Below are 461373 nucleotides of genomic sequence, written 5' to 3' on the forward strand. Positions count from 1 at the left end.
AGCACTGGAAGAGGGAGTATAATATCCTTGTTTAAATAATTTAACCATCTTTTCGTAGTCAATGTCCGTATCTACTTCATAGAAGCAATCTTCGGCATAGGAAAGCCAAATTACATGCAGATGGTTGGGGACGGTTTTTTTACCGTCACTCATACTTCTTCCTTCACTTCCCCAACCTTCAATACCTGAATGTGTACCTAAATACAGGCTGGTAAATCCTCCGTCAACTGATTGTAATCCTCCCCGATATACATCTACCGGATATCCGGGGGGACAAGAAATAGTTTCCCCCCATTCAAATTTTTCATTCATTTGGTTGTTGTTTTGGCATGAAAGAGTAAGAGTTATAAATACTCCTAACTTCATGATGTATTTTTTTATATGTAGCATAATTCTTATTTATAAAATATTTGAGAAACTATAAACAAAAGTCTTTCCCATATTAGTAGTTAAATTTTGTTTTCTTTAATCCAGACTTCTTTTCCATTTCCGCTTAGTATTATAGAGGCATCATGCTGTGCGTTATTTACCCGAATGATTAATTCGGCTTTTCCCTCCGGATGTTCCCTAAAAACCTCTTCAAAAGCAGAGAAAATCTCCTTCTCATTGAATTCTATAGCACAAACATATCGCTGATTATTTGGATCTAACCAAGTAAACTTAATATTGCTTGGAGTAGCTCTACTAATTAAAAAATTCCACTCTAGCTTTTTGTCAATATCAAATTTAATAGTATGGCTTTCACCAAAAAGAATTTCCATTTCTCCATTATAGAAAAAATAAGTTATTTCTCTTGTTTTTCCATTATCAGGTAATTTAAAACTAGCTTTCCAATTATATTTTTTTCTGTAGGAATCCCAAAGTCCGAAAGGAATGGGTTGGGTTTTGTTTTCTTCCTGTATCACCTTAGGTACAATTCCGGAATTTTTTAGGATGTTTTTCCGGTATTCGGGGTCAAAGATATTTTTAATTGGATAATCTAACTGATCGATCTGATCTTGGGGGATGGTTGCTTTTTTTTCCTGGTACCTACCTATTTCAATTTGCCTTCCTACTCCAGCCAACCATACCACTACGGTGCCTCCGGGAGCAAAGCCAACAATTATCCGGTTATATTTTTTCTTAAAAGGTTCTGGACGTGAAACACTGGAAGAGGGAGTATAATATCCTTGTTTAAATAATTTAACCATCTTTTCGTAGTCAATGTCCGTATCTACTTCATAAAAGCAATCTTCGGCATAAGAAAGCCAAATTACATGCAGATGGTTGGTGACGGTTTTTTTACTGTCACTCATTCCATCATTAGCATCTCCCCAATATCCTGTAGTAGTTCCACTATATAAACTAGTAAGCCCTCCGTCAGTTGATTGTAATCCTCCCCGATATACATCTACCGGATAGTCTATGGGGCAGGAAGTAGCTTCTCCCCATTCAAATTTTTCATATTTTGAATGAGTAGTGCAGGAAAGGTTGAGGTTTAGAATCATTACCATAAACTAACAATGTGTTTTTTTATTGCGTTTATTTGTATACAATAATAACGAGGTGTAGTAGGTAACTTTCGGACAATAAAAACATTAACTTCATTTTTTGTTATGAAATTGATGTTATTGGAGGTGTGTACACTACTATTTTCAGTTACTTCCATTAGGTAGACATTTTCTTTCTGTTTATGCTGATAGGTGCATAAGTCCGAAGGTTGTTTCTGTAATAGATTTCAATAAAACCTTGGTAAAGAAATGATTTGCTTTTTTTCAGAGGGAATAAGATTCAAAAGAACCCTCGGCTTTTTTGTTTTCATCATGTATAAAATATAAAAATTAATAATAAACTATAAATAACGAAGATAAGGAATATTTTTAATTTATACACAAATATCTTTATGTTTTTACATATATGGAATAGAAAAAAATGAAATTATTGTATTCTTGTTTTTGTTGTGTATAGAGTATCTTATTATAATAAAACGAAAAAAGAAGTAAGGAATAATTTATGCGAATATTTCAGTTATTCTTTTAGTGAATGGTTAAATGATTTCTAAATTTTAGTATTCATAGGATAGTAAAGGTACAATAAACTGCCTATTGCTTCTTTGGAAAGAAAGAATTTTAAAATTGTAAAAAACGATTTATAAGCAACTCGTTTTTTTATCTAATTATTGAAAAGTCCTGAGGCTTTTCTACTCTGTAGGATCTGTTATCAGCGACCTGACTAATTTTTAATCCAAATATTTTTTACTAAGGCAACACAAAAAAAGTCTTCCAATGAAAACCTTAACATTAATGAATTCATAGTTACTTTAAAAAAACTTAAATCTATTCAAGATTAAGAAAACCTAGGCTTCATCCTCAAATCCTTCTGTAAAATTACGCAAAATGTCCTGCTGGAATAAATCTTATTCCCTAACTACACCAAACACGATAAATGGAATCTTTATAATATCCTCCAACTCCTTCGCTCCCTTATTCCTAAAGATGAACTGGAATTGTTGGATTTATTTAATAAAGTGGAGTAAAGCAGAAAGAGATAACAAGATTTATCTGTAATTCAAAGTGTTATTATTTGAGAGTTTTTTTATTGATTTGCATTTTTAAAGCCCTCATCTGGGTAGGTAATTTGCCATTTTCGGTGTTCTAATTCCTTTAAACTATATTCTTTATAATCATATTCTTTTTTATTGTATAAACTATCTAATAAATCATATCTATTTAGTGAAATATTCTTACTATAATAAACTTGATTTAAGGAATCTATACTTTTTTTAGAGATTAAAATTACTTTTATAAAACTCTCATTAGTTGAATTTTTAGTAAGATTTTCCCAATGACGATTTAAAAGCCCTATAACTTTTTTTTCTTCTTCGTTAACCTCTATTAATGAACAAAATTCTCCTAGATTGTCTTCTTTATTTTTAAAATATTTTACATTTACCATGAATTTGTATGTTGTATTATTTTGAATAGATAATTTATCATCTATAAAATCACAACTTAATAAACAAAAAATAACAATAAAATAATAATAAAACTTCATTTTTTCTAATTTTTATATATTGATTTATTACCTGTCCATGCTCTACCCAATATATCTGCTCTTTTTTCTGACGGAGAATCATGATGCTTAATTTTAGGATTTAAAGTAGACCTAGTAGCACTAATAAAGCTAGGAACAGCTATTGTCTTTACATACTCTGATTTTTTATACTTAAAATTATATTTATAATCTAAATAATGACCGTATTCATGATCTAAAGTATTAGCTCCTTCCATATTAGGATTGGTTATAATAATATTACCCGCCGTTAATGCTCCATTCATATATGGAGAAGAAAATATCCCAACTCCTGGATACTTTACCGCATAGCCTGGACGATCTGTTATCTCTTCAAGATTTCCTTTAGCTTGTAAAAAACCTAATGTGTGCACAGCTATTGAGTTTATTGTATGTTTTGGGTTAAATTCATCGGGTTGTTTCGAGCCTGACAAATTAAATATAATTTCATAATTATCTACAGGTTCTTTAAATTCATCAGCAGAATAAGTCCTCTTACAATAAGAATATCCATCTTCAATAGTATAATGTTCATATGCGCTTTTATTTTCATTCCAAAAATATTTACCGGTATCATCTTGAAAATATGATAATCCTTTTACAGGAGCCTCACTTGATTTCTCTCCCATCATTTCGGTTTGGTTAGCTATATAGGGATTATCACTCCATAAAGGGCGCATTCCGTCCAGATTTATAAAGTAGATAGAATTATTAAACGCATAATTATAAGGCAAATGTCTTCTCATTTTTTTGGCTAATGGGTATAAGTCAAACCAACGACCTATAGTCGGGTCGTAGTTACGCGCTCCGTAGTCATAGACATTGAGTCCAAGCTCTTCCTGTAGTTCCTTTCCGTTGTATTTATTAAAGTTAGCGAACAAAAGTTATTTATAAGTTTCTGCATCATTTTTACATTCTTTTTCTAAGAAATTTAAGATCTTATTCCTATCGGAATAGAATATCTTCTTTTTGTATAAAAGATGTAAGCTTACAGGATCGTAATTAATAACATGATAGGGATTGATATAAAATTCCGAAATATCATAATCAAACTTTGGGAAATAATTATCAAAGATTTTCTTTGTTTCATCATCAGCATTTTTACTAATAGAATAAACAACGATATATTCCTTATATTGATACCACAAAAAAATATTTTTTTGTGGATCCAAGTATGAAATATTATGGGCTGTAAATTCAAAAATTAAATTATTTTCACATTTAAATTTAGGTGAAATTTCAATATATTTAATTTTATCTGTGTTATATTTAATCAATTCGTTAAGAGTATTTTGCACTAAATCTTTATTATTGAGGAAGGATTCCGTTCCACAGCCTACCAAAAGATAGAGTGTGCAAATTAAAAGTATTATTTTACTACTTCCTATATTTTCCTTCATATGCTTGAGTTATTGTTTTACTATTATAAATAATTGTCGTATTATGAGCTGGAGCATAAATAAATAATGTTGCATTAGGTACCAGCGATGCTGCACCACTATCACCTATTCTCTGATTTAATCCCATTTCAAACTTATAATTATTTTCTTTTGTTGGAAATTTAAACATAGCAAAACCTCTTGGATTTAATTGTACAAAAAAATTACAATTTTAGGCATTTTTCCCGGATGAGTATATACGTTACAACTTACTCTGTTTTATGAATAAATACATCTAACATGTTGGGGATAACTTTTAGTATTCATGATAATATTGTTATATTATACGAGCCAATTAAATATGCATACTTATTTAATACAATCCTTATCTATATATCTTTGTATCATGCCTGTATCTCCATAAAATGTGTTATTTAAATACAATAAAGCATTACCTATTACTAATGATTGAAATCGATTGTTATATCCCTCTTTGGGTATTTGATTAATATTAAAATTAGACTTTTCAAAATAAGGGTCAAAAAAATTTAGTATATTTTTATCCTTTTCTTTTTCGTCTATCGTATATATAATTAATTTATCCTTATAATTATATACTTTATACTGTTTGGCTGATGGGTATCTTAAAATACGCATACTAATCATGAAAATCAAATAATCATTACACTGTTTTTCAAGAGATATATCTAAATATTCAAAATACTTTGTTTCATTTTTTGAAAAATAGTTATTTATATACTTGTCAATCACAGAATATATTTCTGATTTATCATTAATTTTAGCTCTTTCCTGAGCTTGACACGGGATAAATAGTATTGATAGTAATAAATAAATAATAATTCTATTTCTTGTGTTTTCCTTCATTAACATCTAATATTGTTTTACTATTATAAATAATTGTTGTTTTGTAAACAAATTAGTAATCTTTTAGACTACTCATACCTATAATGTTTTTTCAACTAGAATGAATACTTTGTTTAGTCAAATTTACAATCCTGATCCATAAAATTTTGTATTATTTCTTCATTTTTATAAAACATTGAATCTTTATACAATAAAGCTATTGTATTTACTATAGACTGATATCGAAATCCTTTAGTCTCACTCCATTCTTCTTTAGGAAATCCAGATAGATCACAATTACACTTTATAAGGTAAGTATCGAAAAAGTTTTTCATTTGATTTTTCTCATTTGATACAAAAATTATAATTTTATTTTTATATTTATAAGTATGGTAATTATCTGTGTTTATTAAATTAATCATATATCTAATGGAAACTCCATATAATACATCTTTATGACACTTTTTGAATTCTTTAATTTCAATATAAAAGTCATTTGGCGAATTATCAGACGATTCAATAACATTATCTAATACGCTGTATAACTCTGCGCTTTTATAGTTTGAAATTACGCCACACGAGTTTACGGTGGGGAATAAGATAAGAATAATTATAATAATTTTATTTTTTATATTTACCCTCATATGCTTTTATTGTTTCTTCGTTATCAATGTGAATAGTTTTATTTTTAGCTAAGTAAACAAAATTAGAACTATTAAGCATTAGATTTACTGATCAGTAATATTTTTTATCCTATTATAAATAATATTTCTAATCTCTCTACTAACAACAATAGAATCTACATTATTTAAAGACTGATAAAAATTCTGTTGATCTTTCTGATCATGCCTAATCCATCTATAATTATACTGATAATTAGTTCTAAATGCCTTTTCAACTATCCAAATATCACTATCATTGGTTATCTCATTACCAATTTGAATGTGTAAACAATCATTAATATTATTTTTTATAAGATCAAATTTATCATTTGAAATAATATAACAAGTATCAAGTATGCCTAATATTTTTAAATCTATCTTTAAAGAATGATTATAATTCTGAATCTTTATTATTTCAGAATACAAATTATTGCTTAGCTTGGAAATCCTATAAATTTCGTTTTCTGTCATGGCTTCATACAATGAAGATTCCCTAAAATCATCTTTTAAAATTTTTGAAAATACTGCATTAAATAAGCTATCTTCTATATTGCCATTACTTATTGGAAAGTAACTTTTTGGAATTTTTTGCTCTTCTACTTTTTTATTTTTTAAACAGGAAATAAAAAATAAGAAAAAGAATATTAAAATCTTTTTTTTCATCCTAATTTTTGATATACATTGTCACTCTTTATCGGGATTTTATCTCTGTTCTACCAAATATGTAACAATTTGAAGCCTTTTCATTTCTCATTAATTAGGAACAACTCGACTAGTAGGTACTTCCTTCATTAGATCTTTTTCCCAATAATCTCCCTTTACTAACTATTCCTTGAAATAATATCACCATTCTCTGCTATTAATCTATCGCTTTATAATTTGTTACAGTTGTCAATGCTCATACTATGCTGATCTATAAAGTTGATATGGCTATTAGATAGGTGATTATAAGGTAAATGTTTTTTTATTTACTCCTTGAGTGGGTCAATAGTAAACCAACGACCTATAGTCGGGTCGTAGTTACGCGCTCCGTAGTCATAGACATTGAGCCCAAGCTCGTCCTGTAGTTCCTTTCCGTTGTATTTGTAATTGCTTAGATAAAATTTTGGGGTGCTTTGCTTTGGTTTATGTTCCAGTAAAAAACAACCAGGCATAGGCTTATTTTTAGTTATCTACACAAGTTTTTATAATAATCATAGAGAAATAATTATTTTTAATAAAACCAATATCATTATTCCAAACATTTTGTAATCCTTCTAAATTAATTTCTTTTTCATCGGTAATCTTCCTTTTGATAATTCTCGTTTCATAAGAAGAAAATTCTGCTATTTTGGAAAGTGCTATAAGCTCGTACATTATCCATTTCTCTTTAAGTAAAGAAATATTCTGTGCGTAATATTGAGAGGTATATGTACCTCCTTTATAATCAATTACAATTGTATATAAATTTCCCATTAGTTACTGCCTTTTGCTCTTTGAGAATGATTTTCACCTGTTTCATCGGCCTTCATTTTCCAATGATTTCTTTTGCTTTTCTGATAGCTTGAGCTTTGCTTACACTTTCTTTGTAGTTGATAAAATCAATTACATCTATGCTTTTTCCATGCGTTTTGCAGTTGGAACTATAACAGTAAGCGGATTGTGTTTTGTAATATACCTGCATGCTAGGGGTTTTATCTTGATGAAACTGACAATTCAAACGGTTTTGTTTATCCGTTTTCAACCCATAGTAATAAAGCACATTTGGCAGAGTCAATTGAGATTTGATTCCTTATATAGTCATAACCTGTGTTTTTACTGACTAAACTTTTTGTTTTTAAATTTTTTGGTAAAATAGTTCTCAAATCTAAAACTTATTACCGGACTATGTAATACTTTATTTGTTTTTTCTTTATTATATTTGCTTTTATTGATTAAAAACGGGTAGTATCGTTCTCTTTTAATTATTTTTATTATGAAGTCTATCAGTCAAAATATTATGTTGTTGCGTAAGAAAAGTAACCTCTCCCAAACTGAACTGGCTAAAAAAGTGGGATGTTCCAGGGAAATTATCTCCTAATATGAGAAGGATATGGTGGTACCTTCGGTGGATATTGCTAATAAGATTGCGGATGTATTTGGTGTGTCCCTAGACTATTTAGTGGGCAACTCGGAGTTGATTCTTGATAAAGAACTTGTAAGTAAAATCGCGCAGATTCAACAACTCCCCAACGAACAGCTAAACATCGTTAACGCCCTGCTCGATGCTTTCCTACGCGACTTCAAAACCAAAAAAAATTATTCGGTGTAAATACGCTTCCTTTTTTAATAATATAACTCCCTTATACCCCCAGCTATTAATATTAAACAAATAAACTACCTATCTACAAAACCCCGACAACTTGTAAAGTCGCCGGGGGTATTTGTTTTATTAATAATGTATCTTATTTACTCATATACAGCTATATAAGTAACATCCTTTATCGCCCCTGGGTATAACCCTAAATGTCCACGAGAAGAAGTAGTAAAAAAACCTTTTATTATTACCTTTTTTTTGTTTATTCTTTTAAATATATCATTGAATCCCCTATCTGGATACCACACCCATATATCACTAACATCATTAATATTCATTCTTATTTGAGGTTGTAAAACACTATATTCATAATCCATATTTATAAATCCATCTGTTACAATCAACCACTTACCATTATATTCGTTATAATTTTTTTTTAATTCTTTTATACTAACTTCCTCATAAAGATGACTAGTTTTTGTATCAAAAAGAACTACCATATTTTTCTTACTACAAGAAATAAAAACTAAAAAGCTAAATACAATTAATAAATACTTCATTACTTCTAATTTTTTATTTTTATCTTAGAGGGTATATTTGGAATAATTCCAACTCTTGGAGGAATTGCTATATTATCACATCCTTTACACTTACCCTCTGGTATAATAAATTTAGTCCCTTTTTTAAATGGAAGGGTATAATTCTTTAAATAATAATCTTTACTTTTAGCTCTAATAGAATTTCCGGTATAATTTTTTCTTAAAGGTTTTCCAAAACTAGATCTTAAATAATTTTCGAAATGTGTAGCTTCTGACTCCAGTTCATGTCTAGAGCCTGTCAATCCTTGCTGACTGATAAGATGATCCCATGCATGATATAATTCATGTCCTAAAGTAATTTCAGGTGTAGTCTGTACTCCATCTATCAATCCTTTAATTTCACGATCAAAACCTACTTCGTTTGTCTCAGAATTATGCCAAGATTTATTTGGATCATTATCTACTTGTTTTATTGTTGTTTCTGTATTTACATTAATCAAATCATTAACAAGTTCTTTTCCTTTTGACGTTGATGATATTTTATCTAAATCTTTTATAGTTCCAGAAACAAATTCATCATTTATTTCTCCATCATAATTCTTCCACTTACCATTAACTTTAGTTTGAACTTTTCCACTTCCTACATACCTGTAACTTGTGTCTTTTCTCCTTATTATTATATCATCAGCCCTTTCCGGTCCCATCCCTGTAGGATCAATAAGATTAACCGGATTACTAAATACATATTCATACGGACTTCTTCCCGGAAACATTTCCGCCAGCGGATCGGTAGTAAACCAACGCCCAATAGCCGGGTCGTAGTTACGCGCTCCGTAGTCATAGACATTGAGCCCAAGCTCTTCCTGTAGTTCTTTTCCGTTGTATTTATATGTGTATGACGGCTGTTCACTTTGAGAGAGTTTTTCTCTTTGTAAGATTGGCTTCTTCATTTTAGTATTCATAGCTTTGTAGAAATATTAAATTTAATAATTAATTGTCAATGTTTTACTAGATGCTTTCCTGCGTGCCTATAAAACTAAAAAGGTATACTCCTATAAATTGATTATTTAATATAAAAAAGTCCACAATTAGTATCTAGCGTTTTGTGGAAGAGCAAAAGCGAGGCATTTATTCTTCTGTATATGAATTAGATTAAAACAAAGGAAGAATATAAAAATAATATACATAAATCAACAAAGGAAGACTAAGCACAATATCTAAATATTTTTTTTCTAAACTTTTATTATTTTTTAATAAAATATAGATAGAAACACATCCCCCTATTATATTTAATGGAAATAAAACAAATACATAGACTATTTTTACTGATGATAAATATGTATTTGGAGCAATAAATATCTTAACATAAAATAAAAATATAATGTTTATACAAAAAATTCCAAATGTAAAAATTGATTTTATATTTATTTTCTTCATATAATTTCTTTATAATTATATATTTTCTTGCATGCAAAAAATTATAAAAATTTTACTATTCATTTATGCAGTTATTTTATGATATAAAAATATATGCAAAATATAATTATGGGTATATTTAAAAAAATATTTAACCAGTTAATCTTTTTTAAAATAAAGGTGCTCTTATATATTTCTCGTATTGAGAGATATAATCCTAGTAAAGATAATGGGAAAATAATTAGACTTATCAATGCGTGAAAAATCCCTCTGGGATTTATAATTTGCATTACATTAATTAGATAATATTTAAAAATACATATAATAAATATTAAAAAGGCTATATAGGATATTTTCATAATGTTATTCCTTTATATTTAAATCCATTTGTAACAGCTCTTTGATCGGCAACTGAGTCAGAACCATCAAATCTCATTATGCTACTTATTTCAGCGCCTCCAAGAACTTTTATTATTTTATAATTAACTAATTGAAAAGCTTAACCTGTCATAAAGTTTCCAGCATCATATACACTATATAATGTATTACTATTTTGAAATTTAATAAAACCACCAAAACCATCTTTTGGAAAAGTACCTTGCGCTTTGGGATAGTTACCTCCTTTTCGTGTTATTCCTGCTAAATCATCTGCAAAGTCAAAATTCGCATGACCTAAAAAATAGGCATATCCAAAATAAGCTGGAATATTTTTCCATTTGATGTAATTATCAACTTTTGATTTTATTTTACCAATTCCTACACTATTAAACATATTAGACATTTCTTTATTACTCAGGGGAATGAATAACCTTACTCTATCTTCTTGTTCATCTCCATAATTTATTTCATAATCAGATTTTGTAAGGGCATATTCTGCTATTGCGTTAAAAGTTGTTCTTGATCAAACGCATTATCATTGAAATCAAGTCTATTTCCATTATGATCTAAAACTATATGTTCTCCTTCTTGAATTTCTATTTGTGATACATACCCATTTTCATCTAAACGAATAATACGATCATCTATAGACATCATCCCGTCGGGATCAATAAACCGAATAGGATTATTAAACGCATAATTATACGGCGAGTGTCTTCTCATTTTTTGGCTAATGTGTCTAAGTTAAACCAACGACCTATATCCGGGTCGTAGTTACGCGCTCCGTAATCGTAGATATTCAGGTTAAATTTCTTCTATAATATATATTTTCAAGGATAATGAAATCCTTTGTATGTAGTTATGAAATTATAAATCTAACACTCCTCTTTGTTCCAGAATTAAAGAATTTGTATTAGTAATTTTATAAATACTTCCAAAAGCTTTTCCATCGTAACCAGAAATATAATCTTCTTCTATATCATGATAACTTAAACAATTAACTTTTATAAAATCTAATATTCTATCGTTTTTTTTTAGTTACAAATATATTTTTTGATTCATATTGAATATAACCTAAATATGGGTGTTTTAATATTGTCTTATCAGGTAATCCTATTATAAATAAATTATTTTTATTATTTGTAAATATATAAAAATATTTAGATGCTTTTGGGTAGTTTTCTTCATTATATTTTATGGTGTTTTTTATTTCTTTTTCTAAGAATTTATTAGAGATGCAAGGTATTTTTCTATTTATATTTTCACAGGATAGAAAAAAAATAAAAAAAAGAAGAGAGATTTTTGATATTTTCATTTGCCCATTTTTTCTAAGTTGATATGTCCTTTAATTTTAGTAGTTGAAAATGTTTTAGTTTTTGAATATCCATTATATTCATGTAAACTTCGAGTTGGTTCATGAATGACATAAAATTTAGGGTAATTAGTTTTTCCGGTATCTTTATAATATTGATTTGATATATTTTTTGCTACATCAAAATCGTCATAAAAATCTTCACTTATGGAGGGTTTATTTGTTTCTTCATGGTTATGTATAGTAAATGATAAATTCTTCAATTTAAATTGACTTAATCCATACCTTTTTTCGTTAAATAGAGAATTTACTTTTCCTTCCTTTTTATCAGTATGTATACTATACTGTATACCATTAGAGGTTTCCCAACCAGACAAATTCCATTCTACATTCGTATTATCAATTAAAAAATCATATAATTTAGCCATTTCGTTGGCATCTTTTGATATGGCGTGATTTTGATCATTTCTAAGAGTAGCTTTTTTCTCAGCTAATTCAAATAAAATAGATTGATCATTAATCACTAAATGATTTTGTTCATATGCTTTTATATCACTTTCTACAAAGAGTCTGTCAAATTTATCATTAGTTTCTTTGATTAATTCTATTTTACCATCTTTTTTTAATATATAATCATTATCAATGCTCATCCCATCCGGATCAATGAAGAATATAGGGTTGTTTACCGCATAAGTATACGGTGAGTATCTACGATATTGCTCCGCGAGTGGGTCTAAGTTAAACCATCTTCCCAGTGCCGGGTCGTAGTTACGAGCTCCATAGTCATAGACATTGAGCCCAAGCTCTTCCTGTAGTTCCTTTCCGTTGTATTTATATACGTACGATGGCTGTTCACTTTGAGAGTTGTAACCGGTATGTTTTAAGCCGAACGGATAGTAATGGTTTTCCTCTTTATTTTTTAAAATTCCGTTTTCCTGCGCAAAAGAAAGTCGTACATTGCCCAGATGGTAGGTATAGTTATACACATATTGTTTTTTTATATACTCAAAATAAACTTCACTGTGGGGGAAGAATTGGAGGTGCCCTCCAAAAGCAGGCTTCCGTTACGGGTTTCCGCAGCACAGGATAACAAATCCGTCCGATCTCCTCCAATATTCTTTTTCCATAAAATTTCTCCGGAAGCAGAAATTTTTACAGTCATATAATCACTTTGCATAATTCCGTTAGTATCCACAGACAATGAACTGCAGGCAATCAAAAAATCACCCGGTTCGGTTTCCATAATTTTCGAGGGAATATCTACAGCACCCATATCTACCGACTGCTGCCAAACCGGATTTCCGGACGGATCAGTTTTAATCAGCCAGATATCAGAACCTTCCCCCAGGCTCGCAGATTTAGTTCCTTCAGGAGGAGAATCAGAGCTTCCGGCCAGTAAAAATCCGCCATCCCGGGTAACGATCATATCTGCCAGTTCATCATTTCCTTTACCTCCATAGCTTTTTTCCCAAACTACCGTTCCCTGGTTATCCAGGCGGACCAGCCAATAGTCGTTTTCTCCGTAGGAATTTTCAGATTTATCGAAACCGGCAGGAGAGTTGGAATATCCCGCAGCTATATATCCCCCGGGAATTTCCCGGATACTTTTCAACAATTCGTAATTTTCTCCACCCAGTGTTTTCTGCCAGAGAATAGTTCCCTTACTATCCAGCTTGATAATCCAGAAATCCATGGAGCCCCTCGATGGCTCCTTCTTTTCCGAAGAAGCAGGGGAATCAGAAGAACCTCCGAGAATATAGCCCAGATCAGAAGTTTGTCTTATGGATAGGAGCTGGTCGGAACCGGCCCCACCCAGTGTTTTTTGCCATTGTATTTCTCCCCTGGCATCCAGCTTTACAATCCAGTAATCATTCAGTCCTCTGCAGGAATCCGTTTTATCCCCGGAGATTCCCGAAAAAGAACTTCCTCCCAGAATATAGCCTCCGTCCTGAGTAAGCCCTATACTGTACAGATAATCCGCCTGGTTTCCTCCCAACGATTTTTGCCATTCCTGATGTCCTTGTTCATTAAGTTTCCATAGGAAATAATCCAGGCTGCCCTGAGTAGTATGCTGTAAATCTCCGGATTTAACCGAAACCGAACTTCCGGCGAGGATGCTTCCATTATCCGGAGTAGGTAGCGCATCAAAAAGATATTCCCCCTGTTTTCCTCCGATACTTTTCTGCCAGGAAATATCCTGAGAGTAAAGGGGAAGTGAAGAAAAATAAAACATCAAAAATAAAGGCACCAGATGCCTGAGTTGATCAGTGTATAAATATTTCATAAAGTTAGTTTTCAGCAAATGAAGTAACAAAGATAAAGGTTTATTCGAATAAATAAAATAAAATATGAGATAAAAAACGGAATTGTATTGTTGTTGTAATAATTTAAACGTTTAATTTATTTAATTAATTGTCAGGTTCATTCTAGTGTATAGTATTGCTGCTCTTAACGTAATTGGATGAATGTGAAATGACTGGAATTTGTTTAATAATAAACAGTAATTATGTTTAATTTAAATTAAATTTTTTGTAAAATGTAAATTCAAAATATTATTTTATATAAAGAGATTAATTAAATTTTTTAATAATTTTTGTTTAATTTAAATAAGATATTTTGTTTAATTAAAATAGTAAAAAAGTGTTTATGTTTATTAAGTTTTTCATGATGTTTTTTTACCTAGAAATATAATTGATTTTTTAATTTTATTAGTTGTTTAATCAATTAAATAAATCTTTTTTAAAATATTTATGTAAATATTACTATGGGCGTGTAAAAAGTTATGAATCATAATGAACAAACAAAATGAAAATGAAGGTTGACGATAACCGTAAATTGAAAATTGAGATAATTTAGAATCAGTACAAATTTCTTTAAAATGTGACAAAAATCATAAAAATATTAATTTAAATTGTATATTAGGAAACCTAATCAGCTAAGAGATGCCGAAGGGTATAAAAGAAGAATTGAAATAGTAAGTTGTTAGTAGTAAATCAGTTGTGAAAAAAGCAAGTATAATATAAAACCAATAAAATATAGCTATGATTTTTGATTTAAATATGATTAAAGCGGTATACGGCCGTTATGTGTCAAGAGTTGAAAAAGCTCGAAAAGTAGCAGGAAAACCTTTGACTTATTCTGAAAAAATATTATATTCTCATTTATTTGCCGGAGATCCTACCGAAGCTTTTGTCCGAGGAGAGTCCTATGTGGATTTTACTCCGGATCGCGTAGCGATGCAGGATGCTACAGCGCAGATGGCACTGCTTCAGTTTATGCAGGCAGGTAAAAAAAACGCAGCGGTTCCTTCTACGGTGCATGCCGATCATCTTATACAGGCCAGGGTAGGTGCTGACAAAGATTTGCAGGAAGCACTAAATAAAAATAATGAAGTTTATAATTTCTTATCCTCAGTATCTAATAAATATGGTATTGGATTCTGGAAACCCGGAGCAGGAATTATACATCAGGTTATCCTTGAAAATTATGCATTTCCAGGGGGGATGATGATTGGGACGGACTCTCATACGGTAAATGCCGGAGGGTTAGGAATGGTAGCTATTGGTGTAGGTGGAGCAGATGCCGTGGATGTTATGGCAGGCATGGCCTGGGAGTTGAAATTTCCTAAACTTATCGGTGTTAAGCTTATTGGTAAACTAAGCGGTTGGACTTCTCCTAAAGATATTATATTGGAAGTTTCCGGTTTATTAACTGTAAAAGGAGGAACGGGCTGTATTGTTGAATATTTCGGTGAAGGAGCGGAATCGCTTTCCTGTACAGGTAAGGGTACGATATGTAATATGGGAGCCGAGGTAGGAGCTACCACTTCCATTTTTGCTTACGATGAAAGTATGAGCAGATACCTGAGAAGTACCAGCCGGGCAGAAATTGCAGACGAAGCGGATTTGTTAAAAGATGAACTTCGTGCGGACAAAGAAGTGTACGAAAATCCGGCGCAATATTTTGATCAATTAATCGAAATAGATTTAAACAATTTGGAACCTCACCTAAACGGTCCTTTTTCACCGGATATAGCTACGCCGATATCCCAAATGAAAGAAGTGGCTGAGAAAAACGGCTGGCCGTTGCAGATAGAAGTAGGTTTGATAGGATCTTGTACGAATTCATCGTATGAAGATATCTCACGTGCTGCTTCCATAGCTAAACAGGCAGCAGAAAAAGGAATAAAGCCCAAAGCGGAATATACGATTACTCCAGGATCTGAGCTGGTAAGATATACCGTGGAACGAGATGGTTACCTGGATATATTTGATAAAATCGGAGGAAAAGTTTTTGCCAATGCCTGCGGTCCGTGTATCGGACAATGGGCGAGGGAAGGAGCTGAAAAGCAGGAGAAAAATACGATCGTACACTCCTTTAACCGTAATTTTGCTAAAAGATCAGACGGTAACCCCAATACGTACGCTTTTGTAGGTTCACCGGAATTAGTAACTGCTTTGGCTATTGCCGGAGATTTAACTTTTGATCCACGCAAAGATACCTTGAAAAATGAGCAGGGAGAAGAAATATTGCTGGAAGAGCCTAATGGGTTTGAACTTCCTCCCAGAGGTTTTGACGTAGATGATCCGGGATATCAGGCTCCTGCAGCAGATGGTTCTTCAATACAGGTAGAAGTTTCTCCAGATTCTGATCGCATACAGCTTTTGGAAAGCTTTCCTGCCTGGGATGGTAAAAATATTACAGGGATACGGTTACTTATTAAAGCCTATGGGAAATGTACTACCGACCATATCTCCATGGCAGGTCCTTGGTTGAAATACCGCGGACATCTGGATAATATTTCCAATAATACCTTGATAGGTGCAGTGAATGCATTTAATATGGAAACCAATAAGGTTAAAAATGAAGATACCGGAGAGTATATGGCGGTTCCGGATTCAGCGAGAAAATATAAGGCTGACGGAGTTCCTACTCTGGTTGTAGGCGATTATAACTATGGTGAAGGTTCCTCCAGGGAGCATGCAGCTATGCAGCCCAGACATTTGGGAGTTCGAGCGGTTTTAGTTAAATCCTTTGCCAGAATTCACGAAACAAACCTCAAAAAGCAAGGAATGCTGGCATTAACCTTTGCACAGCCGGATGATTATGATAAAATTCAGGAAGATGATATTTTTAACTTTTTAGATTTGGATCAATTTGCTCCGGGTAAATCGATTAGTATTGAAATAGTTCATGCAGACGGAAGTAAAGATATTATTATTACTAACCATACATATAACGAAGGTCAGATTGAATGGTTCAAGGCCGGTTCCGCTTTAAATCTTATTAAAATGAACGAAGCCAAAAAGTAAAACATAGTAAGTATTTTATGTTAAAAGCGAGAAACCTCTGGTATACCAGAGGTTTCTCGCTTTAGTTTAATGTATAATTAAGGCTCTAAATTGTAATCAAATATGAAAAGTGAATAATTATATATTACATTTAAATGCTGCTGAATAGTTGATACTTTTTCATAATAGATGCTAATTTGTTAAATAAAAATAAAATTTATTAAAATTTTATTTTTATTTAAAGTTAGATATATGTACCTTTATAACACACATTAAAAAGCAATTATGAAGAACTTATACCTAGTATTTGCAGTTCTATTCGGTTTACTACTAAAAGGACAACAAGCCATTACAATTAATAGTACAGATAAAAACCTGAAAAGGTTGGAAGTGATTCCAGCAGCTATTTTAAAAAATGATTTACTGACAGGTAAAGATATAAGGGTCAGAAAGTTAAACTACAATACTCAGTTAAATAAATTAAAGCCGGAAAATGTAGGAGATACGTTATTATTAAACCTGTTTGAGGATAAAAAATATAAAGCAGTTATAGATAAAATATCACAGGATAAAAATAAGGAGGTTAAGGGGATAACAGCAAAAGTTTTGAACAGTAAATACGGATATTGCTTTTTGAGCATATCCTTAGAAGGAATATCATTTTCTGTTGAACTTCCAGAAGCTGATGAGCAATATTTGGCAAGCACGAAACATGGCCAATCGTATTTATTTCAATATAAAATGTCTGAAATCAAAAATTTGGAAATCCCTTGTGCAGGAGATATACATATTGAAAAAAATGATATAGATTTTAATGGAGATCATTCAGAACAATCCACATACTATTCAGGCTACAATTCATCAAATGCTGTTGCTTCTTCCTGTATTTCTCCCGGAATAGAAGAACCTGTAACCATTAATGTGATGGTGGTATATACACCGGCAGCACAAGATTGGGCAAGTGAGTACTGGATGGTTACGGATATCGATCATTTAATTGATCAGGCTATGTTAAAATCCAATCTGGTGATGCATAATTCTCAAACGGGAGTAACCTTCAATCTGGTTTATAAACATTTGACAAATTATATAGAATCGGATACCAGTGAAGATTTAAGTAGGATACGTATCAATGGTGATGGGTATATGGATGAGGTGCATGAACTGCGTAAGTTGTATCAGGCAGATTTAGTTGTTTTTATGCCCAAAGTTAACTTTACGGGCGGACTTGCCGGATTATTATATACTGAGGCAGGAGATTCCCAGCATTGTGGTTTTTCTTTAAGCAGGGTACAACAGTCCAGCTGGGCGTATACTATGGTTCACGAAATAGGTCACAATATGGGCTGTAGTCATCACAGCGATCAATTATCTTATCCAGGTCCTGGGATTTATAAATATTCTTCCGGCTGGAGAGGTGTTGATTTTAACGGGAATAAGTATTCTACAGTAATGACGTATGAAAACGGTAGATATTTCAGTGATGGAAACAAGCATCCTAATATTCCGTATTTTTCTTCTCCCGATATGATCGTCAATGGTGTTGCCATAGGAGATGCGCAGTATGCAAATAATGTTTTAACGATCAAAAAAAATAAGTATGTAACATCCATGTATTCAGAAGAACAATTGTACTTTAAGATGGAAAGCTATTTTAAAACCTATGGAAACAGAGATCCGTACTTTTATAAGTATTTTGTAAAAAGAGGATCTTTACTTGAAGAAGATGAAATTATTGGTGTAAGAGAGCCGGGAGAAAATGCAGGAAGGTATTTAATAACGGGTAAGGTATATAGAGGAAACCGTGAAGTTTCTTGTGAATACTATCATTACATGGATTATGGAATTTTAACTATAAATAAAAGGAATGTAAGATTACGTTTAAATGATAAGACAGTAACTTATACAGGAAAACATCTACAGACAGACGATGCACAGGTCAGCAATCTTGCAAATTCAGATCAATTGCCAGTGACTTACGTTTACACAAAAGATAATGTAAGTTATCCCTTAGCTTTAGAGGCAGGTAATTATACTGTTATAGCCTATATAGCAGGTAATCAGAATTATCATTCGGTTAATAGCAGTTCTGCACGTTTTACCGTATTAAAAGCACAACCGGTTATTTTACTTACGGAAAAGAAAGCTTCGTACAGCGGCCTGGCTGTTTCTATTGATTCTCCGTTGGTAAGCGGATCGGATACTGTATCAGATTTACCTATTAAAATTGAATATGAAGGAATTGAAGGTACTGAATACCCTTTATCGGAATTACCTCCGATTAATCAGGGAACATACATTGTTAAAGCAAGCACTCCGGAAGACAATAACCATTTTACTGCTACAGCTGAGACGAAACTTGTGATAGAAAAAACATTAGGAATTAATGATCCTACTGAGCAAAAAGTTTTAATTCAATTAAGTCCTAATCCGGTAGGGCAGGTATTAAATATATTATTAGCTACTCCTCTAAACTATGAGGAAAAGATATTCATTTATGATTGGGCTGGAGCTTTAATAAAGGAGACTGTATTATTAAAAGGTGAAGAAAAAAAGGTAATTGATTTTAGCCATATGAATCCAGGTTCCTATATTATTAAGTTTAAAAACAGGTCGTTTAAGATAGTGAAAAAATAAATAATTTAATAATTTATCTTTAAAAAGTCAGATAGTCAATATCTGACTTTTTAAATTTAATGATGACTTTAAAAGTTATTCCCAAATCTTTCCTAAATCTCCATTTAGCTTTGCATCAAATATTTAATTATACGATATGAAAACAATTAAAAAAATAGGATTAAGTTTAGTATTAACTTTATCCATGACAGCCGTAATTTTTGCACAAAAAACAGTAATAACTTCAAATGAATTACCTCAAAAGGCACAATCTTTTTTGAAATCTTATTTTTCAAATCAAACAGTTGGGTATATAGTTAAAGATATAGAAACCCGATCTGTAGATTATGATGTGCATTTTGCTAACGGAATGGAAATTGAATTTGATGCTGAAGGGAACTGGAAAGAAGTTGATGGTGAATATCAGGCACTTCCTACTGGGTTCATTCCTTCAAAAATTGTTAATTATGTAACTAAACAATATCCAGGGACAATCATCAGTAAGATTGAAAAAAATCCATTTAAATATGAAGTTAAATTATCTAATGGATTGGAATTGGATTTCAATACTGCGGGAGATTTTGTCAGGATTGACGATTAGCCAATAATCGATATCAATTGCTTACCTGATAATAAAATAACTCTCTCTTTTATTTCATAGGTATTAACTACAGATGATGAGATCAAAGCCAATGATTAGATAAGCTCTGTATAGAATAAACCTTAGTACGTCAATCGGCTAAATTCAATGTTTGACCTAGTTCTTGAACACCTTGTTTTGATAATTAAAATTTTAATTATAAATTTATTTGAAATCAAAAAGCTGTTTCCTTAAGGAAACAGCTTTTTGTATAATTATTATCTTAGTTAAATATTAATTTTTATTAAGTTGAAATATCATAAATTTAAATACTAATCCCCCATATCAATCCGAGAAAACTCTTTAGGTTTAGCTTTTAATCTTATCTCTTAAATATTTTCCTGTAAAAGATTTTTTACATTTTACAATATCTTCCGGTGTTCCGCTAAAAATTACTTCCCCCCCGTTGATTCCGGCCTCAGGGCCTATGTCTACCAGATAATCAGCACATTTAATTATATCCGGATGATGCTCGATAACCATTACGCTATGTCCTTTTTCAATAAGAGCATTGAAAGATTTTAATAATTTGTCAATATCATCAAAATGAAGACCAGTACTGGGTTCATCGAAAATAAACAAAGTTTGGTTTGAAGTATTTCCTTTAACTAAAAAAGATGCCAATTTAATTCTTTGCGCTTCACCACCGGAAAGTGTTCCTGAAGATTGTCCCAGTTGAAGATAGCCTAAACCTACATCCTGAAGAGGAATAAGCTTAGAGGTTATCTTTTCCTGTTTATGAGTTGTGAAGAAGTCTATAGCTTCGTCAATGGTCATTTCCAGAATATCAGCTATATTTTTTCCTTCATAATTAACATCAAGTATCTCTTGTTTAAACCGTTTGCCATGACAGGTTTCGCATTCCAGCACAATGTCGGCCATAAATTGCATCTCAACCGTAATGTGACCTTCTCCCTGACAGGTTTCACATCTACCGCCTTCCACATTAAATGAAAAATGTTTTGGCTTATAATCATTTAGTTTACTTAACTTTTGCTTTGCAAATAAATCCCGTATGTCATCAAAAGCTTTTACATAGGTTGCCGGATTGGAACGGGAAGATTTACCAATAGGATTTTGATCCACCAACTCCAGATTTTCAATTTCTTTCCAATTTCCTTTAAGTTCTGAAAAGCTACCGGGCTTATCTGCACTGATACCCAGTTTTCTTTGAAGGGCAGGAGTTACTATTCCTTTCATTAAAGTGCTTTTTCCTGATCCACTGACTCCGGTTATAACAGTAAGACAGTGTAGGGGGAGTTTTACATCAATCCCTTTAAGGTTGTTTTCACGGGCTCCGGTTATTTCAATAAATTCTTTTGTTTTTCTTCTAATCTTAGGAACTTTAATTTCTCTTTGACCATTTAAGTATTCAGAAGTCAATGTATGAGTTTTCATCATTTCGCTGTAGGTTCCTGCAAAAACTACTTTTCCACCAAGACTGCCCGCTTGAGGGCCTATGTCAACGAGATAATCAGCAGCTTTCATAATATCTTCATCATGTTCAACCACAACCACCGTATTTCCCAGATCTCGTAGTCTTTTCAATACAGAAATTAAACGATCCGTGTCACGGCCATGAAGTCCAATGCTGGGCTCATCCAGTATATATATAGATCCAACCAGGCTGCTTCCCAAAGAAGTTGCTAAATTAATTCTTTGCGATTCTCCACCGGAAAGGGTATTGGATGCTCGGTTTAAAGTAAGGTACCCTAAACCTACATCAAGTAGAAACTCTACTCTGCTGTTAATCTCGAGGAGAAGGCGCTTTGCTATTTGCTGTTGAAACTCGGTTAGCTTTAAATGTTTAATAATTTCGTACAACTGATTTAAAGGTAAATCTATCCAGTCATTGATAGAATATCCATCTATTTTGACATAGTTGGTTTCGGGTCTTAAACGTTTGCCGTTGCATTCTGGGCAGATAGTTCTGCCTCTGTATCTTGACAACATGACCCTATACTGTATTTTATAAGTATTTTCTTCCAGCATTTTGAAGAAATTATTCAGAGAAGGGAAATTTTTGCTGCCATCACCTTTCCAAAGAATATCTTTTTGATCGTCTGTGAGTTCATAATAAGGTTTATGAATTGGAAATTTAAGCTTTGAAGTTTGTTTAATAAAATTGTCTTTCCATTCACTCATTTTTTCACCCTTCCAGCAAACTATAGCATCTTCAAAAATTGAGATGTTTTTATTAGGAATAACTAAATCCTGATCAATTCCAAGAATTTTACCATATCCTTCACACACTGGACAAGCTCCATAAGGATTATTAAAACTAAAGAAATGAATTGTAGGTTCTAAGAATTGTATGTCATCCAATTCAAATGCATTGGAAAAATGGGTAGTTTCTCCGCTTTCTGTATTTACTATGATACATTGTCCTTTTCCTTCATAAAAAGCAGTTTGCACACTATCGGCAAAACGTTGAAGAAATTCTTCTTGATGTTCAATGGAAAATCTTTCAATGACCAAATGGATCAACGTATTTTTCTCCGGAGAATATCCAAAACTTTCCAAATCTTCTATTGATATTACCTTTCCCTCAATTTCAAGTCGAACATAGCCTTGCCCTTTAAGTGTTTGAAGTAATTGATTAAAATCTTTATCCATTAAATCTAATGGCGATAATAACAGGTATTTACCTCCTTCAGATAAAGAATTTACATAATTGATAACATCGGAGACTTCATCTTTTTTAACTTCTTCGCCTGATATAGGAGAATATGTTTTGCCTATCCTCGAAAACATCAAACGTAAGTAATCATAGATTTCAGTTGTTGTGCCTACTGTTGAACGAGGATTACCGGAAATTACTTTTTGCTGTATGGCAATAGCAGGAGCTAAGCCTTTAATATCATCAACCTGGGGTTTTTCAAGTTTTCCTAAAAACTGACGAGCATAAGAACTTAAACTTTCAACATATCTTCGCTGACCTTCCGCATATAAAGTATCAAATGCTAATGTGGATTTTCCACTACCCGAAACCCCGGTTACTACAGTTAATTGATTTTTAGGAATGGAAAGGTCGATATTTTTAAGGTTATGTAAATGTGCATTTTTAATATAAATCAGATCCTGATTGATGGAGGAATCTTTTTCAGAGACTTTTGTATTCAAGTTATTGATTTTAATTTAATTGTGATAAATTATAAACAGTTTTCGAAGTTTGTAAAAACAAGGAACAAAGATACTGAATTTAAAAATTTAATGAAGGAGTAATTTAAATAATTTATTGGTTACAAAAATAAAAACCACCTGTTAAGGTGGTTTTTATCGTTTTCATAACATCTAAGGATATTTCCCGTTTATTTTGAAAGGTCAACAGTATCAGCTCCCGGTGCAATATCTGCTACCGTTTTAACTGCGTTTTTTACACTAGCTTCACTATCGTAATGATCGCTGGTTCCTACTACCTGACCGTTACCTGCTTTTAAGTTAAAATACCATTTTTTGTTAGAGGCTTGTTTCAATTCGAAACGATCTTCATTTTTAGAATTTCTTTTTACGGAACTAACTCCTTTCTGACAATTGGTTTTTTGGGTATAACTTTCACTTGAAAGAATTGTATGTCCGCTTTTTTCTTTTAGTCTAAATCTAAAATTTCCTGTTTTGTCTTTAAAAATTTCAAACATAGTTGTCTATTTTTTAATGTTAATATGACATAATGTAAGAAAATATCGTGCCAAATTTTTATAAACTCTTAGGCTTTCTATGTTAAGGGTTAGTGTAATAAATATTAATAAAAACTTAAAGTCAGATAAATAATGGGTTTTAGCGGTTTTTTATTAATTTGAAAAAAGTGAAGCTGCTAGGCGTAAATTATTGTAAATTATTATTTTTCTTAATTAATATTATACTTATGGGATAAAATAAATTAATCAAAGGCTTGAAAATTACGAGATATTCAGTTATATCAATTTTTTAAATGTTTTACGTTTTTTATGCACTACAGGATTAAATTCTTTCCATAATAGCTGAACATTTAAATTGTCTATAAGTTGCGGGTTTGTTTCCATATATCGTAACCCATATTTTTTATATGTTTGAAATATATTACGGAAAACCAATGAAGTAATCCCTTTTTTCTGATAATTAGGATGAACTCCGATCAATAAAGACTCAGCCGTATTGGTCTTCTTCACAGCCGTATATAAATGATACCAACCCCATGGGAATAATTTACCTCCGGACTTTTGTAAAGCATCTGCAAAAGATGGAGATGTAACGGCAAAGGCACATAGTTTTCCATTTTTATCAGTTACGCAGTTGACAAATTCAGGAATTAGAATTTTCAGATATTTCTTTTTGTAAAAGCTTATTTCATTTTTTGTAATAGGTACATAAGAATCTAAAGAGCCATAGGTTTTCTCAAGCAAGTCAAAAATAGGATATATAAAAGGTTCCATTTCCTGCTTATTTCTAAATGTAAAACTTTTTAAATCGTATCTTTTCTGAATTATATCTGCAAATTTTGTGACTTTTTCGGGCAGTTCTTCCGGAAGTGTTAAATAATTTTCGACCCACTCATTAGCGGTAGTAAAACCTAAAGCTTTTAGATGAGATTCGTAATAGCTGTAATTGTACAATGCTATCATAGTAGATTTTTTTTCAAAACCTTCTGTCAGTAAACCTGCTTTGTCTAAATTGGAAAAACCAACAGGTCCTTCGATATATTCTAATCTTTTTTTCTTGCCTATCTCAATAACCTTATGAATAAGTTTTTTAGTAACTTCAATGTCATCAATTACATCAAACCAGCCAAAGCGAATTTTTAATTTTTTTTGCTTTTCAATTTCTTGATTATTTATAATAGCGGCAATTCTTCCAACAACTTTTTTATCCTTATAAGCTAAAAAATAGAACACTTCGGCATGTTCAAAAACAGGATTTTTATTCTTGTCCAAGCACTCAAGTTCTTCCTGTATTAATGAAGGTACATAGAACTTATTCCCTTTATATAAAGATAATGGGAATTTTACAAAATTTTTTAAACCGCTTGAAGAAGCAATTTCTTTTACTTCAATTTCCATAAGAGCTGCAAATATAAGGCATGCATTATTTATTACCAATACTTTATTATCTGCGTGCTATAATTATCAAATCGCTAATAAAATGTATTAAAATAAGCTGGGTAATTAATTGTATTTAAAGTTAATAAAATAGTTTTAAAACATTTTGATTGTGTTAAATGTAACTATTTGTTTAGTTTTATATCAGTGTCTAAATGATTATATTTGTAAAGTTTATCGAAATAAGAACAATATAAAATCAGAATTAATTAAACATGAATTTGTCTCCTAACCTAGAGAGTTATATTGAACAAAATATGGACGAAGAGCCGGCCTTGTTACGATTATTAAGAAGAGAAACCTATCAGAAAACCACTCAGCCCCATATGATATCCGGAATATTGCAGGGAAGGATATTAAGTATCCTTTCAAAAATTATTTCTCCCAAACTTATTGTGGAAGTAGGAACATTTACCGGATATTCTACTTTATGCTTAGCCGAAGGATTGCGAAAAGATGGTGAAATCATAACTATTGATAAAAATAAAGAAACTTCTTACCTGCCTAAAAAATATTTTAAGCAGTCTGAATATGTAAATCAAATTAAATTTATTGAGGATGATGCACTAAATGCATTGAGGGGTATTAAGACGGCTATTAATTTGGTTTTTCTGGATGCAGATAAAGAAAGATATTCAGATTATGTGGATCTTATAAAGCCCTTATTAAGTTCAGGAGGAGTTATTTTAGCAGATAATATTTTGTGGAAAGGCAAAGTTGCATCTGATGCTAATGATAATAAGACTGAGTCAATTAGAGCTTTCAATAAAAAAATTAACGAAGACAAAGACTGGGAGGTAGTTATTTTACCAGTTCGTGATGGCATAAGTATCATTAGAAAAAAATAAATTTGCAGTTATGAGTAAATCTATTTGTCAGGTTAGTGTAGCTCCTGTCCGAAAAGAACCTTCAGATGCTTCAGAAATGGTTACGCAACTTTTGTTTGGAGAAATATGTGAGGTCTTAGAAGTAAAGAAACAATGGATTAAGATAAAAATTATTTTCGATGAATATGAAGGATGGATAGATTCGAAACAGGTTACAAGTTTAAGTGAGCTTGAATATGCAAATTTTCAGCAAGAAATTATGTTCATTTCTGAACCTTTTAGCTTACTGGTTTCTAAAAATGAACCTTTTCCAGTAACTATCGGTGCAGAAATCCACCTTCTCAATGAAGAAGGAGAATTCGAACTTACTTCCAATAACAAGTTTCTTGTAGATGAACCATTAATAAAAGGGAAACAAAATAAAAGTCAAATTCTGGAATTAGCTTTTAAATATATCAATACGCCTTACTTATGGGGAGGAAAAAGTACTTATGGAATAGATTGTAGCGGATTAGTACAAATGGTTTATAAAATGGCCGGGTATAAATTACCCAGAGATACTTATCAACAAGCTGAAGTTGGTCAGGTGCTTAGTTTTATCGAAGAAGCTGAGCCTGGAGATTTGGCTTTTTTTGAAAATGAAGAGGGTAGAATTATTCATGTCGGGTTTATTTTAGCTGATCAAAAAATTCTTCATGCTCATGGCAAAGTACGAGTTGATAACTTGGATTATACAGGCATTTTTAATTCTGATTTAAACAGGTATACACATCAGTTGAGAGTGATGAGGAAAATTTTCTAAGTACAATAGGTTATAGCCATTACTTAAAACGTGTTTTTTCAATTGCATGAAAAGAACGTAGAAAAATATGAAGAATAAATTTTCAGAGTACAAGATTGAAGTTGCGCTAGATGAAGTGGGGAGGGGTTGCCTGGCCGGGCCGGTTGTAGCTGCTGCTGTTGTTTTTCCGGAATCATACTTTCATAATGAAATTACAGATTCAAAGAAATTAAGTGCTTCTAAGCGTAAAGAGCTGGAAGTTCAGATAAAAGAGAATGCCGTTGATTTTGCTATTGCAGAGGTTTCTCCTCAAAAAATAGATGAGATTAATATACTGAATGCTAGTTTTTTAGCTATGCATAAGGCGATAAATGCGTTAACTGTCTTACCTGAATTTTTATTAGTTGATGGGAATCGGTTCAATCCATATAAAAATATTCCTCATTACTGTGCAGTAAAAGGAGATTCTCTTTATTTAAATATTGCAGCTGCGTCGATTTTAGCAAAAAATTACAGAGATCATTTGATGGAAAAGCTGGCACAGGAATTTCCTCAATATCAATGGGCTAAAAATAAAGGCTATCCGACGATTGCTCATCGCGAAGCTATTTCAAGGTGCGGAATAACTGTTCATCACCGTAAATCATTCAGATTGTTGCCGACCCAATTAACGTTGGATTTTTAAATAGATTTGCATGATTTACGGGAAAATTGGGAAAAAAAAGGTATATTTGCAACAAGAAATTTTTATATAGCGTGGAGTATTTAAAATTAATTAGAATTCAACAGTGGGTTAAAAATTCTTTTGTTTTTTTACCTATTTTTTTTGCCGGTAAATTATTGGATTTTCAATTATTAATGAATACTATCATTGGCTTTTTTGCATTTTCATTTATTGCAAGTTCTATATATGTTATTAATGACTATGTAGATATTGAAAGTGACCGTCAGCATCCTGAAAAAAAGAACCGGCCTTTAGCGAGCGGTAAAATAAATAAAAAACAGGCAATATTGGTATTTATCACCTTGTTTGCTTTAGCTTTTTTATGTTGTTTCGTTTTGGATTCAGTAAAAGTTGCGATAATAATCTCAGTTTATTTTATCATGAACCTGGCGTATAGTTTTAAACTTAAACATATTGCATTAATTGATATAACCATTATTGCTTTAGGTTTCTTGTTACGGGTTTTTGTGGGAGGTTATGCAACAGGCCTTCTGGTTTCCATATGGGCTATAATGCTTACATTTTTCCTGGCTTTGATTATGGGTATAGGTAAAAGGAGGGGAGAACTCATCAATGCTGAATTAACCGGAAAAACTCGTAAAGCTCTTGATGGATATAATATCCAATTTACAGATGTAGCCATGACCGTCGTTTCAACATGCTCCGTCGTTTGTTACATCATGTATACGTTGGATCCCGATGTTAAAAAGAATTTCCATTATTCCGTTGTTTATACTGTAATATTCGTAATACTGGGAATATTAAGATATTTGCAACTAACTTTTGTTTATAATAAAACAGAATCACCCACAAAAGTGGTATATAAAGATCATTTTCTTCAGATTGTTATAGTTCTATGGGTGGCTGTTGTGTTTATACTCAAATACTCAAAATAACCATAATATGCAAAAAACGGCTATGAAACATGAAATTACAAACTGGGGGAAATATCCGGTAGTAGAAACTCAATTTCATGAAACATCTGATATTTTAAAAATACAAAAGATTATAAAAGAAAGTGGTTCGGTTATAGCCAGAGGAAATGGAAGATCTTACGGAGATAACTCACTTAATAAAGAGAACATTGTTTCAACGATAAAACTGAATAAATTTATATCGTTTGATCGTGAGAACGGAATTTTTGAATGTGAATCAGGAGTAATTCTTTCTGAAATTTTAGATACCGTTGTACCGGAAGGTTTTTTCCTTAAAGTAACACCCGGAACTAAATTAATTACAGTCGGAGGAGCAATAGGCTCGGATGTACATGGAAAAAATAATCATAAAGAAGGATGTTTTGGGGATTGTTTAATAGACTTTGTTATCATTACAGAAACAGGAGAGATAAAAAAATGTTCAAGAGAAGAAAATTCGCAGTTGTTTTGGGATACACTAGGAGGAATGGGGCTTACCGGGGTAGTAATTTCTGCCAGATTTAAACTAAAAAAAATTCAAACTGCTTATATAAGGCAAAGAGTATTGAAAGCAGATAACTTAGATCAGATTTTTCAGTATTTTGATGAACTCGAAAAATGGACCTACAGTGTAGCATGGATTGATTGTCTACAGAAAGGCGATAAAATAGGGCGTTCAATATTAATGGTAGGAGAAAGTGCAAATCTAACAGATTTGCCAACTAAATGGAAAGGAAATCCTTTAAACCCGAAGAAAAAGAAAAAATTAAATATTCCGTTTAATTTTCCATCTTTCGTTTTAAACACGTTAACGGTTAAGGCCTTTAATTTTCTTTACTACTTCAAGCAACGACAAAAGATAATTAATAATGTGGTAGATTATGATACCTTTTTCTACCCTTTAGATGCAATAAACAACTGGAACCGTATTTATGGGAAAAACGGTTTTATTCAATATCAATTTATCATTCCTAAAGAAGTTGGTAAAAAAGGGATGACTGAAATACTTAAGACAATAGCAAATAGTGGTCAAGGTTCTTTTTTGGCTGTACTAAAGCTGTATAAAAAAGGTAGCCCTGAAGCCCATAATTCTTTTCCTATAGACGGATATAGTCTGGCGCTGGATTTTAAAATTAACAGTAAGCTTCCTGCACTGGTATCTCAGCTTGATGAGATTGTTGAACAGTATAATGGACGAATTTATTTGGCTAAAGATTCAATGTCTAAAAAATCTTTGATTGATTATGTAAAGGTGCCTGAAACAGGAAAGTTTGATTCTGTTCAGCATCAAAGAATAAAAAGCAATAGATAATTTAATGAAGAACGGAGAATATAAATATTATTTTTTATTTGTTCTCTTAGTAGCAGGAATTAGCTTTGTCCCGTTTTTTTTATCTTATGGAGGAATCAATAGCGATGCAGTTGCATATTTTAAATTAGCAAAAGAATTTCCCCAAGTAACAAGTAATCTATTTCCTATTGGATATCCTTTATTGTTAAAACTAGGATACTATTTTACTCATGAGTTTTATTTTAGTTCGCGCATTATCTCCGTTTTAAGTTTTTCAGTTATAGGATTGTTTTCGTATTATAAAAAGTTTTATTTTAAAGAAACTATTTTATTATTATCCTTCAGGTTTTACTTTTCCTTGTATATGAATTCTTTTTCAGAGACTATCTTTCTTTCAATAGTATACTTTTTAATATACTACTTTCATGAATATATTTCAGGATATAAAAAAAGAGGTAAATTTATAGTTCCGGCAAGTCTCTTAACAATATATATGGTAATGATCAGGTATTCAGGGGTATATATTTATATAGGGATTGGTTTTTTTTTAATATATCACACAATAAGAAATAATTTATTTTTAAAAATTTTATCACAAAGTTATTTTTACTATTATTTATTTTCATTAGTAGGAATAGCAATTTATTTAAGTTTTAATTATTATAATTTTAATAGTTTTTTTGGAGAGCAAATTAGAGGAGTTCCAGATATTGCTGATTGGAAGATGTTTACATATGATAATCTGCTGGGGGTAATCAATGTAATAAATCCAGTTTTTTCCATTAAGTTGAAAAATTATTTTGGACTTTCTATATTACTCATTACAATTGATCTATTGTTTTTGTTAATCATTATTATATTTTACAGTAAAAATTTAAAAAAAATTACAGCCTTCCATCAAATGCTATTGATTACTGGAGTAACCTATCTTATATTAATGTTTGGTTCAGAGTATAAGCAAAGCATAGAGCCGCTAAATATGAGGATGTTGGCTCCAGCATCCGTATTATTATGCTTTTCAATTCTTATAGTACTATTTAAGGTGTATCCATCAAAAAAAAATTATATGTTTGCCTTAGGCTGCTTTTCAGTATTTTTTACACTAATTAACCAATTAAAAAATCCGGTAAATTTTTTATCACATAAGTTTAAAATAGACAGAATAGTAAAAGAAAAAGAGGGTGTAAAGTATTTTTATGATGATATTCCAAATGAAAAAAATATTTCTATTTACAGAATACCTTTTACAAATAAAAAAATAAAATATATCCATCCCTATATGCAATCAGGTTTTATTAATTCAACAATTGTAAGGACATATAATCCAAATATTGTATTAATAAAAAGTGATAGTACTATAAGAAATAAAAATTTAATTATATATAATTCAGAATTAAGATGATAATATTAGGAGCTACTTCAGACATCTCACAAGCTTTTGTTGAAAAGGTGTTATCGGAAACAAAAGAAATTATTCCAGAAGTGTATTTGATAACTTCAAATCCAAAAGAAACAGAAAGATTTGCCAGACATATACAGGTAAAGTACAAGCAAGAGTCTAAAGTAATTCATTTGGATATTACCAAAGAAATCGACTATTCATTATTTCAAAACATTGAATCTCAATTAGTGTTTTGCGCTACCGGATTTTTAGGTAAAAATACTGAGGATGGATTATATGATGAAAAAAATACAGAAAGAATAATTGAAATCAATTACTCTAAACTAGTTCCGCTTATTAACTTTTGGGCTCAAAAATTCGAAGAGGCTAAAAAAGGAACTATTATAGGACTATCTTCTGTTGCCGGATTAAGAGGAAGGCAAAGTAACTTTATATATGGAAGCGCAAAAGCCGGATTTATGGTTTATTTAGATGGATTAAGAAATTATCTCTTTCATAAAAATGTTCACGTTATGACGGTACTTCCGGGTTTTATGGATACTAAAATGACTGCAGGACTTCCTTTGCCTAAACCATTAACAGCCAATCCTTCTCAGGCAGCTTCAATCATTTATAAAGCATATAAAAAGAAAAAAAATAAAATCTATGTTACAGGAATATGGTGGGTAATAATGTCTATAGTAACTAACATTCCAGAGTTTATTTTCAAAAAAATGAAAATGTAATTTTATAGGTAGATGAAAAGACTTTATCTTTTTGATTTTGATGGTACTCTTACTAATAAAGATACCATGTTTGACTTTTTACAATTTAGTTTCCCTAAGAATTACACAACGGCTTTTATACAATTTGTGCCGATTTTTCTATTAACTAAATTTAAAATTTTAAAAGCGGAGAAAGCAAAACAAAAATTTATTGCTCATTTTTTAAAAGGGAAAACCAAGGATGAGATAGAGATTTTATCCAATAACTATTTTGAATATAGGAAAGATTCAATATTTAGAAAAAGAGCACTCAGTTATGTTAAAGATTTAGCTCATGAAGAAAATAAATATATTGTAACCGCTTCTCTGGACATATGGGTTAAGCCATTTGCAAAATATTTAGGAGTAAGATTAATATCTACTCAGGCAGAATTTGTAAACGATGTTTTTACAGGAAATTTTGCAACTCCCAATTGTAATTATAAACAAAAAGTTGCTCGTATTATTGGAGAGATTCAATTATCTCAATTTAAGGAAGTATATGCATTTGGAGATACAAATGGAGATAAATTTATGCTAAAACTGGCAACCAATCCCCATTTCAAGTATTTTGAATAAGTATTAAAAGATAATTACAACATAAAAAAGAAGGATATTTAATTTAAATATCCTTCTTTTTTATAATTATTGATTCATGAAAGAATCATGATGTATCAATGTAATTTAATTGAATACAAATTATGCATATGCATAATGTATTTTTCAGAGTGAGTGGTATTATAACTCATAAATTTTATTTAAAGACTTAATAAACCTTTAACGCTAATATTATACATATCTTTCAGCCTGAGTTTACACAGTAAAGAACTTCAGATATAGAAATTAACAAATGTAGTTTTTAATCCTCAATATCTAATTTATCCTGAGTAAAAGAACATGAAATTTTAAACTTCATTGGATCTTCCTGGGTGATAAAATCTTCACAATAGCCTTTCCAGATAAGTTTTAAATTTCCTTGTTCATCTTTTCCAAATTTTAAATCGTTTTCGTCTGTTTCCAAATTATCCTCATCATTAATATTGAGGTTAGTATAAAACAGCTCTTCAACATCTCCATTTTCGTTTTCTTTTTCCTCAAAAGAAGGTATCTGGAAATTTTTACCAATCAATTGGCCTATAGTTTTTTCCGATATTTCAAAATCTTCAACAGTAAAAGAAACTTGAGGATATTCATTTTGATATGAATCTTCTTCAACATGATCCAGATCATCGTCTGATTCAATTTCAATTACTAAAGTATTTTTTTTGTTCAGGAAAACCACTTTACAAAAACATTTCCTGATATGATATTCAAGTGTTTCATCAGGATGATAAAACTTAATTAACCCTTTCATCTTGTTTTATAGGATATTTTTTAAATATATTTAATTTTTTGTTGTTCAAAAATAATAACCTTTTTTAAATTCCTTTTAATATAAAGTATGATTTTTTACCTCTTTGTAGTAAAATATATTTTTGTTGTATTAAAAAGTCGGAATTTACAATAAGATCTTCTTTGATTTTTTGTTGATTAATTGATATTGAGTTTTCTTTTAAAGCTCTTCGCGCCTCACCTCTCGAAGATAAAAAACCACTAAGTTCAGATAAAACATCTATTACAGGAATTCCATTACGAATTGCATCTAAAGAAATTTCTTTTTGAGGAACTCCTTCAAAAAGGGTTAAAAATGTATTTTCATCAAGAGACAAAAAATCTTCTTGTGTTGATTTCCCAAATAAAATTCCTGATGCTTTAATCGCTTTATTTGTTTCTTCTTCTCCGTGAACCCATTGGGTAATTTCCTGAGCCAGCTTTTTTTGAAGTATTCTTGCCGCCGGATTTTCGCTATGAATTTGAATCAGCGAATCAATTTCATTCTTTGAAAGAAAAGTGTAAATTTTTATATATTTCTCGGCTTCAGTATCCGCAACGTTAAGCCAGAACTGGTAAAATTTAAATGGAGACGTTCTATTGGCATCTAACCAGATATTTTCACCTCCTTCACTTTTACCGAATTTAGATCCATCTGCTTTAGTAGTCAAGGGACAGGTTAAAGCATAAGCCTCCTTTCCAATCTTTTTACGTATCAGTTCAGTTCCTGTAGTCAGGTTTCCCCATTGATCAGAGCCACCCATTTGCAATTTTACATTATTCTCTTTAAAAAGATAGTAAAAGTCGTATCCCTGAAGTAATTGGTAAGTAAATTCTGTAAATGACATTCCCTCTTGAAATTCTCCATTAAATCTTTTTTTAACAGAATCTTTGGCCATCATATAATTTACAGTAATATGTTTTCCAATATCACGGGCAAACTCAAGAAAAGATACATTCTTCATCCAGTCGTAATTATTTACTAAAACAGCTGAATTTGGTTTGTCACTATCAAAATCTAAAAAACGGGATAGTTGCGATTTAATACCGGCAAGATAATTATTTAAAGTATCATCATCTAGTAGATTTCTTTCATTGCTTTTGCCGGAAGGATCACCGATCATTCCTGTAGCTCCTCCTATTAAAGCCACGGGTTTATGACCGTGTTTTTGTAAATGAACCAAAAGTAAAATAGGAACCAGGCTTCCTACATGAAGAGAATCTGCCGTAGGGTCGAATCCAATATATCCTGACGTCATTTCTTTATTTAATTGTTCTTCCGTTCCTGGAATTATGTTGTGAATTAATCCTCTCCAGGTTAACTCTTCAATAAAAGAATTCATAGCATATAAATATTTTAATGAGCAAAGTTAAAATTTTTAACTAAATCAGTATCGTTATAAAAATAAAATTATATCTAAAATTATCTTTTATAATCAAATAGGTTGCCCCTTTTAAGCTTAATGTTTTAATTTGGAGTTTAAATTGTATCTTTGGAGACTGTTTTTAGAGTTCATTTTCTGATAAACTACTATTTATTATAACTATGAATTTAATTGATAAATATATTTTATTATTTAAAAAAAATAAAAAAGTTCATTTTTTTGTTTTCTTCTCCACATTAGTTTTTTTAAGTGCATTTATGATTTATTCGTTTCAACCGGGTTCATATCTGTTTTTAGGTCATGATATTGATTTTCATGTAATGAGACTAAAAGCTCTTGAAGAAGCATTATCTGACGGTAGATTTCCTGTTTATATAGACTATGAATCAGTAAATGGTTATGGATATCCATCTAAGTGGTTTTATCCTGATATTTTGTTAGTTCCATTTGCTTTTTTAGCTAAAATTACAAATCTTATTTTTGCCTATAAATCATTACTTTTTATTATGAGTATATTGTGTGGTATACTCATGTATATTTCTATGAAGCGAATGTTTAAAAGCTTTTACATTGCTGCCACCAGTTCATTAATATATACCTTTTCATTTTATCGTATTCAGGATTTATTTGAAAGATCGGCTTTGGGAGAATCATTATCGTTTACCTTTTTACCCATTGCATTTTTAGGTTTTTATGAAATAATTAAAGGAAATTATAAAAGATGGTACATACTTTCAATTGGAATGACGTTAATTATTTTCTCACATGTTCTGTCTGTTTTTTTAACGGCAATCACACTTTTCCTGTTGTTGATTTTTTATCTCAGAAGTTTATTGAAAGAAACCATCAGAATAAAATATTTATTTTATTCAGTAATACTTACTATAGTTTTATCAGCGTATTTTTTATTTCCTTTAATCGAGCAGCTAAATTCAAATTTATTTTATTATAATACACATCCATTATTTTACCTTAAAACATTTACGGTGGATCCTATCATGATTTTATGGGGGATGACAGCTGGAAATATATATCCTAATCAGGATAAAAATATTTTTTTAGTATCTATGGGTTTAACCATGGGTATGGCTCTTGTGCTACGATTATTTATTAAAAGCAAATATATAAAAATTAAAGGTGTAGATTTGGGAGTGTGTATAGGATTACTTTATATTCTCGCATCAGCAAAGTTTTTCCCATGGGATATTTTTCCTTTCAGTAAATTAGAAATTATAAGATTTCCTTGGAGACTTTACGAGTTTGCCTGTTATTTTTTTTCGATAGCAGGAGCATATTATTCATATATACTTTTCAAAACTTTTACTTCCAGATGTCTAGTTTTTAGTTTTTATTTTATAACAATTGTTTTTGTTCTTTATAATGAAGGAAATACCGCCAGAAATAAATTTGAAGAATATAATCCTTTAACCATAGAAAGAAACTCAGATAATGTTTATGGACAGGGAGCTCTCGAATATATTTCTTCTAAAGTTCCTTCGATAAAGTATCCTGAGCAAAGAGAAAAAAAGGTTAAGAACCTCCATGCTTCAACTCAAATATCAGAATATAATATCAATAAAGGAATAACGCAATTTGAAATCAACACTCTAAATAAAACGGATGCTTTGGAGTTACCTTTATTTTATTATAAAGGATATCATGCCGATTTGAACGGAGTAAATTTGAAAGTTTCTGAAAGTAAAAATGGATTATTGGAAATTCCGCAAATTAAAGGGCAGGGTAGGGTTAAGATTCAATATTCAGGAACATTGATTCAAAAATTAAGCCCTTACATAAGTGTGTTGAGTTTTGTAATTTTGCTAATCTGTTTGATTCAAAATAACAGAAAAGAAAACAATGAAATTTATTGACAATAAAGGGAATACTGATCCTCAAATAAATTTGGCAATTGAAGAGTATATAATATCTTATTTGCCTGTTGAAATTGAACCTTATTTATTATTTTATATAAATCAACCATCCATAATTATTGGTAAGCACCAGAATACTATAGAGGAAATCAATACTCAATATGTCGAAGAAAATAATATAAAAGTAGTAAGAAGATTATCCGGAGGAGGAGCCGTTTATCATGATCTAGGAAACTTAAATTTTAGTTTTATTACTCAAGATGATGGAAACAGTTTTTCAAATTACCGGAAATTTTTAAAACCGGTGATTAAAGCGCTGAAAAATATGGGTGTTGATGCAGAGTTGAAAGGGCGAAATGATGTGGTAGTTGGTGAAAGGAAAATAAGTAGAAACGCACAATTTGCTTCAAAAGGAAAAATAATAACTCACGGAACCTTGTTGTTCAAAAGCAATATAGATGAGGTTGTTAACTCATTAAATGTTAGGAAAGATAAAATAGAATCTAAAGGTATTAAATCTATACGAAGCAGGGTTGCCAATATATCAGAGTTTATGAATGAGAGTATCTCTATAAATGAATTTCGTGAAAATTTACTTTTACAAATATTTAATGTAAATCATTTGGATGAAATTAAATCCTACCCTTTAGGTGAAAACGATTGGAATAAAATTAATCAGATCTCAGATGAAAGATATTCAAATTGGGAATGGAATTACGGACGTTCTCCAAAATTTTATATAGAGAATCGTAAGAGATTTTCTGTAGGATCAATTGATCTACGTTTAAATGTTGAAGAAGGAATAATAACACAGATTAAAATCTATGGAGATTTTTTTGGGATAAAAGACGTTCAGGATATAGAAAATAAACTTATTGGAGTGAGATATACACAGGAATCGGTTTATCAGGCTTTACATGAGGTCGATCTTACACTATACTTTGGAGAAGTAGCATTGAGTGATTTTGTGAAATTGATCTATTAAAAAAGTGGATTTACATATGCAAATCCACTCATAGTATTTTTTATTGGGTTTACAGCCTAAACTACTCCTTGTGCTAGCATGGCATCTGCAACTTTTACAAAACCGGCAATATTTGCACCTTTAACATAGTTAATAGATCCATCTGCTTCAGTACCATATTTTTTACAGTTATCATGTATTCCTATCATGATTTCTTTTAAACGTAAATCAACCTCTTCACTACTCCAGTGCATTCTCATTGAATTTTGACTCATTTCCAACCCTGATGTAGCAACTCCTCCAGCATTGGATGCTTTACCCGGCGAGTATAATATTTTATTATTAATAAACTCGTGAACAGCATCTAAAGTACATGGCATGTTAGCTGCTTCGGTTATGCAGAGAACTCCGTTTTTAATTAATTCATGGGCATCATGAATGTCTAATTCATTTTGAGTTGCGGCAGGTATGGCAATATCGACCTTTTGTTCCCAAGGTCTTTTTCCTTCATAAAATACGGCAGAAGGGTATTTTTCAATGTAATCCTGAACCTGATCGTTACCGCTCATCCTCATTTCAAGTAAATATTCAGTTTTTTCATCAGAGATACCCTCTGAGTCATAAACATATCCGTCAGGACCGGAAATTGTTACAACCTTTCCACCTAATTGATTTACTTTTTTAATAACTCCCCAGGCAACATTTCCAAAACCAGAAACCGCAAAAGTTTTACCCTCAATTTTTTCCCCTATAGTTTCCAGCATTTTTTCACAAAAATAGACTACTCCATAACCTGTAGCCTCAGGTCTGATTAACGAACCACCATAAGATAGACCTTTTCCGGTTAATACGCCCGTAAACTCATTTTGTAATCTTTTATATTGACCAAATAAATATCCTATTTCTCTAGCACCTACACCTATATCACCTGCGGGTACATCAGTTTCTGCACCAATGTGTTTAGACAGTTCAGTCATAAACGATTGACAAAAACGCATAATTTCAGCATCAGATTTACCTTTTGGATCAAAATCAGCCCCACCTTTACCACCTCCCATTGGTAGCGTGGTTAAAGAGTTTTTAAAAACCTGCTCAAAAGCAAGGAATTTCATAGTGCTTAAATTTACAGATGGGTGAAATCTCAATCCTCCTTTGTAGGGGCCGATTGCAGAATTCATCTGAACTCTGAATCCGCGGTTTACCTGTACATCTCCTTTATCATTAACCCAAGGAACTCTGAAAATAATAGAACGTTCAGGTTCTGTCATTCGTAATAACAAATTTTTTCTGTTATATCTGTCATGTTCTGAAATAAAAGGCATCACGGTTTCAGCAAACTCGCGTACAGCCTGTAAAAATTCCGGTTCATTAGGATTTCTCATTTCCACTAATTTCATGAACTCATCAAACTCTTGTTTCATATAATTAAACTATGGTTTTAATAATTTTTTGCTTTTAACAAATCTAATGCCATTTTCAGAATAAAAAAGTATTTTCAATAATTATTTTAATATTTTCAAATTTAATTTAAAACAAATAAATAAAGTATTAAAACAAGATAAAATAAAGTTTTGAAAATGATTGATTTAAAATACGCTCAGTTTACGCCTATTGAGACTAAACTACTTTTGTGTTTAAAATGAATGTAAAATAATGTATTTTTACATTCATTTTTAATTATAGTAAGTTGAGTATATGAAAAATTGGATTGAGGCTGCCAGATTACGGACTTTACCCCTTTCTTTAAGTGGTATTATTTTAGGTGGCATGTTAGCTAAATGGAAAGAAAGTTTTGATGGCAATATATTTGTTTTGTCCTGTTTAACAACTATTCTGTTTCAGGTGTTATCAAATTTTGCTAATGATTATGGAGATGGAACAAAGGGGACAGACAATGAGAACAGAATCGGTCCGGTAAGAGCTATACAATCAGGAGCAATAAGTCACAAAAAAATGTTCAAAGGAATTATTATTACCGTTATTTTATCTTTTATATCCGCAATAATTTTACTTTTTTATGCATTCATACCCAAATATTGGGAAGCATTTTTCATATTTATAGGATTAGGTATTGGCTGTATTTTGGCTGCCATATTCTATACTATGGGTAAAAAGCCCTATGGGTACATGGGGTTGGGAGATATTTTTGTATTTGTTTTTTTTGGGTGGGTATCTGTAATTGGAAGCGAATTTTTATATACTAAAACATTTAATTGGGATAGTTTACTTCCGGCTTCAGCAGTTGGATTATTTAGTGTTGCCGTATTAAACCTTAATAACATGAGGGATATAAAATCGGACAAAGACGCGGGTAAAAATACATTAGCCCTTCGTCTCGGCTTTCAAAATGCTAAATATTATCAATTATTATTAATGAATTTGCCTTTTATTTTATGTCTTATATTTTTACTTATTCATCAGGAGCAATTTTCAATTAGTCTGGATCATCTTACTACATTAAAACCATTTATATTTTTTATATTATTTTTACCAACTACGTGGTTAAGACGTAAAATTTTATATACAACAGATCCGGCTAATTTAGATTTATATATGAAACCTACAGCATTGCTTGCTCTTTTTTTTGCTGTATTATTTGGTATGGGACTTACATTGTAAAAGAAAAAAATTATGAGAAATATTAAACATATATTTTTTGATCTGGATAATACGCTTTGGGATACTGACAGAAATTCTATGCTTACACTCAAGCAAATGTATGAAGATGTAAAAGTAGAAGAAATTTATAATGTAAATTTTCAAGAATTTTATGATAGTTATTACCAAAGGAATGAGCATTTATGGGCCTTATTCAGACAGGATAAAGTAACAAAAAATGATATATTAAGCCAGAGATTCAAAAATACATTTGAAGAATTTGATATCAGAGATGAGGCAATACGTTCATACTTTGATGCTCATTTCTTAGAAAAAGTTGTAAAACACAATACTCTTATTGATAATACAGTTGAAGTATTAAGCTACTTAAAATCTAAGGGATATATCATGCATATAGTTTCTAATGGTTTTATAAAACCTACAAAACGAAAAGTTTATGATACACCGCTTAAAGATTATATAACCACCATTACAAGTGGAGAAGAAATTAACAAAAGAAAGCCAGCCAGAGAAGTTTTTGAATTAGGACTTGACAAGGCGAATGCAAACCCTGAGGAATCTTCATTTATTGGGGATGATTTTGAAGCGGATGTTTTGGGTAGTGATAATTTAGGGATGTTGGGTATTTATTTTAATTATAAAAAAGATAGTGATCTTTCAAAAATGAATGGTTTCCCAGTGATTAATAATTTAATTGAATTAAAGCAGCTATTTTAATTCTTATATGATAGAAATTTTTACAGATGGAGCATCTTCAGGAAATCCGGGTAAAGGAGGATATGGTATCATTATGCGTCTTAAAGGGACGAATTATGAGAAAACTTTTAGTCAGGGTTTTCGATTAACAACCAATAACAGAATGGAACTTATGGCTGTCATTGTCGCACTCGAAAAAATCAGTAAGCCCAATCAGGAGGTTGTAGTTTATTCTGATTCAAAATATGTGGTAGATGCTGTTAATAATAATTGGATTTATGGTTGGCAGAAAAAAAAATTTGAAAAAGTAAAAAATCCTGATTTATGGATTCGTTTTTTAAAAGTATATAAGAACCATAGGGTTAAGTTTCAGTGGATCAAAGGGCATGAAGGACATGTAGAAAATGAAAGAGCTGATAGATTGGCTGTGCAGGCTTCCCGTTCAGATTTGTTGTCTATAGATACGGACTATGAAAATCATAACACTAAACTCCTTTAATCTCCACACTTTAAAATCGTAATTATTTGATTAATCTACATTTATTTTATTGAAGAGATTCTATAAAGTATATCAGTAAGGATTAAAGTTTTGCGAGTAAGCGTAGTAACTGAATTTTGTTAGTATTGAAAACTAAGTTACTGTGTGGTATCTATATAAGGTAAAAGCAAATGTTTATAAACTGTTGATATTTTGTTGATAATTTTATAATTTAGCAAATTAATAATTATAAGCTTTAAAAATGAAAATCAAGAATATTTTATATGCTGGTTTCTCTATATGCTCCATTTTGCTGACGTCCTGTGTTTCCTATGAAACATCAGCTTCATATAAAAAGAAAAGCAATTCATCAAAAACTTCAAGGTATACCTACAATTCTAAAAAAAGCTCAGGACATTCTTCAAAAAAGTCAACTCCATATGTTAATAAAACAAAAAAAGAAGATAAGGCTGTTGTGCTCAAATCAGAAAAAGCCAATGTTTCTAAATCCAAAGATGTAAAAACAGTACTTAATGAGGCAGGGAAATATAAAGGTACGCCATATAAATACGGAGGTAGTACTTCAAGTGGTATAGATTGTTCAGGCTTGGTATGTGTAGCTTTCCAGAAAATAGATGTAAAGCTTCCCCGCAGATCGGTTGATATGTCTAATCAGGGCGATACCGTTCCTATATCCAGAGTTAAAGAAGGTGATCTTCTGTTTTTTTCGACAGGAGGTTCGGGGATTAATCATGTAGGAATAGTGTACGATATAAAACAGACAGGAGAAGTATCATTTATTCATGCTTCAACATCTAAAGGGGTAATGGTTAGTTCATTAGAGGAATCCTATTGGAAAGGGAAATTTATCAAAGCTAAAAGAGTATTATAACAATTATCATGTAATCAAATAAGCGTTTTTATTTCTTTTTTTCATACATTTAATTACAAATAATCCTTAAAAACGTAATTATGAAAAAAAGAACTCCCGTATCCACAATAATGACTAAAAGCCCGGTTACAGTGAATCTTACTGATGGGCTGGCAAAAGTAAACAGCCTATTCAAAAAACAAAGTATTAGGCATATTCCGGTAGTTTCCGGTAAAAAATTAATAGGTATCATAAGCCAGACAGATATTATGCGGCTTTCATTTGGAGATATATACTCCGGACAGGAAGAAATGGATAACTCACTTTTTGATATGTTAAGTATAGAACAGGTAATGGCTGCCCATCCAAAAACGGTAGCTCCTTCAGATACAATTAAAGAAGTGGCAGAAATTTTTGCCTCATCCTCATTCAGAGCTTTGCCTGTAATTCAGGAAGATGAAATTGTAGGGATTGTTACTACGACAGATGTTATTAAATACTTACTAGAACAATTTGATTGATTTAGTTATATACAAAACCATTATTTAGAATTAAGAGATTTTAAAGTTTGTAAACAATCTTATTATGATGATACAAAAATAAAAACCTTTCAAGCCGTTTAAAGCTTGAAAGGTTTTTTAACTAAGTATAAATTAATGTATTATTTATAAAGAACGTTTGTGAAATAACTTTTTAAAATAGTATAAAACATTCAAAGTTAATTCAAGTTATTAAACGCAAATAACGGGCAAATATTGAAGGAATATTGTTAAAAAAACGATAATATTATATTAAATATTTCTTTTTAACGACAGAAGGGGTAATTTTATAGACGAACAGAAAAAATAAAAGCTTCATTTAATGAAGCTTTTAATATAATATAAGGTTTTAATTAGATATTAAGAATAATATTGAGCTTTAAGTTCTTTTACTTTAGGGTCAGATAAGTACTCATCATAAGTCATATACCGATCAATAACACCTTTAGGAGTTAACTCAATAATTCTGTTACAAACAGTAGAAAGTAGCTCATGGTCATGAGAAGAAAGTAAAACAGTTCCTTTAAAATTATCCAGAGAGTTATTTAAGGCTGTTATACTTTCCAGATCTAAGTGGTTTGTAGGTTCGTCCAACAATAAAACATTAGCTTTAAAAAGCATCATTCTTGAGAACATGCAACGCATTTTTTCCCCCCCGGACAATACTTTACAAGATTTTAAAGCCTCATCACCACTAAAAAGCATTTTTCCTAAAAATCCACGAATATATTCTTCGTGTCTTTCTTCATCAGTATTAACATATTGTCTTAACCAGTCAATTAAGTTATCGTCAGATTGAAAATATTTAGTATTATCAAGAGGTAAATAACTTTGTTTTGTAGTGATTCCCCAAGTATAATTCCCCATATCGGCTTCAGTTTCTCCGGCGAGAATTTGGAAAAACTCTGTAATTGCAAGAGAATTTTTTGATAAAACAGCAATTTTATCTCCTTTTTTAAGATTGACATTTATATTGCTGAATAGTAATTCTCCATCTTTAGTTTTTTCAAGATCTTTAACATCTAAAATTTGATCTCCGGCATCTCTTTCCTGTTCAAATATGATGGCAGGATATCTTCTTGATGAAGGCTTGATATCTTCGATATTTAATTTTTCGATCATTTTTTTACGGGCAGTCGCCTGTTTGGCCTTAGCAACATTAGAGCTGAAGCGGGCGATGAATTCCTGTAATTCCTTTTTCTTTTCCTCAGCTTTTTTATTTTGTTGAGCTCTTTGTCTGGCGGCTAGCTGGCTTGCCTGGTACCAAAACGAATAGTTTCCTGTATAAAGGTTTAATTTAGCAAAATCTAAGTCGCAGGTGTGGGTACAAACTGCATCCAGAAAGTGTCTGTCGTGGGAAACGACAATGACTGTGTTTTCGTAATCTGCAAGAAAATCTTCCAGCCATGAAATGGTATCAATATCCAGATCATTGGTGGGCTCATCGAGAATAAGAACATCAGGATTACCAAATAATGCTTGAGCTAGTAATACACGAACCTTATCGGCATTTTCAAGCTCAGACATCATTTTATATTGCATATCATCTTTAATGCCTAAATTAGATAACAAAGTTCCGGCATCTGATTCAGCAGTCCATCCACCCATTTCTTCATATATTACTCCCAGTTCTCCGGCTTTCACACCATCGGCATCAGAGAAATCCGGTTTTGCGTATAATGCATCCATTTCTTCTTTTATATGGAAGAGTTTTTGATTTCCCTTCATCACGGTTTCAAGGACAGGATAAGAATCATAGGCAAAGTGATCTTGTTCAAGAACAGACATCCTCTTATCTGTTTCTAGACTCACACTACCCGTAGTAGGATCTACATCTCCGGAGAGAATTTTTAAAAAGGTTGATTTACCCGCTCCATTGGCTCCAATAATTCCATAGCAGTTTCCTTTAGTAAATTTCACATTTACTTCATCAAATAGAACTCTTTTTCCAAATTGTAAAGATAAGTTTGATACTGTAAGCATATACTTTAATAAATTTGCACAAAAGTAATAAGAAAAAATCTGATTATGAAATTTGAAAATAAAGTTAATATACTAAATAGAAAAGCCAGGTTCAATTATGAACTTATGGATAAGTATGAAGCAGGTTTGGTTCTTCATGGTACTGAAATAAAGTCAATTAGGTTAGGTAAAGCAAGTATAGCAGAGAGTTTTTGTCAGTTCATAAACGATGAATTATATGTGATAAATATGTCGGTGGATGAATATTTTTTTGGTACAAGATACAATCACTTGATAAAAAGGGAACGAAAATTGCTGTTACAGAAAAAAGAAATTAACAAATTATTAAGAAAGACAAAGGAGACGGGCTTAACGATTGTACCTACCCGCCTTTACGTAAATGAGAAAGGTTGGGCTAAGATACAGATTTATTTAGCTAAAGGGAAGAAAATTTATGATAAAAGAGAAACAATTAAGGAGAGAGAGACAAAAAGGAATATTAGCAGATTAGTCAAGAAATATTGATTTTTGTTTGTCTGTTAGTATTGAAAAACGTTATTTTGCAATTAAAATTAGATTTTATATATGAAAAAGTTCAATTTGTTAGTTACAGCAGCAGCGACCATGTTAGCTACTTCTGTATTCGCACAGAACACTTCCGATAAGTGGTATATCGGGATTGGGGCACATGCGACTGACCATACCTCTGTTCGTGGTATTTTTGACGGTTATTTTGACACAAGAGATTACAGCTTTGTACCTCCTTTATCAAAACTAACGGTAGCAAGAAGCATTGCTAAAAATTTCGCAGTAGATTTACAAGCTTCCATAGGCGAGGTTGATAACAAAAGGTTAAACATTAAAGATGAGTTTTTCCTTTTAGCTGGTTTAGGTTTACGATGGACTCCATTAAGTGAATCTAAATCTTTGAAATGGTTAGACCCTTACGTAAGAGTAGGTGCTAACTACCATAAATATTCCTATGATGGAATTAAAATCGATGCAGATCATCCTTACACTTCTTATGATTCAGACTACAAAAAAACACATGACTTAAGAGGAAAATTTACCGGACATGACAATAATTTTGTTTTAAACGGTGGTGTAGGTATTAACTTCTGGTTTACTAAAAACTTTGGTTTAAATATCGAATCCCAATATAACTGGGCTACTGCTTATTCCAAAGACTATGCAGATTTCTTCCAGCATTCAGCATCTATTATCTTTAAATTTGGTAACAATGATAGAGATAAAGACGGTATCCCTGATAAAGACGACAGATGTCCGGATACACCAGGATTACCTCAGTTCCAAGGATGTCCTGATACTGACGGAGACGGTATTCCAGATATAGACGATCAATGTCCAACAGTACCGGGGCCAGTTGAAAATAACGGTTGTCCATGGGAAGATAGAGACGGAGACGGTGTTCTTGATAAAGATGACAGATGTCCGGATACTCCAGGATTAGTTCAATTCCAAGGATGTCCTGATACTGACGGCGATGGAGTACCAGATCCAGATGATCAATGTCCTACAGTACCTGGACCAAAAGAAAATAATGGTTGTCCTTGGCCAGATAGAGATGGAGACGGAGTTCCAGATAAAGATGACAGATGTCCGGATCAACCTGGACCTGCAAGCAACTACGGATGTCCAGATCACAAAACTGTTGAAACAACTTTAAAAGATATCAACTTCCAGTTCAATTCAGCTAAATTAACACCTGAATCAGGAAGCAAAATTGAAGCAGCAGCTCAATTATTAAATACCGGAACTCTTAAAGAAAGCGGTGCTTATATTGACGGACACACTGACCGTGTAGGTAGTGAAGCTGTAAACATGAGAATATCTAAACAAAGAGCACAATCAGTAGTTGATGCTTTAGTTAAAGAAGGTGTTTCAAAAGACAGATTAACTGCAAGAGGATTTGGTAAATCTCAATTAAAATGTACTGAAGCTGATGTTAAAGATGGAAAATATGCTTCTCAGGAAGAATGTGACCATGTTAACAGACGTGTTGAAGTATTACCAAGAGATTTAACTATCAAAAAAACAGTACCAGTTAAAGCTCCGGCTAAAAAGAAATAATAAAAAAATGCCTTTTTAGGGCATAAATAAAAAAGTCACCAATATTTTGGTGGCTTTTTTTTGTCCATTAGATAAAATTATGTTAATTTGCATCAAATAAATTATTTTTAATTATTTATGAAAAATATTAAATTAATAGTATCAACAGCAGCCGTTGTTTTAATGTCTGCTTTTGCACTAGCTCAGAACACCCAGGACAAATGGTATGTTGGACTGGGAATACACGCTACAGATCATACTTCGGTTGATGGTATTTTCAACAACTATTTTGATACAAAGGATTATAGTTTCTCTTTTCCTTTTTCAAAAGTTACAGTAGCGAGAAGTATAGCGAAGAACCTGGCCGTTGATTTCCAGGCATCTTTAGGTAATATGGATAACAAAAGACTCAAAATAAACGATGAGTTCTTTTTATTAGCCGGTTTAGGTTTGAGATTTTCACCTCTAAGTGAATCAAATTCTCTTAAATGGTTAGATCCGTATGTAAGAGTTGGTGCTAACTATCATAAGTATTCTTATGAAGGAATAAACATTGATGAAGCACACCCTTATACAGCTTATAACCGTGACTATAAAGAATCCAGAGAACTTAAAGGTAAATTTAAAGGAAAAGACAACAACTTTGTACTTAACGGAGGAGCTGGTATTAACTTTTGGTTTACTAAAAATATTGGGTTGAATATAGAATCTCAGTACAACTGGGTGACTACATATTCAAGAAATTATGCTGACTTTTTCCAGCATTCAGCATCCATAATTTTTAAATTTGGAGCTAAAAAAGAAGTAATTGATGTACCTGTAATCGTACCAACTATTGAAGATAGAGATGGTGATGGTATTCCAGACAATGAAGATAGATGTCCTGATACACCAGGGTTACCTCAGTTCCAAGGTTGTCCAGATACTGACGGAGACGGTATTCCTGATCCGGATGATCAATGTCCTACTATCCCTGGTCCAAAAGAAAACAATGGTTGTCCTTGGCCGGATACTGACGGAGACGGAGTGTTAGATAAAGATGATGCTTGTCCTACAATACCAGGTCCAAAAGAAAATAATGGATGTCCTTGGGATGTAAAAGATGTTACAACTAAACTTAAAAACATCAACTTTGAATTTAACAGTTCTAAACTTACAGCAGAATCGTTACCATTAGTAAAAGATGCATCATCAATGCTAAATGATAAAGGTTTTGAAGGTAAAAAATTCTATGTAGACGGACACACAGACCGAGTAGGTTCAGTAGCTGTTAACAATAGAATTTCTAAACAAAGAGCTCAATCTGTAGTAGATGAACTAGTAAAAGAAGGAGTTGCTAAAGATAGATTAATTGCCCGTGGATTCGGTAAATCAGAATTACTTTGTACTCAGGCTGATATCAACAAGAAAAAAGATGAAAACGGAAACATTATGTTCCCAGATCAGGCAACTTGTGATAAAGAAAACAGACGAGTAGTAGTACTAGACCAGGAAACAGGTAAAAAAGTTTCTATAACAAAAGAAGTTCAGGTTAAAAAACCAGCTTCATCAAAAAGAAAAAAATAAGAACTGAAAAATCTTAAATATTTAAAAGCCATCCTGTATAGGATGGCTTTTTTATTTCTGTCAAATTCAGTAAAAACGTTACGTATTTTAGTTAACTTTGCATAAATACTTAATTCATTTTAAAGTGAAAATTATTGCAGTTATTCCAGCTCGTTATGCAGCATCAAGATTCCCTGCCAAATTAATGGGAATGTTAGGAGAAAAGACAGTTATAAGATCAACCTACGAAAATGCAAAAGAAACCTTATTGTTTGATGATGTTTTTGTAGTGACAGATTCTGAAATTATTCATAATGAAATTACTCGAAATGGAGGAAAAGCCATAATGAGTATAAAAGAACACGAGACAGGAAGTGATAGAATAGCTGAAGCAGTAGCAAATATCGAATGTGATATAATTATAAATATTCAGGGGGATGAACCTTTTGTTAAAAAAGAACCTCTGGCACAATTAATTCATGCTTTTCATCAAGATGCAAAAAATGAAATTGATGTAGCCACATTAATTAGGAAAATGGATGATTGGGCACTAATTGAAGACCCTAATTACGTAAAAGTAATAAAAGATAAAGATGATTATGCCTTATATTTTTCACGATCAGTAATCCCTTATCCAAGAGAAAAAAATTTTATTGCGGATTATTATGAACATGTGGGTGTTTATGCATTCAGAAAAGATGCATTAGTAAGTTTTTCTAAATTACCCATGCTACAAAACGAAAAAGCAGAAAAAATAGAATGTATTCGTTATCTGGAATACGGAATGAAAATAAAACTAATTCAAACAGATTTTGTAGGAGTAGAGATAGATACTCCTGAAGATTTGGAAAAAGCCAACGAGATTTTAAAAAAACAAGAAAACGAGAAAATATAAAAATATGAAATTCAGAAATTTCCCAATGGTTCCGCGAGTAGTCTATGGTCGCGGAAGTTTTGATCAGACTTCAGAAATTATTGAAGAAAAAAGAAATAAAGAATATCCGTTTATCTTTTTAGTAGATAAAGTTTTTGAAGGGAAAGAATTAATAAAAAATATTCCTTTAAAAGGAAAAGACAAAATTATTTTCATTGATACAATTGACGAACCTAAGACTAAAGGTATTGATGCTATTCGAGATTCTTTAAAAGAAGAATTCGGTACAGTATCCGGAGTAATAGGAATTGGTGGCGGAAGTGTAATGGATTCGGCAAAAGCAGTAGCTATAATGCTGAATAGTGAAGGTTCTTCAGCTCAGTATCAGGGATGGGATTTAGTAAGAAATCCGGCAGTTTATCACGTTGGAGTTCCAACCATCAGTGGAACAGGAGCAGAAGTTTCCAGAACTTGTATTTTAACCGGTCCGGAAAGAAAGTTGGGTATTAATTCAGATTTCACACCATTTGATCAGGTAATTCTGGATCCAGCTTTAGCAAAAGGAGTAGAAAAAAATCAGGCATTCTTCACAGGAATGGATTGTTATATCCATTGTATAGAATCTTTAACCGGAACCTATCTGAATGCTTTTAGTAAAAGTTATGGTGAAAAAGCTCTTGAGCTGTGTCAGAAAGTATATGTTCACAAAAACGAATGGGATGATGAATCTGACGAAGATTTGATGATGGCTTCCTGGCATGGGGGTATGAGTATAGCCTATTCACAGGTAGGTATTGCACATGCAGTAAGTTATGGTTTGTCTTACTTATTGGGAACGCATCATGGAGTCGGAAACTGTATAGTGTTTGACCGGTTAGAAGAATATTATCCTGAAGGAGTAAAAGAATTTAAATATATGGTTGAAAAAAATCATATTGAAATTCCTCAGGCTATTTGTAAAGGATTAACAGACGAACAATTTGATATAATGATCAATGTTTCATACGGTATGGTTCCCTTGTGGGAAAATGCTTTAGGAAAAGATTGGCAAAAAATAATGACCAAGGAAAAGCTGAGAGCTTTATATGAAGCAATGTAGTTTTTTTATATAAAAATATACTAATTATATTAAAAACCGGGTTATAATCATTTAACCCGGTTTTTTAACGTAACATTTTTTAATTTTAAATAAAGAAGAAATAACATGAAAAAAATCAATTTAATACTGTTGATGATTTTTAATTTCGCAATCATAATTAAAGCACAAACAGCAGAGGAAGTTATAGCCAAACACTTGGAAATAACAGGAGGTTTAACCAAATGGAGAGGATTTAATTCTGTTGTACTTAAAGGAGAAATGGTTTTAGGTGTAAATGAAAGTTATAATGTTGAAATCTATCAGCAACGCCCAAACTGGAATAAGACCTATATGTATGTTCAGGGAAAAAAAATAACATTAAATGCATATAATGGTAAAAAAGCGATACAATACGATTTTCAGTCTAACAAACTAGTAAATAAACCCGATTATGTTCCGGAAAGTTTTGATTCGGATTTAATTAATTTTTCAGACAAAGGATTTCAGGCTGTTTTTATAGGTACGGAGAAGATAGAACAATCTAACTGTTATAAAATAAAATTAATAAAAAACACCAATATAATCACCTATTATTTTGATATGAAATCTTATCAGTTAATACGAGAGGAAAGTGTATCAGAATCTAAAACTTTTAGTGATTTCAGAAAAGCTTCCGGGTTATACTTTCCTTACAGAATAGAGGTTAAAAGTACTAATGGAGAATCAGATTTTGTATTAATTATAAAAACAATCAATGTAAATCAGGCAATACCAGGTAAAGAATTTACATTTTAAAACAGATTGCTTTAAAATTAGGAAGTCAGATATGATTTAGCCCAGCTTTCTTTCAAAGGTAATTTAAATTGAGACTGAAACTCTTCAGGAGAACTTACTGATAAATTATAGACATAAGAATTTCCGTCAATCTCAGAAGTTTTTATTTTTTCTTTAAACTGTTTCATGGGGATAGTCTCCAGTTTTCCATCTTTTGATTCAAAGCTTACAAGCAATCGATTTAACAATTCAAGATTGTATTCAGCATCAATCTGACGGATACATTGATTTAAACTGTCTATTGAACAGCCTGAAGCCTTCGTTTGATTTTCGTCAACTTCTATGATAATAAATTTATGATCTAAAATTTTTAAATTGGATTTAAGATCAGCTCCATGAGCAGCCCAGCTATCCAAAAAGTTAGATAAAATTTCGCTTATCTGATTTTCTTCAACAGAAGATAATACTCTATTTGACTGAAAAACCCAAAGTTTATTGTTTAAATCCATTTCCTTAAATTTTAAATATAAATGACAAATTTATAATTATTTTATTTATCGGGAGAATATCAGGTTAGATCAAGTAAAAAAAGAATGATATTTGCAATAAAAATAAACATCAAATAAAAAGTTTTATAATAAAAATATAACTTATCAGATCAGACAACTATGGATTTTGACTTTCACAAAATTAATCAGGATTTAAAAAAGATTAATACCAACATAAGAAGTTATAGCGACCTGCTCATTGAAAAATCACTAGATGTCTGGAATATAAAAACCAAAGTAGGGCTATTTTTCTTTTCTTTAGGATTGTCAATTGCGGCAACATATCTCATTTCTCCTGTGGAATTTTCAAAAGCACAAGAATACACTATGTTTATTCTCATTTTTGCAATTCTTCTCTGGGTTACAGAAGCAATTCCTCCTTTTGCAGTGGGTATCATGATAATGGGGTTTCTTATTTATACTATGGGAAACATTGAAGGTTCAACCTTAGATCCGAGAACTATTTCCAATACCTGGTCGGATAGTGTTATTTGGATATTTCTTGGTGGTTTTTTCTTAAGTGAAGGAATGAGAAAAACAAGCTTAGATATCTCTTTGTTTAAAGGCACCATATCAATTTTTGGTTCAAAACCAGGTAATATGTTGTTAGGGATTATGTTAACCACATCTTGTTTATCATTAATTATTTCAAATACTGCAACCTCAGCAATGATTCTGGCTGCAGTCATGCCTTTTTTAGCAAGAGAAGGAGAAAATTCACCTATGTCTAAAGCTATTCTTTTATGTATACCAGCATCAGCAACTTTTGCGGGTATGGGAAGTTTAATTTCCTCACCTCCTAATCTTATCGTTGTAGATGCATTAAAATCAAAAGGGATAGATGTTTCATTTTTTGATTGGATGATCCTTGGACTACCGGTAGCGCTGGTATTGCTAATAGTCTTCTGGCTGATACTTAAACAAAAATATACATCCAAAGTAGAAAAAATTGATTTAGATTTTCTTGACATAAATTCAGAATTGCCGGCAAAAATTAAATTACAACGTTTGTTTGTAGTAATTATCCTTATCATAACCGTTGTTTTGTGGATGATGGGCAGCAGGCTGAATATACCTACAGCAGCCACAGCAGGAATTCCTATTATGTTTTTGCCTATGCTGGGTATTATTACGGCGGAAGATATACGAAAATTACCTTGGGATACACTAATGCTGGTTGCCGGAGGTTTGTCCCTGGGTATTGCTATCAAAGAATTATTAGCTCCTTATTATTCTCAATTGTTAGGAAATGCACAATTTAACGAATACTTTATTATGATAGTTTTTGCTTTGGTAACTATTGTTTTTTCTAACATTATGAGTAGTACTGCCACAGCAACAATTGTTATTAACATTGCAGCTGTTGTCTTGCCACCTGAGCAAATATTACCGGTTGGGTTGGTTGTCGGTCTTTGTTCATCCTGTGGATTATTTTTACCAGTTTCAACACCTCCCAATGCAATTGTTTACAGTACAGGAATGCTAAAGCAGTCCGATTTTTATATCGGAGGCTTTTTCGGAGCTATAGTGGGTACATTGGTAATAATAGGTTGGGTATTATTTTTACAGCAATTTACCGGTTTCTTCGAAATGGTCTTATCTCCATAAAAGCATTTGTTACAAAAGCTTTAACCAATGGTTTCTTAGAATAAAACTAAAAAATCTGTCAACTTGGCATATAAATTTCTATCTTTGCATATTAATGCAAATTTTAGTTTGAAAAACCATACTTTAAAATGGTAAATTAATATATGGAAAAAGAATTTATAGAAGGTAGACAGGGAGAAGTACTTGTTATGGAAAGTACCACTCAAAATTCAAAAAAATTATTTTTGGAAAGTTATGGGTGTCAAATGAATTTCTCTGACAGTGAAATAGTTGCCTCTATATTAAATGAGGAAGGTTATAATACAACAGCACAATTGGAAGAAGCAGATTTAATTTTGCTTAACACCTGCTCTATTAGAGAAAAAGCTGAACAAACAGTCAGAAAAAGACTTTCGCAGTTTAATACGCTAAAAAAACAAAAACCTAATTTAACTATAGGGGTTTTAGGATGTATGGCGGAAAGATTAAAAACTAAGTTTTTAGAAGAGGAACACCTTGTTGATTTAGTTGTTGGACCTGATGCGTATAGAGATTTGCCTAACTTATTAAAAGATACAGATGATGGCAGAAATGCAATTAATGTACTATTATCCAAAGAAGAAACTTATGCGGACATAAGCCCCATTCGTTTAGGAGGAAACGGTGTAACGGCATTTGTCTCAATTACCCGTGGATGCGATAATATGTGTACATTCTGTGTAGTACCCTTTACTCGAGGAAGGGAAAGAAGTCGCGATCCGCATTCCGTTCTAAAAGAATGTAGTGAACTGGTTGCTAACGGATATAAAGAAATAACTCTTTTAGGCCAAAATGTAGATAGTTATTTATGGTATGGAGGAGGACCCAAAAAAGATTTTAATAAAGCTACAGAACTTCAAAAAGCAACAGCAGTGAATTTTGCACACTTATTAGATTTAGTGGCTACAGCACATCCGGACACACGTCTTCGGTTTTCAACTTCAAATCCTCAGGATATGAACGAAGATGTGCTTTATGTAATGGCAAAACACGATAACATTTGTAAATATATTCATTTACCTGTTCAAAGTGGAAGTACTACGGTTTTAGAAAGAATGAATCGCCAGCATACCCGTGAAGAATATATGGAATTATTAGATAAAATCAGAGAAATAGTTCCTGATTGTGCCATTTCACATGATATGATAACCGGATTTTGCGGAGAAACCGAAGAAGAGCATAGAGATACATTAAGCTTGATGGAATATGCTCAATATGATTTCGGATACATGTTTGCCTATTCAGAAAGACCGGGAACTCCTGCTCATAAAAAAATGGAGGACGATGTTCCTGCGGATATCAAAAAGAGAAGGTTATCTGAGGTTATAGCTATGCAGCAGAAGTTATCGTTGCAAAGAATGAATTCTTATGTAGGTAAAACACATAAAGTATTAATTGAGGGTACAAGTAAAAAAAGTCAAGATTATTGGTATGGGAGAATTTCACAGAATGCAGTAGTCGTTTTTCCTAAAACTGAAAATACTAATATCGGGGATTTTGTACTGGTAGGGGTAATAGATTGTACATCAGCAACTTTGATAGGAGAAAAACAATAGACATTTATGGACTCATTACAAAATATTAAACAAAGGTTTGGAATTATAGGAAATAATGTAGCCTTAAACAGAGCTTTGGAAAAAGCGATTCAGGTTGCACCTACAGATATTTCAGTTTTAGTAATGGGAGAAAGTGGAGTAGGAAAAGAGTTTATTCCAAAGATAATCCATAACCTGTCACCCAGAAAGCATAAACAATATATAGCTGTAAACTGTGGTGCTATTCCCGAAGGAACGATAGACTCAGAGCTTTTCGGACATGAAAAAGGAGCTTTTACAGGTGCGGATAAGGTGAGAAAAGGTTATTTTGAGGTAGCAGATGGAGGAACTATTTTTCTTGATGAAGTAGGAGAGCTCCCCTTACAGACGCAGGTAAGGCTGCTTAGAGTTCTTGAAAGTGGTGAATTTTTAAAAGTAGGTTCTTCCAATATACAAAAAACCAATGTTAGAATTGTTGCTGCTACCAATGTCAATCTGTTGGATGCAATCAAAAAAGGTAATTTCAGAGAAGACTTATATTACAGATTGAATACAGTACAGATAGACATCCCTGCATTAAGAGAAAGAAAAGATGATATTCCTTTGTTATTTAGGAAATTTGCAATTGATTTTTCAGAAAAATACAGGATGCCGGCTATTCATTTATCAGATGAATCAATAGCCTATCTGCAACAGTATTTTTGGCCGGGAAATATCAGGCAATTACGTAATTTCACAGAACAAATTACAGTAGTTGAAACTAAAAGGGACATGACTTTAAACAATGTGAAAGAATATTTAAAAGATATACCTCAAACCACTTCCCTGATTAATATTCCTAATAAAGATGAAAAACATTCAGATTTTTCTTCAGAACGAGAAATTTTATATAAATTTTTGTTTGACATGAAAAAAGATTTAAATGATTTGAAAGCTTTGACTTTAGACTTAATTAAAAACAAAGGAGATATGAGTCTTACACCTAATGAAAAAGATCTTTTTCAAAGAGTGTATAAAGATTATGATGTTCCTGCAACAGAGTCTTTGGTATATTATGATAACAAGCCGGACTTACCCGCAGTAGCCTCAGTGAATAATTTCCATGAAGATGTGGACGATTATGACTTTGAAGAGGTGTCCAGTCAGCCGGAATCACTTTCTCTTCAAAAAAAAGAAGAAGAATTGATTAGAAAAGCTTTGGAAAAATACAATGGAAAACGTAAGTTAGCCGCTAAAGAATTGGGAATTTCAGAAAGAACACTATATAGAAAAATAAAGCAATATGATATTGAAGAATAAATTTTCCTATTTAATAGCCGCTATATTGTTTTCAATTCTATCGGGCTGCTATTCTTTTACGGGTTCTTCATTAGATCCCAGTATTAAAACAGTGGAAATAAAATCATTCCCAAATTTATCGGCTTATCAAAGTCCTAACCTTAGTGTTGATTTTACAACGGCTTTACAAAACCGATTTAATCAAAGAACTAAGTTAGTTGAAACTAACGTAGATCCGGATATAACAATTGAAGGAGAAATAACAAATTTTTCAACCAATCCGGTAAATATTCAAAGTAATTCCGATCAGGCAACACAGAATCGTCTTACCATAACTGTTGCAGTAAGATATGATAATAAAAAACAGCCAGATAAAAGTTTTGAAAAGACATTTTCAGATTACGAAGATTATTCAAGTACTCAACTATTAATCAATGTTCAGGATGATCTTTCTCAAAAAATTAATCAAAGAATTATAGATCAAATATTTACAGCAATTGTAGCAGACTGGTAGATGGATAGTAACAGAATCATAGAATTAATACTAAATCCGGAACAAACACTTGTGTCCGATAGAGTTACTATAGATCAAGAATTGTTAAGATACCCATATGTTTCTGCATTTCATATGTTAAAATTACGATGGAATCACTTATATTCGCAACAAGAAGAAACACAGGTTGTAGAAAAAGCCTCAATTTATACTAATACAGGTGAAGTTATAAAAAAGATCTTAACACTCGATAAAAAAAATGGCTCATTACCAGTCATTATGGATATAATGGTTGAGGCAGATAAGTCTGAGCATTCTTGTCATTCTAATGATGAAAAGGTGGAAGTAAAAGAAGAACAAAATTTTCAATCGGAAAATCAGATAAATGTTATGCAACTTGGAAACGAGAACCCGCAAGAAAAATTGATAGTTGAAGATAAGCAAGGAGAAAAAAATTCGTTTATTAATAAATTAGGTATATCTCATTTATTTACCAACTCTAACTCTGAAAAATTTAATGAAGCAGATCAGGGGAACAGTAAACATGAAATTGATGAGATAGACGAAATGTTGAAGGCTGAAGTCTCAGAAAAAAGTAATCATAGTACGGAAGAAAAAGAAAATAATTTCGTTGAAGAAGTTGTTCAATCAGTAGAAAAAATAGAAGAGGTACAAGAAATTGTTAATTCGGTTCCTGAACCTACAGGTAATGAATCGGCAAAAGTTGAAAATATACAAGAGCTTGAAAATAGTTCTAAAGATAAATTGTCTACAGTTGAAAAATTATCTTTCAATGAGTGGCTCTCTTTATCAAGTAAAAAAGTGGTTATTGATGATGAAGACTCTAAAGAAAAAACTTCTGAGGAGCAGGAGAAACAAAAAGATGTAATTGATAAGTTTATCGAAACAAATCCTAAAATTACAACACCGAAAAAAGAAATTTCAACTAAGCAGGATATAAGTTTTAAAAAGGAAGAAATAAAAGATATTGCAAATTTAATGACTATAACGTTAGCCCAGTTGTATGTAGAACAGGGTAAATACGATACGGCAATAACGGCTTTTAAAATATTAAGTTTGAAATATCCGGAAAAAAGTAGTTATTTTGCAACAGAAATTAAGAAAATAAGAAAATTAAAAAATTCAAAATAATATGGATACTGTTTACGGAATAGTAATGATATTTATAGCTATTGCCTGCATTTTGTTGGTATTAGTTGTATTATCACAAAACCCCAAAGGAGGTGGTCTTAGCTCCACATTTGGAGGAGGAGGAACTCAAATGTTTGGAGTTCAGAAAACTAATGATTTTATGGATAAAGCAACCTGGACATTAGGAGCTGTAATTGTTATTTTATCAATTTTTGCTTCAGTTATGATTGCAAAACCCACCATTTATTCATCATCTAACCAGGAAAAAAATCAGCCTGTAAACACTTCACAACAATCAAATTCTGCTGAAACAAAGTAGATTAATTTATAATGTGATAACACTAAAAAATAATAACAAAAAAGTTCTTAAAAAATAATTGTTGTGTTAGGAAGAAGGCAAATTAGAGAAAAAATTCTACAGGCCCTTTATGCATATAATGTAGGAGGGAACGATATAGACTATGTAGAAGGTCGAATGTTTCAGTCAATAGATGAAATTTATGATTTGTATGTATATGAATTAAATTTATTATTGGCTGTAAAAGAATATGCTCTGGAAGTTATAGAGCGTAAAAAGCAAAAAAGGTTTGCTACGGATGAGGAAAAAAATCCGAATCTTAAATTTGTAGAAAATAAAATCTTCGATTTATTAGAAGACAATAAAGCCAGAAAAGAATATTCAGATAAGCATTTAGAATTATCTTGGCATCTGAATAACAATTATCCGGCTATGATTTTCAAGAAATTTCAGCTATCTAGAAGTTATTTGGAGTATATGGATAATAAAACGCCCGATTTTGAATCGGACAAAAGAATTATCTTAAAACTCTTTTTGAAATATATTGCGGATAATGATACCATGTATGAGTGGTTTGAAGAGCTTAAGCTTTCTTGGGCTGATGATGTTCATATTGCAAATAATATGACATTAAAAACTATTAAAGCATTGGAAGAAGGAAAAGCATCTAATACACTGATACAAGTATTAAAATCTGACGAAGGGGAAGCATTTGCTAAAAATCTTTTCAGAACAACCATTAAACATTATTCTGAATGTTTAAAATTAATAGGTGAACGTTCTAATAATTGGGAACTGGACAGAATAGCCGAAATTGATAAAATCATTTTATCCATGGGCTTTACTGAATTGAATCATTTTCCACAGGTTCCCGCAAAAGTTGTTATCAATGAGTGTATAGAATTAGCAAAAGTTTATTCAAGTACAAAAAGTAATGTTTTTATCAATGGTATTCTGGATAGATATGCCCGTGATACAAACAAAGTTTAATAATTAAGTAGTTACAATGATAGTAAAAAAAATAATAATTCTTTTTATAGGGTGCCTGTTAACTTTGAGTAGTTGTAATAAAGCAAAATCCAAATCGGAGGAATCAACAGTTAATCCAAGTGAAACATCCAGTGATGGAGCAGGTCAAGTACCTGGAATTACGGATGAATCTGAGATTACTTTTGATGCAGATAATTATGATTTCAAAGAAATAAAAAAAGGAGATAAAGTAACTCACGAATTCAAATTTACAAATACAGGTAAAAAACCTTTAGTTATTTCTGAAGTACGTCCTTCTTGTGGATGTACAACACCTGAGTATACTAAAGAACCTGTTTTTCCTGGGAAAAAAGGATTTATTACTGTAACTTTTGATTCCTCAAACTTTGATGGTGCTGTTTTAAAGACAATTGCAGTATCAGGAAATTTTAAAACAAAAGTTATCCAATTTCAGGCAAAAATAAAATAACAATAAAAATCAAAGAATAATAAAAATATGTTAACAATAATTTTACAAGCACAACAAGGAATAGACTGGATGGCTTTTTTACCACTCGCTTTACTATTTGTAATTTTCTATTTCTTTTTTATCAGACCTCAGACAAAAAAACAAAAGCAAGAAAAAAATTTCCAGGAAAATTTAAAACTAGGGACAAAAGTAGTTACTACATCAGGTATACATGGTAAAGTAGCAGAAGTTCAGGACAGCGGAGTTATTATTGAAACTATGGCAGGCAAAATCAAATTTGAAAGATCTGCAATCTCTAAAGAGCTTTCTTTAGCAAGATATCCGGAAAATCAACCGGCAAAATAAAAGAATAGAGAAATTAATTTATATATAAAGCATACTCTGTTCAGAGTATGCTTTTTCAATTTAATTTAAATAAAGTAAACAAAATGAAAGTTGTAGTAGGATTGTCAGGTGGAGTAGATTCAAGTGTAGCCGCCTATTTATTACAAAAAGAAGGACATGAAGTTATCGGGCTTTTTATGAGGAACTGGAATGATGCAGAGTTTACATTAGAAGACGAATGTCCGTGGGTTGAAGATAGCAATGATGCACTTTTAATTGCTCAGAAATTGGGAATACCTTATCAGGTAATTGATTTATCAGAAATATATAAAGAAAGAATTGTAGATTATATGTTTCACGAATATGAGCTGGGAAGAACTCCTAATCCGGATGTTCTTTGTAATAGAGAAATCAAATTTGATATATTTCTAAAGACAGCTTTATCTTTGGGGGCAGAAAAAGTAGCAACCGGACACTATGCAAGAGTAGAGTCTTTTTCTAAAAATAATGAAAAGGTCTACAGATTATTAAAAGGAGTTGATACCAATAAAGATCAATCTTATTTTCTATGTCAGCTAAGTCAGTATCAATTATCAAAATCGTTGTTTCCCATAGGGAATTTAACCAAGCCTGAAGTTCGGGACATAGCTCGAGAAATGGGACTGGTAACCGCCGATAAAAAAGATTCGCAAGGATTATGCTTCATAGGTAAAGTAAGTTTGCCTGACTTTTTACAGCAACAGTTAAAACCGAAAAAAGGAGAGCTAATAGAAATATCCAAAGAGTTTTCGGGGTACGGCACAAAAAAGCTATGCACAGATTTTGACACGAAGCAAGAAGAATTAAAATATCTCTCTACCCCCATAATTTATAAAAAAGAAGAGGGTAAGGTTATCGGGAGCCATCAGGGAGCTCATTATTATACTATTGGGCAGAGAAAAGGTTTAGGAATAGGAGGTCATATAGAACCTTGTTTTGTCCTTGATACCGATGTCAAAGAAAATATTATATATGTAGGTGAAGGGAAAGAGCATCCAGGATTATTTAGAAAGGCTCTTTTTATAAATTCAGAAGAAGAACATTGGATACGTGATGATTTAAAACTTGAAAATGATCAGACTTTAAATGTACAAGTACGTATACGATACAGGCAAGCATTACAGGAAGCTACGCTTTATAAATATAATGAAGGGTTGTATATAGAGTTCTCGCAGCCACAATCAGCTATAACCCGTGGACAGTTTGCTGCCTGGTATATAGAAGATGAACTTATAGGAAGTGGTGTGATTGCTTAAATTTATTAGCTGAAGACTACTTTTAAAACATCTAAAGATAAAGGCCTTTTAAAGTTAGTTAAATGAGTCTCGTAGTAGGTAAGTATCTCTTCCAGCATTTGGCTTCTTTGAGAGGCGTTAAAACAGTTGTCAGATAAACTATTGAACTCATACGCTAGAAGTGTATTCCATAAAAAAGCATTTTGTTCCTTGGTTAGTGTATCCCTTTTATTTGAAAAAACACCCTCTCTCAAATTAAAATATGCAAATTCCTGGTTTATGTTTAAGGGATAAAATCCAATATATTTCGAAAATTCCTTAAGGAAATATAGGTGAAAATCAGCATACTGTTTCTCTTTCTGATCCAGTGTAGTTAATGATTGAGAAATAAACTGATATAACTGTGCATCCGGAATATTCTCGTTTTTAAGAGTATAATTCAATACTTCACTAACAAAAGTAATAATGGATGATTTGTATATATCAGTATGAATATTGGTGAAAATAAAGCCCTGATATATATCTTTAATCAGTTCTAACGAATTATTTTTTTTTTGATAAAAGGAAATATCGATCTCGTTTAAAAGTAATAAAAGGTGATTCTTTTTTTGTTTTTTTGAAAATGAATTCTTTAGTATGAAACTTTTAAAACCAAATTCTTTGGTATAACATTTTAAGATGTAGGAAGAATCTCCATACTTCAGGTAAGAAAGAATAAACGCCTTAGATGTTAGTATCATAAAAAATTAAAACTATCGGATAACCGCTATTTTTGTAGTGGCATGCTCACTTCCGTCAGCATTGCTCATTAGGACTAGATATATACCCGAGGCAACAGGCTTATTATTAAAATTATTCCCATTCCAGGTGGCTACACCCCCCGGGGCTTTGGTTTCATAGACCAGATTACCAGCAACATCTGTAATTTTTACAAAGGCATCGTGTGCCAGCCCTTTGATAGTTATATTTCCTGTATATCCAGGTCTCACAGGATTGGGATAGGCTAAAATATCTCCGAATTTATCACCGGTATCAGTAATATCTCCTCGGTAAGAAACCACTCCTGAAGGAGTTACAAAAAAAACTTCACCGCTTTTATCAATTTGGATATCGGTAATCATATTAGTTGGAATTGGAGAATTATCAGAATTAAATTTATTTAACAACGTTTTCCCATCTTCTGATAAGTAAAAAACCCCAGAAGTTTGAGTACCCACCCATTTTCTGTTGGCAGCATCTACTGCAATACAGTTAACCCTTATGTCTCTCAATACTTCTTCTCCAAGGCCATTTTGTTCGATGATAACTCGTTCAACATTATAACTTCCGCTTTCTAAAGACGAATACGGATTTCTAAATATTCGTAATCCTACATCCATTCCAATCCATGCTGTATTAGAATTATCCAGAGTTACGCAGATAACATTATTACTGGGTAAATTCCCTTTATTTTCCTTATTTTCAATAACATATATCTTGTCGTCACCAGTATTTAAGGGAGTATTATTATAATTATAGACAACTAAGCCATTTCCCCTTTGTGCAGGAATCCAAACATAACCTTTGTCATCAACATATGGGTTCATAGTGGAGCTATCGGAATTACTTAAAGCAACAGAAGTAAGATCTATGTAAGCAAACTGATCGTTTTGGGTTTTAAAAATCAACGAATTATGGGGTTTACTACCATTAAGTGCATAAGCTTGCAAAGCAATAAGATTCCCCTTGTTATCATAAGCTCCTCCTGTTAATCTTTCATAAAATTTGATCGGAGAATTATTTCTATTAAATATTACAGAAAGATTAGCATCAACCATTTTTATAAGGCCATTTAAATAAGAAAATACGTATGTTTCGTTAAGATTAGAAGGGTTGGGAATGACTCGCATAGGATATAATTCCTTGTTCATTTTATCATAAGCAATGTGCTCCCAGATATTTCCGTTAAAATAGTAGTAGCCATACGTATTCGAGACAGGGCGATACAAGTTATCATTATTTCTTCCACCCGGTGCAATCCAAATTTTATTATCTAAAAGATTAATGGAATAGGATGAATTATTATATGGGCCATCAGGAGCTATAAATTGATTGTTTTTTTGAATTCCTTTCAATTGAGTGCCGGCATATATAATTCCATTGGATAAATATCCGGTGTTTAGACTTTCAGAATAGTTTACTGTGTTGGTTTTTACAAAATTTTCATTTAATACTGAAATAATCTTGTCTTGAACAATCAATACAGATTTGGATGTAGTAGGGACAATATCTTTGAGATTTGGATAACTACCGATAGATTGCCACGAAGTGCCGTTTGAACTTGTGGAAATTAAATTAGTTTTTGTACCGATTATCAGAGAGGAATTAAATTTAGCTATATGAGCATAAGCTGTACCTGACGAATAAACATTCCAGGATGCAAAATTAGGTATCAATCCGTTATTTTCATGAGAATAAATACCATAATCCGTTGCAGCATATATCTTATTGTCTAAAATTGCGGCTTTATTAACCTTATAATAAGTTAAACCGTTTTTAAAATAGCAAGTTTCTCTGAATTCCATTCTTTTAAGATCAAAAACTGAAATACCAAAATCTAGTGAAAGCAGAGCATAATCTCCATCTGTATCAATATGATTGATTTGTTTACTCCCCTGATAATTTTGTTCAAAAGGAATATCTACTACCAAATGAACTTCTCCATCTTTGACGATATCTAATTTACCATTACTATAACCAATTATAACAGAATTGTTATTGGTATTATAAGTAAATGCATTTACTTTAACCTCATGAAGTCCACTGACTTTGGATATTTTTTTTAACTCCCCAGAATTCTCATTATAGCTAAATAATCCGTTATCAGTAGAGCATAGGAGTAAATCATTTGACTTTTCTATTTTTTTAATATTGAAATATGAAAAATAATCAGTCCATCTGCTATTTTGAGAAAAACAAAATGCAGAAATAAAAAAAAATAAAAAGAAATTTTTCATAAAAATTGAAATGGGATGTAAAATAGTTCAATGTAAAGATATTATTTTTTTTAAAATAAATATTTAAAACTTAAAGCTCTTTTTTCAATGAAATTCCAGGATAGAAAACCGTAGATAGATGAAATGAAAATAGTTGCAAACATTAGATTTATAGGACTTATTGAAAATGTACTAAGAATTGATTGTTGAATAAGGAATGCAGATAAATAAATACCATAAGATAAATCTCCGAATTTTAATGGGATATATTCTAAAGGCTTCATATACATATTGGCAAATAAAATAATTAAAACAGGATAATATACATACTTTAGGTAATCAACTATTTCTTTTGAAATAAAACTGATTAAAATAATAAGGGTTATCAATAAAATGTAAAGTTTAGAATTTATTGTAACGGATACATTAAATGTAGCAAATATGCAACCTGCTAAAAAAAATAACGATAAATCAGTAAAATGAAGTTTGATATTTAAATATGAGCTATTGGAACTGGAAAAATAAAAATATAAAATATAGCTTAAAATATAACTGAAAATCAATATTATCCGGACTAATTTTATATTCATTTTCAAGAAAAAAAGTGGACTTAGCAATAGATAGAAAAAAAATTCATAACGTAGAGTCCAAAGTGAACCGTTTATTATTTTAGGATAAGGATTGTTTTCAAAAATCCCTTCTATGCTGTATTGAAGTTTAAAAAGGCTTAAATTAGAGGGAAAATAACTTAGTACCTCAGAATTTTTCCAATAAGGAATCGGTGATGTGTAAAAAAATGGGAGTAATAATAAAGTACAGATTAGTATTAAAATCAAACCCGGGAAAATACGTACAATTCGTTTCCATAAGAAAGAAATGACTGAATTACTTCTGATTAAACTTTGTAAAACTAGATATCCGCTTATCACAAAAAAACCCCTGACTCCCCAATATGAAAGAGATATGGTGTTTATAACTGGGTGTAAAATAGAAGTAGTTTGATTTTCCGGTGTAGATAAATCATAGGAATGAGAAATTATTACAAGTACTGCAAAAAGAATCCTAAGAAAATCAAAATTATTTCTATGCATTTATTGAAATATATTTAATACATGTTTCATATATTTTTTTATGAATAACAAAACTACTAAAATTAACTGTGTTAAATAAATGTGTAGAAAAATATTATAATATATTTGTTAAATCAAAAAACTTTTATAAATTTGCAACCCTGTTTAGGGTAATTATATTTTAATAAAGGTAAAAAAATAAAAGTGAATACACTAAGTTACAAAACCGTATCAGCTAACAAAGAAACTGCAAACAAAGAGTGGTTACTTGTAGATGCAGAAGGACAGCAATTAGGTCGTTTAGCTTCTAAGCTAGCTAAAATTTTACGCGGAAAACATAAAACAAATTTCACGCCTCATGCAGATTGTGGAGATAATGTAGTTGTTATTAATGCAGAAAAAATTGCTTTGTCTGGAAACAAAACAGAGCAAAAAGAGTATATAAGACACACGGGTTATCCTGGGGGGCAAAAATTTGCAAGCGTTTCTGATGTAAAAGCTAAAGATCCTAAGAGATTATTGGAATATGCAGTAAGAGGGATGCTTCCTAAAAATAAACTAGGAAGAAAAGTCCTTAAAAACTTGTATTTATATGAAGGGACAGAGCATGGACAAGATGCTCAGCAGCCAAAAACTTTAGATATTAACGCTTTCATTTAAGAAATAATAATGGCAGTTACACACAAAATAGGAAGAAGAAAAACATCTGTAGCAAGAGTTTACCTTTCTGAAGGAAAAGGAGAATTTACTATCAATGGAAAAGATTATAAAGTGTATTTCCCTACAGAAGTATTACAATATAAAATTACTCAGCCGTTTTTACTAACTGAAACTTTAGGTCAGTATGACATTAAAGTTAATGTTTTCGGAGGAGGAGTTACAGGACAGGCTGAAGCAATCAGACTAGCTGTATCCAGAGCTTTGGTATCTATCAGTGAAGAGAACAAAGCAGTATTGAAACCAGAAGGGCTTCTTACCAGAGACCCAAGAATGGTAGAAAGAAAGAAATTTGGTCAGAAAAAAGCACGTAAGAGATTCCAGTTCTCTAAACGTTAATATTTCTGAAATAATAAAGATAACCACTACCCTTGTTAGTGGTTATTTTATATTTAGTTTTTTAAAACAATTTAAAATTATAAACTTGCCGTCTAGTTTAGCATCCAAACTCAAAATACTTTGATGTTGATTGCATGAACAGCGGAACGTAAACTAAAAAAAGACATGGCAAAAGTTAATGTAAAAGACCTTTTAAATGCAGGTGTGCATTTTGGGCATCTTACCAGAAAATGGAATCCGCACATGGCTCCGTATATCTTTATGGAGAAAAACGGAATCCATATTATCGATTTACACAAAACATCGGTAAAATTAGAAGAAGCATCTAATGCTTTAGAAAAAATTGCTACTTCAGGAAGAAAAGTTCTTTTTGTAGCTACAAAAAAACAAGCAAAAGATATTGTTGCAAAACATGCGGAATCTGTAAACATGCCTTACATCACTGAAAGATGGCCAGGTGGTATGTTAACTAACTTTGTAACTATCAGAAAAGCAGTTAAGAAAATGAACTCTATCGACAGAATGAAAAAAGATGGAACTTTCGAAACTCTTTCTAAAAAAGAAAAACTGCAAGTTGATCGTCAAAGAGCTAAATTAGAGAAAAATTTAGGTTCTATTGCTGATATGACACGTTTACCATCTGCATTATTTGTTGTAGATATTTTAAGAGAACACATTGCTGTTACAGAGGCTAAAAAACTTGGAATACCTGTTTTTGCTATCGTAGATACAAACTCTGATCCTTTATTAGTTGATTTCCCTATACCAGGTAATGATGATGCATCAAAATCAATCGATTTAATTCTAGAAACTGTCTCTAACTCTATCAAACAAGGGTTAAGCGTTAGAAAAGCTGAAAAAGCTGAAAAATCTAAAGCTAAAGATGATGCTAACGATGATGATGATATCTTAGTTGAAGAGGAAGCTGATGTAGTTGTTGATGATAACAACGAGACTGAAGAATAAAATTTATAAAGTTTAATTAAAATAATCAAAATAAAATGTCATATTCACCAAAAGCAGCAGATGTAGCAAAACTAAGAAACGTTACAGGAGCTGGAATGATGGACTCAAAAAAAGCTTTAGTAGAAGCCGAAGGAGATTTCGATAAAGCAATTGATTTATTAAGAAAAAAAGGTCAGAAAGTAGCCGCTAACCGCGCTGATAGAGAAAGTCTTGAAGGTGCTGTAATTGCTGCTGTAAATTCAGATAATACAAAAGCTGCTATCATTAAATTGAGCTGTGAAACAGATTTTGTTGCCAAAAATGAAGATTTTGTAAAACTAGCAACAGACTTTGCAAATCTAGCACTTAACTTCTCATCTAAAGAAGAATTATTGGCAGCAGATTACAACGGTCTTCCAATCAGCGAAAAATTAATTGAACAGACCGGAGTTATAGGTGAAAAAATTGAAATTGCTGATTTTAAAACTCTTGAAGCCCCATTTGTAGGAGCTTACATACATGCTGGAAATAAAATTGCTTCTGCAGTAGGTTTATCAAAAGCTTTTGATAATGCTGCTGAAGTAGCTAAAAATATTTCTATGCAGGTTGCAGCTATGAATCCGATAGCTTTAGATGAAACACAAGTGGATTCATCAATTATTGAAAAAGAGTTAGAAATAGCTAAAGATCAATTACGTCAGGAAGGAAAACCAGAAGCTATGCTAGAAAATATAGCAAAAGGAAAATTAAACAAATTCTTTAAAGATAATACTTTAGTAAAACAAGATTACATCATGGGTGAAAAAGTATCTGTTGAAGATTATGTAAAATCAGTTGATTCTGATGTTAAGATATCAGGATTCATCAGAATATAAAAATATACAAACAAGACATATTTTAAAAGCTGCTAATTTCTAGCAGCTTTTATCATTTTAGAATACTGCCTTTAATTTCATTTTATACTAAAATTTTATCTGTATATACGAAGATATATATACAGTTGAAATTATTTACCTCAATATAAAGTAATAGATTAATTTATAACTCTGTTTTTCAATAACTTTTCTAATCACATGAAATTCAATGCTCGTAAGAGTATTTCTGTTTATTATATTTAGGCTTTAGTAATTGTCACTTTGGGAGTGATAATCAGCATATTGCTATTGCTAAAATCAAGGAAAACTAATACTAATACTACGGCATCTACAATTACATAAAACTATATTCCCGTAATGTCTCTATCTGCGATAATTAATTTTACAGAGAACCTTTTAACTTAGCATATTTCTTTTTTAAACTTAAAAACTGCTAAAAAATGTAAAAAATGATCTATTTCTTTGTTTACACAAAATAGATATAATCTTTTATCAATTAAACATTATATATACCTAAGAAATAAAAATAATAGTAACATGATTTTCATGTTTAGTGTTGCTAGTTTAAGGCCAATTTTCTAGTGTTAAGGAAGGAATATGTATATATAACTTATCTTCGGATAAAACTGGGTAAATTGAAAGATATATGAGTCTTTTTATTTAGCCTTAATTTGGTTCATCTAAGAACCATCTGAAAATATTTAAAAAAGGAATCACATAAAATGAAGAAGTTCATTGATTAAGATCATAGTTAATTACGGTGGATGATTTTTACGGAGTATCGGATTGTATACAGTAGAAGTTATAAAAATACAGAAAAGTCCATCAGGACATAATATACGGAAAGATTTACTATTATAGCCTGACTTGATTAGTAGGATGAAAGAATATATTCTTACAGCTAAATTAGAAAATATGATAAGATATCTACAGTAATTAATAAATCATTAGGATTAAAAAAACTGTTACTTTAAAGGATAAAAAACACTTACGTTTTATAAACGGACATATAAGTTTTAACACTAATACTAAATGCTGTTAAAATAATAATTAGTAGGTTAATGAAAGATTTTATATTTTTCTTTAAAATGATTTTACCAACCGCTTACAAGTAAATTCCTGGCTGCTTTTTCACTACATTTCTGATATTTAGAATATGCAAGAACTGCTCTCATCCTTATTTTTTCGTTAGATTCCTGATTAATATACCCAGTTAAAGCGTCATGTAAAGTATAAGCCTCCGGAGCCATCAGATGTGAAGTCCACAGTATTGGATTAATTTTTGAATTTTTCAAATAAGGAGAAAAATATTTTTTACTGAAGCAAGCGAGTACAATAATATCTCTTGTTTTTTCATCGTTATTTTTAAAAGAATCAGATAGTTGAAAATCCATAAGTCCATCATGTCCAATGTAAGATATAAGAGATGAATTTCCATAAATTCCAATAGTTGAATTGTTAATTGTGAGAGTATCATTCAAATTTCCAGCACTACTATATAAAAAATCCTTGGTACAATCTTTAATATATTTACCATTATAAGCATCAGCCACCAGATAATACTCTTTATTCTTGGTATGTTGAAAAATTAATCGTTCCATCTTTATAGAATCAATCTTTTTCGATTTTAGTAAGACCCACTCTTTACTTTTTTTAAAGAAAGTACGAATTCCATATCCGGCACCCCAATATAGATTTAGATCCGGATTTTGTCCATTTCCTATTTTTGGAGGAACAGGAACTATACCCTGATATTTGTTATCACATAAAGCAACTAAAACATGAATAGTCTTAGTATTACTATCAAATACAGATATATTTTTTAATTTCTTTTCTTGTTTTTTAGAGTCAATAGTAAGTTTTTGTATATTTTCAGACTTAGAAGAACAGCTTAAAAAAATAAAGCTGAGAATAGAAAACAGAAAAGTAATATTCCCTTTCATAAGAAGTAAAATTTTTATTGATATAAATATACAAACTAATATATTTTGACTAAGAATAGTTGATTAAGGATGAAATAAATTTAAATTATAAACTCAACAATACGCAAGATAGAAAAATATCTGGTTAAGATTATATAAAATCTATTAATTCATACGTTGTAATTTTGAGTTTTATTAAAATACACAGCACTGAAGTTTGAAAGTGGCTTATAAAATCTGAAATTTTAGTAGCTTTTTTAGTTATATTAACATAGTAAATTATATTTAAGGTTATAAAATAAAAATAAATATTGTTTTGAGAAATTATTATTTAATAGTTAACCTTATTTCATAATAAAACTGTATGTTCACAATATGAAGTATATAAATAGTTTTCAGGATATTCCCGTTGAAGTAGATTTTGCTGATATGAAACAGTTGAAAACTTCTAATAATTCATTTGACGGTCAATTTAATATTTTTCCAAGATGGAGATGTAAGGGTACCTACTTAAGACGTGATTTTTTTAAATTAGTATTGGTTAAAGGTTCAGGTATTTTGCGGTATGCAGAAAAAGAATTTAAAATCATAGATTCAGCAATTTTTTTGGCTAATCCTAGAATTCCATATTCATGGACACCTATATCCGAAGTACAAGAAGGGTGGATTTGTATGTTTTCACAAGAATTTGTATGTAAAAATATAGACGATGACAAATTTCTACCTTTACTCAATTCAATTTCAAATCCTGTATTTTTCATGAATGAAAATGAACTGGAATATATGAATACTATTTTTAAAAAGATAGTTATGGAAATGTCTTCAGAGTATTTATATAAAACAGAAATAATACGAAATTATTTACATCTAATAATTCATGAATTACAAAAATTAAGACCTCAGGCAAACATTGATTTATTTCGTATTGATGCTTCTAAGCGATTAACCTATCAATTTTTAGAATTATTGGAATATCAGTTTCCTCTTGATTCTCCTGAAATGACGTTAGAGTTACGAGCACCCAAAGATTTTGCTTCAAAATTATCTGTTCATGTTAATCATTTAAATTATTCATTAAAAAAAAATACGGGTAAAACATCCAGACATTTAATAACCGATAGTCTTATAAGAGAATCTATGGCTTTGTTAAAAAATACAGATTGGACAATATCAGAAATTGCCTATTCTTTAGGTTTTGAATACCCTTCTCATTTCACAAATTTTGTAAAAAAGCACACAAAAAGTACTCCTAAAGAAATAAGATTTCCTACTCTTTGATTTGTGTAACTAATGCTTTGATTTGTTAAATTAAATTTATCTTGTTGTTGCTACATTTGATGTACTAAAAATAAGAATTATGAAATACAGAAGCTTAGGAAGTACAGGAATTAAAATATCATCAATCGGATTAGGTTGTATGGGAATGTCACATGCTTATACAGGTCAAGATGATAGGGAAAGTTTAGCTACACTACACAAGGCAATTGATTTAGGAATTAATTTTTGGGACACTGCCGATTTCTACGGCAATGGGGCAAATGAACTTCTATTAGGTAATGTTTTAAAAGAAAACAGAGATAAGATTGTTTTAGCTAGTAAATTTGGATTAAAATATGAGAAAAGTAATTTGTTAGCAAGTAAGATTGATGGCTCACCCCAATGGTTAAATGAAGCTCTTCATGAAAGTTTAAAAAGGTTGCAAACAGAGTATATAGATTTATACTATTTACATCGGGTAGACCCGCAGGTTCCGATAGAAGAAACGATAGGAGCTATGGCTGATTTTGTTAAACAAGGGAAGATTCGCTATATCGGATTATCAGAAGCTTCAGCCCAAACTATTTTAAAAGCAAACAAAATTCATACTATTTCAGCTTTACAAAGTGAATATTCATTACTAAGCAGGAATATAGAGGGTGAAATTTTAGATGTTGTAAACCAGTTAGGAATGTCATTGATACCATATTCACCATTAGGCAGAGGCATGTTTACTGAAGATTTCTCAGGAAAAATTGAGGAAGGAGATGCACGCTTATTACTACCTAGATTTCAGGGAAAGAATTTGGAAAATAATAAAAATTTAATGAGAGAACTCAACGACTTTGCTAAAAAAAGAAATGTGCATGTAGCTCAAATAGCTATAGCATGGTTGCTTTCAAAAGGAGACAATATTATACCCATTCCAGGTACAAAAAAGAGAAAATATTTAGAAATAAATGCAAAATCAGTAGAAATAGAACTTACTACTAATGAAATTATTGAAGTAGAAAATATAATATCAAAATATCCGGATACTGGAGAAAGATACCCTCAATCAGCTTTGGATTTAACAAACAAATAATAGATTCTGTAATATATAAGTCCGAAAAGTTTATGAACAACATACATTCGGACTTAATTACTTTTATGTCAAATAATCAATATAAATTTAATCGCAATTTATACTATTAATATAGGGATGTCTGCTTTATTTTTAAGTTGTTTAGTAGTAGTTCCAAAAATGAAATCACCCAAACCTTTATGTCCATGTTTGGCCATCAATAACAAATCAATATTATTTTCTTTGATTAGTTTAGGTAAATTAACAGCTGGAGTACCAAATCCCAGGCAGGTTTCAACTGTTGTATAGCCTTCCTGATGAAGTAACTTTTTATAATCCTCCAATTTGTTTTGATCAAATTTAACCTCATAATCATCAGCCATTTTTCCGTAATAATTGGCTGATGCACTTTCGGTAACGTGAAACAAAATTATACTGGTATTTAAATCAGCTATTAATGGAAGATAATTCAACACACGATTATCGTTTTCACTAAAATCTAAAGCCAAACCAATAGTTTCAAAAGGTGGAATTTTACCAATTTTTTTCTGTATACGGGTTTTATGAACAGAGTAATTAAGTTTTTGAGTTTTCTTTATCCAAGGATATACAAGTATACTGACAAGAAATAGTAGCATACCCAAAGAAACACCACCAAGTAAAATCTTAATAAAGATTGATACATCAGGACTATTGTATAAATTTATTTCCTCATCATATATAAGTTTAATATTTAAAAGAACAATAACAGTACACACAATCCATGATAATATTTTTACTGGTAGTTTAATTACAAATTTCCCCATCTTTTGTTTATCACTTACAAAATGAATCAAAGGAATTACGGCAAACCCTAGTTGCATACTCAACAGTACCTGACTGAAAATGAGCATTTCATCAACAGAATTTTCCCCAAGTATACTAATTACAATTACAGCTGGAATGATAGCAAGCATTCGTGTTAGTAATCTTCTTAATGCAGGATTCATACGAAAATGCAGATAACCTTCCATAACAATCTGTCCAGCTAATGTACCCGTTACAGTTGAACTTTGTCCGGCGGCAATTAAAGCAATTGCAAAAAGAAATGGAGCCAAAGGACCTAATAAATTAGATAGCATTTTATGAGCATCATGTAAACCGGCAACATCATGAAGTCCAGCCTTGTAAAAGGTTGCTGCAGCTAAAATCAATATAGCAGCATTAACAAAAAAGGCCATATTTAAAGCTATTAGACTGTCATAAAAATTATATTTAATTGCATTTTTAATGGATTTATAATCACGTTTTATTTTTCTGGTTTGCACGAGTGCCGAATGCAGATATAAATTATGAGGCATTACTGTTGCTCCAATAATACCAATAGCAATATATAGTGCTTCATTGTTAGGTAAAGTAGGCTTAAACCCTTTAACGACTTCACCTAAATCAGGTTTAGCCAGAAACATTTCCATAAGAAAACAACCACCAATAATGCTGACTAAAGCAATGATGAATGCCTCCATTTTTCGAATTCCGAATCTTTGAAGAACTAATAAAAGTAATGTATCCAATGCTGCAATCCATACACCCCATATCAAATCCAGACCAAAAAGTAGCTGTAGACCTATGGCCATTCCTAAAACTTCTGCCAGATCCGTTGCAGCTATAGCAATTTCAGCAAATCCATAAAGAATATAATTCATCCATTTTGGATAATATTCACGGTTTGTCTGAGCTAAATCTAACCCTCTGACTATTCCTAATCTGGCGCTTAATGATTGTAAGAGTAAGGCCATAATATTGCTCATTAGCAATACCCAGATAAGAGCATAACCAAACTTACTACCTCCGGCTATATCAGTTGCCCAGTTACCCGGATCCAGATAACCCACCGCAACGAGATAAGCTGGGCCGAAAAATGCGAAAATACGACGCCACTTCTTTGAACTATCAGTATCTACCGACTGATGAACTTCTTGTAGGGATTTCTTACTCAATTGTTAGATGTTTCTAATTCGCGAAATTAGTAAAAAAAAATTACCTTTTATAAATTATTTTGGTCTTTAGGAATCCATAGACAGTCCGTAAAATTAACTATTTGATCATTTTTAATAATTACTCCTTCATTTTCCAGTAATTCCTGCATGAGCGTGGGAGTAGGAAATTGATGTTTACCTGTTAACAAGCCATTTCTATTAACTACTCGGTGGGCGGGAATTTGTAAAGAATGTGAATTGTTCATTGCATAGCCTACTAAACGAGCAGACTTTTTAGTGCCCAAATATTCTGCAATTAAGCCATAAGTAGTAACCTTACCCACAGGAATTTTTTTTACAATTTGATACACTTTTTCGTAAAATGTCTCATCTTTCATATTCTTGCAATCAAAAATGTTAGGTTTTTGATTGCATAAAAATACTAAAATGATTGAAAAGTGTAGCAGATACACCTGTAAAAATAATTTTTATTAAAAAAATATTTTTACATAATTAACTGATTATTAATTATTAATGTTGTTATTTGCTAAGATATATAAATAAAATTATGATTTTTTTTACGTTTAGCATACGCCTTTCAAATATTTTATTATATTAGTGGCATACGAAGTAAAGGCTTCAAACACAAACCAAAAAATGAGAAATTATATATTTTACTTTACACTTCTATTTAAGTAATTTAAAATTAGTAAAAGTAAAATAAAGAAATGATTCTAAATGGCTTAGAATCATTTCTTTTTTTTATATCTAAAAATTATAAACAACAGTAAAAATATTAAATAAAAAAAAGCTTATTTGTTTCTTTTTTTATTTATCAACATAGATAAAGTTTTCTTTTGGCTTTCAAAAGCTAGCTCATCCAGATTTATACTCTCTAATTTTTTCCAGACAAATCCATTTAACTCTAGTGAGTCAAAATCTTCTATAATTAAATGATCATCTCTGTATAAAAAAAATAAATCTATAGTATTATAAAGAATATCTTTATATACATAAGTATTAGGATTTGAATTGATATATTTAAGTTTAGACTTATCTATAACTATTTTTAGTTCTTCTTCCAATTCTCTTGCACAACTATGTTCAGCAGTTTCGGCCGGATCTACAAAACCTCCAGCCAAATCAAGAAAACCTTTTTTTGGTTCTTTATTTCTGACAGTAAGTAATATCTCATCATTTTTTTGAATAATAACAGCAACAGCCCCAGCAGTATTATGATAATATTCAAAATCACAATTTGAGCAATAAATCTTATTTCCATTACTAAAATTAAGGTCAGAGCTTTGACAATTCGGGCAATATTTAAAGATAGGCTGCATAATTATTATTTTAAAGGTTATACATAGATTATATTTCTTAACTCAAAGATATAGTTTATTTTTAACTATTAGAAAACATTAAAAATATTTACTCAATAATAATAAATAATAAACACAGCTATGGATTATTACTAATTGTAATAAAAATATAATATATAATTATAGGAATATAGATGGACTGATAAACATAATTCACTACATTTAAATAAAAAATTATGGCAACAGTTACAATAAAAGGAAACGAAGTACATACAATAGGAAATTTACCTCAGATAGGTCAAAAAGCTAAAGAATTTACGTTAACAGGAGCTGACTTATCAGAAAAAAAACTTTCTGATTTTACTGGAAAAAAGGTAGTTCTTAATATATTTCCTAGTGTAGATACTGGAACTTGTGCAATGTCTGTGAGAACATTTAACAAAGAAGCTTCCGAGTTAAACAATACAGTAGTTTTATGTATTTCTAAAGATCTGCCATTTGCACAATCCAGATTTTGTGCGGCAGAAGGATTAAATAATGTTATAACACTATCAGCCTTTAGATCTGATTTTGGAAAAGACTATGAGCTTGAATTTGCAGATGGGCCTTTGAAAGGTTTACTAAGCAGAGTGGTAATAATTCTTGATGAACAAGGTCATGTTGTTTATGAAGAACAAGTTGCAGAAACTTCTAATGAACCAGACTACGAAAAAGCAATTTCAGCATTAAAATAATAAGTGCAAAGCTCAAAAAAAATGCAAAAAAATCCCTTACAAATCTTTTTGAGGGATATTTTTTATTTCTAGAATATACTGAGAAGGCGTAAGTTCAGTAAAATCTTTAAAAATTCTGTTAAAAGTTGACTGATGAGTAAAACCGGCCTCAGTATAAATATAACATAAAGTATATTGTTGATGACGATTTTGAAGAAGCTGTTGTTTTACATAATTGATTCTATATGAATTCATGAAATTGTTGAAATTTGAAAAACCGTTCATACGTATAGCTCTGGATACGTAGGAACTATTTGAATTTAAAGCAGAAGATAACTCTGATATGGTAAAATCAGATTTTTTAAAAGGTTGCTTTTCTTCCATATACTCACTTATTTTTATAAACAATTCATTATACTTAGCTAATTCATCCGGCGTAAATTCTGATTGTAAATATTTCTTTCTAATATTTATTAGTTTTTCAATTTCTTGTTGATTTTGAGCGTTATACTGTGCTCTATTAATTTTATTTTTATAGACAAGTAAAAGAACAATATTTAAAAAATAGTTGATTATGGTTACTATATCAATAAGAAAAATTCCATCGTTATCTATATTAAGGCTTTTAAAAGGTCCTATGTAATGAGAAATAATAGATAGAATAACTACATATATGAAAGTGAAGATTGTATAATATATAGTTTTCTTTAAAGAGAAAAACATATAGGCTCCTAAAGGCGTTAAAAATAACCATATAATGATAAAGCACGAATAATTCCATAGAACTATAATGAAAATAGAAATATAAATTGGACCTAGTATAAACCAGGTATCAACTAAGCGGTTAATATTATAATATTTGGGAAACAAGAAAAGAGTACAAAGTAAAAAAAGAGTCCCGCCTAAAAGATAATCTACTAATAATCTGCAATCATAAACATAATAAATAATTAAATTAATGAGTAGCATAAAACAGAGCAGCTTAAAATAGTTTTTTATAAACTCCCTTTTAATTGTATCAATAAAAATTTTGGTACTGTTTTTTTTAAAATTGTCCACAAGTTATTTCATATTAGTTAGCGGGCGTGAAGTTAAAGAAAATAAACAAAGTAAATCTTAAAATAAAATAAGTTTTTTTCTGAAATTAATTGATGTAAAATACTTTGAATCTGTGTATTATGTATTCTGCAATTTTTTTTCGTAATTAAATTAAATCAGCAAAATATGGTTTGTTTCAATTAGTAAATTTGTAATGTTAAATAGAAATACTAAAAAACATAATTAATTTTTTGTTAGCATTAGTAGCTATAGAGAGTTTTTAGAGGAATTTATTTTTATAAATTCCTCTAATTTTTTTATTTAGGAGGGAAAGCTCGTACAGCTTTATGGAGTATACCTGGAAAAAAACGCATTAAAAATAAAGATAAATGCTCTACACCCAATTTTTTCCCAATAAATATTTCATTTTTCTTTTTTTTGACACCCTTGGCAATTTGTTGAGCTGCTTTAGCTACAGGAAGACCGTTTTTAATGTTTTCACTCATCTCTTTTCTAGGAGATCCGTCGGGCATAAGAGAGTTATATGAAATATTAGTAGCTATATATCCGGGAGTTAATAAAGTGACATAAATATTTTGAGGAGTAACTTCTGCTCTTAGACAATCATAGAAACCATGTAAGGCATGTTTAGAAGAAGCGTAAGCCGATCGCCCAAGTGAGCCTATCTTACCCATTGTACTACTTGTGACTATAAAATGACCATGTTTTTGCTTATTAAAATAAGGGAGGATTTCTTTCGTTAATTCTACGTAGCTGAAAAAATTCAAATCCATCATTTTCTTATAAACTTCAATATTCGTTTCCGCAACAGAACCTCTGGAACTTGTTCCCCCATTTAGAAAGACGTAATCGACAGTATTATAAAATGAAAAAGCTTCTTTTGTTTTTTCATTAAAATCAGAAGAATTAAATAAATCCAGTAGCAGAATTTTATTATTTTCTGGAAATAAAGTTGAGTTCTTAATTCGTAAAAGCTCTTCTTCCCTTCGGGCGCTCAAGATGATTTTGCTGCCTAATTGATTAAAATATACAGCCAGAGCTTCACCGATACCCGAAGATGCACCAACAATCCAAATAACTTTATTTTCAAATATATCTTTCATCCTATTTCAATGTATTTATTTTTAACGCTTATCAGGTAAATATATAATATTTGGTTAAATTAACTCATAAACCTGAGAAAATTCAATGAAAATTAGGTTTTAAAATGTAATTTCTTTAGTACCTTTACAACTTAAAAGTTTAATAAATACAAAAAAATCATGAGTAGAAAGTTTCCTGCCGGTGTTGCAACCGGTTCGTTGGTTAAAGAAATATTTGATTACGCAAAAGAAAAACAATTTGCCTTGCCTGCTTGTAATGTGATTGGTTCCAGTAATATAAATGCGGCCTTAGAAACTGCAGTAAAAGTAAATGCTCCTATTATTATACAATTTTCAAATGGAGGAGCACAGTTCAATGCCGGAAAAGGTTTTAAAAATGATAATGTTAGAGCAGACGTTTTAGGAGCTATAGCAGGAGCTAAACATATTCACACTTTAGCCGAAGCTTATGGTGCTACAGTAATTTTACATACAGACCATTGCGCTAAAAAATTACTTCCTTGGATAGACGGTTTGCTAGATGCAAGTGAAGAATTTTATAAAAAAGAAGGTAAAACACTATACTCTTCACATATGCTGGACTTATCAGAAGAATCTTTAGAAGAAAACCTTGAGATTTCGGCTAAATATTTCCAAAGAATGGCTAAAATGGGAATGACTCTTGAAGTAGAAATAGGAATTACAGGCGGTGAAGAAGATGGAGTGGATAACTCTGATGTTGATAGCTCTAAACTATATACTCAGCCGGAAGATGTTTACAAAACATATCAGGCATTACATTCAATTAGTCCAGACTTCACAATAGCTGCTGCTTTTGGTAATGTTCATGGAGTTTATAAGCCGGGGAATGTTAAATTAGAACCGAAAATATTAAGAAATTCCCAGGAGTATATTCAAAAACAAATTGGCGGTTCTGAAAAACCTATCAACTTTGTATTCCATGGAGGTTCTGGATCTTCTTTAGAAGAAATTAGAGAAGCTATTAGTTATGGAGTAATAAAAATGAATATAGATACAGATTTACAGTTTGCTTATCTTGAAGGAGTAAGAGATTATGTAGAAACTAATATAGAATATCTGAGAACTCAGGTAGGTAACCCAACAGGAGAAGATTCTCCAAATAAAAAATATTATGACCCAAGAGTTTGGGTTCGTAAATCAGAAGAATCTTTTGGGAAAAGACTGGAACAATCCTTTAAAGATTTAAATAATATTGATACTCTTTAATAGTAAGTATAAAGTAAAAAAATAGCTGGATTAATAATCTGGCTATTTTTTTTGTATATTTGGTATAAATATATAAAAATGAGAAAAGGATTAGTTGTATCAACATTAATAGCTTCTTTAGGTTTAATAATATCAGCCTATTTTTTAGGTAATTCTTTCAAAAATAAAAATCTGACTACTTCTATTTCAGTTAAAGGTTTAGGTACTAAAGATTTCATATCTGATTTGATTGTATGGAATGGCGATTTTTCAAAGAAAAGCATGGATTTAAAAACGGCATATTCGGATTTAGAGCAAGATAGGAAAAAAATAAGAGATTATCTGGTGTCAAAAGGGTTCAAAGATAATGAACTGGTTTTTTCTTCTGTAGATATTAATAAACAGTATGATTATTATAATACAGATGGAGGGAGAAGTTCTGTATTTTCAGGTTATCAATTAGATCAAACAGTGTCCATTGAATCCAAAGATGTCGAAAAAGTTGAAAATTTATCACGTGAAATAACCGAACTAATTAATAGTGGCGTTGAACTATATTCAAAAGCCCCTTCTTATTATTATACAAAATTAGCGGATTTAAAAATTCAGATGATTGCAGATGCTACTCAAGATGCGAGAAAAAGAGCAGAAGAAATAGCTAAAAATGCAGGAGGTAAATTAGGTAAATTAAAAACAGCAAATTTAGGTGTTTTTCAAATTACAGCACAAAATTCATCTGATGATGAATATTCTTGGGGAGGAACATTTAATACCTCTTCCAAAAATAAAACAGCAAGTGTGACTATTCGATTGGAGTATGAAGTTAAATAGTAAGTATATAAAAACAGATACTTTGACTTTATAAAAAATATAAATAAAAGCTTTTTAAATAAAATTAAATCAAAATAAAAATGAGAGTGTTTCTCTCATTTTTATTTTGTTATAAATCGTAATATTAGATAACTTTTTTTATATATTTGTTTGGTTAAGTTCTTTTCTTAATTTCTTTATCAACCAGAATATGGTGCTGTGTAAAAGCAGAATAATAGGGAATCATGTGTAAATCATGAGCTGTCGCGCAACTGTAAGTAATGTATGAGTTTTATCAATATATACCATTGCCGTAAAAAGTGAGAAGGTAGATAAAATATTACAAGCCAGGAGACCTGCCTATTTTGAATTGACAATGCTTTCGCGATTTGAAGCAAAGGTCGTAGGTTAAATTATAAAGATAAGTATATCCCATAAAATATTTCTGGGAGGTATTTTTATTGTTATATAGTACACCTCATATACTTTACTCTTTTTTGAAAGCATTTTTGAAATTTAACAATAAGAACTTTTATAGTTTAATCATTTAAAAGTTAAAAAAGATGCAAACACACAATCTTGGCTACCCGCGAATTGGTAGTAACAGAGAACTTAAAAAGGCTTGTGAAAAATTTTGGGCCGGTAAAATATCAGTTGAGGAACTGATGAAAACAGGGAAAGATATCCGATTAGGTAACTGGATGTTACAGAAAAGTGCTGGAATAGAAGTAATACCTTCCAACGATTTTTCGTTTTATGATCAGGTATTGGATATGTCTTTGATGGTAGGAGCCATCCCTAAACGCTACAACAAAATTTTAGTAAAGAGCTCTAACTCTGAACAGGAGTTGTATTTTGCAATGGCAAGAGGATATCAAAAGGAAGGTATTGATATAACTGCAATGGAAATGACCAAATGGTTTGATACTAACTATCATTACATTGTACCTGAATTTGAAAAGAATCAGAAATTTTCTTTATTCTCAACAAAAATCATAGATGAATTTTTAGAAGCAAAACAAGAAGGCATTATTACAAAGCCTGTTATAATAGGTCCTGTATCGTATTTGTTGCTTGGTAAAGAAAAAGAAAAAGATTTCAATAAGATAGAATTAGTAAAAAGTCTTCTGCCGATTTATTTGGAAATCATTGAAAAATTAAAAGAAGCAGGAGTGGAATGGATACAATTCGATGAACCCTTTCTTGCATTAGATATAGACGCTGAAGTAAAGGATGCATTACAATATGTATATACCGAAATTAATAAAAAGTATCCGTTTATCAAGAAAATGATTGCTACTTACTTTGATGGTCTTAAAGATAATTTAGATCTAGCTCTCAGCTTGCCTGTGCAGGCATTACATATAGATTTGGTTCGCTGTCCTGAACAACTTGATGAAGTACTTGACAAGCTTCCTGAAAATATGTCTGTTTCACTAGGGATTATTGATGGGAGAAACATCTGGAAAAATAATTTTAAGAATTCTTTAAAAATAATTGACAGAGCCTCAGACAAAGTAGGAAAAGATAGAGTGATAATAGCACCTTCCTGTTCTTTAATTCACTGCCCTGTAGATTTGGACTCAGAAACCAACGAAAAAGTTCTTTCTCCGGAAATTAAAGATTGGCTGGCTTTTTCCAAACAAAAAATCAAAGAGGTAGTAACACTTAAACAATTAGCAGAAAAAAAGGATACACCCGAATTTTTAAAAGAATTGGAAGAAAACACAGATTCTGTAAGTAGAAGGAATATTTCTCCGCTTATTCACAATCAAAACGTTCAGGATAGAATTAAAAATATAGAAAAAGTAGAGGATAAAAGACATAATATTTTCTCCGAGAGGAAAGAAAAACAACAAAAAGCTCTGGAATTACCCTTATTTGCTACTACAACTATAGGATCATTTCCACAAACCGCTGAAGTACGCTCGTGGCGTTCAAAAATGAAAAAAGGAGAAATTTCTCTCTCTGAATATGAAGATTTACTAAAGAAAGAAACCGAAAAAGCTATACGTTTTCAGGAAGAAATTGGATTGGATGTTCTCGTTCATGGCGAATTTGAACGAAATGATATGGTTGAATACTTTGGTGAAAGTCTTGAAGGTGTTGCATTTTCAAAAAATGGATGGGTGCAGAGCTATGGAAGCAGATGTGTAAAACCTCCAATCATTTATGGAGATGTTCATCGTCCTGAGCCTATGACTGTGCAATGGTCTGCCTATGCGCAATCTCTTACAGATAAATGGGTTAAGGGTATGTTGACAGGTCCGGTTACCATTTTGCAATGGAGTTTTGTAAGAGACGATCAACCAAGAAAAGATACCTGTTATCAAATAGCATTAGCAATTAGAGATGAAGTCCTTGATTTGGAAAAAGCAGGAATCAATATTATACAGATAGATGAACCTGCTATCAGAGAAGGATTGCCTTTAAGAAAAGCAGATTGGGAAAACTATCTTAATTGGGCAATTAAAGCATTTAGAATTTCGTCTTGTGGCGTAAAGGATGAAACGCAGATTCATACGCATATGTGCTATTCTGAGTTCAACGATATCATAGAAAATATAGCTGATATGGATGCAGATGTAATTACTATAGAATGTTCTCGTTCTAACATGGAGTTATTAGATGTATTTTCTAAGTTCAATTATCCAAATGATATTGGGCCGGGTGTTTATGATATTCATTCACCAAGGGTTCCTTCGAGAGAAGAAATGGTAAATCTTATGAAGAAAGCCGAAGAAGAAATTCCTACAAATCAATTATGGATTAATCCTGATTGTGGTTTAAAAACCAGAGGCTGGGATGAAACAAAAAAAGCTCTTATAGAAATGGTAGCAGCTGCTGAAGAAATGAGAGCTTCGCATGTATAACCAATAAAATAATAAATATGGATCTAAACCTGGAAGAAAGAAAGAAAAAATCGGAATCAAGAATTTTAAAAGCTGTATTTCCTGGTACAACAAATCATTATGACACTTTATTCGGAGGAACTGCTATGCAGTGGATGGATGAAGTTGCTTTCATTACAGCGACAAGATTTTGCCACAAGCAGATGGTTACCGTTAGAAGTGATAAAATTGATTTTAAAAAATCCATACCTGCAGGAACAATTGTGGAACTGATTGGGAATGTAATAGAAATTGGAAACACCAGTTTAAAAGTAAAAGTGGAAATATTTATTGAACAAATGTATTATGAACATAGAGAAAAAGCTGTTACTGGTGAATTTACTTTTGTTGCTGTAGGAGATGATAAAAGGCCGGTTTCTGTTTTAGATTAAAACAGAAAGGTTTTATCTAGTTTTGTTTAAAATGAGCTGAAAGTTAAAGACTTTTGGCTCATTTTTTATAATCTGTTTAATTAAAAACGTATAGTCAATTAAATGAGCTAAGAAAAATTAGACAATTTGTAAGATAAAATTTATAATTTTGTATTCAACACTAATTTACATAAGGTAATGGATTTAAAAAATGCTTTTTTCGGTAGTTTTAATTTGGTTGACAACATTTTTATTGGAATAAAACTTGTTGTAGCATTTATAGCTGTTTTAGTTTACATTAAGCTTATAGGGCGAACAATCTTAAACCAGGTATCAGGTATAGACCTTATTCAGAATATTGTTTTAGGAGGTCTCGTCGGAGGGATATTATACAATCCGGGTATTTCAATATTAGAGTTTGGGATAGTCTTATTGATATGGACCATAATTATATATTTTATTGCTTTTTTTTCGAAAAAATATAGCCGTTTAAGAGGATTGATTGAAGGGCCTATTATTCCCTTGGTACTTAAAGGAAAACTCAATGTTGAAGGATTTAAAAAAGCAAAAATGGATATTATGACCTATGCAAACGTTTTGAAAAATGATGGAATCTATGATATATCTAAAGTGTATTTTGCACAAATGGAGCAAGATGGGTCGATTACAGCTTTTACAGATGATTATGACAAATACGCAGTTTTATTAGTTATAGAAGGAGAAATTAATCATGTTTATCTGGAAGGAATAGATAAAACGGAAGACTGGCTTAAGGGAGAGCTTAAAAAAGAAGGATATGAAGACTTATCCGAAATTTTTTTAGCACAGTGGTCGCCTGAAAAATTTTTTATTGTTCCAAAAAGCCAGGATCATAAGATAAAGATAAATAAATAAACTTATCTGATAGCTATCTCAAAAAATTTCTCATTTTCAATAAAACCTTCCAAAATGTCATTTTCTTTTACAGCTGAAACACCAGAAGGAGTTCCGGTAAAAATAATATCTCCGGTTTTTAATGTAAAAAACTGGGATATATAAGAAACGAGCGTATTAAAAGGAAAAAGCATATCGGAAGATTTTCCTTGCTGTTGAATATTTCCGTTTTTTAATAAAGAAAAGTTAACATTATCTAGATTGACTTTATCTTTAGTGACAAAATCCCCAATTAAGGCTGAATGATCAAATGCTTTAGATATTTCCCAAGGAAGACCTTTATCCTTAAGTTTATCCTGTAAGTCGCGAGCAGTAAAATCAATTCCAAGGCCTATTTCGGAGTAATAATTTTCAGCGAATTCAGGTTGAATATACTTTCCTGTTTTACATATTTTCAGCAATAATTCGACTTCATGCTGTAAATTATCACTAAATTCAGGAATATAAAAATCTTCACCCGGTCTAAGTATTGCTGTGTCCGGTTTCAAAAATAATACAGGTTCTTTAGGAATGTCATTATTAAGCTCCTTAGCATGATTGCTATAGTTTCTTCCCACACATATAATTTTCATAATACACTTTTTAATTTAGTTCTTGTAAATATTTTTTTTGAATATAAAGGAAAATCAGCATGCATTAACCAAGAATAATAACCTTGATCAGATTTAAAAATTTCTTTTAATTTTTTCCCTTTGTGTTTTCCAAAATTAAAAATCTCATCGCCCTCTTTATCCAGGCCTACAAAACCGGCTAAATCAGCATTTTTATTCTGAGTGGTAAACTCATGCAGAAACTTCATGTCATTTTCAACAGCATCGTATTTTTCTACTTGAGCCTTTAAAACCTCATAAGTAGCTAAGGTATCAGCAGAAGCGGAATGAGCATTTTCAAGATCAGAATCACAATAAAACTTATACGCAGCAGCTAAAGTTCTGGGTTCCATTTTGTGAAAAATAACCTGTACATCAATAGGACGATGTTTTTTAATATCAAATTCAAAATCATTTCGTAATAGTTCTTCAGCAAGTAGAGGAATATCAAAACGATTAGAATTATATCCAGCCAGATCAGAATCTTTAATCATTTCCAATATCTGAGGAGCTATTTCTTTAAATATTGGAGCATTTTCAACATCCTTATCATAAATACCATGTATAAGAGATGATTCTTTAGGAATGGGTATCTGGGGATTGACTTTCCATGTTTTACTTTCTTTGGACTGATTGGGATTGACCTTTAAAATACTTATTTCAACTATTCGGTCTTTACTGACATTAATTCCGGTAGTTTCCAGATCAAAAAAGCAGATTGATTTATGTAGTTTTAGTTCCATTAGATATTATTTTTTTTCTGAATAAGATTGATATGATTATATATAGTAATACTATAATTGGGATTGCTGAAATTTGAAGTAATAGTAATAAAACAAGACATAGAATGATAAATGAAAAAACAAGCGAATTATCTTTCAATTTCAAACTCTTAAATTTTAATGCTAACAGAGGAAGATTAGCAACAAGAATATAGGAACTTAAAATTGTGAGAAAAAAAAGAATCAGACTATTATTCCAGAATACAGTTGAATTTTTTTCGATAATCCAATAAATAGCAAAGATAAAAATAGTATTAGCAGGAGTAGGCAACCCTTTAAAATAATAGCTTTGTTCTTCATCAAGATTGAATTTTGCCAGACGTAAAGCCGAAAATAATGTGATTAACAGCCCAAAAAAAGGAAATATAGAATGAGCCGTAAGTGTAAATGATTGAGAAAGAAAACTATTCAAAATTAAATTACCACCTAGCAATTTAAACATTAATATACCTGGTAATAAGCCAAAGGTAACCATGTCAGCAAGACTATCCAATTCTTTACCTAAAGGACCGGAAGCCCGTACAGCTCTAGCAACAAAACCATCAAAAAAATCAAAAACCAGAGAAGCAATAAGTAAATACAAAATATGTGAGGTAGGAGCATTAATTATTGCAAAAATACAAGCGATACTTCCACAAAATAAATTTGCAAGAGTAAGTATATTGGGGAGATGTTTCATTTACTTCGAGGAAAAAATTTAGTTACAAATCTATGAATTTTAAATATAATTTTTTGCCATTTACGGAATATAGTTGTGGTAATAAAAACATAATTCGTACGTTTATAAAATTAAAATTATTTTTGCAAAAACTATTTTTTGAAAAGGAAACAAACAAATACAATTAAATTACTACTATTAGTAATAATTAGTTTTATAATTAATTTGCCAATTAAAGCGCAATCATTCAGGAAATACTCTAATGAATTTTTAAATATTGGAGCCGATGCAAGAGCTTTTGGTATGGGTAATAATGTGGTTGCTAATGTTTCAGATGTAAATTCCGTTTACTGGAATCCGGCGGGTCTTACTCAAGTTACTGATTCATGGCAGGCAGCTCTTATGCATGCAGAATATTTTCAATCTATTGCAAAATATGAATATGCAGCTGTTGCTATACCTTTAAATGGAGGTTCAGAAGGAACGGTAGGGATTTCCTTATATCGTTTCGCAGTTGACGATATCATGAATACAACACAATTAATAGATAATCAGGGAAATATTGATTATAATAAAATAAGTCGTTTTTCAACTGCAGATTATGCATTAATGGGTTCATATGCAGGAAATCTTTTTAATGATCCTAACTTATCAGTAGGAGCCAATGCTAAAATTGTATACAGACATGTTGGTAAATTTGCAAATGCATTCGGATTTGGTTTAGATGCTGGTTTGCAATATAGAACAGAAGATAAGTTTTATTTTGGAGTAATGGTACGCGACATAACAACAACCTTTAATGTATGGTCGGTTAATGAGAAAGAATTAAATAAAATGGAACTAGATGGAGAGACTTTAAATGAAGCCCCTGAAGATAAGATAGAATTAACCATTCCTAAACTAAAATTAGGTGTGGCTAAAAAGTTGGGTATAAGCGAAAAAATCGGTTTTTTAGCAGAAGCAAATTTAAATTTTGAATTTTCTAAAACAAACGATTTGGTATCTTCAGATGTTGTAAGTATGTCGCCATCTTTAGGGGTTGAGTTTGATTATGATAATACCGTGTTTCTTAGAGCGGGCTTTACAAATATGCAGCATGAAATGCAATATGATGGAACAAAAAAAATCACAATGCAGCCCAATGCAGGAATCGGATTTAAATACAGAGGAGTTACGGTTGACTATGCCTTAACTAACATAGGGAATGCATCTGTGGCGCTCTATTCAAATATTTTTTCAGTTAAAATTGATATAGCTGAGTTTCACAGATAAAATAAGTTACTAATTCTCTTATTCTAAGGCGTGTAATATTTTAAAAATTAAAAAAAAAGTATTATATTTGCAAAGTTTTGGGACTTAAAAAAATGAAAAGCCTAATTTACAAAGGGCTTTTTTTTGTACTTACAGTTTAAGTTTTTTCTTGCTAACATTCTGTTTGTTAATAAAATAAGTTCTTTTGCATGAAAGTAAAATATGAAATTAAAGGATAAAGTAGATACATTATTAAATGATTTTTTACAGACAAGAACAGATTTATTTTTGATTTCCTGTAAAGTTTCTCCATTAAATCAGATTGAGATTATTATAGACGGTGATGAAGGTGTTTCCGTACAGGATTGTTTAGATTGTAGTCGTGCAGTAGAAAATAATTTAGACAGAGAGGAAGAAGATTTTGAATTGTCAGTATATTCTGCGGGGATTTCAAATCCGTTGGAGCTTCCAAGGCAATATCACAAAAATGTAGGAAGAGATTTAAAAATAACAAAAGTGGATGGTGTAGAGGTTGAAGGGGTGTTAACCGAATCTACGGAAGAATATGTAGTTTTAGAATGGAAAGAAAGAAGGCCTAAACAAATAGGTAAAGGCAAAGAAACAGTTGAATTAAAAGAACAAATACCCTATAACGATATAAAGAAAGCAATAATCATTATTAAATTTTAAATGAGGATCAATGGATAGTATAGAATTAATCGAGTCATTTGCTGATTTTAAAGACGAAAAAAATATAGATAGAATCACTTTAATGGCCATCGTGGAAGAATCGATGAAGACTGTATTGAGAAAAAGATATGGTTCAGATGAACACTTCGATGTTATTGTTAATCCGGATAAAGGAGATTTAGAAATATATTTAAACAGAAAAATTGTTGAAGATGAAATGTCTGAAGATGATTTGCTGGAGATGGAAATTAGTGAAGCAAAGAAAATAGATCCGAGTTTTGAAGTAGGGGAAGAATATACTCAGAAAATAGAATTGAATGAGTTAGGAAGAAGAAATATTTTAGCATTCAAACAAGTTTTGAATACTAAGATTGCTGAATATGACAACTCAAATTTATATGAAAAATTCAAATCTATTGAAGGAGATATTGTAAGTGGTGAAATACATCATATCAGACATAAGCAAGTAATTCTTATGGATGAAGAACAAAATGATATGATATTACCCAAAGAAAATCAAATTCCTTCAGACTTTTTCAGAAAAGGAGAAACAGTTCGTGCAGTTGTAGAAGAAGTAGGTCTAAAAGGCGGGAAACCTCAGATTATACTTTCACGTACTTCCCCGAAATTTTTAGAAAAACTTTTTGAATTTGAAATTCCTGAAATTTACGATGGGTTAATTACCATCAAAAAAACAGTACGTATCCCGGGAGAAAAAGCAAAAGTAGCCGTAGAATCATACGATGACAGAATTGATCCGGTAGGTGCTTGTGTAGGAATGAAAGGTTCTAGAATTCATTCAATAGTCAGAGAATTAAGAAATGAAAACATTGACGTTATTAATTATACCAATAACCAACAATTGTTCATTCAAAGAGCATTAAGTCCTGCAAAAGTTTCTTCAATGGAAGTAAATGAGGAAACAAAACATGCTATTGTTTTTTTAAGGCCTGAAGAGGTGTCAAAAGCGATTGGAAAAGGAGGTCAGAACATTAAGTTAGCCAGCTGGTTAACGGGGTATGAAATCGATGTTAGAAGAGACGAGCCAGAAGAAGAAGATATAGAGTTGACAGAATTTACTGATGAAATTGATTCATGGATTATTGAAGAGTTTAAAAAAGTAGGACTGGATACAGCTAGATCAGTATTGGAAAAAGATGTAGATGATCTATTGGAACTTACGGACTTGGAAGAAGAAACCGTTCTGGACATTATCCGTATTTTAAAAGAAGAATTTGAAGAGTAATAGTGTATTACTATCAATAAATTACCATATTTGTAAATAAAAAGAATAACAACAAAATATTATATGTCGGGTATTCGATTAAGTAAAGTATTAAAAGACCTTAACATCTCTCTTGACAGAGCTGCGGAATATTTGCATTCCCAAAATGTTGAGATAGAGAAGAACCCTAACGTTAAGTTAGATCAAGGGGCGTATAAACTATTAGTTACTGAATTTTCAGAAGATAAACTAAAAAAAGATGCGTCTTTAGATGTGGTCATTAACAAAATTCCAGAAAAAAAGAAAGAAGAAAAACCGATTCAGCAAGAGGTTATTAAAGCAAAAGCAGAAGAGATATCTAAACCTAAAACTTTAGGAAAGATAGACTTAAATGCTCAAAAACCTAAAATTAATACACCTCAAAAAGAAGAAGAAAAAGTTGAAGCGCCTAAGCAAGATCTAGTTACTGAGAAAAAAGAAGAAATAACTATAGGTGCAAAAACATCAGGAATTAAAATTATAGGAAAAATGTCAGCAGAAGATTTGCAAAGATCTAAGGAGCCGACACATCCTGTAAAGAGGGTTAAAGAAAAAGAGAAGACAAAAGATGATCAACCGGTGAAACAGGAAGTTCAGCCAGTTGTTAAAGCAGAACAAACGCCACCTGCACAACCAGCTCCTAAAATGGATAAAGTTGTTGAGAAAAAACAGGAAGAGCCTGACGAACCAGAAAGAATTACGACTCAGTACCAAAAACTTGATGGGCCTAAAATGACGGGACAAAAAATTGATTTATCTCAATTTGAGCGCCCTAAGAAGACCAATACAAACAAAGATAGCAATGCGGAAAAGAAAAAAAGAAAGCGTATTGTTAAAGATTCAAAGGTAGACGTAAATCAGGTAGCGAAAACTATCAATGGTGATAAAAAACCTGCGGGTAACCAGCAAGGACAAAATAATAACAGGAACTTCAAAAAAGGTGGGAATAACACCGGTGGTAATAGAAGATTTACAGGAGGAGGTAATAACAACCGTAACGTAAGACCTGTTGAATTAACTGACGAACAAGTTAAAAATCAAATAAAAGAAACTCTTGAAAAGCTTACTTCCAAAGGAGGGAAATCTAAGAGTTCTAAATTTAGAAGAGATAAAAGGATTCAGAGAAGAGAACAAGAAGCAGAACAATTTGAATTAGAAAGCAGAGATAACACTATTAAAGTGACCGAGTTCATTACAGTAAATGAATTAGCCAGCTTAATGAATGTATCTCCTACAGAAATTATATCTGCTTGTTTCTCATTAGGAGTCATGGTTACCATGAATCAACGTTTAGATGCTGATACCATGGTTCTGGTAGCTGACGAATTTGGATATAAGATCGAATTTACAGATTCTGAGGTTGATGACTCAGCGATAGAAGACGTTAAAGATGATGAAAAAGATTTAATCCACAGAGCCCCTATTGTTACTGTAATGGGTCACGTGGATCACGGAAAGACTTCTCTTTTGGATTATGTAAGAAAAGCGAATGTAATAGCCGGAGAATCCGGAGGAATCACTCAGCACATTGGAGCTTACAACGTTAAATTAAACAACGGACAGCAAATAACATTCTTAGATACGCCGGGTCACGAAGCCTTTACCGCAATGAGAGCAAGAGGAGCACAGGTTACGGATTTAGCTATTATTGTAGTAGCTGCTGACGATAACGTAATGCCTCAAACAAAAGAAGCTATCAGCCATGCTCAGGCTGCTGGAGTACCGATGATTTTTGCTATAAATAAAATAGATAAACCAAATTCAAATCCGGATAAGATCAAAGAGGAATTAGCTCAAATGAACTTATTGGTAGAAGACTGGGGGGGAACAATTCAGTCCCAGGAAATTTCAGCTAAATTTGGAAATAATGTCGATGTTTTACTAGAGAAAGTTTTATTAGAAGCAGAGATTTTAGATTTAAAAGCAAATCCTAACCGAATTGCAAATGGAGTAGTTATTGAAGCTGCTTTAGATAAAGGAAGGGGATATGTTTCCACAGTATTGGTTCAAAATGGAACTTTGAAAGTAGGTGATTATCTTTTAGCAGGTAAAAACCATGGAAAAGTAAGAGCTATGCTTGACGAAAGAGGAAGACCTATGAAAGAAGCAGGTCCTTCTGTACCGGTTACTATTTTGGGGCTGGATGGAGCGCCAACTGCCGGAGATAAATTCAGAGTTTTTGAAGATGAAAGAGAAGCTAAACAGATAGCTAATAAGAGAGAGCAGCTGATGAGAGAACAATCCATCAGAACTCAAAAACATATAACTCTAGATGAAATAGGTAGACGTATAGCTTTAGGAGACTTTAAAGAACTTAATATCATTCTTAAAGGAGACGTGGATGGTTCGGTAGAAGCCTTAACAGATTCTTTACAAAAACTATCAAATGATCAGATTCAAATCAATATCATTCATAAAGGGGTAGGACAGATTACAGAATCTGATGTATTGCTTGCTGCAGCTTCAGATGCTATCCTAATAGGATTTAATGTACGGCCAAACATGAGTGCTAAAGATTTAGCAGATAAAGAAGAAATTGAAATACGTACTTACTCGATTATTTATGATGCGATTAATGATGTGAAAGAAGCCATGGAAGGTATGCTTTCTCCTGAAATTAAAGAGCAGATTATGGGTAACGTCGAAATCAGAGAGGTTTTCAAAATATCTAAAGTCGGAACAATTGCAGGATGTATGGTTCTTGATGGTAAAATAACAAGAAATGCTAAAATCAGAATTATCAGAGAAGGCATTGTAGTTTATACCGGAGAGTTGGAAAGTCTTAAACGATTCAAAGATGATGTGAAAGAAGTAACTAAAGGATACGAGTGTGGTTTGAATGTCAAAAACTATAACGATATCCAGATAGGTGATTTATTAGAAGCGTTTGAGGAAGTAGAAGTCAAAAAGAAATTAAAAATTTAATTTTCATATAAAATAAAAAATAGCCGCTATACTTAGCGGCTATTTTTTTATAATAAAATTTATTATAGAGAAGATTAAAAAAGATATTCGGTTATTTATTACTTTTGTACTAAATAATCTATAAATGAGATGATTATATGAAAAGAAAACTATTAACTATCATATCGGTTTTTTCAGTGATTCTTCTTAGCGCTCAAACAACAGAACAGAAAAAGAAGATGACAAAATCTTACGATTATAATAAGATAGAAAAAGTTAAAAAGGAACTTATCTTACAAAATAATTTAAGACAGAAAACGCTAAATAATTATTTGAATAAATTTAAAGTTTTACCTTTTTCAAACGATGAAGCTCAGGGTAAACTGGCTGTTGGAATTAATCCGGATGGAAGCTTAGTTTATATTGGCACATTTAACGAAGGCTCGGCTAAAACTATAGGCGCAAGAAACGTTAATCTCAATCTGGGATTAAACGGAGAGGGTTTATACGCCGGGGTTTGGGATGAGGGATTAATTAGAAGAACTCATAATGATTTTGTTAAACAAGGAGGAGGTTCCAGAATTGAGCTGGGAACAGACAATATTACAACCTTAAGTAGTCACTCAACACATGTAGGAGGAACTATTGCAGCTGGAGGAGTATCCCCAGCAGTTTCCTTAAACTCGGTTCAATATCCAGCAGGTTATTCCAAAGGTATGGTATCAAAAGCGTTGATAAAATCATACGATTTTACTAATGATTTGTCCGAAATGATGGTTTTTGGAACTAATGGGTACTTGGTTTCCAATCATTCCTATGGGATAACTTTGATAGTCAATGGTAAACCTTATTATGGGGCAAATTGGTGGGGATTGGGAGCATATGACTATACCAGCTATAAAATAGATCAGATTGCTCATCTGAATAAATATTATCAGATGGTTTTTGCAGCCGGAAACGATAGAAACTATGGTTCTCAACTAAATACAGTAAATCCAGGATACGAATTGGTAACAACTTATGGAGTAGCAAAAAATGTTTTAACAGTGGCGGCTGTTTATGAACAACTTAATTATACCGGAGCTTCTAGTGTTACCATGTCAACCTTTAGTAACTACGGACCAACAGATGATAGTCGGATAAAACCAAATATTTCAGCCAAAGGAGTGTCTGTTTTTTCAACAAACTCAACCGGAGATTCAAATTATTATGTTAACCAAGGAACATCCATGGCAACACCTGCTATTACCGGATCTATTCTTCTTTTACAGGAACATTATAAAAATCTGAATTCTAAATTTATGCTTTCTGCTACAGTGAGAGGACTGATCCAACATACGGCCCGGGAAGCAGGTTCTTATGACGGTCCGGATTACTCTTTCGGCTGGGGATTGGCAGATATTGAAGCTGCTGCTTTAGCAATTACAAATAATACTCAAGGTTCACTCATAGAAGAAAATAAATTAGAAAGCCAGAAGACATATACTAAAAAAATTAAATCTTCCGGATCTACTCCTCTTCAGGTTTCAATTTCATGGACAGATCCTGAATTTACCTCCTATAATGGTGATATTTTAGGATATTCTAATGGAGGGGTTTCCATAGTAGGAGAAAAAGATCCTAGTGGAGCTAAATACCTGGTTAACGATATAGATGTTAAAGTAGATAAAATAGATAAAGACGGTAATGTTTTACAAACGTATTATCCATGGAGACTAAATGGTAAAGCTCCAGCAGAAGCAGCTAAAAATGATACAACCAATGACGTAGATAATTTTGAAAGAATAGACATTTCAAATCCAGATGGAGAGTATTTGGTAACAGTTTCACATAAAGGGAGTTTATCAGGTTCAGGACAAGAATATTCATTAATAATTACAGGACCTGATATGAAAACCTTAAATGCGGAAGATATAGATTTAAAAGAAATTACAACAAAAATATATCCAATACCGGCGAAAGATCAGGTGTATGTGGTGTTGAATCAAAAAGCAAAATATACTCTATTTGAGATGACAGGTAAAATACTTTCTTCAGGTAATTTTCTTCAGGGACAAAATACATTAAACATAACTAATCTCCCGCCGGGAACCTACTTAGTAAAGCTAGATTATGGTAATAAAATAGAAACAAAGAAAATAATAGTTCAGTAAATAAAATTAAAAAGCCGGTTTATCCGGCTTTTTTAATATAATAAAATCAAATAACAGTAATATTTCATTGTTAGTTTAGAAATAATAATTTGAGTATAAAATAAAAATTTAGATATATAGTATCTAAGAAAAAGCTCATTATAGCAATGTCGAGAAAAAAAATTATTTGAAGTGTGAAAAAAAAATAAGTTTGATATAAAAAAACCAAGTGCTTGAAGTATTTATAATTTGAAAAATCAATTTTAAAGATTTTTTAGCTTAAATAATATAAATTCGATTATGTAATTTGTATTTTTCTGATATAATAATAAGGTATATTATTCCTAAATGAAGAAAAAATAATCTTAATTAAGAGGTTTGTTATGAATTTTTTTATAATTTAGAGCATATTATAAATTAATGTGTATATGAAAAAAAATTTATTATTTGCTTTTTTAGCATTTTATAGTTTGGCTAATTCACAAACTATTGAAGAAAGAAAAAGAGTTATTGAGACCTACGACAAAGAGATGCAGGTTTCAGTCGAGAGGGTTATTAATACATTTGAAAATGAAAGAAAGAGTAAGATTGAATCGTATCTAATCCAAAATCCAGATGTTAAAAGACAATATGTTAAAGATGGGATAATCTATGGAATAGCTGAAATTTCTGAATTTGGAACACCAGTATTTAATCGTACATTTAATCAGGGAGCTGCACAAACTATTGGTGCTAATGCCTTACAATCTGGCGGGGAATTAGGTTTAGAAATTAATGGAGAAAATATGGTGGCAGGTATCTGGGATGGAGGAATAGCAATGCCTAATCATATTGAATTTTCAGGTAATAGATTAATTAAAAAAGATTCAGTAGCTAATCATTATCATGCAACACATGTGGCAGGTACAATAATGGCTCAGGGAATTGATACAAAAGCTAAAGGAATGGCATCATTGGCTAAAGCATATAGTTATCACTGGGATAATGATATTGCAGCCATGCAGATTTTTGCTTCTCAAGGATATATAGTCTCAAATCATTCATATGGTTTAGCCAGTATTCACAGTTCTGGTTATGTTTTACCTACCTATTATTATGGAGCTTATTTGGCTTCTACTTATAATGCAGACTTAGTAGCTTACTCTAATAAAAGTTATCAAATTGTAAAATCAGCAGGAAATGATTTAGATAACTGGAGTTATATAAATCCTCATAAAAAAGGATATGAATTGATTACCGCTCAAGGAGTTGCTAAGAATGTTTTAACCGTTGCAGCAGTAGAAAATGTTTCAAACTATACCGGTCCGTCTTCAGTAAAATTAGCTTATTTCAGTAGTCCCGGACCTACGGATGATGGAAGAATTAAACCGAACATAGCGAGTAAGGGGGTAGGAGTATACTCTACATATTTTGATGCTAATAATCCAACAGAGACAAATAAATATGCATCGATGAGTGGTACTTCTATGGCATCTCCAGGAATAACAGGAGGTGTTCTGCTTATACAACAATACTTTAACAGTTTAAACGGGAAATTTATGAAATCAGCTACAGTAAGAGGTCTTGTGCAACATACTGCAAAAGAAGCTGGTGATGCAGATGGACCCGATTACAAATATGGTTGGGGATTAGCCGATTTCAAGAAATCTGCTTTAACTATTTCCGGAAGTAAAACCGGAGAAGCTATTTTGGAAGAAAACATTTTAGAAAACGGAACTGATTATACAAAGGAATTTAATGTAAACGGTGATACAGAACCTTTGATCGTATCTATATCATGGACAGATTTGCCAGCAGCTAATTACAATAGTAAAAGAGCTACTGATCCGGATGATATATATTTAGTAAATGATTTGGATGTAAGAGTAATTGATCCTCAAGGTAATACATACTATCCTTGGAAATTGAATGGCAAAAATCCATCATTGGCAGCAACAAAAGGAGATAATTTGGTAGATAACTTTGAAAGAATAGATATCTTAAAGCCTGTTGCAGGAAAATATACAGTTAAAGTATCTCATAAAGGAGATTTAAAAGAATTAAATGCTGCTAATTCACAAGTTTCCGGTAATCAGGAGTATACGCTGCTGGTGACAGGGGCAAATATAAAGACGTTAGGAAATGAAGATATATCGACGACAGAATTTAAAACAAAAATATATCCTGTTCCTGCTCATGGGAATATAAATGTTTCTGTTAATCAAAAAGTAGATTTTACGATTTTTGATATGGCTGGAAAAATTATTTCGGTAGGAAACTTAACAGATGGCGAAAATAAAGTGGATATAACAGGATTAACTACCGGCGTGTACTTAATCAAATTAAATAACGGAACAAAAATAGAAACTAAGAAGATTATTGTTCAGTAAAAATTAACATTTTTTTATAAAAATTAACAAGCTTACATAAAAAGCCGGTCTTTGAGCCGGCTTTTTATTGTTATATTTGCATATTGTATCTCTTATAAATGACTAGAATAAAAATTTTTTTAATTTGTTTATTCGTAGGAAGTTTTTTATTTGCTCAGGTAAAAGAAAATGATAAAAAAAATCCACCGGAAACCAATATCAAATCAGGATCCGCAAACGATTCTGTAAAGATTTATAATCCAACTATACAGTCGTATAAATATTGGAAAGAAGAATCACCCAAAACTATTTTTGATACCGTTTTAACCATTGACAAGTACTACAAAAATAGAATGTACAATTTTAAAGATTACTTTGGAAGTATGCCTTTTTCAAATATTGGAGAAGCAGCCAATCAATTATTATATAGTACAAAAATTAATTCGTCCATAGATTTAATGCCAGCTGGAAAATCATCAAACATATTGGGAGTTGAAGACATACGATATTTTGATGTTCAGACACCTATGACCGAATTTCAGTATAACAATGGCTATAAACAAGGACATTCCTTATCCAGTTTATTTACACATAATATTAATTCACGTATCAACTACTCCATACAATATAAAGGGTTGAGATCTGAAGGGAAATATATGGATCAGCTTGCGTCCAGTAATACACTCCTATTTACAACCAATTATCATACAAAAAATAGAAGATACCAGTTATGGGGGCATTATATGGTTGCAAATGTAAATAACGAAGAAAATGCTGGAATTATGTATCCCGAAAATTTTGAAAATGGAGATTCTCGTTTTAAAAATCGTAACAGGATGGAAATGAATTTATCGGGGGCAAATTCCAAATATGAAAAACGAAGATTTTATATAGGACAGCAGTTAGGCCTTTTTTCATCTGGAGAAAATTTATACCCTGTGTCACTTAGAAATATTTTATCTTACGAAACTACTCATTATACGTACGGAGAAACCAGCACATTAAATACCTTTTTTGACACTCAGGATAATATGTTTGACGGAACTAATATCAAAGGACATTATAATTCAAAAAAACTAAGGAAATTTACCAATTTTACTTCGGCAACTTTTAACTGGACAGATAAATTGCTTTTTGAAGCCGGACTAAAATACGAACATTTGGAATTTAAGTTTGACAGGCCTGTAGATTCAAGCATTAATTATCCGCAGCATATTGAAGACAACAGAATAGGAGCAGCAGGTAACCTGACTTTCAATTGGAAAAAAGGAGTAATTTTGAAATCAAAAGCGGAAGCTTTAACAGGTGATACATTTAAAAACTCCTATTTTATTGATAACCATTTAGTAATTCAGCCGATTAAAAACTACTATTTGGATGCCAATTTGGGAATTAAATCACAAATTCCATCTCTGAATCTGCTTTATAATCAAAGTTTTTATAAAAAATTTAATTACTTTACGGAAAATCCATCAAATGAAAGAACTTTGCAAGCTGGTGGTACATTGCACCTAAAACCTTTTAATACCAGAATCAGGGCGCAGTTTTATGATTTAAATAAATATACCTACATAGATGAAAATGCACAGCCACAACAATCTGGTGCATCAGTAAATATTGTTCAAATAGGTTTACAAAACTCTTTTCAGTTTAAAAAATTTCATCTTGAAACTCATTTAGCGTATCAAAAAGTAACAAATAACAGCCAGATTTTGCCTTTACCGGAATTTGTAGGGAGAGCAACATTTTACTATCAATCCAAGGCATTTAAAAATCATGCAGAATATCAACTGGGCTTAAATGCCTATTATTTTTCAAAATTTAAATCCAGAATATTTTTTCCTGTTACCAATGAGTTTAGACTACAATCTTCCACAGAAAATTATAATATAGGAGAATATCCGGTATTTGATATTTTTTTACAGTTTAAAGTAAAAAGAATGATGATTATACTGGAAGGACAACATTTTAATTCCAGTCTCACCGGGTATGATTTCTATAGTACACCCTTAAATCCTTATACTGACTTCCGCTTAAATGTAGGAGTGCTTTGGTATATTTTTACATAATTAAAAATAAAATAAATCTGATTACATTAAAACAAACGAATGGATAATTCAATTTTTAAGATATCAATGAAAGTGAGGGATTACGAATGTGATGCCCAGGGAATAGTGAATAATGCAAATTACCAACACTATTACGAAGTTGCAAGACATGAATTTTTAGAAGAAAATAATTTGAACTTTTACGAACTTCATCAGCAGGGAACCGATTTAGTGTTGATAAGTATCCATGTGAAATACTTAGTTCCTTTACAAGGATCAAATAAATTCTTATGTACAGTAGATTCTTTGCAAAAAGAAGGAATAAGATATTTTTTTAATCAGAAAATAATTCGGGAATCAGATGGTAAAATATGTTCAGAAGCAAAAGCAGAAGTGGTAGCAGTAGTTAAAGGAAGAGTTAGTTTACCCACAGTTTTAGATCAGGCATTTTCAAAATATATATAATTAGATTATGAAGGCAATGATATTTGCCGCAGGTTTAGGGACTCGTTTAAAGCCTTTTACTGAAAACCACCCTAAAGCCTTGGCTATAGTTAATGGTAAGACATTACTTGAGCGTAATATTCAATATTTAAAATCTTTTGGGATTAATGATATAGTTATCAATATACATCATTTTGGCCAGCAGATTATAGATTTTTTAAAATACCATAACTATTTTGATTGTCAAATTGAAATATCAGATGAAAGAGAAGCAGTTTTAGAAACCGGAGGCGGCTTGAAGAAGGCAGAGCCATTCTTACAAGAAAATTCCTTCCTGTTAATGAACGTTGATATTTTAACAGACTTGGATCTTAATTCTATGATAAGGTTTCATGAGCAGTATCAGCCATTGGTAAGTTTGGCCGTTTCAGACAGAAATTCTTCACGGAAACTTTTTTTTTCAAATAATAGTCTTGTAGGATGGAGTAATTTAACCTCAGGAGATTCAGTCTTTAAAGATGGATTTTCTCTATCAGATACAGATGCTTTTGCATTTAGTGGTATTCATGTAGTAAATCCAAAACTCTTTAAATTGATGCAAGAAAGAGGTAAATATTCAATTATTAATACATACCTTGATATAATGGAAACCCAGAATATTTTAGGCTACAAACATTCTGCGCAGCTTATTGATGTTGGTAAACCGGAATCAATTCAAGAAGCAGAAAAATATTTTGCTTAACCATGAATTTTTATTATTTTAAACCTCTAAAAAGATAGAATACTAAATTTGGACTCAGTTAAAACTTTCAGAAGCAAAGGAAAAATATTATTAACAGCAGAATATACTGTACTGGATGGAGCATTAGCTCTAGCAGTTCCAACACAGCAAGGACAATCACTAAATGTACACTTTTCAAATCAGAAAAATAACAGAATTACATGGCTTGCCTATAAAAATAATGGTGAATTATGGTTTACTTGTATACTTGATGTGATTAAAAATCAAATTGTTAGTACTAATAAGCCAGAATTGGCAGCAACCCTGTTGCAGATATTTCACGAAGTACATGAGTTAGGCTCACCTATTTTCAATGAAGATTTTGGATATGAATGTGAAACCCAGTTAGAATTTCCAGAAGATTGGGGTTTAGGTTCAAGCTCAACATTAATCAATAATATAGCTAAATGGTCAAAAGTTAATCCATATCATCTGCTATCCAAAACTTTTGGAGGCAGTGGTTATGATATAGCCTGTGCTGATGCTGAAACGCCCATTACATATCAACTTATGAATGGTGAACCATTAGTAAAAGATGCATTTATATCCTCATCTATATCTGATAATTTAATTTTTGTACATCTAAATAAAAAACAAAATTCCAGAGAAGGAATCCAGCAGTATCGGAAAAAAGAAAAATCACAGGATTTAATTAGTACCATAACTCAAATCACAAAAGCTATAAACAAACCAAAATGTACTTTTAAAAAATTTTCAGAACTTATGGTTTTACATGAACAGTCCATCTCTGAATTTTTAGGAATACCTACAGTTAAAGAAGAAATATTCTCCGATTATCCCGGTTTCATTAAAAGTTTAGGAGCTTGGGGCGGAGACTTTGTTATGGCTGAAAATACAGAAAATTCCCAACAATACTTCAATCAGAAAGGATTTAAAACTACGAAAAGATACGATGAATTTCTGATTTGATTTTGTCGAAAAAATAAATTTTTTAACATTTATTCTGTTTAGCTGAATAATCGAATAGTATTACTAATTGGTTTGTAAACAAAATTTTATTATGTAAGTTGTTGTTTATTAAGGCGTTGATTGGGGTGTGTGTAAATTTGATACTTATAAATTGATACTTACATTATTTATAAATATCTTTACATATAACGAATGCTAAAGACCTTAAAATATGTTAACTATAGGAGATAAAATTCCCCAGTTTGAAGGGGTAGATCAGGAAGGAAAAACAATAACTTATCAGGAGTTTCAAGGCAAAAAATTAGTAGTGTATTTTTATCCAAAGGCTAATACGCCCGGGTGTACTGCTGAAGGATGTAGCCTAAGAGATAATTATCATGTATTGCAAGCAGAAGGATATTCTATTTTAGGTGTAAGTGCTGATACAATTCAAAAACAAAAACAATTTCATGATAAATACAATTTTCCATTTCCATTGATTGCAGATACCGATAAGAAAATTATCCAGGCATTTGGTGCTTGGGGAAAGAAAAAGTTTATGGGCAGAGAGTTTGATGGAATATTAAGATACACTTTTATAATTGATGAAAACGGAATAATAACTAACATAATAACTAAAGTAAAAACTAAAAATCACGCAGAACAAATCATTGAGCAAAATAAAAAATAAAATACAAATGGCAGAAAAAGAGTCAGCAAATAGTTCTGATGCTAAGAAAAAAGCATTGAATTTAATTCTGGATAAATTAGATAAAACTTACGGTAAAGGAGCTGTAATGAGAATGGGAGACAAACCGGTCGAAGAGGTAGATGTAATTCCTACCGGTTCTTTCGGATTAGATTTAGCACTGGGCGTGAATGGATATCCAAGAGGAAGGGTGATTGAAATATTTGGACCGGAATCTTCAGGTAAAACAACTTTGACATTGCATGCAATTGCAGAAGCTCAAAAAAAAGGTGGTATAGCAGCTTTTATTGATGCTGAACATGCTTTTGATCCTACCTATGCGCAAAAGTTAGGTATAAACCTAGATGATTTGATTATCTCGCAACCGGATGATGGGGAACAAGCTTTGGAAATAGCTGATAATTTAATACGTTCAGGGGCTATTGATATTGTTGTTGTCGATTCAGTCGCTGCACTTACACCCAGAGCAGAAATTGAAGGAGAAATGGGAGATTCCAAAATGGGGTTACATGCACGTCTAATGTCTCAGGCATTACGAAAACTTACCGGAACAATCAGCAAGACCAAGTGTACAGTTATATTTATTAACCAGCTGAGGGAAAAAATTGGTGTTATGTTTGGTAATCCTGAAACAACAACAGGAGGGAATGCACTTAAATTTTATGCTTCAGTTAGAATTGATATAAGAAAATCAGGTACACCAATTAAAGATGGAGAACATGCTATAGGTAGCCGTGTAAAAGTTAAGGTTGTTAAAAATAAAGTTGCTCCTCCGTTTCGTCAGGCAGAATTTGATGTTATGTATGGGGAAGGGATTTCAAAAGTAGGAGAAGTTTTAGATTTAGGTGTAGAGATGGGAATCGTTGGTAAATCTGGTTCTTGGTTCAGTTATCAGGATACCAAGCTAGGACAAGGTAGAGATGCTGTAAAACAATTACTAAAAGATAATGTTGAATTGTTAGAAGAAATCGAAGTCCAGATTAAAGAAAAATTAGCTGCCGGTTAATATTTTCATTCAGGATTATAAATTTTCAAAATAAAAAAGAGACAGGAAATATATTTCCTGCCTCTTTTTTGTTATAAATAGGTTTATTAATATAAATATAAGCTTTTCATAAGGTTTAAATCAACATTAAGCTGTTGAGTTAAATAATTTTCCACGCTTCCATATTCCTTTTCTATGGTAGAAAAAGCAGCCTCAATATATTCTTTTTGAACCGAATATAAGTAATACATACATTCAGCAGTAGCATTATCACCGTATTTAGCTTTCATTGATTCCATAGTTACTCCGGTTAAGGTATTTGTAAGAAGATAATCCTGAATAACAGTTTCTCTATCTACACCTAAAGATGATAAAAATAGAGCGGCAGCTAAACCAGCTCTGTCTTTGCCTGCCGTACAATGAAACATGATTGGTTTACTATCTTGATTTATTAAATGAGCAAAAAAAGTTTTATATTCATTTTGAAAATTTAAAACCAATATTTTATTAGCATCAACTAAAAATTGTTTAGAAGAGGCCACATCACCATTAGCAAGAACATCTGAAATATTTATTGAACTTAGATTTCCAGGTTCAATAGGTAATTGAATTTGTGTTTTTACACTGGTAGGAACCCTGTCCGGTTCGGAAGTTCTTTCACTCTCAGAGCGAAAATCAATAATAGTTTTTAAAGGAATAGTAGACAAATAGGAGAGATCATTACTTGTAAGTATATTACATTTACCGGACCTGAACACAGCACCCCATTTTACATATTTACCATCTCGGGTTTTATATCCCCCTAAATCACGAAAATTAGGTTGGCCTTCAATAGGTAACTGTCTGAGACCTAAAATGTTTCTTGAACCATCTTTCCATTCAAAGCAATAAAGTTTAAATGTTTGATTGTCAAGCAAATATTTACCTTCACTAGTTCCTTGTAAAAGAGGTATATCAAAATTAAAATTTGAATTATCGCCCTCATAAAGCTTCCAGTTTCCGTTGTTTAAAACGCTAAATTCACTTTTTTGAATTGATTTGTTTACAGTAATCGAAGCATATGTTGAGATATCTTTACCATTAATCAGGCTAGTATTGGTTGTAACAGTATCATCATTGCTACAAGATATAGCTTGTATAAATCCGATACATGCAATTCCTATCTTTAATAAATATTTTTTCATATAATAATTTTCGGCAAAAAAAGCATATAAATATTAAGAAATAGTTACTAATCAGATAAGAAGGAGTTAATTTTATCTTATATGGATTTTATCATTTGCGTTTGAATTTTTCTTATTTATTAAAAAAGATGCTGTTTGTTTGTATGAAAGCATTGACAGATTTAATTTTGTTTCATATAAGTTTTGTTAATCAGAAATGAGTAAAGTGTTGTGTACTATGTACAGGTTAATTAAGCACACTACATAGTAGGAGAATTAATTTTAATAATAAGAATATAATTTTAAGAGTTAAAATGGATATAAAAATAAGATCAGGTTTAAAAGAGAATTTGAAAAGTCTGATAGAATTTAAAAAAACTGAAAGAAAGTGGCATTTGCCGGTTTTGGCTGCATTTTGTGTGGGTGTACCTCTGTTATCGGGTCTTTTTATGAATCAGGTAGCCGATGGTATTTTAGCAAGTATATCTGGCTTAGTAGTTTTATATTTACCTCAAACCGCAATAGCCAATAGAATGACAACTCTGATGCTATGTTCGTTTGGATTTATAATTTCATTTTTCGTAGGGCTTATTTTTAGTTTCAATCCTTGGGTGGCATCCATTACGCTGGGTCTTTATGCTTCAGTAATGTATTGGATAACCAAATATTTTAGGTTAAAACCGCCAGGATATTTCTTTTTTATCCTAATAGCGTCTGTTTCAATATGCATGCCGTTTCAGCCATTTCAGATTTCTGCTAAATTAGGTATTATTACAATGGGAACCATTTCTACTTGTATGTTGGCTTTTATATACAGTTTAATAACCCTAAAAAAATACTCAGATCAGACAGAAATAATTATTGTCAATAAAAGTTCATATTCAAATATCACAGAATCAATAATAACAGGATTATTTATCGGGGCAGCACTAATGCTGGCTTATTGTTTAAAATTAAACAACCCCTACTGGGTACCGGTATCCTGTGCAGCAGTAATGCAGGGATCAACCAGTAAACATGTATGGCAGCGAAGCCTTCACAGAATAATAGGTACATTTATAGGTATTGGATTGGCTTCTGCTCTGTTAAGTACCCACATGTCGGCAATTACAATATGTATAAGTATAGTTATTTTACAATTTATTGTAGAAATGTTGGTTACCAGACATTATGGAGCTGCAATTATCTTTGTTACAGCTTTAACCATATTCATGGCTGAAGGTGGAAAAACAATTGATACACAACCGTCTGTGTCAATTTATGCCCGATTTCTGGATATAACTATTGGCAGTTGCATAGGTGCATTAGGGGGATGGTTTTTATATCATCAAAAACTACATAGAAATATGCATAAGCATCTTCGAAAAACAAAAATTCGACTTACTAACAGCTCAAAAAGAAAAAAAACTTATCCGTAATATACTTCAAATTGTATGTTAGGGAATTTAACCACCCTTATTTTATTTAGAAGCAGTCTAAATAAAATAAGGGTGGTTTATTTTTTTTTAATTATTTTATAGAAGTAGATCTGTTTTTAATAGGGGGTCATACTTTTTTTAATGAAAATAAAAAAAGAATGTTGAAATATTCTTAAAAAAAATCTCAAAAAATCTTTTAATTTGTTTTATATGGTATAAAATATTATTAATATATGATATTTACATAAAATAGTGTTATTTTTTTGCTTTTTGTTTAAAAAATATTCTTGATTTTTGATATATTTGCAGGTTGTTTGTTGGTAAATACTTTTAAATACAAATTCTGGAAATAAAATCAGCTAAATAAATGAAATATTTCAAGCTCTGAAATATAAATCAGTATTTAATGTATAGGCACGTCACAAATAAACAAGTAGAATAATCTTATACAAACTAAAATTATCTGAATTAATAATATGTGGAAAAAAGAAGTAATACAAAAAGGATTGTATAGCCCCGAATATGAGCATGATGCTTGTGGGGTAGGATTGATAGTTCACACTAAAGGTGTGCGTTCGCATTCAATTATTGAGAATGGGCTTCAGGTGCTGGAAAACATGACTCATAGAGGAGCAGAAAGTGCAGATAATAAAACAGGAGACGGTGCCGGTATCATGATGCAGATTCCTCATGAATTTGTTCTTCTTCAGGGTATTGCCGTTCCCGAAAAAGGGAGATACGGATCCGGACTGGTTTTCTTTCCTAAAGAAAAAAGCGAAGAGGAAAAAGCTAAAGCTATTTTAGAAGATTTAATAAATAAAGAAAAACTTACGTTTTTAGCGTTCAGAGATGTTCCCGTCAATAGTCATATACTTGGAGAAACATCAATAGAAACCGAGCCTATAATTAAACAAATTTTTATCTCAGGAGAAGATTTTTCACAAGAACAATTAGAACTAAAACTTTATTTGTTAAGAAAAAAATATGAAAAAGCAATATTAGAAGCAGATATAAAAGATAAAAGGAGTTGTTACATTGTCAGTCTGTCCACAAGAACAATTATTTACAAAGGAATGTTAACATCTTGTCAATTAAGGCAATATTTCCCTGATTTGTTACATCCCAACTTTACAAGCGCAATAGCATTGGTTCACTCAAGGTTTAGTACAAATACATTCCCTACCTGGGATTTAGCTCAGCCTTTTCGCCTAGTAGGACATAACGGTGAAATCAATACGATTAAAGGTAATCGTCTATGGATGGAGGCAAGAGAAAGCGTACTTAAATCCGAAAAAATCGGAGAAATAAAGGATATTTGGCCTATTGTACAACAAGGAATGAGTGATAGTGCATCCTTTGATAATGTATTAGAATTTCTGGTAATGTCTGGAAAATCTCTTCCTCACGCATTGGCAATGATGATTCCAGAATCATGGAACGATAAAAATCCTATTTCTTCAGATCTTAAAGCTTTTTACGAATATCATAGTATTTTAATGGAGCCATGGGATGGGCCTGCAACTATTTTATTTAGTGATGGTAGATATGCCGGCGGACTGCTCGATAGAAATGGATTACGTCCGGCAAGATATTTAATAACCCATAAAGATGTAATGGTTGTAGCGTCAGAAACAGGAGTATTACACTTTGATCCTTCTGAAATTAGAGAAAAAGGCCGGTTAAGACCTGGGAAAATGCTGATGGTAGATATTGAAGAAGGAACTATTAAATATGATAAAGAATTAAAAGAAAATTTAGCCAAAGCTTACCCATATAAAAGATGGCTAGGTAAAAACAGAATATCTCTAGATGGTATAAGTTCTGGAAGATCTGTTAAATATGAGTTGGATAATTTAGAAACAAAACTTTCCGCTTTCAGGTATTATAGAGAGGATATTGAAAAATTATTAATACCCATGGCTGTAGATGGGAAAGAACCTATTGGTTCTATGGGAAATGATACTCCTATAGCGGTTTTGTCAAAAGAACCCAACCAGTTATTCAATTATTTCAGACAGCATTTTGCACAGGTTACTAATCCTCCTATTGATCCTATAAGAGAGGAATTGGTAATGTCTTTGGCCGGGTATATAGGCTCATTACATAAAAATATTTTGGAGCCAATGCCGGAACATTGTAAAATGGTAGGATTGGCCTATCCTATAATTACGAATAAAGAGCTTGATTTACTTTTACATCTTGATTATAAAGGTTTTAAGTCTTCAGTTATTCCTATGACATTCTCGCCTGATGAGCATTCACCTACGAAAGGATTAGAGGAAGGATTAGATATAGTTTGTAAAAAAGTTGAAGAAGCTGTAGATGGTGGAAGTAATTACATTATTTTAAGTGATCGTACTGCAAGTCTGAAAGAAATAGCTATTCCTTCACTATTAGCAGTTTCAGCTGTACATCATTACCTGGTAAACAAAAGGAAAAGAATGCAGGTTGATTTGGTTATAGAATCTGCCGAACCCCGGGAAGTTATGCATTTTGCCTTGCTGTTTGGGTATGGCGCAAATGCAGTTAATCCCTATTTGTCATTTGCCGTTTTAGATAGTCTGGTGAAAAGAGGGGAAATTCAGATGATGTTTCCTACAGCGGAAAAAAATTATATGAAATCTATTCATAAAGGTCTTCTTAAAGTGCTTTCTAAAATGGGGATTTCAACCCTGAAAAGTTACATAGGTGCACAAGTATTTGAAGCTGTAGGAATTAATACAGGTGTATTGAGTACTTATTTTGGTAATACAGTCTCAAAAATCGAAGGAATTGATTTAGGAGATATTGCAGAAGATGCAATACAGGCATTTAATAAAGCATATAAAGAAAATTATAATTCTACATTTTATGAAAATTTAGGATTTTATTCTTGGAGAAAAGATAAAGAAGCGCATGCTTGGAATCCCGAGACCATAGCTAAACTACAGATTGCTACCAGAACTGGCGATTATAACAAATTTAAAGAGTTTACCCGTGAGGTCGATTATAAAACCAATAAAATATTTATTCGTGACTTTTTTGATTTCAAGTCCAATCAACCCGTAGATATAAGCGAAGTAGAACCGGCATCTTCCATAATGAAACGGTTTGTAACGGGGGCTATGTCCTTTGGCTCTATTAGCAAAGAAGCCCATGAAGCCATGGCGGTTGCTATGAATACAATTGGAGGAAAAAGTAATACAGGAGAAGGGGGAGAGCTGGCAGAACGTTTTGCTACAAATGCGCGCTCAGCTATCAAGCAGGTAGCTTCCGGACGTTTTGGAGTTACCACGGAATATTTGGTAAATGCAGATGAAATTCAAATTAAAGTTGCTCAGGGAGCAAAACCAGGAGAAGGAGGACAGTTACCGGGTTTTAAAGTGGATAATGTTATTGCTAAGACCAGACATTCCATACCGGGTATATCCCTAATATCTCCGCCACCCCATCACGATATATACTCTATTGAAGACTTAGCACAGTTAATTTATGATTTGAAAAATGTAAATCCCAGAGCTATAATAAGTGTTAAGTTAGTATCAGAAAGTGGAGTAGGAACCATTGCAGCAGGAGTAGCTAAAGCAAAAGCAGATTTAATTTTAATCAGTGGTTGCGACGGAGGTACCGGAGCCAGCCCTTTAAGTTCTATTAAACATGCAGGCTTACCATTAGAAATAGGTTTAGCAGAAGCTCAGCAGACTTTGGTACTTAATAACTTAAGAGGTAATATTCGATTACAGGCTGATGGACAGATTAAAACAGGGAAAGATATTTTAGTAGCGGCTATGCTAGGTGCTGAAGAATTTGGATTTGCTACAAGTGCCCTGATAATTTTAGGTTGTGTTATGATGAGAAAATGTCACTTAAATACCTGTCCGGTAGGGGTTGCTACACAAAATGAAGCACTAAGAGCCAAGTTTAAAGGGAAAAGTGACTATCTAATCAATTTCTTTAATTTCCTTGCGGAAGAAGTCCGGGAACATCTGGCTGCACTAGGATTTAAAAGATTGGAAGATGTTGTTGGACGAGCAGATCTTTTATATGCTAAAAAAGAAGGTATAAATACTCGTCAGGAAAAATTAGATTTTTCAAGAATACTTTACTATCCACAAGAGAATAAAAACTCAATACGTCAGGCAATACTTCAGGATCATAAAATTGATAAAGTATTAGACAGGGAACTTATAGAAATTTGTCATCCCGCAATTGATAAAGCCATGCCGGTTTCGCTTACCCATGCTATTAAAAATACGGATAGAACCGTAGGATCTATGCTTTCCGGTGAAATTGCCAGAAAATATGGCAACCAGGGCCTTCCGGAAAATACGATATGTTGTTCATTTAAAGGATCAGCAGGACAAAGTTTCGGAGCTTTTTTATCCAGAGGAGTTACATTTACATTAAAAGGAGATGCTAATGATTATTTAGGAAAAGGGCTTTCAGGAGGAAGAATTATATTATTACCCCCAGGTTCATCCAACTTCAGACCTGAAAGTAACATAATAGCTGGAAATACACTTTTATACGGAGCAACATCAGGAGAAGTTTACATAAACGGACAGGTGGGAGAAAGATTTTGTGTGAGAAACAGTGGAGCTATTGCAGTAGTTGAAGGTGCAGGAGATCATTGCTGTGAATATATGACCGGAGGTAGAACCGTAGTATTAGGTAAAACCGGAAGAAACTTTGCCGCTGGAATGAGTGGTGGAATCGCTTACGTATATGACATAGATGGTGATTTTGACTATTACTGTAACATGGAAATGGTGGAGCTGTCTTTAATTGAAGATTCGTCAGATAATCGGGAGCTACAAAATCTGATAACCACACATTATGAACATACTCAAAGTCCTATAGCCCGAAGAATTCTGGATAATTGGAACGAAGAGGTTAATCGCTTTATAAAAGTAATGCCGATTGAATACAAAAGGGTATTACAGGAAGAAAAGATGAAAGCAATTAATGAAAAAATTTCAAAAGTAGAATACGATTATTAAGATAAGAGAAAATAAAAATGGGAAATCCTAAAGCATTTTTAACAGTATATAGAAAAGAAGCCGGTTATCGTCCAAAACATGAAAGGATTTTAGATTATGGCGAAGTAGAGCAGACATTAAACACAGAAGATCGCCTGTTGCAGGCATCACGATGTATGGACTGCGGAGTTCCTTTTTGCCAGTATGGTTGTCCATTAGGAAATAAAATGCCTGAATGGCAGGATTTTATTTATAAAGGAAATTGGAAGAGAGCAGCACATAGTTTACAGTCTACTAATGATTTTCCCGAATTTACGGGAAGGGTATGTCCTGCGCCCTGTGAAAAAACCTGTGTATTAGCCATTGATGATTCACCGGTTACTATTCGGGAGAATGAAGCAGCAGTAATGGAACATGCGTATTCCGAAGGACATATGAAACCTCAGCCTCCATTGGAAAGAACAGGCAAAAGAGTTGCCGTCATAGGGTCAGGGCCGGCAGGAATGGCCGTAGCCAATCAATTAAATAAAAAAGGACATATGGTAACTGTTTTTGAAAAAGAAAATAGTATAGGTGGACTTTTGAGATATGGTATTCCTGATTTTAAACTCAATAAAAATATTGTACAAAGAAGGGTTGAGCTAATGAAAGAGGAAGGAGTTGAATTTGTGACCAATACCGAAGTAGGGAAAGATATTAAAAGTTCTGAACTAGTTGCTCAGTTTGATGCGGTTTGTATAGCTATAGGTTCTCAGGTGCCTAGAAATCTTTCCATTGAAGGAAGAGAGCTTGAGGGGGTTTACTATGCTATGGAGTACCTAACTATGCAAAATAAGCTTATTGCCGGAGAAATGGTTCCTGAAGAGCAATTAATTAATGCAAAAGGTAAAAATGTATTAGTAATAGGAGGAGGAGATACCGGATCAGATTGTATCGGTACGGCAAACAGGCAAGGAGCGGCTAATGTAATCCAGATTGAAATTTTACCTAAGCCCAAAGAACTTAAAGAAGTTGAACATAGATGGCCGATTCCTTTTCCGGTTTATCTTAAAACCTCATCTTCTCACTTAGAAGGTAGCAACAGACGATGGGCACTAAATACCAAAAGATTTATTGGAGAAAACGGAAAGCTAACAGGTGTAGAACTTGTTGAAGTAGAATGGGGAAAAGATGAAACCGGAAGAATGATGCTAAATGAGACCGGAAACTCAGAAACTTTGAAAGTCGATTTGGTTTTTTTAGCCTTAGGATTTGTTCACCCTATACAGGAAGGTTTTTTAGAAGAAATGGAAATCATTATGAATGAAAGAAAAAATATTCATACGGATGAGTTAAGAAAAACTAGTGTTGATAAAGTGTTTGCTGCCGGAGATTGTGTCAGTGGGCAATCTTTAGTAGTTTCCAGTATTGCTCATGCAAGAAAGACAGCTGAGCATATCGATCAGTTTTTAAAAAGCTAAATCCTTAAAATTTAATTTTATTCTACAGAAATTATTTTACTGGCAGTTATATTTTATAACTGCCAGTATTTTTTATTTTTGCATCTAATTAGATACAATATTCAGTGATTGCAAAAGGAAAAGAAATTAGATATCATTTACTGGCTTTAATAACAGCTGTAATTTGGGGAACTACATTAATATCAACTAAGATTTTAATATATAACGGATTGACGCCAACTGAAATATTTTTTTTTAGATTTTTAATGGCTTATCTCTGTATATGGTTCTTTTCTCCCAAAAAATTTTTATCAGAAAACTGGAAAGATGAATTTTATTTCGGGCTATTAGGTCTTTTCGGAGGATCGTTATATTTTATAACAGAAAATATGGCATTAGGAATAACTCAGGCTTCCAATGTTTCTCTCATTTTATGTACAGCTCCTTTACTTACAGCTCTTTTGTCTTTTTTAATCAATAGAAAAAACGAAAAACCAACCACCAAACTCATGTATGGTTCATTACTGGCTATTATTGGAGTAACTTTAGTAATTTTTAATGGCAGCTTTATATTAAAATTAAATCCTTTGGGTGATTTTTTAACTGTTGCGGCAGCTTTTTCCTGGGCCTTTTATAGTCTGATTTTAAGGAAAATGGAAAATAGATATCCTATATTATTTATCACAAGGAAAGTCTTTTTTTACGGAATCATAACTCTTGTTCCCTTTTTTATATACGAGCCTATTAGCATTGATTTAAAAATTTTATTTAGACCTGTAGTTTATATAAATTTATTGTTTTTAGGAATTATAGCCTCCATGCTATGTTTTTTCATGTGGAATACAGCAGTTAAAAATTTGGGAGTTATCCGAACATCTAATTATATTTATATAGTGCCTTTAGTTACTTTGATAACTTCTGCCGCAATTTTAGGCGAAAAAATAACCCAGATAGCAATTGCAGGTTCTATCTGTATATTAGCGGGTGTTTATATGGCTGAGAATGGAGTTAAAATAAAATACGTACGGAAGAAGGTAAAATAAAATGTATGGAAACAAAAAATAGAAATCATTATTTATCTTTAGAGAAAATTTTCAGAATTCTATGGTATGCAGTTGCCTTTGGAATTACCTTATATTTAGGCTGGGAGATGTGGGAAACCGGGAAACAGCCTTTCACGGCAGTCTGTATTTTTGTTCTTACCGTATTTTTAGGGTATATGTGTGTAAGTGTTTTAGTAGGGCGTTCACCCATATGGTCAAACGTATTAGGTATGTCTGCCAATGTAGGAGAAATTTACACTCAGTATTTATTTGGTAATTTAGGATTAGCTGCAAGTAGCTTATATTACTTTATTACTCATATCTTAGGGTTAAGTCTCTGGACCCAAAAGAAAAATCAGGATAGGCAAGGCAAGGTTAAAATATCAAAAATTAATTATACAAGTCTTGTTCTAACTATCTTGTTCTGTGTACTAGGAGTATTAATTATGTATTTCTATGGAGAAACAATTATAGGCAAAGAAACCAGTTTCTGGTTATTTATATTAAATTGTATAGCCTTTGTCATTGGAGTGTCTGCACAGTTTACTATGATCATGAGGCAACCCTTTTCCTGGATTCTTTGGTCTGTAAGTAATCTCATATGGTTTACCGTTAACCTACTCTCCCATAATTATATTTTCGCCGTTCAGTCGGTATTATATGAAATCAATGCCTTAATTGGGGTTTATAAATGGTATAAAGAATCCGGAAAATAAATTTTCAATGTTAAAGTTTATTTTAGATTTCATATCTAAGCTATTTATATTGAAAAGATTGTAAATATTTTTATGTTTACTACGTTTAAAAACAATTTAGAAATTAATTAAATTTAGTATTTTTATAAAATAATAGTAATAAGTTATAATTATGAGTTTTTTTTTAAATAATAAAATTACTACTTCTACAGCATTTGTGCACATCTATAAATGTTCCTCAGAAAGCGATTTGGAAAACACCTTAGATCTGGCTTTAAGAGGTGAAAAATACAAAAAAGTTGACAGAGCAAAAGGTTTAGTATATGTTAAAGGAGATCGGGTATTACGACTTTTATTTGGAGCATTTGTAAAGTATTTTAAATATAAGGTTCTTATAAAACCCGAGGGAGAAAACACTTATTCTGTTGCAGTATCCTCTGTATCCAGCGGATTTTCAGGAGGTGTTATCGGAGTAAGTCAAATTAGGACGGAAACACAGAAATTGGAAAAGCTCTTTCAGAATATTTGATATAACTTTAATGCTTATTGGCTAACTGTCCACAGGCTGCATCAATATCTTCGCCCCGGCTTTTTCTAATTTTAGCAGTAATTCCGTTTTTCTCCAGAAGTTGGATATAGCGTTCGGTAATTTGGTTGGAAGCCTGATTATAGCCTCCTTCCTCAATAGAATTATATTGAATCAAATTGACTTTAGACGGTACTTTTTTACAAAATCTTACCAGAGCCTGAATATCTTCGTCAGTATCATTAATCCCTTTCCATACAATATATTCAAAGGTAATTCTGCTTTTTGTTTTTAAGTACCAATACTGTAAAGACTCCATAACATCTGATAAAGGAAATTTAATGCTGAATGGCATTAATTGATTTCTCTTACTTTCTATAGCTGAGTGAAGAGATAAAGCAAGACGAACTTTTAAATTTTCATCTGCCAGTTTAGTAATCATTTTAGGTATTCCGGAAGTGGATACAGTAATTCTGCGAGGTGACATGCCTAACCCTTTTTCATCTGTTATTTTCCGTATAGCTTCGGTAACAGAGGGATAATTAAGCATGGGTTCACCCATACCCATAAAAACAATATTAGAAAGAGGCTTTTCATGGTACTCTCGGCTTTGCTTATCTATCAAAACTACCTGATCTACAATTTCAGCAGGAGTAAGATTTCTCATTCTGGAAAGTCTTGCCGTTGCACAAAAGGTACAATCAAGACTGCATCCAACCTGAGAAGATACACAAGCTGTCGTTCGGGTAGAAGTTGGAATCATTACCGATTCAACCACATTGCCGTCATGAAGCTTTACCGCATTTTTTATAGTTCCATCTATAGACCTCTGCATAACGTGTATTTCTGCAGGATTTATGATAAAATGTTCATCCAGTTTTTCTCGTAAAGATTTCGACAGATTGGTCATATCTGCAAGAGAATGAGCATTTTTATTCCACAACCATTCATATACCTGACGGGCACGAAACGCTTTTTCACCGATAGATGAAAAGTAAGCCTCAAGTTCATGTAAACTTAAGGCTCTGATATCTTTTTTAGTTGTGTTCAAAATATAATCCCGTATGTTATATGATTAGCATAGCATCACCATACGAATAAAATTTATATCCTTCTTTAATAGCTTCTTTATAAGCCTTCATAATCAGATCATAACCCGCAAAAGCTGCGATCATCATCATTAAGGTTGATTTAGGTGTATGAAAATTGGTAATCATAGCATCTGCAATACCAAAATCGTAAGGAGGAAATATAAATTTATTCGTCCATCCATCGTAGGGATTCAATCGCTTATTAGCAGATACAGAAGTTTCAATAGCCCTCATCGAGGTCGTACCCACAGCACATACACGATGTTTACTTTCAATTGCATTATTAACTATTTTGCAAGTTTTTTCATTTATGCTGATTTGTTCGCTTTCCATTTTGTGCTTGGAGAGGTCTTCAACTTCTACAGAAGCAAAAGTTCCTAATCCAACATGTAAAGTAACTTCAGCAAATTCAACGCCTTTAATTTCCAGCCGTTTAAGTAAATGTTTCGAAAAATGTAATCCGGCAGTAGGTGCTGCTACAGCTCCTTCTTCCTTTGCATAAATAGTTTGATAACGTTCAGCATCATCAGCATCCGGTTTTCTTTTAATATATTTAGGAAGTGGTGTTTCCCCTAGTTCTTTTAATTTTCTTCTGAATTCTTCATAAGAACCATCAAATAAAAAACGTAAAGTTCTTCCACGGGAAGTGGTATTATCTACTACCTCAGCTACCAGACTATCATCTTCTGTAAAAAACAGTTTATTGCCGATTCGGATCTTTCTGGCAGGATCTACCAATACGTCCCAAATTCTTGATTCAGCATCAAGTTCACGAAGTAAGAAAACTTCAATTTGGGCTCCGGTTTTTTCCTTGTTGCCATACAAGCGAGCGGGAAAAACTTTTGTATTATTCAAAATAAAGACATCTCCTTCGTCAAAATAGTCAATGACATCTTTAAATAATTTATGTTCAATTTCCCCTGTCTTTTTGTGTACCACCATTAACCTTGCCTCATCTCTGTTTTCCGCAGGTCTTTCAGCCAATAACTCAGGGGGTAATTTAAAATCAAAATCTGAAGTCTTCATTTATAAATATTTTCAATTTAAGTTTGCAAATATACAATATGAAACACCCTAAAGTCAAGTATTTCTTAATATAAGCTTCCTCAAACATATTTTATTCAGAAGATTCTAAAGATTTGGCAGGTTTTTTGTTCTCGAATGCGCATTAATAGTAATATAACTAAATTATGAAAAATGTTATGCAAATAACAAATAAGTATTTGAAATTGTCTTTAATTCTTGTATTTCTGATAATGCTTTATAATTGCGGAACGCATAAAAATGAAAAAAGGGACAATAATGAAATTGTTGGAAGTGAAAAGGTAATTGCTGGTTCAGAGCTTTCCTTAGTTGAAACTTCAAACTCGGATTTTCTGTCAATGGATAATATAAAGTCTAAAGATACCTGGGAGTTGGTTAAAATGAACGGTAAGTCTGCGAAAGATTTATTTGATAAAGTTCCTACCTTAAGTTTTGATAAAGCAGAATCACGAGTACAGGGGTTTGCCGGATGTAATCGTTACAGTGGTGGTTTTGCATTGGAAGGAAATAAATTTATAATATCCAGACTCGTAACCACCCGTATGATGTGTCAAAATAAAAATGATGAATACGGATTTACTCAGGCAATGGAAAGTGTAAACATCGCAAAATATGAAGGCAACAATTTGTTTTTGTTTAAGGATGGACAGTTGATTTTAGAATTTGTAAAAAAATAAATTTCTTGTGTTTTTCGGATATTTCCGATAAATATTTTTGAATTTTTAAATAATTATACTTAGTTAAGATCAGAGAAGGCCAGTTGTTTACTGGCCTTTTCCTTATTTTATAGTTAGCTTTTCCAACTGATTCGTATTACCATTAAAAATATTAATATCTACAAAATTACTTGTAATACCCTTAATTATACCTTTTTCCGAAAATTGCCAGAAAGACCATCGGCTATGCTTAGGACTATTTCTGGGATTGTAATTTGCAACCCAGATAGGGTATTCTGTCAAATCCATATCTGCAATATGATGAATAAAATAGGCATCATTGGAATAAATAATAGGTTTCACCTGATACTGTTTTTCAATTAAATGTAACCAGTTGGTTATGCCTTTTTTTAATAATTCCAAAGACTGGTTTTTGGGTAACTCTTCAATATCAAGAACTGGTGGAAGATCTCCTTTTTCAAGAGTTACCGTTTTTATAAAGTTTTCAGCCTGATCGGTTGAGTTTCTATTTACATCATAATAGTGATAAGCTCCTCTTAAAAGATTCTTATTTTTAAGATTTGTCCAGTTTTTCCTGAAAAAAGCATCTTGAACATAAGCCCCGCGTGTAGCCCTCACAAAAACGAACGAAATAGGAATATCATTTTTAATATACTTAACACTGTCCCATGCAATATTTCCCTGGTGTTGACTTATATCTATTCCTATCGCATGAGATCTGTATCGATTAATTATCGAATGAATTTTTAAAGCTTCAGATTCAGGCCTTAATTTTTCCAGATTTTTATATCCATACTCTCTTTCTTCAAATTTACCTTTGATTATGAAATAGTACATGGTAAATGTAGTTCTGAAAAAGAAAACAAGTGCAAGTAAAAGAATAATTCCTGTAAGCCAATAATAAAATTTATAGCTTGGATTTTTTAGGTTTTGATTCTTCGTTGTTTTCTTTGTCCTTTTTTTCATAAGGAATTTTTGCCATTTTTTAATTTTTCTGGAAAATAAAATCTTCAAGACATCAAATTTATAAAACTTGTTTTAAAATCATAACTATTTTATGCATTAAATAATTGTCGATATTTAAAATCTTGCCTGTAACTGAATAGTAAGTAAATTGCTGTTGTAAAAGGATGTTAAAGGGATATTTTTTTTGTATCGATCCATTTGCATGGCGATGACAAGACGAAGTTTATAATTCTCAATAAACTCAAAACTTAGTGCAGGTGTTACTGAAGTTTTCTTATTATCGTTTAACTTATTTACTTCCCATTCTTCAATTCTACAAGAAAACTCTACAGAGTGTAAATATTTTCTTTTTGCCTCATATCTGAGATTAGGTAAAATAAACCAGCCTTGCATGATATAGTCGTTTATTTTATAAGTAGATACATTAGAAGCCTTTAAATATTCATTGTGATTAATTGCTTTTCCACCCTGACCTTGAAGAAATAAAGACCATTGAGAAGCAATAGGAATAGTGCTGGTGATATCAATAGCTCCCATATAGACATCTTTCTTCATCACTCGTCCCCAGCTACCGTTTATGCCGATTTCTAATTTGTATTTTTTATAGAGATTAAAAGCATCTCGGGCAATAAATAACTTTCCATTGTCAGTATCCAGTTTGTTTTTTCCATTTCCATTGACAATAGCAACTGAATATGACATGGGTATTTTGCCAATATCTACGCTTCCGGAAACATCCATTCCGACTTGGAAGCTTCCCCAGCCATTTGCACCTAATGAATAATATTGATTTGAAAAGTCCAATGATTTTACTATATCAACAGGTATTATATTTTCAGGGCCTACTAATGGACGGAATTGTCCTATACGAAAATTTAAATATTTATTATACTTAAATCCTAGATAAGCATTTTCCAATACACGGGTTTTAGTATCAGATTTAAAATCAGCAAAATTGGTGAGTACATTAATTTTGATTTTGGGCGTTATCTCTGCCTGAACAGATAAGCGGGCTCTTCGTATGTCAAACGTATTGCTTGAATGGTCCTGATCTCCAAAATGTATACTGTTATGAGCTATTCCAGAACTTAAGCTGCTAATAAAACGAGTCTGAAACATACCTCCGATTGAAACCTTATTCAACACAGTTTTGATAGTATTGCTTTGTTTCTCTTTCTTCCTATTTACGGATATTGAATCTTCCAGAACACTTATTCGTTTTTCAAGATTTGAGATTCTTTCTTCATCCAATGTCTGGCTCAGCATTTGGTAATTAAGAAGTGGAAGTAATAAAAGGAAAAAGCAACGAATAGATTTTACAGCATTTTTTTGCATATGAATTTTTTATAATAGTTAGTTTATAATAGTTAAATAAATCAATAAAAATTTATTATAACATTAAAATAATATTATTTTAAATAAATTATTGATTAAAAATAATATTATTATAAAACTAATAAATATGCGTATTTAATAAGATGATTATTCTAAATAAATTTAATATACCTTACTTAAATTACATATAGTTTATAAAGTAATTACGAAGTCTAAATAAATTTTAATATAAATGTCGATACTGGATGTATGTAAAATTATTATAAAAAAGAAAAACTGCCGTTTGAATAGGCAGTTTTTGTGTATTTATAATATAAATAATTATTCGGATAAAAATGAAGTAATTAATTTATGTGCTTTATTTTTTGCTTTTTCTAAATTATCATTAACAATAACATGATCAAAATTATTTGCGAAAGAAAGTTCCTGATCAGCCTTTTCTATGCGCATTTTTAAAGTTTCTTCATTTTCAGTATTTCTACTGCGTAATCTTTCTTCTAGTTCTTTTAACGAAGGAGGAGCTATAAATAAAGCAAGCGCACGATCACCAAACTGTTTTTTCAAATTTAAGCCGCCTTGCACATCTATATCAAATATTACATGCTTTCCTTGATTCCATAAGCGATCGATTTCTGTATGAAGTGTTCCGTAAAAACGATTTTTATAAACTTCTTCAAATTCAATAAATTCTTTTCCTTCAATTTTTTCCCTAAATTCAGTCTCAGTCAGAAAGTAATAATCCTTTCCATCTGTTTCATTCTCTCTTTTAGGCCTTGTAGTACAAGATATTGAAAATGATAGTTCAGGTATAACCGATAATAAATATTGTACAATTGTAGTTTTACCTGCTCCTGAAGGTGCAGATAAGATTATAAGTTTTCCTTCAATATGTTTACCCGGTAATAGCTCTTTCAACTGTAAAGTGTCATTTCCCGGTTTGTGGTATACCAATGCCATGATTTATAAAACGTTATTAGTTTGTTCTTTAATTTTTTCAAGTTCGTCTTTCATCAGGACTACCAGTTTCTGGATTTCAGGATGATTAGCTTTTGAGCCGATAGTATTAATTTCCCTACCCATTTCCTGAGAAATAAATCCTAATTTTTTTCCTGCCTGAAAATCGGTATCCATAACTTCGAAAAAATATTTACAATGTTGCTTCAATCGTACTTTCTCTTCATTAATGTCCAGTTTTTCAATATAATATATCAATTCCTGATGAAATCTTTGCTCATCAAACTGTACTTGTAAATCCAAAAGCTGTTTTTGCAATTTGCTACGGATACCATCAATTCTTTCCGTTTCATATTTTTCAATCTCAGTAAGTAAATTTAAAATATTGTGCGCATATTCTTGAAGTACCTTTTCTAAAGAACCTCCTTCTTCCTGCCTGAACTCGTTTACTTTTTGAAGAGTAGAGGTAAGACAATCAATGACAAGTTTCCATTCGGCATCGCTTATTTCTACTTCCTGATTGGTAAATACTTCAGGCATTCTTACTGCCATTTTCAGAAAATCCAGTTTTGAACCCTCTATATTTAGTTCTTCCAGATTGGCAATGTATCCCTGTACAGTATTTAAATTTATTCTGGAATTATTATCAGCGCTAAGATTTTCAATAGCTATAGAAAAATCGACTTTTCCTCTTAATAATTGATCGCCGATAATTTTTCTTAATTCAAGCTCTTTATTTCTATATCTGGGAGAAATCCTAACAAATAAGTCTAAAGATTTGCTATTTAATGTTTTTATTTCGATAGATATTTTTAAACATTCTGTATTAACTTCTGATTTACCGTAACCGGTCATTGATTGCAACATATTAATTCTATTTTTATGTCAGAAAATTATAATTTCTAAGGTAGTGAAAGGCAAAATTAACCTTTTTTTAATTCTATTAAAGTAATTTCTGGCCATATTCCCACTCTTCCAGGAAATCCGATAAATCCAAAACCTCTGTTTACGTAGAGATAACGATCATTTTCACGATATAGGCCGGCCCATTTCGGATATTGATATTTAACCGGAGACCATTTTATAATACCTGGTATTTCTACACCGAATTGCATTCCGTGTGTGTGACCCGATAAAGTTAAATGCATTTTTTTAGGAAATTGTTTAATCTTTTGATCAAAATGAGAAGGATCATGGGAGAGAAGGATGTTAAACTCTCCGTCATTTATATGTTCAGTTGCCTTTTGAAGATCTCCGTCTTTAGGGAAATGACCTCCGGCTCCCCAATTTCTGACACCAATTAAGTTAATGGTATCATCTCCTTTATGAAGCTTTACAGATTCATTCATTAATAAATCCCATCCAATTTCAGAATGATATTGATGTAATTTTTCAATATTTTTCTCCTGAGCGGATTTATTTTCAGCACCAAAAACATAAATTCCATAGTCATGGTTTCCTAGAATTGAATATTTCCCATCTTTGGATTTAATAGTTTTGAGTAAATTCAGCCAAGGTTTTATTTCATCAGCATAATTGTTGACAGAATCACCGGTAAAAAAGAAAATATCTGGTTTTTGTTCATTTAATAACTGAATTCCTTTCTCAATTTTGTTATAATCTTTTATGTCAAAACTGCCCATGTGAATATCAGATAACTGAGCTATTTTATAACCGTCAAAAGAGTCAGGTAAATCCGGAAAAGACAAGGTTATTTTCCGCACTCTGAAATCAAATTTACCCCATACAATTCCTTCAATAACTGCGAAAAAAGGAATGCTGGCCAGCCCAAGCCCTAAAGTACTTATTGCCTTTCTTCTATCAGGATAATAGCTGGAGTTTTCTCTATGATTTTCAGCCCTCTTGGTTGTTTTTTTAAAGATATAAAAAACAAAACGGTAAATATCCTCTATGATAAGAACAGACGATAAAACAAGCTTGGGAAGATAAGTAAGTACAAAAAATCCCATTAAAAATTGAACCTGAGCTCTGTTGTTTCTATCTATATATATCGACCAAACAAAAATAATAAGAAAGGAGCTGATAGAAAAAGCAATCCATATCCTTCGTAATATTTTTTTCGATGTAAGTGTTTTTATTGCCTGATAAGAGTAATATTCTATAATCAGAGATACAAAAAATAAGACTCCAATTAAGGTTTTTGCCATAAAATAATTTTTTCTAAGGCATTCTGTACAGAATGGCATTAATATTCATGCCTGCTCCCACAGAAGCAAAGATCACCAAATCTTTAGAATTTAAACTCTGATTCAGAAAATTCCCTTTTATCATCATATCATACATGGTTGGTATAGTTGCTACAGAAGAATTTCCGAATTTTTGAATAGTCATTGGAGCAATGCCTTCTGGAATCGAGTTTACACCTAGTCCGTAAAGCTTGAAAACCCTTTGTAACATAGCATGATCCATTTTAGCGTTTGCCTGGTGAATTAATACTTTATTAATATCAGTAATTGAATATCCAGCTTCATCTATTACTTTTTTAATTACCTGAGGTACGTAGGTTAAAGCATATTCGTAAATTTTGCGTCCCCTCATACGTATGTTGGCTTTCGAGCCAATGTAATCAGGATTCAGCGAAGTGTCAGTTATCAAATAGCCAACTTCATCCCCGTTATCGCTTCGTGTATAGTGATTTAAAACACCTATTTCTTCATTAATTTCTCTGGATTCGAGTACCACACCCGCAGCACCATCGGAAAATATCATACAATTACGATCATACGGATCGACAGTTCTGGATAATGTTTCTGAACCAATAACCAATATTTTTTTAGCTATTCTGGCTTTAAGAAGTTGATCCGCCAGAATCATGCCCTCATTCCATCCGGGGCAACCAAATGTCATATCATACGGCCTGCACTGCAAATTTTTAATACCCATTTTGTGTTTAGTAAGAGCTGAAATAGAAGGCATAATTCTGACCTGTCTTTCATTAGCATCAATATCACCAAAATTATGTGCGACTATAATATAGTCAAGCTCTTCCTTATCTATTCCTGCGTCTTCTACAGCGAGTCTGCCGACTTCTGCGGCTAAGTCGGAATTCATCACATTAGGATCGTCAACATACCTCCGCTCCGTTATTTCGGTAATATCCGCAAACTTCTGAATGATTTCTGGAGTTGGCTTGGTAATTGGCTCTCTGTTTTCATCATAAAATGTGATTCCTTCAAAACTACTGTTCGGAACAATCTTTTTTGGTAGATAAGAACCGGATCCTATTATAATACTTTTCAACATATGCTTTTACTATGAATGTATGTTACTAGTTAAAGAATTGGACAAATTTATGCAATAAATACTAATTAATCTATTATATTCTTACCTTTGTGTTTAAAAAATAAATTATGTCCGATAAAAAATCATTGATGGGGTTATTCATAGCTGTCATACTATCTATAATTTCTTTCTTTGTTTACAAAATATTTATCGAGAAGAAAGATTCTTTTTTACTGGATAATCCTACAGAAAAGAGTATTGATGTTTTTTTAAATGGAGATAAGTATGTTCTTGCTCCTGGGCAGACTTTAGCAGTAGCAGTTAAAGACGGAAGAAATACGATATCCTCATCAACGGATAAGGGAAGTTTGATTTTAAAAGATACTTTTTTTAATGTGAAGAGGACTGATAGGGGACTTATTAATCCAACACTATCTGAGTATTACTCTTTTCGCCGGTATTACGGACATATCAAAAATATTGATTCTTTATACAAGATTCACAAAACGGTTATTGACGGAGATGAATTTGTTGGAGAAATCAAAAGATATAATCATTTGGTAATTGAAAACTTTTATTACAATGTAAATCAAAATTTTCCTAAAGTAATTAACAAAGTAGATTCTGTAGAATCAAGAGTTAAGCTTTTCAGGAAAAATCAATTTTTGGATTTTTATCAAACAAGTTTTAAATAAAACTGCTATTTTTGCAACTCACTGAAAGAAAAATTGTTTCCTATGTCTAATATAGTTAAGCCTTATAATGATACCGATAGTAAAAAGAAGCAAGTGGAGGAAATGTTCGATAATATTTCTGAAAACTATGACTTTTTAAACAGATTGCTGTCATTCAAAATAGACATATATTGGAGAAATCAGCTTGAAAAGAAAGTAATTGCTTTTAAGCCGGAAAGAATACTTGATGTTGCAACCGGAACGGCTGATTTAGCTATTGAGCATGCTAAGAAAACCCAGGCAAAAGTAACAGGTTTGGATTTATCTCAAAAAATGCTTGATTATGGTCAGGTTAAAGTTAATAAAAGCGGCTTTAAAGATAGAATTAAGCTAATAAAAGGCGATGCAGAAAACCTTCCGTTTCACGAAGGTGAATTTGATATGGTAACAGCCTCTTTCGGAGTGCGTAATTTCGAAAATCTGGAAAAGGGAATCTCTGAAATGTCCAGAGTACTTAGAGATGGCGGTAAATTGCTGATTTTGGAATTTTCTAAACCTTCAGGTTTTTTTGCTCCGTTTTTTATGTTTTATTTTAAGAATATTCTACCTGGAATTGGTAAATTAATTTCTGGTGATTCTAAAGCATATACTTATCTTCCCAATTCAGTCGACACTATGCCTTACGGGGAGAAAATGACCCGTCTGATTTTGAAAAACGGCTTTAAAGAAGCTAAGTTTAAAAAGTATACTTTTGGCGTTGCAACTATTTATGAGGGAATAAAATAAATGAGTAAAAAATACGTTTCACCTACTATGAAGAAGATTGTCACTTTTGCGTTGTTAATGCTGTATTTTACGGGAAATGCACAGTTCCGTACCAAAGAGGTTTTGGAAAGATATACGGATTTCGATGAGCAACCGTTTTCCTGGGGATATTATCTGGGTGCTAACTATTTTGATTTAAAACTGCATCCGAGTGAAGAAGGGCTTGAACAATCTGGACGATTTTTAGTTAATGCTGACACTAAAGCAGGATTTACTGTAGGTTTAATCGGGCGAATGAGAGTTCATGATTATGTAGATTTGCGATTGGAGCCAGCCATGCATTTCGTGCAAAGAGATTTAATTTTTCATAATGTTCAGAAACTTATTGATCAGGAAGTTGCTAATGGCATGACACCTAGCTATACTGAGCAGGATATTTACAGGAATGTCAAATCTACATATTTAGATTTTCCTTTATTTCTTAATTTTCATGGTGATCGATGGAAAAATACCCGCCCATATGTACAAGGTGGTATCAGTTGGTTGATTAATTTACAGTCCAATGAGAAGAAAGAGCAGGATAATTACGATCAGATTTTCCGAATGAAAACCCATAACTTTTCATACCAATTAGAAGCAGGAATTGAAATTTACTTTAAAAGATTCAAAATGACTCCTGCAGTCAGAGGAATATTCTTCTTCAATAATGAATTGGTGGCAGATAACCCGGGAACTCCACCTTACTGGGCCGGAGCTTTAAAATCCATACACTCCAGAGCCTTTGTCTTTTCGGTAAAGTTTGAGTAAAACTACAAAATAGTTACAATTTTTTTCAAAGAATTTTATATATTTGCGCCAGAGTTAGAATGGTAAATGTTTTCATTACCTATGGAAGAGATAATTCAAGAATTAAAAAGATTGGAGTTTACAATCCTCGAATTTTCTAAAGAAAATCGGGAGTTGAAAGATAAGTGTGAATATCTGGAAGTGTCTCTTTCGAAAAGTGAAGATAAATTTATTCTTAAAGAAAAACAATATAAAGAATTAGAAGAGCAAAATAGAAGATTGAAGGTTATTAATGCAGTTTCAGGAAGCGGAGAATACAAAAAAGTGATGAAATTGCAGATGAATAGAATGATTAAAGAGATAGATTCATGCATTGCTGAATTACAGAATACTTAAAAAATGTCGCAGAAGGTAAACATACGGGTAGCAGGAAGAAATTATCCGCTGGTTGTACAGGAAGATGAAGAAGAAGTGTTAAGAAATGCAGCTAAAAGATTAGAAGAATATGTGGTTCGGTTTGAAAAAAATTACAGCATATCTGAAAAACAGGATGCTTTAGCGATGAGTGCTTTGCAGCTTGCTTCTGAATTAGAGAATCTACTTAAAGAGAAAACAAAGGAACAGGAAGAAATTTTGCTTAGAATAAAAAAAATTAGTAACTTAGTTACAGAATAATACGGAAACATTTCTATTTGATCTTATAAATAAAATATATGTAGAACAAAATATCCTACATTGATTCTAACTCAATTTGGTAAACTCAACGCAAATTGACTGACAGAGTGATTTGTTTTTTTAATGGCGGGCTGCCTCTCATCTTTAGGGATGATTTGATTTTATATCAACAGCAGATTACAAAGAAAAAGCATAGCTTAAATCCTGATTAATGGAGTTTACTCAAATCAGTATATTAGAATTGATGTAGGTTTTTTTATATAAATAATATATAGTTATGGATGCAACGATAATAATAGAGTTGATAGCAACCTTGTTTGTAGGTGCAATTATAGGTTTTTTCCTATCAAAAAGTTCTTTGAATAAATTCAGAGAAAATAAAATAAGAGAAGCAGAAGAAAGAGCCAAGGTAATTGTTAAAGAAGCGGAATTAAAAGCCGAAGCTGTAAAACAGGAAAAAATGATTCAGGCAAAAGAAAAATTCTTTGAATTAAAAGTTCAACACGAAGAACAGATTAATCAACGAGAGAAAAAAATGCTTGAAGCTGAAAAAAGAATTAAAGACAAAGAAACTAAACTAAACGAAGAACTGCATCAGAACAACAATCAAAAGAAACAGCTTGAACAGGCTGTTCAAGATAATACTATAAAAGCAGAGACGCTAGCTAAAAAACAAGAGGAACTCAATCAAATGCACGTGCAGCAGGTAGAGATGTTGGAAAAAATTTCCGGTTACTCTGCGGAAGATGCTAAAGCAGAATTGGTAGAGGCTTTAAAACAGGAAGCCAGAACCCGTGCACAAGCTCAAATACAAGCTATAGTAGAAGAAGCTCAGTTAAATGCAAAAGCAGAAGCGAAGAAAATTATTGTACAAACCATTCAAAGAGTGGGTACAGAACAGGCTATAGAAAACTCAGTTTCGGTTTTTAATATTGAGTCTGATGAAATTAAAGGACGTATCATTGGTCGTGAAGGACGTAATATTCGTGCGTTAGAGGCTGTTACCGGTGTTGAAATTATTGTTGATGATACTCCCGAGGCTATATTGTTATCTTGCTTTGATCCGGTAAGAAGAGAGGTTGCCAGACTTTCCCTTCACCGTTTAGTAACAGATGGAAGAATACACCCGGCAAGAATCGAAGAAATCGTAGCAAAAACGCAACAACAGATCGAGGAAGAGATTATAGATATAGGTAAAAAAACTATTATAGATTTAGGAATACATGGATTGCATCCTGAGTTAGTTAAGACTGTAGGGCGTATGAAATATCGTTCCTCTTATGGTCAGAACCTTTTACAGCACTCCAGAGAAGTTGCAAATATTGCAGGAATTTTAGCTTCTGAGTTAGGGCTGAACGCAAAAATAGCTAAGAGAGCTGGTTTATTGCATGATATAGGTAAAGTTCCGGAAGAAGAATCTGAACTTCCGCATGCTATATTAGGTATGCAATGGGCAGAAAAGTACGGAGAAAACCCAACAGTATCCAATGCAATTGGTGCCCACCATGATGAAGTAGAAATGAAAAGCTTGATAGCTCCAATAGTTCAAGTAGCTGATGCTATAAGTGGTGCAAGACCCGGAGCCAGAAGACAGGTAATCGAATCTTATATACAACGTCTTAAAGATTTAGAAACAGCAGCATTAAGTTTTGATGGTGTTAACACAGCTTTTGCAATTCAGGCAGGTAGAGAATTACGGGTGATGGTTCAAAGTGAAAAAATTGATGATCAGAGAGCCTCTCAGTTATCTTTTGAAATTAGTGAAAAAATTCAAAATGAATTAACCTATCCCGGTCAGGTTAAAGTAACTGTAATTCGTGAGACCAGAGCTGTTAACATAGCAAGATAATATTCAAATAAGATTATATATATAGGACGGTTTACCGTCCTTTTTCATTTTAAATGTAACCAGTTATTAATAATTACCTTCCCAAAATCAGTCATATAAGACTCAGGATGAAATTGAAGACCTATAATATTAAACAGATTATGAGAAATTCCCATAATTATTCCTTCTTTATTTTTCGCAATGACAGTAAAATCTTTAGGTAATTTTTTTGGATTTGCAGCCCATGAATGATACAAGCCCACATCTATAGCGTTAGGCAGATCAGCAAATAATAATTCGTTATTTTCAATATATACTTTTTCCTTTACACCGTGTTTTACTTTGGGGAGATTATAAAGGCTTCCTCCGAAATGTTCTACAATAGTCTGATGGCCGAGACAAATGCCTAAAATACTTTTAGTTGTTGAATATCGGTTAAGAATTTCCGATAATAGCGGATATCTTTTTGGAATATCTGGACCTGGTGAAAAAACTAATTTATCAAAAACCTCTAACTCATTTATATTTATCTGGCTGTAAGGAATGACTTTAATACTGCAACTTTTATTTTCATCAAATAATTGATAAAGATTGCCGGTAAAAGAATCATGATTATCGATTAAAGCTATGTTGACCATGTCGGGGCACAAAATTAAATATTATTTTTGTTATTTATAAATTCTATGAAAATATCACATGTTGTTAAGGAAAAAATGAACCTGCTTGGACAAAAGAAAATTCCTTTTGTCTTTATAATAGATTATCAAGAAGATACTTCAGTAGTTATACCTTTAAGTGAAATTAATACAGACATGCTCTTGTATGATTTTGAAGGTATTTCGAATACTGAAAGCAGGACTATTAAATCTGAAAAATCAATTCAGCTGGAAGTGTTTCCAGTTGATTATACAACTTATTTAAATCAATTTAACAGAATACAGCATGAAATTGCTTCTGGGAATACATATTTGCTCAATTTAACCACTTCTACGCCTATTAAAAGCAAATATAGCCTTAAGGAAATTTTCCACTGCGCAAAAGCTAAATACAGGCTTTGGCTTGATGATAAATTTGTGTGTTTTTCTCCGGAAACTTTTGTGAAAATAATAGATAATAAAATTTTTTCTTATCCAATGAAAGGAACAATAGATGGAAGTATACCTAATGCTGAAAGTATAATTTTGTCTGACACCAAAGAAAGCTCTGAGCATTATACGATTGTGGACTTGATAAGAAATGATTTAAATTTAGTTTCTAAAAATGTTACAGTAGAGCAATTTCGATATATTGAAAAAGTTGAAACTCACAGTGGAAGTATTTTGCAGGTAAGCTCACGAATAAGCGGAATCTTGAATAATAACTGGAATATGCATATAGGAGACATTTTTGATAAACTTTTGCCAGCCGGCTCAATAAGTGGAGCTCCTAAAGAAAGAACTATTGAAATAATTAATCTGACAGAAACACATTCCAGAGGTTTCTATACGGGGATAGCCGGAATTTTTGATGGTAATACGGTGAATAGTATGGTTATGATTCGTTTTATTGAAAAAAACGATAATAATTATTATTATAAAAGTGGGGGAGGAATAACCTCTATGAGTGATGCACGAAAAGAATACGAAGAATTAATACAAAAAATATATGTGCCGGTTTATTGAAACTATATTAGTTAAAAATAATAAGTTGGAGAATATTGACTATCATAATTTTAGATTAAATAAAAGCCGATATGATTTCTTCAACTTATCTGATATTTTAAAAATTGAGAATGAAATATCAGTTCCTGACGAATTAAATAAGAATAAAATTTATCGTTGCAGAATTATTTATTCAGATGTTATAGAGAGTTATGAATTTATTCCTTATATAAAAAAGGAGATTAAAACGCTACAGTTAGTAATTTGTAATACTATAGAATATAATTACAAATATAAAAATCGTTCCTGCATCGAATTGCTGAAAAAAGATATTGATGCGGATGATATATTAATTTTAAAAAATGGTTTGATAACTGATACCTCAATAGCAAATATAGTTTTTAGGAAAAATGATGATTGGTTTACACCTAGAATTCCTTTGTTAAAGGGTACCCAGCGAGCTAAGCTGATAGATGATGGGAAAATTAAACCGATAGATATAGCTGTAAAAGATATTCATGCATTTGATGCTTTTACAACAATTAATGCTTTGCGTCCTTTTTGTGAAATGGAAAGTTTAAGTTGCGATTTTATAAATATGTAATCTATTTTTTTATATTTCTTCTCCATCCAAAGGAAGATCTTCATCAATATCAATACCTTCTATTTTAGTTTTTTGTAAGGCATTAGCTTTTAATTTGATATATTCTTTTCGATTTTTATAAATGGAAATGGCTTCAAATATAGCCTGCTCAAATGATTTGGGCTGAGCAACATTCTGGCCTGCTATGGAATACTCTGTTCCATGACTGGGTGCTGTCCTAATAAAGGATAATCCGGAAGTAAATTTAACTCCATATTCAGCTGTAATAGTATTAAATGGTATTATTCCCTGATCATGGTACATGGCTAAAATAGCATCAAATGCCGTATATTGTACTTCTGAGAAGAAGCTGTCTGCTGAATACGGGCCGAATGCTAAAATTCCTCTATCAAAACTCTCTTTTATGGCAGGCTGTATAATTGTAATTTCTTCTTTTCCGAGCAATCCGTTATCTCCGGCATGAGGATTTAAACCTAGTACAGCAATTTTGGGTCTTTCAATACAAAAATCTTGAACAAGTGTTGTATTTAGAGATTTTATTTGTTTTTTTAGAACCTCTTTATTTAGTTTAGGAGCTACTTCAGATAAAGGAAGATCGTGTGTAGCCAATGCTATTCGTAAATTCTCATTCTCAAGTAGCATAAGAGCTTTTCCTCCTAAAGCATCTGACAGGAATTCTGTATGCCCGGGAAATTTGTATTCTTCCGTTTGCATAACTTCTTTATTTACCGGAGCGGTAACTAATACATCAATTGAGCCTTTTTGTAATGATTCCAAAGCAGCATTTAATGATGATTGTGCCATTTGCGCACCTTCAGCAGTAGGTTGTCCAAACTCTATAGTTACATTTTCTTTCCAAAGATTTACTACATTTATTTTACCATGTATTGCTTCTTCAGGTTTAAAAATTCCCTGAAAATGCATGGAGTTTAGTCCGAAAATGTTTTTCTGATATGACATTAATTTAGTAGAGCCAAAAATAACAGGAGTGAAAAAATCAAGAATTTCCTTATTTTGTAAGGCTTTAAGAATTACCTCTACACCTATTCCATTAGGATCACCTACACTAATTCCGACTTTTATCCTATTATTTTTCATCACAGATTTTGCTATATTATATTGAGAACAAAATTAAAAAAAATAAACGTTGAAACGTCTTATTAAAAAGAAAATTTAAGAGGAAGATTCCTGTTCTAAGACTTTTGTGCAGCCACAGTTCAACCCGAAGGATACAATTGTATTATGCTAATTACTTTAAATGTGTTTAAAATATAGTAATTTTGAGTAAAAAATAAACAATCTCATGTTTACAGGAATTATTGAAGCTACAGGTAAAGTAATTGATATCGAAAAGCAAGAATCTAATTTATTGATTTCCATATCAGCTCCTTTTTTAACTGAATTAAAAATAGATCAAAGTGTTTCTCATAACGGAACATGCTTAACAGTAATAGATATCAATGAAGAATGTTACCGTATAACGGCAATTGCTGAGACTCTGAAAAAGACTAATTTTTCAGAATTAAAAGTCGGTGATATTGTAAATCTGGAAAGATGTGTTAAGGTTTCGGATCGTCTGGATGGCCATATTGTTCAGGGACATGTAGATCAGATAGGAGTTTTAGAATCAGTAGAAAACCAAGATGGCAGTTATCTGTTGACTTTTGTTTATGAAGGAGACAGCATAACCGTTGAAAAAGGTTCAATAACTGTAAATGGCATCAGTTTGACAGTAGTTAATAGTCAAAATAACCAATTTTCTGTTGCTATTATACCTTACACCTGGGAAAATACTAATTTAAAAAATCTTAAAGTCGGTAATAAAGTTAATCTTGAATTTGATATTGTAGGTAAATATGTTCAGAAGTTATATGCCTATAAAATTTAATGAAATAAACAGTTCAAAGGATTCTAAATTTAGAATCCTTTGAACAACTATATTTTTTATAAACCTTTACTTAATTTTGCTCGTCTCTCTTTTATCAAGGCTTCTCTCTGAGCATCGTTGGAAATTGTGTCGTTTTGACTTCCTTTCATAAGTTTAGCACGTCTCTCCATAATTAATGCTTCACGTTTAGCCTTTTCATCATCTACAGATTTAGAAGCAGGTTTTGTATCTGATACTTTGGTTTCAGTGGCTGGCATGTTTTGCGGGTTGGCTGGAACAACATCATCTTTTATACCTGATGAAGAATTTTCTTTGATGTTTTCAAAGCTATTTGTTACTGTTTTGCCAGTTGCTTGCTCGGATGCAGGAATGTTTGTGCTTTTCTTAATGTTTTCTACTTCAGAGTTTGCAGTAACTTTTTTCTCATTGTAATCACTTTCATTGCTTTTGTCTTTTAGAGTATTTGAATTGAATACACTATTAGTATTTTCTTGAGAAGACACAGTTTCAGAAGAGTTTTGTGTCATTTCTTCAGATTCTATTTTTTCTGAAAGTATTTGTTGAGGAGATAAGTTTTGATTTTTGGATTGATTCCCGGATAGATCCTCGTCTGAAGTAATATTTAATGGAGTTCCGGTATAAAAATCAAGGATTTTTAATTTAAACAGATATGAATATTTAGCCTGAAGCATTTGAGATTGAGCAGAGAAATAATTATTTCTGGCAATGTTTAAATCATAAACATTTATTTTTCCGGCAGCAAAACTTTTTTCAGCAAATTCGTAAGAAATTCTGTTGGAGTCGACTGCTTCCATAGCCGAAAGAAAAGTCTGGAAGGATGAATTAACATCAAAATATGAAGTTTCAATATTTTGTTTTAAGGTAAGCTTTTCTTGTTCAAGTTTGTTTTCTTCAACATATTGTTTAATCTTGGACTGCTCAATTTGTAATTTACTTATACCTTTATTGAAAATAGGAACTTTTACACCGACTGAGAGCATTTGAATGTGATTATCATACCATTGTTCACTCAATGATTTGCTGGAACGGTCAAAAAAATTCTGATAAGAAGTACTTGCTTTATAACCACCGGTAATAGTAGGATAGAGAGCTGTTTTAGCTATATCAATATCTTTTTTGGCTGCTTCTATACCTAATTCTGCGGATTTAATTTCTGGTTGATTTTGAAATGCGTATTGTACCACATCCGGAACATTGATCAGCGGAGAATTTATATTATCTGATATTTTAACGTCTTCTATTTGAAACCCTCTGTAATCTTTTTGTAAAAGCATTGCTAAAACCATAAGTGAGCGATCTACTTCAATTATGGAATTTTCATATGATTTTTTTGCATTTGCCAGATTAGCTTTAGATTCATATAAAGTGCTCAAAGGAATACTTCCTGCATTATATAATTTTAAATTTCTGTCGTATTGTTGTTCATAAGTATTTAAAGAGTTTTTTTCTACAATTTTTAGCTCTTTATTTAGCAATACTGTCAAATAATTTCCAACAAGTTGTAAAGAGATATCATTTTTTATTTTTTCAGTAGTATATTGATACTGTTTCAGCAACAAACTGTTTTTTTCTTCTGTTTTTTTTAGGTTTCCATTATTATACAAAATAACAGAGGACTGCAAAGCTAAACTGTTTTGATATCCCTGAGTATAATTATATCGGGAATTAATTTTTAATTCTTTAAGATCTATCGTTTGCTTAGATATAGGACCGGAGGTAAAGTCATTACCTACATTACCTATAAAATCCGGCAATTTCTGATTTTTAGCAATTTTGTAATTTGCTTCCTGTGATTGTTCATTCAATTTGGAGGCCAAGACCTGCAGATTATTTTCACGTGCATACGTAAGACAATCATTAAAAGACCATACTTTTTGAGCATTAGCTATTTCATATATGAAAAAAGCAATTATAATAATGTAAATTCTCATTCTGTAAAATGAATTTTCATTCTTTATTAAATAAGTGTAAGAATTTTTAAAATTGTTACAAAGGTAAGTTATTTAGATTGAATTTTTTTTATGAGTTTATTTAGCCTTGATTTCAGGTTAGATTAAGATAGATAAAAAAAAGCCTAAAATTTAAAAAACTCCCCGACAGATGTCTTGGGGAGTTCCTTAATAAAAAATTATAGTGCGAATTATTCTTATATAACATGAACCCCTTCATGCTTTATACAAATATAGTAAATATACATTAATTAAAAAATAAAATAAATGATTTTTTTTATATTCCTTTAAACTATTCTTATATAAAGCTACGGAATGAAGTTTTTATAGCTACATATATATAAGACTTTTACAAAGATATAATTATAGGTTAAAAAAAAACTCTTTGGTAACCCAAAGAGTTTTTGTGAAGTTATTTAACGTTGACTTTTAATCAGCATTTTCTTTTCTGAAAACCAGACCGGTTTCAGGGAAGTAATCTGCGACTATGTTATCGTTATCATTTACTTTTCCTCCTAATATTTCTTTAGAAAGCTGATTAAGAATCTCATGTTGTATGAGTCTTTTCAAAGGTCGGGCACCAAAAGAAGGATCGTAACCTTTACTCATAATATAATCTTTTGCTTCATCAGTCATATTCATATGTATTCCCTTTTTACTGAGAATTTTATTAAGCGAATCTAATTGTATATCAATAATGCTTCTGATTTCATTTTTATCTAATGGTTTGAAAACAATAGTTTCGTCAATTCTGTTTAAAAACTCAGGTCGTAAAGTTTTGCGCAATAGTTCCATGACCTGGTTTTTGGTTAGCTCAAGTATTTCCTTATGGTTATCCTGAGTAAGATTCTCAAAATTTTCCTGTATTAAATTTGAGCCCATATTAGAGGTCATGACGACAATACTGTTTTTAAAGTTTACAGTCCTTCCTTTATTATCCGTTAATCTTCCATCATCAAGTACCTGAAGTAATATATTGAATACATCCGGATGTGCTTTTTCTATTTCATCGAGCAATATAACAGAATAAGGCCTTCTTCTTACAGCCTCAGTTAATTGTCCACCTTCATCATAACCTACATATCCCGGAGGAGCTCCAACCAATCTGCTTACAGAATGTTTTTCCTGATATTCACTCATATCAATTCGGGTCATTGAATTTTCGTCATCAAATAAAAATTCAGCCAAGGCTTTGGCTAATTCTGTTTTACCAACTCCGGTAGTTCCAAGAAAAAGAAAAGATCCGATAGGTTTTCTTTCATCATTCAATCCGGCACGATTTCGTCGTATTGCATCTGCTACGGCTTCAATCGCTTCTTGTTGTCCAACAACCCTTTGGTGTAAAACAGATTCAAGGTTTAATAATTTTTCCCGTTCACTTTGTACCAGCTTAGTTACAGGTATACCAGTCCATTTAGCAACTACATCAGCAATATCTTCAGAATCAACTTCTTCTTTTATTAGCCTAGGTCTGTCATCGGAAAGATCATTTTCTGCCTGAGAGAGAAGTTCTTCCTGCTCTTTAATTTTTCCGTAGCGCAGTTCAGCAACTTTTCCATAATCTCCGGCTCTTTCCGCTCTTTCCGCTTCCAGTTTGTAATCTTCAATATTTTTTCTGATTTCCTGTACTTTTTCAGCTCTCTCTTTTTCAGCTTTCCATGAGGCGCTTAATTCATCACGTCTTTCATTAAGTTGAGCTAAATCTTCTTTTACCAGATTCAGCCTCTTTTCATTTGCCTGTTTAATGGATTCATTTGAAGTAGGGCTTTCTGCTTCTCGCTTAACAGCTTCCAATTCAATCTCAAGCTGCATTTTCTTTCGATCCAATGCATCCAGTTCTTCTGGTTTGGAGTTCATTTCCATTCTAAGCTTAGAAGAGGCTTCATCCATAAGATCTATCGCTTTGTCCGGAAGGAATCTGTCAGAAATATAACGGTTTGATAATTCTACAGCAGCTATCACTGCTTCGTCTTTAATTCTTACCTTGTGATGCGCTTCATATTTTTCTTTAATACCTCTCAGTATAGCTATCGCATCTTCTACGTCAGGTTCTTCAACATTTACTTTTTGAAACCTCCTTTCCAGAGCTTTGTCTTTTTCAAAATATTTTTGATATTCATTTAAAGTAGTTGCGCCAATGGAACGTAATTCTCCCCTTGCCAATGCAGGTTTTAGAATGTTTGCAGCATCCATAGCTCCTTCTCCGCCTCCGGCTCCTACCAAAGTGTGTATTTCGTCTATAAAAAGGATAATATTACCCTCGGAAGAGGTAACTTCTTTCACAACTGATTTCAGCCGTTCTTCAAATTCACCTTTGTATTTAGCTCCTGCAATTAGTGCTCCCATATCCAGAGAATAAATGGTTTTATCTTTTAAGTTCTCTGGTACATCGCCGTTAATTATTCTATGGGCAATACCTTCTGCAATAGCAGTTTTACCAACTCCTGGCTCACCAATTAGTATAGGGTTGTTTTTAGTCCTACGGGATAATATTTGCAATACTCTTCTTATTTCTTCATCTCTACCAATTACCGGATCTAATTTTCCCTCTTGAGCTAATTCGTTTAGATTTTTCGCATATTTATTTAGAGAATTATAATTGTCCTCAGCAGATTGAGAGGTTACTCTTTCTCCTTTCCGTATTTCTTCAATAGCTTTTTCTACTCCATTTTTAGTTACTCCCTGATCTTTTAGTAATTGGGAAGTTTTATCATTAACAGAAAGAATTCCAATAAAAATATGTTCAAGACTTACAAATTCATCTTTCATCTTGTTTGCTTCAAGCTGAGCATCATTAAGTGCCTTATTAGCGTTTTGTGAAAGATATAATTGACCTCCGGATACTTTTGGTAAGGAGTTTAATATAGATTGTAATTCTGAGTTTATATATGCTAAATTGGAATTTTGTTTTTTTAGTATAAATGTTATTACACTTGCTTCGCTTTCTAAAAGAGCTTTTAGCAAATGAGCAGGCTCTATGGCCTGATGTTCCATGCCTTGAGCAATCACTTGTGCTTGCTGTAAGGCTTCTTGTGATTTGATGGTTAATTTATTAAAATCCATAGTTTAAAATATCTGAAATAGATTCATCAAAATGTGATCCAAATTAGCTATTAGTTAAATTAATTTGCTATGAATCATTTATTTATGACATATATGATATAATTATGAATTTGAATAAGTCAAAATGTCGTTTTTTTAATTAATAGGAAGTGAATTAGTGACAAAAAGTCTTGTTTGATGATTTTGTGGATGATTTAAAATTATAATTTTAGCATTAATAAGCAAAATTATAATTAGTGTTTTTTTTGTATGTGTGGTTTGCTTAAATAAAATTAAATAAGTTGTGACCAGTATAATATCAAGGGATTAAGGAGTTGTAAACTAAGACTTATTTAATGCATTCTGATGCTTGCTCGTATCAATGCGATTGCATTTATTTTGTTCAGAGGAATGTCTTGTGAGTCATAAGCAGGATTTTCGCTGGTTAATCTGATACTGTCTTCTCCGGATTCTGACTTGTGAAGGTATTTAATAGTTGAAAAACATGTATTATCATCTAAGGCGATTTCAATAAGATATATCTCTCCCCAAAATATATCACTCACCGGAATGCCTTTGAAAATAATAATATCTCCGCTTTTAAACAAAGGTTTCATTGAGTTGCCTTTAACGTAGGCTGCTCCATCGGAGCCGGTTAAATTAGGTATTTTGAGAAAATTAAGTATTTGAGAGTCGTCGGTTTTCTTTTCCAGTATATTTTTTAGATCATCATTATTGTCAAGGTCGTAAAGAGGAATTATCTTGTTTTTGTCCGGGGTAAAAACAAAATCAGTGTCTTCTGCCAGTTGAATAAGGACGTCTTTGTCTAAAGGTTCATGTCTGTTCATAGATCCTTTTCCGGTAAGAAGCCATTCTGCATTGATGCCTACACATTTTGTGTAAACGAGAAGTGGGTCGTATGTATTTCTGTTTTTCCAGTTAGAAAGTGTCTGAGGTGATATGTCAAGCATCTTTGCCAATTCTGCATCCTTTTTTATACCATAAAATTCTTTGATTTTATTTAAAATTTCAGAAATATTCATACGTTTTTTATCTTTTAAATAAACATATTGTTTATTTATCGGTTTGATTATTAGACAAATATAATAAAAAAACGATAATATTGTTATAACAGGTAAACAATCTTGTTTTTTGATAATTAGAAAATCAAAAACATTAATAGATATTATATTGGGAAATATTTTCCTTTTTAATGAAATCTAATACTCGAATGTATAAGGGCTAAATAACTTATTTTATTGATATTTAAATTCAATTCCTCTAAATTTTGATTTTCACTGGTTATCTTTATAAAGTTGTCTCCAATATCTGATTTTTGAATGTATCCGATAGTTAAAGATATGTTCTTGTTTTCCAGAGTTGTTTCAACAAGGTAAAGTTCTCCCCAAAGTATGTTTTTAATTGATAGGGTTTTAAATGTGATAATATCTCCGCTTTTTAGAAGCGGACTCATAAATTCTCCTTTAACATATATTGCTCCGTCACATTCTGCCAGATCTGGTAAGTGTATGAAATCGGTTATAGCTATATTTTTGCTTTTGTTGTTGATGATATTTTTGAGGCTGGTGTTCGCGTTTAATTTATATAAAGGAATATTTTGTGCTTTTTGTTTTTTATATATACTTCCGTTTTCTGGTTCTTCGACCAGGTTCTCAGTAAAATCTATTTTTTTATATTCGTCTTTGAAAACAGGTTGTTTGCCAGTAACAATCCATTCGGGATTAAATTCTACACATTTTGTGGTTAATAATTTGGGATTATAGGTTCCTCGAGATAGCCAATTTGATAATCTTTGTGAAGAAATTCCTAAAAACTGAGCAAACATATACTTTCTTTTAAAATTGTAATAGCTCATTATTTCTCTTAAAATGCTCTTTTTATCCATGTTTAATATAAAATATAAACATTATGTGTAATTTAATTTGTTTTTGAAACAAAATGTTTATACATTTGGTTTATTAATAAACAAATATATTAAAAAAATATTATATTGTTATGACAATCGAACAAATTAAAGAAAAAATGGAGGTAGGAGATTATGTGCTAGCATCTAAATTGCTAAAAACCACACCAGAAAATGTAAGAACTCGATTTGCCAGAGCTAAAGAGGATGTTATAGAAGCTTTAACAGCTATCATTGATAATAGGGAGAGGTTTATTAAACGTTACCGGGCGATGGTTCGTAAAAAAGTTGTGATTGATAAGAACGAACCGCTTGTTTAAATCGTGTAAGAGTATATTTTATAATACTAGGTTTTGATGTTTATTTTTACCATGATTTATTTAATACATTAATTTTTCATAGTTAATTAAATCAATGGGGAGGGTTGCTTATCTTAAGCAACCTTCCTGTTTCCTGTGCATTTTAGAGTCCGGTAATACCCATTTGTTTCATAAGATAAGTAGCATTCATGTTCTTAGCAATACCTTCCTGCATCTTATAGGTAAATGATAATTTATCATGAGTAATATCAGCCTCGAAGCGATAGTTCTTAATATGATTCGGATACTCATTTTCTAAACAACCTAAAACTAAATCATGTGTAGCTATTATTCCATTACCATTTAATTGTATAAGCTGCTTCATTAAGGCTAAAGATCCTTTTTGTTTGTCTTCTGAGTTAGTGCCCTTTAATATTTCATCTAAAATTATGAATAACTGCTCACCGGATTTTAGTCTGTCAATAATCATTTTTAAACGCTTTAATTCCGAAAAAAAATAAGATTCATTATCAACTAATGAGTCGGTGGTTCTTAAATTTGTAACCAAATTTCCCGGATAGAAATTTAAGGTTTTAGCACAAACCGGTGCACCTATGCAGGCAAGAAGATGAGTTACTCCAATAGTTCTGAGATATGTACTTTTTCCAGCCATATTTGCGCCGGTAATGACCATAAAAAAAGAGTTGTTTTTAATTTGTATATCGTTTTTTATACAAATATCTCTCGGTATGAGTGGATGACCTAAATCTTTACCTTCGAAATTGAAGTGATCTGTAATAGGGAGTGGGTAAATATAATCGGGGTGATTGTAACTAAAAACAGAAAGAGATGATAGTGCATCAAATCGGGAAAGTGCCTCAAACCATAAAGGAATTTCATTTAGATGTTTTTCAATCCATTGTTCAATCTTAATAGCATAACGTACATTCCAGAATAAAACCGGATTAAAAAATAAGACCACCGGATAGGAAAGTCCCATATTTATGTTGGAACAATATCTTTCCAGCTTTTTTATGGCAAGAGACGCTTGTGTAGTACCAGATTTTAAAAAATTCTGATTAGTGTTTAATAAATTACTTTCAAATTTTTGATTTTCGATCAGTTGAAATAGAGAGTGATAATTGGAAAGTTGGTCTGTTTTTTTATCAAAAATATCCAGGACAGTATGAATAGATTTTATAGAAGAAGAACTTAAAGCAAATGTTATTAACCATAATGGAATAAATGTTATGAAGGGGAGCATACCTGTAAAACAGAGGACTAAAGTAATCAAAAAAATAACAGGAACTAGTAAAGATACAGTTTCCCAGAATTTATTTTTATATAAAAGATTTTTATGAGAAAATGAAGGGGTAAACTTTGTAGTATCTATGTCTTCTTTTTTGTCAAGGTTGCCTATAACTCTAAAGTGATGAATTAACTGCTGACTTCCTGTAAGTTCTTTAATAGCTTCTTGTTGTTCAATAATTTTTTGTTTATCACTTAATGGATATAAGAACAAGTCAGATAAATATTTTTTACCCATTTTAGTAATGGTGCGATTGATTGATTGAAATAAGGATCGTTCACCAAATAAATCCAGATCATAGCAAAAACTATGTTCAGTTAGAATATTTTCAGGAGCACTGTCAAAAGGACTAAAGTCATAGTTAATACTCTTACATTCATTTTCTGCAAGCTGAATCATAGTTAGGGCATAATTTTTTTTATAAAAAAGCTTGTCGTGAATTTTTAATAAAACAATAAAGCCTAAAAGAAAAATAAATATGTTGCTAATCAGGTAAAAGGTATGACTCCATAAGATGTAGGAGAGTAATATTCCGCCGATAGTCCAGATAAAACGTAGTAAGGCGATAAGAAAAATCTGTTTCTTTAAAGGTTCTAATTTTTGTTTTTCTTTATTTATAATTTCAAGATAATAATTATTTAATTCGTTATAATTCATGTTTCAAAGATAATTTAATAGAATTTATTTTTCAATAAATAAATATCTTATAACGGTTTTTTTTATTTTTTATATCTTGCTGATAGTTGTAAACTAACGACTATGAATGATGAAAGTTTAAAAAGATTTAACAGGATCATTTCTATTATGACCTTTTTGCAGTCAAAGAAAATTATAAAAGCTCAGGATTTAGCTTCTCGTTTTGATGTAAGTATAAGAACCATATACAGAGATATTCGTTCTTTAGAAAAAGCAGGTATTCCTATAGTAAGTGAAGCCGGTACAGGGTATTCTATAATGGAAGGATACCGTTTACCTCCGGTTATGTTTAGTAAAGAAGAGGCACTTAGTTTTATAACTGCTGAAAAATTAATGACAAAATTTACGGATCAGGGAATAGGTGCACATTATGCCTCAGCTATGGTTAAAATTAAGTCAGTGTTACGTTCTAGTCAGAAAGATGCAGTAAGCCGTATTGAAAATAGAATTGATATTCGTTCTGTAAATTCTTTTTCAGGGTCAGATATAGTAAACTCTTTACAGATTGTTTTAGAAAGTATTGTAGCAAAAAGACAGAGTATTATAAAATATAAATCGGTTACAGATGAAATAACTTGTAGAACAATTGAACCGGTAGGTATATTTTTTCAAAATAGTTTCTGGTATATCATGGGGTATTGTCTGCTTAGAAAGGATTACAGGCAATTTCGTACAGACAGGATATTAAATATCATTCAGACAGATAAAGAATTTACCAGTACTCATGGGGAATTGTCAGATTATAAAACCGAATATTGCACAGGCTCTAAAATTAGAGTAAAAATATTAGTGGATAAGTTAACGGCTAAATATTTAGTTAATGCAAAAACTGGTTTTGGATTTATTTCAGAAAGAGAAGTAAGAAATCAGATAGAAATGACATTTCAAACTGCTGATATTAATGAAGGATTTCCCCGTTGGTTTTTATCTTTTGCAGATTATGCAACTATATTGGAGCCGGAAGAACTTAAGGTTACTGTGAAAAATATTTTCTATAACATTAAAAGCAAACACGGGTTTTAGTTATATTTTCTTGTAACATAATCTATAGTTAAAAAAAATATAGATTATTGCTTTATATAATGAAAAAAGGTCTTGTAAAAAGACCTTTATAATAAGTTACATCTCCCAAAAGAAAGGAGGTTCTATTCCTAAAGCCCTTAAGTAGGTAAATCCCTGAGCTCTGTGATGTATTTCGTTATTGATAAAATAAAAAATGCTATGAATTATAGGAAGGTTGTATTGTCCGTACAAATTAAATTTTTCAGGAAATTTTTCTGCAGGAATCTGTTTAAAATACGTGTTGATTATTTCTGTCTGTTCATCCCAACATTTAAGAATTTCTTCTTTTGTGGAAAGTCCTAAACTTTCTGCATGAGGCTCTTGAGTTTTCTCTACAATTTGTTTGAGTCCCGGACCTGCAATTGCCAATAATTCTTCTATCATTTGAGAAAAAGGCCTCATGCCTCCGATTGAAAATTCAAATAAATCTTTTTCAGGGAATTTTTCAATCGTTTTCCGGGTAACTCTTCGGTGTCCCTGAAAATATTCTAATAATTGAGCAGGATTTAAAATGCCATCTTTCATAATTGTGTATTTATAATTATAATACAAAGGTAAAAGAGGGGAGTGACAACTGTGTGTCAGTGATATTTATGGAGTTAGGTTTTTATATAAAAAAAGTCCGGTTTTTTTAAAACCGGACTTTTATATAATCATTGAACTGTTACAAAGCGAGTTCAATTACTTCAGACATTTGTGATACGTAATGAATTTTTAATCCTTTAATGTATTCGGGTTTAATCTTATTGATATCTTTTTTATTTTCTTCACATAAGATTACGTTGGTAATACCAGCTCTTTTGGCTGCTAATATTTTCTCTTTAATGCCCCCTACAGGTAAAACTTTACCTCGTAAAGTTATTTCTCCGGTCATCGCCCATTTGGATTTTACCTTATTTCCTGTAAATGAAGATACCAGAGAGGTTAACATTGCAATACCGGCAGAAGGTCCGTCTTTAGGTGTAGCTCCTTCCGGCACATGTATGTGTACGTTACTTTCTTCTAATTTTAAAGGATCTATTCCAAACTTTTCATAATTCGCTTTAATATATTCCAAAGCAATAGTTGCAGATTCTTTCATAACATTGCCCAGATTTCCTGTCATAGTAAGCAGTCCTTTTCCTTTGGATAAAATGCTTTCAATAAAAAGAATATCTCCTCCAACCTGAGTCCAGGCAAGTCCGGTAACTACACCAGGAACTGTATTGTTTTCTGATTCTTCAGGCTTCATGGGAGGTCCAAGAATTTCTTCTAATTTTTCTCTGGAAAGTTTCTTGTTATATTCTGTGTCACGTGTAATCAACAAGGCAATATGTCTTACAACTTTGGCTATTTTTCTTTCTAAATTCCTTACACCTGATTCTCTGGTATAAGCCTGAATAATAAATTCCAATTCTTTTTTACCTATAGATAAGTCTTTTTTGCTTAAGCCGTGTTCCAATATTTGTTTAGGTAAAAGATATTTAGTGGCAATTTCTACTTTTTCTTCAATAGTATATCCGGAAATGTCAATAATTTCCATACGATCCAACAGGGCCGGTTGTATGGTAGATAAACTATTAGCAGTAGCTATAAACAATACTTTAGATAAATCATAATCTATATCCAGAAAGTTATCGTGAAAAGTACTGTTTTGTTCCGGATCTAAAACTTCCAACAATGCAGAAGAAGGATCACCATGCCCGCTGGTGGTAATTTTGTCAATTTCATCTAAAACCATTACCGGATTGGAAGTCCCAGCTTTTTTAATAGATTGTATAATTCTTCCCGGCATTGCACCAATATAGGTTTTACGATGCCCTCGTATTTCAGATTCGTCATGTAATCCCCCTAAGGCCATCCTAATATATTTTCTTCCTAAAGCAGATGATATTGACTTACCTAAGGAGGTTTTACCTACTCCCGGAGGGCCGTAAAGACAAATTATGGGAGATTTCATATCTCCTTTAAGTTTTAAAACAGCTAAATATTCTAGAATACGCTCTTTAACATCATCTAATCCAAAATGATCTTTGTCTAAAACTTTTTCTGCATTTATAATATCAAAATTGTCTTTTGAGAATTTTTCCCAAGGTAAATCCAGCATTAATTCAAGATAATTTCTTTGAACTCCATAATCAGGAGTTTGAGGATTCATCCTGACCATGCGATTTAATTCTTTTTCGAAATGCTCTTCAACAGCTTTACTCCATTTCTTTTTCGAAGCTTTATCTCTCATTTCTTCAGCTTCAGCTTCATAAGATACTCCACCCAGTTCTTCCTGTATGGTTTTCATTTGCTGATGGAGAAAATATTCTCTCTGCTGTTTATTGAGATCTGTGTTTACTTTATCGTGAATGGAATTTTTAAGAGAAATTTTCTGTAATTCCAGATTTAAATACTTTAAAGTTTTAGCTGCACGATCTGAAAGATTATCGATTTCTAATAATTCCTGTTTTTCAGGTAAAGGCAGATCAAGGTTTGATGCAACAAAATTAACCAACAACGTGCTTCCTTCAATATTTTTTAAAGCAAAAGAGGCTTCCGAAGGAATAGCCGGATTTTCATGTATAGTTTTGATTGCCGTTTCTCTTAAACTTTCCAATAGAACATTAAAATGTTCCTGATTTTTTGTTGTCTTTTTTTTCTTATCTTCCAATAAAGTAACTTCGGCTCTCATGTAAGGTTCATCTTCAATAATATTGTTTAATGAAAATTTACGAACCCCCTGAATAATTACCATAGAACTACCATCAGGCATTTTCAGTAATTTCAATATTTTACCAACTGTACCTATTTTGTGTAAATCTTCTATTTGTGGATTATCGGTTTTGACGTCTTTTTGTGTGACAACGGCAATGATTTTGTCCGATTTTTGCGCTTCCTGCAATAGCTTAATAGATTTAGTTCTTCCTGCAGTTATTGGAATAACTACGCCGGGAAATAAAACTACATTTCTTACGGGCAAAAGTGGAAGTACATTTTGGAACGACTCGTTCATCATTTTGTCTTCTTCTTCCTGACTTAATAACGGAATAAATTCGCTATCATTTTGCATTACCTGATCTAATGACAAGATGTCAAATTTCATAATGTTATATATTTTATTTTATGACAAACCTTCTGTTCTTTAATTGAATTTAAAATAAATATAGAGTATGATAATTCTGTATGTTTTTGAAAATTAGAGTATAAAGAAAACAGTGTCATATTCTGTTACTTACAAAAGTCAATTAATATGCCAAATAAAAAAGAATATCACTTGCTGCCTCACAGCTGCAAGAATAAGTAACATACAATTTGTAGAAAATTTTTATATTTTAATAAGAGTAAGAATTTCAACCTCGCCATCTGCATAAGAAACCTTAATAAAATATCTTCCCGTAGGAAGTTTCGCGACATTAAGTTCTTGTCTGGCGTTGTTGTCAGATATTTCTCTGTTGATAACAGAACTTCCTACCATAGACAAAACTGATATGTTTTTTATTTTAGTAGATGTTGTGTTTTTTATAATGGTAAAATCCGTAGCAGGATTAGGGAACAGCAATGATCGTGTGGTTTTTTCGTTAAAATTAATATACGAAGTTTGTGTTGGTAGTTCGTTTTTCGCAACTACCAAGTTAAATGAAAGAAAAATAAATATAAAAGATAGAACTTTCACCATAACTATATTATGCTAACAAAATTAATAATAATTTAGATACAAAACAACACAATTTTAAAGAACATTAATTGTGCCAAAAAAAATTATTTTAAAAAGTCTATTTGCTGTTTAATTTGTTTTCTATGTTTAGTCTCATTATTAAATAATAAATTTTTAAGATTTTCCCAATATTCACCTACAATTAATTTCTTTTTCAATTTGGAAGTAGAACCGTGACTTAAACCAAACCTAGGGATATTATAAAGAAGGTCTTTACGATTTAATTTTTTATATGTAAAACTAAAAGCATAATCAATAGATGTGTTTTCAAGTAAATTAATTTCTCGCTTTCCATAGTCTGTTTTAAAAACGCCGTTAGGGTAAGCAAATAATTTAATGGGTTGATTTAGTATGTCACTTAGTTCATTTATCGATTGATTGATCTCATTATATGCAATGTCATCGGATTCATTAGCAAGAATAGGATGATTGAGAGTATGTGCTCCTATAATAAAGTGTCCGGAATTGTTTAACTCTTTTAATTCTGAGATATTCATATTCCTTCTAGGCCTTGAAGATATTTGATTTTCTGTTTTATAAATTGAAATTATATCAAGAATATCAGATATTTTCATATTTTTTAACATGGAATAGAGATAAAAATCTTTCATGGACTCTATGCTGATATTAAATTTTTTTGAAATAATTTGTCGAACATAATTTTCATTATATCCCTCCATTTCTTGAAACCAAAAATTAGTTTCAGACTTAAGAATGTAAGGAGAAACAAAAATAGCTGCCTGCAAATTATATTTTTTTAAAATTGGATAAATGATAGTGTAATCTGTTAAACAACCATCGTCCACAGTTATAAAGAAAGAATTTTCCTTTATTTTTTCACCTTTATAAAACCTCTGGATGTCTTCCATTTTGCAAGGACTGTACATAGATAATAAAAGTTGAATGGTTTCTTCAAACCATTTTGGGTCATTTATTTCGTGGAAGTTAATAATCTTAATCATATACAAATTTATTAGTACCAAAATAATACTCTGCATCACTGTCAGCATATGAAAGTTGAAATTCTGTATTAGTATCAGAAGGTTCGATAGTAATATGCTTAGAAAATGTACTAAATACTGATGTGGAACTTAGCTTTTTAAAATTGTTGTTAAATAATATATTGTTACAAGCAGTCAAAGAAGAAGAGGTAATGATGGCAAATAGATTTAATTTTTCAGATAGTTTTGTAACGCTATTTATAATAGTTTGGAGTTCGGAAGGATTATTTAAATCATATCTGTAGTCAACAAGCATTAAACAATTAACAGCTTTCCAACGTACCGGTCTGACAACAAAAAATGAAGGATTATTTTGATCAGTGTGTATGGTAGATTGATAAATATAATAGCGATTTTTTTTGTGTAAAAATCTCCAGCTCATAAAATCTTTATCTCTCAGTGTCTCTATAATTTCTTCATTCCATTGTGGAGTATTAATAACAAAATCATCAATATTTGTAATTAGTCTGAAATTTTGATTTTCATAGTGTGAAAAATTTAATTGATCAGGGAAATTATATTGATGTAATGAAGGATTTTTTATTTTAAAAAAACGATGAAATAAGAATTTTACAATATGATAGTAACTGGTAGGTTTATAAAAAAAGTTAAGTTCTCCAATAATTTTACATCCTAATTTTTGTTGTAATTTAAGTGCATTCGTAGATGCATTCATCCCAAAATAGTAGTCTTTTTTTATGAATAGTTTTGCCAATCCTATTCCAATTCCAAACTTTCTGTATTCTTCATCAACAAAATAATCCTGCCCCCAATAACCAGGATAAATCTTATTTTTAAAAGCAAACTTTTCCGGAAGTGTGATAGATTGTCCGACAATCTTATCATCATTAAGACATATGTATACGGATTCTAAAGAATTAGAGTTAGGATTGTCTAAAAGTCTGTATTTTAAATATTCAGATTGGCTGGGGATAAAAGGAAAAATTTTTTCATTAAATAAAACAATTTTTTCAAAATCACCAATATGGGCATTTCTATAATTTACCATACTGAAGAATGATAATTCAATTTGATATTACTTGTATGATTCAAAAGATTAAATAAAATTTTTTTTCTATTTTTTTGACTGTATGGAATTATATAATTCTTCAATACTTTTAAATTTAGCTAATTCATCAATAGCTATATCTACCTTATACTCATCCTCAATCATCATTTGTATAGTAACGGCGGTAAGAGAATCCCAGAAATCAGAATTAATATAATCGGTTTGTGGATTCAGGTTTAGTGATGTATCTTCCAGCTGATTTTTAAATTTGTCTATAAATTCGTTCATTTAATAAATATTTAGGAAACAAAGTTAAGTATTTTTTGAATTTGATAATCGTGTGTAAATGTTTTTTATTGAGCAGAAGATAATGTAAATATACTTATTTTTGTTTCTTCAGTTTTAAGTAACTCTGTTGCACAAGCTATCAGGGTAGCACCTGTAGTTAAAACATCATCAACTAGCAGGAAGTGACCTTTCTTAGATACATTTTTTTGAAAAGCACCCTGAATTCTTTGTAATCTTTCCCATTTTCCAGAGTTTGTTTGAGAATCCAAATGATAAATCCTCTTTAAAATTTGAGGCTCATAAGTACAATTAAGAAGTTTGGATAAGGTTTCTGCACATAATTCTATTTGATTATACGTTCTTTTTTCAAATCTTTTATAATGAATTGGGACAGGGACCACATAGTCTATTTGTTTAAGATTAGAATTATTTTTGTTTAACTCAAACCAAATTTCAGCCATCCAGCTACCTATTTCAGGACAATTTTTATACTTTAAATAATGTACTAATTTTTGCGTTATATTGTTTTTTTTGAAAATTAGTAAGGAAGAGGCATATTCTATTTTTACATGATTGTTTATTTTTTCTTTCAGGTAGTTATCACTGGAGAATGGAATACCAGTGAAGGGTAAAACAGAACTACAGCTTTCACATACAAATTTTTGATGGAAGGGTATGATTAAATCACAATTGATGCACCTTTTAGGAAATAACACAGAAAGAACCTCTTGCCACATAATAAAAATCATTTACCTTTGCTTAAAATTAGGTAAAATTTCTTAGAGGTGATAAGATTAACCAAAATATTTACTTTTGAAACAGCCCATGCTTTGTGGGGGTATGATGGGAAATGTAAAAATGTTCATGGACATTCTTACAAACTTTATGTGACTATTAAAGGAAACCCAATTGATGATATTCACAATTCAAAAAATGGAATGGTCATGGATTTTGGTGATTTAAAAGTCATCGTTAATGAATTGATTGTAGATCCTTTTGATCATGCTATATTGTTAAATTCAAACTCTGAGCATAAAAGACTGGGAGATACTTTAATTAAAGAAGGGCATAAAGTTATTTTTACAGACTATCAGCCTACCTGTGAAAATATGCTATCAGATTTTGCATTAAAAATCCAATCCCGCTTGCCTCAAGGTATTTTTTTAGCTAAGTTAAAATTATATGAGACAGAAACTTCCTACGGAGAATGGATAAAAGAAGACCAATAATATTAAATTTACAAGAAGGGAAAAAAGTTTATTTTGCATCGGATCAACATTTTGGCGCTCCAGATGAAAATTCTTCCAAAATTAGAGAAAACAAATTTATCAGATTTCTTGATACTATTAAGAAAGACTGTGAATTTTTATTTTTACTCGGAGATCTATTTGATTTTTGGCATGAATACAAAACTGTAGTTCCCAAAGGATTTATAAGAGTTTTAGGTAAATTGGCTGAACTTTCCGATCAGGGAATAATCATTTACTGTTTTACAGGTAATCATGATTTATGGATGAGAGATTATCTCGAAAAAGAATTACATGTCATACTTTTCAGGGAAGAGCAGGAATTTTGTATTAATGGTAAAGAATTTTTTATAGCTCATGGAGATGGATTAGGTCCTGGAGATCATGGATATAAAAGAATGAAAAAATTATTTACTAATCCGGTAGCCCGGTGGTTTTTTCGATGGCTTCATCCTGATATTGGCGTTGCTTTAGGAAATTATTTGTCAAGAAAAAATAAATTAATTAGTGGAGATGAAGATGTTAAGTTTTTGGGAGAAGATAAAGAATGGTTGATTATATTTTCAAAAGATAAACTTAAAGAAAAGTTTTATAATTATTTTATTTATGGACATCGTCATCTTCCAATGGATTTAAAGATAGGAGAGGAGAGCCATTATGTTAATTTAGGAGACTGGATTACCTATTTCACCTATGTTGAGTTTGATGGAGAAATGCTTGAGTTAAAGAATTTTGAGTAAATAATTTATTATTTCACTTCAAAAAGTTTTTTTAATTCCTGAGCTTCATTAGGACGTATTTTTCCGGATAAAATTAAAGATAATTCTCTTCTTTGTTGAGCCCCTTTGTATCGTTTCATTTCTTCATCAGTCTGAGGAATAATCTTATTGACTTTTTTAGGTTTCATCTTTTCATCTAACGCAACGAAAGTGTAAATTCCTTCATTTGTTTTGGTTTTAGTTTGTTTAAGCGGATCGTCTATCCATACGTCCACGAAAACTTCCATAGATGTTTCAAATGATTTGGAAACTTTTGCTATTACTTCAACAGTACTACCTACCGGAATAGGTTTATTGAAAGATACATGATTTACTGATGCAGTAACCACTTTAGATTCCGAATGTCTCATGGCAGCTATTGCACATGCACGATCCATTAAAGCCAGTAAATCCCCGCCAAACATATTATCATAACTATTGGTTTCATTAGTAAGTACGATAGTTGTCATGATGGTTTTTGAATCGTCCGGAATTTTGGATTTCATGTTTAATGTTTTTTAAGTCTACTGAATAGCTGGAAGACCAAAATATTTGTAATTAAATATGCAGTTTTCTGACATACTGAATATAATTTTTTCTTTATCTGACGAAAAAGTTCCCAATTTATCAAGGTCCAATTTACCGTTAGATTTTAGTATTTCCTTCCATTCATTTATAGTCTTATCAACCGACTCTTTAACGAGCTTAAAATCTTTAGATTCAGCCAAAGATATTTCTTTAGCAAGCGTATTGTCATTTAGACTGTGCTGCTGTGAAAAAACTAAAGCATATCTGGGAGGAAAAGTTTTTTTTGATTCCGGATCTACTTTTGCAGATTCAAAAAGCAGATTAAATTTACCTAAAGTTGGTAAAGTAATTTGCTTATTGTCTTCCAGTAGTTGAATACAATATTTTAGTAATTCCATGATACAAAAGTAAAGCTAATAATCAATAATGGACTGTTAAATTATATACATCTAGTAAACATAAGTTTATTTTGTGCCTTGGTAATCTTTAATTTTCTTTTTCATTGAACTGAAAAACTCTGGAGTAACACCAATATAGGAAGCTATATGTTTTTGAGAAACAACATCTTTCAATTCCGGAAATTTTTTACAAAAATCCAGATATCTTTCCTCAGCAGTAAAACTAAGAATTTCATTTAGTCTGTTTCTTAAAAAAATTACGGAACGCTCTAAGCTTTCATTATAATATTTTTCAAGTTTAGGGAATTTTTTAACAGATTCATCTTTTGCTTTTTTTGATAAAATCAAAATTTCAGAATCTGTAGCCGCAACAATGTTAAATTTAGTAGGTTTACCAAGTAATATACTTTCATTATCAGCAATCCACCATCCCTGAGATGAAAACTGAAGAACCTGTTCAACCCCTTTTTTATCATTTATGTAACTTCTAAGGCAACCGGAAATCACAAAATAATAATTATCTTCAATTTCACCCTGTTTCAATAAAAATTCTCTTTTATTAAGTTTTTTAAACTTTAGGATTGCCTTTATATGCTCTTTTTCTTCTTTTGAAAGAGTGACAACCTCATTTACTTTTTCTAAAATTTTATCAAACATCATAATAAAATAAATTTTTTAGCGATGTAATTTAAACAATATTTTTAATATATGTTAATATTAATTTTATCTTATTGCTTATATCTTTTATATTACATGGATATTTTACATTCCACTTTAATATAAAAATCACTTTAAAAAGTAATTATATTTCACATTTTTAATTAATTAGATAATTTTAAGATTGTCTTTAATTCAGCTAAAGAAAGTTGAGATTTTAAAGTTAAAAAAATCAAATTCTATGAGATAAATAGTTCAATTTTGATATTTTTTGAGCTGTTTTATCGTTTAAAATAACTCAAAAAAAGCAGTCGGGACTTTAAATAAGTGAAATTAAAATAAAATAAGTGGGTAAACTAAGGGGATAAAAACTTCAATATTATAAAAAACAGCCTCATTTTTTGAAGCTGTTTTTTTATATTTTAATCAAGTTTAAGTACAGCGAGAAAAGCTGATTGAGGGACTTCAACGCGTCCAATTTGTCTCATACGTTTTTTTCCTTCTTTTTGTTTTTCAAGAAGTTTTCTTTTACGAGATATATCACCTCCATAACATTTAGCAGTAACGTCTTTACGTAGAGCTTTAATAGTCTCTCTGGCTATTATTTTTGCTCCGATAGCAGCCTGGATTGGGATGTCAAATTGCTGTCTGGGAATAAGTTCTTTTAATTTTTCACACATTTTTTTGCCAATGGTATACGCATTATCCTGGTGGATTAAGGCTGATAGCGCATCAACGGGTTCACCATTGATAAGAATATCTACTTTCACTAGTTTTGAAGCCTTCATACCTGAAGGAGCATAGTCAAAAGAAGCATATCCTTTAGATATGGTTTTTAAACGATCATAAAAATCAAAAACCACTTCCGCTAAAGGCATTTCAAAAAATAACTCTACCCTGTCAGTTGTAAGATAGGATTGATTTGTCAATTCCCCTCTTTTTTCTATACACAGAGTCATGACAGAGCCAATGAAATCGGCTTTTGTTATTATAGATGCTTTTATATAAGGTTCTTCAACCCTATTTAGCATAGTAGGTTCCGGTAATTCTGAAGGGTTATGTACAGCAACAGCTTTTTCCGGGTCTTTATTTAAATAGGCATTGTATGAAACATTCGGAACAGTGGTGATTACAGTCATTTTAAATTCACGCTCCAGACGTTCCTGAATAATTTCCATGTGCAACATTCCTAAAAATCCACATCGAAAGCCAAATCCTAACGCAGCAGAAGATTCCGGTTCAAAAACTAACGAGGCATCATTAAGCTGGAGTTTTTCTAAAGCTCCTCGCAAAAGTTCATATTCTTCTGTATCAACAGGATATATTCCGGCAAATACCATAGGTTTAACCTCTTCAAATCCTGATATAGCCTCAGTGGCAGAATTTTCAACAGAAGTAATCGTATCACCTACTTTTACTTCACGGGCTTCTTTAATACCGCTGATGATATAGCCTACATCTCCACATTGAATCATTTTTTTAGGAACCTGATTTAATTTGAGAGTACCGATTTCGTCAGCATCATAGTTTTTACCAGTTGCCATAAATTTTACTTTTTGGCCTTTTTTTATGCTTCCGTTTACCACCTTGAAATATGCTTCAATTCCTCTGAAAGGATTAAATACCGAATCAAAAATTAAGGCTTGCAATGGGGCCTCAGGATTACCGGATGGAGCTGGTATTCGTTGAATGATTTGTTCAAGCAATTCAGGAACTCCTTCTCCTGTTTTTCCACTTGCTCTTAAAACATCTTCAGGTTTGCAGCCTAAGAGATTTACAATTTCATCAGTTACTTCCTCCGGATTTGCGGAAGGCAAGTCAATTTTATTTAATACCGGAATAATTTCCAAGTCATGTTCTAAAGCAAGATATAAATTTGAAATTGTTTGTGCTTGTATACTTTGAGCTGCATCAACAATTAATAAAGCACCTTCGCAAGCTGCTATAGAACGAGATACTTCATAGGAAAAATCTACGTGTCCCGGAGTGTCAATCAGATTAAGAATGTATTTTTCTCCATTATGTTCATGCTCCATCTGTATTGCGTGGCTTTTTATGGTAATTCCACGCTCACGCTCCAAATCCATGTCATCCAGGGTTTGTTCCTGAAGTTCTCTGTCTGAAATAGTTTTGGTTTGTTGAAGTAATCTGTCTGCCAGGGTACTTTTTCCGTGATCTATATGTGCAATGATGCAAAAATTTCTTATATTCTTCATACTTTCTTCAATGATGCAAAAGTACATTTTTTTACACATATATTTTACTTACAAAATGTAGTATTAAAAAAGTATTTTTAAATAATTTAACATTTAATTCCTACGTAATTGGTAGGAATTGTTAATTTTGCTAAGTTTTAGTATAAATTCAAAACTAATCAGAAAATTTAAATACTACGATGAAAAATTTGAAATTAACAGAAGATTGGACTGCTACAGTCATTGGGGGATTACTGCTCATAATCAGTATAATTTTATTTAGTGTAAATGGGTATGTTTTAAGCTGGCCATCTTTTAAATGGAATACTCTTGAAGAGCTTTCCGGAAATGTTCTTACTTTTAAAAATTTGTTAACAATTCTGCTTGTTTTTGTAGTCACTTACCTTGCTGTTGTGCTGGCATTCTTCTTACAAGGCAAATCATTAAATTCCTCAAAGGGATTTCCGGTTTTGTTTTTTTTGACAGTTATAGCTATGGTAGTAGGAGGTAACGGAATAATGAATGATTGGGGAATAGAATCAGTTATATTTTGTCTTCTTATAGGTTTATTTATTAATAATTTTATTGGAACACCAGATTGGTTGAAAGGGATATTATTATCTGAATTGTATGTAAAAATCGGGTTAATTTTTTTAGGAGCAACTATAATATTTCAGGATATTATGAAAGCAGGTGCATTAGGATTAATCCAATCTGTTATAGTTGTTTTTTCTGTTTGGTATTTTGCCTTCTGGTTGTGTAAAAAATTTAAGATTGATCAGGAAATGTCTATGATGCTTTCCAGTGCTGTATCCATTTGCGGTGTTTCAGCAGCAATAGCAACAGCAGGAGCAATAAAAGGAGATTCTAAAAAATTGTCCTATGTAGTCTCATTAGTTTTAGTTGTCGCAGTCCCTATGATTATAATTATGCCGGCTTTAGCAAAATTATTAGGTTTAAATGAAGTAATGGCTGGAGCCTGGATAGGAGGAACTATTGATACTACAGGTGCAGTAGCTGCTACCGGAGCAGTCTATGGAGAAGAAGCTCTGAAAATAAGTTCAATTGTTAAATTTTCTCAAAATGTTTTATTAGGTATTGCTGCTTTCCTTATCGCGGTTTATTGGAGTTATGCAAAAAAAGATGGTAATGAATATGCAGATAAACCAAATTTGAAAGTTATTTGGGAACGTTTTCCCAAATTTGTGTTAGGTTTTGTTGCTGCCTCCCTTTTATTTTCATTTGCTTTACCTACTGCTGAGTTTAAACCAGTTATCGGAACTTTAAAAAAGTTTCAGGGACTTTGGTTCGCCCTCGGATTTACTGCTATTGGATTAGAAACTAATTTTAAAACCTTAATCAATAGTGAAAATAGAAAAGCGACTTATGTTTTTTTAGGAGCGCAAACTTTTAATGTTGTATTTACCCTTATAGTAGCCTATCTTGTTTTTGGGATACAATGGGATTAGTAACTATTTTTGTGTAGGCCTTTTGATAAAACAAACCTGTAAAAAATTTTAAAAATATAATTTATGAAGCTTTTACAGGTTTATGTTTTCTTATTCTATAAAGTAATTATCAAAAAAATGATAATATTTCTTCGTCTATATTAAGGTTATGAGCAGAGAAATAGCTGACCTAAAAGAAATTCATACTTTTTAAATTTTTTTGAGGTCAATAAGTAATTAGATATCAGTCTATGAATTTATAAAAATATCAATTTGAAGATAAAGAGATCTGCTTACGTTTATTAGTGCTATGTTGTCTTTTATATAGTATCAAATAAGGATACCGGGTATTTAATCTTTTTTAATTAAGCTTATATGACTTAAAAAATGGTTTTTCCTTCATTTAAATTATAAATTTCCATAATTTCTTTTAAAATTTTCTTAAAATTAATTTTAAGATCTACAAGTTTACCGGTTTTAATGTCAAATATCCATCCGTGAACTTGAAGATCTCTTTCAAGAAAAGCCTTTTGTATAGCTGCGGTTTTGATCAAATTGATGCATTGTTCTTCAACATTTAACTCAACCAAGCGGTTGTATCTACGGTCTAAATCCTCAATTTTATTTAACTCGTCTTTATGGATTCGATATACATCCCGGATATTACGAAGCCAAGGATTTAATAGACCTAAATCTTGTGCTTCCATGGCGGCTTTAACTCCTCCACAATAATAATGTCCGCAAACAATGATTTGACTAACTTTTAAATGATCTACGGCATAAGTTATGACAGACTGTACGTTTAAGTCAATGCTTATCACCATGTTTGCTATATTACGGTGAACAAAAACTTCACCAGGTTTAGCTCCCAGTAGCTCTTCTGTGGAAACCCTGCTATCTGAACATCCAATATATAAAATATCGGGTTTTTGTCCTTTGGATAATTGATTGAAATATTCTTTATCTACAGATAGGCGTTCAGCTATCCATTCTTCATTGTGCGAAAAAATTTTTTTAAAATCCATTAAGATTATTGTTTTAATATATAAAAGTAATTAAAAATATTCAAAAATCTTAAGAATTTTGAATACTAAATTAATATACCTTTATTTCCTTTATATAAACTGTACTTTCCTGATCCTAAGAAAAATATAGCTAAAGAGCTGAAAAGATATAGTAAATTAAGTTCAACCTTTACCCCTCCCGTTTGTGAAAGTGAAAAATCATTTATGCCATGGATTAAATAAAATGTCATTAGCATGGTAAATACGATTAGTAAAGAAGATATTCTTGTAAAAACTCCCAATAATAAACAAATGGGAGCTATAACCTCTCCTGTAGGAACGCCTATCCAAAGAAATTGAGGTAGGCCTTTAGAAGCCAATATTTCTTTTATAAAGTCATGTCCGTGGATTAGTTTTGCTATTCCGTGAAAAATCATAAGCCCTCCAACGGAAATACGTAAAGAAAGCTTTCCTAGATCTGCATTTATTTCTTTTGCCATAATTACTATGTATTAATTTAAAAAGCTAAGTTAAAAGCTTTATTGATGATAATTCTTATCATAGGATAATTAATCTTTAATAATGAGTTTTAATGAAGAGTGTATAAGGTGAAAATTGTATAAAATAGTAGAATGAAAATTAAAAGGAATAGATTAATAACAAAAATAAAAATTCCTTTGATTCGTGAAATAAATTTTTTCTCATTATAAATTCTGCTATGAGATCTGAAAAAGTAGAAAAAAGAATATAAGAAACAAAATATAGAGAATATAGCCAACAATGCTTCTAGGAAAATATTTTCTTCAAAAGCAGAATTAATCCAAACCGCGAGCACGATTATCAGGGCAGTTAATAAAATAAATGAAAAATAATGTAAAGTAAAGATACCATGGTCAAAATAATACCTTTTTTTCTTTCCATGAAAAAGCCACAATGATAAAGCAAAAAAAGGCATATATATATGCCTTAGGCCGATTATGAATGAAGGAATAGATGAGTTTTTCTTTTATCTCATGAGTACTCATATGACTATAAATATCTTTCTTTTCTAGTGTTTTTTTAAAAGTCCAGTATTGAAATTTAGATAATTGACGGTCTTTGGGAAGATGGTGCTGAATTGAATCCAGCTCATGAGTGGATTTTATATCCTTCAAATTATACATACTTACTCCGGATTTCAGAAAATCTAAATTTTCTTTATTTCTTGTTTCGGAGCCTTCATTCGTTGTTATTTCCATACTATTTTTTGTAGTGAAATCCGGAAGAATAGAGGGAACGAAAAAGGTTAGGGAACTTATGAAGATATATAATTTTACAGGAGCTACCTGACTTTTTCTTTTTCAAGATAAATAGTCGTTAGTTAATTTACCCGGATAGAATAATAAATATTTTATTGTTTGCCAGAATTTACTGTCATAGTGAACCAAATCTTCTGCAAAATGTTTGAAGAGGTAGAAAAAGGATTGACGGGTTTCGATGTTTTCCTGACCGCAATTGGGACAGAATCTGTGTGCAACAAAGTGGGAACAGTTTTGACAGACTTTTCCGTCTCTTAATTTAAAATGATCTATAAGCAGTAAATTAATTTTGAGAGGTCAAAATTATGAAAAAATATGGAAAAGGATTCGGTTATTCTATTTTATTAAATCTTACTCAAAGAGCATGTTAATGACTAATAAATATATGTATATCTTTCGATAATAGAAGTAATTTAAACTTTTTTATAAACAAAATAAAGCTCTGTGATTCACAGAACTTTATTTAATTTATTTTGCTCGGTATCTTAGAAAGACTTAATATCAAATCCTATGGACTCTAAAACCTGTACAACTGCAGCCGTAGTGTCTAAGGAAGTAAAGCAGGCAACACTATTTTCCACAGCATTTCTTCTAATAAGGAATCCGTCTTCTTGCGCTGTTCCGTCATTAGATAGAGTGTTAATAACAAATTGAGCTTTACCTTGCTGCATGATTTTAACAATATTGTTTTCCTCGCTTTCCAGCTTATTAATTTCAACAACAGGAATGTGATTATCACGAAGATATTTTGCAGTTCCCTGAGTAGCCATAATTGTATATCCGATATCGTAGAATCTCTTAGCCAATGGCAATGCTTCTGCTTTGTCTTTATCCGCTACAGTAAATATAGCATTTCCTAATATTGGAATGTTAATATGACTTGCACGCAGTGCTTTATATAAAGCTCTTTCATACGTGGTGTCTTTACCGATTACTTCACCTGTAGATTTCATTTCAGGACCTAAGGTGATATCTACTGAACGTAACTTAGCAAAAGAAAAAACGGGAGCTTTAATATAAATATTTTTAGGTTCCGGATAACAATCTATAGCCAGCCCTTGTTCTTTAAGACTTTGTCCCAGTACGGCTTTTGTTGCGACTTTGGCAAGAGGGACTCCGGTAACTTTACTCATAAACGGAACGGTTCGGCTTGAACGTGGATTAACTTCCAGTACATAAATTTTTCCTTTCATTAAAACAAACTGAATATTCATAAGACCGATAATTTTAAACCCTTTGGCCAGCGCCTGAGTTTGTCGAATAATTTCTTCCTTTTCATCATCAGAAAGAGTTTGGGTAGGATATACTGCTATAGAATCACCGGAGTGAACCCCAGCTTTTTCAATATGCTCCATAATTCCAGGAATAAAAACATCTGTTCCATCGCATATGGCATCCACCTCAATTTCTTTTCCTACCAGATATTTGTCAATAAGTATAGGTTGTTTTTCATGAACGTTTATAGCTTCTTTCATGTATCTTTCCAATTCGGAATCTTCATAAACAATTTGCATGGCTCTTCCGCCTAATACATACGATGGACGAATTACGACCGGATAACCTATGGAGTTAGCAACTTTTAAGGCTTCATCAAGGTTGAAGACAGTATCACCTTTAGGTCGGGCAATATTTAACTCATTAAGCTGTAGCTCAAATTTCTTACGATCCTCAGCTCTATCTATATCTTCAATACTCGTCCCTAAAATTTTAACCCCGGCATCGACTGCTGCCTGAGCAAGATTTATGGCTGTTTGACCACCAAACTGTACAAATATTCCATCGGGCTTCTCTAGGTCAATTATGGTAGTTATCGATTCTCTGGTTAAAGGTTCAAAGTAAAGTTTATCAGAAATACTAAAATCAGTAGACACAGTTTCAGGATTGCTATTGATAATTATGGCTTCATATCCGGCATCTTTCAGCGCTAAAACACTGTGAACCGTTGCATAATCAAACTCAACTCCCTGTCCTATTCGTATAGGTCCTGAACCAAGCACAATAACCTTTTTCTTATCGGTTTTCTTAGATTCATTTTCAGTACCATAGGTGCTGTAAAAATAAGGGGTTTCAGAAATGAATTCGGCTGCACAAGTATCTACCATCTTGAATACAGGAATTATATTGTTCTGTTTCCTTAACTTATATATTTCTTTTTCAGTGGTTTCCCATAAACGGGCAATTTCCCAATCTGAAAATCCGTATTTTTTAGCTTCGGCAGCAACTTCTATATTTTGTGGATGAGCTAGTAGTTTTTTCTCTAAATCAATAATATGTTGAAGTTTAGCTAAGAAGAAAACATCAATTTTAGTTATTTCATGAATTTGTTGAATTTTAATTCCATTTCTTAAAGCTTCTGCAATAAGAAATAAACGTTCATCATCCGCTTTTTTTAACCTCTCTTCAAAGGTAGCTGAATCATAAGGTTCCATATCTTTCTTATGAAGATGTAAAGTTCCTATTTCAAGAGATTGAACAGCTTTTAATAGTGATTCTTCTATAGAAGTACCAATTGCCATTACTTCACCTGTAGCTTTCATTTGCGTACCTAAATGACGGTTAGCGCTTTGGAATTTATCAAAAGGCCATCGGGGTATTTTGGCTACCACATAATCCAGGGCTGGTTCAAAGCAGGCATAGGTTGTATTGGTTACCGGATTTTTCATTTCGTCCAGAGTAAGACCTACAGCTATTTTTGCAGCTAGTTTGGCAATAGGATATCCGGTTGCTTTAGAGGCTAATGCAGAAGAACGACTTACTCTTGGGTTAACTTCAATGACAATATAATCCCGGCTATTTGGGTCTAGTGCAAATTGCACATTACATCCACCTTCAATTTCTAATGCTCGAATAATTTTTAAGGCAGAATTTCTTAATAATTGATATTCCTGGTCTGCTAGAGTCTGGCTGGGAGCAAAAACAATGGAATCACCGGTATGAATTCCTACCGGATCAAAATTTTCCATGTTACAAACCACAATAGCATTGTCATTAGCATCTCTCATGACTTCATATTCAACCTCCTTGTAACCAGCTATACTTTTTTCTATTAAACATTGTGTAACCGGACTATATTTTAAACCTGATTCGGTAATTTCCCTGAGCTCAGCCTCATTGTCCGCAATACCTCCACCAGTACCACCAAGTGTGAATGCGGGTCTTACGATAATAGGATATCCTATTTCGTTAGCAAAGTCTATAGATGATTGTATGTCATTTACGATAACACTCTCAGCAATGGGTTCGTTGATTCGTTCCATCAGCTTTTTAAATAAATCTCTATCTTCAGCTTGTTCAATAGAGGATAACTTGGTGCCGATTATTTCTACATCATATTGGTTTAAAGTTCCAGATTTAGCTAACTCAACGGCTAAGTTCAATCCTGTTTGACCTCCTAAAGAAGGAAGAAGAGCATCCGGGCGTTCCAGTGCGATTATTTGTTGAAGAAAGTCTAATGTAAGAGGTTCCATATAAACAGTATCTGCAATCTCCTTATCAGTCATTATGGTTGCAGGGTTTGAGTTTACGAGGATTACTTTATATCCTTCTTCTTTTAAAGCTAAGCAGGCCTGGGTCCCTGCATAATCAAATTCGGCAGCCTGTCCGATGATTATCGGTCCTGAACCGATGACTAATATTTTGTTTATATCTGTGCGTTTTGGCATTTTATTTTAATTAATTGGATGTGGATAATAAAGGATGTTTTACATTAATTATTTTTAAACTCATTAATCATATTCATAAATTGATTAAAAAGATATTCATTATCATTAGGTCCTGGACTGGATTCCGGGTGGTATTGCACGGTAAAGGCAAAATGTTCTTTATGTCTTAACCCTTCAATCGTCCCATCATTCAATGCCCTATGAGTAATTTCAAGTGGCGTATTACTAATAGAGTCTTCGTCAACTACATACCCATGATTCTGGGATGTAATGTGAACTCTGTTGGTAGCAATTTCTTTTACAGGATGATTGGCTCCTCTATGTCCGAAAAGCATTTTATTTGTTTTTGCCCCATGTGCTATAGCATAAAGTTGGTGTCCTAAACAGATTCCGAAAATAGGAACTTTTCCGCTTAGCTCCCTGATAACCTGAATAGATTCAGCTAATTCTTCAGGGTTCCCCGGGCCATTGGAAAGCATAATTCCATCCGGATTTAATTCCATAATGGATTTTGAATTTGTATTGAAAGGAACTACTACAACGTCACAATTTCGTAAGCACAATTCTTTTAAAATACTTTTTTTCATTCCGTAATCAATCAAAACGATTCGGTTTCCTTCAGCGGGTGCACTGTAAGCCCTTGGTGTTGATACCTCTGGTACGTGATGTTCAAGAATGCTGTTTTGCAATGATTTAACTACCTCCTGAGTATCTTCCGAAAGGTTGCAAAATTTACCTTTCATGCTACCTTTGGTGCGTATAGTTTTTACTAAAGCTCGTGTGTCGATACCACTCAAACCAGGAATATTTTGCTTTTTTAGAAAATCATTAATATTCATCTGACTTTGCCAGTGGGATTCGGTTTTAGCATATTCGTGTACTACAACCCCGCCTACGAAGGGATTTAATGATTCAAAATCGCTTGGATTAATGCCATAATTCCCAATCAAAGGATAAGTGAAAACTATAATTTGCTTATGAAATGAAGGGTCTGACATAGTTTCCTGGTATCCGGTCATACCTGTAGTAAAAACTACTTCTCCGATAGTAAATTGATCACTACCAAAACCCTCACCTATAAATTCCATTCCGTTTTCTAATACTAATTTTCGTTTCAAGGTCTTACTTTTAATTATTTGTTACTAGATATTTTATTGTTATTATGTATTCTTTTTTAAGAGTTAAAGACATAGTTAAGCACTGCAATCCGAGCATAAACCCCATTAGTCATCTGTGTGAATATCCTTGATTGGGGTGATTCTATTAAATCCTCGTCTATTTCAACATTACGATTAATAGGGGCAGGGTGCATAATTATGGCTCCGGATTTCATTTTAGAAGCTCTTTCTTTAGTTAAACCATATTGAGATAAGAAGTTCTTTTCGTCATAATGCTGTGTATGTCTTTCATTTTGATTTCTTAATAGCATTACGACATCAGATTCGGATATGACTTCATCCAATGAAGTATAAGTTCCCATATTCATAGTAGTGTCTTGCCAGAATTTAGGGGTTGCAAAGCTGATATTGGCACCCAAACGTTTTAAAATTTTAGCGTCTGAATGTGCGACACGGCTGTGAACAATATCCCCTACGATCACTACATTAAGACCTTTAAATGAACCAAATTCTTCTTGAATTGTAACTAAATCTAACAATGATTGGGTAGGGTGGTCTCCACAACCATCACCGGCATTGATTATAGGTACATCTATTTGTGATATTAAATTTTCGTAAAATCGATCTTGGCTATGTCTGATTACAAAACATTCTACCCCGATTGAGCTAAGTGTCTTAACCGTGTCATACAGAGTTTCTCCTTTTTTTACACTTGAACTTTCTGCATCGAAATAAATAATTTCAATTCCGGTTTTTTTCTCAGCCATTTCAAAGCTCAGTTTTGTTCGGGTGCTGTTCTCAAAAAACAAATTGGAAATATAATGATTCGATAAGTTGGGAAATGCGTTTCTTTTTTTAAAACTAACCGCATCATTTACTAAATCTTTAATAATTTCCAAATCTAAATTTTCAAGAGAGATAAAGTGTTTCATGAATTTATGAAATTTAGTTTAGTTGTTTTTAATATATATATCAGTATCTTATTTTTGTAAAAGTCAAAAAAAAACATCTTAGCTAATAAGATGTTTTTAAATGGAAAATCTTCAAACAGATCTTCGTTATCTTTGAAAGGAGAACCTCCTCCATGAATTAATAAGGATAAGGAAATGGATTTGTTATAAGAAGAGAATACTTCTTTTTTTATTTTGTTAAGTATTATTTTAGTCAAAAATAAATTCAAAAGTTAAAAAATTAGTTATACTTTTTACAAAATTTTAAAATCTCACAAAGTTAAATATAAATTTTATATATGACAATTTTTTTAAAATTAATTTTTGTGTCGACTATGGGTAGAATGTTAATTAATTAAATATAAAATTTTATATTAATAGTAAATATTTTTTTTAAATATTCTATTGTATTATTAATTATAATTATCACAATTTAGTTAATTAAAAGATGATTTATATATTATTAATTATTAATATGAGTTTGAATTTTATTCATTCAACTGTTAAGTAAAATATATTATTAATTGGATAAATTTTTTTATATAACAATTAATTTGATTTAATTTTATTAAATTTGCATCAAATTAATATTTATTAGTAATTTATAAATGTTTGTATTAAGTCATAGGGTGTAAATTTGACATTTCTGTCTGTAACCTTTATCAGGCTTTTTTGAAATGAATATTTGAAATATTCTGTCCTTGAAATTTTGTCTGCTTCAACTTTCTTATGTTCATAAAGAGTTATAATCGTAAAAGTTTAATTATATATTGAGTAAACTTTCCTATAATTATTTAGTAAAATAATTTTTTCGATTTACTTTTTTACAATAATATTTTCCATAAGTTTAAGATATGATCATAAAGTAGTTTAAGCGTCTAGTTAATTGTAAATATCTGATTTAAAATAGTTTGTTGGTAAATTTTAATTTCAGGTATTTGAAAAAGAAACGTAATTTTAATATAACATAAATGAAAAGATCTACTATTTATAAATTGCAAAATTTTTTTGTATTTGCAATATTACTTTTCTTCTTTTCACCGCAGTTAAAGTCGCAAAGTCCAGGAGGGGTGTCTTTAACACAAGAGTTGTGGTTGAAAGCGGATCAAGTACAAGCCTCAGGGACTCCAACTGATGGGCAGTCAATCTCCTTATGGCATGATTGGTCCGGTAATAATCGCGATCATGTTCAAAATGGAACCAATACACTTCCTACTTTTGTAACATTCGGAGATTTAATGAATTTTCAGCCAGCATTAAATTTTGATGGAAGTACTAATACAAAATTAGTAGGACCTGATTTCAGTGTTAAATCTACATTATCTTATTATATTTTTTATGTATCCAGACTAAAAGAAGGAACAACAGGCGTAGCAACACTTTATTCTTTAAATGCAGGGCGTAATAATTATAGTGGATGGTCTGCCGGAAATCCATATTTTACAACAGGTAATGCTACAGCAAATGTTAATACAAACAGCAATGGTAAAAATTATGGAATCAATGCCGTAATAAGACCTAATGGAACGCTTCTCTCTCAATATTCTTACTTTAACGGTGTTTCACAGTCATTTACCGGAAGAGCTATGTTAACTACTTCAGGACAAAGTGTTATTGGAAATGCTAATTTAACTACAGCAAATCCTTTTTATGGAGATATTCAGGAGATTATTGTTTTTTCTGCACCTCAGAATACATTAATGACAGATACGGATTTACAAAAAGTATATTCTTACTTATCTATTAAATATGGAATCCCATTGGAGGCAGCTGCTTCTCAGACTATGCCTAATTATTTAAATTCTAATGGAGATATTATATGGGATGGTTCTCAGGATACTACTTACCAAAATTATGTTTTTGGTATTGGTCGAGATGATGCTGGTAGCTTATATCAAAAACAATCAGTTAATTATGATAAACCGGTAGTTGCTGTATTTACAGGAGACGATTTAACAACATTAAATGCCAACAGTACCGGAGTTTTAACCGATAATACATTTATGCTATTAGGTTCTAATGGTTTGGAAGGTCTGAAAAGGTATGAATATGCCGCAGGACAGGTTTTTGCAAACGGAAGCCTATCAGAGAAAATTAATTTTAAGCATAATGCAGTTTTAAAAGCAAAAACATTTAATCAGGCATCATTTACAGTTAATATGAAAACTTATCTGGATACTAAATATATTTTAGTTTGTCCTGATGAAAATTTTGATCCTTCCAATACTAGAATTTATTCTGTTACGGATGATATTGCAAAATCGGTTTTAGTTAATAATGGTGATTACATTTCATTTGCCTTAGTAGGTGCTAAGCCTGGAGGTGTAGATTTGCTCACTGAGTTATGGTTAAAAGCAGATATTATACCAGGAACTACTACAGATAGTACAGCAGTAACCACTTGGCAGGATGTTTCTGTTTTCGGTAGAGACCATACTCAAAGTGGTACTATTTCAACTCCGCTTATCCGAAATAAAAGTAATTTGATGAATTATCATTCTCATTTACAATTTAACACATATTCAGCCTTAACAGCATCCAGCTATTTGGATAGTAGCAAGTCATATTACATGTTTTATGTATCTGAAGTAACTAATACTACAGCAGCTTCAATATTATATGCGTTTAATAGTTCGGCAAATGTTAATAATAATAACCAAGGTTGGTATATGGGAAGCCCTTCATTTACCGATGGAGGTTACGCGGCGGCTAATTTTAAAACACATACTAATCCTCAGGGTAAAACGTATGGTATCGTCGCTGTTGAAAGAACCAATAGTGCCGATGTCCAGCAGAGGCTCACATTTAACGGTATTACTCAATCTTTTTCAGGAAGTGTTTTAGCAGGGATAGGTACAGGTGAAAGTTTAATTGGAGCGCGTAGAGCAGGAAATTATCTACCGTTTTTAGGTAATTTACAGGAAATTATTGTTGTGTCAGGTGATGCGGGAGTTCAAATGACTGATTTGCAGCTTTTGAAAATAAATTCTTATTTAGCGGTTAAATATGGAATTACCTTAGATCCGTCAAGTCAGCCTAATTATATAAGTTCAGACGGAACTGTAATATGGAATGGGAGCACAAATACAGGGTATCAAAATAATATTTTCGGAATTGGTAGAGATGATAATTCAAGCTTATACCAAAAGCAATCGTCAAGTTACGATAAAGATATAATGACCGTTTTTGTCGGAAATGAAATTCAAAATTTGAATATTGATAATACTGGGACGATAAATAACGAAGAATTTTTAATGTTTGGATCTAATTCTGCTGATGGAGAATCACTTAGCTCTTATGACTACAAGCAAAATACACAATTTGCTAATATGGTTTTACCTTCAGACATCAATTACAAAAATGATTTTGTTTTAAAAGCTCAGGTGACCGGTAGTACAGGTTTTCAAGTCAAAATACAACTAAACACAGCAGCAAAATATGTATTAGTATCTTCAGATGAAACATTTACTCCGGCAAATACTCGTATATATGAGGTTAATAATAAAATAGCAGAAGATGTTCAGATAAACAATGGCGATTATGTAGGACTTGCTTTATATTCATTTGCTCCGGGGGGAGTTATTAATGGGTTAAGATTATGGCTTAGAGCTGATGATTCAAATAGTCTGGAGAATGATGGAAATAATAATATATTAACATGGAAAGATCAGACTTCAAATGAAAATGACTATAATTTAGAGGCAGTAACTTATGGGGCAAAAATAGCTCCGGTCTACACACCCAATGATATAAGAATGAACTTTTTTCCAAGTTTATTTTTCGATAGATATGCCTATTTAGCAACTAAAACAGGGCCAATGAGAGAAAATGCTCCTGATAATTCTACTTCCTTTATAGTTTACAATAGTACCAGTTATGTGGATAATGCCAGAACCTATACTCACGGATTTGGTTCTACCCGCCCGGATGCTGCTGCATCACGGATGCCCGCTGTGGGATTTGCTCCTTTGGAAGGTAGTGGTAGGATAAGTGTTTCGGGAACTGGGGGTGGACTATATAATGGTACGGTAAAAGGTTTCAATCTAGGAGCGACCGCCTTACATATGGTGAGACTTAGAAAAGATGCTGCTGAAGGAGGAAGATTAGTGGAGCACGATTTTGGAGGTCTATCGGATCAGCTTACCACAGGTTTAGGAGCAGGGTTTGGAAATAGCTTTGCTATGGCAAACGGAGGAACCTTAGGAGGAGCAAGTATTGCATCTGGAACATTTATTGGTCTGATGTCTGAAATTTTCTTTTATGAACGCGAACTTACAGAAGTTGAAAAATCAAGAATACGTACCTATTTAGGTATGAAATATGCGATTACGCTGTATGCGACAGGTTCTACCGACACCAATAAATTACCTTTTGATTATGTTCTTTCTAATTCTACTACCACTGTGTGGCCTGGTGCTTCAACACCCTATTCAGCTTACCATAAAAATGTAGCTGGTTTGGTCAGAGATGATAATTCAAATTTATTTGTTAATAAATCCCGTTCCACTGATACAGACGCTACAATAACTATGATAGCGGGAGAATCAGTAACCGATGGACAAGGAACCAGTTCTAATCTAGCTAATGACCAGAGTGGTTTATTTTGGGGAAATAACGGAGCAACCGGTACAACTGTTTATAGTGAATCTGCTAAAGCAGTCTGTGGCGATTTGGAATCGAGAATGAATAGAATTTGGTTAGTAAATAAAGCGAATCTCACAAGTCAAAAAGTAGTGGTTAGAGCAGGAGATGCAACTTCTTTTGAATATGATAATAAATATAAGGTGTATATGCTTGTTGCCAGCAGCGAAAGTGATATAACCAGCGACAATTGGTCTCAAGCCATTCCTGGTGAATGGATTAATGGTGAGGTACAATTTAACTATACTTTTACTGATGACAATACCTATATAACATTTGGAGGAGTAGCTGAGCCTGGAGTTTGTACAAGCTGTACATTCAGCGGGTATAAAACTATTGATTTTACAAAAGTATGGACACGAAAAGATAGAGGCGTTAAAAGTAAAACAGTTGATTTAGGTGATGGTTTTTCAGCGAACATAGCTGTTACCGATTCTAGTAATGTTTTGAGAAACGGATACCCAAGAAGCTATAGAAAAACCTTACAACTGCTGCGAAGAGGTAATAGCACTACTGATACCAAAGCTGTAACTACTACTATCTCTTTTACAGGAGGGGCAGCCGCCGCTTCATTTGAACTTTATGATGTAGATAGACAATCGCAAAGATTAGATGATATTGAAGTTTATGGTCTTTGTGGAGGTGGGGTTGTAAAGCCTAAATTAACCTATAGTATGGATCAGAAAAGAAGTTCATACGTTATTTCAAGCAATACAGCTACGTCCAGAGCTGCCGGATCGTATACTACTTCGTCTTACTTAAATAGAAGAGGAAGATTACAGGTAAACTTTTCAAGCTCAGTTGAGCAAATTGTAATTGTTTATAAGGAAAAATATAATAGTAAAGCAACCGGAAATCAAATGATAGGTATAGGACCATTAACTTTATATTGTCCACAGCCTTTGCAAATTAATGAAGACGGATTAGCATTAACCATGCAGGCATCAGATTCAGTTAAGTTATGTGACGAAGTTCCTTATACCTTCAGAGTAACAAATACTAATTGTGCATCTAAAGAGGTAAATCTGTCAGAAACTTTACCTGAAGGTATGTACTGGGTGGCAGAATCCGTTTCAGTTGAAGAGGGCACAGGTACACCTGTAATAAATACTTACGAAAATACTGCGCAATTGAGTATCCAGAATATTGAGGTTCCAGGAGCTTCTACGATAACGGTTACCGGAACAGCAAGGTTTACTCAAACGGCAACTGCAGGAAGTTATAGTTCTAGAGCTTCTATCACATATAAAAATTCGTCAAATGAAGATGTAACTTATCAAAGCTGTGATTTACTTGCAGGTTGTGGAAATACGACTGTACAAGCTCTTGAATCTGTCAGATTAGATCCGGTAACAGTGGATAAAATATCTGCTGATCTAAGCTGTATTTCAGACGATGGAACGGCAAAAGTAACGATACAGATTACAAACCCTAACACTGCACTTGATTACGTTACGTTAAGCGTTAATATTTCAGACAGTTTTACCTATGTAGATGCAAGTTTGTCCAGTTCACCCGCTACATTGGGAGGAACCACAACCTATGAGGAAGGAGCTTTGACCTTGGAAGATTTTACATTGCCTAATGGGACTTCTACCATAACGTTTCAAATTAAAGCACCAGAAACGTTACCGACGGATGTGGAAAGTCTGGAGCTGGGTTTTGATCTAGTTACAGAGTCAGACATGGAATGTGTTTATATTGATACTACCGACACTGAAATGGATTTTGTTTTGCCTTTTTGTACCTATTGTACTCAAGATCCGAACACTGATCCTGCAACAGTTATGTCTATGGTAGGAGTTTCATCGCAGAGAAACGGTTTAGAAACCTGGCCTGACAATATTCCTAATGGATTTATTGTTTTAGAGTCTAATGACAAAGGACTGGTGATCACCCGAACAGTTCCTGCTAATATACCGCAAGACCAATGGGTTGAAGGAATGATTATTTATGATACCACTGATAAATGTATTAAGCTATACAATGGAACTGAGTGGAAATGTATTGAAAGATCATGTAATGAGTAATTAAAGAATTTAATGTATTGTCAATTTATAAAGATATCTAAGAAATTTCTATGAAAAATATATTATTAATAATGTTGAGTTACATGGTGGTAAATTCCATCCAGGCTCAAGTCGCTATAGGTAAAAACACTGTGGATGGTGCAGGAATCTTGGATTTTGCATCCGGTACCACAAACGGCATAATATTGCCGATAGTGCAAACCATATCAGATAGTACAGTTAACGGAACGTTACTAATGTCTAAATTGGATAAAAAATTGAAGGTTAAGCAAAATGATACATGGATGGATTTAAGTGATCCCGGAAGTATTGATAATGTTGTGTTCAGTAGTAGTTCCGATAATGGTAAAGGAATAATTATCGGAGCTTTAAGTTCATCTGCAGAAGGCATACTTGTTTTAGAGTCTACCGATAAAGCATTGATATTACCCAAGGTTCAGGATCCTCATTTAAATGTTAAAAGTCCCTATCCGGGTATGATTTGTTATGATACAGCCAGTAAAACAATAGCCCTTTTTGATGGACTGAAATGGAATTACTGGAAATAGAAAAATAACTATTTGAAAAAAAACCCTTAGGCATTCTAAGGGTTTTTCTTTTTATTTCTCCCAAAATCATGTTAAATCAGAAGTTTAGCATTTATTATATCAAATTAATTAGTAATTTGTATGACACAAATAAACCCAAAAATACTTAAAATTATGGATGCAGTGTTAGACAAAAAATTTTCAGTTTTAGATGTTGTTGCTAAATTTAATTTAAAAAAGAAATACGATAATTTTATAGGAGGTAAGTTTGTTCCTCCTGTAAAAGGTCGTTATCATGATGTTCCTTCGCCTATTGATGGTAAAATATTTACTCAGACAGCACACTCTTCAAAAGAAGATATAGATTTAGCTGTAGATAAGGCATATGAGGCTTTTAAAGATTGGAGTAAAACATCTGTGACTGAAAGGAGCAATATTTTAATTAAAATTGCTCAGCGAATAGAAAATAACCTTGAGTACATAGCTAGTGTTGAAACTATTGATAATGGAAAAGCTATACGTGAGACTTTAAATGCCGACATTCCTTTAGCAGCTGATCATTTCAGGTATTTTGCCGGTGTTATACGTGCCGAGGAAGGCTCAGCAATGGAATTGAACGAAAAAACTCTATCTTTAATTATTAATGAGCCTCTGGGGGTTGTCGCTCAAATTATTCCCTGGAATTTTCCTCTTTTAATGGCTGCATGGAAATTAGCACCTGCCCTGGCTGCAGGCAATTGTGTTGTTATGAAACCTGCTGAAAATACACCAGTTTCCATTTTAATTTTAATGGAAGTTATTGGGGATTTACTTCCTCCGGGAGTACTTAATGTAGTAAATGGTTCTGGTTCTGAATTAGGAGAAGTGTTAGTTACAAATCCTAAAATAGCAAAAGCAGCATTTACCGGATCAACAGAAATTGGTAGGCAGGTTATGGAATATGCTTCTAAAAATATTATTCCGGTAACTTTAGAACTGGGAGGTAAATCGCCAAATATTTTCTTTCCATCAGTAATGGATAAAGATGATGAATTTTTAGATAAAGCTATCGAAGGAGCTGTGTTATTTGCATTCAATCAGGGAGAAGTATGTACATGTCCTTCACGATTATTAATTCATGAGTCAATCTATGAACAATTTATAGAAAAAGTCATTCAGAGAGTTGAATCCATAAAAATGGGGAGCCCTTTAGATCCTACAGTTCAAATGGGAGCTCAGGTATCAGAAGGGCAAAAGAAAACTATTTTATCATACATTAAAATAGGAAAAGACGAAGGAGCCGAAGTGTTAACCGGAGGAGATGCTTGCAATCTAGGGGGAGATCTTGAAGGGGGATATTATATTCAACCTACTTTGTTGAAAGGGAATAATAAAATGAGAGTTTTTCAAGAAGAAATATTTGGGCCAGTATTGGCTGTAACTACATTTAAAACAACCGAAGAGGCTATTGAGATTGCTAATGATACTATTTTTGGTCTGGGTGCAGGAGTATGGACCAGAGATGCTCATGAATTGTATCAGGTTCCAAGAGCTATAAAAGCGGGAAGAGTTTGGGTAAATCAATACCATGCTTATCCTGCCGGAGCTCCATTTGGAGGTTATAAACAATCGGGTATAGGAAGAGAAAATCATAAAATGATGTTGGATCATTACAGACAAACAAAAAATATGCTTATTTCTTATGATAAAAATAAGTTAGGCTTTTTTTAAAAATAAATAAACTAATTAATCAAAAGGAGGGCAAACATATTCAGTTCCTCCTTTTTTTATTTTTTATCGAATGTGAAACTGTTAATAATTTAAAATTCGATTTAAATTAAGTATAAAAAATTTAAATCGTTTAGAATTTAGACTTATTTATTAAAAGAAGAAAAAGATTTGTTACATTAATAATATACTATTGCGTTATGTAATTACGTTAAATAAAGTTATTTAAAATATGTATAAGAATAAGTATTTTCATTCTAAATTTGTAAAAGATAAAATAAAGACTTAAAAAGATGCAAATAGATAAATTGCTTAACACATTTATAAAAATTTCAGGATTTTATATTTTAGTCGGATTAATTTTAAGATCAATACTTATTTTTTTGCCTATTACAGAACGAGTATTTGATATTTCCGATTATGCTAAAATTTTTTTATTAGGTATTGTAAATGATTGGTGTGTTTCAATTGTTATTTTTGTTTTTTTATGGTTGCATTTGGTGTTTCTATCCAACAGCAAATTCAAGTCACCATGGGGATACATAATAATAGGGGTATTTATCATTTTACTGTGTTATTTGTATTTTTTTAAAACTATATTTGATGATTACGGTAGCATAGTACCAACAATTATCAAAATATTTGTAACTATCAAGGCCTTATCATTTATCATCTTATTTTTATTTCCATCTTTACGATCCAACTGGAGACACACTGTTTATATATTTATTTTTTTCCTTTACATATTTCTAATAATTTTTAATTCAATTAGTGAATATCTGTTTTGGAATGAATTTGGTGTTCGGTATAATTTTATTGCAGTAGATTATCTTATTTATACAAATGAGGTTATTGGTAATATACTGGAATCGTATCCGGTTATATCTATGTTTTCGGTAATTCTGCTTATTTCAATATTAATTACTTATTTTTTCACATCTAAGTCCAATAAATACTTTATGGACTTTTCTAGTTTTAAAGTTAAAATTCTGAGTTCATTAGTATATGTTGTATTAGTAATTGGATCTGTATTTCTGTTAGAATTTATTCAGAAACAGGAAAATTCTGATAACGTTTTTGCTAACGAATTGCAAGCGAATGGGTTATTTCGTTTTTACGAAGCCTTTTCAGATAGTTCTTTAGATTATGAGCAATTTTACGCTCAAATACCTATTAATAAAGCATTTGCATTAGTGGGGAAGCAATATGATAAAAAATCTAAAATAGTTATATCCGAAATTATCAGGGATACACTTCCGGAATTAAGAAAAAATGTTATTCTGGTAACAATAGAAAGCATGAGTTTTGACTTTATGAAGTATTCAGGCAATACTAAAAACCTTACTCCTAACTTAGATCGTTTGGCTAAAGAAGGAATGTTTTTTACCAATTTGTACGCTACTGGAAATAGAACTGTTAGGGGATTGGAAGCAGTTACATTATGCATACCACCATCTCCGGGAGAAAGTCTGATAAAACGAGAGGATAATGATAATTTATTTTCCACCGGGTATATATTTAAGCAAAAAGGATATAAAGTGCAATTTTTTTACGGAGGATATTCATATTTTGATGATATGGATGTTTTTTTTAAAGGAAACGGCTATCAGATTATAGATCGAAATTCCTTTAGTTCTGATGAAATAACTTTTGCAAATATATGGGGAGTTTGTGATGAAGATATGTTTAAAAAAGCAATTAAAACTTTTGATGAAAATCAAAAGTCAAACAGACCTTTTTTTGGGCATATAATGACAGTAAGCAATCATAGACCTTTTACATATCCGGAAGGTAGAATAGATATTCCAAGTACCAGCAAATCCAGGGATGGAGGAGTGAAATATACTGATTATGCAATTGGTGAATTTATAAAAGAAGCGCACAAACATCAATGGTTTCAAAATACAGTTTTCGTATTTGTAGCTGATCATTGCGCATCAAGTGCCGGTAAAGTAAACATTCCTTTAGAACGATATCATATACCAGCAATAATATATGCTCCGGGCTTTGTTAAACCTGTTATTGAAAGAACCTTAACTTCACAAATAGATCTAATGCCTACACTTTTTGGAAAATTACACTTTTCTTACACTTCACAATTTTTTGGTCAAAATATAAAAAAAAGTGATTATAATCCGCGAGCATTGGTTTCAACATATCAGAATTTGGGATATTATAAGGGAAACGAATTGATAGTACTATCTCCTAACAGAAAAGTACAGCAATATGAAGTTGACAGTAATAAACAATTAAAAGCAACTCATGATATAAATAAGACATTAGAAGAAGAGGCTATAGCTAATTACCAGACTACATCTTATTTAATAGAGCAAAATTTATTGAAAACAAACAGAAAGAAAAAATGAGTTATTCTATATCTAAGGTTGATTCATATCTCATTTTCCTGAAAACATTGATAAGTGTAACCACATCTCTTTCGCAGTAAGATTTTATACGTTCGATATCTTTATCTTTATAATATACTTTTGAAACTTCACTTCCATCCATGTCATCTTTAGGAGAAGGTAATCCAAAAACATGAGATAACAGATCCAAAGAAGTATAATGCTTATAATCTCCAAATTTCCATAAATCCATCGTATCCAGATGAGGAATTTCCCAAGGCTTTTTTCCATGCATTTGTAAAATACGAGGTAGTTCAATCTGATGAATCATCATTCGTCTTGCCATATAAGGAAAATCAAATTCTTTACCATTATGAGCGCATAATAATAAATCAGACTTAAAATAATTAGCTTTCAGCAGTTCGTTAAAACCAGTAAGTATTTGGACTTCGTCATCACCATAAAAGCTTTTAAGTCTAATTTTTTTATCATCAATAACTAAACCACAGGAAAGACAGATGATTTTACCAAATTCAGAGAGTATTCCGGCTCTTTCGTAATAATATTCCTCGGGTGAAATTTCATCTTTCCGCTGATATTGTGTTTTTTTCTCCCATAATTCCTTAGTTCGTTCCGATAATTCATCCCAGTTTTCAAATTCAGGTACAGTTTCCAAATCAAGAAACAAGATTTGTTTAAGTGGGATTTTTGACAACATATATAAAAAATTATGACTGTCAAATATACTCAAATATCATCATTTAGATAATATTATTTAAATTTGATAATATTAAAAAAACATGGAAAATATATTTGTTTCAGATATTGATGGAACCCTTACTTCTTTTGGAAGTCCGGTGTTAGATGAATACGGTATAAAGTCTCTGAAAAAGGCATCTCAGTGGGGTGAAATTATTTTAGCCTCAGCAAGACCTTATTCGGGAATTATAAGCATGTATAATCCGGAGGAATTAGAAATTGATTACATTATTTCATTAAATGGAGGACATATATTGTATAAAAATAAAACGCTATTCACTTTTCCTGTTCCTAGCGAAGTAGTTACTTATTTTATTAAAAATAAAGATAGATTTGAAAATCTTTGGTTTTATACGGAATTTCATTGGTACGCATCTACAATGGAAACAGATGTTTATAAGAAAGAATCGTATGCAGTAAACAGCGAAGCGATATTGCTAAACAAGTTTAAATCAGAAAATGTTTTAAAAATTTTAGCCGTTTGTGAGTCTGATCGTGATATAGTTGTTTCAGAGATTGGAGATAAATTTTCTGGTGTTAATGTAACTTCATCATCCGAATCTTATGTTGAAATTTTTTCTTCACAAATAAATAAATTTAATGCTGTAGAAACGATATTTAGAGATAAGGAAACTCAAATTTTCGCCTTTGGTGATTCCAATAATGATTTGGAAATGATTAAAAATTCATTTTTAGGCTGTGCAGTTAATAATGCAACTCCACAGGTAAAAGCGGTAGCGGATTACATATCCAGTTTCAATTTTGGAAAAGGTGTATATGATTCATTGGAATATATACAGAAAAAATATTTAATTTAAATGAAAATGAATATATTTTATAATTTCTCACAATATTAAACATTTGCTTACTGATTAATTAATCAAGATTATGAATTATTGAAATAATAAAAAAATACAGTCATTATGAGCATTCTAAGCAACTAAACAGGCTAATTATGAAAAATATCATTTAGGGGTTTAAGTTACTGATATTAAGTGTTTTGTTTGATTTTACAGGGGTTTCCTGAGTAAATTAATACAATCAAAAAGTGTGAAAAAATATTATTCTAGTAAAAAAATATTTATATTTGCCGACTGAACTATAATAAAAAATAAAAGGTTATGTCTGACATTACATCAAGAGTAAAAGCTATCATCGTTGACAAATTAGGAGTAGATGAAAGCGAAGTTACACCAGAAGCAAGTTTTACAAATGACTTGGGGGCTGATTCATTAGACACAGTAGAATTAATCATGGAGTTTGAAAAAGAATTTGACATTCAAATCCCAGATGACCAAGCAGAAAAAATTTCAACTGTTGGTCAAGCCATTTCTTATATTGAAGAAGTAAACAAACAATAATTTACACAAAGACATTAAAGTAAAAGTATGGCTTTAAAACGAGTAGTGGTAACTGGACTTGGTGCAATAACACCTATCGGTAATAATTTCCAGGAATATAGGAAAGCCTTATTAGAAGGTGTAAGTGGAGCAGGTCCAATTACTCTATTTGACGCAACTAATTTTAAAACAAAATTTGCTTGTGAATTAAAACAATACAATCCTGAAGACTATTTTGAAAGAAAAGATGTACGTAAATATGATCGTTGCGCACAGTTTGGAATGATATCTTCAAAAGAAGCAGTAAAGGATAGTAAACTATTGGAATATTCTGATCTGAACAAAGCCCGTGTAGGGGTAGTTTGGGGATCAGGAATAGGAGGTTTAAATACATTCGAGCAGGAAGTGTCTACCTACGCTTTAGGTAACGGGATTCCTCGATTTAATCCTTTCTTTATTCCTAAAATGATTGCAGATATGACTCCGGGTCTTATTTCTATGGAATACGGATTTATGGGGCCAAATTATGCAACTGTATCTGCATGTGCATCGTCTTCTAATGCAATGATTGATTCTTTGATGCTTATCCGGTTAGGTAAAGCAGATGCAATCGTTACCGGAGGTTCCGAGGCAGCTATATGTGCAAGTGGAGTAGGAGGGTTTAATGCCCTGCACGCTATGTCTACAAGGAATGATGATCCAGCAACAGCTTCCCGGCCTTTTGATAAAGACAGGGATGGTTTCGTTCTTGGGGAAGGTTCCGGAACACTTATTTTAGAAGAATACGAACATGCAGTTAAAAGAGGAGCAACTATTTATGCTGAAATAGTGGGCGGGGGCTTAAGTGCCGATGCTTATCACATGACAGCGCCTCATCCCGAAGGCTTGGGAGCATATAATGTAATGAAAAATGCAATTGAAGATGCCGGTATATCCCTGACTGATATAGACCATATCAATGTTCATGGAACATCAACTCCGCTAGGAGATTTAGCAGAATCAAAAGCAATCTTAAAATTATTTGGAGAACATTCATATAAAATCCAGATAAATTCCACAAAATCAATGACCGGTCACTTATTGGGTGCAGCGGGTGCTATAGAAGCTTTAGCTTGTGTAATTGCTGTAAAAGAAAATATAGTAGCACCTACCATCAATCATTTTACAGATGATGAAGATTTTGACCCTAAATTAGATTTTACCTTCAACAAAGCAAAAGAGAAGGAAGTTAAATATGCAATGAGTAATACTTTCGGTTTCGGTGGCCACAATGCATGTGTTATTTTAAAGAAATTTTAAAATAAGATAGAATAACGTAACTTAATGACTGCTATTTGGAAAAAAATACTTTTCCGTTCAAATTTATTGAAGCAGAGTTCTGATAACAAAGAGGAAGAAGTTTTCAGAAAACAAATAGAAAATCTGATAGGTTATAAGCCTTCTAATTTAGGAGTTTTTTATGAATGCTTTACTCATTCTTCAGTAAATAACAATGATAATAAGAACTTTGAAAGGCTCGAGTTCTTAGGAGATTCCATACTATCAAGTATAGTATCGGATTATTTGTACCATCAGGCACCGGATAAAAAAGAAGGCTATCTTACCCAAATGAGATCTAAAATGGTCAATAGAAAAACACTAAATGTTTTGGGTAATGAATTAAAATTATCATCATATCTTCAAAAAAGACAAAATACAAGCTTAGGCGAAAATATCAACGGGAATTTATATGAAGCCTTAGTTGGCGGAATATATATTGATGGAGGATTCGAAGCTTGCCGGGATTTTATAAGTGAAACTTTAATTAAACAAGAAGATTTTGAACAACTGGAAAAAAGAGTTACCAGTTATAAAAGTCTGATAATTGAATGGGCTCAAAAAAATAAACTGGAAATAAATTTTGAAACGTTTGAAGAGGAAAATGCTGAAGATGTTTTAATATTCAACTCTATTATTCATCTGGACAATAAAATGGTGACCAAAGGAAGAGCTACCTCTAAAAAGAAAGCCGAAGAGAGCGCTTCTAAAAGAGCTTATTACAGGTTAAATAAGTATATAAATACATCTGAAACAAAAGAAACATGAAGATTTATTCCTTTGATTGGGATGATGATGATCCAATATTTGATTTCAAATTATTAGGATTAGCATCTAACTTGATCAAAGATTATGATCTGGCATTTTATTTGAATAAATATTGTCAATTCTCATTTAAACGAGAAGCAGATCAAGAAATATTGAATGGAGATGTTTTGTATCTTTTTTCAGTTTACAGATTTTTTCACTCTAAAACTAAACAATTTGTAGAGCTTATAAGTAATTATTCTTATCCACAAATGTTAAAAGGTGAAAAATATAGTCTTTTTGAAGAAACAGAAAGTATTCATATATTAATACCGGAATTCAAAAGATTTAACTATTTCTTAAAGTCAAGTTTGGGGTTGAATGAAGACTTTTACGTAAATTTGGCAGAATTGAAAAATATACAAGAATATCAAGATATTGATATAAACACTATAAAGATTAATAATTTAGAAAATTTGATATTACCCACATAATGATAGGATATAGAAAAAAAACAAAAATAGTAGCTACTATTGGACCTGCATCTGAAGATAGAGAGACTTTATTAAACATGATTAAAGCAGGAGTAAATGTAATTCGTGTTAATTTTTCCCATGCAGAAGAACAAACTGTTGAAAAATGGGTAAAATTAGTACGTGGTATTAATGAAGAATATGGTTTTACCGTTTCTTTGTTGGCTGATTTACAGGGGCCTAAGTTAAGAGTAGGAGTTGTTAAAGAAGGCGTTATAGTAAAATCTGGTGATTTAATCACTTTTACTAATGAAAAAATTGAAGGTGATGAAAATCAGGTGTATATGAGTTATCCTCAATTTGCCAGAGATGTGAAAGTAGGTGAAAAAATATTGCTTGATGACGGAAAATTAATATTTGAGGTTGTTGAAACTAATTTACGAGATAAAGTTAAAGCTAGAGTAATTCAGGGAGGACCGTTAAAATCCAAAAAAGGAGTTAATCTGCCCAATACTAAAGTATCGTTACCAGCTTTAACAGAGAAAGATATTAAAGATGCCCTTACTGCAATCAAATATGAGTTTGACTGGATAGCTTTATCTTTTGTAAGACACGTGGAAGATGTCAACGATTTGAAAAAATTAATTCAGGCTAATGTTAGTCATAAAATCCCAATTATAGCTAAAATTGAAAAGCCTGAAGCAATTACCAATATTAAAGAGATAGTTGATGCTGTAGATGGTGTTATGGTTGCAAGAGGAGATTTAGGAATTGAAATACCTATGGAAAAAGTTCCTTTAATCCAGAAAAATTTGGTAAGCTTATGCAAAATATCGTGTAAACCTGTAATAATTGCTACTCAGATGATGGAGAGCATGATTGATGGATTAACCCCTACAAGGGCTGAAGTAAATGATGTAGCTAATTCTGTTTTAGATGGTGCAGATGCTGTAATGTTAAGTGGTGAAACATCTGTAGGTAAATATCCTGTTGAAGTTATTGAAAACATGGCTAAAATCATTTGTAATGTTGAAGATGACCAGCATATACAGGTGCCTCCTCATGCTCCGGTAAGAGGAAGTGATAGATATATTACTGATATGATATGTTATAATGCTGCTGAAATGGTAGATCAGGTATCAGCTAAAGCCATTGTTACTTTGACACAGTCAGGTTACACAGCTTTTCAGATTTCTTCTCACCGTCCATTAGCTGATATTATTGTGTTTACATCTAATAAAAGAGTAATTACAATGCTTAATCTACTATGGGGGGTACGAGCTTTCTTATATGAAGGTTTAAAAAGTACTGATGAAACGGTAGTAGAAGTAAATAGAGAAGCAAGAGAAAAAGGATTTGTAGTTTCCGGAGATTACGTTATTAATTTAAATGCAATGCCATCTTTTGGTAATGGTTTAACTAATACACTTCGATTGACTCAGATTAGTTAATGACAATTATTTTTAAACATAAAAAAAACTCTTACTTATGTAAGAGTTTTTTTTATGTTTATGTTTATTTGCGTTTATATAAATAATAGACTTCGAGTGCGTTGTTATCAATATCATTTTTAATAGTGTCTGTTTTAATCAAATTATAATTTTCTTTTAAAACAGGTAAGTGATAGTAGTATAGGAATTCATCGGTATTATTAGGATCATTTTCTTTAATTTTTGATAAATTATAGATACGACATGGTAATACTATAAATTCAGTCTTCTTTTGTCTGATATATTCCGTCTGATCGTTTCTTAGCTCAGGAAATGTACTAAATGGTAAGTTTGGTTTTAAAAAGAATTTTACATTGGGAACAATATTACATGTTGTAAATAAGCTATTACCTAATCCAAACCCAAGATTTAATAAAGTAGGATGTGGTGATTTTTTTATTTCGTCGCTTAATCTTTCAGTCATAAATCCATCCACCTTGAAATCTTTACTATTTAAAATTTTATATTCGAGCCATGTATTTGTTAGTCTTTTTTGGCTTAAGCACATAAAGAAAAATATAAAGAAAAATGAGGCTATCATTCCTGATGTAAATTTTATAGACGCATATTTTTTTATGTATATAAATATGCATACCAAGCCCAAAACATCAAAAACTAAAAAAGGAATCGGATAATAGTAGAAAAAAGTTTTAGACATAAAAATAATAACGTATAGAGTTATTCCTGAAAGAATAATACTCCATCGCCCAATCGTATTTTTTATAAAATTTACCGGGAAGATAAAAATTCCAATAATAGGAAGAAGAAATAAAGAAAAACTATCTAAAAATAAGTAAAGGATTTTAGTAACTAATAAAATCAATACTTCAGTCAGAGAACCAACTTTTGCATATTTGCTATTTAAGACTATGTAAGTGTTATAGGCCTCTTCTAAAGCGTTATTTACATAGAAATACAGGATGATAGGAATTGCTACTAAAGCAAATCCTGCTAAATAAGCTAGCAGATTATAAATTATATTTTTATATCTTTTATTAGAAAGAAGATTAATAAATATACCTAACAAAGGGAAAAACCAAAACATGATTAAGTTTATTTTTGTTAAAATTACCATCGAACAGATAATTCCATGAACAAACATACACCAAGGATTGTGAGAAAAATTACCCTTATCTTTAAAATATCTGACAAACAAATACAAGCTTATAATTTCACCTACTAGGATAAATTCTTCAGCAGATCCTCCGGCTATCATTAGTTTTAAAAGAAAAGAAGGAAATATGAGAGCGGTGAAAAAGGATCCGGCTTTTCCCAGATATAATCTTGCTGTAAGATAGATAGAATATGACATTAATAGCCAGGATATCAGCTCAATGATAAACATACCGAAAAAGTTAGAATTCGATATTATATAACCTGCACTATACAAAAAGAATATGAAAGGTCCTTTATGATCAAATACTTCTGTATATAAAGTACGGCCATTAACCATTCCTTTCGCTACATTAAAATATACATTTGGATCAGACCATTCGTTAGTTACGTAAAAGGGAGACATTTTTGAGCAAAAAAACAGCAATAAAAAAATGTATAAAGTTAAAAGTAAAATAAAATTTTTATCTTCTTTTATAATTTGTAAAGTACTTTTGTTAGTCATTGGTTCTATAAAACTTATTTAATGATATTTTTTGTTTCTGCGAAGTTCTCTAATAATTCTACGGCTTTAGTATTACCTCCGGCTTTTATAAAAGTTTGTTTTATTCTTTCAGCGTTTTGGCGGTATTCATTATTATTTAAAACTTCTAAAACTGAATTTTCAAGATCGTTTTTTTTCATTCTTTTATATCTTAATCTTATTCCGCTTCCTGAATTTTCAACCAGTGAGGCATTATAAAATTGATCGTATGCTAATGGAATTACTACCATAGGAAGTGAATTCATTAAAGATTCATTAATAGTATTAAAGCCTCCATGACAAATAACTGCATCCATATGCGGAAGAAGTTGAATTTGTGGCAGGTATTTTTGTACTATAAAGTTATCAGGCCATTTTTCAAATAATTCAGGATCAACGGATGCAATAATAGTAACATCTTTATCTTTAAAAGCATCAATTAATTTAGTGAAAAAATCTTTTCTAATGTCTGTTAAAACAGTTCCAATAGATACGAAAATCTTAGGATTAGAAATTTTATTTATACTTTCCCAGTCAAAGGATGAATTGTCCGGTCTTCCTAAAACAGGTCCGATAAACTTATTAAAAGGTTCTGTTGAAATTATCCCAGCAAATTCCTCCGATGTGAATATTAATGATAATTTTGAAGAGATAATTAAATGTTCTTTCTCTTCTATACCAAAATATTTTTGTAAGCCAGAAATCTGGTTATAGGCCCATTCAGCTACTTTAGGAGCCATGTCCGGATTTCCCATGACTTCAGGTGGTGAAGTCATAGTAGTAGCATAAGGTATATTGTAAAGATAGGCTGCAAGCCCGCCTGCAAATGTTATTCCGTCATTAATTATTACATCAGGTTTAAAGTTTTCAATAACATTTTTTAAACCAGGCATCATTATTTTAGCTAGAGGTACATAGGTTTGTTCAAGTGCCAGTTTAAGAATTTCCAATCCGGTTACATTACTTCCGGTACCCTGTAGCTCCATGATTTTTTCAATTTCGTCCTGATAAGGTTTTATTTCTTTTTCAGGATAATAATAATGACCTTTTTCAGGAATAGTATTTTTGTCTAAGGGATAAATCCCTGTCCATGCGACTTCATGTCCTCTTTCCAAAAGACTATTTCCTATACTTAAGGTTGGATTTATATGTCCGATAAATGGAGGTACAACAAATAAAAATTTCTTCATAACATTTAATTATTAAGTATAGATTCTAAATAGTTGGCTCCTTGTACCACTCCTCCAGATTTTTCAAATGATTTTTTTATATTTTCAGCACCTATTTTATACGTTTTATCGTTTAAAATATGGTGAACAGATTCTTTTAGTTGTTCGGCTTTGAACCTGTTGAATTTTAACCGTATTCCCGCGTTATTATCAACAACACAACCTGCCACATAGGATTGGTCATATGCAATAGGAATAACAATTAATGGAATACCATAGGTTAAAGATTCACAAACCGTATTTTGTCCTCCGTGGCAAACTATAGCATTCATCAAAGGAATAAGATCTAATTGCGGAATTTGTTTTTGTATGATAAAGTTATCAGGTATTGAATCGAAATATTCGGGATCTGATATGACAACTACAGTTAATTTTTCATTTTTAAAAGCGTTAGTTATTTTATCAAAAAATGATTTTTTTTGTGAATGATCAAATGTAGTACCTATGGTAACTAAAATTTTTGGTTGGTTTCCAAGATCTGACAGTTTTTCCCAGTCAAATAAAATAGAATGAGAACGTTTGTTAATAGAGGGACCAATAAACTTAAAATTATCCGGTAAATCAGTATTTCCGAAAAAATCTTTTGAAGTATATACCAGCGTTAATAATTTAGAACAATCTAGTCTCTCATTACCTTCAATTCCATTTTTTTGCTGAAATGCTATAACTTGCTGACTTTCCCACTCATGTATCATAGGAAGATTTTCATTAACCTTTATGGAAGCCGGAGCCGTTACCGACGTAGCATAAGGAATTTGCTTTTTTATTGCAGCTACAGAACCTGCGAATAGTTGATGGTCTGAAATTATTAGATCGGGTTTATATTGATCAATAATTTTTTCTATACCTGGAAGGATATACGTGTTCATAGGAGTCAAAACTTCTTCATACAGAAATTTTAAGCTTTCAATACCTGTCACAGATTTTTTTTTCAGCTCTTCAATATATGCTTCCTGATGTTTTTTTTCTTCTTCAGTTAGATTTATGGGAATAAGCAATAATTTACCACCAACAGGTAATTCTTTCTCAAGCTGAGGATCAAAACTTAGCCAGGATACTTCATGATTTCTTGTGAGCAATTCCTGACCCAAAGCCAAAGTAGGATTAATGTGTCCGGTTAATGGAGGAACAATAAATGCAAATTTTGCCATATTTTTAAAATTCTTAAACGTTAAAGAAATCTGCTAATTTCTTTTTAATCCATTCTGGATTTTGAATAGGTATATTATGATCTCCTTCTCCTTCAAAAAATGTTACATTTGGAATGTAATTTTTAAGAATCTTTCCATCAGGTAAGCAATCAGATTGCATACCATAAAGTAATAATGACTCTTGATTTACTGAGTTCATATTCTCTTTTGAAGAAAAATATCTGTCTTTGATTAAATCATCAGGCATAGATGTTTCATGCATGAGATAATCAAATAATTTTTTATTTTTTTCGAGTTGTCTTTTATTAGGAACAATTTTGGTTGATACACTATAATTTTGCATATAATGTTCTAAAAACTCGTTTCCGTATTTTTCTATAACTTTTTCTGTATCTCCGTCTTTGTCTGTAATTGGAGATTCAATTATAGCAATTTTTTTAATTCTTTCAGGGTAATGGATGGCGCTATATAGTGTTATTAAACCACCAAAACTATATCCTACCAAATCTACTTGAGAAAGATTATAGAAGTTTAGAAGATGAATTAAATCTGAGGATAATGACTTTAAGTCAAAACCCTGATCTATTTTTTCACTAAGTCCATGACTTCTCAGGTCATAAAGAAGTACATGATATTTTTTAGCAAGCTCAGGAGCTATATTGAAATAAAATAAAGAAGAGTTTGTAAACATACCGTGAATCATAACGATAGTTTCAGAAGCTTCCTTATTGAGCTCCAGAATATGAACTTTTTTATTATTTATTTCAACTATGGGCATTTACAATAAGATTTACAATATCACCTATAGATAAATTAATCAGCTGTTCCATGTCCATGCCGGATAACCATTCATTAAAATCCATTCTGTCGCCATATTCTTGTTTCACTTTTTCAGCTAAAGCAACGATTTCAATGCTATCCATTTCCAGGTCTTTAGTAAAAATGCTCTCAGGTGTTATATCCAGTTCATCAGCAATATCTTCTCCAAGTACTTCAGTTATAAATTGTTTTAATTTTTCGAATACCTGTTCTTCTTGTTGTTGTATATTTAAAGAGTCCATCCTATTATAAAATTGTTATATTTAATTGTGTTGATTGTTGTATTTTTTATTGTTAATATTTCTCCATTTATTGATTCAACTTCATATTGTTTCGGATTCCCTTTAAGACCTAGTCCGAGCATTTTTCCATATGCTTCTTTTGCGGTCCAGAACCGGGTAGTCCATTCAGCTAAATCTTTACCTTCAAGCAGTTTCATTTCTTGACTTGTAAAAGCCAGATCCATAAAACCTTTATCCCTGTTTTCAATTGTTTCTATATCAATGCCTACTGGCTTATAAGAACTAATGGTCACAGAATTGCTGCCTTTGTGAGCAATGGATATTTCCATATTTTTTGTCTCTGGAACTCCGTGAATTGACGGTTTTCTATTCGGATCGTATTGAACATTAAATTCAATTGGATAATACTTCTTGCCGGAATGGTTTTCAATAAACTTCCTTACACTATCTTTTAATGAAATACGACTGATCAGATAATCTTTTTTCTTATTTAGCATCAGAGAGTCATAATGACGTTTTTCTTCCTGATTTAAATATATATTCATCAGGAATTCCCAGTTTATGGCTTTACTATAAGCATTGTCGAAGAAATATATATCCGGAGCTATGTTATCAGATAAAATATATTCTGAAGGGCTCATCGTTAAGTTCCATAATTTTTTATCAAATCCTTCAAAAATCTGATTTTTCCATCCCTTTATAATGCACCATATTTTACCTTCTCTTTTTATTATAATGTCTGCGGTTGCAATTTGGGCAGTAAGTGATGTTGGTAAACAAATACATTCGAAAACGCCTTGCTGATCCTGTACATCCTGATAAAAATTAATTTCTTCAATTTTTACTGGAAAACTTACAGAAGATTCATCGCCTAGGGTTAACTGTAGGAATAAACCGTAAAGCTGGCCAATATTATCTAAAAGTGATCCTTTTCCTGTTGATTTTTTTATAAATCCACGAAGACCTTTTTCATTAATATTTGTAACTTCTATAATTCCCTGATATCCTGGACCATGAAACATATGTTCTTTGTAAATAGTTTCTTTAGTGGGAGGAATTAAGGTATTAGCTTCCCACTCAATTTCATTTAAGTAGTGCGGATCCGGTGTAGGGAAAGAATTGCCTAATAAGACTTCACCAGTTGCGAAATTTTTTATTTTTAATGATATTTGTTCTTCTGATTTCCAGGTACCTTCAATTTTTTGACTGAACGGAGTGAAAACTTTCATCCACTGAAATACACTCACAGGACCTAAGCGTAAAACTTTCTTATTTATATCCTGTTTATGAGCTGCCTCTATCAATAATTCAAATGTCATTGTCATAGGAATTACCGGACCTATATCTTCAAGAATAGTCCAGTGTGAAGGTTGTTTAAATAGAGAATGATCAATTAAATAAGGATGTTCTTTAATATCTACATACAAATTTTCTTCAAACGATTTTCCAGTTTTATTTACTGATTCTACTGACTGAGTATGATTTTCTTCATTATGTAAGTCAGTTTGTTGGATGTTCCTGTTGTTGGATGTAATTTTTTGTTTGTATGATACGGAAAAGTTGCCATTTGATTTTATAAGTTGATTAAGTTCTGACTGCATATCTAAAAGAGCACTGATATTCTCATTCATTGCCATTGCTACCGGATGGCTGGAATCTATAAATAAGTCAGTAGATAATTCATTAATTGATGTTGGTTGTGAATGATATTTTTTTGATATTTCATCAATTACTGAAAAATCTTTTAGTATAGGAACGTTTAAAGATAATTTAAATTTGGAATCCTGATCATTGGTTGTTTCTTTAATTCCGAGAAATTCAGTATCTAAATCATTTTTTCCTTCAATAAATAATAGGGCAAGAATTCTTCTTAATTGTTCAAGCGTTGTACGGTTAGATACATAAGCCGAAATAGCAGAATATTCTTTGTTTTTGAGTATATCGTCAACAAATCCAATCAGACTACCGCTGCCTATTTGTATAAACATACGTGCATTTTCCTGCGTATACATTTTTTCAATAAGCTCTCTAAATCTAACTGCTTGTAAGAGATGTTTTATAGTTAATTCCTTAAAATCTTTAAAATTATCCGGATAAAGTTCGAGTGTTGTTGCCGACCAAACCGGAATTTGATTATGTTCAATTTTTATATGCTCGAGGGCTTCATCTAATAAATATAATTTATCCTTTATAAAAGGAGAATGAAATCCTGATTGGAAAGGTAAAACCTGATGAAAAATCTGTTTGGATTTAAGTACATCTAAAATCGAGTCTCTGGCTTGTTCTGTTCCGCAAAGTAATATCTGGCTAGGACAGTTATCATTGGAGACATATAAATCAGGTATTTTTTCAATGTAAGGATTCAGTTTGTCAACTCCACAACCTGCAGCAATAAAGTAAGCATTACTTACCTGGTACTTATCAGGATCCATGGACGCAAGTAAATTCTTAACAGAATCATTGGAAATCAATCCGCTAGATTTAGCTGCAAACCACTCTCCTAAGCTATGACCTGCATTCATATCTGGAATAACTCCTAATGTTTTTAGAGAACTGTCAATAATTTCTCCTGCATGGAATTGTTTAAATGATTGATTAAGTATCGGATTTGACTGAGCTGTTTCTTCAGGAATTTCACATCCGAAATATTCTGCTATACTCTGAACCTCTGGGTTGGAAGAAGGATCGAATCCGGGAAATAAAAAGGCTATTTTCCCATTTCCTTTTAATAAGGGTTTATTGGAAAACCATATATCTTGTCTACCTTTCCAAGGTTTATCTTTAGCAATCAGTTTTTTTGCTTTTTCTAATCTTTCAGGAGTAGGATTGAAAACAATTAGTCTGTAATCTCCATTTATATCTGAAAAAGTAAAATTTCTGTTATCAATGGCGTAGATAAGTTCTTCTTTAGTTTTTGCTGTGATAGCAATAACTTCTTCTGTGAATGTTAACTTCTTTTGGCTCGGATTCTTGTCATGTGATTTTAAAATCAGATGGGCATAAGTGCCTTCGTTATTAAAATCATTTACACCTGCTATTAGAGGTATTGTATCGTTTTGCCATTCTATCGTTTTAGTAACTGGAACTACATATTTTCCAGCTAATAATTCAATAGGATTTTCGCTATGAATAGTCTGAGGAATTTGCCTGTTATATAAAGATAATACAGTTTTTATGATTCCGGCCATCCCCGAGGCAGACATGGTATGTCCTATGTTAGCTTTTACAGAGCCAATGTGCAATGTATGAGAATCATTGGAATATATATTTTTCAATGATTCTAATTCCAAAGAATCTTCTGATTTTATTGAGGTTCCATTTGCTTCAACATAAAAAATGTCTTCTGGTTGTAATGATGAATTCAACAGAGCTTCCGATATTGATCTTATCTGTCCTTCTGATATATTATTATATTCATTGACTATTCCTAATCCTTTTATGACAGCATAAATTCGATCGTTATCGCTTATCGCTTTATCTAATTTTTTTAACACAATAAAGCCAGCTCCTTCACCAAGTAAAATTCCATCAGCATTTTCGCTGAACGGACTCATTCTTTCATTCTTTGAAAAAAGAGATTTTTCATTAAGAGATTTCCAAAAATCGGGAGTGTGGCTAAAATGCAATCCTCCGGCAATGGAAATATCTACTGTATCATTGAGCAGTTCTGTGATAGAATTTTTTACTGCTAATAAAGAACTTACTGTAGAAGCATCTACTGTATACGCTCCTCCTTTTATATTTAAGAACTGAGCAATAAACGAAGGTAAACTTGATACATTGTTTTGTTTTTCACCAAATGAATTTGCTTCTTTAAATGAATTTTTAATCTTACTTATTTCTTCTTCTGTTATTTCAGGAAGAATATTCTTTATAGTTTCGACTAACTGGACTGCCGTATGGTTGGCATTTATAGAGTTTATTTCTGAATAATTAGGATAAGAACTCTTACCAATAATTATTGAACTTTTATTTAAAGAAATATTTTTTTTGAAAACCTGGGCATCTTCAAGCGCTGAGTATACTAAATGTAAAGCTAATAGATAGCTTGGATCTAATTCCTTAGCGTAAGATTCCGTTATACCTAACTTTTCTAAGTTTATACATGGTGTGGGAATAAAACCTCCTTTTTTACAATAAAAAGCATCTTTACTATTAGTTGAAAATTTAAAGTATTCCGGATCTATTCTATCTTCTGGTACTTCTGTATTTGAATCAATGCCATTTAAGACATTGTCCCAGAAAGTATCGAGATTTTCTGCTCCAGGAAAGAGGCATGACATACCAACAATGGCTATATCGGTGTTTTTCATAGGTTTAAAATCAGATTCCAAAAAATTGTTTAACTCCGTCACCACCACCCATTATTAATACTTGATTATCGTGTCCGAATTTAAGTTCTTTAATAAATTCCTGACCTCCTTGTTTTAATGGAATGAGAGCGACTCCTCTTTTGTTGAATTCATTTTCAAGGGCAGAGGAAACCATTCCGGCTCCTTTCCAAGGACCCCAGTTTACTGTAAGTATACGAGCATTAAGTTTATCTTTAATAACCCAGGATGTTAAGTCAAAGACACTGTTAGCTGCTGCATAATCCGATTGTCCTCTGTTTCCATAGACTGAAGCTATACTGCTAAAGAGTACAATAAATTTAATATCTGGTCTAAGTTCGTCTAGAATTACGTGTAAAGGATTAATTTTAGTGGAATATACTTTATTAAAAGCATCCGCTGTTTTATGAACCAAAAGTTTATCTACTAAAAGTCCTGCTGCATGTATGATACCATCAATCTTTCCATATTTTTCGTATGTGCCACGAATGAAATTCCGCAGATTATTTTCATCCGTTACATCTAAAGAGACATATGTTACTTTTGAGCCGGATTTTTCAATATTCGAAATCGTAGCTGCTATTTGGTTTTCTTTTTCAATTTGTTGTGCTTTTTTCTCAATTTCAGCAGGAACAGTCATTTTCTCTTCTGATATAAGATGCTTACGTATTTCATTTTTATCTTTTAAAAATGAATACTTTTTATTTTCATCTGACGGTACTGGAGAACGTCCTACAAGAATGTAATGACAAGGATATTCATCTGCTAATTGTGCGGTTAATTCTGAAGTAATACCTTGGGCACCTCCAAAAACAACAACTACCGAATCCTTGTCTAATGAGATGTTTGATTTTCCGTTTACTGATAAGCTTTCAGGAACAAGATTTAAACGTAGTCGCTGAGAATCTTTGTATACAACTTCAGCAGAAATATCAGTTGATATTAATTCGTCTAAAATTATTTGTGAAACTTCTTCTGCATTTAGTAGTGTATGGGATATAATAGCTCTGCAATTAATTGCGGAAAATTCTCTTGCAATACTTTTTATCAGTCCCGGATAACCTTCAATTTTCTTTAACTCAGAAATGTTTTCGGTATTTTGAAGGCTTCCAATTACATCACTATAGCTAAAAATCCATTGAATTTTTTCGAGATTGCTTTTCTTGATTAATGAAAAAACTTCTTGAGTTGAATAATGTAAAGGAGATTGAGAAATATCTAGTACAATAAGTCCATCGTAAGAGGTTAAATCATTTTCATCTTTGCTTATTATTGAAGCAATTCCTCCTTGTTTTTCAATAGCTTTTTGAATGATAGTAGCAAATTCTCCTCCATCATCGGTTATAGCTATATTTTTATCTTTTATTGATAATTTTTCTTCAGATTGAAAATCCCATTTTTCAAGTTCGAACCGAGTTCTTAAAAGAGGTTTATCTTCCTCAGACTGACTTACCAGATTTTGCTCAAGTTCCAAAATTGAATTGGCATCAAAGGATACAGGCGTAGTTTCTTTAGTATTATTACTAGTAGAAAGGGCTTTCCCTGCTTCTTCCGGATTACCGTTGATGATATCCTCAATCCATCCGATAACTCCGTTCAAGGTTTTAATAGAAGCCATTTTTTCAATAGCATCTTCAGATTCCTCGAAATCTCCTTCCATGTTAAGTTTTTCACGTAAAGAGCCAATGATCTCCATTCTTTTGATTGAATCTATACTTAGGTCTGCTTCAAGGTCTAAATCAAGACCTAGCATATCTGTCGGATACCCTGTTTTCTCACTAACTGTTTCCAGTAATGTGTTTTTTATATGTTCCGCAGATATTGCCGGAGATGCTGCTACAGTTTCAGTTTTTATAGTTTGCAGATTAGCTTCTGTGGAAGATAAAGTTGCCGGAAGTTCTGATTGAACTAATTCTTCAACCCATCCGATAACACCGTTTAAGGTTTTAATTGAAGCCATTTTCTCGATAGCATCTTCAGATTCTTCGAAATCACCTTTTAAATTTAGTTTTTCACGTAATGCACCAATAATCTCCATTCTTTTAATAGAGTCGATACTTAAATCTGCTTCCAAATCCATTTCAAGTCCTAGCATATCAATTGGGTAGCCTGTTTTTTCACTAACAGTATCTAAAAGAGCTGACTTTATTTCCTCCAGTGATAGTGTTGCAGCAGAAGGTTGTTGTACGGAAGCAGTTGAAACAGCCATTGGTGTTTTGGCATCTTCAATTTTCGCTGGTGATATTTTATTTGTAGTGTTTACACTGATTACTTGTTGAGATGGAGACTGTGATATTGATGGTGTATGACCCAAATAACCCAACATTACATCACGTTGATTTTGTATCATGGTTTTCATATTCCCAAGATATTCAAGCATGATATGGTCAGATTCAGTCATGAGGTTAGATCCAGCTCCGTTTATAGAAAAATTATTTAAACTAACAGGTTCTGTAATTGGTAAAGCTCCATTAGCAGGCATTGGTCCCACAGAAGGTACAGCATTATGACCATTGATAAACCAGATTGTAGGTTTTTTCTTATATATTTCGGGTTGATCCAAGTCTAAAACTTTAGCATTCCGATTATCAAACAATTTTTCGATATTTATATTTCTTCCGGTAGCAATATATTTAGCAAGGGCGTTAAGAATATAATTAATACCCTCTTTACCTTTTTCCTCAGTTTGAATAATGCTGATTGAGTCTTTTTCTTTAATAGAAGACTGAGCTAAGTTTATCAATACTTTCCCTGGTCCGGTTTCGATAAATATACGAGCCCCATCTGTATACATTTTTTGAATTTCTTCATTAAATAAAACAGGTTTTATAAGATGCTCGGAAAGTCTGGTTTTTATTTCATTACCCTGAGTTGGATATAAATCTGCGGTAGTATTAGACCAAACAGGAATAGAAGGAGATTTAAAGCTCACTTTTTCAAGTTCTTTAGCAAATAAATCTTTTGATTTTTCTAAAAGAGGGCTATGAAAGGCACAGTCTACACTTAATTCTTTATAAGAAATGTTTTGTTGCCCCATTTCTTTCATTAATGAATTCATTGCAAAGGTAGTACCTGCAAGTATAGTTTGTTTAGGCGAGTTAAAATTAACAGGCCAAATGTCGTTTTTACCAGCAAGAAGTTGCTCTAATTCCTGTTGTGAAATCCCTACAGCGATCATTTTTCCTTTGTCGTTTCCAATGGCATTTAGAATAGATTCTGCTCTTTTTCGACTTAGAGAAACTAGATTTTCAGAGTCAAAGGCACCACTAAAGCATAATGCCGGTAGTTCTCCATAGCTATGACCAGCCACCATATCAGGTTCAATCCCTAAGGAACGTAAAAAGTCTGCTATGGCCAAGTCTACAATTCCAAGGGCAGGCTGAGCATTCTGAGTCTGAGTAATAGTTTTTTGTTGAATTTTTTTACTTTCCTCATCAAAGACTGTATTAGGATAAAGAATTTTATCATATTCAGGATGTTGAAGAAGTAGTTTTCTCATAGAAGGAAATGCTACTAAAAGATCCCTAGCCATATTAATTCTCTGGCTTCCTTGTCCTGAAAACAAAAATGCTACTTTACCTTCTTTTGGATTACGCAGGTAAATATCAGATTCATTTATATCATTAATTATAGATTCCAGCTTGTTTTTTAATTTTTTTATACTTTTAGCAACAAGTGTAATCTGAATTTCTTTCTGATTATAAAAAGCGAGGCTATAGGCAATATCTCTGAGAGTAAGTGAATCGTTTACAGAGATTAGAGTTTGTACTTTTTTAGCTAATTCTTTAGCTTCTTCTAAAGTATCTCCTCTGAAAATGAATAATTCCGAAGGCCATAAAGTTAATGCGCTGGTTTGCTTAACTTCAGATTGATAATTTTCCATGACAACGTGGAAATTTGTTCCACCGAATCCAAAGGCACTAACACCGGAAATTCTTCTTTCACTTCCCCAAATTCCTGCATTCGTATTAAAGATAAAAGGACTTGTTTCTTTATTATAGAATGAATTTGGATTTGATAAGTTTATGGTTGGTGGTTGTACTCCATAATACATAGATAATGCAGCTTTAATAACTCCTGCAAGTCCTGCGGCACATTTGGTATGACCAATTTGAGTCTTGACAGAACCTAAATGTGTTTGTCCTGTTGTTGCTCCAGATTCTAAAAACATATCTGTCAAAGCACTTAGCTCAGTTTTGTCTCCAACTACCGTACCGGTTCCATGCGCTTCAATAAGTTCAACCTCAGAAGGTAATACTCCTGCATTTTTGTATGCTCTTTGTAAAGCTTTCATTTGCCCCTTTTTGTTTGGAGCAGTCATTCCTAAATTTTTTCCGTCACTACTTCCTCCGGTTCCACGTATTACAGCGTAAATTCTATCTCCGTCCCTTTCAGCGTCTTCAAGTCTTTTTAAAATAATCATTGAAACACTTTCTCCAAGAGCAATACCATCAGCATCTGAATCAAATGAGGCACAGCGTCCTTTTTTTGATAGTGCATAGGTTGCAGAAAACATCAGGTAATCGTTAAGTCCGTTATGTAAATCAGCTCCTCCTAATACAACAATGTCAGAGCGTTTATTTTGTAATTCCTGGTAAGCTATATCCATAGCTGCAAGTGACGACGCACAAGCAGCATCTACGGTAAAGTTACTTCCTCCTAAATTCAGTCTGTTAGTTATTCTACCGGCTACTACGTTAGATAAAACTCCGGGAAATGAATCTTCATTTAACTTAGGAAGTACATTTTTTAACTCTTCCGGTAGTTCTCCAAACACTTGTTTTGCATACCCTCTGAATCCATAGCTGGCAGCTAATTCGGTAGCTCCTTCAGCACCAATAATTACAGAGGTGTTTTCTCCATCAAATGTAGCCATATCATATCCTGCATCTTCCAATGCTCTTTTAGCAACAAGAAGGCTCAATAATTGTACAGGTTCAATGGATGCTAATGATTGAGGCGGAATTCCAAATTCCAACGGATCAAAATCAATTGTTGGAATAAATCCTCCCCACTTGGAGGATACAAAGTCTGTATCTCTTGTGTCCGGATTATAGAAAAGCTCTTTATTCCATCTGCTATCAGGTACTTCAGTTACACAATTTTTTGATAATAATATATTTTTCCAGTATTCTTCTAATGTTTTAGCCTGAGGGAATATTCCAGCCATCCCTACGATAGCTAATTTTACAGGTTCATTCTCTCGTAAAGGCTCTTCGATTTTATCTAGTTTTGAAATTAAGGCATTGTTATCAATAGCAACATTTGAGTGTAAGTCATCAAGAGTAACAACTTTATCTCGTAGTGAGGAAATTTGTCCAATCATGAACACACCTTTCTCTACCTGATCTTCGTCATTTAAGCTAACCAGATTACTACCTTGTCTTTCAATTCCTTTTGCAGCAATTCTTTGACGCCCTAAGTTCATTTCTTCCAGTTTTAACCAGACTTCTTTTGAATCCAGTCCTTCAGCAAAAAGCTGCTCTTTAACTTGTGTAAAATGTTCGGTAAAAGGGGTAGGCAATGCTCGGGTTTCCTGACCTGGAGCTGCTTCTAATAATATTGTTTTTGAATGATTGACAGATTGCTCCTGATAGCTTTTTAATATTGCTCCGGTTTCAACTGCTTCCTTTGTAAATAGATAAGAGGAACCCATTAAGACTCCTATTTTAGCTCCTTTAGCAGCTAAAGAGGCTGACATTATGGATATAAATGCGGAAGAAAAGGCGTCGTGAATTCCTCCTGCAAAAAATACATTCAGGGTTGATGGATTTTCATCTTTAATTAACCTGAATATTTGTTTTTCCCATAATACCATACTTGAAAGCGGACCTACATGTCCTCCACTTTCCCGACCTTCAAAGATAAAGTTACGGGATCCTTCTTTCATAAACATGTCAAGCAGGGTTACAGAAGGTACATGTAAAAATACTTTTATTCCTTCTTTTTCATATGGTTTTGCCAATGTAGGTCTTCCTCCGGCAATAATTAATACAGGAGGCTTGTTTTCTAAAATATATTTCATTTGCTCTTCCCTTAACTGAGAAGGTGCAAATCCTAAAATACCAATTCCCCAAGGCTTATCTTTAAGCAATTCGGCTGTTTTTGATACAGCTTGTTGTGCTGCCTGTCCTATCATTAGACTCAATGCTATGAATGGAAGAGCTCCTGCATCTGTGACTTTATCAGCAAATTCTGGAACGTCGCTTACTCTGGCCATAGGTCCTTGTGCTATTGGAAATTTAATTCCAAGTTCTTGAGCCAAAGGACTATTTTCTCCTATTATGTTTAAGCTTTTTGCTTGTAATAAATGCCCGTAAGCAGCTTCTCTTACAGCATAGATAAAGTTGTCCAGAGTCTTATATTTCTCAATAAAATCAACGGATAAAGCAACATCTTGACCCATAGGAAGGATGTTTTCAGATAGATCTATTCCTCCCAGATAGGGAACTATATCTTCGTATTTTGGGTTTAAAGGTAACGAAGGTGAGTTTTTTCTAACTAATATTCTATAACTGTCTATTAGTATTGTTTCACTACCACTAAGTCTACCCAAAACATTTTTTAATTCTTTGGGAAGTCTGCACTCAGGGAATAATGCTACCTGGCTGTCATAAATTATACCCTGTGCCCCCATAGCTAAAGCAGCAGCAGAGGTATGTACCCCCATTCCACCTTGTATGTATATGTTGGTATTGGTATGAGGAAACATTTTTTTTATACCTTGTAAAAGTACAAATGAGGATTCATAAGCAACTTTTCCAGCTCCTTCATTCCCTTTTAATACAATTGATTTAACACCTTTTTTTATAGCCTCTTCAGCTTCGTCAAGTGAGAAAACCTGGTATATTGTTTCAACATTTTCTAAGGTAGGGAAAGTTGCAGATAAATTAAATGGGATAAATATTCTATTAACATTTTCTGGTAATTCCAATGAGTCGGATATTTCCGAAGTAACACATATGCCGAACGATTTTTTTGTTTTATCAGATAAATCTTTTAGGCTCTGTCTCGCTATTTCTTTATCCCTTCCTAAATGTAATATGGGGTTTGCTCCTACTTTAATAGTTTCTAAAGCTAGGTAAACATCTGGCATCTCAAAAGGAGAAAGAACGAATAATTCTTTGTTTTTTTGCATAGTTATTAAAGAATATAAATTGTAAATAATAAACCAAATTTATGGTAAAATAATGATCTAAAATGCTTAAAAGATCAGTGCATATGGTTAATTAAATAAAAAAAATGATTTCTATTGTCTTAATCAAGATGCAAATATAATAAAAAAAACTTGAATACAAATAAAGTGAAACTTATCTGATTTCTAGTTTTTTTAGATGATTTAATTGGATAAAAAGTATTATTACAGCTAATAGTGTTGACACTAAATCTGATAAAGGTATGGAATACCAAATGCCATCAATTCCATAAAATTTAGGAAGTATAAATAAAGCCGGGATAAGTATGATAAATTGTCTTGTCATACTTAAAAAGAATGAATATAATGCTTTTCCGATACATTGGAAAAAGTTTGATATAACCATTTGCAGTCCGCTTAGAGGAAGTGTGATAGTCATTATTTTAAGAGCTGTAGTAGCTTCTTCAGCAAGTTGGGCAGATGGATTGAATGGTTTGATTACTATGTCAGGTAAAACTATTCCTACTAATAAGCCGACAGATCCTATTAAAATTCCTGTTTTAATAGTATAGTTAAGTGTTTGTTTCACTCTGTCCATTTTTTTTGCTCCGTAATTATATCCGATTATAGGTTGCATGCCTTGTGTAAGACCTACCAATATCATAATAAATACCATGATTAATCGATTTGCAAGAGTATATGATTCAATTGCAATGCTGCCACCAAAGATTTTTAAACGATTGTTAATGAAAAAAACGACTACAGATGCAGCTAAAAGCATAAAAAATGGTGCGAAGCCTATGTTAATTATAGACCATACAATTCTGGAATTCCAACGTAGATAATTCCATTTGAGAGATAACGGATTTTTTTTATTTAGAAAATGGATCAATACTACGCTTAATCCTATCATTATTGATAAATTGGTAGCTATAGCAGCTCCTTTCATACCCCAATCCAGTATAAAAATAAATACAGGTGCAAGCAAAATGTTTGCAAAAACTCCTATAAGCATTGTATACATAGCTTTTTTAGGATATCCTGAAGCTCTCATAATGTTGTTCAACGCAAAGTTTACGGTTAGAAAAACATTACCCGGAAGATAATATATTAGAAATTCTTTAGCAAAAAAAAAGGTTTCTTCTGTACTTCCTACGGCATATAAAATTTTATTAGTAAAAATATAAGTGGTTATAATGAAGGTAGTTGTAAGTAATACGGCTAGCGTTATTGAGTTGCCAATGACTTTTCTGGCTCCCTCTATGTCTTTTTGCCCCAAAAGAATGGATACTCTTGCCGATGCTCCAGAGCCTACCAGCATCCCTAATCCGGAGATAAGATTCATTACTGGTAACAGGATACCTAGTCCCCCAATTGCATGATCTCCTAAATCTGGGCCATGTCCGATATAAATACTATCAATAATATTATATAGTGCAATAACCGCTGTGCCGATAATTGCAGGTATTGCGTATTGCCAGAGTAAATTTTTAGGATTTTTAGTTTCTAATTCTGTTATTTTTTTAGCTTCAGGAAGTATCATATGTAGTTAGCAGGATTAGACCTTTATTACTATTTTAACATCAAAAGTACAAAATATAATTAGGGTCAGCAATTAACTAACATACGAAAACCTTCTCCATGAATATTGACAATTTCAATATTTTGATCTTCTTTAAGATATTTTCGCAAAGATGCAATATAAACATCCATGCTTCTTGAGGTAAAATAATTATTATTCTGCCATATTTTAGTCAAAGCTTCGTCTCTTGTCATTAGATCATTTTTGTACAGACATAGTAGTTTTAATAATTCATTTTCTTTTGGAGATAATTTATACTTTTTATCTTTCACTTCAAGTAGACGGAGTTTAGTGTTAAATACAAAATTTGAAATTTCATAAATTTCTTTTTCTTCTTTTTCCTTGCTTATTGATATATTTGATATTCTTTGAAGGACTGCGTTAATTTTGTAAATAAGAACTTCAGTGTCGAAAGGCTTAGTTATATAATCATTAGCACCCAATTTATATCCGGTCAGGATATCTCCCCTCATGTTTTTGGCAGTAAGAAAAATGATGGGTACATCCGGATTAATATCAATGATTTCTTTCGCTAATGTAAACCCGTCTTTTTTGGGCATCATTACATCAGTAAGGCAGATATCGAACGATTCGGCTTTAAATTTTTTTAAACCGTCTTCTCCATCTACAGCAAGAGTAACATCATAATCGTTTAAAGAAAGATAATCTTTAAGCACAGCTCCAAAACTGGGATCGTCTTCAACTAACAGTAGTTTTGCTTTTATACTCATTTGGTTTTTGTGGTTGGATTAATATAATTATAACAAAATATTAATCTTTAACCAATAATCGGAAACCTTCACCATGAATATTTACAATCTCAACATTATCATCATCTTTTAGTAATTTTCTTATTTTTGCAATATACACATCCATGCTTCTAGACGTGAAGTAATTATCATTATGCCATATTTTAGTCAAAGCTTCTTCTCTAGGCATTAAATCATTTTTATATTTGCAAAGTAATTTTAATAGTTCATTTTCTTTTGGAGATAATTTATACATATTGCCATTAACCTCAAGTTGACGGAGTTTGGTATTAAATTTAAAATTTGAAATTTCATAAATTTCTTTTTCTTCTTTTTCTTCAGTTATTGAACTGTTAGAGTTTCTCTGTAGTACAGCACTTATTTTGTAAAGTAAAACTTCAGAATCGAAAGGTTTAGTTATATAATCATTAGCTCCCAATTTGTATCCGGTCAGGATATCTTCCCTCATGTTTTTGGCAGTTAGAAAAATGATGGGTACATCCGGATTAATATCAATAATTTCTTTCGCTAAAGTAAACCCGTCTTTTTTAGGCATCATTACATCAGATAGGCAGAGGTCAAATTCTTCAGCTTTGAATTTTTCTAATCCGTCTTCTCCATCTATAGCAAGGGTAACATCATAATCATTTAAAGACAGATAATCTTTAAGTACAGCTCCGAAACTGGGATCGTCTTCAACTAATAATAATTTTACTTTTTTATCCATGGTGTTATTTGTTTAAAGGAATTCTTATAATAAAGGTCGTGCCTTTGTTAGGTTTACTAACAACTTTAATACCACCTTTATGTAATTTTATAATATTTTTTACATAGGCAAGGCCTAAGCCATGCCCTTTTACATTATGTATGTTTCCGGTTTCTTCACGATAAAATTTTTCGAAAATACGTTTTATTACACTTTCACTCATACCTTTACCTTTGTCAGATATTTCAGCAACATAATCATTTTTATCGTTGTAGGTTTTTACAGTTATTTCTGGTTTTTCAGGAGAATATTTATTTGCATTATCTAGTATATTTACAAAAACATTCGTTAAATGAAATCCATCAGCGTTTGCAATATGTCTTTCTGCTGCATATTTTTCAATAATAGTACCTCCTCTTTGTTCTACCTGAACCCTTACAGTTTTGACGCTGTTTTTTAGAATTTCACGCATATTGGTTTCCTTAATGACTAACTCAAGCGAGTTTCGTTCCAATTTTGACATTCTAAGTACCATCTCTACCTGTTTTTTCATCCGGGTATTTTCCTGTTTGATTAGAGAAGTGTAGAATTTCATTTTTTCAGGATCTTCCTGAACTTTTTCTGTGCCCAGAGCATCGGTAGCTATATTAATAGTAGCTATGGGTGTTTTAAATTCATGTGACATATTGTTGATAAAGTCAGTCTTTATCTCAGAAATCTTTTTTTGCTGAGACATGTAGTAAATCGAAGCAATATATATTGCTATAATTACCAAGGTGGAGGTAATAGTCACACCGATAGCTCCAAAAATTGGATTTAATACTGAATATTGTTTAGATGGAAAATAAACAGAAAGATAATATTGAGTGTTGTCTTTTCCATCTGAAAATAACACGGCATTGTAATTATGTTTAGGGTGCTTACTTAATACAAATTCTTTGCTATGAATTTTAGTGAGAGCTAATTTATTATTAAGAACACCACATTTAAATTCTGTATCTATGTTTTGTTTTTTTAATTCAATATTTACGATTGAGTCAATAGTTCCAATATCTACTCTGGACTCCAAACTCATTTGATTGATACTTAGTCTTGCAAATTCATCTAATGTGAATTTAGGACTGACAAAACTATTTTCTATATTAGCTTCAATCGGTTTCAGGTTCAGATTGTTAGAGTCCTTTTTTATCTTTAATACACCTTCATCAGTAAGAAGGTTAGTGATTTTTAAAGTGTCTTTTTTTGAAAAAGGTATTACAAGTGGTTTTTTATTAACAATGGTTTTTTTATAAATTATATATTTTACAGACTGTGAGTCTACTACACTCATGGCTGTTTGAATGGTGCTGGAGTCTTTTTGACTATTAATGTCCTGGTAGAAATTGTTGAAGGGTTTATAAAATTTATTGATTTCTAGTGTGTTAATCTTTACTGCTGAACTATTTAGAGCTTTATATACCCGAGATGAAAAATCCTGCTCCCCGGCATCAATAGATTGTTTTAACCAGAAAATCTGTAAACCAACGAAAACAATTAGAGATATTGTCATTAAACCCGATAAAATAGGGATAAATCGTTCCTTCATATTACAAAAGTAAACATTTTAAAAATGAAAAATAAACACTTTTTTTATATTTAAACTGACATTTTAAAAATATATTTTATTACTTGAACTATTTATTATTTATAGTTTGTAATATTTTATTTAGCTGAGAATTATGTTGTCAGTATCTGTTAAAATAACGTAAATTTGCTTTCCAATTATTTTTACCATGCAAGAAGAGAAAAAAACATTAAATTTTTTAGAGCAGATTATTGAAGATGATTTAGCAGAAGGTTTTCCGGTAAGTAAATTAAGATTTCGATTTCCACCTGAACCAAATGGTTATTTACATATAGGGCATACTAAAGCTATATGGATTAATTTTGGTCTAGGACAACGCTATGAGGCGCCGGTTAATCTGAGGTTTGATGATACTAATCCAGCAAAAGAAGATCAAGAATATGTAGATGCTATAAAAAAAGATATACAGTGGTTAGGTTATAGTTGGGATAGAGAATGTTATGCTTCTGATTATTTTCAGCAATTGTATGATTGGGCTGTGAACTTAATAAAAGAAGGTAAAGCATATGTAGATGATCAAACGTCTGAAGAGATCAACAAGCAAAGAAAAACTCCTTCTGAAGATGGTGTTGAAAGTCCTTTTCGAAATAGAAGTGTAGAAGAGAATCTAGATTTATTCGAGAAAATGAAAAATGGTGAATTTAATGAGGGAACACATGTTCTGAGAGCTAAAATAGATATGACCTCTCCTAATATGAATATGCGTGATCCTGTCATGTATCGTATTTTGAAAAAACATCATCAAAGAACCGGAGATGCTTGGGGTATATATCCAATGTATGATTGGACTCATGGTGAATCTGATTATCTTGAGCAGGTTTCTCATTCACTATGTTCTCTCGAATTTGAAAATCATCGTCCTTTATATGAGTGGTTTTTAGAGCAGGTTTATACTCAGAATGTTAAAACAAAGCAAAGAGAATTTGCACGTTTAAATGTTAATTATACCATTACAAGTAAGAGAAAATTGTTAAAACTGGTAGAAGGTAATTATGTTTCCGGTTGGGATGATCCCCGGATGCCTACTATTTCAGGTATGAGACGAAGAGGATATACTCCTGAGGCAATTATAGATTTTCTTGAGAGGGTAGGAGTTGCGAAAAGAGATAATTTAATAGATGTAGCCTTATTAGAATTTACGGTACGTGATCATCTGAATAAAATTGCGCCAAGAGTTATGGCTGTAATAAATCCGGTTAAGATTGTAATAACTAATTACCCTGAAGACAAAGAAGAATGGGTAGCTGTAGAAAACAATCCGGAAGATTCTGATGCAGGATTTAGAGATATTCCTTTCACGCGTGAAATTTATATTGAAAGGGAAGATTTTATGGAAGAAGCTCCTAAAAAATTCTTTCGTTTAACACTTGGAGGTGAGGTAAGGCTAAAGGGGGCTTATATAATAAAAGCGGTAGAAGTTGAAAAAAATGAAGAAGGAGAAATACAAACCATATATTGTACCTATGATGAAGATAGTAAAAGTGGAAGTGGCAGTGAGGCTAGTTTGAGAAAGGTTAAAGGTACGTTGCACTGGGTTTCCGTAAAACATGGATTGCCCATTGAAGTGAGAATCTATGATCGTTTATTTAATGTGGAATCTCCCGACTCTAAAGATGACGAGTTTTTAGAATTTTTAAATCCGGATTCTCTTAAAATAGTTCATGGATTTGCTGAACCTAGTTTGTATGGCACAAAAATTGGAGATAAATATCAGTTTCAAAGATTGGGTTATTTTGCTGTAGATGATGATTCCAAAGACAATCAATTGGTTTTTAATCGAACAGTAACATTAAAAGATACTTGGGCAAAAATTAATAAATAGATATTAAATTATTAAAAAATGAGAAAGTTATTGCTATCTTTATTAATTGTGACTTCGTCATTAATTGGTCAGGGGCAGGAAGTAAGAACACCAGCAGCAAGTTTAAAATCTTCAGTAGAGCAAATGGTCGGACTTACTGATATTGAATTTGTTTATTCCAGGCCTAACAAAAAAGGAAGGGAAATATTTGGAGTTTTAGTTCCTTATGGTCAAGTTTGGAGAACAGGTGCTAATGAAAATACAACTATTAAATTTGGGGATGATGTAGAAATTGACGGTAAATCATTACCAAAGGGTAAGTATGCTTTATATACTATTCCTAATAAAGATACTTGGGAGGTGATTTTTTATTCAGATTCCGAAAATTGGGGTACTCCCAAAGAATGGAATGAAAGTAAAGTTGCTTTAAAAACAACCGTTCCCGTAAAAAAGATAAATCAGGTAGTTGAAACCTTTACTATAGGAATTAACGATCTTTCAGATAACTCAGGGCATCTTCAATTTGTTTGGGATCAAACATTAGTAGATGTACGATTTGATGTTCCAACTCAAAAAATTGCCAATGAAAGTATTAATGGTATTTTAGCAAATCCTAAAGCTGATGCGAATGCTTATTATGCTTCAGCTAATTATTTTCTTCAATCGAATGGAGATATGAAAAAAGCACTGAACTGGATTAATAGAGCCATTGATTTAAAACAAGGAGATTCTCCATACTGGTATTTTAGAGTTAAATCTCAAATTCAGGCAAAGCTTGGAGATATTAAAGGAGCAATTGAATCTGCTGAAAAATCTTTGGAAGGTGCTCAGAAAGAAGGGAATAAAGACTATATAAAAATGAATACAGATTCCATCAAAGAATGGAAAAAGATTCTTTAAACAATAATTATTTTTATAAAAAAGAGGCAGGTTTTTACTTGCCTTTTTTTATTCATTATATTGTATTAATTGAATATATTGTGTAGGTGTAATTCCTTCAATTTGTTTAAAAGCTTTGTTGAAAGTTGACTGATGTTTGAATCCTGCCGAGCTGTATATATACATTAATGTATATTTATTGTTAGTATTCCTGTTCAGTTCTTCTTTAATATAGTTTATTCGGAAAAGATTTATCAGAGTGTTAAAATTATAATCAGATTCCATGTTGATGGCTCTCGAAACATAAGATGGATTTGTATTTAATAAGGTAGCTAACTCGGAAATATTAAAATCTGGATTTTTCCAGGGCTCTTTCTCTTTCAGATAAATTAAAATTTCAGTATAAATATTTTTATATCTTTGTTCTTCACTCGTATTTTTTTTGTTAGTGTCTTCTTTGCTTGAATTGTTTGGCGATAGCATTTGCTGTTTTATCCAGATATAATAGGTTGAAAAAAGAACTAAATTAAATGCCCCTATAAGAGTAAATGCTTTAATTATATTTTTTTGACTATAAGTAAAAATAGGGAGAATGGGCTGGGCAATTTTAGAATAATTTAATAGAGTTACACTAATAAAGGTGACCGTTAGAATGCATATGCTTAATATAACTGCCTTTTTATAAGAGAATACAACAGATAAAGCTAAGGGTATAGTCATATACCATAAAAAAATATCAGTAACATCGTTGTATAGAAGAATCAATGCATGTAAAAACAAGTAAGATGTTATAACTAATACATATAAGTCAATCAGAAGCTTTATTGAATTTTCATTTAATCGAAATATAATTGCAAAACATATCAAATTTATCGCAAGACCAAATAAAGAAATTATAAATAGTAATTTGATATCTAAAACATAGTACAATATAGATACAGAAAATAATGTAAAGATAATTGTTAGTAGAAAATTTTGTGAAAATTTTTTTAACATATAATTATTCTCTTAATCTTATTAAATTTTTTAATGTGGTTCCTGCAAAAATATAAATATAAAATGATTGTATTAAAATTGTAATATTGAATAAATATTATTGTTTTTATTTTAATATTTTATTAATTTTCTTATTAGTGCACTTAAATTAGTATTCAAATATTGTGTTTTTTTTGTTATTCTGTATAAAAATTACAGATTACTACTTTTGTTAATTATTTGAAAATTTTTTTCCATTTTTGTATTGAATTTCTACTTAATTTAAATTTGTTTGCCAATTCTGAGTTGCTTAATTCATTTTGTTTTTGATAAATTAAGATTTTCATAATACTTTTATCGTCAAATGATTTCAACCGTTGATTTGATTTAATTGATTTTACGTTTGCAACTGGGAAAAGATATTCATTAAATTCAATGATATCTAAAGAAGTGTTAAGGTTGTTCAGTCTATTCAGAACTGTTGAATCTGTTAATTTTTCAGGACACTTTTTTTTAATAATATCAATAAAAATTTTTTTATAATTAGGTTTGGTCATTTTAATAGAGTTTTATTTTTGTTATTGATCACTAAATTGTTTATTTATCCATCTGTGGATAGTAGTCTTAGGTATTCCATACATATCAGTGATCTGTTTACAAGATAATTTTTTTTCGTTTACAAGGCTTAAGATGAAATCTTTTATTTCATCTGTGTAGATATTTTTTCTAAAATTTGGAAGTTTTGAAGATGAAAGATTGGTATTTTCTAAATTTTTAAGTAGTGGGGCATAAAGTATAATATGTTGGGTGTATATTCTGAAAAAGTCGTATTCTAAAAGTTTACACCATTTTAATAATATATTAGTGTCAATGCTGGTTGAGTTATAATACTCATGTATTTTCGCTTCCTCACATCCAAAGTATGTACAAATTCTTAATTCAGGTAATTGAAGTTCATCTACTCTGGATTTGATTAATTTGCCAATATTTATATTTTTGTAATCTAAATTCATTAGTTTTTTTAAGTGTTATTATAAATGAAGATTGTCAATCTTCATTTATAATAACATTTTAATATTAAAATTAAGTACTCAATTTAATGAGCAACTTTATATTCAACTAGAGTGTTTACAGAGTTTACTCTAAATGTATAGGCATCATTTAATACAACTCTCCCAGATATAGGTCCTCCGTACACTTGCCCTGTAGTCCCTGAATGCCCCCGAGTTCTTGCATGGTGTATTACTTTTAATGTAATAGTTACATCCGTTAAAGAATCTGGATAATTTGGAAATACAGATTGAGGAATGTCTATTGCGCCTGCAAGTGTTATATTAATCGGTGCACCTTTAGTAAATTCCGAATTCTGCATAATACCTCCATGATACCAAGTAGTTCCGTCATCATACGAGTAAACAATTTCCGATAGTACTGTTGGTCCGTGATCTTCAATATAACCATTAGCATAAGAACCTTGATTGTCATAAATAGTTTGCGAATATCCGGTCCAGGTTCCGTTTACAGAACCACTCAGCCAATATTCTTTTGTATTTCCATCAGGGTATGAAATTGAAGAAAGATAATCACGGATTACATTAGTATATTGACCGGCAGTTCCAGCAGCACCTGTTGCAATCGATTCAATATTAGGATATACCGTACCATTTATAAATATAAAAGTAAATAGTTTTTGAGGGAAATTAGTAGTAATTTTTATGATATCACTATCAGTACCCAGTTTTGCCTTCTGGTAACCAGGAGTAGTATAATCGCTACCATCTGTTTGTTCTTTACAACTTGTATCGTTAGGTATCAATATAGCATTCATTTGTACACATCCGCCATAAGTTGTAGTATATGTGCTATTTGAACCTCCTCCATAAGGCATAAAGGGAGTATTTAATGATTTTGTATTTGTACCTAGCTCTGTATAACTGTCTACAGTAGTTGAAGAAGTAAAATATTTACTTTCATATTTTTGGCCGGCAGCATTTAAAATACTTATCGTTTTTGTGTCATTGTTAAACTCAATGGGTTGGTCCCCTGCAAGTACTTCCAACCGTTTAAAATCTCTAATAGTATAGGGTAATGTTCCACTAGTCGGAGTTAGTTCTAAAGAAGCCTTACCACTGGGCGTTACAATACTAGGATCAGTCGAAATTAAAACTTGCGATAAAGCTGAATTGCATAATATTGTAGAAGTTACAACATTGCATATTAGTAATAGTATATATTTTTTCATGTCTTTTTAAATTAATTATACTTTACCCAATTATTGGAGGCCATAACTAAATAATTAGGGGTCCAGGATAAAGGGGTATTTAAAACTGTAGTAGGAAATCCATTACTCCCATAAGTAACGCCATCCATGAAAGATGGAGCATCCGGCATCAATTTGTATTTTAGTTTAAATATGTAGTTTCCAGATTTTAGTATAGTTACAGCTCCACATAGGTCAACGATTATATTATTCCCTTTAAAAGCTTTAGTGTAAGCTTTTATATTTTTTTGGTTGGCAACTCCATATTTATTGTAATAATTAGATACGCTTAGCTCTTCTCCATCAGGATCTACAATAAAAAGTTCATACTGAACATACATATAATTCTGAATTATAATATAAGAATCATTACCCATTCTATATCTACCATCTTTTTCCCCAGTAGCTACGGGAATATCAGAAACCTGAATTGAGAATACAAATGGGGAAATAGCTTCTTCAGCTGATCTGAAGGCTATGCTTGCTGTATTATTACCATTTAAATCGTTTGGAAATTCCTGATAATCAGCTGTAGGTGAGGTAAATGAAATTCCTTTAGTACTTTGAGCTCCCTGATAAGTAGTGTCTCCGGAATTTATTCCATCTGCATAAAATGAGTAAGTAGCCGTAGACCTTTTGCTTAAAGTTGGTCCTAGAAATACGGTACCATTAACTTTTTCAGTAGTTTCTGTTATGGGTGTATCAGGTCTAAACCAAAGTTGTTTTCCTGCACTTTTAGTTATATCTGTATTTAATCCGTTCAGAATTAAAACTTCGCCATCCCTTGTTGCAGTAATTTCTAGCTTATATGTAGCATCTGTTTGATTAACTCCTAGCTGCCCATTTGCAAATACAGTAGCTAAAAGTAATGTTGTAAAAATATTCTTTTTCATCATTGATCATTTATTTGGAAAAGTCGTCATAATAAACACTAATGTTATAGCTGTAGCCATGTTCATCATAATTAGTATTGATGTTTGTAGAACCTAAATAAGTTTCATTAGTACATCCGTTACCATATAAAAGTAATACTCGGTAAGTTCCGGGAGGTACATTTTTAACAACTCCAGTTGAAAATCCGCTTCCGGAGGTCATAGAAGCTAATCGTGTAAATTGTGCCATAATTCCCGTATGAGGAACAGTATTACCACCTGTAATAACCTCTCCGTTTTTATTGTAAAGATTCCCTAAATTATCAGCTAAAACAGCTGCATATTTTGTGCAGGGAGCATTTCGTATTACATCCATAACTCCAGGATTCGTTGCATATACGTTATTAGCCAGATTAAATGTTATAAAAACGTCTGTAGTTGTTTTGAGGGTAAATGTTTCTGAAAAAAAATCATTCCATGTTGTATTAGATCCTTGCCCTCTCATATAGTACAAAGTAGCATTTGGATAAGTAAACCCGGACTGATAAGTGTAGGATGCTCCAAAAGAGGGAGATGAATTTGCCTGGCTGGCACTATTAGGCCATGTCCATCCAAGTAAGCCATGTGTGTTAACTCCATAATAACTTGGAGTAGCACCTAAAGAAGCATTTGCATTTTGCCATCCAAAATGGGGAACAGATACACAATTGGTGCAAGGAGGAATTGCATAGTGATTTGTTACCGAATTAAAAACAGTTAATGGAAAGGTTCCGGATTGTTGGATCTCATCTAATCCTAATAAATAATGTTGTTTAGTTGCATCGTATTGAGTTACTTTTATTCCAGTAAATCTCATTACAAAATCTTCTGACGGATTATTACTTTCATCCTTATTTCCCTCTATAGTTAAAACAGAGTTACTGTCGGGACTTTCAGTTCCTAACCCTACTTGAGAATAGCAAATCAGGAACATACAGCAAAATATTGCCGATGATACGATTTTTTTCATAATAGTTAATCTTTATAAGTTATACAATTTATTATAATAGGAGCTATAAAACCTTTATGAACAATTGATATAAGGAGTTGGTTTTTATATGCTTCCTGAAATAAATTTTATTTTAATGCTAATTTGAGGCATTTAGTAAAAAGAAATTAAATAAGAGAAGTTTAAAACAATAATTAACTAAATTTATGCAAGTAATTTTAAATGAGATCTATATATAAACTTAAAACAGTATTTAATTTAATTACTTAATTATGCTACCTGTAAAAAAGTTCAAAAGCTTATAGTGTTAATAAGAATTTCAAATCTTTTAATTTATAAATGAAATTAATTTTTAAAAAATTATTATTTGTTAAGATTATTTGCAATTCAGAAAATTTGTCTGTTATTAATAAATAGGTCTGATAATTGTCAATACAATTGTCAAATCCAATAAATGAAAAAGATTTCAATAAAAAAAGAAGCAATAATTATACCCTTGTTACTAATATTAGTAATATGGGCTGTTTTCTTTATTCAGTCATTTATAGGGTTACGTGAATGCTATGGTATAATTCCTTTAAGTTTTAAAGGTCTAAGAGGGGTTTTATTAGCGCCATTGTTTCATGGTAGTTTTCAGCATATATTTAATAACTCTATTCCATTGCTTGTTCTTACATTTTTAATATTTCAATTTTATGATAAATTAGCTTATTTTGTATTAGTTAATGGGTGGATATTTTCTGGTCTGGTAGTTTGGATGCTTCCGGATTTTGCTTTCGCTAATTCATCAATACTAAGTTGTCATATAGGTGCCAGTGGAGTTATTTATGTCTTGGCTTTTTTTTTATTTTTTAGCGGAGTGTTTAGGAAGGAAAGAGCGCTTAGGGCAGTCTCTTTAGTTGTTGTTTTTCTATATGGAGGTATTGTTTGGGGAGTATTACCTCAGGAGTTTTTTGGAATTCAGACAGAAAATAAAATTTCCTGGGAAAGCCATTTGTCTGGTGCTTTAATTGGTTTTATTCTGGCTTTTCTTTTACGGAAAACAGGACGCCTTAAGCATAAGTCCTCATGGGAAAGAAAAGAATACGATTCTTTAGCTGATGATGAGCTATGGGAAAGGTATAAGGAAGAGTATCCGGAAGAATTTGATAATAATTATCTGAATAATAGTATGAATAAAGATTTAAAAGATTCTAATAATATAAATATTTGCGATTGTAAATCAAAGGACCAAGGGAATGATTTAAAAAGTACAGACTCTAAATAAACCAGACTTTAATTTTAAATACTTCATTTGATAAATATTTGTACTCAACCTGCAGGTTATTGGTATCGCAAATAGATTTTACAATGTTCAATCCTAAACCGGAAGAATCTTTAGATTTATTGTTGTATACAAACCTGTTGAATAAATTTTCGTCAGAAGGGATATAATTACAGCTGTTTTCTATTAAAAGGTAATTCTCCTTAGCTTCAATAATTATAAAACCACCATTAAAATTATGTTTAATTGAATTGTTTATAAGGTTAGATACCAGAATTTCTGATAATTCAGGATTAATTTCTGAATAAAAAGATTTTAAATCGTAATTCAGTGAAATATCTTTAATATCAATTAATTCCTGGAAATCTTCAATGAAATTTTTAACTAATTCAGGAATGTTGATGCTTTTTTTAGAACTAAACTGATTATTATTAATCTTATTAATTAGAGTTAAAGAATGTGTGATTTTCGAAAGTCGGTTTACAGCCCGTAGCATTGCTTGTATATCTTTAGCCTGCTCTTTATTTTTAAACGCATTATCTTGAATAAAATGTTCAAGTTTAGATTTGATAATAGACAAAGGCGTTTGCATTTCATGAGAAGAATCTTCTATGAATTTTCTGGAGTTTTCATAGTCCTGATTAATTTTTTTTACCATTTGCATGATCACTTCATTCAGTTTGTCAAATTCTTTAATTCCAGGATCTGTAAGTTTTAGAACTGTATTAGCCTTTAAGTCATAATGATCCAGTTTAGATAAATTTTTATAAAAAGTATTCCAGATATTCCTTTTCATATAAAAATTAATAAAAAAAGAAAATAATACAAATAATAAAAACAGTACCATTAAAGAGGATACGATTACAAACATCATATCGTTGGACTTGAGCATTTGACGATTAATAGTTACTACGTACCAGTGATTATCGTAGTAAATAGGAAAATGAAGCTGTCGGTAAGAGTATTTTTCTCCCGATATAGGATTGTATATTATGGTATCATTAATATACTCAGGATGCATTTCCGGGTTTTCAATCGGTTCGGAATCTATACGAGAAGGTAGTATAGAGCTAGGAAAAGTAGGAAGGGTTTTATAATCTTTAACATAACGTTCAATTTTAGCCTTATAATCATAAAGAACCTTATCAGCAGAATAATTTATAAAAAACTCAAAAATAAAATAATGCGAAATGCATCCAAGAATCATGACAATAAAGACTCCTAAGATGAAATGTCTGCGTATAACCTGACTTAATTTCATTCTTCAGAAAATATGTATCCTATTCCGTAAACACTTTTAATATAATCATTACAGCCCTTATCAATAAGTTTCTTTCTGAGATTTTTTATATGTGTATAAATAAAATCAAAAGAATCAGCAGAAATACTCATATCATCCCCCCATAAATGTTCAGCAATAATTTCTTTACTAAGTACTTTTTCTTTATTCATCATAAAAAATAATAACAAGTCGTATTCTTTTTTAGTCAGAATTATTTCTTGATTATTAATCAGAACTTTGCGGCTGTCAAATATAATTGTAATTTCATTAAATAGTAGTTCATTACTTCCTTCCAGTCCCCTTCTTCGTATAATAGATTTAATACGTGCATTCAATTCAGATAAATGAAAAGGTTTTGTAAGGTAATCATCGGCTCCTATATCTAAACCTGTAAGCTTATCATCCAGTGAGTTTTTTGCTGAGATAATAATAATGCCAACTTTAGAATTATTTTTTTTTAATGATCGGATAATATCTAAACCGCTGCCATCTGGTAAAGTGATGTCAACTATAACGCAGTCATAATTATAAAGATGAATTTTTTCTTCCGCATGATTGTAATCTGAGGCAGTTTCAACTGAAAAACCTTCGGATATTAATAATTTGACAATTGAATCTTGAAGATCAATTTCATCCTCAATTAATAATAATTTCATAGTTTAAATTTACAATTTTATGTATCATATGGAATAAAAAAATAAGATAATTCAATTAAATTAAGCTAAATATTTATATGATATTATTGAGTAAAAATAAGAATAATAGTGAATAAGTAAAATTTTTTTATTTACACCTCTTTTATCTTGCTGGTTGTAAGCTTAATACAATAAACCAACCTTAATGAGATAAGATCTTCAGGATTACTTCAGATTTGGTTAATAGATTTGTATACTAATTTAAAATAAAAATAACTGTATGCAGGTAAATAAAATCATTTTAGTCTTTTCTATTATGGTAAATTTAATTGTAAATGGTCAAAATCGTATTGAAATGCAAAAAGCAGAATACTTCTTTAAACATAAAAAATACTATGAATCCATGGTTATTTTAAAAGAATATTTAGTAAAATATCCTGATGATATTTATGCTAATTGGCTGGGAGGTCAGGTAGCCTATGAATTAGGAAATGTTAAACTCTCCAAAGCCTTATACAGAAAAGCAATAGCTAATAAGTTAGATGATAGGGAACTAAGATTCAATTTTGCACAAACTTTATATAATTCAGCTAGTTTACAAGAAGCAGAATCAGAATTAAATTATCTCTTAAAATCTGATATTAAAGATTTTATCTATACAGAAGCAAATCTGATGTTAGGATATATAAATTTATGGAGAAATGACTTTGATAAAACTAAAATCTACATAAAAAAAATTAAAGAATTTGAGCTTGAAAATAAAGCTGTAAAAGAATTAGAAAAACAACTCCAAATTTCATCAAAGCCATATCTGAAAATTAATTTTGACTATACCTCAGATAACCAGGTTTTAACAACATATTCTGAATTAGTAGAAGCAGGCATTCATAAAAATAAATATTTTAACCCCAAATTACGCGTTGAAAATCAAAATTTTAGTACCGATAAGCAAGTAGCTACCATTAGAATCGGAAATACATTTTATGTTGATAAATCCAGATTTATTATATATTCTGATTTAGGAATTTCCCAACATTTTTCAGAATCTACAGGCTGGCTGGGTGAATTAAACATTAAAAGGAAAATAGGCAGACATTTAAATTTAGCAGCCGCAGTTAGCAGGTTGCCTTACACATATACCTTACGAAGTACACAAAATCAAGTATTTGAGAATATTTTATCAGGATCTGTAGAATACGAAAATAAACAGATATTTTCAATAAAAGCAATTTATCAACTTAAATTTTATAAAGATAATTATATAAACAGTTGGGGAGGCTGGGTTTTAAGCAGGCCAATTAACATAAATAAAATTCAGATAAAAGCAGGATATGGTTTCAGTTTTTCTGATTCTAAAACTATATTATATTATCCACAAACAACTTCAAATTTAATCAACAGCTGGGGGGAAGTAAAAGGAATATATGACCCTTACTTTACTCCTAAACAACAAATTACTCATTCAATATTAGGTGTTATAAGCGTTTCTTTAACTCCCAGCTTTATATTGGATATATCCGGAAACTATGCATTTAAAGCCCAAAATGAAAGCCCGGTTGTTTTTGGTGGTGTTAATGCCGAAGGTCAATATGTTTTTCAGAGATATTATTATACAGATAAAAATCTGCCTTTTAGTTTAAAAGCCGGATTAAATTATAAAATTTCTGAAAATACAGTACTAAGTGGAAATTATCAATATCAGGAAAACTCATTTTATAGTCAGGATAAAGCTGGTATAACATTTTATTATAGATTTTAAATATATGAGAACCTCATTGCATAACGATTTGTGGAAAAGTAAAAACGCTAAAAACGTTAGTAAATTTAGTCGGTTTATTTTACTGGTGCTAACCCTTACGGGAATATTGCTGATGATTAATTTGGGTGAATGGTGGTTTACCGAGTTTCATGTTGCTTATACATTTTTATTTGTAATATTAAGCACTTTTTTCTGGTATGAAATGATTCGAATCATACTTATCTGGATAAATTATTTACGGATAAATAAACCAGTAATAGTACCTGAACCTAAAGAAGGATTGTCTGTTGCGGTTTTCACTACGAGTGCTCCTGGTGAACCAATTTCAATGTTTGAAAATACGTTCAAAGCATTACAAAACCTAGAATATCCACATACCACATACTTATTGGATAGTACACAGGACGAAAACTTCAAGATTCTTGCTGAAAAATACAAGATAGTATTTATGGATTTATCTAATATTCCAGGAGCCAAAGCAGGAAAGGTTAATGAGGCTCTAATAAGAACTCACGAAGAATTCATTTTAATATTAGATCCTGATCATATAGTTTTTTCAAATTTTTTAAACCAGACCCTTGGATTTTTTGAAGATGATAATGTAGGATTTGTTCAGGTTAGTCAAGGATATTATAATCAATATCGTTCTTTTGTGGCAAAAGGAGCAGCAGAGCAAACCTATACATTTTATGGACCTACACAGATGGGCTTTTTTGGCTACGGAGGGGCAGTGGCCATAGGTGCAAATTGTACGTTTAGGCGTAAAGCTCTGGAGAGTATCGGAGGACATGCTCAGGGACTGGCGGAAGATTTACAGACGTCCCTGCGAATTCATGCTCAAGGTTGGAAATCTGTATACAACCCGGTGATTGTTAGCAGAGGATTAGTTCCGGAAGATTTTGGTTCGTTTTGCAAACAGCAATTAAAATGGGCACGAGGTGTTTTTGAAGTTCTATTTGAAGACTTACCTCAAGTTGCCGGTAAATTTACTTTTTGGCAGAGAGTATCGTATTTTTCAATCGGAACTTATTATTTCTGTGGACTTACAACCTTTTTCTTTATACTGGTTCCACTGCTTTATTTCTTCGCATATATTATTCCGGCTAATATGGTTTTTTCTGAATTTCTTGTGAAATTTATACCCATACTAGCTATAGCCATCATAATTTATGCATTTGCGCAGAAATATTTATGCGATCCCGTTACTGAACGAGGGTTTCATTGGAGAGGAATGATTCTTAAATATGCTTGTTGGCCAGTATTTACGTATGCTTTCCTTTTAGCTTTGCTTAATAAGAAAATTCCTTACATACCAACAGCTAAAACAGCACAAAATCAATTTTTTACCCCTTTTGTTAAACCCCTGTTTCTATACTGCATTTTTTTTATACTTGGAGTTACCCTTATTTACATTGGCAGAAGATATTATTTACCGGAAAGCGAACTCTATCTAACTATACAGGAAACCTGGGGAATGGTCGCGTTCTCTTTTATTGCATTCCTTCAATCAATTTTAGGAATTATGGCTGCGTTGGAAGCAATTTTTCTAAAAGAAGATAATCCTTGGGAGAAAATCAATATTACTAACAATAAAATCGAAATAATATGAAAACTTTAATTCTTGCAGGTGGTTTTGGAACCAGACTAAGTGAAGAAACAGATTTAAAACCTAAACCTATGATTCAAATAGGAGCCTATCCGATTCTTTGGCATATAATGAAAATTTATTCCAGGTATGGATTTGATGATTTTGTTATCTTATTAGGTTACAAAGGAAATGTAATCAAGGAATATTTTGTGAATTATTTTATGTATAACAGTGATATAACCATAGATGTGTTTAATAATCAGGTAGATATATTAAATAATAAATGTGAGAAATGGAAAATTACTTTATTAGATACAGGGTTAAACTCAATGACAGGAGGTAGAATCCTACAAGCAAAAGATACGGTTGGAGATGAACCATTTATGCTTACTTATGGTGATGGGGTAGGTGATGTTAATATCAAAGATTTATTAGCATTTCACAACAGTCATGGAGGAGCTTTGACGATGACTACCGTACAGCCCGAAGGTCGTTTTGGTGGCGTTGATTTTGAATCAGAAAAAGGAAATGTTAAAAGTTTTGTAGAAAAGCCTATAGGCGATGGGGGATGGATTAATGCAGGATTCTTTGTATGTGAACCTAAAATTTTCGATTACATAACTGATGGTCCATCAACGATATGGGAAAAAGAACCGTTAGAAAAATTAGCAGAAGACGGTGAGCTTTATGCCTATAAACATAAAGGATTTTGGAAACCAATGGATACACTTAGAGATAATAAGCAGTTAAATGAAATGTGGCAAAATAAACAAGCAGCATGGAAAATATGGTAAATTATAAGTCACTTTTCGGAGGAGTTTATAAAGGTAAAAAGGTACTGGTTACTGGACATAGCGGATTTAAAGGATCCTGGCTTGTCCTGTGGCTGCAAAAAATGGGCGCAGATGTCTACGGATTTTCACTTTCACCAGAATTTGAAAATGCTCATGTAAATTTGTTGAATCTTTCAATAAACGAGCATATTGGAGATATAAGAAATTTCGAAGTTCTCAAAAAGTATATTAAAGAAATTCAGCCAGAGCTGGTTTTTCATCTAGCAGCGCAAGCTTTAGTAAGAGAATCATATGTCCATGTTGTTGACACATTTTCGACTAATGTAATGGGGACTTTACACCTTTTGGAAGCCTGTAGGCAGGTTAGTTCAGTTAAAGGTATTATTAATGTTACGAGCGATAAATGTTACGAGAATAAAGAATGGATATGGGGATACCGGGAAAATGATCCGATGGGGGGATATGATCCTTATAGTGCATCTAAAGGCTGTGCAGAATTAGTAACCTCTTCCTACAGAAATTCTTTTTTTAAAAATTCAGAATACAAAAAGAAACATGAGGTTTTGTTGGCTAGTGCAAGAGCCGGAAATGTAATTGGAGGAGGAGATTGGGCACATGACCGATTAATACCGGATATGGTTAAAGGGGTTATGCAGAATGAACAGGTTAAAATTAGAAATCCTAAAGCAACCCGTCCCTGGCAACATGTCCTGGAGCCATTGAGTGGATATTTGACTTTGGGGTGGAGGCTATTATTAGAAGACGATAGCTTTGCCGAAGGATGGAATCTGGGGCCTGAAAGTAAAAGTAATCTGTCAGTAGAAGATCTGATCTTTTTGTGTAAGAAAGAGTGGAACTCAATTAATGTTCAGTACAATGAAAATTTAGCAGATCACCATGAAGCTAATTTGTTAATGCTGGATTGTTCAAAAGCTAATAAAATTATGAAATGGTATCCGGTTTGGGAAATAAAAAAAACTATTAATAAAACTGTAGGATGGTATAAAGATTATTATTTAAAAGGAAAGATTAACACTGAAGAAGATTTACAAGATTATATTACTGATGCGCATAAAAATAATATTATATGGACATAATGAGCCTTAAAGGAAAGAAAATATTGGTTACCGGTGGTAACGGATATTTAGGAAAACATTTAGTTTCAAAATTACTGCAAGAAGAGTCCGAAATATTTATTTTTTCTTTACAAGACAACAATGCTAGTAACCATTTCAAAGTAGATATTTCAGATTATAAACAAGTGGAAGAAGCATTAGGATGCTTAAATCCTGATATAATTTATCATTTGGCTGCCAATATAGACAGAAACAGGGATTTTGGTCAATATGAAGCTATAGTAGAATGCAACTTAAACGGAACATATAATCTTTTGAAAGCTTTGAAGAACGGTACCTATCAAAATTTTATATTTACTTCAAGTAGTGAAGTTTATGGCGATTTTAATTCTCCTTTTATAGAAGAACAAGCTGTTTATCCAGCTTCTCCTTACTCTTTAAGCAAAGTATATGCAGAAAATTTGATCCGTACCTTCAGTACTATTCACGATAAAAATTATACTATTTTGAGGATTTTTAATTTTTTCGGAAATGATATGCCGGAGAATTTTTTTATACCACAACTCATTAACACATTAAAAAGAAATGAAGATTTTCTGATGACAGAAGGAGAACAGATACGAGACTTTCTTTATGTTGAAGATGTGGTTCAGGCTTTACTAAAATGTTCATTAAACAAAGATGCATATCGTGAAACATTTAATGTTTGCAGCGGAAATGGAGTTTCTTTAAAAAGTTTGGCTCAACTGGTCACTGATAAAATATCCACCCAAGGAAACGTTCGGTTTGGAGCAATTCCCTACAGGGAAAATGAAATTTGGGAAATGGTGGGTAGTAATGCAAAAATCAAGAACAAATTAGGGTTTTCAATAAAATTCAGTTTGGAAAATGCCCTTGAAGAGTGCTTAAAAAATTACTAATGATGAAAAATTTTCTAAAAAAAATAAGTCGTATTTTATATTTTAGCCTTGCGCTGGTTATAGCCTTTTGTTTAACATATGCTATATCATCTATCAGTGAAAAATCAAAAGGTCCCTTCACCACTTTATTCGATAGAGTAGAGGAAGCAATTAATGGAGTTGAACATCAGATTATTCTCAATAAAAGGGAGAAACATCGAAATAGTGAATTTAAGTGGTTTGCTAAATATAAAAATGATAAACAAAAATTAATAAAACCTAAATTTATATTGTTAGGAGCTTCAGATGCAAGTAGTAAAAATTCATTTGAAAATATAATAAACTTAGAAGATTCGTTAAAGATTAGCTTTCCATTAATACACATCTTTTCTGCCTGGGGAAGTAAACCAGAGCAGCAGTTTCCTGAAGCATCGGTAAAAGCTATATACGAGCTAGGATCTATCCCTGTCATAACCTGGGAACCTTGGATTAGTGATTTTGATGAAAAAGCATATAATTTGAAACCTTTAAAGGAAAGACAAGATCGTTCCATGCTGGATGTTTCTGAAGGAGTGTACGATAGCTACGTAAAAGAATGGGCAATAAAAGCAAAAAAGTTTGGTCATCCGGTGTATATAAGATTTGGTCATGAAATGAATGATCCTTACCGTTATCCTTGGGGGCCGATGGGGAAAAATCGCCCATCTGATTATATAAAGGCATGGCAGCATATTCATAAAGTTTTTTCACAACAGCAAGCAGATAATATTATCTGGGTTTGGAGTCCACATGTTGCCTATACCCATATTGATAACTATTATCCTGGAGATGCCTATGTAGACATCGTCTCAACGGGAATACTCAATTACGGAACGGTAGCTATATGGAGTAAATGGTGGTCTTTTGATGAACTTTTTGGTAATCATTATGAAGAGCTGGATAAGTTTAAAAAGCCGATAATGATTTCAGAATTCGGATCACTCGAAGATGGAGGAGACAGAGCACATTGGTTTGCTGATGCCCTTCATAGACTTCCAGAAAAATATCCTTCAGTAACATCTATCATTTTTTACCATTATCCGGAAGATCATACTGTGACAAACAGGATTGTTAACTGGCAAATTAAAAAAGATTCAGAAGCATTAAAAGCAATAAAAAAAGAATTTAAAGATATATTGAAATTTAATTTAGAAGAAAAAAAATACTGATGGATTAAATGATTATAAATCAAATACTGATCGTCTCTTTGTTTTTATATTATCTTTTAACCAGAGGAAAAAAGCGCCAATTAAATATATCGCAAAAATACCTCCTAATGTAATAAAAGATAGATATATAAATAACAATCTGAGTTTTGATGCTCTTATTCCGAATTTTTCAGAAACACGGGAAATTACTTCAAAACCATTAGCTTCTAAAAAAGTTCTCAATTTTTCAATCATAATTGAGGAATAGTTTAATTTTAACAAATCTATAAAATACTCAGTTTCAAAGCAAATAAAATTAACAAGGTGTTTTAAAATTAATTCTTAATCCTTATCTAATGTATAAGCTATTAAACGTTGAATTTCCGGAATTCTTTTTTCAGATTTTAAAGTCAAAGTGTTATAAGGATTCTTCGGAAAGACTACGGATGTTATTGAGGTTTCTCCTTTATTCACAAATAACTCGACAGAAGCCTTATCAAGAAATAGATTAATTGTAATTATTTCTTGTGTTGCAAATGGTGCGTGAATGGTAGTTATAAAGTCTGAACTGAAATTAGTAATTCCGCTTTTAGAACGATCCATATATATACGGTTTTCATTTATAAGGAAAAAATAAATAATATTTTCTCCCAGGTCGTTGGAAAGTGAAATTTCAAATTTTGATGAGGTTTGTAACTTTAAGACTAGCTCTATCTCTACACACCCCTGAGAATCTTTAGGTAATTGGTAGGAAACTGAGGGCTGAGTAATATTTTTTAATTCATACTCTGTAACTGATTTTCTTAATTTTTTAACAGCATGAATAGGATATGATGCAATAGCTAAATGAATGCCATTATTAAATAACCTTAAATTTCGAGGCAGGGTCATTGCGTTTTTAAAATTCACCGAAGGAACCAGATTTGCATATTCCCAGTTACTCATCCATCCGATAAACAATATTTCCTCATTCAGAGTATTATTCCAGCATACACCTGCATAATTATCTTTGCCATAATCCAGCCACAAAGGATAGGGAAGATCTAAAGGCGTAAACTTATTCCCATCAAAATTTCCAAGAAAATATTGAGTTGCACTTCCTCCGTTAGGACCTCCCGGGTTAATGCTCACAAGAAGCACCCAAAAAACTCTATCTTCAAAAAGTAAAGGAAACAAATCAGGGCATTCCCAAACGCCATCATGAGCACCTACATCTTGTCCGAATTCACTCAACTTAGACCAGGTTTTTAGATCAGTGGAACTATAAAAACGTATAGCTTGACTGGTTGCTAAAGACATAATCCATCGTTTGCTGGCCTTATGCCAGAAAACTTTAGGGTCTCTGAAATCAACCAAAGAAGAATCTGAAAGTACAGGATTATTAGAATATTTACTAAATGATTTACCATTATCTAAACTAAAGGCTAAATTTTGGGTTTGAATTTCTCCGCTATTTGTATATATAGCAATTAAGGCATTATTACCAAAACCTGCCGTATTATTGACATCAACTACAGCACTTCCAGAAAAAATAGTTCCCCTCTCATCGGGAGAAAGTCCTTCAGGTAAATGTTCCCAGTTAAGTAAATCTTGGCTTACAGCATGCCCCCAGGTCATATTCCCCCAGGTGGTTCCAAACGGATTAAATTGATAAAAAAGATGATAGTATCCTTCGTAATAAACCATCCCATTGGGATCATTTGCCCATCCGTAATATGGAGAAAAGTGATATCGTGGGCGATAAGGCTCATCATAATTAAAATCGAAGTTGTTAGCGGTAGTTATTTTTAAATGACTGGAATATTGTTCATTAATTTCATTTAATAGGATCGATATTTTGTGACCGGTAAATCTTTCTATGTTTACCGGAATCCAATAGTCAACCTGCGTTAAGGCTAAACGTGCACTTAAAGGAAAAATAATTTGGTTACCATCAATTTCAAAATAAATTTTTATTTCGGGAGCACTATTTTCAATAGGTAGTAAGAGAAATTTATCAGAAGTATTTATGTCTATTGTATGTATCATATACTTTTTTAGTGTTTTTTCTATGAATCATCAAAATATGTTCCTCTTTTAATCGATTTTAAAAATTTAAATAAAAAAATAATAAAGTAATATTAAAAAGAGCCCCGGAATTTTCCGGGGCTCTTTTATGAGCTTATATAGCTGTTTTTTTATGTAAATTAAAATTTAACTAGTACACCTCCCATAATCTGAGCACCTAAAACTTTATAACCCTGAAATCTCTCATAATTTTTACTAAACAGATTATTTCCGTTAATAAAAACAGAGAATTGGTCAATAATTTGATAAGACGCAGATAAATTCAAATCAACATAGTTATCAAGTGAAATAATTCCTTCATAATAATTAGAAGTTGTAGGATCGTAATAGTAATAATTACTTTTTCTGTCTCCTACTAAAAATAGTTTAGCATTAAGTCTAAGTTTATCTCCTAAAGTTTTATAGCCTCCATCAATACCTATCTTTATTCTGGGAAGATGATAAGCTTCTTTTAAGTTTTCCATATCGTAATGGTTAAATTCACCGTCAAGTCCCAGATATAGATCTCCATTTAAAAAATATTGCATAGAACCTCTAATCGTGAAGATGTTTCCGTCGTCATAGATAGCACTGAATGTATTAAGCCTGTTGTAAGCTTTCAGAGATGTAGCAGTCACATCATAAGGAGAGCGAACGTAAACTAAAAAGTTTTCAACTTTACTGAATGAAGTTTCAGCTTCATATTTAAAATTTTCACCAACATCCCCTTTGATTCCGGTATATATTTTATATAAAGTATTGGTCGGTCGCAATGTTTGATTAGATAACAAATAAGGATTACTTTGAGATAACTCAGCCATATTATTAAGTTTAAGTCCTCCATCTATACCTGCATAAAATTTTAACTCTTTAAATGCATGAAAAAGAAATTCAGCCTTTGGGTGGAAAAAGAATTTGGTATTGTTGCTTTCCAACTCACCATTATAGGCAATGTTTCCACCAATTTTAAGGTAGGAACCCTGACTGAAAATTCTCAGTACAGGAGAAAATCCTGCAGTTAAGTAGGAATATTTATTTTCAGTATCCAGTCCAAAACGTGTGTTAGTATAGTTAAATAAGACATCGGCTTCTACAGCAAAATTTAATCCGGGAAGCATTAAAGACGCACTTTCGTCACTTTTTGCCAGCTTAGCCTTTATATCAACAAAGCTCTCTTTCGAACCGAATTTATCCCACCAGTATCCTGTTTGTAAAGATGCCTTATCCAGATAGTTGTTAGAGTATAGGTCATAATCGGATTTAAATGTAATTTTATTTGTATTTTGTTTTAAATCCATGTCTGGAGTAGCAAACAACTCAGGGATATTGAGTCCATAATAATTGGAGCCATTGTATAGATAGTTTCCAGCTAAATGTAATTTTCCTGTTTTTAACTTTAATTCATAAAATGCTTCGGCATCAATGGTCGAGGAAGATGTTTTCCAATCATATTTATTTTTGGGTCCATCAGTTGACAATGCGGAAAATTTAATACCTACTCTGTTATTATCTATAGGATAACTGACGTAAGCATCTGCAAGGAGGGTATTACGATTTCCATATCCGATTTTCGCATAATTATCATAATATGTTTCTTTGAAGTCCGTATTAAGAGGTTGTGGAGGGAGTTGTGAGGTTTGAAACTCAGAAGCTGCGGGTACATCAACAATTGAATACTGAAGTGTATCAACTGGTTTATCATCTGTTTTTTCGGAAGGAGGGTATCTCTCCGGATTAGTTTTTTTCTTTTGAATATTTTTAACATTCACTTCCGGTTGTTTCTTTTTTCCTACATTTAGTACTTCTTCTTTTATTTGTGAAAAAAATACTAAAGGAGAGACCAGAAATGAAAGAGTGAATAGTGTTTTATAATGAGTATTCATAAAATTACGTTCTAAGATGAATCAAGTTTATTTTTTTATTTTGGTTAATGCAGCTTGTGCTTCTTCAGTAACATCCGGAAATTCCTTATAATTATCAATTATCTGTTCCAGAATGTAAGTAGCCTGATAATTATCTTTAAGGTTATAATAGTTATCACTCATAATTAATAAAGCTTTAGCACCCCAGTACTGTTGATCTGACAACTTGGAAGTCAGAGTAAAGACCAGAGTGTTACTTGCATCATATTTTTTATCTTTATTTTTAAACATTGCATTATAATATAGTGCTTCAGCTTTAACTGCATTATTTTTAGATGTTTCCAGAGTAGTAAATAAATTACGGGCTTCTTTAGTCTTTCCTGTAAAGTATAAGCTTCTGGCTTTTATAAGATTAGCTTGTTCCATCACAGTTGCCGGATTTTTTGAATTTCCCAGCACCCGTGTCGCCATATCATTGGCTTTAGAGTATTCTTTATTATCAGAATAAATATACATTAATTCTAACTCGGCATAAGATTTATACGAACTATTGTCAGTTATGCGGTATAGATTTTCAAGATAAGCTTGCGCTTCTTCCTGTTTTTCCTGTTTTAAGAAGATTTGGGATATACGAACTAAAGCTTCCTCCTGGTTTTCATTGGCTACAGAAGCTACAGGTTTAAGTTGATTTAAAGCATTCTCTGTCTGATTTAACTGAAAATAACTTTCTCCTAAATAATATCGTGAAGTAATTTCCCGACTGGTATCCGGATATTTTTTCAAAAAAGTTTCGAAATTTTTTGCGGATGCTGCATAGTTCTTATTCAAAAACTCTTTTTGGGCGGAAATGAAAGTGATTTCTTCAGCATCTGATTTTGTAAGTGTATATCCTTTTTGTTTAACCCAATTTTCATATTCCGAACTTCTACCACTATCTATAAACGATGATTTAGCTCCGTTAACCGCTTGTTGTGCATAAAGCGTTTTAGGATATTGATCTGCGATACGGCTGTATTCGGAAATTGCTCTATCATATTGTTTAAGACCTGAGTAATTATCTGCTTTATTTAAATATGCACTTGCAACTAAATCGTTGTTCTGAGATATATCAATTACTTTTTGAAAGTAACTATTTGAATTTGTATAATCTTCCACGTCAGCATAAGCTGTTCCCAATTCAAAATACGCATCCGTTAATTTATCACTCTTAGGATAATTTTTGATAAATTTCTCAAGTTCGGAAATCTTATTTTTTTGTTCGTTTTTTAATCCGTAAATAATTGCTTTTTGGTATTGTGAATATTCGCTGTCATTATTGTTAGACTGTGATACCTGGTTGTAAAGCGAAATAGCCTGATCCAGATTATTGTTTCCCATTTGTGCGTCAGCAAGTCTGAGTTGTGCATCTGATTTATATTCCTCTTTGGGTTTTTTTAGATATTCCTGAAATGAAGTGACTGCTGAGCTAAAGTCTTTAAGTTTCAAATATGAATAACCTTCCTGATAAGATATTTGCTGCGACTCAGGGATTGTAATACCAGAATTACGGAGGTTCTGAAGATCTTCAATTGCTGTTTTATAATTTCCTGATAGATATTGGCATTCTGCACTCCAGTATAAGGAACGGGCGTAAAATTCAGAACCATTTTTTAAACTTTTAGCTTTATTGAATTCTTGAGAGGCTTCCTGAATTTTCCCTTGATTGTATAATTGAATTCCGTATGCATAAGCAACTTCTTGCTCTTTTAGTTTTATCTCAGGTGATTTGTTTTTAATTTTAGAAATAAGCTCTGAAGCTTCAGCAAAATTCCCTGAATTTATAAACGATTTTAAAAGTAATTCGTTTATTTCTGATGTATTTTGAGATTTCGGATATAAACGAAGATAATTACTTAAGACCTTAGGAGTAGATTCATATGGATTACCTAGTTCATAACTTAGCTTAGCATAGTTAAGATAGGCATTTTCCTGAATAGTTTTATCAAAATCCATTTCAGAAGCTGCTTTGAAAGCCGTAAGTGCTTCTTTTTTTCTATATGTTTTTAAATAAGAGTTGCCTAATTGGTAATATGCATTTTGAGATATAGGAGATAAGCTTCCGACAGTAATTTTATTGAAATAATTTACTGCTTCATCATATTTTTTATCATGGTATAGTACATATCCCATTTGATAATAATCCGACAAAGATGGGTTTTTAGAACGGGAGACATAAGTTTTTAAATAAGGTTCAGCAGCAGAATAATTTTTTTGTCTGAAATAGCTTTCTCCTATGATTTTTGATATTTCCGTATTCAATTCCGGATATTTATTAGTAGATAAAAGTGATTTTCCTTCTGAAATAGCAGAATCATACTCACCATCATTAAAATAAATCTGAACCAGATATGGCTTGATTCTCTCTGTAAAATCAGGGTTATTTATTAGAGATGTGAATTTTTCTTTAGCCACAATATGCTCTCCATTAGTATAGGCTATATGTCCCAGCAGATAAGTTACCTGATCTTTATATTTATCTGTGGCAGAACCTTTCTGAAGATTTTTCTCGGCGGCTGCATAATCCTGATTCATAAATTGAGCATAGCCAAGCTTAATATATTGATTTGCTCTTTTTTCCGAAGGTAGATTTTCTATGTTGACCTGACTTAGCTCTTGAACAGCTCTTGAGTAATCCTGATGGTATAAATAATAGTTTCCTAACTGCAAATGAGCACTTTCAGCTAAAGCGCTCTGAGGATATTTTACAGTAAAAGCATCATAATTACTTTCAGCACCTTCATCCTGAAGAATTAGTCCAATTAAAGCATCATAAAAGCTTGCAATCTCCTGCTGATAGGATTCTAAATGATAAAAATTAAGTAAATCATTAAGAATATACTGAGTTCCTCTATATGCTTCATCGGAGTATAATTCTTTGGCAGTAGTAAGTTTAAAATTTTTGTCATAGTAGATTTCCGATAGTTGGCCATTTACGAATAAATTAGCTCCTAATAAAGGAATAAGCCATTTGATGTTTTTTTGCATAATCAATAGTAAAAACTGTTATTTTCTTTTAATGTGAACTACTTTTTTGGTTTCAAAAAATTCTTCAGTAAAATAATCTGATAGATTATAAATCTTAGCACTAGAAAAACTTTTCAGCTCCTCACTTAAATCACCACCTTTTAAATACAAAACGCCGTTTTCAAGTAAATTGTTATTTTTTTGTAAAAATTTATCTTTGATCCAAGTCATGAAAACCGGCATTTGAGTCACTGCACGGCTTACAACAAAATCAAACTTTTCTTTTATCTTTTCAGCCCTTGAATGAGTTGCTCTTACATTATTTAAACCTAGTTCTGCGGCTATTTCTTCAACTACCTTTATTTTTTTTCCGATAGAGTCAACCAAAAGAAACTCACAATCAGGAAAAAGTATAGCAAGCGGAATGCCAGGAAAACCACCACCGGTACCTATGTCCAGAATTTTAGTTGAAGGTGAGAAAGAAATTACTTTAGCAATTCCTAAAGAGTGAAGAACATGTTTCTCGCTTAAAGCGTCTATGTCTTTACGGGAAATAACATTTATTTTGTCATTCCAATATGAATAAAGTTCCGGTAAACTATTGAATCTATTTTTTTGTATATCAGTTATATCCGGAAAATATTTATTTATTATGTCCATTAATATAAAGTATTGGCTGTAAAATTAATGAGATTTTTATTTAGAACGTTAAAAGATTTTTATTATTAGTTTGTCAGAAGTCAAATAAATCTAAGATAAGTGGAAAGAGAAGTTTAAAAAAAAGCCAGCCTTACTATAAGTAAAGGCCGGCTAAAAAAATCGGTTAAAGTATTATATCTTAATATTTTTCAATCACACGACCGTTTAATGCTTGTAAAGGTCTGTTATTTAAATAAGGTAAGTGATCTTCAATTTCATGTATTTCAGTTGAAGTTAAAGCAGTTGCCTGAGAAAATATAACCCAGCTAACATTTTCAGTACATGGAGGTGTAGTTAAAGAACCGCCATAGTAGTAATATCCTCTTTCTTTTGGATAAATGTTTTCCGGATCAAATTGAATGTCTACATTGATTGCCTGATTTTTTTTCAAGTCTTTAAATACATTTAAAGTTTCGAAAGCTAAATTGTCCTCAATGCCTTCTTTAATAAAAACGGCAACCACTAAGTTTGTTCCGTCATCTGCAGTATGGACAAAGTGCAGTTCCATTGGATAACTTATACCGCTTACAGTATGTTCAGATCTGTGGTGTGCATGAAATTGTTTCAAATGGTATTTTTTTCCGTTAAAAGTAGCGTACGCACCTTCTTTAAATACAAATTCCAGGGTATGACCATTATCCATTATTTCTTCTACATCCCCATCTTTATAGTCAAATGTAAGGTTGTAATTTTGAGTGCCTAAAGTATAGCCTGTAATGTTAATTGGTGATTGAGATTTTCCGCAGTTACACGTTTCTCCCCAATTGGTGTTTTCATAATTCCATTCAGAAGAGTTGTTAGCAGTGTTGTCTATTAAAGTATCATCGCTAGAGCAATTAATAAGAAATAATAAAGCGAATAAAAAAGGAATGTTTAATAAATGTTTTTTCATCGTTTTTCAATTATAAATTTATTTGACGCACTCAATTTCAAAAGTTATACCACAAATGAGATAAATTTATTAATTATTACACTATCTATATATCATATAAGGATAAATAATATCTATATTTCGATCATTAAATAAAAATAATTATATCATTATATTTTATTAATTCTTCAAAAAAATAAATTAGATAGTTATAAAAGCTATGCTTATAAAATTTTTAAATAGTGTAATAATAATTTCTTATTTAGAAAATGACTCAACCTTAAAATAAATAAAATAGTCATATATTTTTATTTTTATATATCTCATAATTAGTAAGTTATTTTTATTTTTATCGAATATCTATCGCTGACTTGCTGTTATGTTTAATGCGTTTAAGTTGATATTAGCATAAAATATATTTCTTAATTTTGTTAAAAATTTCTTAAATTTTAGTTTTTATTAGTAATTAATTAGAGATACTTATATTGCTTTTGTTATTTTTATTTTTGTAAAAAAATAATTTTAGTTTGGAACAAAAAAAATTAATTATTTTTAAGCTCGAAAGGATTTTATAGAGAATAATAAGCTAGGAAATGAGTTTTTTGTAGTCGTTTAAAGTTCTTTATAGGAGTAATAATTAGTTTTCCGAAGTATAATATGTTGAAAGTATTAAATAACATTAGGAAATACATGATTATTTTTACCAAAGGTTCACTCTGAAAGTAAAATATTAAATCCTTCTCAAATAATTCTTATCATTATTCTAAAAAGGTAAATTAGTATCTAAAGTAATATCTTTGTTCAATAATTTTTTATACATGAATTTAGTTTCTTTTATTAAAAGTGCTACCGGTTTTACAGCAAAAGGTATCGAAAACACAGTGAAATTGTTGGAAGAAGATTCCACAGTCCCTTTTATATCTAGATATAGAAAGGAAATGACAGGGAATATGGATGAAGTCCAGATACAAAAAATAGTAAAATTGAAAACTGAGTTTGAAGAAATTGAAAAGAGAAAGGAAACTATTCTTAAGAGTATTGAAGAACAGGATGCTTTAACTGAGGAATTAAAGGATAAGATCCTTCATTGTTTTGATAAAAATCAGTTAGAAGATTATTATCTTCCCTATAAAAAGAAACGGAAAACCCGTTCAGTAACGGCAAAAGAAAACGGATTGGAACCTTTAGCTAAAATAATAATGAAGCAAAATCCAATCAACGATTTGGAAGCAATAGCTTTTAAATATTTGTCGGACAAGGTTCCAACGGTTCAGGATGCTTTGCAGGGAGCAAGAGATATTATTTCGGAGTGGATCAACGAAAATGAAACTATTCGTGCGCGAATAAGGGGGCTTTTCCGACAATCTGCAATTATAGAATCCAAACTGATTAAATATAAAGAAAAGGAAGAAGAAGCTCAGAAATATTCAAATTATTTTGATTTTTCAGAAGCACTTAAAAAATCCCCTTCTCATCGTTTACTGGCTATGATTCGGGGTTCTAATGAAGGGTTTTTAAGAATAAAAATTAAGGTAGATACAGAAGAGGTTTTTGAAATGATGGAAAGATTCTATTTAAAAACCCGTCAAAAAGAAATTGCTGAACAAATTGCAACGGCTGTAAAAGACTCTTATAATCGTTTGCTTGAACCGGCTTTAAGCAACGAAGTTTTTCAGGAGGCTAAACTTAAAGCTGATCAAACTGCAATTCAGGTTTTTTCTTCTAATCTTGAGCAATTACTGCTTCAACCACCTTTGGGTGAAAAAAGAATTCTAGCTATAGATCCGGGATTTAAATCGGGTTGTAAAATAGTATGCTTAAGCGAGCAGGGAGATTTGCTCCATAATGATACTATATATCCTCATCCACCTCAAAGAGAAGCTAAGGAAGCTGTAAAAAAAATAAAGTCAATGGTAAATGCATATAAAATTGAAGCGATTTCTATTGGTAATGGTACAGCCTCCAGAGAAACTGAGCGCTTGATTCAGTCAATAGCTTTTGATAGAGAACTTAAGGTTTTCGTAGTTAGTGAGGCAGGAGCTTCAGTATATTCAGCATCTAAAATAGCAAGAGAAGAATTTCCTTCTTTCGACGTAACAGTCAGGGGGGCCGTTTCTATTGGACGAAGACTATCAGATCCATTGGCAGAGCTCGTAAAAATAGAGCCAAAATCAATTGGTGTTGGGCAATACCAACACGATGTCGATCAAGGACTTCTTAAAAGTGAGTTGGATGCCGTAGTAGTTTCCAGTGTTAATAATGTAGGAGTTAATTTAAATACGGCAGGTAAATTTTTATTATCGTACGTTTCAGGTATTGGTGAAAAACTTGCAGAAAACATTGTTGCTTACAGGCAAGAAAACGGCTCATTTACATCCCGGCAAGAATTAAAAAAAGTTCCTCGTTTAGGAGAAAAAGCATTTCAGCAGGCTTCAGCCTTCTTACGGATACCTGCCTCAGAAAATCCGTTGGATAATTCTGCCGTACACCCGGAAAGCTATTCATTAGTTAACAAAATGGCAAAAGATCTAGGTGTAAAAATTGAACAGTTGGTTAAAAATAAAGAAGAAATAAAGAAGATAAATGTCGAGAATTATATTTCAGAGCAAGTGGGATTACCTACCTTAAAAGATATTATTAAAGAGCTTGAAAAACCCGGATTAGACCCTCGTAAGCAAGTTAAAATTTTTAGTTTTGATCCTTCACTAAAATCTATTGAAGATTTAAAAATAGGAATGAAAGTACCGGGTATAGTTAATAATATTACCAATTTTGGATGTTTTGTAGATATAGGGATTAAAGAGAGTGGTTTAGTGCATATTTCGAAGGTTGCTAAAGAGTTTGTTTCAGACATAAATTCAGTGGTACGTTTAAACCAGCATGTTGAAGCTAAGATTATCGAAGTGGATTTACCAAGAAAAAGAATACAGCTTTCATTAATAGATTAAGTACATTTTTTATCTGTTTGATGGAACATGAGCATTTTTCACCTAAATTAATGGGAGCATAAAGTATGGTTATAATTAACATAGGTAAATTATCTTAATTTTTTAAATGTAATTTTTAATTTATAATAGTTTTTTTTATTAAAAGCTTGTAAAAGTATATATTAAGATAAAAACCGTATATTTACAGATATTTAATTCCAATTATAATAAAGTATATATAATTAAACTTTTTAATAATTCGGATAAATTATCTGTTATGAAAATTAAATACATTTATTCGTTATTGCTCGTAGTATTTACTGCTGCCTATTCCTATTCTCAATTAGTTGAGAATCCATGGGTTAAAATTATTGATCACAATGGAACGTCTGATAATATAGATGTTGATTGTGATTATAAATATTACAATGGTAAAACTATTAGGTTAACAGCCCAATATCCTGTTTTAAAACAAACAAATACATATGAGGTAACATCAATAAACTATCCATCAGATATAGATTTTTCCAAAGGAACCGCTATAGATATAACTCAAGGTCCGGGTTCTAAACAAGATGATATTTTTAGTGATAAAATAAAGCTTCCTTTTGAATTTTGCTTTTATGGAGTTAAATATAACTATATTATTATAAGTGATAATGGTGTTGTTAGTTTTGATATTTCTCAGGCAAAAAAGGATTGTTCTTATAGAATAGCAGGAAATGTTCCGAGTTCAGGTTTGCCAAGAAGTGCTATTTTTGGTGTTTACCATGATATGTTTATAGGTGGAGGTAAAGATCAAAACGGTAAAATTAGAATTCATCAGGAAGGAACAGCTCCCTATAGAAAGTTTACTGTAAGTTATGATAATGTACCTCAATTTACCCCTATAAACGAAACTATTTATTCATCTTCTCAAATAGTTTTATATGAAACACTAAATGTAATAGATGTTTACGTGGGTGAGAAAAAATTAAATCCTAATACCCGTAAGGAAAAGCGTTCGGTTATAGGAATTATGAATTCTACAGGAAGCTTGGGAGTTTCTCCACCCGATAGAAATACAGGAGAATGGGAAGCCAGTAAAGAAGCTTGGAGATTTACCCCTAACGGAAAAACAGACATTTCAGTAAAATGGTTTAATAGTAATAATGTCAATATTGGTACAGGTAACTCTATTGATGTTTCTCCATCTGCTGATACATCATATAAAGTACAGGTTTCTTATAATGGATGTACAATCATTACAGTTGAAGATATTATAAATGTGAAATTTTCAGATGAATTTCCTACAGCTAATCAAGTTAATGTAGGTCCATTCTGTATTAATCAAGGTGAAAGTTATACAATTAACTTAAAATCCTATGAAGATAAAATCAATTCTGATAATAAAATGACATTTACCTACTATAAAAACTCAAATTTAACCATACCTATATCTGATGAAGAAGCTGTTAGCTATTCTTTTTCATCCAATCAGACAGTATATGTTAAAGTTTTAAAAAGTGGAATTTGTTATAGTATTGGAACAATAAATTTAAAATTAAATAAACGTCCCGTTTTAGTTAGCGGAAAAGAATTTAAAGTTTGCGATATAGGTAATGACAATAAAGAGGTGGTAAATTTGTATTCATTTGCACATGGAGTACCTTCAAATGTAAGCTATGTTTTTTTAGATAGTAATCAGGTTGAATTATCAAGTACGTCTGCGAGTAATTATTTGGTAGATGTAACATCTTCAGTAACTAAAAGCCAAACGTTTTATATAAAAGCATGGGACAAAAATATAAATGATAAAGAGTGTTACACAATAGTACCCTTTACAATCAGATTAGTTAAAAAAATTGAATTAAAATCCGATAAAGTCTATATATGTTCTATAAAAGAAGGACAGCTGGTAATTGAAAATCTAACTAAATACCGAAACTTATTACTAACAGATGCATCTGATAATCCCGCACTAAATTCAATTGTTTGGGAATTTTATGAAAATTCGACTTATACCCAAAAAATATATGATCCGGAAAATTATTTATTAAAATTAAATAAAGTTATTTATGTAAAAGCTTCTCATCCGGATTTTTGTCAGGATAGCAGAACGGAATTGATATTTATGGAAGGAACAGATTGTGACGACCAGGAAGATCCAGAACCAATTCCCGGAGGTTTAACCCCTTATTTATGTGATGTTAAAGACCCGGAAATTATAGATTTGGGATCCGGTGGATACTTACCTTTATTCTTTCAAAAAACTTCCATTTCCTGGAGTTCGGTAGAAATTTTAGGTTTTTATAAAAATGCAGCTTGTACTGTAGCTTTGCCTATAACAGGTACAGCACCAAAATATTTATATAGTATTACTCCTCCATCTAATTTTACTGTCTATTTAAAATATAAACTACCCTCAGGTACCATAGGAGTTAATTCATTAACATTCTTGGTTTCAAAATATGAAAATTTTGATGTTAAACTCTTTACAATATGTGACACATTTAACGATGGAGAGGAAAGAATTGATTTAGATATTTACAAAAAAATGTTATCAGGCTTATATAAGTACAGTAAGCCTGCACCTACTTTTGGAGAAGATCCGTATGATGAAGTTATATTTTTTGATAATAAAGAGGATAGAGATTTATTTCTGGTTGATGATAAGCATCTGAATGGAATGATTAAAGATAGCTATTATACTTTAAAGCTATCTGATAATCCTAAATTTCTTTATGCGGTTGTAAGATTTAATAGGTGTAGATACTCCTATGATATTCAATTCTATCTTGAATCAATTGAGGTTAAAGAAACGCCAGAATATATTGTATGTGATTTTAACGATGATAAAGTAGAAAATATAAATATTGTAGAGCTTATTCTTAAAAATAAGAAAGATGCATCAGATTTAAATGATATTGAATTATTATTAACTAAAGAACAATTAGAGGATCTGAAGAATCCAATTAGTGATTTATATACACTTAGTTATTACTCAACTTTAAATCTTGCTCATGCGGGGAATATAGAATCAGCTACAGACCCAAGGAAATTTGAACTTAATCAAAATCTCATACCATCTCAGATGTCTGCTTACGTGAGATTAGATTTTAAAAATCAATGTCAGATAATAGTCAAAATAAATTTTAAATTTACTACGGCTGTAAAACTACCTAAATATAAAAATTTGATTGTTTGCGATTTAGATAGAGACAATAAAGAAAAAGTTGATCTCTCTGAAATTATTGAAAGTTCAAATGGAGCCGTAATCAAATTTTTTACGAGTCAGAAAGAGGCTGAAAATAATGATATTGGAAGTTCCGCATATATTGGGAAATATACAGATGAAAGTACTCCTGTTTATTTTAATGCAGATGCAGGATTATCTAATCCTTTAAAAATTTACATGAGAGTTGATGATGGCGAAACCAGCTGTTTTAAAGTTTTACCTGTAGATATAACACTGGTAATGGCTCCTGATGTACCCAATACAAGTTTAACAATTTGTGATTTTGAAAATGATGGAAAAGAACTTATCACTTCTTCGAATATAAAACAATACATAATTGATCCTTTGATTAAAAATAATCCCGAATTAAATAATACCATGTTGTTTGAATTTTATTATACAGAAAGTCAGGCAAATGAAGGTACAGATAAACTTAGTTCTTTCTGGATAAATCAAAATACTGAAATTTGGGTTAAAATCATTTATAATAATTGTTTTAAGGTATACAAATTAACATTTTCACTAGCAGAATCTCCAAAGCTGAATTCTAATATTTTAGTAAAAATTTGTAATAATAACACAAAAAACAGTGATGAGACAACAGTTAATGAAGTTGTGAATTTAAATAACTTCAATAGTAAATTTTTAACAGATTCTCAGAAGGTTGATGATTTTATATTTAAATATTACAAATCTTATGATCAGGCATATAGCGATACTTCTAAAATTTCTGCTGGGACAACTGTAATAAATCAACTACCTATAGTGTTTTGGGTCAGAGTGGAGGATAAAAACGGGTGCTTTAGTATTGTTTCTCTGAAGATAGAGGCTTATCCTGAATTAAATGTGAACAATATTACCGATGAAATTTGTAACGATGAAAAAAGAGTATATGTTGATTTAAATACCTTACCGGCTCAGATGATTGGATCCGAATATAACTTAACGGATTTTAACATAACATTTCATTCTACAAAATCTAATGCAATTAATAATGTATTAATCAATACTCCTGAAGAATATGAGGTAAGTGAAGGAAGTGAAGTATGGGTAAAATTTGTTTATAAGCTAAATTGTGAAACCTCGGGTTGTTGCTTTATTATTCGAAAAATAAGTTTTAGCGTTCCTTTAATACCTAAAGAAGTTGGCGGTTTCATAAATATTTGTGATGAGTCAGATGGAATTTTGGATAATACCTATGTAATTGCTGATCTGGACAAATACAAAAGTGAAGTGGTTAGGGAAGACCCGGCGTATATCGAAGAGCATTATAATTTTACATATTACAGGGAATATGAAGATGCGGTAAATGTAACAGCGGGAAAAGCAGAGAGCCCGATAAATTTTACCATTAAACAGGAAGAGTTGGAAAAACCGTCATCACCTACAGATCCTTTATTTTATCGTATCTATATTAAAATAGATCGAAAAGATGGTAAATGTAGTACAGTGAGCTTCTTATCTGTAAATGTAACTTCAAAAATACTTTTAGATAATGAAGAAATCGATGTATCTGTTTGTGAAAATAAAGATTTAAACGGTATTGTTAACAGTGTAGATTTAACAGCATTTGCTAAACAGATAATTAATTCAAAAGACGCAGCTTTCACATATTATCAAAATGAAGGTGATGCAAGAGCTGCTAAAAACCCAATATTAAATCCATCAAATTATACAACTAAAGTAGTACGCAAAGAAAGTATTTATCCGGTTGATGAGGTTTTTGTTAGAATTAGTGATTCAAAAGGACTCTTATGTGATAACCTGGCTAAAATAAAAATTAAAGTATATCCATTTATTAATATTGAAAATCAGACCACAGAAATCTGTGAGTATACTTCTGAAGGAAATAAAACTATAGTAGATTTATGGGCATTACAAAAACAGATGTTAGCCTCAATAGGTATTACTGATAAAGAAAAATTAGAAATTATATATAAACAAATCCGTATAATTTTCTTTAATGATGCAGATGTAGAAATTGGAAGAGTAGAAGATACACAGGCGACAATACCGGAAACTATAACAAAATATTCACCACTAGCAGGGAAATTGAAAGAAATTATAAAAGTTAGATTTGAATATAAAGACCTGACTTGTTATTATGATGGTTTAATTACTATAGAACAAAAAAATACTCCAAAACCAGATGCATTGGTTTATGTAACTTGCGATGCTGATTTGAATGGAAAATATGACGATGTTTTATTAAAAGATATAGATCTTTTGATAGTATCGGACTTAACACGAAATAAAATATCTTATTATTTAACAAAAGAAGATGCTATAAATGGAACATCTTCCATTGACAAAAATAAGTACTTTGAGATAAATATGGAACATGTTTATTATTTCAGAGTAGAAGATAGTACAACCAGTTGTATCGGTATTAATACATTAAAGTTCGTGACACATCCGGTAATCTCTTTAAAAGATGGTGAGCTTGAAGCCTGCGATAGTGACTTAGACGGTTTTACATCATTTAATTTAAATTTGCTTACCCCTGAATATAAGGTCTTGCCAAAGGCTTCAATAAAATATTATAAAAATGAAAAAGATGCTAAAAATGCAAACAAGGATGAGGTCTCCGGAAGTGATACGAGTATTCAAGAACCTGAATTATCTAACTACTTTAATGTTATTAAATATGAAGACTATGTTTATGTAAGAGTTGAAGACTTAGACGGTACTTATTGTCCTTCGGTTGCTAAAATAAAACTTAAAACGTATTCACCAGAGGTTCCGGAACAAACAGTTTACATGTGTCCGGATACCGAGACAAACCTAGACGGAGGAAATTTCGACCAATACGTTTGGGAGTTTAATGGTAGAATTATAGGTAATTCAAGATATGTAAATGTAAATCAGTTTGGAATTTATAAATTAACGGTTACTAAAAATTTGAATTATGGATTATCCTGTACACTGACCTTCACTATTGAAGTTAAAGAACTAGAAAAACCTGTGATAATAGATTTGAACCAGGGTAAAGATTATATTACAGTAATAGCTAAAGGTCCAGCCCCTTTAGAATATTCAATTGACAATATCAATTGGCAGTTGAGTAATACATTTTCGAATTTGGAACCGGGTATTTACACTTTTTATGTCCGTTCGAAAGCAAATGGTTGTGAATCCCTAACTTCTCAGGGTATAATTTTTGGTATTTATAATGTCATTACTCCTAATAATGATGGTTATAATGATGTTTGGAGGATGTGCGGATTACACCTGATAAAAGAGCCATCTCATGTAAAAATATTTGACAGATATGGTAAGTTGGTATTTGAAGAAAAGTCTCATACTTGTTTTGTCTGGGATGGTAAATATTTAGGAAGGGTGTTACCGACTGCTTCTTATTGGTATATTGTAACAATTTCAGATGGAAGACAATATACAGGCTGGATTATGCTCAGAAATTTTAATGAGAACACAAGATAACCGAAAATAACAACAAAAAATCAGGATATACAATCCTGATTTTTTTTGTAATAAATAATAAAGCCGGTACTAGACCGGCTTTAAAAACAAAAGATAATATTAGGACAACAACTTCCTAACAGTTTCTGAAATTATTTTTCCATCTGCTTTACCTTGTAATTTTTTGGTTGCAGCACCCATTACCTTTCCAAGATCTTTAATGTCTTTGGCCTCAGTTTCTTCTATAATTTTTTTTAGTTCAGTTTCCAGATCTTCAACTGATAACTGAGCAGGTAAAAATTGTTCTATAACTTTTGATTGAGCAAGTTCGTTTTCTGCTAATTCCTCCCTTTGATTAGCTTTAAATTGCTCGTAAGCCTCTTTTCTTTGCTTCACTAGCCTTTGTAATAGGGCAATTTCCTGTTCCGGTGAAACTTCGCTTGTTGTACCATCCGTTTTTAAAAGTAATAGTTGAGACTTAATTGCACGCAGAGACTCAAGAGCTACTTTATCCTTTTCTTTCATTGCGATTTTCATCGCATCCATTATTTTACTTTCTAAACTCATAAAATTTTTTTTTTGTAGTCTTAATATTAGTCAACATTGTCATGAAAAAAGTTATTAGGACGAATCTGTATTTCATTCGATTTTTTATTGAAATATATATCCGAATTTTGATTAGAATCTATTGTTTCATCTAAATCAATTCCCTGTCTTAAATAGGCAGGAACTTTTTCCACTTCATCTACATTTTGTTTAGCAAGACCCTGAAATTTACTGTTTAATTTTTTTAATCTTTCTCTTCTTTCCTGAATTTTTCTTTCCATTAAGAAATTCAGTTCTTCTGAACTTTGAGGATTTTGGCTATCTGTTTCCTGTATCGGATGTTTAGTTTGAATCTCTTCTGTTCTGATGTATTCGGTTTTAGGTTCCTCTTTAACCTCAACCGGTTGTATGTTTTTTTCAATTTCAGCCTGTAAATTTATTTTTTGCGTAAAATCGTCAGCTTCATCAAGAGTAAAAATAGTTGTTTGATTAGTTACCGTGGGTTCGGGAGGAGTATCTTCTCTATTTTCAGTACTAAAAGAGGAAGTTGCTGGTCCCTGTCCTACAGAAGTATTATTTGTAGGATATTCTTTTTTTATAATATTCATTTCATCTTCAAAATTGAAAGATGGAATAATAGGGTCAGGACGATTAGAAATACCGAATGTTGTGATTTCTTCCTCATCTTCAAGTGTAATTATTCTTTGTGGTGGTTCCTCGTCTTGCTTAGATGGCTGAACTTGTTGCTTTACAGGGCTGGAAATAATTTGAGGCTCATCATTTTTTTTCGTATCTGAAGAAAGATTTCTTGAACTAATGTTTAAAGTTCCTGAAGTAAGCATATCATCGGTTAATGTATGGACTATTTTTTCCTGTTCTTTTCCGCTGTGTCTCTCATCATCTACAGGAAAACCTGTAGCAATGACAGTTACGCTGATATTATCTCCAAGACTTTCATCTTCACCAATACCCATGATAATATTCGTACTGTTTCCTGCTTCAGACTGAATATGATCATTGATTATACCAATTTCATCAACGGTAATTTCATCGTCTCCCGAAACAATTAGTAATAATACGTTTTTGGCACCAGTTATTTTATTGTCATTCAATAATGGAGAATCAAGTGCAGCCATAATAGCTTCCTGAGCTTTGTTAGGTCCAGAGGCTATAGCAGAGCCCATAATCGCTGTTCCGCTATCTGCTAAAACGGTTTTAGCATCCCTTAAATCTATATTTATAGAGTAATTTTTTGTAATTACTTCTGCAATTCCTTTAGCTGCAGTACTTAATACTTCATTCGATTTTGAGAAACCAGATTTGTATCCTAAGTTTCCGTATAATTCTCTTAATTTATCGTTTTTTACAACGATTAAAGAGTCTACACTTTTTCTTATTTTTTCAAGTCCCTTTTCAGCCTGCTCCAAACGTGCACGTCCCTCAAAAGAAAAAGGAATGGTAACAATACCAACGGTCAGTATCCCCATTTCCTTAGCAATTCCTGCTATAATAGGCGCTGCTCCGGTTCCGGTTCCTCCGCCCATTCCTGCAGTTATAAATACCATTTTGGTTTGTTCCCCCAAAGCATTTTTTATATCATCCATGCTTTCAAGAGCAGCCTGCTCTCCGATTTCAGGATTAGCACCAGCACCCAATCCTTCCGTCAGGGTATTTCCTAATTGTATTTTGTTGGGAATAGGATTACTGATTAATGCCTGAGCATCTGTATTACATACAATAAAATCTACTCCTGTTATTCCTTGGTCGTACATGTATCCCACAGCATTGTTACCTCCGCCTCCTACACCTATCACTTTGATAGCAGAAGGCCTGTTTTTAGGTAGCTCGAAAAATAACTTGTTATTGTCGGTTGTATTATCCATCGTTTTTTAGGTTTATTCTGTATCGTTAATGTATTTAATAAATTTTTCCTGAAAAGTTGAAAAGATTGATTTTTTCTTTTCTCGTACTTTTTTCTCTTTTTCAGGAGTTTTTTCTTCTTTTTTCTTTTCTATAATAGTTTCAGCACTTACATTTCCTGAATTTTCTTCTTTCGCACTAACAACGTTTTGTGCAGGTTGTATGGAAGGTTGAACTTTTTGTTGTTTTTCTTTTTGTATTTCCAGATTGTCCAGACCAGTCATCAATAAACCAATAGCTGTAGCATATTCGGGACTAGCCAGTTCTTCAGGCTGACCGCTTGCCAGGTGTTCATTACAATAGCCTATTCTTACATCCATACCTGTTGTATACTCAGTTAACTGACGCAGATGTTTAAGCTTAGATCCTCCTCCGGTCATTACAATTCCTGCTATTAGCTTTTTCTTCTGCTCTTCGTTTCCGTAATTTCGTAATTCAAGATACGATAATGAAATGATTTCCTCAATGCGGGCATGTATGATTTGTGATAGTTTCTTTACCGTAATTTCCTTAGGTTCTCTTCCATGCAATCCAGGAATGCTTATAACTTCAATTTCTTTATTTTCGGAAGGCCAGGCAGAGCCATATTTTACCTTCAATATTTCTGCTTGTCTTTCAATAATGGAACATCCCGTTTTTATATCATCAGTAATTACATTTCCTCCGAAAGGAATAACCGCTGTGTGACGGATAATATTATCTTTAAATATAGCAATATCGGTAGTACCACCTCCAACATCAATAAGGGCTACACCAGCTTCTTTTTCTTCCTGGCTGAGCACTGCGTCAGAAGAAGCTAAAGGCTCCAGCGTTATACCTACAAGATTCAATCCGGCTTCTTTTACGCAACGGGCAATATTCCGAATTAAAGATATTTGTCCTACTACAACATGAAAATTGGCTTCAAGTCTGCTTCCATGAAAACCTCGGGGTTCTATAATTTCTGTTTGTGAATCTACTTTATATTCCTGAGGTAAAACATGTATTATCTCTTCTCCCGGAAGCATAACCAGTTTATGTACCTGCTCTTTAAGTCTTTCTAGATCAGTGTCGTCTATAACATCGTCAAAATTAGGACGTGAAATATAATCACTGTGTTGCAGACTTCTTATATGTTGTCCTGCAATACCTACTGTAACATCCGTAATTTTATAATTTGCTGCTTTTTCCGCTTCTGCAACAGCTTTTTTTATAGAATCAATAGTTTGGGTAATATTATTGACTACACCACGGTGAACACCTAAACTTTTGGCTCTTCCCATTCCCAGGATTTCCAATTTTCCATGCTCATTCCGCTGACCGACTATAGCTACAATTTTTGTTGTACCTATGTCTAAACCTACTGCAATGTTGTTGTTGTTCATATTTATCTTTTTGTTGCAACTATTTGATTGTCATATTTTAAACTAATTTTTTTATAGGCATTAAAACCTACATAGTCCAGGTATTGCTTGTAAAATTCTTTCAGGTTGGTCAGTTTTTGAGGGCTATTTGCGAGATCGCCATATTCTATATAGACTCCAGGAATATTCAAAAGAAAGTTATAGGATTTTCTTTTGTCTTTTTCTATTGCTATAATATGATTTTTAAACAAGTTATCAACAGAGATGAGTTTGCACAGATAAGTTAAATTTGCATACTCATCAGGTTTTATATCTCCGGAAACCATTAGGCAGGGAAAAGAAAAATTTTTAGACAATGGAAATTTATTTCCTTGTTGATCTAAATAAAACTCTTCGTTTGCTGTTTTAATCCGTACTACTGGGATTTTTTGACTAACGGTTACATTAACAATACCTTCCAAGTCAATATACACATTACTCTGTATTACAAATGGATTTGCATCTAAATTTTGTTCAGTTTTTATTATATCTATATCTTTAATCTTTAAAGCCTTTTTTCCGTTTTTTGATGAAATATTGATTATATTTTTCACCATGGGCTCTGTTACAAAATGTACTTTATCAGAGTTTTCAATATGGATTTGTATTTTGTGTATCTCCTTGTTGTTATGTCTTTGGGTGGCAAAATTCATTAAGAAACCTAAAGAAATAATTAACAGAAATATTTTTAAAAATCTATACTTTAATTTCATTTAAATAATCATTAATAGGTTCATATAATGTGTCAATATTACCAGCTCCTACGGTTAGAAGCACGTCAAAATCTTTAGTTTTTAAAACATCGAGTGCATGCTCTAAAGATGTCACTTCTTTTGCTTTTAAATTTACCATGTCACTTAACCAGCTTGAAGTTATCCCTGAAATAGGTTCTTCTCTTGCAGGATATATTTCCAATAATAACAGCTCGTCTGTTTTTTCCAGACTTCTGGCAAAATCACTGGCAAAATCTCTTGTTCTGGAAAATAAATGTGGTTGAAATAATGTTAACAGCTTTTTACCCGGATACAAATTTCTTACAGTGTCTATTGCAGCATTGAGCTCGGTAGGATGATGTGCATAATCATCAATATAAATTTTTCCATTGCTGTATTTCGTTTGTATAAATCTTCTTCCTACACCTTTAAATTCTTCAAGAGCTTTTCTTAAAATTTCAGGTTCAATTCCTAATTGAAGGGCTATAGTTAATGCCGCAACTGCATTTTCAATATTGTGTTTTCCCGGAAGATGTATAATTAAATCTTTAATCGATTTATCAGGTGTTATCAAGTCAAAAATAAATGTGTTATCAATAATTCTGATGTTATCTGAATAAAATTCTGCTTTTTCGTACGCTGAATAAGTATGATGTTTAGCTTCAATAGGAAGACCTTTTTTAACTAAAAGAAAACCGTTTTCTGGAACTAAGCTGGCAAAATCATTAAATGATTTTATAATTTGATTCGAATCTTCATAAATATCCAGATGATCTGCATCGGTAGAGGTGATTACAGCCATATTGGGGGAAAGGGTTAAAAATGAACGATCAAATTCATCCGCTTCAACTATTGATATCTGAGTTCCGTTATATATGAAATTGCTTTTATAATTTGCAGATATTCCTCCTAAAAAAGCGGTGGCAGGTACATCGGCATATTTGCATATATGACCTAATAAAGTTGTTGTTGTGGTTTTACCATGCGTTCCGGCTATAGCAAGGCATTGGGACGTTTGTGTAATTTCTCCTAATACCTGAGATCTTTTAAGTATTGTAAATCCTTGTTCTGTAAAATAGTTTTTAATTTTTAATTGATTTGATACTGCCGGAGTATAAACAACTAGTGTATTTTCTGGATTGATTCCAGGTACTAATAATGATATTTCATCATCATATATAATGTTTATATTTTCTTTCTCCAGCGTTTGCGTAAGCTGAGTACGGGTTCTATCGTATCCATAAACCTGTGAGCCTGAAAATTTGAAATAACGTGCAAGGGCACTCATTCCAATTCCACCAATGCCTAGAAAATAATAATTCTTATATGTATGAATATCTGTCATTTATTTAATTGTCGAATTTTAGTTTTTTAAGTATGTCGCTAACTATATCTTTAACCGCATGGGGTTTTCCTAATTTAAGAATTTCTATGCTAAGTTGTTCTCTTATGTTTTTATCATCAATTAAATTTTGAATTTTTTCTGATAAAACAACAGGTACTTCCTGATCTTTAACCATAATTGCAGCATTTTTAGAAACTAACTGTTCTGCATTTTTCGTTTGATGATCTTCTGCAGCATAAGGAAACGGTATCAATATCGTTGGCTTTCCAGCTAAACATAATTCAGAAATGGCAATAGCACCCGCCCTTGATATGATTATATCTGCAGCCGCATAGGCATTGGACATATCTTTAATAAATTCATTGATATGGATATTTTTATTTTTCAGACTACTGTCTTTAGATAGAGTAGGGAAATCCAATTTTCCTGTCTGCCATATAATTTGAATGTTTTGTTCAGCAAAATGTATTGCATTTTCTTTCCAGAATTTATTCATGGTTCTTGAACCTAATGATCCTCCTACAGAAAGAATTGTTAAGTTCCCGGGATTAAGTCCTAATATTTTTTTTGCTTCCTGGGTATCCGGAATGTCTGTAAAAAGTGATGTTCTGACAGGATTTCCTGTAAGTTTAACTTTTGATTCAGGAAAATATTGATTCATTCCTTCATAAGCCACATAAATGGCTGAGGCTTTTGCCGCCAGTTTTTTATTGGTAATTCCCGGAAACGAGTTTTGTTCCTGTATAAAAGTCGGTATTCCTGCTCTGGATGCAGCATATAATGCTGGCCCTGATGCAAATCCTCCGGTACCTATAGCAGCATCTGGCTTGAATTTATTTATAATTTTTCTGGATTTAAGTAAACTGGAAATAATTTTAAAAGGAAATTTAAAATTCGAAAAAATTGAAGTTCTGGATATGCCTGAAATCCAAAGGCCTTCGATATTATATCCTGCCTGCGGAACTTTTTCCATTTCCATTTTATCCTGAGCGCCTACAAAAAGTATTTCCGCATCAGGAAGTCGTTTTCTCAACTCATCCGCAATTGCAATGGCTGGGAAAATATGTCCACCGGTTCCTCCTCCGCTTATTAAAAATTTAGGCGATTTCATAATTTACCTCTTCACTTGTTTTATTATCGTTTTGCTCTGTTTTTTTTGGTACTATTTCCCTGCTTACACTTATAATAATACCAAAAGCCATATAGGTAACCCACATAGATGTACCTCCGTAACTTAGTATAGGCAACGGCTGTCCGGTGACCGGAATGAGATTTACAGCTACAGCCATATTGGAAAATGCCTGAAATATTATGGGAATTCCTACACCTATGACTAAAAGTGTACCGAATATATGTTCCACTTTTGTTGCTATTACTATAATTCTCCATAAAATGAGCAGATATAAGAAAAAGCATATAAATACGCCTCCGTATCCATATTCTTCTACAATAATAGCAAATATAAAGTCTGAAGAAGACTGCGGTAATGATTGCTTAAATGCACTTTTACCTGGTCCTCTGGGAATAATGCCTCCCTGTACAATTGCAGCTTTGGCTTGTTGTACCTGATAGCTTTCTTCTTTATCTTCTCCTGTAAAATTTTCTATACGGCTTTTCCATGTATGTACACGATGGCTGGGAAATGCATCAGGGAATTTTAAAACCAACGTAATGAAAATAAATGCTACGATAATTCCCACACCAATTATTGATAGTAATATTTTGATTGGATAACCACCTATAAACAGTAACGCCAACACCATTAAAAAAATCATAATTCCGGTGGAGCCATTTGCAGGAAATATGAGTCCTACTACTAAGAAAACAGGTAATAAAATAGGTACGAAACTATTATTAAATGTTATTTCTTTATCTTTATTTCTATCCAGATATCTTGCGACATAAATATTTAATATAAGTGCAGCGAAAACAGAGGTTTGAAAAGCAAATGGAACTCCTGGCAGTTTGAGCCAACGGGAAGCATTTGCACCATCAATGTTATTTCCCTGCATTAATGTTAAAACTAATAGAAAAATAACAACAGGGAGTAAAAGTTTGGAAAATCCTCCAAAATATTTGTAATCAATCTTTTGAAAAATAAAAACTATGCAGATGCCAACCATTATAAATCCTGCATGTTTTGCAAAGTGCCCCATTACCGAACCTTGCCCAACTACATATTGTAAATTTGAGCTTGCAGAATAAACCGGTAAGAAAGATGCCAGCGATATTAAAAATATTGCTGCCCATAAAATCGGGTCACCTTTAAATTTTTGTTTTATTTTTCTCATGTTTATTGTAAGTAATTACAATTTTCTAACTTCTTCTTTAAATTGTTTTCCTCTTTCTTCGTAATTTTTAAACAAATCAAAACTAGCACATGCTGGTGAAAGTAAAACTGTATCTCCTTTTTTACCATATAGGTAAGCGGCGTTTACAGCATCTTTCATTGATTGTGTTTCCGTCATGTTGGGTACTATGTCCTTAAAAGTTTCAATAAGTTTGCTGTTATCCAGTCCAAGGCAAACAATAGCTTTGACTTTTTGTCTTACGAAAGGTATTAGCTCTGCATAATCGTTACCTTTATCAGTACCGCCTACAATCCAGACAACCTGAGTTTTCATGCTTTCCAAAGCATAGTAAACAGAATTTACATTGGTAGCCTTGCTATCGTTAATAAAATTAATTCCATTAATTTTCAAGACAAACTCAAGGCGGTGTTCAACGGCTTCAAAATCCATTAAACTTTGTTTAATAAAGTCATTTTTAATTTTAGACAATTTCCCTGCTATACCTGCAGCCATAGAATTTGCAACATTATGTTTTCCTGCTAATGCTAATTCGTTTATCTTCATTTTTAGTTTGTCTTCGTTTATATTTATGTATATATTTTCTTCGTCACTATAGGCTCCTTTTTCTACAATTTCTTTTAAAGAAAAAGGAATTATATTTGCTTGAGTTTTGTTATCAATCAACCATTTTTTTGTCATTTCATCATCTAAATTATAGATGAAATAGTCTTCTGCATTTTGATGCTCTGTAATTTTAAATTTAGCATCTGCATAGTTTTGATAGTTATAATCATACTGATCTAAATGATCAGGACTTAAATTTAAAACCATCGCTATATGTGGTTTGAAATTTTGAACATCATCTAATTGAAAGCTGCTGATTTCAAGTATATAATATTCATAATTGTCTTCCGCAACCTGCCAGGCAAAACTTTTACCTATATTTCCTGCTAATCCCGTGTTGTAACCAGCAGTTTTAAATATTTGGTAGGTGAGTGAGGTAGTGGTAGTTTTTCCGTTAGAACCTGTAATAGCAATTAGAGTAGCGGATGTATACCTTGATGCGAATTCTATCTCAGATGAAATCGGTATATTTTTATCATTTATCTTTTTTATTATATCTGCTTTTTTAGGAACTCCCGGACTTTTTATAATCCAGTCGGCACTCAGTATAATTTCTTCTGAGTGAATTTTTTCTTCAAAATTGATCCCTCGTTCAATCAATACTTTTTTATAGTCTTCTTTAATCGGGCCTGAATCAGATAAGAAAACATCAAACCCTTCTTTTTTTCCTAAAATAGCAGCTCCTATACCGCTTTCGCCTCCACCTAATACTACTAACTTTTTCATGTTATCTGACTTTTAAAGTTATTATACAAATAATGGCCAGCATAATTCCTACGATCCAAAATCTTGTAACGATTTTACTTTCGTGGTATCCCAGTTTTTGAAAATGGTGGTGTAGGGGAGACATTAAGAAAATTCTTTTTCCTTCTCCATATTTTTTCTTAGTATATTTAAAATAAGCAACTTGTATTATTACAGATAAGTTTTCAACTAAAAATATTCCGCATAATACGGGTATTAATAATTCCTTTCTTAATACTATTGCCAGGACAGCAATAACACCTCCAATGGTAAGGCTGCCCGTATCACCCATAAATACCTGGGCCGGATACGTATTATACCAAAGGAATCCGATGAGTGCTCCTGCAAATGCAGCAGAGAAAATAACTATTTCGCCGGAATTAGGGATGTACATGAGATTAAGGTAATCTGCCATCATGATATTTCCGGATACATAGGCAAATAAAGCCAGAGTTAGTACTATGATGGCTGAACTTCCGGCGGCAAGGCCATCGATACCGTCAGTTAAATTAGCGCCGTTAGATACTGCTGTTACAATGGTTATAACTATAGGGATGAGAATTATCCAAACCATTTTTTCTGATTCTTCATCACTTACCCCTGCCCATGTCAATATTTTACCATAATCAAACTGATTATTTTTAAAAAAGGGAATAGTGGTTTTAAATGATTTTTCATTAGGATAAAAATCCTTGGTAAATTCCGTACTGTGAACATCTTCAATTTTTTCTCGTATTACAATATCCTGATTAAGATATAAGGTAACTCCAACAAAAATACCAAGTCCTATTTGCCCAAGTACTTTAAATTTGCCTTTTAGACCTTCTTTATTCTTTTTGTGAATTTTTAAAAAATCATCTAAAAATCCTATAATACCCATCCATACTGTAGAAACTACCAGAATAATTACATATATATTTTCTAAACGGCAGAATAATAATACAGGTACTAAAGTAGCCAGTATAATGATCACTCCTCCCATGGTAGGTGTTCCTTCTTTTTCTTTTTGTCCGGAAAGACCTAGTTCCCGTACAGTTTCTCCTAATTGTTTTTTTCTTAATGCTATAATAATTTTTTTCCCGATAATTAGGGAAATAAATAATGAGGTAATAACCGCCGCAAGAGCACGAAAAGTTATATACTTATATAATCCGCTTCCGGAGAAGTAGTAATGTTCATTTAAATATTGAAATAAATAATATAACATTTAATTTATATTTTTTAATAATTGTTGAGTTATAACCATATCATCAAAAGGAAATTTCTCACCATTGATTTCTTGATAATTTTCATGTCCTTTTCCTGCTATAAGTATAATATCTTTAGATTTAGCTATTTTAATAGCAGTTTTTATCGCTTGTTTTCTGTCGGAAACAGACAAATACTTATTTGTATTTTGTGGTTCTATACCAGCTTCAATTTCTTTAATAATTTCATCGGGTTGTTCATCTCTCGGATTATCTGATGTTATAATGGTATAATCAGATAATTGAGTTGCTATTTTTCCCATCTCCGGTCTTTTTTGTTTATCCCGGTGTCCGCCACAACCAAAAACAGTAATAAGTTGTTCATTTCTGGTTCTAATTTGATTAACTGCATCCAAAATGTTTTTTAGGGCATCTGGTGTGTGTGCGTAATCTACAATTACAAAAACTCCATTATCAGAAACGAAAGTTTCAAATCGTCCTTTTACTCTTTGTAATTTGCTAAGCTCAGTAAGTATTATGATGGATTCGAAACCAAGCTCCATAGCTATTGCATAAGCTAATAGCTCATTATATGCATTAAATTTACCGGCTAGTGAAGTCCAGAATTCCTGCCCGTTAAATTGTAAAAGCATTCCGTCTAACCGATTTTCTATAATTTTCCCTTTATAGTCTGAATTGGATTTTAAAGCATAAGAAACTTTTTTTGCTGATGTATTTTGTAACATTACCCAGCCATTCTTATCATCAATATTTGTAATAGCTATTGCTGTTTTAGGTAATTCGTCAAAAAATTTCTTTTTCGCAGCTAAGTAGTTTGCAAAAGTTTTATGATAGTCTAAGTGATCGTGGGTTATGTTAGTGAACGCTGCAATTTTAAAAGTAAGACCCGCTAATCTGTTTTGTTGTATTCCATGCGAACTCACTTCCATAAATGCATATTTACAATTATTTTCAACCGCCTGCGATAAGATTTGGTTGATGGTAATCGGATCTGGTGTTGTATGATTTGATGTGAGTTTTATTTCTCCTATTATATTTTCAATGGTTGATAACAGAGCACATGAATAACCAAATTGTGAAAAAAGATTAAATAATAAAGTGGTTGTGGTTGTTTTCCCGTTAGTACCTGTTACCCCCACTAGAGTTAATTTTTCAGAAGGATTGTCATAAAAGTTGGATGCACAAATTCCTAATGCTATGGATGAATCTTTTACCTGAATGTAAGTTATATGATCATACAGCTCTTCAGGAAGTGCCTCACAAACTATTGCTACAGCACCATTTTCGGTAGCTGCTGAAATATATTTGTGTCCATCAAGATCGTAGCCCCTGATTGCAAAGAAAGTGTGGCCATGTTGGACTGTTCTGGAATCAAAAGATAATGAATTGATAGGAATGTTAACATTTCCTATAACTTTTTCAATAGCTACTTTGTATAATATGTCTGAAAGTTTTTTCATGCCCCAAGTTTTAAATATATGGTCATTCCCTTTTTCAGAGGATATCCTGTGATTGATTGTTCTTTAACTTTTCCCTGTCCTGTATATACGACTTTTAAGCCTAAATTTTCCAGTGCTGGTATTGCATCTTTTCCATAATAACCAACTACATTAGGTACCAGTGTTGTTGCAGTATTAATAGTAGGTTTATTAACTTTAGTTATCAGACTTTCAATATTTACAGATTGTTTTGTATTATCTTCTTTAGGTAAGTTTAATGGTTTTTTTAAATATACTTTACCTGCAATTTCTTTAAATACAGGAGCAGCAACTTGTGCTCCGTAAAAGCCTTTTTTGGGTTTATTTATTACGACAATGCAAGAATATTCCGGATTTTCTGCCGGAAAGAATCCACAAAACGAAGCCTGATAGAGTCTTCCTTTACCTTTATTCCAATATTCTACTTGGGCAGTTCCGGTTTTTCCAGCCATTGATAAGTTAGGAGTGTAAATACTTCGTGAAGTTCCTGTTTCAACAGCATAAGTAAGCATTTTTTTTAGATCTGAAATCGCTTTTTCAGATGCCATTTTTTTATCTAAAATTTCCGGTGTAAATTTTCTCACCGTTTCTCCCTTTCTTTCTATTTTATCTAATAGCTGTGGTTTCATTAATACACCATTATTCGCTATACCGTTATAAAAAGTAAGTATTTGCAAAGGGGTTAATTTTACTCCATATCCGAAAGACATCCATGCAAGCGTTACAGGACTCCATGTTTTATCATATTTAGGAATGAAAGGAGAGCTTTCTCCTGGTATATCTATTCCCGTTTTAGTATTGATTCCCCAAGAATTAACTTTATTTAAAAAATCTTTTGGATTTTTAGAGTAATATTTGGTGACTGTTTTTGCTATCCCAACGTTACTGGATTGTGAAAGTACCTGTGAAAGAGTAATCGTACCGTGCCCATGATCGTCTCGGACTACATGCTTGTAATAATTCCATGAGCCGGTTCCTATATCGACAGTTGTTTCAGGGCCAACGTATCCGTCATCTAACAAAGCAAGCATAGATATAGACTTAAAGGTAGAACCAGGTTCTGCAGCTTCCCATACAGCAAAATTTCTGAGATCATCGTAATCTCCGTTTTTGGTTCTTTGTAAATTAGTCATGGCTACAATTTTACCTGTCTTAACATCCATAACTACAGCACATCCATGATTGGCTTCTGATTTTTCCAGTTGATCCTGAAGAGCAGAATAAGCAATATCCTGAATTCTCATATCTATGGTAGTGTAAACATCATCCCCATCCAGAGGTTCCATTTCTATATTAATAGGTTTCCACTGTTTCTGGTTAATTCTCTGTTGAATCTCCCGCCCGTTTTTACCTTTTAGATAGGATGAAAAAGCACCTTCAAGACCAGACTTTCCTTTTTCATTATCAAAACCTAATGTACGGTTTCCAAATCCGGTAATTGTTTTTATTCTTTCAATTCTTCTCTCTACAATAAAACCACCTTTATTTTGACCTTTATTCAAAATAGGGAAATTTCTTAATCTGGCAAATTGCTCATAGTCTAGCCCTTTAGCTAGTTTCATGTATTGATTTTTAGATCTTCTTCCCTCGTTTAGCACTTTATAATAGTAATGGCTGGGTTTACCAAACATTTTTTGAAGCGAATCGCAAAGAATTGTGACATTGTTTTGATATAATTCATTTCGGATAGTTTTCATGTCCAGGTAAATATCATATTTGGTTATTGAAGTGGCTAGAAGAATTCCGTCTGAAGCATACAGATTGCCTCGAGCCGCTTTTACCTCAACATTTCTGAAATTAGTTGTCTGGGCCAGATTTTTATATTTCTCTGTGTCATGAGTCTGAATAAAGATTAGACGTGCAAATACAAGTACTGCAAATAATAAGATAAATGCGGCAACAAGATAAGCCCGGGCTAATATGTTTTTTCGTTCTTTATTCATTTTCAGTTTTAGGTACCAAAATTTTATATGGTTGTTTATCTAAAGCAAAAAGTGAGTCTGCGATTACCATATTTTCTAGTTCAGATTCAACTTTTAATTTCATTAATTTGCTGTGTATTAAAGCGTATCTAGCTTTATATTCTTCTGCTTTCTCTTTCAAAGAAGATATTTCTACTACTTTTTCATCAACTATATGAGAAGAAGAGATAGATATAAGTGATAAAACCACAATAAAGAGTATAAACTTCCAAGCTGAAAAAGCATCTCCTTCAACTAAAAATTTCCCTCTCAGTATATCTGATAAAGTTCGGGTTCTATTTTTATTTTTACTTCTTCTCGCCATTTCTTTTAATTGCAATTCTCATTTTTGCACTGCGGGCTCTTGGGTTTTCCATAATTTCATTTTCTGCTGGAATTATAGCTTTTGATGAAACTAAATCAAATGGTTTGTGCCAGTTTCCAAAGATGTCTCTTTCTGGTTCACCTTCAAATAAACCGGTTTTAATGAATTTTTTTACCAAACGGTCTTCCAGAGAGTGGTATGAAATAAATACCAGGGTTCCACCAGGTTTGAGTAATTCATAACTTTGTGTTAAAAGTTCTTTAAGTGAACTTAGTTCATCGTTAACTTCAATTCTCAACGCCTGAAATAATTGTGCGTAAAATTTATTTTGTTTATGTTGAGGAATCGTATTTTTAAATAGTTCTTTTAACTGATCAGTAGTTTCAATTGATTGTTCATTTCTTTTTGAAGCTATCTCTTTTGCGATTTTTCTGGACTGTGAGAGTTCACCGTAATAATAGAATATTTCTGCCAGCTGTTCTTCAGTATAGGTATTTATAATTTCTTTAGCGGATAAAGGCTGGCTGGTGTTCATCCTCATATCCAAAGGGCCTTCAAAACGTATTGAAAAACCTCTTTCAGGAATATCAAACTGATGCGAAGAAACACCTAAATCGGCTAATATTCCATCAATTTGCTCTATTTTATAAAATCGAAGAAAATTTTTTATAAACCTGAAATTTTGTTGTATCAGGGTAAAACGAAAATCTTCAATTGTATTTTGTATGGCATCTGAGTCTTGATCAAAAGCAAACAATTTTCCTTTCTCAGAAAGTTTATCCAAAATAAGCCTTGAATGACCACCTCCTCCAAAAGTGCAATCTACATAGATTCCATCCGGATTATGTACTAAGGCTTCAACGCTTTGATTTAATAATACAGAATTATGATAGCTCATCTTCAGAGATATTTCCCATTACATCCTCTGCCAGCAGGGCAAAGTCTTCATCATTAACACATACTGCATTTTCGTAAAGTGATTTATCCCAGATTTCAATCACGTTGATAGATGCAGCAACAACAATATTTTTTTCAAGTTTGGCAAACTGAATCAAATCTTTACTTACCTGAAGTCTTCCGCTAGTATCTATTTCCACATTTTTCAGGCCGGCTGTGAATTGCCTTATAAAGTCATTGTTTTTTTTAACAAAACGGTTAAGTTTGTTTATTTTATTCATGGTAATATTCCATTCACACATTGGATGAAGTTCCAGGCAAGGTTGGAAGACAGATCTTTTAAGGACAAAACCTTCATGCAAAAGGCTATCTATTTGCTTCTTAAGTCCTGACGGAAGAAGCATTCTGCCTTTTGAATCAAGGGTGCATTCATATGTTCCTATAAAGTTAACCATAATAATCATCAAAAATAAAAAATAAAATCCACTTTCCTCCACTTCTACCCACTTTTGTTGATAACTTTCAAATTTCAGGCCGAAAAGAAACTCAATGGCTTAATTAGTAAAGTATTATTAAAATATATTATTATTTGGTAAAAATGATGTACTTTTGCAATTATACACAAGCTTTAAGATTAACCAATGATTTTTAACTTTCGTAGAGAAAAAAAATTCATATATACAGAGGCAGGAGAAGGAAAACCTATTGTTTTATTACATGGATTAATGGGTGGATTAAGTAATTTTAAGGATCAGGTAGATTTTTTTTCCAAAAACGGATATAAAGTTTACTCGATTGAACTTCCATTATATTCTTTACCTCCATTAAAAACAAATATAATAGGTCTTACTAATTATGTTATAAGTTTTCTGAGAAGAGTGGTTAAAGAACCTTCTATTATTATTGGAAATTCATTAGGAGGACATTTAGCTTTAATGATATCATTGAAAAAGCCTCATTATGTGGATGCTCTGGTTTTAACAGGCAGTTCAGGATTGTATGAAAGAAGCTTTGGTGATACTTATCCCAGAAGGGGAAGTTATGATTACATAAAGAAAAAAGCGGAAGAAGTTTTTTATGATCCTTCTGTTGCCACCAAAGAATTAGTTGATCAGGTGTATGAAACAGTAACCGATCGAGTAAAAGCCATAAAAACCATACATATCGCGAGAAGTGCAATCAAGCATAATTTATCGAAAGATTTAAAAGATATTATTCAGCCCACCTGTATTATATGGGGAAAGCAAGATAATGTTACACCTCCGGAAGTAGCTGAAGAATTTGATGAATTTATTCCAAATTCAACATTATTCTGGGTTGATAAATGTGGTCACTCGGCAATGATGGAAAAACCAGAAGAATTTAATCAGTTATTGTTTAATTGGCTGAAAGAAAATAAAAAATAATAAGAATGAATATACTTTCAGCTGAATTTGTTAAAAGTAGTAAATATTTAGATGATTGTCCGGAGGATAACAAGCCTGAATATGCTTTTATTGGAAGATCTAATGTTGGAAAGTCTTCTTTAATAAATATGCTAACCAGTAGGAAAGGATTGGCTAAAACGTCATCTACTCCTGGTAAAACCCAATTAATTAATCATTTTATCATTAATAATAATTGGTATTTAACTGATTTACCAGGTTATGGTTATGCTAAAGTTTCTAAAAGTGACCGTGCTTCATTTTCAAAGATGATTGAAAATTACATTTTAGGAAGAAAGAATTTAGTGAATCTCTTCATTTTAGTGGATGGTAGGCATTCACCTATGCAAATAGATTTAGATTTTATTAATTGGTTAGGTGAGGAAGGAATTCCTTTTACCATTGTTTTTACTAAAATTGATAAAATTAATCAAAGAGAATTTTCTTACAACTTTAAAAAATACTCTCAAGAGCTTAGAAAAAACTGGGATGAACTTCCAGAGATGTTTAAAACTTCATCAGAAAAAAAGATTGGTAAGGAAGAAATTTTGTCTTATATAGAAGATACCAATAAGATGTTAATTAGAAATAAGGTATATTTTTAAAAAACAGATAGGTTTTAAATTCTGATATCTTATCAACATCCTGAAATATTTTCAATTAGAATGTGATAAAATTTATGTTACTTCGTACTAGGCTAAATATGTTAGTTTTGTTTTTCAGAAAACGACTTTCCTACATAAATAGTATTATTTAATTCAAGTTATTAGTATATTTGTCTAAATGGAAAAGGATTTTATATTTGGCATTCATCCGGTAATGGAAGCTCTAGAGGCAGGTAAAACTTTTGATAAGGTTTTCTTGCAAAATGGTTTATTAGGAGAAAATATTAAGGTATTAAAACAAAAATTTTCTCAGGCAGGTATTCATATTAAATACGTTCCTATAGAAAAATTAAACAGACTAACCCGGAAGAATCATCAGGGAATTTGTGCTTTTCTTTCCCCTATTCAGTTTTTTAGTATTGAAGATGTTGTGCCTCAGCTGTTTGATGAAGGTAAAATGCCTTTTATATTAATGCTGGATCATCTTACTGATGTACGGAACTTTGGAGCGATTTGCAGAACTGCAGAAATAGTAGGTGTAGATGCCATAGTTATTCCTGAAGAGGGTACAGCTCCCATAAATTCCGATTCAATAAAAACTTCTGCAGGAGCTATTTTTAATCTGAAAATTTGCAAAGAAAAAAATTTATTGAAAGTATTAGACTTTTTAAAGCTAAGTGGAATAAAAATTGTGTGTGCTACTGAGAAAACAGATAAGCTTATATACGATGATGAATTATCTTTGCCATTAACTATTATTATGGGAAATGAAGAAAGGGGGATTTCCAAGGATTTACTCAAAAATGCTGATAGTAAATTAAAACTTCCTGTTTATGGCAAAACAGAATCCTTAAATGTTTCTGTTGCATGTGGAGCTTTTCTTTATGAAGTAGTCAGACAAAATTTGTCAAATAATCGTTAATTAATAATATTTAAAAATTAAATAATAATGAGAACAGCGTTAATTGTTGGTATAGTATTCATGATTTTTGGAGGTGCTATTACATATATTCAAAATAATAGTTCCAGTGAGTCTTTTATAACTTTTCCTATGATTATTGGGGTGCTTTTTGGTGCAGGCCTAGGATTAATTGTAGGGTCTATAATGGGTTATAATAGTAAAGCCAGAAGTGTCAAGTTAAAACAGGCGAAAATTAAACAAGAAGCTCCGGTTATTAAGGCTGAAAGTGAAAATACTTCAGAAAATACTAATTTGTAGATTTATTCTTTGTGTATTTATAATAATACACTGATGGAATTAGTATAAGTAATATTACGGGTTGTATAAGAATTCTTCTTATATAGAATGTAGGCATATACCCTAATCCGAAATTAGTATAAAGCGAACCAATATATAATATTGTAAAAATTATAAATCCAATTATGTAGATATATAAGGATAATTTAAGTATGTTTTTATTATTAAACCATAAATTTAATATTAGGAGGCTTAGAAATGTATTTAAAGTATATCTAAATATTAGTGATAATATGAGTTTTATAATGTTAAAATCAGGAACAGGTAAATGATTAAATTTTGTTTGCTTATAAAAAGCAAGTAGAGGATCATAAAATAAAACAACTTCAAGTCTGCGGATAGTTATCAATAAGATAAAACAAAAAATTATTCCTGATATTCGTATTTTATTTTTCATTTTTTACAAATACAAAATATTTTATCCATATAATCCATAGTATAATAATAAGTCCATAAATAATTGCTGGGAAAATATAATCATGTACATCTTTACCGTACTGAGGATAGTAGTAAAATACATAATTAATGAAAGCAATACGAATAATATTTGCAAAATGAATTATTGGAAGTGTTACTAAAATGTACAATAGCGTTTTTATTTTTCCTGAAGAAAAAGCGATAACAAATGATAAAAAAAGTATAATCACAGAAATAGCATTACAGCCCTCATTTACACCACTTATATACTTATTATTTATTGAAAAATGCATGTAATTTTCTTGATTGAAATGATGTGTTTCACTTGGAAAACCTACAAGATTTAACAATAAACTGGATTGCTTTGCCACCACTTCTGTAAAAGGATCGCAAGTTTTTAATATGTCTTGATAGTAATTTAAATACAAATAATAGATTGCTATGAGTACAATATATACTGCAAAAAATTTAATAAGACTTAGAATAATTGGTTTATATTCCTTCATAATTAATTGCTGGTAAATAGTTTACAAATGTACATATATTAAAATTAGTAATTAGATAAGAATTGAAAATAAAAAACAGGTTTTACAAAAGTGAAACCTGTTTTTTATTATTGTTTTATTATTTTTAATCTTTATTTCCTTCCTTTTTTTCAGGTCTTGGTAATAAAACTTTACGGGATAATTTCATTTTCTTTTTGTCATCAGTTCCCAGATATTTGACTTCAATGATATCTCCTAGGTTAACGGATTCTTCTACTTTTTCAAGTCTTCTCCACTCCAGTTCAGAAATATGTACTAGACCTTCTACACCTTTTGATATTTCAACAAATGCTCCGAAAGGCTTAATGGATACAACTTTAGCTTTGTATATTGTTCCTACTTCCGGAACGAAGGCAATTTGTTTGATTCGTGCAATTGCATCATCAATTTTTGCCTGATCTACACCGGAAATTTCAACTCTACCCACATCATCAGTTTCTTCAATAGTGATGATAGTATCTGTATCTTTCTGAAGTTGTTGTATTATTTTTCCACCAGGGCCTATAACTGCTCCAATAAACTCTTTAGGAATATCTAGCGAAATTAATTTAGGCGCATTTGGTTTTAAGTGCTCGTTAGGAGCAGGTAATGTTTCCAGAATTTTACCAAGTATATGTAATCTTCCCTCTTTTGCCTGATTAAGTGCCTGTTCCATGATTTCAAATGATAACCCCTGAATTTTTATATCCATTTGACAAGCAGTAATTCCATCTGCTGTTCCGGTTACTTTAAAATCCATGTCTCCTAAATGATCTTCGTCTCCTAGAATGTCTGAAAGAACACTCCATTTTCCTGAAGATTTATCTGTAATTAACCCCATCGCTATTCCGGATACAGGTTTTTTAATTTGAATACCTGCATCCATTAGTGCTAATGTTCCGGCACAAACCGTAGCCATAGATGAGGAACCATTTGATTCCAAGATATCAGAAACTACTCTGATAGTATAAGGAGAATCTTCAGGGATAACTTTTTTAAGAGCTCTTTGAGCTAAATTTCCATGTCCAATTTCTCTCCTTGAAACACCTCTTATGGGTTTTACTTCACCGGTAGAGAAAGGAGGGAAATTATAATGTAAATAGAATTTTTCTTCATGTTGAGAAATTACATTATCCACTCGGTTAGCATCTAAAGAAGAACCTAAAGTAACTGTAGTTAAAGACTGAGTTTCACCTCTTGTAAATACTGCTGAACCATGGGAGCCAGGTAAATAATTAACCTCACACCAGATAGGACGAATAGTTTTTGTATCACGTCCATCTAAACGTATTCCTTCATTAAGAATAAGTTGTCTGACAGCTTCTTTTTGCACATCGTGAAAATAAGTTTTTGCCAGAGATTCTTTTTCTTCTCTTAACTCCTGTTCGTCTTCAGTATATTTGGAAGCAAGAAAGTCTTCTAAAACCGCCTTAAACTTTTCACTTCTTTCATGTTTGTCAGATGGATTTTTTGCTATATCATAAACTTTTTGATAGGCATAATCCGTAATTTCTTTTCTTAGATCTTCATCATGTTCTTCATGACAGTATTCTCTTTTAACTAATGATTTTTCAACCTGAGAAGCCAATTTTTCAATGGCCTCAATCTGTTTCTTTATAGATTCGTGAGCATAGCCTATTGCATCAATCATTTCTTTTTCTGAAATTTCACTCATTTCACCTTCAATCATTACGATAGAATCTTTAGATGCACCTACCATAATATCTAAGTCAAAACCATTTTTCATTTGTTCAAAACTTGGATTTATAATAAGCTTTCCATCTTTACGGATTACTCGTACTTCTGAAATAGGGCCATTAAAAGGCAAATCTGTAACAGCTATTGCTGCAGAGGCAGCCAAACCGGCTAAAGAATCAGGAAGTACGGAATCATCATATGAAATGAGCTGAATCATTACTTGGATTTCTGCGTGGAAATCATCAGGGAATAAAGGTCTCAATACTCTGTCAACCAATCTCATGGTTAAAATTTCTTCATCTGTAGGTCGGCCTTCTCTTTTCATAAAGCCTCCCGGAATACGTCCACCGGAAGAAAATTTATCTCTGTAATCAACAGTTAAAGGTAAAAAATCGGTTCCTGGTTTTGCCTCTTTTGCAGCTACTACTGCAGCTAGTAACATAGTACCACCACATTTTACTACAACAGAACCATCCGCTTGTTTCGCCAGTTTTCCTGTTTCCAGAATTATTTCCCGGCCATCTTCTAAAATAATTTTTTCTGTAATTGCTTTTGGAATTTCCATAAAAAATTCAAAAATTATAATTAATACTTTATTTATATAAAGTAAAAAAGAAGACGATTACATTTAAATCAATAGTTAACTCTTTTGAAATAAACATTCAGAGAACACTCAAGTCCATTAAAATAGTCAGATTAATGGAATTCAGTGCTCTTTGTGTTTTTATTGAGAAGTAATTAACGATTAGAATATTAAATGAAACTTTCTTCTTTTTTAACTTGTTTCGAAAAAAATGTAAAAAAGGCAATTATAAAATTGCCTTTTTTAATATTCTGCATTTACTTACGAATTCCTAATTCCGCAATAATAGCTCTATACCTTGTGATATCTTTTTTCTTAAGGTAATCAAGCAATCTTTTTCTTTTACCTACTAGAGTTACTAGAGCTCTTTCAGTATTGAAATCTTTATGATTTCTTTTTAAGTGCTGAGTTAAATGGTTGATTCTAAAAGTAAAAAGAGCAACCTGCCCTTCTGCGCTTCCGGTATTTTTTTCGTCTTTACCGTGTTTAGCGAAAATTTCTTTTTTAATTTCTGTTGTCAGATACATGCCAATATTAATTTTGAATGATTATTATGTATTGTCCTGCAAATATATAACAATTATTGCAAAACACAAAACTATTATATAAAGCAGAGAGATATGAAAATTTCATATCTCTCTGCTTTTTGTTATATAAAAATGGTAAACTATCTGGCTAAAGGAGTGTACTCCAGAACAACTTTGCCGTTCTGTACCATTTGAAGGGTATAATTGTTAAAAACAAGAGTACTTTTTTGTCCTAATAAAGTTAATAAGTCAGATTCTTTATTTTTTTGAGCACATGCCATCATAGTTGATGCCATAGGGGTAGGGGTAAACATATTTCCAATTAAGGCGAAACCTCCATTAAATTGATTGCAACCTCCATTACCGTATACTCTATGTTCATTGAAATCAAATGTAATGTTAGGAATTGTACCTTTAAAAGCTGTGCCTGCATCAACTCCATTAATTGATTTTAAAACCCAAGTACCTTTAAGTTTTGATGCTATTTCTTTATTTTCTACTTTATCGGATACTGTTTTAGCAGTGTCGCAATTTTGTAAAGTAAAGGATATGCAAGTTAAAAATATCCCAATAAAACTAAATTTAATTAAATTTTTCATTTTTTTGTATTTAAGTAATATACTTAATTCAAATAGTTTGCCAAAATGAGAAAATTTCCAGTTTGCTTATTTATCTAAAAGTTCGTTTACATCTTTAAAACCTCCTCCGTTATAAATATCGGAAAAACCTTGTGAGGTAAGATATTCCACAACTTTACCTGATCTATTACCAGACCTGCAGAAAACAACTAAAGGAGTGCTGAATTTTTTTATTTCTTCAATTTTCTCTGGTATTTCATTCATTGGAATAAGTATGGCGTTCGGTACCTTTCCTTCGTTAATTAATTCTTCTTCTTCTCTTACATCCAAAAGCGTAACATTCGGATGATTAATAATTTCTTTTAAATTCATTTTATTACCAAATTATAATTCTTTTATTTTTAGGCTTAAACATTTTATCTCCTTTTTTTACTTTGAAAGCTTTATAGAAACCATCTATGTTTTCCAAAGGAGCGATTGCACGGTAATATCCTGGTGCATGAGGATCTGTTTTTATTTGATTGCTGAGTGCTTCATCTGTTATTTTGGTTCTCCAAATGGTAGCCCAAGATATGAAGTATCTCTGTTCAGGAGTAAAATTATCAATTTTTTTAGGTCTACCTTTATCTGCTAAATAAAGTTCTAACGCATCAAAGGATATGGCTAGTCCGCCTAAATCAGCAATATTTTCACCCAGTGTAAGTTGTCCGTTTATATTTGCACCTGGTAAGGGTTCGAACATATTGAATTGTTCTACAAGGGCCTGAGTTGCTGTTTCAAATTTCTTTTTATCTTCAGGGGTCCACCAGTCTTTTAAATTTCCTTCTCCGTCAAATTGAGATCCGCTATCATCAAAACCATGTGACATTTCATGTCCGATTACAGCTCCAATACCCCCAAAATTTAAAGCAGCATCTGCCTTATAATCGTAAAAAGGTGGTTGCAGAATAGCTGCAGGGAAAACAATTTCGTTATACATAGGGTTGTAGTAAGCATTTACTGTTTGCGGAGCCATGAACCATTCGCTTTTATCCACGGGCTTACCTATTTTATTTTTTTCTTTATTATAATTAAATATTATGGTGTTAAGGTTGTTTTGAAAGAATGAACCGCCGTTTTTTATTGATTTAATTTCCAGTTTAGAGTAATCTCTCCATTTATCCGGATAACCTATTTTGACTGAAAATTGGTTAAGTTTTTCCAATGCTTTTTTCTTCGTAGGTTCAGACATCCATGACAAATTTTTAATATGAATAACAAAAGATCTTTCCAGATAGTCTATAAGTTCTTTAGCATTAGCTTTAGCCTCTTCAGGAAAAACTTCGGCTACATATAATTTCCCAAATGCTTCTCCCATTGAATGATTTATATGTGAAAGGGCTCTTTTGTCTAAGGCTCTTTGTTCTTTTTGTCCGTTCAATGTTCTGCCATAAAAATCAAAATCTATTTCGTCTAATTCTTCTGTTAAACAGGAAGCAGCACTTCTAATGATATAAGCCTTAAGGTAGTCTTTAAGTAGGGCAAGATTTTGAGGGTTGATGTGTTTGTCCAGATTTTCATAATAATTTTTTTCAGGAATAATTACTTTATCTGTTTTGATTCCTAATTTTGACAAGTAGGCAGGTAAATTAACGTTATTAGAAATTTTTTTTAGTTCAGTTAGTGTATAAGGATTATTTAAAAGTTGAGAGTTTCTAATTTTTTCAACGGTTAATAGTTCTGATGCTAATTCCTTTTCAAAATTGGTAATTTGTCTAGCTTTATCTTCAGTATTAGTGTATCCAAATACTTTTAGAAGTTTAGATAAATAATTAGTATATTGAGCAATAACTTGTTTGGATCTTTCATCATCTTTATGGTAATAGTCTCTCCCGAGTCCTAAGCTAGCATCACTTAAATAAACAGCATTTTTGTTACTATCACTAAAATCAGAATCTACGGAAAATCCGTAAAACGGATTCATATTTAGAGGTGTAAATTCTTCGAGCAGCGATTTGAATTGTTCAAACGTTTTTACTTTATCAACCTTATTTAAGTAAGGTTTTACTGGAGATATGCCTTGTTTATTCCTTGCTTTCAAGTCTATAAAAGAAGTGTAAATATCTGCAATTTTTTGACCTTCACTGCCTTTAGGGTAAGATTGTGAAAGTGATTTTTTCAAGATTGTTAGAGAAATTGAATCTGTAGATTCACGAAGTTGATCAAAACTACCCCATCTGGATCTATCAGACGGAATATGTGTAGTTTTCATCCAATTTCCATTTACATAATTGTAAAAGTCGTCTTGAGGTCTCATTTTTTTATCCATATAACTGGTATTTATTGAATGATTCTGAGCAATAACTCCGGTTAAAGGGAGAGAAATAAACGAAAGAATTTGTAAAATTAATTTTCTCATGTTCAGGGTTAAGTATTTCAAACCAAATTTAAATAAAAAACATATATAACCTTCATTTTAACAAAAATTTAAAGACCACTTTCTAAATAATAATATTTAAATTTAGTATTTTTGTTTTCATTAATTCTCAATTACAGAATATCTTTAAAATGAATGAACCAATCTTATACTTAAAAAATGCAAGTATTTATCAGAAAAATTTTTTAGTATTAAATCATGTAAACTTAATATTAGAGAAAGGTGAATTTTCATACCTAATAGGAAAAACAGGAAGTGGTAAAAGTTCTTTATTAAAGGTTTTATATGGAGATATTCCTTTGATAGAAGGTAGCGGTAAGGTTGTAGATATGGATCTTGTTTCTCTTAAGTCTAATGAGGTTCCGGCTTTGAGACGAAAACTAGGTATAGTTTTTCAGGATTTTCAATTATTAACAGACAGGACGGTTGAGAAAAATCTCTTATTTGTATTAAAAGCAACTGGCTGGAAAGATAAATATGCGATTGATGAAAGAATTAATGAAGTTTTGGAAAGTGTAGGCATGTCTACTAAAAAACATAAAATGCCTCATGAATTATCGGGAGGAGAACAGCAGCGTATAGCTATTGCCCGTGCACTTCTTAATCATCCGGCTTTAATTTTAGCTGATGAGCCAACAGGTAATTTAGACCCTGAAACCTCAAATGAGATTATGTTGTTATTAAAAGGTATTGCTGAAAAAAATCATTGTGCCATTCTCATGGCTACTCATGATTATTCTATGATTAAAAATTTTCCGGCTAAAACTGTAAAATGTGAAGACGGGAAAGTTTATCATGGTGACTCGGAAGATCTGTTCGCTTAACATAGACGCTCATTCTACATGAGTTAAATTTTAATGATATCCATTCTCATACCTGTTTTTAATTACTCTGTAAAAGATCTTATTATTGAGTTAAAAAAACAAGCAATTGAATCTGATTTACCCATTGAAATTTTAGTGTTTGACGATTGCTCAACAGACAAAGATATAAGTTTGTTGAACAAAGAAACTTGCGAAGTTTATGAAGTTTCTTACGTATTATCAGAGCAAAATGTGGGTAATGCAAAAGCCAGAAATTTTTTAGTTGGTAAATCCACTTTTTCCTGGCTTTTATTTATAGATGCGGATATGTTTCCTGTAAATAAGGATTTTTTATTTAAATATATAGAATCTACAGTGTTAAGTGAAGACGTCATTTGTGGGGATGTTGTGTATAAGAATGAAGTTCCTTATGAGGGAATATTACGATGGAAGTATGGAAGAACTCATGAGCAGGTAGATTTTAATTCCAGAATAAAAAATCCTCATCTTATGTTTCGCTTAAATTGTTTTATGATAAAAAAAGATATTTATTTAAAATATCCTTTTCCGGAGCTAAACGAGACTTATGGTTATACAGATATTTTTTATTCATCTCAATTAAAAAAAAATGGTATAACTGTCAGGCATATTGAGAATCCTATGTATCACTTAGGCCTGGAGAGTAATGAGAAATTTTTATTTAAAACAGAAAAGGCTGTACGGAATTTGGCTCATGCTATGCACGAAGGAAAGGATATATCACTAATTAAATTAGCATTGTTTTATATAAAAATTAAACGCCTTTATCTGGATATAGTTCTTCGTTATTTATATAAAATATCATATTTTTATATAAGAAAAAATCTGCTATCTAAATCTCCTTCAATTTTATTATTTCAGTTTTATAAATTAGGTTATTTGTCAGAATTACTTGCTCGTAAATAAATATCAATTAGTTTATTTTCCTGATTTTCCCAGCAATATTTTTCAGCTGCTTTTCTGAGATTGTACTGATAAAATTTTTTACCATTTTGCATTACTAGTCTAATTTTTTTTGCGATTTCCGATGCTTCATGATTTATTATTACTTCACCTATCTGGTTTTCTTCAATTACAGATTTTATTTCCGGAAGAAATGTTCCTACAATAGGTATTCCAGAGTGTATATAATCAAATACTTTATTAGGTAAAGAATAATAATAACTTAACCCGCAGTTCTCTTCAAGGCTTACACCTAAAGATGCTTGTGGAGTTATAATTTTTAATTCTTCCGGCAATTTATGTCCTAAAAAATCAATATTATTTAATTTTAAGTCACGTACTAATGTTTTTAAACGATTTTCATATAAACCGGTTCCAACTATCCAAAGTTTAAATTGTGGAAGAAGAGCCATTGCATGTATCAAGTGAATAAGGCCACGCCCTTCTTTTAATACGCCTTGATAAATAATAATCTTAGAAGCAGTGCACTCATTTAATTCTTTGTAGTAGAAGTAAGGAGTATTATTTATCACTGAAGGTTTTTTATTATATGTTTTGTAAAAATAAGAAGCATAACCGTTACTTACGGTATAAAAAGAATTAATACGGGGAATTAAAAATTTTTCTAATAGTTTCCAAACTTTTTGCGAATATCTTCCTTGTACAGAGGGAAGCTCGGAGTATATTTCATGACTATCAAATACCAAAGGTACTTTCTTTATTTTTGAAACAAGGTAATTAGGAAGTAAAGAGTCTAAATCATTTGATGCAAGTATCGTGTTTTTGTCAGTTCGTAACAATAATCTCCAAAAAAGTTTAATATTAAATTCAGCAAATAATAAAAAACTTTTATTAAATATCAAGGGAATTCTATAAGCAGGATATTCCTTTTTTAGTGGAGGAGAGCCATAAAGATTAGTGCCAATTATATTTATATTAAAATTATGTTTTTTTAAGGAAGAACAAACTTTACTTACTCTTTGATCTGTGGAAATGTTATTTATTACCGAAATTAGAATTTTCAAAAAATGATAATTTAAAATATTTATTCAAAAATAACAATAATAAATAATTAATTTTGAGTAAAATCTTAAATATGTGCGGGTTTTCAGGAATATTTACAAAATCTAAAATAAGTTCAAGTGCATTAGTTAAATCATTAAGTTCTATTAAACACAGAGGTCCTGATGATTCATTAATAGTTACCCATCATGATCAAAAAAATATAATTTTTAGTTGCCATTTGTCAAATAATTATTCTAAGTCTTGTTTTAAAAAAGTAGATGAAACAGAAAGCAATAATTGGATTGGATTTAATAGGTTATCAATTCTTGATTTAAGTAAGAAGGGAATGCAGCCTTTTTTTGATCAAAATACTGAAACCTCATTCATGATGGTTGGTGAAATTTACAATTATAAAGAGATTAGAACCAAATTTTTTAGTTCTAACGAGATATTCAAAACTGAAACCGATACAGAAGTTGCTTTCAAATTATTTTTAAAATTAGGAAATGAATTTATACATGAGTTAAATGGAATGTTTTCCATCGTAATTGTGAAGTATAAAGAAAATAAAGTTTCTATTTGGAGAGATAGGTTAGGTATAAAACCTTTTTATTATACGCTATGTGGTAATAGTTTTATTTTTTCATCAGAAATAAAAGGTATTTTTGGAACGGAAAAACTTAATAAGCACATCAATTATCGTAACCTGGCATATACATATTATTTAGGAACAAGTATTTCTCCTCTTACTATATATAATGATGTTTATTCTCTGCCACCGGCAACATACATGGAGGTTGATCTTGATTTATATTCATACAAATCTTATCCATACTGGAAATTAAAATATAATGAAGAGTCGGAAATAATAAGTAAAGAGGAATTCTTAGAAGATATTTCTTTAATAGTTAGAGAAACCTACGTTCCGCATATTAAAAAAGCAATTATGCTTAGTGGAGGGATTGATTCAGGAATAATGGCAAACTATTTTAATGAATGGATGTCTGAAATTCATGGTATTTCAATATACAACACAAATGATGATAGTTTGAATGAGCTTGAATATGCTAAATTGAACTCAAAAAAATCTGGAATAAAATTGACTGATTTTGAAGTTCCAGATACAGTATCACTAAAAACTATTATTGATTATGTTTTATCAGAAGAAGAACCGGCAATTAGTCCCGAACCTGCTTTATTTCTATCTGAGAAAGCATATAATGATAATTATAAAATATTGTATAGTGCTTTAGGAATAGATGAATTATTTGGAGGATATTCATATTATAAGTTAGCAAAAATGTCCTCTTATTTCAAAGGGATGTTAATGTGCAAAAATTTAAAATATTTGTTTAAATCTAATACCAATAAAAGGAAAAAATGGGAGGAAATAAATACATACGGCTTTAAGGCTTTACCTTTTATAATTAGAAGTAAATTTAGCTGGAATGATATTGTTAAGTTATTTAATTCTCATGATAGTGAAGAGTGGAAGCATCCTGTTGAATATATATTTGGTACAATTAAAAATACTTTGCCAGAATGGGAAACAATGCCCATATTAAAACAGATTTCGTGGTTGGATTTCCATTATTATATATCTTCACATCATTCATTAAGATCAGATCAGCCAGCTATGAAATACTCAATTGAAATGAGATTTCCTTTTTTAAATCATCAGTTTGTACAAAAATATTTTAATCAAAAATATTTGTTTGAAGGTATTTTTAAAAATAACAAACCTTTTGTAAGAGATAGAATAGATTCAATAGTAACCGAAAAAATATTAAAAGCAAAAAAACGTGGATTTAGTATGCCTGTTTCTTCTTGGATAGAAAATGTGGATAAGAATCTATTTAATGACAAAATAGATTTATTGTTAACAAATAATAGTTTTTCACCCGAAGATATAAAGTACTATAAACAAAATGGAACTGCTTATCAAAAATGGATGTTATTTTCAACATCAATACTTATTAATGATATTGACTATAAATGATTTTTTTAATCTATTATAAAATTAATAAAATTTGGCTTAATCAATTTCCAATCATATTTAGATAAAGCAAGTTTCCGAGCATATAAACCATCCTTTTGATAATCAGATTGATTATGGATGTAATATGATATTTTATCTATGATTTTGTTAATGTTGTTAGGTGATTCGATATATCCAATTTGATTTATTTCGCTTATATAATTTTGTATAGCTTTTAATTTAGAGTAAATAACAGGTCTCCCAGCAGCCATATAATAAAATATTTTTATTGGTAAGCTATAGGAATTATAAAAATCAGGTTCTCTTAAATCTAAAAAAAAATCATTTTTACCGATTTCTTTACAAAATATTAAAAAAGGTAATTGGCTATTTTTTTCAATTTTAAGATTTTCAGGGATTTTTTTTGTATAAACAAATTTGGATGTATTAGAAATAATATTTAATCTAAATTTAATATTAGGGTGTTTTAATGCCAATTTTATTGAAATATCCATAACTGAATTAAAGCCTTTATCTTTAGTTAAGTTTCCAGCATAGAATAAAGCACACTCTTTAGATATATCATTAAATTTATATATTGGGATAAGTGAAGTATCAGAATAATAAGGTAAATACATATATTTTTTAAAAGGATAAAGAATTTTGAAAATTATTGATTTGTAATATTCCCCGAAAATAAAATTATTTACTTTAGATGATGAATAGATTAATAGTAAAAATAAGATAGTAGCTTTTATTGTTTTTTTTAAATAACTAAGATCATGTAATGTATTTTTAGTAGGATACCATTCTGTAACATCATATATAATTCTAACGGTCTTATTAGTTTTTTTATAGTTAGAAGCTGCTAAAATAGCGATAGGTGTATCACAAATAATGACATCAGGGTTTATAATACTCAAAAAAAAAGCTATTTTTTTTATCACCTTTTTTTTTGGCAAGTCTTTATCATTAAAGCAATAACAGTTTTGAATTAAACTTTTGTCAAGTCTAGACGAAATAATATGTATATCACACTGCTTCTCTTTTAGCGCTAATGCTTGCTGGTAATAGACTCTTTCGTCATCAGGATAATGGGCCGTAAGTGCAAATGCAACCTTCAATTTTTTATAAATTTAAACAAAAGTAAGCTTTTCCATATAATCAATAAATGGAACTAAATATAAATTAAAATATAATAAGAAATTTAATTATTTTTTTTTGTTCAATGAGTATTTTTGTAAATTGTTATACACATCTTCTTAATGAATATTTATATAAAAAAAATTAAAACAATCACTTCACAAAGTAAGGTTTTTGAGAATTATTTTTTTATGACAATATTAAAGTTGTTATCCACTCTTATTGGAATGGCTCTTTATCCTTACTTAATTAGAACTTTAGGAATAAAGCCTTTTGGAGAGTATATATTTGCTCAATCAATTATTTCTTTGTTCACAATTTTTGTATCCTTTGGATTAGATCTACCAAATACAAAGAAAATTGTTGAAAATAAAGAAGATGTAAGTATAAAAAGTTTCATAGTTTCCGGAGTTTTCACTTCAAAAGTATATTTATTTTGTATATCAATAATTTTATTTTTTCTTTTGTTATTGATACTTAGAGATAGGCTAATAAGTCCTCTTGTTTTTATAATCTGTTTTAGTCAAATAACCTCAGAAATATTGTTTCCAATATGGTATTTTCAGGCAGTTCAAAAAATGAAAATTGTTACTTATTTACAGTTATCTTGTCGTTTAGCAACTATTCCTTTTATTTTGATATTAGTAAAAACTCCTGAAGACCTATGGGTTTATGCTTGTATAATTTCTTTATCAGTTATTTTAGGTGGATTAATGTCTTTATACATCATATTAAAAAATGAAAAAATACAATTGAGATTTATTAAATATTATTTTTTAAAAGATTTTTTTAAAGAAGCGGTTCCTTTTTTTTGGTCAAATTGCATAGGAACTGTTAAAGAACATTCTGCAACAATTATCATAGGTGTTTTTTTAGGTATGAATGAAGTAGCTGTTTATGATTTGGCAAAAAAAATTATTGTTATTCCTAGAATGCTTACTGTAAATATCAATAGTGCTTTATTTCCTAAAATTATTCAAGATAATAATAAAACAAAAATTAAAAAAATTATTAAAATTGAGACATACATAGGATTAGTTATCATTATGTTTATAATGATTTTTGGATATTGGATTGTATTATTTCTAGGAGGGAAGTCAATGATATTATCCTACCCTGTATCTATAATATTAAGTATAACCATTATTTCTTGGCTGATAGTTGGAGCATTCATTAATTTTATCTTTATTCCTCAAGGATATTTTTATTTAATCACTTGGAATCAAATAGTTGCTTTTTTTTCTTTTATTTTAGCCTGTTCCTTACTTTTTATTTACAATAGTATAGTAGTTGTAAGTATAGCTTTAGCATTCTCAGGAATTTGCGAAATAGTTTTTTGTAAATATCTGATTAAAAAACTCCGTTTACGATGAGCCGTCCGAAAGTTTCTGTTTTAGTACTAGTATATAATGTTTCAGATTATATCGAGAAATGTACTCTTAGTTTGTTAAATCAGACTTTTCAAGAAGTTGAATATGTTTTCATTGACGACTTTAGCACAGATAATAGTTTGGATGTACTAATGAAAGTCATAGACAAATACCCTCATCAGAAAAAAAATATTAAAATAAAAGTTCATAAAAATAATAAAGGAATTGCATTTAGTAGAAATGAGGCTATTAATTTTTCTCAGGGCGAATATATTTTGTTTGTTGATGGTGATGATTATATAGAGAAAAATATGATTGAAAAACTTTATAAAGAAGCAATTAAAGATAAGGCTGATATTGTAGTCTGTGATTTTATTGAAGAAAGAAATGATAAAGCACTAAAAATGACTGATAAAGTATATAGCTCAATGGATGAGAATTTTGTAAATATGATAATTAATGAATCCTCTCATGCTTATCTATGGAATAAGTTAATTAAACGAAGTTTATTTAAAATTAATGAGTGTAGAATACCGGATCAATTAAATTACTGGGAAGATTTGTTTCTTATGACAAAATTCTATTATTTTACAAATAAAATTTCTAAAGTAAATTTATTTCTTTATCATTATAATCAGAAAAATCCTTATTCTATAACAAAAGAAAAAAATAGAATGCATTTTGAAAATTCTTTACAATATTGGAAATGTATAGATGATTTTTTAGAAAATCATAAGGAACTTATCAAACATAAAGAATTGGTTCAACAATTAAAGTTAAAAACTAAAGTTAATTTAATGTTTAATACGCAATCAGCTCATTTAAGAATTGAGTATGCAGATATGTTCTCTTACGAAGAAAAAAAATATTTTAATCAATTAAAAATAACCCAAAAAATAATGCTATTTTCCACTCGTAGGAAGTGGAAAAATTTTACTCGTTTGCTACGAACATTAACGCTTATCAAAAAACGAGTTATTAGATAATTAATCTATAAAACTCTTCCATAGATTATCATTATCAGGAACCGGAGCTTCCAAACTTATTATTTTCTTGGTAACAGGATGACAAAATTCTATTTTTCGGGCCAATAGATGTATGCTGCCATCAGGATTTGATCGATCAAATCCGTATTTTAAATCTCCTTTAATGGGAGCTTTAATCGAACTAAGCTGAGCTCGTATCTGATGATGTCTTCCGGTTTCCAGATCAACTTCTAAAAGTTGATAGTGATCTGAAGTTTTAATAATTCTATAAGTGAGTATAGCCTCTTTAGCTCCCTGTGTTTCGTATTTAAAAATAATTGATTTATTATTTTTTTCATTCTTTTTTAGATAATGTACAAGTCTTTGAGAATCTGGTATTTCACCTTTTTTAACTACAGCCCAATACGTTTTTTTTATTTCTCTCTTTTTTAACATTTCTGTTAAACGGCTTAATGCTTTACTGGTTTTGGCAAAAACCACAATTCCAGAGGTAGGGCGGTCTATTCTGTGAACTAATCCGGCAAAAACATTGCCCGGCTTGGAATATTTCTTTTTAATATAAGCTTTAATTTCGTCTATTAGTGGAACATCTCCGGTTTTATCGCCCTGAACGATCTGACCTGCTTTTTTATTAATAATAAGAATATGATTATCTTCAAAAAGAATTTGATTTTCCAGAAACATAAATTACAAATTTGACTTATACATTAAACTTAAAAACTTTCTTCGGAACTTGGAAAACTTAGATTTTTAACATCTTTTACATAATCAGAAACAGCTCCGACTATTTGTTCATGAAGATTTAAATATTTTCTTGCAAATTTAGGTTTAAAATTTTTGTTAAGACCTAATAAGTCATGAATTACTAAAACTTGTCCGTCTGTTTCATTTCCAGCACCTATTCCAATAGTAGGTATAGATATTTCTTTACTGACTTTTTCGCCTAAAGCAGCAGGTATTTTTTCGAGTACAATTGAAAAACATCCTAATTCTTCCAATAGTTTAGCATCACTAATAAGTTTTTCAGCTTCAGCCTCTTCTTTAGCTCTAAGCTTAAATGAGCCTAATTGATTTATAGATTGAGGAGTCAGTCCTAAATGGCCCATTACAGGTATTCCTGCATCAAGTATAGCTTTAATAGAATTTTGTATTTCAATTCCACCCTCAATTTTTACGGCAGCAGCCCCTGATTCTTTCATTACTTTAACAGCAGAATCATGTGCTTGAGAAGAGTTTGCTGTATAAGTACCGAAGGGTAGATCAACAATCAGCATGGCTCGTTGTAAAGCTCGGCTCACAGATTGTGCATGATAAATCATATGTTCCAGTGTAATAGGCAACGTAGTTTCATAACCAGCCATTACATTAGCTGCGGAATCACCAACTAAAATTGCCTCAACCCCGCCTTCATCTGCCAGGCGGGCAATAGAATAATCATAGGCTGTTAACATGGATATTTTTTCTCCGGAAGCTTTCATTTTTTTGAAAGTTTCTACAGTTACTTTTTTTATATCGGAATGTATGGACATAAGTTTTAGATTAAAATTTTTACTGAGTTTATAAAATTGTATTTTTTGTCTCAGTGTGGACATTCATTTTAAGTTTTACAGGTTGACCGTCAATCATAGTTTCAACTTCCAGAAAAGAGTCAACATTGTCTGAAATATAATATTGGTGGGAAATATCATAAATGAATTTACCTTTTCCGGTACCAGCTCCGGAAGCATTAGTATCGTAAGTGTTCATATTTAACTTATAATTCTGAATATAATCAAAAAATGCCTTTCCTTCTTTTATTTCACGTAAAGAGTAAGTGGTAGTTAAAGTCATTTCAGACAAATTATTTCCAGGGTACCGGAAAGGAATAGTCGTAGAAAAACTATCACCGATTTTTATCTTTTTATTAATTAAGAGACTTTGTTTAAGAGATTCCTGAATAAGTTTTTTCAACGTTTCCTTTTTTTGAATATCCAGTGATGAATTTTCAACGGACAAAATCTGTGGATACTCTCCCTGCTTATATTTACCTTTAAAAATAATATCATTGATAGTGGATTCCTGTGCATTTACTAATTTTAAGGTAAATGGAATCGTGAAATCTTCAGACTCTTTTTCAGTACGCAGTATATATTTGGTCTTTTCCTCAATTTTTTGAGTATTGGATTCTTTCTTAGATTTTTTTTTGCCTAGGTTTTGAATTTCTATAGAAAAAAAAGTTTTTTCTTCTTTAGTATATGTTGTTGAAGGTTTATACTTAATAATCAAATCTAAGCTATCCATTTGGGCAATACCATTGATACTCAAAAGGAAAATAGGTATGAAGAAATAGGGTAAAACTTTCATAAAGATAAAATTTAAATTATTGTTTTATAAATTCCCAATTTTCAGAATTGGTATGATTTAATTGAACATTTACACTAGGATAATTTGATTTGATATATTTAGCGATCTGTTCAGCAGCATATACAGAACGATGTTGTCCTCCTGTACAGCCAAAGTTTATTTGTAAAGATGAGAAATTTCTTTCTACATAATTATCAATTGAAATTGAAATTATATTTTGTATACAATCTAAAAAAGAAGGCATAACAGTTTTTTCCTGAAAAAACTCTTTAATTTCTTGATCCTTTCCTGTAAGATATCTTAGTTCTCCAAACCGATAAGGATTTAATATCCCTCTACAGTCAAATACATAACCTCCACCATTACCTGTAGAATCTTCAGGGTATCCTTTTCTATAAGAAAAGCTTTGTACAGTTATTTCTAAAGGTTTGTTCATGGTCATTTAATTATTTGATTTATTTTTATTTCAGTTTTATTACTAATTAAAATCTGGATAATTCTGTTTAATTCAGGGTACTTATGCAAAATTAAGCTTTCTTTATGTAAAATTTTCAGATTGTTAATGCCTAAAATTAAGCTTTCTTTAAAATGCTTTTTTTTCTGAAGAATTCCTCGGAATCCGTAAGCCCCAAGAACTTGAAGCAGTCGTATTAACAGGCAATATTGATAGGAGATTTCCATAGATTTATCTGTAATCGAATGAACTTTCCTTACTTCAGAAAAATAATAATTTTTTAAATTTTCTTTAAAATTTTCAGAAAGTTGTGCTTTTGCCTGCCATAAAAGAGATACCAAATCGTAAAATGGGTTACCTAGCATACCTCCCTGGTAATCTATGAAATAAGGTTCATTATTTTTTACAATAATATTTCTTGCCTGAAAATCTCTAAACATAAATCCCCTAGGCTCCATACTCTCAATAGTTTCACCGATTTGCATAAATTCTTTGAGTAAATCGCTATTTGAGTAAGGTATTTCAAATGGTTGAAAAAAATAAAATTTAAAATAATTTAAGTCATTATTTATTATGTCTTTATTAAAAGATTTAAAATCAAAACATTTTGAATAATCAATTTTATCTGATATGTTAAATTGAAGATTCAATAAATGTTTCAAAGATTTTTTATAAATATTTTCCGAAGTTGTATCTTCACCATTATGTAAAAGTACTTCTAAGAGGGAAAAATCTCCCATATCTTCCTGTAAATACATGTCATTATCTCTGTCAATGCTTAAGATTGAAGGAACCGGTACGTTGTTGTCCTTGAAAATTTTAGAGAAATAAAGAAAAGTTTTATTTTCAGCTATATGGGAACTAAAAGTCAAAATAATTGAGGTCTCAAGAGTTTTTACTCTAAAATATTTTCTTTCAGATGCACTGTTTGTGATCGGTTCTATTGAAAAATTATCGGATTTTAGATAATTTTTTACAAATTCCTGAATTCGATCCGTTTCATTTTCCTTACGCATAGGATATAATTAATATGCAAGATAGGAATTATAGGTTATTTTTGAGTTAAACTATTATATGATTATGGCTTTTGAAAAAAACAAAAATAGATTAATAAAAGGCTACCCACAATAATTCTATACCAGCCCCATATTTTAAAACCATATTTTTTTATTACACCAACAAAGAACTTAATAGCAAATATGGAAACAATAAATGCAATCAGATTGCCGAGTAAAAACATTTCAAGCTTATCACTATTTGCTGCAAGTAATTCATAACCTTTCATATCAATACCGTTTTCCTCCCAGTTTTTAAGTGTTAGCGAATATACAGTTACTGCAAGCATGGTAGGTACAGCAAGAAAAAAAGAAAATTCTGCTGCCACTTCACGACTTAATTTTTGTTGCATTCCACCAATAATTGAGGCGGCAGATCTACTGGTTCCGGGCATCATTGCTAAACATTGCCAGAATCCTATGATGACAGCTTGCTTTATTGATATATCTTCCTCTTTTAAAATGGTAGGATTTTTAAATAAACGATCAACAAAAAGAAGAATTATCCCACCGATTACAAGTACCACTGCAATTGGTATTGGCTTTTCTAAAACATCATCTATTTTGTCGCTAAACAATTTTCCTAGTATCAGAGCAGGAATTACAGCACATACTAATTTTACATAAAAGTTAACTCGTTTAAAATCAAAAAATTTTCTCCAGTAAAGTGCAACAACAGCCATGATTGCACCAAACTGTATGCAATATTGAAACATTTTAAGGAAATTGTCATCTTTCATTCCCAGTATAGAACTGGTGAATATCATATGTGCAGTAGAAGAAACCGGTAAATATTCAGTTAGTCCCTCAACAATTGCTATAATAATTGCCTCTAAAGTACTCATTCTTAATTATCTTTTTTTACGGAATTAATCATAATAGCATATATTTCAATGATGAAGCCTACAACAATCAGTATAGGAGCTAAACGAATTCTTCGGAAACTGAATATATCATTGTTCCAGTAATTCTTGTCATATACACCATCAGGTCTTGTATTTGCATCAGGGCCGGTCATTAATATAAGTCCTAAAGCAATAAAAATAATACCGACCAACATATATGTATAATTCTTTTTTCCGAAAAGCAATGTTTTTTTAGATTCGGAATCAGTATTTTTAAGTATATTTTTTTTCATTAAAAAATTAAATTTATGCAAATTTATGAATAATATAAATCATCCAGCTTTAAACGTAGAAATCTCCAGGTAGCAAACCATGTGCTGGCTGTCGTGATTAAAGCACCTAAAACTATTATAAATAAAGATAATAAGATGTAATTGGTATAGTCTACAATAGGAGGTAGAATATTATTTACAACCAGTGCATAATTAACGCCATATAACATAAGTAAGGCTATAATACCCCCTAACAACCCAAAGATAAGAGCCTGAAGTAAGAAAGGTTTCATAATAAATAGCTGTTTCGCTCCAACTAGTTGCATTGTTTTTATAATAAATCGTTTGGCGTAAATTTTTAATCTAATAGAATTATTGATAAGAGAGACGGCTATCAATAAGATAATAATAGCTAAAACAGAAATACCAATAGTCATTTTTCTAACACCCTTGTTCATTTCAGATAACAAATTGCTATCTGATTTAACTTCATCAACCAAGTTGTTTTTTTGAAGCTGTTTTTTTATGGTTTCAATATGCAGAGAATCAATATATTCGGATTTAAGTGCAACTGTTATGGATGCCGGAAAAATATCTTCTTCAAATAAGTCCTGAGAATCTACTCCCAGGTCTCTTTTTGCTGTCTTAGTAGCATCTTCTTTAGATATATATTTGGCAGATTTTACATAAGGATTTACTTTTACACTGTCCAGATATTGTAACTGTAACTTTTGGTTTTTAACCAGATTTTCCTTGTTCCGATCATTTTTAAAGAAAACCTCAATAACCATTTGTTCTTTTAAATAGTCAATATAAGAATTTGCATTTATAGCTATCATTCCTATGATGCCTATTAAGAATAAAACTAAAGAAATACTAATGACTACAGTTATGTTAGAAGATCGTAATCTTCCTTTGTTAAGTTTATCTGTTTTTGCTGCCATATTTTTTGAAAATATTCGCTAAAGTATAAAATCTTAGTATATTTTGATGTAATTTTGAATATAAATTATTGTTAAAATAAATCTCATAATATTGAAAGTAAAACCAAAAAAACATCTGGGACAGCATTTTTTAAATGATAAGAATATTGCTTCTCGTATAGTTGATTCATTATCATATAAAAATTATTCTACGGTTTTGGAAGTAGGACCGGGCATGGGGGTGTTAACACAATTTTTACTTGACAAAAGTGTAGATGTTTATGCCGCAGAGATTGATCAGGAATCCGTTGAATATTTAGAAATAAATTTCCCTAAACTTAAAAACAACATAGTTGGTGATTTTTTAAAGTTAAATCTGAATGAATTTAATAATGGGCAATTAGCGGTTATAGGTAATTTTCCCTATAACATTTCTTCTCAGATAGTTTTTAAAATTCTTGAAAACAGATCACATATACCAGAGAGTGTAGGTATGTTTCAAAAAGAAGTTGCCGAACGAATTGTATCCGGTAAGGGAAATAAAATATATGGTATTTTGTCAGTTTTAACTCAAGCATATTATGAAGCGGAATATTTGTTTACTGTTCATGAGAATGTGTTTACCCCTCCACCTAAAGTTAAATCAGCTGTAATTCGTCTCAAGCGATTTAGAAATACTATTGAAGACGTAGATGAAGCATTGTTCATTAAAATAGTGAAAGCAGGTTTTAATCAGCGCAGGAAAACCTTAAGAAATGCACTGAAAGTTTTAGAAATTTCAGAAAATCTCCATTCTCATGAATTTATGAGTCTTAGAGCAGAACAATTGTCTGTAGATGATTTTATTTTATTGGCCCGTTTATGGCATCAGTAGCAATTAGTTTTAATAAATAAATATTAACATGATAAATAGTATAAATAAATTAATAGGTGCAATAGTAATTGCGTTTTTGGTTTCTTGTCAACCTAGTGAAAAAAAGCACGAAGGCGGATCTGTTAAACTTTCAGATGTAAAAGTAGTGAATGAATTAGATCCGGTTTGTGAAATGTCTACCTCAGAACATTTAAAGGATACATTGACTTATCAAGGGAAACTATATGGCTTTTGCAGCGAAAATTGTAAAGAAGAGTTTAAAGCTAATCCTGAAAAATTTTTGAATAAATAAACCTTTTTTCTTAAAAAAACAAAAAAAGCATTCTTTGGTTAAAGAATGCTTTTTTATTTTTTGTGTAAAAAATACACAATATTATTTGTTTGTATAAATTTAATTTCGTTAATTTGTTTGTGTAAAAAATACGCAAATATAATTTTAACTTATAGTGTCGACAATAGTAAGGTAAAATTTTTTAGTAACGATTAAAATTTAAATTATGGGAACAGGACATTATTCTTCAAAAACATACCAGGCAGTTACAAACTCTCGCAACTACCAATCGAAATCTGCAGATCAAATATTTTCAGATTCTTTAAAATTAACCATGAATCCAGCTAATCTTAAAAACGGAATAAGGGAATGTAGAGATTCTTTGGATCATCCGGTAAGCATACCAATCATGGTTTTTGTTGATGTGACAGGATCCATGGGAAGAATTCCTTATAATCTTATTCAAAATAACTTTCCGAAAATGATGAATACCTTGGTTTCACATGGTGTTGAAGATGCTCAAATATGTTTCGGTGCTATCGGAGATCATATAACAGATAGTGTACCTCTTCAAATTGGCCAATTTGAGCAAGAAACAACCAAGTTGATAGATGACCTTTCAAATATATATATTGAGGGAGGAGGAGGAGGTCAATGTATGGAATCTTATCCATTAGCATGGTATTTAGCCGGATATCATACATCTACAGATGCTTATGAAAAAAGAGGAGCTAAAGGTTATCTTTTTACCATTGGGGATGAATCCTTCCATTCTCAATACAGCAGCGATTTTATTAAAAGGATGATGGGAACAGCTGAAAGTTTGGGTGACTTTACTGCGGAACAATTGTATGAAAAAGCATCTGAGAAATACCATGTATTTCATGTTCACGTAGAAGATGGAAGTTATGATACTAATTATATTAAAAATGAGTGGATTCAATTGTTGAACGAAAATTTCTTAGTCTTACGTAATAGCAATTCAATAGCAGAACTGATAGGAACAACGGTTTCCGTAATTAACGGAGCAAATATGAATTCCGTATTAAATACTTTAAGTGATCACGCCGCTAAAGATATTTCAAATACGTTAGCAAAGATTCAATCATTTCTTCCAGATAAAAATGACAAAGGCTCTTCTATAATAACACTTTAATTACAAAATATCCGGGGGATTATTATACATAATAAAACCCCGGATGTTATAAAAAAAATAGTATGATACATATAGTTTTAGGAACAGGTTTTGGGGATGAGGGTAAAGGACAATGTGTCCATTCTCTCTCAGATAAAAATACATTGGTTATTAGATTTTCAGGTGGGCACCAATGTGGACATACAGTTATTTCCGAATCAGGAAAACGACATATATTTTCACAGTTTGGTTCAGGGTCTTTTCGTAATGCATCTACCTATATAAGTGAATTTTGTACTATGTACCCCATAGGATTATTTGAAGAATATAATACTTTAAAAAATAAACTAAGCTCAGAGTTAAAGATGTATGTTCATCCGATGGTAAATATTACTACTCCTTTTGATTTAGCGTATAATAGAACTATCTCAATGATCAATGGTCATGGTACCTGCGGAGTAGGCTTTGGAGCGACACTTGAAAGAAGTGAAGAGTTTTATAATTTATATGCCAATGATTTGTTTACCCCTTACATTTATAATACTAAATTTTCATTAATCGAAAAATATTATAAAGAAAAGGTTAGGAAATTAAATATGAGCTCGCAGATTATTTATGAACAAGAAGTGTGTCATGCAATGGAGGGGTGGAAAGAAAGTATAGAGTTTTTTCAGCAATTTTGTAAAATACATGTTTTAAGTGAAATCCATCTCAAGTATAAACACATGGTGTTTGAGGGTTCACAAGGGATTTTATTAGATCAGAATTTTGGCTTTTTTCCTCACGTAACCCGGTCAAATACTACCTCTAAAAATGCTTTGGAAATTATAGGTGAAAATCAGTTTCATAATAAAGAAATTAGTACATGGTACGTTAGTAGATGCTATCAGACAAGGCACGGAAACGGTCCATTCTCAGACAGTGATTCTATAAAACTTAAAAATACCTCAGAAGAGACTAATCAGGCAAATAATTGGCAGGGAAACTTTAGGATATCAAAGTTAGATTTTTCCCTTATTAAACATTCATTAACCTGCGATAAAATATACAATATGAGTAGTAGAAAAAATCTTATTTTCACTTGTATGGATCAGTTGATTGAAAAAGAGTTGTTTATGAAAGAGCTGGAAGATAGTTTATTACAGGATTCAGTCGAAAAAATATATTTTAAAAGTCAGCCAGACTGGTTATAGTCACTAACAATAAATTTATATATTAAAATGAAAACTTACATCAAAAACATATTATCTAGTACTTGGTATCCGGATATATGTAAATCGGAATTAGAATATAAACAATTAGTTAAATTGTTTCATCCGGATTTAAATAAAGACTTGGATTCTCAAAAAATAGTAACACATTTAAATATGTTGAAAAATTTTTATGAAAGAGGAGAAGAGTACAATGATGAATCCGGGAAATTTAATACTAATTATAGATTACACAGGTGGAAAGGGGATATTCAATTATTGAAAAAATCAAAAAGTAATTACGATAAACTTATTCATATTGCTAAAACAAATTTTGATAAAGACTCATTTTTACATTTTATGAATTACTTTCCCTCAAATCTGGAGTTTGAAGGAAGCGAATTACAATATATTTCCCAGTATAAATGTATTCCATTAAGCACTGTTATAAAAAAAATTGAGGCAAATGAGAAAGTAAAACATATAAACTGGATTTATTCCCGTATGATTGAAAGTCTTGTTTTATTGGAATCACTGGGAATTACTCATGCTGGTTTTAACCCCGACTCTGTATTCGTTGTTCCAGAAATACATGGAATTAAGATTACAAGTTTTTATCATATGTGTGCCGGTGAGCTTTCAACAATTTCAGCCAAATATAAACTGTTTTATCCTGCTCAGGTATTTAAAACGAAGATTGCAGGTTCTTATATTGATCTGAGTTTGATTAAAAAAACAGCAATTGTTGGATTAGGAGACATGAGTGGCTCAGGAGTAAAACTTCGTTCAGATTCTTTAATAAATCCAACAGTACTTGATTATTTTTTATATCCGGAAGCGAATGCTTTCAACTCCATGAAAAAATGGAGAAAAATACTTGATTCAAATTTTAGTAAAGAATTTGTAGAACTTAAAATATAAAGAAACTAATTGCCTGATTTATATCAGTACTTTTTAAATAGAGTATATCCGGATTTTAATAGAAAGATTCAAAAAAACAATAATTTAATTTTATATAAATTTAAAAACAGATAGAATTATAACAATAAAATTTCTTTGTTATTTCGTTGTGCCTTAGATAAGAACGGCAATTGATCTTAATACACTAATAAAAAGTAAATATAAAATACGTAATCTAGGATTTTTACAATTAAATTCAAGTTTATTCTCGATTGTAGGTATTTAATGTAAATGTAGTTGAAAACTATAATTTGTAATTTACAGATAAAATGAATTGCATAAATTCGCTAAGCATAATTTAATCATTTTTTAATTAAAATCAATGTGTAGCTTTTTAAGATTTAAAGATGGAAAGATCCGATAATGAATTTTTGGTGCACAACGAATCTGTAGAGAAAGCAAAGAAGTACAGTAAAAGATTTAACAGGATCGAGTTTTGCATTTTTCTTTCAGGATTATGTGTTTTTGCACAATTGTATATTTTTCAGCCTATGCTTTCATTAGTCGGAGGAGAGTTTATAGTCTCACCGGCGAAAAGTAGCTGGACAGTATCATCCTCTACAATGGGAATGGCAATTGGCTTGTTTTTCCTAGCATTCAAAGCAGATTCAATATCTAGAAAAAATGTAATGGTAATTTCTCTTATTATTTCCTCATTGTTGACTGTTTTATCTGGTTTTGTTTTTAATTTTTCATTATTGATTATTCTGAATTTGATAAAAGGAATAGTGTTAGCGGGTGTTTCCTCAGTAGCATTAGCTTATTTATCAGAAGAGGTAGATATTAAAACATTAGGATTTGCGATTAGCATGTACCTGAGTGGGAATACTACAGGAGGTATGTGCGGTAGGGTAATTGCAGGCCTTTTATCCGGATGGATAGGCTGGAGAGATACAGTGGTTATTATGGGACTTATCACATTAATTTTAGGAATTCTATTTGCAATTTTATTTCCGGATTCGCGTTTTTTTAATCCAAAAAATACATCCGTAAATGAAAAACTAAAATTAATGAAAAGTTTTCTGAACGATCGAATGATGATTCGGTTATATTTGGTAGCAGGATTGTTAATGGGAAGTTTTATTGCTTTATACAATTATCTGGGTATACATTTAGAAAGACCTCCGTTCTCCCTGCCGCATTACCTGATAGCCTTTATTTTCCTGATGTATGTTACAGGCGTTATAGGTTCTATAACTATTGGGAAATGGTCAGATGCACATCCCCCTTACAAGCTGATAAGAATTCCGGGCTCATTAATAATAGTAGGATTATTGTTGATGCTACCGAACAATTTAGTATTTATAATCATAGGTTTAGGACTTTTTACCTTTAGTTTTTTTGCTACACATACTTTAGCCAGTCGTATGGTATCACAACATGCCAAAGAAGGGAAAAGTACAGCAACCTCCATATATTGGTTATTTTATTATGTGGGTTCTAGTATTATTGGTACAGGAACAGGAATTATTTATGCGCAGAAAGGTTGGGATTATTTTGTTTTTACCTTATTAGGATTGACTGTTGTTTCATTTCTTCTTTCCATAAAATTGATAAAAAAATCTGCAACACATTAAATAGTTTTATTTTTACTGATTGAGAATAAAAATATTTAATTAATCTATAATTAATTTTTTTGTTCAAAAATTAAATCAAAAAGTATAAGATTAAACTGTTGTTTTTTTATTTAAATCTCAATATATGTTAAGAGTTCTTCAGATTAGGTAAATAAAAATTATTTTTTTTCAATCCGTAATAAATATATTCCTAAAAGCAAACCGATGGAGAATAAAACTATAACATAATATGCAGGGGCCAGTACACTTACAAAATTTGTAAGAAGAGAAATTAATAAAGGAGTAAGACCGCCGGCAAAAGCATAGGCAATATTAAATGAAAATGAAACTCCTGAATATCGTATCTCAACCGGAAAACTTCTGACCATATAAAAGGCAAAACAACCTACAACTCCTACGCCTAAACCAGCCAGGCCATAAGTTAGAAAAAGTAGTTCTGGGTGTGAAGACAAAGTAGTATAAAATATATAGGTACTAACAATGCAAAATAAAGAACCCGCAATAAGAGTTTTGCTAAAGCCGATCTTATCTGCAGCTAATCCTGAAAGAATACAGCCTAGGGTAACCCCGGCAATAGCTATGCTGTTTGCTTCTTGAGAAATAATAACAGGAAATTTATATACAGATTGTAAATAACTAGGAGCTAGTAATATCACAACCATTATACCTGCCGATAACACCCAGGTTAAAAGCATACATACTATTACTGAATGTTTATGTTTAGAAATGACCGTTTTAACTGGAACATTTTTATCCAGTTTTTTTCTTTTTGCCATTTCCGAAAATATAGGAGTTTCTTTTAACCATCTCCGGAGGAACATAGAAATTAATCCGAAAATACCACCCAATATGAAAGCAAGCCTCCATCCATAAGATAAAACTTCTGAAGCTGAATAAAAAGTGTTGATTAAAGTAGAAACTAAAGAACCTAAAAGAATACCTAATGTTAAGCCTCCCGTTAAAATTCCACAAGCCAGGCCTATTTTCTGAGTAGGTACGTGTTCCGAAACAAATACCCAGGCTCCTGGAATTTCACCACCAACGGCAGCACCCTGACAAATCCGCATAAATAATAGTAAGAATGGAGCTAAAATTCCTGCTGTATGAAAAGGAGGTAAAAAACCGATGAGCAACGTAGGTGCCGACATTAAAAATATACTAAAGGCAAACATTTTTTTTCTACCCAATCGATCTCCGAAATGTGCCATGATAATTCCTCCAAAAGGACGTGCCAAGTAGCCGGCAGCAAAAATCCCATAAGTTTGCACCTGAGAAAGCCACCCCGGTATTTCCGGAGGAAAAAAAAGCATTTCAATTTGTTTGGCAAAAAATACATATATAATAAAATCATAAAACTCAAGAGCGCCACCTAGCGCTGATAAACCTAGTATTCTATAGTCTTGGTTTGTTAAGTTTTTTTTTACTCCGGAAATTATCATATGTGTTAAATCTAAGTATTATAATTAATAGAAATGCAAAATTAGCTATTAACAGTAGATAATAGATAAATTAAATAGGTTTTTTATTCAATAGATTAATATATATTTTTTAGATTAATTTTAAAAATTAGACCTTAACACTGTTTTTTCTTTAAGTTTTTTCTTTAAATATTAGATAAAAAAAGTGCTGAGGTCAGGTTATTAAATAAAATAATAAACAATAAGTAATATAAAAATCTTACATTTACTGCACATGATAAAAATCATAACTAACTATTAGGGTTAAAGTTATGAAATTAATAAGATGTAATTAAAATGCTGAAAATATTAATAACAAACATAATTGTTATTAATTTTATTTTATCTTGACTTTTTTTCACTCATTTTTGTATTATTTACTATCTTAGGGCGCGAAATAAAATTTTAACTATAATTATAAAATATGAATGTATACGAACTAATTTCTATTGGTGCTTATTTTCTCTTAATGTTAGCGATAGGTTTTTATGCCTATAAAAAAGCAACCAGCAATACCGAGGAGTTCCTTTTGGGAGGAAGAAAAATGGGAGCAGCCGTAACAGCTTTATCAGCCGGGGCAGCCGATATGAGCGGATGGTTATTAATGGGATTGCCAGGAGCTATGTATATGGTAGGTTTATCTGCCTCATGGATAGCTATAGGGTTAACTGTAGGTGCTTATTTAAATTATCTTTATGTAGCCCCACGCTTACGTGTATATACTGAAGTAGCTAAAAACTCAATTACACTGCCTGTATTTTTTGAAAACCGTTTTAATGATAAGTCTAAAATTCTCAAAATTATTTCTTCCATTTTAATATTGGTATTTTTTACCTTATACACCTCAACAGGTATGGTAGCTGGAGGAAGGTTATTTGAATCTTCATTTGGTATAGATTATAATATAGGACTAATAGTAACCAGCTTGGTTGTAGTAATATATACTTTTTTAGGAGGTTTTCTTGCAGTAAGTCTTACGGATTTCGTTCAGGGGGCTATTATGGTTTTAGCTTTAGTAGTAGTTCCAACAGTAGCCATAATAGTTTTGGGCGGACCAGTAGAAACTATTCATGAAATTGAAGCAAAAGGACCTAATTATTTAGACTTATTCAAAGGAGTTTCAGTAATAAGTATTTTTTCTTTATTAGCTTGGGGGTTAGGATATTGTGGACAACCGCACATTTTAGTTCGTTTCATGGCTATTGATTCTGTAAAAGATTTAATAAAAGCAAGAAGAATCGGAATTGGATGGATGATCTTTACTGTTGGAGGAGCTTTATTAGTAGGATTAATCGGAATTGCCTATATAAGTAAGTTTGATTCAATAATTATGATTGAATTTGATTCTTCAAAAGAAAAAGCAGAAACTATCTTTATCTATTTTACAAGAGTATTATTTCATCCGTTAATTACAGGGTTTCTTCTTTCAGCTATATTGGCTGCTGTTATGAGTACAATTTCTTCTCAGCTGTTAGTTACTTCCAGCTCCGTAACTGAAGATATTTATAAAGCATTTATAAACAAAAAACCATCCGAGAAAGAGGCTCTTTTGGTAAGTCGTCTTGCTGTATTAGGGGTTGCAATTGTTGCATTATTATTATCCTTAACACCCAAAGACAGTATTCTTAATCTGGTAGGTAATGCATGGGCTGGTTTTGGTTCTGCATTTGGGCCGGTAATTATTTTATGTTTGTATTGGAAACGAATGACGGTTGCTGGAGCTGTTGCTGGTATGTTATCCGGAGGTATAACAGTATTGGTCTGGACGTATGCAGGATTATATGACAGTACTGGAATTTATGAGATGATACCTGCATTCTCATTATCTTTCCTGATGATTATTATTTTTAGTCTCCTTACAAAAAAACCAGAGCAGGAAGTTATAGATACGTTTAAAGAAATGGAAAAAGAAATGAATGAAAAATATAGAAATTAATTATATATGGTTCAATTTTAAATAACATATCAAAATATAAAAAAATCCCTTTACTAAGGGATTTTTTTTGGCATTAAAGTAAATGTGTAAAATTAACGCAAAAAAATTTTTTTCATAAATAAAATGTAGTACATTTGTGTATAAATCACGCATATAAAACATGGAAAAAAGAGGCAAGTATATTTATGAATATCCCCGTCCTGCAGTTACCGCAGATTGTGTAATTTTCGGATTTGATGAGGGAGAATTAAAAATCTTATTGATTGAAAGAGCCATCGAGCCATTTTTAGGTAAGTGGGCATTGCCTGGAGGGTTTATTGATATGAATGAGGATGCTGATGATTGTGCCAGAAGAATATTAAAACAAGAAACTTTGTTGGAAAATATTTTTATGGAACAGTTGTATACATTTACAAAAGTTGAGAGAGATCCCAGGTTTAGGGTGATTAGTATTGGGTATTATGCATTAGTTAAACTATCAGACTATAAGGCAGAAGCTGGTTTATTTACCTCAAAAGTTCAATGGTTTCCGGTTTCTGAAATTCCCGAGTTGGCCTTTGATCATAAAACGATTGTTGACTCTGCAAAAGAAAGGTTAAAAGGTAAAATAAAGTACAAACCTATAGGATTCGAATTATTACCGGAAAAATTCACAATGCCTGATTTACATAAATTATATGAAACAGTTCTTCAAACAGAATTGGATAGAAGAAATTTTCGAAAAAAAATATTGAGTACTCATTTACTTATAGATCAAAATGAGTTAGTGAGTGGCTCTCCCCATAGAGCAGCAAAAGTATATAGCTTTGATAAAAATAAATATGAAGAATTATCTAAAAATGGATTTTATTTTGAAATTTAAAACAATTAAAGATGAAACACACTACCTATAACATACAATGGTTGCTCAATACAGTTGAAAAAAAGGAAAAAGTTAAATATCTTTTCTTTTGGGGACATGCACCTTCAAAAGACGGTACAATAACAAAATCATGTTTTAGCCAGTGGTGGAATAGTAAATTTATGGTTAACGGAGTTAGCTATGCTTCCGCAGAACACTGGATGATGGCAAAAAAAGCCGAGCTTTTTAATGATAAAGAAATACTTGAAAAAATTCTGATTGCGAAATCTCCGGCTGAAGCTAAAAAGTTAGGAAGAAAAGTTAGAAATTTTGATCCTCTAATATGGGGGAAAAATAGCTTTGATTTAGTTTGTGAAGGAAATTTTTACAAATTTTCTCAACATGAAGAGCTGAAAGAATTTTTAGTGAATACTAAAGATAGAGTATTGGTGGAAGCTAGTCCGGTAGATAAAATATGGGGAATAGGAATGGCGCAGGATAATGATTCAGCTGAAAATCCAAGATTATGGAAGGGAAAGAACCTATTAGGATTTGCCCTTATGGAAGTGAGAGAACGTTTAAAATAATATAAATAGAAAAGCATCAGGTGAAAAATTTAGTTGTATTGACAGGAGCTGGTATCAGCGCGGAAAGTGGGATTAGTACTTACAGAGATCTAGATGGACTATGGGGAAATTATAACCCAAAAGAAGTAGCTTCAATTAAAAGTTGGGAAAGGGAACCGCAAAAAATGTTGGATTTTTATAACTTATGTAGAAATAAATTGAAAGACATACAACCCAACAAGGCACATAAGTTGGTCAAAGATTTAGAAAATACATTGAGTGTTCAGGTTATTACACAAAATGTAGACGATTTACATGAAAAAGCCGGTTCAACAAACGTGCTACACCTTCACGGGAAACTAACAGAAATGAGAAGTGAAAAAAATCCTGATTTAGTGTCAATATTTGATAAAGATATAGTTATAGGTGATTTAGCATCCGATGGCTTTCAGTTGCGTCCTAACGTAGTCTGGTTTGGTGAAGAAGTACCCATGATTGAAGAGGCAAAGAAAAAAGTTGAAAGTGCTGATATTTTACTTATAGTAGGAACTTCCCTACAGGTCTATCCGGCTGCTTTTCTTGTTTTTTATGCACGAAAAGGTATTCCTGTATATTTGATCGATCCCAATCCTGAAGAAGAAACTTTAGAATCAGTAAATTACATCAGGAAAAGTGCTTCAGAGGGGATGAAAGAATTTTTAGAGCATGTGCTAAAGACAGTTATATAATGATGAATAAGCCAATACATAGTACATTATTTGGAGTTGCTATAGGAGATGCTTTAGGGGTTCCGGTTGAATTTAAAAGCAGGGAGTATTTAAAAGTAAATCCTGTAGTAGATATGATGGGTTTTATGTGTTGGAATCAACCACCAGGAACCTGGTCTGATGATAGTTCCTTAACATTTTGTTTAGCAGATAGCTTAACTTACCGGTATGATTTAAATTCTATTGCCAAACGTTTTGTGAAATGGTATAAATATGGACATTGGGCAGCTCATGGAAAGGTTTTCGATGTAGGTGGAAGCACCCGTAACTCAATTTTGAGACTTATCAAAGGAGAATCACCTGAGTTTTCAGGAAATTTTTTCGAAGAAGATAATGGAAATGGTTCACTAATGAGAATTATTCCTCTGGTATTTTATCTTAAAGATCGGGAAGTAAAAGAAATTTTTAACACAGTAAAAGAAGTTTCAGGTATTACCCATGCACACTTCAGATCGGTTTTTTCATGCTTTATATATGTGCAGTATGCAATAGAGATAGCACAAGGAAAAGACAAAATTCAGGCATATTATGAAATGCAAGATAAAGTAAGTGCTTTTCTGAGCGATAATGAATTTGATACTCAGGAAGTAAAGCTGTTTAATAGGATTCTAAATAACAATATTGCAAATTTAGAAGAAGACAGAATAGGCTCTTCAGGATATGTCTTAGACAGCCTGGAAGCGTCTATTTGGTGTCTTTTAAAAGAGGATACTTTTCAAAGTACGGTTTTAAAAGCAGTAAATTTAGGTGGTGATACGGATACAACGGCTGCAATTGCCGGAGGGCTGGCCGGGTTACTTTACGGATTTGATGCAATACCTCAACACTGGATAAACCGTTTAGCTAGGGCTGAAGATATTAAAAATCTTTGCGATAGGTTGGAAAGAAACATACATAAAATAAAGAAGTAAACTTTTAGAGATAAAGGATGAAAATTAAATGAATTTGAATAATTATGAGATTAAAACTGATGGATAATAAAGAAAAAATTAAAGCTATTAATTATTTAAAAGGAGATGCTACCTCTCCGCAAGCAGGAGGAGTAAAAATTATAGCACATATTTGTAACGATATCGGGGGCTGGGGGAAAGGATTTGTTTTAGCTATATCTAAAAGATGGGCGGAGCCCGAAAAATCCTATCGCCTATGGCATAGAGAAAGAAATAAGAATAATTTCAAGTTAGGAGAGATAGAGCTTATTCAAGTAGAAAAGTATATTTACGTAGCTAATATGATTGGACAAAGAGGTACAAAAACAGGAAGTAATGGAGTACCCATCCGTTACGAAGCAGTAGAATCTTGTCTTACAAAATTAGCTCAACAAGCAAATGACTTACAAGCCAGTGTACATATGCCTCGTATAGGTTGTGGATTAGCCGGAGGTAAATGGGAAATGATAGAGCCTTTAATTATAAATACTCTGATTAAAATGGACATTAATACATACATATATGATTTCGATTAAAAAAGAAAAAACAAAATATGATGGATGATATAGAAAGAAAGAACATAGGCAAATTTATAAGCCTTATCCTTCGTCACGAACCCAAGAAAATAGATTTAGACTTAGATGGAAACGGGTGGGCGGATGTAGAGGAATTAATACGAAAATCAAGTATACATAAAATCTACTTTACTAAAAAAGAATTAGAACTAATTGTAGAATCTAATGATAAAAAAAGATATTCATTTAATAATGATAAAACCAAAATAAGGGCTAATCAGGGACATTCAATCCCTATAGATATGGAATTTGAACCTGTTGAACCTCCGGAATTTTTATTTCATGGAACGGCAGAACGTTTTTTATCCTCAATTAGAGAACAGGGTATTACTAAAATGAGTAGACAGCATGTACATTTAAGCAGTACTAAAAACACTGCAAATAAAGTCGGGGCAAGACATGGGAAATCTGTAGTATTAACCATACATTCAGGAAAAATGTATAAAGAAGGTATAATATTTCATAAATCAGTGAATGGGGTTTGGTTAACCGATTATGTACATCCCGTTTATATAGAGGAGAGCAGTAAATAAAACAGGTATTGATATATTGCTCAAATAATTTATTAAATGATAGTATGATATGTTTGTTGTATTTATTTAATAGATAATCAATTGCTTATGATTTTTTATAGTTCTTTATTGAATAATTGTATATTAAAAGTTGTTTTTATGATGAATAGGTTAGGTTAATTTAAATAAATGCACTAAATTAGACAAGAATTAAAAGATACTTCAGTAAACACTAAATTAAAATCTTTTTTTTAACATAAAAAAACTTTAACAACAATTATAACATGAAAATTAAATTACATTTATTAGGTTTTATTTCCTCTATTACAATTTTGTCAGGTCAGGTAGGTGTAAATACCTTAAATCCGCAGGCTGTTTTACACATAGATGGAGCGAAAGATAACCCCACAGCCGATGTTCCAACAGCAGTTCAGCAATCTAATGATTTTGTGGTTACTTCTGCTGGAAGTGTAGGGATAGGGACAATGACGCCAGATGCGTCTTCTATTTTGGAAATCAATGTGAAAGAACTGGCAAGTGGAAGTAAACGAGGATTTTTAGGTCCGCGGGTATCCTTATCGTCTATTACAGATAAAACAACTATAAACAATCCAGCTTTAGGTCTATTGGTTTTTAATCTGGGCGAAGTATCAACACTGAATTATGTTGGGTATGTATTCTGGAATGGAACAGAATGGAGAGCTCTGGATGGACGTTCCCTTTCTGCCGGTACTATTAGTTCCATTGTTTGTAATAAAGTAACTTTAACTCCTACAACCTATACATCAGGTACGGCGTATACTGGCGTTATGGATATTCCTTACACAGGGGGAAACGGAGGTACATATGATGCTCAGACCGTTGGGCCGGTTAATGGATTAACAGCTACTTTAGCTGCAGGTAACTTTGCTACTGGTTCAGGTACTCTAAACTATACAATATCTGGAACTCCAACAGTAACCTCTCCGCAAACAACCACTTTTGAGATATCCATAGGAGGTCAGACCTGTAGTGCCATAGTGGGTGCCGGAGATGGAATTTCTCTGGGTGAGCTTGTATATTATAAAAGTCCCAATATAGATGCGTCCATAGGCGGTGGGGGTGCAAATGGCACTATTGCAACCAATTGGCTTAATAATTTTGCTTCTGATTTACCTATAATCGGAGGAAAAATCAGATTAGACGGTTACTTTACAGATAGTAGCAATGGTGGCCCCGGAACTGTTTCTTTTAATCCTCGATTAGTAAACATTTCTAGTTCACCCGTAAAAATTTGGTTTTCAGCTTTAACAAATGTGGATAGATCCAACGGAGCTAATATAGTGATGGCTGCAAATGGAGGATGGATAAATTTGGACAATGGTATATATCTTAACTATGGTGCCAATCAGTTAACAAGTGATGGAGGATCAGCCTCAACTACCGATACAGGAAGTACTAGCCAGGAAGTATTAACTATGGACATCTCATTGGATGAAAAATGGTATAGAGTTTATTATTTTCCAAATGTAGACAACAATGATACAGCAGATAACAGCGATAATTTTAGAAGAATTTACATATCAATACAAAGATTATATTAAAAACTAATTTTTTCTTATAATCTTTAAGCTTTTTCATATTTTTAATTACTGCCTGTTAAAATCAGGCAGTAATAATTTAGTATAAGTTCGAAATACACTTTTTTAAAATTATACAGTTAATATTTATCAATCCTTTTTTATGAAAAACTTTGATTATAAATAGATGTAAAATTAAAATACTTAATACTTAAATTCTAAGATAAATTTATCTGAAATATTAGTGATAGATTTTAACCTATACATTCAGATTACTTCTAATTAGTGTTAAAAAAATAAAAATATTATTTATCCCGTATTTTTTATTTGTTTTCTATTTGTAAAAATATTTATAGATATAGAAAGAATAGGTGTTAAAATACTCAACAACAGCATTTTCTATTTTTGAATACTTTCGAATTTTGTTAAAATTGCAAAATTAATATTTGAAAAATGATGAAAATTGAGAACATTTTAAAACTGGCTATTATTCTTTTAACACCTTTATGGTTTTCTTCAATGAATTCACAAGTGACTATAGGAATGGATGAAATTCCGGAATCAGGAGCCTTATTACAAATTAAAGAAATACAGACCTCAGGAAGCGAAGCTAACTCAAGCAAAGGGATTTTGCTTCCCAGAGTCAATTTGGTTTCCAGAACATCTCTGGTTCCTACTTTAAAAGCATCTGAAGAAAATGAACAAGAAAAACTAAAGCACACAGGTCTGGTAGTCTTTAATGTTAATATAGTACCTAATACAGATCCTGCTTTAACATTAGAAGAAGGAGTTTACATTTGGGATGGGGCCAAATGGAAAGCCGGTAAAAAAAAGAATAACGGACAGACAAATAACTTTATAGTTCCTGTGTTTGCTTCCGTTTATTATATTAATACACAGCAAACTCAAATAAAAGCTACAGTTTCCTCCAACGCAGAATGGGTAGCAAGCGTAACCGATGACCCAAATAATTTAATTTCATTAATTACAACATCCGGTTCAAGTGGAAAAACTGAGTTTCAATTTAATTTAGCAGGTATTAGTCCCGCAAAAGATCTAAACACCACTGCTACTATAACCTTTACCAGCATTACGAATCCACAGGTAGTTGAAAATGTAACTTTTGAATTAAAACAAATTGCCAATGGATATTATTTCCCAGAGTTAAATGTTGTTTTTGGAGGTAGTTCTTCAGGTTCTCAGACCTCTGCATCTAATTATTGTTCTAATCTTAGTCCCGCAGGTACCTGGAGACTTCCGACTCAATTTGAACTTGCCGGAGCTTTTGCCTTGATCAAGATGAATAATAATTCTCCGGTAGCCAATTATGGATTTGCTTCTGGTAATTATTATTGGACATCAAGTAAATACAATGCTTCGTTCAGCAGGACGGTTTTATTTTCAGATGGAGTATCATCCTCCGATCAAAATGCAGGAGCACAGGCAGTTTACAATAACGGTACTCCTTATAGGGTAGTATGTGCGAAGCCAATACAATAGACAACTAATAAATATACTTCTCAAAGGGCAGTTATTCGTTTGAATAATTGCCTTTTTCTTTTTTATCTTGCAATCATTTATTACAACTAAAAATTAGATGTTACTATTCAAATACGTAAATAAGCAATAATGAAAAATATGACTTTAATTGAACGTTTGAGAGGCAGCCTGATAGCTGGTACTATAGGAGATTGTATAGGAAACAGATATGAGGGGGCTGAACCTGGAGATATAATTGAATGGGATTTTAATTGGCAAATTTCCGATGACACTCAAATGACTTTGGCAACCTGTGAAGCAATATATGATAAAAAGATAATCAAGCCCGAAGAGGTAGCTAATTCTTTTTTAAACTGGTATAATAAAGGGCGGATAACGGGTGTGGGGTCTGCTACATTGAAAGCTTTACGTGAACTTCAGGTGGGAGGACATTGGGCTTTAGTTGGAAGGTCAGGTGAATTTGCAGCAGGAAACGGGGCTGCAATGAGAATAGCTCCCCTCGCATTTAAAAATGTTTCAGAAAATTTCATAATAAAAGATATTTGTAATATAACACATAAAAATGATGAAGCATATATTGGTGCGCTAGCTGTTTACTATGCTATAAAATATGCTATTGGGGGTAAATGGTGCGGATATTCCGATTTAATAGAAAAGATTATTCCTTTATTACCAGATACTTTAATAAGAGATAAATTACTTAAATTTCAAAAGTTTAAAAATGAACCTTTACAATATTTAAAAACTGTGCCACGACCTACAGGGTATGTTGTAGATTCCGTTCCAGTTGCTTTATTTGCTGCTCAGAAAATACATGAGTCTTCTTTAGAAGAAATAATTTTAAATTTAACAGCCTTAGGCGGAGATACTGATACTGTTTGTTCCATCTGTTCGCAAATTATCGGAGCATTAAAAGGAACTAATGGTATACCAGAACACTGGATAGAAAAATATAAAAGACTATACGCAAGTGTAATTATTGAAAATCTAGTTTGTAATTGGAAATTTTAGTTTTATTAATTCAATATTTTATTAGAAAATAATTACTTTAATAAGAGAAGCTAGTCAGTCTTTACTTTTATTGATATTTTTTATAATGAAACATTCAGTGTATTTCCTTTTAGGGTCTTTATATAAGGTAATAAGAAATTATATAACTTGATAGTTTTTTGTATATCCTCATGGTATTTTTATAAATTTCTTTAGCTACTTTTAAATACTCTCAAAAATAATGATGTAAGTCTCTTTGCATAATATTGAGATAAATCAAAAAAAAGAATTATATTTGCGTAAATATTACACAATACGATATGGGAATACAGATTATAAAAGGTGATATAACGCGAATAAATGTTGATGCAATTGTGAATGCAGCCAATTCTTCGCTGTTAGGTGGTGGTGGGGTTGATGGTGCTATACATAGGGCAGGAGGAAAGCAAATTTTTGAAGAATGCCAAAAAATCAGGGCAAGACAAGGTAAATGCAATACAGGAGAAGCTGTTTATACAGCCGCAGGTTGCCTTCCTGCTCGCTATGTCATTCACACAGTAGGACCGGTTTGGAATGAAGGAAATAAAAATGAAAAAGATTTGTTAAGGCAATGTTATATAAATTCACTTAGAATCGCTGATAAATTAGAGCTTAAATCAGTTGCCTTCCCAAATATAAGCACCGGAATATATCACTTTCCTAAAAATGAAGCTTCTGAAATAGCAATTAATACTGTGCAATATTTTTTAAAAAAAGAAAATAAATATATTGAAACAATCCTGTTTGTTTGTTATGACGAGGAAAATGAACAACTGTACAAAAACAAATTAAGATGAAAGGAAAAATAAAGATAAAGACAGGACAGCAGGCATTGAAAATTATAGATGAAGGGCATTATACCTTAGAGAACAAAATAATTGATATTAAAGAGAAAATCAGATTATCTGTAGATGCATCCATTTTATATACGCCGGAATCTTTTTCAAAATTTAAAAATGATTTCGAAAGGAGTATTTGCGAAAAAAAATATTCTACTAAAATATCAGTAGTAAATAAAACTACACAGCAGGCAATTGAAGATTTAATTGATAAGAATATGAAAATTGCTGCTCTGAATTTTGCATCCGCAAAAAATCCAGGTGGAGGATTTTTAGGAAATGCAAAAGCTCAGGAAGAAAGCTTAACAAGAGCATCCACTTTGTATCCTACATTGACTAAATATTATAAAGAAATGTATGAGTTTAACCGGAGCAGGAAAACCTACTTATATTCAGATTACATGATCTACAGCCCCGAAGTTATATTTTTTAAAGATAGTGATGAATATCTATTACAAGATCCTTATTTTGCAGATATACTTACCAGTCCGGCAGTTAATCTGGGCGCAGCAGCAAAGAATAACCCGGGAGAATTAAAATATGCAGAACAAACCATGAGAGAGCGACTGGATAAAATATTATCTGTTTTTGTAGTAAACAGAGCAGATGCTATTGTATTGGGCGCTTGGGGCTGTGGCGTATTTCGGAATAATCCGGAAGATGTAGCCCGTTATTTCTGTAATTACGTTAAGGAAGGAGGAAAATATTCTCAATGTTTTAAAAAAATAATATTTGCTGTTTACGACAGAAGTAAATCACAAGAAAACATTTCTGCCTTCCAAAAAATACTGGAATAACAAACAGATAAATACCCTCAGTTTATTTTTTTATAAAGTTTTATATATAAGCAGTAATAGTAATAATTAAATGGTTACTACTATTTATTTAGCCAGTTATAAACTTTATCCGATAAAACAGATTCTTTAGGATGAATAACTTCTACCAATTGACCATTTTCATCAATTAAGTATTTTTGAAAGTTCCATTCAACTTCAGAATCTAATTTTCCGTTCTCCTTCTTTTGGGTTAACCATTGATAAAGGGGAGCCATATCGGATCCTTTAACTGATATTTTTGACATCATAGGAAAAGTTACACCGTAATTCAAAGTGCAAAATTTCTTAATATCTTCATTTGTACCAGGTTCCTGTTCTAAGAAATTATTAGCAGGAAAACCTAAAATCACAAAGTTTTTTTCCTTATAATCTTGGTAAAGCTTTTCCAGATCAGCATATTGAGGTGTGTTTCCACATTTCGAAGCCACATTGACTATCATCACTTTTTTACCTTTTAGTTCAGACAAATCAAAAATTTTTCCATTAATATCATTAACTTTAAAATCATATAAAGATTTTGATATAGGCGTTGCCGTCTGATTGTCAGAAGATTTATTTTTTTGAGTACAGCTTATGTATAAAACAGATGCTAGAATAGAAACGGTAATTAATAATTTAATTTTCATTTTTAAGTTCTTTATTACAAAGGTAAGCACTTTATCCTTTTAATAGTTAATTAGTTCTGATTAGTTTAGAAGTTTTTTAAATTTATAAAGTAATAAATAGGATAGTAAAATAGCTAAAGGATAAAGTGTGTCTAACAAATAAGTAGTATTTTTGTAAATTCAATGAATATGATTATGAAAGAACAAGCGCTTATTGGGATTATCAGGCAATTATGTATATATATTCTGGTCGTTGTATGTTCAATAAACATACAGGCTCAGCAAAAAAATAAAATATTTGGATCCTCTGTGCCGGAGTTCGGAGAGGATCCGCAAACAGGCTATATTCGATGTGCAACCGTTGAATATGAAAAGTACTTGCAAAACAAAGAAGGTAAACGGTTGTCTGATTCAGAATTTGAAAAGTGGATAGCTCCAAAAGCTAAAAATATGAAGCGATTATTATCTACTGGTAAAACAGACGGAGAAGTTTTTATTATACCTGTAGTAGTTCATGTGGTTCATAATGGTACTGTAGTAGGAGAAGGAGCAAATATTTCTGATGAACGGGTAATTTCTCAAATCACTGTGTTAAATCAGGATTACAGGAAAATGCTGAACACACGAGGGTATAATGATAATCCGGTGGGAGCAGATATGGAAATTGAATTTCGTCTGGCAAAAGTAGATCCTTACGGTAAAGAAACTAATGGTATTAACAGAGTACAGATTCCCGGATATGTTTGGAATTCAAGTAATATTGAAAATGTTTTAAAGCCAAGAACCCAATGGGACCCTGAAAAATATTTCAATATCTGGGTTTGTGAGTTTGGAGGTGATTTGGACAGAACTTTAGGATATGCACAGTTTCCTGCAAATTCAGGATTACAAGGAATGGAAGCTCCATTTACAGCTAATACTGACGGAGTAATTATTCGTTGGTCCGCTTTTGGAACTTCGGATATAGTTTCCGGAAGTTACAGTTCACCCTATGACAAGGGGCGTACCTTAACCCACGAAATTGGTCATGCATTAGGGTTAAGACATATCTGGGGAGATAATTCTTCTTGTATAGTCGATGAAACCGATAGTTATAATGACTATTGTTTAGATACTCCGGCATCATCTCAGGCAAACTATTATTGCACTCAAATAGTAGATTCTTGTCCGTCTGATCCGGGAAACGATATGACCGAAAATTACATGGATTATACCAATGATACCTGTATGAACACATTTACGGAAGATCAAAAAGCAAGAATTCTTACTGTTTTAACCAATTCTCCTAGAAGAGTAAATCTTACCAAATCCGAAGTATGGAAAAGTGGAACAGAAACAAATGATACTCATGAAGACATTTATATTTACCCTAATCCGGCAAAAGAAAATTTAGAAGTGAGAATTCCGGATGCTGAAGAAACAGCTTTAAGCTATAAAATATATAATAGCGTAGGTCAAATCATGGCAAAAAATGAAGAAGTTAATGCAAAATCCGGTTTTAGAATAATTACCAGCAGTTTTGAGCCTGGAATTTATGTTTTAAAGCTTTCAACAGATAAAAGGAATAAAAAAATAAGATTTATGGTTATTAGATAAAACGAAATAAAAAAAGTAACTTTTTGTTAAAGTTAATATTCTAAAAAAATGATCTGATTATATACTAATCAGATCATTTTTTTTCATAAATAGCTAACAAAGATTAATTTAACTTTTGTTTATAAAATAGGTATTTTTTTATTGATATTGTTGTATATTTGGTTGCTAAGTATAATACTTTTCAAGTAATATTATATTATATATAAATTATAATTAATAATCGTTCTAAAATAAAAAAATATGAAACAGAAATTTACTGCTGAAGTTAAAAAGATCTTTATTGTTGCAAGCAGTTTTGTTTTTTTGTATGGTAATGCACAAAATCATACTATCGATCAAGATGAAAAAAATGATGTAAACAAAAATAACCCTGAGCCTAGAATTAGTTTTTGTGGTAATGAGGAATACGAAAAGTATTTAGAAGAAAAATACAATTATAAACCCTCTGTAAAAAAATTCGAAGAATGGTTGGCTCCAAAAGTTCTTAATACAAAATTAAAATTAAAATCAGCTCGATATAAGGACGAAGTAAAGATCATACCTGTGGTTGTTCACGTAGTGGCACCAGAACATGAAAAGATAGGAGAAGGAGGTAATCTTTCTGATGAAAGGATTAATTCCCAGATTGAGGTGTTGAATCAGGATTTTAGAAGAATGCCGGGATCTCGTGGATTTAACACTAATCCTATAGGTGTAGATACAGGTATTGAATTTCGGTTAGCAAAAATAGATCCGAATGGAAATCCTACCAATGGTATCAATCGAATTCCTTTAGTAGGAAAATATTTAAACAAGCAACAAATAGAAGAAACTATAAAACCTCAAACACAATGGGATCCTGAAAAATATATGAATATCTGGGTGATTTATATTATTCCTCAGTATGTCTCGGCTCCCATTGGATATTCCTCCTTTCCACATGCTTCGGGCCTGGATGGTCTTGAGGATCTTAAAGGTATTGAATTTATTGCAAACAGAGACGGAGTAGTTATTAATCCGGAAGCTTTTGGTTCATCAGATACAGTTGAAGGAAATTATCGTGAAAGATTAGACAAGGGACGTACTTTAACCCATGAAACGGGACATTTTTTAGGATTAAGACATATTTGGGGAGATAATGAATCTTGTGAGCTGGATGAAAAGGATAGTCATAATGACTATTGTTTAGATACTCCGGCAGCATCTCATGCAAACTGGGAGTGTGATCAGATTGTAGATTCATGTCCGTTGGCTCCCGGAAATGATATGACAGAAAATTATATGGATTATAGCTATGATGCCTGTACGAATACATTTACGGAAGATCAAAAAGCAAGAATGTTGACTGTTTTAGCTAATTCACCCAGAAGAGCCTCTCTTCTGACATCCAAGGTGTGGTTAGATGTTAATGATACGGAAGTAAAAGATACCTCTGGTGATATACTTATATATCCTAATCCGGCGAAAGATAAATTTGAGGTTGTTATTTCTCAAGAAAATGAAACGGTTAAAACGTATGAGATATTTACCGGTTTAGGGCAATTAATTAAAAAAGAAGAAGTAAATGCATCTACTCGCTTCACCGTCAATACGTCTTCTTTTTCACCAGGTCTTTATTTTATCAAATTATCAACTAATAAAAAAACAAAAAAGATTAAATTCATAATAGTTAAATAAAAAGTAGTACCTTTAATTAAATTATCAACTATTAAACTATCTGTCTGGTGGACAAAATTATATTTTATTTTTCATGAGGGTATAATATTTTTATATAGGTATACAGAGAGAAAAAAATATTCTTTTTATAATTTTGCACTCATATTTACAATAACAGATGGATGATTTTATAGCAGCTCGCTCGCAAATGGCCCTTTCATTAGGGTTTCATATTATTTTTGCCTGCATAGGAATGGTTTTACCCATTTTCATGGCAATATCACATTTCAAATATTTAAGAACTAAAAATGAAATATATAAGGGTATTACCAAAGCCTGGAGCAAAGGAATAGCTATTCTTTTTGCTACAGGGGCAGTTTCCGGAACCATGCTTTCATTTGAATTGGGTCTTTTGTGGCCTAAATTTATGGAGCATGCAGGTCCCATATTTGGTATGCCTTTTTCATTGGAAGGTACTGCTTTTTTTGTTGAAGCTATAGCGTTAGGATTTTACTTATACGGATGGGGGAGATTTAATCCTTGGTTTCACTGGTTTACAGGCCTGTTAGTAGGAATAAGTGGTTTAGCTTCGGGGGTTTTGGTTGTTGCAGCCAATGCGTGGATGAATAGTCCGGCAGGGTTTGATTACATTAACGGACAGTATTTAAATATAGATCCCATAAAAGCGATGTTTAACGATGCCTGGTTTTCTCAGGCTCTTCATATGATTCTTGCAGCCTTTGTAGCTACCGGGTTTGCTATTGCCGGAATACATGCTTTAATGATCCTAAAGAAAAAAAATGTACTTTTTCATACAAAAGCGTTTAAAATAGCTGCTATATGCGCTTCAATAGCAGCATTATTACAACCTTTAAGCGGAGATATTTCAGCTAAGGATGTAACTAAAAGACAGCCTGAAAAACTCGCAGCTATGGAAGCTCACTTTAATACGGAACCTTCAACGCCTTTTATTGTAGGGGGAATTGTAGATGAAAAAAATGAAAAGGTGGATTATGCTCTTAAAATTCCTGGAATGCTTAGCTTTTTAGCACATGGTGATTTCAAGACTCCTGTCAAAGGTCTTAACGAGTTTCCTAAGCAAGACAGACCTCCGGTTTCCATTGTCCATTATTCCTTTCAGATTATGATAACTCTCGGAGTTTTGCTAATGATTATAGGGGGATTATATATAATTGCTCTGATAAAGAAAAGATCCTGGTTACAAAAAAAATGGTTGTTTAAGCTTTTTGTTTTTGCAATCCCGCTAGGATATATAGCATTAGAAGCAGGCTGGGTCGTGACTGAAGTAGGAAGACAACCCTGGATTATTTATCGGGTTATGAGAACAGCAGAAGCAGTAACCCCTATGCCGGGTATAGCATATTCATTCTATTTGTTTACCGGAATATTTATTTCCTTGTCTTTAATTGTTACATTTTTAATTTACAGACAGATTAAAATGGTTCCCAAGTTATACGATCCGACAGACGAAAATTTTAATACTAAAATCAATAAAATCTTATAAAATGTTTTACCTATACGTAGTTATCTTTTTTTTGTGGACAGCCATCGGATTATACATTTTATTAGGAGGTGCAGATTTTGGAGCCGGAATAGTAGAGTTTTTTACAGGTCCGAAAAACAAAAAAAGAGTTAGAAGAATCATGTACAACGGTATGGGGCCAGTTTGGGAAACCAACCATATGTGGCTAATTATTGTTATAGTAATTCTTTTCGTAGGATTTCCTAAAATATATTCCACACTTTCCACCCATTTACATATTCCTTTGCTTTTAATGCTGGTAGGAATTATTGCCAGAGGTACAGCCTTTGCTTTTAGAAATTATGATGCAGTAAAGGATGATTGGCAAAATGTATACGATGCTATTTTTACGATATCAAGTTTATTCACACCGTTTTTTTTGGGAATCATAGCAGGAGCCACAGTAGCCGGAAGTATAGATTTGGAAGCTACCGGGTTTTTACAAGCCTATATTTTTAGCTGGCTCACACCTTTCGGCTGTGCTATAGGCTTTTTTACCATAGCTATCTGTGGATATTTATCTTCCTGTTATGCATTGGCACAGGTTAAAGACAAAGAAGATCAAGACTTTTTATCCAGAAAAGTTAAGGTTTTTACTTTTGTTGTTGTATTATTTGGAGGTATGGTCTTCCTGGCGGCTCATTATTCAGGAATTCCGCTAATTCAATGGATATTTGGCGAAACAATCGGTCAGATTGCTGTTTTACTGGCTACTCTTTCATTAGGCGGAGTATTTTACGGACTAAAAAATAAATGGTTTAAAACATTAAGAATTTTTGCCGGATTTCAGGTAGTCATGATTTTGCTGGCAGTTACCTACCAGCATTACCCTAATCTGGTGGTGTTTAAAAACGGTTATCTTTCATTACTGGAAAGTGGCAGTGATTCCAAGTCTATAGCATCATTGGCCTGGGCGCTTATGTTAGGAAGTATTTTTATTCTTCCCGGAGCATTTCACTTAATATATTCCTTTCAGTCCAAGAAAAAATAAAACTTACCTATTAACAATGTGTATAAAATATAAAGGATTTGGCTATTTTTGTCATATCCTTTTTTTATAAATAGATGGGGTCTAGCTATACCATATATAATGCATCTGCCGGAGCAGGAAAGACCTATACATTGGTTAAGAATTTTCTTACCATTTTATTGAAAAATGAGAATCCGGAATCTGTTCGATCTATATTGGCTGTAACTTTTACAAACAAAGCAGCTAATGAAATGAAAAACAGAATACTTTCGTGGTTAAAAGCTTTTTCAGAATCTGAATCATCTACCGAACATCCTGTTTTAAAAGAAATTTCTCTTGAGTTGGGACTCAATCTAAAAGAGGTCAAGCTAAGAGCTAAAAAGGCACTTTCCTATATTTTACATCATTATTCCCTGTTAAGTATCAGTACCATTGATAAATTTAACTTAAGGCTGATGAAATCTTTTACTAAGGAATTGGGTTTATCCTATTCATTTGCTGTTGAACTAGATTCATCAGATTATCTGAAACAATCAATTGATGAATTAATAGATCAGTTAGGAACAGATAACCCTTTTGCAGAAGTTATATTAAATTATGTATTTTGGAAGTTTGAAAACGAATCTTCAACAGAGATAAGAAAAGAATTACTTGTTTCATCCCAGAACTTTTTAAAGGAAATGCATTTGGATAAAATAACCTCAGTTTCCGAAAAAGACTTCGACGACTTTAGAAAATTAACTCAACTTTTGATTAATCGTATTAAAGATAATAATGAAGATATACAGTTTCTGGCTAAAAGAGCGATTCATTTAATTGAAAATAATCATCTGGAAGTGTCTGATTTTTATCAGGGAGCTAGAGGAATGGCAGGTTTTTTTTACAAATTAACGGTACCTGAAAATAGTATTAATAATTATCATTCCATAAAAACAAATTCAACCTATTATATTGACTTTTGCGAAAACGAAAAATACGCAAAATCCAAATCACTTCGTGAAAACGATATCCGAGAAATAGCTCCCGAACTAATATCTATATTTTCTGATATAAAAAAGAAAATCAATCGTATAAAAATTGATGAATCCGTAAGAAGAAATTTAATTACTATTGAATTACAGTCTGAAATCGGAAGATTCCTTAATGGAAAAAAAGAAGAACAAGACATACTTTTTCTTTCCGATGTAAATCCTATTATAAGTAAGCATCTTAAAGACGAACCCGTAGCTTTTATATATGAAAAGTTAGGAGGAAGGTACAATCATTACTTTATAGATGAGTTTCAGGATACTTCACAGTTACAATGGGATAATCTGACTCCGCTTATAGACAATGCTAGGGTTTCGAATGGCACTTCCATAACTTTGGTGGGTGATCCTAAACAAGCTATATATCGTTTCAGATCAGGGAAACCTGAAATTTTGATGAATCTGATTTCTTCTTCGGAGCAGCAAAATATAACGGTAATTACCTTGGGAAACAATTATAGGAGTTTACCCAACATTGTAGATTTTAATAATAAATTTTATAAATTTCTGGCAGAAACAGAATTGGATTCAAAAGAATATCGTGTACTTTTTGGTGATAATTCATATCAGGTTCCAAAACAGGAAAAGGGAGGAAGAGTTCAGGTATCTTTTGTAAAACCTTCGGATGAAGAAGGTAATTATTTAGCTTCCACAGTTTTGGATATTATTAAGGAAGCAATAGAAAATGGATTTTCGTATAAAGATATTGCTGTGCTGGTACGTAATAAAAAGCATAGTTATCCTATCGTAGAGCTCTTGGCAGAAAATGATATACCTATTTTAACGGAAGAAGCCCTTTTGGTGGCTTCATCTCCTGCTGTAAAATCTATTATTGCCGCTTTTCGATGGCTAAATCAGGTTCATGATAAAGAAGAGCTGGTTATTATGCTTTACTATCTCTGGAAGCTGGATAAAATCATCATTAAAGATTATACGGCAGAAATGCTGATAATAAAAAATCTGAATTTTGATGAATCTATTGTTTATTTACAAAATCAGTTGGGAATTAATGTAAGATACCAGCAAAATAACAGTCTCAGTTTTTTTGATTTTGCCGAGGAATTGATTCAATCTTTAGGTTTTGGTAGTAAAGAAAATATGTATTTATCAGCTTTACTTGATTTAATTCTACAGATGGAAAAATCCGGAGCCATCAGTTTAAAAGAATTTTTAGAAAGTTGGGAGCTAAAAAGCCCGGGTTTATCCATCCGGTTTCCTGAAAATATGAATGCAGTTCAAATCATGACCATTCATAAATCTAAAGGTCTTGAGTTTCCGGTGGTCATTAATCCAATTATGGACAGGCGAAATATGAATGAAGAATATTGGTTTCCCTTAGATAAAAGCTTATACAATGGCTTTGAACAATACTATACATCCACAAAATCCGGTTTGGAAGAAGTGGATGAAAATATCAAAGAAGTAGTAGATTACCAGTCATTTGAAAAGAGTATTGATGATTTATGCGTTCAATACGTTGCAACTACTCGTGCCTCACAACAATTATTTCTGATTCAGGAAAAAAAAGAAAAAAGTAAAGAAACTTTGATAGAAAAATTCTTGTCAGCAAATTCCTACAACATTTCTGAAAAGTCTATAGAATTGTATGAGCAGGATAATTACGGAAGTAAAGGTTCGGAAAAAGAAAAAAATATTTCTAATGAAGAAAAAATCAACTGGAATTCTAACCGATGGAATAAAAAAATAAGAGTTAGTACGGAAATGCATAAATATTATTCTGAAGAAAACAAAGACATTCAATACGGAAACAGTATACATACTATATTGGAGCAGGTTAATACATATGATGATTTACAGAAAGTAATAAAAAAAATGGTACTTAACGGTATAATTCAAAAAAAAGAAGAATCATCTGTGACTTCAATATTGCAAGCGGTTGTTACACATCCTCAACTCGTAAAATATTTTCAACAAGGAACAGAAATATTTAGCGAGCAGGAAATTCTCTTTGAAGGAAAATTTTACAGACCTGATCGATTGGTCAAAATTAATGATCAATTCACAATTATTGATTTTAAAACCGGAGATGAACTTTCTAAGCACAGTAAGCAAATTGAAGGTTATTCAAAAGCATTGGAAGCATTCGGATATGTTGTTGCTGAAAAGCTTGTCATTTATATTAATAATTCAGGCATAAAAATCAAGTATATATAAATTTTATAAATTCAAGTAATGACAATGCAGTTTAATCTAATATCATTCATAACTTTTCTACTAATTTTAGGTATTGAGATTTTTATAGGAATTTATATAGATGATTCTTTTATAAGACCCTTTTTTGGGGATTTTTTGGTAATATTTTTACTTTATTATTTAGTCAGATCTTTTATTAAAATCAGGCCTAGCCACCTTATTATATTCGTAGTACTCTTCGCTTATGGAGTTGAGATTGCTCAGTATTTTAATATTGCCGATTTATTGCATATAAAAAATAAAGTTCTAAGAGTTATTATAGGTACAACCTTTAGCTGGGAAGATATAAGCGCCTACACTCTTGCGGGAGTTGTATTGTACTTAATTCCTAATCGGTATAAATAAGCAGAATTAAAAATAAGATATTAAACAATTCTTAACTTCGAAAATTATGAGTGCTAAAAACGGGTAGACAACTTATAAGTTATTTCCAGATAGTTATTTACATCATTATCAATAATTACTTTTGTCGGGTAAAGATTATGATTCAAATCGGTATACGAGTATGCAACATTTTCTTCATCAAGAGTAACGTTGTTAATAATATTTCGGCTAAATGGAAATTCTTTGTAAAGAGATGAAAAAATCCATACAGGAGTTTTAGAACCGCTAAGTATACCTTTAGTAGAATCAAAGGTAAAAGTATTTGTTCCGTCTCCGGTTAAATTACCTTTAGAATCATAGGTATAATTTGAAGTACCATTTTCAGTGCTTATTTTTTCATATAATTTTCCATCTGCACCAAAATTGAGAGTATTGGTAACAGGATCGTTTCCGTTGTGGGATTTATGTTCGAGAATCGTACGGTCGTCTGTATATTCATAGGTATAGTTATAATAATCTGACGTACTATAATAAACTCCCGCAGACTTAATAGTTCCGTTGGTTTCATTGTAAGCTATGTCATACACATATATAGTAGAACCGAAAAGATATCGGTATTCAATAATTCTATCTTGATCATCGTATTTAAACGTAGTTGTATAAATGGTATAAGTATTGTTACCATTAATTACTTTTTCTGAAATTTCAACAGGAAGTAATTTTTTAGCTTTATCATACCCCTCATCCGTATAAGGATCCAGTTTTTCTTCACCACAAGATATCATTGAAATTAAAGAAAATATACCCAACGTCAAGAACAATAACTTTTTCATACCCATATTTTTTGCAAAGATATTATTTTTATAAATTGAATATTCAAATTGTGAGATAAAAATTAAGAGATTTACAAATTATGGCAGAACATAATGACTTCGGATACGAAGCAGAAACCGAAGCAGTCCGATATCTTAAGAGTAAAGGATATATTTTAATTGAAAGAAATTGGCGATTCAGAAAAGCTGAAATTGATATTATTATGATAGATAAAAAAGAATTGGTTGTTGTGGAAGTTAAGGCTAGAAACAGTAACTCTGTCATGGAGCCGGAGGATGCGGTAGATTATTCAAAAAAAAGGTTGATGATTTTAGCGGCGGATTACTACGTCGAAAACAATCAAATAGAGTATGACGTTCGATTTGATGTAGTTTCTATGTTAAAAATTGATAATTCATGGCAAATCAATCATATCACAGATGCCTTCGATGCAATATTATAGGTAAAAATCTTCTGTCAAAGTTTTGTATTCAGAAGTCCATATGCGCGGAGTTTCTTCAATATACAGACTTTCATTGGTACATGCAGCAGGAGTCAAAGAAAATTCAATAAACGAACGCTTTACTTTGCCGTTTTTTATTCCGTAGATGTGTACTACACGAATGGGCGAAAGCTGAGCCGATTCAGCAAGCTTAATTATTTCATTTTCCTGTTCGTATGGGAAAATTAGACCAGCAATGCCTTGTGAAGGAGTAAGCAATTTACTCATTTTAATAAGTAAAACTTTATAATCCATTTTTAGCTGATGCCTGGCAACAGGATATTTTTGATGTAATTGTTCTGAGACTTTAAAATAAGGAGGGTTACAAATAATGTAGTCAAAATATTCTTGATTAGATAAATCCTGTATTTTTTTATGTGATACCGAAAGATTGCTGAAAGGAGAATTTGAAAAATTTTCTTGAGCCAGCAGGTAAGATTCCATTTCTGAATCTATGGCAGATATACAAGCAGCTGGATTTCTTTGCGCACATATTAGAGCTAGTAAACCTGTACCAGTACCAATATCAAGAATTTTTTGTGCTTGAGAAATATTGGCAAGGCATCCGGCCAATACTCCGTCAGTACCTACTTTAAAAACCTCGTTGCTTTGTTTAATGTGAAATTTCTTGAACCTGAAAATATTATTCATTTTTAGGTATTTCAAATTTAAATATTGAACCACTACCTTCTTCTGATATAAATGTGATGGTTCCGTTGTATTCCTCAATAAGCTTTTTAGTTATTGCTAAACCTAAACCGCTACCACTCGTTTTTGTAGAGAATTGAGGGGTGAAAATTTTAGGCTGTACATCCTGAGGAATGCCACTTCCATTATCTATGATTGAAAAATATACCATTCGCGAATCCTGTCGTATTCTAACCAAAATTCGAGGTTCTTTATTTTCAGGAATTGATTGAAATGCGTTTTTAACCAGATTAGTTAAACAACGGTTAAGCAGATTAGGATCGAGTGTTAAGAATACAGGTTCTTCCGGACAATCAATAGTGATATACTGAGAAGGGAAAATTTCTAATGAATTTTTGGTTACCTCAACAATATTTAATTTTTGATCTTTCTTAACCGGCATTTTAGCAAAATCAGAAAATGCCTCGGCTATGGAAGATATCGTATCTATTTGTTGAATTAAGGAACGGGTAAGTGTATTTAATTTCTCGGTAACTTCCGGATCATCCGGATTAAAGCGTAACTGAAAACTTTGTATTTCCAGTTTCATGGGAGTTAACGGGTTTTTTATTTCATGGGCTACCTGTCTGGCCATTTCCTGCCATGCATTATCTTTTTCTGCTTTAACCAGAGCATCCGTTTGTTCTTTAAATTTAGTAAGCATAATATTATATGCTTTAATCAGAGGGCTTATTTCGTCAATATAATTATATAAAATAGGGCGGTTAAATGATAAAGCATCAGTATCACTTAAGCGAAAAGCAACTTCTTTAATTTTTCTGGTTAAGCTTTGGGAAAAGAACCATGCGAAAATTCCACTGATAATTAAAACGATTAGCATTATAGCCAAGTACCGGTACAGTAAGCCAAAAAAGTCTTTCTTTATAAAGTAATCATCATATAAATAAGGAAAGTTAATTATGGTTATGGGTTGATAGTCATTATTATAAATGTACCTGTAAACAGCAATGTAGTTACCTCCGGTTAAGGGCGATTTTTGAACAATTTCGATCCTATCATTATTAATGTTAAGTCCTTTAAGAATTTCTTTAGGTACAAACTCAGTTTTAGCATTCGGTATTTTATTTCCCAATAAAAATTTGCCGTCCAATGAATAAAAATTAATATCCAGATTATTTATATCTGAAATTTCATAAATTTTATTCCCGATTTTTTCTTTAACTTCTTCAGGTTTGGTGTTTCTACTGGAAAGCAAATAATCAAAAGTTTCAATTATAAGTTGTTCTTTCCTCTCAAGTCGTCGTTGATTATAATTCTCAGCAATTTTAATATATTGATAAAAAGTAATGAGCCCCATAGCAAATATGGTACTCACTACAACTAATATCATTACTAAGAATATCCTTAGTGAAAGGGGGAATCTTTTATACATTTAGTATTTAATACACTGATTTATTTTGTTTTACTCTTCGGGTAATGCCTTCCATTTTTTTATAATTATGGTAAGCGGTAATAATAAAATGCATACAAATATAAGGTTAATACTGTTAAATAAAGTTGAAAAAATATCAGGAGAATCTCTTGATTCTATATACATATAGTGTAAGAGCATAAATACATATGGGAGCATCCATAAAATTAAGTGTATTAAAATAGTGGATTTACCCTTAGGGCTTTTACAATAAATTTTACTTCCAACGTAGAAAATCATAATAAAAAAAATGACCACCCAATATATAATTGTCAAAAAGAAAAGTCCATTACCACTTCCGCCAATTATTCCATGAATGGCTGAAACAATTCCGTAAATTAAAGCAAGTAATCCTATAACTACGAGTGCGATTAGCCAGGATTTACCACTGGTTATACGGAAAGAAAGTAGAAAAAGAGATAAGCTTAAAGCTATATAAAAAATTAGAAGTAATGTAGTATAAAAGGAATCGTTATCATAGTGTGCATTATATATTTTATTATAACCGGATGTAAGGTTGTAGTATTCAACATAATAATTAGAGGAATTATTATACGAGAAATTAATTTTATTCTTAAGTATGTAATTGGAGGGGGATACTTCGTAGGTTGGCGGATTATAAATTAGTTTCATCCAGCTGTCAACCGTTAAATTAGAAGTAAGTTTATATTTTTCCTGTAGCTTAAAATATTGGTGTAATAAATTTCTTATGCTGTCTTGTTTTTCTTCTACGAGCCATCTTTTTACCTGTTGTATATCAGAACTTTCAGAGTAATCATCAAAATTTAATAGAGAAATACTAATGGAATTTGAAGTTTTATCGGTATTTGCAGAGTCAGGTACGATGGTTCGATTGTAGTAATGAGTATCGGATTCGGGAATTAAAATATCAATTTTATTGAGAAATTTTTTTGTTTCTAAAACCTCTTCTTTAGTAGCATAGGATCTTTCTTTAGCCTGAATTCCTTGAAAGTAACTGAATGGATATGAGCAGATTCCAAAAAGTAGTAAAAAAGTAAGCAGCCATTCCCAATATAGAGAATTACCTTTTTTAGGATAAAAAGATTTAAAACCATTATTTTTCAGATAATAAACAAGCCATAAAATTAATGTAAGGATACTGGTAAGTATTATGACGAGGAAAAAAATTGTAAAGCTACCGTTATTATAGTAATTACTTTTTTGAAAATCGATAGCTCCTGAGATAAATCCTAAAAAAAAATAAAGAACATTAAATCCTACTATGGTTATTACCATAGGGATAACTTTTATATTCCATAGAAGAGGATAGTTTAATAATAATTTTTTTTGTATTTTTTTAAACATGATAAGCAAATTTTAGAGAAGAATTAAACAAAGAATCGACGGGTAGAATTAGAGATATTTCTGAAATACTTGATAGGGATATTATTATCAATAATTATTTGAAGGAAATTATTTATAGATATAGTATCAGGAAAATGGGAGATAAAAGAGCCTCCGTTATATTGCAATTTTGATAAAGATAATTGTTTCAAAACTGCGTATAGTTGTTCCTGAGTCCATTCTGATTCAAACTCAATAATTAATTCCTGTAGTTCAGTTTCATGATCTGCTGTGGTTTCAGATTTCAGATTTTTTTGCTCACCATGTTTTAAGAAAATCACCTGATCAGATGTTTTTTCCACTTCGTAAAGCTGTTGAGAACTTAATACAATTCCCAAAGGTCTGAATGGAGATTTAGCTATAGCTTTAAAATCATCCAATACGGTTTGTTGTGCCAGAATATCCAGATTTGCCAGAGGTTCGTCAATAAGTAATAATTTTGGCTTTCTCAGGAGCATACGGGCAAGTTCAAAACGCATTTTATATCCGGAAGAAAGATTTTTCCATTTATAATTGCGATAATTTCGTAATCCCATTCGCGAAATAATGAGGTCGACTAACAATTCGTTTTCTTCTCCTATGCTATCATATGATGCAGCAGTAAATCTAAGGTTATCCAATACAGAGCCATACCAGGTATTGGTTCTTTGAGGAATATATATAAGTTGGGATCTTAATTCATAATCATCTTTATAATCAAATAAATAGGATACTTTTCCTTCAGTAGGAAGAAGCTCTCCACATAAAGCTCGGAGTAATGTTGTTTTACCGTTTCCATTTTCACCAACTAAACCTATAATTTCGCCTTCAGCTATTTTGATATTGATAGGACCTAAAGAAAAGGAAGATTTACTGTATGCATTTTTTATATTTTCTACAATTAATAAAGGGTTTGGATTATGAATCGTTTTTTTTGAAAGGAATTGATATAATTCGTTCAAAATAGAGGAATATCTTTCTTTTTTTTCTCCCAGGTTAGATTCATTAAAGTCTACCCATTGTAAAAGTTCATAAGTTTTCCTATAAAAGGAAATATCTTCAGTATCAAGAGTAAGATCAATGATACGTTTTAAGGTTAAGGTATAATCTTCAAACTGTAAAAAGTGTAAAATCTCCTGATATTGTTTTTCGAATAAGTTCATATGATAAGATAAGTTTATACTAGAAACGTTTGAAAACTTAATCTAGTATTATTTTTTTAAATTAGCAGAGAAGTGAAAAATAAGATAAAATAAGACGTTTGAAACAAAAAAATTCAAAGAACTACTTAACAATACTAGAAGCTCTTTGAATTTTTTAAGAAATTTTATTCCAGAGTAAATCCAGTAAAATAAGAAGCATAAACGTTATCATTTATATATATGCCATACCTTCCGCTACCATCTTTAGCAAAAGCCTGAACCGGTATTTCTATATAGTCTTTCCCGAATTTCATTTCTTTACTATCGAAAAATACTTTAATATTTTCTTTAAATGTTATCTCAAAAATTGTCGGATTTTCTTTTATTCTGTTAATAAGACCTTCGTCCAAAGAAACTTTTAAAATATCGTTTTTCTTTAATTTGGGAGGACTCAATAAAGCATGTTTTTGAAGAGGTCTTTTCATGCGGGTTTTAACTATCGCATCTTCAAATCCGTCTGCAAGCACTCTTACTTCAAGTTCCTCTCCTTCATTCCATTGATCGAATCCCTTGAATCGTTCGTAATCTACAATACCGGCTTCCAGATGATGGTCGGGCCTGTGATATATATAATCAAGCCATTCCAGACCGTAAGAACGTTTAGGACGTCGTATTTCTACTGCATAAACATATTTACCGTAGGCGTCATGAAATTCATCGTATGTTTGGATACTGCTTTCTGGAAAATGTACTGCAAATGCGTAGGAATATTTCATCAGGTAATAATATTCTTTTTCAAAAGTTAAAGGAGAAGGCAGTGGGCGAAAGGTTTTATCTTTTAGGTTACCTACCAGTTCGCGATCATTAAAATACCCCTCCTTATTGATATACTTGACTTTATATACTGGTAGTTTTGATTTGTCATATTCATTGTATACTGCCTTACGGTTTTTAAATTGATGCCAGTAATTAATGATTTTAAGATCTTTATCGTTTGATTTTCCTGATTTCTTTTTTATTAATGCAGTTAATAGATCATTTGTTTTTACTGCTACATCTATATTCTTTAATATATATGTGGAATCGCCCTGATATTTTACGATTTCTATTTTAGATGAAGTAGGAGGGAAACGCTTTAATATGGCATGATTAGTACTTGGTATATTGTAAATATCATCTGCAGCTTTAGGATCCATCCACTTATGAAAAGTGTTTAAGGTCATATCCATACTTCCAAAATAAGAATCAGGAAGTTCATTTTCAGAATAAACGGCAATTGGGATATCTGCATTTAACCATTTTACGTTGATTCGTTTTCCATTTACCTTAAATTTAATTTCTGCCTGTTTTTCCGGTAAAAAATAATAAAAGGCGGTTTGATCAATCATAACCGAATCCGGAGGAGGTAATGCTATCATAGTTTTTATATTAAATAGATTATTGTATTAGTAATTGAAAATATAAAAGATAAGTCAAACATTTCTTAGTATAAATAAATGTATAGAAATAAATCATCTTAATATTTATCTTAATTTAAATCCCTAAATTTAATTAATCTATTTAAGATATTTAAGTCTTTTTTATATTTTCTTTAAATTACCTATTATATTCCTTACATTAATTAGTACAGTCGGGCAATTAAGGTTTTATTTAAATGGAACCCTTTGCTTTCAACTCAAGATATTTATTAATAGTGTTAATGGTAAGGTTTTGGGGCTCTGTAAGTATAGACTGTATACCATGTTTTTTTAGTTCACTGACTAATAATTTTTTATCAAAATCGAACTTTTCAGCAATTACTTTCTGATATATTTCCCGGGTATTTTGGCAAGGTTTTTCAATAAGTTTTCGTAGTTCTACATTTTTAAAGAAAATGACTATTAATAAATGATTTTTAGCTATAGCTTTAAGATAAGGTAATTGTCTGTGGAGTGAATCCTGATTTTCAAAATTAGTATATAGAAGAAGAAGACTTCTTTGGTTTATTTTGTGTTTAATATCCGCATATAAACGTCCAAAATCACTTTCAGAAAAATCTGTTTTTATATTATATAAAGTTTCGAGAATAAGTTGCATTTGAAATTTTCTCCTTTCTGCAACTACTCGATTTTCAACTTTACGGGAAAATGTAAAAATACCGGCTTTATCATTTTTTTGTAATGCAATATTAGATATAACTAAACTTGAATTTATAGCATAGTCCAGCAATGATAGTCCATCAAAAGGCATTTTCATAATTCTTCCCTTGTCAATAATAGAATATACAGGTTGAGCGCGTTCATCCTGATATTGATTAACCATCAGATGATGATGTTTAGCAGTGGCTTTCCAGTTAATATTCCTGATATCATCACCAGATATATAGTTACGAATCTGCTCAAATTCTATCGTGTTTCCTATTCTACGGATTTTTTTTAAGCCATATTCCCGTAACTGATTACTGAAAGCACGTAAATCATATTTTTTTAGCTGGAGAAAGGAAGGATATACGGCAATGTTTTTTCCTTCGGAAAATATATATCTTCTTCTAATTAATCCCAAAGGGCTCTCAGCATATACATTTAGCTTTCCAAATTGATACACACCTCTTTCAAAAGGTTGTATATGATAAACATAATCCTTGACTTCCTGAGGAAGCAAAGGTACTTTAAATAGAAAATCCCTGATTTGAAATTGAAACGGAATTTCATCAATAACCCTGAGTTTAACAGTGAAATTATAGTTATTTTCAAAAGTGATATGAACAGGATTTTTATCACCGTTACTAAATTTTTCAGGTAGAAGACGATGAGATTTTATGCCTTTGGGGGTAAGGTATAAGAGCATTACATCCAGTACAATTGCTAAAAGAAATACAAGAAAAGTGTATTTTAGCAGGATAAATAACGGGAGAGATAAATAAGCGGCTATAAATGCAATTATAAACCCTAAGATTATTATAAAAAGGCGTTCGGTTAAAAAAAGAGATTTATAAAATTTTAACACGTTTATCTGGGTATTTCAATTCCGTCAATAATTTGTTTAATAATATGCATAGGTGTTAAACCTTCCATTTCCCTTTCAGGAGTTAGTATGATTCTGTGATGTAAAACAAATGGAGTTATGTACTTTATATCTTCAGGGGTAACAAAGTCTTTTCCCTGCAAGGCAGCATAGGATTTTGCTGCATTCAGAACTGCTATGGAAGCTCTTGGGGAAGCTCCTAAAAAAAGATTGGCATTTGTACGTGTGGATACAACGATTTTGGCAATATATTCAAATAATGAATTTTCAACATGAACACTTTTGACCAAATTTTGTAACTGCATTATTTCCTGAGCAGAGACAACTGGTTGTATGAATCTTAAAGGATCTTCTGATTGAAAATCATTATGTTTTTTTATAATATCTATTTCTTCTTCTAAAACAGGATATTTGATATCTATTTTAAATAAAAATCTATCAAGTTGAGCTTCCGGAAGCCTGTAAGTGCCTTCCTGTTCTACCGGATTCTGGGTGGCAAGAATTATGAAAGGGCGCTCAAATGAGAAAACATTTCCGTCAATAGTTATTTGTCTTTCCGCCATTAGTTCAAATAAGGCTGCCTGTGTTTTTGCCGGGGCTCTGTTTATTTCATCTATTAATACAATGGAGGAAAAGACAGGACCTTTTTTAAATTCAAATTCTGATAATTTTTCATTGAAAACAGATGTTCCAAGCACATCGGAAGGCATTAAATCGGGAGTAAACTGTATACGGCTAAAAGGGGCGGAAATGCATTTTGCTATTAATTTAGCAGTTATTGTTTTCGCAACTCCCGGTACACCTTCAATCAATATATGACCATCTGATAAAAGTCCTGTTAATATAAGATCGATAGAAGTGTCCTGGCCAACTATCACTTTTTTAATTTCATTTCGTATTTGTTCGGCCACATTCTTTAATGCAGTCAAATCTATTCGGTTCTGATATTGGAACTGTTCGTTTTCCATTTAATATGTATTTTTATAAAATAGATCTATCGTTGAATTTAAAATTTTTAAATCTTCTTCAGATGAATGGGTGGAATTTCTGTTTTTAAGTATTAAATATATGATTTTATCAGTAATTTCCTGAGAAACTCCAGATTTAAGATGAAGATTTTTTGAAAAATCTGTGTCAATCTGGTCAATTTTCAAAAAATACTTTTCTTTAACAAAATATAGAAAATATTTTATTTTTTTATTGATGATATCCTTATGCTCCTTCTTGTTGTAATAAAGATTACCAATGGTCTTAGTAAATTCAACAGTAGTGTTGGCTAACGGAAGTATAATCGGGATTTTTCTTTGAAGTCGCTTTCCAAAAAAAACGGCATAAAAAACAGAGCTTATAATGAGTATAACCCAGGCCCAATGTAAAGGAGGAGAATTAAATATATAATACAAAATACCCGGTTGTGATGTACTAACGGATTTGTTGCGTTCATCCCAAAAAATATTTTTTTTATTTATATAATTTAAAGTGCTTATAGCATAAGTATAAACAGAATCATTTAATAAAAAGTAGTTGGAATAAGCTTCCGGGAGTAAATTCACATAGAAATATCCTTCTCCGTACTTATACCTGATAAAATTTATATGATTTTCTTTATTTAATTTATAAGTTCCAAGAACTACAGTGTTAGCTTTATCCAGTTTTTCGAAATATGCATAATCCTGAATTTTTTTGAAATTGTAAGTTTGATGGTTAAAGACAGGATTAGTTAAATATGTATTTATTTTCGAGAATTCATCTTTCAGTATATAATCGGATGTTTTAATGGTTAGATGTAAAGAATCCTGTAATGATTGGGGTAATGAAGATGAGATGATAAAGGCATCATTGCCTGTAGATACAAAATCCAATAACCAATTAGCAGAAACATCTGACATAACTGTATTTTTATCTATAAAGAAATATAATTGATCTTGAGAGTAAAAATCAACGTCTGTTAAATAAGTAGAGGGTGTTGAATTAGTAATTTCTATATTTTTATCAGGAAATAGTTTTTTCATTTCCTTATGAAGAATATAGGAACCGAAAGGAATCTTGTCTTCAGTAGAATAAGTTTGTGTCCAGTTCACAGGTTTTGGACTGGAGTAATCCAGATAAGCCATTATACCTATCACTAAGATAAAAATACCAAGATATATATATAATCGTTTATTCAACTTTGTTCTCTAATTTTAAAATTAAATTCTGAATCTGATTAAATTTATTTTCTGCAATTATAAAATCATTTTCCTGTGCTTCGTGATCACCATACCAACAATAGTCAAAAACAAAAGAGACTTCTTTAAATAACTTTTTTAATTCTTCATGCTGTATTTCATAGTAATATTCATAGTTGGTCTTTTGATACTTATATTCAATGAGGTTTTTATCCGAAAGGTTTTTTAATAATTTTAGATAATAAAAGCGTAGAGCTAAACGGTAATTCTTTTGTTCCAGTGCTGATTGAATTAATTGTTCAAAATTAACTGTATGAATATTTTTTTCTGCTTCTTCAGCAGATATATTTTTGCTATCTTTTCTTTCAATAATTGAAGAATACTTTCTGTAAATAAAAACAAATCCTATAACGAGTAAAATAATAACTATTATCGATAAGCTGATCCATAAAGCAGAAAGACCGGAAGAAGAATTGGTTTTTATATTTAGTTTAAATAATTCGTTAAGGAATTCAATGATTTTTTTTATAATCCATGAAAAAAAACGTTCTATAACAGAAGTATTTTGAACGGCTTTCTCATATTTAAACTCAGAACCGGTATAAATTTCTGAAGGTCTTTGTACTAAAGATTCATGAAGTATTTTTGTAGAGTCATATATAAGTGAATCGGAAGCTTTTAAAATTAAGCTAAAATTACTGATTGTAATAAATAATAAGTACCCGATTTTTCTCATATGAATTGCTCTACATTAATCTTCTTTACCAATTGAATCAATTTCTTCTGAATTTTTAATACCATATCTTTCTTCCATTACACTGTAATATGTTAGGGATATGCCTATATAGACAATACAATAAGCCAGGGTAGACATTGTCATCCCAATACCAGTTAATACATTTCCTAAGGAAGATAGAAGAGAATGTTCCTCTCCGTTAGTCATTCCCAAAATAAGGTTTACATAAATAAGGAGCATGCCGGGCATTTGGAATATATTGCTTATTACCGAAGTTATAAGAGAAAGCAATAGAATAACTATAAATGATTTCCAGAAGATACCTTTTGTAAATTGATAACTTGCTTTTAGCGATTCTATGATCCCTTTATCTTCAGCTACTATGAAATGTTGATAAAAAGAGATCTTTACGTTTAGATAAAAGGCGAAAATTATAAAAGCAATACTTAAAATCACCACGAGAAATATACCTGAAATGTAATTATCACTTCCAGCTAAAATAAATAAAGGAATAAGACAGATAAAATAACCTATTATAAATACTATTAAAACTAAAACATTTCCTCCTATTATTTTTAGAATATAGTTTTTTGTACTTCGCCATACAGAAGATGTAGTTAAATCTTTTTTATCTTTATATAATTTAATATAACAGAAGGTAACTGTAATGACGAAAGACATGGAAAAATAGACTCCGAGTAACATCAGCAAGCCATAAGGTATCAACATTAATAATTCATTAACATCCGGGCCTGCATTTGAATAGTTCAGATCGTTTATAGTTGAGAAAATTATTGCGAAGTAATTTTTAAAAAATAGAGCAGAACCGATAATAGTAACCAAGAAAGACGGACCACAGATATAAAATAAAGCGGAAAATAAAGATTTAAAATTTTCTTGTATAAAAGATAAAGTGTCACCAATAATCGATGTGGTCGATCTGATTTTTAAAAATTCAAATTTCTTTTTTGGAATCATATTGATTTATTTTTTTTTCAATTTGTCTTGGGTAAATAATATAATAAAATACAATTATGCATAAAGATACGATTATAATAGAGAAAGCTACGGCTAAAGGCATGGTGGAATAACGTGAAACAAAACTTTCAAGAAAACCAGCACAAATAAAGAAAGGGAGTGTGCTAAAACAAATTTTCATACCATCGTAAAAGCCTTTTTTTATAGATTGCAAACGAGAAAAAGTTTTAGGAAATAAAACACTTTTACCAAGAATTATTCCAGCAGATCCGCAAACAACAATAACGAAAATTTCAAAAACTCCATGAATCCAGATGATGGAGTTTGCCCGTATTCCAACTTCGTGCTGTATAAAGAAACCATCAAAAGCACCTAGCATGACTCCATTATAAAATAGAAGGGCTATGGGGACTGCAGGGGTTAATATACCACTGACAAATGCATTAAAACCCACTCTTATGTTATTAAGAGTTATAGTTATAAACATTTCAATTGCAGAAGAGGAATGATAGATGCCTGCAGGGTCTCCATTTTTTATATTTTCAATCGTTGTGTCTACATAATTATCACCTAATATAATTCTTGTAAAATCTATGTTTTGGTATACAGAAAAAAAACCGATAGCAACAGAGACTAAAAAAATTATAAAAGACAGTAATAAATCTTTTTGATAACCTCTGAAAAGAAAAGGAAGTTCATATTTCCAAAAGTCTATGATACGTCCGGAATTTTCTTTTTTATTTTTATAGATGGAAAAATGAGCTTTTCTGGCTAAATCATTTAAATATATAGTAGTTTTACTCTTCGGATAGTAGGTCTGCGAGAAACTTAAATCGTTTATTACCTGCAGATATAAATCAGCGAGTTCATCAGGAACAAGAGGTTTAATATTTTTTAGAGCGGTTTCAAAATTACTCCAACGCTCCTTGTTTTTCTTTATGAAAGCAGCTTCTCTCATGAAAAAATCTTACTTTTGATGCAATATAATAAAAAAATGCAATAGAATGGATAATGTTCATATAAATACTTCGCAAAACGTCAGTATTGATTACAATTTAGCAGATATAGGAAACCGTATATTTGGATATATTCTTGATGCTATATTCGTAATGATATATTCAGTAATAATAATTGTTTTATTCTTTTCAAATACCGATATGTTAGAATATGGATTCTTTCAGGACGGAGAAGAATTTTTATTAATACTTCTCATTTTATTATTACTTCCAGCATTCACATATGCCTTATGGGCTCCTTATTTTATGCAGGGGCAAACATTTGGTAAAAAAATATTAAAACTTAAAATTATAAAAGCGGACGGATCAGAAGCTAAATTCAGTACTTTTCTAATTCGTTGGTTACTAAGCCCTGTTGACACCAGTTTTTACTGTGTTATAGGATTGATAGTTATGTCAACTAATACCCGCAGACAGAGGGTTGCTGATTTAGTAGCCGGAACTGTAGTAATATCAACACGTCAGACTTACCAGGTAGATCAGACAATTCTTTCTCAATTAGAAGAAGATTATCAACCCAAATTCACTCAGGTTTTACAGCTTTCAGATAAAGATATGTATCTGATTAAAAATACGATGGATACAGCTAGATCGACTACGGATTATCAATTAGTCAAGAAGCTACGAGAGAAAATAGAATCTGTTATTCAGGAATATAAACCTGAAATGTCTGATGTAGAGTATGTAGAAACTGTGATTAAAGATTATCAGTTCTTTTCGCAACAATAAAAATGAAAACTTTAATTTTACAATAAAATAGATATGTTAAAAGCAGGATTAGTAGGAGCCGGTCATCTGGGTAAAATTCATCTAAAATTATTGAATCAATCAGAAAAATATGATTTTATAGGATTTCATGATACTGATATTGAAAATGGAAAAAAATTACAGGAAGAACTAGGGTATAAATTTTATGAAAATTTTGAAGAGTTACTTTCTCAAATAGAAGTTCTTGATATAGTTACACCTACTTTCGCTCACTTCCATTATGCAGAAAAGGCCATTAAAGCCAACAAACATTTTTTTATTGAAAAACCTATAACAGGAACGTTGAGTGAAGCCGATCAAATTATTCAGTGGGCAGAAGAATATCAGGTGAAAGGACAGGTGGGGCATGTTGAAAGATTTAATCCTGCCTTTATTGCAAGTCAGCCTTTTATTGATAATCCTATGTTTTTGGAAATTCATCGTTTGGCAGAATTTAATCCTAGAGGAACGGATGTTCCGGTAGTATTGGATTTGATGATTCATGACTTGGATATAGTACTTTCTGTAGTAAAATCCCCTGTAAAATCAATTCATGCTAGTGGAGTTGCTGTCGTTAGTACCACTCCCGATATAGCAAATGCCAGAATTGAGTTTGAAAATGGTTGTGTTGCCAATGTAACTACCAGCCGTATATCTATGAGGAACATGAGAAAAAGTCGTTTTTTTCAAAAAGATGCTTATATATCCATAGATTTTATGGAGAAAAAAGCTGAAATAATAAAAATGAAAGATGCTCCCGCAGAAATTCAACCTTTCGATATGATCATTGAAAATGCAGAAGGGGATAAAAAACAAATTTTATTTCAATATCCGGAGATACATTCTAATAATGCTATTTTAGATGAACTGGATTCTTTAGCTGATTCGATTGAACAAAATACACAGATTCCTGTAACCCTGCAACAGGGTAGGGAGGCTTTACGTGTTGCTTTAGAGGTAATGGAACAGATTGAGCATAAACTGTCTGCAAAATAAGTACGTCATTTTGGAATAATGATTGCTGATGTTAAATTAGTTTAGAATGTATGGATAAGAATACTTTAAATGAAGAAAATGAGCAGATTTTGGCAGATAAGGTTCCGGATAATTATTTAGGATTTGCTACAGTTTGTACTATAGTATGTTTTGCTCCTTTGGGTATTTTTGCATTATTTTTTTCTTTACGCGTAAACCAATTGTGGGAGGAAGGAAAAAAGGCCAAGGCAAGAAGAATGTCTGTAGTCGTACGACATATTTGTGTATGGACCATTATTCTGGGATTTATTTTCTGGATAGGTATACTGGCAGGAACAGGATATAATATATTTGGATACAGAAGATAGAATAAATATACTAAAAGATAGATTTAAGAGTTAATACTTTAATTATAAAAACATATGAAAACATTTAATATAATTTCTAAAGTACTTTGTTTAGCCTTTGTTTTAACAGGTTTTTTGAGTTGTGGAGATAAGGCAGCACTTTCTGAAAGCACAGCTGTAAATGCAGTTGAAAAATATTTAAAGTCGTATCCTATTTATGAGACTACGGAAATGGAAATTGGAGAAGTTCGCTTTAAAATTAAAAGAGACGAACAAAAACTGGTTGCCTATAAAAATCTTGCTTCTAAAGGATATATAAATTTTGAATTGTCTAAGCAAAAGAAAAAATTTCTAAGTAAAGATAGTATTTATATTTATGAAGTAAAGCTTACCGATAAAGCCAGACCTTTTGTTTTTAAACAAAAAAAGGAAAAGGTTGAGGTTAAAACCTACGAATATCAATTGGACGAAAAAGAACAAGCAAAAATTGAATTATCAGGTAAAAAATCTGGAAATGCTGTAGTAACCTTACAAAAAATTAATACTGATTTTGCAGAGCTAACTGCTGATAAAAATCCGCATAGTTCATTTATTACAAAATCATTTACTTTAAAATATAAAAAAGAAGAAGGCTGGGTGGTCACAAAAGATAAATAATATTTTTGTTTAAGGGTTTAGAATGTTTAATTCTTTCGGATATAAGTTAGGAATGTGAAGTCAAATAAATGCTTTTCATTTTTAGCATGAAATTCTTCAAACACACTTTCCCATTTAGATAAATCAAGCTTTGGGAAAAAAGTATCCGCTTCTTTTACTTTAGTATGAACTAAAGTAAGTTCTAGGGTATCTGCAAATTCCAGCGCTTGATTATATAGGATTCCACCACCGATAATGTAAGGATTTGGGTTCTGCTTTTTTGCTAAATCCAAAGCCTCTTGAAGTGAATGAACAAGAACAACCCCCTCCGGAACAGTGTAATTCATATTGTTAGAAATAACAATGTTAATTCGATTGGGTAAAGGTCTTCCTAAAGACTCAAATGTATTTCTCCCCATAATGACAGGATGGTTCTGGGTTAAAGCTTTAAAACGTTTTAGATCATCAGGTAAATGCCATAAAAGCTGATTGTCTTTTCCAATGGCTTGATTTTCGTCTATTGCTGCAATAATGGTTATCATACTATTTAATACTTAACAGCGGTAAAGTTACTATAAACTAAATAAAAAATGCAGTAGTTTTAAACTACTGCATTTTTTATTTAATATAAAGCTATTATTTCAACTTAGGTATTGCTTTTGAAATATACTCCACCTGATCTTTTAAACTTTGATTATCAGGTTCTGAGGATAATGCTTGTTGTTTCAACTGATAAGCACCTTCCATAACATGACGTAATAATTCAGTAAAATTGCTGTAATTTTTCACCTGTGGATAAATTCTCACAATAGAATCAATTACATTTCTTGTTTCCTGAGGATAATCTCCGCTCATAATGGTTCGGATAATTTCAAAATAAGTATTAGCTTCCTCTTGCGATTCGGATTTAGCAATCAGCTCAAGAATATTTTTAGAAATTGTTTCTAGTCGTGAGTAGTCTTTATTAACAATTGCTGTTTTTACTATAGCTGATAACAGAACTTCACCCGGATTTTGATCGTCAATACTAGTAACAATTTCCTGAGCTGCTGTTTTATCAGATTCAAGTAAACCTGTGATGCAAGCCGCTTTAATAGCATAAGAAGGACTTGCTGACAATTTTTTAAATAGACCGGCATATTGAGAAGCATTTATTTTTGCAAGTTGTTTAAGAGCTTCTGCCTGAACTAATGTTTTGGAATCTGAACTGGCCAGTTTTTCTAAAATACTGGAAGATTTTTGTTTAACTCCCGGATTTGTTTCGTCTAGCTTAGAGATAGCAAATATGCGTATACCATAAAATTTATCATTGGCTGCTGCATTTAGTAAAGTTTCTAGTGCTTGAGTATTAGATGTCTGCACATCAGCAAGTTTTTCCAGGGCAGTTATCCTTGAATAATACTCAGGGCTATGTTTATATTGAAAAATATAATTTTCGGTATTCTTCTCATCTGTTATTTCTGATAAAATTATATGATCAGGATTTACATTTACCAATTGAGGTTTGGTTTTATAAGGAAGTTCAAAAGTATTTGATTCCGTAGCTTTGACCCAAACCTGATGTCTGGTAGCTTTTCCATTTTCATATACATCTATATCAAGAGGGAACTGGAATTTAGGGTCTTGAGTTTGAACTAAAATTATTTTTACGGATTTTTTTGCTTCATCATACGAATAGGTAACTTTTAGTTTAGGGTGTCCATTGCTGAAATACCATTGATTAAAAAACCAGTTCAGATCCTTACCTGTTACTTCTTCTAAAGCAAGACGAAGTTGGTGAGCTTCAACCGCTTTGTACTCATTAGTTTTCAGGAAATTATTAAGTCCGGCAAAAAAAGCTTCATCTCCCAAATAATTTCTTAGCATATGTAGAATCAGGCCTCCTTTTTGGTAAGAAACAGCATCAAACATATCTTCTCTATTGGCATAATGAAAACGTACTAAATCTTTAGGGAAATTATCTCCTCCTAGTAAATAAGATTGTCTTTCTTCTCTTCTATGCTCTTCTGCTTTATCTTTTCCGTATTTATGTTCAAACCATAAATACTCTGAGTAATTAGCAAATGATTCATTAACAGTTAAGTTAGACCAGCTTTCGGTAGTAGTAAGATCTCCAAACCAGTGGTGAAACAATTCATGAGCAATTACTGATTCCCAGCTGTTTTCATCAATAAGTTGTCCTGGTTTTTGTTGAGCTTTTTCCATATGTAAGGTAGCTGTGGTATTTTCCATAGCACCACTAACATAATCTCTACCTACCATTTGGCTGTATTTATCCCATGGGTAAGGATAATTTAACAAGTTGGAAAAGAATTCTATCATTGCCGGAGTTTCACCGAAAATTTGTTTAGCATAAGGTTCATATTCTCTTTCAACATAATAGTCAACAGGAATATTTTTCCATTTGTCTTTAACAACGGCGAAATCACCTACCCCCATAAAGAAAAGGTAGGGAGCATGTTTTTTGTCAAATTTCCAATAATCCGTACGTGTTCCGTCAGAATTTTTAGTCTGGCTTTTTAGTGTACCATTAGAAAGTGTAACATACTTATCAGGAACGGTCATATAAATTTCCTGAGATGTTTTTTGGTTAGGAGTATCTAAAGTAGGAAACCAGCAGCTGCTTGATTCAGTTTCACCTTGTGTCCATATTTGTGTTGGCTTACCTTTTTCCTCTCCTCTCGGATTGATAAAATAAAGTCCTTTAGCGCTATTAATAGCAGCACTTCCTTCTTGGGTTACTTCAGATGGAATGGCTGTATATTTTATATAAACAGTATATTGCTCATCTTTTTTATAATTTTTATCTAGCTGAACTTTTATTTTCGAATTTTTATAAGAGTATTTTAAACTTTTACCTCCGTTAAGCGTCACTTTTTCAATGACCATTCCCTTGGCATCAAGAGTTAAGGAATCGGTGGAATAAAAATGTGGTTTAAGCGTTATCCAGGCTTCACCTAGAAGTTTTTCGTTAGGATAATCAAAACTTACTTTTAATTTGGTATGTACTAGATCGTTAACTAGTGTAGCCGATGGCCTATAATTAGAATAGTCTTGCGCTTTAATAAATAACAAAGCACTAAGAAAGACCAGAAGTAAAATGCCTTTTCTCATTGTATATAAATTTTACAGATTAGTAAGTATAAATACCTGTTTTGTTACAAATGTAAAAATATTAATGAGTGCTTAGTTGTTTTTTTGATAAAATGTAAAATTAATTATTTTAAAAATACTGATTTATATATGCTATTTGGTGTAAATTAAAGTAATTATTTGATTTTTAAACAAATTTGATGGATTTAAAGTATTTTTTTTCAAGTTTATTATGAATAGCCTCTAATATTTTATTTTTATTTAAATGAAGTTCATTTCTTATAACTGCGGAATCCATAAATAGAAATAAATTCTGGTTTTCAGTATGTATTTTTTTTGTATGAGATGTAATAGATGGCCCCATTAATTCTTTCCAAATTATCTCAGTTTTAACTAGCAATAAACGTTCTTCCATACCTAAATCATGAATTAAACTTTTTAAAGCAGAATTACATGTTTGTTCTTTTCTACGTATACTCATTTATGGATTAATTTATTAGCAAAAATACATATTAAACTATAGTTATATAAATTTTTGTCAAATAAAATCTGAGGATCTTTTTAAAACATTTATTGCTTAAGATTAAATAAAAAAAGGAAAAGGCTCTGTGCAGAGCCTTTTCCTTTTTTTATTTAATAGCTTATCTATTGATTTTTAATTATTTTTCTGCTCATGGTTTTGCCCTGAAGTTTTACCTGAGCTATATATACTCCAGTAGGTAAATTTTGGATATTTACATCAAGATTGTTATCTCCTCTAAAATCTTGTGTATGAACTACGGAACCATTCATGTTATATAATTGAACAGAACCTTCTGAAACCTTAGTCATTTTAATTTTAAAAACACCTGTAGTAGGATTAGGAGTAACTAAAATTTCTTCTTCAGATTGCTGAACAATCGGAGTTGTAATTTCAGGCTCATCAGTTCCTAGTGAAGATTCTTGTTTAGTAATAGATTCTTGCGTAAATCTTATTTCATCTTTAGCACATCTTACTGGTAGTGCAGTTCTTGGTCTGACAAGATTGGAAGGGTTTATTCCATCTTTTCCGGTACCAAAAGCCATAGCTAGAGGTCTTAGATTGCTCTGGCTGCTACCGTACATAGTTGCAGACCAATTTTGACCATATATTAACAATCCGTCCAAGTAAAAAGGTCTGGTTTCTTCAATTCCTCTACCTCCATCAGAAGGAAAATGTCCTAAATTATATTTAGCCGATGTAAGCATAACCCCTATAGTTCCTAATTTATTAGACATGGATTTTCCGGATAAAGCCTCTAAGGAAGTCGTTTGTGAAGGGGTCTCAAAATTCCATGAACCGCTCCATTTCCATGAACCCATTCCCTCTTTGTACCAAGGGGAACCAGAAGTCCCTGCATTAGCAAAATCCGGTACTCTCCATCCTTCTGGACATGGATCGAAAGGAGATTTTTTTTCAGCATGTCCCCACATGTTTTGGTATACGTCTGGTAACCAACCTCTATCTGTTCCTCGATAAATATGAGATAAAGGATTTCTTGTTGCTTGAAGAAGTACATTTTCTAACTTTTTTTCTGTAGAAAGAAGAATGTATTGTTTTTCATAATCATCTATTCGTTCTATTTTACTATTGAATTGTTGCTTACCACTGTTATTTGAACCTAAATATATATTATCATGATATCCCCAATAACCTTGATCGAATAATATAAATACGGGCATCGGATCTTTTCTTCCCCATTGAAAAAGTAAACCTCTTGTATTTTCAAAAGCATTTGATTTGTCAGAAGATAAATCGTAATCTATAGCACCTAAATTTCTGTCCATAAAAGTCGTTGTTAAAGGTACTGACCCGCTAGATGTATTAAAAGCAAGATAGTTTTCATTTTTTTTAGAATATCTTTCCTGATTGCTGTAAGTAGCTGTATTAGTTGTAGGATCGGAATTAGATACCCATATATGCCAGCTCCAAAGAATAGGATCTTCAGAGTTTCCTTTACTTCCAGAGTGTAAGGATACTACAGCATTTCCTGATTTGTTGGGATTAACTTTTACTACTATATTTCCATTTTCATTATTACCACTAAGGGTCACTTTCTCGATTAATTCAACATCAGTACTCCAATAAATGTTTGTTGATAGTTTTCCTTCCGGCCATTGTTGTTCGGTTAAATATTGATTGTAAACTGCAAAAGCTTTATTTACTGGAATATTTATTTGTTGTGCATTGCTACTTTTAACCAATAAATAACTGTTAGGATTTTCCAATCCTGTTGTGTAGGTTCTGCCTTCTTCCATTATATATTGTGTTGTAAAACTTGAAACAGGAGTATCTTCTTTAACACATCGAATTGCATTAAGGCTCGAAGTATGACCCGAAGTAAAATCTCTTGTATATAAAGAATAAGCTCCATTCTGACTGTTTTGTAAAAAGTCTGTTACTAAATGTAACACAGATGCAGTTCCCCATTCATTTAAGGTACCACTCCATAAATACGTTTCAGATCCCTCATCCTGAAAAATCATCTTATTACCATAAGCAATGTAATGTCCTGTAGTAGGAATCATTCCTAAATTATAACCTTTAGCTTTAGTAAAATCAAATCCTAGTCCTGGATAAATTTTTACTCCGGAATATTTTTGTTGATTTACCAGTCCTTCTTTTGAATTGTCAAAAGTAACTTGTGGAGTAGAGCCAGATTTTCCCCATGGAGATGAGTCGTATTGATCTGTAAATTGATGTGCAAAAGTAGGAACTCTCCATCCTGAGGGACAAGGATCATAGGGGGATTTTTGCTTTTGTGTATATACCTTATGATCTAATCTTTTACCATCTGTATTATCAGCCCACAAATTTAATACTTTGTTGTTTTTTCTGTAATATTCAGATAAGCTATTGGTTACCCAGGAAACAGAGTCCGGAATATAAGTAATGGATTGGCCAGTCGAATTTTTAATTGATGCCAAATCACTTTTGAGAGGAGTTAAAATTGTAAATGGATTTTTAATACTTTCTTGAATATTAGCATTGACTTCCTTGAAGGGTCTATCCTTTTGGATTCTACTTGAATAATCCATGTTAGATACCTTACCGTAAGGAAAGGAGTTTATTGTTGGAGCTGATCCGTCTTTATATACAAAAGAAGGAAACGGATCTTTTCTGCCCCACTGATACATTAATCCTCCGGAACGATTCCAGTCATTACCCACAAAAGCATTGGAAACAGCACCTAAATTTCTGTCCATAAAATTTGAAACTAAATGCTCTTTGCTTCCTGGATTATTATCATAAGTAATTCCTTTGGTAGGATCATCGGTCACCCATATATGCCAGCTCCAATAAACAGGATCTTTAGCAGGAGTTCCTGAATCACCTATATGTAAAGCAATAACGGCATTACCTTTTCCTTTAATATTATTAATAATAACTTTTATTTTTGAATCTTTACCATTTTGGTCAATGGTTGTAGAACGTATCAAACCTTCCACATCTTCCCAATATATAGAGGCTGAAAGTTTTCCTTGTGGTAAAGGCTTTTGTAAGTATTCATTATTTTTCCACATTGCAAAAGCCTTTACCACAGGGATTTCCAATCCTCCGTATGAATTATTTCTAGCAATATCTACATCATAGATATAACTGTTGGGTGCATTAAGTTCTAAAAGTTCTGATTCGTCAAGTTTTTGAGTGTTAATATTACTATTTTTTTCAATTGATTGTCCTAAACTAAAAGTAGAACCTACCAAAAAGCAAAGAAACAGTAAATAATAATTTTTTTTCATAAAATGAGATTTGATTTTGTTTGAATATTTATTTTTTAGTGTTTTTTTTGAAAAAAAATGTTAAGGCTTGCTTACGATATAGCTTATCTATCAATAAAATATAGAGGTAAGATTTTTTAGTGGTTAGTTAGTAGGGCATCTAATAAATAATCATGATTTGCTTTGTTTTTTACAACCGGGCAATTAAAATTTTTAAAGAGGTAAATCTTAAATGAAAATTTTTAGTTTCTATAAAGTTTTTTAATCAAATTTTTATTTTAAATTAATTATAAAGTTTTTTGTTGTGTAATTATTCAATAAGTAAGGAACAAATTCAGTAGTAGTTAAAAAGAATGTAAATTATATAATCAGCAGAAGTATGTATATAATTTATAAGTTTAAATAGTGTTAAAATTATTTGTCTTTTAATATCAAAATGTTTCTTGTAATTTTATGTTGACATTAAAAAACAGGCAAATTTAATAATAATTATAATACAAATGGTGAAAAATGTGTATATTTTTTTTGTTAAATAATAATTATTGTCTGCAACTCGCTGTAGAAAAGAGAAAAAAGATCTTTATATCATAAATATTTTACCTTAAATTCAGGTAAAGTAATGAAGAATTAATAAAAATCAGACTTTTTCTGGATAAAGAAGATAGCAAAATTCTATCTTATTAACGTTTTTTTAATAAAATTTTTTATTTTTTAACTAATTATTTTTTGATTGATTATTAAATTTAGATTGATAAAGCTTTTATTTCTTGAAAAAAAGATCTAAAAAATTATTTCTATATATGTTTCCAATTGAAATTTCATAAGATTGGATATGTACATCATTGCTGTCAAATGAATCAATATGATGAGTATTTATAATATAGGATTTGTTAATCCTGAAAAATATATTTTTAGGAAGATATTCGTGAATATTTTTCAGATTCATTTTGGTTATTATACGTTGTTTGTCAGTTTGTATAATTACGTAATCTTTCAGTCCTTCAATAAAAAGAATTTCTTCAAAATTTATCTTAAAATATCTACGTTCAGATTTTACAAAAATATATTTTTCATTTATAGTGGCAAGTTGTTCTTTTTCTGCGCTTTTAAGAAGTTTATTATATGAAGTTGCTTTATTTACTGCTTTAAAAAAACGATTCTCATCAATAGGTTTTAATAGATAATCTATTGCATCAATTTCATAACTTTCACAGGCATATTCAGTGTAGGCAGTAGTGAAAATAATAAGAGTATTTTTTGATATGGATTTTGCAAATTCAATTCCGCTGGTACCAGGCATGCGAATATCAAGAAAAATTAAATCAACATTATTTAATATTAAAAAATTTTGCGCAGAATCAGCATTATTAAACGACCCTAATAATTTAAGAGATGTTTTTTCAACCATGAGCTGAACTCCTTCACGGGCAAGTGGTTCATCATCTACGATTATACAATTCATTAGAAATAGTTAAGTTTACAATGTACAGGTCCGATTTGTTCTCCATAAATAGTATATGCTTGTCAGGATACAATAATTCCAGTCTTCTTTTAATATTTAGTAATCCTAAACCTCCGTTTAAATAGTTTTTTCTTTTTTCAGGCTGAGAATTAATACATGAAAATATAAGTGTATTTTCTGAAATCTCAAAATTTATATGGATAAAAGAACTTTTTTCACTATCAATATTGTGCTTTACAGCATTTTCTACAAAAGGAATGAAAAGTAAGGGAGGAATTGTAATGAAGTTGTTTCCCTTTACAGATAAAGAAAATTCAAAATAATCACGACGTATCTTTTCCAGATTTAAAAAATCAGTAAGAAATTGAATATCCTCATTTAGAGAAATAACATGCTTAGAGCTTTTATGAATTTGATATTTTAATAAATCGCTCAGTTTATGTAAGACAATAGATGCCTCCTTAGGATTTTTTTTTGTTAGGACTTTCACATTGTTTAACATATTAAATAAAAAGTGAGGATTAATCTGATTTTTTAATTGCTCTATTTCAGATTGTGAATTTATATTTTTTAATTCTTGAATTCTTTGTTCGTTAAATATCCATTGTTGAAACAATAAAAATGTGGATGAGGAGACACATCCAAATCCTAATATAATTAAAGCAGAAAAAATATTGATTAGAGATGTACTATATAAGTAAGTTTTACGATCAATGGAATCTAACAAATTAACAAAATATTGACTTATTATAATTAAAGTAAATGCAAAAAATATGGATATTAGTAATAAACTGAAATATCTTGTAAGTTTATTCTTTAATAAATATTTGGGAGCTAAGTAATATAAATTAAAAAGAATAAGAAATAAGGTAATAAAAATAAAGGAAATGAAAATACACCATTGACCTATAAAACCATCATATAAACCATTAAAAGCTATTTCTGCAGATATAATTAGTATAATTAGTAAAAACAGAATATTTCTTTCTAAGATAAATTTTTTATCTGTAAAAAAAATGAAAATAGGATTTGTTTGATTTTGTTTATAATTCATATGCGTATATCTAATCGCAATCCATATTCGTTTATATTATTTTCTGATTTTAACTCATATTCATCATGGGTATAAAGCAAATCCAGTCTTTGTTTTACTATATCTAAATTCCATTTTATATTTAAATTTGGCGTTTGTTTATATTTACATATAAATGAAAGCATAGTTTCCTCTTTTTTCAATAGTATGTATATACTGGTAATTTTCCTCTTTTGAATTTCTTTAATATATTCTTCCAACAAAGAGATATACAATAGAGGAGGAACCATAAAAAACAAATTTTCAGTAGATTCTATTTTAAAATGAAATTCTTTATATAATAATTTTATAAGTGTTAAAAAATCACTGAGAAATTGTATTTCAGATGATAAAGGTACTTTTTCTTTAGAACCTTCATAAAGCTGATATCTAAGTAATTTGCTGAGTTTTAAAACAATTTCTGAAGTTTCTGAAGGATTTTTGATTGCGAGTAAACTAGCTTGATCCAATATTTCAAATAAAAAATCCGGATTAATACTTCCTTTAAGTTGTTCTAATTCTTTTTTTAATTGTATTTGCTCAAGATTATAAACCTTTTTTGTATTAATAAACCAGTTTTTTAACAATGCAGTAATTGGTAAACTGGAAAAACAAACAAAAAGGATTAAAAAATTAAATGATAACCGAATAATCGGAAATCTGGCTGTATTTAATGAAAAGCTTTTTAAAGGAATGTGATATATATTTAAAATTATATATTCAAAAAGTAAAATAATCAATGTTAATAAGATAGAACCACCCAATAAAAAAATAATAGATGTAGTGTATTTTTTTTTAATTAAGTATTTAGGTATCATACTATAAAGTATGGAATAAGCAAAAAGAAGATACATAAGGGTAAATCCTGTTCCCCATGCAATTAATAGAGAAATAGGAGGATGGTACATAGCAAGATCATCCTGAAAAGCAAATAGGGCTGCGTTAAATGCAATAATAAAAAAGAATAAAATAAGCAACAAATGTCTGAGAATCTTGTAACTAGGTTCTAAAAGTATATTTTTCAAAAAATTACTTAAAAGAATGGGGGACATTTGTTGCTGATTTATAAATTTGTAGCTAACAAAAATAATGTAATTTTTAAATTAAAAATCTATTTTATAACTGATATTCATTGCTGAAATGTTATTTTTTATCAGCTTTATAGTATTTTCCTTATAGTTGAATTGATATCCGATAAAATCGTTGTCACGTGTGGTATTAATAGATTTTATAGCAAATTCATGACTTACTTTTGGTCGGTTAATTCTGTATTTAATTGTAAAATTAGTTAAAAACGTAGAAGGTTGTTGTTTTTCAAATGCCCGGGTCTCATCATATTGTATTTCCTTATCCGGATGTAGCAGGGTCGCTTGTTCATCAATAGGAGAATAGCGTAAACCTCCTTGCAAAGTAAGTTTTACATTTACTCCTAATACATTTTGTTTATTACGTCCAACCATCCATTCCTTATCTCCTAATACATTGAAAATGTAATTCCGATTAAATCGGGTATTATACCACTTTCCATTCCCCCCTTTATATTTTGAATCAAATATAGAACCTGTAAACATATAATAGTATCCTTTATCCAGATAACGTTCTATAGTAATGTCTATGCCTAGATTTCTACCTTTCCCTTTATTTACCAGTGCATCCTCTACATACAGCAGATTTCGGTTTATCACAGAATAAGAACTATCAGCAATTACAGGGACATCATAAAGATGTTGAAAATATGGCTCTATACGTAGAGATAGATTTTTAGATAATTTCTGATGATAAGAAATAAGGAAATGGTGAGCTTTGGTGAAGTCTAAATTTTTATTGACCAGATTGTCTCGGGTTTTAGAAGTTTTCGTAAAATATACGTCCATTTTTTCCATACGGCTATGTAGGCCATACGCAAAAGTTAAGTCATGTGAATTATCAGGAAGCCATTTAATGCTGGCTCTGGGTTCAATAGTCCAATAATTGTTAAGTGTAAGGAGTTGTGTATTAATACCTAATGAGGTAATTATGTTATCACTTAAGTTTATATATGAGTTGCTATATCCGGAAAAAAGAGTAGTAGAGCCACTTCCGTTGGAAATAGTATTCATAGGCTGCGTTTCAATAGGGCTTACTCTGTAATTCATATCATAGAATAAATTGAGGATAGAAATACCAGTTTTGTTACTATGTTTTGGCGAAAATTTTTGAGTAAGTGATGTAGATAAAGAGATGTTGTTGTTACTACTTTTTAAATCAAGATAAGGACTATATTGAATATCATAGCCTAAAACATTTTGTTGTGTTGTATACTCAGAAGTGGTGAATCCTGCAAAACTTTCCAATAAAGACTTTTCAGAAATATTATATTTATAAGTTATACCTAAAGCACCCATATATTGTTTTAAATCACTGGTAAAACGATCTCCGTTGTTTTCCCATTTTTCTTTATTTTCCTCTGCATTTTCCTTATATTTATCTATAGAACCAATTCCCCAAAATGAAAATGTTCCTGATTTTTTGGTTGGAAAATTTAATTTAAAAGACAAATCCTGAAAATTTAAGCCTTTGATAATGGAATGCCTGTAGTTGACAATATAAGAAGATCCGGTAGATTTGCTTACAGGTCCTTCTGAGGATAAATTAATACCTGTAACACCTATTTCCGCAGTATGTTCATATTTACGATTGTTTCCTTTTTTTAAATTCATATCAAATATTCCGGATATGGCATTATTATATTCCGCAGGAAAAGCCCCGGTTAGAAAGTCCGAATTTCTCAGAATAAAACTACTTATAGAAAAAAAAGTACCACCACCTACAGTAGAAAGGTCTGCAAAATGGTTAGGATTAGGAATTTCTATTCCTTCCAGCCTCCATTGTAATAAATGTGGAGCATTTCCATGTATGGATATACCATTACTTGAAACTCCGCCTGCTACCCCTGCGAAAGCACTGGCAAGTCGAGCAGGGTCATCAAAGCCTCCGGCATAACGATTAGCTTCCTCTGTGCTGAACATTCTTCCTCCAGCCAAAGCCATTTTATTTAGTATTTTATCCTTTTTTATCTTTGCATTTATAACTATTTCCTCTATTTCCTTTTCTACAAAGTTCTCCCTTAACAAAATTTCCAAATACGTTTGTTTAGATGAGGTAACCTGTATTTCTGCAATCGTAGCTGGTTCATACTTATTATGAAATACTCTCAAAGTATAACGCCCAACTGGTATATTGAAAAAATGAAATTCTCCCGATTCGTTACTTAATACATTTCTTTCAGGATAGGTATCAATAATAATTTTAGCATTAGGTATAGTTGTCTCCAAAGTTTCATCCATAATAATTCCTCTTAACGTTTGTTTAGGGAGGTTTTCTTGGGCTGACAAGTAGATTGAGAAAAATAGGAATAAAAGAGTGAGAAGTGATTTCATACTAGTGGGTGATTTTGTTTTGAATACAAATTTTATTGAGGCAGATACTGTTTTTAAGCCAAAGTATTTTATTGAGTTTTTATTTATTCCTTATGATTAGATAAGAGAAATTACTTTTACCTCAGCTTTTAAAATTAATTTTTATCCTTTCTTCTTTTAATAAAGCTCATTAGTTGATAAACTTTATCAAATGCATTACCGACTCCTTTTGAATTTGAAATTTTTTCATCCAGTATATTCTCAAAAGAATCTAGTACTTTTTCACAATCTTCTACTTTAATTCCCGTGTCTTTAGAAATTTTAATTAATACTTCAGCTCTGTTCATATTGTATTTATTTTTGATTTGTATTTCAAAAATAGAAAGGACTTAAAAGCAAATATTCATTAGTATATATACATGGGAATAAAGTATATAAGTGAAGTGATTAGGTATACTTTTTAATTATAATTAGTAAAGGTAAGCTATATAATATGAATGACTACAGGTCAAAGATTCGATAATCCGAGCTGATTTGCTTTACAATTTTCTCAGTTCTTTCTTTATGCGTATCTGAAAGGAAAATTTGACCAAACTCTTCCTTGTGAACGAGCTTTACCAGCTGAGAAACTCTATGCTCATCTAGCTTGTCAAAGATATCGTCCATTAAGAGAACCGGGTTTTTACTGGATTTTTCTTTTATATGTTGAAGCTGTGCAAGCTTTAAAGATATTAAAAATGATTTTTGCTGGCCCTGAGAACCATATTTTTTTATAGGATAATCAAATAATGTGAATAGAAGATCATCCTTATGAATTCCTTGAGTTGTATAGCTGGCAGCACGGTCTCGTCCCAACGAATCTTTTAAAATCTGCTCAAACGGTTTGTCATCTAAATCGGATATATAACGAATAGCTACATTCTCTTTTAGTCCGGATAATATTGAGTAAAATTCAATGAATTTAGGAACATAGGTGATAATAAACTCTTTTCTCAGTTTATGAATTATGGTTCCGTTTTTTATAAGTTCAGAATCATAAATTTCAAGGCTGAACTCATCATAAAAATTATTGGTTATGAATAATTTAAGTAATGCATTCCTTTGAGCCAAAGCTTTTTGGTATCGTATAAGTACATGCAGATATTCCGGATTGATCTGGCAGATCATTCCGTCCATAAATTTTCTTCTGTACTCACTTCCCTCAGTGATAAGATTTTGATCATACGGAGAAATCATAACACAAGGGTATTTTCCTATATGATCAGATAATTTTTCGTAAGCTTTATTATTTTTCTTTATTATTTTTTTTTGACCCGACTGAACTTGTAATTTGATAATATCCTCACTACTTTCATCAGCAAATTTACCTTCTATGGAGAAAAAGTTCTCTCCGAAACGAATATTATTCAGATCAGAATGGTTTAGATAACTTTTAGTTAATGATAAATAATGAACAGCATCTAATAAGTTTGTCTTTCCAATTCCGTTATTACCCACAAAACAATTTATCTTTTCAGAGAAGGAAAATTGTCTTTCAATAATATTTCTGAAATTAAATACTCTTAAATCCTTGAGATACATCATAAGGATTAGCTGGTTTTAGGGTATTCACCAGGATTAGCCTCATTCATAATGTCATAAATTCCTTCAACAATGTCATCTAAAGACGGTTTCGAAAAATAATCACCATCGGAACCGTAGGCAGGCCTATGTTCTTTAGCTGTTATTGTTTTAGGTGCTGAGTCTAAATATCTGAAAGCATCTTGTTCTTCCAGTATTTTTTGCATCAAATAGGCACTGGCACCTCCGGGAACGTCTTCGTCAATAACAATTAAACGATTGGTTTTCTTAACACTCTCAGCCACCTGATGTTTAATATCGAAAGGCACTAAAGATTGTGCATCAATTATTTCTATATCTATCCCTAAAGTTGAGAGTTCTTTAGCCGCTTCTGTAACGATTTTCCACGTAGCTCCGTAAGTAACTACTGTAATATCATTTCCTTCTTTAGTAATCTCAATTTCACCAACTGTAGTTGTAAACTCACCAAGATTATTAGGTAAAGCTTCCTTCAATCTGTATCCGTTAAGACATTCAATAATGATACAAGGCTCATCTGCTTGTAGCATGGTGTTGTAAAAACCGGCGGCTTTAATAAAATTTCTGGGAACCAAAATAAAAATACCTCTCAAAAAATGAATTAATCCACCCATAGGTGAACCTGAGTGCCAAATACCTTCAAGTCTGTGTCCACGCGTACGGATAATTAACGGAGCTTTTTGCTTGCCTTTTGTTCTGTAACTAAGGCTGGCTAAGTCGTCACTCATCGTTTGTAATCCATATAACATGTAATCCAGATATTGAATTTCAGCTATAGGTCTTAATCCTCTCATAGCCATCCCTATTCCTTGGCCGATGATGCTAGCCTCCCGTATTCCGGTATCTGTTATTCTGATTTTACCAAATTTTTCCTGTAACCCTTCAAAACCTTGATTAACATCGCCTATTTTTCCTACATCTTCTCCAAAAGCTATAATTTCCGGATATTTTTCAAATAATCGTTCAAAATTATCTCTGACAATAATTCTTCCGTCTACCGATTTTGGATTTTCATCATATTCAGGGGATATTGATTTTACTTTTAAAGCGGACCATTGACTATCTGAGTATAATTTAGAATTGTAATTTTCATTTTCTTTTTGAAAAGCTTTATCATACCATTCCAATAACTGCGCCTTACTCGTTAACTTTTCCTCTCTTACGATACGTAAAACTTTCCTTACAAAATGAAAGATATCTTTTTTATATAAGGTTGAAATACCTAAAAAAGATTCTTTCTCTTTATTGATAAAAGGTTTCTTAGAACTTTCGTTCATAAGGTTATCAATATGAACTAATACTTCTTTTTTAAGAATATCAATATCAGTTCTGAAATTTTTCCAGGCATTCCTCTGGTGCTCTTTAACTAATTCCTTGATTTCATTTTCAATAGTTTCGAGTTCATTTTCAGACGCTATATGAATTTCACGATTGCCTTTGTCGTCATACACAACATAATCAAGAATCCATTGCCGGAATTTTTTTATACAATCATGTTCTTTTTCCCATTCTAGTCTTTCGGCGGATTTATACCTTTCATGTGATCCTGAGGTTGAATGTCCTTGAGGTTGAGTTAACTCATTTACATGTACAATTACCGGAATATGTTCTTTGCGGGCAATAGCTTCAGCTTTGGCGTATGCATCAATCAAGCCGGCATAATTCCATCCCTGTACTTTAATTATTTCACAACCACTGGCGGAATTTTGGGAGCTTCTTTGGAAACCCTGTAGCAATTCAGAAAAATCCTTTTTAGCCCGTTGTTTAGATGAAGCCACCGATATACCATATCCGTCATCCCATATAGATAAAATCATTGGGACATGTAAAGCACAAGCTGCATTTAAAGTTTCCCAGAAATGTCCTTCAGCTGTACTGGCATCACCAATGGTTCCAAAAGCAACTTCATTTCCATTGTTAGAAAACTGAATTTTATTTTTAAGTTTTTCTTCAGATTTGTAAACTTTTGAAGCATAAGCCAGCCCTAATAGTCTGGGTATTTGTGCAGCAGTCGGAGATAGATCAGCCGCATTATTTTTTTGTTCAGTTAAGTTTTTCCACGATCCATCTTCATTAACTAAGTGAGTTGCATAATGGCAATTCATCATTCTTCCTCCCGATTCAGGTTCACGGTTTTCATCCGTATCAGCATATAGCTGTGCAAAGTAATTTTCAATTGTGATTTCTCCTATACTTAAAGCAAATGTCTGATCCCTGTAGTATCCGGAACGAAAATCTCCATTTCGAAAAATTTTAGCCATTGCTATTTGAGGTAGTTCTTTCCCATCACCTAAAATTCCAAATTTAGCTTTTCCGGACAAGACTTCCTTTCTTCCTAATAAACTACATTCACGACTAATTAAACACATTTTATAATCATTAAGTATTTCCTTTCTAAATTCCTGAAAGCTTAGGTTATTTTCTGTGTCTGAAACTGTTTCCTGAATCACTATATGTAAATTTTTTTAAGATTGAACAAAGTTACAGCTTTTTTTATAACGTAAAATTTTTGATTATTAATTTGTTTCAAAATAAATTAGTATTGAATTAAAATTTCTAAATTTGGTAAATCAACATAAAACATTATGAATAAGGACATAGCTGAAAACACATTCAGGCAAGAGGTTGAAAATAAATATATTGTTTACAATAGTTTGTTTTCAAATTTACCCTATGATGACATGGGGAAGATTGGGGCATTAACACCAATGTTGTATGATTTAAGCAGTAAGGAGCTAAAAAAATCTAAAAACCCCAAAGATATTATCGAAACTTTTCTAACTAAGTTTGCCCATATAAAGAATGATGAAGATAAAAGAAATTTATTGTTCAGAATTATTCAGTTTATAGAAAGAGAAGTCGTTTTATTTGATTCTGTAGAAGATGCATCATTTGATAATATAATTGCTTTAAACCATCAGAAAGGAACACTTGAAAACTTATATCAGGTAGCACAGCAGCAAAAAAAGCTGGATGAAGTTTTTGAAGAATTAAAGACGTTTAAAGTCAGAGTGGTATTTACTGCTCACCCTACTCAGTTTTATCCTAATCCAGTTTTAAGAATTATAGCTGACTTAACAGATGCTATTCAAAAAAATGATATTAACCGTATCAATGATTTACTTCAGCAATTAGGTAAAACTCCTTTTATTAATAAGACGCAACCAACACCTTTGGAAGAGGCCGATAGTATAATTTATTATTTGCGTTATGTTTATTATGATGCCATCGGTCAGCTTCATGAAAAATTATTTTTAGAGCATTATAAACAAGAACAAGAATTTATCCCGGTAATGGAATTAGGGTTTTGGCCGGGTGGCGACAGGGATGGAAATCCTTTTGTAACAGCTGAAATAACTAAAAAGGTTACAGAAGAATTAAGAACAAGCATTATGAAATGCTATTATAACGATCTGAAAAAAATTTCCAGAAGATTAACTTTCAGAGGGGTTTATGAAAAATTAGGAGAATTATCAGATTCAATTTATGAAAACTCTTTTGGTGTTCGTAGTGATTTGACAACCGGTATCATTTTATCGAAAATTGCGGAGGTACGCGAAATTTTAATTAAAGAGCATGATGGTATCTTTCTTAATGAGCTTGACAGATTCTCAAGGCAGGTTAAAACTTTCCGAAGACATTTTGCATCATTAGATATTCGTCAGGATAGTGGAATTCATAATCACATAATAAATGCTATTGTTAAAAGGTATAATCTATCTGATAAATCTTATAATGAGATGGATAAGGAAGAAAAGTTTTATATACTTTTTCAATCCAATATTTTGATCCAAGAAGAAGATTTCGAAGAAGAAATTATTAAAGATACTATCAGGAATATCAAGCAATTACAACAAATACAAAAAGATAACGGAGAGCAGGCTATTCATAGATATATAATCAGCAATTCAACAACTATTTTTAGTGTGTTGGAAGTTTTAGCACTATTTGAGTTTTGCGGATATAAAAGCTATGAGATAAATATGGATATTATTCCGCTTTTCGAAACCGTTGAGGGGCTTGATAATGCTGAAGATGTAATGTCTCAGCTATATAATTTACCGTTATACAGAAATCACTTGATGAGAAGAAATGAACGGCAAACAATCATGTTGGGATTTTCTGACGGAACAAAAGATGGAGGTTATGTAAAAGCAAATTGGGGAATATTTAAAGCTAAAGAAAAGTTAACGACAGTTTCAAAAGAAAATAATGTAGAAGTATTGTTTTTTGATGGTAGAGGAGGTCCTCCGGCAAGAGGAGGAGGTAAAACAAGACAGTTTTATGCTTCTCAGGGTCCTACTATAGCCTCTAATCAGATACAGCTGACTATCCAGGGGCAAACCATATCATCATCTTATGGTTCAGTAAACCAGGCAAAACATAATTTTGAGCAATTAATTACTGCAGGAATATCTAATCGGGTCTTTGAAAACAAAAAGTTGAACTTAACTGAAGAAGATAGGAATATCCTGGATGAATTATCGAAAATTAGTTATCAGAAATACCAGGAATTAAAAGAACATCCACAGTTTATTTCTTATCTTGAAGAAAGAACCACTGTTGAATATTACGGTAAAGCGAATATTGGAAGTCGACCTTCTAAAAGAAAAAAAACAAGCGGATTACAGTTTAAAGACTTAAGGGCTATTCCTTTTGTAGGTTCATGGAGTTTATCCAAACAAAACGTTCCCGGTTATTTCGGTTTTGGTTTTGCTGTAAAACAACTTAAAGAAGAAGGCAAAATGCATGAACTTCAAGATTTGTATCAAAGATCGTTATATTTCAGAACTTTAGTACAAAATAGTATGATGTCCATGATTAAGTGTAATTTTCAGTTAACTTCCTACATGAAGAATAATGATAAATTTTCGGATTTTTGGAATGAATTAAACAATGAATTTATTTTGACCAAGGATCTATTATTGGAGGTAAGTAAACAAAATCTTTTGATGGAAAAAGAAGAAATGAATCGTTTGTCTGTTCTTTGTCGTGAAAAAATTATGCTGCCATTACTTATTATACAGCAATATTCTTTGCAGAAAATACATGAAGCAGAAACTGATGAGGAACGCCTAACCTATGAAAGAATGTTAGTACGTACATTGTTTGGTATTATAAACGCTAGTAGAAACTCAGCGTAATAACACGTTTGCAGTTTATTATATTTATATATAGTTACTAATAAAATTAAAAAGAGAGTATATTTCAGTATACTCTCTTTTTTTTATAAGTTGTTAGTAGGTTTAACTTTAGAATAAGGAGTAACCAGAAAATATAAATTAGAAGAAATCCATCCAATCCAGAACAAATATCCGCCTAAATGGAAACGTTCTTTCATTAGTCTGTGTTCATATACAGTTGAAAAATCATAATAGGTATATCCTATTCCAACAATTCCGGTTAAAAGTAAAAGAAAAAAAATCAGTCTGGCTGTATTTAATCTGCAAGTTCTTTTAACAATCCATTGTAAGAAGATGAGAAAAACCTGAATAGCAAAAATTACAAGCGCAGTTTTCCACCAGGTTTTAAAAATTTTATATTCAGTTCGTATTAAATTAATTCCCATTCGCCCCAGCCAAGACATCTTTGACATTAAAAAACCGGCACTAAGCGAAATAAGAAGTTCGAAAATAAGCAGAAGAGAGAGTCTTTTCATTATTAATTTTTTAATTCATAACTAAAAAAACGGATTTTTATTTCATTTAAAATCGTGTTTCTAAAAATAATAAGAATTACATTTGATTTTTATATAATAAATATGATAAAGGCTATTTTTTTTGATATAGACGGAACATTGATAAGTTTTAACACTCATAAAATATCTTCCCATACTTTAGAAGCTCTCCATCAAGTTAAGCAAAACGGTATTAAACTTTTTATTGCTACAGGAAGGCACAAGTTGGAAGTTGATCGTTTTGAAGGATTTGAATTTGAGGGTCATGTGACCATGAATGGTCAATATTGTTATAATGATAAAGAGATAATATATAAAAAGCCGATAGATAAAAATGCGGTTCAATCGGTAATAAAACTTGCTGAAGATACCGGGGAAGCGTATATGTTTTTTGAAGAAAATAATGTTTATCTTAACAAAATAAATCATAAAGTAGAAAAAGTCCTTGAAGAAGTAAAAGTTAATAATATACAGATAGAAGAATTAAATCAGTTTTCTGATAAAGAAATATTCCAAATTGTATGTTTTGTTACTGAAAAAGAAGAAAAAGAAGTGAAAAGCAAGCTTCCTTTATGTGAAATAACTCGTTGGCATCCTTTGTTTATGGATATAAATCCTAAAGGAGGGAATAAAAAAAACGGAATTTTAAAAATGTTAGATTACTATCATATTTTCCCAGATGAGATTATGGCAATAGGTGATGGGGAAAATGATATATCCATGCTGGAAGTGGCTAAATATAGTGTTGCAATGGAAAATGCTTCAGAGCAAGTAAAGTCTCATGCAGGATTTATTACCTCACATGTAGATGATGACGGAGTGGTAAATGCATTAAAGCACTATGGCTTAATTTAAAACTAGAAATACGTCGTTTATATAAATCCTTCAAAGATAATTATATGAGTTTTCAATTATTATATATTTGAATAATTGGTAGATGTAGAGTTTAGTAATTTTTTCTGCCTTCTTTAGACCAGATTAAAAAGTATTTTTCGTAAAATAACACCTTTATATGACGAAGATATATGCGTTTACAATATAATTTTGATAAAGACAATTATTTTTCACTTTATAATTCATAAGATGTTTTATACATAAAATGTTTTAATATTTTGCGCTTTTTCAATAAACTTAAGTGACGTATAATAACGAGGCTGTTATGTAGATGGAATAATTTGTGTAATATAAATAAAATGGTAATAATATTGAAAAAAATAAAATACAAAAAAAAATGTAATTGGTTGTTGTATAAACAGATATGAATGATATAAGCCAGCCCGAATCTTTTTTATAAAAATTTTTAAAAATTATTTATGGAAAAATGTTAAAAATTGAATCTAATAAGAAAAATTAATAAATCTTAAATAAAATACAATGAAACTAGTAACAAAAATTTTAGTAGTAGCAGTTTTAGGAAGTCTTATTATGTCTTTCGGTAAACATTCTAAAGATCAAATTATTGATGAAAATGATCCTAAAAAAGAACTTTCACATTTCCCGGCAGCTAAAGAAGGAATGGTACGTTATGTTATTTTTTTAGATAAAAAGTCAAACGAAGATTTATATAAGGTAGAATTAATTCCTGGAAAAGTAATGAATGTTGATTGTAATATTCATAGGTTAATAGGGAAAACAGAAGAAAAAGATTTGGAAGGATGGGGATACACCTATTTTGAATTTTCTTCAGAAGGTAATGCTATTTCGACACGCAAAGGATGTCCTAACCAAACAAATACCAACAAATTCATATCATCAGAATCAATGATGGTAAGGTATAACAGTAAGTTGCCGATTGTTGTTTATGCACCTAAAGGGTATGAAATTAAGTATAAAATATGGGAAGCAGGAAAGCTTAAAAATTCATCAGCTAACTAAAAAATTTTTAAAACCTATACAAAAAACCTTCTTAGAATTTCTAAGAAGGTTTTTTTATAATAACATAGGGTTTAAATTCCATGATTAATTTTAGAAAGAGTTTCATTTACTGAAAAGTATTGTACATCAAACTTTTCAATTCCTAAGCCTTCAATTCTTTTGGCGTGCATATCCATATAATTTTCAGCCGTTTCCTTATCTTCAAATAAATAAATGCCACCAGCCTTTCCTGTTTCCGGGTTTTCTGTCCATATTTTAGAAATAAAACCAGCTTCATTATTAATACTGTCAGCAAGATCTTTACCTACTTTTACCAGTTCTTCTCCCATCATGGACGGAGGAAAATCAAAACTTAATTGAATTAAAATCATAGTTTAATTTTTATGTTATTTTAACACAAATATAAGCAGATTTTGTACATCCGTTATGTTATAATTAATGCTTACAAAAACCGTAAATAAATATTTTCTAATCTATTTCTAATGTTGGATTAATAAGAAATTAATTTACATTAAACCGCTTTTTAATATATGTAGAATATCTTTGCTCGAGATAAAATATTCCACCTATAATGTACAAATACGGATTTTTAATACTAAGTTTTTTTACTGCCATTTACGTTTCCGCTCAAAAGCAGGATAGCATAAAGATAAGCCAGGAACAGATTGAGTCCCTGTTTCTAAATCAAAACCTTGAATTGCTGGCTGAGCAAATGAATATCGGTATTGCAGAAGCAGCAGTTATACAGGCGAAATTATGGGAAAACCCTTCTTTTTCTTTAGGAGACTTTAATTTGTGGACAACCGAGGCACAAAAAGAATCGGTGTTACCACTATTTGGTAAAACAGGTAGAAAGCAGTTTTCATTAGAGTTGAGCCAGTTAGTACAAACTGCCCGAAAAAGAGGTAAATTGATTAGCAGGGAAAAAGTTTCTAAAGAAATGGCTATACAGGATTTCGAAGAAGTGATCAGAGCTTTAAAGTTAGAGCTGAGAACTTCCATTCAGGAAATAATTTATTTACAGGATTATCAGAAAATTTTATCTAAACAAGAAGAATTAATAAGAGGATTAATATCTGCATACAAAAATCAGGTTTCACAAGGTAATATTGCGAAAAATGAATTGATACGTTTACAATCATCATTGTTAGAGTTAACCAATGAAATTTACGAAGTAAAAACAGACTTTAATGAGAAGCAGAGAGTGTTAAAATCACTTTTGAGTATGGAATCAACTAGTATGTTGGTCATCGATGAAAATAATCAGGATATAAAATCACCGGATATCTTAAATATAGATACATTGCTGAATCAAGCAGCTGAAAACCGGCCGGATGTTAAAAAAGCAAATTTACAAATCGAATATTTTGATAAAGATCTGGCTTATGAAAAAGCACAGCGTGTACCCGATTTAACTTTTTCAGCAGGATATGACAGAGCAGGTGGAGTATGGAAAGATTATGTAGGTTTTGGTGTGAGTTTCGATTTACCCATATTAAACAGAAATAAAGGGAATATCAAAGCAGCTCAGTTAGGAAAAGAACAAAGTAAATATTTAGCTCAAAATCAAGTAAATGTTGCCAGGCAAGAAGTTGCAGAAGCATTTAATAACTATAAAATTACTTATGATTTACAAAAAGAGATCGAAAATGAAAATCTGTCACAGGATTTGGATTTCATGATTGATGCATACACAAGAAATTTAATGAAAAGAAATATCAGCATGCTCGAATATATTGATTTTATGGAAGCCTATAAAACCAATAAGCAAACCATGTTAAATACAAGAAAAAATATGTTTGTACAATTTGAACAATTACAATACGCTACAGGTGTTGAAATAAAATAAAATTATGAGGAGAATATCATTTATACTTACAGCCACTTATTTATTTGTCGCATGTTCCGGAGAAGGAGAGAAAGATAAGAAAAATCAGGAAACTCCCGTTAGCGAAGCATTTTTAAAAAATGTAAAAACTGTTTCTGCAGTATTGAAATCTCAGGAAGAAGATTTGGTTCTTACCGGTAAAGTAGAATACGATCCGGATAGAATAGTCGAATATTCACCCATAATTAACGGAGTAGTAACTAATACATTTTTTTCTTTAGGAGATAAAGTAGGTAGAGGTCAGGTACTTGCCTATGTTAAAAGTATGGAGGTAAATTCACTGAAATCTGAAAAAGCCTCCTTGCAGGCTGAGTTGATGACTGCTAAAAGAGAATTGCAAAGTGCAGAATCCATGCATAAAGACAATATGTTGTCAGATACAGAATTAGCAGAAGCTCGTGCAAAAGTAAGGCAGGCATCCGCTGAACTTGGAAGGGTAAATTCAGACATGCAGGTTACCGGAACAAATAGCAAAGGTGGGTTTTCAATTACATCACCCATGTCCGGATATATTGTGAGTAAAAATATAGCTTCTGGTATGAGTATCTCTCCAGATTCCGATCCTCTTTTTACTGTAGCCGACTTAAGTCAGGTTTGGATAAGTGCGAATGTATATGCAAGCAATTTACAGTTTGTAAAAGAAGGAATGCCGGTTGAAATGACATCATTGTCTTATCCGGGAGAAGTTTTTGAAGGTCGTGTCACTCATATTTCCCAGGTTTTTGATTCTGAAGAAAGAGTTTTAAAAGCACGTATTGTTATGGCTAATCCGGAGCTTAAATTCAAGCCGGAAATGTCAATGATTATTAAATTAAAAAACAATACAGAAAACATGAAAGTTTCAGTGCCTGTAAAAGCACTTATTTTCGATGAAAACAAAGACTTTGTTATTGTAGAAGAATCCAATCATAATTTTAAAATAAAAGAAATTAAGTTATTAGGGCATAATGACGATACCGCTTATATAGCATCCGGAATTTCTGAAGGAGAAAAAGTGGTTATCAAAGATCAGTTGCTTATCTATTCACACTTAAAAAATAAATAAATCCCATGCATAAGTTTGTAGAGAAATGTATTGCATTTTCGCTCCGTAACCATATATTAGTACTATTCCTAACTGTGCTTTTAGCCATAGGAGGAGTTGTCTGTTATTTCAATACCCCTATAGAAGCTTATCCGGATGTTACCAACACACGGGTTAGAATTATCACTCAATGGCCGGGAAGAAGTGCAGAAGAAATAGAAAAATTTGTAACACTTCCTGTGATGAGGGAGATGAATACCATCCCCAGGAAAACAGATGTAAGATCAACTTCGTTATTTGGGTTGTCGGTGGTTACAGTGATTTTTGAAGATGGTGTTGATGACTTTTTTGCACAACAGTATGCATCTAACCGAATGCAGGGACTTGATCTCCCGGATGGAGCAGATGCAGGAATAGAACCCCCGTCAGGAGCTACCGGAGAAATTTACCGGTACGTTGTTAAAAGTGATTTACCTATCCGGGAAGTAGCAGCATTAAATGAATGGGTAATAGAAAGAGAATTGCTTTCAGTTCCCGGAGTAGCCAGTATCAATAGTTTTGGTGGCGAAGAAAAAATTTATGAAATAAAAGTTAATCCTATCGAATTAGCAAACTATGATCTGTCACCTTTAGAAGTATATGAAGCAATTTCAAACAGTAATATAAATGTAGGAGGAGATGTTATTCAGAAGGGTAATCAGGCATACGTTGTAAGAGGGATCGGTCTTTTAGAAAGTGTAAAAGATATAGAGAACATACTGATAGAAGTAAAAGGAAGTACACCAGTCAGAGTAAAGCAGGTAGCGACTGTGAGTGTAGGAGCAAAACCGAGATTAGGTCAGGTTGGGCTTGATGATAAAGATGATGTTGTACAGGGAATTGTAGTCATGTTACGAGGGCAGAACCCTGGAGAAGTAATCAAAAATCTTAAAGAAAAAATATCAGAATTAAATGAGCGGATATTACCGGAAGATGTAAAAATGGAACCATTTATCGATAGAACTAATCTTGTCGATTCCACGGTGCATACAGTAATGAAAAACCTTATAGAAGGGATTATACTGGTTTCAATCGTTGTATTTATATTCCTTTTTAACTGGAGAACCACCCTAATTGTAGCAACAGTAATTCCATTGTCTTTCCTTTTTGCAATTATTATGCTTAGAATTCAGGGATTACCTGCTAACTTAATTTCCATGGGAGCACTTGATTTTGGACTTTTACTCGAAGGGACATTAGTAATTGTTGAGATCATATTTGTGGCAATGGTCAAAAAAACAGATCAATTGGGAGATGTACGTTACACAAAATTAGCTAAAGGAGGTCTTATAAAGAAAAGCTCCGGTTCTGTTGCTTCTCATATCTTTTTTGCGCAGATTATCTTGGTTGTTGCACTATTCCCTATTTTTTCTTTTCAGAAGGTCGAAGGTAAAATGTTTTCACCCTTGGCATTTACCTTAGGATATGCTTTGTTAGGATCGTTAATTTTAGCAATCACATATGTGCCGGTTATGTGTAAAATATTGCTAAACAAGCCTATGAAAGAAAAAACTAATAAGATAAGTCGATTTTTTACATCCAACCTATATAAAATATATGAATTTGCATCCAGGCATCGAAAAGCAAGTATAGCAGCATTTTTAATAGTATTAGTTGCTTGTGCTGCCAGGTTTAGCTTTTGGGGAACCGAATTCATACCGAGTATGAATGAAGGGGCTATATATATCAGGGCTACCCTTCCCAATAGTATTAATCTGGACGAATCGGTACGGATTACCAAAGAAATGAAGAAAAAGCTGAGGAAATTTGATGAAGTTAAGTTCGTTTTAACACAAACAGGAAGACCCAATGACGGAACTGATGCAACAGGATTTTTCAATATTGAATTTCATACGGAATTAAAACCGGAAAACCAGTGGAAAAGAAAAATTTCAAAAGATGACCTGATTGCTGAGATGAAAGAAGCACTCGATATTTATCCCGGTACTATATTCGGTTTCAGCCAGCCGATTCAGGATAATGTGGAAGAGTATGTAGCAGGTGTAAAAAGTTCGTTGGTAATTAAAATATTCGGGGATGATCTTCACCAGTTAGAAAAGCTAGCAGACCAGACAGCATCCATCATTAAAAATGTAAATGGTGTTGACGATGTTAATGTTTTCAGAAGTATAGGTTTACCTGAATTACAGATTAAATTGTCTGAGTCACGTATGGCAAGATATGCGGTATCTATGAATGATGCACAAGCGGTAGTTGAAATGGCTATTGGGGGTAAAGCAGCTACTGAGTTTTATGAAGGAGAACGTATTTTTGATGTAAGGGTTCGTTTTCAAAAAGAATACAGAGATAATGAAGACAAAATTGGCGAAATTCTAATTCCTACCATGGATGGTAAATATGTTCCGTTGAAAGAAATAGCAGATATAACGTTTGTTTCTGGTCCTACCTTTATATATAGAGATGGTAGCAGCAGATATGTTGGAGTAGGTTTTAGTATCAGGGACAGGGATTTAGGTTCTACCATAGCCGAAGCAAGAGAAAAAGTAGATAAGGGAGTAAAGCTGGAACATGGAAATAAAATGGTTTGGGCCGGGGAATTTGAAAGTCAGCAAAGAGCTACACATAGGCTTATGGTAATAGTTCCCTGTGTAATTTTACTTATACTATTTTTACTATATATGAATTTCCGCACAGTTAAAGATACTTTAATAGCAGCCAGCGCCATGCCATATGCATTCATTGGTGGATTTATATCGCTTTGGGCAACAGGTACTATTTTTGGAATCTCGGCAGGTATTGGTTTTATTATACTTTTCGGAATTACGGCTATTGACAGTATATTGCTTATAGCATTGATGAAAAAGAAAATGAGTACCATGAGAAATTTAAGAGAAGCTATAGATAGTGCAGTAAAAAGTAGAATCAGACCTGTTTTAATGATTGCCTTGATGGGGTCTATGGGGCTATTGCCGGCAGCCATGTCTAACGGTATGGGGTCAGAAGTGCAAAAACCATTAGCAATTATGATTGTAGGAGGGATAGTAGTATGTATGTTGTTGTCATTTACTATTTTACCTCAGGTTTTCTACTTCGCATATAGAAGAAATAAAAAACTAAAACCATAAATATAGTATCTTTATAAGATTAAAAAATCTAGATTATGCAGTTGTTATTGGTCGAAGATAATAAGAAAATAAGTGAATTCATGGTTAAAGGTCTGGAAGAAAGCGGTTTTTCTATAACCTTGGCGGAAAACGGGGTTGAAGCCAGAAGTCAGATTAATGAAGGAAAATGGGATGTCATATTATTAGATATTATGTTGCCTGATATAGACGGTATAGAGATATTACAGTATATAAGGTATAAAAAAATTACCGTTCCGGTATTAGTGATTAGCGCCTTAGGAGATCCTGATGATAAGGTTCGTGCATTGGATTATGGAGCCGATGATTATTTATCTAAGCCCTTTCATTTTAAAGAATTGATTGCCAGAATCCATGCACTAGACCGAAGAGTGAAAATGAGTTATGACTCTTCATCAGAAATGTTGGTATGTGATGATTTGATAGTGCACGTAGATGAACACAAAATAATGAGAGGAGACGTAGAAATAAATCTTACGATTCAGGAATTTAAATTGTTGAAATTTCTGATGGAAAATAAAAATAAAGTAGTTTCCAGAACGCAGATTTTGACCAATGTATGGGGCGTAAACCATGACATAAATACTAATATTGTTGATGTATATATTTCTTATCTCAGGAATAAAATAGATTGGGAAGGCAAAAATAAAATTATTGAAACCATCAAAGGAAGAGGATACAGAATCAAATCATAAATGAAAAATAAAAATGTCCGATGAAAATACAGACACGTTTGAGCATAATTAGCTCAGCTTTATGGGGGATTGTTTTTATCGTTGTTTCCCTTTTAATTTTTGGACTTTATAAAAGGAACATCGAAAATTCTGTCTACAGAAATCTTAAAAAAACGTCTCAGATCATCGGACATTATTTTTTTGAAGAAGATGAAGTAAGTCCCAAGGAATTCCTGAAGATCAAAAAACAATATGAAAAAATGGCAGATCCTGATTACGAAATCTACGATGAAGATAATCAGCTGGTTTATGGTAATACTCCTGATATTTCTGTTAATATCATAGAAAATATCCGGTTAAAAAAGAAATTGATGTTTACCACGGAAAATTTTTTATGTTATGGAGTTTATTATAATGATAATCAGGGTGACTTTGTTATTATAACCAAAGAAAAGAAAAAAGATGTATATAACTATATAAATCCGTTAATATGGATTCTTTTGTCAGCTTTTATATTAGGTTTGTTAGCCACCGTTTTACTAAATAAATGGATTGCAAATATTGCTTACCGCCCCATAAGAGATACTATAAAACAAGTGAAAGAAATGTCGCCGGGAGACAGTATGCAGTTAACAACTACTCATACGGTTCAGGATGAGCTCTATGATTTAACCGAAACTTTTAATGAATTACTCAGTAAAATTTCAGATACATTTAAAATACAGCAAAATTTTGTGAGTTATGTTTCCCATGAGTTTAAAACACCTTTAACAGCAATTCAGGGTAACCTCGAAGTGTTTTCTCTTAAAGACAGAACGCCCGAAGAATACCATACGCTTACTGATACTTTAATAAGTGAAATTCAGCAGTTGGAAGAAATTCTTGAAACTCTACTTATAGTTTCTGATTTAAGAAAAAATACTGATATTTCTGAGCAAATCAGAATTGATGAAATGATTTTTGAAATTATAAAAAAAGTTTCCGGTAAATATCCGGATTATACTGAGAAGCTAAATTTTGAATGGGAAATTTCTCCTGAAAGAGAAGATCTATTACAAATAAATATAGATAAAACCCAGTTGTTTATAGCCTTATTCAACCTTATTGAAAATGCTGTAAAATTTTCGAAAGGAAATGGAGTTAATATTAAATTATTTGAAGTAAATAAAAAATTAGGATTGACCATACAGGATCATGGAATAGGTATTCCGGAAAAACAATTGAGTGAAATAAGTAAGCCTTTTTATCGTGCTGAAAATGCAGGAAATATTTCAGGTAAGGGGATTGGTTTATCCATTGCTTTGCGAATATTTGAAAAAAATAGCATCAACTATAAAATTAATTCAATAGAAAATAAAGGAACAGAAATTAATTTATCTTTTTTATAATAAAACAGAGTTTAAACTCATCTGATTTTTTTAAATTACCCTCAATTTATAAATTTTAATTTTAAATTGAGGGTAAAATTTTATAAAATATTCAGATAAAATAATATTATATGCATTACTTTTACGGATAAAAAGTAACGTATGAAAATTTTTTACAGTTTATTTTCAATTCTTTGGATTTCCTTAAGTCTTTCTGCACAAGAAAATATTTATCACACATTTTGTGGTGCAGAAGAGGTAAATAAAGAATTAATGGAGCTAGATCCCGGATTTAAAGATAGAATACAGAAATTTAACAAAGAACTTTCTGTGTTAGCTAAGTCAGGGCGTTTGCAACAAGTATACAAATCGGATAACGGAATATACGAAATTCCGGTGGTAGTCCATGTTTTTCATGATGGATCACCGATAGGTACCCAGTATAATAAGACAGATGAACAAATTCAATCTTGGATTGATGCAACTAATAAAATATATGAAGGTACAGCACCCGGATTTGACGGTCCAGGCACGGGAGGTACACGTATACCCATACGATTGGTTTTAGCAAAAAGAGATATGAGTTGTAACCCTACTTCAGGTATTATCCGTATTGATGGTTCTCAGCTTCCGGATTATGTTGAATACGGTGTGAAAAGAAACGGAAACAATGGAGTTACTGAAAGTCAGTTATATAATCTGAGCCAATGGGATCGGCTTTTTTATTATAATATTTATGTAATAAACAAATTTGATGGAAACGATGCTTCGAAAGGAGGTTTAGCGGGGTATGCATATTATCCTGGGGGTTCTGATGACAGAACACTAATGGTGTCTACTATAGTTAAAAATACAGATACCACCTTATCACACGAATTCGGGCACGCAATGGGATTAAAGCATACGTTTGGAGACGTAAGCGGTAACGGGGGAGTATGCCCACCAAGTACAGGCGATTGTACGGTAGATGATGATTTTGTATGCGATACAGAACCTACGCAAAGTCTATTAAATACCTATCCTGTACCTACCAGTTCAGATATAAACCCATGTACAGGAACGTATTATCAAGGTACTCAATACAATATCATGAACTACGGATATAAACTCACCCGATTTACCGATGGTCAAGGACAGCGAGCGATTGCTCATATATTGGCGTTTAGAGCTTCTCATATTAATTCAAAGGGAGGAGAACAACCTGATGATAAAAAACTAATTCAGCCCGTTAAAGCTTGTGTACCTACATCTATTGCAAATCCTGAAAATGAGTATCAAATGGGGCCTGCCAATGTAACTTTTGGTGATATCAATTACAAATCAGGGGGATATAATGTTGATGGATTTCTTTTTTATATAGATAATCCTGCTAAATGCTATGCAGATAAAGCAACGACAAGTATCCCTGTAGGTGTCGAAACACCTCTTTCTATCTCAGTAAATATAAATGATCAAAATGTAAAAGCTTATATAGACTATAATAACGATGGAGTGTTTGACGAAGTGAATGAACTGGTTTTTTCAAAAAGAATAATTAAAAATACTACTGAAACAATCAACGTTACTCCTCCTTCAGATGTAGTAGTTAATTCACCTTTGCGAATGAGAGTTGTCGCTGACTGGGTATCAGAAAACATAACTGCATGCAAAAATTTGTTGTATGGACAGGCGGAAGATTTTGCTGTTACTTTCACGAAAACTTTGGATATTGATGAGCCATTGAAAAAAGAGAATATTAAAATTTTCACACATAATAAATCAATAATTATTAAATCAGAGCAATTACTCATTAAAAAAGTAGATGTTTTTGATATATATGGAAAAAAACTAGTTTCAGAAGAATTTTCACCAAACTCTCTTTATGAAATATCCCAAGATAAACTTTTAGGTGCGACTATTGTCTTTCTCGTAGTACAATATGAAAACGGAGCTACTTATAAAGAAAAAGTTTTAGTTCATTAGATAGTTATAATAAAAAAGGAGGATAAAAACATTCTCCTTTTTTATTATAATTGATTTACATAAGGTTAATAATATTGTATTATATAATATGTAAAATAAAATGATATAAAAAAATATCTTTTTCGTTTTCATTATTTGGATTTTTCATTACTTTTCTTTTTCAGTTTAATTTGTTTTTCACGGGATTCCAGATAAGTCATGAAATTGCTGTTATATGTATGCAAACGAGCGTTGTTAATCATATTTAAAGCTTTTTTATATTTTTTCTGATATTCTAGAAGAAGAGATTTTTTGTTCAGGATGACTGCTTTATCAATACCTTTAACAGTCAATGCAAAGTTAATAAGTTTTTTTGCTTCCTTATAATCGTCATTCCATAACAAACAATCTATGAAGTAAGGATATAAATTTAAAGAATGTATATTGATAGACATAGCTTCTTCAAAATATTCTTTAGCAGTTTCATAATCATTTAAAATTTCAGAATATACTCTGGCTAGCAAACATAAACAATCTGCATTTTTTTCATAAGACAAAGCATAATTCAAGGCCACTATGGTTTCTTCCATATTATAAGGGAAGTTGTCTAATGCCTGAAAGTAATATTTATTTTGTATAGTGTTCATGGTTTATTCAATTATGTATTTTATTTCGTTTTCCCAATCGGGATAGTCAATTTGTTCTAAGTACTCACTTACTTCTTTAATCCAAACAGCTTCAGATTTTATTCTTCCTTTGGAAAAAGTTTGTAAATTAAATTTAGGGCGATTATCAAAAGCCTGTATTAAAGTGTTATTTATCCCTTTCATGGTTTTTGAACTTAATTGATCTTTATTTTTTAAAGCGGTTTGAACTGAATGCATTATAGCTTGTCGTTTTTTTGGATTCTCAATATTTTCTTTATAATAACCAGAATATGCGGCAATAACTGAAACAGGTTTATTTTCTAAAATAGCAGCTTTTAACCGGTAATTTCCATCTATAATCCAATAGTCACCAATCGAAGGAATAAACCAGGCAAATACAGGAGGAAGTTGGTCTTGTTTAGCCAATTTTCGCCACCATTTCATTCTTGAAGAATCAACATCTACTTTTTTTGAAAATAAAAGATTCTGATCCCATTCGCCCGTATGAATTGCATCAAAAGAGTCTTTCTCTATAAAAATACAGTTAGATTGAATACATCGGGTATTACTCTCATATCCTTTCAAAATCCATAAGGAAGTGTTAAAAAAATGATTTTCGCTTTTTAGAAGATTATTTGCAAAATATCTACTCCATGATTTGTATTTTTCTTCTGTTGATAAATCTTTCCTTTTTTCAATTTCCTGTGAGTTGATATTACCTATAAAAGTATATCTATCACTGAAAGTTCTTATAACAGAAACATCCCAATAGTCTTTGTCAATAGCAGCCCAAAATAATATTTGATTTTTACATTTTAATTTCATTTTCCTGTTGTTTCCACTTTCCAATAAAAGATCAGGTGTAGAAATCTTCTCAATAGTAAGTTGCAGTCCATCCCATTTTTGATCATGTGTATATAAGTCTTTCCAATAATAGTTCATTTTGAATTAATTTTATTTAAAATTACAGAGCTCCAATCGGCTTCATTCTTTATAATTAAAGTTTCGAAATTATAAACAAAACCTTCTTTTTTTACTCCTTCGGAATCATCGATATGTAAATCTATATTGAACATAGGAGGGTATTTTGAGCATCGGAATGATTTATTTTTCATTATTTTATTATGCGTGTTTGCATTAATGACCTTATTTATTAATATACCATAAGAAAGAAAATTAAGTTTTATCAGCCATGGATTTCTATAAGAAGTTGTATAAATATAAACTTGATGTCCATCTTGGGATAATTTTCTAAATAATGATACAGTTCCTAAGCGTATTTTTTCAAAACCGATAATTTTTTGTACTATATTTTGTTTCTCAACAGGAAAAGTAATTTTTCCGTTAATCAGGGTGTCATCTAAATCAAAAGAAAGTATCATAATTTTATATATAAAGATTCACTTATTCTTATTAGCACTGCTTGTTTTTCCATTTCCTGAAAAGTGTTTTGTAGATCTTCCACACTATTAAAAAAATGTCTGCTGAGGAAAGAATATTTTTCTGTTTTAATTAAAAAATTAAGAAAAGTCAAAGGTTCTAAATACTCTTCAGGAAATTCATTAATAGCTGTAATGATTTTCTCTTCAAATTCAGGTATTTCAAATTCCGGATTCAGTATACGGGTAATTTTCCCTTTACCGACCGTACGATTTCCTTCTCTTATTAAAAAGGTTTTTCCCATAAAAAAATTTCCAAAATGAAAAACAGGATTAAAGGTAGTTAAAAACACTTTTATACTTTCACCGGGTTGACAGGTTTCTTTATTAATAAAGTTTTGTTGAGCATCCCAATCTTTGTCATTATAAAAAAATTGTCCTCTGTAACCGTTTGCTATTGCTGTTTTTCTACCCCCTTCTTCTTCTTCTTTAAAATAATAGATCTCTGCTTCCAGGTCAGGAAGTTTATTATTTTTTTCAGAAAATAGAAACATCTTGTTTTTATACTTGATAGAAAGTTGCTTGAATCTTTTTTTCCATCCATTATCTAAAGCAAAAATAATGGCATCGTGTACAAATTGAGGTGTAACCTGCCATAATTCACAGTCATCCGGAGGTAAAGAATTCATATAAAGCCAAACATCATACCAGCCTATATCAACAGTTAAAGTATAAGAGGAATTATTTTTAACTTTAATTCGGATTACAGTTAAAAATTGCCATTCATAAGTTTCTTTTTTTACTGTAATATCTCTAAATTTTTTTTCATACTCTTTGATTAAAATATTCTCTAACTTATTTTCTTTATACCCTAGCTGCTCTAATGTTTTTAGACCATCAATAACATATTCTTTATTTGCTGTTAAACTTATATTTTCATATTTTAAAATATGTAACAAAAACTCATTAATAAATCTAGGTTGATTTAAATTAATAACTATAGTTTCATTCCCTTTTTTAAAAGGCAATCCTTCGTTAAAGGGATTTCCTCCGGTGTGGGTTAAATTATATCTGAAAAGAATGCGTATTCTGCATGTTTTATTTTCAGCTGGGAATATTAAAACATGAGAAAATTGAGAATTAAGTGTCCTGAATCTCCAGTTAAAAATCTGGTTATTAACAATAATTTGACGTATTTTTTTCTTCATTTTGCTATTGTCTACTAAGATAAATCAATTTTATTTTAAAGAAGATGGCGGCTATACTTATAAGTATTTCCAGTGTTCTTTAGTAAATGGAAGAATAATTTTTTGATCTACTATTTCCAAATTCAAATGCTCCATCTCTTTTTCCAGGATGATCATACAACCATAAGGAAGGGAACCTGAGCTGTCAAATTCCAGTTCTTTTATTTTAATGTGATTGGTAATTCCATTTGGAGAGACTTGTTGATTGAAATCTTCACCCGTATGTCCATAAAAATGATAAGGAATGCAAATACTATCAGTTATTTTTCTTAATTCAGGCATTCCGTATCCTCTTTGGGAAGAATCATCTTTATCATGAGAAATAAGCAGATCCAGATAACTGTGTTTTTTTATTAGCTTGTTTATTTGTCTTTTCTCATATTCCTGTACGAATCTTTTATCCTTACGGTTTTTAAGGTCTCCAATTCTTCCGATTCCGGTAAAAGTCAGACATTCCTCACCTTTACAAAAAGTCTGTAAATACCCAGATTTACAAATCCAAACCCTGTTGTATATATCAATAGGAAAAAGAGGAGCATCTGAAGCATTTTCTAACTCATCCAGATACTCATGATCCTCATGATTTCCTCTCACACATATCATATCCAGATCAAGTTGTTGAAGGAAATTTTTAATTTCTTTATTCTCTTGTACAAAGTCATCATGGAAACCTAATTCATTTCTATCATATTTCTGATGCCTGAGTGTAGCTTTGTCAAGGTTTTCCAGCTTGGGGAAAGCACCCAAATCTCCACATTGAAAAATAGCATCTACTTTTTTATGACTCATTTTCTGATAATAATCGGTAAGTTTAAAAGGAAGTAATATTTTTCCGTGTATATCTGCAAATATTGCAATACGTATCATTGTTTGTTTTTTATTAATTGATAAATAAATCTTTCTCTGAAAAAATGCGAGTCGGATTACCTCTTTCCAGATTCAGGTGTTGATTCCATTTTTCCTGAATTTGCTCTTTAACTAAAGTAAGATTTAGTTCGGATAATTTTTCCAACAGGCGTTTTTTTGCCAGTTTCTTGTTTTCCAGTTGTGATCGGGAGTCCATAGCAAAAACGGAAACCAGAGTAGGGGAGTGAGTAGCACGCACCGCTGTATTCACTTTGTTTACATTTTGCCCTCCGGCACCGCGTGCACGAACAGCCTGATATTTAATATCGGAATCTGATATTTGAATTTCTGACAGGTTCGATACTTCATGAACACCTACAAACCAGTTTTTTCGTTTATGAAATTTTCGATACATGCTTTTACCTGTAAATTGAATAACTCCTTTCCAGTTTTTTAAAAATGGTTCTATTATTTTATCTTCTCCATATAATTCCAGAGTAACAGATTGTAATGTACCTGCTTGTTGTCCCAATGTCGATTCTAATACTTTATATTCTATTTGTTTTTCTTCCAGTTCTTTATAAAATAGTTTAATCAACCGTGCCACTACCCATTCACATTCTACAGGGCCTCTGCCGGAAGAGAATTGTACAATTTTTTTATATTTTTTTGATGAATTCATTTTTTTAATAAATAATCTATGGTTTTCACTATAATTTCACGGTTTTTAGAATCCTTGATAAATTGAGGTAAACGTTCAACCATGCTCATGCCATATTTCCAATGCCGTTCCCGTAATTCGGATTCCACATAGGCTTGTATTTCCAATAGATGTTCCCGGTTATAACCCCAAAATAAATTGCCTCGAATATCTGACTGATACCAGAGGGGGAATCCGAAAATCGGATCATGTTTAATTCCCTGCACTTTCCCTGTGAGTATATATTTTTCAGTTCTTGGTTTTACAGTCAGACTTATGGAACATTCAGGACATGTAACTAAATATTTTTTAGGTTTTTCTTTTAATTTACCCTGTTCTTGATGTATTGTTTTTCCGCAATTCGGACAGTTTATATTTACTATTGCTTTATAGAAGATGAAATCTTCCGTTGTTCTCTGGTAAGAACAATGAGCACATGTAATAACAGAATTATTATAAGAATATTCATGGCTAACTGTAGCATTTTTTTTACAGGTAGGACATTCTACGGTAAATTTACCGAAATGGGAATATCCTTTTTCTTTATATCTTTTTTGTTCTTGTTTCATTAAAAATAAACTATTATAAGTTTTTGTTTGCAAGAGAATTCTCTTTTGTACATTCCCATATTTTGGATAAGGAAATATTTTTTGTTGGATCGAGATTGAGTTTATATTTTTCTTTTTCTCCTAACCATGATTTCCAACGATTAGGACCAGCTTTAATTTTTTGTAAGCGATATTTGTTTTTTATATTCACATGTATTTTCTGACTTATTTCATTCCGTCTATTTTCTAAATTACAATCTCGTTTTCTTATTTTGGTAATGTAATGAGGGCGTACTTTTAATACAAACCTCCATGGCTCGCTAAAGACATATTTTTCTTTCCATTTTCTTGATGGATAATCATAGTATTGGATAAGGATAAATAATTTTTTTTCATCTTCTTTAAACGTTAGCTTCTCAAAATGATGCCTTTCCGGCTCTAACAAAATTTGTTGTATTTCTGCTAGTTTATACTTATGTTTAGAAAGTCTCTTTTTTCTTTTTCTTTTCGTAAATTTTTTATTATCACTATATCTATACGTATTTATTTTAGTGAGAATATTTTGATAATAATCAGATTTTTTATTTTCTTTTACATCTTCTCTTAACACAAATAAGCGTTCATATCCTTTTCTGATAGGAGTTTCTAACTCTTCAAATCCAAGATTTTCTATAATCATTCTAACCTTATCATATTCCCTTCTAAGTTGAATTAATTTTTTATCTTTTCCCTTTATAATTCGTCTTTTTCTCCATCGAAAAGAAGGCAGCCTATAAGTTTCTATCCACTGCCTTTCTTCATTTGTATATTTCACTTACTCTCTTATTTTTTGTCCATCCGTACCAATCTGGGCATAAAAGTTCCCAGAATATCAACTAATTCCGTTTGGGCATTCATCACTTCATTGATGTTTTTGTATGCCATAGGAGCTTCTTCTTTACTTCCACCGATAAGTTCAACCTTATGAAGTTTTAGTTCTTTCTTAATTTCAGAAGCTGAAATAGAGTTAGAAGCCTTATGTCTTGAAAGTAATCTTCCTGCACCGTGTGAAGCAGAATTTAAAGATTCTTCGTTTCCTCGTCCTCGCACAATAAAACCTTTGGAACTCATCGAGCCGGGAATAAAGCCTAGTTGCCCTTTGGCTGCGGGAGTCGCACCTTTTCTATGAACAATAACTTCTTTTCCCTTGTGTTCTTCTTTCCAGGCAAAGTTGTGATGATTTTCAATCCGGGCTATCAGTCGGCCACCTGTTATTTTCATTAATCTCCGGTGAATATCGAAATGACAGGCAGAAGCATATTCTCCTGCAAGGTTCATAGCTATCCAGTATTCTGTTCCTAAATGAGAGTTAAGATCCAGCCAGGCCAGATGTTGTGCTTCTTTAGGCAGCGGGCATTGTTCAATAGCTACCCGGGTATAATATTGAGCAATTTCTGCTCCTAAAGCGCGGGAACCACTATGCGATAAGATTCCTGTGTATTTTCCTTTGGGTAAATTGAACTCATTTTTCTCATCTGTTATTTCTACTTCTCCGAATTCCACAAAGTGATTTCCTCCTCCCGAAGTACCCATTTGTTTGATAGCTTTAGCTTTTAAACGTCTTAAAATTGGAATCATAGAGAACGCTTCATTTTCAAAAACCGAATAATCTATATGGGTTTTATGAGTTTCATACATTCCGAACTTCGTATTTTCCTGTAAAGCATTAAGATATTTGTCTTTACATCCTTCCAAATAAGAAACAGGAACATCCAGTATACTCAGACACATTCTGCATCCTATATCTACTCCAACACCATATGGAATAACGGCATTTTCAGTTGCCAGAACTCCGCCGATAGGCAGGCCGTAACCAACATGTCCGTCAGGCATAAGTGACCCCTGAACAGATACCGGGAGTTTTAAGGCTGTGTACAACTGCTTAATTGCTTCTTCTGCGATTTGTTCCTCACCGAATATAGAGAAAGGAGCTCTTTGACTTTCCAGATTTCTTTTTTCGACCTTGGTTAGTTGCAGGAATTCTTCTGCTATTTGTCCCAGCATTAAGTTTTCTTTGTAATCTTCCGGCTTTTTCTGGATTTCTTTAAGAATACTTAATACATATGCTTTATTTCTTTTATCGAAGTTTTTTTGCATTACTTCGATAGCTGTGTTTATTATTTTTGTATTAGGATATCCGATTTTTAGGATATCTTTTCCTTTTAATTTTAACTTGCCCATGATATTTAATTTTATATTAGGCCGTTATGATGTACTTTTTTACGAATACATAACAGAGTCTCGATTTAAAAAATCAAGTAAAAATCAGAAACTATTCGGGCTTGGATTATTTTATGATTACCAGTAGTATATTAGTTAAAAAATAAAACCCGAAACATTCGCTTCGGGTTTATTTTAAACATGTAGTTTATATATTTTGAAGAAAATACCCGAAGCTATGATTTTCCACTGGTAGGAAAACCGTTCATTATTTGTAGATGTGATACATTGAACATTTTGCTTCGTTATTTAAAAAGGTTATACTTATTTGAACTGCAAATTTATAAAATAAATTATTAAATATCCAAATTTATTTTATGTGAATATTTACTGATAAGTATAACTTATGTTTATAGAATTGATGCTAACTTAAAATTTTTGAATAAATAATAGTTAAAATTAATAGATTATGATTCAAGTTTAAATAAAATGACTCTATAACTATTTAAATCGACAATATATTTGAATATTTTTTTATTTAAACTACTTTTGCAAAATAAATTTTATATACTATATAAAATAATTATATCTCTCTTTAAATAAAAGCATAAATAATTTCTCAATCGTTTATATTAATGTTAAATAGTAAACCTATTAGTTATAGAAAAGATATTCAGGGTCTGCGTGCTATAGCGGTACTAGCTGTATGGATTTTTCATATTGATAAAAATATTTTACCTGGAGGTTTTATCGGGGTTGATATTTTTTTTGTTATATCTGGATATATAATCAGTTTGATTATTTGGAAAAAAAAGGAAAATAATACTTTCAGTTTTATTGATTTTTATTATCACAGATTTCGAAGAATTGTTCCAGCATATTATTTTATGTTATTATTAGCTTTTATAGCTACAGCTTTCGTAGTTTTTGGTTACGATATTAAAAGGACTTTATTCAAAGATGCTTTATTGTTTATAAGTAATGTTTATTTTTCATCTTTTGATAATTATTTTGGAGCAAAAAGTTACGAACAAATATTGTTGCATACTTGGTCTTTATCAATCGAAATGCAATTTTATTTTATTTTACCATTTTGTCTTTATTTTATAAGTAAAAAAAGATTATTAATCTGTGTTTTAATATTAATCATCGGTCTTATTATATATTCTCAATACAAAATAGTTCATGGAGATCAGCAAAAAATGTATTTTTCTCTTTTAGCTAGAATTCCGGAATTTTTAATAGGTGTTCTTGTAGCTGGTTGGTCTGTTTTTAAAAATTTAAATAAGATTTTGCAATCTTTCTTAGGTTTTATAGGCTTGATAATGATTGGCTTATCTTTATTTGTTTACAATGAGTCTACTCTCTTTCCCGGATTGGCAGTTTTATTGCCCTGTTTTGGAACAGCTTTGTTATTAGGTAATAATCAGGGAATCATTAATACTTTATTATCAAATAAAATTTTAGTTTTTTTTGGAGACATTTCTTACTCAATATACCTTTGGCATTGGTTTTTATTAGCAATTGTTCGTTATTATTTGGCAGAGTATCATTTAGGATATTCAATTACTATTTTATTAATTGTGTTAACATTTATCATTTCTTATTTTTCTTATAGATATGTTGAAAATATGTTTAAAAATGTTTCTATAAAAAAAATATTCTTGTGTTTTTCCATCTACTTTGTTGCATTTTTATTAATTTTTGTTTTTGTAAGAAGAATAAATAATTATTTTTATTCTTTTCCGGAAAATTTAGTTCAGAACAATTCTGAAATATTGTATAATCATAATCACTACGATGGTGATTTGATTTTAGGTGACACTCTTAATAAAAATCCATATTTACTGATTGGTAATAGCAAAGCCAGAGTAATGAAAACCTTTTTGGATATTGAGGGTAAGCAAAATCATTTTAGCTTTAGAGTTATCACAAATTCCTATTTTCCTACTTTACCCGGATTCAGTAAAAAAGAAATCCGAAAAGCAAATAATTTTGGAAAGTCATATGAAATGTTAATTCCTATAGTAGATTCATTAGTGAAAATATCACCAGTAATTTTTTATGTTTTAAATTATATACCTGAAGATAAAATAGAATTAATCAAACCTTTTAATTATGTTGCTTCTCAAATTTCAGATAAACAAGATTTTATAATAATATCTGATTTTCCTTCTTTAGATGTTGATCCAATAAGGAAAAATCGTTCAGTATTTCATTCTAAATCAAGGTTTATTAAAACAGATAAAAAACAATTAAAATTACCGGTTGAACTTAATGAATTTATTAAAAATCATTCTAATTTTCATTATATTGATTTATCAGATTCTTATGTTTTCAACAATAATCAATTTCCTTATTTTAATGATACAATTATGTATTATGATAAAGCACATCTTAATACATATGGTGCGACTAAATATGCAAAATTCTCTGGACAAAAATTTATGATTAATTTTAATAAAATAAGAAATAAAGTTTTAGTAAATAAATGATTTCAATTGTACATTGGTCGTTATTATGTATTTAAAATATACATAACAAAATTATTATTTGGAAAACCAAGTGACATGTAATAACATTTTTACTTGGATTTTTTGAGATAATCTGTACATTATCATAAAAATAAAATCTAAAATAATTGCCTCAATTTTTTTAAAATATAAAGTTTATATTAATATGCAGAGCTATAATTTTTTATCATTAGGCAAATTGTTAATAGTTTAGATTTTACTTCATTTTTTAAATTTTTTAAATATGTTTAATTATATAGTTAGTTCATTAATTCTGCCTGAAATTCTAAAAAGTCTTTTTTAGTATCAAACATAAGTTGGGCTAAAAAATCTGAAAATTCTTGAATACAGATAAACAATAATAGGATGGTATCATTGTTATATATATCTTCTTTTTCTACGAAATAAATTTGTTTGTCTGAAATATATTTTTCAAAACTTGTTTTTGTGTCATCAGAAAGTTTTGAAGCATAATGACTATTGTTAAGAATACCATTAATATTCTTTTTAAATTCTTCTTCCAGTTTATATAGTTTGCTTACATGTTCTTTTATCTTAGCGGTAGAAGTTTCATATTGAAAAAAATTAGTCTTTTCAATAAAATCATTTAAAAAATCGTTCTTGATGTTAAAAAAGTCCTCGGTATTAGTGAAAAGAATATGCTTTTCTGTAAACTGTTTTTCTTTTCCTGTTTTTAATGCCAGATTATTAAATGCAGCAAATATTTGTTTATCGTTTTCTTCATTGAGAAGATTACATTCTTCCAGTTCTATACTAAGCTTTTCAATTAATTCTTTTACATTCTTTCGTGTATACTTAATACCGTCATAATCAAATGACTTTATTTTATTTCTTTTATCTCCTATATGTTTTAAACTTTCAATGTCATTGTTTAGTGCCTGTGAAATGTAAATGTTTTCAATCTTTTCCGTCGAGAATAAATCACTTATATTACCGTCGAAAGATATTTGTTTATATTCTTCCTTAAATTTTATAGGATTTCTGGAATCGTAATAATTGTTGTAAAATTTGTTGTAGCTGTTTGTATAAAAATCAGAAGTATATGCTTTCGTAAAGTCACCTAACGAGTATTGTGTAACTGAATCTTTGTATTGTACTTTTGAAAATATTTGGTCTGTAACTGTTTCCTGTAAAATTTCAATATTTGAAAACAATTGATTGGCTGGTTTAAAATCATCGTTTTCTTTAACTATATTAGTCTTTTCCAAAGCTGAAATTCTATCTTTTAGGGAAGGATGAGATGTCCACTGAGAAGTAAAATTCAGCTTGGATTTGTTATATTTATTAATATGTTCAAAAGTAACTAACGGATAACTTTCTTTAATTTCAAGATTTATTTCGCTAGCTAAAAATTTCATGACCGAGTGTTGTTCTTTAAAAACATTTTTACTTCTTATACAATCAGATACTTTTCCAGAGTAAAATTTTATGACTGAACTATAAGAATGCTCAGCCAGATCTAATCTTAATAATGACGTTTTTAAAGGCATATATCCGGTAACATGTGCAGCAACTTCATCTGCATGAAATTCCATTTCTCTGGAAAGCTTTAAATAGCGAATATTGATGATAGAATACATTTTTTGCAAAATCCATTGGATGACTTTTATAAATCCAACGGCTATATAAGAAGCTAGAGCTGTTAAATTGTTGATGCTAGCAAATCCTTGTATGAAGCTACTGTAAGAAGTATTTTCATAGAGCATATTATAAATTATCTGGTTTACATTATGCACATAGCTACCTACTTTCATGCTTTTCTGAGAAAAATGACCGAATTCATGTGCTAAAATGGCTTTTAATTCCATTTGGGATACAATATTGATCAAGCCCAATCCTATTTGCAGGTTTTTTTTTACTGGCAGAAACATGCTCCAAAAGGTAGAGTCGTAAAATACAGCAGCATTCACGTCTTCACTAAGATAAACTCGTTTGGGGAAATCTGTGCCAACCTCTTCAACGATGGTATCAATTAAGGAAAATAATTGAGGTTCTTCCTGGCGGGTTATTTCAATAAAATTTGACTTATCTGTTGCATTTTCTTTAAATATAAATTTAATTAAAAAAACTAAAATTAATATTCCTAACCCAATAAGTGATATTCCTATAGCCAGAGTAGTATAATGAAAATGACTAACCATAATCATGATACCAAAATATCCGCAAAATAAAGTTAGAAGTATTGAAAAACTAAGTAGTATAACATAAACGATGATAAATAAAAAGACAGATAAAATAGCCCATACGGTATTTTTTTTAAAGTCATCGGAGACTGTGGCAGTATATTTCATGATCATTAGTAATTGAGTTTACAAAGGTAGACTTTATTTGCCTAAATTGTTAAAATATCAGTTGTAATGTTTTATTTATGTAATAAATATTTAAGTTGTCCTATGAAATATATTTTTATTTATATCATTTGTAATGGATTAGCTATTGTTGTTGGTAATTGTGCGGATTTATGAAATTTTCTTTACACAAAGTCTGAAAATAAATATAACCCCACTGAATATACCCACAGCAAATATAGTATCACCCACTGAGCGTAACCATTTTAAAAGAATCATTTCCGGTTTTTGCATCAATTCTGAAGAGCGGGCATACCACATCCCTTTATCAATACTTTCTATAGCTTGCCAAATCCCTATAGGAAGCAAACTCAATATTCCCATTAGTAATAATCCTATATTCAGACTCCAAAAACATAACTTAAGAAGTGTATCGTTCCATTTAACATTTCTATACATACTTCTTAATACAAATAATATAAATCCTATGCCCAACATGCCATAAACTCCGAATAATGCAGTATGAGCATGTAAAGCCGTTGTGTTTAAGCCTTGTAAGTAATATAATGCTATTGGAGGATTAATCAAAAAACCAAAAACACCGGCTCCTAAAAAATTCCAGAAAGCTACGGAAACCATAAAATAAATAGGCCATTTATAATCTTTCATCCATTCATTTACCTGTGAGGCTTTATAATTTTCAAAGGCTTCAAATCCTATTAAAGTCAGTGGCACCACTTCTAAAGCACTAAAGCATGCACCTAGAGCCATTACAGCTGGTGTTGTTCCGGTGAAATATAAATGATGGAATGTTCCTATAATTCCGCCGGAGAGAAAGATGATGGTAGAAAACAGTACATTAATGGTGGCTGTTTTTTCTTTTAAAAGTCCCATCCGAACAAATAAAAAGGCAATAACAACGGTGGCAAAGACTTCAAAAAATCCTTCAACCCATAAGTGAACAACCCACCACCTCCAGTATTCAGAAATACTCAAATGTGTGTGCTGTCCCCACATCAGTCCTGCAGCATAAAACAGTGCAATTGAGATGCATGATATTAGAAATAAAAGTAGCAGGCTTCTTTTTTTTGGATTTTCTTTAAGTACAGGTATGATAGGACGGGTCATAAGTATCAGCCAAATAAGTAATCCGATAAATAGAAATAATTGCCAGAATCTACCTAAGTCAACATATTCAAATCCTTGATGTCCCAGCCAAAAGTTAGTGTTTGGATTTAATTTTTGCATAATGGCCAGCCATTGTCCAGTCATGGAGCCAAATACTATGATAAGTAAGGCGTAGAAAAGAAAATCTACTCCCAGACTTTGAAATTTCGGATCTTTACCTGATAAAGCCGGTGCCATATACAAACCTGTTGCCAGCCATGCAGTAGCTATCCAAAAAATAGCCAATTGCGTATGCCAGGTACGTGTAACAGAGTAAGGGAGAATTTTGTTTAAAGGAATGCCGTATAATCCTGATCCTTCTACACCGTAATGCGCTGTTATAATTCCGAGCATTACCTGTAATATCATAAGAAGTCCTACAACAACTACATATTTTTTTATGCGCTTCATAGATGGAGTTGTTTTTTCTTGAATTAAAGGATCATTAGGTAACGAAATATAACTATCCTCTTTGGATTGAGCATGGTAAAAAGCTAATATACCGATGCACAAAATTAATAATATGATACTTACTCCAGACCAGATTAAAATATCTGCAGTGGCTTTGTTACCAACTAATTCATCGTAAGGCCAATTATGAGTATATGATATATCGGTGCCAGGTCTCTCCGTTACAGTGGCCCAGGTGGCCCAAAAAAAGAAAGCATTCATTTGTCTCATTTTTTCCGGATCTTTAATAGTGTTTTCCGGAATAGCATAATGGTCCCTAAGCTGAGAATATTCAGGATTATTCATAAATAATCCCTGATAATAGTCACATAAATTTTTTATTGCTCTTGCCCTATTATCTGAAACAATGATATTTCCATTTTCCTTGCTATACGTATTAGCCCGTAATTCTTTTTGAAGCCTGATTTTTAATAGACTTTTTTTGTCAGAATCTAGTTTATCATAGGGAATAAAATATATTTTTTCCGAATATTCAGCTAATAATAATGTAGCTTCTTTATGCAACCAGTCTGCTGTCCAGTCTGGAGCTTGATAAGCCCCATGTCCCCAAATTGAACCTATTTCCTGCCCACCCATGCTTTGCCAGACATTTTTGCCGTCCATTATATCTTTTTTTGTAAATATCAGATCACCGTTAGTTGTTATAATTTTTTCAGGAATAGGAGGGGATTGCTGATAAATTTGAATTCCGTAATATCCTAAAGTTAAAAATGAAGCAAATAGAACAAGTGCCAGTGCTAACCACAATTTTTTTTCTTTTTTCATAGTATAAAAATTTTATAAAGGACAATACTATCCTTTATTATTCAGCAAAAATAAGATTAAAATAATAAAAGACAAATATATCTTTTATTATTTTGGAGAAAGATTTTTTATTTTGTTTATAATAGCCGTATTTTTGAGCTATGTTTTATTAATATGAGTATAAAAAAAAATATTTTACAGGGTAATTTGGTTTTACAGATTATAATAGGTTTATTATTTGGAATCTTACTTGCAGTACTTGTTCCTCCCTTGGCAAGATCAACTATGATTTTGGGTGAATTGTTTCTTACTTCTTTAAAATCAGCTGCTCCGGTACTGGTTTTTGTTTTAGTTATGTCTGCAATAGCAAATCATAAAAAAGGGCAGAGAACTAATATGAGTTCAGTTATTGTACTTTATTTGTTAGGGACTTTTCTGGCTGGTTTGTGTGCGGTTATAGCGAGTTTTTTATTTCCGGTTACCCTGAGTTTATTACAAAGAGAATCAATAGAATTAGCTCCTCCTACAAGTATTTTAGAAGTAATGAAAAATTTGTTATTAAATTTTGTAGATAATCCGGTTAAAGCTTTAATTAATGGTAATTTTATAGGCATATTAGCTTGGGCTATCGGGTTAGGTATAGCTTTGAGACATGCTTCTGAACAAACTAAGGTAATGATTACAGACTTGTCGAACGGGGTAACCTATATTGTGAAAATTATTATTCGTTTCGCTCCTTTGGGTATTTTTGGCCTGGTTGCCTCTACTTTAGCAGAAACAGGCTTAGAGGTTTTGTGGGATTACTTACGCCTATTGGGTTTACTTCTAGGAACTATGCTTTTTGTTGCTTTGATTATAAATCCGCTTATTGTCTTCTGGAAAATAAAAAGGAATCCGTATCCGTTAGTATTTACCTGTTTGAAAGAAAGTGGTGTAACCGCTTTTTTTACGCGTAGTTCCGCTGCTAATATTCCGGTAAATTTAGAACTTTGTAAAAAATTGAAATTACATGAAGATACTTATTCAATTTCTATTCCTTTAGGAGCTACTATTAATATGGCTGGCGCGGCAGTAACTATTTCCGTACTTACATTGGCCGCTGTACATACATTAGGTATTAAGGTAGATATATTTACTGCTTTATTGCTAAGTTTAGTGTCTGCTCTATGTGCCTGTGGAGCTTCTGGAGTTGCCGGTGGTTCATTATTGTTAATACCTTTGGCTTGCAGCTTGTTTGATATACCTCAAGATGTAGCGTGGTCAGTGGTAGGAGTAGGAATGACAATTGGAGTTGTTCAGGATTCAGCAGAAACGGCTTTAAATTCTTCAACAGATGTTTTATTTACTGCTGCTGCTTGTATGGCAGATGAACCAAAATAAAAATATATAAATCTCAAAAGCTTTAAAGCTTTTGAGATTTATGTAAAAAAAGTTATTTGTCCTCACATGTTTTACCTCCATCAATAATGAATTCTGCACCTGTACAGTAGCTGGATTCATCCGAAGCAAGAAAGACCATCAGAGAACTTACTTCTTCCGGTTTCCCCGTTCGGTGTAACGGGATTCCTTTGAGCTGATCTTTCCAGATTTCAGGATTTTTTTCTATTGAAGCTTTAATCATAGATGTTTCGATCATCCCAGGGTGAACGGAGTTGACACGGATATTTTCCTCGCCTAATTCAATGGCCGCTGTTTTTGTCATGCCTCTGATAGCAAATTTTGAAGCATTATAGGCATAGTGCCCAAACATCCCCAAAAGTCCGCCAACCGAAGATACATTTATGATAGATCCTCCTCCGGCTTTGCGGAGTGAAGGCAGGACTGCCTGCATTCCAAACAAGGTTCCAAACTGGTTTATTTCAATAATTTTTTTGTAACCCTCAAACTCTGTATTTTCTAGGGTTAATGTACCTCCGTTAGGAATTGCTACACCTGCATTATTAATAAGTATAGATACAGGACCGAATTTTTCTTCCGTCATATCTACCACTTTTTTCCAATCTTTAGGATTACTTACGTCGTGAGGAATAAATAATGCATTTTTACCCAATTTTTTGACAACCTGTTCGCCTTTTTCTTTATTAGTATCTGTAAAAACTACTTTAGCTCCTTCTTCTATAAATCTTATACCATGTTGTGCTCCCATACCTGAAGCCGCACCAGTAATTATTGCTGTTTTATTTGCTAATTTTTTCATTAGAGATTATATTGCTGTATATCCACCATCTATTAATAATTCTGTTCCGGAAATAAAAGAAGAATCCTCACTGGCAAGGAATAAGACTGCCTTAGCAACTTCTTCAGGCCGACCTAATCTTCCCATAGGATGTAGCTGTATCAGTTCATCTTTATTAGCTCCATAAATTAAAGGGGTGTCAATATAGCCTGGAGCTACTGCATTCACTCTTATACCCTGGCGGGCATAAGTAGCGCCTAAGGTTTGGGTAAGAAGTTTTACCCCACCTTTAGCAGAAGCGTATGCAGTAACTCCTTTTTTTCCTACAAAGCTGTGAATAGAACCTGCATTTACAATAGTACCTCCGGTGCCTTGTTTTAGCATTTGGATAATAGCATATTTATCAGATAAGAAAACACCGTTAAGATTAATATCGATTGTTCGCTTCCATTTATCATAATCCAGCGTGTCAATATCTCCATCATTAGCTATACCTGCATTAGCATATAATATATCCAATTGACCAAATCTATCGGCGGTCTTAGCAAACATCTCCTTAATCTGATCTTCATGAATCACATCCACTTTAATAAACAAAGTCTGATAACCTTGATCGTTAAGTTCTTTTTCCAATTGTTTTCCAGATTCAGAAAAATCTGCTATAACCACATTCGCTCCTTCTTTTACAAATAACTCAACAGTTGCTTTACCAATACCACTGGCACCTCCTGTAATAACAGCTGTTTTATTTACTAATTTTTTCATCTATTTACTAATTTTTAAGTTTTCAATTTGAATGTCCGGTAAGAGCAGTTGAAATGCTCTCATATTTAAATATGAGATCAAATAGTAGAAAAAAGTTATTTGATAATAAAGTAAATTAAATGTTAATAAGCGCTATTATTATAAGTGCAAATATTATACCGATAATTTTTTTGAAATAAGTAATAATTAGGAGATTTAAAAATAACAGGAGTGAGATAAGTTAACTTATTGTATAAAATTTATTATAGAGAGGTATATTTATTTTTTCTCAAAAACTTCTTGTAAACCATAATAAGCCGGTTTTTTCTGATAGTCTTTATCATATAAGAGAGGCCATTCGGGAAGTTGGGTTAACCAGGAATGAGCGTCACTAACTCCCCATATGGTTATTCCATATTGTAACTTTTCAGGAACTAAATCTTTAAAAATCTTGGCTATCATTTTATATTGTTTTTTTTGTTCCATTGCTAGTTCCTCTGAGAACTCGTGTACAGGATTTGCATTGGTACCTAAACGAATATCCAGTTCGGATATATGAATAAGTATATTATATTTAGTAAAGTATGTAAAGGCCTTAGTCAGGTAATCTTCATTTAGCTTTATTCGGGTGTGCATTTGTAAACCAATACCATGTATAGCTATTTTTTTAGATTGTAAAAGTTCTATCATTTTTCCTATAGCAATACTTTTTTTATATAAATAATCAGTTCCAAAATCGTTGTAAAATAACAAAGCATTAGGATCTGCCTCATGAGCAAACCTAAAAGCAAATTCTATATATTCCGGTCCGATCTTCTGATACCAGATAGTAGGTCTGTAGGAACCATCCTCTAAAAAGGCTTCATTAACTACATCCCAAGAAGTAATTTTGCCTTTATATCTTCCTACTACTGTGTGTATATAATTTTTCATTAATTCAATCCATGCATTGCGGTCTCCAGTAAAATTATTAACCCAGTCCGGTGTGCTCGTATGCCAAATAAGAGTATGACCATGAATGCGTTTATTATGATTTGTAGCAAATTCAACAAAGTCATCAGCTTCTTTCCAATAATATTTGTCTTTAGACGGAAGTAAAGTCCGCATTTTCATTCCATATTCAGGAGTAAGTGTAGAGGCTTCTTCAATTAATATTTTACGAAATTTGGAATCTTGATTGAGTAGTGTGGAATTTACAGTAAATCCAATAGGAAAGGGAGCTTCCTTTAAGGTGAATTCTTTAACAGTAGGGGGAATCACAGTATCTTCACTACCGTCGGATCTGCATGATGTTAGAATTGTTATGGATAATAAAAAGAAGAATAAGATTTTTTTCATTCTTAACTCTTATTTTAAATTAAGGAAACAAAGATAATATATTATAGTATCGAAAAAAACGAAATCTTTACAATAAAGGTTTTTTTTATGATTGATTATATATAAAATATAGTTTTTATTGTCTTAGTATTAATTTAATTAAGAGTTAATATGTATTTATTAATATTTTTATAGTAGGACTTTATGATAATATGTCTAAAATAAAAAAAAGTTTAGGATGTCCTAAACTTTTTTTTATTTTAGATGATGATTTGCTTTAAATTGCAGTTAAATATTCTGTATTGCAATATCCTTCTATACCTTCTGCAGAACGTATTAAATACCAATCATCGTTATATTTACTTAAAAAAGTAACAGTAGACTGGTGAGCAGCTTTTCCAATGATTTCTTGATCGGTACCCGGTCCTTTTCTTATATTCAGATTAGAGCTTTGGGTAGTAACTTTATACTCAGAAGAGGGAGCATCAGGGGATACGTTAACATCAAGAATCAAATCACCGGATTTAAAATCAGGATCAATTGAATTGTACGTTGACCATAGCTGATCTTTTACTTCTCCGTTAGGAGCTTCTCCCTGTATATATAGAACATCATTTTGTTCCCTTACGGATAAGTTGCTTACACCTAAACTGTTTGCTTTTGTTATTAATTCTGAGTATTTATCTTGTAATGCCATCTCTGTTTATTTTAATGTTAATTTTTGTTCTACTTTTTTAGGTTGTAACATAGTAACAGCCTGCATTAATTTAGGTAAATCCACACGTTGCAATTCTCCATTCAGAGTAACAACACCATCTTTTACATCAGCAGTTACACCTGCATAATTTTTTAGAACTGTATTAATTTTAGCTTTTAGCTCTTCGTCTGCGGAAACTACTACTGCTTTAACTGTAGCTTTATTTTCAACAGTTTTAATACCCGGAATAGCTTTCAGAGCATTTTCTGCAGATTGTTGAGCAATGTCGTCATTAAACTCACCGGTAAGAGTGGCTACACCTTTTTTAACATCAATAGTTACTCCTTCTGGTAAAACAGCTTGAGCCTGAGTAGTTAATTCCGAATCCTTAGGGCCGGATTTACATGACGTTACTGCTACAGTTAATGATCCCATAATAGCGAATGCTACTAAAAACTTGCTTAATTGTTTCATAATTTAATTTATTTGGTTTTTAAAAATATTAAACTAACAGCTTAAGATAAAACAAAAACTATTCCATTATTTTTTATTTTAAATAGATTTTTAAGCAAAAAGATATCGCTTACTTATTAATATCATCAATAATTATAAAAAAAAATATAAGAAAAAGAGCTGAGTTATGGTTCAATTAAAAATAATAGATGAGAATTATTGATTTACTTTGTATAAAATTTATTGAATTATGTCAGATTTTCGACTGAAAATATTTTACTCCGTAGCCAAAAATCTTAGTTTTACTAAAGCAGCAGATGAACTGTTTATATCTCAGCCTGCTGTTACTAAAAATATTAAAGAACTGGAATTGGAATATGACTTAAGTTTTTTTTTAAGAAAAGGAAATAGGATTGAACTTACTGAAGCAGGTAAAGTCTTATTTGTTCATGCAGAAAATATACTGGAATCGTATAAACAGATCAGATATGATTTAGATATAATAAAAAAAAACTTTACGGGTACATTTCAGCTGGGAGCAAGTACAACTGTGGGTCAGTATTTATTACCCTCGCTAATGTCTCAATTTCATATCAAATACCCGGATATTAAATTATCATTAGTAACAGCCAATACCCGGAGTATTGAGAGTTATTTAATAGATAAAAAAATTCAGTTAGGTATTGTCGAAGGAAAACCAAAAAATAAACAATTAAAATACGTTCCTTTTATAGAAGATGAAATTGTAGCAATAGCTCATACATCTCAAAAAATAGCTCGTAAGGAAACTTTATCTCTGAAGGAATTGAAAAAGATACCCCTGGTTTTGCGTGAGCCTGGTTCCGGAAGTTTAGATATTATCAGAGATGCATTGAGTAAACATAAATTGCAACTGAAAGATTTAACTGTTGCTATGCATTTAGGAAGTACAGAAAGTATAAAGTCTTATCTTACTCATGCAGATAGCATTGGTTTTGTATCTATAGCAGCAGTAAGTAAAGAAATTAAAAATGGAGAATTTCAAGTGATTGATATTGAAAAAGTAGATATTAAAAGATGGTTTTATTTTGTTTACAATCAAGGTGTTCCGGAGGGTGTTTCAGATTTGTTTATGAAGTTTGCAACAGCTCAGTATAACTTATAGTTATAAAGTATAACTTTTTTTCATTGGCATATCCTGTATAATACATGGATATTTGCTGTATGAATGCATGGAAAGAAAAAAAATTATATGTTCCCTTACATACAGCCAAACAAGTTTTATTTATTTTTATAGGTTTGTTGTGTTTGTCTCCCTTGGTTGATACTCCAATGGCTTTGTTGCTGGGAATTATATTTTCATTTGTTCTAGGTAATCCTTTTCCAGCCATGACAAAAAAAATAACTCAGTATCTTTTACAGTTTTCAGTTGTCGGATTAGGTTTTGGGATGGATATGTTCACTGCAATAAAAGTGGGCAGTGAAGGTTTAATTTTTACTGTAGGTTCTATAATGCTCACTTTATTTATAGGCACTTTATTAGGCAGAAGTTTGAAAATAAATAAAAAAATATCTATGTTAATTTCTTCAGGTACTGCTATATGTGGAGGAAGTGCTATTGCTGCAACTTCACCTATTATTCAGGCAAATGAACACGAAACTTCAATTTCACTGGCCACCATATTTATTTTAAACTCTATAGCATTATTTCTATTTCCGTTTATCGGACATTTACTTAATCTTTCGCAGGAACAATTTGGTTTCTGGGCGGCTATAGCAATCCATGATACCAGTTCCGTAGTGGGGGCAGCACAACATTACGGTTCCAAAGCTTTGGAAATTGCAACAATGGTTAAGCTGGAAAGAGCTCTTTGGATTATTCCGCTTTCAATTTTTATTATATTTACCTTTAAATCTGAAAAGGGTAGCAATAAAAAAAAGATAAAAATTCCATATTTCATTTTTCTATTCTTGTTAGCAATTGTATTTAATACGTATGTTCCTGAGTACTTTCCACTATTTAAAAGGATTGATAACTATCTGGTATTAATTTCCAAAAGAGGTTTGACTTTAACCTTATTTCTTATAGGAGCGGGTTTAAGTCTAACTTCAATACGGCAGGTTGGAGTTAAACCTTTGCTGCAGGGAGTAGGATTATGGCTTTTTATATCTGTATTTTCTTTGATTGTAATTTTATTGACAGTAAACTAATTTTTAGTAGTTATATTCCATTTTCTTTTGTATTTCTTCTAAACAAAGGTTGTTGATACTTCCTTCGTGGGTATGAGTAGTTTTTTTAGGAGATTGAAAGGTGCCTTTTTCAACCTGTTCCCCTATGATTTTATAGGCATCCCGAAAAGGAATTCCCTGAGAAACCAGCTCATTTAAAGCATCAACTGTAAAAAGGTAATCATATTTAGGATCATCCAATATATTCTCTTTAACCTTTATATCTTTTAAAGAGTAATGAGCCATGTCCAGGCAAGACTTCATAGTTTGTATAGCCGGAATTAATCCTTCTTTTAATAGCTGTAGGTCTCGATGGTAACCACTTGGAAGATTATTGGTTATCAGAGTTAACTCATAAGGTAAAGCCTGAATTTTATTGCATTTTCCCCGTATCAATTCAAATACGTCCGGATTTTTTTTATGAGGCATAATACTTGAACCTGTAGTTAAATGTGAGGGAAGGGAGAGAAAATTAAAGTTCTGGCTCATGTATAGAGTAATATCCATGGCTAGTTTAGCCAAGGTACCAGCTAGGCTGCCAAGGGCAAAAGCTGTGCTTTTTTCTGACTTACCCCGGCTCATTTGAGCAGCCACCGAATTATATTTTAAGGTTTCAAATCCTAATTCTTGGGTTGTATATGTGCGATCTATAGGGAATGAACTTCCGTAGCCTGCTGCAGAGCCTAATGGGTTTTGATCAACAATTTTGAGTGCTGCATTTAAAAGTATAATATCATCAATCATACTTTCTGCATAAGCTGACAACCATAAGCCAAATGACGAAGGCATAGCTATCTGAAAATGAGTATATCCGGGTAATAAAATATGTTTATATTGATCAGCCAACAACATTAGTAAATCAAAAACTTCTCGGGTCTGAATCTTGATTTGAATTAGTTCGTCTTTTAAGTAAAGATTCATGTCAACCAGAACCTGATCATTTCTGGAACGAGCAGTATGTATTTTTTTTCCTGCTTCTCCAACTTTTTGCGTAAGCATGAATTCTACTTTGGAATGTACATCTTCAAATTCTTTTTCAATTTGGAAATCACCTGCTTTAATATCTGCAAGAATTTCATTTAAAGCATCAATTAAATCCAGTTTTTCCTGTTCTGAAATTAATCCTACCTTGGCAAGCATTTTAGCCTGTGCCAAAGATCCTAAGACATCGTATTTGGCTAATACAATATCCAGTTCTCTGTCATTGCCTACGGTAAAGTAATCAACTTGTTGATCGGTTGGTATGCCTTTTTCCCAAAGTTTCATAATTGTTCTTTTTTTATAGTATTAAGAATTTATAATAGTTTTATTTAATAATTCAATGTACAAAGGTATAGCTTCTTCTATTTCTTTTTTGAAAATAAATTCATCTGCAGTATGAGAGCGAAGCGAATCTCCCGGACCCATTTTTAAAGACTGACAATATAATACCGCTTGATCTGAAAGGGTAGGAGAACCATAAGTAGACCTGCCTAACTCAATTCCGGCTATAACTAAAGGGTGGCTTTTGGGAATCGAAGATGATTTTAGATGTAGCGAACGAGGGGTTATTGTTATCTTATCAGAAGCGATATTTTCTTGAATAATGGCGAAGACCTCTTCGTTGGTATAACAGTCATTAACCCTAATGTCTACTACCAGCCTACATTCTTCCGGAACCAAATTATGTTGCTGGCCTGCATTAATTTGGGTAATTGTCATTTTAACAGGTCCTAAAACCTCAGATATTTTTTCAAAAGCAAAGTTCTGAAACCATTGAATGGTTTTTATGGAATTGTAAATGGCATTGTCCGGATTGTTATGAGCTGCATGACTGGCTGTACCTTTTATTATAACATCCAGAACCAATAATCCTCTCTCTGCTATAGCCAGGTTCATGAGCGTAGGTTCTCCTACTATGGCACAATCAATTTTTGGTAGTTTTGTAAGCAAGCTGTTAAGTCCTTTTTTTCCACTGTTTTCTTCTTCACAGGTTGCTGCCATAACTAAATTGTAGGCAAGATTATCATTGGAATAAAAATAGGTGAAAGTAGCTAATAATGAAACTAAAGAACCTCCGGCATCATTGGAACCTAACCCGTATATTTTTCCATCTTCTTCTTGAGCTTCAAATGGATCACGGGTATATCCCTTATTAGGAAATACTGTATCCTGATGCGAATTTAACAAAAGTGTAGGTTTGGTTTCGTCAAAATGTTTATTAAAGGCCCAAATATTATTGTTTTCTCTATTAAAGGGAATATTATGATGAGTAAACCAGGCTTCTATAAGCAAAGCGGTATGCTCTTCTTCTCCTGAAAATGAAGGGGTTTCGATAAGGTTTTGAAGTAAGATAATTGCTTTATCGGAAAGTTTTGCTATTGTTTGCATATAATTAATTAATAAAGGGAAACATGAGTGTGTAAAGCCTTCGGATTTGCTAATATTTCTGGATTAGCAATTCTTATTTCTTTAACACCTTCTCTTAGTGCCTGAAAACAATTTTCAAGTTTTGGAAGCATTCCGGAGTGAATAATATTTTCACTTTTAAGTTTTTCATACAAGTTAAAATTTAAATTTTCCAGAACACTATTATCATCGTTACTATCAGAAAGCACACCTTTTTTTTCAAAACAATAGGTTAATGATACATCAAATAAAGTAGTGAGCCCTACTGCCAGTGATTGAGCTATAGTATCTGCGTTTGTATTAAGTAGCTGTCCTTTTTTATCATGAGTTATGGCACAAAAAACGGGTACTGCTTCTGTATCCAGTAAACGTTTAATCCATTCGGAATTTACTTCAACTACGTCGCCTACAAAGCCATAATTGTACCTGCCTGATTTTCTTTTTTCTGAGCGAATACTGTTTCCGTCAGCACCTGTAAGACCAATGGCTTGAGTATCATAATCTTGTAATTGTGCCACAATTTTTTTATTGCAGAGTCCGGCATAAGTCATTACGGCAACATCCAGCATTTCCTCATTGGTTACCCTTCGTCCTTCAACCATAATGGTTTCAACGCCTAATTTTCCGGCGAGTCTTGTAGCTTCTTTACCTCCTCCATGTACAAGAATTTTAAAGCCTGGAATTTTTGAAAAATCTTTGAGAAATGAGGAAAGGGCCAAAGGGTCATCGATTACGTTTCCTCCGATTTTTATAATTGATAGTTTAGTTTTGTCTGACATAATGGAATCTATGATAAATACAATAAATAGTTAATAACAGAACAGAATTTTACTTTTATTGAGTAAGCAATTTTGTGATGACTGCCTGAGCAGAAAACGTACGGTTATTTGCTTCCGGAATTACCAGAGAGGCTTCGCTGTCTAATATTTCATCAGTAACTATTACATTTCTTCGGACAGGAAGACAATGCATGAATTTTGCATTATTTGTTAGCTCCATCTGTTTTTTTCCAATGGTCCATTGTGGATCCTGATTAGTAATTTGTCCATAATCATTATAATTGCTCCAGTTTTTGGCATAAATAAAATCTGCACCCTGAAATGCGGTTTCCTGATTATGTTCGATTGTAACTCCTTCAGTAATGGAAGGGTTCAGTTCATATCCTTTGGGATGTGTAATTATAAAATCTACATCCATTTTTTTCATCATTTTAACAAAAGAATTAGGTACGGACTGTGGAAGTGCTTTTGGATGTGGAGCCCAGCTAAGTACAACTTTGGGGCGTTCTTTGGTTTTGTATTCTTCTATGGTCAATGCATCTGCTAATGCTTGAAGCGGATGTTCAGTAGCTCCTTCCAGACTTATTACGGGAACTGAAGCATATTTGACAAAGGAGGAAATAACAGTCTCTGCCTCATCTTTTTCTTTATTTTTTAAAGTGGGAAAACTTCGGATAGCAATAATATCACAGTATTGAGAAACTACTTGAGCAGCTTCTTTAATATGTTCAGAGGCTGCCCCGTTCATAACCTCTCCATCTCCAAATTCCAGGGTCCAACCTTCCGTATTTAAATTCATTACCATACATTCCATTCCCAAATTTTGAGCTGCTTTTTGAGTACTTAAACGGGTACGTAAACTAGGATTGAAAAATAAAAGCCCGATAGTTTTGTCTTTTCCCAACTTTTTATTGGCTAAAGGATCTGCTTTGATTTTTTTTGCAAGCTCCAAAAATTCTTTCAGGTCCTGAATATCGTCAACAGAAGTGTATTTTTTCATTGTTTATGTTTTAAAGGTTTTATTAAAAACAAGATTGTAAATTTTCAAAAAGAATATCAATCTCTTTCTGAGAAATAGTTAATGGAGGCAAAACCCGTAGAAGGTTTTTGTTATTCGCATTTCCTGTAAAAATCTTTTTATCGTAAATAAGTTTTTTTCTCAATTCTGCTACCTCAAATTCAAATTCCAACCCCAACATTAATCCTCTCCCTTTAATTTTTTTTATCTGTGGTAAGGTACTGAATTTATCTATAAAATAAGCGGATTGTTTAGTAACATTTTCCAGTATATTTTCAGTATCAAATACTTCTAATACTGCCAGAGCGGCAGCACATGCCAGATGATTACCTCCAAAAGTTGTTCCTAATAATCCATACGAAGGCTTAAACTCAGGAGAAATTAAGATTCCGCCAATTGGAAATCCATTCCCCATACCTTTAGCTAAAGAAATAATATCGGCTTTAATATGATGATGCTGATGAGCGAAAAATTTACCGGAACGTCCGTAACCGCATTGAATTTCATCAAGGATTAAAATAACGCCATTCGTTTTGCACGTTTTTTCCAATTCCTGAAAAAACTCCTGGGTTCCTTCATCAAGACCTCCAACACCTTGTATAGTTTCAATAATTACTGAAGAAATATCACCTTTAGCTATTTCTTTCTTAACAGTGTTTATATCGTTTAATTCACAGAAAACTACTTTTTGCTGAGCATTTAAGGGTGCTACAATTTTTGGATTATCTGTTACTGCAACGGCAGCAGAAGTTCTCCCATGAAAACTATTTTTAAAAGCTAAGACTTTAGATTTACCTGTATGGAAAGAAGCGAGTTTTAAAGCATTTTCATTAGCCTCAGCTCCGGAATTACATAGAAATAAGGTGTAGTCATCATAACCTGAAACTTTAGGAAGGAGATTTCCCAGTTTTTCCTGTAAAGGATTTACTATGGAGTTGGAATAAAACCCGATTTTATTAACCTGCTCGGTTATATGTTTTACGTATACAGGATGAGAATGCCCAATGGAAATAACACCGTGGCCACCATAGAAATCTAGATAAGCATCTCCTTTTTCATCCCAAACAGTAGAGCCTAAGGCTTTTTCGGGAGCTATAGTATATAGTGGATATACGTCGAATAAACTCATAATTATGCTTTTAATATTTTATATTTAAAATCCATTTTTTTGTCATTTCGGGAGATAAAATTTTCCCAATCATTCTGTATTTGGAGTCGTTCAATGGATTTTTTGATTTTATTTTTTGTTTCATGACTCCAATTTCAGGTTCATAATAATTAGAATGTACAAAGTATATATCATTAGTGACGTAATAAATAAATCCTACATGAGTATCTAATCCAACAATATAAACCCCTTTTCCTTCTTTTTTTATATAATTTTCTATATCGGATATAGATTTATTACTGAATGTTTTTATGTTTGTGGATAGAGCTTTAATCATGGTTTGTGAGGCAGCCTGAGACCACTTAATTCTTGGGATATTAAATCCCATATCTTGTAAAACTGTAGTAACAAAATATCCGCAGGCGATAGATCCTTGTTTGGGTGTGCGACTAATTCCGTTGAAAGACCAACGAGTACCTTCCCAGCTAGTGAAATAATTATCTATGTCTTGAATTAAAAAGGTTTGTGCTTGGTGGATAACTTCTTTTTTTTCATTAAGAGTACCTTTTTGATATTTTTTATGAAAAAGTTCTTTTTGTTTTGCCGTATTATTTAGTAAGTCAGGATATGAAACTTCTACTTTTTTCTTTTCAACAGGCTGATGTGTTGTATTTTTTTTCTTCTGCTGGCAGGCATGGGTAAGAAAAGGAATACAGAATAGTAAAATTAAATTTTTAGATAGTAGTTTTTGCATGAATATATAATTTATTTTTTAGCTATTTGACTTATTTTGTTATAAGAAGCTAAAAGGCCTTTTATAATTGAAGAACTCAATCCCTGATGCTCCATTTCATTAAGACCGGCTATGGTACAACCTCCGGGAGTAGTAACTTTATCAATCTCTTGTTCCGGATGACTGTTTCCTTGTATTAAAAGATTGGCAGCTCCAAGACATGTGTGAACGGACATTTCCAAAGCTTCTTTTGATTCAAATCCTAATTGGATAGCTCCTTGTGTGGTAGCGCGTATCAATCTCATCCAGAAGGCTATACCGCTGGCGCATACAACAGTGGCTGCCTGCATTTGTTCTTCAGGAATTTCAATAGAATGTCCCAATTGGTTAAATATATTTAAAGCTACCTGAATTCGAACCTTTCCTTGAATGTTTGAACATATGCAGGTCATAGACTGGCCGATAGATATAGCTGTGTTAGGCATGGCTCTGATAATATGATGCTCTTCTCCTAAAACTTCTTCAATTTTTTTTGTACTATAACCGGTTACCACAGATATCAAAGTATGATTTTCAGTTATAAACTCTTTGCATTGTACCAGAACAGACTCCAAATGACGTGGTTGAATAGCAAAAATGATGATATCTGAATTTTTTACCGCTTCAGTATTATCAGTAGAAAGATGTACCTTCGGTGTTGTTTCCATTTCCCTGATGGTACTGATATTTCTTTTGGTTATAAAAAGTGAAGAGGCTGAATTATTATTTATAATTCCTCGGGCAATGGCTAAACCTAAATTTCCGGCTCCTATAATTGCTATTTTCATGTCATTGGGTTTTTGGTTATTAAAATTTTTTTTCTTATTATTTATCCATTTTATAAAGGTATTTTTAAATATTGACATTAAAAAATATCTATTGATGGATATTATTTATCAAATTTCAACACTGCTCTCTGATAAGTTTTAAATAATATTATAGAGTGTTTTAGTACTTACAGTTAATTTAATATCTGGATATTACATTAATTGGCAGTTTAAGCTTCTCTAGTTTTTATTAAATAAATAATGAATTTTTTAATCATAAATTAGAAAGCTACAGGTTTTAATTTAAGTCCTTCCGATTCATCCAATCCAAATAATAGGTTCATATTTTGTACAGCTTGACCAGCTGCTCCTTTTGTAAGATTATCTATAATAGAGGTGATCAGGATTATATCTTTATGTTTCTGGATTTGTAATAGGCACTTGTTGGTATTTATAACTTGTTTTAGTGCTACAGGCTTTTCAGAAACTAAAGTGAAAGGGTGGTTTTTATAATATTCTTTATATACATGTATAGCTTCACTTTCAGATAGATCAGATTTCAGGTAAATACCTGCTAAGATTCCTCTGGTAAAGTCTCCACGCATGGGAAGAAAATAAAGTTGAGGTAGTAGATTTCCTACTTGCTGCATGCTTTGTACTATTTCAGCTTCATGCTGGTGAGTAAATTCTTTATAAAAGGAAGCATTGTTGTTTCTCCAGCTGAAATGTGTTGAAGAGGAAAGAGATTGGCCAGCTCCCGTGGATCCAGTTACTGCATTAATATGAATTTCGGGATTTAATAAACCCTTTTTTGCTACAGGTAATAAAGCAAGCTGGATGGCAGTAGCAAAACATCCTGGATTGGCAATATTTGCTGCTTTTTTTATTTCTTCCTTATGTAATTCAGGAAGTCCATATACAAAAGATCTCTCCTGAAAGTTATGATTAGGTTTTACTCTGAAATCGTTACTTAAATCAATAATTTTAGTGTTTTCTGAATAAGGATTATTCTCTAGGAACTGTCTGGATTTTCCATGTCCTAAACAAAGAAATACAACATCGCAAGTCTTATCAATGGTATCTGAAAAAATTAAATTTGTTTCTCCTAAAAGATCATCATGTACCTTATCAATGGGGTTTCCTGCATTGGAAGTACTGTAGATAGAAGTAATCTCAACCTTAGAATGGTTGATTAGAATTCGTAATAGTTCTCCGGCTGTGTAACCTGCTCCACCTACAATACTTACTTTAATTTTTTTCATGTATTTTAATCTTTATTGTCAAAGCTATGATAAATTTTTAGCTGATTACCAAATATTTTAATAAAACCGCGAGCATCCCTGCTGTCCCATGCTTCGTTTTCTTCTCCGTAGGTTGCTACTTTAGACTGCATCATGTCATAAGGCGATTCAATTCCTATCATGTGGAAGTGATAAGGGTTAAGCTGAATTTTCACTTTTCCGGTCACATGTTTTTGAGAGGATTCTAAAAAGGCTTCCATATCTCGCATAACCGGATCTAAATATTGAGCTTCGTGAAGCAAAGTCCCATACCAGTTGGCTAATGATTCCTTATGTAACAACTGCCATCTGGAAAGAGTGTGTTTTTCTAATAAGTGATGAGCTTTAATAATCAGCATAGGGGCTGGCGCTTCAAAACCTACTCTTCCTTTAATTCCTAAGATAGTGTCACCTACATGTATGTCTCTCCCGATAGCATATCTGCCCCCTATCTTGTTCAGTTCTTGTATAAGCTGAACGGAATTCATTTTATTTCCATTTAGACCTACAGGTTCTCCTTGATCAAATTCTATTTCAATAATTGCAGGATTAGATTCAGAAAGTTGCGTTGGATAAGCATCTTCCGGGAGTGCCTGATTGGAAGTTAAAGTTTGAACTCCTCCTACGGATGTTCCCCATATTCCTTTATTGATTGAATATTTTGCCTTTTCCCAATTCATATCTACTCCGTTCTTTTGTAAGTAGTCTACTTCTTGTTGTCTGGATAATTTTTCGTCGCGGATAGGGGTAATAATTTTAGATTTAGGAGAGATGACAGCAAAAGCCACATCAAAACGGATCTGATCGTTACCTGCCCCGGTACTTCCGTGTACAATATATTCAGCGTCTACGGACTTGGAATATTCAGCAATAGCTATAGATTGAAACATACGTTCAGCACTTACAGACAGCGGATATGTGTTGTTTTTTAAGATATTTCCGTAAATTAAGTATCGTAAGCAATCTTTATAAAACTTATCTGTTACATCGATAGTCTCGTGATGTTTAGAGCCCAATTCATAGGCTCTGTTTTCAATTTGTTTAAGTTCTTCATCAGAAAATCCTCCCGTGTTTACAATTACCGTATGCACTTCCATTCCATGCTCTTTGGTCAAATTTACTAAACAATATGAGGTATCTAATCCGCCGCTATAGGCTAAAACTGCTTTTTTCATTCCTATTAGTCTTTATGAAGTTTTTACTTGAGAATTACCGGCATCTTTTTTAGGTTTTAAAAAAAGTGCCTGTTTTATTTTTTTTAAATGTACGATCACTTTTTTATCCAAAGTTTTTTTATCTCCATCCTGAGTGTTTCTATTTTGTTCTTTGGGGTCAAATAACATTCCGGTACATAAACACATTTTGTTTTGTTTGCTTTGTAATATGTTGAAATTGGTACAGGTTCTGCATCCATTCCAGAATTCCGGATCTTCAGTTAACTCTGAAAACGTTACGGGTTTATATCCAAGTTCTGAATTGATTTTCATAACAGCCAGTCCCGTTGTTATACCAAATATTTTAGCCTCTGGAAATTTTTTTCTTGTATAATCAAAAACAAAACGTTTAATTTTTTTTGCAAGTCCTAAGCTTCTGTAATCCGGGTGTACTATGAGTCCTGAATGTACGACAAATTCACCATTTTGCCATTTTTCAATGTAACAAAATCCTGCAAATTTTTCTCCTTCCAGAGCGATTACAGCCTGCCGCTGATCCATTTTAGTATGAATATATTCAGGGGTTCGTTTAGCGATACCTGTACCTCTGACAATTGCAGACTGATATATGGTTTCACATATTTCTTCCGCATAATGGTAATGTTCTTCAGTTGCAACAACAATATTGATATTCATCTTTTGATAATAAATTATAAAATGTGAGGTGAGAAACAGTTGCTTTTAAATTGAACTGTGCATAATACTGGTGTGTCGGCTTTGGAAATTTAAATCAAAGCCTAACCTGCCTACAAAAAAAATCTGTTGGAGAAGTGCTATCAACGTGAACAGTATTCTTAGTACTGTTAAAAAATAAATTAAGATTTTTCAACTTTTAAAATCTGAATTTTTACTTTTTGTTTTATTAAGAAAGTACAAATTTAAGATTTATTTTTAGTATTAAAATAAAAATATTGAAAAAATTACATAAGAGTGTAAGTGCAGCTTTATTATTTTTGATTTTAAAATAAGTGTTTGATTTTCATATATACACTTATTTGTATACGAAAATCTGAAAATGGTGGTTTTGCATGGTTGTTGTTCTATAATTATTTTAACTTTACGGTAAACAATTAAATCATTTTAAATTATAGCTTTTATGAGTTCGAAAGTAACATTTTATATAGCACGTCATGGAAAAACAATTTTAAATACTTTAGGTAGGGTTCAGGGTTGGAGCGACTCTCCTTTAACGGAGGCAGGTGTAGAAGTAGCAGAATTTTTAGGGGCAGGGTTAAGAGATATTCATTTTTCTTCTGCTTTTTGCAGTGATTTGAGAAGAACAAAAGAAACTATAAATATCATTCTGGCTAATCAGGGGCAAAATGATCTAAAAGTAATTGAAAAAAAAGAATTAAGAGAAGTATGTTTTGGGAGTTACGAATCTAATCATACTCATATTATGTGGAAGGATGCGGCCTTATATCTTCACTATACCAACAGTGGGGATTTATTACACGATGTTTTTGATGTTTCAAAACCTGTAACTTATGAACAGGTTGTGAATACTATAAAAGTACTTGATGAGATGAATATGGCAGAAAGCTTTATTGAAGTTGAAAGCCGTACACAAAAGGCATTATTTGAAATAGCTGAGAGTGAAAGTAAGTACAATGAGGATAGAAATGTTTTATTAGTTGCTCACGGAATGTGTATTAAGTTTATGCTTATGAATTTAGGAGCAAGAGAGTTAATTAAATCTGATTTGGGTAATGCTTCAATCAGTAAAGTAATTTATGAAAACGGGGAATTCTATGTTGAGGCAATGGGGGATATGAGCTATGTTGAAAGAGGAAGACTTTTGTAGTGAGATTTTCCTTTATTTTATAAATAATAATTTTAGTCCATTGTTTGGTTTAAATTGTGACATTTTTTGTCAATAAAAAATTATATATGTCAGATTTGTTTTATTTATTTAGAAATTTATTACTACGAGTTCACTAAAGTGTTGCTTATCAATAATGAGTTGCAAAAAAAAACAAAATAAAATTTAAATATGTCAGTAAAGATATCCAATTTTAAAATGGTTACTTGTTACTTTGCACTTGTAATTATCAGTCGATAATGTGAAATTGATTGAATTAATTATTCTGGAATTAAAATTAATTCAGTATTAAGTAATTAATTAGGCATATTTAAAAAAATACATATATTTCGTATTTTCCCAGTAAGCCACTCTTTTAAAGAGTGGCTTATTTTATTGTGAGTTACCACATTTTTTTATAATTTTATCTTATATTTTAATCTTTGACATGGTAAATTTACGATTGAAAATGATACGTGAGCAACGTTTAGGTGTATGTATATTATTGGGATTTATTTTATTTGCTGAGGTAATTTTACACAAGGATATTTTCAAAGAAGGTGAAATTGAATTTCAGGAACTTCCTTTAGAATGGCAAAATGTTCAATCAGATAAAAATAATTATGAACCTGTTCAATCAAATTTGAAACCCTTTAATCCTAATTCGTTAAGTAAGGAGCAATGGCTTCAGTTAGGATTTACAGAACGCCAAGCCGAAGTTATTCTAAAATATAAAAAAAAGCTGGGAGGCTCTTTTACATCCAAATTGCAATTAAAAGAATGCTTTATAATTACGGAAAGAAAATATAAAGAATTGGAACCTTTTTTATTGATAGATGCTCATTATGCATTTAAGCAGACAGAAGATAAAAAAACGATAAATTATAAAATAAAAAAATTTGATCCCAATATTTTAAAAAGTGACGATTGGATAAGCATGGGTTTTACTGAAAAGCAAGCTGAAGTCATTTTGAAATACAAAAAAACTCTGGGAGGTAATTTTGTTTCAAAAGAACAGTTGAAAAAATGTTACGTAATCAGTGAAAATAAATATAAAGAACTATACCCTTACATAGTGATAAATGAAACTGTAAATCGTAAGGTTGAGCATCTGGCTGATGTAACAAGTCCTCGTCATGAAATTATTAAAAAAGATTTGAATAGTACTACATATAAAGAGCTTTGGCCACTTGTAAAAGATGCTTATATAATAAATCGTATTCTTAAATTCAGAGAAGCATTGGGCGGATTTGTTTCTGTAGATCAGATTAATGAGGTATACGGAATATCAAAAGAAGTTTCTGAAAAACTGGTTACTTATTATAAAATAGATATATCAAAGGTTGAAAAAATAGATCTTAAATTATGTACGGAAGAAAAATTAAAAAAACATGTTTATTTCCGAAAATATAAAGATGTGATTGTTAAAGCACGAAGTGAAGGGAAAGACCCGGTTACAGTTCTTAAGCAAACAGATCCTGCCTATGAATTAATGATAAAATATATAAAGTAAAAAGTAAAAAGGCAGTTATTTTGTAACTGCCTAATATTTTTAAATTTTAATTTCTTCTGTAATTTCTATGTCATATCCATCCAGAGATAAATTTTTCCCGGGATTTTGAGTTATACTCATAATTTTTTTGATTCCGAGATCTTTAATGATTTGTGCACCTATTCCAAAGTCTCTTTCATCTGTATTGGCAAGAGTAATATTATCACCAGCCAAATATTTTTTAACTTCTTTAAGATTGGAGGCAACGGAAGTATGTGAATAATATGGATTATTTATAAACAAAATAGCTCCTTTTTGTTCCTTGTTGATAATTTCAATTGTTTTTTCCAAAATATTTTCTTCTCCTTTTGAGAGTAATTTAAATAAGTCGGTATAAGAGTTCATGGAATTAACCCTTACCGGAACAATATCATTTTCGGATAAATTACCCTTAGTTAGAGCAAAATGAACCTGATCGTTTGTTTTATCCCTATAAGTAACCATTAGGAAATCTCCAAAATGAGTACTTATAGTATCTTCGTCAATTTTTTCAATAAGAGAATCGTATTTTAACCTATAAGCTATCAAATCCTTAATAGTGACAATCTTTAAGTTAAACTTTTCCGCAACTTCAACCAGCTGAGGTAAGCGAGCCATACTTCCGTCTTCATTCATTATTTCAATTAATACTCCGGTAGAAGGCATTCCGGCAAGTTGAAGCAAGTCAACTGCAGCTTCAGTGTGTCCGTTTCTTTTTAAGACTCCCCCTTTTTTAGCAATTAATGGGAATATATGGCCAGGGCGACCAAAATCTTCAGGCTTTATATTTTCATCAGCCAGAGCACGAATAGTTTTGGAACGATCAGAAGCTGAAATTCCAGTGCTTACACCATGTCCCAGTAAATCAACAGATACAGTGAATGCTGTTCCTTTAGGGTCAGTATTTTTACCGACCATAAACTCCAAATTGAGTTCTTCTGCGCGTTTCGGTGTCAGAGGAGCACAAACCAGTCCTCTTCCGTACATAGTCATAAAATTAATGGTTTCAGGAGTCATAGTGGAAGCTGCCGCTATAAAATCTCCTTCATTCTCTCTGTCTTCATCATCTACAACTATGATTACTTTGCCTTGTCTCAGATCTTCCAAAGCCTCAGCAATTGTATTTATTTTTAATTCTGTATTTATCATTGGTATCTACTATGTTCTGTGTTTTTTTTCTTTTTAAATTTAGCAATAAATTTCTGTACCGGTTCTCGATATTTGTCTATATCAAATAATTCTGAATCTTTCATAGATTTTATAGTCAGGAATACTCCGAGTGGAAACAGTAACAGATTAGGCATCCATGATGCCCAATAGGCATTAAGTACCTGATTTTTTGCTAAATTTTCCATATATAATCCTATAACATAAAATATGATGAAAATAATAACGGCAACCACTACGGGCATTCCAACTCCTCCTTTTCTTATAATTGAACCTAAGGGAGCACCAATCAAGAAGAATACAATACAGGTAAAGGAATAAGAGACCATATTTTTATGTTGCCACAGAATCATTTTTGATATATATTTTCCTGCAGATTTAATTTCGGCAGAACGTGTTTCTAATTCATCTTTAGAAATTTTGACCTGATTGATAGCGTTTTTAACCAATTGTAGTTTGGTATCATCTTTAAGACGATTCCATTCAAAAGGTAATTTACTGTTCGAATGTTTAACCGGTATAGAGTCTGTTTTACGAAAATCGCCCAGTAAAATCATAAGTGCGTTTTCAGATATACCTTTGTAATAAGTTTTATTAGAGTTTTTAATGGAATCTATATAAGGAGTTAATTGCCTGAAGGATTTATAACGGAAATTATCTCCTCCGGATTCACGATCCAAAGATTCTTTTATTAAATCAGAAATATCAAAATATTGTGTAAGCGTATCAAATTTTATACGAGTTGCAGGTTGTTTTTGAAGATCTTTGGGACTTTTTCCCCTGATTTCATTCTGATAAATATATCCGTCGTATAATTCTAATTTTAAGTAATAATTATCTTTAGAAACAATCTCTCCTTTATCAGCAATTATGGTTTGTTGATCTTCAAATGGAGAAGCATTTTTATGAATAAAAACATCTTTCCATTCCCTGTCATCCTTGCCTCCTTTTTTACCTATTTTAATGCTATAAGGATTCATTTCTTTAATAAAACGTCCTTCTTCAAAGTTGAGGGCGGGGCGGGTCTGAACAATGTTAATTAACATATTTCTAGCTCTTCTCTGATTATCAGGAAGGGTGGTATTTGAAAAATAAAATAGCCAGATAGCCATTACTACTACAAACCCAAATAGTGGATACATTATTCTTGCAAGCGAAATTCCTGCGGATTTCATAGCTGCCAGTTCGTATCTTTCACCAAAACCGCCAAAGGCCATAATGGAAGATAAGAGTATGGTTAAAGGAAGAACTAAACGGATAACGTCCAAACCTAAATAATATAATAGTTTGGCAATATCCCAGAGAGTCAGCCCCTTTCCTAAAAATTTATCCATTTGAGTAAAGGCAAACTGAACTACGAAAATGAACATTAAAACACTGAAAATAAATAGAAAAGGACCAAAAAAAGTACGTATAATATACCAGTCTAACTTTTTAATCATGTTTATAACTCTGTGAGTGTATAATCTTTGTAATTATTTTTATCAAAGGTAAGTAAAGATTTATTAACGATAAGGTTTTCTTTAAAATCTACCACAGTTAAGATCAGTGAACTTCCGTCATTATAATATTCGGAAACACGTACTATTTTATTATCGGATATAGCCAGCACAATAGATTTTGATTTTTTCTTGTCAGTAGGAATTAATCGTATTATACTGCATTTAACGTGATTGACCAGATTAGTTCCTTCATATGAAATGTCAAATCCTTTTTTATAAAGATTCAGAATGCTCGTAGGGGATAAACTTTCACCGTCTTCTTTTCCTGTTGAAGTAATTTCTTTATCCTCTTTCGAAATGGTGTAAATTTTATTTCCGTCGAATATCTGAGTGACATTTGGTAATATTAAATGGTATTTTTCACCAGCTGCATATATCTGACCGGTTTCTGCGCTGCTTTTCTGGTTAGGAACGGTATATAGGAAATTGAATTTGAGATAGAAAGTTGTGCTTTTACTAAGCTTTTCACTTGCTGTATCAAGTAATTTTTTTGCTTCAGGATCAATTTTTTGAGCTCCGATAAAAATGGTAGAAATAAGAAATATAAGTGCAAATGTTTTTTTCATGATTTAAGATTTAAAAAATAGTTTTAGAGTTTTTCCAATAATTGTTCCAAAGTATTTAAGTCGGTTATTAAAACCTTACGGGCTTTACTTCCTTCAAAAGGACCAACAATTCCGGTAGCTTCCAGTTGATCCATAATCCTTCCTGCACGATTATAACCTAAGGATAATTTTCTTTGAATTAGTGAAGTTGATCCCTGCTGAGCGGTTACAATAACTCTGGCAGCATCATTAAATAGTTCATCTTTTTTCGCTTCGCTGATATCACTATCTTGCGTGGAAGCTTTTTCTTCATAAAATTCAGGAAGTAAATAGGCATCCACATAGCCTTGTTGTGAACCTATATATTCAGTGATTTTATCAACTTCAGGAGTATCCACAAAGGCACATTGCATTCTTATCAGTTCATTTCCGGTTGTGAAAAGCATATCTCCTTTACCGATCAGCTGATCGGCACCGTTACCGTCAAGAATTGTACGTGAGTCAATTTTCGATGTTACCCGGAAAGCGACCCGGGCTGGGAAATTGGCTTTAATCATACCTGTTATCACATTAACAGAAGGGCGTTGGGTAGCTATAATTAAATGAATACCAATAGCTCTAGCTAGCTGAGCGAGACGTGCTATAGGTAATTCAACTTCTTTTCCCGCTGTCATTATTAAGTCTGCAAACTCGTCAATAACCAATACTATATAAGGTAAAAAACGATGTCCTTTTTCAGGATTCAGTTTTCTTTCTTTGAATTTTTCGTTGTATTCTTTAATGGTTCTTACATACGCTGCCTGTAAAAGCTTATACCTATTATCCATTTCAACACAAAGTGAATTAAGTGTGTTAATCACTTTGGTGGTATCAGTAATAATGGCTTCGTCGGAATCAGGAAGTTTAGCTAAAAAATGTCTCTCAATTTTGTTGTAAAGGGTTAATTCCACTTTTTTAGGATCAACAAATACAAATTTCAGTTCGCTCGGGTGCTTTTTATATAGCAGAGAAGCTACGATAGCATTCAAGCCGACAGATTTTCCTTGTCCTGTAGCCCCTGCCATAAGCAAGTGAGGCATTTTAGTTAAATCTGTAACAAATGTTTCGTTGGAGATGGTTTTTCCAAAGACAATGGGAAGCTCCATATCAATTTTCTGAAATTTTTGTGAAGCAATAACCGATCTCATCGATACCATAGTTGGGTTGCTGTTAGGAACTTCAATCCCTATAGTTCCTTTTCCAGGAATGGGAGCTATAATACGGATTCCTAAAGCAGCTAAACTCAGAGCAATATCATCTTCAAGATTTTTAATTTTAGAAATACGCACTCCTGCTTCTGGTATAATTTCATATAATGTTACAGTAGGACCTATAGTTGCTTTTATACTGGCAATAGCAATTCCATAATTAGCAAGAGTAGTAACAATTTTATTTTTGTTTTCTTCTAATTCTTCGTTATTTATGGTTATCGCCTCAGTCGTATTATAGGCTTTAAGTAATTCTAAAGGAGGATATTTATATTTAGGTAGTTCTAGCTTAGGATCATAAGGGCCAAATTCATTTACAATGTTTTGTCCTATTTCATCCTCTGATAAAATAGTTTCGGTTTCGGTTTCTTCTATAGTAAGATTAAGTTCTTCAATGGTTTCTTCCTCTTGCGGAATATCTATTTCAAAATCTGTGGATTGAGATATGTTTTCTGTGTGATTTTCTTTAGGTGATATAGGCTCTAATGTAGAAACTATAGGATTTTCAATATTAGTATTTTCAACTAAAGGTTGATCCACTGTCTGATTTGAGTTTTTTTCTAAAGATAAATCTTCTGATTGTACTTTTGTAACAATAGTTTCAGATATAATGGTTTTAGGGTCCTCGATTTTTTCATAAATAAGTTCTTCTTCAAAAGGTTCTTTTTCCTTTTCAGAACTTTTATTCTCAAATCTGCTTTTTTGAGTATTTATTTTAGATTTAATATTTTCAACACTCAGATTAAATTCGAGAACAAAATAAATAATGATGGCTGCAACTAATAGGATACCTGTTCCTACACTACCCATAAGAGATTTTAGATAATCGTAAACCTCATAACCGATTAATCCTGAAAGTAGCCATTTGGAACCAAAAATCATAGCCAGAAATACCGGCAGCCATATAATGAAAAATATACCGTGGGAGAGTAGTTTCCAAAGTTTAATAATTTCTTTACCGAAGAGAACTTTAAAAGATAAAATGAATAGATAAAAAGGTATAAAAAAGGCTACAATCCCAATACCGTTAAATATAAATATTTCTCCCAGATAAGCACCTATTTTGCCGATCATATTTTGGGTAGTGATACTTTTATTTAAAAAATCTGTCAGCTGACTTTGATCTTCTTTCCAGTAAAAGTAAAAAGAAACAAAGGATATAAACAAGACAATAGATAAAATAAATAAGAGCAATCCTAAGATTGTTTTCGACACCAGCTTTTTTTGTAATTGAGGGTTGTCTTTAGAGGTGTTCTCCATTCTAGTTATATACAAATATGTTGAAAACACAAAAATACGATTTCTGTTTTATATTTAACTTTAAAAAAGTGTTAATCCTTGAAGTGTTTGTTTAAACTTGTTGATATATAGGTAACTATAATAAATACTTTTATTTTGAAATATTTACAAAGTATATAATTAATTGTAAATGATTGATACTATATACATCTAAATGCTTCGGAATGAAGTATAAATTTTAGTTTAAGATGAATTTTAAAAATTATGACAAAAAAACTCGGTCACATTTACTGTGACCGAGTTAAATATTATTTTATGTATGCAAAGCATTCTTATTTTCTTCCTCCGAAAAAACGAAGTAAAAATAAAAATAGATTGATAAAGTCTAAGTACAATGCTAAGGCTCCCATAATAGCTCCTTTCGTGTATTCTTCCTGTCCGGATTCTCCTATTTGAGAACCAATTTCTTTTACCTTTTGAGTGTCGTAAGCAATAAGACCTACAAAAACTAAAACACCTACTACAGATATGATTAAATCCAGCATAGAATTTTTAAGAAAAATATTTACGATTATTGCTAAAATAATACCTATTAAAGCCATGGATAAAATTCTTCCGAATTTTGTTAAATCTGTTTTAGTAAAATATCCGTAAGCACTCATGATTGCAAAAGTACCTGCAGTGATAAAGAAAGTAGTAGCAATTGAGCCCATATTATAAACAAGGAAAATCATGGATAAGGTCATTCCGTTTATAAAAGAGTAAAAAAGAAACACAGCAGTTGCTAAGCCGGCAGTCATGCGATTAATTGCACCACTTAAACTGAATACAAGTGCTAATTCGCCTATAATTAAAGCATAGAATAAAAAGGTTGCTTTTCCTGTAACAGGATTAAACATCATACTTAACAGAGCGGGAGTATTGGCGCATAGGTAAGCAGTTAAACCTGTAATAGCAAGAGCAAGGCTCATCCACATATATACTTTTGAAATGAATGTAGCCTGCTGTTTAGCAATTGCTTCATTTTTTATAGATACATCCATTGTGTTTTGATATTCGTTATGTTCCATCAATTAAATTTTAATTGTTAAAAATACAAAATTATTTCTATAATAAGAAATATCAAAATTTGTTCCTTAGTTTAAATTCCGGAATTTTTGACATTTATTATTAAATCTGGTTTACCATTTGGAAATTTTGTCTACACGTGTCTGATGTCTTCCGCCTTCAAACTCAGTTTCAAGAAAGGTATCTATAATTTCCTGAGCAAGTTCTTTTGCTATAAATCGGGCAGGAATAGCAACAACGTTTGAGTTATTGTGTTGACGAGTAAGTCTTGCTATATCGGTTTGCCAGCAGAGTGCACAGCGAATACCTGCGTGTTTATTTGCTGTAATAGATACTCCTTCACCGCTTCCGCAAAAAAGTATTCCGTATTCGAATTCTTTGTTTTCCACAGCAATAGCTAATGGATGAACAAAATCAGGATAATCACAGCTGGCAGATGAATGTGTGCCAAAGTCATGAACCTGATACCCTTTGCTTTTTAGATAATCTATGATATAATTTTTGTATTCAAATCCTGCATGATCAGATGCTAGTGCTATTTTCATAAATGATTTTTTAAAGTTTAATTTCCGTTTCTAAATTTTTTATACGTTTCAGGCTTTCACTTTTACCCAAAATTTCCATAATTACAGGGATGTCAGGGCCTTTCAATTCTCCTACAAGTGATAATCGGAGTGGTTGCATAACTTTTCCAAATCCCAGTCCCGATTTTTCTACAAATTCATGAATGCAATTGTGAAGGTCTTTTTCATTAAAAGATATAGTTTCCAATTCTTCCCACAATTGTCTTAGAATTGATTGGGTATCTTCTTTAACTACTTTTTTTAAATTTTTTTCGTCGTATTTTTCAGGTCTAACCCAAAAAAAAGATCCGGCATCCCAAATTTCTTTTATAAAATTAACTCGTTCTTTAAGCAAGGAAACAATTTTTAAATCTTTTTCATGATTGATTTCAATTCCTTTTTCTTCTAAAACTTTTTGAAAATAGGGAAGTAAATTTTCTGCTTTGTCATTAAGTATATACTCATGATTAAACCATTTGGCTTTATCATGGCTGAATCTTGCTCCTGACTTATGTACTTTATGTAAATCAAACTCCTGTATCATTTCTTCCATAGACAAAATTTCTTTGTTATCTGATGGAGACCAGCCTAAAAGAGCCAGCATGTTAACAAAAGCCTGCGGAAGATAGCCTTCTTCCCGATATCCCATTGAAGAAGTTTGTTCCTTTTCGTTTTCCCATGCAAGCGGGAATACAGGGAATCCAAATTTATCGCCGTCTCTTTTGCTTAGTTTGCCTTTACCCTCGGGTTTAAGTATCAGCGGAAGGTGAGCGAATTCTGGAGCTTTCCATTCAAAGGCTTCATAAAGTAAAACATGAAGAGCCATGGAAGGAAGCCATTCTTCTCCTCGTATTACATGTGAAATTTTCATCAAGTGATCGTCTACTATGTTAGCAAAATGGTAGGTAGGCATTCCATCTGCTTTTACTAATACTTTATCATCTAAAGTGTTAGTGTCGATGGTGAATTGACCTCTTATGATATCGTTAAGTACAAGCGTACGGTTTACCGGGGTTTTAAAACGAATCACATAGGGCTCGTTATTCTTAATTTTTTCAGTAACAGTTTCTTTAGCTAGGTTCAGACTGTTGTTTAATGAATTCCTGATTTCATGATTGTAGGAAAATACACTGCCTTTAGCTTCATATTCGGAACGTAATTTTTCAAGCTCGTCAGGAGTATCAAAAGCTATATACGCATATTCCGTATTCAAAATTGCCGTAATATATTCTTTATAAATATCTTTTCGTTCCGATTGTCTGTAAGGTCCAAAGGGTCCACCTATTTGAGGACTTTCATCTATAGTGAGCCCGCACCATTGTAATGACTCGTTGATGTATTGTTCTGCACCTTCTACAAAACGTGCCTGATCTGTATCTTCTATACGAAGTATAAATTTACCGTTGTTTTTTTTTGCAAATAAATAATTATATAAGGCAGTTCGTACTCCTCCTATATGTAAATATCCCGTAGGGCTGGGGGCAAATCTTACTCTAACTTCTGACATATGTTGTTGTTTTCTCTACAAAAATACTAAACATAATGAACTTTTATGATAATTATTTGTTAGTATTATCTGAAGTGTGAAAAAGAAGTAAGTTTCGTGTAAATAGTTGTATAGGATTTTTTTAAAAAATCTGATAAAAATGAAAAACCCTCAATATTTCGTTGAGGGTTTTTTTATAATATTAATTATTTTCTGGTCTAAGTTCTCTAACTACTGCACCGGTTCTCCACATTTCGCTTTCACGAAGAGCTTTTAATTCTTCTTCTAATTTTTCACGATAATCTGGTTTTGAGTTTGTATCTATAGAACGTTGAGCTTCATTTCCACAAGCTACTTCAGCGTATAGTTTTGCAAATACAGGTTTGGTAGCATCATGGAAAGGTCCCATCCAGTCTAATGCACCTCTTTGTGCTGTAGTAGAACAGTTTGCGTACATCCAATCCATACCTTTTTCTGCAAATAAAGGCATTAATGATTGGGTAAGTTCTTCAACAGTTTCATTAAAAGCTTCAGAAGGAGTATGTCCGTTTTCTCTAAGTACTTCGTATTGAGCTTGTAATATTCCCTGGATAGCTCCCATTAAAGTACCTCTTTCTCCCGTTAAATCTGAATAAACTTCTCTTTTAAAATCAGTTTCAAAAAGATATCCTGATCCAACACCAATACCTAAAGCAATAGTTCTTTCTTTAGCTCTTCCTGTAGCATCCTGGAATATAGCAAAACTTGAATTCAAACCTCTTCCTTCTAAAAACATACGTCTTAGACTGGTGCCTGATCCTTTCGGTGCTACTAATATAACATCAATATCAGCAGGAGGAACAATTCCAGTTCTGTCGTTAAATGTTATTCCAAAACCGTGAGAAAAGTATAATGCTTTACCAGCAGTTAAGTGTGGTTTTAATTTTGGCCATACTTCTATTTGTGCTGCATCGGATAATAAATACTGGATGATAGTTCCTTTAGCGGCTGCTTCTTCAATATCGAATAAAGTTTCTCCAGGTACCCAGCCGTCTGCAACTGCTTTTTCCCAGGTTTTACCACCTTTACGCTGACCGATGATTACATTGAAACCATTATCACGTAAATTTAATGCTTGTCCCGGACCTTGTACTCCGTATCCGATAACGGCTATTGTTTCACTTTTAAGTACTTCTCTTGCTTTTTCTAAAGGAAATTCTTCACGGGTAACTACGTTTTCAACTACCCCTCCAAAATTCATTTCTGCCATGTTATTATTTTTTTTAATTTATTTTTCTATTAATGATTCTTTTGTTTTTAATTCTGCAAGCATATCGCTTAACCTTTCTATTTTTGATGTATTTACAGCAATCCTTCCTGAACGTATAAATTGTAATACCTGTATAGTATCACTTAATTCGTTGAAAAGAGCTTGTGTATCGGAGTAATGTCCGGTTTTTTGTATTACTACACAAACTTCGTTTATTTCCAGTATTTGTGCATTGTATTTACGTATAAGATTTTCCACAGAGCCAATTTTTAAAAATTCGGGCGTGGATAATTTATATAATGCGATTTCCTGATGAATCAGCTCACTATCTGTGTTGAAGTAGGATTTTAGGACATCTACACTTTTATCAATTTGTTTAACTACCTTTTCAATAGTAACATTGTCGCACCATACGGTGACAGTAAATTTATGTATACCTTTGATTGCCGACGGAGAAACGGATAGAGTTTCAATATTAAGAAATCTTCTGGTAAAAACGCTGGTTACTTGTCCCAGTAATCCTACCGTATTTTCTGAAAAGATAGTAACAGTATATAAGGTTTTATTTTCCATGTTTTTTATTTTTTAGCATATATAACAGCAAAGTCATAATATTTATATAAACAATCAACTTCTTTAAATCCGGCATCACTTAGCCAGGTTAATTGTTGGAATAAGGGAGATCTTTTGTCTAATTTTATTCTTTCATAAGCAGCATTAATTTCTTCATCAGTTAAGCCGCTGTTTTCAATTTTCTCTTTCCATCGTTCTTCATAAAGTTTGACAAAATATTCACTGGATCCCGAGATTTGCTCAGCATTAATAAATATTCCCCCTTGATTAAGATTAAAATATATAGAATTATAAAGTTCTATTTTATCTTGATCTACTAAGTGATGAATGGCTAACGAAGATATGACAACATCGTATGTGTCTGTGAAATGGTGCTTTGTAAAATCTTCACAAACAATCTTCACATTAGGTGAATCAGAAAATCTTTTTTCAGCAATTTCCAACATTTTTTCTGAAAGATCAACTAAAGTTATCCTGGCATCAGGATATTTTTTTAAGACAAAGTTTGAAAAGAGACCTGTACCAGCTCCTATGTCAAGTATCTTTGGAGAATTTCCAGAGTAATTTATGTTTTCACAGGCAATTTGATAAAAGTCATCAAAGCAAGGTATCAAGTGACTTCTTTGTTGATCATATTTCTGGGCAACAGAATTAAAATTAGATCTTACAGATTCCATTACACTTTTTTAGAAGCTCCCAACATTATATTAGTGACACAGGTTCCGGCCGGAATCATTGGATATACCATTCCTTCCAGTTCAACTTGTACATCCAGTAAGTAGGGACCTTTATGATTAATCATTTCAGCTATTGCGCCATCTAAATCTTCTCGCTGACTAACTGAGCGTGATTCTATTCTATATGCTTTTGCGATAGCTACAAAATCAGGATTGTCCATTATAGTTTCTGAATATCTTTCATCAAAAAATAGTTCCTGCCATTGGCGAACCATTCCTAAGAAATGATTGTTTAAGATAATTATCTTAACATCGATATCGTACTGCATAATAAGTCCTAATTCCTGAATAGTCATCTGGAATCCGCCATCACCTACAAATAAACAAACGGTTCGGTTCGGTGCTCCAATTTTAGCTCCGATGGCTGCAGGTAATCCGAATCCCATAGTTCCCAATCCACCGGAAGTTACTACGCTTCGGGTCTGATTGTATTTAAAATATCGTACTCCCATCATTTGATGCTGCCCTACATCGGTAACAAGTATTCCATCGTTGTGAGTGGCTTCGGATACTTTGTTTACCACTTCACCCATTTTTAATCCGCCCGTATCTGGAAAAACTTCATTTTTAACGACAATGTTATATTCTTCCTCATCGTGTTCCTTAAAGCTATTTCTCCATTCCGTATGTTTATTCTCGCTAATTAATTTTGTAACTTCACTAATAGCTTTTTTAGCATCACCTAAAACTTTAGCTGTAGTTTTCACATTTTTATCAATTTCTGCCGGATCTATATCGAAATGAATAATCTTTGCCTGTTTAGCATAGGTTTTCAGATCTCCGGTCACCCGGTCATCAAATCTCATACCTATAGCAATAAGTACATCACATTCATTGGTTTTCATATTAGGAGCTACGTTTCCGTGCATTCCTAGCATTCCTACGTTTAAAGGATGTTCAGTAGGTAATGCTGAAAGACCTAAAATGGTTGAAGCCCCAGGAATATCTGCTTTTTCAAGCATTGTTATTAATTCTTTTTCAGCACCGCTTAATATAACTCCCTGCCCTATAAGAGCCAGTGGTTTTTTAGCTTCATTAATAAGTTTTGCAGCTTCTTGAACCTCTTCAGCATTTATATCCGGATCCGGCTGATAACTTCTTATAAAGCTCATTTTTTCGTATGAGTATTCAAATAGGCCTTGTTGTGCATCTTTGGTAATATCAATAACAACCGGACCTTTCCTTCCGGTATTTGCTATATAAAATGCACGCGCAATAGCCTTGGGAATATCTTCTGCTCTCCTTACCTGGTAAGTCCATTTACTTATAGGTTTGGTTATTCCAACCACATCTGCTTCCTGAAAGGCATCACTTCCCAAGAGTCCGGAAAATACCTGTCCTGTGAGTACCACTAAAGGGGTACTATCAATCATAGCATCTGCAATACCAGTCACTGTATTGGTAGCTCCGGGACCAGAGGTGACCAGAACAATACCCGGTTTACCGGTAACCCGTGCATAGCCCTGAGCAGCATGAGCTGCAGCTTGTTCATGTCTGACCAGATAATGGTTTATTCTATCTTTATAGTCATATAAAGCATCAAATACAGGCATAATAGCACCTCCCGGATATCCAAAAATGGTATCCACCCCCTCGTTTATCAATGAACGTATAAGGGCCTCACTTCCAGAAATTTTGTTATTACTCATAGCTTTTTTATTCTTATTTGGTCTTTTTAATTGATGATTCTAACGGCGCCCAGGTCAGCAGAGCTAACCATGCTGGCATATGCTTTCAGAGCTTTAGATATTTCTCGTACTCTTTCAGGTTTAAATGCTTTATCTCCTTTGGCTAATTCCTGAGATCTTCTAAATTCCAATTCTTCGTCAGATAACTTAACCTGAATTATACGGTTGGGTATGTCAATTTCAATAATATCTCCATCTTCTACTAGTCCAATAGCTCCTCCGGCAGCAGCTTCTGGTGAAACATGTCCGATTGATAATCCGGAGGTTCCACCCGAAAATCTTCCGTCTGTAATAAGTGCACATTCTTTCCCTAAGTGTCGGGATTTAATATAGGAAGTAGGATATAGCATTTCCTGCATTCCAGGTCCGCCTTTAGGTCCTTCATACGTAATGATAACTACGTCGCCGGACTGTACTTTACCGCTTAGTATTCCTTCACAGGCATCATCCTGAGACTGGAAAACTTTAGCTGTTCCTGAAAATTTAAATATACTTTCATCTACTCCTGCAGTTTTTACTACACAGCCGTTTAAAGCTATGTTGCCTTTAAGTATAGCGAGACCTCCGTCTTTAGTATAAGCATGTTCCATATCTCTGATACAGCCTTCTGAACGGTCATTGTCTAATTCTTTGTAAGTTGAATTCTGTGATCCCATGACAAGGTTAAATTTATTTCCAGGAGCGGATTTGTATAAATTCAAAGCTTCATCTGTAGGTGTGCTTTTGGTTATATCGTAATTATCTATCGCTTCTTTAAGGGTAAATCCATCAATACGTTTTGAAGAAGTATCAATTAAATTTCCTTTGGCAAGTTCTCCCATAATTCCTAAGATTCCACCGGCTCTGTTTACATCCTGAATGTGATACTTAACAGTATTAGGTGCAACTTTACACAGGCAAGGTGTTTTTCTCGATAAGAAGTCTATATCATCCATAGTAAAATCGACTCCGGCTTCATGAGCTATGGCTAACAAGTGTAAAATAGTATTGGTAGATCCTCCCATGGCTATATCTAATGTCATTGCGTTAAGAAAAGCCTGCTTATTGGCAATAGATCTTGGCAAAACAGAATCATCACCCTGATGATAATATTTATAGGAATTTTCTACAATCAGATTTGCGGCGTCTGTAAATAATTTTTTACGATTTGCATGCGTAGCAACAATAGTTCCGTTACCCGGAAGTGCTAATCCGATTGCCTCGTTTAAACAATTCATAGAATTAGCAGTAAACATTCCTGAGCAGGATCCGCAGGTAGGACAGGCTAAACGTTCTATGGCATTAACCTCTTTATCAGAAACGCTGGAATCAGCTGATTTTATCATAGCATCAATTAAATCAAGATGCTGATTATTATATTCTCCGGCTTCCATAGGACCTCCGGATACAAATATGGTGGGTATATTTAACCGCATGGATGCGATAAGCATTCCGGGAGTGATTTTATCACAGTTGCTAATGCAAATCATTGCATCTGCTTTGTGCGCATTTACCATATATTCCACACTATCAGCAATCAGATCTCTGGATGGTAAAGAGTAAAGCATTCCATCATGCCCCATTGCAATTCCATCATCTATTGCTATAGTATTAAATTCAGCCGCAAAGCAACCTTGTTTTTCAATTTCTGATTTTACATATTGGCCTATTTCATGTAAGTGTACATGTCCTGGTACAAATTGAGTGAATGAGTTTACAATTGCAATTAGGGGTTTCCCCATTTGTTCTTCTTTCATTCCATTAGCCCTCCAGAGAGCTCTGGCGCCGGCCATTCTTCGGCCTTGAGTGCTGGTATGGCTTCGTAACTGATTTTTCATCTTTTTCACATACTGTTTTTAAACAAAAGACCCTTTCTCATGGGTAGAGAAAGGGCTTAAGATATTTTATTAACTACACAATAATATTAAAAACCTTTCTCTTCTATAAGGAAATGACCAGAAGAATGAGGATGATTAATGTATTGTAGTTATTAATAGACATTGGTTATATTTTATTTTTTATTTAAATAAATACAGTTCAAAATTAAAATAGTTTTTTATTATATCCAAATATTTTAACAACAAATATTTTAAAATTATTAGTTAAAAAATATTATTTGGTAGTAAAAGTTTAATAAAATATTGAATTATTTACCTTTTAATGTTTTTATAATTTAAGTATTTTCAATTAAAATGTTAAAACAATCGGATAATCCTAAAAATAGATCTTTATTTTTTTTATTTATTATTGATTTGATAAATAATTATTTCTCATTTAATCTTAAACCTGTTTCATTTTTTATTTTAAGCTTTCTTAATATAATCGATTATCCAACTTCCGACTTCGGAGGTCGAATAGGATTTTTCACCGGAAGCAATATCTTCTGTAACTATTTTTTGTTCCATAGAAGCATCCACAGCTTTTCTTATTAATGCTCCTTCTTCTTTTAAATTAAAAGCATATTCGAACATTAAAGCTGATGAAAGTATTGTGGCTAAAGGGTTAGCTATATTCTTACCGGCAGCCTGAGGGTAGGAGCCGTGAATAGGTTCGAAAACAGAAGTGTGAATTCCTATAGATGCGGAAGGAAGCATACCTAAAGATCCTGTGATTACAGAAGCTTCATCTGTCAATATATCTCCAAAAAGATTTTCTGTTACTAATACGTCAAATCTTTTCGGCCATTGAATCATTTGCATTGCTGCATTATCAACAAACATATATTCTGTTTCAATATGTGGAAATTCTTTTTCAATTTCCTGAGCTACCTGTCTCCATAATCTTGATGTACAAAGTACATTAGCTTTATCGACTACTGTTAGTTTTTTGTTTCTCTGTTCAGCAAGTTTATAAGATAACCGCACAATTCTTTCGATCTCTTCACGTGTATATACACAGGTATCATAGGCTGTATTACCGTCTTCACTTCTTCCTTGTGGTCTTCCGAAATAGAGTCCACCCGTAAGTTCTCTGACACACATAAAGTCTGCACCTTCCACTAAATCTGCCCGCAAAGGAGACTTGTGAATTAGAGATGGGAAAGTGTTGATTGGTCTAAGATTAGCATATAAGCCTAAATCTTTTCGCATTTTCAGTAGGCCTTGCTCAGGTCTTATTTTTGCTGAAGGATCATTATCGTATTTAGGATCTCCGATAGCTCCGAATAAAACGGCATCAGAATCCATACATAAGTCATGGGTTTCCTGCGGATACGGATTTCCTGTTTTGTCAATAGCAATTGCTCCTACTAAAGCTTCTTTATAAGTAAGTTCGTGATTAAATTTGGTACATATGGTTTTAGTAACTTCGAGTGCCTGATTAACAATTTCTGGCCCGATGCCATCTCCGGGAAGTACAGCTATATTTAATTTCATCGTATAATTTATTTAATGTTTTTTCTAATCATGAGATATTTTACAATAGATATTTACATATTTTCAATAATGTTAAGCATTTTTTCAGTTGCTTTAATAGCAGCCTCCGTCTGATCTGCATCTAATCCTCGAGTTTTAAATTCATTTCCTTTAAAATTCCAAGATATAACGGTTTGTACAAGAGCATCTGTTTTTCCTCCGGGAGGAATAATTACTTTGTAGTTAGATAATACGGGTTTAGTTTTGTTCAGCTTATCGTAAATTAAACTTATAGCCTGAGAAAATGCATCATACTGTCCATCGCCCGAAGCGGTTTGTTCGTAGGTTTTGCCTTCAATTTCCATCTGAATGGAAGCTGTTGGGTGTAAGCCCTTACTTAGAACCATTGCATAAGATTTTATTTTAACCTTCTTTTCATTTTCATTGAAATTAAGTACATCTGATATAATAAATGGTAAATCTTCCTGTGTTATAATTTCTTTTCGATCTCCAAGTTCAATAACGCGATTGGTCACTTTTATCATATCTTTTTCATCCAGTTCTATTCCTAAAGCTTCTATATTTTTTTTAATATTGGCTTTACCGGATAGTTTTCCTAAAGCATATTCACGTACCCTTCCAAATCTATCGGGATGTAAATCGTTATAATACAGGTTGTTTTTGTTGTCACCATCTGCATGAATGCCGGCAGTTTGAGTGAATACATTTTCACCGATAATAGGCTGATTTGATGATATATTTTGACCTGAATAAGTTTCTACCACCCTGCTTACTTTATTTAGCATGTCTTCTCTTATTGAGGTTTTTTGATTCATTTGATCGTGGAGGACAGCTATTACACTTGGAAGTGGAGCGTTTCCAGCGCGTTCGCCTAATCCGTTCATGGTTACATGAATTCCCTGAATACCTGCATCTACGGCAGCCATTACATTTGCTACTGCTAAATCGTAATCGTTATGTGCGTGAAAATCAAAATGGTAATCAGCATATCTTGTGATCATTTGTTTGCAGTATTTTTCCGTATTTATCGGATTTAAAATACCTAATGTATCTGGTAACATAAACCTTTTAACAGGCATCTCTTTAAGTCCGTCGAGTAAAAAATAAACATATTCCGGGGAATTGATCATTCCATTAGACCAGTCTTCCAGATATAGATTTACATTAATTCCCAGAGAATGGGCTCTCTTGATTTCTTCTTTTATTTCTTGAAGATGCTGTTCCGGAGTTTTTCGAAGTTGCTCGGTTACATGCTTAAGAGAACCTTTAGTCAATAGGTTAATATTTTTACATCCTGAGTCTGAAATCCATTGCAGAGAAATGCCTTTATCGACAAAACCAAGTATTTCCAATTTATCAAGATGTCCGGCATTTAAAGCCCATGAAGCAATTTTTTGCACGGTATGAAATTCACCTTCAGATACTTTGGCGGAGGCAATTTCCAAACGGTTAATGCCCATGTCTATCAGAAGGCGAGTTATGCTCAGTTTTTCCTGCATTGAGAAAGAAACCCCAGAGGTCTGCTCTCCGTCGCGGAGAGTGGTATCCATAATCTCTATCATTTTTTGCAGCTTTTTTGGCTATAAACCAAAGTACATTCTTGTTTTTTCGTACTCTTCTATCTTGTCTTTTTTGGATAATAGGTAATCGATATCATCCAATCCTTTTTGAAGACATTCTTTTTTATAAGTGTTTATTTCGAATGCTTCAGATCTACCGGTCTTATTATTTGTAATAGTCTGTTGATCTAAATCAATAGTAAGTGTATTTTGAGGGTTATCATGAACACATTCAAGTATTTCTGATAAAAAATCTGGACTTACAACAACCGGAAGAAGTCCGTTATTAAGTGAATTGTTTTTAAAAATATCTGCAAAGTAGCTGGATACTACGGCTCTGAATCCATATCCTGAAACCGCCCATGCTGCATGCTCTCTACTGGAACCACTTCCAAAATTTTTGCCTGCTACTAAAATTGTTCCGCTATAGGTAGGGTTATTTAAAACAAAGTCCGGTTTAGGATTTCCATCTTTATCATATCTCCAGTCAGCAAAAAGATTATCTCCAAATCCTTCTTTATCTGTTGCTTTAAGAAATCTTGCTGGTATTATTTGGTCAGTATCTACATTTTCTATGGGAAGAGGTACATAAGTAGAAGTTACAGTTTGAAATTTTTCCATTTTAATTTTTGATTTTTAGGTTAGGCAATTTTTCTAGGGTCAGTAATTTTTCCTGTTACAGCAGCAGCAGCAGCTACTAACGGGCTAGCTAAAATAGTTCTGGCGCCAGGTCCTTGTCTGCCTTCAAAATTACGGTTGGTTGTAGAAATAGCATATTTTCCGGCAGGTACTTTATCATCATTCATTGCCAGGCAAGCGGAGCAACCAGGCTGACGCACTTCAAATCCTGCTTCAACTAATATTTGGTATAAACCTTCGTCTCTTAGCTGTTTTTCAACTCTATGGCTGCCTGGAACTAACCATGCAACTACATTGTCAGACTTTTTCTTTCCTTTTACAAAATTGGCAAATGTTCTAAAGTCTTCAATTCTACCATTGGTACAACTTCCTAAAAATACATAATCAATAGGTTTACCCTCCATTTTTTCTCCGGGTTGGAATCCCATATAATTTAAAGATTTTTTAAATGTAATTTGTCCGGTTTCGTCTAATCCTTCAAGAGTAGGAATAGAACCACTTATAAAGACACCCATTCCCGGATTTGTTCCGTAAGTTACCATTGGTTCAATTTTGCTGGCATCAAATACATATTCTTTATCAAATTCAGCACCTTCGTCTGTTTTCAATGTTCTCCAGTATTCAACAGCCTGTTCCCAGTTTTCTTCTTGTGGAGCAAAATCTTTTCCTTTTATATATTCGAAAGTAGTTTCATCTGGAGCAATAAGGCCGCCTCTTGCACCCATCTCAATACTAAGGTTGCATAAGGTCATTCTCTCTTCCATGGTTAAATTTCGGATAGCTTCTCCTGCATATTCTACGAAATAACCAGTGGCGCCTCCTGTGGTAAGTTGAGCTATCATATATAAAGCCAGGTCTTTGGCAGTAACACCTTGTTCTAATTTACCATTAAATGTTATTCTCATTGTTTTAGGCCTTGACTGTAGTATGCACTGAGTGGCAAGAACCATTTCCACTTCACTGGTACCTATACCGAAAGCTATTGCTCCAAAGGCACCATGAGTTGAAGTGTGGCTGTCTCCACATACAATGGTCATACCTGGCTGAGTGTATCCGTTTTCCGGACCGATTATATGCACCACACCATTTCTTTCATTTCCCAAAGCGTAAAGAGTTAATCCAAATTCTTCAGCATTTTTAGATAATGTATCTAGTTGCTTTCTGGAAACCGGATCTTTAACCGGCTGATCCTGGTTACAGGTAGGGGTGTTGTGATCTGCTGTTAATGTTGTCTGATTAGGTCTGAAAACTTTAAGGCCTCTTTCTCTTAATCCATTGAAGGCTTGCGGGCTTGTAACTTCATGACAAAAATGACGATCTATATACAATTGGGTAGGACCGTCTTTTATTGCGGTTACAGTGTGTGCATCCCAAATTTTATCAAATAACGTTTTCATGTTTTGTTTTTTTATCTGAAAATTTTTATTAGTTTGTTGTAATTATAAGTTGGTTTTACGTTTAAACAGGAATTTTATTAATTGCATCAATAAAGGCTTCAACTGAAGCTGCTATAATGTCTGTATTGGCAGAAAATCCGTAATAATTGGTTTCATTGTATTCAACCTGCATATGTACTTTTCCTAGATCATCGCTTCCTTTGTTAATTGCCTGAATCAGGAATTCATGAATAGTTACTTGTCTTTTAAGAATGTCTCTAACAGCATTAATTGCGGCATCTACCGGTCCGTTTCCAAAGGAAGTGGATGTAAATTTTTCACCGGATATATTTAAGGCTACTACGGCAACCGGCTGAACTCCTTTACCGGAAGTCACTTGTAAATATTCTAATTTTAAACGATTGGTTTTATTTACTTCCTTTCCGGCAAGGATTAATAAATCTTCGTCATTAATATCTTTTTTTCTATCTGCAAGCTCTAGGAATTTTTCGTATAAATCGGTAAGTTCATCAGCATCAACTTTTATATTAAGCAAATTTAAACGGCTTTTTAGGGCATGTCTTCCACTTCTTGCTGTAAGTACTATTGAATTATCATTGATACCTACTTCTTTAGGATCTATGATTTCGTAAGTAGATAAGTTTTTTAAAACTCCATCTTGATGTATTCCTGAGGAATGAGCAAATGCATTTCGTCCAACAATAGCTTTATTGGGTTGTACCGGCATGTTCATAAGACTGGAAACCATTTTACTTAACGGATAAATTTTCTGAGTGTTAATATTGGTTTCAATGTTTAATTCTTTGTGGCTTTTAATTGCCATAACTACTTCTTCAAGTGATGTATTTCCAGCTCTTTCTCCAATACCATTAACTGTAACTTCTACTTGTCTGGCTCCATTCATAACTCCCATAATAGAGTTAGCTGTTGCCATACCTAAATCCTGATGGCAATGGGTAGATAAAATAGCATTTTTCATATCTACGTGCTCTATCAGATATTTTATTTTTTCACCGTATTCTGTAGGTAAGCAATATCCTGTTGTATCTGGTATATTAATGACAGTAGCTCCCGCATTTACCACAGCCTGAACTACTTTTGCCAAGTAAGCATTGTCCGTTCTTCCGGCATCTTCAGCATAAAATTCAACATCTTCAACAAATTTTTTAGCGTAAGCAGTAGCAGCAGCAGCTCTTTTTATAATTTCTTCCTGAGTGGAATTAAATTTATATTTAATATGGAAATCTGAGGTTCCAATTCCGGTATGAATTCTTTTTTTCTTAGCATATTTTAAGGCTTCGGCTGCTGTTTCAATATCTTTTTCAACAGCTCTTGTGAGGGCACAGATGGTTGGCCAGGTTACGGCTTTAGATATTTCAACTACTGAGTTGAAATCTCCGGGGCTGGAAACAGGAAATCCTGCTTCAATAACGTCTACACCCAACTCTTCTAAAGCTTTTGCTATTTCTATTTTCTCAATTGTATTTAATTGACATCCGGGGACTTGTTCACCATCCCTTAATGTTGTGTCGAAAATAAATAATTTCTCCATCTTATGTATTACTTTATTATTTTTTTAGTATAAAAATAAAACCTTTCTCAATTAGGTGAGAAAGGCTTTATCGATATTTTGTATTTACAACATAAAAGCACTACTCACCCTGGGTGCGCCCCAGAATCAGAATAATACTAAGTATGCTAGTAAATGTTGACATTTTTTATTGTTGTAATGATTTTTCCAGTGGCTAAATTATAACATTTTTTTTATATGACCAATTTAAATGGGCTATAATATCATACTTAATATCATTAGGATTTAAAATTATGTTCAAAATATTATTAAAAAAAGATATAATTGATGATTTTATTTATTTGTAATTAACTTGTTTAAACTTTATAGATATATTTTTATGAATTTGATATATATTAAATTTATGTTAAAATAACTTTAGTTAAACTTCATTTTTAATTAAAACTATTTCTTTTTTAACAATATCAGGTATTTCATCTTTATAATGAGTAACGTATATTAGTGCTTTATTTTTATCACAATATGCTTCAATAAGTTTTTTTATTTGTTTTTTATTCTCCATGTCCAAGCCATGTAAAGGCTCATCTAAAATAATTAATGACGGGTTTTTTACGAATACCCTGGCTAGAAGTATCAATCGTTGCTCTCCGGTTGATACATTTAAGAATGATATATTTTTTAAATGTGAAATTCCGAATATTTTCATCCATTCCAGAACGGTTTCGTTTTGTTTTTCATTACATTTTTTATAAAGCCCTATAGTATCAAAAAAACCTGAACCTATAATTTCTTTGCAACTTACATTTTTTTGATAATATAAGTGCATTTCCGGTGATACATAGCCTATATGCTTTTTTATATCCCAAATACTTTCTCCTGTTCCCCTTTTTTTATCAAATAAGGTTATATCATTAGCATAAGCTTGAGGGTTATCTCCAGCTACAAGGCTAAGTAGTGTTGATTTTCCCGAACCGTTTGGACCTAGAAGTGCCCACTTTTCTCCCTTTTTTACTATCCAGTTTAAATTTTTTAAAATAGTACGTGAGCCATATTTAATGGTAACATTTTTAAAAATGATAGCATTAATATATTCGTCGTTTTTGTTTATTGTTATTTGTTCTTTATTTTGAAAAATACTAGATTTAAATAAATTCATCTGAAAAGATTGATCATTGGTAAATTCAGAATAGCTCATTTCAGGTAATATAGTTTTATTTTTTACGGGCAAAATATGAGTAATTACTTCAGGTATGTCATTTATGTCAGAAACTAAGAGAATAATTTGTAAATTTCCTATCGTTGTTAAATTCTCCAACACATTTCTCAGAACTTTTCTGGAATAGCTATCCAACCCTATAAATGGATTATCCATGATAAGGAATTTTGGCTTTGAAGATAGTGATTTGACAATTAAAAATTTACGCAATTCGCCGCTGGAAAGTAAGTTGATCTTTTTCACATTTAAGTCTTCAATTTTAAATGCAGTTACAAGATGTTGTATCCAACTTTGATCTGGTTCTTTACTTAAAATATCCTTAACTGTGGGGATATCTTCTTCTAAACCAGTATTCCATCTTTGCTGATAGTAGCTATTTTTTAAATCAGCAAGGCTATAAATATCGTGAAATGCTACAAATTTTATACATTTTCTAATATGAATGTTGTTACCATATTCATCTTTACAATAAATTTCTCCTGTTTTCAACCCATATTTACTTAAGAGAATGTCAATAAGAAGGTTTTTGCCACTTCCGTTGGAACCGATGATCGCCCAATGTTCATTTGGTTTTATTTTCCAGTTAATCGGATTTGAAAAAATTGCAAATTTTTGAAGTGGAACAATATTTTTTAATTCTAATACAGGATTCATAACATCTAATTATTAAAAATTTAATTTTTATTATTGTGCTGTCAAAACATACAAAAGAACTAACTATATTATAATAAATTTTATGTTCTTAGCATTAATAGATAAACTTTATATATTCAGTTCATGTACATTTTTAATTTGAATATTGATTCATAATCTAATTTATGAATTAAATTTAATATTAGAAATGAGAGACCCCTGAATTTATGATAAATAGTATTGTATTGTCAATAACTTTGCTTTTATCTAAAAAAATGTAACCTGCAATATAGTGTTTAGTTTAATTTAGAAAACCCGAAATCTATTTTGCATTTGCAGCTTAAGTTTATACGTTGGACTTTTATAAGTTAAATTAAGAGTAAATAATAGTTTTAAACTATTTAAAAAGGCTTACAGGTAATTCGACTTATAAGCCTTTTACTAATTAATAATTGACTGTAAAATTTAATGTTAAATAGCGGCCATTTCCTCTTGCATATTCACTATCTCTGGCCATAATCATTGAAGCGCTCGTATAGTATGTTTTATTAAACAAATTCTCAATTCCCATACTAATTTTTGTATTTTTAAATTTATAGTTTGCTGTCAGATTAAAAAGATCAATTGGAAACACTTTTCCTTCACCTTCGTTAAATATTTCATTGCCATTTTTGTCTATAACAGGTGTAAAACGATCTCTTTTAAAAGTATGTATATAAATAACATTTAATGCAAGATTTTTGATAGGATTTAATGTGGTGAAAAAAGTAAGTTTAGGTGCTGATATGCTAAGTCCCGACATGTATTGGTTGTAACTTGAAGAATCATCCGTTTTAAGTTTTCCTTCTAGATATGAATATGTTCCACCTAAAATGATATATCGATTTATTTTTGTATCCATTTGAATTTCCAGACCTTGAATTAACTGTGGGTTTCTGACTACCTTCCAAAAACCGTCATTTCCTGCAACTAAGTCACTACCTAATTTGGAATGTGACCAATAATATGCCGCTTTAAAGTTAATTTTATCAATAATTTTACTTGTGAAACCTACTTCGTAATTGTTAGTTGCTACGGGATCTGTTTCAATTTTGGAAACTACATCGTCTTTTGCATCTCTTAGCACACGGCCTAAATCAAAAATAGCAAATCCTTGAGAGAATGAAATATACGGGTTAAATTCTTTTGCTGCATAGTATTGAATAGAAGTATTAAATGTAGGTTTGTTATAATTTAAATTACCTCCTTGTATAGATGGCCAAACTTGATTTTTTTTATTAGGAATGGTATGATAATCAGGTATTTTTACTAAGATATGATCATATCTGACACCTGTTTTTAAATTAATTTTATTATAAAAATTAGTTACTGTCTGTAAAAAACCGGCAGTATTATATCCCTTCAATTCCGGAACCCAAAGTCTCCCATCCACAAGAGGTTGGCTTGTTTCGTCCAGCAAAAAATCTCCTCCGTATAAAACGGAAGTTTTAATATTTTCATTATAATTAATTGTCGTTATAAAATTTAGTCTGGCACCATATTTATTTGCTTTTATAGTAGCTTGTCCTCCGGTTTCTTCCCATCTTGGCTTACTAGGATTGTTTTCTCTATAATCGAAAATGGTATACAAACTTTGTGTGTAAAAAGAGGCCTCCAAACTCGTATTTTTAAATATATTATTGCTTATCAATTTTATGTAAGCATTATGATTGTATTTTGTTCCTTCATTTATAGCATTTGGATTTTTTTCTCCGACTATTCCTATTCTTGGTGATTGTAGATATTTCCCGCCAGATGCTACTAAATCAGTATCTTGTTCACTTGAAAAAAAATTGTACATAGCTTCTATTCTTAAATTTTGGGTAAATTTATATCCGATTTTAGCTAAAATATTTTTAGACATTACATCGCTTAACCCATATCGTGGAGAAATAAATTCTCCATTTCCATCAATACCTCTGCCGGAAGTTATTATTCCTGCATTTATTAAATAATCAAAGTTTTTTATATTTCCATAAAGTTGTTGATTAAGTTTGTATCCTGATGCGTGATCTGATTGTTTTATTCTCGCATCTGTAATGCCTATAGAAGTTTCGCCATTAAATGCTTTATTTGAACGTGACTTTTTAGTTACAAAGTTTACAATTCCTCCTACAGCACCCGAACCATATAGAGAACTAGCTCCTTCAATAACTTCGATTCGTTCAATCGCGAATGGACTTATGGAACGAATGTCTCTATCTGTATTTCTTAATGGCGTTGACTGAGGAATGCCATCAACCATTACTAGCATAGGTCTGCCACGCATGGTTTGTGATCTATTGCTTGTAGTATTTGAACTTAGTCCTATGGATGGTACCGCCAAGCCCAGAATTACTGACATATCAGGATTTGATAAAGCGAGTTCTTCAATAGTTTCTTTAGAAATAACAATGACTGAACTTGCTGAATTTTTTACAACTTCCGGTATTCTGGTGGCTGATATTATAGTTTCATTTAATTCTAACTCTTTAGTCTCTTGAGTGTAGAAGTGTTGATAGTTAATTAGTAAAATGAGACATGCAAAAAAGAGCTTTATATTCATGATTGATATATTTTGATTGTAAATATAATGTTATTTAGAATTATTATAATTAATTAATTTAAATTTTTAAAATGCCAATCGTTAGAAGTAATTTATTTTAATATTTAAAAATCTAAAATAATTTTGACTAGATTTAATTAATAAATTATTGTAATATAAAGTGTTAAATATATTTTTATGGGAATAGATTTATAATATCATCAAATAAATATAATATCAAAAATTATAGTAAATATTTAATTATTTTGATGAAAATTGCTTTTGCAAAAAGATCTTTTCGATTTTTAACCGTCGATTTAAAAGTATAACGTTTTAAATAACCAAGATTTATGAGATGAGAATAAAGCTCTTAATTCGTTATCTTTGTCTAAATAATTAAAAGATATGAGTTTTTTAGATAAATATAAAGTACTGGTTGAAGATGCAATTGATCAATATAAATTAAAAGATCAGCCAGTTCAATTATATGAGCCAATAAATTACATTTTGGGACTGGGTGGAAAGCAACTTCGCCCTGTATTATTGTTAATGGCTTGTGATTTATTTAATGGAGATTTGAAAAGTGCTCTTAAACCTGCATTGGGAATTGAATATTTTCATAATTTCTCTTTAATGCATGATGATATTATGGATAAGGCACCTTTACGAAGAGGAAAAGAAACCGTTCATAAGAAATACGATGAAAATACAGCAATCTTGTCGGGAGATGCTTTATTGGTAAAATCATTTCAAATGCTGGAAGATTTAAATCCGGATTTATTAAAATCTTGTTTTTTGTTGTTTACGAAAACAGCGCTGGGTGTTTGTGAGGGACAACAATATGATATGAACTTTGAGAGTCAACAAGCTGTATCTTTTGATGAATACATTCATATGATATCAGGTAAAACAGCTGTTTTATGTGCCTGTTCACTTAAAATGGGATCAATAATTGCTAATGCAGATGATGAAAATGCAGACTATATGTATGAGTTTGGGCGATATTTAGGGATTGCTTTTCAATTAATGGATGATTATCTGGATGTGTTTGGTGTTGTAAATAAAGTAGGGAAAAAACATGCTGGGGATATTACAGAAAATAAAAAAACCGTACTTTATTTATTAGCTGTTCAAAATGCAGACGAAAAACAATTGGAAAGACTTACTTATTGGTTTTCCCGTACTGATGATTCCATAGAAAAAATTTCAGAAGTTATAAAAATTTATAAAGAATTAAAAATTGATGATCAGTGCTTGGAATTAGTGCGATTTTATACTAATAAATCATTCGCGTATTTATCTAAAATAAATGTATCTGATGATAAAAAGAAACCCTTCTACCAATTGGTAGACTATTTACTTGTAAGACAAAATTAAAATTTTTGTATGATATTTAGAACAGAATTAGAATACAATCCTCAATCATATGGTTTAGATTATACCAGTAATATTTTTACTATGGGATCTTGTTTTGCAACTGAAATTTCAGAAAAGCTTGCCTTTTATAAATTTAATGTAAAGCATAACCCTTTTGGAGTTTTATTTCATCCTTTAGCAATTGAAAATGCATTAATGAGAATTTATTCCAATGAAGAATACCTAGCCTCTGAAATTTATAAATATGAAGATTTATATTTTAGTTGGGATCATCATTCGTCTTTTAGTAGTCATACGGCTGAAAAAACTCTCAATCTTATAAATAAAAACATACAGGATGCAAATAATTTTCTACAGAATACTGATCTAATTATTATTACCTTAGGAACTGCATTTGTGTATCGGCTAAAACAATATGATCTGGTAGTTGCTAACTGTCACAAGATACCGAATACTCAATTCACTAAATCCCTTTTAGCAGAGCATCAGATAAAGACTTCACTCAAGAATATTGTTGAAATGCTTACTGATATAGGAAAACCGGGAATGAAAATATTATTTACGTTAAGTCCTGTCAGGCATACTAAAGATGGATTAATTGAGAATAATAAAAGTAAGGCTAGATTACTTTGTGCTATGCATTCTGTTGTAGACTCATATGAAAATTGCGATTATTTTCCTTCTTATGAATTTATAATGGATGATCTGAGAGATTATCGTTTTTATAAAGACGATTTGGTTCATCCTAATGAATTTGCCATTCAATATATTTGGGAAAGTTTTCAAAGAGCTCATATCACTTCCGATATATATTCTTTAATGCAGAAAGTTAAAAAAGTTAATTTAGCTCTTCAACACCGACCTCACAACACGTTTACGATAGCATATAAAAAATTTTTGTATAGTATTGTTAAAGATATTCAGGATATTGAACCTAAACTACCTAAAGGAGCATTCAAGGAAGAGTTTGTAGAGTTAAGAAAAAAAATGAATGATTCATATTAATTATAAATTAAAAAGTTAACTTTTATAATTTCTGGTTATTCTGATTCGAAGTGGGAACCATTTTTTTAGACTATCCAATTGATAAGTTTCCAAGTTGCACACTTTTTATGGAAAAAAATTATAGAATACTTTTCCATAGCTTGTAAATAGCCACAATAAATGTTTATTAGAGCAGGTCTGATGGGTGCAAAATCAGAATCTGTCATGTTAAGGGTTATAGCAGGCGGTGGAATACCTTCTTCAGGCGTATTTGTAAAAACTTTATTAAAGTTAGAATAATAATAATTTGATTTCCAATAGATGAATTTTTCTCTAAAATAAATACGTAAAAACCTTTCGCTATGTTGGATCCAATACCCCGAACTTCTGGGTTTGATGATTGATTTTCCTAAACTTATAGTGATATTATTAATTTCTGTATAAGGAATAATGTTAAAAGTTACATCTTTTTGATCAAAATGATCAGATTTGTTTGTCCTGATGTTCTTATGAATTAAAGTAAAATAGGTACCTCCGTTTTTTATGCTATCAAGATCGAATTTTAGATTTTTTTCTTTATCATTAATAATAGATAGCTGGTTTTTGCATAAATTTTTTTTGTCAAACTTTTCTAAGCTTTTTTTCTCCCAACTAAAAGTTGATCTACTGTTTAAAAAAAATTATTAGTTTCGGGATTTTTACATCCCAAAATTATCACAAGTAAACAAATTAAAGGAAATAGTCTCATTGTGAGTAAAAATAATGGTAATAAATGAATTTACAAAAGTATATCAAAGGTTTTACAAATCCTCACCTATACCCCAACAGCGTATAGGTGAGGATTTATCTTACCAAAGATCAGATAATAAAACTCTGCAATCCATTGTTGCATTACTTTTATTAGTTAAAACCATATTTTTAGGTTCAGCACCTTGCACGTCAAAATTAATAGTATATAGTCCGTGAGTAGGAGTAATAGTAAATGAAGATACCATGTAAGCAGACTGCATAGTCTGAGCATTTCCTTCAGAATAAACCCCTCCGGTTTGCTGTATAGATACGTGACTTACATTATTAGCCAATGTTATTAGATATTCATCCGTGAAAGTTTTATAACTGTTAGAAGTTAATGAACCGCTTATATTAACTCTATAAGCTCTATAAGTAAAAAAAGGGAAAGAAAAAGTTCCTGTTGCTGATAGTACAGAGGTAAATCTTGCTCTTCCCATATTACCAGAGTTATCTCTTCCATTATTAACATACATTGCCTGCCACTTACTTCCCTGCCATACATAAAAATTTTTCCCATTAGCATTATCTCCGCTAATACTTGTATTCGTATTATAAACCATCATTCCATCTGTAGCTGTTCCGTCTAATCCCCAGGTAGTTGTTGAAGTAAGGCTCACCCTGGGAATTAATAAACCTTTCGTTGTAGAGGTTAAATCTAGTATCGCACCTGAGTTAGGAGAACGAACTCCTATTCCTACGTTACCGCCAACTGGATTTAATAGAATTGACAGTGAAGTGTTTTTAACAACATCACGTGATTGGAAACCAAATCCATAAGGGGTATTAATATCTGAAAATAAATCCAAAGCGCCGTTAGATGCAGTGAATGTTGCAATACTGGCTGATGCCTGTAGAGTAGGGATCATTTGGTCACCCGTAACATGTAGTCGTGTAGTCGGAGTGGTGTTGTTGATTCCAAGTCTGCCATTATTTAGTATAGTAACTAGATTTGCATTACTGGAATTATTTATAGATAGTGCTTTGGTTGCAGCATCGTTACCTTTGGTTAAAATATCCAAAGTTGCACTTGGAGCTGTTACATTAATACCCACCTGCCCTTTGGAATATTTAGAGAAGCAGAGTAGAGTAATAGTAATAATTAATAATAAAGTTTTTTTCATGATGTTTATTTTAATAATGAGTTGTTCATTTATAGATATAATATATAGATTAATAATTTTTAATTATTGATTAAATATTTTTTATATTATATTTTTAAACTAAATTTAATATGTTTTTTGTGTTAATTTTTAAAGTATCAAATTTAATGCTAATAAGTATATATGAATTAATTTTAATTAATATTTTTGAAAAAAATCTATAATGAGATTAATTGATACACATACCCATTTATATTCAAATGAGTTTTTATACGATAGAGATGAAGTAATTCAGAGGGCTATAAAAGAAGGGGTAGAAAGATTTTACCTCCCCTCAATTAATTCCTCATATTATGATTCTATGCTTTCTTTGAAAAATGATTATCCTGAAAATATTTTTTTAATGATAGGGCTACATCCTTGTGATGTAAAATACGAATCTTATACGGAGGAACTTTTATTTGTTAAAAATAAGCTAAATGAAGGTAAATTTGCTGCTATAGGGGAAATTGGAATTGACTTATATTGGGATAAATCGACATTAGCCATACAACAAGATGCTTTCAGAAAACAAATTTCTCTGGCTAAAAAATATAAGTTACCCATAGTTATACATGTAAGAGATGCATTTGAAGAAATTTTTGAAATTCTGAGAGAAGAAAATTCTCCTGAATTGTATGGTATTTTACATTGTTTTTCGGGTACTTTAGAACAGGCTTTAGAAGCAATTAGCTTAGGATTTAGTTTAGGAATTGGTGGGGTTGTTACCTTTAAGAATGGTAAAATAGATCAATTTTTAAAAGAAATTCCGTTAGATAAGATTGTACTGGAGACAGATTCCCCTTATTTAGCCCCCGTGCCTTTCAGGGGTAAAAGGAATGAGTCATCGTATATAAAGTTGGTAGTTGATAAACTTTCTGATATTTATGAAGTTTTGCCTGATAAAATAGCAGATATAACCACAATGAATGCTTTAAAAATATTTAAGATGTAAATCAGTAAATATTAATTTATAAAAAAATCCGGTGATTTCACCGGATTTTTATTTTTTATAATATCTTACTACTTATGCTTGAGCTTCACTTGTTTGAATTGAAACATAAGAGCGATTATTTTGTTTTTTTCTAAAAACAACTACTCCATCAACAAGAGCAAATAAGGTATGGTCTTTACCTATCCCAACATTATCTCCTGGGTGGTGTACAGTACCTCTTTGTCTTACTAAGATGTTACCTGCTTTGGCTTCTTGACCTCCGAAAATCTTAACTCCTAATCTTTTGGAATGTGATTCTCTACCGTTTTTGGAGCTACCAACCCCCTTCTTGTGTGCCATTCTGTTACTATTTCTTAATTAAAATTTTGTTATTCTTCAGTTTTTTCTTCTTCAGTTTTAGCTGCAGCTTTTTTTGATGCTTTTTTAGGAGTGCTGCCTCCAATAGAAATGATTTGAATTTGAGTGAATTGTTGTCTGTGACCATTTTTCACTTTATATCCTTTTCTTCTTTTCTTTTTGAAAACAATAACTTTGTCTCCTTTAACATGGTCTAAAACTTTAGCGACTACTGTCACTCCTTCTATAACCGGGGCGCCTACTGTTATGGAACCATTATCTGTAAGTAAAACTTTATCAAAAGTTACTTCATCATTAGCATTTGCTTGTAAACGGTTCACGAACAACTTTTGGTCTTGCTCAACTTTGTATTGAAGCCCTGCTATCTCTACAATTGCGTACATAAAATATTCGTTTTTTTATTTTTTACAGGTTGCAAATATAAGGTTTTTTTTTAAATATCAATAATAAAATGACTTGAAGCTATTAGATTTTTAGTTTAGTCCAATATAGCGATATCTTAGATAACAATTACTAATTTTGTAAATAGATACAAGTTTTATATGAATAAAAAATCTTTAAAAGTTTTGTATATGGGGACTCCAGATTTTGCTGTAGCTCCCTTAGATGAAATTTTCAAATCCAATCATCAGATTGTGGGAGTAGTGACTGTTCCGGATAAACCAGCAGGCAGAGGTCGTAAATTGATGGAATCTGCAGTGAAAAAGTACGCTGTGGAGAATGAGCTGCTTGTTTTGCAGCCTTCTAAAATGAAAGATCCGGACTTTTTAAAGGTAATTAAGGATTTAAATCCTGATGTAATTGTGGTTGTAGCATTCCGTTTGCTTCCAGAAGAAATATGGTCCCTGCCTCAATTAGGTACTTTTAATCTGCATGCTTCTTTACTTCCTCAATATAGAGGAGCTGCACCCATTAATTTTGCTATAATAAATGGAGATAAAGAGTCAGGAGTTACCACTTTTTTTATAGATAATAAGATTGATACTGGTGAAATTTTACTACAATCGTCATTACCAATTTTAGATAGTGATGATGCCGGTACTTTGCATGATAAGCTCATGGAGTTAGGGAGGGGGGTAGTACTTGAAACATTGAACGGTCTTGCAGCAGGAACATTAGAGCCTAAAAAACAAGTTTTGCTGGAAAATGTTGAATATAAATATGCTCCGAAAATATTTAAAGATGATTGCGAAATTGACTGGAATAAGTCCCTGATACAAATTAATAATTTAATTAAAGGCCTGAGTCCCTATCCGGTTGCATTCACCCATTGGGTAAGCAATGATTCAAGTAAGATTTTGAAAATATATAAAGGACTTTATACTGTAGAAAAACATGCGTTACCTGTTGGGAGTGTGGTTGTTGAAGGAAAGGCTTTGAAAATTGCTGCATCCGATGGATTTTATTTTCCTCTATTGGTTCAGCTTGAAGGAAAAAAAGTACTGTCTGTCTCTGATTTTATTAATGGATTAACGCAAAAAAATAATATTAAAGTCAGATAAATATGAACTTTAAAAATGTTAAGTTAGTTGTGAGTGATATGGATGGTACCTTGCTTCACTCTGATTATAGTATAAATCCGGAATTTTTTAATATTTATGAAAAATTAAAATCGTTAGGTATTAGTTTTTCTGTAGCTAGTGGGAGGCAATATTATAGTTTATTGAAAATATTTGATTCAATTAAAAATGATATCTATTTTATTGCTGAAAATGGTGGAAACTTAGTTTATTGTGGAAAGACATTGATTACTAGAGAAATAAACCAAGATCTAATTGGTGAAGTTATTAAATTATGTGTTCCCATTCCAGGTGCTGAGGTTTTATTATGTGGAACCAAATCTGCTTATGCAAGTAAATCAGCTCCAGAGTTTGCAGAACATATTAAACAATATTATCCCAAAAACAAGGTACTTTCTTCTTTATCTGAACCTTTAGAAGATGAAATTGTGAAAATAGCTATTTATAATAGAGAAGGAGTTGAGAATAGTGTATATCCTATAGTATCATACTTAAATAAGGAATACAATGTCAAAATTTCCGGAAAACATTGGGTTGATATTTCTTTAAAAAACTCCAATAAAGGAGAAGCTCTTAAAGAGGTACAGAAAAGATTGAACATTTCAAAAGAGGGAACTATGGTTTTTGGGGATTATCTTAATGATGAAGAAATGATGCATGAAGCATTTTATAGTTTTGCTATGGAGAATGCCCATCCTGATTTGAAAAAATCAGCAAATTTTGAAACGGTATCAAATGATCAAGATGGAGTTTTAAAAATTTTGAAAGAAGTTATCAGGCAAAATAGCAGTATGTGAAATTTATCTTTAAAATGTTAAATTAGAAGCAATTTTACTAAAATTGACTGATCTAAAATAAAAAAAAGCTCATAAATTTTATGAGCTTTTTTATTCTATTTTTGTTTAAGAAGGACAGGTGAAAACGTTCGCTGTACACTTCTGAGTGTCAGGATTAAATTTTGAAATAGTTGGGCATTCATAGATGTAGCTTGAAAATAATTGTCTCGATCCATCTCTTTTATATACACAATAAGCATATTTTTTACAGCCAGTTCCTGGAATAACTAAACGCATGTTTCTTACAGCGAATTTTGGGCAAATATCACTTTGAGGAGCATCGGAGATAGCATCGCCAGAGTCCGAAAGTTTGTTTTCATCAGCTAAAGCCGTTGAGCTTTTCAATTTATGTAATGAGGCCACAAGTCCTTCATTATCATAAGGATTTTTTGGATGTAGATCATTGTTGGCAGCTGATTGTGAATAATAGAATGAACATGTCATTACTAAAATCAAAGTTACTAATTGTTTCATATTTTTTGTTTTTTAAAAAATTAATTGGATAAAATTAGTATTTTTTTATTTATAAAATAATAATTTTATAAATTATTTTAAAATGTTATAAAATAATTTTAATGTATATTAATTGAGCTTATCAATAATTCATTTGTAATATAGTTTAATATATGAAACACAATGATGTAGTGAGCTAAATTAATTTTTCACAAATAGCATATGGGGGAATCTATTGGATTTAAATTTTAAATAAAAAGGTTAATCATGCTAGAAGAGGTTTCGGGAGTTATAGAATATTAAAATTCATATATATTGTTTTTTTACTATATAATTGTATAGTTGATTAAATGAAGTAAGTAATAAAAAAAGAGCTCAAAATATTTGAGCTCTCTTAAGGGTATTTAATTAATTGTATATATGATTTCAATTAATAAGGACATCTTGCAATGGTAGCAGAGCATAATCGACTTCCTACATTAAATTTAGAAGTTGTAGGGCAAGTGTATGTATAAGACGAAAACAAAGCGCTGCCACTATATACACATTTAATATACTGTGTACAGTTAGTTCCTGGTTTTAGCCAGTTTCCTGCGCTCTTACATGTAAAATTAGTATTTACTCCATTTGCGCTTGTAGAAGCAGATTGAGTGTCATCACAGGAGCCATAAGCGGTAACGGTAATGGTGGTTCTTCCTTCAGTAGTAGGAGAGTAGTTATAAGTAGAACTTACACCACTTTGAACAATTTGACTACCTACTTTCCAATCGTATCTCACAGCATTGGTTACACCACTTGCAGTAAATTTCTGGGTTGTTCCAGGATTTACCTGAGCCGTAGTCGGGGATATTTTTAAAGTTCCAGACAGTTTTTGACAAGCTACTGTGGGGGTGGAAGTAACGGAATTACTTACAGACGAACTATTACATCCGATAGCTTTTACCATTATGGTAACACTTGACGTATTCTGAGGAGTATAAGTAAATGTAGTACCATTCTGACCAGATTGAAGTGAATTATTGACATACCATTGATAGGTTTCAGCATTGCTAACTCCAGAAACAGTAAATACGGATTGTTCACTTACAACTAAAGGTGTATAGCTGATAGATGGTGTTCCGGCAACTGGTATACATGCCGTTTGAGGGGTAGCTGTAACTGTTCCCGTTGTGGTAGTTGTTTCGTCACATCCTATTCCGGTTACAGTTATAGTTACAGGATTTGTATCTGAAGGAGTAAATTTAAAAGTTTGACTGGTTTCATCTTGGACATGATCATTAACAGCCCATTGATAACTTAAAATGTTTGTTCCCCCGTTTGCTGTAAATGTTGTGGTTTCACTAACGATTAAGTTGGGATTAGCCGGACTTATAGAAAGTGTACCGGAAGCTGTGTTTTGACAGGCCTCTACATCATTTGGGATTTCATCTATTTGAGCAGATTGAAAGGTTCCATCGCAACTGTATGCTTTGACTTTTACAATAACCTGATCAGTGTTTACAGGTGTATAGGTAAAGGTAGCGTATATTTCACCTTCTTGTACTACATCGTCAATTAACCACTCATATCTAGACACATTCTCAACATTATAAGCGCTATATTCTTTGGCTACACCAACAAAAATATCCGTAGCATAATCACGGCTGATGCCCAATGTACCGGTCATAGGTATACAATCTACATCTCCGCATTTTTCAATCCATTCTGTCTTTACCCAGAAATTTATACATTTAGTATCAACATTATAGATCATTAAACCGTTTTTTTTACTACTGGAGCTAAGAGAGTCCAGTTTTCTTATTTGCAGTGTTGTTAATTGAGGTAGTCTTAACCCTTTATTTGATGCTATTTCCAGAGACGAGTAAGCAGAAGGTTGATTGGTTCCAATGCCTACTGAGCCAGAGTTTGTAATAACTACATCATCTTTCTGTTCGTCTTGTGAAGGAGTTCCCGTTTGGGAATTGTTTCCTGAACCGTCAATATGAAAGACCGTTTTAGGATTATTTGTATTAACACCTGTCTGTGAATAGCTGAAACAGGTGTATAAAGCCAAAAATAATATAATTAATTGTTTCATTTTAAAGTTTTATTTAAGGTTTAATAAAATATCGGACTATTTATATAAATATATGTTTTATTAATCTAAACCTTTTTTATAGAGAATATTTTGTTTTAATAGCAAGAGGAATGTTAATTACCGCATATTTTTTTCCATTCTGTATCTACCCAGAAGTTAATACAATTAGTTTCAGTATTAAATACAGTCAATCCGTTTTTATTTTCATCTGCATCCGTAGCAGAATCCAATTCTGATATTTGAGAATTAGTTAACTGAGGTAGTCTAAGTCCTTTATCAGATGCGATTTCTAAAGAAGAATAAGCAGCTGGATCAATGGTTCCGATTCCAATACTTCCAGAACTGGTAATCACGACATCGTTTTTTTGAGCACTTTCTGAGATAGTACCCGATGTAGGATTATCTCCGGCTCCGTCAATATGTAATAAAGCCTTTGGATTGCTTGTATTAATACCAACTTGGGAAAAACAACAATAAGATGACAATGTAGTTGTTAGTAATAGTAAAAAAAGTTTCATAAATGTGTATAGTTATAGTTAATGATTGAAAGGTTAATAAAAATTAAATTGATATTAGTTAATAATTGTATTTTACATATAACTAATTATAAAATTCATATTGCAGCGAATAATAAATAGTTTAGTTTTTATTATATATAAGAAAGTAGTAGTTTGAAATAAATTGTAATTAAGGATACCATTTTTACGATAATAAAATTTAGCATTTTCTTAACTGGATGCAAATGTAGTATCTTGTAATGTGTATATCCTAAATAAAAATAAGTGTATTTCGTGAAATCCGCTATAATTTTGTGTAATAAAAAAGTAAATCCTCATGTCTATGTAAAAAAAAAGTGTTATAAAAAATTCGTTATTTGAATAAATTATAAAATTACTTTTTTTGAAAAAATAAATAATATGAGATTAAATTAAATTTATTTTTAATACAATGATGTTTAAAATGTTTAAATTATTCTTTATTGAAATTATTCTAGACTTTGTAAATGTTCTTTAAGCTAAAACTATTGAATATTCGCTTTTTTTTAATGTAAATTAATAAATTAATTCGATTTTGTATTGATTTTACTTGTTATGACTCATGAGTATTATATAAATATCATAAATTATGACTTATATCTGTAGTGAAAAATATGATTTTAATATTAACTAAGCTTTTTAATATTAATTTTTTAATAAAATGATTTTTTAAGGTATAGGGATATAGCAAAAAACAAAAAAATACTTGTAAAAGTATTTTTCAATCAAATAAAGAAAAAGTGAGTATCAATAAATTTGATTAATTAATAGCTTCATTAAGTAATTCAGCTAAATCTTTGACAAAAACCTGTAAACTTTTTTCTTTAACTTTAATACCATCAGTGAGCATGGTGTTGCAGAATGGACAACCAGTGGCTATAATGTTCGGAGATTTATCAAGAGCTTCCTCCGTTCTTTCTATGTTAATATCCTTTATGCCCTTTTCTGGTTCTTTAAACATTTGTGCACCTCCTGCACCACAGCAAAGGCCATTTTGACGACAGCGTTTCATTTCAATTAAATCGGCTTCAAGTGCAGATAATACTTGTCGTGGAGCTTCGTATTGATCATTGGCTCTTCCAAGATAACAAGGATCATGAAAAACTATTTTTTTTCCTTTAAAATTTCCCCCTTCTACTTTTAAGCGACCTTCGTATAATAAATTTTGAAGAAATTGAGCGTGATGAAGAACTTCATACTCCCCTCCAAGTTGAGGATATTCATTTTTTAGCGTATTGAAACAATGAGGACAGGCGGTAACTATTTTTTTAATTTCATATGAATTTAAAACCTCTATATTCATTATAGCTTGCATTTGAAATAGAAATTCATTTCCTGCTCTCTTCGCCGGATCTCCTGTACACCCCTCTTCCTGGCCTAAAATAGCAAAATCTATTCTCGCTTTTTGTAAAAGAGAGGCAAAAGCTTTAGTAATTTTTTTAGCTCTTTCATCAAAACTTCCTGAGCAGCCTACCCAAAATAAAACTTCCGGAGATTTTCCTTCAGCAGCATATTCTGCCATTGTTTTTATCGGTTGAATATTAGATTCCATAATTAAAATCAGATGTTAGGTTTTATGTTTACTCTTTTGAAAGTCTATTCATGAATCCAGTTTGCACGATCACTCTGACTAAATTGCCAAGGAGCGCTGTTGTTTTCCATGTTTGCCATCATCATATTCAATTCCTGAGGAGCTGCAGATTGTTCCATTACCAGATAGCGGCGTAAATCTATAATTATTGATAAAGGATCAATCAGAACAGGACATGATTCAACACAGGCATTACAGGTAGTACAAGCCCAGAGTTCTTCAGATGTAATGTAATCACCCAATAATTGCTTCCCGTCCTCGATAAAAATACCGTTTTTATTAATATTTTTGCCAATATCTTCAATGCGATCTCTAACACTCATCATAATCTTTCTTGGAGAAAGTTTTTTTCCTGTTAAATTAGCAGGACAATTAGAGGTACATCTACCGCATTCAGTGCAAGTATAAGCATTTAGTAATTGAATCCAAGACAAATCAGTAGCATCACTAGCTCCAAATTTTTCAGGAATAGTACCCTCAGGCGTGGCTGCATATGGATCTATGTTCGGATCCATCATAGATCTTACTTCTTTAGTTATTGCCTCTAAAGAATTTAGCTGGCCTTTTTTATTTAGGTTTGAAAAGTAAGTATTAGGAAAAGCAAATAATATATGCAGGTGCTTAGAAAAGTAAAGATAATTCATGAAAAATAATATTCCAAGATAATGAAACCACCAGGACGACTTTTCAATAATTATAAGAGAATGCACAGATAAACCGGAAAAAGCGTTGCCCAAAATTAGATGACTTATTGGAAAATAACCCAAGGTCTCTCTATGAGCCAGAAGTTGTAAGTTAATGTCAGCAGAGTTCATAGACAATAATGCAAACATCATAACAAATTCTATGATTAATATTAAATTTCCGTCTATTTTGGGCCATCCTAAAAGATCTCTGGAATTCAGTCTGGGTACTTTAGTTATATTTCTTCTGATAAAAAAAACTGAAACAGAAATCATTACTAAAATGGCTAAAAAGTCAAGAGTAGCAGTTACAAAATTATACAGGTGAGTAGGTATAATATGCCCCAGATATCTATGAGTTCCAAAAATACCATCGATAAAAATTTCAATCAGCTCTATATTAACGATCAAAAATCCTAAATAGACAATTATGTGAAAAAAACCTGCCACAGGCTTAGCCATCATTTTACCCTGCCCAATAGCAATACGAGCCATTAATTTCAATCTTACAGAAGGTTGATCGGAACGATTAGATTTTTTCCCCAGAAGTATATTTCGTCGTATTCTTAAAAGATTGCGTACAAAAAGTCCAATTCCACCAATAGCAAAAGCTAAGAATAATATACTTCGTAGATATTCCATGACATAATGGTTTTTATGGTTTTAAATTCCTATTCGTTCGGTAATTCAGATTTTTCGATAGTTTGTTTTTTGTCTTTATCCTTTCCTCCTCCAAAAACAGAAAAATGTACATATCTTTTTGGATTGGTTTTAAAATCATCTAATAGTACACTTAGATTTTTGGAAGCATCATTCAAATTGTTGTATAATCCGTTGTCATTCATTAATTTACCTAGACTACCATTCCCTGAATTTATTTTCCCGGTGATTTGGTTAAGGTCATTTAATGTGCTTTCAAGTTTTTTTAAGGTCTGTTCAAAATCAGTTTGATTTAATTTATCTGCTACAGAACCGTATTTTTCAACGGTTGAGTTTGTAGTAACCAACATTTTATTGGCATTATCTAAAGCAGTAGTTAATTTAACGGAATTTCCAGAAATAAGGGCATTGGCATTTTTACCTAAAGAGTTAAATTCTGAAATAGCCTGATTTAAGTTGCTCAATGCTGTCTCTATATGATTTCTGTTTTTTTCATTAAGTAATTTATTGGTAGCCGCTAAAGTAGAGTCTAATCTCATTAATACATTATTGGCATTATTACTCAAAGGTTTTAATTCAGACCCGGCTAAATCCATGATTCCAGGAAGAATCATACCTTTTAAAGTATCACCGGATTTAGCTATTTCTGCATTATCTTCTGCCAGTAGTAAATTTATTTCAGCTCCGTTCATTAAGCTGGTAACAATCTGGGCAACCGAATTTTTTGAAAATTTGAACTCTTTTTGTACACGTAATTCAACAAGGAAGGAAACATTATTATTTTTGGTAGGAATTGGCGTTATAGATTCTACCATACCCACTTTAAGACCATTAATGGATACGTTTTTAGATTTTGACAATCCTTCAACTTTATTAAATTTTACGTAATAAGAGTCTTGACTGGAAAATACATCTCTCCCTTTTAAAAATTGAAATAACCACCAAAAACTTAATAAAGATATGATTACAATGATTCCTGCTTTAAATTCCTTTCTAATTTTCACTTTTGAACAACTTTTTTGGCAAATATAAAAATAAATAAAAAATATCAGAGGCTTTATTTTGCTTTTTATAAATTATTAAATGTTGCAGAATTACTAATTTACAGGATTTTATAATTTAAATCATCAAAAAAAAGGTAAAAGTTATTAGTTTGAGAAAATATTCTTTCATAATCCTTTATAAAAAAAAATAAGGCACCAAATATTTGATAATAAATATGATAAATATGAGGAGTTAAAAAAAAAGAATATTTCAGTAAAAAAAATTTGCAAGAACAGAAAAACTGCTCTATATTTGCAATCCAATTACGAGGAGAACGAAAGTTTGAAACGCGAAAATAGCTCAGCTGGTAGAGCACGACCTTGCCAAGGTCGGGGTCGCGGGTTCGAGTCCCGTTTTTCGCTCAAAGTAGATATTTAAAATACAATAATACTGAGGCCCCGGTGGTGGAATTGGTAGACACGCAGGACTTAAAATCCTGTGGCCATTAGGCTGTACGGGTTCAAGTCCCGTCTGGGGTACTAAAAAACCTTCAAAATTTAAAAATTTTGAAGGTTTTTTTATAAGTAGAATATAAAATTGTAAATAAAAATGTTAAATATATATAAAATCCAACAGTGTAAATAGCTAGTTGGATTTTTTTATAAATAAAACAGTCTGCTGTATCTGTATATCACCTTAAAATAGAGATAGATTAGTACCTATACAATTACTCAGATACTATCTCTTTTGAAAAATAAGTTATCCCATCACAAAATAAAGGGGTTATTACATTTCCATAGGTGTATATTAATCTGTATTTTTCCTCTTTTTCTACCAAAGCCAAACCATTTGATAAATAACTTATCTCATCATAGATACAAGGGGTTATTGCTTTTCCGGTATTATCTATCAATCCATAGTTGGAATTTTTTTTTACTAAAAATTTACCTTTAGGATTTTCTTGAGCAATTCCGAAAATGAATAGGCTAAAAAATAATAATGTAAAAAAAACGATTTATTTAATTAAAATTATGGTGTTTAAAATATACTTTTATATTAAGTTTAAAATAAAAATATTAATTTATAGCCATAGGCTTTACAATAAAACTCCTTGCAATATAAAGGATGCAATAGAGAAATAGATAATTAATCCGGTAACATCTACCATAGTAGCAACAAAAGGTGCAGATGAGGTAGCAGGGTCGAGTTTAAATAACCTCAGTATAAACGGTATCATTGCACCGGATAATGTGCCCCATAAAACAATGCCAATTAAAGAGATAGCTACGGTTAAGCCTACTAAAGTCCAGTGTGGACCATAATCATAAAAATGTAGATTTTGCCATATGAGAATTCGTACAAAGCCTATAATACCAAGAGTGAGGCCTAAAAGAAGTCCTGAGAAAATTTCTTTTCTCATAACATACCACCAGTCTCTTAGGTTGATTTCTTTCAATGCCATAGCTCGAATGATTAAAGTGGCAGCCTGAGAACCAGAGTTTCCTCCACTGGAAATAATTAAAGGTACAAATAAGGCTAAAACGACAGCTTTTTCTATTTCTTCTTCAAAATGTACCATAGCACTGGCTGTAAGCATTTCTCCTAAAAATAAAATAATTAGCCATCCGGCACGTTTTTTAAATAAAGTTACCAGAGGAGTATCCCGATAAGGAATATCTAGGGCTTCAAGTCCCCCGAATTTTTGAATATCCTCAGTATCTCTTTCCTTAACAATATCCAGTATATCATCAACCGTAACAATGCCTACCAGTATTCCGGTTTCGGATACCACTGGCAAAGCTGTGCGGTCGTAGTCTTCAAAAACATGAATAGCTTCTTCCTGATTCATCATGCTTTGCAAGGCTATAAAATTATCATCTCCCAGTTCTTCCAGTTTAGTATCATCATCAGCTAAAAGTAATTTACCTATCTTGATATCATCCAAAAGTTTGTCATTTTGATCAACAATATAAATAAAGTTTAATGTTTCAGCTTTTCTACCAAATTTTTTAATATGTTCAAGAGTGTGTTTAACTGTCCAGTATTTTTTAGCCTGAATATAGTTAGGGGTCATTAATCTTCCGACACTGTCTTCAGGATATCCCAGCAGTTGTAGCGCAATTTTTCTTTCATTTTCATCTAAAAGATTAATTGTATTTTTTATAAGATCATCCGGAAGATCTACGAAAAAATCTGTACGGTCATCAGGAGCCATTTCATTTAAAAGATCAGCAATATCTTTTTTACCTAATCCATGAAGTAATTCCTGTTGAATTTTAGGGTCCAGATAAGTGAAAACCTCAGTTTTCTGTGTTCTGGGCAATAAAAAGAAATTTAAGATACGATCTTTATCATTTAATTCTTCTAATTGTTCCGCAATGTCATTTGGGTGAAGATCTTCTACAGGAGTGCCTTCAAAGATGTTTTTTTCCATAGACTAACTATTTTAGATTTATTTTCGGAAGAGTTGTGCAAATATAATCCTATTTAACAACTGTACAGCATAACTGAGGGAATTAAACAAAAAATTAACTGCCTCTGTAGGTAGAATAACCGTAAGGACTTAAAGTAATAGGGACATGATAATGTTTATTATCTTTTATTTCAAATACAATTTGAATATATGGATAAAACGTCTCTGTATTTTTACTTTTAAAGTATGATTCCGTGTAAAAAGTTAAACGGTATAGGCCGGGATTTCCATTTTCACTAAGTAAAGGAAGAAATGAGTTAATTCTCCCGTTCGCTTCAGTATAAAGCTTATTAATGAATACCCATTCTCCATCAGGTGTAAGTCTGTCCAGATTTACCAAAACATTTGAGGCGGGAGTTCCGGAGGTAATATCAAGAATATGTGTACTTAACTGAAACTTTTGTTCTTGTGAATAAATTGATAAGTATGTAAATACACATAAAATTAATAGAAAAAGTTTTTTTTTCATAATTCAATTTTTTTAAATTAGTAATGATAGACAAGAACTTATGTTAGTCAGTTAAATGAATAATTTTTATAACAGTAATTATGTTAAACTTCAAAATCTAAATTTTCAGAATCATCAAGTTCCAGCGCCTTAATGCTTTGTATAGCATTACCCGCTATACCTTTAATAGAACCATACATGGAGATGGTATTTTCAATAACTTTATCTATTTGTTTTTCTCTTTGAGACCAGCTTTTCATCATCATTCTTTTTTCTTTGACCAAGTCGTCTTGCATCTGGCTGAACCCTTCCACAATACCTTCTACCCGAAGTTTAAATTCATTTCCTGTAAGGAAATCATACAGCATTTCCATTTTGTCACCTTTATTTTCCTGTGATTTTAAGATGCTGCTGAATTGTATTATTGAATGTCTTAATACAGCACTAAGTCCTTTAAATTCTTCATAGGTGCAAATCCATATTCCCTCTTTCATCCCCATTCGCTCCATACCCTGGGGCATAACCTCAGTAACCAGTACACCTATATTAGCTTTCTTATCACGTATATCGTTTTTGAACTTCTCAATCCAAGTAGGTTGAAAGTCTTTAGTCCTTTTGCTTTCATAATAGATCGAACCACAATTTTGAATTTCTCGGGTATTTACAATCTGAATACAATCAGCTCCTCTAACACCTTTTTTTATCTCTCCAATGCTGTCTAAAGGAAAATTTTGCATTAACCATTCCTCTATTGCTAGTTCCTGAACTTCACCCTGTAATTGCATAGAACCTAATTCCTGCTTACGTTTCATTTCTTCCGTAAGTTTTTTTTGATCCTCAAGCTGTTTCAAAAGATCTTTAATTTTTAGCTCATTCTTTTCATCTTCCTGCCTTCTTATTTTTTCCCTTTCCAGAGAAAGAAGTTCATTCATTTTTTTCTGAGATTCAGCCTCAATAGAAGCCCGCAATTCTTCTTTTTCCCTGTTAAGCTTATATATCTCCGCCTGCATTTTATTAAGTTCCTGTATTTTTTCAGATTTTTCTGCAAGTTCTTTTTCGTACAAGGAGATACGCTCTTTATTTTCGTCTTCTATTTTCTTCTTTAGTAAAGATTCAATTTCTAAGGTCTTTTCCTTTGTTATTTTATTAAGCCTTTCCTGAAATAATTCATTCTCCTTCTTTTTTTTAGCCTCAAAATCTTCCTTTTCTTTTTCCAATAAAAGGTTTTTATCCTGTAGCTCTTTTTGAGAAACCATGAATTTTTCCTTATATTCTTTGCGGATAGTATCTTCCAATTGATGTTTCAGGATATCATTTACATCTATTTCAGTACCACAATTGGGGCATTTTATTTGAGTTTGCTGATTCATAAAGTTATAATCAATGATTAAACATAGAGAAATCAAATATACAAAATATGTAAATGGTTTGTTTTTTTAAACCTTCATAGTTTATACGCTAGGCATTTTCAAATATAGAATAAAGTAACAGGTTTTTATTAGTAACACGACATACGCATTGTGTATAGACTATTGTTCGAGTTCAATAATTAAATTTGTTTTTTCAGGAGATATTAAATATTCCTGAGCGTCATACTCAATAGAAACACTTTTTCTATCTGCAGAAATTATAGCTTCTGGATGATTTACATGTTTTATTTTTTTCGGGAATTTATATAACACCTGATACTTGCCTCCCGTAAACATTTGTGTTAAATTTTGTGCTAAAGAATCAGTCTTCATAGCATTTGAAACATACGAAGTTTTTACGAGACGTGAGGTATTCCAATCATAAGTGCTTTTAGCCATAAACTCTGTATTTTCCCCCGGAGTATTTTTAGCAGAGTTTAATGTTTGCAGACCTTCTAAAGCCTCATTAAGAGTTTTGCTATTAGTGAACATACCGTGTAATCTGATGAAAAATTCTTGCTTGTCTTCATCTTGATGCATAGTTATAGATAAAGGTTTCAGAGCAGCTATTTTTTTTTGTTCCTTTAAAGGAAGTTTAGATATGCTGTCTTTTTGCATTTCAAGAAGGTCTGAAAAAGAAATAGTAGAATCTTTTGTCATACCTTTAAAAGCAGACGATGAGGAAGTAGGAGCCATTTGCATGAAATTACTGCCATCAATGGTATATGAATATTTAATACGACCATCCGGATGAAAAGTAATTTCTTCTGCAATGGAGCAACTTATAACTATCAAGGATAAAAAAGAAAATAGAAGTGAAAGAATGAATATTTTCATGATATTAGGATTGTTTAAGGTTACTTAAAAATGTCTCTTTTTTCATTTATCCATTGAATTAATCCGGGCTGTAAATTATAAATGATTGTAAAACCAGCCTCCTCAAGGATTTTTGCGGCCTCTAAGCTTCTTACCCCATCCTCACTGTAAACAGCTACCGGATGATTTTTATCTAAAGAATGAATTTGCAGTTTGAAATTTGATGAATTTATATCCATATTTACCGCATCATAAATATGTCCCTGTTTAAACTCATCCAGCGAACGTACATCAACAATTTGAGTAAGTTTAATTCCTACTTCCCATGAAAAATCTGCTGTATTTAAATTCCGAATCGCTGAAATAGCTTCTGTATCTAAAAACTCTTCCTCATTTTCTAAAGGTTTTGATTCAAATACCTCAACTGTTTTAGGTGCTTCAGTAGTTTTTTCTTCCGAAATTGCAAATTCAGGAGTGCCAATTTCCTCATTTTCATCAGAAGAAGTATTTTCAGTAGAAGTAACATCCTTTGTCATTTCTTCTGTGACAGTTTCAATTGATGTGGATTTTTCTTCGGAGATATCAACATTTTCCGGTAAAGGATTTGTCTGTATATTAGTTATGGATTCCGTTTTTGGGGTAGCCATAACCTTATTTCTTTTTCTTGTTAATTTAAATAATTGATCTTCTATAACCTTTTTGTCTAAAATATCATTTTCTAAATTCTTTTTATTTAAATTGTAGTTGCTTAATGCCAGTTTGCTTTTAGGGTTTTTGTCTAAAATAGCTTTAGCTCTAATATATTTTTCATTGTTAATAGTCAGGTTAGCCATCTTTTTTGATAAAATCTTTTTATAAGCAATAATTTTTAAAGAGTCTTCAGAAAGTGAGGAAGCAGAAGATAATTGAGTATTTTCATATGTTTTATTGGATAGGTCAGTCTTTTTTACTGGTTTATTTCCTTTGCGGGAAGCTTCGGATGAATAGACTTTTTTATTCTCTTTTTGTTTAGGTTCTTTTAACTTACTAACGCTATCACTGTTTATTCGGTTTGTTTTTTTTGTAATATGAGAATCAGTACGACTGGGTTTTTCTATAAAACGATTATCAGTTAATTCTGATTTTTTTTTAGTTTTTTCAGAATAAGTCAGAGGGGATTTTTTATTTTTTTGTGAAGAAACTGCCTTTTCTTTTTTTGGCTGCAATTTTTTTACATCAGAGCTTTGCTTCTTTTGACCGTCTTTATCGGAAGTAGGTTTTTTGGACTCTGAATTTGCCGGTGAATTAACCGTATATCTGGGTATATCTGTAGTTAACCTGCCAATTTCAGGAGGTGTGTCGTATACAGTATTATTTGTATGTCCTAAATTACCACTTTTACATGAAAGCAATAAAAAAAGAAGACTAAACAAGATGAAAAATAAATTCTTCATTAAAGGGGATGTTTTTAAAAGTCAAAAATAACTATTTTTGTAAGGATATGAAAAGATTTATTTACTCGATACTTAGCGGATTGCTTTTTGCCTTTTCGTGGCCAACGTACGGATTCCCCTTTTTACTCTTTTTGGCATTTGTTCCGTTATTGCTTTTAGAGCATGAAATAGTGGTAAAAAAAGAAAAACGTTCTTACGGAAAAGTATTTGGATATTCCTATATATCTTTTTTTATCTGGAACTATGGAGCAACTCAATGGCTACACTATTCTCAAAATCCTGATGGTAGTCTTTCCTGGATGGCTTTTCTGTTTCCGGTTTTTATTAATAGTCTTCTCATGTCGTTGGTTTTTATTTTGTTTCATTTTGTTAAAAAACGAGCCGGAACATGGTATGGGATTTTCTTTTTCCCTATTATCTGGGTTTGTTTCGAAAAATTTCATCTTAGCTGGGAAATGTCCTGGCCTTGGCTTAATTTGGGTAATGCATTTGCAGAGTATCCGCAAATTATTCAATGGTACGAAGTAACCGGAACATTTGGAGGAACCCTCTGGATTATAATTATAAATTTAATTATATTTTATCATATTAGAGCCTTTCAGGTAACTCGTGAAAAAATTTATATCTGGAAACCCGTTTATTATTCAATCCTGGTTATCGGTGTTCCTGTGGCCCTGTCTTTGGTAATGTATAGAACGTATCAGGAAAAATCGGAGCAATCATTGGAGGTTGTTTTAGCTCAGCCGGATTTAGATCCATATACAGAAAAATACACCCAGAGCGGAGAAACAGTTCTTAGCGGTATATTATCATCTGTAGATAGTACTATAACAAATAAAACAAAATTTATTGTAGCTCCGGAAACCGCTTTCCCCGGGAGAGGATTTGTTTATGTTAATAATTTTCAAAATGATCCTTACATAGATAGTATCAGAAGGTGGATGAAAATGAAGCATCCCCAGATCAGTTTTGTATCCGGAGTTTCATTAGCCGAAGCTTATTCCGGTCAGGAAACCCCAACCGCACGATATACAGGAGACAGAAATGTCTGGGTAGATCTTTATAATTCAGCTATACAGTTAGACTTACCGGGTACCATACAACATTATAATAAATCCAAACTGGTCGTAGGAGTAGAGCATTTTCCTTATTCCTCGATCTTAAAGCCATTGATTGGAGATTACATGTTAAATTTCGGAGGTACCATGGAAAGTTTGGGAACTCAAAACCATCCTACAGTTTTTACCAATAAAAAAAATAAAGCAAAAATAGCACCGGTCATTTGCTATGAAAGTATTTACGGAGAATACGTAGGCGAATATGTTAAAAGCGGAGCTAACGTTCTGTTTATAATGACAAATGATTCCTGGTGGAGTGATTCTCAAGGGCACAAACAATTATTAGCTTATGCTAGGCTAAGAGCAATTGAAACCCGTAGAGACATAGCGCGTTCTGCCAATAGTGGAATATCCGCTTTTATTAATCAAAAAGGAGATATAATTGAGCAATTGCCCTACGGATACAGGGGAGCATTGAAAGGAGAAATTAATTTAAATTCAGAATTAACTTTTTATTCCAAATATGGTGATGTCATTGCAAGGATTTCATTAATTGCTGCCGGAATAATTATAGCCTATGTTTTATCTAAAATAATTATAGTATGGTTGAAACCTAGGAAAACAAAGACATCACAAATAAACTTTAAAAATAAAAAGTAAAAAAGTTGTAAGAGTGGATTTTTATTTGTTAATTTGCAACCCAATTCAAAACAAGAAAATTTATTTACATAACATAAAGAATAATGGCTAGAATTTGTCAAATAACAGGAAAGCGTGCAATGGTAGGAAATAATGTGTCGCATGCTAATAACAAGACGAAAAGACGTTTTGAGATAAATTTGATGGAAAAAAAATTCTACTTACCATCACAAGACGCTTGGATTTTTCTTAAAGTGTCAGCACATGGTTTAAGAATTATAGATAAAATAGGAATTGAAGAAGCTGTAGCAAGAGCTCGTAAACAAGGTCTTGTCAATTACTAAAATTTAATTTAGATTACAAAAGAAAATGGCAAAGAAAGGAAACAGAGTACAGGTAATCTTAGAATGTACTGAACATAAAGAAAGCGGAATGCCGGGAGTGTCTCGTTACATTACGACTAAAAATAAAAAAAATACTCCGGAAAGAATTGAATTGAAAAAATTCAATCCGGTATTAAAGAAATACACAACTCATAAAGAAATTAAATAATTAAGTCATGGCAAAGAAGGTTGTAGCTACATTACGTACAGAATCTAAAAAAATGACTAAAGTAATCAAAATGGTTAAGTCTCCTAAAACAGGTGCTTACGTATTTGATGAAAAAGTTGTAAATGCAGACAGTGTTGATGCATTTTTAAAACAGAAATAGTTTTCATAACATAGGTTTTTAAGGTTTTAAAAAATCATTCACTTTTATGTGAATGATTTTTTTTATTTTTGTGTTTATATAATAGTTTATGAGCTGGTTTAAGAAAATTTTCGGGAAAGAGACAAAAGAAACACTTGATAAAGGATTAGAGAAATCCAATAAATCATTTTTTGATAAAGTAGGAAGAGCGATTGCAGGAAAAAGCAAAGTGGATGATGAGGTACTGGATGAGTTGGAAGAAGTCCTTATTTCTTCTGATGTAGGAGTAGAGACCACTGTCAAAGTAATCAAAAAAATTGAAGAAAGGGTAGCCAGAGATAAATTCATGAATACTTCTGAATTAGATCAGATTTTAAGAGAAGAGATCATGAATCTTTTGGCTGAAAATAAAGACTCCGATTCTGAATTTGAAATTCCTAAAGATAAAAAGCCATATGTAATTATGGTGGTAGGCGTAAATGGAGTAGGAAAAACGACAACCATTGGGAAGTTGGCTCATCAATTTAAGCAGCAGGGTAAAAAAGTTGTTTTGGGAGCAGCTGATACCTTTAGAGCTGCAGCTGTTGATCAGCTTGTTATATGGTCAGAAAGAGTAGGTGTGCCTATAGTTAAGCAGGAGATGGGGTCTGATCCGGCCTCCGTTGCTTTTGATACCGTACAGTCAGCCAAAGCGCAGGATGCTGATGTGGTTCTTATTGATACTGCGGGACGTCTGCACAATAAAGTGAACCTGATGAATGAGCTTTCAAAAATTAAAAGAGTTATGCAAAAGGTAATTCCTGATGCTCCCCATGAAGTGCTTTTGGTATTAGATGGTTCAACCGGTCAGAATGCTTTTGAACAGGCTAAACAATTTACCGCAGCTACGGAAGTTACTGCTCTGGCTATAACCAAACTCGATGGAACTGCTAAAGGGGGTGTGGTTATAGGTATATCTGATCAATTTAAAATTCCAGTTAAATATATTGGTGTTGGTGAAGGAATGGACGATCTACAGCCTTTTAACAAATATGAGTTTGTTGACAGTTTCTTTAAAACCAATTAGATAATAAAAGTTATATAAAAAATAATAATTATACAGTATATAGGGTGGATTTAAATCCACCCTTTTTTTCTAAATTCATATAAGGTCTTTACAAAAATTTTCATTTCTTCCGGAGTTCCTAGTGTTACTCTGTTCCATTGAGTAAGAGGAGTAAATATTCTCCCAACTTTTATTCCTTCAGAATTAAGACGCTGGATGTATAATTTTAAATCTCCGGGAATATGATAAAAAATGAAATTTGCCTGAGAGGGTAAAAATCGGATTCCCAACTCATTCATAGCCGTCTCAGTTATTTTTCTTGAAGAATTTGTAGAAGATAAGCTTCGGGTTAAAAAGGCTGAATCCTTTAAAGAAGCAGATGCTGCTACCAAACCGGAAATATTGAGATTGTCAATGGACAGGAAGGTATTTATTTTTTTACTTGTTTCAGGAGTTGCAATTCCATAACCTATCCTGTACCCTGCCATAGCATAAACTTTAGAAAATGTTTTAGTTACCAGCACATTATTTCTTAAATTCAAAATATGCTTTATACCACTTTGGAATTTTAAATCAGTAACATATTCGGCATATGCTTCATCCATTAAAAAAAATGTATTTTCTGGATTAGCATCTGCTATCCACTTTTCAATACTATCGGAAGAAGTTAAAGTAGCAGTAGGATTATTGGGATTGCATAAATAACATAGAGATACGCCGTTAAATTCTTCTGCAGCTTTTTTCATTGCAGTTATATCCATGCAAAAATTACTATCAAGAGGAATTCGGGAAATGGTAACACCTAAATTTTCTGCATAATCTGCAATTAAATCAAAAGTCGGGTCTGGTAATATAATTTGTAATTTTTTATTTTCCTGTAGACTTTTAAAAATGCAGAAATGAGTGATAGCTCGTATAATATCTGAAGAGCCCGAACCCAGACTAATATGGGAAGGAGTTACGTTAAATTTATCCGCCAGTTGTTTCCTTAGATTGGAAGCTTCAGCATCCGGGTATCTAAATGAATTTTTTAAACTTTTTTTTATGGCTGTTTCAGCCATAGAAGAAATTCCAAGACTATTTTCATTAAAATTAAGTAATAAAGGAGAGTCATTTTTATTCGATAGGCTTTCGAACTCTTCTGTAAGCACTGTAGAACCTGCACGGGTTATTCCTGTAAAAAGTAATCCGGCAAAAGCCGTTCCTGATAATTTTAGTAAATCTCTTCTGTTCATAAGTAATAGAATAATATAAGTATAGGCAAGTTAATAATTAATATAATATCAAAAAAGATATTGGTAGTAATTTGTAATATTTCAGTTATTGCATAGCTTTATTTACAAACCCAAAAAATAACAAAATTGTGAAATAAAAAGTTTTATTGGAAAATTAAGATAAGGAAAGCGCTTAAAATTTATGCGCTTTTCTTATCTATAACTATTTTATAAAAGCTGTCCGATTTCTTTCTCGACTGAATTAACAATACTTTCACTGTCAATTATATTGGCAGCTTTATTAATTTCCGGATACATAACTCTATCTTTGGAAAATGGTTCAATTTGATCCCTGATAATATTATAGGCGATTTGGGTTCCTTTTCCTAATTTTTTATTTGAAGAATCAGTTGCAAGATCAATCGCTTGAGTAGCCGCAAGCAACTCAATGGCAATTACATTTTTTGTATTTTGATAAATATTTTGGGCTTTTCTTGCTGCAATTGTACCCATACTCACATGATCTTCCTGATTTGCAGAAGAAGGTATTGAGTCTACACTTGCCGGATGCGCCAGAACTTTATTTTCTGAAACTAAGGCTGCAGCTACATACTGCGTAATCATAAAACCGGAATGCAATCCCCCCTGTTGAGTTAAAAATGCAGGTAGATCATTATTGAGGGAAGGATTTACTAATCGTTCAATTCTACGTTCAGAAATATTAGCTATTTCAGCAATAGCTATCCCTAAAAAATCAAAAGGTAAAGCCATGGGTTGACCATGAAAATGACCTCCGGAAATTGCTGATTTTTTTTCTGGAAATATAATAGGATTATCAGTAACAGAATTTATTTCTATTTCAATTTTATTTTTCACATAGTTAAAAGTATCCCAACTGGCTCCATGTACCTGAGGTACGCATCGCAATGAATAAGCATCTTGAACACGGATTTCACCCTGTCGGGTAGTCCTTTCACTCCCGTTTAGCAAAGAAAGTAAATTTTTAGCACTGTTTATTTGTCCTTGATGAGGTCGTAAGGCATGGAGTTCAGGAATAAATGGATCGGTAATTCCCTGAAGAGCTTCCAAAGACAAAGAAGCCGAAATGTCTGCCAGTTTCATCAAATTGATAGAGTCATAACATGTTAAAGCTCCGGCGGCAGTCATGACTTGTGTACCGTTAATTAATGCAAGACCTTCTTTGGAAACCAGCTCAATGATTTGAATTCCGGCTTTTTTCATAGCTTCAGCACCCGGAAGAAGTTTTCCTTCGTAATAAGCCTCACCTTCTCCTATCATAGGTAGAACCATATGAGCCAGAGGAGCAAGATCACCACTGGCACCTAAAGATCCCTTTTCCGGAATTGCAGGATATAATCCTTTGTTAAGCATATCTACCAATACCAGCATGGTGCTGAGTCGTATTCCCGAGAAACCTTTTGCAAGATTGTTAAGACGCAATAAAATAATAGCCCGGGTAACTTCTTCGGAAAAATGATTTCCAACTCCGCAAGCATGGCTGATAATAAGATTTCTTTGGAGTTCTACAGCTTGATCCTTAGAAATGTGCACAGAACTGAAATCTCCAAAGCCTGTGGTAATTCCATAGACAATTTCACCGGATTCTACCAGTTGGTCTACGTATTCTCTCGATTGGTTTATTTTTACTATAGCTCCCTCAGTTAAATTTACTTTACAATGATGTCTTGAGACAGCAACGACATCCTCCAAAGTCAGATGATTTCCGTCTAATAATAGGTTTTTCATTATAATTTTGTTGTTTAGTTTATTTCCAGTGATAAAAAAGTTCCCATACAAATCTGGCGGCTACTCTTGCACATAGAGAATCACGGTCCAGCAGAGGATTAAATTCTACTACATCAGCTCCGGCTAATTTGTTAGTACCGGAAATAACGGGAAGTAATTGATGTAAAAGAGTAGCATCCACTCCCAATGAGCTGGGTGCAGACACTGCAAACATTGAAGAAGGAGGTAAAACATCCAAATCAATAGTTAAATAAATAATGTCAGTTACTGCAATAAAATCTAGTATTTGCTGATTAATGTGATCTAAATGTAAATATTGGCATTCAGTGTCCCATATAATACGAACGTTTAGATTCTCAGCAGTGTCAAGCAGGGCTTGGGTGTTAGCAGCTTTACTAGCACCTATGCAGAGATAATTGAAGTTTCGGTTATTTGATTTGCAATATTCAAATAATTGAAGAAAAGGGGTTCCAGAAGAATATTCTTTAGTCGATCGTATATCTAAATGAGCATCCAGATTAATAATTCCTATAGTAGCACCAGGGTATGAATTATATATACCCATGCCATGAGCAAAAGCAGTTTCATGTCCTCCTCCGATAACCAGAGTTTTCATGCTTTGGGAATGACATTGTTCAACATATTTTGTAAGAAGTTGCTGACCTTCGGAAAGAAGACCATTACAAATAATATTTCCCATGTCTACCAATGAAAGAGGATGCGGATGATAAGCAAAATTTGCCAAAGCTTTTTTAAGGATGTCCGGACTTTTTTTTGCTCCTGTGATTCCTTTATTAATTCGTACTCCCTCGTCACAGCAAAATCCTAACAAAGCTATTTGTTCCGGATATTTTTCAGGATTAAAGCTCTCTTCTTTAATGATTGATTGGAATACTCGTAAAGCAGTAGCGCTTTCTTCTAAATCATTTCTGCCCTGCCAGACTTCAGCAGGTGTTTTTTCCCAGAATGTTTTCATAATATCAGAATTTATGTGTAATATTCCCCTGAAATATTCTGTATTTCAATGGATTTTTACCTAATTCATAAAAGATTTCCACCGGATTTTTAACGTTCCAGATACAAAAATCAGCCATATATCCTTTTTTTATTTGTCCGTGAGTATTTTCTCTTTTTAAAGCTTTTGCAGCATTCTTGGTTACCCCCAAAAGAGCTTCTTTAGGTGTTAATCCGAATTGTACACAGGCAGCATTCATTGCCAGCCGTAATGAGGCAAATGGACTCGTTCCCGGATTAAGATCAGTAGAAACAGCCATTGGTATTTTATATTTCCTAAGTAAATCAATAGGAGGCTTCTGTTTTTCCCTGAGAAAATAATAAGCTAAAGGTAATAATGTTGCTACAGTTCTCGAACTGCTCAATTTTTTAATATTTGTTTCATCCAGATATTCAATATGGTCTACAGACAAACCATTGAATTCAGCAACCAATCCGCTGCCACCTAAATTGGAAAGTTGATCCATATGTCCTTTTACCGGAATACCCATAGTGGTCGCACATTCAAAAAGCTTTTTTGTCTGAGCATAAGTAAAGCCAACATTTTCACAAAATACGTCCACAGCTTCAAATAATCCTTCTTTCCATAAAGTAGGTAGTATTACAGTACATATGAGTTTTAAGTAGTCGTCAGATTTATCTTTATATTCCGGAGGAACAGTATGTGCGGAAAGCAGTGTATTTACGATTTCTACCGGATGATTCAAACCTAGTTTTTTTGATACTTTTAATTGCTTACGCTCATTGATTAGATCCAGCCCATAACCTGATTTAGACTCAAGTGTGGTAACTCCTTCCATAATCAAAGCATTTAATCTTTCCTCAGCTTGTTTATACAAAGTGTTTTCATCTGAGGTTCGGGTAGCTTTAACCGTAGAGTTAATACCCCCTCCTTTTTGCGCAATTTCAACATAAGGAACACCATTTAATCTCATTTCCCATTCCTTTGCCCTGTCACCCCCAAAAACCAGATGAGTATGACAATCAATAAAACCCGGAATCAGTAATCCTTTTTCAGCATCTATTTTGTGTATATATTCAGGATAATCAACCTGGCCTTCTTCAACTATAGCCTCTATTTTATTCCCTCTAACAATTAAATCAAAATTTTTAAGTATATTATATTCTGTTTCAACAGAATCATCAAGAGTAACAATTCTGGCATTTTGCCAAACTATATCCCCTTTTTTTATCTTTAGCATAATAGGTATTTATGGTGGGTTGAACTTTAAAAAAATCACATGGAATATTTATAAACGTTCCATGTGATAAAATAAAATTTACTCAATTAATTTAACTTATCATAGGAAGGTCAAGTCCGTTTTCTTTAGCACAATCAATGGCAATTTCATATCCGGCATCTGCATGACGCATAACTCCGGTGGCCGGATCATTAAATAACACTCTGGCCAGCCTTCGATCTGCATCTTCGCTACCATCGCATAAAATAACGACTCCCGAATGCTGGGAGAAGCCTATTCCAACACCGCCGCCATGGTGAATACTTACCCAAGTGGCTCCTCCTGCAGTATTCAAAAGGGCATTAAGCAAAGGCCAGTCAGATACAGCATCAGAACCGTCTTTCATAGCCTCGGTTTCCCGATTGGGGCTGGCTACGGATCCGGAGTCCAGATGATCTCTTCCAATTACAATAGGCGCTTTCAATTCTCCGTTTCTTACCATTTCATTGAAAGCAAGGCCCAGGCGCTTTCTGTTTTTTAGTCCTACCCAACAGATTCGGGCCGGAAGCCCTTGAAATTCAATTCTGTCTTTTGCCATATCCAGCCAATTATGCAAGTGAGGATCATCTGGAATCAGCTCTTTAACTTTTTGATCTGTTTTATAGATATCTTCCGGATCGCCGGAAAGAGCCACCCATCGGAATGGTCCTATTCCTTCACAAAACAAAGGCCTTATGTAAGCAGGAACAAAGCCCGGGAAATTAAAAGCATTTTGGACTCCTTCTTCCCATGCCATTTGCCGTATGTTGTTGCCATAATCTAAAGCTATCGATCCTTTCTCCTGTAAATTCAGTATAGCTTTTACTTGTTTAGCCATACTTTTACGTGAAGCAGTCTCCACTTCTTTCGGGCTGGTTTCCCTTTTTTCTTTCCACTGTTCCATGGTCCAGCCGGAAGGCAAATATCCGTTGATAGGATCGTGGGCACTGGTTTGATCGGTTACTACATCTGGAATAATATTTTTTTGAGCCAGCTCTTCAAAAATATCAGCGGCATTTCCTAAAAGTCCCACAGAAACAGTTTTGCCTTGTCTATGAGATTCTTCAATCATAGAAAGTGCTTCTTCCAGATTCTTTGCTTTTTTATCTACATAGCGGGTTTTCAGACGGAAATCAATGCGGGATTCGTCGCATTCAATCGCTACCATACTAAAACCTGCCATAGTTGCTGCCAGTGGCTGAGCTCCGCCCATACCTCCCAAACCGGCTGTAAGAATCCATTTTCCTTTTGAATTTCCATCAAAATGTTTTTTAGCAACAGCACAAAACGTTTCATATGTACCCTGCACAATTCCTTGCGATCCGATATAAATCCACGAACCCGCAGTCATTTGGCCATACATCATAAGTCCTAATTTATCCAGCTCATGAAATTTATCCCAGGTTGCCCAGTTGGGAACTATATTAGAATTAGCGATAAGTACTCTGGGAGCATCTTTATGAGTAGGAAATACACCTACAGGTTTTCCTGACTGTATTAGCAAAGTATGTTCGTCGTCCAGACGTTTAAGTACCTCAAGTATTTTGTCAAAGCACTCCCAGGTTCTTGCAGCACGGCCAATTCCGCCATATACAACCAGACTTTCAGGATGTTCGGCAACTTCAGCATCCAGATTATTCTGAATCATTCTGTAAACAGCTTCAGTCTGCCAGCTTTTACAAGTTAGCTGATTTCCTCTTGGGGATTGAATGCTACGGCTTTTATCAATTCTATGTGGCATAGTTTTTTAAATTTATTTTTTGTACTAATTTTATATTGGATTCAAGAATGTTTTTTTCCAGATAGGTCATCCTTAGTGTTTTAATTGAGGTAAATATAGAAAATTTAATTACTGAAAAAACACTCATTTTTTATGTTAAGATAAGATATTTGAATAAAATTAATTTATATAAATAAAATAATTTATTGTTTAATTTATGTTGATTTTTTCTATTTTTAACGTTTTATATTAGCCGATAAATCAAAACTAAAACACAAAACAATTATGGAAGAACAAGAGCTGAAAAAGAAATTAACTTCCCGTCACATATTTTTTATAGCATTGGGGTCTGCTATAGGTACTGGTTTATTTTATGGTGCTGCAGAAGGAATTAAACTGGCAGGGCCATCGGTGTTACTGGCTTATTTTATCGGAGGAATAGTTATATTTATGGTAATGCGTGCCTTGGGAGAAATGGTTTTATATAAGTCTATTTCCGATTCATTTGCAGGATATGCTTCCAGGTATTTAAATCCTGTTTTTGGTTTTATTACCGGTTGGATGTACGTTCTGGAAATGATACTGGTATGTTTAGCAGACGTAACTGCTTTTTCTATTTATATGAAGTTTTGGTATCCGGATGTTTCACCCTGGATCTGGTCTCTGGGAATTACTCTGGTAATTGGTGCTATAAATTTATTTTCTGTTAAAATCTTTGCAGAAGTTGAATTTTTTCTTACCCTGTTAAAAATTATAGCTATTTTTCTAATGATCGCCGGAGGCTGTATTCTTCTATTTGGAAACTTTGAAGGATTTGAAAGTTCTAATATAAACAATTTGTGGATAAACGGAGGGTTTATGCCTAATGGCATTTCTGGATTTATTTCGAGTTTTGCCATAGTCATGTTTGCATTCGGAGGAATTGAAATCATAGGTTTGGCCGCCGGAGAAACCAGAAATCCGGATAAAGATATTCCAAGAGCTATAAATTCGGTTCCTTTTCGGATTTTGTTTTTTTACGTTTTAGTGCTCGGAGTGATATTATGCTTGTTTCCTTGGAATAAAATAGGAACTGAAGGAAGTCCGTTTGTAGTCATATTTGAAAATCTGCATATAGAATTTGCCGCTCATGTGCTCAATGTAGTGGTCATCGTAGCTGCAATTTCAGCAATTAACAGCGATGTTTACGGAGCAGTTCGCATGATGTACGGTTTGGCAAAACAAAAACAGGCTCCCTCATTTCTTACCAGACTTACTTCTCATTCAGTCCCTATAGCCGGAATATCGGCTATGATATTTTTTTTATTAATAGGAGTTGTATTAAATTATTTTATTCATGACATATTATTTTTCATGATTGCAGCTATAGCCACTTTTGTAACCATTTGGGTGTGGCTGATCATTTTATTTGCAGAATTTTTTATGAGATATAAAATGCCGAAAGAGGAGAAAGAAAAGCTGAAATTTAAGATGCCCTTCTGGCCGATTACTCCTATTTTAACCATTATTTTTATGTTCTTTGTAATTGGCGTATTAGGTTATTTTGAAGAAACAAGAATCTCTTTATTCATAGGTATATTATTAGTCATAGTTTTGTTTATAAGCTACTGGTTGATGAATAAAAAAAAGTAATCATTTGTAGTGAATATAGACAAGACGATAAGGTAAATAGTTTTAGAAACAACATTAACCAGCTTTAAAACAATTTGTTATATTACGGATTATTAATTTTTTTGAAAAAAAAAAGAAAAAAAAGTTGGTGGTATTAAAAAATAAAATAAATTTGTAATTGTAAAAGATTTAAAAATGACAAATCAGGTTTTATGTTTAACAATGTGTACTTGCTGCTCAGTAAATGAGGAGGATTATCACTATTGTTTAATGTCATAAAACATTTATAATATATAAAAACTCCTCAGATTCCATTTGAGGAGTTTTTTTTATCAAAAATTTAATATTTACAAAACCTATTGGATTAGTATGAATTTAACAAACGAAATATCAATTAATAAGCCTTTATTTTCACAGGAAATAATGAACAATTGTTGTTGTAAAAGAAATTTTACAGGAGGCGATTCAGAGTATGCGTATTAAAGATTCAGATAAAATAAAATAGTGTACATTAAAATATAAAGCCTCTTAGTCCAAGTGGCTTTTTTTATTTTTAAGAAACCAAATATCATGATAATGAAACAGGAAATAATAAATGTCTTGAAACAAGATAAAAATCTGGAAGAAAATTTAAAATTTTTAAGTGAATATACTGAGGGACAAATTGTATTCTCTACAAGTTTCAGTAAAGAAGATCAATTAATTACTGATGCCATATTTACTCAGGATTTTAATAATATCGAAATTTTCACTCTGGATACCGGTAGATTTTTTCAGGAAACGTATTCGGTTTGGAGTAAAACACTATTAAAATACAGGAAAAATATTAAGACTTTCTATCCAAATACCCTTCAAATAGAAAATTTTGTCAATAATAACGGGATAAATCCTTTTTATGAAAGTATTGAGCTTAGAAAGCAGTGCTGTCACATCAGAAAGGTAGAGCCTTTACAACGAGCACTTAAAAATGCAAAAATATGGATCACCGGATTACGAGCCGAACATTCCGCAAACAGAAACAATCTGGATATTGTCCAGTGGGATGACCACTATCAATTATATAAGTATAATCCATTGCTTCATTGGACCACAGATGAAGTTGATCAATATATAAAAAATAAAAACATACCCTATAATCTTTTACACGATAAAGGGTTTATCAGTATCGGTTGCGCTCCCTGTACAAGAGCAGTAGCTGAAGGTGAAGACTTTCGCGCAGGAAGATGGTGGTGGGAGGATGCCTCTAAAAAAGAATGCGGATTGCATAGCTAAACATAGTCTAAAAAAATAAAATATAAGCATGAACAGATCAAAAAATTACCTTAATCAGCTGGAAGACGAAGCCATTTATATACTTCGTGAAACAGCCGCCCAGTTTGAAAAGCCGGCGCTCCTGTTTTCCGGAGGAAAAGACTCCATTGTTTTAGTACATCTGGCCCTGAAAGCTTTTCGTCCCGGAAAATTTCCTTTTCCACTGGTACACATAGATACCGGTCATAATTTTCCGGAAGCTATTGAATTCAGAGACTATCTGGTAAACAAAATAGGAGAAAAACTCATTGTGGGGTCAGTCGAAGAAAGTATAAAGAAATATAACCTGAAAGAAACCCAGGGTAGATTTCCCTCCCGAAATTCTTTGCAGACTTATACACTACTTGATACAATACAGGAAAATGAATTTGATGCCTGTATAGGAGGTGCCCGAAGAGATGAGGAAAAAGCACGTGCAAAAGAAAGAATATTTTCGGTTCGCGATGACTTTGGACAATGGGATCCTAAATTACAAAGGCCGGAGCTTTGGGATATATTAAACGGTAAAATTCAAAAAGGACACAATGTTAGGGTTTTTCCAATCAGCAACTGGACAGAGTTAGATGTATGGAATTATATACTGGAGAATGAGATAGAATTACCGGGACTTTACTTTTCTCATGATAGAGAATGTATCGTACATCAGGATAAACTGGTTGCTACCTCTAAATTTATCCAGCCTTTACCAGAAGATACAGTAACGGTGGAAAAAGTGAGGTATCGTACAGTGGGAGATATGACTTGTACAGCGGCAGTTCCCTCAACCGCCTCCACGGTTCAGGAAATTATAGATGAGATTATTGTCACAAGAATTAGTGAAAGAGGGCAGACCCGACTGGATGATCAGCTTTCTGAAGCAGCTATGGAGGACAGGAAAAAACAAGGGTATTTTTAACACATTCAATTCATCTAAGCAGATTTAAAAAGTAAAAAATGAACACACTTAAATTCATAACCGCAGGAAACGTAGACGATGGGAAGAGTACCCTCATAGGAAGGTTACTTTACGATTCAGACAGTATACACACCGATCAGCTCGGGGTTCTTCAAAAACAAACAAAACAAGAAGGAGTAGACATCGATCTGTCTTTAATTACCGATGGGCTTCGCGCCGAAAGAGAACAAGGAATTACCATAGACGTTGCATACAAATATTTTTCAACAGGCAAACGTAAGTTTATCATTGCCGATGCGCCCGGGCATGAACAATATACCCGTAATATGATAACGGGAGCCTCAAATTCAGACCTAATTATTATTTTGGTTGATGCACGTAAAGGAGTGACCGTACAAACAAAAAGACATGCCAGCGTAGGGTCTCTGATGGGGATTAAAAAAGCAATTATTGCGGTTAACAAAATAGACTTGGAAGATTATTCAGAGGAAGTTTTTAATAAAATAAAATCGGATTTTGAAAAAATTAAAGGAAATCTGGGGTACGATGAAATCGCCTATATTCCTATCAGTGCATTAAATGGAGACAACATTGTCACTAAATCGGAAAGAACTCCTTGGTTTGAGGGGGATGCCTTACTAACCACACTGGAACATATTGAAACACCTGCAAGAGATCTTCAGGCTTCCCGTTTTCAGGTACAGTGGGTGATACGTCCCAAAGATGAAGAGCATCACGATTACAGAGGATATGCCGGACAAGTGCTGAGCGGGAATTACAAGGTAGGAGATAAGGTGAAAGTTTTGCCTTCTGGTATAGAAACCTCCATTGAGAAAATTGAACGGCATCAAAAGGAAACGGAAGAAGCCAGAGCCGGAGAAAATGTGGTGATTCATCTAGCTAACGACATTGACATCAGCAGAGGAGATACTCTGGTAAAAACTACGGAACTTCCCCATTCTTCCAATGAACTAAAAAGCTGGATATGCTGGCTGGATACTACACCTCTTCAAACCGGAAAAACCTATATTCTTCAGCATCGGTTTAAAACTGCAAGAGTTAAAATTCAGTCAATCGATCAAAAATGGGATATCAATCAATGGGAGTTTAATCAGACAAACGAAATTAAGTTAAACGATATCGGTCAGATCTCCCTGCGTTCCAATCAGCCGATTTTTTACGATTCTTTTGAAGATAATCCTAAAAACGGGAATGCCATTTTAATTGATGAAACCACATATAATACAGTAGGAGCCTTAATGTTCCTTTAAAAAATAAAAGTAGAAATAAAAAACCAATTTATAAAAAACATAAAATGAAAGCAAAAAACATATTAGAAACCATAGGAAAAACACCGGTTGTAAAACTTGAAAATTTATTCGGAAAATCAAAAAACGTCTGGATTAAACTCGAAAGAAATAACCCTGGAAACAGTATAAAAGATCGTATTGCACTGGCAATGATAGAAGATGCTGAAAATAAAGGACTCTTAAAGCCGGATAGTGTTATTGTGGAACCAACTTCGGGAAATACAGGAATCGGTCTGGCATTGGTAGGAGCAGTAAAAGGGTATCGGGTGATTTTGGTTATGCCTGAATCTATGAGTATAGAGAGAAGAAAACTTATGGAAATCTACGGTGCGGAATTCGAATTGACACCCCGTGAAAAAGGAATGAAAGGAGCTATTGAAAAAGCAGCGGAATTAGTAAAAGAAATTCCGAATGCATGGTCTCCGCAACAATTCAATAATCAGGCAAACGTAGAAGTACACGAAAAAACGACCGCTCAGGAAATAATCAACGATTTTCCGGAAGGAGTAGATTACCTGATTACCGGAGTAGGTACCGGAGGACATATCACCGGAGTGGCTAAAGTATTGAAAAATAAGTTTCCCAATGTGAAGATTATTGCCGTAGAACCTGAATTATCACCGGTTTTAAGCGGAGGTCAGCCGGGACCACACCCGTTACAGGGTTTAGGAGCCGGGTTTATACCGGAAATTGTGCAGAAAGATTTAATTGACGAAGTAATACAGGTAGGAAAAGACGAAGCTTTTAGCTATGCCCGTGACATTGCCCGTAAAGAAGGAATTTTAGTAGGAATTTCCACCGGAGCCTCCCTGGCGGCCGTTGCTAAAAAAATATCACAATTACCGGACGAAGCCACTATTGTGACCTTTAATTATGATACCGGAGAAAGATATCTTTCTGTAGATGGATTGTTTTAATAGTAAAAACCGAAGAAAACCTATGATATCTGTAACTAAAGGAAAAGTTGTTTTAGCCGGTGCAGGTCCCGGAGATCCGGACTTGATCAGTGTGAAGGCACTGAAATATGTACAAATAGCCGACGTTATTTTAACCGACCGGCTGGTGTCCCCGGAAATTATTGTGAATTATGCGCGTAAAGATGCCGTTGTTATTTATGTGGGCAAGCAATGTTCCCGTGGAATTCATACGCCTCAGGAAGATATTAATGCACTGATGGTGGAATTTGCAATGCAGAATAAGCTGGTTTTACGGTTAAAAGGAGGAGATGCCTCTTTATTTTCCAATATACTGGATGAACTGGAAACCCTAAAGAACCATCAGATTCAGTATGAAATAATTCCCGGAATTTCGGCAGCTTTCGGAGCAGCTGCATACACCGGAATTCCTTTGACAGCCAGAGAACATTCCAGAGGGGTACGTTTTTTAACACTTTTTGACTTAGGTTCCGTACCGGGCACACAATGGGAAGATTGGGCTTCTACCGAAGATACGCTGGTTTTTTACATGAGCGGTAAAAAGTTAAATCAGCTGGCCGATTTGCTCATAGAATTTAAAATAGAATCGACCAAAGGACTGGCGGTAATCCAGCAGGCTACTACTCCGAATCAGAAAACGAAGGTTTTTTCATTCGGGGAACTGAAACAGCAAAACCTGCCCGATTTTGAATACGTTCCTACGCTGATTATGATAGGCAGCGTTGTGAATCTTCACCAGCAATATGCCTGGTATGCAGAAGCTCAAAACACAAAATCTTATTTTGATAACCATTTAATTAACCTGCAGTATGCTAGCTAACGAAAAACTTATAGAACTTAAAGGACTGGTTCAGAAATATTCCAGAGAAGAGCTGATCTGGACCAGCGGGTATCTGGCAGGAATTATTGAGAATTTTCAAAATCAGCCAGCTTCAGATCCGGAATTTAAAGAAGATATAAAAGAAGCTCCGCCGGTAAAACCAACCATTATATACGGTACAGAGACAGGGAATTCTAAAAAGCTGGCTTTGCAGTTACAAAGTTTGCTGAAAAAAAATAAAATTCAGTCCAAAGTCTATGATACCTTTCAATATCCGGTAGATAAAATTGAAAAGGAAGAATTTCTGCTTATAATAATGAGCACTCAGGGTGAAGGTGAGCCTCCGCAGAATGCCCTCAAATTTTTCGATATGCTGGCAAACTCCAGCGTTACTCTGACCCAAACCCGCTTTGCCGTTTTTGGGCTGGGAGATTCTTCCTATCCGCTCTTTTGTAAGGCGGCTGAGGAAATAGAATTGTTGCTTGCCCGTTTGGGAGCACAGCCTGCGAAAGAACTGCAAAAAGCAGATGTAGATTATGTGCCGGTGGCTGAAGCCTGGTTTGCGGAACTGCTTCCTTTACTAAAGAGTTCCGGAAAAATTCCGGCTCCGGAAAATAAATTGACGAAAGGAGGGGAATCTTCAATTAAAAAAAATTACCTGGGAACTTTGAAACATAAGATAGTGCTGAATGATAAAGGTTCAAACAAAGAAACCTATCATATAGAAATAGTTCCCCAGGAAGAAGTAGCCTATGAACCGGGGGATGCCGTAGGAATTTATCCTGCAAATAATTTATCTGAAGTAAAAGAAATCGCACGTTTGCTTCAGGCAGAGGAACGTTTTGAAGAATTACTGGAAAAAAATATCAGGGGGCTGACCCGGAAAAGTCTGACTAGAATTCCAGCCTTTAAAGGGTTGGAAATAGAAGAAGAAAAACTGGATCTTTTGGATGTATTAAAAAAGTATTCTCCTGAAGAAAATCTTTCATTCGATGAAATCCTTGATCATCTTTATGCTATTTCTCCCCGGCTTTATTCCGTAACTTCCTCTTCGGAAGCACATGACGGAGAAGTCCATCTGGCGGTTACTCTAGATACTTTTACAGTGGATAATCTACCCAGAACCGGATGGTGCTCGCAATACCTGGCCAATTATCCGAAAGATGAGATACTTCCCTTTTATATTCATAAAAACCGGAACTTTAAACTTCCGGCAGAAGATAAGGATATTATTATGATTGGTCCCGGAACAGGAATTGCACCGTTCCGAAGTTTTCTTGCCCATCGCGATGCTACCGGGGCAGAAGGACGCAACTGGCTGTTTTTCGGAGAGCAGCACTTTGTTTCAGACTTTTATTTTCAGACAGAAATACAGGAATGGTTGTCTAATGGGGTACTTACCCGTCTGGACACCGCATTTTCCCGGGATCAGGATGAAAAGATATATGTGCAGGATCGATTAAAAGAAAAATCTCGTGAATTGTACGACTGGATCTCAGGAGGAGCCTATTTGTATATCTGCGGACAAAAACATCCGATGAGCATAGAAGTAGAAAATACGCTGGCCGCTATCATCGCGGAAGAAGGTAAGATGAGCAGGGAAGAAGCTCATTCGATTTTAGAAGCTTTAGAGCTCGAAGGTCGTTTCCAGAAAGACGTTTATTAAATAACCCAACCTTAAAAATGCAATGAATAACGAAAAATTATCACCTATAGAAATAATTAAAGAGAAAAGTGACGGGCTGAGAGGCAGCCTGAGTGCTAGTCTCACGGATAACTATACAGGCACTATTCGCCCGGATGATGAGGCCCTGATTAAATTTCACGGAATGTATGTTCAGGATGACAGAGACCGGAGAAATGAACGAGCCGAAAAAAAGCTGGAAAGGCTGTATTCATTTATGCTTCGTCTTCGTATTCCGGGAGGAGTAATTTCCTCCGGACAATGGCAGTCCATTCATGAAATTTCCCAAAAATACGGTACAGGTACGCTGAAAATTACCACACGTCAAACCATTCAGCTTCACGGATTGTTGAAACATCAGTTGCGTCCGACCATCCAGGGATTTCTTCTGGCTAAGCTGGATTCCATAGCTGCTTGCGGCGATGTAAACCGGAACGTAATCAGCAGTGCGCATCCCCAGGTATCCCCTCTATTTGAAGAAATACATGCCTATGCAGATAAAATCTCCCGTCTGCTCCTTCCTAAAACGCAATCGTATTATGAAGTATGGATAGACGGAGAAAAAATATACGAACGTTCGGCAGAAGCAGATCCTTTATATCAGCATCGTTATCTGCCCCGTAAATTTAAAATAGCCATAGCCATTCCTCCTTCCAATGATGTGGATGTCTTTGCCAACGATTTAGGGTTAATTGCCATAATTAAAGAGGGGAAATTCAGGGGATTTAATATTGCTATAGGCGGAGGAATGGGTGCCACCCATGGAAATCCGGATACATACCCCAGATTGGGAACCCTGATAGGTTTTGCAGATACGGAAGAGAAGATCCTGAAAGCTTTATATGAGGTAATTACCATCCAGAGAGACTTCGGAAACCGGAGCGATCGGAAATTGTCCAGGCTGAAATATACGCTGGATCGAATGGGCGTTGAAAACTTTGTTGCTGAGCTGGAAAAAAGAACGGGGTTTTCTTTGTTACCTCCAGAGGACTATGAATTTACCGAAAGAAACGATCGATACGGCTGGCTGAAAAATCATCAGAATTTGTGGTTTTATACTCTTTTTGTAGAGCACGGGGTAGTTAAACCTTATCAAAAAGAATTTTTGCATGAGCTTTCACTGCTTGATATTTCTGATTTCCGTTTTACCTGTAACCAGAATCTCATTCTGGGTTCCATATCGGAAGAGGATAAAGAAAAGGTGGTACAGCTGATTACTAAATACGGAATAGAGGAAAAAGATAGTGCCCTGCGTAAAAGCTCCATGGCTTGTGTGGCTTTACCTACCTGTCCGCTTGCATTGGCAGAAGGACAGCGTTATCTGCCGGAGCTGGTAACTAAAATTGAGCCATTGCTGGAAAAGCATGGGTTGGATAAAGAAGAAATAAGTATCCGGATGACCGGATGTCCTAATGGCTGCGGTCGACCCTATGTAGCAGAAATCGGGTTTGTAGGAACCGGTCCGGGACAGTATAATCTGATGCTGGGCGGAGACCGTCTGGGAACGCGCCTGAATCAGCTGTACAAAAAACAGCTGGATGAGTCGGAAATTCTTTCGGAATTAGATACACTTTTTACCCAATATACTCAAGAACAATTACCCAATGAAACATTCGGAGACTTTACCCACAGAATCAGCTTTTCTGCCTGAGGGATTTGATAAAGCCCAATACACGAATTACTTTCCATCCTCTGAAATTGCGGAGGAATTCAAAATAAATCAAACCATGGACAATACTTTATTTCCTATATTTCTTAAAACAGATACTCACCGGTTTCTTATCGTGGGAGGAGGCAACATAGGGCTGGAAAAGACCGAAACACTTTTGCGGCAAAACCCTAAGGTAGCCATCCGCCTTATAGCCAAAGAAATCAGCCGTGAGCTGAAAGCAGTTCTGAAGGAACACCCTCATATCGAATGGGAAGAACGAACGCTGGAAGATGCGGATTTTTCAGAGATTGATTTTCTGATTGCAGCTACTGACGACTCCGATTTTAACAGACAAATCAAAGAAAAAGCCAACCAGAAAGGCATATTGGTAAATGCGGCAGATCAGCCCGACCTGTGTGATTTTTATTTAGGTTCCATTGTGAATAAAGGGCATCTGAAAATTGCTATTTCCACAAACGGGAAATCTCCGGTTCTGGCCAGAAGGCTTCGCGAATATCTGGAAGCATCAATTCCGGAAAATATTCATGAAAGCATTGAAAACCTGAACCGGTTCAGAAACCAACATCAGGGAGACCTTAAAACCAAGCTCGAAGCTCTAAATGAAGTTACGGAAATATTAGGCAAGAAAGAGCTGAATAAAAAGGAAGGGAAAAAATATAAGCGCCTGGCTTTTGATATTTCCATGATATTCATGGCTGTCTTTATAGGGTATGGTTTGTCTTCCTTAATTTCAGTTCAGGAACTGCAAATGTATATGAGTGATGTGCCTACCATTTTTTATGCCATGATAGGAGTAGGCTTCCTCGCACAAATGGTGGACGGTGCCATAGGGCTGGGCTATGGAGTGACCTCTACGACCAGTATGATGCTTTTCGGAATAAAACTTCCGGCCATCAGCGGGAGTGTGCATATTGCCGAAATGTTTTCCAGCGGAATCAGTGGATTTTCACATTATAAATTCGGCAATGTAAACAAAAAACTCCTTTTCTGGCTGGCTATTCCCGGAAGTATTGGTGCTATTATAGGCTCTTTGCTCCTTATTTATGTAGGCGACAAGTACGAAACCATTGCCTATGCCGTACTGGCCACGTATACGATGATTATAGGTATACGGTTGATTGTTATTGCTTTTCGTAAGAAAATTGAAAAAAAGAAAATCAAGCATACCGGAGTTCTGGGTTTTGCCGGAGGTTTTTTTGATGCTTTCGGAGGAGGAGGCTGGGGGCCTATTGTTACATCCACTCTTTTATCTAAGGGTAGAAAATCCAGATATGTGGTGGGAACGGTAAGTATGGCAGAATTTTTTATTACACTGTCGGCTTCGATTACATTTTTTATATACTTAGGAGTAACCCACTGGTACATAGTGGCCGGACTTATTATCGGCGGAACTATTGCGGCTCCTATTGCGGCCCGTCTGGCAGGTAAATTACCTCAGCGGGCAGCTGTGCTTGCTGTGGCTATACTGGTTATTATTTCCAGTCTCCGAATTCTTTACAGTTTGCTATAATTTTTTGCTTATATTTTATGGAATGCCCCTGAAGTTGTACAGACTCAGGGGTATTTTTTATAATAAGCCGTCAGAATTTAGTATTTTTGTTCTGATGAAACTTTGGTTACCTCTTTTAATATTATTTCTTTTTACAGGCTGTGCATCGGTATTTACGGAGTCTGAAAAGACCTTGATTTATCAAAATCCGGAATCTCCGGCGCGTCTCATTACGCTGAAAAATCCATCTGATTCCCTTATTTTAAGGCGTCGATCGGTAG

The 461373-nt window shown here is 32.0% G+C and carries 396 protein-coding genes, 2 tRNA genes and 1 riboswitch (2 of these 399 cut by a window edge); of the genes, 177 read left to right on the forward strand and 221 right to left on the reverse strand.

Annotated elements, in window-relative coordinates:
• The 12 genes from EQ921_RS01355 to EQ921_RS01410 form a co-directional block, all read right to left on the reverse strand.
• Positions 1-366, reverse strand: partial view of a DUF2931 family protein gene (locus tag EQ921_RS01355; protein WP_164875558.1) — the 5' end (the start) only. Its footprint begins 717 nt before the window's first position; 366 of the gene's 1083 nt are visible here — the first part of the coding sequence; it begins with the start codon at positions 364-366; the stop codon falls past the left edge of the window.
• 83 nt (positions 367-449) lie between these two features.
• The gene (locus tag EQ921_RS01360; protein ID WP_164875559.1) at positions 450-1487 is read right to left on the reverse strand and encodes a DUF2931 family protein; all 1038 of its coding nucleotides are present in this window, start codon (positions 1485-1487) and stop codon (positions 450-452) included.
• 1087 nt (positions 1488-2574) lie between these two features.
• Positions 2575-3033, reverse strand: a complete 459-nt coding sequence (locus EQ921_RS01365; protein ID WP_128330281.1) for a hypothetical protein — start codon at positions 3031-3033, stop codon at positions 2575-2577.
• Between the two features lie 5 nt (positions 3034-3038).
• A complete protein-coding gene (locus EQ921_RS01370; protein WP_128330282.1) occupies positions 3039-3932 on the reverse strand; it encodes an RHS repeat domain-containing protein in 894 nt (297 codons plus the stop codon).
• A gap of 3 nt (positions 3933-3935) precedes the next feature.
• Positions 3936-4451, reverse strand: a complete 516-nt coding sequence (locus tag EQ921_RS01375; RefSeq protein WP_128330283.1) for a hypothetical protein — start codon at positions 4449-4451, stop codon at positions 3936-3938.
• Positions 4429-4620 carry a hypothetical protein gene (locus tag EQ921_RS01380; protein WP_128330284.1) on the reverse strand — a complete coding sequence of 64 codons (192 nt, stop codon included), beginning with the start codon at positions 4618-4620 and terminating at the stop codon, positions 4429-4431. The genes EQ921_RS01375 and EQ921_RS01380 overlap by 23 nt, the downstream gene beginning before the upstream one ends.
• A gap of 179 nt (positions 4621-4799) precedes the next feature.
• Positions 4800-5315 (reverse strand): hypothetical protein, encoded by a 516-nt coding sequence (locus tag EQ921_RS01385; RefSeq protein ID WP_128330285.1) that lies wholly within the window; start codon positions 5313-5315, stop codon positions 4800-4802.
• Positions 5316-5428: 113 nt separating this feature from the next.
• Positions 5429-5938 carry a hypothetical protein gene (locus EQ921_RS01390; protein WP_128330286.1) on the reverse strand — a complete coding sequence of 170 codons (510 nt, stop codon included), beginning with the start codon at positions 5936-5938 and terminating at the stop codon, positions 5429-5431.
• An 84-nt stretch (positions 5939-6022) separates the two neighbouring features.
• A complete protein-coding gene (locus EQ921_RS01395) occupies positions 6023-6619 on the reverse strand; it encodes a hypothetical protein (protein ID WP_128330287.1) in 597 nt (198 codons plus the stop codon).
• A 305-nt stretch (positions 6620-6924) separates the two neighbouring features.
• Positions 6925-7110 (reverse strand): RHS repeat domain-containing protein, encoded by a 186-nt coding sequence (locus EQ921_RS14865; RefSeq protein WP_255424410.1) that lies wholly within the window; start codon positions 7108-7110, stop codon positions 6925-6927.
• 10 nt (positions 7111-7120) lie between these two features.
• On the reverse strand, positions 7121-7411 hold the full coding sequence (locus EQ921_RS01405) for a hypothetical protein (RefSeq protein ID WP_128330288.1): 291 nt from the start codon (positions 7409-7411) through the stop codon (positions 7121-7123).
• A gap of 52 nt (positions 7412-7463) precedes the next feature.
• A complete protein-coding gene (locus EQ921_RS01410; protein WP_255424422.1) occupies positions 7464-7697 on the reverse strand; it encodes a CHC2 zinc finger domain-containing protein in 234 nt (77 codons plus the stop codon).
• A 213-nt stretch (positions 7698-7910) separates the two neighbouring features.
• On the opposite strand from EQ921_RS01410, the gene EQ921_RS01415 reads away from it, so the two are divergent.
• Positions 7911-8015, forward strand: coding sequence for a helix-turn-helix transcriptional regulator (locus EQ921_RS01415; protein WP_128330289.1), 105 nt, complete (start codon positions 7911-7913; stop codon positions 8013-8015).
• Positions 8016-8027: 12 nt separating this feature from the next.
• A complete protein-coding gene (locus EQ921_RS01420; RefSeq protein ID WP_128330290.1) occupies positions 8028-8246 on the forward strand; it encodes an XRE family transcriptional regulator in 219 nt (72 codons plus the stop codon).
• A 137-nt stretch (positions 8247-8383) separates the two neighbouring features.
• On the opposite strand, the gene EQ921_RS01425 is transcribed toward EQ921_RS01420, so the two are convergent.
• The 6 genes from EQ921_RS01425 to EQ921_RS01450 all read right to left on the reverse strand — a co-directional run bounded on the left by EQ921_RS01425 (position 8384) and on the right by EQ921_RS01450 (position 14160).
• Positions 8384-8791 (reverse strand): hypothetical protein, encoded by a 408-nt coding sequence (locus tag EQ921_RS01425; protein WP_128330291.1) that lies wholly within the window; start codon positions 8789-8791, stop codon positions 8384-8386.
• Positions 8792-8796: 5 nt separating this feature from the next.
• A complete protein-coding gene (locus EQ921_RS01430; RefSeq protein WP_305000472.1) occupies positions 8797-9720 on the reverse strand; it encodes an RHS repeat-associated core domain-containing protein in 924 nt (307 codons plus the stop codon).
• Positions 9721-10685: 965 nt separating this feature from the next.
• Complete coding sequence (locus EQ921_RS01435; RefSeq protein WP_128330293.1) at positions 10686-10967, reverse strand: hypothetical protein; 282 nt, start codon at positions 10965-10967, stop codon at positions 10686-10688.
• 95 nt (positions 10968-11062) lie between these two features.
• On the reverse strand, positions 11063-11287 hold the full coding sequence (locus tag EQ921_RS01440; protein WP_128330294.1) for a hypothetical protein: 225 nt from the start codon (positions 11285-11287) through the stop codon (positions 11063-11065).
• A gap of 588 nt (positions 11288-11875) precedes the next feature.
• Positions 11876-12862, reverse strand: a complete 987-nt coding sequence (locus EQ921_RS14990; protein WP_128330295.1) for an RHS repeat-associated core domain-containing protein — start codon at positions 12860-12862, stop codon at positions 11876-11878.
• Positions 12863-12873: 11 nt separating this feature from the next.
• Positions 12874-14160 (reverse strand): T9SS C-terminal target domain-containing protein, encoded by a 1287-nt coding sequence (locus EQ921_RS01450; protein WP_128330296.1) that lies wholly within the window; start codon positions 14158-14160, stop codon positions 12874-12876.
• A 757-nt stretch (positions 14161-14917) separates the two neighbouring features.
• On the opposite strand from EQ921_RS01450, the gene EQ921_RS01455 reads away from it, so the two are divergent.
• From EQ921_RS01455 to EQ921_RS01465, 3 genes are all read left to right on the forward strand, one after another.
• The gene (locus EQ921_RS01455; protein ID WP_128150464.1) at positions 14918-17188 is read left to right on the forward strand and encodes an aconitate hydratase; all 2271 of its coding nucleotides are present in this window, start codon (positions 14918-14920) and stop codon (positions 17186-17188) included.
• 264 nt (positions 17189-17452) lie between these two features.
• Complete coding sequence (locus tag EQ921_RS01460) at positions 17453-19804, forward strand: M12 family metallo-peptidase (protein ID WP_128330297.1); 2352 nt, start codon at positions 17453-17455, stop codon at positions 19802-19804.
• A 136-nt stretch (positions 19805-19940) separates the two neighbouring features.
• Positions 19941-20384, forward strand: a complete 444-nt coding sequence (locus EQ921_RS01465; protein WP_128330298.1) for a PepSY-like domain-containing protein — start codon at positions 19941-19943, stop codon at positions 20382-20384.
• 348 nt (positions 20385-20732) lie between these two features.
• Here the strand turns inward: EQ921_RS01465 and uvrA are convergent, their stop codons facing one another.
• From uvrA to EQ921_RS01480, 3 genes are all read right to left on the reverse strand, one after another.
• Positions 20733-23546, reverse strand: coding sequence for an excinuclease ABC subunit UvrA (gene uvrA / locus EQ921_RS01470; RefSeq protein WP_370449482.1), 2814 nt, complete (start codon positions 23544-23546; stop codon positions 20733-20735).
• A 188-nt stretch (positions 23547-23734) separates the two neighbouring features.
• Entirely contained in the window at positions 23735-24061 is a 327-nt protein-coding gene (locus EQ921_RS01475; RefSeq protein ID WP_128150470.1) for a YegP family protein, read from the reverse strand.
• A 276-nt stretch (positions 24062-24337) separates the two neighbouring features.
• Positions 24338-25459: a GTP cyclohydrolase gene (locus EQ921_RS01480; RefSeq protein ID WP_128330299.1), complete on the reverse strand. Its 1122-nt coding sequence runs from the start codon at positions 25457-25459 to the stop codon at positions 24338-24340.
• 254 nt (positions 25460-25713) lie between these two features.
• Between EQ921_RS01480 and EQ921_RS01485 the strand changes: the two genes are divergently transcribed.
• From EQ921_RS01485 to EQ921_RS01520, 8 genes are all read left to right on the forward strand, one after another.
• Entirely contained in the window at positions 25714-26346 is a 633-nt protein-coding gene (locus tag EQ921_RS01485; RefSeq protein ID WP_128150474.1) for an O-methyltransferase, read from the forward strand.
• Positions 26347-26356: 10 nt separating this feature from the next.
• Positions 26357-27127 carry a C40 family peptidase gene (locus tag EQ921_RS01490; RefSeq protein ID WP_128330300.1) on the forward strand — a complete coding sequence of 257 codons (771 nt, stop codon included), beginning with the start codon at positions 26357-26359 and terminating at the stop codon, positions 27125-27127.
• Positions 27128-27194: 67 nt separating this feature from the next.
• A complete protein-coding gene (locus tag EQ921_RS01495) occupies positions 27195-27791 on the forward strand; it encodes a ribonuclease HII (RefSeq protein ID WP_128330301.1) in 597 nt (198 codons plus the stop codon).
• A gap of 71 nt (positions 27792-27862) precedes the next feature.
• Positions 27863-28726, forward strand: a complete 864-nt coding sequence (locus EQ921_RS01500; protein ID WP_128150480.1) for a decaprenyl-phosphate phosphoribosyltransferase — start codon at positions 27863-27865, stop codon at positions 28724-28726.
• Positions 28727-28748: 22 nt separating this feature from the next.
• The gene (locus EQ921_RS01505; protein WP_185144500.1) at positions 28749-30056 is read left to right on the forward strand and encodes an FAD-binding oxidoreductase; all 1308 of its coding nucleotides are present in this window, start codon (positions 28749-28751) and stop codon (positions 30054-30056) included.
• A 4-nt stretch (positions 30057-30060) separates the two neighbouring features.
• Positions 30061-31437 (forward strand): hypothetical protein, encoded by a 1377-nt coding sequence (locus EQ921_RS01510; protein ID WP_128330303.1) that lies wholly within the window; start codon positions 30061-30063, stop codon positions 31435-31437.
• Positions 31434-32162 (forward strand): SDR family NAD(P)-dependent oxidoreductase, encoded by a 729-nt coding sequence (locus tag EQ921_RS01515; RefSeq protein WP_128330304.1) that lies wholly within the window; start codon positions 31434-31436, stop codon positions 32160-32162. The genes EQ921_RS01510 and EQ921_RS01515 overlap by 4 nt, the downstream gene beginning before the upstream one ends.
• Before the next feature lie 12 nt (positions 32163-32174).
• On the forward strand, positions 32175-32759 hold the full coding sequence (locus tag EQ921_RS01520; RefSeq protein ID WP_128330305.1) for an HAD-IB family hydrolase: 585 nt from the start codon (positions 32175-32177) through the stop codon (positions 32757-32759).
• A gap of 280 nt (positions 32760-33039) precedes the next feature.
• Here the strand turns inward: EQ921_RS01520 and EQ921_RS01525 are convergent, their stop codons facing one another.
• Both EQ921_RS01525 and tyrS read right to left on the reverse strand, forming a co-directional pair.
• Entirely contained in the window at positions 33040-33534 is a 495-nt protein-coding gene (locus EQ921_RS01525; protein WP_128150488.1) for a hypothetical protein, read from the reverse strand.
• 64 nt (positions 33535-33598) lie between these two features.
• The gene (gene tyrS / locus EQ921_RS01530) at positions 33599-34894 is read right to left on the reverse strand and encodes a tyrosine--tRNA ligase (RefSeq protein WP_128150489.1); all 1296 of its coding nucleotides are present in this window, start codon (positions 34892-34894) and stop codon (positions 33599-33601) included.
• A 299-nt stretch (positions 34895-35193) separates the two neighbouring features.
• On the opposite strand from tyrS, the gene EQ921_RS01535 reads away from it, so the two are divergent.
• A complete protein-coding gene (locus EQ921_RS01535) occupies positions 35194-36807 on the forward strand; it encodes a hypothetical protein (RefSeq protein WP_128330306.1) in 1614 nt (537 codons plus the stop codon).
• On the forward strand, positions 36794-37792 hold the full coding sequence (locus EQ921_RS01540; RefSeq protein WP_128330307.1) for a lipoate--protein ligase: 999 nt from the start codon (positions 36794-36796) through the stop codon (positions 37790-37792). The genes EQ921_RS01535 and EQ921_RS01540 overlap by 14 nt, the downstream gene beginning before the upstream one ends.
• Positions 37793-37848: 56 nt before the next feature.
• Here the strand turns inward: EQ921_RS01540 and gdhA are convergent, their stop codons facing one another.
• Positions 37849-39192 (reverse strand): NADP-specific glutamate dehydrogenase, encoded by a 1344-nt coding sequence (gdhA, locus tag EQ921_RS01545; protein ID WP_128330308.1) that lies wholly within the window; start codon positions 39190-39192, stop codon positions 37849-37851.
• 274 nt (positions 39193-39466) lie between these two features.
• On the opposite strand from gdhA, the gene EQ921_RS01550 reads away from it, so the two are divergent.
• The 5 genes from EQ921_RS01550 (at position 39467) to EQ921_RS01570 (ending at position 42956) form a co-directional block, all read left to right on the forward strand.
• The gene (locus EQ921_RS01550) at positions 39467-40390 is read left to right on the forward strand and encodes a 1,4-dihydroxy-2-naphthoate polyprenyltransferase (RefSeq protein WP_128330309.1); all 924 of its coding nucleotides are present in this window, start codon (positions 39467-39469) and stop codon (positions 40388-40390) included.
• Between the two features lie 12 nt (positions 40391-40402).
• The gene (locus EQ921_RS01555) at positions 40403-41107 is read left to right on the forward strand and encodes an HAD family hydrolase (RefSeq protein ID WP_128330310.1); all 705 of its coding nucleotides are present in this window, start codon (positions 40403-40405) and stop codon (positions 41105-41107) included.
• Positions 41108-41114: 7 nt separating this feature from the next.
• Positions 41115-41585, forward strand: a complete 471-nt coding sequence (rnhA, locus tag EQ921_RS01560) for a ribonuclease HI (RefSeq protein ID WP_128330311.1) — start codon at positions 41115-41117, stop codon at positions 41583-41585.
• A 241-nt stretch (positions 41586-41826) separates the two neighbouring features.
• Positions 41827-42456 carry a C40 family peptidase gene (locus tag EQ921_RS01565; protein ID WP_128330312.1) on the forward strand — a complete coding sequence of 210 codons (630 nt, stop codon included), beginning with the start codon at positions 41827-41829 and terminating at the stop codon, positions 42454-42456.
• 80 nt (positions 42457-42536) lie between these two features.
• The gene (locus tag EQ921_RS01570) at positions 42537-42956 is read left to right on the forward strand and encodes a CBS domain-containing protein (RefSeq protein WP_128150505.1); all 420 of its coding nucleotides are present in this window, start codon (positions 42537-42539) and stop codon (positions 42954-42956) included.
• 378 nt (positions 42957-43334) lie between these two features.
• On the opposite strand, the gene EQ921_RS01575 is transcribed toward EQ921_RS01570, so the two are convergent.
• Positions 43335-44957, reverse strand: a complete 1623-nt coding sequence (locus tag EQ921_RS01575) for an ABC-F family ATP-binding cassette domain-containing protein (RefSeq protein ID WP_128150507.1) — start codon at positions 44955-44957, stop codon at positions 43335-43337.
• A 45-nt stretch (positions 44958-45002) separates the two neighbouring features.
• Between EQ921_RS01575 and smpB the strand changes: the two genes are divergently transcribed.
• The 6 genes from smpB to EQ921_RS01605 all read left to right on the forward strand — a co-directional run bounded on the left by smpB (position 45003) and on the right by EQ921_RS01605 (position 51298).
• Entirely contained in the window at positions 45003-45461 is a 459-nt protein-coding gene (gene smpB, locus EQ921_RS01580) for an SsrA-binding protein SmpB (RefSeq protein ID WP_128150509.1), read from the forward strand.
• A 60-nt stretch (positions 45462-45521) separates the two neighbouring features.
• Positions 45522-47027: an OmpA family protein gene (locus EQ921_RS01585; RefSeq protein WP_128150511.1), complete on the forward strand. Its 1506-nt coding sequence runs from the start codon at positions 45522-45524 to the stop codon at positions 47025-47027.
• 117 nt (positions 47028-47144) lie between these two features.
• The gene (locus EQ921_RS01590; RefSeq protein WP_128150514.1) at positions 47145-48572 is read left to right on the forward strand and encodes an OmpA family protein; all 1428 of its coding nucleotides are present in this window, start codon (positions 47145-47147) and stop codon (positions 48570-48572) included.
• A 124-nt stretch (positions 48573-48696) separates the two neighbouring features.
• Complete coding sequence (gene kdsB, locus EQ921_RS01595; protein WP_128150516.1) at positions 48697-49446, forward strand: 3-deoxy-manno-octulosonate cytidylyltransferase; 750 nt, start codon at positions 48697-48699, stop codon at positions 49444-49446.
• Between the two features lie 4 nt (positions 49447-49450).
• Positions 49451-50524 carry an iron-containing alcohol dehydrogenase family protein gene (locus tag EQ921_RS01600; RefSeq protein ID WP_128330313.1) on the forward strand — a complete coding sequence of 358 codons (1074 nt, stop codon included), beginning with the start codon at positions 49451-49453 and terminating at the stop codon, positions 50522-50524.
• 105 nt (positions 50525-50629) lie between these two features.
• On the forward strand, positions 50630-51298 hold the full coding sequence (locus EQ921_RS01605) for a histidine kinase (RefSeq protein ID WP_128330314.1): 669 nt from the start codon (positions 50630-50632) through the stop codon (positions 51296-51298).
• A 17-nt stretch (positions 51299-51315) separates the two neighbouring features.
• Here the strand turns inward: EQ921_RS01605 and EQ921_RS01610 are convergent, their stop codons facing one another.
• Positions 51316-51786: a hypothetical protein gene (locus EQ921_RS01610; RefSeq protein WP_128330315.1), complete on the reverse strand. Its 471-nt coding sequence runs from the start codon at positions 51784-51786 to the stop codon at positions 51316-51318.
• A 159-nt stretch (positions 51787-51945) separates the two neighbouring features.
• Here EQ921_RS01610 and EQ921_RS01615 point away from each other — a divergent pair, with 159 nt between their 5' ends.
• The 10 genes from EQ921_RS01615 (at position 51946) to mnmA (ending at position 61285) form a co-directional block, all read left to right on the forward strand.
• A complete protein-coding gene (locus EQ921_RS01615) occupies positions 51946-53433 on the forward strand; it encodes a DASS family sodium-coupled anion symporter (RefSeq protein WP_128150524.1) in 1488 nt (495 codons plus the stop codon).
• Between the two features lie 143 nt (positions 53434-53576).
• Complete coding sequence (gene miaB, locus EQ921_RS01620; protein WP_128330316.1) at positions 53577-55007, forward strand: tRNA (N6-isopentenyl adenosine(37)-C2)-methylthiotransferase MiaB; 1431 nt, start codon at positions 53577-53579, stop codon at positions 55005-55007.
• Between the two features lie 6 nt (positions 55008-55013).
• Positions 55014-56285 carry a sigma-54-dependent Fis family transcriptional regulator gene (locus tag EQ921_RS01625; protein ID WP_128150557.1) on the forward strand — a complete coding sequence of 424 codons (1272 nt, stop codon included), beginning with the start codon at positions 55014-55016 and terminating at the stop codon, positions 56283-56285.
• On the forward strand, positions 56269-56778 hold the full coding sequence (locus EQ921_RS01630) for an LptE family protein (RefSeq protein ID WP_128150559.1): 510 nt from the start codon (positions 56269-56271) through the stop codon (positions 56776-56778). The genes EQ921_RS01625 and EQ921_RS01630 overlap by 17 nt, the downstream gene beginning before the upstream one ends.
• Positions 56779-57909: a hypothetical protein gene (locus tag EQ921_RS01635; protein WP_128330317.1), complete on the forward strand. Its 1131-nt coding sequence runs from the start codon at positions 56779-56781 to the stop codon at positions 57907-57909.
• A 1-nt stretch (position 57910) separates the two neighbouring features.
• On the forward strand, positions 57911-58228 hold the full coding sequence (gene secG, locus EQ921_RS01640; protein ID WP_181951010.1) for a preprotein translocase subunit SecG: 318 nt from the start codon (positions 57911-57913) through the stop codon (positions 58226-58228).
• 63 nt (positions 58229-58291) lie between these two features.
• Entirely contained in the window at positions 58292-59197 is a 906-nt protein-coding gene (gene nusB / locus EQ921_RS01645) for a transcription antitermination factor NusB (protein ID WP_128150563.1), read from the forward strand.
• Positions 59198-59213: 16 nt separating this feature from the next.
• The gene (locus EQ921_RS01650) at positions 59214-59666 is read left to right on the forward strand and encodes a DUF1573 domain-containing protein (protein ID WP_128330318.1); all 453 of its coding nucleotides are present in this window, start codon (positions 59214-59216) and stop codon (positions 59664-59666) included.
• A 27-nt stretch (positions 59667-59693) separates the two neighbouring features.
• A complete protein-coding gene (gene yajC / locus EQ921_RS01655; protein WP_128330319.1) occupies positions 59694-60011 on the forward strand; it encodes a preprotein translocase subunit YajC in 318 nt (105 codons plus the stop codon).
• A gap of 47 nt (positions 60012-60058) precedes the next feature.
• Positions 60059-61285: a tRNA 2-thiouridine(34) synthase MnmA gene (mnmA, locus tag EQ921_RS01660; protein ID WP_128330320.1), complete on the forward strand. Its 1227-nt coding sequence runs from the start codon at positions 60059-60061 to the stop codon at positions 61283-61285.
• A gap of 5 nt (positions 61286-61290) precedes the next feature.
• On the opposite strand, the gene EQ921_RS01665 is transcribed toward mnmA, so the two are convergent.
• From EQ921_RS01665 to EQ921_RS01675, 3 genes are read right to left on the reverse strand one after another with little or no spacing between them, the layout of a single operon-like run.
• Positions 61291-62004: a DNA repair protein RecO gene (locus tag EQ921_RS01665; RefSeq protein ID WP_128330321.1), complete on the reverse strand. Its 714-nt coding sequence runs from the start codon at positions 62002-62004 to the stop codon at positions 61291-61293.
• A 12-nt stretch (positions 62005-62016) separates the two neighbouring features.
• Entirely contained in the window at positions 62017-64260 is a 2244-nt protein-coding gene (locus EQ921_RS01670; protein ID WP_128330322.1) for a hypothetical protein, read from the reverse strand.
• 50 nt (positions 64261-64310) lie between these two features.
• Positions 64311-65330 carry an acyltransferase gene (locus EQ921_RS01675; RefSeq protein ID WP_128330323.1) on the reverse strand — a complete coding sequence of 340 codons (1020 nt, stop codon included), beginning with the start codon at positions 65328-65330 and terminating at the stop codon, positions 64311-64313.
• Positions 65331-65513: 183 nt separating this feature from the next.
• Between EQ921_RS01675 and rplM the strand changes: the two genes are divergently transcribed.
• From rplM to tsf, 4 genes are all read left to right on the forward strand, one after another.
• Positions 65514-65969: a 50S ribosomal protein L13 gene (gene rplM / locus EQ921_RS01680; RefSeq protein WP_128150577.1), complete on the forward strand. Its 456-nt coding sequence runs from the start codon at positions 65514-65516 to the stop codon at positions 65967-65969.
• 9 nt (positions 65970-65978) lie between these two features.
• Positions 65979-66365, forward strand: a complete 387-nt coding sequence (gene rpsI, locus EQ921_RS01685; RefSeq protein WP_128150579.1) for a 30S ribosomal protein S9 — start codon at positions 65979-65981, stop codon at positions 66363-66365.
• 165 nt (positions 66366-66530) lie between these two features.
• A complete protein-coding gene (gene rpsB / locus EQ921_RS01690) occupies positions 66531-67331 on the forward strand; it encodes a 30S ribosomal protein S2 (protein ID WP_128150581.1) in 801 nt (266 codons plus the stop codon).
• A 35-nt stretch (positions 67332-67366) separates the two neighbouring features.
• Positions 67367-68185, forward strand: coding sequence for a translation elongation factor Ts (tsf, locus tag EQ921_RS01695; RefSeq protein ID WP_128150583.1), 819 nt, complete (start codon positions 67367-67369; stop codon positions 68183-68185).
• Positions 68186-69279: 1094 nt separating this feature from the next.
• On the opposite strand, the gene EQ921_RS01700 is transcribed toward tsf, so the two are convergent.
• Positions 69280-70128, reverse strand: coding sequence for a hypothetical protein (locus EQ921_RS01700; protein WP_255424412.1), 849 nt, complete (start codon positions 70126-70128; stop codon positions 69280-69282).
• A 354-nt stretch (positions 70129-70482) separates the two neighbouring features.
• Here EQ921_RS01700 and EQ921_RS01705 point away from each other — a divergent pair, with 354 nt between their 5' ends.
• Together EQ921_RS01705 and EQ921_RS01710 are read left to right on the forward strand one after the other, a co-directional pair.
• Positions 70483-71385, forward strand: a complete 903-nt coding sequence (locus EQ921_RS01705; protein ID WP_128330324.1) for an AraC family transcriptional regulator — start codon at positions 70483-70485, stop codon at positions 71383-71385.
• Positions 71386-71464: 79 nt separating this feature from the next.
• Positions 71465-72448 (forward strand): aldo/keto reductase, encoded by a 984-nt coding sequence (locus EQ921_RS01710; RefSeq protein WP_128330325.1) that lies wholly within the window; start codon positions 71465-71467, stop codon positions 72446-72448.
• A 98-nt stretch (positions 72449-72546) separates the two neighbouring features.
• Here EQ921_RS01710 and EQ921_RS01715 read toward each other — a convergent pair whose 3' ends face one another.
• The 3 genes from EQ921_RS01715 to EQ921_RS01725 all read right to left on the reverse strand — a co-directional run bounded on the left by EQ921_RS01715 (position 72547) and on the right by EQ921_RS01725 (position 75725).
• Positions 72547-74406: an Nramp family divalent metal transporter gene (locus tag EQ921_RS01715; RefSeq protein ID WP_128330326.1), complete on the reverse strand. Its 1860-nt coding sequence runs from the start codon at positions 74404-74406 to the stop codon at positions 72547-72549.
• A 47-nt stretch (positions 74407-74453) separates the two neighbouring features.
• Positions 74454-74783: an MGMT family protein gene (locus EQ921_RS01720; RefSeq protein ID WP_128330327.1), complete on the reverse strand. Its 330-nt coding sequence runs from the start codon at positions 74781-74783 to the stop codon at positions 74454-74456.
• Positions 74784-75197: 414 nt separating this feature from the next.
• The gene (locus tag EQ921_RS01725) at positions 75198-75725 is read right to left on the reverse strand and encodes an NUDIX domain-containing protein (protein WP_128330328.1); all 528 of its coding nucleotides are present in this window, start codon (positions 75723-75725) and stop codon (positions 75198-75200) included.
• Positions 75726-75940: 215 nt separating this feature from the next.
• Here EQ921_RS01725 and tpx point away from each other — a divergent pair, with 215 nt between their 5' ends.
• A complete protein-coding gene (gene tpx / locus EQ921_RS01730) occupies positions 75941-76438 on the forward strand; it encodes a thiol peroxidase (RefSeq protein WP_128330329.1) in 498 nt (165 codons plus the stop codon).
• A gap of 36 nt (positions 76439-76474) precedes the next feature.
• Here tpx and EQ921_RS01735 read toward each other — a convergent pair whose 3' ends face one another.
• Both EQ921_RS01735 and EQ921_RS01740 read right to left on the reverse strand, forming a co-directional pair.
• Positions 76475-77386, reverse strand: coding sequence for a helix-turn-helix domain-containing protein (locus EQ921_RS01735; protein WP_128330330.1), 912 nt, complete (start codon positions 77384-77386; stop codon positions 76475-76477).
• Between the two features lie 386 nt (positions 77387-77772).
• Positions 77773-78579, reverse strand: a complete 807-nt coding sequence (locus EQ921_RS01740; protein WP_128330331.1) for an SDR family NAD(P)-dependent oxidoreductase — start codon at positions 78577-78579, stop codon at positions 77773-77775.
• A 159-nt stretch (positions 78580-78738) separates the two neighbouring features.
• Between EQ921_RS01740 and fbaA the strand changes: the two genes are divergently transcribed.
• The 5 genes from fbaA (at position 78739) to EQ921_RS01765 (ending at position 84751) form a co-directional block, all read left to right on the forward strand.
• Positions 78739-79806 carry a class II fructose-bisphosphate aldolase gene (gene fbaA, locus EQ921_RS01745; protein ID WP_128330332.1) on the forward strand — a complete coding sequence of 356 codons (1068 nt, stop codon included), beginning with the start codon at positions 78739-78741 and terminating at the stop codon, positions 79804-79806.
• Between the two features lie 78 nt (positions 79807-79884).
• On the forward strand, positions 79885-80616 hold the full coding sequence (locus EQ921_RS01750; protein WP_128150604.1) for an SIMPL domain-containing protein: 732 nt from the start codon (positions 79885-79887) through the stop codon (positions 80614-80616).
• A 174-nt stretch (positions 80617-80790) separates the two neighbouring features.
• A riboswitch (cobalamin riboswitch) is annotated at positions 80791-80974 on the forward strand.
• A 184-nt stretch (positions 80975-81158) separates the two neighbouring features.
• The gene (metE, locus tag EQ921_RS01755; protein ID WP_128150606.1) at positions 81159-83468 is read left to right on the forward strand and encodes a 5-methyltetrahydropteroyltriglutamate--homocysteine S-methyltransferase; all 2310 of its coding nucleotides are present in this window, start codon (positions 81159-81161) and stop codon (positions 83466-83468) included.
• 17 nt (positions 83469-83485) lie between these two features.
• Positions 83486-83878, forward strand: coding sequence for an acyl-CoA thioesterase (locus EQ921_RS01760; RefSeq protein ID WP_128150608.1), 393 nt, complete (start codon positions 83486-83488; stop codon positions 83876-83878).
• A 177-nt stretch (positions 83879-84055) separates the two neighbouring features.
• Positions 84056-84751: a DUF421 domain-containing protein gene (locus EQ921_RS01765; protein ID WP_128330333.1), complete on the forward strand. Its 696-nt coding sequence runs from the start codon at positions 84056-84058 to the stop codon at positions 84749-84751.
• A 2-nt stretch (positions 84752-84753) separates the two neighbouring features.
• Here the strand turns inward: EQ921_RS01765 and EQ921_RS01770 are convergent, their stop codons facing one another.
• The 3 genes from EQ921_RS01770 to EQ921_RS01780 are packed head-to-tail and all read right to left on the reverse strand — an operon-like array spanning position 84754 to position 86841.
• Complete coding sequence (locus EQ921_RS01770; protein WP_128330334.1) at positions 84754-85362, reverse strand: fumarylacetoacetate hydrolase family protein; 609 nt, start codon at positions 85360-85362, stop codon at positions 84754-84756.
• Entirely contained in the window at positions 85359-86123 is a 765-nt protein-coding gene (locus EQ921_RS01775) for a 3'-5' exonuclease (RefSeq protein ID WP_128330335.1), read from the reverse strand. Before EQ921_RS01775 ends, EQ921_RS01770 begins: the two co-directional genes overlap by 4 nt.
• Complete coding sequence (locus tag EQ921_RS01780; protein WP_128330336.1) at positions 86104-86841, reverse strand: phosphatidylcholine/phosphatidylserine synthase; 738 nt, start codon at positions 86839-86841, stop codon at positions 86104-86106. The genes EQ921_RS01775 and EQ921_RS01780 overlap by 20 nt, the downstream gene beginning before the upstream one ends.
• 138 nt (positions 86842-86979) lie before the next feature.
• Between EQ921_RS01780 and EQ921_RS01785 the strand changes: the two genes are divergently transcribed.
• The 12 genes from EQ921_RS01785 to recA all read left to right on the forward strand — a co-directional run bounded on the left by EQ921_RS01785 (position 86980) and on the right by recA (position 103306).
• On the forward strand, positions 86980-88092 hold the full coding sequence (locus EQ921_RS01785; protein ID WP_255424413.1) for a PorV/PorQ family protein: 1113 nt from the start codon (positions 86980-86982) through the stop codon (positions 88090-88092).
• Between the two features lie 201 nt (positions 88093-88293).
• Positions 88294-88761: a ribosome assembly cofactor RimP gene (gene rimP / locus EQ921_RS01790; protein ID WP_128150619.1), complete on the forward strand. Its 468-nt coding sequence runs from the start codon at positions 88294-88296 to the stop codon at positions 88759-88761.
• Positions 88762-88771: 10 nt separating this feature from the next.
• The gene (gene nusA, locus EQ921_RS01795) at positions 88772-90007 is read left to right on the forward strand and encodes a transcription termination factor NusA (RefSeq protein ID WP_128150621.1); all 1236 of its coding nucleotides are present in this window, start codon (positions 88772-88774) and stop codon (positions 90005-90007) included.
• Positions 90008-90070: 63 nt separating this feature from the next.
• A complete protein-coding gene (gene infB, locus EQ921_RS01800; RefSeq protein ID WP_128330337.1) occupies positions 90071-92950 on the forward strand; it encodes a translation initiation factor IF-2 in 2880 nt (959 codons plus the stop codon).
• Positions 92951-93087: 137 nt separating this feature from the next.
• Positions 93088-95082 carry a S8 family serine peptidase gene (locus EQ921_RS01805; protein ID WP_128330338.1) on the forward strand — a complete coding sequence of 665 codons (1995 nt, stop codon included), beginning with the start codon at positions 93088-93090 and terminating at the stop codon, positions 95080-95082.
• Between the two features lie 407 nt (positions 95083-95489).
• Positions 95490-97430, forward strand: a complete 1941-nt coding sequence (locus EQ921_RS01810; protein ID WP_128330339.1) for a S8 family serine peptidase — start codon at positions 95490-95492, stop codon at positions 97428-97430.
• 98 nt (positions 97431-97528) lie between these two features.
• On the forward strand, positions 97529-99478 hold the full coding sequence (locus tag EQ921_RS01815; RefSeq protein ID WP_128330340.1) for a putative porin: 1950 nt from the start codon (positions 97529-97531) through the stop codon (positions 99476-99478).
• Between the two features lie 39 nt (positions 99479-99517).
• Positions 99518-99922 carry a thioesterase family protein gene (locus EQ921_RS01820; RefSeq protein WP_128150631.1) on the forward strand — a complete coding sequence of 135 codons (405 nt, stop codon included), beginning with the start codon at positions 99518-99520 and terminating at the stop codon, positions 99920-99922.
• A gap of 7 nt (positions 99923-99929) precedes the next feature.
• Positions 99930-100643, forward strand: coding sequence for a nucleotidyltransferase family protein (locus EQ921_RS01825; protein ID WP_128330341.1), 714 nt, complete (start codon positions 99930-99932; stop codon positions 100641-100643).
• A gap of 48 nt (positions 100644-100691) precedes the next feature.
• Positions 100692-101612: a GYDIA family GHMP kinase gene (locus tag EQ921_RS01830; protein WP_128330342.1), complete on the forward strand. Its 921-nt coding sequence runs from the start codon at positions 100692-100694 to the stop codon at positions 101610-101612.
• 211 nt (positions 101613-101823) lie between these two features.
• Complete coding sequence (gene bcp, locus EQ921_RS01835; RefSeq protein ID WP_128150637.1) at positions 101824-102282, forward strand: thioredoxin-dependent thiol peroxidase; 459 nt, start codon at positions 101824-101826, stop codon at positions 102280-102282.
• 7 nt (positions 102283-102289) lie between these two features.
• Complete coding sequence (recA, locus tag EQ921_RS01840; protein ID WP_128150639.1) at positions 102290-103306, forward strand: recombinase RecA; 1017 nt, start codon at positions 102290-102292, stop codon at positions 103304-103306.
• Between the two features lie 86 nt (positions 103307-103392).
• Here the strand turns inward: recA and EQ921_RS01845 are convergent, their stop codons facing one another.
• Entirely contained in the window at positions 103393-104469 is a 1077-nt protein-coding gene (locus EQ921_RS01845) for a tyrosine-protein phosphatase (RefSeq protein ID WP_128330343.1), read from the reverse strand.
• A 293-nt stretch (positions 104470-104762) separates the two neighbouring features.
• On the opposite strand from EQ921_RS01845, the gene EQ921_RS01850 reads away from it, so the two are divergent.
• The 6 genes from EQ921_RS01850 to EQ921_RS01875 all read left to right on the forward strand — a co-directional run bounded on the left by EQ921_RS01850 (position 104763) and on the right by EQ921_RS01875 (position 114530).
• On the forward strand, positions 104763-105866 hold the full coding sequence (locus tag EQ921_RS01850) for an FUSC family protein (protein ID WP_128330344.1): 1104 nt from the start codon (positions 104763-104765) through the stop codon (positions 105864-105866).
• 476 nt (positions 105867-106342) lie between these two features.
• Complete coding sequence (gltB, locus tag EQ921_RS01855) at positions 106343-110845, forward strand: glutamate synthase large subunit (RefSeq protein ID WP_128330345.1); 4503 nt, start codon at positions 106343-106345, stop codon at positions 110843-110845.
• Between the two features lie 17 nt (positions 110846-110862).
• Positions 110863-112284, forward strand: a complete 1422-nt coding sequence (locus tag EQ921_RS01860) for a glutamate synthase subunit beta (RefSeq protein ID WP_128330346.1) — start codon at positions 110863-110865, stop codon at positions 112282-112284.
• A 104-nt stretch (positions 112285-112388) separates the two neighbouring features.
• Positions 112389-113306: a DMT family transporter gene (locus EQ921_RS01865; RefSeq protein WP_128330347.1), complete on the forward strand. Its 918-nt coding sequence runs from the start codon at positions 112389-112391 to the stop codon at positions 113304-113306.
• Positions 113307-113311: 5 nt separating this feature from the next.
• Positions 113312-114022, forward strand: coding sequence for a nicotinamide riboside transporter PnuC (gene pnuC / locus EQ921_RS01870; protein WP_128330348.1), 711 nt, complete (start codon positions 113312-113314; stop codon positions 114020-114022).
• 151 nt (positions 114023-114173) lie between these two features.
• Positions 114174-114530 (forward strand): hypothetical protein, encoded by a 357-nt coding sequence (locus EQ921_RS01875; protein WP_128330349.1) that lies wholly within the window; start codon positions 114174-114176, stop codon positions 114528-114530.
• A gap of 7 nt (positions 114531-114537) precedes the next feature.
• Here the strand turns inward: EQ921_RS01875 and rlmN are convergent, their stop codons facing one another.
• Together rlmN and queA are read right to left on the reverse strand one after the other, a co-directional pair.
• Positions 114538-115578, reverse strand: a complete 1041-nt coding sequence (rlmN, locus tag EQ921_RS01880) for a 23S rRNA (adenine(2503)-C(2))-methyltransferase RlmN (RefSeq protein WP_128330350.1) — start codon at positions 115576-115578, stop codon at positions 114538-114540.
• A 16-nt stretch (positions 115579-115594) separates the two neighbouring features.
• Positions 115595-116644 (reverse strand): tRNA preQ1(34) S-adenosylmethionine ribosyltransferase-isomerase QueA, encoded by a 1050-nt coding sequence (queA, locus tag EQ921_RS01885; protein ID WP_128150654.1) that lies wholly within the window; start codon positions 116642-116644, stop codon positions 115595-115597.
• Positions 116645-116808: 164 nt separating this feature from the next.
• Here queA and EQ921_RS01890 point away from each other — a divergent pair, with 164 nt between their 5' ends.
• Positions 116809-117339 (forward strand): META domain-containing protein, encoded by a 531-nt coding sequence (locus EQ921_RS01890; RefSeq protein WP_128330351.1) that lies wholly within the window; start codon positions 116809-116811, stop codon positions 117337-117339.
• Positions 117340-117441: 102 nt separating this feature from the next.
• Here EQ921_RS01890 and EQ921_RS01895 read toward each other — a convergent pair whose 3' ends face one another.
• From EQ921_RS01895 to EQ921_RS01920, 6 genes are all read right to left on the reverse strand, one after another.
• Entirely contained in the window at positions 117442-118305 is an 864-nt protein-coding gene (locus EQ921_RS01895; RefSeq protein WP_128330352.1) for a glycoside hydrolase family 25 protein, read from the reverse strand.
• 114 nt (positions 118306-118419) lie between these two features.
• Entirely contained in the window at positions 118420-119640 is a 1221-nt protein-coding gene (locus tag EQ921_RS01900; protein WP_128330353.1) for a porin, read from the reverse strand.
• Positions 119641-119961: 321 nt separating this feature from the next.
• Positions 119962-120597 carry a guanylate kinase gene (gene gmk / locus EQ921_RS01905; protein WP_128150662.1) on the reverse strand — a complete coding sequence of 212 codons (636 nt, stop codon included), beginning with the start codon at positions 120595-120597 and terminating at the stop codon, positions 119962-119964.
• 3 nt (positions 120598-120600) lie between these two features.
• Positions 120601-121461: a YicC family protein gene (locus EQ921_RS01910; protein ID WP_128330354.1), complete on the reverse strand. Its 861-nt coding sequence runs from the start codon at positions 121459-121461 to the stop codon at positions 120601-120603.
• Between the two features lie 56 nt (positions 121462-121517).
• Positions 121518-122762 carry a metallophosphoesterase gene (locus EQ921_RS01915; protein ID WP_128330355.1) on the reverse strand — a complete coding sequence of 415 codons (1245 nt, stop codon included), beginning with the start codon at positions 122760-122762 and terminating at the stop codon, positions 121518-121520.
• Between the two features lie 13 nt (positions 122763-122775).
• A complete protein-coding gene (locus tag EQ921_RS01920; RefSeq protein ID WP_128330356.1) occupies positions 122776-123858 on the reverse strand; it encodes a 3-oxoacyl-ACP synthase III family protein in 1083 nt (360 codons plus the stop codon).
• Between the two features lie 107 nt (positions 123859-123965).
• On the opposite strand from EQ921_RS01920, the gene EQ921_RS01925 reads away from it, so the two are divergent.
• The 6 genes from EQ921_RS01925 (at position 123966) to rny (ending at position 128586) form a co-directional block, all read left to right on the forward strand.
• Positions 123966-124532, forward strand: a complete 567-nt coding sequence (locus tag EQ921_RS01925; protein ID WP_128330357.1) for a hypothetical protein — start codon at positions 123966-123968, stop codon at positions 124530-124532.
• A gap of 42 nt (positions 124533-124574) precedes the next feature.
• Complete coding sequence (ubiE, locus tag EQ921_RS01930; RefSeq protein ID WP_128330358.1) at positions 124575-125297, forward strand: bifunctional demethylmenaquinone methyltransferase/2-methoxy-6-polyprenyl-1,4-benzoquinol methylase UbiE; 723 nt, start codon at positions 124575-124577, stop codon at positions 125295-125297.
• On the forward strand, positions 125298-126083 hold the full coding sequence (locus tag EQ921_RS01935) for a porin family protein (protein ID WP_228427741.1): 786 nt from the start codon (positions 125298-125300) through the stop codon (positions 126081-126083).
• A gap of 81 nt (positions 126084-126164) precedes the next feature.
• A complete protein-coding gene (locus EQ921_RS01940; protein ID WP_128330359.1) occupies positions 126165-126458 on the forward strand; it encodes a hypothetical protein in 294 nt (97 codons plus the stop codon).
• Positions 126459-126461: 3 nt separating this feature from the next.
• Entirely contained in the window at positions 126462-126737 is a 276-nt protein-coding gene (locus tag EQ921_RS01945; RefSeq protein WP_128330360.1) for a cell division protein ZapA, read from the forward strand.
• 277 nt (positions 126738-127014) lie between these two features.
• On the forward strand, positions 127015-128586 hold the full coding sequence (gene rny, locus EQ921_RS01950; protein WP_128150678.1) for a ribonuclease Y: 1572 nt from the start codon (positions 127015-127017) through the stop codon (positions 128584-128586).
• A gap of 44 nt (positions 128587-128630) precedes the next feature.
• Here the strand turns inward: rny and EQ921_RS01955 are convergent, their stop codons facing one another.
• Positions 128631-129203, reverse strand: coding sequence for an aminodeoxychorismate/anthranilate synthase component II (locus tag EQ921_RS01955; RefSeq protein ID WP_128330361.1), 573 nt, complete (start codon positions 129201-129203; stop codon positions 128631-128633).
• 45 nt (positions 129204-129248) lie between these two features.
• On the opposite strand from EQ921_RS01955, the gene EQ921_RS01960 reads away from it, so the two are divergent.
• Together EQ921_RS01960 and EQ921_RS01965 are read left to right on the forward strand one after the other, a co-directional pair.
• Entirely contained in the window at positions 129249-130226 is a 978-nt protein-coding gene (locus tag EQ921_RS01960) for an aminodeoxychorismate synthase component I (RefSeq protein WP_128330362.1), read from the forward strand.
• Positions 130210-130809 carry an aminotransferase class IV gene (locus tag EQ921_RS01965; RefSeq protein WP_128330363.1) on the forward strand — a complete coding sequence of 200 codons (600 nt, stop codon included), beginning with the start codon at positions 130210-130212 and terminating at the stop codon, positions 130807-130809. Before EQ921_RS01960 ends, EQ921_RS01965 begins: the two co-directional genes overlap by 17 nt.
• Positions 130810-130818: 9 nt before the next feature.
• Here the strand turns inward: EQ921_RS01965 and pdxA are convergent, their stop codons facing one another.
• On the reverse strand, positions 130819-131907 hold the full coding sequence (pdxA, locus tag EQ921_RS01970) for a 4-hydroxythreonine-4-phosphate dehydrogenase PdxA (RefSeq protein ID WP_128330364.1): 1089 nt from the start codon (positions 131905-131907) through the stop codon (positions 130819-130821).
• 205 nt (positions 131908-132112) lie between these two features.
• Here pdxA and EQ921_RS01975 point away from each other — a divergent pair, with 205 nt between their 5' ends.
• Positions 132113-132697 carry a riboflavin synthase gene (locus EQ921_RS01975; RefSeq protein WP_128330365.1) on the forward strand — a complete coding sequence of 195 codons (585 nt, stop codon included), beginning with the start codon at positions 132113-132115 and terminating at the stop codon, positions 132695-132697.
• Between the two features lie 56 nt (positions 132698-132753).
• Here the strand turns inward: EQ921_RS01975 and EQ921_RS01980 are convergent, their stop codons facing one another.
• The 4 genes from EQ921_RS01980 to EQ921_RS01995 all read right to left on the reverse strand — a co-directional run bounded on the left by EQ921_RS01980 (position 132754) and on the right by EQ921_RS01995 (position 139615).
• Positions 132754-134649, reverse strand: a complete 1896-nt coding sequence (locus EQ921_RS01980; RefSeq protein WP_128330366.1) for a TolC family protein — start codon at positions 134647-134649, stop codon at positions 132754-132756.
• Positions 134650-135096: 447 nt separating this feature from the next.
• Entirely contained in the window at positions 135097-137730 is a 2634-nt protein-coding gene (gene clpB, locus EQ921_RS01985; protein WP_128330367.1) for an ATP-dependent chaperone ClpB, read from the reverse strand.
• Between the two features lie 332 nt (positions 137731-138062).
• Positions 138063-138752 (reverse strand): helix-turn-helix domain-containing protein, encoded by a 690-nt coding sequence (locus EQ921_RS01990; protein ID WP_128150695.1) that lies wholly within the window; start codon positions 138750-138752, stop codon positions 138063-138065.
• 167 nt (positions 138753-138919) lie between these two features.
• Positions 138920-139615, reverse strand: coding sequence for a helix-turn-helix domain-containing protein (locus tag EQ921_RS01995; protein ID WP_128330368.1), 696 nt, complete (start codon positions 139613-139615; stop codon positions 138920-138922).
• 110 nt (positions 139616-139725) lie between these two features.
• On the opposite strand from EQ921_RS01995, the gene EQ921_RS02000 reads away from it, so the two are divergent.
• Positions 139726-139953 (forward strand): hypothetical protein, encoded by a 228-nt coding sequence (locus tag EQ921_RS02000; RefSeq protein WP_128150699.1) that lies wholly within the window; start codon positions 139726-139728, stop codon positions 139951-139953.
• A gap of 142 nt (positions 139954-140095) precedes the next feature.
• Here EQ921_RS02000 and EQ921_RS02005 read toward each other — a convergent pair whose 3' ends face one another.
• Positions 140096-141898 (reverse strand): hypothetical protein, encoded by a 1803-nt coding sequence (locus EQ921_RS02005; RefSeq protein ID WP_128330369.1) that lies wholly within the window; start codon positions 141896-141898, stop codon positions 140096-140098.
• Between the two features lie 102 nt (positions 141899-142000).
• Between EQ921_RS02005 and EQ921_RS02010 the strand changes: the two genes are divergently transcribed.
• Complete coding sequence (locus EQ921_RS02010) at positions 142001-142960, forward strand: YafY family protein (RefSeq protein ID WP_128330370.1); 960 nt, start codon at positions 142001-142003, stop codon at positions 142958-142960.
• 96 nt (positions 142961-143056) lie between these two features.
• Here the strand turns inward: EQ921_RS02010 and EQ921_RS02015 are convergent, their stop codons facing one another.
• The 7 genes from EQ921_RS02015 to EQ921_RS02045 all read right to left on the reverse strand — a co-directional run bounded on the left by EQ921_RS02015 (position 143057) and on the right by EQ921_RS02045 (position 149716).
• The gene (locus EQ921_RS02015; protein ID WP_185144501.1) at positions 143057-143524 is read right to left on the reverse strand and encodes a DinB family protein; all 468 of its coding nucleotides are present in this window, start codon (positions 143522-143524) and stop codon (positions 143057-143059) included.
• A gap of 139 nt (positions 143525-143663) precedes the next feature.
• Positions 143664-146069: an endopeptidase La gene (gene lon / locus EQ921_RS02020; protein ID WP_128330371.1), complete on the reverse strand. Its 2406-nt coding sequence runs from the start codon at positions 146067-146069 to the stop codon at positions 143664-143666.
• A 222-nt stretch (positions 146070-146291) separates the two neighbouring features.
• A complete protein-coding gene (locus tag EQ921_RS02025) occupies positions 146292-146642 on the reverse strand; it encodes a T9SS type A sorting domain-containing protein (RefSeq protein ID WP_128330372.1) in 351 nt (116 codons plus the stop codon).
• Positions 146643-146725: 83 nt separating this feature from the next.
• A complete protein-coding gene (locus tag EQ921_RS02030) occupies positions 146726-147643 on the reverse strand; it encodes a polysaccharide deacetylase family protein (RefSeq protein ID WP_164875560.1) in 918 nt (305 codons plus the stop codon).
• Entirely contained in the window at positions 147636-148691 is a 1056-nt protein-coding gene (locus EQ921_RS02035) for a hypothetical protein (RefSeq protein ID WP_128330374.1), read from the reverse strand. Before EQ921_RS02035 ends, EQ921_RS02030 begins: the two co-directional genes overlap by 8 nt.
• A gap of 66 nt (positions 148692-148757) precedes the next feature.
• Positions 148758-148979 carry an acyl carrier protein gene (locus EQ921_RS02040; RefSeq protein ID WP_128150713.1) on the reverse strand — a complete coding sequence of 74 codons (222 nt, stop codon included), beginning with the start codon at positions 148977-148979 and terminating at the stop codon, positions 148758-148760.
• Positions 148980-149044: 65 nt separating this feature from the next.
• On the reverse strand, positions 149045-149716 hold the full coding sequence (locus EQ921_RS02045; RefSeq protein ID WP_128330375.1) for a ComF family protein: 672 nt from the start codon (positions 149714-149716) through the stop codon (positions 149045-149047).
• A gap of 48 nt (positions 149717-149764) precedes the next feature.
• Here EQ921_RS02045 and EQ921_RS02050 point away from each other — a divergent pair, with 48 nt between their 5' ends.
• Both EQ921_RS02050 and EQ921_RS02055 read left to right on the forward strand, forming a co-directional pair.
• The gene (locus EQ921_RS02050) at positions 149765-150208 is read left to right on the forward strand and encodes a 6-carboxytetrahydropterin synthase (protein WP_128330376.1); all 444 of its coding nucleotides are present in this window, start codon (positions 149765-149767) and stop codon (positions 150206-150208) included.
• The gene (locus EQ921_RS02055) at positions 150187-150966 is read left to right on the forward strand and encodes a UDP-2,3-diacylglucosamine diphosphatase (protein WP_128330377.1); all 780 of its coding nucleotides are present in this window, start codon (positions 150187-150189) and stop codon (positions 150964-150966) included. The genes EQ921_RS02050 and EQ921_RS02055 overlap by 22 nt, the downstream gene beginning before the upstream one ends.
• Positions 150967-150974: 8 nt before the next feature.
• Here the strand turns inward: EQ921_RS02055 and EQ921_RS02060 are convergent, their stop codons facing one another.
• From EQ921_RS02060 to lepA, 4 genes are all read right to left on the reverse strand, one after another.
• Positions 150975-151490 carry an acyl-CoA thioesterase gene (locus EQ921_RS02060; RefSeq protein ID WP_128150721.1) on the reverse strand — a complete coding sequence of 172 codons (516 nt, stop codon included), beginning with the start codon at positions 151488-151490 and terminating at the stop codon, positions 150975-150977.
• 18 nt (positions 151491-151508) lie between these two features.
• Positions 151509-151910 carry a hypothetical protein gene (locus EQ921_RS02065; protein ID WP_128150723.1) on the reverse strand — a complete coding sequence of 134 codons (402 nt, stop codon included), beginning with the start codon at positions 151908-151910 and terminating at the stop codon, positions 151509-151511.
• Positions 151911-151976: 66 nt separating this feature from the next.
• Positions 151977-152570, reverse strand: coding sequence for a Crp/Fnr family transcriptional regulator (locus tag EQ921_RS02070; RefSeq protein WP_128150725.1), 594 nt, complete (start codon positions 152568-152570; stop codon positions 151977-151979).
• A 419-nt stretch (positions 152571-152989) separates the two neighbouring features.
• The gene (lepA, locus tag EQ921_RS02075; protein WP_128150727.1) at positions 152990-154783 is read right to left on the reverse strand and encodes a translation elongation factor 4; all 1794 of its coding nucleotides are present in this window, start codon (positions 154781-154783) and stop codon (positions 152990-152992) included.
• A gap of 179 nt (positions 154784-154962) precedes the next feature.
• Between lepA and EQ921_RS02080 the strand changes: the two genes are divergently transcribed.
• Positions 154963-156231 carry a YeiH family protein gene (locus EQ921_RS02080; protein WP_128150729.1) on the forward strand — a complete coding sequence of 423 codons (1269 nt, stop codon included), beginning with the start codon at positions 154963-154965 and terminating at the stop codon, positions 156229-156231.
• A gap of 359 nt (positions 156232-156590) precedes the next feature.
• On the opposite strand, the gene EQ921_RS02085 is transcribed toward EQ921_RS02080, so the two are convergent.
• The 7 genes from EQ921_RS02085 to EQ921_RS02115 all read right to left on the reverse strand — a co-directional run bounded on the left by EQ921_RS02085 (position 156591) and on the right by EQ921_RS02115 (position 164224).
• Positions 156591-157235: a carbonic anhydrase gene (locus EQ921_RS02085; protein WP_128330378.1), complete on the reverse strand. Its 645-nt coding sequence runs from the start codon at positions 157233-157235 to the stop codon at positions 156591-156593.
• 65 nt (positions 157236-157300) lie between these two features.
• Entirely contained in the window at positions 157301-157714 is a 414-nt protein-coding gene (locus EQ921_RS02090) for a DoxX family protein (RefSeq protein ID WP_128150733.1), read from the reverse strand.
• A gap of 393 nt (positions 157715-158107) precedes the next feature.
• Positions 158108-158452: a hypothetical protein gene (locus EQ921_RS02095; RefSeq protein WP_128330379.1), complete on the reverse strand. Its 345-nt coding sequence runs from the start codon at positions 158450-158452 to the stop codon at positions 158108-158110.
• 102 nt (positions 158453-158554) lie between these two features.
• Positions 158555-158641 carry a DUF3667 domain-containing protein gene (locus EQ921_RS14995; RefSeq protein ID WP_370449490.1) on the reverse strand — a complete coding sequence of 29 codons (87 nt, stop codon included), beginning with the start codon at positions 158639-158641 and terminating at the stop codon, positions 158555-158557.
• A 356-nt stretch (positions 158642-158997) separates the two neighbouring features.
• Entirely contained in the window at positions 158998-162174 is a 3177-nt protein-coding gene (carB, locus tag EQ921_RS02105) for a carbamoyl-phosphate synthase large subunit (protein WP_128330380.1), read from the reverse strand.
• Between the two features lie 44 nt (positions 162175-162218).
• Entirely contained in the window at positions 162219-163292 is a 1074-nt protein-coding gene (locus EQ921_RS02110; protein WP_128330381.1) for a carbamoyl phosphate synthase small subunit, read from the reverse strand.
• A 56-nt stretch (positions 163293-163348) separates the two neighbouring features.
• Complete coding sequence (locus tag EQ921_RS02115) at positions 163349-164224, reverse strand: aspartate carbamoyltransferase catalytic subunit (RefSeq protein ID WP_128330382.1); 876 nt, start codon at positions 164222-164224, stop codon at positions 163349-163351.
• Positions 164225-165213: 989 nt separating this feature from the next.
• Between EQ921_RS02115 and EQ921_RS02120 the strand changes: the two genes are divergently transcribed.
• The 4 genes from EQ921_RS02120 (at position 165214) to EQ921_RS02135 (ending at position 175513) form a co-directional block, all read left to right on the forward strand.
• Entirely contained in the window at positions 165214-170913 is a 5700-nt protein-coding gene (locus tag EQ921_RS02120; RefSeq protein WP_128330383.1) for a hypothetical protein, read from the forward strand.
• A 50-nt stretch (positions 170914-170963) separates the two neighbouring features.
• Positions 170964-171461 (forward strand): hypothetical protein, encoded by a 498-nt coding sequence (locus EQ921_RS02125; protein WP_128330384.1) that lies wholly within the window; start codon positions 170964-170966, stop codon positions 171459-171461.
• A 153-nt stretch (positions 171462-171614) separates the two neighbouring features.
• Positions 171615-173150, forward strand: coding sequence for an aldehyde dehydrogenase family protein (locus tag EQ921_RS02130; protein WP_128330664.1), 1536 nt, complete (start codon positions 171615-171617; stop codon positions 173148-173150).
• A 290-nt stretch (positions 173151-173440) separates the two neighbouring features.
• A complete protein-coding gene (locus EQ921_RS02135; protein ID WP_128330385.1) occupies positions 173441-175513 on the forward strand; it encodes an LTA synthase family protein in 2073 nt (690 codons plus the stop codon).
• A gap of 1 nt (position 175514) precedes the next feature.
• Here EQ921_RS02135 and EQ921_RS02140 read toward each other — a convergent pair whose 3' ends face one another.
• Entirely contained in the window at positions 175515-176210 is a 696-nt protein-coding gene (locus tag EQ921_RS02140; protein ID WP_128150749.1) for a 3'-5' exonuclease, read from the reverse strand.
• Positions 176211-176292: 82 nt separating this feature from the next.
• Here EQ921_RS02140 and EQ921_RS02145 point away from each other — a divergent pair, with 82 nt between their 5' ends.
• The 6 genes from EQ921_RS02145 (at position 176293) to pyk (ending at position 181579) form a co-directional block, all read left to right on the forward strand.
• Positions 176293-177069 (forward strand): HAD-IIB family hydrolase, encoded by a 777-nt coding sequence (locus EQ921_RS02145; protein WP_128330386.1) that lies wholly within the window; start codon positions 176293-176295, stop codon positions 177067-177069.
• A 303-nt stretch (positions 177070-177372) separates the two neighbouring features.
• The gene (locus tag EQ921_RS02150; RefSeq protein WP_055424989.1) at positions 177373-177612 is read left to right on the forward strand and encodes an acyl carrier protein; all 240 of its coding nucleotides are present in this window, start codon (positions 177373-177375) and stop codon (positions 177610-177612) included.
• A 27-nt stretch (positions 177613-177639) separates the two neighbouring features.
• On the forward strand, positions 177640-178890 hold the full coding sequence (gene fabF, locus EQ921_RS02155; RefSeq protein ID WP_128150753.1) for a beta-ketoacyl-ACP synthase II: 1251 nt from the start codon (positions 177640-177642) through the stop codon (positions 178888-178890).
• Positions 178891-178914: 24 nt separating this feature from the next.
• The gene (gene rnc, locus EQ921_RS02160) at positions 178915-179676 is read left to right on the forward strand and encodes a ribonuclease III (protein ID WP_128150755.1); all 762 of its coding nucleotides are present in this window, start codon (positions 178915-178917) and stop codon (positions 179674-179676) included.
• Positions 179673-180149, forward strand: a complete 477-nt coding sequence (locus tag EQ921_RS02165; protein WP_128150757.1) for an IPExxxVDY family protein — start codon at positions 179673-179675, stop codon at positions 180147-180149. Before rnc ends, EQ921_RS02165 begins: the two co-directional genes overlap by 4 nt.
• A complete protein-coding gene (pyk, locus tag EQ921_RS02170; RefSeq protein WP_128330387.1) occupies positions 180149-181579 on the forward strand; it encodes a pyruvate kinase in 1431 nt (476 codons plus the stop codon). Before EQ921_RS02165 ends, pyk begins: the two co-directional genes overlap by 1 nt.
• Before the next feature lie 64 nt (positions 181580-181643).
• On the opposite strand, the gene EQ921_RS02175 is transcribed toward pyk, so the two are convergent.
• The 11 genes from EQ921_RS02175 to EQ921_RS02225 form a co-directional block, all read right to left on the reverse strand.
• Complete coding sequence (locus EQ921_RS02175) at positions 181644-183137, reverse strand: glycosyltransferase family 39 protein (RefSeq protein ID WP_128330388.1); 1494 nt, start codon at positions 183135-183137, stop codon at positions 181644-181646.
• 113 nt (positions 183138-183250) lie between these two features.
• A complete protein-coding gene (locus tag EQ921_RS14880) occupies positions 183251-184444 on the reverse strand; it encodes a glycosyltransferase (RefSeq protein WP_128330389.1) in 1194 nt (397 codons plus the stop codon).
• Between the two features lie 5 nt (positions 184445-184449).
• The gene (locus EQ921_RS14885; protein ID WP_128330390.1) at positions 184450-185634 is read right to left on the reverse strand and encodes a nucleotide disphospho-sugar-binding domain-containing protein; all 1185 of its coding nucleotides are present in this window, start codon (positions 185632-185634) and stop codon (positions 184450-184452) included.
• 13 nt (positions 185635-185647) lie between these two features.
• The gene (locus EQ921_RS02190; RefSeq protein WP_128330391.1) at positions 185648-186412 is read right to left on the reverse strand and encodes an alpha/beta fold hydrolase; all 765 of its coding nucleotides are present in this window, start codon (positions 186410-186412) and stop codon (positions 185648-185650) included.
• On the reverse strand, positions 186399-186695 hold the full coding sequence (locus EQ921_RS02195; RefSeq protein WP_128150769.1) for an acyl carrier protein: 297 nt from the start codon (positions 186693-186695) through the stop codon (positions 186399-186401). Before EQ921_RS02195 ends, EQ921_RS02190 begins: the two co-directional genes overlap by 14 nt.
• The gene (locus EQ921_RS02200; RefSeq protein ID WP_128330392.1) at positions 186683-191008 is read right to left on the reverse strand and encodes a type I polyketide synthase; all 4326 of its coding nucleotides are present in this window, start codon (positions 191006-191008) and stop codon (positions 186683-186685) included. The genes EQ921_RS02195 and EQ921_RS02200 overlap by 13 nt, the downstream gene beginning before the upstream one ends.
• Before the next feature lie 10 nt (positions 191009-191018).
• On the reverse strand, positions 191019-198164 hold the full coding sequence (locus EQ921_RS02205; protein ID WP_128330393.1) for a type I polyketide synthase: 7146 nt from the start codon (positions 198162-198164) through the stop codon (positions 191019-191021).
• A 172-nt stretch (positions 198165-198336) separates the two neighbouring features.
• The gene (locus tag EQ921_RS02210) at positions 198337-199704 is read right to left on the reverse strand and encodes an MATE family efflux transporter (protein WP_128330394.1); all 1368 of its coding nucleotides are present in this window, start codon (positions 199702-199704) and stop codon (positions 198337-198339) included.
• Between the two features lie 65 nt (positions 199705-199769).
• Entirely contained in the window at positions 199770-200474 is a 705-nt protein-coding gene (locus tag EQ921_RS02215; protein WP_370449484.1) for a response regulator transcription factor, read from the reverse strand.
• A gap of 40 nt (positions 200475-200514) precedes the next feature.
• Positions 200515-201219: a response regulator transcription factor gene (locus EQ921_RS02220; RefSeq protein WP_128150777.1), complete on the reverse strand. Its 705-nt coding sequence runs from the start codon at positions 201217-201219 to the stop codon at positions 200515-200517.
• A 4-nt stretch (positions 201220-201223) separates the two neighbouring features.
• Positions 201224-202783, reverse strand: a complete 1560-nt coding sequence (locus EQ921_RS02225) for a sensor histidine kinase KdpD (protein ID WP_128150779.1) — start codon at positions 202781-202783, stop codon at positions 201224-201226.
• Positions 202784-202970: 187 nt separating this feature from the next.
• Here EQ921_RS02225 and EQ921_RS02230 point away from each other — a divergent pair, with 187 nt between their 5' ends.
• The gene (locus EQ921_RS02230; RefSeq protein WP_128330395.1) at positions 202971-204644 is read left to right on the forward strand and encodes a glutamine--tRNA ligase/YqeY domain fusion protein; all 1674 of its coding nucleotides are present in this window, start codon (positions 202971-202973) and stop codon (positions 204642-204644) included.
• 18 nt (positions 204645-204662) lie between these two features.
• Positions 204663-205523, forward strand: coding sequence for a DUF2911 domain-containing protein (locus tag EQ921_RS02235; RefSeq protein ID WP_128330396.1), 861 nt, complete (start codon positions 204663-204665; stop codon positions 205521-205523).
• A 48-nt stretch (positions 205524-205571) separates the two neighbouring features.
• Here EQ921_RS02235 and EQ921_RS02240 read toward each other — a convergent pair whose 3' ends face one another.
• From EQ921_RS02240 to EQ921_RS02265, 6 genes are all read right to left on the reverse strand, one after another.
• Positions 205572-206498 carry an AraC family transcriptional regulator gene (locus EQ921_RS02240; RefSeq protein ID WP_128330397.1) on the reverse strand — a complete coding sequence of 309 codons (927 nt, stop codon included), beginning with the start codon at positions 206496-206498 and terminating at the stop codon, positions 205572-205574.
• Positions 206499-206713: 215 nt separating this feature from the next.
• Complete coding sequence (locus EQ921_RS02245; protein WP_128330398.1) at positions 206714-207034, reverse strand: helix-turn-helix domain-containing protein; 321 nt, start codon at positions 207032-207034, stop codon at positions 206714-206716.
• A 21-nt stretch (positions 207035-207055) separates the two neighbouring features.
• Positions 207056-207490, reverse strand: coding sequence for a transposase (locus tag EQ921_RS02250; protein WP_128330399.1), 435 nt, complete (start codon positions 207488-207490; stop codon positions 207056-207058).
• Between the two features lie 83 nt (positions 207491-207573).
• Positions 207574-208719, reverse strand: a complete 1146-nt coding sequence (locus tag EQ921_RS02255) for a hypothetical protein (protein ID WP_128330400.1) — start codon at positions 208717-208719, stop codon at positions 207574-207576.
• 11 nt (positions 208720-208730) lie between these two features.
• Positions 208731-209630, reverse strand: a complete 900-nt coding sequence (locus EQ921_RS02260; RefSeq protein ID WP_128330401.1) for a hypothetical protein — start codon at positions 209628-209630, stop codon at positions 208731-208733.
• Between the two features lie 10 nt (positions 209631-209640).
• Entirely contained in the window at positions 209641-210618 is a 978-nt protein-coding gene (locus EQ921_RS02265; protein ID WP_128330402.1) for a hypothetical protein, read from the reverse strand.
• A 433-nt stretch (positions 210619-211051) separates the two neighbouring features.
• Between EQ921_RS02265 and EQ921_RS02270 the strand changes: the two genes are divergently transcribed.
• Complete coding sequence (locus EQ921_RS02270; protein ID WP_128150798.1) at positions 211052-211864, forward strand: rhomboid family intramembrane serine protease; 813 nt, start codon at positions 211052-211054, stop codon at positions 211862-211864.
• Here the strand turns inward: EQ921_RS02270 and EQ921_RS02275 are convergent.
• Both EQ921_RS02275 and EQ921_RS02280 read right to left on the reverse strand, forming a co-directional pair.
• Entirely contained in the window at positions 211857-213122 is a 1266-nt protein-coding gene (locus EQ921_RS02275) for a sensor histidine kinase KdpD (protein WP_128150800.1), read from the reverse strand. The two genes, EQ921_RS02270 and EQ921_RS02275, sit on opposite strands and share 8 nt — an antisense overlap.
• Positions 213119-213799, reverse strand: coding sequence for a response regulator transcription factor (locus tag EQ921_RS02280; protein WP_128330403.1), 681 nt, complete (start codon positions 213797-213799; stop codon positions 213119-213121). The genes EQ921_RS02275 and EQ921_RS02280 overlap by 4 nt, the downstream gene beginning before the upstream one ends.
• A 259-nt stretch (positions 213800-214058) precedes the next feature.
• Between EQ921_RS02280 and EQ921_RS02285 the strand changes: the two genes are divergently transcribed.
• The 6 genes from EQ921_RS02285 to EQ921_RS02310 are packed head-to-tail and all read left to right on the forward strand — an operon-like array spanning position 214059 to position 221102.
• Complete coding sequence (locus tag EQ921_RS02285; protein WP_128330404.1) at positions 214059-215537, forward strand: M48 family metallopeptidase; 1479 nt, start codon at positions 214059-214061, stop codon at positions 215535-215537.
• A 4-nt stretch (positions 215538-215541) separates the two neighbouring features.
• On the forward strand, positions 215542-217146 hold the full coding sequence (locus EQ921_RS02290; RefSeq protein ID WP_128330405.1) for a glycosyltransferase family 2 protein: 1605 nt from the start codon (positions 215542-215544) through the stop codon (positions 217144-217146).
• On the forward strand, positions 217143-217919 hold the full coding sequence (gene rfbF, locus EQ921_RS02295; RefSeq protein ID WP_128150808.1) for a glucose-1-phosphate cytidylyltransferase: 777 nt from the start codon (positions 217143-217145) through the stop codon (positions 217917-217919). The genes EQ921_RS02290 and rfbF overlap by 4 nt, the downstream gene beginning before the upstream one ends.
• Entirely contained in the window at positions 217904-219016 is a 1113-nt protein-coding gene (gene rfbG, locus EQ921_RS02300; RefSeq protein WP_128150810.1) for a CDP-glucose 4,6-dehydratase, read from the forward strand. The genes rfbF and rfbG overlap by 16 nt, the downstream gene beginning before the upstream one ends.
• Positions 219007-219915 (forward strand): NAD(P)-dependent oxidoreductase, encoded by a 909-nt coding sequence (locus tag EQ921_RS02305; protein ID WP_128330406.1) that lies wholly within the window; start codon positions 219007-219009, stop codon positions 219913-219915. Before rfbG ends, EQ921_RS02305 begins: the two co-directional genes overlap by 10 nt.
• A complete protein-coding gene (locus EQ921_RS02310; protein WP_128330407.1) occupies positions 219915-221102 on the forward strand; it encodes a glycoside hydrolase family 26 protein in 1188 nt (395 codons plus the stop codon). Before EQ921_RS02305 ends, EQ921_RS02310 begins: the two co-directional genes overlap by 1 nt.
• 12 nt (positions 221103-221114) lie before the next feature.
• On the opposite strand, the gene EQ921_RS02315 is transcribed toward EQ921_RS02310, so the two are convergent.
• The 6 genes from EQ921_RS02315 to EQ921_RS02340 form a co-directional block, all read right to left on the reverse strand.
• Complete coding sequence (locus EQ921_RS02315; protein WP_128150816.1) at positions 221115-221336, reverse strand: PspC family transcriptional regulator; 222 nt, start codon at positions 221334-221336, stop codon at positions 221115-221117.
• Between the two features lie 87 nt (positions 221337-221423).
• On the reverse strand, positions 221424-223109 hold the full coding sequence (locus EQ921_RS02320; protein ID WP_128330408.1) for a GH32 C-terminal domain-containing protein: 1686 nt from the start codon (positions 223107-223109) through the stop codon (positions 221424-221426).
• 158 nt (positions 223110-223267) lie between these two features.
• Entirely contained in the window at positions 223268-225010 is a 1743-nt protein-coding gene (locus tag EQ921_RS02325) for a hypothetical protein (RefSeq protein WP_128150820.1), read from the reverse strand.
• A gap of 27 nt (positions 225011-225037) precedes the next feature.
• Positions 225038-228013 carry a tetratricopeptide repeat protein gene (locus EQ921_RS02330; RefSeq protein WP_128330409.1) on the reverse strand — a complete coding sequence of 992 codons (2976 nt, stop codon included), beginning with the start codon at positions 228011-228013 and terminating at the stop codon, positions 225038-225040.
• Between the two features lie 18 nt (positions 228014-228031).
• The gene (gene rsmG / locus EQ921_RS02335; RefSeq protein WP_185144502.1) at positions 228032-228652 is read right to left on the reverse strand and encodes a 16S rRNA (guanine(527)-N(7))-methyltransferase RsmG; all 621 of its coding nucleotides are present in this window, start codon (positions 228650-228652) and stop codon (positions 228032-228034) included.
• Positions 228653-228830: 178 nt separating this feature from the next.
• On the reverse strand, positions 228831-229583 hold the full coding sequence (locus tag EQ921_RS02340) for a carbonic anhydrase (protein ID WP_128330411.1): 753 nt from the start codon (positions 229581-229583) through the stop codon (positions 228831-228833).
• A 797-nt stretch (positions 229584-230380) separates the two neighbouring features.
• On the opposite strand from EQ921_RS02340, the gene EQ921_RS02345 reads away from it, so the two are divergent.
• Positions 230381-232510, forward strand: coding sequence for a Tex family protein (locus tag EQ921_RS02345; protein WP_128330412.1), 2130 nt, complete (start codon positions 230381-230383; stop codon positions 232508-232510).
• A gap of 256 nt (positions 232511-232766) precedes the next feature.
• Positions 232767-239147 (forward strand): T9SS type B sorting domain-containing protein, encoded by a 6381-nt coding sequence (locus EQ921_RS02350; protein WP_128330413.1) that lies wholly within the window; start codon positions 232767-232769, stop codon positions 239145-239147.
• Between the two features lie 99 nt (positions 239148-239246).
• Here EQ921_RS02350 and EQ921_RS02355 read toward each other — a convergent pair whose 3' ends face one another.
• Genes EQ921_RS02355 through mraZ form a run of 14 tightly spaced genes read right to left on the reverse strand, consistent with a single transcriptional unit; the run spans position 239247 to position 255015 of the window.
• A complete protein-coding gene (locus EQ921_RS02355) occupies positions 239247-239693 on the reverse strand; it encodes a GatB/YqeY domain-containing protein (RefSeq protein WP_128150832.1) in 447 nt (148 codons plus the stop codon).
• A gap of 26 nt (positions 239694-239719) precedes the next feature.
• Positions 239720-241555 carry a cell division protein FtsZ gene (gene ftsZ, locus EQ921_RS02360; protein WP_128330414.1) on the reverse strand — a complete coding sequence of 612 codons (1836 nt, stop codon included), beginning with the start codon at positions 241553-241555 and terminating at the stop codon, positions 239720-239722.
• Positions 241556-241567: 12 nt separating this feature from the next.
• The gene (gene ftsA, locus EQ921_RS02365; RefSeq protein WP_128330415.1) at positions 241568-242956 is read right to left on the reverse strand and encodes a cell division protein FtsA; all 1389 of its coding nucleotides are present in this window, start codon (positions 242954-242956) and stop codon (positions 241568-241570) included.
• 2 nt (positions 242957-242958) lie between these two features.
• Complete coding sequence (locus tag EQ921_RS02370) at positions 242959-243687, reverse strand: cell division protein FtsQ/DivIB (RefSeq protein ID WP_128150838.1); 729 nt, start codon at positions 243685-243687, stop codon at positions 242959-242961.
• Positions 243671-245032: a UDP-N-acetylmuramate--L-alanine ligase gene (murC, locus tag EQ921_RS02375; protein WP_128330416.1), complete on the reverse strand. Its 1362-nt coding sequence runs from the start codon at positions 245030-245032 to the stop codon at positions 243671-243673. The genes EQ921_RS02370 and murC overlap by 17 nt, the downstream gene beginning before the upstream one ends.
• A gap of 4 nt (positions 245033-245036) precedes the next feature.
• Positions 245037-246143: an undecaprenyldiphospho-muramoylpentapeptide beta-N-acetylglucosaminyltransferase gene (gene murG / locus EQ921_RS02380; RefSeq protein WP_128330417.1), complete on the reverse strand. Its 1107-nt coding sequence runs from the start codon at positions 246141-246143 to the stop codon at positions 245037-245039.
• The gene (locus EQ921_RS02385; protein ID WP_181951013.1) at positions 246130-247323 is read right to left on the reverse strand and encodes an FtsW/RodA/SpoVE family cell cycle protein; all 1194 of its coding nucleotides are present in this window, start codon (positions 247321-247323) and stop codon (positions 246130-246132) included. The genes murG and EQ921_RS02385 overlap by 14 nt, the downstream gene beginning before the upstream one ends.
• A gap of 15 nt (positions 247324-247338) precedes the next feature.
• Positions 247339-248673 (reverse strand): UDP-N-acetylmuramoyl-L-alanine--D-glutamate ligase, encoded by a 1335-nt coding sequence (gene murD, locus EQ921_RS02390; protein WP_128330418.1) that lies wholly within the window; start codon positions 248671-248673, stop codon positions 247339-247341.
• 1 nt (position 248674) lies between these two features.
• On the reverse strand, positions 248675-249898 hold the full coding sequence (gene mraY / locus EQ921_RS02395; RefSeq protein ID WP_128150848.1) for a phospho-N-acetylmuramoyl-pentapeptide-transferase: 1224 nt from the start codon (positions 249896-249898) through the stop codon (positions 248675-248677).
• Positions 249899-251359 (reverse strand): UDP-N-acetylmuramoyl-L-alanyl-D-glutamate--2,6-diaminopimelate ligase, encoded by a 1461-nt coding sequence (locus EQ921_RS02400; protein WP_128330419.1) that lies wholly within the window; start codon positions 251357-251359, stop codon positions 249899-249901.
• Positions 251356-253320, reverse strand: a complete 1965-nt coding sequence (locus tag EQ921_RS02405) for a penicillin-binding protein (protein ID WP_128150852.1) — start codon at positions 253318-253320, stop codon at positions 251356-251358. Before EQ921_RS02405 ends, EQ921_RS02400 begins: the two co-directional genes overlap by 4 nt.
• On the reverse strand, positions 253313-253663 hold the full coding sequence (locus EQ921_RS02410) for an FtsL-like putative cell division protein (RefSeq protein WP_128150854.1): 351 nt from the start codon (positions 253661-253663) through the stop codon (positions 253313-253315). The genes EQ921_RS02405 and EQ921_RS02410 overlap by 8 nt, the downstream gene beginning before the upstream one ends.
• The gene (rsmH, locus tag EQ921_RS02415) at positions 253647-254561 is read right to left on the reverse strand and encodes a 16S rRNA (cytosine(1402)-N(4))-methyltransferase RsmH (protein ID WP_128330420.1); all 915 of its coding nucleotides are present in this window, start codon (positions 254559-254561) and stop codon (positions 253647-253649) included. The genes EQ921_RS02410 and rsmH overlap by 17 nt, the downstream gene beginning before the upstream one ends.
• Complete coding sequence (mraZ, locus tag EQ921_RS02420; protein WP_128150858.1) at positions 254548-255015, reverse strand: division/cell wall cluster transcriptional repressor MraZ; 468 nt, start codon at positions 255013-255015, stop codon at positions 254548-254550. The genes rsmH and mraZ overlap by 14 nt, the downstream gene beginning before the upstream one ends.
• 186 nt (positions 255016-255201) lie before the next feature.
• Here mraZ and EQ921_RS02425 point away from each other — a divergent pair, with 186 nt between their 5' ends.
• The 4 genes from EQ921_RS02425 (at position 255202) to EQ921_RS02440 (ending at position 257808) form a co-directional block, all read left to right on the forward strand.
• Entirely contained in the window at positions 255202-255966 is a 765-nt protein-coding gene (locus tag EQ921_RS02425) for an alpha/beta fold hydrolase (protein WP_128150861.1), read from the forward strand.
• Between the two features lie 5 nt (positions 255967-255971).
• Positions 255972-256589: a ribosome biogenesis GTP-binding protein YihA/YsxC gene (gene yihA, locus EQ921_RS02430; protein ID WP_128150863.1), complete on the forward strand. Its 618-nt coding sequence runs from the start codon at positions 255972-255974 to the stop codon at positions 256587-256589.
• Positions 256590-256767: 178 nt separating this feature from the next.
• A complete protein-coding gene (gene rlmB / locus EQ921_RS02435) occupies positions 256768-257511 on the forward strand; it encodes a 23S rRNA (guanosine(2251)-2'-O)-methyltransferase RlmB (RefSeq protein ID WP_128330421.1) in 744 nt (247 codons plus the stop codon).
• A gap of 27 nt (positions 257512-257538) precedes the next feature.
• Complete coding sequence (locus tag EQ921_RS02440; RefSeq protein WP_128150867.1) at positions 257539-257808, forward strand: hypothetical protein; 270 nt, start codon at positions 257539-257541, stop codon at positions 257806-257808.
• On the opposite strand, the gene EQ921_RS15000 is transcribed toward EQ921_RS02440, so the two are convergent.
• The 7 genes from EQ921_RS15000 to EQ921_RS02475 form a co-directional block, all read right to left on the reverse strand.
• Entirely contained in the window at positions 257798-258244 is a 447-nt protein-coding gene (locus EQ921_RS15000) for an exosortase F system-associated protein (RefSeq protein ID WP_128330422.1), read from the reverse strand. The genes EQ921_RS02440 and EQ921_RS15000 overlap by 11 nt on opposite strands.
• Positions 258234-258770, reverse strand: a complete 537-nt coding sequence (gene xrtF, locus EQ921_RS02450) for an exosortase family protein XrtF (RefSeq protein WP_128150871.1) — start codon at positions 258768-258770, stop codon at positions 258234-258236. Before xrtF ends, EQ921_RS15000 begins: the two co-directional genes overlap by 11 nt.
• Positions 258771-258894: 124 nt before the next feature.
• Positions 258895-261051, reverse strand: coding sequence for a polyribonucleotide nucleotidyltransferase (gene pnp / locus EQ921_RS02455; RefSeq protein WP_128150873.1), 2157 nt, complete (start codon positions 261049-261051; stop codon positions 258895-258897).
• A gap of 275 nt (positions 261052-261326) precedes the next feature.
• Positions 261327-261596, reverse strand: a complete 270-nt coding sequence (gene rpsO / locus EQ921_RS02460; protein ID WP_128150875.1) for a 30S ribosomal protein S15 — start codon at positions 261594-261596, stop codon at positions 261327-261329.
• Between the two features lie 140 nt (positions 261597-261736).
• Complete coding sequence (locus tag EQ921_RS02465; RefSeq protein WP_128150878.1) at positions 261737-262195, reverse strand: META domain-containing protein; 459 nt, start codon at positions 262193-262195, stop codon at positions 261737-261739.
• A 66-nt stretch (positions 262196-262261) separates the two neighbouring features.
• On the reverse strand, positions 262262-262546 hold the full coding sequence (locus EQ921_RS02470; protein WP_128150881.1) for a rhodanese-like domain-containing protein: 285 nt from the start codon (positions 262544-262546) through the stop codon (positions 262262-262264).
• 4 nt (positions 262547-262550) lie between these two features.
• On the reverse strand, positions 262551-264572 hold the full coding sequence (locus tag EQ921_RS02475; RefSeq protein WP_128330423.1) for a M13 family metallopeptidase: 2022 nt from the start codon (positions 264570-264572) through the stop codon (positions 262551-262553).
• Between the two features lie 149 nt (positions 264573-264721).
• Between EQ921_RS02475 and EQ921_RS02480 the strand changes: the two genes are divergently transcribed.
• Both EQ921_RS02480 and EQ921_RS02485 read left to right on the forward strand, forming a co-directional pair.
• Positions 264722-265414: a cell division ATP-binding protein FtsE gene (locus EQ921_RS02480; protein ID WP_128150885.1), complete on the forward strand. Its 693-nt coding sequence runs from the start codon at positions 264722-264724 to the stop codon at positions 265412-265414.
• A 33-nt stretch (positions 265415-265447) separates the two neighbouring features.
• Complete coding sequence (locus EQ921_RS02485) at positions 265448-266338, forward strand: glycosyltransferase (RefSeq protein WP_128330424.1); 891 nt, start codon at positions 265448-265450, stop codon at positions 266336-266338.
• On the opposite strand, the gene EQ921_RS02490 is transcribed toward EQ921_RS02485, so the two are convergent.
• On the reverse strand, positions 266308-267399 hold the full coding sequence (locus tag EQ921_RS02490) for a glycosyltransferase (RefSeq protein WP_164875561.1): 1092 nt from the start codon (positions 267397-267399) through the stop codon (positions 266308-266310). The two genes, EQ921_RS02485 and EQ921_RS02490, sit on opposite strands and share 31 nt — an antisense overlap.
• A 71-nt stretch (positions 267400-267470) precedes the next feature.
• Here EQ921_RS02490 and asnB point away from each other — a divergent pair, with 71 nt between their 5' ends.
• The gene (gene asnB, locus EQ921_RS02495; protein ID WP_128330426.1) at positions 267471-269378 is read left to right on the forward strand and encodes an asparagine synthase (glutamine-hydrolyzing); all 1908 of its coding nucleotides are present in this window, start codon (positions 267471-267473) and stop codon (positions 269376-269378) included.
• A gap of 5 nt (positions 269379-269383) precedes the next feature.
• On the opposite strand, the gene EQ921_RS02500 is transcribed toward asnB, so the two are convergent.
• Positions 269384-270481, reverse strand: a complete 1098-nt coding sequence (locus tag EQ921_RS02500; RefSeq protein ID WP_128330427.1) for a hypothetical protein — start codon at positions 270479-270481, stop codon at positions 269384-269386.
• Between the two features lie 141 nt (positions 270482-270622).
• Between EQ921_RS02500 and EQ921_RS02505 the strand changes: the two genes are divergently transcribed.
• On the forward strand, positions 270623-271873 hold the full coding sequence (locus EQ921_RS02505) for an oligosaccharide flippase family protein (protein ID WP_128330428.1): 1251 nt from the start codon (positions 270623-270625) through the stop codon (positions 271871-271873).
• Entirely contained in the window at positions 271870-272856 is a 987-nt protein-coding gene (locus EQ921_RS02510; RefSeq protein ID WP_128330429.1) for a glycosyltransferase family 2 protein, read from the forward strand. Before EQ921_RS02505 ends, EQ921_RS02510 begins: the two co-directional genes overlap by 4 nt.
• On the opposite strand, the gene EQ921_RS02515 is transcribed toward EQ921_RS02510, so the two are convergent.
• The 8 genes from EQ921_RS02515 to EQ921_RS02550 all read right to left on the reverse strand — a co-directional run bounded on the left by EQ921_RS02515 (position 272857) and on the right by EQ921_RS02550 (position 278769).
• The gene (locus EQ921_RS02515; RefSeq protein ID WP_128330430.1) at positions 272857-273540 is read right to left on the reverse strand and encodes an RluA family pseudouridine synthase; all 684 of its coding nucleotides are present in this window, start codon (positions 273538-273540) and stop codon (positions 272857-272859) included.
• 29 nt (positions 273541-273569) lie between these two features.
• Entirely contained in the window at positions 273570-274385 is an 816-nt protein-coding gene (gene panB, locus EQ921_RS02520; RefSeq protein ID WP_128330431.1) for a 3-methyl-2-oxobutanoate hydroxymethyltransferase, read from the reverse strand.
• A 28-nt stretch (positions 274386-274413) separates the two neighbouring features.
• The gene (locus EQ921_RS02525) at positions 274414-275199 is read right to left on the reverse strand and encodes a hypothetical protein (RefSeq protein ID WP_128330432.1); all 786 of its coding nucleotides are present in this window, start codon (positions 275197-275199) and stop codon (positions 274414-274416) included.
• Positions 275200-275215: 16 nt separating this feature from the next.
• Entirely contained in the window at positions 275216-275641 is a 426-nt protein-coding gene (locus EQ921_RS02530) for an RNase adapter RapZ (RefSeq protein ID WP_128330433.1), read from the reverse strand.
• Positions 275638-276669 carry an aminoglycoside phosphotransferase family protein gene (locus EQ921_RS02535; RefSeq protein ID WP_128330434.1) on the reverse strand — a complete coding sequence of 344 codons (1032 nt, stop codon included), beginning with the start codon at positions 276667-276669 and terminating at the stop codon, positions 275638-275640. The genes EQ921_RS02530 and EQ921_RS02535 overlap by 4 nt, the downstream gene beginning before the upstream one ends.
• Positions 276670-276731: 62 nt before the next feature.
• Positions 276732-277553: an undecaprenyl-diphosphate phosphatase gene (locus tag EQ921_RS02540; protein ID WP_128330435.1), complete on the reverse strand. Its 822-nt coding sequence runs from the start codon at positions 277551-277553 to the stop codon at positions 276732-276734.
• A 2-nt stretch (positions 277554-277555) separates the two neighbouring features.
• The gene (locus EQ921_RS02545) at positions 277556-277846 is read right to left on the reverse strand and encodes a DUF3098 domain-containing protein (RefSeq protein ID WP_128150907.1); all 291 of its coding nucleotides are present in this window, start codon (positions 277844-277846) and stop codon (positions 277556-277558) included.
• Between the two features lie 23 nt (positions 277847-277869).
• Positions 277870-278769, reverse strand: a complete 900-nt coding sequence (locus EQ921_RS02550; protein WP_128150909.1) for an ABC transporter permease — start codon at positions 278767-278769, stop codon at positions 277870-277872.
• Between the two features lie 91 nt (positions 278770-278860).
• Here EQ921_RS02550 and rsmA point away from each other — a divergent pair, with 91 nt between their 5' ends.
• The 6 genes from rsmA to EQ921_RS02580 all read left to right on the forward strand — a co-directional run bounded on the left by rsmA (position 278861) and on the right by EQ921_RS02580 (position 284755).
• Positions 278861-279622: a 16S rRNA (adenine(1518)-N(6)/adenine(1519)-N(6))-dimethyltransferase RsmA gene (gene rsmA / locus EQ921_RS02555; RefSeq protein ID WP_128330436.1), complete on the forward strand. Its 762-nt coding sequence runs from the start codon at positions 278861-278863 to the stop codon at positions 279620-279622.
• Positions 279623-279650: 28 nt separating this feature from the next.
• Entirely contained in the window at positions 279651-279914 is a 264-nt protein-coding gene (locus tag EQ921_RS02560) for a YHS domain-containing protein (RefSeq protein ID WP_128150913.1), read from the forward strand.
• Between the two features lie 205 nt (positions 279915-280119).
• Positions 280120-281049 carry a hypothetical protein gene (locus EQ921_RS02565; RefSeq protein ID WP_128330437.1) on the forward strand — a complete coding sequence of 310 codons (930 nt, stop codon included), beginning with the start codon at positions 280120-280122 and terminating at the stop codon, positions 281047-281049.
• A 62-nt stretch (positions 281050-281111) separates the two neighbouring features.
• Positions 281112-282221, forward strand: a complete 1110-nt coding sequence (locus EQ921_RS02570) for an adenylosuccinate synthetase (protein ID WP_128330438.1) — start codon at positions 281112-281114, stop codon at positions 282219-282221.
• A 27-nt stretch (positions 282222-282248) separates the two neighbouring features.
• Positions 282249-283139, forward strand: coding sequence for a hypothetical protein (locus EQ921_RS02575; protein WP_128330439.1), 891 nt, complete (start codon positions 282249-282251; stop codon positions 283137-283139).
• A gap of 386 nt (positions 283140-283525) precedes the next feature.
• The gene (locus EQ921_RS02580) at positions 283526-284755 is read left to right on the forward strand and encodes an MFS transporter (protein ID WP_128330440.1); all 1230 of its coding nucleotides are present in this window, start codon (positions 283526-283528) and stop codon (positions 284753-284755) included.
• A 158-nt stretch (positions 284756-284913) separates the two neighbouring features.
• Here EQ921_RS02580 and EQ921_RS02585 read toward each other — a convergent pair whose 3' ends face one another.
• On the reverse strand, positions 284914-286194 hold the full coding sequence (locus EQ921_RS02585; protein ID WP_128330441.1) for an MFS transporter: 1281 nt from the start codon (positions 286192-286194) through the stop codon (positions 284914-284916).
• Between the two features lie 442 nt (positions 286195-286636).
• On the opposite strand from EQ921_RS02585, the gene putP reads away from it, so the two are divergent.
• The 12 genes from putP to EQ921_RS02645 all read left to right on the forward strand — a co-directional run bounded on the left by putP (position 286637) and on the right by EQ921_RS02645 (position 298062).
• Positions 286637-288148, forward strand: a complete 1512-nt coding sequence (gene putP, locus EQ921_RS02590) for a sodium/proline symporter PutP (RefSeq protein WP_128330442.1) — start codon at positions 286637-286639, stop codon at positions 288146-288148.
• A 160-nt stretch (positions 288149-288308) separates the two neighbouring features.
• Positions 288309-289010 carry an NUDIX domain-containing protein gene (locus tag EQ921_RS02595; protein WP_128150927.1) on the forward strand — a complete coding sequence of 234 codons (702 nt, stop codon included), beginning with the start codon at positions 288309-288311 and terminating at the stop codon, positions 289008-289010.
• 11 nt (positions 289011-289021) lie between these two features.
• On the forward strand, positions 289022-289576 hold the full coding sequence (locus EQ921_RS02600) for an NADAR family protein (protein ID WP_185144503.1): 555 nt from the start codon (positions 289022-289024) through the stop codon (positions 289574-289576).
• A 20-nt stretch (positions 289577-289596) separates the two neighbouring features.
• Positions 289597-290283 carry a Sir2 family NAD-dependent protein deacetylase gene (locus EQ921_RS02605; RefSeq protein ID WP_128330443.1) on the forward strand — a complete coding sequence of 229 codons (687 nt, stop codon included), beginning with the start codon at positions 289597-289599 and terminating at the stop codon, positions 290281-290283.
• Positions 290284-290285: 2 nt separating this feature from the next.
• Positions 290286-291233 carry an ADP-ribosylglycohydrolase family protein gene (locus EQ921_RS02610; protein ID WP_128330667.1) on the forward strand — a complete coding sequence of 316 codons (948 nt, stop codon included), beginning with the start codon at positions 290286-290288 and terminating at the stop codon, positions 291231-291233.
• 44 nt (positions 291234-291277) lie between these two features.
• Positions 291278-291787, forward strand: coding sequence for a macro domain-containing protein (locus EQ921_RS02615; protein ID WP_255424414.1), 510 nt, complete (start codon positions 291278-291280; stop codon positions 291785-291787).
• A gap of 20 nt (positions 291788-291807) precedes the next feature.
• The gene (locus EQ921_RS02620; RefSeq protein WP_128330669.1) at positions 291808-292359 is read left to right on the forward strand and encodes an RNA 2'-phosphotransferase; all 552 of its coding nucleotides are present in this window, start codon (positions 291808-291810) and stop codon (positions 292357-292359) included.
• A 263-nt stretch (positions 292360-292622) separates the two neighbouring features.
• On the forward strand, positions 292623-293921 hold the full coding sequence (locus EQ921_RS02625; RefSeq protein ID WP_128330444.1) for a hypothetical protein: 1299 nt from the start codon (positions 292623-292625) through the stop codon (positions 293919-293921).
• A 429-nt stretch (positions 293922-294350) separates the two neighbouring features.
• The gene (locus tag EQ921_RS02630) at positions 294351-295397 is read left to right on the forward strand and encodes a DUF1566 domain-containing protein (RefSeq protein WP_128330445.1); all 1047 of its coding nucleotides are present in this window, start codon (positions 294351-294353) and stop codon (positions 295395-295397) included.
• A gap of 129 nt (positions 295398-295526) precedes the next feature.
• A complete protein-coding gene (locus tag EQ921_RS02635) occupies positions 295527-296408 on the forward strand; it encodes an ADP-ribosylglycohydrolase family protein (protein ID WP_128330446.1) in 882 nt (293 codons plus the stop codon).
• A 299-nt stretch (positions 296409-296707) separates the two neighbouring features.
• Positions 296708-297223 (forward strand): O-acetyl-ADP-ribose deacetylase, encoded by a 516-nt coding sequence (locus EQ921_RS02640; RefSeq protein ID WP_128330447.1) that lies wholly within the window; start codon positions 296708-296710, stop codon positions 297221-297223.
• Positions 297220-298062: a TIGR02452 family protein gene (locus EQ921_RS02645; RefSeq protein WP_128150942.1), complete on the forward strand. Its 843-nt coding sequence runs from the start codon at positions 297220-297222 to the stop codon at positions 298060-298062. Before EQ921_RS02640 ends, EQ921_RS02645 begins: the two co-directional genes overlap by 4 nt.
• A gap of 80 nt (positions 298063-298142) precedes the next feature.
• On the opposite strand, the gene EQ921_RS02650 is transcribed toward EQ921_RS02645, so the two are convergent.
• The gene (locus EQ921_RS02650) at positions 298143-298727 is read right to left on the reverse strand and encodes a glutathione peroxidase (protein WP_128150944.1); all 585 of its coding nucleotides are present in this window, start codon (positions 298725-298727) and stop codon (positions 298143-298145) included.
• 174 nt (positions 298728-298901) lie between these two features.
• Here EQ921_RS02650 and EQ921_RS02655 point away from each other — a divergent pair, with 174 nt between their 5' ends.
• The 6 genes from EQ921_RS02655 to EQ921_RS02680 all read left to right on the forward strand — a co-directional run bounded on the left by EQ921_RS02655 (position 298902) and on the right by EQ921_RS02680 (position 308037).
• Complete coding sequence (locus tag EQ921_RS02655; RefSeq protein WP_164875563.1) at positions 298902-300302, forward strand: M43 family zinc metalloprotease; 1401 nt, start codon at positions 298902-298904, stop codon at positions 300300-300302.
• 240 nt (positions 300303-300542) lie between these two features.
• On the forward strand, positions 300543-301958 hold the full coding sequence (locus EQ921_RS02660; RefSeq protein WP_128330449.1) for a M43 family zinc metalloprotease: 1416 nt from the start codon (positions 300543-300545) through the stop codon (positions 301956-301958).
• A gap of 157 nt (positions 301959-302115) precedes the next feature.
• Positions 302116-303462, forward strand: a complete 1347-nt coding sequence (locus EQ921_RS02665) for a cytochrome ubiquinol oxidase subunit I (RefSeq protein WP_128330450.1) — start codon at positions 302116-302118, stop codon at positions 303460-303462.
• A 1-nt stretch (position 303463) separates the two neighbouring features.
• The gene (locus EQ921_RS02670; RefSeq protein WP_128150952.1) at positions 303464-304471 is read left to right on the forward strand and encodes a cytochrome d ubiquinol oxidase subunit II; all 1008 of its coding nucleotides are present in this window, start codon (positions 303464-303466) and stop codon (positions 304469-304471) included.
• A 74-nt stretch (positions 304472-304545) separates the two neighbouring features.
• Positions 304546-307653, forward strand: coding sequence for an exodeoxyribonuclease V subunit beta (locus EQ921_RS02675; protein ID WP_128330451.1), 3108 nt, complete (start codon positions 304546-304548; stop codon positions 307651-307653).
• Between the two features lie 24 nt (positions 307654-307677).
• On the forward strand, positions 307678-308037 hold the full coding sequence (locus EQ921_RS02680; RefSeq protein ID WP_221410455.1) for a DUF2809 domain-containing protein: 360 nt from the start codon (positions 307678-307680) through the stop codon (positions 308035-308037).
• Positions 308038-308090: 53 nt separating this feature from the next.
• On the opposite strand, the gene EQ921_RS02685 is transcribed toward EQ921_RS02680, so the two are convergent.
• The gene (locus tag EQ921_RS02685; RefSeq protein ID WP_128330453.1) at positions 308091-308849 is read right to left on the reverse strand and encodes a hypothetical protein; all 759 of its coding nucleotides are present in this window, start codon (positions 308847-308849) and stop codon (positions 308091-308093) included.
• A gap of 80 nt (positions 308850-308929) precedes the next feature.
• Here EQ921_RS02685 and EQ921_RS02690 point away from each other — a divergent pair, with 80 nt between their 5' ends.
• Positions 308930-309292 (forward strand): YraN family protein, encoded by a 363-nt coding sequence (locus EQ921_RS02690; RefSeq protein ID WP_128330454.1) that lies wholly within the window; start codon positions 308930-308932, stop codon positions 309290-309292.
• Here EQ921_RS02690 and EQ921_RS02695 read toward each other — a convergent pair.
• From EQ921_RS02695 to EQ921_RS02745, 11 genes are all read right to left on the reverse strand, one after another.
• Positions 309287-309982 (reverse strand): tRNA1(Val) (adenine(37)-N6)-methyltransferase, encoded by a 696-nt coding sequence (locus EQ921_RS02695; protein WP_128150962.1) that lies wholly within the window; start codon positions 309980-309982, stop codon positions 309287-309289. The genes EQ921_RS02690 and EQ921_RS02695 overlap by 6 nt on opposite strands.
• On the reverse strand, positions 309975-311369 hold the full coding sequence (locus EQ921_RS02700) for a HAMP domain-containing sensor histidine kinase (protein ID WP_164875253.1): 1395 nt from the start codon (positions 311367-311369) through the stop codon (positions 309975-309977). Before EQ921_RS02700 ends, EQ921_RS02695 begins: the two co-directional genes overlap by 8 nt.
• A gap of 72 nt (positions 311370-311441) precedes the next feature.
• Positions 311442-312776 carry a hypothetical protein gene (locus EQ921_RS02705; protein WP_128330455.1) on the reverse strand — a complete coding sequence of 445 codons (1335 nt, stop codon included), beginning with the start codon at positions 312774-312776 and terminating at the stop codon, positions 311442-311444.
• Positions 312777-312799: 23 nt separating this feature from the next.
• Complete coding sequence (locus tag EQ921_RS02710; RefSeq protein WP_128330456.1) at positions 312800-313957, reverse strand: ATP-binding cassette domain-containing protein; 1158 nt, start codon at positions 313955-313957, stop codon at positions 312800-312802.
• A 164-nt stretch (positions 313958-314121) separates the two neighbouring features.
• Complete coding sequence (locus tag EQ921_RS02715) at positions 314122-315354, reverse strand: hypothetical protein (RefSeq protein ID WP_128330457.1); 1233 nt, start codon at positions 315352-315354, stop codon at positions 314122-314124.
• A 232-nt stretch (positions 315355-315586) separates the two neighbouring features.
• Positions 315587-316921, reverse strand: a complete 1335-nt coding sequence (locus EQ921_RS02720) for a DUF58 domain-containing protein (RefSeq protein ID WP_128330458.1) — start codon at positions 316919-316921, stop codon at positions 315587-315589.
• A 2-nt stretch (positions 316922-316923) separates the two neighbouring features.
• A complete protein-coding gene (locus EQ921_RS02725; protein ID WP_128150974.1) occupies positions 316924-317907 on the reverse strand; it encodes a MoxR family ATPase in 984 nt (327 codons plus the stop codon).
• Positions 317908-319107 carry a DUF4350 domain-containing protein gene (locus tag EQ921_RS02730; RefSeq protein ID WP_128330459.1) on the reverse strand — a complete coding sequence of 400 codons (1200 nt, stop codon included), beginning with the start codon at positions 319105-319107 and terminating at the stop codon, positions 317908-317910. It abuts the gene before it with no gap.
• Positions 319100-319843 (reverse strand): hypothetical protein, encoded by a 744-nt coding sequence (locus EQ921_RS02735; RefSeq protein ID WP_128330460.1) that lies wholly within the window; start codon positions 319841-319843, stop codon positions 319100-319102. Before EQ921_RS02735 ends, EQ921_RS02730 begins: the two co-directional genes overlap by 8 nt.
• Positions 319844-319858: 15 nt before the next feature.
• Complete coding sequence (locus EQ921_RS02740; RefSeq protein WP_128330461.1) at positions 319859-320821, reverse strand: glycerophosphoryl diester phosphodiesterase membrane domain-containing protein; 963 nt, start codon at positions 320819-320821, stop codon at positions 319859-319861.
• Positions 320799-321779: a stage II sporulation protein M gene (locus tag EQ921_RS02745; RefSeq protein WP_128330462.1), complete on the reverse strand. Its 981-nt coding sequence runs from the start codon at positions 321777-321779 to the stop codon at positions 320799-320801. Before EQ921_RS02745 ends, EQ921_RS02740 begins: the two co-directional genes overlap by 23 nt.
• Before the next feature lie 46 nt (positions 321780-321825).
• Here EQ921_RS02745 and EQ921_RS02750 point away from each other — a divergent pair, with 46 nt between their 5' ends.
• The 4 genes from EQ921_RS02750 to EQ921_RS02765 are packed head-to-tail and all read left to right on the forward strand — an operon-like array spanning position 321826 to position 324563.
• Positions 321826-322566, forward strand: a complete 741-nt coding sequence (locus EQ921_RS02750) for an RDD family protein (protein ID WP_128330463.1) — start codon at positions 321826-321828, stop codon at positions 322564-322566.
• Positions 322567-322599: 33 nt separating this feature from the next.
• Entirely contained in the window at positions 322600-323580 is a 981-nt protein-coding gene (locus EQ921_RS02755; RefSeq protein ID WP_128330464.1) for a Gfo/Idh/MocA family protein, read from the forward strand.
• 50 nt (positions 323581-323630) lie between these two features.
• On the forward strand, positions 323631-323927 hold the full coding sequence (locus EQ921_RS02760; protein WP_128150988.1) for a CD225/dispanin family protein: 297 nt from the start codon (positions 323631-323633) through the stop codon (positions 323925-323927).
• 54 nt (positions 323928-323981) lie between these two features.
• Positions 323982-324563, forward strand: a complete 582-nt coding sequence (locus tag EQ921_RS02765; protein WP_128150990.1) for a hypothetical protein — start codon at positions 323982-323984, stop codon at positions 324561-324563.
• A 26-nt stretch (positions 324564-324589) separates the two neighbouring features.
• On the opposite strand, the gene EQ921_RS02770 is transcribed toward EQ921_RS02765, so the two are convergent.
• The 11 genes from EQ921_RS02770 to EQ921_RS02820 form a co-directional block, all read right to left on the reverse strand.
• On the reverse strand, positions 324590-325084 hold the full coding sequence (locus EQ921_RS02770) for a dihydrofolate reductase (protein ID WP_128330465.1): 495 nt from the start codon (positions 325082-325084) through the stop codon (positions 324590-324592).
• 94 nt (positions 325085-325178) lie between these two features.
• Positions 325179-327656, reverse strand: a complete 2478-nt coding sequence (locus tag EQ921_RS02775; protein WP_128330466.1) for a M1 family aminopeptidase — start codon at positions 327654-327656, stop codon at positions 325179-325181.
• Positions 327657-327822: 166 nt separating this feature from the next.
• Entirely contained in the window at positions 327823-328116 is a 294-nt protein-coding gene (locus EQ921_RS02780; protein WP_128150997.1) for a DciA family protein, read from the reverse strand.
• A 164-nt stretch (positions 328117-328280) separates the two neighbouring features.
• The gene (locus EQ921_RS02785; RefSeq protein ID WP_128330467.1) at positions 328281-331397 is read right to left on the reverse strand and encodes a T9SS type A sorting domain-containing protein; all 3117 of its coding nucleotides are present in this window, start codon (positions 331395-331397) and stop codon (positions 328281-328283) included.
• A gap of 739 nt (positions 331398-332136) precedes the next feature.
• Positions 332137-332838 (reverse strand): LytTR family DNA-binding domain-containing protein, encoded by a 702-nt coding sequence (locus EQ921_RS02790; protein ID WP_128330468.1) that lies wholly within the window; start codon positions 332836-332838, stop codon positions 332137-332139.
• A complete protein-coding gene (locus tag EQ921_RS02795; RefSeq protein ID WP_128330469.1) occupies positions 332816-333892 on the reverse strand; it encodes a sensor histidine kinase in 1077 nt (358 codons plus the stop codon). Before EQ921_RS02795 ends, EQ921_RS02790 begins: the two co-directional genes overlap by 23 nt.
• The gene (locus EQ921_RS02800) at positions 333889-334962 is read right to left on the reverse strand and encodes a sensor histidine kinase (RefSeq protein ID WP_128330470.1); all 1074 of its coding nucleotides are present in this window, start codon (positions 334960-334962) and stop codon (positions 333889-333891) included. The genes EQ921_RS02795 and EQ921_RS02800 overlap by 4 nt, the downstream gene beginning before the upstream one ends.
• 51 nt (positions 334963-335013) lie before the next feature.
• Positions 335014-337329, reverse strand: coding sequence for a carboxypeptidase-like regulatory domain-containing protein (locus EQ921_RS02805; RefSeq protein ID WP_128330471.1), 2316 nt, complete (start codon positions 337327-337329; stop codon positions 335014-335016).
• A gap of 134 nt (positions 337330-337463) precedes the next feature.
• Positions 337464-337655, reverse strand: coding sequence for a hypothetical protein (locus EQ921_RS02810; RefSeq protein ID WP_128151009.1), 192 nt, complete (start codon positions 337653-337655; stop codon positions 337464-337466).
• Positions 337656-337809: 154 nt separating this feature from the next.
• On the reverse strand, positions 337810-338889 hold the full coding sequence (locus EQ921_RS02815; protein WP_128330670.1) for a DNA replication/repair protein RecF: 1080 nt from the start codon (positions 338887-338889) through the stop codon (positions 337810-337812).
• Positions 338890-338897: 8 nt separating this feature from the next.
• The gene (locus EQ921_RS02820) at positions 338898-341354 is read right to left on the reverse strand and encodes a thiamine pyrophosphate-dependent enzyme (protein ID WP_128330671.1); all 2457 of its coding nucleotides are present in this window, start codon (positions 341352-341354) and stop codon (positions 338898-338900) included.
• A gap of 138 nt (positions 341355-341492) precedes the next feature.
• On the opposite strand from EQ921_RS02820, the gene EQ921_RS02825 reads away from it, so the two are divergent.
• Positions 341493-344051 (forward strand): phosphoenolpyruvate carboxylase, encoded by a 2559-nt coding sequence (locus EQ921_RS02825; RefSeq protein ID WP_128330472.1) that lies wholly within the window; start codon positions 341493-341495, stop codon positions 344049-344051.
• Between the two features lie 83 nt (positions 344052-344134).
• On the opposite strand, the gene EQ921_RS02830 is transcribed toward EQ921_RS02825, so the two are convergent.
• A complete protein-coding gene (locus tag EQ921_RS02830; protein ID WP_128151013.1) occupies positions 344135-344566 on the reverse strand; it encodes a hypothetical protein in 432 nt (143 codons plus the stop codon).
• Between the two features lie 102 nt (positions 344567-344668).
• Here EQ921_RS02830 and EQ921_RS02835 point away from each other — a divergent pair, with 102 nt between their 5' ends.
• Together EQ921_RS02835 and eco are read left to right on the forward strand one after the other, a co-directional pair.
• A complete protein-coding gene (locus EQ921_RS02835; protein ID WP_128330473.1) occupies positions 344669-345439 on the forward strand; it encodes a Cof-type HAD-IIB family hydrolase in 771 nt (256 codons plus the stop codon).
• Between the two features lie 519 nt (positions 345440-345958).
• Positions 345959-346459, forward strand: a complete 501-nt coding sequence (gene eco, locus EQ921_RS02840) for a serine protease inhibitor ecotin (RefSeq protein WP_128330474.1) — start codon at positions 345959-345961, stop codon at positions 346457-346459.
• 71 nt (positions 346460-346530) lie between these two features.
• Here eco and EQ921_RS02845 read toward each other — a convergent pair whose 3' ends face one another.
• Positions 346531-346830, reverse strand: a complete 300-nt coding sequence (locus EQ921_RS02845; RefSeq protein WP_128330475.1) for a monooxygenase — start codon at positions 346828-346830, stop codon at positions 346531-346533.
• 200 nt (positions 346831-347030) lie between these two features.
• Here EQ921_RS02845 and EQ921_RS02850 point away from each other — a divergent pair, with 200 nt between their 5' ends.
• The 6 genes from EQ921_RS02850 to EQ921_RS02875 all read left to right on the forward strand — a co-directional run bounded on the left by EQ921_RS02850 (position 347031) and on the right by EQ921_RS02875 (position 356517).
• Positions 347031-348308, forward strand: coding sequence for a TolC family protein (locus EQ921_RS02850; RefSeq protein ID WP_128151020.1), 1278 nt, complete (start codon positions 347031-347033; stop codon positions 348306-348308).
• A gap of 4 nt (positions 348309-348312) precedes the next feature.
• A complete protein-coding gene (locus EQ921_RS02855; protein WP_128330476.1) occupies positions 348313-349392 on the forward strand; it encodes an efflux RND transporter periplasmic adaptor subunit in 1080 nt (359 codons plus the stop codon).
• A 5-nt stretch (positions 349393-349397) separates the two neighbouring features.
• On the forward strand, positions 349398-352496 hold the full coding sequence (locus EQ921_RS02860) for an efflux RND transporter permease subunit (RefSeq protein WP_128151024.1): 3099 nt from the start codon (positions 349398-349400) through the stop codon (positions 352494-352496).
• 35 nt (positions 352497-352531) lie between these two features.
• Positions 352532-353209, forward strand: a complete 678-nt coding sequence (locus EQ921_RS02865) for a response regulator transcription factor (protein ID WP_128151026.1) — start codon at positions 352532-352534, stop codon at positions 353207-353209.
• A gap of 20 nt (positions 353210-353229) precedes the next feature.
• Positions 353230-354576, forward strand: a complete 1347-nt coding sequence (locus EQ921_RS02870) for a HAMP domain-containing sensor histidine kinase (RefSeq protein WP_128330477.1) — start codon at positions 353230-353232, stop codon at positions 354574-354576.
• A 141-nt stretch (positions 354577-354717) separates the two neighbouring features.
• Positions 354718-356517: a GEVED domain-containing protein gene (locus EQ921_RS02875; protein WP_128330478.1), complete on the forward strand. Its 1800-nt coding sequence runs from the start codon at positions 354718-354720 to the stop codon at positions 356515-356517.
• A gap of 131 nt (positions 356518-356648) precedes the next feature.
• On the opposite strand, the gene EQ921_RS02880 is transcribed toward EQ921_RS02875, so the two are convergent.
• The 9 genes from EQ921_RS02880 to EQ921_RS02920 are packed head-to-tail and all read right to left on the reverse strand — an operon-like array spanning position 356649 to position 364083.
• A complete protein-coding gene (locus EQ921_RS02880; RefSeq protein WP_128330479.1) occupies positions 356649-357143 on the reverse strand; it encodes a hypothetical protein in 495 nt (164 codons plus the stop codon).
• A gap of 3 nt (positions 357144-357146) precedes the next feature.
• Positions 357147-358085 carry a hypothetical protein gene (locus tag EQ921_RS02885; RefSeq protein ID WP_128330480.1) on the reverse strand — a complete coding sequence of 313 codons (939 nt, stop codon included), beginning with the start codon at positions 358083-358085 and terminating at the stop codon, positions 357147-357149.
• Positions 358082-358525: a hypothetical protein gene (locus EQ921_RS02890; RefSeq protein ID WP_128330481.1), complete on the reverse strand. Its 444-nt coding sequence runs from the start codon at positions 358523-358525 to the stop codon at positions 358082-358084. The genes EQ921_RS02885 and EQ921_RS02890 overlap by 4 nt, the downstream gene beginning before the upstream one ends.
• Positions 358522-359730, reverse strand: a complete 1209-nt coding sequence (locus EQ921_RS02895) for a hypothetical protein (RefSeq protein WP_128330482.1) — start codon at positions 359728-359730, stop codon at positions 358522-358524. The genes EQ921_RS02890 and EQ921_RS02895 overlap by 4 nt, the downstream gene beginning before the upstream one ends.
• Positions 359731-359787: 57 nt before the next feature.
• Positions 359788-360636: a metallophosphoesterase gene (locus EQ921_RS02900; protein WP_221410456.1), complete on the reverse strand. Its 849-nt coding sequence runs from the start codon at positions 360634-360636 to the stop codon at positions 359788-359790.
• Between the two features lie 13 nt (positions 360637-360649).
• Positions 360650-361297, reverse strand: coding sequence for a peptide chain release factor H (prfH, locus tag EQ921_RS02905; protein WP_128151044.1), 648 nt, complete (start codon positions 361295-361297; stop codon positions 360650-360652).
• Positions 361294-361884 (reverse strand): hypothetical protein, encoded by a 591-nt coding sequence (locus EQ921_RS02910; protein WP_128330483.1) that lies wholly within the window; start codon positions 361882-361884, stop codon positions 361294-361296. The genes prfH and EQ921_RS02910 overlap by 4 nt, the downstream gene beginning before the upstream one ends.
• A gap of 13 nt (positions 361885-361897) precedes the next feature.
• A complete protein-coding gene (locus EQ921_RS02915; protein ID WP_128330484.1) occupies positions 361898-362677 on the reverse strand; it encodes a hypothetical protein in 780 nt (259 codons plus the stop codon).
• An 8-nt stretch (positions 362678-362685) separates the two neighbouring features.
• Complete coding sequence (locus EQ921_RS02920; RefSeq protein WP_128330485.1) at positions 362686-364083, reverse strand: RtcB family protein; 1398 nt, start codon at positions 364081-364083, stop codon at positions 362686-362688.
• 614 nt (positions 364084-364697) lie between these two features.
• Here EQ921_RS02920 and EQ921_RS02925 point away from each other — a divergent pair.
• The gene (locus EQ921_RS02925) at positions 364698-366557 is read left to right on the forward strand and encodes an acyltransferase family protein (protein ID WP_128330486.1); all 1860 of its coding nucleotides are present in this window, start codon (positions 364698-364700) and stop codon (positions 366555-366557) included.
• A 278-nt stretch (positions 366558-366835) separates the two neighbouring features.
• On the opposite strand, the gene EQ921_RS02930 is transcribed toward EQ921_RS02925, so the two are convergent.
• A complete protein-coding gene (locus EQ921_RS02930; protein ID WP_164875564.1) occupies positions 366836-368887 on the reverse strand; it encodes a M48 family metallopeptidase in 2052 nt (683 codons plus the stop codon).
• Between the two features lie 168 nt (positions 368888-369055).
• Positions 369056-371287: a nitric-oxide reductase large subunit gene (locus EQ921_RS02935; protein WP_128330488.1), complete on the reverse strand. Its 2232-nt coding sequence runs from the start codon at positions 371285-371287 to the stop codon at positions 369056-369058.
• Between the two features lie 153 nt (positions 371288-371440).
• Between EQ921_RS02935 and sstT the strand changes: the two genes are divergently transcribed.
• A complete protein-coding gene (gene sstT / locus EQ921_RS02940) occupies positions 371441-372646 on the forward strand; it encodes a serine/threonine transporter SstT (RefSeq protein ID WP_128330489.1) in 1206 nt (401 codons plus the stop codon).
• A 52-nt stretch (positions 372647-372698) separates the two neighbouring features.
• Here sstT and EQ921_RS02945 read toward each other — a convergent pair whose 3' ends face one another.
• From EQ921_RS02945 to EQ921_RS02965, 5 genes are all read right to left on the reverse strand, one after another.
• Complete coding sequence (locus tag EQ921_RS02945) at positions 372699-373463, reverse strand: SDR family NAD(P)-dependent oxidoreductase (RefSeq protein WP_128330490.1); 765 nt, start codon at positions 373461-373463, stop codon at positions 372699-372701.
• 6 nt (positions 373464-373469) lie between these two features.
• The gene (locus EQ921_RS02950) at positions 373470-374207 is read right to left on the reverse strand and encodes an SDR family NAD(P)-dependent oxidoreductase (protein ID WP_128330491.1); all 738 of its coding nucleotides are present in this window, start codon (positions 374205-374207) and stop codon (positions 373470-373472) included.
• 258 nt (positions 374208-374465) lie between these two features.
• Entirely contained in the window at positions 374466-375524 is a 1059-nt protein-coding gene (locus EQ921_RS02955) for an endo-1,4-beta-xylanase (RefSeq protein ID WP_128330492.1), read from the reverse strand.
• 256 nt (positions 375525-375780) lie between these two features.
• Entirely contained in the window at positions 375781-376200 is a 420-nt protein-coding gene (locus tag EQ921_RS02960) for an SH3 domain-containing protein (protein WP_128330493.1), read from the reverse strand.
• A gap of 6 nt (positions 376201-376206) precedes the next feature.
• A complete protein-coding gene (locus tag EQ921_RS02965) occupies positions 376207-376674 on the reverse strand; it encodes a BON domain-containing protein (RefSeq protein ID WP_128151066.1) in 468 nt (155 codons plus the stop codon).
• Positions 376675-376903: 229 nt separating this feature from the next.
• Here EQ921_RS02965 and EQ921_RS02970 point away from each other — a divergent pair, with 229 nt between their 5' ends.
• Together EQ921_RS02970 and EQ921_RS02975 are read left to right on the forward strand one after the other, a co-directional pair.
• Positions 376904-377797, forward strand: a complete 894-nt coding sequence (locus EQ921_RS02970; RefSeq protein WP_128330494.1) for a LysR substrate-binding domain-containing protein — start codon at positions 376904-376906, stop codon at positions 377795-377797.
• A 59-nt stretch (positions 377798-377856) separates the two neighbouring features.
• Positions 377857-378843, forward strand: coding sequence for a YeiH family protein (locus EQ921_RS02975; RefSeq protein WP_128153308.1), 987 nt, complete (start codon positions 377857-377859; stop codon positions 378841-378843).
• 3 nt (positions 378844-378846) lie between these two features.
• Here the strand turns inward: EQ921_RS02975 and argH are convergent, their stop codons facing one another.
• The 10 genes from argH to EQ921_RS03025 form a co-directional block, all read right to left on the reverse strand.
• Positions 378847-380127 (reverse strand): argininosuccinate lyase, encoded by a 1281-nt coding sequence (gene argH, locus EQ921_RS02980; protein ID WP_128330495.1) that lies wholly within the window; start codon positions 380125-380127, stop codon positions 378847-378849.
• Between the two features lie 21 nt (positions 380128-380148).
• On the reverse strand, positions 380149-381231 hold the full coding sequence (locus EQ921_RS02985) for a M20 family metallo-hydrolase (protein WP_128330496.1): 1083 nt from the start codon (positions 381229-381231) through the stop codon (positions 380149-380151).
• A gap of 8 nt (positions 381232-381239) precedes the next feature.
• On the reverse strand, positions 381240-382028 hold the full coding sequence (argB, locus tag EQ921_RS02990) for an acetylglutamate kinase (protein WP_128330497.1): 789 nt from the start codon (positions 382026-382028) through the stop codon (positions 381240-381242).
• A gap of 55 nt (positions 382029-382083) precedes the next feature.
• Positions 382084-383028 carry an N-acetylornithine carbamoyltransferase gene (locus EQ921_RS02995; RefSeq protein WP_128330498.1) on the reverse strand — a complete coding sequence of 315 codons (945 nt, stop codon included), beginning with the start codon at positions 383026-383028 and terminating at the stop codon, positions 382084-382086.
• Positions 383029-383050: 22 nt separating this feature from the next.
• Positions 383051-384175, reverse strand: coding sequence for an aspartate aminotransferase family protein (locus tag EQ921_RS03000; RefSeq protein ID WP_128330499.1), 1125 nt, complete (start codon positions 384173-384175; stop codon positions 383051-383053).
• Positions 384176-384185: 10 nt separating this feature from the next.
• Complete coding sequence (locus EQ921_RS03005; protein ID WP_128330500.1) at positions 384186-384908, reverse strand: hypothetical protein; 723 nt, start codon at positions 384906-384908, stop codon at positions 384186-384188.
• Positions 384909-384919: 11 nt separating this feature from the next.
• Entirely contained in the window at positions 384920-385714 is a 795-nt protein-coding gene (gene proC, locus EQ921_RS03010) for a pyrroline-5-carboxylate reductase (protein ID WP_128330501.1), read from the reverse strand.
• A gap of 260 nt (positions 385715-385974) precedes the next feature.
• On the reverse strand, positions 385975-386955 hold the full coding sequence (gene argC / locus EQ921_RS03015; protein ID WP_128330502.1) for an N-acetyl-gamma-glutamyl-phosphate reductase: 981 nt from the start codon (positions 386953-386955) through the stop codon (positions 385975-385977).
• Between the two features lie 5 nt (positions 386956-386960).
• Positions 386961-388148, reverse strand: a complete 1188-nt coding sequence (argG, locus tag EQ921_RS03020; protein ID WP_128151086.1) for an argininosuccinate synthase — start codon at positions 388146-388148, stop codon at positions 386961-386963.
• Positions 388149-388160: 12 nt separating this feature from the next.
• On the reverse strand, positions 388161-388823 hold the full coding sequence (locus EQ921_RS03025) for a GNAT family N-acetyltransferase (protein ID WP_128151088.1): 663 nt from the start codon (positions 388821-388823) through the stop codon (positions 388161-388163).
• A 460-nt stretch (positions 388824-389283) separates the two neighbouring features.
• On the opposite strand from EQ921_RS03025, the gene EQ921_RS03030 reads away from it, so the two are divergent.
• On the forward strand, positions 389284-389991 hold the full coding sequence (locus EQ921_RS03030) for a histidine phosphatase family protein (RefSeq protein WP_128330503.1): 708 nt from the start codon (positions 389284-389286) through the stop codon (positions 389989-389991).
• Between the two features lie 445 nt (positions 389992-390436).
• Entirely contained in the window at positions 390437-391501 is a 1065-nt protein-coding gene (locus tag EQ921_RS03035; protein WP_128330504.1) for a helix-hairpin-helix domain-containing protein, read from the forward strand.
• Positions 391502-391540: 39 nt separating this feature from the next.
• Here the strand turns inward: EQ921_RS03035 and ribB are convergent, their stop codons facing one another.
• The 19 genes from ribB to EQ921_RS03130 form a co-directional block, all read right to left on the reverse strand.
• Entirely contained in the window at positions 391541-392668 is a 1128-nt protein-coding gene (ribB, locus tag EQ921_RS03040; protein ID WP_128330505.1) for a 3,4-dihydroxy-2-butanone-4-phosphate synthase, read from the reverse strand.
• Positions 392665-394128 carry an LptF/LptG family permease gene (locus EQ921_RS03045; RefSeq protein WP_128330506.1) on the reverse strand — a complete coding sequence of 488 codons (1464 nt, stop codon included), beginning with the start codon at positions 394126-394128 and terminating at the stop codon, positions 392665-392667. Before EQ921_RS03045 ends, ribB begins: the two co-directional genes overlap by 4 nt.
• 2 nt (positions 394129-394130) lie before the next feature.
• Entirely contained in the window at positions 394131-394754 is a 624-nt protein-coding gene (locus tag EQ921_RS03050; RefSeq protein WP_128151098.1) for a hypothetical protein, read from the reverse strand.
• 23 nt (positions 394755-394777) lie between these two features.
• A complete protein-coding gene (locus EQ921_RS03055; protein ID WP_128330507.1) occupies positions 394778-397240 on the reverse strand; it encodes a DNA translocase FtsK in 2463 nt (820 codons plus the stop codon).
• A 311-nt stretch (positions 397241-397551) separates the two neighbouring features.
• Entirely contained in the window at positions 397552-398289 is a 738-nt protein-coding gene (locus EQ921_RS03060) for a Bax inhibitor-1/YccA family protein (RefSeq protein WP_221410457.1), read from the reverse strand.
• Positions 398290-398400: 111 nt separating this feature from the next.
• Positions 398401-398832, reverse strand: coding sequence for a ribose 5-phosphate isomerase B (rpiB, locus tag EQ921_RS03065; protein WP_128151102.1), 432 nt, complete (start codon positions 398830-398832; stop codon positions 398401-398403).
• 10 nt (positions 398833-398842) lie between these two features.
• The gene (gltX, locus tag EQ921_RS03070; protein WP_128330508.1) at positions 398843-400357 is read right to left on the reverse strand and encodes a glutamate--tRNA ligase; all 1515 of its coding nucleotides are present in this window, start codon (positions 400355-400357) and stop codon (positions 398843-398845) included.
• A 181-nt stretch (positions 400358-400538) separates the two neighbouring features.
• Entirely contained in the window at positions 400539-401585 is a 1047-nt protein-coding gene (ilvC, locus tag EQ921_RS03075; protein ID WP_128151106.1) for a ketol-acid reductoisomerase, read from the reverse strand.
• A gap of 18 nt (positions 401586-401603) precedes the next feature.
• Positions 401604-402158, reverse strand: a complete 555-nt coding sequence (gene ilvN / locus EQ921_RS03080) for an acetolactate synthase small subunit (protein ID WP_128330509.1) — start codon at positions 402156-402158, stop codon at positions 401604-401606.
• Between the two features lie 5 nt (positions 402159-402163).
• On the reverse strand, positions 402164-402835 hold the full coding sequence (locus tag EQ921_RS03085; RefSeq protein ID WP_128330510.1) for a trans-aconitate 2-methyltransferase: 672 nt from the start codon (positions 402833-402835) through the stop codon (positions 402164-402166).
• Positions 402835-404544, reverse strand: coding sequence for a biosynthetic-type acetolactate synthase large subunit (gene ilvB / locus EQ921_RS03090; protein ID WP_128330511.1), 1710 nt, complete (start codon positions 404542-404544; stop codon positions 402835-402837). The genes EQ921_RS03085 and ilvB overlap by 1 nt, the downstream gene beginning before the upstream one ends.
• Before the next feature lie 26 nt (positions 404545-404570).
• Positions 404571-406400: a dihydroxy-acid dehydratase gene (gene ilvD, locus EQ921_RS03095; RefSeq protein WP_128330674.1), complete on the reverse strand. Its 1830-nt coding sequence runs from the start codon at positions 406398-406400 to the stop codon at positions 404571-404573.
• 465 nt (positions 406401-406865) lie between these two features.
• On the reverse strand, positions 406866-407936 hold the full coding sequence (gene leuB, locus EQ921_RS03100) for a 3-isopropylmalate dehydrogenase (protein WP_128151116.1): 1071 nt from the start codon (positions 407934-407936) through the stop codon (positions 406866-406868).
• Positions 407937-407989: 53 nt separating this feature from the next.
• A complete protein-coding gene (locus EQ921_RS03105) occupies positions 407990-409498 on the reverse strand; it encodes an alpha-isopropylmalate synthase regulatory domain-containing protein (RefSeq protein ID WP_128330512.1) in 1509 nt (502 codons plus the stop codon).
• A gap of 18 nt (positions 409499-409516) precedes the next feature.
• Positions 409517-410116, reverse strand: coding sequence for a 3-isopropylmalate dehydratase small subunit (leuD, locus tag EQ921_RS03110; protein WP_128330513.1), 600 nt, complete (start codon positions 410114-410116; stop codon positions 409517-409519).
• 20 nt (positions 410117-410136) lie between these two features.
• A complete protein-coding gene (leuC, locus tag EQ921_RS03115; RefSeq protein ID WP_128151123.1) occupies positions 410137-411531 on the reverse strand; it encodes a 3-isopropylmalate dehydratase large subunit in 1395 nt (464 codons plus the stop codon).
• 61 nt (positions 411532-411592) lie between these two features.
• The gene (locus EQ921_RS03120) at positions 411593-413083 is read right to left on the reverse strand and encodes a 2-isopropylmalate synthase (RefSeq protein WP_128151125.1); all 1491 of its coding nucleotides are present in this window, start codon (positions 413081-413083) and stop codon (positions 411593-411595) included.
• A 400-nt stretch (positions 413084-413483) separates the two neighbouring features.
• Positions 413484-414932 (reverse strand): ATP-binding cassette domain-containing protein, encoded by a 1449-nt coding sequence (locus EQ921_RS03125; RefSeq protein ID WP_128330514.1) that lies wholly within the window; start codon positions 414930-414932, stop codon positions 413484-413486.
• A gap of 424 nt (positions 414933-415356) precedes the next feature.
• Positions 415357-417495: a TonB-dependent receptor gene (locus EQ921_RS03130; RefSeq protein ID WP_128330515.1), complete on the reverse strand. Its 2139-nt coding sequence runs from the start codon at positions 417493-417495 to the stop codon at positions 415357-415359.
• A 384-nt stretch (positions 417496-417879) separates the two neighbouring features.
• Here EQ921_RS03130 and EQ921_RS03135 point away from each other — a divergent pair, with 384 nt between their 5' ends.
• Positions 417880-418851: a polyprenyl synthetase family protein gene (locus EQ921_RS03135; RefSeq protein ID WP_128330516.1), complete on the forward strand. Its 972-nt coding sequence runs from the start codon at positions 417880-417882 to the stop codon at positions 418849-418851.
• Positions 418852-418860: 9 nt separating this feature from the next.
• A complete protein-coding gene (locus EQ921_RS03140) occupies positions 418861-419856 on the forward strand; it encodes a GSCFA domain-containing protein (RefSeq protein ID WP_128330517.1) in 996 nt (331 codons plus the stop codon).
• A gap of 827 nt (positions 419857-420683) precedes the next feature.
• Here the strand turns inward: EQ921_RS03140 and EQ921_RS03145 are convergent.
• On the reverse strand, positions 420684-421748 hold the full coding sequence (locus tag EQ921_RS03145) for a hypothetical protein (protein ID WP_128330518.1): 1065 nt from the start codon (positions 421746-421748) through the stop codon (positions 420684-420686).
• A 202-nt stretch (positions 421749-421950) separates the two neighbouring features.
• Between EQ921_RS03145 and EQ921_RS03150 the strand changes: the two genes are divergently transcribed.
• On the forward strand, positions 421951-422721 hold the full coding sequence (locus EQ921_RS03150) for a TatD family hydrolase (RefSeq protein ID WP_128330519.1): 771 nt from the start codon (positions 421951-421953) through the stop codon (positions 422719-422721).
• Positions 422722-422793: 72 nt separating this feature from the next.
• On the opposite strand, the gene rpmA is transcribed toward EQ921_RS03150, so the two are convergent.
• Both rpmA and rplU read right to left on the reverse strand, forming a co-directional pair.
• Positions 422794-423060: a 50S ribosomal protein L27 gene (rpmA, locus tag EQ921_RS03155; RefSeq protein WP_128151143.1), complete on the reverse strand. Its 267-nt coding sequence runs from the start codon at positions 423058-423060 to the stop codon at positions 422794-422796.
• Positions 423061-423089: 29 nt separating this feature from the next.
• On the reverse strand, positions 423090-423461 hold the full coding sequence (rplU, locus tag EQ921_RS03160; RefSeq protein WP_128330520.1) for a 50S ribosomal protein L21: 372 nt from the start codon (positions 423459-423461) through the stop codon (positions 423090-423092).
• A 159-nt stretch (positions 423462-423620) separates the two neighbouring features.
• Between rplU and fmt the strand changes: the two genes are divergently transcribed.
• The gene (fmt, locus tag EQ921_RS03165; RefSeq protein WP_128330521.1) at positions 423621-424580 is read left to right on the forward strand and encodes a methionyl-tRNA formyltransferase; all 960 of its coding nucleotides are present in this window, start codon (positions 423621-423623) and stop codon (positions 424578-424580) included.
• A gap of 29 nt (positions 424581-424609) precedes the next feature.
• Complete coding sequence (locus EQ921_RS03170; RefSeq protein ID WP_164875565.1) at positions 424610-425395, forward strand: HAD family hydrolase; 786 nt, start codon at positions 424610-424612, stop codon at positions 425393-425395.
• Between the two features lie 105 nt (positions 425396-425500).
• On the opposite strand, the gene EQ921_RS03175 is transcribed toward EQ921_RS03170, so the two are convergent.
• From EQ921_RS03175 to EQ921_RS03200, 6 genes are all read right to left on the reverse strand, one after another.
• The gene (locus tag EQ921_RS03175) at positions 425501-425908 is read right to left on the reverse strand and encodes a hypothetical protein (RefSeq protein WP_128330523.1); all 408 of its coding nucleotides are present in this window, start codon (positions 425906-425908) and stop codon (positions 425501-425503) included.
• A 409-nt stretch (positions 425909-426317) separates the two neighbouring features.
• Positions 426318-427964, reverse strand: a complete 1647-nt coding sequence (locus EQ921_RS03180) for a hypothetical protein (RefSeq protein WP_128330524.1) — start codon at positions 427962-427964, stop codon at positions 426318-426320.
• Between the two features lie 113 nt (positions 427965-428077).
• The gene (locus EQ921_RS03185; RefSeq protein ID WP_128330525.1) at positions 428078-428482 is read right to left on the reverse strand and encodes a hypothetical protein; all 405 of its coding nucleotides are present in this window, start codon (positions 428480-428482) and stop codon (positions 428078-428080) included.
• Between the two features lie 778 nt (positions 428483-429260).
• Complete coding sequence (locus EQ921_RS03190) at positions 429261-430022, reverse strand: (Fe-S)-binding protein (protein ID WP_181951022.1); 762 nt, start codon at positions 430020-430022, stop codon at positions 429261-429263.
• A 74-nt stretch (positions 430023-430096) separates the two neighbouring features.
• The gene (locus tag EQ921_RS03195; protein ID WP_128330526.1) at positions 430097-431416 is read right to left on the reverse strand and encodes a (Fe-S)-binding protein; all 1320 of its coding nucleotides are present in this window, start codon (positions 431414-431416) and stop codon (positions 430097-430099) included.
• A gap of 29 nt (positions 431417-431445) precedes the next feature.
• Positions 431446-432438, reverse strand: coding sequence for an MlaD family protein (locus EQ921_RS03200; RefSeq protein WP_164875566.1), 993 nt, complete (start codon positions 432436-432438; stop codon positions 431446-431448).
• A gap of 329 nt (positions 432439-432767) precedes the next feature.
• On the opposite strand from EQ921_RS03200, the gene EQ921_RS03205 reads away from it, so the two are divergent.
• Positions 432768-432840 (forward strand) — tRNA-Gly (locus tag EQ921_RS03205).
• A gap of 33 nt (positions 432841-432873) precedes the next feature.
• Positions 432874-432957, forward strand: a tRNA-Leu gene (locus EQ921_RS03210).
• Between the two features lie 188 nt (positions 432958-433145).
• Here EQ921_RS03210 and EQ921_RS14715 read toward each other — a convergent pair.
• The 6 genes from EQ921_RS14715 to EQ921_RS14890 all read right to left on the reverse strand — a co-directional run bounded on the left by EQ921_RS14715 (position 433146) and on the right by EQ921_RS14890 (position 438997).
• Positions 433146-433331 (reverse strand): WG repeat-containing protein, encoded by a 186-nt coding sequence (locus tag EQ921_RS14715; RefSeq protein ID WP_164875567.1) that lies wholly within the window; start codon positions 433329-433331, stop codon positions 433146-433148.
• 183 nt (positions 433332-433514) lie between these two features.
• The gene (mgtE, locus tag EQ921_RS03220; protein WP_128330529.1) at positions 433515-434852 is read right to left on the reverse strand and encodes a magnesium transporter; all 1338 of its coding nucleotides are present in this window, start codon (positions 434850-434852) and stop codon (positions 433515-433517) included.
• Between the two features lie 94 nt (positions 434853-434946).
• Entirely contained in the window at positions 434947-435360 is a 414-nt protein-coding gene (gene uraH, locus EQ921_RS03225; protein WP_128330530.1) for a hydroxyisourate hydrolase, read from the reverse strand.
• A gap of 83 nt (positions 435361-435443) precedes the next feature.
• On the reverse strand, positions 435444-436709 hold the full coding sequence (locus EQ921_RS03230; protein ID WP_128330531.1) for a DUF2130 domain-containing protein: 1266 nt from the start codon (positions 436707-436709) through the stop codon (positions 435444-435446).
• 159 nt (positions 436710-436868) lie between these two features.
• On the reverse strand, positions 436869-437585 hold the full coding sequence (locus EQ921_RS03235; RefSeq protein WP_128330532.1) for a hypothetical protein: 717 nt from the start codon (positions 437583-437585) through the stop codon (positions 436869-436871).
• 20 nt (positions 437586-437605) lie between these two features.
• Entirely contained in the window at positions 437606-438997 is a 1392-nt protein-coding gene (locus EQ921_RS14890) for a rhodanese-like domain-containing protein (RefSeq protein ID WP_128330533.1), read from the reverse strand.
• Positions 438998-439044: 47 nt separating this feature from the next.
• Here EQ921_RS14890 and lnt point away from each other — a divergent pair, with 47 nt between their 5' ends.
• The 5 genes from lnt (at position 439045) to ftsY (ending at position 442451) form a co-directional block, all read left to right on the forward strand.
• On the forward strand, positions 439045-440715 hold the full coding sequence (gene lnt / locus EQ921_RS03245) for an apolipoprotein N-acyltransferase (protein ID WP_128330534.1): 1671 nt from the start codon (positions 439045-439047) through the stop codon (positions 440713-440715).
• 83 nt (positions 440716-440798) lie between these two features.
• Positions 440799-441038: a 50S ribosomal protein L28 gene (gene rpmB, locus EQ921_RS03250; RefSeq protein WP_128151176.1), complete on the forward strand. Its 240-nt coding sequence runs from the start codon at positions 440799-440801 to the stop codon at positions 441036-441038.
• A gap of 25 nt (positions 441039-441063) precedes the next feature.
• Positions 441064-441246: a 50S ribosomal protein L33 gene (gene rpmG, locus EQ921_RS03255; RefSeq protein WP_128151178.1), complete on the forward strand. Its 183-nt coding sequence runs from the start codon at positions 441064-441066 to the stop codon at positions 441244-441246.
• A 7-nt stretch (positions 441247-441253) separates the two neighbouring features.
• On the forward strand, positions 441254-441406 hold the full coding sequence (locus EQ921_RS03260; protein WP_128151180.1) for a DUF4295 domain-containing protein: 153 nt from the start codon (positions 441254-441256) through the stop codon (positions 441404-441406).
• 88 nt (positions 441407-441494) lie between these two features.
• A complete protein-coding gene (ftsY, locus tag EQ921_RS03265; protein ID WP_128151182.1) occupies positions 441495-442451 on the forward strand; it encodes a signal recognition particle-docking protein FtsY in 957 nt (318 codons plus the stop codon).
• A 50-nt stretch (positions 442452-442501) separates the two neighbouring features.
• On the opposite strand, the gene EQ921_RS03270 is transcribed toward ftsY, so the two are convergent.
• The 5 genes from EQ921_RS03270 to hutU form a co-directional block, all read right to left on the reverse strand.
• Complete coding sequence (locus EQ921_RS03270; RefSeq protein WP_128330535.1) at positions 442502-443665, reverse strand: histidinol-phosphate transaminase; 1164 nt, start codon at positions 443663-443665, stop codon at positions 442502-442504.
• A gap of 207 nt (positions 443666-443872) precedes the next feature.
• Complete coding sequence (hutH, locus tag EQ921_RS03275) at positions 443873-445411, reverse strand: histidine ammonia-lyase (RefSeq protein ID WP_128330536.1); 1539 nt, start codon at positions 445409-445411, stop codon at positions 443873-443875.
• A gap of 19 nt (positions 445412-445430) precedes the next feature.
• The gene (hutG, locus tag EQ921_RS03280; protein WP_128330537.1) at positions 445431-446387 is read right to left on the reverse strand and encodes a formimidoylglutamase; all 957 of its coding nucleotides are present in this window, start codon (positions 446385-446387) and stop codon (positions 445431-445433) included.
• Positions 446388-446391: 4 nt separating this feature from the next.
• Positions 446392-447627, reverse strand: a complete 1236-nt coding sequence (gene hutI / locus EQ921_RS03285; RefSeq protein WP_128330538.1) for an imidazolonepropionase — start codon at positions 447625-447627, stop codon at positions 446392-446394.
• A 91-nt stretch (positions 447628-447718) separates the two neighbouring features.
• Entirely contained in the window at positions 447719-449386 is a 1668-nt protein-coding gene (gene hutU, locus EQ921_RS03290) for a urocanate hydratase (protein WP_128330539.1), read from the reverse strand.
• Between the two features lie 264 nt (positions 449387-449650).
• Here hutU and EQ921_RS03295 point away from each other — a divergent pair, with 264 nt between their 5' ends.
• The 10 genes from EQ921_RS03295 to def all read left to right on the forward strand — a co-directional run.
• Positions 449651-450997: an amino acid permease gene (locus EQ921_RS03295; RefSeq protein WP_128330540.1), complete on the forward strand. Its 1347-nt coding sequence runs from the start codon at positions 449651-449653 to the stop codon at positions 450995-450997.
• A gap of 549 nt (positions 450998-451546) precedes the next feature.
• Complete coding sequence (locus EQ921_RS03300; protein WP_221410458.1) at positions 451547-452248, forward strand: phosphoadenylyl-sulfate reductase; 702 nt, start codon at positions 451547-451549, stop codon at positions 452246-452248.
• 28 nt (positions 452249-452276) lie between these two features.
• Entirely contained in the window at positions 452277-453182 is a 906-nt protein-coding gene (cysD, locus tag EQ921_RS03305; RefSeq protein ID WP_128330542.1) for a sulfate adenylyltransferase subunit CysD, read from the forward strand.
• 38 nt (positions 453183-453220) lie between these two features.
• The gene (locus tag EQ921_RS03310; RefSeq protein ID WP_128330543.1) at positions 453221-454453 is read left to right on the forward strand and encodes a sulfate adenylyltransferase subunit 1; all 1233 of its coding nucleotides are present in this window, start codon (positions 453221-453223) and stop codon (positions 454451-454453) included.
• A gap of 44 nt (positions 454454-454497) precedes the next feature.
• Positions 454498-455409: a cysteine synthase A gene (gene cysK, locus EQ921_RS03315; RefSeq protein WP_128151202.1), complete on the forward strand. Its 912-nt coding sequence runs from the start codon at positions 454498-454500 to the stop codon at positions 455407-455409.
• The gene (gene cobA, locus EQ921_RS03320; protein ID WP_255424415.1) at positions 455396-456247 is read left to right on the forward strand and encodes a uroporphyrinogen-III C-methyltransferase; all 852 of its coding nucleotides are present in this window, start codon (positions 455396-455398) and stop codon (positions 456245-456247) included. The genes cysK and cobA overlap by 14 nt, the downstream gene beginning before the upstream one ends.
• Positions 456237-457913, forward strand: a complete 1677-nt coding sequence (locus EQ921_RS03325) for a sulfite reductase flavoprotein subunit alpha (RefSeq protein WP_128330544.1) — start codon at positions 456237-456239, stop codon at positions 457911-457913. The genes cobA and EQ921_RS03325 overlap by 11 nt, the downstream gene beginning before the upstream one ends.
• A gap of 22 nt (positions 457914-457935) precedes the next feature.
• Positions 457936-459582 (forward strand): NADPH-dependent assimilatory sulfite reductase hemoprotein subunit, encoded by a 1647-nt coding sequence (locus EQ921_RS03330; protein WP_128330545.1) that lies wholly within the window; start codon positions 457936-457938, stop codon positions 459580-459582.
• Positions 459583-459658: 76 nt separating this feature from the next.
• Positions 459659-461113, forward strand: coding sequence for a TSUP family transporter (locus tag EQ921_RS03335; protein ID WP_128330676.1), 1455 nt, complete (start codon positions 459659-459661; stop codon positions 461111-461113).
• Positions 461114-461135: 22 nt separating this feature from the next.
• Positions 461136-461373, forward strand: partial view of a peptide deformylase gene (gene def / locus EQ921_RS03340; RefSeq protein WP_221410459.1) — the beginning only. It continues 428 nt past the right edge of the window; the window shows 238 of its 666 coding nt (coding positions 1-238); its start codon is at positions 461136-461138; the stop codon falls past the right edge of the window.

The sequence above is a fragment of the Apibacter sp. HY039 genome (assembly GCF_004023655.1).
Lineage (GTDB): Bacteria > Bacteroidota > Bacteroidia > Flavobacteriales > Weeksellaceae > Apibacter > Apibacter raozihei.

Bases quoted from the DNA above. Each gene is read 5' to 3' on its own strand.
- EQ921_RS01360 (WP_164875559.1), bottom strand. From the start codon at position 1,487: ATGATTCTAAACCTCAACCTTTCCTGCACTACTCATTCAAAATATGAA.
- EQ921_RS01365 (WP_128330281.1), bottom strand. From the start codon at position 3,033: ATGAAGTTTTATTATTATTTTATTGTTATTTTTTGTTTATTAAGTTGT.
- EQ921_RS01375 (WP_128330283.1), bottom strand. From the start codon at position 4,451: ATGAAGGAAAATATAGGAAGTAGTAAAATAATACTTTTAATTTGCACA.
- EQ921_RS01380 (WP_128330284.1), bottom strand. From the start codon at position 4,620: ATGTTTAAATTTCCAACAAAAGAAAATAATTATAAGTTTGAAATGGGA.
- EQ921_RS01385 (WP_128330285.1), bottom strand. From the start codon at position 5,315: ATGAAGGAAAACACAAGAAATAGAATTATTATTTATTTATTACTATCA.
- EQ921_RS01390 (WP_128330286.1), bottom strand. From the start codon at position 5,938: ATGAGGGTAAATATAAAAAATAAAATTATTATAATTATTCTTATCTTA.
- EQ921_RS01395 (WP_128330287.1), bottom strand. From the start codon at position 6,619: ATGAAAAAAAAGATTTTAATATTCTTTTTCTTATTTTTTATTTCCTGT.
- EQ921_RS14865 (WP_255424410.1), bottom strand. From the start codon at position 7,110: ATGCCTGGTTGTTTTTTACTGGAACATAAACCAAAGCAAAGCACCCCA.
- EQ921_RS01405 (WP_128330288.1), bottom strand. From the start codon at position 7,411: ATGGGAAATTTATATACAATTGTAATTGATTATAAAGGAGGTACATAT.
- EQ921_RS01415 (WP_128330289.1), top strand. From the start codon at position 7,911: ATGAAGTCTATCAGTCAAAATATTATGTTGTTGCGTAAGAAAAGTAAC.
- EQ921_RS01420 (WP_128330290.1), top strand. From the start codon at position 8,028: ATGGTGGTACCTTCGGTGGATATTGCTAATAAGATTGCGGATGTATTT.
- EQ921_RS01425 (WP_128330291.1), bottom strand. From the start codon at position 8,791: ATGAAGTATTTATTAATTGTATTTAGCTTTTTAGTTTTTATTTCTTGT.
- EQ921_RS01430 (WP_305000472.1), bottom strand. From the start codon at position 9,720: ATGAAGAAGCCAATCTTACAAAGAGAAAAACTCTCTCAAAGTGAACAG.
- EQ921_RS01435 (WP_128330293.1), bottom strand. From the start codon at position 10,967: ATGTCTAATATGTTTAATAGTGTAGGAATTGGTAAAATAAAATCAAAA.
- EQ921_RS01440 (WP_128330294.1), bottom strand. From the start codon at position 11,287: ATGAGAAGACACTCGCCGTATAATTATGCGTTTAATAATCCTATTCGG.
- EQ921_RS01450 (WP_128330296.1), bottom strand. From the start codon at position 14,160: ATGAAATATTTATACACTGATCAACTCAGGCATCTGGTGCCTTTATTT.
- EQ921_RS01455 (WP_128150464.1), top strand. From the start codon at position 14,918: ATGATTTTTGATTTAAATATGATTAAAGCGGTATACGGCCGTTATGTG.
- EQ921_RS01460 (WP_128330297.1), top strand. From the start codon at position 17,453: ATGAAGAACTTATACCTAGTATTTGCAGTTCTATTCGGTTTACTACTA.
- EQ921_RS01465 (WP_128330298.1), top strand. From the start codon at position 19,941: ATGAAAACAATTAAAAAAATAGGATTAAGTTTAGTATTAACTTTATCC.
- EQ921_RS01475 (WP_128150470.1), bottom strand. From the start codon at position 24,061: ATGTTTGAAATTTTTAAAGACAAAACAGGAAATTTTAGATTTAGACTA.
- EQ921_RS01480 (WP_128330299.1), bottom strand. From the start codon at position 25,459: ATGGAAATTGAAGTAAAAGAAATTGCTTCTTCAAGCGGTTTAAAAAAT.
- EQ921_RS01485 (WP_128150474.1), top strand. From the start codon at position 25,714: ATGAATTTGTCTCCTAACCTAGAGAGTTATATTGAACAAAATATGGAC.
- EQ921_RS01490 (WP_128330300.1), top strand. From the start codon at position 26,357: ATGAGTAAATCTATTTGTCAGGTTAGTGTAGCTCCTGTCCGAAAAGAA.
- EQ921_RS01495 (WP_128330301.1), top strand. From the start codon at position 27,195: ATGAAGAATAAATTTTCAGAGTACAAGATTGAAGTTGCGCTAGATGAA.
- EQ921_RS01505 (WP_185144500.1), top strand. From the start codon at position 28,749: ATGAAACATGAAATTACAAACTGGGGGAAATATCCGGTAGTAGAAACT.
- EQ921_RS01510 (WP_128330303.1), top strand. From the start codon at position 30,061: ATGAAGAACGGAGAATATAAATATTATTTTTTATTTGTTCTCTTAGTA.
- EQ921_RS01515 (WP_128330304.1), top strand. From the start codon at position 31,434: ATGATAATATTAGGAGCTACTTCAGACATCTCACAAGCTTTTGTTGAA.
- EQ921_RS01520 (WP_128330305.1), top strand. From the start codon at position 32,175: ATGAAAAGACTTTATCTTTTTGATTTTGATGGTACTCTTACTAATAAA.
- EQ921_RS01525 (WP_128150488.1), bottom strand. From the start codon at position 33,534: ATGAAAGGGTTAATTAAGTTTTATCATCCTGATGAAACACTTGAATAT.
- tyrS (WP_128150489.1), bottom strand. From the start codon at position 34,894: ATGAATTCTTTTATTGAAGAGTTAACCTGGAGAGGATTAATTCACAAC.
- EQ921_RS01535 (WP_128330306.1), top strand. From the start codon at position 35,194: ATGATTTATTCGTTTCAACCGGGTTCATATCTGTTTTTAGGTCATGAT.
- EQ921_RS01540 (WP_128330307.1), top strand. From the start codon at position 36,794: ATGAAATTTATTGACAATAAAGGGAATACTGATCCTCAAATAAATTTG.
- gdhA (WP_128330308.1), bottom strand. From the start codon at position 39,192: ATGAAACAAGAGTTTGATGAGTTCATGAAATTAGTGGAAATGAGAAAT.
- EQ921_RS01550 (WP_128330309.1), top strand. From the start codon at position 39,467: ATGAAAAATTGGATTGAGGCTGCCAGATTACGGACTTTACCCCTTTCT.
- EQ921_RS01555 (WP_128330310.1), top strand. From the start codon at position 40,403: ATGAGAAATATTAAACATATATTTTTTGATCTGGATAATACGCTTTGG.
- rnhA (WP_128330311.1), top strand. From the start codon at position 41,115: ATGATAGAAATTTTTACAGATGGAGCATCTTCAGGAAATCCGGGTAAA.
- EQ921_RS01565 (WP_128330312.1), top strand. From the start codon at position 41,827: ATGAAAATCAAGAATATTTTATATGCTGGTTTCTCTATATGCTCCATT.
- EQ921_RS01570 (WP_128150505.1), top strand. From the start codon at position 42,537: ATGAAAAAAAGAACTCCCGTATCCACAATAATGACTAAAAGCCCGGTT.
- EQ921_RS01575 (WP_128150507.1), bottom strand. From the start codon at position 44,957: ATGCTTACAGTATCAAACTTATCTTTACAATTTGGAAAAAGAGTTCTA.
- smpB (WP_128150509.1), top strand. From the start codon at position 45,003: ATGAAATTTGAAAATAAAGTTAATATACTAAATAGAAAAGCCAGGTTC.
- EQ921_RS01585 (WP_128150511.1), top strand. From the start codon at position 45,522: ATGAAAAAGTTCAATTTGTTAGTTACAGCAGCAGCGACCATGTTAGCT.
- EQ921_RS01590 (WP_128150514.1), top strand. From the start codon at position 47,145: ATGAAAAATATTAAATTAATAGTATCAACAGCAGCCGTTGTTTTAATG.
- EQ921_RS01600 (WP_128330313.1), top strand. From the start codon at position 49,451: ATGAAATTCAGAAATTTCCCAATGGTTCCGCGAGTAGTCTATGGTCGC.
- EQ921_RS01605 (WP_128330314.1), top strand. From the start codon at position 50,630: ATGAAAAAAATCAATTTAATACTGTTGATGATTTTTAATTTCGCAATC.
- EQ921_RS01610 (WP_128330315.1), bottom strand. From the start codon at position 51,786: ATGGATTTAAACAATAAACTTTGGGTTTTTCAGTCAAATAGAGTATTA.
- EQ921_RS01615 (WP_128150524.1), top strand. From the start codon at position 51,946: ATGGATTTTGACTTTCACAAAATTAATCAGGATTTAAAAAAGATTAAT.
- miaB (WP_128330316.1), top strand. From the start codon at position 53,577: ATGGAAAAAGAATTTATAGAAGGTAGACAGGGAGAAGTACTTGTTATG.
- EQ921_RS01625 (WP_128150557.1), top strand. From the start codon at position 55,014: ATGGACTCATTACAAAATATTAAACAAAGGTTTGGAATTATAGGAAAT.
- EQ921_RS01630 (WP_128150559.1), top strand. From the start codon at position 56,269: ATGATATTGAAGAATAAATTTTCCTATTTAATAGCCGCTATATTGTTT.
- EQ921_RS01635 (WP_128330317.1), top strand. From the start codon at position 56,779: ATGGATAGTAACAGAATCATAGAATTAATACTAAATCCGGAACAAACA.
- secG (WP_181951010.1), top strand. From the start codon at position 57,911: ATGGATACTGTTTACGGAATAGTAATGATATTTATAGCTATTGCCTGC.
- EQ921_RS01650 (WP_128330318.1), top strand. From the start codon at position 59,214: ATGATAGTAAAAAAAATAATAATTCTTTTTATAGGGTGCCTGTTAACT.
- yajC (WP_128330319.1), top strand. From the start codon at position 59,694: ATGTTAACAATAATTTTACAAGCACAACAAGGAATAGACTGGATGGCT.
- mnmA (WP_128330320.1), top strand. From the start codon at position 60,059: ATGCTTTTTCAATTTAATTTAAATAAAGTAAACAAAATGAAAGTTGTA.
- EQ921_RS01665 (WP_128330321.1), bottom strand. From the start codon at position 62,004: ATGATACTAACATCTAAGGCGTTTATTCTTTCTTACCTGAAGTATGGA.
- EQ921_RS01670 (WP_128330322.1), bottom strand. From the start codon at position 64,260: ATGAAAAATTTCTTTTTATTTTTTTTTATTTCTGCATTTTGTTTTTCT.
- EQ921_RS01675 (WP_128330323.1), bottom strand. From the start codon at position 65,330: ATGCATAGAAATAATTTTGATTTTCTTAGGATTCTTTTTGCAGTACTT.
- rpsI (WP_128150579.1), top strand. From the start codon at position 65,979: ATGGCAGTTACACACAAAATAGGAAGAAGAAAAACATCTGTAGCAAGA.
- rpsB (WP_128150581.1), top strand. From the start codon at position 66,531: ATGGCAAAAGTTAATGTAAAAGACCTTTTAAATGCAGGTGTGCATTTT.
- tsf (WP_128150583.1), top strand. From the start codon at position 67,367: ATGTCATATTCACCAAAAGCAGCAGATGTAGCAAAACTAAGAAACGTT.
- EQ921_RS01700 (WP_255424412.1), bottom strand. From the start codon at position 70,128: ATGAAAGGGAATATTACTTTTCTGTTTTCTATTCTCAGCTTTATTTTT.
- EQ921_RS01705 (WP_128330324.1), top strand. From the start codon at position 70,483: ATGAAGTATATAAATAGTTTTCAGGATATTCCCGTTGAAGTAGATTTT.
- EQ921_RS01710 (WP_128330325.1), top strand. From the start codon at position 71,465: ATGAAATACAGAAGCTTAGGAAGTACAGGAATTAAAATATCATCAATC.
- EQ921_RS01720 (WP_128330327.1), bottom strand. From the start codon at position 74,783: ATGAAAGATGAGACATTTTACGAAAAAGTGTATCAAATTGTAAAAAAA.
- EQ921_RS01725 (WP_128330328.1), bottom strand. From the start codon at position 75,725: ATGCAGCCTATCTTTAAATATTGCCCGAATTGTCAAAGCTCTGACCTT.
- tpx (WP_128330329.1), top strand. From the start codon at position 75,941: ATGGCAACAGTTACAATAAAAGGAAACGAAGTACATACAATAGGAAAT.
- EQ921_RS01735 (WP_128330330.1), bottom strand. From the start codon at position 77,386: ATGCTACTCATTAATTTAATTATTTATTATGTTTATGATTGCAGATTA.
- EQ921_RS01740 (WP_128330331.1), bottom strand. From the start codon at position 78,579: ATGAAAGATATATTTGAAAATAAAGTTATTTGGATTGTTGGTGCATCT.
- fbaA (WP_128330332.1), top strand. From the start codon at position 78,739: ATGAGTAGAAAGTTTCCTGCCGGTGTTGCAACCGGTTCGTTGGTTAAA.
- EQ921_RS01750 (WP_128150604.1), top strand. From the start codon at position 79,885: ATGAGAAAAGGATTAGTTGTATCAACATTAATAGCTTCTTTAGGTTTA.
- metE (WP_128150606.1), top strand. From the start codon at position 81,159: ATGCAAACACACAATCTTGGCTACCCGCGAATTGGTAGTAACAGAGAA.
- EQ921_RS01760 (WP_128150608.1), top strand. From the start codon at position 83,486: ATGGATCTAAACCTGGAAGAAAGAAAGAAAAAATCGGAATCAAGAATT.
- EQ921_RS01765 (WP_128330333.1), top strand. From the start codon at position 84,056: ATGGATTTAAAAAATGCTTTTTTCGGTAGTTTTAATTTGGTTGACAAC.
- EQ921_RS01770 (WP_128330334.1), bottom strand. From the start codon at position 85,362: ATGAAAATTATATGTGTGGGAAGAAACTATAGCAATCATGCTAAGGAG.
- EQ921_RS01775 (WP_128330335.1), bottom strand. From the start codon at position 86,123: ATGGAACTAAAACTACATAAATCAATCTGCTTTTTTGATCTGGAAACT.
- EQ921_RS01780 (WP_128330336.1), bottom strand. From the start codon at position 86,841: ATGAAACATCTCCCCAATATACTTACTCTTGCAAATTTATTTTGTGGA.
- rimP (WP_128150619.1), top strand. From the start codon at position 88,294: ATGAAATTAAAGGATAAAGTAGATACATTATTAAATGATTTTTTACAG.
- nusA (WP_128150621.1), top strand. From the start codon at position 88,772: ATGGATAGTATAGAATTAATCGAGTCATTTGCTGATTTTAAAGACGAA.
- infB (WP_128330337.1), top strand. From the start codon at position 90,071: ATGTCGGGTATTCGATTAAGTAAAGTATTAAAAGACCTTAACATCTCT.
- EQ921_RS01805 (WP_128330338.1), top strand. From the start codon at position 93,088: ATGAAAAGAAAACTATTAACTATCATATCGGTTTTTTCAGTGATTCTT.
- EQ921_RS01810 (WP_128330339.1), top strand. From the start codon at position 95,490: ATGAAAAAAAATTTATTATTTGCTTTTTTAGCATTTTATAGTTTGGCT.
- EQ921_RS01815 (WP_128330340.1), top strand. From the start codon at position 97,529: ATGACTAGAATAAAAATTTTTTTAATTTGTTTATTCGTAGGAAGTTTT.
- EQ921_RS01820 (WP_128150631.1), top strand. From the start codon at position 99,518: ATGGATAATTCAATTTTTAAGATATCAATGAAAGTGAGGGATTACGAA.
- EQ921_RS01825 (WP_128330341.1), top strand. From the start codon at position 99,930: ATGAAGGCAATGATATTTGCCGCAGGTTTAGGGACTCGTTTAAAGCCT.
- bcp (WP_128150637.1), top strand. From the start codon at position 101,824: ATGTTAACTATAGGAGATAAAATTCCCCAGTTTGAAGGGGTAGATCAG.
- recA (WP_128150639.1), top strand. From the start codon at position 102,290: ATGGCAGAAAAAGAGTCAGCAAATAGTTCTGATGCTAAGAAAAAAGCA.
- EQ921_RS01845 (WP_128330343.1), bottom strand. From the start codon at position 104,469: ATGAAAAAATATTTATTAAAGATAGGAATTGCATGTATCGGATTTATA.
- EQ921_RS01850 (WP_128330344.1), top strand. From the start codon at position 104,763: ATGGATATAAAAATAAGATCAGGTTTAAAAGAGAATTTGAAAAGTCTG.
- gltB (WP_128330345.1), top strand. From the start codon at position 106,343: ATGTGGAAAAAAGAAGTAATACAAAAAGGATTGTATAGCCCCGAATAT.
- EQ921_RS01860 (WP_128330346.1), top strand. From the start codon at position 110,863: ATGGGAAATCCTAAAGCATTTTTAACAGTATATAGAAAAGAAGCCGGT.
- pnuC (WP_128330348.1), top strand. From the start codon at position 113,312: ATGGAAACAAAAAATAGAAATCATTATTTATCTTTAGAGAAAATTTTC.
- EQ921_RS01875 (WP_128330349.1), top strand. From the start codon at position 114,174: ATGAGTTTTTTTTTAAATAATAAAATTACTACTTCTACAGCATTTGTG.
- queA (WP_128150654.1), bottom strand. From the start codon at position 116,644: ATGAAGACTTCAGATTTTGATTTTAAATTACCCCCTGAGTTATTGGCT.
- EQ921_RS01890 (WP_128330351.1), top strand. From the start codon at position 116,809: ATGAAAAATGTTATGCAAATAACAAATAAGTATTTGAAATTGTCTTTA.
- EQ921_RS01895 (WP_128330352.1), bottom strand. From the start codon at position 118,305: ATGAAAAAAAGGACAAAGAAAACAACGAAGAATCAAAACCTAAAAAAT.
- EQ921_RS01900 (WP_128330353.1), bottom strand. From the start codon at position 119,640: ATGCAAAAAAATGCTGTAAAATCTATTCGTTGCTTTTTCCTTTTATTA.
- gmk (WP_128150662.1), bottom strand. From the start codon at position 120,597: ATGGCATTGGTATACCACAAACCGGGAAATGACACTTTACAGTTGAAA.
- EQ921_RS01910 (WP_128330354.1), bottom strand. From the start codon at position 121,461: ATGTTGCAATCAATGACCGGTTACGGTAAATCAGAAGTTAATACAGAA.
- EQ921_RS01915 (WP_128330355.1), bottom strand. From the start codon at position 122,762: ATGGCAAAAACCTTAATTGGAGTCTTATTTTTTGTATCTCTGATTATA.
- EQ921_RS01920 (WP_128330356.1), bottom strand. From the start codon at position 123,858: ATGTTGAAAAGTATTATAATAGGATCCGGTTCTTATCTACCAAAAAAG.
- EQ921_RS01925 (WP_128330357.1), top strand. From the start codon at position 123,966: ATGTCCGATAAAAAATCATTGATGGGGTTATTCATAGCTGTCATACTA.
- ubiE (WP_128330358.1), top strand. From the start codon at position 124,575: ATGTCTAATATAGTTAAGCCTTATAATGATACCGATAGTAAAAAGAAG.
- EQ921_RS01935 (WP_228427741.1), top strand. From the start codon at position 125,298: ATGAGTAAAAAATACGTTTCACCTACTATGAAGAAGATTGTCACTTTT.
- EQ921_RS01940 (WP_128330359.1), top strand. From the start codon at position 126,165: ATGGAAGAGATAATTCAAGAATTAAAAAGATTGGAGTTTACAATCCTC.
- EQ921_RS01945 (WP_128330360.1), top strand. From the start codon at position 126,462: ATGTCGCAGAAGGTAAACATACGGGTAGCAGGAAGAAATTATCCGCTG.
- rny (WP_128150678.1), top strand. From the start codon at position 127,015: ATGGATGCAACGATAATAATAGAGTTGATAGCAACCTTGTTTGTAGGT.
- EQ921_RS01955 (WP_128330361.1), bottom strand. From the start codon at position 129,203: ATGGTCAACATAGCTTTAATCGATAATCATGATTCTTTTACCGGCAAT.
- EQ921_RS01960 (WP_128330362.1), top strand. From the start codon at position 129,249: ATGAAAATATCACATGTTGTTAAGGAAAAAATGAACCTGCTTGGACAA.
- EQ921_RS01965 (WP_128330363.1), top strand. From the start codon at position 130,210: ATGTGCCGGTTTATTGAAACTATATTAGTTAAAAATAATAAGTTGGAG.
- pdxA (WP_128330364.1), bottom strand. From the start codon at position 131,907: ATGAAAAATAATAGGATAAAAGTCGGAATTAGTGTAGGTGATCCTAAT.
- EQ921_RS01975 (WP_128330365.1), top strand. From the start codon at position 132,113: ATGTTTACAGGAATTATTGAAGCTACAGGTAAAGTAATTGATATCGAA.
- EQ921_RS01980 (WP_128330366.1), bottom strand. From the start codon at position 134,649: ATGAGAATTTACATTATTATAATTGCTTTTTTCATATATGAAATAGCT.
- clpB (WP_128330367.1), bottom strand. From the start codon at position 137,730: ATGGATTTTAATAAATTAACCATCAAATCACAAGAAGCCTTACAGCAA.
- EQ921_RS01990 (WP_128150695.1), bottom strand. From the start codon at position 138,752: ATGAATATTTCTGAAATTTTAAATAAAATCAAAGAATTTTATGGTATA.
- EQ921_RS01995 (WP_128330368.1), bottom strand. From the start codon at position 139,615: ATGGATAAAAAGAGCATTTTAAGAGAAATAATGAGCTATTACAATTTT.
- EQ921_RS02000 (WP_128150699.1), top strand. From the start codon at position 139,726: ATGACAATCGAACAAATTAAAGAAAAAATGGAGGTAGGAGATTATGTG.
- EQ921_RS02005 (WP_128330369.1), bottom strand. From the start codon at position 141,898: ATGAATTATAACGAATTAAATAATTATTATCTTGAAATTATAAATAAA.
- EQ921_RS02010 (WP_128330370.1), top strand. From the start codon at position 142,001: ATGAATGATGAAAGTTTAAAAAGATTTAACAGGATCATTTCTATTATG.
- EQ921_RS02015 (WP_185144501.1), bottom strand. From the start codon at position 143,524: ATGAAAGATGGCATTTTAAATCCTGCTCAATTATTAGAATATTTTCAG.
- lon (WP_128330371.1), bottom strand. From the start codon at position 146,069: ATGAAATTTGACATCTTGTCATTAGATCAGGTAATGCAAAATGATAGC.
- EQ921_RS02025 (WP_128330372.1), bottom strand. From the start codon at position 146,642: ATGGTGAAAGTTCTATCTTTTATATTTATTTTTCTTTCATTTAACTTG.
- EQ921_RS02030 (WP_164875560.1), bottom strand. From the start codon at position 147,643: ATGATTAAGATTATTAACTTCCACGAAATAAATGACCCAAAATGGTTT.
- EQ921_RS02035 (WP_128330374.1), bottom strand. From the start codon at position 148,691: ATGGTAAATTATAGAAATGCCCATATTGGTGATTTTGAAAAAATTGTT.
- EQ921_RS02040 (WP_128150713.1), bottom strand. From the start codon at position 148,979: ATGAACGAATTTATAGACAAATTTAAAAATCAGCTGGAAGATACATCA.
- EQ921_RS02045 (WP_128330375.1), bottom strand. From the start codon at position 149,716: ATGTGGCAAGAGGTTCTTTCTGTGTTATTTCCTAAAAGGTGCATCAAT.
- EQ921_RS02055 (WP_128330377.1), top strand. From the start codon at position 150,187: ATGGATAAAAGAAGACCAATAATATTAAATTTACAAGAAGGGAAAAAA.
- EQ921_RS02060 (WP_128150721.1), bottom strand. From the start codon at position 151,490: ATGAAATCCAAAATTCCGGACGATTCAAAAACCATCATGACAACTATC.
- EQ921_RS02065 (WP_128150723.1), bottom strand. From the start codon at position 151,910: ATGGAATTACTAAAATATTGTATTCAACTACTGGAAGACAATAAGCAA.
- EQ921_RS02070 (WP_128150725.1), bottom strand. From the start codon at position 152,570: ATGATGTTTGATAAAATTTTAGAAAAAGTAAATGAGGTTGTCACTCTT.
- lepA (WP_128150727.1), bottom strand. From the start codon at position 154,783: ATGAAGAATATAAGAAATTTTTGCATCATTGCACATATAGATCACGGA.
- EQ921_RS02080 (WP_128150729.1), top strand. From the start codon at position 154,963: ATGAAAAATTTGAAATTAACAGAAGATTGGACTGCTACAGTCATTGGG.
- EQ921_RS02085 (WP_128330378.1), bottom strand. From the start codon at position 157,235: ATGGATTTTAAAAAAATTTTTTCGCACAATGAAGAATGGATAGCTGAA.
- EQ921_RS02090 (WP_128150733.1), bottom strand. From the start codon at position 157,714: ATGGCAAAAGAAATAAATGCAGATCTAGGAAAGCTTTCTTTACGTATT.
- EQ921_RS02095 (WP_128330379.1), bottom strand. From the start codon at position 158,452: ATGGAAATAACAACGAATGAAGGCTCCGAAACAAGAAATAAAGAAAAT.
- carB (WP_128330380.1), bottom strand. From the start codon at position 162,174: ATGCCAAAACGCACAGATATAAACAAAATATTAGTCATCGGTTCAGGA.
- EQ921_RS02115 (WP_128330382.1), bottom strand. From the start codon at position 164,224: ATGAAACACTTTATCTCTCTTGAAAATTTAGATTTGGAAATTATTAAA.
- EQ921_RS02120 (WP_128330383.1), top strand. From the start codon at position 165,214: ATGAAAAGATCTACTATTTATAAATTGCAAAATTTTTTTGTATTTGCA.
- EQ921_RS02125 (WP_128330384.1), top strand. From the start codon at position 170,964: ATGAAAAATATATTATTAATAATGTTGAGTTACATGGTGGTAAATTCC.
- EQ921_RS02130 (WP_128330664.1), top strand. From the start codon at position 171,615: ATGGATGCAGTGTTAGACAAAAAATTTTCAGTTTTAGATGTTGTTGCT.
- EQ921_RS02135 (WP_128330385.1), top strand. From the start codon at position 173,441: ATGCAAATAGATAAATTGCTTAACACATTTATAAAAATTTCAGGATTT.
- EQ921_RS02140 (WP_128150749.1), bottom strand. From the start codon at position 176,210: ATGTTGTCAAAAATCCCACTTAAACAAATCTTGTTTCTTGATTTGGAA.
- EQ921_RS02145 (WP_128330386.1), top strand. From the start codon at position 176,293: ATGGAAAATATATTTGTTTCAGATATTGATGGAACCCTTACTTCTTTT.
- EQ921_RS02150 (WP_055424989.1), top strand. From the start codon at position 177,373: ATGTCTGACATTACATCAAGAGTAAAAGCTATCATCGTTGACAAATTA.
- fabF (WP_128150753.1), top strand. From the start codon at position 177,640: ATGGCTTTAAAACGAGTAGTGGTAACTGGACTTGGTGCAATAACACCT.
- rnc (WP_128150755.1), top strand. From the start codon at position 178,915: ATGACTGCTATTTGGAAAAAAATACTTTTCCGTTCAAATTTATTGAAG.
- EQ921_RS02165 (WP_128150757.1), top strand. From the start codon at position 179,673: ATGAAGATTTATTCCTTTGATTGGGATGATGATGATCCAATATTTGAT.
- pyk (WP_128330387.1), top strand. From the start codon at position 180,149: ATGATAGGATATAGAAAAAAAACAAAAATAGTAGCTACTATTGGACCT.
- EQ921_RS02175 (WP_128330388.1), bottom strand. From the start codon at position 183,137: ATGTCTCCCTTTTACGTAACTAACGAATGGTCTGATCCAAATGTATAT.
- EQ921_RS14880 (WP_128330389.1), bottom strand. From the start codon at position 184,444: ATGAAGAAATTTTTATTTGTTGTACCTCCATTTATCGGACATATAAAT.
- EQ921_RS14885 (WP_128330390.1), bottom strand. From the start codon at position 185,634: ATGGCAAAATTTGCATTTATTGTTCCTCCATTAACCGGACACATTAAT.
- EQ921_RS02190 (WP_128330391.1), bottom strand. From the start codon at position 186,412: ATGCCCATAGTTGAAATAAATAATAAAAAAGTTCATATTCTGGAGCTC.
- EQ921_RS02195 (WP_128150769.1), bottom strand. From the start codon at position 186,695: ATGGACTCTTTAAATATACAACAACAAGAAGAACAGGTATTCGAAAAA.
- EQ921_RS02200 (WP_128330392.1), bottom strand. From the start codon at position 191,008: ATGAAAAACACCGATATAGCCATTGTTGGTATGTCATGCCTCTTTCCT.
- EQ921_RS02205 (WP_128330393.1), bottom strand. From the start codon at position 198,164: ATGCAAAAAAACAAAGAATTATTCGTTCTTTCTCCTTTTGAGATGCCA.
- EQ921_RS02210 (WP_128330394.1), bottom strand. From the start codon at position 199,704: ATGATACTTCCTGAAGCTAAAAAAATAACAGAATTAGAAACTAAAAAT.
- EQ921_RS02215 (WP_370449484.1), bottom strand. From the start codon at position 200,474: ATGAGTATAAAAGCAAAACTACTGTTAGTTGAAGACGATCCCAGTTTT.
- EQ921_RS02220 (WP_128150777.1), bottom strand. From the start codon at position 201,219: ATGGATAAAAAAGTAAAATTATTATTAGTTGAAGACGATCCCAGTTTC.
- EQ921_RS02225 (WP_128150779.1), bottom strand. From the start codon at position 202,783: ATGAAGGAACGATTTATCCCTATTTTATCGGGTTTAATGACAATATCT.
- EQ921_RS02230 (WP_128330395.1), top strand. From the start codon at position 202,971: ATGCAAGAAGAGAAAAAAACATTAAATTTTTTAGAGCAGATTATTGAA.
- EQ921_RS02235 (WP_128330396.1), top strand. From the start codon at position 204,663: ATGAGAAAGTTATTGCTATCTTTATTAATTGTGACTTCGTCATTAATT.
- EQ921_RS02240 (WP_128330397.1), bottom strand. From the start codon at position 206,498: ATGTTAAAAAAATTTTCACAAAATTTTCTACTAACAATTATCTTTACA.
- EQ921_RS02245 (WP_128330398.1), bottom strand. From the start codon at position 207,034: ATGACCAAACCTAATTATAAAAAAATTTTTATTGATATTATTAAAAAA.
- EQ921_RS02250 (WP_128330399.1), bottom strand. From the start codon at position 207,490: ATGAATTTAGATTACAAAAATATAAATATTGGCAAATTAATCAAATCC.
- EQ921_RS02255 (WP_128330400.1), bottom strand. From the start codon at position 208,719: ATGAAAAAATATATACTATTACTAATATGCAATGTTGTAACTTCTACA.
- EQ921_RS02260 (WP_128330401.1), bottom strand. From the start codon at position 209,630: ATGAAAAAGAATATTTTTACAACATTACTTTTAGCTACTGTATTTGCA.
- EQ921_RS02265 (WP_128330402.1), bottom strand. From the start codon at position 210,618: ATGAAAAAAATCGTATCATCGGCAATATTTTGCTGTATGTTCCTGATT.
- EQ921_RS02270 (WP_128150798.1), top strand. From the start codon at position 211,052: ATGAAAAAGATTTCAATAAAAAAAGAAGCAATAATTATACCCTTGTTA.
- EQ921_RS02275 (WP_128150800.1), bottom strand. From the start codon at position 213,122: ATGAAATTAAGTCAGGTTATACGCAGACATTTCATCTTAGGAGTCTTT.
- EQ921_RS02280 (WP_128330403.1), bottom strand. From the start codon at position 213,799: ATGAAATTATTATTAATTGAGGATGAAATTGATCTTCAAGATTCAATT.
- EQ921_RS02285 (WP_128330404.1), top strand. From the start codon at position 214,059: ATGCAGGTAAATAAAATCATTTTAGTCTTTTCTATTATGGTAAATTTA.
- EQ921_RS02290 (WP_128330405.1), top strand. From the start codon at position 215,542: ATGAGAACCTCATTGCATAACGATTTGTGGAAAAGTAAAAACGCTAAA.
- rfbF (WP_128150808.1), top strand. From the start codon at position 217,143: ATGAAAACTTTAATTCTTGCAGGTGGTTTTGGAACCAGACTAAGTGAA.
- rfbG (WP_128150810.1), top strand. From the start codon at position 217,904: ATGGAAAATATGGTAAATTATAAGTCACTTTTCGGAGGAGTTTATAAA.
- EQ921_RS02305 (WP_128330406.1), top strand. From the start codon at position 219,007: ATGGACATAATGAGCCTTAAAGGAAAGAAAATATTGGTTACCGGTGGT.
- EQ921_RS02310 (WP_128330407.1), top strand. From the start codon at position 219,915: ATGATGAAAAATTTTCTAAAAAAAATAAGTCGTATTTTATATTTTAGC.
- EQ921_RS02315 (WP_128150816.1), bottom strand. From the start codon at position 221,336: ATGATTGAAAAATTGAGAACTTTTTTAGAAGCTAATGGTTTTGAAGTA.
- EQ921_RS02320 (WP_128330408.1), bottom strand. From the start codon at position 223,109: ATGATACATACAATAGACATAAATACTTCTGATAAATTTCTCTTACTA.
- EQ921_RS02325 (WP_128150820.1), bottom strand. From the start codon at position 225,010: ATGAATACTCATTATAAAACACTATTCACTCTTTCATTTCTGGTCTCT.
- EQ921_RS02330 (WP_128330409.1), bottom strand. From the start codon at position 228,013: ATGCAAAAAAACATCAAATGGCTTATTCCTTTATTAGGAGCTAATTTA.
- rsmG (WP_185144502.1), bottom strand. From the start codon at position 228,652: ATGGACATAATAAATAAATATTTTCCGGATATAACTGATATACAAAAA.
- EQ921_RS02340 (WP_128330411.1), bottom strand. From the start codon at position 229,583: ATGAAAAAACATTTATTAAACATTCCTTTTTTATTCGCTTTATTATTT.
- EQ921_RS02345 (WP_128330412.1), top strand. From the start codon at position 230,381: ATGAATTTAGTTTCTTTTATTAAAAGTGCTACCGGTTTTACAGCAAAA.
- EQ921_RS02350 (WP_128330413.1), top strand. From the start codon at position 232,767: ATGAAAATTAAATACATTTATTCGTTATTGCTCGTAGTATTTACTGCT.
- EQ921_RS02355 (WP_128150832.1), bottom strand. From the start codon at position 239,693: ATGAGTTTAGAAAGTAAAATAATGGATGCGATGAAAATCGCAATGAAA.
- ftsZ (WP_128330414.1), bottom strand. From the start codon at position 241,555: ATGGATAATACAACCGACAATAACAAGTTATTTTTCGAGCTACCTAAA.
- ftsA (WP_128330415.1), bottom strand. From the start codon at position 242,956: ATGAACAACAACAACATTGCAGTAGGTTTAGACATAGGTACAACAAAA.
- EQ921_RS02370 (WP_128150838.1), bottom strand. From the start codon at position 243,687: ATGAAATTAAAGTATAGATTTTTAAAAATATTTCTGTTAATTATTTCT.
- murC (WP_128330416.1), bottom strand. From the start codon at position 245,032: ATGACAGATATTCATACATATAAGAATTATTATTTTCTAGGCATTGGT.
- murG (WP_128330417.1), bottom strand. From the start codon at position 246,143: ATGAAATCGCCTAAATTTTTAATAAGCGGAGGAGGAACCGGTGGACAT.
- EQ921_RS02385 (WP_181951013.1), bottom strand. From the start codon at position 247,323: ATGAGAAAAATAAAACAAAAATTTAAAGGTGACCCGATTTTATGGGCA.
- murD (WP_128330418.1), bottom strand. From the start codon at position 248,673: ATGAAAAAGTTAGTAGTATTAGGTGGAGGCGAAAGCGGTATAGGAGCT.
- mraY (WP_128150848.1), bottom strand. From the start codon at position 249,898: ATGTTATATTATTTATTTCAATATTTAAATGAACATTACTACTTCTCC.
- EQ921_RS02400 (WP_128330419.1), bottom strand. From the start codon at position 251,359: ATGAAAAAACTTTCAGACATATTATACAAAGTAGCTATTGAAAAAGTT.
- EQ921_RS02405 (WP_128150852.1), bottom strand. From the start codon at position 253,320: ATGAATAAAGAACGAAAAAACATATTAGCCCGGGCTTATCTTGTTGCC.
- EQ921_RS02410 (WP_128150854.1), bottom strand. From the start codon at position 253,663: ATGGCGAGAAGAAGTAAAAATAAAAATAGAACCCGAACTTTATCAGAT.
- rsmH (WP_128330420.1), bottom strand. From the start codon at position 254,561: ATGAGCTATCATAATTCTGTATTATTAAATCAAAGCGTTGAAGCCTTA.
- mraZ (WP_128150858.1), bottom strand. From the start codon at position 255,015: ATGGTTAACTTTATAGGAACATATGAATGCACCCTTGATTCAAAAGGC.
- EQ921_RS02425 (WP_128150861.1), top strand. From the start codon at position 255,202: ATGATTTTTAACTTTCGTAGAGAAAAAAAATTCATATATACAGAGGCA.
- yihA (WP_128150863.1), top strand. From the start codon at position 255,972: ATGAATATACTTTCAGCTGAATTTGTTAAAAGTAGTAAATATTTAGAT.
- rlmB (WP_128330421.1), top strand. From the start codon at position 256,768: ATGGAAAAGGATTTTATATTTGGCATTCATCCGGTAATGGAAGCTCTA.
- EQ921_RS02440 (WP_128150867.1), top strand. From the start codon at position 257,539: ATGAGAACAGCGTTAATTGTTGGTATAGTATTCATGATTTTTGGAGGT.
- EQ921_RS15000 (WP_128330422.1), bottom strand. From the start codon at position 258,244: ATGAAAAATAAAATACGAATATCAGGAATAATTTTTTGTTTTATCTTA.
- xrtF (WP_128150871.1), bottom strand. From the start codon at position 258,770: ATGAAGGAATATAAACCAATTATTCTAAGTCTTATTAAATTTTTTGCA.
- pnp (WP_128150873.1), bottom strand. From the start codon at position 261,051: ATGGAAATTCCAAAAGCAATTACAGAAAAAATTATTTTAGAAGATGGC.
- rpsO (WP_128150875.1), bottom strand. From the start codon at position 261,596: ATGTATCTGACAACAGAAATTAAAAAAGAAATTTTCGCTAAACACGGT.
- EQ921_RS02465 (WP_128150878.1), bottom strand. From the start codon at position 262,195: ATGAAAAATTTAATTAAATTTAGTTTTATTGGGATATTTTTAACTTGC.
- EQ921_RS02470 (WP_128150881.1), bottom strand. From the start codon at position 262,546: ATGAATTTAAAAGAAATTATTAATCATCCGAATGTTACGCTTTTGGAT.
- EQ921_RS02475 (WP_128330423.1), bottom strand. From the start codon at position 264,572: ATGAGAAAATTAATTTTACAAATTCTTTCGTTTATTTCTCTCCCTTTA.
- EQ921_RS02480 (WP_128150885.1), top strand. From the start codon at position 264,722: ATGAATGAACCAATCTTATACTTAAAAAATGCAAGTATTTATCAGAAA.
- EQ921_RS02485 (WP_128330424.1), top strand. From the start codon at position 265,448: ATGATATCCATTCTCATACCTGTTTTTAATTACTCTGTAAAAGATCTT.
- asnB (WP_128330426.1), top strand. From the start codon at position 267,471: ATGTGCGGGTTTTCAGGAATATTTACAAAATCTAAAATAAGTTCAAGT.
- EQ921_RS02505 (WP_128330428.1), top strand. From the start codon at position 270,623: ATGAATATTTATATAAAAAAAATTAAAACAATCACTTCACAAAGTAAG.
- EQ921_RS02510 (WP_128330429.1), top strand. From the start codon at position 271,870: ATGAGCCGTCCGAAAGTTTCTGTTTTAGTACTAGTATATAATGTTTCA.
- EQ921_RS02515 (WP_128330430.1), bottom strand. From the start codon at position 273,540: ATGTTTCTGGAAAATCAAATTCTTTTTGAAGATAATCATATTCTTATT.
- panB (WP_128330431.1), bottom strand. From the start codon at position 274,385: ATGTCCATACATTCCGATATAAAAAAAGTAACTGTAGAAACTTTCAAA.
- EQ921_RS02525 (WP_128330432.1), bottom strand. From the start codon at position 275,199: ATGAAAGTTTTACCCTATTTCTTCATACCTATTTTCCTTTTGAGTATC.
- EQ921_RS02530 (WP_128330433.1), bottom strand. From the start codon at position 275,641: ATGACCATGAACAAACCTTTAGAAATAACTGTACAAAGCTTTTCTTAT.
- EQ921_RS02535 (WP_128330434.1), bottom strand. From the start codon at position 276,669: ATGCGTAAGGAAAATGAAACGGATCGAATTCAGGAATTTGTAAAAAAT.
- EQ921_RS02540 (WP_128330435.1), bottom strand. From the start codon at position 277,553: ATGAGTACTTTAGAGGCAATTATTATAGCAATTGTTGAGGGACTAACT.
- EQ921_RS02545 (WP_128150907.1), bottom strand. From the start codon at position 277,846: ATGAAAAAAAATATACTTAAAAATACTGATTCCGAATCTAAAAAAACA.
- EQ921_RS02550 (WP_128150909.1), bottom strand. From the start codon at position 278,769: ATGGCAGCAAAAACAGATAAACTTAACAAAGGAAGATTACGATCTTCT.
- EQ921_RS02560 (WP_128150913.1), top strand. From the start codon at position 279,651: ATGATAAATAGTATAAATAAATTAATAGGTGCAATAGTAATTGCGTTT.
- EQ921_RS02565 (WP_128330437.1), top strand. From the start codon at position 280,120: ATGGGAACAGGACATTATTCTTCAAAAACATACCAGGCAGTTACAAAC.
- EQ921_RS02570 (WP_128330438.1), top strand. From the start codon at position 281,112: ATGATACATATAGTTTTAGGAACAGGTTTTGGGGATGAGGGTAAAGGA.
- EQ921_RS02575 (WP_128330439.1), top strand. From the start codon at position 282,249: ATGAAAACTTACATCAAAAACATATTATCTAGTACTTGGTATCCGGAT.
- EQ921_RS02580 (WP_128330440.1), top strand. From the start codon at position 283,526: ATGGAAAGATCCGATAATGAATTTTTGGTGCACAACGAATCTGTAGAG.
- EQ921_RS02585 (WP_128330441.1), bottom strand. From the start codon at position 286,194: ATGATAATTTCCGGAGTAAAAAAAAACTTAACAAACCAAGACTATAGA.
- putP (WP_128330442.1), top strand. From the start codon at position 286,637: ATGAATGTATACGAACTAATTTCTATTGGTGCTTATTTTCTCTTAATG.
- EQ921_RS02595 (WP_128150927.1), top strand. From the start codon at position 288,309: ATGGAAAAAAGAGGCAAGTATATTTATGAATATCCCCGTCCTGCAGTT.
- EQ921_RS02600 (WP_185144503.1), top strand. From the start codon at position 289,022: ATGAAACACACTACCTATAACATACAATGGTTGCTCAATACAGTTGAA.
- EQ921_RS02610 (WP_128330667.1), top strand. From the start codon at position 290,286: ATGAATAAGCCAATACATAGTACATTATTTGGAGTTGCTATAGGAGAT.
- EQ921_RS02615 (WP_255424414.1), top strand. From the start codon at position 291,278: ATGAGATTAAAACTGATGGATAATAAAGAAAAAATTAAAGCTATTAAT.
- EQ921_RS02620 (WP_128330669.1), top strand. From the start codon at position 291,808: ATGGATGATATAGAAAGAAAGAACATAGGCAAATTTATAAGCCTTATC.
- EQ921_RS02625 (WP_128330444.1), top strand. From the start codon at position 292,623: ATGAAAATTAAATTACATTTATTAGGTTTTATTTCCTCTATTACAATT.
- EQ921_RS02630 (WP_128330445.1), top strand. From the start codon at position 294,351: ATGATGAAAATTGAGAACATTTTAAAACTGGCTATTATTCTTTTAACA.
- EQ921_RS02635 (WP_128330446.1), top strand. From the start codon at position 295,527: ATGAAAAATATGACTTTAATTGAACGTTTGAGAGGCAGCCTGATAGCT.
- EQ921_RS02640 (WP_128330447.1), top strand. From the start codon at position 296,708: ATGGGAATACAGATTATAAAAGGTGATATAACGCGAATAAATGTTGAT.
- EQ921_RS02645 (WP_128150942.1), top strand. From the start codon at position 297,220: ATGAAAGGAAAAATAAAGATAAAGACAGGACAGCAGGCATTGAAAATT.
- EQ921_RS02650 (WP_128150944.1), bottom strand. From the start codon at position 298,727: ATGAAAATTAAATTATTAATTACCGTTTCTATTCTAGCATCTGTTTTA.
- EQ921_RS02655 (WP_164875563.1), top strand. From the start codon at position 298,902: ATGAAAGAACAAGCGCTTATTGGGATTATCAGGCAATTATGTATATAT.
- EQ921_RS02660 (WP_128330449.1), top strand. From the start codon at position 300,543: ATGAAACAGAAATTTACTGCTGAAGTTAAAAAGATCTTTATTGTTGCA.
- EQ921_RS02665 (WP_128330450.1), top strand. From the start codon at position 302,116: ATGGATGATTTTATAGCAGCTCGCTCGCAAATGGCCCTTTCATTAGGG.
- EQ921_RS02670 (WP_128150952.1), top strand. From the start codon at position 303,464: ATGTTTTACCTATACGTAGTTATCTTTTTTTTGTGGACAGCCATCGGA.
- EQ921_RS02675 (WP_128330451.1), top strand. From the start codon at position 304,546: ATGGGGTCTAGCTATACCATATATAATGCATCTGCCGGAGCAGGAAAG.
- EQ921_RS02680 (WP_221410455.1), top strand. From the start codon at position 307,678: ATGCAGTTTAATCTAATATCATTCATAACTTTTCTACTAATTTTAGGT.
- EQ921_RS02685 (WP_128330453.1), bottom strand. From the start codon at position 308,849: ATGAAAAAGTTATTGTTCTTGACGTTGGGTATATTTTCTTTAATTTCA.
- EQ921_RS02690 (WP_128330454.1), top strand. From the start codon at position 308,930: ATGGCAGAACATAATGACTTCGGATACGAAGCAGAAACCGAAGCAGTC.
- EQ921_RS02695 (WP_128150962.1), bottom strand. From the start codon at position 309,982: ATGAATAATATTTTCAGGTTCAAGAAATTTCACATTAAACAAAGCAAC.
- EQ921_RS02700 (WP_164875253.1), bottom strand. From the start codon at position 311,369: ATGATATTAGTTGTAGTGAGTACCATATTTGCTATGGGGCTCATTACT.
- EQ921_RS02705 (WP_128330455.1), bottom strand. From the start codon at position 312,776: ATGTTTAAAAAAATACAAAAAAAATTATTATTAAACTATCCTCTTCTA.
- EQ921_RS02710 (WP_128330456.1), bottom strand. From the start codon at position 313,957: ATGAACTTATTCGAAAAACAATATCAGGAGATTTTACACTTTTTACAG.
- EQ921_RS02715 (WP_128330457.1), bottom strand. From the start codon at position 315,354: ATGATAGCATTACCTCCTCCGGATTCGGTTATGATTGATCAAACCGCC.
- EQ921_RS02725 (WP_128150974.1), bottom strand. From the start codon at position 317,907: ATGGAAAACGAACAGTTCCAATATCAGAACCGAATAGATTTGACTGCA.
- EQ921_RS02735 (WP_128330460.1), bottom strand. From the start codon at position 319,843: ATGAGAAAAATCGGGTACTTATTATTTATTACAATCAGTAATTTTAGC.
- EQ921_RS02740 (WP_128330461.1), bottom strand. From the start codon at position 320,821: ATGATTCCAAAAAAGAAATTTGAATTTTTAAAAATCAGATCGACCACA.
- EQ921_RS02745 (WP_128330462.1), bottom strand. From the start codon at position 321,779: ATGAGAGAAGCTGCTTTCATAAAGAAAAACAAGGAGCGTTGGAGTAAT.
- EQ921_RS02750 (WP_128330463.1), top strand. From the start codon at position 321,826: ATGGATAATGTTCATATAAATACTTCGCAAAACGTCAGTATTGATTAC.
- EQ921_RS02755 (WP_128330464.1), top strand. From the start codon at position 322,600: ATGTTAAAAGCAGGATTAGTAGGAGCCGGTCATCTGGGTAAAATTCAT.
- EQ921_RS02760 (WP_128150988.1), top strand. From the start codon at position 323,631: ATGGATAAGAATACTTTAAATGAAGAAAATGAGCAGATTTTGGCAGAT.
- EQ921_RS02765 (WP_128150990.1), top strand. From the start codon at position 323,982: ATGAAAACATTTAATATAATTTCTAAAGTACTTTGTTTAGCCTTTGTT.
- EQ921_RS02770 (WP_128330465.1), bottom strand. From the start codon at position 325,084: ATGATAACCATTATTGCAGCAATAGACGAAAATCAAGCCATTGGAAAA.
- EQ921_RS02775 (WP_128330466.1), bottom strand. From the start codon at position 327,656: ATGAGAAAAGGCATTTTACTTCTGGTCTTTCTTAGTGCTTTGTTATTT.
- EQ921_RS02780 (WP_128150997.1), bottom strand. From the start codon at position 328,116: ATGAGTATACGTAGAAAAGAACAAACATGTAATTCTGCTTTAAAAAGT.
- EQ921_RS02785 (WP_128330467.1), bottom strand. From the start codon at position 331,397: ATGAAAAAAAATTATTATTTACTGTTTCTTTGCTTTTTGGTAGGTTCT.
- EQ921_RS02790 (WP_128330468.1), bottom strand. From the start codon at position 332,838: ATGAATTGTATAATCGTAGATGATGAACCACTTGCCCGTGAAGGAGTT.
- EQ921_RS02795 (WP_128330469.1), bottom strand. From the start codon at position 333,892: ATGAATTATAAACAAAATCAAACAAATCCTATTTTCATTTTTTTTACA.
- EQ921_RS02800 (WP_128330470.1), bottom strand. From the start codon at position 334,962: ATGTCCCCCATTCTTTTAAGTAATTTTTTGAAAAATATACTTTTAGAA.
- EQ921_RS02805 (WP_128330471.1), bottom strand. From the start codon at position 337,329: ATGAAATCACTTCTCACTCTTTTATTCCTATTTTTCTCAATCTACTTG.
- EQ921_RS02810 (WP_128151009.1), bottom strand. From the start codon at position 337,655: ATGAACAGAGCTGAAGTATTAATTAAAATTTCTAAAGACACGGGAATT.
- EQ921_RS02815 (WP_128330670.1), bottom strand. From the start codon at position 338,889: ATGTATCTCAAGGATTTAAGAGTATTTAATTTCAGAAATATTATTGAA.
- EQ921_RS02825 (WP_128330472.1), top strand. From the start codon at position 341,493: ATGAATAAGGACATAGCTGAAAACACATTCAGGCAAGAGGTTGAAAAT.
- EQ921_RS02830 (WP_128151013.1), bottom strand. From the start codon at position 344,566: ATGAAAAGACTCTCTCTTCTGCTTATTTTCGAACTTCTTATTTCGCTT.
- EQ921_RS02835 (WP_128330473.1), top strand. From the start codon at position 344,669: ATGATAAAGGCTATTTTTTTTGATATAGACGGAACATTGATAAGTTTT.
- eco (WP_128330474.1), top strand. From the start codon at position 345,959: ATGAAACTAGTAACAAAAATTTTAGTAGTAGCAGTTTTAGGAAGTCTT.
- EQ921_RS02845 (WP_128330475.1), bottom strand. From the start codon at position 346,830: ATGATTTTAATTCAATTAAGTTTTGATTTTCCTCCGTCCATGATGGGA.
- EQ921_RS02850 (WP_128151020.1), top strand. From the start codon at position 347,031: ATGTACAAATACGGATTTTTAATACTAAGTTTTTTTACTGCCATTTAC.
- EQ921_RS02855 (WP_128330476.1), top strand. From the start codon at position 348,313: ATGAGGAGAATATCATTTATACTTACAGCCACTTATTTATTTGTCGCA.
- EQ921_RS02860 (WP_128151024.1), top strand. From the start codon at position 349,398: ATGCATAAGTTTGTAGAGAAATGTATTGCATTTTCGCTCCGTAACCAT.
- EQ921_RS02865 (WP_128151026.1), top strand. From the start codon at position 352,532: ATGCAGTTGTTATTGGTCGAAGATAATAAGAAAATAAGTGAATTCATG.
- EQ921_RS02870 (WP_128330477.1), top strand. From the start codon at position 353,230: ATGAAAATACAGACACGTTTGAGCATAATTAGCTCAGCTTTATGGGGG.
- EQ921_RS02875 (WP_128330478.1), top strand. From the start codon at position 354,718: ATGAAAATTTTTTACAGTTTATTTTCAATTCTTTGGATTTCCTTAAGT.
- EQ921_RS02880 (WP_128330479.1), bottom strand. From the start codon at position 357,143: ATGAACACTATACAAAATAAATATTACTTTCAGGCATTAGACAACTTC.
- EQ921_RS02885 (WP_128330480.1), bottom strand. From the start codon at position 358,085: ATGAACTATTATTGGAAAGACTTATATACACATGATCAAAAATGGGAT.
- EQ921_RS02890 (WP_128330481.1), bottom strand. From the start codon at position 358,525: ATGATACTTTCTTTTGATTTAGATGACACCCTGATTAACGGAAAAATT.
- EQ921_RS02895 (WP_128330482.1), bottom strand. From the start codon at position 359,730: ATGAAGAAAAAAATACGTCAAATTATTGTTAATAACCAGATTTTTAAC.
- EQ921_RS02900 (WP_221410456.1), bottom strand. From the start codon at position 360,636: ATGATACGTATTGCAATATTTGCAGATATACACGGAAAAATATTACTT.
- prfH (WP_128151044.1), bottom strand. From the start codon at position 361,297: ATGAATTCATCAAAAAAATATAAAAAAATTGTACAATTCTCTTCCGGC.
- EQ921_RS02910 (WP_128330483.1), bottom strand. From the start codon at position 361,884: ATGAAACAAGAACAAAAAAGATATAAAGAAAAAGGATATTCCCATTTC.
- EQ921_RS02920 (WP_128330485.1), bottom strand. From the start codon at position 364,083: ATGGGCAAGTTAAAATTAAAAGGAAAAGATATCCTAAAAATCGGATAT.
- EQ921_RS02925 (WP_128330486.1), top strand. From the start codon at position 364,698: ATGTTAAATAGTAAACCTATTAGTTATAGAAAAGATATTCAGGGTCTG.
- EQ921_RS02930 (WP_164875564.1), bottom strand. From the start codon at position 368,887: ATGAAATATACTGCCACAGTCTCCGATGACTTTAAAAAAAATACCGTA.
- EQ921_RS02935 (WP_128330488.1), bottom strand. From the start codon at position 371,287: ATGAAAAAAGAAAAAAAATTGTGGTTAGCACTGGCACTTGTTCTATTT.
- sstT (WP_128330489.1), top strand. From the start codon at position 371,441: ATGAGTATAAAAAAAAATATTTTACAGGGTAATTTGGTTTTACAGATT.
- EQ921_RS02945 (WP_128330490.1), bottom strand. From the start codon at position 373,463: ATGAAAAAATTAGCAAATAAAACAGCAATAATTACTGGTGCGGCTTCA.
- EQ921_RS02950 (WP_128330491.1), bottom strand. From the start codon at position 374,207: ATGAAAAAATTAGTAAATAAAACAGCTGTTATTACAGGAGGTGCCAGT.
- EQ921_RS02955 (WP_128330492.1), bottom strand. From the start codon at position 375,524: ATGAAAAAAATCTTATTCTTCTTTTTATTATCCATAACAATTCTAACA.
- EQ921_RS02960 (WP_128330493.1), bottom strand. From the start codon at position 376,200: ATGGCATTACAAGATAAATACTCAGAATTAATAACAAAAGCAAACAGT.
- EQ921_RS02965 (WP_128151066.1), bottom strand. From the start codon at position 376,674: ATGAAACAATTAAGCAAGTTTTTAGTAGCATTCGCTATTATGGGATCA.
- EQ921_RS02970 (WP_128330494.1), top strand. From the start codon at position 376,904: ATGTCAGATTTTCGACTGAAAATATTTTACTCCGTAGCCAAAAATCTT.
- EQ921_RS02975 (WP_128153308.1), top strand. From the start codon at position 377,857: ATGAATGCATGGAAAGAAAAAAAATTATATGTTCCCTTACATACAGCC.
- argH (WP_128330495.1), bottom strand. From the start codon at position 380,127: ATGAAACTTTGGGAAAAAGGCATACCAACCGATCAACAAGTTGATTAC.
- EQ921_RS02985 (WP_128330496.1), bottom strand. From the start codon at position 381,231: ATGCAAACAATAGCAAAACTTTCCGATAAAGCAATTATCTTACTTCAA.
- argB (WP_128330497.1), bottom strand. From the start codon at position 382,028: ATGTCAGACAAAACTAAACTATCAATTATAAAAATCGGAGGAAACGTA.
- EQ921_RS02995 (WP_128330498.1), bottom strand. From the start codon at position 383,028: ATGAAAAAATACACTTCTGTTGACGATATTCAGGACCTGAAAGAATTT.
- EQ921_RS03000 (WP_128330499.1), bottom strand. From the start codon at position 384,175: ATGAGTTTATTCGACGTATATCCACTATATACTATAGCTCCCGAAAAA.
- EQ921_RS03005 (WP_128330500.1), bottom strand. From the start codon at position 384,908: ATGCAAAAACTACTATCTAAAAATTTAATTTTACTATTCTGTATTCCT.
- proC (WP_128330501.1), bottom strand. From the start codon at position 385,714: ATGAAAATAGCAATTATAGGAGCCGGAAATTTAGGTTTAGCCATTGCC.
- argC (WP_128330502.1), bottom strand. From the start codon at position 386,955: ATGAAAAAAATTAAAGTAAGTATTGTAGGTGGAGCAGGTTACACAGCC.
- argG (WP_128151086.1), bottom strand. From the start codon at position 388,148: ATGAAAAAAGCAGTTTTAGCCTATAGCGGCGGATTAGATACCTCATAT.
- EQ921_RS03025 (WP_128151088.1), bottom strand. From the start codon at position 388,823: ATGAATATCAATATTGTTGTTGCAACTGAAGAACATTACCATTATGCG.
- EQ921_RS03030 (WP_128330503.1), top strand. From the start codon at position 389,284: ATGAGTTCGAAAGTAACATTTTATATAGCACGTCATGGAAAAACAATT.
- EQ921_RS03035 (WP_128330504.1), top strand. From the start codon at position 390,437: ATGGTAAATTTACGATTGAAAATGATACGTGAGCAACGTTTAGGTGTA.
- ribB (WP_128330505.1), bottom strand. From the start codon at position 392,668: ATGATAAATACAGAATTAAAAATAAATACAATTGCTGAGGCTTTGGAA.
- EQ921_RS03045 (WP_128330506.1), bottom strand. From the start codon at position 394,128: ATGATTAAAAAGTTAGACTGGTATATTATACGTACTTTTTTTGGTCCT.
- EQ921_RS03050 (WP_128151098.1), bottom strand. From the start codon at position 394,754: ATGAAAAAAACATTTGCACTTATATTTCTTATTTCTACCATTTTTATC.
- EQ921_RS03055 (WP_128330507.1), bottom strand. From the start codon at position 397,240: ATGGAGAACACCTCTAAAGACAACCCTCAATTACAAAAAAAGCTGGTG.
- EQ921_RS03060 (WP_221410457.1), bottom strand. From the start codon at position 398,289: ATGGAACATAACGAATATCAAAACACAATGGATGTATCTATAAAAAAT.
- rpiB (WP_128151102.1), bottom strand. From the start codon at position 398,832: ATGAAAATAGCACTAGCATCTGATCATGCAGGATTTGAATACAAAAAT.
- gltX (WP_128330508.1), bottom strand. From the start codon at position 400,357: ATGTCAGAAGTTAGAGTAAGATTTGCCCCCAGCCCTACGGGATATTTA.
- ilvC (WP_128151106.1), bottom strand. From the start codon at position 401,585: ATGGCAGAAATGAATTTTGGAGGGGTAGTTGAAAACGTAGTTACCCGT.
- ilvN (WP_128330509.1), bottom strand. From the start codon at position 402,158: ATGGAAAATAAAACCTTATATACTGTTACTATCTTTTCAGAAAATACG.
- EQ921_RS03085 (WP_128330510.1), bottom strand. From the start codon at position 402,835: ATGGAATCTGTAAGATCTAATTTTAATTCTGTTGCCCAGAAATATGAT.
- ilvB (WP_128330511.1), bottom strand. From the start codon at position 404,544: ATGAGTAATAACAAAATTTCTGGAAGTGAGGCCCTTATACGTTCATTG.
- ilvD (WP_128330674.1), bottom strand. From the start codon at position 406,400: ATGAAAAATCAGTTACGAAGCCATACCAGCACTCAAGGCCGAAGAATG.
- leuB (WP_128151116.1), bottom strand. From the start codon at position 407,936: ATGAAATTAAATATAGCTGTACTTCCCGGAGATGGCATCGGGCCAGAA.
- EQ921_RS03105 (WP_128330512.1), bottom strand. From the start codon at position 409,498: ATGATAGAGATTATGGATACCACTCTCCGCGACGGAGAGCAGACCTCT.
- leuD (WP_128330513.1), bottom strand. From the start codon at position 410,116: ATGGAAAAATTTCAAACTGTAACTTCTACTTATGTACCTCTTCCCATA.
- leuC (WP_128151123.1), bottom strand. From the start codon at position 411,531: ATGAAAACGTTATTTGATAAAATTTGGGATGCACACACTGTAACCGCA.
- EQ921_RS03120 (WP_128151125.1), bottom strand. From the start codon at position 413,083: ATGGAGAAATTATTTATTTTCGACACAACATTAAGGGATGGTGAACAA.
- EQ921_RS03125 (WP_128330514.1), bottom strand. From the start codon at position 414,932: ATGAATCCTGTATTAGAATTAAAAAATATTGTTCCACTTCAAAAATTT.
- EQ921_RS03130 (WP_128330515.1), bottom strand. From the start codon at position 417,495: ATGAATATAAAGCTCTTTTTTGCATGTCTCATTTTACTAATTAACTAT.
- EQ921_RS03135 (WP_128330516.1), top strand. From the start codon at position 417,880: ATGAGTTTTTTAGATAAATATAAAGTACTGGTTGAAGATGCAATTGAT.
- EQ921_RS03140 (WP_128330517.1), top strand. From the start codon at position 418,861: ATGATATTTAGAACAGAATTAGAATACAATCCTCAATCATATGGTTTA.
- EQ921_RS03145 (WP_128330518.1), bottom strand. From the start codon at position 421,748: ATGAAAAAAACTTTATTATTAATTATTACTATTACTCTACTCTGCTTC.
- EQ921_RS03150 (WP_128330519.1), top strand. From the start codon at position 421,951: ATGAGATTAATTGATACACATACCCATTTATATTCAAATGAGTTTTTA.
- rpmA (WP_128151143.1), bottom strand. From the start codon at position 423,060: ATGGCACACAAGAAGGGGGTTGGTAGCTCCAAAAACGGTAGAGAATCA.
- rplU (WP_128330520.1), bottom strand. From the start codon at position 423,461: ATGTACGCAATTGTAGAGATAGCAGGGCTTCAATACAAAGTTGAGCAA.
- fmt (WP_128330521.1), top strand. From the start codon at position 423,621: ATGAATAAAAAATCTTTAAAAGTTTTGTATATGGGGACTCCAGATTTT.
- EQ921_RS03175 (WP_128330523.1), bottom strand. From the start codon at position 425,908: ATGAAACAATTAGTAACTTTGATTTTAGTAATGACATGTTCATTCTAT.
- EQ921_RS03180 (WP_128330524.1), bottom strand. From the start codon at position 427,964: ATGAAACAATTAATTATATTATTTTTGGCTTTATACACCTGTTTCAGC.
- EQ921_RS03185 (WP_128330525.1), bottom strand. From the start codon at position 428,482: ATGAAACTTTTTTTACTATTACTAACAACTACATTGTCATCTTATTGT.
- EQ921_RS03190 (WP_181951022.1), bottom strand. From the start codon at position 430,022: ATGGCAGAATATGCTGCTGAAGGAAAATCTCCGGAAGTTTTATTTTGG.
- EQ921_RS03195 (WP_128330526.1), bottom strand. From the start codon at position 431,416: ATGGAATATCTACGAAGTATATTATTCTTAGCTTTTGCTATTGGTGGA.
- mgtE (WP_128330529.1), bottom strand. From the start codon at position 434,852: ATGGAAAAAAACATCTTTGAAGGCACTCCTGTAGAAGATCTTCACCCA.
- uraH (WP_128330530.1), bottom strand. From the start codon at position 435,360: ATGAAAAAAAAACTTTTTCTATTAATTTTATGTGTATTTACATACTTA.
- EQ921_RS03230 (WP_128330531.1), bottom strand. From the start codon at position 436,709: ATGAATCAGCAAACTCAAATAAAATGCCCCAATTGTGGTACTGAAATA.
- EQ921_RS03235 (WP_128330532.1), bottom strand. From the start codon at position 437,585: ATGAAAATATTCATTCTTTCACTTCTATTTTCTTTTTTATCCTTGATA.
- EQ921_RS14890 (WP_128330533.1), bottom strand. From the start codon at position 438,997: ATGAAGAATTTATTTTTCATCTTGTTTAGTCTTCTTTTTTTATTGCTT.
- lnt (WP_128330534.1), top strand. From the start codon at position 439,045: ATGAAAAGATTTATTTACTCGATACTTAGCGGATTGCTTTTTGCCTTT.
- rpmB (WP_128151176.1), top strand. From the start codon at position 440,799: ATGGCTAGAATTTGTCAAATAACAGGAAAGCGTGCAATGGTAGGAAAT.
- rpmG (WP_128151178.1), top strand. From the start codon at position 441,064: ATGGCAAAGAAAGGAAACAGAGTACAGGTAATCTTAGAATGTACTGAA.
- EQ921_RS03260 (WP_128151180.1), top strand. From the start codon at position 441,254: ATGGCAAAGAAGGTTGTAGCTACATTACGTACAGAATCTAAAAAAATG.
- ftsY (WP_128151182.1), top strand. From the start codon at position 441,495: ATGAGCTGGTTTAAGAAAATTTTCGGGAAAGAGACAAAAGAAACACTT.
- EQ921_RS03270 (WP_128330535.1), bottom strand. From the start codon at position 443,665: ATGAACAGAAGAGATTTACTAAAATTATCAGGAACGGCTTTTGCCGGA.
- hutH (WP_128330536.1), bottom strand. From the start codon at position 445,411: ATGAAAAACCTATTATTAGACGGAAATCATCTGACTTTGGAGGATGTC.
- hutG (WP_128330537.1), bottom strand. From the start codon at position 446,387: ATGAAAACATTCTGGGAAAAAACACCTGCTGAAGTCTGGCAGGGCAGA.
- hutI (WP_128330538.1), bottom strand. From the start codon at position 447,627: ATGCTAAAGATAAAAAAAGGGGATATAGTTTGGCAAAATGCCAGAATT.
- hutU (WP_128330539.1), bottom strand. From the start codon at position 449,386: ATGCCACATAGAATTGATAAAAGCCGTAGCATTCAATCCCCAAGAGGA.
- EQ921_RS03295 (WP_128330540.1), top strand. From the start codon at position 449,651: ATGGAAGAACAAGAGCTGAAAAAGAAATTAACTTCCCGTCACATATTT.
- EQ921_RS03300 (WP_221410458.1), top strand. From the start codon at position 451,547: ATGATAATGAAACAGGAAATAATAAATGTCTTGAAACAAGATAAAAAT.
- cysD (WP_128330542.1), top strand. From the start codon at position 452,277: ATGAACAGATCAAAAAATTACCTTAATCAGCTGGAAGACGAAGCCATT.
- EQ921_RS03310 (WP_128330543.1), top strand. From the start codon at position 453,221: ATGAACACACTTAAATTCATAACCGCAGGAAACGTAGACGATGGGAAG.
- cysK (WP_128151202.1), top strand. From the start codon at position 454,498: ATGAAAGCAAAAAACATATTAGAAACCATAGGAAAAACACCGGTTGTA.
- cobA (WP_255424415.1), top strand. From the start codon at position 455,396: ATGGATTGTTTTAATAGTAAAAACCGAAGAAAACCTATGATATCTGTA.
- EQ921_RS03325 (WP_128330544.1), top strand. From the start codon at position 456,237: ATGCTAGCTAACGAAAAACTTATAGAACTTAAAGGACTGGTTCAGAAA.
- EQ921_RS03330 (WP_128330545.1), top strand. From the start codon at position 457,936: ATGAATAACGAAAAATTATCACCTATAGAAATAATTAAAGAGAAAAGT.
- EQ921_RS03335 (WP_128330676.1), top strand. From the start codon at position 459,659: ATGGACAATACTTTATTTCCTATATTTCTTAAAACAGATACTCACCGG.